447 protein-coding genes, 4 tRNA genes, 9 pseudogenes and 4 riboswitches (1 of these 464 cut by a window edge) are annotated in these 442,306 nt (G+C 46.5%); of the genes and pseudogenes, 130 read left to right on the top strand and 330 right to left on the bottom strand.

Annotated elements, in window-relative coordinates:
* A protein-coding gene (locus tag JNUCC21_RS19055; protein ID WP_369878408.1) for a tetratricopeptide repeat protein crosses the window boundary here: on the top strand, positions 1–228 show its 3' portion. 837 nt of this gene lie to the left of the window's left edge; only the last 228 of its 1,065 coding nucleotides appear in the window; the start codon falls outside the window, past its left edge; its stop codon occupies positions 226–228.
* A gap of 17 nt (positions 229–245) precedes the next feature.
* Here JNUCC21_RS19055 and JNUCC21_RS19060 read toward each other — a convergent pair whose 3' ends face one another.
* The 4 genes from JNUCC21_RS19060 to spoIIID form a co-directional block, all read right to left on the bottom strand.
* Entirely contained in the window at positions 246–1,067 is an 822-nt protein-coding gene (locus JNUCC21_RS19060) for a flagellar hook-basal body protein (protein ID WP_012118640.1), read from the bottom strand.
* A gap of 24 nt (positions 1,068–1,091) precedes the next feature.
* A complete protein-coding gene (locus tag JNUCC21_RS19065; protein ID WP_072589654.1) occupies positions 1,092–1,889 on the bottom strand; it encodes a flagellar hook-basal body protein in 798 nt (265 codons plus the stop codon).
* Between the two features lie 158 nt (positions 1,890–2,047).
* Positions 2,048–3,049 carry a cell shape-determining protein Mbl gene (mbl, locus tag JNUCC21_RS19070; protein WP_003151237.1) on the bottom strand — a complete coding sequence of 334 codons (1,002 nt, stop codon included), beginning with the start codon at positions 3,047–3,049 and terminating at the stop codon, positions 2,048–2,050.
* Between the two features lie 180 nt (positions 3,050–3,229).
* Entirely contained in the window at positions 3,230–3,511 is a 282-nt protein-coding gene (gene spoIIID / locus JNUCC21_RS19075) for a sporulation transcriptional regulator SpoIIID (protein WP_003151236.1), read from the bottom strand.
* Between the two features lie 331 nt (positions 3,512–3,842).
* Here spoIIID and JNUCC21_RS19080 point away from each other — a divergent pair, with 331 nt between their 5' ends.
* Positions 3,843–4,256, top strand: a complete 414-nt coding sequence (locus JNUCC21_RS19080) for a MarR family winged helix-turn-helix transcriptional regulator (RefSeq protein ID WP_007407562.1) — start codon at positions 3,843–3,845, stop codon at positions 4,254–4,256.
* A gap of 24 nt (positions 4,257–4,280) precedes the next feature.
* Positions 4,281–5,477 (top strand): MFS transporter, encoded by a 1,197-nt coding sequence (locus JNUCC21_RS19085; protein WP_012118641.1) that lies wholly within the window; start codon positions 4,281–4,283, stop codon positions 5,475–5,477.
* Positions 5,478–5,512: 35 nt separating this feature from the next.
* On the opposite strand, the gene JNUCC21_RS19090 is transcribed toward JNUCC21_RS19085, so the two are convergent.
* From JNUCC21_RS19090 to JNUCC21_RS19100, 3 genes are all read right to left on the bottom strand, one after another.
* On the bottom strand, positions 5,513–6,967 hold the full coding sequence (locus JNUCC21_RS19090; protein ID WP_072589655.1) for an NCS1 family nucleobase:cation symporter-1: 1,455 nt from the start codon (positions 6,965–6,967) through the stop codon (positions 5,513–5,515).
* 163 nt (positions 6,968–7,130) lie between these two features.
* Positions 7,131–8,495 carry an MFS transporter gene (locus JNUCC21_RS19095; RefSeq protein WP_369878409.1) on the bottom strand — a complete coding sequence of 455 codons (1,365 nt, stop codon included), beginning with the start codon at positions 8,493–8,495 and terminating at the stop codon, positions 7,131–7,133.
* Positions 8,492–9,058: an isochorismatase family protein gene (locus tag JNUCC21_RS19100; protein ID WP_012118644.1), complete on the bottom strand. Its 567-nt coding sequence runs from the start codon at positions 9,056–9,058 to the stop codon at positions 8,492–8,494. Before JNUCC21_RS19100 ends, JNUCC21_RS19095 begins: the two co-directional genes overlap by 4 nt.
* Before the next feature lie 251 nt (positions 9,059–9,309).
* Between JNUCC21_RS19100 and JNUCC21_RS19105 the strand changes: the two genes are divergently transcribed.
* On the top strand, positions 9,310–10,521 hold the full coding sequence (locus JNUCC21_RS19105) for an ammonium transporter (RefSeq protein WP_156735451.1): 1,212 nt from the start codon (positions 9,310–9,312) through the stop codon (positions 10,519–10,521).
* A gap of 17 nt (positions 10,522–10,538) precedes the next feature.
* Positions 10,539–10,889, top strand: coding sequence for a P-II family nitrogen regulator (locus JNUCC21_RS19110; RefSeq protein ID WP_003151222.1), 351 nt, complete (start codon positions 10,539–10,541; stop codon positions 10,887–10,889).
* Positions 10,890–10,942: 53 nt separating this feature from the next.
* Here the strand turns inward: JNUCC21_RS19110 and ftsW are convergent, their stop codons facing one another.
* On the bottom strand, positions 10,943–12,097 hold the full coding sequence (ftsW, locus tag JNUCC21_RS19115; RefSeq protein WP_007407568.1) for a putative lipid II flippase FtsW: 1,155 nt from the start codon (positions 12,095–12,097) through the stop codon (positions 10,943–10,945).
* Between the two features lie 164 nt (positions 12,098–12,261).
* Between ftsW and JNUCC21_RS19120 the strand changes: the two genes are divergently transcribed.
* Positions 12,262–12,837 carry an undecaprenyl-diphosphatase gene (locus tag JNUCC21_RS19120; RefSeq protein ID WP_012118646.1) on the top strand — a complete coding sequence of 192 codons (576 nt, stop codon included), beginning with the start codon at positions 12,262–12,264 and terminating at the stop codon, positions 12,835–12,837.
* A 59-nt stretch (positions 12,838–12,896) separates the two neighbouring features.
* On the opposite strand, the gene JNUCC21_RS19125 is transcribed toward JNUCC21_RS19120, so the two are convergent.
* The 3 genes from JNUCC21_RS19125 to JNUCC21_RS19135 all read right to left on the bottom strand — a co-directional run bounded on the left by JNUCC21_RS19125 (position 12,897) and on the right by JNUCC21_RS19135 (position 15,526).
* A protein-coding gene (locus tag JNUCC21_RS19125) for an IS3 family transposase (protein WP_094031235.1) occupies positions 12,897–14,047 on the bottom strand; the annotation gives its coding sequence in 2 pieces (ribosomal slippage) (positions 12,897–13,774 and positions 13,774–14,047; 1,152 coding nt in all).
* A gap of 95 nt (positions 14,048–14,142) precedes the next feature.
* Positions 14,143–14,565, bottom strand: coding sequence for a VanZ family protein (locus tag JNUCC21_RS19130; protein ID WP_007407570.1), 423 nt, complete (start codon positions 14,563–14,565; stop codon positions 14,143–14,145).
* 91 nt (positions 14,566–14,656) lie between these two features.
* Positions 14,657–15,526 (bottom strand): M23 family metallopeptidase, encoded by an 870-nt coding sequence (locus JNUCC21_RS19135; protein ID WP_007407571.1) that lies wholly within the window; start codon positions 15,524–15,526, stop codon positions 14,657–14,659.
* A gap of 138 nt (positions 15,527–15,664) precedes the next feature.
* Between JNUCC21_RS19135 and JNUCC21_RS19140 the strand changes: the two genes are divergently transcribed.
* Together JNUCC21_RS19140 and JNUCC21_RS19145 are read left to right on the top strand one after the other, a co-directional pair.
* A complete protein-coding gene (locus tag JNUCC21_RS19140) occupies positions 15,665–16,156 on the top strand; it encodes a GNAT family N-acetyltransferase (RefSeq protein WP_089072492.1) in 492 nt (163 codons plus the stop codon).
* Complete coding sequence (locus tag JNUCC21_RS19145; protein ID WP_369878410.1) at positions 16,153–16,602, top strand: DUF5362 family protein; 450 nt, start codon at positions 16,153–16,155, stop codon at positions 16,600–16,602. The genes JNUCC21_RS19140 and JNUCC21_RS19145 overlap by 4 nt, the downstream gene beginning before the upstream one ends.
* 31 nt (positions 16,603–16,633) lie before the next feature.
* On the opposite strand, the gene JNUCC21_RS19150 is transcribed toward JNUCC21_RS19145, so the two are convergent.
* Positions 16,634–17,071 carry a DUF5392 family protein gene (locus JNUCC21_RS19150; protein WP_369878411.1) on the bottom strand — a complete coding sequence of 146 codons (438 nt, stop codon included), beginning with the start codon at positions 17,069–17,071 and terminating at the stop codon, positions 16,634–16,636.
* Positions 17,072–17,291: 220 nt separating this feature from the next.
* Between JNUCC21_RS19150 and cls (JNUCC21_RS19155) the strand changes: the two genes are divergently transcribed.
* The 4 genes from cls (JNUCC21_RS19155) (at position 17,292) to xynA (ending at position 20,388) form a co-directional block, all read left to right on the top strand.
* Positions 17,292–18,740 (top strand): cardiolipin synthase, encoded by a 1,449-nt coding sequence (gene cls / locus JNUCC21_RS19155; RefSeq protein ID WP_007407575.1) that lies wholly within the window; start codon positions 17,292–17,294, stop codon positions 18,738–18,740.
* 135 nt (positions 18,741–18,875) lie between these two features.
* Positions 18,876–19,262, top strand: coding sequence for a DUF5362 family protein (locus JNUCC21_RS19160; RefSeq protein WP_029325726.1), 387 nt, complete (start codon positions 18,876–18,878; stop codon positions 19,260–19,262).
* Positions 19,243–19,509 (top strand): hypothetical protein, encoded by a 267-nt coding sequence (locus JNUCC21_RS19165; RefSeq protein WP_369878412.1) that lies wholly within the window; start codon positions 19,243–19,245, stop codon positions 19,507–19,509. The genes JNUCC21_RS19160 and JNUCC21_RS19165 overlap by 20 nt, the downstream gene beginning before the upstream one ends.
* Positions 19,510–19,746: 237 nt before the next feature.
* Positions 19,747–20,388, top strand: a complete 642-nt coding sequence (xynA, locus tag JNUCC21_RS19170) for an endo-1,4-beta-xylanase XynA (protein ID WP_007407578.1) — start codon at positions 19,747–19,749, stop codon at positions 20,386–20,388.
* Positions 20,389–20,718: 330 nt separating this feature from the next.
* Here xynA and JNUCC21_RS19175 read toward each other — a convergent pair whose 3' ends face one another.
* From JNUCC21_RS19175 to JNUCC21_RS19250, 16 genes are all read right to left on the bottom strand, one after another.
* Complete coding sequence (locus JNUCC21_RS19175) at positions 20,719–21,123, bottom strand: Rrf2 family transcriptional regulator (RefSeq protein WP_003151203.1); 405 nt, start codon at positions 21,121–21,123, stop codon at positions 20,719–20,721.
* Positions 21,124–21,264: 141 nt separating this feature from the next.
* The gene (ureC, locus tag JNUCC21_RS19180; protein ID WP_007407580.1) at positions 21,265–22,974 is read right to left on the bottom strand and encodes an urease subunit alpha; all 1,710 of its coding nucleotides are present in this window, start codon (positions 22,972–22,974) and stop codon (positions 21,265–21,267) included.
* Positions 22,971–23,345, bottom strand: coding sequence for an urease subunit beta (gene ureB, locus JNUCC21_RS19185; RefSeq protein WP_012118652.1), 375 nt, complete (start codon positions 23,343–23,345; stop codon positions 22,971–22,973). The genes ureC and ureB overlap by 4 nt, the downstream gene beginning before the upstream one ends.
* Entirely contained in the window at positions 23,342–23,659 is a 318-nt protein-coding gene (ureA, locus tag JNUCC21_RS19190) for an urease subunit gamma (RefSeq protein WP_007407581.1), read from the bottom strand. Before ureA ends, ureB begins: the two co-directional genes overlap by 4 nt.
* Before the next feature lie 353 nt (positions 23,660–24,012).
* Positions 24,013–24,201 (bottom strand): CsbD family protein, encoded by a 189-nt coding sequence (locus JNUCC21_RS19195; protein WP_012118653.1) that lies wholly within the window; start codon positions 24,199–24,201, stop codon positions 24,013–24,015.
* A 74-nt stretch (positions 24,202–24,275) separates the two neighbouring features.
* On the bottom strand, positions 24,276–24,755 hold the full coding sequence (locus JNUCC21_RS19200; protein WP_015418408.1) for a hypothetical protein: 480 nt from the start codon (positions 24,753–24,755) through the stop codon (positions 24,276–24,278).
* Between the two features lie 120 nt (positions 24,756–24,875).
* Positions 24,876–26,006 carry a tetratricopeptide repeat protein gene (locus tag JNUCC21_RS19205; protein WP_007407584.1) on the bottom strand — a complete coding sequence of 377 codons (1,131 nt, stop codon included), beginning with the start codon at positions 26,004–26,006 and terminating at the stop codon, positions 24,876–24,878.
* 190 nt (positions 26,007–26,196) lie between these two features.
* Positions 26,197–27,222, bottom strand: a complete 1,026-nt coding sequence (gene moaA / locus JNUCC21_RS19210; RefSeq protein WP_012118655.1) for a GTP 3',8-cyclase MoaA — start codon at positions 27,220–27,222, stop codon at positions 26,197–26,199.
* A gap of 17 nt (positions 27,223–27,239) precedes the next feature.
* Positions 27,240–28,028, bottom strand: coding sequence for a formate dehydrogenase accessory sulfurtransferase FdhD (fdhD, locus tag JNUCC21_RS19215; RefSeq protein WP_015240754.1), 789 nt, complete (start codon positions 28,026–28,028; stop codon positions 27,240–27,242).
* A gap of 94 nt (positions 28,029–28,122) precedes the next feature.
* Complete coding sequence (locus JNUCC21_RS19220) at positions 28,123–28,287, bottom strand: hypothetical protein (protein WP_003151191.1); 165 nt, start codon at positions 28,285–28,287, stop codon at positions 28,123–28,125.
* An 85-nt stretch (positions 28,288–28,372) separates the two neighbouring features.
* Positions 28,373–29,053, bottom strand: coding sequence for a VWA domain-containing protein (locus JNUCC21_RS19225; RefSeq protein ID WP_012118657.1), 681 nt, complete (start codon positions 29,051–29,053; stop codon positions 28,373–28,375).
* A gap of 309 nt (positions 29,054–29,362) precedes the next feature.
* Entirely contained in the window at positions 29,363–30,049 is a 687-nt protein-coding gene (locus tag JNUCC21_RS19230) for a VWA domain-containing protein (protein WP_007407590.1), read from the bottom strand.
* Positions 30,050–30,313: 264 nt separating this feature from the next.
* A complete protein-coding gene (gene spoIID, locus JNUCC21_RS19235; protein WP_064115298.1) occupies positions 30,314–31,345 on the bottom strand; it encodes a stage II sporulation protein D in 1,032 nt (343 codons plus the stop codon).
* A gap of 199 nt (positions 31,346–31,544) precedes the next feature.
* Positions 31,545–32,855, bottom strand: coding sequence for a UDP-N-acetylglucosamine 1-carboxyvinyltransferase (murA, locus tag JNUCC21_RS19240; protein WP_007614362.1), 1,311 nt, complete (start codon positions 32,853–32,855; stop codon positions 31,545–31,547).
* Positions 32,856–32,888: 33 nt separating this feature from the next.
* The gene (locus tag JNUCC21_RS19245) at positions 32,889–33,629 is read right to left on the bottom strand and encodes a YwmB family TATA-box binding protein (RefSeq protein ID WP_015418413.1); all 741 of its coding nucleotides are present in this window, start codon (positions 33,627–33,629) and stop codon (positions 32,889–32,891) included.
* A 141-nt stretch (positions 33,630–33,770) separates the two neighbouring features.
* Positions 33,771–34,001, bottom strand: coding sequence for a DUF1146 family protein (locus JNUCC21_RS19250; protein ID WP_003151181.1), 231 nt, complete (start codon positions 33,999–34,001; stop codon positions 33,771–33,773).
* 172 nt (positions 34,002–34,173) lie between these two features.
* Here JNUCC21_RS19250 and JNUCC21_RS19255 point away from each other — a divergent pair, with 172 nt between their 5' ends.
* Positions 34,174–34,644: a hypothetical protein gene (locus JNUCC21_RS19255; RefSeq protein ID WP_007407595.1), complete on the top strand. Its 471-nt coding sequence runs from the start codon at positions 34,174–34,176 to the stop codon at positions 34,642–34,644.
* Between the two features lie 44 nt (positions 34,645–34,688).
* Here JNUCC21_RS19255 and JNUCC21_RS19260 read toward each other — a convergent pair whose 3' ends face one another.
* The 18 genes from JNUCC21_RS19260 to spoIIR all read right to left on the bottom strand — a co-directional run bounded on the left by JNUCC21_RS19260 (position 34,689) and on the right by spoIIR (position 48,865).
* Complete coding sequence (locus JNUCC21_RS19260; RefSeq protein WP_003151176.1) at positions 34,689–35,087, bottom strand: F0F1 ATP synthase subunit epsilon; 399 nt, start codon at positions 35,085–35,087, stop codon at positions 34,689–34,691.
* 23 nt (positions 35,088–35,110) lie between these two features.
* Positions 35,111–36,532 carry a F0F1 ATP synthase subunit beta gene (atpD, locus tag JNUCC21_RS19265; protein ID WP_003151173.1) on the bottom strand — a complete coding sequence of 474 codons (1,422 nt, stop codon included), beginning with the start codon at positions 36,530–36,532 and terminating at the stop codon, positions 35,111–35,113.
* Positions 36,533–36,557: 25 nt separating this feature from the next.
* Positions 36,558–37,421: an ATP synthase F1 subunit gamma gene (gene atpG, locus JNUCC21_RS19270; RefSeq protein WP_025285409.1), complete on the bottom strand. Its 864-nt coding sequence runs from the start codon at positions 37,419–37,421 to the stop codon at positions 36,558–36,560.
* Positions 37,422–37,496: 75 nt separating this feature from the next.
* The gene (gene atpA, locus JNUCC21_RS19275; RefSeq protein ID WP_003151170.1) at positions 37,497–39,005 is read right to left on the bottom strand and encodes a F0F1 ATP synthase subunit alpha; all 1,509 of its coding nucleotides are present in this window, start codon (positions 39,003–39,005) and stop codon (positions 37,497–37,499) included.
* Positions 39,006–39,021: 16 nt separating this feature from the next.
* A complete protein-coding gene (locus JNUCC21_RS19280) occupies positions 39,022–39,567 on the bottom strand; it encodes a F0F1 ATP synthase subunit delta (protein WP_003151169.1) in 546 nt (181 codons plus the stop codon).
* Positions 39,564–40,076, bottom strand: a complete 513-nt coding sequence (gene atpF / locus JNUCC21_RS19285; RefSeq protein WP_003151168.1) for a F0F1 ATP synthase subunit B — start codon at positions 40,074–40,076, stop codon at positions 39,564–39,566. Before atpF ends, JNUCC21_RS19280 begins: the two co-directional genes overlap by 4 nt.
* Positions 40,077–40,218: 142 nt before the next feature.
* The gene (atpE, locus tag JNUCC21_RS19290; RefSeq protein ID WP_003151167.1) at positions 40,219–40,431 is read right to left on the bottom strand and encodes a F0F1 ATP synthase subunit C; all 213 of its coding nucleotides are present in this window, start codon (positions 40,429–40,431) and stop codon (positions 40,219–40,221) included.
* Positions 40,432–40,476: 45 nt separating this feature from the next.
* Positions 40,477–41,211 carry a F0F1 ATP synthase subunit A gene (gene atpB, locus JNUCC21_RS19295; RefSeq protein ID WP_003151158.1) on the bottom strand — a complete coding sequence of 245 codons (735 nt, stop codon included), beginning with the start codon at positions 41,209–41,211 and terminating at the stop codon, positions 40,477–40,479.
* Positions 41,212–41,218: 7 nt separating this feature from the next.
* Positions 41,219–41,602 carry an ATP synthase subunit I gene (gene atpI / locus JNUCC21_RS19300; RefSeq protein ID WP_003151155.1) on the bottom strand — a complete coding sequence of 128 codons (384 nt, stop codon included), beginning with the start codon at positions 41,600–41,602 and terminating at the stop codon, positions 41,219–41,221.
* 418 nt (positions 41,603–42,020) lie between these two features.
* Positions 42,021–42,650 carry a uracil phosphoribosyltransferase gene (gene upp, locus JNUCC21_RS19305; RefSeq protein ID WP_003151154.1) on the bottom strand — a complete coding sequence of 210 codons (630 nt, stop codon included), beginning with the start codon at positions 42,648–42,650 and terminating at the stop codon, positions 42,021–42,023.
* Between the two features lie 134 nt (positions 42,651–42,784).
* Positions 42,785–44,032, bottom strand: a complete 1,248-nt coding sequence (gene glyA, locus JNUCC21_RS19310) for a serine hydroxymethyltransferase (RefSeq protein WP_015240756.1) — start codon at positions 44,030–44,032, stop codon at positions 42,785–42,787.
* A gap of 147 nt (positions 44,033–44,179) precedes the next feature.
* Positions 44,180–44,722 (bottom strand): TIGR01440 family protein, encoded by a 543-nt coding sequence (locus tag JNUCC21_RS19315; RefSeq protein WP_007407598.1) that lies wholly within the window; start codon positions 44,720–44,722, stop codon positions 44,180–44,182.
* Positions 44,723–44,735: 13 nt separating this feature from the next.
* Positions 44,736–45,185: a ribose 5-phosphate isomerase B gene (gene rpiB, locus JNUCC21_RS19320; protein WP_003151149.1), complete on the bottom strand. Its 450-nt coding sequence runs from the start codon at positions 45,183–45,185 to the stop codon at positions 44,736–44,738.
* 133 nt (positions 45,186–45,318) lie between these two features.
* Positions 45,319–45,774, bottom strand: a complete 456-nt coding sequence (locus JNUCC21_RS19325; RefSeq protein ID WP_007407600.1) for a low molecular weight protein arginine phosphatase — start codon at positions 45,772–45,774, stop codon at positions 45,319–45,321.
* 73 nt (positions 45,775–45,847) lie between these two features.
* Positions 45,848–46,405 (bottom strand): manganese efflux pump MntP family protein, encoded by a 558-nt coding sequence (locus JNUCC21_RS19330; protein ID WP_015418417.1) that lies wholly within the window; start codon positions 46,403–46,405, stop codon positions 45,848–45,850.
* Positions 46,406–46,473: 68 nt separating this feature from the next.
* The gene (locus tag JNUCC21_RS19335) at positions 46,474–47,514 is read right to left on the bottom strand and encodes an L-threonylcarbamoyladenylate synthase (protein ID WP_080130569.1); all 1,041 of its coding nucleotides are present in this window, start codon (positions 47,512–47,514) and stop codon (positions 46,474–46,476) included.
* 156 nt (positions 47,515–47,670) lie between these two features.
* Positions 47,671–48,114, bottom strand: coding sequence for a hypothetical protein (locus JNUCC21_RS19340; RefSeq protein WP_007407603.1), 444 nt, complete (start codon positions 48,112–48,114; stop codon positions 47,671–47,673).
* 70 nt (positions 48,115–48,184) lie between these two features.
* Positions 48,185–48,865, bottom strand: a complete 681-nt coding sequence (gene spoIIR, locus JNUCC21_RS19345) for a stage II sporulation protein R (RefSeq protein WP_015418420.1) — start codon at positions 48,863–48,865, stop codon at positions 48,185–48,187.
* Between the two features lie 160 nt (positions 48,866–49,025).
* On the opposite strand from spoIIR, the gene JNUCC21_RS19350 reads away from it, so the two are divergent.
* Positions 49,026–49,400: a UPF0715 family protein gene (locus JNUCC21_RS19350; RefSeq protein WP_003151143.1), complete on the top strand. Its 375-nt coding sequence runs from the start codon at positions 49,026–49,028 to the stop codon at positions 49,398–49,400.
* Here the strand turns inward: JNUCC21_RS19350 and JNUCC21_RS19355 are convergent.
* The 3 genes from JNUCC21_RS19355 to prfA form a co-directional block, all read right to left on the bottom strand.
* On the bottom strand, positions 49,387–49,665 hold the full coding sequence (locus JNUCC21_RS19355; RefSeq protein ID WP_020954349.1) for a DUF5316 family protein: 279 nt from the start codon (positions 49,663–49,665) through the stop codon (positions 49,387–49,389). The two genes, JNUCC21_RS19350 and JNUCC21_RS19355, sit on opposite strands and share 14 nt — an antisense overlap.
* Positions 49,666–49,735: 70 nt before the next feature.
* Positions 49,736–50,596, bottom strand: a complete 861-nt coding sequence (prmC, locus tag JNUCC21_RS19360) for a peptide chain release factor N(5)-glutamine methyltransferase (protein WP_015240760.1) — start codon at positions 50,594–50,596, stop codon at positions 49,736–49,738.
* 1 nt (position 50,597) lies between these two features.
* Entirely contained in the window at positions 50,598–51,668 is a 1,071-nt protein-coding gene (gene prfA, locus JNUCC21_RS19365; RefSeq protein WP_003151139.1) for a peptide chain release factor 1, read from the bottom strand.
* 111 nt (positions 51,669–51,779) lie between these two features.
* Between prfA and JNUCC21_RS19370 the strand changes: the two genes are divergently transcribed.
* The gene (locus JNUCC21_RS19370) at positions 51,780–52,163 is read left to right on the top strand and encodes a VOC family protein (RefSeq protein ID WP_003151138.1); all 384 of its coding nucleotides are present in this window, start codon (positions 51,780–51,782) and stop codon (positions 52,161–52,163) included.
* 109 nt (positions 52,164–52,272) lie between these two features.
* On the top strand, positions 52,273–52,836 hold the full coding sequence (gene racA / locus JNUCC21_RS19375) for a chromosome-anchoring protein RacA (RefSeq protein ID WP_039063785.1): 564 nt from the start codon (positions 52,273–52,275) through the stop codon (positions 52,834–52,836).
* 33 nt (positions 52,837–52,869) lie between these two features.
* Here the strand turns inward: racA and JNUCC21_RS19380 are convergent, their stop codons facing one another.
* From JNUCC21_RS19380 to spo0F, 11 genes and pseudogenes are all read right to left on the bottom strand, one after another.
* Positions 52,870–53,826 carry an AEC family transporter gene (locus JNUCC21_RS19380; RefSeq protein WP_007407608.1) on the bottom strand — a complete coding sequence of 319 codons (957 nt, stop codon included), beginning with the start codon at positions 53,824–53,826 and terminating at the stop codon, positions 52,870–52,872.
* A gap of 86 nt (positions 53,827–53,912) precedes the next feature.
* On the bottom strand, positions 53,913–55,610 hold the full coding sequence (malS, locus tag JNUCC21_RS19385; RefSeq protein WP_007407609.1) for an oxaloacetate-decarboxylating malate dehydrogenase: 1,698 nt from the start codon (positions 55,608–55,610) through the stop codon (positions 53,913–53,915).
* A 283-nt stretch (positions 55,611–55,893) separates the two neighbouring features.
* Positions 55,894–56,478 (bottom strand): thymidine kinase, encoded by a 585-nt coding sequence (locus JNUCC21_RS19390; protein ID WP_063094021.1) that lies wholly within the window; start codon positions 56,476–56,478, stop codon positions 55,894–55,896.
* An 84-nt stretch (positions 56,479–56,562) separates the two neighbouring features.
* Complete coding sequence (gene rpmE / locus JNUCC21_RS19395) at positions 56,563–56,763, bottom strand: 50S ribosomal protein L31 (protein ID WP_003151132.1); 201 nt, start codon at positions 56,761–56,763, stop codon at positions 56,563–56,565.
* A gap of 121 nt (positions 56,764–56,884) precedes the next feature.
* Positions 56,885–58,171: a transcription termination factor Rho gene (gene rho / locus JNUCC21_RS19400; RefSeq protein WP_003151107.1), complete on the bottom strand. Its 1,287-nt coding sequence runs from the start codon at positions 58,169–58,171 to the stop codon at positions 56,885–56,887.
* Positions 58,168–58,376 (bottom strand): annotated as a pseudogene (locus JNUCC21_RS19405) (hypothetical protein). Before JNUCC21_RS19405 ends, rho begins: the two are co-directional and overlap by 4 nt.
* Positions 58,377–58,577: 201 nt before the next feature.
* Positions 58,578–59,543, bottom strand: a complete 966-nt coding sequence (gene glpX / locus JNUCC21_RS19410; RefSeq protein WP_003151105.1) for a class II fructose-bisphosphatase — start codon at positions 59,541–59,543, stop codon at positions 58,578–58,580.
* A 33-nt stretch (positions 59,544–59,576) separates the two neighbouring features.
* Positions 59,577–60,866, bottom strand: a complete 1,290-nt coding sequence (locus JNUCC21_RS19415; RefSeq protein WP_007407612.1) for a UDP-N-acetylglucosamine 1-carboxyvinyltransferase — start codon at positions 60,864–60,866, stop codon at positions 59,577–59,579.
* Positions 60,867–61,175: 309 nt separating this feature from the next.
* Positions 61,176–61,814 carry a fructose-6-phosphate aldolase gene (gene fsa, locus JNUCC21_RS19420; RefSeq protein WP_007407613.1) on the bottom strand — a complete coding sequence of 213 codons (639 nt, stop codon included), beginning with the start codon at positions 61,812–61,814 and terminating at the stop codon, positions 61,176–61,178.
* A 118-nt stretch (positions 61,815–61,932) separates the two neighbouring features.
* The gene (locus JNUCC21_RS19425) at positions 61,933–62,790 is read right to left on the bottom strand and encodes a class II fructose-bisphosphate aldolase (RefSeq protein ID WP_003151102.1); all 858 of its coding nucleotides are present in this window, start codon (positions 62,788–62,790) and stop codon (positions 61,933–61,935) included.
* 175 nt (positions 62,791–62,965) lie between these two features.
* On the bottom strand, positions 62,966–63,340 hold the full coding sequence (gene spo0F / locus JNUCC21_RS19430; protein ID WP_012118670.1) for a sporulation initiation phosphotransferase Spo0F: 375 nt from the start codon (positions 63,338–63,340) through the stop codon (positions 62,966–62,968).
* Positions 63,341–63,504: 164 nt separating this feature from the next.
* Between spo0F and JNUCC21_RS19435 the strand changes: the two genes are divergently transcribed.
* Positions 63,505–64,026, top strand: a complete 522-nt coding sequence (locus JNUCC21_RS19435) for a DUF2529 domain-containing protein (RefSeq protein WP_072589663.1) — start codon at positions 63,505–63,507, stop codon at positions 64,024–64,026.
* A 47-nt stretch (positions 64,027–64,073) separates the two neighbouring features.
* Here the strand turns inward: JNUCC21_RS19435 and pyrG are convergent, their stop codons facing one another.
* The 3 genes from pyrG to JNUCC21_RS19450 all read right to left on the bottom strand — a co-directional run bounded on the left by pyrG (position 64,074) and on the right by JNUCC21_RS19450 (position 68,785).
* Positions 64,074–65,681 carry a glutamine hydrolyzing CTP synthase gene (gene pyrG / locus JNUCC21_RS19440; RefSeq protein WP_003151098.1) on the bottom strand — a complete coding sequence of 536 codons (1,608 nt, stop codon included), beginning with the start codon at positions 65,679–65,681 and terminating at the stop codon, positions 64,074–64,076.
* Between the two features lie 240 nt (positions 65,682–65,921).
* Positions 65,922–66,449, bottom strand: a complete 528-nt coding sequence (gene rpoE, locus JNUCC21_RS19445; RefSeq protein WP_007407616.1) for a DNA-directed RNA polymerase subunit delta — start codon at positions 66,447–66,449, stop codon at positions 65,922–65,924.
* A 227-nt stretch (positions 66,450–66,676) separates the two neighbouring features.
* Positions 66,677–68,785: a heterodisulfide reductase-related iron-sulfur binding cluster gene (locus tag JNUCC21_RS19450; protein WP_369878413.1), complete on the bottom strand. Its 2,109-nt coding sequence runs from the start codon at positions 68,783–68,785 to the stop codon at positions 66,677–66,679.
* 138 nt (positions 68,786–68,923) lie between these two features.
* On the opposite strand from JNUCC21_RS19450, the gene cls (JNUCC21_RS19455) reads away from it, so the two are divergent.
* The 3 genes from cls (JNUCC21_RS19455) (at position 68,924) to JNUCC21_RS19465 (ending at position 71,439) form a co-directional block, all read left to right on the top strand.
* The gene (cls, locus tag JNUCC21_RS19455) at positions 68,924–70,123 is read left to right on the top strand and encodes a cardiolipin synthase (protein ID WP_020954350.1); all 1,200 of its coding nucleotides are present in this window, start codon (positions 68,924–68,926) and stop codon (positions 70,121–70,123) included.
* 12 nt (positions 70,124–70,135) lie between these two features.
* Positions 70,136–71,098: a UV DNA damage repair endonuclease UvsE gene (uvsE, locus tag JNUCC21_RS19460; RefSeq protein ID WP_369878414.1), complete on the top strand. Its 963-nt coding sequence runs from the start codon at positions 70,136–70,138 to the stop codon at positions 71,096–71,098.
* Between the two features lie 68 nt (positions 71,099–71,166).
* Positions 71,167–71,439, top strand: a complete 273-nt coding sequence (locus JNUCC21_RS19465) for a hypothetical protein (RefSeq protein ID WP_059367630.1) — start codon at positions 71,167–71,169, stop codon at positions 71,437–71,439.
* Between the two features lie 66 nt (positions 71,440–71,505).
* Here the strand turns inward: JNUCC21_RS19465 and JNUCC21_RS19470 are convergent, their stop codons facing one another.
* From JNUCC21_RS19470 to JNUCC21_RS19505, 8 genes are all read right to left on the bottom strand, one after another.
* Positions 71,506–73,233, bottom strand: coding sequence for an ABC transporter ATP-binding protein (locus JNUCC21_RS19470; RefSeq protein ID WP_025285416.1), 1,728 nt, complete (start codon positions 73,231–73,233; stop codon positions 71,506–71,508).
* A gap of 80 nt (positions 73,234–73,313) precedes the next feature.
* On the bottom strand, positions 73,314–74,816 hold the full coding sequence (cls, locus tag JNUCC21_RS19475) for a cardiolipin synthase (protein ID WP_007407622.1): 1,503 nt from the start codon (positions 74,814–74,816) through the stop codon (positions 73,314–73,316).
* Positions 74,817–74,911: 95 nt separating this feature from the next.
* Positions 74,912–75,541 (bottom strand): YitT family protein, encoded by a 630-nt coding sequence (locus JNUCC21_RS19480; protein ID WP_007407623.1) that lies wholly within the window; start codon positions 75,539–75,541, stop codon positions 74,912–74,914.
* A gap of 139 nt (positions 75,542–75,680) precedes the next feature.
* Entirely contained in the window at positions 75,681–76,352 is a 672-nt protein-coding gene (narI, locus tag JNUCC21_RS19485; RefSeq protein WP_338816575.1) for a respiratory nitrate reductase subunit gamma, read from the bottom strand.
* Positions 76,349–76,906, bottom strand: coding sequence for a nitrate reductase molybdenum cofactor assembly chaperone (gene narJ, locus JNUCC21_RS19490; RefSeq protein ID WP_222835452.1), 558 nt, complete (start codon positions 76,904–76,906; stop codon positions 76,349–76,351). The genes narI and narJ overlap by 4 nt, the downstream gene beginning before the upstream one ends.
* A 25-nt stretch (positions 76,907–76,931) precedes the next feature.
* Positions 76,932–78,395, bottom strand: coding sequence for a nitrate reductase subunit beta (narH, locus tag JNUCC21_RS19495; protein WP_007614408.1), 1,464 nt, complete (start codon positions 78,393–78,395; stop codon positions 76,932–76,934).
* On the bottom strand, positions 78,385–82,071 hold the full coding sequence (locus JNUCC21_RS19500) for a nitrate reductase subunit alpha (protein WP_369878415.1): 3,687 nt from the start codon (positions 82,069–82,071) through the stop codon (positions 78,385–78,387). The genes narH and JNUCC21_RS19500 overlap by 11 nt, the downstream gene beginning before the upstream one ends.
* 178 nt (positions 82,072–82,249) lie before the next feature.
* The gene (locus tag JNUCC21_RS19505) at positions 82,250–82,726 is read right to left on the bottom strand and encodes a Crp/Fnr family transcriptional regulator (RefSeq protein WP_007407629.1); all 477 of its coding nucleotides are present in this window, start codon (positions 82,724–82,726) and stop codon (positions 82,250–82,252) included.
* A 142-nt stretch (positions 82,727–82,868) separates the two neighbouring features.
* Between JNUCC21_RS19505 and JNUCC21_RS19510 the strand changes: the two genes are divergently transcribed.
* Positions 82,869–83,588, top strand: coding sequence for a YwiC-like family protein (locus JNUCC21_RS19510; RefSeq protein WP_369878416.1), 720 nt, complete (start codon positions 82,869–82,871; stop codon positions 83,586–83,588).
* 31 nt (positions 83,589–83,619) lie between these two features.
* On the opposite strand, the gene JNUCC21_RS19515 is transcribed toward JNUCC21_RS19510, so the two are convergent.
* The 4 genes from JNUCC21_RS19515 to JNUCC21_RS19530 form a co-directional block, all read right to left on the bottom strand.
* Positions 83,620–84,336 carry a Crp/Fnr family transcriptional regulator gene (locus JNUCC21_RS19515; RefSeq protein WP_007407631.1) on the bottom strand — a complete coding sequence of 239 codons (717 nt, stop codon included), beginning with the start codon at positions 84,334–84,336 and terminating at the stop codon, positions 83,620–83,622.
* Between the two features lie 97 nt (positions 84,337–84,433).
* Positions 84,434–85,624 carry a nitrate transporter NarK gene (narK, locus tag JNUCC21_RS19520; protein ID WP_369878417.1) on the bottom strand — a complete coding sequence of 397 codons (1,191 nt, stop codon included), beginning with the start codon at positions 85,622–85,624 and terminating at the stop codon, positions 84,434–84,436.
* 133 nt (positions 85,625–85,757) lie between these two features.
* Positions 85,758–87,428, bottom strand: coding sequence for an arginine--tRNA ligase (gene argS, locus JNUCC21_RS19525; RefSeq protein ID WP_369878418.1), 1,671 nt, complete (start codon positions 87,426–87,428; stop codon positions 85,758–85,760).
* Positions 87,425–87,853, bottom strand: coding sequence for a DUF1934 domain-containing protein (locus JNUCC21_RS19530; RefSeq protein ID WP_007407634.1), 429 nt, complete (start codon positions 87,851–87,853; stop codon positions 87,425–87,427). Before JNUCC21_RS19530 ends, argS begins: the two co-directional genes overlap by 4 nt.
* Before the next feature lie 153 nt (positions 87,854–88,006).
* Here JNUCC21_RS19530 and JNUCC21_RS19535 point away from each other — a divergent pair.
* Positions 88,007–88,519 (top strand): annotated as a pseudogene (locus JNUCC21_RS19535) (bacteriocin biosynthesis protein AlbG); the annotation flags it as partial.
* Between the two features lie 6 nt (positions 88,520–88,525).
* Here the strand turns inward: JNUCC21_RS19535 and JNUCC21_RS19540 are convergent.
* Both JNUCC21_RS19540 and JNUCC21_RS19545 read right to left on the bottom strand, forming a co-directional pair.
* On the bottom strand, positions 88,526–89,902 hold the full coding sequence (locus JNUCC21_RS19540) for a YncE family protein (RefSeq protein ID WP_369878419.1): 1,377 nt from the start codon (positions 89,900–89,902) through the stop codon (positions 88,526–88,528).
* Positions 89,903–89,941: 39 nt separating this feature from the next.
* On the bottom strand, positions 89,942–91,297 hold the full coding sequence (locus tag JNUCC21_RS19545; RefSeq protein ID WP_039253463.1) for a YncE family protein: 1,356 nt from the start codon (positions 91,295–91,297) through the stop codon (positions 89,942–89,944).
* A 230-nt stretch (positions 91,298–91,527) separates the two neighbouring features.
* Here JNUCC21_RS19545 and JNUCC21_RS19550 point away from each other — a divergent pair, with 230 nt between their 5' ends.
* The 7 genes from JNUCC21_RS19550 to JNUCC21_RS19580 all read left to right on the top strand — a co-directional run bounded on the left by JNUCC21_RS19550 (position 91,528) and on the right by JNUCC21_RS19580 (position 94,636).
* Positions 91,528–92,673, top strand: coding sequence for a tetratricopeptide repeat protein (locus tag JNUCC21_RS19550; protein ID WP_033574379.1), 1,146 nt, complete (start codon positions 91,528–91,530; stop codon positions 92,671–92,673).
* On the top strand, positions 92,657–92,776 hold the full coding sequence (locus JNUCC21_RS19555; protein WP_015240778.1) for a PhrC/PhrF family phosphatase-inhibitory pheromone: 120 nt from the start codon (positions 92,657–92,659) through the stop codon (positions 92,774–92,776). Before JNUCC21_RS19550 ends, JNUCC21_RS19555 begins: the two co-directional genes overlap by 17 nt.
* 196 nt (positions 92,777–92,972) lie before the next feature.
* Positions 92,973–93,176, top strand: coding sequence for a helix-turn-helix transcriptional regulator (locus tag JNUCC21_RS19560; RefSeq protein WP_007407640.1), 204 nt, complete (start codon positions 92,973–92,975; stop codon positions 93,174–93,176).
* A 13-nt stretch (positions 93,177–93,189) separates the two neighbouring features.
* Positions 93,190–93,393 carry a hypothetical protein gene (locus JNUCC21_RS19565; RefSeq protein WP_007407641.1) on the top strand — a complete coding sequence of 68 codons (204 nt, stop codon included), beginning with the start codon at positions 93,190–93,192 and terminating at the stop codon, positions 93,391–93,393.
* A gap of 34 nt (positions 93,394–93,427) precedes the next feature.
* Positions 93,428–93,613 carry a DUF4177 domain-containing protein gene (locus JNUCC21_RS19570; RefSeq protein ID WP_007407642.1) on the top strand — a complete coding sequence of 62 codons (186 nt, stop codon included), beginning with the start codon at positions 93,428–93,430 and terminating at the stop codon, positions 93,611–93,613.
* 185 nt (positions 93,614–93,798) lie between these two features.
* Positions 93,799–94,080 (top strand): hypothetical protein, encoded by a 282-nt coding sequence (locus tag JNUCC21_RS19575; RefSeq protein ID WP_007407643.1) that lies wholly within the window; start codon positions 93,799–93,801, stop codon positions 94,078–94,080.
* Between the two features lie 43 nt (positions 94,081–94,123).
* Positions 94,124–94,636, top strand: a complete 513-nt coding sequence (locus JNUCC21_RS19580) for a stage II sporulation protein M (RefSeq protein ID WP_039253458.1) — start codon at positions 94,124–94,126, stop codon at positions 94,634–94,636.
* Between the two features lie 590 nt (positions 94,637–95,226).
* Here JNUCC21_RS19580 and JNUCC21_RS19585 read toward each other — a convergent pair.
* The 3 genes from JNUCC21_RS19585 to speE form a co-directional block, all read right to left on the bottom strand.
* Entirely contained in the window at positions 95,227–95,445 is a 219-nt protein-coding gene (locus tag JNUCC21_RS19585) for a LuxR C-terminal-related transcriptional regulator (protein ID WP_003151056.1), read from the bottom strand.
* Between the two features lie 167 nt (positions 95,446–95,612).
* On the bottom strand, positions 95,613–96,485 hold the full coding sequence (speB, locus tag JNUCC21_RS19590) for an agmatinase (protein ID WP_007614448.1): 873 nt from the start codon (positions 96,483–96,485) through the stop codon (positions 95,613–95,615).
* 58 nt (positions 96,486–96,543) lie between these two features.
* Positions 96,544–97,374 carry a spermidine synthase gene (speE, locus tag JNUCC21_RS19595; protein WP_003151052.1) on the bottom strand — a complete coding sequence of 277 codons (831 nt, stop codon included), beginning with the start codon at positions 97,372–97,374 and terminating at the stop codon, positions 96,544–96,546.
* 199 nt (positions 97,375–97,573) lie between these two features.
* On the opposite strand from speE, the gene JNUCC21_RS19600 reads away from it, so the two are divergent.
* Positions 97,574–99,646, top strand: coding sequence for a transglycosylase domain-containing protein (locus JNUCC21_RS19600; RefSeq protein ID WP_369878420.1), 2,073 nt, complete (start codon positions 97,574–97,576; stop codon positions 99,644–99,646).
* 24 nt (positions 99,647–99,670) lie between these two features.
* On the opposite strand, the gene JNUCC21_RS19605 is transcribed toward JNUCC21_RS19600, so the two are convergent.
* The 3 genes from JNUCC21_RS19605 to JNUCC21_RS19615 all read right to left on the bottom strand — a co-directional run bounded on the left by JNUCC21_RS19605 (position 99,671) and on the right by JNUCC21_RS19615 (position 101,436).
* Positions 99,671–100,102 carry a hypothetical protein gene (locus JNUCC21_RS19605; RefSeq protein ID WP_072589676.1) on the bottom strand — a complete coding sequence of 144 codons (432 nt, stop codon included), beginning with the start codon at positions 100,100–100,102 and terminating at the stop codon, positions 99,671–99,673.
* 143 nt (positions 100,103–100,245) lie between these two features.
* Positions 100,246–100,764, bottom strand: a complete 519-nt coding sequence (locus JNUCC21_RS19610; protein WP_072589677.1) for a YwhD family protein — start codon at positions 100,762–100,764, stop codon at positions 100,246–100,248.
* 12 nt (positions 100,765–100,776) lie between these two features.
* Positions 100,777–101,436 (bottom strand): site-2 protease family protein, encoded by a 660-nt coding sequence (locus JNUCC21_RS19615; RefSeq protein WP_003151043.1) that lies wholly within the window; start codon positions 101,434–101,436, stop codon positions 100,777–100,779.
* A gap of 105 nt (positions 101,437–101,541) precedes the next feature.
* On the opposite strand from JNUCC21_RS19615, the gene JNUCC21_RS19620 reads away from it, so the two are divergent.
* Positions 101,542–101,730 (top strand): 2-hydroxymuconate tautomerase, encoded by a 189-nt coding sequence (locus tag JNUCC21_RS19620; RefSeq protein ID WP_003151042.1) that lies wholly within the window; start codon positions 101,542–101,544, stop codon positions 101,728–101,730.
* A 37-nt stretch (positions 101,731–101,767) separates the two neighbouring features.
* Here JNUCC21_RS19620 and JNUCC21_RS19625 read toward each other — a convergent pair whose 3' ends face one another.
* Entirely contained in the window at positions 101,768–102,187 is a 420-nt protein-coding gene (locus JNUCC21_RS19625; RefSeq protein ID WP_012118692.1) for a MarR family winged helix-turn-helix transcriptional regulator, read from the bottom strand.
* A 384-nt stretch (positions 102,188–102,571) separates the two neighbouring features.
* Between JNUCC21_RS19625 and JNUCC21_RS19630 the strand changes: the two genes are divergently transcribed.
* Positions 102,572–103,951 (top strand): amino acid permease, encoded by a 1,380-nt coding sequence (locus tag JNUCC21_RS19630; RefSeq protein ID WP_032865071.1) that lies wholly within the window; start codon positions 102,572–102,574, stop codon positions 103,949–103,951.
* A 64-nt stretch (positions 103,952–104,015) separates the two neighbouring features.
* On the opposite strand, the gene JNUCC21_RS19635 is transcribed toward JNUCC21_RS19630, so the two are convergent.
* From JNUCC21_RS19635 to JNUCC21_RS19645, 3 genes are all read right to left on the bottom strand, one after another.
* Complete coding sequence (locus tag JNUCC21_RS19635; protein ID WP_007407653.1) at positions 104,016–104,516, bottom strand: YwgA family protein; 501 nt, start codon at positions 104,514–104,516, stop codon at positions 104,016–104,018.
* Positions 104,517–104,555: 39 nt separating this feature from the next.
* Positions 104,556–105,857, bottom strand: a complete 1,302-nt coding sequence (locus JNUCC21_RS19640) for an HD domain-containing protein (RefSeq protein WP_007407654.1) — start codon at positions 105,855–105,857, stop codon at positions 104,556–104,558.
* A gap of 159 nt (positions 105,858–106,016) precedes the next feature.
* Positions 106,017–106,241: a DUF1450 domain-containing protein gene (locus JNUCC21_RS19645; RefSeq protein WP_003151034.1), complete on the bottom strand. Its 225-nt coding sequence runs from the start codon at positions 106,239–106,241 to the stop codon at positions 106,017–106,019.
* Positions 106,242–106,443: 202 nt separating this feature from the next.
* Here JNUCC21_RS19645 and JNUCC21_RS19650 point away from each other — a divergent pair, with 202 nt between their 5' ends.
* The 5 genes from JNUCC21_RS19650 to JNUCC21_RS19670 all read left to right on the top strand — a co-directional run bounded on the left by JNUCC21_RS19650 (position 106,444) and on the right by JNUCC21_RS19670 (position 110,315).
* Positions 106,444–107,217: an RsfA family transcriptional regulator gene (locus JNUCC21_RS19650; RefSeq protein ID WP_012118695.1), complete on the top strand. Its 774-nt coding sequence runs from the start codon at positions 106,444–106,446 to the stop codon at positions 107,215–107,217.
* Positions 107,218–107,477: 260 nt separating this feature from the next.
* Positions 107,478–107,792 (top strand): PadR family transcriptional regulator, encoded by a 315-nt coding sequence (locus JNUCC21_RS19655; RefSeq protein WP_015418447.1) that lies wholly within the window; start codon positions 107,478–107,480, stop codon positions 107,790–107,792.
* On the top strand, positions 107,793–108,347 hold the full coding sequence (locus tag JNUCC21_RS19660; protein WP_012118697.1) for an HAAS domain-containing protein: 555 nt from the start codon (positions 107,793–107,795) through the stop codon (positions 108,345–108,347).
* A gap of 97 nt (positions 108,348–108,444) precedes the next feature.
* Positions 108,445–109,365 (top strand): ATP-binding cassette domain-containing protein, encoded by a 921-nt coding sequence (locus tag JNUCC21_RS19665; RefSeq protein WP_020957981.1) that lies wholly within the window; start codon positions 108,445–108,447, stop codon positions 109,363–109,365.
* The gene (locus tag JNUCC21_RS19670) at positions 109,362–110,315 is read left to right on the top strand and encodes an ABC transporter permease (RefSeq protein WP_012118698.1); all 954 of its coding nucleotides are present in this window, start codon (positions 109,362–109,364) and stop codon (positions 110,313–110,315) included. The genes JNUCC21_RS19665 and JNUCC21_RS19670 overlap by 4 nt, the downstream gene beginning before the upstream one ends.
* On the opposite strand, the gene JNUCC21_RS19675 is transcribed toward JNUCC21_RS19670, so the two are convergent.
* The 6 genes from JNUCC21_RS19675 to JNUCC21_RS19700 form a co-directional block, all read right to left on the bottom strand.
* The gene (locus JNUCC21_RS19675; RefSeq protein WP_072589679.1) at positions 110,305–111,141 is read right to left on the bottom strand and encodes a hypothetical protein; all 837 of its coding nucleotides are present in this window, start codon (positions 111,139–111,141) and stop codon (positions 110,305–110,307) included. The two genes, JNUCC21_RS19670 and JNUCC21_RS19675, sit on opposite strands and share 11 nt — an antisense overlap.
* Complete coding sequence (locus JNUCC21_RS19680) at positions 111,132–111,929, bottom strand: hypothetical protein (RefSeq protein ID WP_023357180.1); 798 nt, start codon at positions 111,927–111,929, stop codon at positions 111,132–111,134. The genes JNUCC21_RS19675 and JNUCC21_RS19680 overlap by 10 nt, the downstream gene beginning before the upstream one ends.
* Positions 111,898–112,821: a hypothetical protein gene (locus JNUCC21_RS19685; protein ID WP_072589680.1), complete on the bottom strand. Its 924-nt coding sequence runs from the start codon at positions 112,819–112,821 to the stop codon at positions 111,898–111,900. Before JNUCC21_RS19685 ends, JNUCC21_RS19680 begins: the two co-directional genes overlap by 32 nt.
* Positions 112,822–112,869: 48 nt before the next feature.
* Complete coding sequence (locus JNUCC21_RS19690) at positions 112,870–113,049, bottom strand: hypothetical protein (RefSeq protein ID WP_003151018.1); 180 nt, start codon at positions 113,047–113,049, stop codon at positions 112,870–112,872.
* Between the two features lie 152 nt (positions 113,050–113,201).
* Positions 113,202–114,065, bottom strand: coding sequence for a biotin/lipoate A/B protein ligase family protein (locus tag JNUCC21_RS19695; RefSeq protein ID WP_007407665.1), 864 nt, complete (start codon positions 114,063–114,065; stop codon positions 113,202–113,204).
* A gap of 46 nt (positions 114,066–114,111) precedes the next feature.
* On the bottom strand, positions 114,112–115,011 hold the full coding sequence (locus JNUCC21_RS19700; RefSeq protein ID WP_039253434.1) for a LysR family transcriptional regulator: 900 nt from the start codon (positions 115,009–115,011) through the stop codon (positions 114,112–114,114).
* A 115-nt stretch (positions 115,012–115,126) separates the two neighbouring features.
* On the opposite strand from JNUCC21_RS19700, the gene JNUCC21_RS19705 reads away from it, so the two are divergent.
* On the top strand, positions 115,127–116,104 hold the full coding sequence (locus tag JNUCC21_RS19705; RefSeq protein WP_072589681.1) for a YeiH family protein: 978 nt from the start codon (positions 115,127–115,129) through the stop codon (positions 116,102–116,104).
* Between the two features lie 36 nt (positions 116,105–116,140).
* Here the strand turns inward: JNUCC21_RS19705 and pta are convergent, their stop codons facing one another.
* Positions 116,141–117,112, bottom strand: coding sequence for a phosphate acetyltransferase (gene pta, locus JNUCC21_RS19710; protein WP_003151012.1), 972 nt, complete (start codon positions 117,110–117,112; stop codon positions 116,141–116,143).
* 261 nt (positions 117,113–117,373) lie between these two features.
* Here pta and hemQ point away from each other — a divergent pair, with 261 nt between their 5' ends.
* Together hemQ and JNUCC21_RS19720 are read left to right on the top strand one after the other, a co-directional pair.
* Positions 117,374–118,138 (top strand): hydrogen peroxide-dependent heme synthase, encoded by a 765-nt coding sequence (hemQ, locus tag JNUCC21_RS19715; protein WP_003151011.1) that lies wholly within the window; start codon positions 117,374–117,376, stop codon positions 118,136–118,138.
* A 119-nt stretch (positions 118,139–118,257) separates the two neighbouring features.
* A complete protein-coding gene (locus tag JNUCC21_RS19720; protein WP_095352565.1) occupies positions 118,258–119,037 on the top strand; it encodes an SDR family oxidoreductase in 780 nt (259 codons plus the stop codon).
* Positions 119,038–119,053: 16 nt separating this feature from the next.
* On the opposite strand, the gene JNUCC21_RS19725 is transcribed toward JNUCC21_RS19720, so the two are convergent.
* From JNUCC21_RS19725 to JNUCC21_RS19755, 7 genes are all read right to left on the bottom strand, one after another.
* The gene (locus tag JNUCC21_RS19725) at positions 119,054–120,253 is read right to left on the bottom strand and encodes a pyridoxal phosphate-dependent aminotransferase (RefSeq protein ID WP_021494772.1); all 1,200 of its coding nucleotides are present in this window, start codon (positions 120,251–120,253) and stop codon (positions 119,054–119,056) included.
* Between the two features lie 12 nt (positions 120,254–120,265).
* Positions 120,266–121,447: an MFS transporter gene (locus tag JNUCC21_RS19730; protein WP_007407671.1), complete on the bottom strand. Its 1,182-nt coding sequence runs from the start codon at positions 121,445–121,447 to the stop codon at positions 120,266–120,268.
* Positions 121,444–122,862, bottom strand: coding sequence for an acetyl-CoA carboxylase biotin carboxylase subunit family protein (locus tag JNUCC21_RS19735; RefSeq protein ID WP_007407672.1), 1,419 nt, complete (start codon positions 122,860–122,862; stop codon positions 121,444–121,446). The genes JNUCC21_RS19730 and JNUCC21_RS19735 overlap by 4 nt, the downstream gene beginning before the upstream one ends.
* 17 nt (positions 122,863–122,879) lie before the next feature.
* Entirely contained in the window at positions 122,880–123,641 is a 762-nt protein-coding gene (gene bacC, locus JNUCC21_RS19740) for a dihydroanticapsin 7-dehydrogenase (protein WP_132105637.1), read from the bottom strand.
* Positions 123,638–124,348, bottom strand: coding sequence for a cupin domain-containing protein (locus JNUCC21_RS19745; protein WP_069007045.1), 711 nt, complete (start codon positions 124,346–124,348; stop codon positions 123,638–123,640). The genes bacC and JNUCC21_RS19745 overlap by 4 nt, the downstream gene beginning before the upstream one ends.
* Positions 124,338–124,952: a bacilysin biosynthesis protein BacA gene (locus JNUCC21_RS19750; RefSeq protein ID WP_015418458.1), complete on the bottom strand. Its 615-nt coding sequence runs from the start codon at positions 124,950–124,952 to the stop codon at positions 124,338–124,340. The genes JNUCC21_RS19745 and JNUCC21_RS19750 overlap by 11 nt, the downstream gene beginning before the upstream one ends.
* 161 nt (positions 124,953–125,113) lie before the next feature.
* A complete protein-coding gene (locus JNUCC21_RS19755) occupies positions 125,114–126,352 on the bottom strand; it encodes an MFS transporter (protein ID WP_257726752.1) in 1,239 nt (412 codons plus the stop codon).
* Positions 126,353–126,574: 222 nt separating this feature from the next.
* Between JNUCC21_RS19755 and JNUCC21_RS19760 the strand changes: the two genes are divergently transcribed.
* Positions 126,575–127,777 (top strand): multidrug effflux MFS transporter, encoded by a 1,203-nt coding sequence (locus JNUCC21_RS19760; protein ID WP_369878421.1) that lies wholly within the window; start codon positions 126,575–126,577, stop codon positions 127,775–127,777.
* A 32-nt stretch (positions 127,778–127,809) separates the two neighbouring features.
* Here JNUCC21_RS19760 and JNUCC21_RS19765 read toward each other — a convergent pair whose 3' ends face one another.
* From JNUCC21_RS19765 to JNUCC21_RS19840, 16 genes are all read right to left on the bottom strand, one after another.
* Complete coding sequence (locus JNUCC21_RS19765) at positions 127,810–129,228, bottom strand: amino acid permease (protein WP_012118711.1); 1,419 nt, start codon at positions 129,226–129,228, stop codon at positions 127,810–127,812.
* A gap of 24 nt (positions 129,229–129,252) precedes the next feature.
* Positions 129,253–130,935: a M20 family metallopeptidase gene (locus tag JNUCC21_RS19770; RefSeq protein ID WP_160242395.1), complete on the bottom strand. Its 1,683-nt coding sequence runs from the start codon at positions 130,933–130,935 to the stop codon at positions 129,253–129,255.
* A 71-nt stretch (positions 130,936–131,006) separates the two neighbouring features.
* A complete protein-coding gene (pruA, locus tag JNUCC21_RS19775) occupies positions 131,007–132,554 on the bottom strand; it encodes an L-glutamate gamma-semialdehyde dehydrogenase (RefSeq protein ID WP_369878422.1) in 1,548 nt (515 codons plus the stop codon).
* Positions 132,555–132,761: 207 nt separating this feature from the next.
* Positions 132,762–134,048, bottom strand: coding sequence for a Glu/Leu/Phe/Val dehydrogenase (locus JNUCC21_RS19780; RefSeq protein ID WP_003150991.1), 1,287 nt, complete (start codon positions 134,046–134,048; stop codon positions 132,762–132,764).
* A gap of 185 nt (positions 134,049–134,233) precedes the next feature.
* The gene (gene bslB, locus JNUCC21_RS19785) at positions 134,234–134,695 is read right to left on the bottom strand and encodes a biofilm surface layer hydrophobin BslB (RefSeq protein ID WP_022537147.1); all 462 of its coding nucleotides are present in this window, start codon (positions 134,693–134,695) and stop codon (positions 134,234–134,236) included.
* Between the two features lie 215 nt (positions 134,696–134,910).
* Complete coding sequence (locus JNUCC21_RS19790; RefSeq protein ID WP_007407682.1) at positions 134,911–135,366, bottom strand: dTDP-4-dehydrorhamnose 3,5-epimerase family protein; 456 nt, start codon at positions 135,364–135,366, stop codon at positions 134,911–134,913.
* Positions 135,363–136,211 carry a dTDP-4-dehydrorhamnose reductase gene (gene rfbD, locus JNUCC21_RS19795; protein ID WP_114354770.1) on the bottom strand — a complete coding sequence of 283 codons (849 nt, stop codon included), beginning with the start codon at positions 136,209–136,211 and terminating at the stop codon, positions 135,363–135,365. The genes JNUCC21_RS19790 and rfbD overlap by 4 nt, the downstream gene beginning before the upstream one ends.
* A gap of 20 nt (positions 136,212–136,231) precedes the next feature.
* On the bottom strand, positions 136,232–137,179 hold the full coding sequence (rfbB, locus tag JNUCC21_RS19800; protein WP_144664815.1) for a dTDP-glucose 4,6-dehydratase: 948 nt from the start codon (positions 137,177–137,179) through the stop codon (positions 136,232–136,234).
* Between the two features lie 2 nt (positions 137,180–137,181).
* Positions 137,182–137,919 (bottom strand): sugar phosphate nucleotidyltransferase, encoded by a 738-nt coding sequence (locus tag JNUCC21_RS19805; RefSeq protein WP_038460267.1) that lies wholly within the window; start codon positions 137,917–137,919, stop codon positions 137,182–137,184.
* A gap of 27 nt (positions 137,920–137,946) precedes the next feature.
* Positions 137,947–138,951, bottom strand: a complete 1,005-nt coding sequence (locus tag JNUCC21_RS19810) for a PseG/SpsG family protein (RefSeq protein ID WP_369878423.1) — start codon at positions 138,949–138,951, stop codon at positions 137,947–137,949.
* Between the two features lies 1 nt (position 138,952).
* Positions 138,953–139,693 (bottom strand): cytidylyltransferase domain-containing protein, encoded by a 741-nt coding sequence (locus tag JNUCC21_RS19815; RefSeq protein ID WP_369878424.1) that lies wholly within the window; start codon positions 139,691–139,693, stop codon positions 138,953–138,955.
* Positions 139,686–140,807: an N-acetylneuraminate synthase family protein gene (locus JNUCC21_RS19820; RefSeq protein ID WP_369878425.1), complete on the bottom strand. Its 1,122-nt coding sequence runs from the start codon at positions 140,805–140,807 to the stop codon at positions 139,686–139,688. Before JNUCC21_RS19820 ends, JNUCC21_RS19815 begins: the two co-directional genes overlap by 8 nt.
* On the bottom strand, positions 140,807–141,670 hold the full coding sequence (locus JNUCC21_RS19825) for a GNAT family N-acetyltransferase (RefSeq protein WP_059367570.1): 864 nt from the start codon (positions 141,668–141,670) through the stop codon (positions 140,807–140,809). Before JNUCC21_RS19825 ends, JNUCC21_RS19820 begins: the two co-directional genes overlap by 1 nt.
* Positions 141,671–142,840, bottom strand: a complete 1,170-nt coding sequence (locus JNUCC21_RS19830; RefSeq protein ID WP_012118727.1) for a DegT/DnrJ/EryC1/StrS aminotransferase family protein — start codon at positions 142,838–142,840, stop codon at positions 141,671–141,673.
* Between the two features lie 22 nt (positions 142,841–142,862).
* The gene (locus tag JNUCC21_RS19835; protein WP_015240805.1) at positions 142,863–144,287 is read right to left on the bottom strand and encodes a CDP-glycerol glycerophosphotransferase family protein; all 1,425 of its coding nucleotides are present in this window, start codon (positions 144,285–144,287) and stop codon (positions 142,863–142,865) included.
* A gap of 4 nt (positions 144,288–144,291) precedes the next feature.
* Positions 144,292–145,062, bottom strand: coding sequence for a glycosyltransferase family 2 protein (locus JNUCC21_RS19840; RefSeq protein WP_003150972.1), 771 nt, complete (start codon positions 145,060–145,062; stop codon positions 144,292–144,294).
* 280 nt (positions 145,063–145,342) lie between these two features.
* Between JNUCC21_RS19840 and gerQ the strand changes: the two genes are divergently transcribed.
* Entirely contained in the window at positions 145,343–145,894 is a 552-nt protein-coding gene (gene gerQ, locus JNUCC21_RS19845) for a spore coat protein GerQ (RefSeq protein WP_007407693.1), read from the top strand.
* Between the two features lie 46 nt (positions 145,895–145,940).
* Here the strand turns inward: gerQ and JNUCC21_RS19850 are convergent, their stop codons facing one another.
* The 8 genes from JNUCC21_RS19850 to JNUCC21_RS19885 all read right to left on the bottom strand — a co-directional run bounded on the left by JNUCC21_RS19850 (position 145,941) and on the right by JNUCC21_RS19885 (position 151,317).
* Positions 145,941–146,312 carry a DUF423 domain-containing protein gene (locus JNUCC21_RS19850; protein ID WP_003150969.1) on the bottom strand — a complete coding sequence of 124 codons (372 nt, stop codon included), beginning with the start codon at positions 146,310–146,312 and terminating at the stop codon, positions 145,941–145,943.
* 63 nt (positions 146,313–146,375) lie between these two features.
* Positions 146,376–147,695: a purine/pyrimidine permease gene (locus JNUCC21_RS19855; protein ID WP_015240808.1), complete on the bottom strand. Its 1,320-nt coding sequence runs from the start codon at positions 147,693–147,695 to the stop codon at positions 146,376–146,378.
* Between the two features lie 18 nt (positions 147,696–147,713).
* Complete coding sequence (locus JNUCC21_RS19860) at positions 147,714–148,130, bottom strand: YwdI family protein (protein ID WP_369878840.1); 417 nt, start codon at positions 148,128–148,130, stop codon at positions 147,714–147,716.
* A gap of 59 nt (positions 148,131–148,189) precedes the next feature.
* Complete coding sequence (locus tag JNUCC21_RS19865) at positions 148,190–148,873, bottom strand: uracil-DNA glycosylase (protein WP_369878426.1); 684 nt, start codon at positions 148,871–148,873, stop codon at positions 148,190–148,192.
* A gap of 14 nt (positions 148,874–148,887) precedes the next feature.
* The gene (locus JNUCC21_RS19870) at positions 148,888–149,694 is read right to left on the bottom strand and encodes a glycosyltransferase family 2 protein (RefSeq protein WP_007407698.1); all 807 of its coding nucleotides are present in this window, start codon (positions 149,692–149,694) and stop codon (positions 148,888–148,890) included.
* Positions 149,695–149,778: 84 nt separating this feature from the next.
* On the bottom strand, positions 149,779–150,306 hold the full coding sequence (locus tag JNUCC21_RS19875; protein ID WP_015240811.1) for a hypothetical protein: 528 nt from the start codon (positions 150,304–150,306) through the stop codon (positions 149,779–149,781).
* A 44-nt stretch (positions 150,307–150,350) separates the two neighbouring features.
* On the bottom strand, positions 150,351–150,986 hold the full coding sequence (locus JNUCC21_RS19880; RefSeq protein ID WP_072589694.1) for a permease prefix domain 1-containing protein: 636 nt from the start codon (positions 150,984–150,986) through the stop codon (positions 150,351–150,353).
* Entirely contained in the window at positions 150,979–151,317 is a 339-nt protein-coding gene (locus JNUCC21_RS19885) for a PadR family transcriptional regulator (protein WP_072589695.1), read from the bottom strand. The genes JNUCC21_RS19880 and JNUCC21_RS19885 overlap by 8 nt, the downstream gene beginning before the upstream one ends.
* Before the next feature lie 149 nt (positions 151,318–151,466).
* Between JNUCC21_RS19885 and JNUCC21_RS19890 the strand changes: the two genes are divergently transcribed.
* Positions 151,467–152,279 (top strand): bifunctional hydroxymethylpyrimidine kinase/phosphomethylpyrimidine kinase, encoded by an 813-nt coding sequence (locus JNUCC21_RS19890; protein WP_003150959.1) that lies wholly within the window; start codon positions 151,467–151,469, stop codon positions 152,277–152,279.
* Between the two features lie 31 nt (positions 152,280–152,310).
* Here the strand turns inward: JNUCC21_RS19890 and JNUCC21_RS19895 are convergent, their stop codons facing one another.
* The 5 genes from JNUCC21_RS19895 to JNUCC21_RS19915 form a co-directional block, all read right to left on the bottom strand.
* Entirely contained in the window at positions 152,311–152,586 is a 276-nt protein-coding gene (locus JNUCC21_RS19895; protein WP_042635591.1) for a hypothetical protein, read from the bottom strand.
* A 63-nt stretch (positions 152,587–152,649) separates the two neighbouring features.
* Positions 152,650–154,089, bottom strand: a complete 1,440-nt coding sequence (locus JNUCC21_RS19900; protein ID WP_369878427.1) for a sucrose-6-phosphate hydrolase — start codon at positions 154,087–154,089, stop codon at positions 152,650–152,652.
* Positions 154,086–155,468 carry a sucrose-specific PTS transporter subunit IIBC gene (locus tag JNUCC21_RS19905; protein ID WP_150941497.1) on the bottom strand — a complete coding sequence of 461 codons (1,383 nt, stop codon included), beginning with the start codon at positions 155,466–155,468 and terminating at the stop codon, positions 154,086–154,088. Before JNUCC21_RS19905 ends, JNUCC21_RS19900 begins: the two co-directional genes overlap by 4 nt.
* A 218-nt stretch (positions 155,469–155,686) precedes the next feature.
* Complete coding sequence (locus JNUCC21_RS19910; RefSeq protein ID WP_061581644.1) at positions 155,687–156,517, bottom strand: PRD domain-containing protein; 831 nt, start codon at positions 156,515–156,517, stop codon at positions 155,687–155,689.
* A gap of 23 nt (positions 156,518–156,540) precedes the next feature.
* Entirely contained in the window at positions 156,541–156,855 is a 315-nt protein-coding gene (locus JNUCC21_RS19915) for a hypothetical protein (protein WP_025285458.1), read from the bottom strand.
* Between the two features lie 525 nt (positions 156,856–157,380).
* Between JNUCC21_RS19915 and JNUCC21_RS19920 the strand changes: the two genes are divergently transcribed.
* Positions 157,381–159,792, top strand: a complete 2,412-nt coding sequence (locus JNUCC21_RS19920) for a S8 family serine peptidase (protein ID WP_369878428.1) — start codon at positions 157,381–157,383, stop codon at positions 159,790–159,792.
* A 41-nt stretch (positions 159,793–159,833) separates the two neighbouring features.
* Here JNUCC21_RS19920 and JNUCC21_RS19925 read toward each other — a convergent pair whose 3' ends face one another.
* The 4 genes from JNUCC21_RS19925 to JNUCC21_RS19940 all read right to left on the bottom strand — a co-directional run bounded on the left by JNUCC21_RS19925 (position 159,834) and on the right by JNUCC21_RS19940 (position 163,696).
* The gene (locus tag JNUCC21_RS19925; protein ID WP_369878429.1) at positions 159,834–160,835 is read right to left on the bottom strand and encodes an LLM class flavin-dependent oxidoreductase; all 1,002 of its coding nucleotides are present in this window, start codon (positions 160,833–160,835) and stop codon (positions 159,834–159,836) included.
* Positions 160,836–160,996: 161 nt separating this feature from the next.
* Positions 160,997–161,746, bottom strand: a complete 750-nt coding sequence (gene nfsA, locus JNUCC21_RS19930; RefSeq protein ID WP_064108105.1) for an oxygen-insensitive NADPH nitroreductase — start codon at positions 161,744–161,746, stop codon at positions 160,997–160,999.
* 102 nt (positions 161,747–161,848) lie between these two features.
* The gene (locus tag JNUCC21_RS19935) at positions 161,849–163,036 is read right to left on the bottom strand and encodes an FtsW/RodA/SpoVE family cell cycle protein (RefSeq protein WP_007407709.1); all 1,188 of its coding nucleotides are present in this window, start codon (positions 163,034–163,036) and stop codon (positions 161,849–161,851) included.
* A gap of 201 nt (positions 163,037–163,237) precedes the next feature.
* Complete coding sequence (locus JNUCC21_RS19940; protein WP_072589699.1) at positions 163,238–163,696, bottom strand: GNAT family N-acetyltransferase; 459 nt, start codon at positions 163,694–163,696, stop codon at positions 163,238–163,240.
* A gap of 292 nt (positions 163,697–163,988) precedes the next feature.
* Between JNUCC21_RS19940 and ywcE the strand changes: the two genes are divergently transcribed.
* Positions 163,989–164,249, top strand: coding sequence for a spore morphogenesis/germination protein YwcE (gene ywcE, locus JNUCC21_RS19945; RefSeq protein WP_003150937.1), 261 nt, complete (start codon positions 163,989–163,991; stop codon positions 164,247–164,249).
* A 43-nt stretch (positions 164,250–164,292) separates the two neighbouring features.
* Here the strand turns inward: ywcE and qoxD are convergent, their stop codons facing one another.
* From qoxD to qoxA, 4 genes are read right to left on the bottom strand one after another with little or no spacing between them, the layout of a single operon-like run.
* Positions 164,293–164,661, bottom strand: a complete 369-nt coding sequence (gene qoxD / locus JNUCC21_RS19950; RefSeq protein WP_007614576.1) for a cytochrome aa3 quinol oxidase subunit IV — start codon at positions 164,659–164,661, stop codon at positions 164,293–164,295.
* Between the two features lies 1 nt (position 164,662).
* Complete coding sequence (gene qoxC / locus JNUCC21_RS19955; protein ID WP_003150930.1) at positions 164,663–165,277, bottom strand: cytochrome aa3 quinol oxidase subunit III; 615 nt, start codon at positions 165,275–165,277, stop codon at positions 164,663–164,665.
* A 14-nt stretch (positions 165,278–165,291) separates the two neighbouring features.
* The gene (gene qoxB / locus JNUCC21_RS19960) at positions 165,292–167,241 is read right to left on the bottom strand and encodes a cytochrome aa3 quinol oxidase subunit I (protein WP_012118743.1); all 1,950 of its coding nucleotides are present in this window, start codon (positions 167,239–167,241) and stop codon (positions 165,292–165,294) included.
* Positions 167,242–167,268: 27 nt separating this feature from the next.
* On the bottom strand, positions 167,269–168,234 hold the full coding sequence (gene qoxA / locus JNUCC21_RS19965; RefSeq protein WP_012118744.1) for a cytochrome aa3 quinol oxidase subunit II: 966 nt from the start codon (positions 168,232–168,234) through the stop codon (positions 167,269–167,271).
* A gap of 502 nt (positions 168,235–168,736) precedes the next feature.
* Here qoxA and JNUCC21_RS19970 point away from each other — a divergent pair.
* Positions 168,737–168,982: a GlsB/YeaQ/YmgE family stress response membrane protein gene (locus JNUCC21_RS19970; protein ID WP_003150926.1), complete on the top strand. Its 246-nt coding sequence runs from the start codon at positions 168,737–168,739 to the stop codon at positions 168,980–168,982.
* A gap of 18 nt (positions 168,983–169,000) precedes the next feature.
* Here the strand turns inward: JNUCC21_RS19970 and galT are convergent, their stop codons facing one another.
* The 4 genes from galT to JNUCC21_RS19990 form a co-directional block, all read right to left on the bottom strand.
* Positions 169,001–170,542 (bottom strand): UDP-glucose--hexose-1-phosphate uridylyltransferase, encoded by a 1,542-nt coding sequence (gene galT / locus JNUCC21_RS19975; protein ID WP_072589700.1) that lies wholly within the window; start codon positions 170,540–170,542, stop codon positions 169,001–169,003.
* On the bottom strand, positions 170,532–171,716 hold the full coding sequence (locus tag JNUCC21_RS19980) for a galactokinase (RefSeq protein WP_369878430.1): 1,185 nt from the start codon (positions 171,714–171,716) through the stop codon (positions 170,532–170,534). The genes galT and JNUCC21_RS19980 overlap by 11 nt, the downstream gene beginning before the upstream one ends.
* A 51-nt stretch (positions 171,717–171,767) precedes the next feature.
* Positions 171,768–172,154 (bottom strand): GtrA family protein, encoded by a 387-nt coding sequence (locus JNUCC21_RS19985; RefSeq protein WP_032869853.1) that lies wholly within the window; start codon positions 172,152–172,154, stop codon positions 171,768–171,770.
* Positions 172,155–172,233: 79 nt separating this feature from the next.
* Positions 172,234–172,857: a TetR/AcrR family transcriptional regulator gene (locus JNUCC21_RS19990; RefSeq protein WP_015240820.1), complete on the bottom strand. Its 624-nt coding sequence runs from the start codon at positions 172,855–172,857 to the stop codon at positions 172,234–172,236.
* A gap of 335 nt (positions 172,858–173,192) precedes the next feature.
* On the opposite strand from JNUCC21_RS19990, the gene JNUCC21_RS19995 reads away from it, so the two are divergent.
* The 3 genes from JNUCC21_RS19995 to JNUCC21_RS20005 all read left to right on the top strand — a co-directional run bounded on the left by JNUCC21_RS19995 (position 173,193) and on the right by JNUCC21_RS20005 (position 174,925).
* Positions 173,193–173,354, top strand: coding sequence for an anti-repressor SinI family protein (locus JNUCC21_RS19995; protein WP_003150917.1), 162 nt, complete (start codon positions 173,193–173,195; stop codon positions 173,352–173,354).
* Between the two features lie 216 nt (positions 173,355–173,570).
* Positions 173,571–174,251 (top strand): class I SAM-dependent methyltransferase, encoded by a 681-nt coding sequence (locus JNUCC21_RS20000; RefSeq protein ID WP_369878431.1) that lies wholly within the window; start codon positions 173,571–173,573, stop codon positions 174,249–174,251.
* Entirely contained in the window at positions 174,251–174,925 is a 675-nt protein-coding gene (locus JNUCC21_RS20005; RefSeq protein WP_025285466.1) for a glycosyltransferase family protein, read from the top strand. Before JNUCC21_RS20000 ends, JNUCC21_RS20005 begins: the two co-directional genes overlap by 1 nt.
* Positions 174,926–174,945: 20 nt before the next feature.
* Here JNUCC21_RS20005 and JNUCC21_RS20010 read toward each other — a convergent pair whose 3' ends face one another.
* From JNUCC21_RS20010 to JNUCC21_RS20035, 6 genes and pseudogenes are all read right to left on the bottom strand, one after another.
* A complete protein-coding gene (locus tag JNUCC21_RS20010) occupies positions 174,946–175,548 on the bottom strand; it encodes a DsbA family protein (RefSeq protein ID WP_007407720.1) in 603 nt (200 codons plus the stop codon).
* A gap of 85 nt (positions 175,549–175,633) precedes the next feature.
* Positions 175,634–176,890, bottom strand: a complete 1,257-nt coding sequence (gene efeB, locus JNUCC21_RS20015; RefSeq protein ID WP_369878841.1) for an iron uptake transporter deferrochelatase/peroxidase subunit — start codon at positions 176,888–176,890, stop codon at positions 175,634–175,636.
* Between the two features lie 21 nt (positions 176,891–176,911).
* A pseudogene (locus tag JNUCC21_RS20020) lies at positions 176,912–177,227 on the bottom strand (Efem/EfeO family lipoprotein); the annotation flags it as partial.
* A 75-nt stretch (positions 177,228–177,302) separates the two neighbouring features.
* The gene (thiE, locus tag JNUCC21_RS20025) at positions 177,303–177,977 is read right to left on the bottom strand and encodes a thiamine phosphate synthase (RefSeq protein ID WP_369878432.1); all 675 of its coding nucleotides are present in this window, start codon (positions 177,975–177,977) and stop codon (positions 177,303–177,305) included.
* A complete protein-coding gene (gene thiM / locus JNUCC21_RS20030) occupies positions 177,974–178,792 on the bottom strand; it encodes a hydroxyethylthiazole kinase (RefSeq protein WP_369878433.1) in 819 nt (272 codons plus the stop codon). The genes thiE and thiM overlap by 4 nt, the downstream gene beginning before the upstream one ends.
* Positions 178,793–178,794: 2 nt before the next feature.
* Positions 178,795–179,703, bottom strand: coding sequence for a LysR family transcriptional regulator (locus JNUCC21_RS20035; RefSeq protein ID WP_003150908.1), 909 nt, complete (start codon positions 179,701–179,703; stop codon positions 178,795–178,797).
* 106 nt (positions 179,704–179,809) lie between these two features.
* Here JNUCC21_RS20035 and JNUCC21_RS20040 point away from each other — a divergent pair, with 106 nt between their 5' ends.
* From JNUCC21_RS20040 to JNUCC21_RS20060, 5 genes are all read left to right on the top strand, one after another.
* Positions 179,810–180,196 (top strand): CidA/LrgA family holin-like protein, encoded by a 387-nt coding sequence (locus JNUCC21_RS20040; protein ID WP_007407725.1) that lies wholly within the window; start codon positions 179,810–179,812, stop codon positions 180,194–180,196.
* The gene (locus JNUCC21_RS20045) at positions 180,178–180,858 is read left to right on the top strand and encodes a CidB/LrgB family autolysis modulator (RefSeq protein WP_012118753.1); all 681 of its coding nucleotides are present in this window, start codon (positions 180,178–180,180) and stop codon (positions 180,856–180,858) included. The genes JNUCC21_RS20040 and JNUCC21_RS20045 overlap by 19 nt, the downstream gene beginning before the upstream one ends.
* 128 nt (positions 180,859–180,986) lie before the next feature.
* Positions 180,987–181,181 (top strand): YwbE family protein, encoded by a 195-nt coding sequence (locus tag JNUCC21_RS20050; protein WP_003150901.1) that lies wholly within the window; start codon positions 180,987–180,989, stop codon positions 181,179–181,181.
* 155 nt (positions 181,182–181,336) lie between these two features.
* Positions 181,337–182,098: a MerR family transcriptional regulator gene (locus JNUCC21_RS20055; RefSeq protein ID WP_012118755.1), complete on the top strand. Its 762-nt coding sequence runs from the start codon at positions 181,337–181,339 to the stop codon at positions 182,096–182,098.
* A complete protein-coding gene (locus JNUCC21_RS20060) occupies positions 182,085–182,987 on the top strand; it encodes a DUF2268 domain-containing protein (RefSeq protein ID WP_369878434.1) in 903 nt (300 codons plus the stop codon). The genes JNUCC21_RS20055 and JNUCC21_RS20060 overlap by 14 nt, the downstream gene beginning before the upstream one ends.
* An 81-nt stretch (positions 182,988–183,068) precedes the next feature.
* On the opposite strand, the gene JNUCC21_RS20065 is transcribed toward JNUCC21_RS20060, so the two are convergent.
* Positions 183,069–184,256, bottom strand: coding sequence for a class I SAM-dependent rRNA methyltransferase (locus JNUCC21_RS20065; protein ID WP_029325752.1), 1,188 nt, complete (start codon positions 184,254–184,256; stop codon positions 183,069–183,071).
* Between the two features lie 94 nt (positions 184,257–184,350).
* On the opposite strand from JNUCC21_RS20065, the gene JNUCC21_RS20070 reads away from it, so the two are divergent.
* On the top strand, positions 184,351–184,734 hold the full coding sequence (locus JNUCC21_RS20070; RefSeq protein ID WP_069007057.1) for a VOC family protein: 384 nt from the start codon (positions 184,351–184,353) through the stop codon (positions 184,732–184,734).
* Positions 184,735–184,762: 28 nt separating this feature from the next.
* On the opposite strand, the gene celB (JNUCC21_RS20075) is transcribed toward JNUCC21_RS20070, so the two are convergent.
* Positions 184,763–186,097, bottom strand: a complete 1,335-nt coding sequence (gene celB, locus JNUCC21_RS20075; protein ID WP_007407728.1) for a PTS cellobiose transporter subunit IIC — start codon at positions 186,095–186,097, stop codon at positions 184,763–184,765.
* 161 nt (positions 186,098–186,258) lie between these two features.
* Here celB (JNUCC21_RS20075) and JNUCC21_RS20080 point away from each other — a divergent pair, with 161 nt between their 5' ends.
* Positions 186,259–188,004: a S8 family peptidase gene (locus JNUCC21_RS20080; protein ID WP_060562575.1), complete on the top strand. Its 1,746-nt coding sequence runs from the start codon at positions 186,259–186,261 to the stop codon at positions 188,002–188,004.
* Between the two features lie 55 nt (positions 188,005–188,059).
* On the opposite strand, the gene JNUCC21_RS20085 is transcribed toward JNUCC21_RS20080, so the two are convergent.
* The 3 genes from JNUCC21_RS20085 to JNUCC21_RS20095 all read right to left on the bottom strand — a co-directional run bounded on the left by JNUCC21_RS20085 (position 188,060) and on the right by JNUCC21_RS20095 (position 190,879).
* Complete coding sequence (locus JNUCC21_RS20085; RefSeq protein WP_007407730.1) at positions 188,060–188,920, bottom strand: glycosyltransferase family 8 protein; 861 nt, start codon at positions 188,918–188,920, stop codon at positions 188,060–188,062.
* Positions 188,921–189,179: 259 nt separating this feature from the next.
* Positions 189,180–189,812 (bottom strand): GTP pyrophosphokinase family protein, encoded by a 633-nt coding sequence (locus tag JNUCC21_RS20090; protein ID WP_007407732.1) that lies wholly within the window; start codon positions 189,810–189,812, stop codon positions 189,180–189,182.
* A 131-nt stretch (positions 189,813–189,943) separates the two neighbouring features.
* Positions 189,944–190,879 (bottom strand): 1,4-dihydroxy-2-naphthoate polyprenyltransferase, encoded by a 936-nt coding sequence (locus tag JNUCC21_RS20095; RefSeq protein WP_003150884.1) that lies wholly within the window; start codon positions 190,877–190,879, stop codon positions 189,944–189,946.
* Between the two features lie 443 nt (positions 190,880–191,322).
* Here JNUCC21_RS20095 and JNUCC21_RS20100 point away from each other — a divergent pair, with 443 nt between their 5' ends.
* From JNUCC21_RS20100 to JNUCC21_RS20125, 6 genes are all read left to right on the top strand, one after another.
* Positions 191,323–191,472, top strand: coding sequence for a teichoic acid D-Ala incorporation-associated protein DltX (locus JNUCC21_RS20100; RefSeq protein WP_003150882.1), 150 nt, complete (start codon positions 191,323–191,325; stop codon positions 191,470–191,472).
* 15 nt (positions 191,473–191,487) lie between these two features.
* Positions 191,488–192,999 (top strand): D-alanine--poly(phosphoribitol) ligase subunit DltA, encoded by a 1,512-nt coding sequence (gene dltA, locus JNUCC21_RS20105; protein ID WP_369878435.1) that lies wholly within the window; start codon positions 191,488–191,490, stop codon positions 192,997–192,999.
* On the top strand, positions 192,996–194,177 hold the full coding sequence (dltB, locus tag JNUCC21_RS20110; RefSeq protein WP_015240830.1) for a D-alanyl-lipoteichoic acid biosynthesis protein DltB: 1,182 nt from the start codon (positions 192,996–192,998) through the stop codon (positions 194,175–194,177). The genes dltA and dltB overlap by 4 nt, the downstream gene beginning before the upstream one ends.
* A gap of 16 nt (positions 194,178–194,193) precedes the next feature.
* Positions 194,194–194,430 carry a D-alanine--poly(phosphoribitol) ligase subunit 2 gene (dltC, locus tag JNUCC21_RS20115; RefSeq protein ID WP_003150875.1) on the top strand — a complete coding sequence of 79 codons (237 nt, stop codon included), beginning with the start codon at positions 194,194–194,196 and terminating at the stop codon, positions 194,428–194,430.
* On the top strand, positions 194,431–195,615 hold the full coding sequence (gene dltD / locus JNUCC21_RS20120; RefSeq protein ID WP_032869390.1) for a D-alanyl-lipoteichoic acid biosynthesis protein DltD: 1,185 nt from the start codon (positions 194,431–194,433) through the stop codon (positions 195,613–195,615).
* A 184-nt stretch (positions 195,616–195,799) separates the two neighbouring features.
* Positions 195,800–196,891, top strand: a complete 1,092-nt coding sequence (locus tag JNUCC21_RS20125; protein ID WP_025650062.1) for a branched-chain amino acid aminotransferase — start codon at positions 195,800–195,802, stop codon at positions 196,889–196,891.
* Between the two features lie 39 nt (positions 196,892–196,930).
* On the opposite strand, the gene licH is transcribed toward JNUCC21_RS20125, so the two are convergent.
* The 7 genes from licH to JNUCC21_RS20160 form a co-directional block, all read right to left on the bottom strand.
* Positions 196,931–198,259: a 6-phospho-beta-glucosidase LicH gene (licH, locus tag JNUCC21_RS20130; protein ID WP_014419213.1), complete on the bottom strand. Its 1,329-nt coding sequence runs from the start codon at positions 198,257–198,259 to the stop codon at positions 196,931–196,933.
* Positions 198,256–198,588, bottom strand: coding sequence for a PTS lichenan transporter subunit IIA (licA, locus tag JNUCC21_RS20135; RefSeq protein ID WP_003150867.1), 333 nt, complete (start codon positions 198,586–198,588; stop codon positions 198,256–198,258). The genes licH and licA overlap by 4 nt, the downstream gene beginning before the upstream one ends.
* An 18-nt stretch (positions 198,589–198,606) precedes the next feature.
* On the bottom strand, positions 198,607–199,965 hold the full coding sequence (gene celB / locus JNUCC21_RS20140) for a PTS cellobiose transporter subunit IIC (RefSeq protein WP_015240833.1): 1,359 nt from the start codon (positions 199,963–199,965) through the stop codon (positions 198,607–198,609).
* Positions 199,966–199,980: 15 nt separating this feature from the next.
* The gene (licB, locus tag JNUCC21_RS20145) at positions 199,981–200,289 is read right to left on the bottom strand and encodes a PTS lichenan transporter subunit IIB (protein WP_003150863.1); all 309 of its coding nucleotides are present in this window, start codon (positions 200,287–200,289) and stop codon (positions 199,981–199,983) included.
* A gap of 98 nt (positions 200,290–200,387) precedes the next feature.
* Positions 200,388–202,343, bottom strand: coding sequence for a transcriptional regulator LicR (licR, locus tag JNUCC21_RS20150; RefSeq protein WP_007407741.1), 1,956 nt, complete (start codon positions 202,341–202,343; stop codon positions 200,388–200,390).
* A gap of 146 nt (positions 202,344–202,489) precedes the next feature.
* Positions 202,490–202,624: a hypothetical protein gene (locus tag JNUCC21_RS20155; RefSeq protein ID WP_369719122.1), complete on the bottom strand. Its 135-nt coding sequence runs from the start codon at positions 202,622–202,624 to the stop codon at positions 202,490–202,492.
* Between the two features lie 51 nt (positions 202,625–202,675).
* The gene (locus JNUCC21_RS20160; protein WP_076424738.1) at positions 202,676–203,266 is read right to left on the bottom strand and encodes a DNA-3-methyladenine glycosylase; all 591 of its coding nucleotides are present in this window, start codon (positions 203,264–203,266) and stop codon (positions 202,676–202,678) included.
* 242 nt (positions 203,267–203,508) lie between these two features.
* Between JNUCC21_RS20160 and JNUCC21_RS20165 the strand changes: the two genes are divergently transcribed.
* From JNUCC21_RS20165 to JNUCC21_RS20230, 14 genes are all read left to right on the top strand, one after another.
* Positions 203,509–204,507: an iron ABC transporter permease gene (locus tag JNUCC21_RS20165; protein WP_223252816.1), complete on the top strand. Its 999-nt coding sequence runs from the start codon at positions 203,509–203,511 to the stop codon at positions 204,505–204,507.
* Positions 204,508–205,521, top strand: a complete 1,014-nt coding sequence (locus tag JNUCC21_RS20170) for an iron ABC transporter permease (RefSeq protein ID WP_007407745.1) — start codon at positions 204,508–204,510, stop codon at positions 205,519–205,521.
* 16 nt (positions 205,522–205,537) lie between these two features.
* Positions 205,538–206,434 (top strand): ABC transporter substrate-binding protein, encoded by an 897-nt coding sequence (locus JNUCC21_RS20175; protein WP_007407746.1) that lies wholly within the window; start codon positions 205,538–205,540, stop codon positions 206,432–206,434.
* Between the two features lie 102 nt (positions 206,435–206,536).
* The gene (locus JNUCC21_RS20180; RefSeq protein WP_025285481.1) at positions 206,537–206,887 is read left to right on the top strand and encodes a metalloregulator ArsR/SmtB family transcription factor; all 351 of its coding nucleotides are present in this window, start codon (positions 206,537–206,539) and stop codon (positions 206,885–206,887) included.
* A 12-nt stretch (positions 206,888–206,899) separates the two neighbouring features.
* A complete protein-coding gene (locus tag JNUCC21_RS20185) occupies positions 206,900–208,198 on the top strand; it encodes an arsenical efflux pump membrane protein ArsB (protein ID WP_061581630.1) in 1,299 nt (432 codons plus the stop codon).
* A 152-nt stretch (positions 208,199–208,350) separates the two neighbouring features.
* Positions 208,351–208,662: a PTS sugar transporter subunit IIB gene (locus JNUCC21_RS20190; RefSeq protein WP_094031394.1), complete on the top strand. Its 312-nt coding sequence runs from the start codon at positions 208,351–208,353 to the stop codon at positions 208,660–208,662.
* 14 nt (positions 208,663–208,676) lie between these two features.
* Positions 208,677–208,994, top strand: coding sequence for a PTS lactose/cellobiose transporter subunit IIA (locus JNUCC21_RS20195; protein WP_007407750.1), 318 nt, complete (start codon positions 208,677–208,679; stop codon positions 208,992–208,994).
* A gap of 18 nt (positions 208,995–209,012) precedes the next feature.
* The gene (gene celB, locus JNUCC21_RS20200; RefSeq protein WP_216061975.1) at positions 209,013–210,332 is read left to right on the top strand and encodes a PTS cellobiose transporter subunit IIC; all 1,320 of its coding nucleotides are present in this window, start codon (positions 209,013–209,015) and stop codon (positions 210,330–210,332) included.
* A gap of 29 nt (positions 210,333–210,361) precedes the next feature.
* Entirely contained in the window at positions 210,362–211,762 is a 1,401-nt protein-coding gene (locus JNUCC21_RS20205; protein WP_150941505.1) for a glycoside hydrolase family 1 protein, read from the top strand.
* Positions 211,763–211,781: 19 nt separating this feature from the next.
* Positions 211,782–212,663, top strand: a complete 882-nt coding sequence (locus JNUCC21_RS20210; RefSeq protein WP_061581627.1) for an ROK family protein — start codon at positions 211,782–211,784, stop codon at positions 212,661–212,663.
* Positions 212,660–213,604, top strand: coding sequence for a mannose-6-phosphate isomerase, class I (gene manA, locus JNUCC21_RS20215; protein ID WP_061581626.1), 945 nt, complete (start codon positions 212,660–212,662; stop codon positions 213,602–213,604). The genes JNUCC21_RS20210 and manA overlap by 4 nt, the downstream gene beginning before the upstream one ends.
* A 19-nt stretch (positions 213,605–213,623) precedes the next feature.
* The gene (locus tag JNUCC21_RS20220; protein WP_150941506.1) at positions 213,624–214,706 is read left to right on the top strand and encodes a glycosyl hydrolase; all 1,083 of its coding nucleotides are present in this window, start codon (positions 213,624–213,626) and stop codon (positions 214,704–214,706) included.
* 77 nt (positions 214,707–214,783) lie between these two features.
* A complete protein-coding gene (gene katX / locus JNUCC21_RS20225) occupies positions 214,784–216,397 on the top strand; it encodes a catalase KatX (protein WP_150941507.1) in 1,614 nt (537 codons plus the stop codon).
* A 114-nt stretch (positions 216,398–216,511) separates the two neighbouring features.
* Positions 216,512–217,662 (top strand): IS3 family transposase gene (locus JNUCC21_RS20230; protein ID WP_150123245.1). Its coding sequence is split into 2 segments (ribosomal slippage): positions 216,512–216,785 and positions 216,785–217,662, totalling 1,152 coding nucleotides; the frame shifts between segments, so codons are not numbered across the junction.
* 64 nt (positions 217,663–217,726) lie between these two features.
* On the opposite strand, the gene JNUCC21_RS20235 is transcribed toward JNUCC21_RS20230, so the two are convergent.
* Positions 217,727–218,713: a choloylglycine hydrolase family protein gene (locus JNUCC21_RS20235; protein WP_039063822.1), complete on the bottom strand. Its 987-nt coding sequence runs from the start codon at positions 218,711–218,713 to the stop codon at positions 217,727–217,729.
* A 316-nt stretch (positions 218,714–219,029) separates the two neighbouring features.
* Here JNUCC21_RS20235 and JNUCC21_RS20240 point away from each other — a divergent pair, with 316 nt between their 5' ends.
* Positions 219,030–220,388 carry a cytosine permease gene (locus tag JNUCC21_RS20240; RefSeq protein WP_015240847.1) on the top strand — a complete coding sequence of 453 codons (1,359 nt, stop codon included), beginning with the start codon at positions 219,030–219,032 and terminating at the stop codon, positions 220,386–220,388.
* Positions 220,389–220,401: 13 nt separating this feature from the next.
* On the opposite strand, the gene JNUCC21_RS20245 is transcribed toward JNUCC21_RS20240, so the two are convergent.
* From JNUCC21_RS20245 to JNUCC21_RS20265, 5 genes are all read right to left on the bottom strand, one after another.
* Positions 220,402–221,232, bottom strand: coding sequence for an NAD(P)H-hydrate dehydratase (locus tag JNUCC21_RS20245; RefSeq protein WP_369878436.1), 831 nt, complete (start codon positions 221,230–221,232; stop codon positions 220,402–220,404).
* Between the two features lie 90 nt (positions 221,233–221,322).
* Positions 221,323–223,053, bottom strand: coding sequence for a thiol reductant ABC exporter subunit CydC (gene cydC, locus JNUCC21_RS20250; RefSeq protein ID WP_012118781.1), 1,731 nt, complete (start codon positions 223,051–223,053; stop codon positions 221,323–221,325).
* The gene (cydD, locus tag JNUCC21_RS20255) at positions 223,050–224,753 is read right to left on the bottom strand and encodes a thiol reductant ABC exporter subunit CydD (RefSeq protein WP_052827999.1); all 1,704 of its coding nucleotides are present in this window, start codon (positions 224,751–224,753) and stop codon (positions 223,050–223,052) included. Before cydD ends, cydC begins: the two co-directional genes overlap by 4 nt.
* Positions 224,753–225,769 (bottom strand): cytochrome d ubiquinol oxidase subunit II, encoded by a 1,017-nt coding sequence (gene cydB / locus JNUCC21_RS20260; protein ID WP_012118783.1) that lies wholly within the window; start codon positions 225,767–225,769, stop codon positions 224,753–224,755. The genes cydD and cydB overlap by 1 nt, the downstream gene beginning before the upstream one ends.
* A complete protein-coding gene (locus JNUCC21_RS20265; protein ID WP_007614697.1) occupies positions 225,753–227,159 on the bottom strand; it encodes a cytochrome ubiquinol oxidase subunit I in 1,407 nt (468 codons plus the stop codon). Before JNUCC21_RS20265 ends, cydB begins: the two co-directional genes overlap by 17 nt.
* Positions 227,160–227,661: 502 nt before the next feature.
* Here JNUCC21_RS20265 and JNUCC21_RS20270 point away from each other — a divergent pair.
* A complete protein-coding gene (locus tag JNUCC21_RS20270) occupies positions 227,662–229,005 on the top strand; it encodes a 2-hydroxycarboxylate transporter family protein (protein WP_012118784.1) in 1,344 nt (447 codons plus the stop codon).
* Positions 229,006–229,039: 34 nt separating this feature from the next.
* Here the strand turns inward: JNUCC21_RS20270 and JNUCC21_RS20275 are convergent, their stop codons facing one another.
* The 4 genes from JNUCC21_RS20275 to JNUCC21_RS20290 all read right to left on the bottom strand — a co-directional run bounded on the left by JNUCC21_RS20275 (position 229,040) and on the right by JNUCC21_RS20290 (position 233,095).
* Entirely contained in the window at positions 229,040–229,882 is an 843-nt protein-coding gene (locus JNUCC21_RS20275) for a polysaccharide deacetylase family protein (RefSeq protein ID WP_012118785.1), read from the bottom strand.
* A 99-nt stretch (positions 229,883–229,981) separates the two neighbouring features.
* The gene (locus JNUCC21_RS20280; RefSeq protein ID WP_072589713.1) at positions 229,982–231,082 is read right to left on the bottom strand and encodes an ABC transporter ATP-binding protein; all 1,101 of its coding nucleotides are present in this window, start codon (positions 231,080–231,082) and stop codon (positions 229,982–229,984) included.
* A gap of 116 nt (positions 231,083–231,198) precedes the next feature.
* Positions 231,199–232,092 carry a CdaR family transcriptional regulator gene (locus tag JNUCC21_RS20285; protein WP_072589714.1) on the bottom strand — a complete coding sequence of 298 codons (894 nt, stop codon included), beginning with the start codon at positions 232,090–232,092 and terminating at the stop codon, positions 231,199–231,201.
* 166 nt (positions 232,093–232,258) lie between these two features.
* Positions 232,259–233,095: a YitT family protein gene (locus tag JNUCC21_RS20290; RefSeq protein WP_003150818.1), complete on the bottom strand. Its 837-nt coding sequence runs from the start codon at positions 233,093–233,095 to the stop codon at positions 232,259–232,261.
* 65 nt (positions 233,096–233,160) lie between these two features.
* Positions 233,161–233,262, bottom strand: a riboswitch (guanidine-I (ykkC/yxkD leader).
* Between the two features lie 346 nt (positions 233,263–233,608).
* On the opposite strand from JNUCC21_RS20290, the gene JNUCC21_RS20295 reads away from it, so the two are divergent.
* The gene (locus JNUCC21_RS20295) at positions 233,609–234,148 is read left to right on the top strand and encodes a DUF4352 domain-containing protein (protein ID WP_119834765.1); all 540 of its coding nucleotides are present in this window, start codon (positions 233,609–233,611) and stop codon (positions 234,146–234,148) included.
* A gap of 46 nt (positions 234,149–234,194) precedes the next feature.
* On the opposite strand, the gene galE is transcribed toward JNUCC21_RS20295, so the two are convergent.
* Complete coding sequence (gene galE / locus JNUCC21_RS20300; protein ID WP_014419237.1) at positions 234,195–235,211, bottom strand: UDP-glucose 4-epimerase GalE; 1,017 nt, start codon at positions 235,209–235,211, stop codon at positions 234,195–234,197.
* A gap of 210 nt (positions 235,212–235,421) precedes the next feature.
* Between galE and pepT the strand changes: the two genes are divergently transcribed.
* From pepT to JNUCC21_RS20320, 4 genes are all read left to right on the top strand, one after another.
* The gene (gene pepT / locus JNUCC21_RS20305; RefSeq protein WP_069007553.1) at positions 235,422–236,654 is read left to right on the top strand and encodes a peptidase T; all 1,233 of its coding nucleotides are present in this window, start codon (positions 235,422–235,424) and stop codon (positions 236,652–236,654) included.
* A gap of 575 nt (positions 236,655–237,229) precedes the next feature.
* On the top strand, positions 237,230–237,397 hold the full coding sequence (locus JNUCC21_RS20310) for a hypothetical protein (protein WP_003150808.1): 168 nt from the start codon (positions 237,230–237,232) through the stop codon (positions 237,395–237,397).
* Between the two features lie 102 nt (positions 237,398–237,499).
* Positions 237,500–237,976 (top strand): LURP-one-related/scramblase family protein, encoded by a 477-nt coding sequence (locus JNUCC21_RS20315; RefSeq protein ID WP_012118790.1) that lies wholly within the window; start codon positions 237,500–237,502, stop codon positions 237,974–237,976.
* 84 nt (positions 237,977–238,060) lie between these two features.
* Positions 238,061–238,147: riboswitch (SAM riboswitch) on the top strand.
* A 78-nt stretch (positions 238,148–238,225) separates the two neighbouring features.
* Positions 238,226–239,362 (top strand): 5-methyltetrahydropteroyltriglutamate--homocysteine S-methyltransferase, encoded by a 1,137-nt coding sequence (locus JNUCC21_RS20320; protein WP_044802395.1) that lies wholly within the window; start codon positions 238,226–238,228, stop codon positions 239,360–239,362.
* A gap of 35 nt (positions 239,363–239,397) precedes the next feature.
* Here the strand turns inward: JNUCC21_RS20320 and JNUCC21_RS20325 are convergent, their stop codons facing one another.
* A complete protein-coding gene (locus tag JNUCC21_RS20325; RefSeq protein WP_369878437.1) occupies positions 239,398–240,279 on the bottom strand; it encodes a methyltransferase domain-containing protein in 882 nt (293 codons plus the stop codon).
* Positions 240,280–240,639: 360 nt separating this feature from the next.
* A riboswitch (purine riboswitch) is annotated at positions 240,640–240,740 on the top strand.
* Between the two features lie 135 nt (positions 240,741–240,875).
* On the opposite strand from JNUCC21_RS20325, the gene JNUCC21_RS20330 reads away from it, so the two are divergent.
* Complete coding sequence (locus JNUCC21_RS20330) at positions 240,876–242,069, top strand: NupC/NupG family nucleoside CNT transporter (RefSeq protein ID WP_007407776.1); 1,194 nt, start codon at positions 240,876–240,878, stop codon at positions 242,067–242,069.
* A gap of 47 nt (positions 242,070–242,116) precedes the next feature.
* Here JNUCC21_RS20330 and JNUCC21_RS20335 read toward each other — a convergent pair whose 3' ends face one another.
* The 4 genes from JNUCC21_RS20335 to JNUCC21_RS20350 all read right to left on the bottom strand — a co-directional run bounded on the left by JNUCC21_RS20335 (position 242,117) and on the right by JNUCC21_RS20350 (position 246,841).
* Positions 242,117–242,791 (bottom strand): DUF3298 and DUF4163 domain-containing protein, encoded by a 675-nt coding sequence (locus JNUCC21_RS20335; protein ID WP_160242421.1) that lies wholly within the window; start codon positions 242,789–242,791, stop codon positions 242,117–242,119.
* 140 nt (positions 242,792–242,931) lie between these two features.
* On the bottom strand, positions 242,932–243,240 hold the full coding sequence (locus tag JNUCC21_RS20340) for a hypothetical protein (RefSeq protein ID WP_038456400.1): 309 nt from the start codon (positions 243,238–243,240) through the stop codon (positions 242,932–242,934).
* A gap of 280 nt (positions 243,241–243,520) precedes the next feature.
* Positions 243,521–244,671 (bottom strand): IS3 family transposase gene (locus tag JNUCC21_RS20345; protein ID WP_369878438.1). Its coding sequence is split into 2 segments (ribosomal slippage): positions 243,521–244,398 and positions 244,398–244,671, totalling 1,152 coding nucleotides; the frame shifts between segments, so codons are not numbered across the junction.
* 118 nt (positions 244,672–244,789) lie between these two features.
* Positions 244,790–246,841: a catalase gene (locus JNUCC21_RS20350; RefSeq protein WP_369878439.1), complete on the bottom strand. Its 2,052-nt coding sequence runs from the start codon at positions 246,839–246,841 to the stop codon at positions 244,790–244,792.
* Between the two features lie 200 nt (positions 246,842–247,041).
* Here JNUCC21_RS20350 and citH point away from each other — a divergent pair, with 200 nt between their 5' ends.
* Positions 247,042–248,322, top strand: coding sequence for a citrate transporter CitH (citH, locus tag JNUCC21_RS20355; protein ID WP_014419246.1), 1,281 nt, complete (start codon positions 247,042–247,044; stop codon positions 248,320–248,322).
* Between the two features lie 41 nt (positions 248,323–248,363).
* Here the strand turns inward: citH and JNUCC21_RS20360 are convergent, their stop codons facing one another.
* The gene (locus JNUCC21_RS20360) at positions 248,364–249,095 is read right to left on the bottom strand and encodes a glycoside hydrolase family 16 protein (RefSeq protein WP_072589718.1); all 732 of its coding nucleotides are present in this window, start codon (positions 249,093–249,095) and stop codon (positions 248,364–248,366) included.
* Positions 249,096–249,330: 235 nt separating this feature from the next.
* Positions 249,331–250,158 (bottom strand): BglG family transcription antiterminator LicT, encoded by an 828-nt coding sequence (gene licT / locus JNUCC21_RS20365; protein ID WP_031379240.1) that lies wholly within the window; start codon positions 250,156–250,158, stop codon positions 249,331–249,333.
* A 171-nt stretch (positions 250,159–250,329) separates the two neighbouring features.
* On the opposite strand from licT, the gene JNUCC21_RS20370 reads away from it, so the two are divergent.
* Positions 250,330–251,580 (top strand): MFS transporter, encoded by a 1,251-nt coding sequence (locus JNUCC21_RS20370; RefSeq protein WP_369878842.1) that lies wholly within the window; start codon positions 250,330–250,332, stop codon positions 251,578–251,580.
* A gap of 30 nt (positions 251,581–251,610) precedes the next feature.
* Here the strand turns inward: JNUCC21_RS20370 and JNUCC21_RS20375 are convergent, their stop codons facing one another.
* The 21 genes and pseudogenes from JNUCC21_RS20375 to JNUCC21_RS20475 all read right to left on the bottom strand — a co-directional run bounded on the left by JNUCC21_RS20375 (position 251,611) and on the right by JNUCC21_RS20475 (position 270,671).
* On the bottom strand, positions 251,611–253,050 hold the full coding sequence (locus tag JNUCC21_RS20375) for a DEAD/DEAH box helicase (protein ID WP_369878440.1): 1,440 nt from the start codon (positions 253,048–253,050) through the stop codon (positions 251,611–251,613).
* Positions 253,051–253,104: 54 nt separating this feature from the next.
* Positions 253,105–253,479: a hypothetical protein gene (locus JNUCC21_RS20380; protein ID WP_132106600.1), complete on the bottom strand. Its 375-nt coding sequence runs from the start codon at positions 253,477–253,479 to the stop codon at positions 253,105–253,107.
* Positions 253,460–253,795 (bottom strand): hypothetical protein, encoded by a 336-nt coding sequence (locus JNUCC21_RS20385; protein WP_150941512.1) that lies wholly within the window; start codon positions 253,793–253,795, stop codon positions 253,460–253,462. Before JNUCC21_RS20385 ends, JNUCC21_RS20380 begins: the two co-directional genes overlap by 20 nt.
* The gene (locus tag JNUCC21_RS20390) at positions 253,782–254,147 is read right to left on the bottom strand and encodes an SMI1/KNR4 family protein (protein ID WP_150941513.1); all 366 of its coding nucleotides are present in this window, start codon (positions 254,145–254,147) and stop codon (positions 253,782–253,784) included. Before JNUCC21_RS20390 ends, JNUCC21_RS20385 begins: the two co-directional genes overlap by 14 nt.
* 49 nt (positions 254,148–254,196) lie before the next feature.
* Positions 254,197–254,670 (bottom strand): DUF2716 domain-containing protein, encoded by a 474-nt coding sequence (locus JNUCC21_RS20395; protein WP_150941514.1) that lies wholly within the window; start codon positions 254,668–254,670, stop codon positions 254,197–254,199.
* A gap of 62 nt (positions 254,671–254,732) precedes the next feature.
* A complete protein-coding gene (locus JNUCC21_RS20400) occupies positions 254,733–255,605 on the bottom strand; it encodes a hypothetical protein (RefSeq protein WP_369878441.1) in 873 nt (290 codons plus the stop codon).
* Between the two features lie 29 nt (positions 255,606–255,634).
* Positions 255,635–255,877, bottom strand: coding sequence for a DNA-binding protein (locus JNUCC21_RS20405; RefSeq protein WP_150941516.1), 243 nt, complete (start codon positions 255,875–255,877; stop codon positions 255,635–255,637).
* A 16-nt stretch (positions 255,878–255,893) separates the two neighbouring features.
* A complete protein-coding gene (locus tag JNUCC21_RS20410; protein WP_369878442.1) occupies positions 255,894–256,259 on the bottom strand; it encodes a YxiJ family protein in 366 nt (121 codons plus the stop codon).
* Position 256,260: 1 nt separating this feature from the next.
* Positions 256,261–257,106 carry a DNA-binding protein gene (locus JNUCC21_RS20415; RefSeq protein ID WP_369878443.1) on the bottom strand — a complete coding sequence of 282 codons (846 nt, stop codon included), beginning with the start codon at positions 257,104–257,106 and terminating at the stop codon, positions 256,261–256,263.
* Between the two features lies 1 nt (position 257,107).
* Positions 257,108–257,713, bottom strand: a complete 606-nt coding sequence (locus JNUCC21_RS20420) for a hypothetical protein (protein WP_044802380.1) — start codon at positions 257,711–257,713, stop codon at positions 257,108–257,110.
* Positions 257,695–258,204, bottom strand: coding sequence for a reverse transcriptase (locus JNUCC21_RS20425; protein ID WP_072589728.1), 510 nt, complete (start codon positions 258,202–258,204; stop codon positions 257,695–257,697). The genes JNUCC21_RS20420 and JNUCC21_RS20425 overlap by 19 nt, the downstream gene beginning before the upstream one ends.
* A 45-nt stretch (positions 258,205–258,249) precedes the next feature.
* A complete protein-coding gene (locus JNUCC21_RS20430; RefSeq protein ID WP_265972622.1) occupies positions 258,250–259,077 on the bottom strand; it encodes a hypothetical protein in 828 nt (275 codons plus the stop codon).
* Between the two features lie 42 nt (positions 259,078–259,119).
* Positions 259,120–259,599 (bottom strand): hypothetical protein, encoded by a 480-nt coding sequence (locus JNUCC21_RS20435; RefSeq protein WP_369878444.1) that lies wholly within the window; start codon positions 259,597–259,599, stop codon positions 259,120–259,122.
* 84 nt (positions 259,600–259,683) lie between these two features.
* A complete protein-coding gene (locus tag JNUCC21_RS20440) occupies positions 259,684–260,091 on the bottom strand; it encodes a hypothetical protein (RefSeq protein ID WP_101670258.1) in 408 nt (135 codons plus the stop codon).
* A gap of 3 nt (positions 260,092–260,094) precedes the next feature.
* Complete coding sequence (locus JNUCC21_RS20445) at positions 260,095–267,126, bottom strand: DNRLRE domain-containing protein (RefSeq protein ID WP_369878445.1); 7,032 nt, start codon at positions 267,124–267,126, stop codon at positions 260,095–260,097.
* Positions 267,127–267,287: 161 nt separating this feature from the next.
* Positions 267,288–268,352, bottom strand: a complete 1,065-nt coding sequence (locus JNUCC21_RS20450) for a polysaccharide lyase family 1 protein (RefSeq protein ID WP_369878446.1) — start codon at positions 268,350–268,352, stop codon at positions 267,288–267,290.
* A 141-nt stretch (positions 268,353–268,493) separates the two neighbouring features.
* Positions 268,494–269,405, bottom strand: coding sequence for a DMT family transporter (locus JNUCC21_RS20455; protein ID WP_047936319.1), 912 nt, complete (start codon positions 269,403–269,405; stop codon positions 268,494–268,496).
* 147 nt (positions 269,406–269,552) lie between these two features.
* The gene (locus JNUCC21_RS20460; protein WP_007407802.1) at positions 269,553–269,999 is read right to left on the bottom strand and encodes a universal stress protein; all 447 of its coding nucleotides are present in this window, start codon (positions 269,997–269,999) and stop codon (positions 269,553–269,555) included.
* An 81-nt stretch (positions 270,000–270,080) separates the two neighbouring features.
* Positions 270,081–270,209, bottom strand: a pseudogene (locus JNUCC21_RS20465) (family 1 glycosylhydrolase); the annotation flags it as partial.
* A gap of 103 nt (positions 270,210–270,312) precedes the next feature.
* Positions 270,313–270,450, bottom strand: a complete 138-nt coding sequence (locus tag JNUCC21_RS20470) for a hypothetical protein (protein ID WP_369878447.1) — start codon at positions 270,448–270,450, stop codon at positions 270,313–270,315.
* Between the two features lie 41 nt (positions 270,451–270,491).
* Positions 270,492–270,671, bottom strand: a complete 180-nt coding sequence (locus JNUCC21_RS20475) for a hypothetical protein (protein ID WP_042635622.1) — start codon at positions 270,669–270,671, stop codon at positions 270,492–270,494.
* Between the two features lie 294 nt (positions 270,672–270,965).
* Here JNUCC21_RS20475 and JNUCC21_RS20480 point away from each other — a divergent pair.
* Positions 270,966–271,404, top strand: a pseudogene (locus tag JNUCC21_RS20480) (MerR family transcriptional regulator).
* A gap of 199 nt (positions 271,405–271,603) precedes the next feature.
* Here the strand turns inward: JNUCC21_RS20480 and JNUCC21_RS20485 are convergent.
* Positions 271,604–271,780, bottom strand: a complete 177-nt coding sequence (locus tag JNUCC21_RS20485; protein ID WP_157680798.1) for a hypothetical protein — start codon at positions 271,778–271,780, stop codon at positions 271,604–271,606.
* Positions 271,781–271,913: 133 nt separating this feature from the next.
* Here JNUCC21_RS20485 and JNUCC21_RS20490 point away from each other — a divergent pair, with 133 nt between their 5' ends.
* Entirely contained in the window at positions 271,914–272,537 is a 624-nt protein-coding gene (locus JNUCC21_RS20490; RefSeq protein WP_369878448.1) for a hypothetical protein, read from the top strand.
* Positions 272,538–272,581: 44 nt separating this feature from the next.
* Here JNUCC21_RS20490 and JNUCC21_RS20495 read toward each other — a convergent pair.
* The 3 genes and pseudogenes from JNUCC21_RS20495 to JNUCC21_RS20505 form a co-directional block, all read right to left on the bottom strand.
* Positions 272,582–273,346 (bottom strand): annotated as a pseudogene (locus JNUCC21_RS20495) (protein rep); the annotation flags it as partial.
* A gap of 55 nt (positions 273,347–273,401) precedes the next feature.
* Entirely contained in the window at positions 273,402–273,758 is a 357-nt protein-coding gene (locus JNUCC21_RS20500; protein ID WP_369878449.1) for a DUF5082 family protein, read from the bottom strand.
* Positions 273,759–273,891: 133 nt separating this feature from the next.
* Positions 273,892–274,302 carry a very short patch repair endonuclease gene (locus tag JNUCC21_RS20505; protein ID WP_042635625.1) on the bottom strand — a complete coding sequence of 137 codons (411 nt, stop codon included), beginning with the start codon at positions 274,300–274,302 and terminating at the stop codon, positions 273,892–273,894.
* 169 nt (positions 274,303–274,471) lie between these two features.
* On the opposite strand from JNUCC21_RS20505, the gene JNUCC21_RS20510 reads away from it, so the two are divergent.
* Complete coding sequence (locus JNUCC21_RS20510; RefSeq protein WP_369878450.1) at positions 274,472–275,578, top strand: DNA cytosine methyltransferase; 1,107 nt, start codon at positions 274,472–274,474, stop codon at positions 275,576–275,578.
* Between the two features lie 130 nt (positions 275,579–275,708).
* Here JNUCC21_RS20510 and JNUCC21_RS20515 read toward each other — a convergent pair whose 3' ends face one another.
* From JNUCC21_RS20515 to JNUCC21_RS20525, 3 genes are all read right to left on the bottom strand, one after another.
* The gene (locus JNUCC21_RS20515; RefSeq protein WP_229040849.1) at positions 275,709–277,715 is read right to left on the bottom strand and encodes a Z1 domain-containing protein; all 2,007 of its coding nucleotides are present in this window, start codon (positions 277,713–277,715) and stop codon (positions 275,709–275,711) included.
* A 12-nt stretch (positions 277,716–277,727) separates the two neighbouring features.
* Entirely contained in the window at positions 277,728–278,651 is a 924-nt protein-coding gene (locus JNUCC21_RS20520) for a restriction endonuclease PLD domain-containing protein (protein WP_063093813.1), read from the bottom strand.
* A gap of 156 nt (positions 278,652–278,807) precedes the next feature.
* On the bottom strand, positions 278,808–280,214 hold the full coding sequence (locus JNUCC21_RS20525) for a glycoside hydrolase family 43 protein (protein ID WP_072589738.1): 1,407 nt from the start codon (positions 280,212–280,214) through the stop codon (positions 278,808–278,810).
* A 241-nt stretch (positions 280,215–280,455) separates the two neighbouring features.
* Between JNUCC21_RS20525 and hutP the strand changes: the two genes are divergently transcribed.
* From hutP to JNUCC21_RS20555, 6 genes are all read left to right on the top strand, one after another.
* Positions 280,456–280,902, top strand: coding sequence for a hut operon transcriptional regulator HutP (gene hutP, locus JNUCC21_RS20530; protein WP_007407810.1), 447 nt, complete (start codon positions 280,456–280,458; stop codon positions 280,900–280,902).
* Positions 280,903–281,014: 112 nt separating this feature from the next.
* Positions 281,015–282,553 (top strand): histidine ammonia-lyase, encoded by a 1,539-nt coding sequence (gene hutH / locus JNUCC21_RS20535; protein ID WP_025285521.1) that lies wholly within the window; start codon positions 281,015–281,017, stop codon positions 282,551–282,553.
* Positions 282,550–284,214, top strand: a complete 1,665-nt coding sequence (gene hutU, locus JNUCC21_RS20540) for a urocanate hydratase (RefSeq protein ID WP_025285522.1) — start codon at positions 282,550–282,552, stop codon at positions 284,212–284,214. Before hutH ends, hutU begins: the two co-directional genes overlap by 4 nt.
* A gap of 1 nt (position 284,215) precedes the next feature.
* Complete coding sequence (gene hutI, locus JNUCC21_RS20545) at positions 284,216–285,481, top strand: imidazolonepropionase (protein WP_150941520.1); 1,266 nt, start codon at positions 284,216–284,218, stop codon at positions 285,479–285,481.
* Complete coding sequence (gene hutG, locus JNUCC21_RS20550) at positions 285,474–286,424, top strand: formimidoylglutamase (RefSeq protein WP_108654949.1); 951 nt, start codon at positions 285,474–285,476, stop codon at positions 286,422–286,424. Before hutI ends, hutG begins: the two co-directional genes overlap by 8 nt.
* A 70-nt stretch (positions 286,425–286,494) precedes the next feature.
* Entirely contained in the window at positions 286,495–287,913 is a 1,419-nt protein-coding gene (locus JNUCC21_RS20555; protein WP_007407815.1) for an amino acid permease, read from the top strand.
* A gap of 39 nt (positions 287,914–287,952) precedes the next feature.
* Here the strand turns inward: JNUCC21_RS20555 and JNUCC21_RS20560 are convergent, their stop codons facing one another.
* The 7 genes from JNUCC21_RS20560 to JNUCC21_RS20590 form a co-directional block, all read right to left on the bottom strand.
* On the bottom strand, positions 287,953–289,254 hold the full coding sequence (locus JNUCC21_RS20560) for a pyrimidine-nucleoside phosphorylase (protein WP_025285525.1): 1,302 nt from the start codon (positions 289,252–289,254) through the stop codon (positions 287,953–287,955).
* 27 nt (positions 289,255–289,281) lie between these two features.
* Positions 289,282–290,463, bottom strand: coding sequence for a NupC/NupG family nucleoside CNT transporter (locus tag JNUCC21_RS20565; protein ID WP_004393280.1), 1,182 nt, complete (start codon positions 290,461–290,463; stop codon positions 289,282–289,284).
* A 92-nt stretch (positions 290,464–290,555) separates the two neighbouring features.
* Entirely contained in the window at positions 290,556–291,224 is a 669-nt protein-coding gene (gene deoC, locus JNUCC21_RS20570) for a deoxyribose-phosphate aldolase (RefSeq protein ID WP_004393277.1), read from the bottom strand.
* A gap of 90 nt (positions 291,225–291,314) precedes the next feature.
* Positions 291,315–292,256 (bottom strand): sugar-binding transcriptional regulator, encoded by a 942-nt coding sequence (locus JNUCC21_RS20575; protein ID WP_007407818.1) that lies wholly within the window; start codon positions 292,254–292,256, stop codon positions 291,315–291,317.
* A 70-nt stretch (positions 292,257–292,326) separates the two neighbouring features.
* The gene (gene yidA, locus JNUCC21_RS20580; RefSeq protein ID WP_043020882.1) at positions 292,327–293,139 is read right to left on the bottom strand and encodes a sugar-phosphatase; all 813 of its coding nucleotides are present in this window, start codon (positions 293,137–293,139) and stop codon (positions 292,327–292,329) included.
* A 68-nt stretch (positions 293,140–293,207) separates the two neighbouring features.
* A complete protein-coding gene (locus JNUCC21_RS20585) occupies positions 293,208–293,732 on the bottom strand; it encodes a hypothetical protein (RefSeq protein ID WP_043020881.1) in 525 nt (174 codons plus the stop codon).
* Complete coding sequence (locus tag JNUCC21_RS20590; protein ID WP_025285528.1) at positions 293,722–294,141, bottom strand: DUF3255 family protein; 420 nt, start codon at positions 294,139–294,141, stop codon at positions 293,722–293,724. The genes JNUCC21_RS20585 and JNUCC21_RS20590 overlap by 11 nt, the downstream gene beginning before the upstream one ends.
* Before the next feature lie 110 nt (positions 294,142–294,251).
* On the opposite strand from JNUCC21_RS20590, the gene JNUCC21_RS20595 reads away from it, so the two are divergent.
* Together JNUCC21_RS20595 and JNUCC21_RS20600 are read left to right on the top strand one after the other, a co-directional pair.
* Complete coding sequence (locus JNUCC21_RS20595; protein ID WP_007407822.1) at positions 294,252–294,638, top strand: hypothetical protein; 387 nt, start codon at positions 294,252–294,254, stop codon at positions 294,636–294,638.
* A gap of 160 nt (positions 294,639–294,798) precedes the next feature.
* On the top strand, positions 294,799–295,161 hold the full coding sequence (locus tag JNUCC21_RS20600; RefSeq protein ID WP_004393264.1) for a hypothetical protein: 363 nt from the start codon (positions 294,799–294,801) through the stop codon (positions 295,159–295,161).
* Between the two features lie 50 nt (positions 295,162–295,211).
* On the opposite strand, the pseudogene JNUCC21_RS20605 reads toward JNUCC21_RS20600, so the two are convergent.
* Positions 295,212–295,604, bottom strand: a pseudogene (locus JNUCC21_RS20605) (hypothetical protein).
* Positions 295,605–295,730: 126 nt separating this feature from the next.
* Between JNUCC21_RS20605 and JNUCC21_RS20610 the strand changes: the two are divergent.
* Positions 295,731–296,693: an iron-hydroxamate ABC transporter substrate-binding protein gene (locus tag JNUCC21_RS20610; RefSeq protein ID WP_101670270.1), complete on the top strand. Its 963-nt coding sequence runs from the start codon at positions 295,731–295,733 to the stop codon at positions 296,691–296,693.
* A gap of 40 nt (positions 296,694–296,733) precedes the next feature.
* Here JNUCC21_RS20610 and JNUCC21_RS20615 read toward each other — a convergent pair whose 3' ends face one another.
* From JNUCC21_RS20615 to iolA, 15 genes are all read right to left on the bottom strand, one after another.
* Entirely contained in the window at positions 296,734–297,081 is a 348-nt protein-coding gene (locus tag JNUCC21_RS20615) for a YxeA family protein (protein WP_369878451.1), read from the bottom strand.
* A 13-nt stretch (positions 297,082–297,094) separates the two neighbouring features.
* Positions 297,095–298,963, bottom strand: a complete 1,869-nt coding sequence (gene yxdM / locus JNUCC21_RS20620) for an ABC transporter permease YxdM (RefSeq protein WP_369878452.1) — start codon at positions 298,961–298,963, stop codon at positions 297,095–297,097.
* Positions 298,938–299,711 (bottom strand): ABC transporter ATP-binding protein YxdL, encoded by a 774-nt coding sequence (gene yxdL, locus JNUCC21_RS20625; protein WP_025285531.1) that lies wholly within the window; start codon positions 299,709–299,711, stop codon positions 298,938–298,940. Before yxdL ends, yxdM begins: the two co-directional genes overlap by 26 nt.
* Before the next feature lie 143 nt (positions 299,712–299,854).
* Complete coding sequence (gene yxdK / locus JNUCC21_RS20630) at positions 299,855–300,832, bottom strand: two-component system sensor histidine kinase YxdK (RefSeq protein ID WP_369878453.1); 978 nt, start codon at positions 300,830–300,832, stop codon at positions 299,855–299,857.
* Positions 300,829–301,518 (bottom strand): two-component system response regulator YxdJ, encoded by a 690-nt coding sequence (gene yxdJ / locus JNUCC21_RS20635; RefSeq protein WP_015240901.1) that lies wholly within the window; start codon positions 301,516–301,518, stop codon positions 300,829–300,831. The genes yxdK and yxdJ overlap by 4 nt, the downstream gene beginning before the upstream one ends.
* Positions 301,519–301,625: 107 nt before the next feature.
* On the bottom strand, positions 301,626–302,498 hold the full coding sequence (fba, locus tag JNUCC21_RS20640) for a class II fructose-1,6-bisphosphate aldolase (RefSeq protein ID WP_369878454.1): 873 nt from the start codon (positions 302,496–302,498) through the stop codon (positions 301,626–301,628).
* Positions 302,499–302,500: 2 nt separating this feature from the next.
* The gene (gene iolI, locus JNUCC21_RS20645; protein ID WP_007407832.1) at positions 302,501–303,343 is read right to left on the bottom strand and encodes a 2-keto-myo-inositol isomerase; all 843 of its coding nucleotides are present in this window, start codon (positions 303,341–303,343) and stop codon (positions 302,501–302,503) included.
* An 87-nt stretch (positions 303,344–303,430) separates the two neighbouring features.
* Positions 303,431–304,300 (bottom strand): sugar phosphate isomerase/epimerase family protein, encoded by an 870-nt coding sequence (locus JNUCC21_RS20650; RefSeq protein ID WP_007407833.1) that lies wholly within the window; start codon positions 304,298–304,300, stop codon positions 303,431–303,433.
* A gap of 19 nt (positions 304,301–304,319) precedes the next feature.
* The gene (locus tag JNUCC21_RS20655) at positions 304,320–305,354 is read right to left on the bottom strand and encodes a Gfo/Idh/MocA family protein (RefSeq protein ID WP_369878455.1); all 1,035 of its coding nucleotides are present in this window, start codon (positions 305,352–305,354) and stop codon (positions 304,320–304,322) included.
* Between the two features lie 22 nt (positions 305,355–305,376).
* Positions 305,377–306,672 (bottom strand): MFS transporter, encoded by a 1,296-nt coding sequence (locus tag JNUCC21_RS20660; protein WP_369878456.1) that lies wholly within the window; start codon positions 306,670–306,672, stop codon positions 305,377–305,379.
* A 12-nt stretch (positions 306,673–306,684) separates the two neighbouring features.
* Positions 306,685–307,581, bottom strand: coding sequence for a myo-inosose-2 dehydratase (iolE, locus tag JNUCC21_RS20665; protein WP_369878457.1), 897 nt, complete (start codon positions 307,579–307,581; stop codon positions 306,685–306,687).
* 15 nt (positions 307,582–307,596) lie between these two features.
* On the bottom strand, positions 307,597–309,510 hold the full coding sequence (iolD, locus tag JNUCC21_RS20670) for a 3D-(3,5/4)-trihydroxycyclohexane-1,2-dione acylhydrolase (decyclizing) (protein WP_346988004.1): 1,914 nt from the start codon (positions 309,508–309,510) through the stop codon (positions 307,597–307,599).
* A gap of 24 nt (positions 309,511–309,534) precedes the next feature.
* Entirely contained in the window at positions 309,535–310,527 is a 993-nt protein-coding gene (gene iolC, locus JNUCC21_RS20675) for a 5-dehydro-2-deoxygluconokinase (RefSeq protein WP_025285536.1), read from the bottom strand.
* Between the two features lie 23 nt (positions 310,528–310,550).
* On the bottom strand, positions 310,551–311,366 hold the full coding sequence (iolB, locus tag JNUCC21_RS20680; RefSeq protein ID WP_012118847.1) for a 5-deoxy-glucuronate isomerase: 816 nt from the start codon (positions 311,364–311,366) through the stop codon (positions 310,551–310,553).
* A 74-nt stretch (positions 311,367–311,440) separates the two neighbouring features.
* On the bottom strand, positions 311,441–312,904 hold the full coding sequence (iolA, locus tag JNUCC21_RS20685) for a methylmalonate-semialdehyde dehydrogenase (RefSeq protein WP_012118848.1): 1,464 nt from the start codon (positions 312,902–312,904) through the stop codon (positions 311,441–311,443).
* Between the two features lie 444 nt (positions 312,905–313,348).
* Between iolA and JNUCC21_RS20690 the strand changes: the two genes are divergently transcribed.
* The 3 genes from JNUCC21_RS20690 to JNUCC21_RS20700 all read left to right on the top strand — a co-directional run bounded on the left by JNUCC21_RS20690 (position 313,349) and on the right by JNUCC21_RS20700 (position 316,625).
* Positions 313,349–314,104 carry a DeoR/GlpR family DNA-binding transcription regulator gene (locus JNUCC21_RS20690; RefSeq protein WP_007407842.1) on the top strand — a complete coding sequence of 252 codons (756 nt, stop codon included), beginning with the start codon at positions 313,349–313,351 and terminating at the stop codon, positions 314,102–314,104.
* A gap of 77 nt (positions 314,105–314,181) precedes the next feature.
* Positions 314,182–315,114: an aldo/keto reductase gene (locus JNUCC21_RS20695; protein WP_015240911.1), complete on the top strand. Its 933-nt coding sequence runs from the start codon at positions 314,182–314,184 to the stop codon at positions 315,112–315,114.
* Positions 315,115–315,236: 122 nt separating this feature from the next.
* Complete coding sequence (locus JNUCC21_RS20700; protein ID WP_007407844.1) at positions 315,237–316,625, top strand: sugar porter family MFS transporter; 1,389 nt, start codon at positions 315,237–315,239, stop codon at positions 316,623–316,625.
* A 42-nt stretch (positions 316,626–316,667) separates the two neighbouring features.
* Here the strand turns inward: JNUCC21_RS20700 and htpG are convergent, their stop codons facing one another.
* Complete coding sequence (htpG, locus tag JNUCC21_RS20705; RefSeq protein WP_025285538.1) at positions 316,668–318,548, bottom strand: molecular chaperone HtpG; 1,881 nt, start codon at positions 318,546–318,548, stop codon at positions 316,668–316,670.
* A gap of 171 nt (positions 318,549–318,719) precedes the next feature.
* Positions 318,720–318,968, bottom strand: coding sequence for a hypothetical protein (locus JNUCC21_RS20710; protein ID WP_007614882.1), 249 nt, complete (start codon positions 318,966–318,968; stop codon positions 318,720–318,722).
* A 128-nt stretch (positions 318,969–319,096) separates the two neighbouring features.
* On the opposite strand from JNUCC21_RS20710, the gene JNUCC21_RS20715 reads away from it, so the two are divergent.
* Positions 319,097–319,918 carry an SDR family oxidoreductase gene (locus tag JNUCC21_RS20715; protein WP_059367487.1) on the top strand — a complete coding sequence of 274 codons (822 nt, stop codon included), beginning with the start codon at positions 319,097–319,099 and terminating at the stop codon, positions 319,916–319,918.
* A 56-nt stretch (positions 319,919–319,974) separates the two neighbouring features.
* Here the strand turns inward: JNUCC21_RS20715 and JNUCC21_RS20720 are convergent, their stop codons facing one another.
* The 4 genes from JNUCC21_RS20720 to JNUCC21_RS20735 form a co-directional block, all read right to left on the bottom strand.
* Complete coding sequence (locus tag JNUCC21_RS20720) at positions 319,975–320,574, bottom strand: response regulator transcription factor (RefSeq protein ID WP_007407848.1); 600 nt, start codon at positions 320,572–320,574, stop codon at positions 319,975–319,977.
* Positions 320,571–321,707 (bottom strand): sensor histidine kinase, encoded by a 1,137-nt coding sequence (locus JNUCC21_RS20725; RefSeq protein WP_280581372.1) that lies wholly within the window; start codon positions 321,705–321,707, stop codon positions 320,571–320,573. Before JNUCC21_RS20725 ends, JNUCC21_RS20720 begins: the two co-directional genes overlap by 4 nt.
* 118 nt (positions 321,708–321,825) lie before the next feature.
* Positions 321,826–322,875: a fatty acid desaturase gene (locus tag JNUCC21_RS20730; RefSeq protein ID WP_007407850.1), complete on the bottom strand. Its 1,050-nt coding sequence runs from the start codon at positions 322,873–322,875 to the stop codon at positions 321,826–321,828.
* Positions 322,876–323,122: 247 nt separating this feature from the next.
* Complete coding sequence (locus tag JNUCC21_RS20735) at positions 323,123–324,280, bottom strand: TetR/AcrR family transcriptional regulator (RefSeq protein ID WP_369878458.1); 1,158 nt, start codon at positions 324,278–324,280, stop codon at positions 323,123–323,125.
* Between the two features lie 141 nt (positions 324,281–324,421).
* Between JNUCC21_RS20735 and JNUCC21_RS20740 the strand changes: the two genes are divergently transcribed.
* A complete protein-coding gene (locus tag JNUCC21_RS20740; protein ID WP_369878459.1) occupies positions 324,422–325,759 on the top strand; it encodes an aldehyde dehydrogenase family protein in 1,338 nt (445 codons plus the stop codon).
* A gap of 35 nt (positions 325,760–325,794) precedes the next feature.
* On the opposite strand, the gene JNUCC21_RS20745 is transcribed toward JNUCC21_RS20740, so the two are convergent.
* Together JNUCC21_RS20745 and JNUCC21_RS20750 are read right to left on the bottom strand one after the other, a co-directional pair.
* On the bottom strand, positions 325,795–327,018 hold the full coding sequence (locus JNUCC21_RS20745) for a PQQ-binding-like beta-propeller repeat protein (RefSeq protein WP_150941586.1): 1,224 nt from the start codon (positions 327,016–327,018) through the stop codon (positions 325,795–325,797).
* A 130-nt stretch (positions 327,019–327,148) separates the two neighbouring features.
* Positions 327,149–327,568, bottom strand: a complete 420-nt coding sequence (locus tag JNUCC21_RS20750; protein WP_327943493.1) for a DUF5391 family protein — start codon at positions 327,566–327,568, stop codon at positions 327,149–327,151.
* Between the two features lie 142 nt (positions 327,569–327,710).
* Between JNUCC21_RS20750 and JNUCC21_RS20755 the strand changes: the two genes are divergently transcribed.
* The 3 genes from JNUCC21_RS20755 (at position 327,711) to JNUCC21_RS20765 (ending at position 329,792) form a co-directional block, all read left to right on the top strand.
* Positions 327,711–328,022 (top strand): helix-turn-helix transcriptional regulator, encoded by a 312-nt coding sequence (locus tag JNUCC21_RS20755; protein ID WP_015240918.1) that lies wholly within the window; start codon positions 327,711–327,713, stop codon positions 328,020–328,022.
* A 78-nt stretch (positions 328,023–328,100) separates the two neighbouring features.
* The gene (locus JNUCC21_RS20760) at positions 328,101–329,267 is read left to right on the top strand and encodes an MFS transporter (protein ID WP_369878460.1); all 1,167 of its coding nucleotides are present in this window, start codon (positions 328,101–328,103) and stop codon (positions 329,265–329,267) included.
* A gap of 69 nt (positions 329,268–329,336) precedes the next feature.
* Positions 329,337–329,792, top strand: a complete 456-nt coding sequence (locus JNUCC21_RS20765; protein ID WP_014419310.1) for an RDD family protein — start codon at positions 329,337–329,339, stop codon at positions 329,790–329,792.
* A gap of 36 nt (positions 329,793–329,828) precedes the next feature.
* Here JNUCC21_RS20765 and JNUCC21_RS20770 read toward each other — a convergent pair whose 3' ends face one another.
* The 3 genes from JNUCC21_RS20770 to JNUCC21_RS20780 form a co-directional block, all read right to left on the bottom strand.
* Positions 329,829–330,515 carry a VOC family protein gene (locus JNUCC21_RS20770; protein WP_072589750.1) on the bottom strand — a complete coding sequence of 229 codons (687 nt, stop codon included), beginning with the start codon at positions 330,513–330,515 and terminating at the stop codon, positions 329,829–329,831.
* Positions 330,516–330,552: 37 nt separating this feature from the next.
* Entirely contained in the window at positions 330,553–331,443 is an 891-nt protein-coding gene (locus JNUCC21_RS20775) for a M48 family metalloprotease (RefSeq protein WP_369878461.1), read from the bottom strand.
* Between the two features lie 147 nt (positions 331,444–331,590).
* On the bottom strand, positions 331,591–332,502 hold the full coding sequence (locus JNUCC21_RS20780; protein ID WP_369878462.1) for a restriction endonuclease: 912 nt from the start codon (positions 332,500–332,502) through the stop codon (positions 331,591–331,593).
* A 581-nt stretch (positions 332,503–333,083) separates the two neighbouring features.
* Here JNUCC21_RS20780 and ahpC point away from each other — a divergent pair.
* Complete coding sequence (ahpC, locus tag JNUCC21_RS20785) at positions 333,084–333,647, top strand: alkyl hydroperoxide reductase subunit C (protein ID WP_004393188.1); 564 nt, start codon at positions 333,084–333,086, stop codon at positions 333,645–333,647.
* Positions 333,648–333,660: 13 nt separating this feature from the next.
* Positions 333,661–335,190, top strand: a complete 1,530-nt coding sequence (ahpF, locus tag JNUCC21_RS20790) for an alkyl hydroperoxide reductase subunit F (RefSeq protein WP_007614902.1) — start codon at positions 333,661–333,663, stop codon at positions 335,188–335,190.
* A gap of 91 nt (positions 335,191–335,281) precedes the next feature.
* Here ahpF and JNUCC21_RS20795 read toward each other — a convergent pair whose 3' ends face one another.
* Complete coding sequence (locus tag JNUCC21_RS20795; RefSeq protein WP_072589751.1) at positions 335,282–336,628, bottom strand: amino acid permease; 1,347 nt, start codon at positions 336,626–336,628, stop codon at positions 335,282–335,284.
* 145 nt (positions 336,629–336,773) lie between these two features.
* Positions 336,774–336,854: riboswitch (glycine riboswitch) on the bottom strand.
* A gap of 298 nt (positions 336,855–337,152) precedes the next feature.
* On the opposite strand from JNUCC21_RS20795, the gene fbp reads away from it, so the two are divergent.
* Complete coding sequence (fbp, locus tag JNUCC21_RS20800) at positions 337,153–339,078, top strand: fructose-1,6-bisphosphatase (protein WP_014419314.1); 1,926 nt, start codon at positions 337,153–337,155, stop codon at positions 339,076–339,078.
* 37 nt (positions 339,079–339,115) lie between these two features.
* Here fbp and JNUCC21_RS20805 read toward each other — a convergent pair whose 3' ends face one another.
* From JNUCC21_RS20805 to JNUCC21_RS20865, 13 genes are all read right to left on the bottom strand, one after another.
* Positions 339,116–339,574: a (2Fe-2S)-binding protein gene (locus JNUCC21_RS20805; protein ID WP_072589752.1), complete on the bottom strand. Its 459-nt coding sequence runs from the start codon at positions 339,572–339,574 to the stop codon at positions 339,116–339,118.
* The gene (locus tag JNUCC21_RS20810) at positions 339,567–340,409 is read right to left on the bottom strand and encodes a xanthine dehydrogenase family protein subunit M (protein ID WP_033574299.1); all 843 of its coding nucleotides are present in this window, start codon (positions 340,407–340,409) and stop codon (positions 339,567–339,569) included. Before JNUCC21_RS20810 ends, JNUCC21_RS20805 begins: the two co-directional genes overlap by 8 nt.
* Positions 340,396–342,726, bottom strand: coding sequence for a xanthine dehydrogenase family protein molybdopterin-binding subunit (locus tag JNUCC21_RS20815; protein WP_369878463.1), 2,331 nt, complete (start codon positions 342,724–342,726; stop codon positions 340,396–340,398). The genes JNUCC21_RS20810 and JNUCC21_RS20815 overlap by 14 nt, the downstream gene beginning before the upstream one ends.
* Before the next feature lie 5 nt (positions 342,727–342,731).
* Positions 342,732–343,352 (bottom strand): NTP transferase domain-containing protein, encoded by a 621-nt coding sequence (locus JNUCC21_RS20820; RefSeq protein WP_150941537.1) that lies wholly within the window; start codon positions 343,350–343,352, stop codon positions 342,732–342,734.
* Positions 343,349–344,365 (bottom strand): XdhC family protein, encoded by a 1,017-nt coding sequence (locus JNUCC21_RS20825; protein WP_150941538.1) that lies wholly within the window; start codon positions 344,363–344,365, stop codon positions 343,349–343,351. The genes JNUCC21_RS20820 and JNUCC21_RS20825 overlap by 4 nt, the downstream gene beginning before the upstream one ends.
* Before the next feature lie 69 nt (positions 344,366–344,434).
* The gene (locus tag JNUCC21_RS20830) at positions 344,435–345,451 is read right to left on the bottom strand and encodes an aromatic acid exporter family protein (protein WP_369878464.1); all 1,017 of its coding nucleotides are present in this window, start codon (positions 345,449–345,451) and stop codon (positions 344,435–344,437) included.
* Between the two features lie 1,098 nt (positions 345,452–346,549).
* Positions 346,550–347,926, bottom strand: coding sequence for a protein NO VEIN domain-containing protein (locus JNUCC21_RS20835; protein ID WP_150941540.1), 1,377 nt, complete (start codon positions 347,924–347,926; stop codon positions 346,550–346,552).
* 237 nt (positions 347,927–348,163) lie between these two features.
* The gene (locus JNUCC21_RS20840) at positions 348,164–349,243 is read right to left on the bottom strand and encodes a hypothetical protein (protein ID WP_150941541.1); all 1,080 of its coding nucleotides are present in this window, start codon (positions 349,241–349,243) and stop codon (positions 348,164–348,166) included.
* A gap of 300 nt (positions 349,244–349,543) precedes the next feature.
* Positions 349,544–350,023: a 23S rRNA (pseudouridine(1915)-N(3))-methyltransferase RlmH gene (rlmH, locus tag JNUCC21_RS20845; protein WP_007407874.1), complete on the bottom strand. Its 480-nt coding sequence runs from the start codon at positions 350,021–350,023 to the stop codon at positions 349,544–349,546.
* A gap of 80 nt (positions 350,024–350,103) precedes the next feature.
* Positions 350,104–350,274, bottom strand: coding sequence for a CxxH/CxxC protein (locus JNUCC21_RS20850; RefSeq protein WP_004393147.1), 171 nt, complete (start codon positions 350,272–350,274; stop codon positions 350,104–350,106).
* A gap of 153 nt (positions 350,275–350,427) precedes the next feature.
* Positions 350,428–350,598: a hypothetical protein gene (locus tag JNUCC21_RS20855; RefSeq protein WP_162839609.1), complete on the bottom strand. Its 171-nt coding sequence runs from the start codon at positions 350,596–350,598 to the stop codon at positions 350,428–350,430.
* A 268-nt stretch (positions 350,599–350,866) separates the two neighbouring features.
* On the bottom strand, positions 350,867–352,030 hold the full coding sequence (locus JNUCC21_RS20860) for a hypothetical protein (protein ID WP_369878465.1): 1,164 nt from the start codon (positions 352,028–352,030) through the stop codon (positions 350,867–350,869).
* A 10-nt stretch (positions 352,031–352,040) separates the two neighbouring features.
* Positions 352,041–352,790, bottom strand: a complete 750-nt coding sequence (locus JNUCC21_RS20865; protein WP_015240940.1) for a YiiX/YebB-like N1pC/P60 family cysteine hydrolase — start codon at positions 352,788–352,790, stop codon at positions 352,041–352,043.
* A 181-nt stretch (positions 352,791–352,971) separates the two neighbouring features.
* On the opposite strand from JNUCC21_RS20865, the gene JNUCC21_RS20870 reads away from it, so the two are divergent.
* Complete coding sequence (locus JNUCC21_RS20870) at positions 352,972–353,952, top strand: aldo/keto reductase (RefSeq protein WP_369878466.1); 981 nt, start codon at positions 352,972–352,974, stop codon at positions 353,950–353,952.
* A gap of 29 nt (positions 353,953–353,981) precedes the next feature.
* Here the strand turns inward: JNUCC21_RS20870 and JNUCC21_RS20875 are convergent, their stop codons facing one another.
* The 8 genes from JNUCC21_RS20875 to JNUCC21_RS20910 form a co-directional block, all read right to left on the bottom strand.
* Positions 353,982–354,455, bottom strand: a complete 474-nt coding sequence (locus JNUCC21_RS20875; RefSeq protein ID WP_369878467.1) for a GNAT family N-acetyltransferase — start codon at positions 354,453–354,455, stop codon at positions 353,982–353,984.
* A 47-nt stretch (positions 354,456–354,502) separates the two neighbouring features.
* Positions 354,503–354,637, bottom strand: a complete 135-nt coding sequence (locus JNUCC21_RS20880) for a hypothetical protein (protein ID WP_007407881.1) — start codon at positions 354,635–354,637, stop codon at positions 354,503–354,505.
* The gene (locus JNUCC21_RS20885; protein ID WP_032868107.1) at positions 354,624–355,739 is read right to left on the bottom strand and encodes an aspartate phosphatase; all 1,116 of its coding nucleotides are present in this window, start codon (positions 355,737–355,739) and stop codon (positions 354,624–354,626) included. The genes JNUCC21_RS20880 and JNUCC21_RS20885 overlap by 14 nt, the downstream gene beginning before the upstream one ends.
* A gap of 130 nt (positions 355,740–355,869) precedes the next feature.
* Complete coding sequence (gene rocF / locus JNUCC21_RS20890) at positions 355,870–356,760, bottom strand: arginase (protein ID WP_007407883.1); 891 nt, start codon at positions 356,758–356,760, stop codon at positions 355,870–355,872.
* Between the two features lie 73 nt (positions 356,761–356,833).
* Entirely contained in the window at positions 356,834–358,234 is a 1,401-nt protein-coding gene (locus JNUCC21_RS20895) for an amino acid permease (protein ID WP_020958097.1), read from the bottom strand.
* 223 nt (positions 358,235–358,457) lie between these two features.
* On the bottom strand, positions 358,458–359,663 hold the full coding sequence (locus tag JNUCC21_RS20900) for an ornithine--oxo-acid transaminase (RefSeq protein WP_025650081.1): 1,206 nt from the start codon (positions 359,661–359,663) through the stop codon (positions 358,458–358,460).
* 229 nt (positions 359,664–359,892) lie between these two features.
* On the bottom strand, positions 359,893–360,528 hold the full coding sequence (locus tag JNUCC21_RS20905; RefSeq protein WP_038460524.1) for an SdpI family protein: 636 nt from the start codon (positions 360,526–360,528) through the stop codon (positions 359,893–359,895).
* Positions 360,525–360,812 (bottom strand): autorepressor SdpR family transcription factor, encoded by a 288-nt coding sequence (locus JNUCC21_RS20910; RefSeq protein WP_015240946.1) that lies wholly within the window; start codon positions 360,810–360,812, stop codon positions 360,525–360,527. Before JNUCC21_RS20910 ends, JNUCC21_RS20905 begins: the two co-directional genes overlap by 4 nt.
* Positions 360,813–360,986: 174 nt before the next feature.
* Between JNUCC21_RS20910 and JNUCC21_RS20915 the strand changes: the two genes are divergently transcribed.
* Positions 360,987–362,402 (top strand): sigma-54-dependent Fis family transcriptional regulator, encoded by a 1,416-nt coding sequence (locus JNUCC21_RS20915; protein WP_050556574.1) that lies wholly within the window; start codon positions 360,987–360,989, stop codon positions 362,400–362,402.
* A gap of 41 nt (positions 362,403–362,443) precedes the next feature.
* Here JNUCC21_RS20915 and JNUCC21_RS20920 read toward each other — a convergent pair whose 3' ends face one another.
* The 20 genes from JNUCC21_RS20920 to dnaB all read right to left on the bottom strand — a co-directional run bounded on the left by JNUCC21_RS20920 (position 362,444) and on the right by dnaB (position 381,939).
* Positions 362,444–363,163, bottom strand: coding sequence for a cupin-like domain-containing protein (locus JNUCC21_RS20920; protein ID WP_007407887.1), 720 nt, complete (start codon positions 363,161–363,163; stop codon positions 362,444–362,446).
* A 13-nt stretch (positions 363,164–363,176) separates the two neighbouring features.
* Positions 363,177–364,802, bottom strand: a complete 1,626-nt coding sequence (locus JNUCC21_RS20925) for an ABC-F family ATP-binding cassette domain-containing protein (protein WP_039063865.1) — start codon at positions 364,800–364,802, stop codon at positions 363,177–363,179.
* A gap of 27 nt (positions 364,803–364,829) precedes the next feature.
* A complete protein-coding gene (locus tag JNUCC21_RS20930) occupies positions 364,830–366,020 on the bottom strand; it encodes an MFS transporter (protein WP_014306161.1) in 1,191 nt (396 codons plus the stop codon).
* A gap of 18 nt (positions 366,021–366,038) precedes the next feature.
* Positions 366,039–367,361 (bottom strand): ABC transporter substrate-binding protein, encoded by a 1,323-nt coding sequence (locus tag JNUCC21_RS20935; RefSeq protein ID WP_369878468.1) that lies wholly within the window; start codon positions 367,359–367,361, stop codon positions 366,039–366,041.
* A complete protein-coding gene (locus tag JNUCC21_RS20940; protein WP_150941545.1) occupies positions 367,358–368,365 on the bottom strand; it encodes a ThiF family adenylyltransferase in 1,008 nt (335 codons plus the stop codon). Before JNUCC21_RS20940 ends, JNUCC21_RS20935 begins: the two co-directional genes overlap by 4 nt.
* A gap of 231 nt (positions 368,366–368,596) precedes the next feature.
* The gene (locus JNUCC21_RS20945; RefSeq protein ID WP_369878469.1) at positions 368,597–370,015 is read right to left on the bottom strand and encodes a sensor histidine kinase; all 1,419 of its coding nucleotides are present in this window, start codon (positions 370,013–370,015) and stop codon (positions 368,597–368,599) included.
* Complete coding sequence (locus tag JNUCC21_RS20950) at positions 370,012–370,221, bottom strand: winged helix-turn-helix domain-containing protein (protein ID WP_025285567.1); 210 nt, start codon at positions 370,219–370,221, stop codon at positions 370,012–370,014. The genes JNUCC21_RS20945 and JNUCC21_RS20950 overlap by 4 nt, the downstream gene beginning before the upstream one ends.
* A 510-nt stretch (positions 370,222–370,731) precedes the next feature.
* Positions 370,732–371,928, bottom strand: coding sequence for a S1C family serine protease (locus JNUCC21_RS20955; protein ID WP_369878470.1), 1,197 nt, complete (start codon positions 371,926–371,928; stop codon positions 370,732–370,734).
* Between the two features lie 86 nt (positions 371,929–372,014).
* A complete protein-coding gene (locus tag JNUCC21_RS20960; RefSeq protein WP_007614969.1) occupies positions 372,015–372,809 on the bottom strand; it encodes an MBL fold metallo-hydrolase in 795 nt (264 codons plus the stop codon).
* 14 nt (positions 372,810–372,823) lie between these two features.
* Positions 372,824–373,663, bottom strand: coding sequence for a two-component system regulatory protein YycI (locus tag JNUCC21_RS20965; RefSeq protein ID WP_012118893.1), 840 nt, complete (start codon positions 373,661–373,663; stop codon positions 372,824–372,826).
* Positions 373,650–375,008, bottom strand: a complete 1,359-nt coding sequence (yycH, locus tag JNUCC21_RS20970) for a two-component system activity regulator YycH (protein WP_025285568.1) — start codon at positions 375,006–375,008, stop codon at positions 373,650–373,652. Before yycH ends, JNUCC21_RS20965 begins: the two co-directional genes overlap by 14 nt.
* Positions 374,998–376,833, bottom strand: coding sequence for a cell wall metabolism sensor histidine kinase WalK (gene walK / locus JNUCC21_RS20975; RefSeq protein ID WP_004393106.1), 1,836 nt, complete (start codon positions 376,831–376,833; stop codon positions 374,998–375,000). The genes yycH and walK overlap by 11 nt, the downstream gene beginning before the upstream one ends.
* A gap of 6 nt (positions 376,834–376,839) precedes the next feature.
* The gene (gene walR / locus JNUCC21_RS20980) at positions 376,840–377,547 is read right to left on the bottom strand and encodes a cell wall metabolism DNA-binding response regulator WalR (protein WP_004393104.1); all 708 of its coding nucleotides are present in this window, start codon (positions 377,545–377,547) and stop codon (positions 376,840–376,842) included.
* Positions 377,548–377,884: 337 nt separating this feature from the next.
* Positions 377,885–377,957, bottom strand: a tRNA-Phe gene (locus tag JNUCC21_RS20985).
* A 36-nt stretch (positions 377,958–377,993) separates the two neighbouring features.
* A tRNA-Asp gene (locus JNUCC21_RS20990) sits at positions 377,994–378,070 on the bottom strand.
* A gap of 84 nt (positions 378,071–378,154) precedes the next feature.
* Positions 378,155–378,226 (bottom strand) — tRNA-Glu (locus JNUCC21_RS20995).
* Positions 378,227–378,234: 8 nt separating this feature from the next.
* A tRNA-Lys gene (locus tag JNUCC21_RS21000) sits at positions 378,235–378,310 on the bottom strand.
* A 202-nt stretch (positions 378,311–378,512) separates the two neighbouring features.
* On the bottom strand, positions 378,513–379,805 hold the full coding sequence (purA, locus tag JNUCC21_RS21005) for an adenylosuccinate synthase (RefSeq protein ID WP_012118894.1): 1,293 nt from the start codon (positions 379,803–379,805) through the stop codon (positions 378,513–378,515).
* Positions 379,806–380,043: 238 nt separating this feature from the next.
* Entirely contained in the window at positions 380,044–380,457 is a 414-nt protein-coding gene (locus tag JNUCC21_RS21010; protein ID WP_150941548.1) for a VOC family protein, read from the bottom strand.
* A gap of 117 nt (positions 380,458–380,574) precedes the next feature.
* On the bottom strand, positions 380,575–381,939 hold the full coding sequence (dnaB, locus tag JNUCC21_RS21015; RefSeq protein WP_004393100.1) for a replicative DNA helicase: 1,365 nt from the start codon (positions 381,937–381,939) through the stop codon (positions 380,575–380,577).
* Between the two features lie 170 nt (positions 381,940–382,109).
* Here dnaB and JNUCC21_RS21020 point away from each other — a divergent pair, with 170 nt between their 5' ends.
* Positions 382,110–382,307 (top strand): DUF2188 domain-containing protein, encoded by a 198-nt coding sequence (locus tag JNUCC21_RS21020; protein ID WP_015418616.1) that lies wholly within the window; start codon positions 382,110–382,112, stop codon positions 382,305–382,307.
* Positions 382,308–382,337: 30 nt separating this feature from the next.
* Here JNUCC21_RS21020 and JNUCC21_RS21025 read toward each other — a convergent pair whose 3' ends face one another.
* The gene (locus tag JNUCC21_RS21025) at positions 382,338–382,547 is read right to left on the bottom strand and encodes a hypothetical protein (protein ID WP_015418617.1); all 210 of its coding nucleotides are present in this window, start codon (positions 382,545–382,547) and stop codon (positions 382,338–382,340) included.
* Positions 382,548–382,665: 118 nt separating this feature from the next.
* Between JNUCC21_RS21025 and JNUCC21_RS21030 the strand changes: the two genes are divergently transcribed.
* Positions 382,666–382,809, top strand: a complete 144-nt coding sequence (locus tag JNUCC21_RS21030; RefSeq protein ID WP_014306172.1) for a YycC family protein — start codon at positions 382,666–382,668, stop codon at positions 382,807–382,809.
* Positions 382,810–382,897: 88 nt separating this feature from the next.
* A pseudogene (locus tag JNUCC21_RS21035) lies at positions 382,898–383,146 on the top strand (hypothetical protein); the annotation flags it as partial.
* Positions 383,147–383,225: 79 nt separating this feature from the next.
* Here JNUCC21_RS21035 and JNUCC21_RS21040 read toward each other — a convergent pair.
* From JNUCC21_RS21040 to JNUCC21_RS21085, 10 genes are all read right to left on the bottom strand, one after another.
* Complete coding sequence (locus JNUCC21_RS21040; RefSeq protein ID WP_072589776.1) at positions 383,226–384,518, bottom strand: glycosyltransferase family 4 protein; 1,293 nt, start codon at positions 384,516–384,518, stop codon at positions 383,226–383,228.
* Between the two features lie 22 nt (positions 384,519–384,540).
* Positions 384,541–385,596 carry a phosphotransferase gene (locus JNUCC21_RS21045; RefSeq protein ID WP_072589777.1) on the bottom strand — a complete coding sequence of 352 codons (1,056 nt, stop codon included), beginning with the start codon at positions 385,594–385,596 and terminating at the stop codon, positions 384,541–384,543.
* On the bottom strand, positions 385,589–386,776 hold the full coding sequence (locus JNUCC21_RS21050) for a carbamoyl-phosphate synthase (protein WP_369878471.1): 1,188 nt from the start codon (positions 386,774–386,776) through the stop codon (positions 385,589–385,591). The genes JNUCC21_RS21045 and JNUCC21_RS21050 overlap by 8 nt, the downstream gene beginning before the upstream one ends.
* Complete coding sequence (locus JNUCC21_RS21055; protein WP_072589778.1) at positions 386,766–388,100, bottom strand: glycosyltransferase family 4 protein; 1,335 nt, start codon at positions 388,098–388,100, stop codon at positions 386,766–386,768. The genes JNUCC21_RS21050 and JNUCC21_RS21055 overlap by 11 nt, the downstream gene beginning before the upstream one ends.
* Positions 388,097–388,753 (bottom strand): PIG-L deacetylase family protein, encoded by a 657-nt coding sequence (locus JNUCC21_RS21060; protein ID WP_023357224.1) that lies wholly within the window; start codon positions 388,751–388,753, stop codon positions 388,097–388,099. Before JNUCC21_RS21060 ends, JNUCC21_RS21055 begins: the two co-directional genes overlap by 4 nt.
* Positions 388,754–388,840: 87 nt before the next feature.
* Entirely contained in the window at positions 388,841–389,539 is a 699-nt protein-coding gene (locus JNUCC21_RS21065) for a kinase (RefSeq protein WP_079891037.1), read from the bottom strand.
* A 6-nt stretch (positions 389,540–389,545) separates the two neighbouring features.
* Positions 389,546–389,995 (bottom strand): 50S ribosomal protein L9, encoded by a 450-nt coding sequence (gene rplI / locus JNUCC21_RS21070; protein WP_004393063.1) that lies wholly within the window; start codon positions 389,993–389,995, stop codon positions 389,546–389,548.
* Positions 389,992–391,971, bottom strand: a complete 1,980-nt coding sequence (locus JNUCC21_RS21075) for a DHH family phosphoesterase (protein WP_007407911.1) — start codon at positions 391,969–391,971, stop codon at positions 389,992–389,994. The genes rplI and JNUCC21_RS21075 overlap by 4 nt, the downstream gene beginning before the upstream one ends.
* A 30-nt stretch (positions 391,972–392,001) precedes the next feature.
* On the bottom strand, positions 392,002–392,937 hold the full coding sequence (locus tag JNUCC21_RS21080; protein ID WP_369878472.1) for a YybS family protein: 936 nt from the start codon (positions 392,935–392,937) through the stop codon (positions 392,002–392,004).
* Positions 392,938–393,181: 244 nt separating this feature from the next.
* A complete protein-coding gene (locus JNUCC21_RS21085; RefSeq protein ID WP_004393059.1) occupies positions 393,182–393,334 on the bottom strand; it encodes a hypothetical protein in 153 nt (50 codons plus the stop codon).
* Positions 393,335–393,467: 133 nt separating this feature from the next.
* Here JNUCC21_RS21085 and JNUCC21_RS21090 point away from each other — a divergent pair, with 133 nt between their 5' ends.
* On the top strand, positions 393,468–393,953 hold the full coding sequence (locus JNUCC21_RS21090; RefSeq protein ID WP_007407913.1) for a spore coat protein: 486 nt from the start codon (positions 393,468–393,470) through the stop codon (positions 393,951–393,953).
* A gap of 36 nt (positions 393,954–393,989) precedes the next feature.
* On the opposite strand, the gene JNUCC21_RS21095 is transcribed toward JNUCC21_RS21090, so the two are convergent.
* Positions 393,990–394,361: a helix-turn-helix domain-containing protein gene (locus tag JNUCC21_RS21095; RefSeq protein ID WP_072589779.1), complete on the bottom strand. Its 372-nt coding sequence runs from the start codon at positions 394,359–394,361 to the stop codon at positions 393,990–393,992.
* 206 nt (positions 394,362–394,567) lie between these two features.
* Here JNUCC21_RS21095 and JNUCC21_RS21100 point away from each other — a divergent pair, with 206 nt between their 5' ends.
* From JNUCC21_RS21100 to JNUCC21_RS21120, 5 genes are all read left to right on the top strand, one after another.
* Positions 394,568–395,497, top strand: coding sequence for a manganese-dependent inorganic pyrophosphatase (locus JNUCC21_RS21100; RefSeq protein ID WP_004393053.1), 930 nt, complete (start codon positions 394,568–394,570; stop codon positions 395,495–395,497).
* Positions 395,498–395,686: 189 nt separating this feature from the next.
* Positions 395,687–396,604: an EamA family transporter gene (locus JNUCC21_RS21105; RefSeq protein ID WP_318526402.1), complete on the top strand. Its 918-nt coding sequence runs from the start codon at positions 395,687–395,689 to the stop codon at positions 396,602–396,604.
* Positions 396,605–396,950: 346 nt separating this feature from the next.
* Positions 396,951–398,372 (top strand): glycoside hydrolase family 68 protein, encoded by a 1,422-nt coding sequence (locus JNUCC21_RS21110; protein WP_039063877.1) that lies wholly within the window; start codon positions 396,951–396,953, stop codon positions 398,370–398,372.
* Positions 398,373–398,433: 61 nt separating this feature from the next.
* Entirely contained in the window at positions 398,434–399,990 is a 1,557-nt protein-coding gene (locus JNUCC21_RS21115) for a glycoside hydrolase family 32 protein (RefSeq protein ID WP_123912822.1), read from the top strand.
* A gap of 79 nt (positions 399,991–400,069) precedes the next feature.
* A complete protein-coding gene (locus JNUCC21_RS21120; protein ID WP_069006969.1) occupies positions 400,070–400,732 on the top strand; it encodes a GntR family transcriptional regulator in 663 nt (220 codons plus the stop codon).
* A gap of 77 nt (positions 400,733–400,809) precedes the next feature.
* On the opposite strand, the gene JNUCC21_RS21125 is transcribed toward JNUCC21_RS21120, so the two are convergent.
* The 3 genes from JNUCC21_RS21125 to JNUCC21_RS21135 form a co-directional block, all read right to left on the bottom strand.
* Positions 400,810–401,319, bottom strand: a complete 510-nt coding sequence (locus tag JNUCC21_RS21125; protein ID WP_012118912.1) for a DinB family protein — start codon at positions 401,317–401,319, stop codon at positions 400,810–400,812.
* A 50-nt stretch (positions 401,320–401,369) separates the two neighbouring features.
* Positions 401,370–402,587, bottom strand: coding sequence for an MFS transporter (locus JNUCC21_RS21130; protein ID WP_069006968.1), 1,218 nt, complete (start codon positions 402,585–402,587; stop codon positions 401,370–401,372).
* Positions 402,588–402,758: 171 nt separating this feature from the next.
* On the bottom strand, positions 402,759–403,637 hold the full coding sequence (locus tag JNUCC21_RS21135) for a LysR family transcriptional regulator (RefSeq protein ID WP_043020847.1): 879 nt from the start codon (positions 403,635–403,637) through the stop codon (positions 402,759–402,761).
* Positions 403,638–403,763: 126 nt separating this feature from the next.
* Here JNUCC21_RS21135 and JNUCC21_RS21140 point away from each other — a divergent pair, with 126 nt between their 5' ends.
* On the top strand, positions 403,764–404,342 hold the full coding sequence (locus JNUCC21_RS21140; protein ID WP_012118916.1) for a LysE family translocator: 579 nt from the start codon (positions 403,764–403,766) through the stop codon (positions 404,340–404,342).
* Between the two features lie 18 nt (positions 404,343–404,360).
* Here the strand turns inward: JNUCC21_RS21140 and JNUCC21_RS21145 are convergent, their stop codons facing one another.
* The 7 genes from JNUCC21_RS21145 to JNUCC21_RS21175 form a co-directional block, all read right to left on the bottom strand.
* Positions 404,361–405,563, bottom strand: coding sequence for an MFS transporter (locus JNUCC21_RS21145; RefSeq protein ID WP_043020846.1), 1,203 nt, complete (start codon positions 405,561–405,563; stop codon positions 404,361–404,363).
* Positions 405,564–406,454: a LysR family transcriptional regulator gene (locus JNUCC21_RS21150; protein ID WP_052828053.1), complete on the bottom strand. Its 891-nt coding sequence runs from the start codon at positions 406,452–406,454 to the stop codon at positions 405,564–405,566.
* Between the two features lie 157 nt (positions 406,455–406,611).
* Complete coding sequence (locus tag JNUCC21_RS21155; protein WP_038464539.1) at positions 406,612–406,980, bottom strand: DUF1304 domain-containing protein; 369 nt, start codon at positions 406,978–406,980, stop codon at positions 406,612–406,614.
* Positions 406,981–407,010: 30 nt separating this feature from the next.
* Complete coding sequence (locus JNUCC21_RS21160) at positions 407,011–407,649, bottom strand: nitroreductase family protein (protein WP_004393039.1); 639 nt, start codon at positions 407,647–407,649, stop codon at positions 407,011–407,013.
* Between the two features lie 13 nt (positions 407,650–407,662).
* A complete protein-coding gene (locus tag JNUCC21_RS21165; protein WP_169510223.1) occupies positions 407,663–408,124 on the bottom strand; it encodes a MarR family winged helix-turn-helix transcriptional regulator in 462 nt (153 codons plus the stop codon).
* 111 nt (positions 408,125–408,235) lie between these two features.
* Positions 408,236–409,114, bottom strand: a complete 879-nt coding sequence (locus tag JNUCC21_RS21170) for a YitT family protein (RefSeq protein ID WP_012118921.1) — start codon at positions 409,112–409,114, stop codon at positions 408,236–408,238.
* A 182-nt stretch (positions 409,115–409,296) separates the two neighbouring features.
* On the bottom strand, positions 409,297–409,749 hold the full coding sequence (locus JNUCC21_RS21175; protein ID WP_150941550.1) for a MarR family winged helix-turn-helix transcriptional regulator: 453 nt from the start codon (positions 409,747–409,749) through the stop codon (positions 409,297–409,299).
* A gap of 119 nt (positions 409,750–409,868) precedes the next feature.
* Here JNUCC21_RS21175 and JNUCC21_RS21180 point away from each other — a divergent pair, with 119 nt between their 5' ends.
* Both JNUCC21_RS21180 and JNUCC21_RS21185 read left to right on the top strand, forming a co-directional pair.
* Positions 409,869–410,300: a GNAT family N-acetyltransferase gene (locus JNUCC21_RS21180; RefSeq protein ID WP_369878473.1), complete on the top strand. Its 432-nt coding sequence runs from the start codon at positions 409,869–409,871 to the stop codon at positions 410,298–410,300.
* A 352-nt stretch (positions 410,301–410,652) separates the two neighbouring features.
* A complete protein-coding gene (locus JNUCC21_RS21185; protein ID WP_012118923.1) occupies positions 410,653–411,519 on the top strand; it encodes a DUF1259 domain-containing protein in 867 nt (288 codons plus the stop codon).
* Positions 411,520–411,700: 181 nt separating this feature from the next.
* Here the strand turns inward: JNUCC21_RS21185 and JNUCC21_RS21190 are convergent, their stop codons facing one another.
* Together JNUCC21_RS21190 and JNUCC21_RS21195 are read right to left on the bottom strand one after the other, a co-directional pair.
* Entirely contained in the window at positions 411,701–412,102 is a 402-nt protein-coding gene (locus tag JNUCC21_RS21190) for a carboxymuconolactone decarboxylase family protein (protein WP_007409882.1), read from the bottom strand.
* Between the two features lie 104 nt (positions 412,103–412,206).
* On the bottom strand, positions 412,207–413,115 hold the full coding sequence (locus JNUCC21_RS21195; protein WP_015418635.1) for a LysR family transcriptional regulator: 909 nt from the start codon (positions 413,113–413,115) through the stop codon (positions 412,207–412,209).
* 118 nt (positions 413,116–413,233) lie between these two features.
* Here JNUCC21_RS21195 and JNUCC21_RS21200 point away from each other — a divergent pair, with 118 nt between their 5' ends.
* Together JNUCC21_RS21200 and JNUCC21_RS21205 are read left to right on the top strand one after the other, a co-directional pair.
* Positions 413,234–414,019: a 3-hydroxybutyrate dehydrogenase gene (locus tag JNUCC21_RS21200; protein WP_025285582.1), complete on the top strand. Its 786-nt coding sequence runs from the start codon at positions 413,234–413,236 to the stop codon at positions 414,017–414,019.
* A gap of 169 nt (positions 414,020–414,188) precedes the next feature.
* Positions 414,189–414,284, top strand: a pseudogene (locus tag JNUCC21_RS21205) (DUF255 domain-containing protein); the annotation flags it as partial.
* Positions 414,285–414,310: 26 nt separating this feature from the next.
* Here the strand turns inward: JNUCC21_RS21205 and JNUCC21_RS21210 are convergent.
* Positions 414,311–415,759 (bottom strand): PLP-dependent aminotransferase family protein, encoded by a 1,449-nt coding sequence (locus JNUCC21_RS21210; RefSeq protein WP_257726872.1) that lies wholly within the window; start codon positions 415,757–415,759, stop codon positions 414,311–414,313.
* Between the two features lie 135 nt (positions 415,760–415,894).
* Here JNUCC21_RS21210 and JNUCC21_RS21215 point away from each other — a divergent pair, with 135 nt between their 5' ends.
* Positions 415,895–416,806: a DMT family transporter gene (locus tag JNUCC21_RS21215; protein ID WP_114354724.1), complete on the top strand. Its 912-nt coding sequence runs from the start codon at positions 415,895–415,897 to the stop codon at positions 416,804–416,806.
* A gap of 149 nt (positions 416,807–416,955) precedes the next feature.
* Positions 416,956–419,025 carry a thioredoxin domain-containing protein gene (locus JNUCC21_RS21220; protein WP_369878474.1) on the top strand — a complete coding sequence of 690 codons (2,070 nt, stop codon included), beginning with the start codon at positions 416,956–416,958 and terminating at the stop codon, positions 419,023–419,025.
* Here the strand turns inward: JNUCC21_RS21220 and JNUCC21_RS21225 are convergent.
* Positions 419,022–419,918, bottom strand: a complete 897-nt coding sequence (locus JNUCC21_RS21225; RefSeq protein ID WP_369878475.1) for a lysostaphin resistance A-like protein — start codon at positions 419,916–419,918, stop codon at positions 419,022–419,024. The two genes, JNUCC21_RS21220 and JNUCC21_RS21225, sit on opposite strands and share 4 nt — an antisense overlap.
* Before the next feature lie 214 nt (positions 419,919–420,132).
* Between JNUCC21_RS21225 and JNUCC21_RS21230 the strand changes: the two genes are divergently transcribed.
* Complete coding sequence (locus JNUCC21_RS21230; protein WP_032868218.1) at positions 420,133–421,464, top strand: MFS transporter; 1,332 nt, start codon at positions 420,133–420,135, stop codon at positions 421,462–421,464.
* A 32-nt stretch (positions 421,465–421,496) separates the two neighbouring features.
* On the opposite strand, the gene JNUCC21_RS21235 is transcribed toward JNUCC21_RS21230, so the two are convergent.
* The 12 genes from JNUCC21_RS21235 to JNUCC21_RS21290 form a co-directional block, all read right to left on the bottom strand.
* Positions 421,497–421,877, bottom strand: coding sequence for a VOC family protein (locus tag JNUCC21_RS21235; protein WP_012118934.1), 381 nt, complete (start codon positions 421,875–421,877; stop codon positions 421,497–421,499).
* A 51-nt stretch (positions 421,878–421,928) separates the two neighbouring features.
* Positions 421,929–422,873, bottom strand: coding sequence for a LacI family DNA-binding transcriptional regulator (locus JNUCC21_RS21240; protein ID WP_015240984.1), 945 nt, complete (start codon positions 422,871–422,873; stop codon positions 421,929–421,931).
* A 62-nt stretch (positions 422,874–422,935) separates the two neighbouring features.
* Positions 422,936–423,694, bottom strand: coding sequence for an exodeoxyribonuclease III (xth, locus tag JNUCC21_RS21245; protein WP_015240985.1), 759 nt, complete (start codon positions 423,692–423,694; stop codon positions 422,936–422,938).
* The gene (locus JNUCC21_RS21250; RefSeq protein ID WP_015240986.1) at positions 423,691–424,248 is read right to left on the bottom strand and encodes a methylated-DNA--[protein]-cysteine S-methyltransferase; all 558 of its coding nucleotides are present in this window, start codon (positions 424,246–424,248) and stop codon (positions 423,691–423,693) included. Before JNUCC21_RS21250 ends, xth begins: the two co-directional genes overlap by 4 nt.
* Positions 424,245–424,826 carry a bifunctional transcriptional activator/DNA repair enzyme AdaA gene (locus tag JNUCC21_RS21255; RefSeq protein ID WP_369878476.1) on the bottom strand — a complete coding sequence of 194 codons (582 nt, stop codon included), beginning with the start codon at positions 424,824–424,826 and terminating at the stop codon, positions 424,245–424,247. Before JNUCC21_RS21255 ends, JNUCC21_RS21250 begins: the two co-directional genes overlap by 4 nt.
* A 190-nt stretch (positions 424,827–425,016) precedes the next feature.
* Complete coding sequence (gene rpsR / locus JNUCC21_RS21260; RefSeq protein WP_004392983.1) at positions 425,017–425,256, bottom strand: 30S ribosomal protein S18; 240 nt, start codon at positions 425,254–425,256, stop codon at positions 425,017–425,019.
* Between the two features lie 43 nt (positions 425,257–425,299).
* Positions 425,300–425,818 carry a single-stranded DNA-binding protein SsbA gene (ssbA, locus tag JNUCC21_RS21265; protein ID WP_004392979.1) on the bottom strand — a complete coding sequence of 173 codons (519 nt, stop codon included), beginning with the start codon at positions 425,816–425,818 and terminating at the stop codon, positions 425,300–425,302.
* A 39-nt stretch (positions 425,819–425,857) separates the two neighbouring features.
* A complete protein-coding gene (rpsF, locus tag JNUCC21_RS21270; protein WP_004392977.1) occupies positions 425,858–426,145 on the bottom strand; it encodes a 30S ribosomal protein S6 in 288 nt (95 codons plus the stop codon).
* A 111-nt stretch (positions 426,146–426,256) separates the two neighbouring features.
* Entirely contained in the window at positions 426,257–427,357 is a 1,101-nt protein-coding gene (ychF, locus tag JNUCC21_RS21275; RefSeq protein ID WP_004392975.1) for a redox-regulated ATPase YchF, read from the bottom strand.
* Between the two features lie 125 nt (positions 427,358–427,482).
* Positions 427,483–429,486: a molybdopterin-dependent oxidoreductase gene (locus tag JNUCC21_RS21280; RefSeq protein ID WP_369878477.1), complete on the bottom strand. Its 2,004-nt coding sequence runs from the start codon at positions 429,484–429,486 to the stop codon at positions 427,483–427,485.
* Between the two features lie 46 nt (positions 429,487–429,532).
* A complete protein-coding gene (locus JNUCC21_RS21285) occupies positions 429,533–429,739 on the bottom strand; it encodes a DUF951 domain-containing protein (RefSeq protein ID WP_004392973.1) in 207 nt (68 codons plus the stop codon).
* An 85-nt stretch (positions 429,740–429,824) separates the two neighbouring features.
* Positions 429,825–430,850, bottom strand: a complete 1,026-nt coding sequence (locus tag JNUCC21_RS21290; RefSeq protein WP_138093715.1) for a hypothetical protein — start codon at positions 430,848–430,850, stop codon at positions 429,825–429,827.
* Positions 430,851–430,993: 143 nt separating this feature from the next.
* Here JNUCC21_RS21290 and JNUCC21_RS21295 point away from each other — a divergent pair, with 143 nt between their 5' ends.
* Positions 430,994–431,497, top strand: a complete 504-nt coding sequence (locus tag JNUCC21_RS21295) for a GNAT family N-acetyltransferase (protein ID WP_043020837.1) — start codon at positions 430,994–430,996, stop codon at positions 431,495–431,497.
* Between the two features lie 174 nt (positions 431,498–431,671).
* Complete coding sequence (gene yyaC, locus JNUCC21_RS21300; RefSeq protein WP_004392969.1) at positions 431,672–432,286, top strand: spore protease YyaC; 615 nt, start codon at positions 431,672–431,674, stop codon at positions 432,284–432,286.
* Positions 432,287–432,315: 29 nt separating this feature from the next.
* Here yyaC and JNUCC21_RS21305 read toward each other — a convergent pair whose 3' ends face one another.
* From JNUCC21_RS21305 to rpmH, 10 genes are all read right to left on the bottom strand, one after another.
* The gene (locus JNUCC21_RS21305; RefSeq protein WP_012118944.1) at positions 432,316–433,167 is read right to left on the bottom strand and encodes a ParB/RepB/Spo0J family partition protein; all 852 of its coding nucleotides are present in this window, start codon (positions 433,165–433,167) and stop codon (positions 432,316–432,318) included.
* Positions 433,160–433,921, bottom strand: a complete 762-nt coding sequence (gene soj / locus JNUCC21_RS21310) for a sporulation initiation inhibitor protein Soj (protein ID WP_007409899.1) — start codon at positions 433,919–433,921, stop codon at positions 433,160–433,162. Before soj ends, JNUCC21_RS21305 begins: the two co-directional genes overlap by 8 nt.
* Positions 433,922–434,219: 298 nt before the next feature.
* A complete protein-coding gene (gene noc, locus JNUCC21_RS21315) occupies positions 434,220–435,071 on the bottom strand; it encodes a nucleoid occlusion protein (protein ID WP_007409900.1) in 852 nt (283 codons plus the stop codon).
* Positions 435,072–435,192: 121 nt separating this feature from the next.
* Positions 435,193–435,912 (bottom strand): 16S rRNA (guanine(527)-N(7))-methyltransferase RsmG, encoded by a 720-nt coding sequence (gene rsmG / locus JNUCC21_RS21320; protein WP_369878478.1) that lies wholly within the window; start codon positions 435,910–435,912, stop codon positions 435,193–435,195.
* A gap of 13 nt (positions 435,913–435,925) precedes the next feature.
* Entirely contained in the window at positions 435,926–437,812 is a 1,887-nt protein-coding gene (gene mnmG, locus JNUCC21_RS21325; protein ID WP_007615086.1) for a tRNA uridine-5-carboxymethylaminomethyl(34) synthesis enzyme MnmG, read from the bottom strand.
* 16 nt (positions 437,813–437,828) lie between these two features.
* Positions 437,829–439,208 (bottom strand): tRNA uridine-5-carboxymethylaminomethyl(34) synthesis GTPase MnmE, encoded by a 1,380-nt coding sequence (gene mnmE, locus JNUCC21_RS21330; RefSeq protein WP_151140140.1) that lies wholly within the window; start codon positions 439,206–439,208, stop codon positions 437,829–437,831.
* A gap of 289 nt (positions 439,209–439,497) precedes the next feature.
* Positions 439,498–440,139: an RNA-binding cell elongation regulator Jag/EloR gene (jag, locus tag JNUCC21_RS21335; protein WP_369878479.1), complete on the bottom strand. Its 642-nt coding sequence runs from the start codon at positions 440,137–440,139 to the stop codon at positions 439,498–439,500.
* Positions 440,136–440,885, bottom strand: coding sequence for a YidC family membrane integrase SpoIIIJ (gene spoIIIJ, locus JNUCC21_RS21340; protein WP_007409906.1), 750 nt, complete (start codon positions 440,883–440,885; stop codon positions 440,136–440,138). The genes jag and spoIIIJ overlap by 4 nt, the downstream gene beginning before the upstream one ends.
* A 160-nt stretch (positions 440,886–441,045) precedes the next feature.
* Positions 441,046–441,396 (bottom strand): ribonuclease P protein component, encoded by a 351-nt coding sequence (gene rnpA, locus JNUCC21_RS21345; protein ID WP_004392944.1) that lies wholly within the window; start codon positions 441,394–441,396, stop codon positions 441,046–441,048.
* Between the two features lie 153 nt (positions 441,397–441,549).
* Entirely contained in the window at positions 441,550–441,684 is a 135-nt protein-coding gene (gene rpmH / locus JNUCC21_RS21350) for a 50S ribosomal protein L34 (protein ID WP_003178075.1), read from the bottom strand.
* Positions 441,685–442,306: the final 622 nt, after the last annotated feature.

Here is a 442,306-nt window from a genome sequence, read left to right on the forward strand (position 1 = left end):
TATATATCTGAAAAAGTGCAGAACAAGATTATGAAATTGAAGCTGACCGCGCTCAACATACTGTACACCGCTCAGGAGGACCCGTACGACCGATTGCAGAAGCTCGTGCTGGAGCTGCAGAAAATTGAAGCGTGGGTGGATTTGGAAGTGCTGCTTCAGGATATTACTGATTACTACAAAAAAAAGGGCGATTTTGAGAAAGCCGCATTTTTTATCATGCGCGGCTGATCAAAACGCCCCTTCTTTTATCTGACTGAGTTGATTAAGCCCAGCATTTGGTCTCCTAATGTAATCGTGCGGCTGTTCAGCTGATAGGAACGCTGAGACACGATTAAGCCGGTCATTTCTTTTGACATATCGACATTTGAACCTTCAAGCGCGCCCTGCTCCATGCCGATTGCCTGCCGGTTTGCGCCGGTAAGCTCTTCAATCGCTGAAGCCCCCGCGCCGTTCACGGAAAACAGATTATCCCCTTCCGCATGAAGCGCCTGCGGATTATTGACATTGACGATGCCAAGATTAAACGTCTGCGAACGGGTTCCCGCCTGGTCTGAAGCAGTCAGCGTTCCGGTTTTGCTGATTTTCAGCTGAGTCAGCGAACTGTCAATTTGTATGGGCTGACCGTTCTCATCGAGAATGGGATTGCCTCCCGCTGTCATCAGCTGAAGCAGCCGGTCATTTCCGCCGGCCGGCTTGAGGGAAAGTGAGCCGTCCCTGGTATACACCCGCCGTCCGTCCGCTTCTGCCTGAAGATATTGATAAGGTGATGTGAACGCGATATCAAGGTCACGGTCGGTTTTTTTGATGCTTCCCTGCCCTGAGTCCAGCTGCGGAGTCATGACCGTTCCGGCGCCGAGACGCAGGCCGGGCGGCGTTTTCCGCATGTTCGGCGAATTTTCCTTTTTGTCATCTATATGGTCATACTGCTGTCTGATCAGCTCGGAAAAGCGGGAGTCCCTCGCTTTATAGCCTGTCGTATCACTGTTTGAAAGGTTGCTGCTGACTGTATCCATCTGCTGCTGAAGCTGATGTAAGGCTGTTGAAGCCGTCAGCATTGATCTGAGCATCATAATTGAATGTCCCCCATTTTGTTACACTTTACCGATTTCATTTGCGGCTTTATCCATGCTTTTATCGTAAGCCTGAATGACTTTTTGATTGGCTTCAAATGATCTGTATGCTTCCGTCATTTCTGTATACGTGCTCGTCACGTCCACGTTCGAAAGCTCCGAGACGCCTTGCTTTAATGAATACGAGACTTGGGGATTCGCCGCCGCGCTCGGCAGTTCAGAGCCGTCGGCCGTGCTGTATAGGTCATTGCCGTCCCGTTTCAGATTGCGCACGTCTTCTTCCATTCTGATATCAATCTGCCCCGCCGGCCGGCCGTTTGTCGTGACCGTTCCGTTTTCTGATACGATGAATTTTTCATTGTCGACTGTAATCGGCTGTCCGTTTGTTGATAACACAAGGTTTCCGTTTATCGTAAGCTGATTGTTTTCATTTAATGAGAAAGTGCTGCTTTTTGAATAGCGGACGCCGCCTGCGGTCTGCACGGGATAAAACAGCTCGGCGTTTTCATTCGTTTCGGCATTCTTGGGAACCTGATTCTCCATCAGCGCGATATCCGTCGGCTGATCGGTCGTTTTCAGGCTTCCCTGCGTAAACAACGGTTTCAGCTCCTGCATGTATACGCCTGTGTTGACGGAACCGATTTTCGTTTTTTTATCGCCTTCTATTCGGCTCAGAAGCATCTCGGGAAAGGCGCGGATTGAACCTTGATCCTCTTTGTACCCTGATGTATTCGCGTTTGCGATGTTATTTGACAGCATTTCCGTTCTTCTCTGCTGTGTAATCATTGCGGACGTTGCGGTATATAATCCTTTTAACAAGTCTTCCACCTCTGAAATAGCATTATTTCCAGCTGCCTCACCGGAACATTTGTTCTATAATGAAAATCAGCATTTTTCTTATTATCGGATTTACATTCCCGTTCGTGAAGGGTTTGACAGAAAAAAACCCCATTCTTTTTCAGAATGAGGTTTTATCATCAGCTCAGTTTGCGTTTTGGAAGCTTGTCCATGTTATCCAGCATGACGCCGGTTCCGACCGCAACACAATCCATCGGGTTCTCAGCAACAAGAACAGGCACCCTCAGCTCTTCGGCAAGAAGCTGGTCAAGCCCGTTTAACAGCGCTCCCCCGCCGGTAATGATAACGCCGCGGTCGATGATGTCAGCGGACAATTCAGGCGGTGTTCTTTCAAGAACCTGCTTGGCGGCCTGCACAATGACGGCAACTGATTCACGAAGGGCTTCTTCTACTTCTTTGCTGTTTACTGTAATCGTTCTCGGCAGACCGGAAACCATGTCACGGCCGCGGATGGTGATTTCTTCATGACGTGCGTCTGGGAAAACCGTTGCGACCTTCACCTTAATATCTTCAGCGGTACGTTCACCGATCAGCAGCTTATACTCGCGTTTGATATAATTTAAGATTTCCATGTCAAACTTGTCCCCAGCCATCTTAATAGAAGAGGAGGTGACAATATCGCCCATAGAAATAACTGCGATATCTGTCGTACCGCCTCCGATGTCAACAACCATGTTACCGCTCGGCTGGAAGATTTCCATACCCGCGCCGATAGCGGCAACTTTCGGTTCTTCTTCAAGGTACACATGCTTTCCGCCGCTTTTTTCAGCTGCTTCTTTAATCGCTTTTTGCTCAACGGATGTAATATTCGTCGGGCAGCAGATCAGCATGCGCGGTTTTGAGAAAAGTCCTTTTACATTCAGCTTATTAATGAAATGTTTCAGCATGGCTTCTGTTACTTCGAAGTCTGCGATTACGCCGTCTTTCAGCGGACGGATCGCAACAATATTCCCAGGTGTACGTCCAACCATTCGTCTGGCTTCTTCACCGACAGCCAGCACTTTGCCGCTGTTTTTATCAAGTGCCACAACGGAAGGCTCATTCAGAACAATTCCTTTTCCTTTTACATGGATCAGTACATTTGCAGTACCGAGGTCAATTCCAATATCCCTTGCAAACATCTATTTATATCCTCCTTGATATCTGTTTCACAGTAAAATATCCACATTGTGCCCTAATTATATATATTATCATAATTTATCAAAAAAAAGCTGCTGAACGATATAAGTTCTTGACAAAATTTTGCGGATATTCGCGAAACCGCCCGGGAGGAGAAAAAAGGGCCCGGCAGACGTCAGGCGCTACGGCTGCTGAACGGGCTCCCCTTCAAGAATTTCATCCTTCTTGTACTTTAGTTTCGTCGCCTCTCCCCCTCTTAAATGTCTGATGGATTTATGATAATCGAGTATTTCTTTTACTTCATTCGCCAAGTCAGGATTGATTTCAGGCAGGCGCTCTGTCAGATCTTTGTGTACGGTACTTTTGGAAACACCAAACTCTTTCGCAATGACACGAACGGTTTTTTTCGTCTCCACGATATACTTGCCAATCTTGATTGTTCGCTCTTTGATGTAATCGTGCACACCACTCGACCTCCCCAGTTGGATGTGAGAAGTGTGAAATGAGATCCGTATTCTGTAACAGATTCACTGATGATGCAGCTTCTTCGTTGTCCGATTATATAAGAAGGTTTTAGAAATATGCCCACGATCCCTCACCTCAAACACTCTCTTTGATAGGTTTGTAACAGTGTATTAGCAATGAATTGGGAATATGCTAAAAACTCAATAAGGACAAGGGGCGGGTCATAATTTTCTGCTTTTTGGTCGGGGGGTTTACATCCGCGCGATCCTGCTGTAGAATGAAACAGCACAATTAGTTACTTAGGTAAGTTTTTTGAAAAGGAGAACGGAAATGATCCACGTCAACAGACGCCTCATTCACCAAATCAATCAATGCGCCCGCCTGATTACGAAGAAAGCCAATGAACGGCTGGAACCATTCGGCCTGTACTCCTCTCAATGGTCAATCCTATATTGCTTAAAAACGATCGGACCGATGACCCAAAAAGAAATCTGGTCCTATCTGAACGTAGAGGCGCCGACCGTTACCAGAACGATCAAACGCCTTGAAGAAAACGGCTGGATTCAGCGGGAACAGGGAGAAGACAAGCGGGAAAAGCTCGTCGTCCTGACGAAGGAAGCTGAATTGAAATACGACAGCATCAATCAAGAGATGCTGAAGTTCGAGGAAGACATGCTTGCGGATTTCCAAGATGGAGATAAGGAAGCTTTTTCTGAGTTTCTGAATGTGTTTTTAACGAAATAGAAAAGAAAGGGAAGTGCTGTACTTTTGAGTAAATCTGACTCGATCTGGACCAAAGATTTTATTATGGTCGTACTCGTGAATTTATTTGTCTTTGTGTTCTTTTATACATTTTTGGCCGTGCTGCCTATCTATATGATTCAGGAGCTTGGCGGCAGTGAATCGCAAGGAGGGCTTTTGATCAGCCTGTTCCTGTTATCTGCTATTATCACCCGTCCTTTTTCAGGGGCGATTATTGAACGGTTCGGCAAGAAAAGAATGACGATTGTATCCTTAGCGCTGTTCGCCCTGTCTTCTTATTTGTATTTGCCGCTACACAATTTCTATCTGCTGCTCGGACTGCGTTTTTTCCAAGGCATCTGGTTCAGCATTTTAACGACGGTTACGGGCGCAATTGCCGCTGACATTATTCCCGCCAAGCGGCGCGGCGAGGGGCTCGGTTATTTTGCGATGTCTATGAACCTTGCCATGGCGATCGGTCCTTTTCTCGGGCTGAGTCTTGTGAAAGTCATTTCGTTCCCGGTTTTCTTTACGATTTTTGCCGTATTTGTTTCTTTAGGCTTGCTGATTGCTTTTATGATTCGTGTGCCGGATCAAAACAACAGCGGAACGACTGTCTTCCGTTTTTCTTTCTCCGACATGTTTGAAAAAGGCGCGCTTAAAATCGCGATTGTCGGGTTGTCCATTTCTTTCTGTTATTCAAGTGTGACTTCATATTTATCCGTTTATGCAAAGACGATCCACCTGTTAGATGTCAGCGGCTATTTCTTCGTCTGTTTCGCCGTGACGATGATGGCCGCCCGTCCTTTCACAGGAAAGCTGTTTGACAGAGTGGGGCCGGGAATCGTCATCTATCCGTCGATTATCGTGTTCTCCGCGGGGCTTTGCATGCTGGCGATGACAAACAGCGCCCTCATGCTTCTCTTGTCCGGTGCCGTAATCGGTCTCGGATACGGCTCTATCGTACCGTGTATGCAGACGCTGGCGATTCAGAACTCGCCCGGACACCGTTCAGGCTTTGCGACGGCTACCTTCTTCACTTTCTTTGACAGCGGGATTGCCGGCGGATCCTATGTATTCGGCCTCTTTGTCGCTTCGGCCGGATTCCATTCGATTTATCTGGCAGCGGGGCTGTTCGTCCTGATTGCTTTGCTCCTGTATGGCTGGAGCCAGAAAAAAAGAACGCCGCTTGAAGCGGACGGAAACGTTTCAATCGCAGACTGATATGACAAAAAGCCGGGGGCAGCCCCCGGCTTTTTTTATTCGGCCGCTCTTTCCCGCACGATTCGTCCCGCCGCTTTTACATAAGGAGGATGAATATACATAAGCGCCGTATAACCGAGACATGACAAAATGACACCCGCAAACCAGGAGATATCATAGATGCCGGCGAACGCCGGGACGTACATCCCGATTAAAGAAATAAACGCGCCGAGAAAAGTCGCGGCAAAGGCCCGGTAATTATAGCCTTTGTAATAAGTGTACTGTCCGGTTTCCGAATAAAGGTCTTCAACTGAGAGCTGCCTTTTTCTGATGATAAAATAATCAGCCATCATCACCCCGGCCACCGGTCCGAGCATCCCGCCGATGAGCCCGAGAAACGCATAAACATTCGTGGCGCTCTCCATCAGCTTCCACGGTATTGTGAACAGAGCCAAAACGGCGGCCAAATACCCTCCCCTCCTGAATGTAATATACTTCGGCAGGACATTCGCCAAGTCATAGGCCGGTGACACGATGTTTGCCGCCACGTTAACCGAGACGGCGGCGATGCAAAGTGTGATGACCGAAAGAGCGATAACAAAAGGATTATCAAACCGGGCCAAAATCTCCACCACATCCCAAATCGGTTCTCCGAATGCTACCTGTGATCCGGATGTCACTGTAATGCTCGCAAACGCAAACAGCGCAAACGTTCCCGGCAGGCCGTAAAACTGGCCGCGAATCTGTTCTTTTTGCGACGCGGCGAACCGGGTGAAGTCAGGAATATTCAGAATCAATGTCGCCCATATCCCGATAATGCCCGTCACTCCGGCGGCAAACGGCCAAAACGTTTCAGAAAAGGTGTGGAACTTTCCCGGCTGTGAGTAAATCGGTCCGAGCCCGCCGGCAATATCTATCGCCCACCAGACCATGCCGCCGAAGACGAGATAAACAAGCGGGCCCGCCCACACTTCAAATTTTTTGATCGATTCCATGCCGTGCCGCAGCACAAGCAGATGAATGCCCCAAAAGAAAATGAACGACAGAAAACCCGGCAGATGAAGCCCGAGTATATTCCAATCTCCGCCGAGACTCCCCCAGCCCGGCCATATGTTCAAAAGCAGAATGTGCAAAGCCGTGCTCCCGGCAAATGTTTGAATTCCGAGCCACATGATGGCTGTAAACGCCCTGAGAAGCGCCGGAATGTTAGCCCCGTATATTCCGTAAGAAGCCCTGATAATGACCGGAAAAGGCAGTCCGTATTTCGTTCCGGCATGGCCGTTCAAGGCCAAAGCGGCGAACAAAATGAGTGACGCCGTCACGATAATGGCGAGCACCTGCCACGGAGAAAGACCGATCGCAATGAGCCCGCCCACAGTCGCGTAGGTCGGGATATTATGAATACAACCCATCCAGATGGATGCAAAATTCACCGCTTTCCATGTCCGTTCGCCGTCTTCTAAAGGCAGTAAATCTTTGTTGCTTAGCCGATCACTCGTTGTTTTTTTCATTTTCTCCCTCCCCTATGTGCGTTTTCCTTACATCACATGTGAAAAAATATAACTGAAAATTCCGTAAATAACATTGGTCGCTGTCGACAATAATCGTTTTGATTTTTGAGCACATTACACAAAAAAAGAGACGGGGAGAGCCCGTCTCTTTTTGTTGCGCCTGTTAAGAGGCTTTTTTGAGGAGAACCGAAAACCGGAACGCCATCAAAAGGCTTACAGCACCGACAACGATAAGAATCGTCCCAAGCATATGAAAATGGCCGGCGGTAATTTCTTTTCCGAAAAGAATGCCCAAAATGACAGAAGACAAAATCGAACCGAGATACCGGCAGGTCTGAAACAGGCCGGACGTTGTTCCGACCATGTCGGCGGGGCTCGTAGTCAGCATGGCCGCCTGAAACGTGACATTTCCGAAGCCGTAGCCGACACCCAGAACGGACAGGATCAACCCTTTTCCTATCATGGGCGCCTGAAGAAAGAAAAACGTTAACAGCACCGCCCCGATCGCAGTCAGGCAGGTTCCGGCAACAATCGGCTGAAGAAGCCCTTTCTTATCTATCCATTTTCCGGTCAGAGGCGACACCAGAATACTCATGCCCGACATAAACAGCATAATCAATCCGCTTGTCTGAACGGACAAATGCATTTCATCCTGAAAATAGCTCGGAAGCCCGAAAAAGATGCAGTAAAAGAATATATTCAGCAAAATAAATTGAATATACACCGACGATAGTTTCCGATGCGTTTTAAACAGCCTGACATCAATAAACGGCTTCTCTGTTTTCAGCTCGCGCCAGATAAACAGCCCGACAAACAAAAGCCCGAATACGCCTTCTGTATAGTGAGGCTTCGTACTGAAGGACAATAAAAACGACAGGAGAAGGATAATCGTCCCGGCAAACAGGAGTATCCCGATCGTATCAAGCTGGCGGAGCACGCCTTTCAAGCCGCCGATCTCGCGTTTTTCATCTTTCGGAAACATATACATTCCGAGAAAAAAGCTGAGAATGATAAACGGCAGATTGACGAAAAAGATCGCCGGCCACCCTCCCCAAACGATCAGAAAACCGCCGAGAGTCGGACCGAGCGCCGTCATGGCTGATGCAAAGATTGACAGGACGCCCAGCGCCGAAGCCTGCTTCTCCTGTATATTTGAACGGATCAATCCGACGCCGGACGGATATATCGCGCTGCTTCCGATCGATTGAAAAAGACGCATGATCAGCAAAGTCATAAAAGTCGGCGCAAACGGCGCGCCGACCGCCGAAACAGCAACAAGCAGAAGCCCGATCAAAAACAGCTTCTTCCTGCCGAGCATATCACCGAGCTTCCCGGTAACAGGCTGCGCCACCGCGCTGGCCAGATAAAAGGACGATATCAGCCAGGACACCGTTGTAAACGACAGGTGAAATTCATGCTGAATACTGTGAAGCGCAAGAGAAATCATCGACGAGTTCAATGGGTTCAGCATCGTCCCCGAAGCCACGGCCGTCAAGAACAGGACGCGGCTTTTTTTGGAGATTGTCATTTTGTCTGTGCGATAAATTCTTCCGTCGTCCGGCTTCTGCCGATTTTCGGGAAGATAAACTTGAGTGTCGCTTCGTGCTGTTCATCGCTGAATGTCGCCATCGCGTCAGTTACGAAAACTTGCTGATACCCGAGCTGAAAAGCTTCTCGCGCCGTGCTTTCCACACCGATGTTTGTCGCAATCCCGCATAACACAATCGTGTCGATTCCCCGTCTTCTGAGCTGAAGGTCCAGGTCCGTGCCGAAAAACGCGCCCCACTGCCGTTTTGTTACCGTATAATCGTTTTCTTTCACTCCGATGTCAGGCACAAATTCAGCCCAATCCGCCGGCGGAGCCGAATGGCCCGCCGCCTCTTCATCCGTCAGGGGCTTCAGCGCATCCGCTCCGTCATGAAAATCCACGTTCACAAAGCTGATAAATCCGCCTTTTTCCCGGAACACATCAATTAATTTTTTCGCGTTCGGCACAACGGTACCGCTTTTATCAATCGGCACAATGCCTTTTTGTAAATCAATAAGGACCAAAGCCGTTTTTTCAAATTGCAGATTTAATGATGTTGTCATAATGATTCCTCCTGATGCAGTTAGTGTTTCTCCCCCCGTTTATTTTACTCTTTCCCGGACAGGATTTCTTCCGCCGTGCTCCGGCGCTCTTTTATGGATATAAAGTCGCACGACACCCATTTGAAAAAGCAGCATTATGAACGCGAAAAATCATGTCAGATAACCTTACACGAAAATGTTTTATCGTTCTTTTTTCTCTATAATAATGAATTAATCACAATTACATTCTGAATGAGACGGAGGAATACAACATGCAGATGGGCGATACAGTATTTATGTTCTTTTGCGCTTTACTCGTGTGGCTGATGACCCCCGGGCTGGCTTTGTTTTACGGCGGAATGGTAAAAAGCAAAAACGTGCTCAGCACGGCGATGCATAGTTTTTCTTCTCTCGCCATCGTATCCGTCGTTTGGGTTTTGTACGGATATTCACTTGCTTTTTCCCCCGGCAATACATGGCTTGGCGGGATTGAATGGGCCGGGCTGAAGGGGGTCGGCTTTGAACCCGGAAGTTACAGTGATACGATCCCGCATTCCTTGTTCATGATGTTCCAAATGACGTTTGCCGTACTGACGACGGCCATTATTTCCGGAGCATTTGCTGAACGCATGAGATTCAGTGCTTTTCTTGTATTTTCCTTTTTGTGGGCTTCCCTCGTATATACGCCCGTTGCGCACTGGGTATGGGGCGGCGGCTGGATCGGCCAAATGGGCGCTCTTGACTTCGCAGGCGGAAACGTCGTCCACATTTCTTCCGGAGTCGCCGGGCTTGTGCTGGCGATTGTGCTCGGAAAACGCAAGGACGGCACGGCGGCTTCCCCTCACAACTTAATTTACACGTTCTTGGGCGGAGCGCTCATCTGGTTCGGATGGTTCGGCTTCAATGTCGGCAGCGCCCTGACGCTTGACAGTATCGCGATGTTTGCCTTCATTAACACAAACACCGCGGCTGCAGCCGGAATTATCGGCTGGATTTTAATCGAATGGATGCTGAATAAAAAACCGACCATGCTGGGCGCTGTGTCAGGCGCTATCGCCGGGCTTGTCGCCATTACGCCGGCTGCCGGGTTCGTTACGCCGTTCTCTTCCATCGTAATCGGTTTCATCGGCGGGCTTGTCTGCTTTTGGGGCGTTTATTGGCTCAAAAAGACTTTCGGTTATGATGATGCGCTTGACGCTTTCGGCCTGCATGGGATCGGCGGGACATGGGGCGGCATCGCGACCGGTTTATTCGCCACCACTTCCGTCAATGACGGCGGGGCAAACGGGCTGTTTTACGGCGATCCGGGACTGCTCTGGAAGCAGATTGCGGCCATTGCGGCAACCTATGTATTTGTATTTATTGTCACTTTCGTTATCATTAAAATTGTAGGTCTGTTCATTCCCCTGCGCGCCAGTGAAGAAGAAGAGTCACTTGGGCTTGATTTAACGATGCACGGGGAAAAAGCATATCAGGACTTATAAAGTGAGGAGTGGCTTAGATGAGCGGTCAAATGTTCAAGGTAGAAATCGTTACGCGTCCGGCTAAGTTTGAAACATTGAAACAGGAACTCGGTAAAATCGGAGTCACATCGCTGACCTTCTCCAACGTACACGGCTGCGGCCTTCAAAAAGCCCACACCGAACTGTACCGCGGAGTCAAAATTGAAAGCAATGTGTATGAACGGCTGAAAGTGGAAATCGTTGTCAGCAAGGTCCCCGTTGATCAAGTCGTGGAAACGGCGAAAAAAGTGCTGAAAACGGGAGAGCCCGGAGACGGAAAAATATTCGTCTATGAAATCGGAAACACGATTAATATCCGCACCGGAGAAGAAGGACCAGGAGCTTTATAAACAGGCAGAACGCCCGGAGACAGAAATGTCCCGGGCGTTTTTTTCGGGCTTCATTAAAAAGAAGAAACCTTTTTTTCATGCGGGACAGGCCGCTTATGCCGTACGGGTTGTTTTTTCGCATATGTACTGATATTGACCAGTATGCCGCACAAAAACAGCGTCATAATCAATGAAGAACCGCCGTAGCTGATAAACGGAAGCGGCACACCCGTAACCGGGAGAAGTCCGCTCATCGCTCCCAAATTCAATACAACCTGAAACATTAATTGAAACGTAATTCCGATGGCAAGAAGCTTCCCGAACGGGTCATCAGCCCGCACGGCCGTTTTTACGCCGAGAAGCATTAACGCAAAATATAATCCCAAAACGATCAGAACACCGAATATCCCCAGCTCTTCGCTGATCACGGCCATAATGAAATCGGTATGCGCCTCAGGCAGATAGTTCATTTTTTCAACACTGTTTCCAAGCCCTCTTCCGAAAAACCCGCCTCCGGAAATAGCAAAATAGGATTGAATCAGCTGATAGCCGTCCCCGTTCGCGTCACCAAACGGATTGGTAAAGGAAACGAGGCGCTTCACACGATAGGAAGCGGAAAATGCGAGATAAACAACCCCGGACACCGCCGTCGCGCCGAGCACGAACAGATGGCGCTTTTTCAAGCCGGCACATAATAAAATCGACCCGCACGCCGCCAGGATTAAGGAAGCCGTCCCTAAATCAGGCTCCGCCAATGTCAGCAGAAAAGCAGTTCCCAAAATCACTAAAGGCGGCAGAACCCCTTTCACAAATTGATGAATGTACGGCTGCTTTTTCGTATAAATCGAAGCGAAATACAAAATCATCGCGATCTTCGCCAATTCAGACGGCTGTACGACAAGCGGGCCCGCTCCCAGCCACCTGCGGGAAAAATTCCGCTCCAGCCCGATTCCCGGTATCAATACGAGCAGCAGCAATACCAGCGAACCGACCACAAACAGCGGTACAAGCCGCGCATACCGCTTATACGGCAGACAGGCGGCAAATAGAAATAAGCATAATCCGATCAGTAAAGAGGCACTCTGCTTATGGAAGAAATAGGATGGATCTCCGTACCGCTGAGACCCCATCACATCACTGGCGCTGTACACCATTAACAAGCCGAATCCGCAAAGCAGCATAATGACAAACACAAGCGGCAGATCGGCGTTTTTCAAACGTTTCAGCAACGGACAAAACTCCTTCGGCTATTCTTTTCCCGCATACTTGACGCACAGTAATACAGTCACGTTTCATTCTGTTTACTTTTTTATGATTATTTTTAATACCAATTGTGTCTCATAGAAAAAAGCATTACACTGTTCATATAAAATAAAGATAAAAGGTGATATTTGTGAATTACGAACTATTTAAAGCGATCAATGGTTTGTCGCACCATAGTGCCATTCTCGACTCTATCATGGTATTTATTACGGAATACGCCATTTACGCCTACGCCCTTTTCCTGCTTGCCATGTGGCTGTTCGGAAGCACAAAAGGCAGACAAAACGCCCTGTACGCGGGCTTCACGGGTGTTGCAGCGCTTATCGTCAACTACCTCATCACGAAGGTCTATATCGAGCCGCGCCCCTTTGTCGAGCATACGGTTCATACGCTGATCCCTCATGCCGCGGATGCTTCATTTCCGAGTGACCATACGACAGGCGCTTTGGCGATTTCAATTGCGATTCTGTTCCGCAACAAAAAACTCGGCTGGCCGCTTGTGATTTTCGGCCTTTTGACCGGCTTCTCAAGAATTTGGGTCGGCCACCATTATCCGATCGATGTGCTCGGAAGCATTATCGTTTCCCTCATTGTCGGATTCCTGCTGTTCAGATTTTCAAATGTGCTTCGTCCGATTGTCGATCTGATCGTGCGAATCTATGAAAGTATCGTTCATAAAAGCAAATCGACAAACCATAATATATAAAAAAAAGCCGGCGTCTGTCGGGACTGACCCCCGTTTTTGAGACAGGGATCAAAACACCTTTAAGCAGCCAGCTGTCGGTATGTGACCGGCGGCTGGTTGTTTAGTTTCGTTTGAATACGAATGTTGTTATAATAGTGTATATAGGTTTCGACAGTTTGTTCTACGATGGTCGTCGTAGTGCTTTCCAACCTGTCGAGGTAGAACGTTTCAGACTTTAGTGAGGAATGAAACGATTCGATGGAGGCATTATCAGCGGGCGTCCCTTTGCGGGACATGCTCATGGTAATGCCTTTTGTTTTAACAGCTTTCTGATACTCATAAGATGTATAAACAGAACCTTGGTCACTATGTAACACACAGTTCTCTGGCAGTGCGGGCAGCTGATCAAGTGTGTGTAAGACAAAGTCTGTGTCCTGTCTATCGCCAATCGTAAAAGCAATCACTTCTCCATTGTATAAATCCAATATACTGGAAAGATACAATTGTTTCTGCCCATAAGGCAAATATGTGATATCCGTTACTAGCTTTTCCAGAGGGCGATCAGACTGAAAGTTCCGATCCAATATATTCTCGGCCACGGCATATGGCTGCCCATTCTTCTTGCGCTTTTTCACCTTAACCCGGCATTGCCACTGATTCTTCTGCATAATGCGCTGAACCGTTTTATGATTCATACGCATTCCCTTTTTTAATATGGCTGTGATTTTCCGATAGCCATATCGATACTTGTGTTCTCGGCACAACGTGCCGATTTGTTTTTCTAAATGGTATTTAGGGTTATCTTTCATCAGATTCTTCTTCCAACGATAATAAGATGCTCGTGAGATACCTAAATGAATACAGATATCCTTTATGGTCATTGTGCTGCGCAATGCTTCTACAAGCTCGACTGGCGTTTCGCTATCAGCTTCCTTTCCAATTCGTTGTACTTTTTTAACACTTCATTCTGTTGTCTCAGATAACGATTTTCTGCCTGCAGTTTCTCTAATTCGGAAGAATACTCTGGACCTTTTCCATAAGAATATTGCTTTCCGACAGGTTGTTCGAATCGATGTGTGTCCCCAGCTTTATACCACCTGACCCATGTCTGCACCTGCGTCTTATTCTTTATATTCAATTCCTGCATGATCTCCTTCACAGGCACGCCCGCCAATCTCATTTCTACAGCCTTCTGTTTGACTTCAACCGGATAACTCACTCTTGCCCTCATAGAAAAACACCTCCAAGTCTAATTTCGGATAACAACGATCCGTTTTCAAACTTGAAGGTGTTTTTTGTTTGTCTCATATTATGGGGTCAGTCCCGTCACAGACTGCCGGTTTTTGTATGTTTGGCTGTATGCTTTTTCCTTTGTAAAGCACAGAATGCGGCAATGCCGAGACTGTCAATCAGCACATCGCGGAGGCATCCGTTTCTGCCGAAAAAGAGCTGGACGATTTCTGTCAGGAAAGCGGCGGCCAATGCATACAGCACCGCCCTCTTCATGCGCCTGCGCTCCCTGAAAAACAAATAGGCGAGCACAAAAAATGAAAACGCGTGCCCGAGCTTTTGAATCGCCGCTTCCGGTATGGCGAGCTCCGCCATATCGAACACAAAGAAACCGGACACATCCGGATGCGGCGTGAAACGGAAGGACACCGTCTGCGACACAATCATATCGTGAAAGCTTTCAGTCAAAGCCGAAACGAAAACAAAGACGAGCCACCCGGCCGCCAGACATTTATTCATTCAGCATCTCCTTCGTTTTATACTAGTATAAAGGCACATGCGGCAATATGAAAAGCGCCTATCAGAGCTGATAGGCGCTTTGGGATCAAGATTACTTGCCCGAATCTTTCATTGAGCCGTCATCTTTACCATCTGTCTTGTCTTTTGTGCCGTCCTCTTTGTCACCTGGTTTTTCTTCGGTTTCTTTTTTAGGCGTCACATCTTTTTTCTCGGAAGACTGCTGAATTGACCCTTCCGTTTCTTCTGTCACAGCGTTTTTCTCTTCAGCCGCCGCTTTTTCAATAGATGTTACCGGCTTGTCCATAAAATTGAGCGGGTTCATCGCTACGCCGTCCTTGCGGATTTCAAAGTGCACGTGATTTCCGCTTTCTTCACTGTAAAGATTTTTTCCGGATTTACCGATAACCTGGTTCTGCTTTACTTTGTCGCCCTGATCCACGCTGACTTCAGATAAAGACTGATAGACAGTAGACAGGCCGTCTGAATGTTCAATTTCAACCACATACCCCAGTACCGGGTCTTTAGCAGCTTTAACAACCGTACCGCTCAGAGAAGCAGAAACATCAAATGATTTTCCGTCTTTCTCAGCTAAGTCAATTCCTTTACTGAGGCTGTACGTGTTATTATAGTTAACAAGTGCTGCTTCTTTCTCTTTTTTTGCGGCATCAGTTTCATAAAACTTTTTCACAACAGAAACATTTTCAGAATGAGCAGCCGGCATTGCGACGTTTTCCATTGACTTGCCTACTTCGACGGCATCGTCTTTGCCGCTGTCATACGCGGAGTTTCCTCCGTTGTTCGTCAGATTGTCCTTCACATCATTCGAAACGGATTGATACCAAAGGACAGCTGTTAAAATGACGGCCGCACTGACTAAGTAGATTGCAGGGAATATCCAGCGTTTGCGAAAAAACCGCTGAAGTTTTTTGACTTGAGAAGTTTTCTTTTCTTCCTCTCTCATTTGTTCATCACCTCAGCAACATTCTGAACACTTTTCTGAAAATATATACACATCCATAAAAAACTTTTTTGGAAATAGTATGTGCAGATTGCACTTGATTATGTAATAAAATGTGAAGGGAGATCCCGGAATATGAATTTGACCCTGCGCAAAGCCGTATTGGAGGATTTAGATGCGGTGGTGGCCATATACAACTCGACGATTGCCTCACGAATGGTAACGGCTGATACGGAAGAAGTGACGCCCGAAGACCGGATGGATTGGTTTTTGCGGCACACGGACCGGCGCCCGCTGATGGTCGCGGAAGATGAAACCGGCAAAGTGGCGGCCTGGATCAGCTTTGAAACGTTTTACGGCCGTCCGGCCTATGACAAAACGGCGGAGATCAGCATCTATCTGCATCAGGATTGCCGCGGCAAAGGAGCAGGAAGCTTTCTGCTGAAAGAAGCCCTGGCACTCGCTCCGGCAATCGGCATCCGCAGCCTGATGGCTTTTATCTTCGGACATAATGTGCCGAGCATTAAGCTGTTTGAAAAATTCGGTTTTACCGAATGGGGCGTATTCCCGGGTATCGCCGAAATGGACGGAAAACGATATGACTTGAACATTTTAGGGAGAGAACTGTCATGATCACCATCGATAAAGAGAAAGACGAAAACCAGCCGCTCAATAAAAAAGCCCGTTCCCTTGCCGACATCGCCAAATGGGGAAAGATCACCGCCGTGTTTCTGATCATCACGGGCTCTCTTTCCGCTCTGTCAGCCATTGTGACGCTGCTCGGAGCCATTCCGGGGGTCCTGCTCATCATTTCCGGCGTCATGCTGATGCGCTCGGCAAAAGCGGCTGCCGCACTTCAGGAAGGACTAGAAGAAAACGAGGAAGAAAGTATGCTTGCACATTACGCGTCATTTATCAAAATGCAGTTTTTTTATGCGGCATCCAGTGTGGTATTGGGCATTCTCGCTTTTATTTTAGTCGTCATCTTCGCTGTCATCGGAATTATCGCTTATCACAGCACTGATACGTATGACACGCCTGATTCATATTACTATGAGAACGACCCGGTGTTTGAATGACAAAAAGAGCTGATCGCGCGTCAGCTCTTTTTTAATAAAGCATTTCTTTTTTCCGGTCTTCTTCCGTTAAAAATTCAATAAAGCTCTTCATCGCAGACGGCTCCTCGGCAATCAGCCGGGTATAGGCGCTTTTCCGTTCCTCGGACAGAATATCGCTTTTTCTGATTCTGTTCAGCATATAAAGGCGGATCGTTTTTTGCACCTGTTTCCGCTGATAGCAGGCTTCCTTAAAAAACGCAAGACCCAGAGCCGCAAGGAGGGCAAAAATGCCGGCCGATACGAGAGCTCCTCTCCCGGAAGGGGCCTGAATCAAAAGCGATGCCAGATGAAACAGACTAAAAGCGGCGAGCGGGAAAGCAAGAAAACGGTAAATGATGCTTTTTTTCATCAGCGGCGCGATGGCGATTTGTATTTTCTGAATTTCTTTTTTTATGAATCCCGGCAATTGTTCCGCATGCTCCAGCTTCATGCCCTCTCCCCTTTGCTGTCATTTTTGTCTTCTTTTTCATATATGCATATTTTACCGCACCCGGAACTTTCTTTGAAAGAAAACTGCATTCATCTTTGATTCCGGCTCTTTATTCTTTCAAAATGTCAATGTTATAATTTGAAATGGGAATCAGATTGCTGCACTTGTCGGAATACTAATGGGCACAGTCTTGATAAATATGATATAGCGGGGTTGCAAAGTGAGCATTTCATTTATTTTATTCGGATTTTTTTTCGTTTTAAATATACTTTTGGCCGTCATCATGATTTTCAAAGAAAGACGCGATGCCAGCGCTTCATGGGCTTGGCTCTTGGTTCTTTTTTTTATTCCCATTTTAGGGTTTATTTTATACCTGTTATTCGGCCATAACCTGAGACGCAAGCATCTGTTTCAGTGGGAAGACCGTAAAAAAATCGGGATTGAAAAGCTGCTGAAGTCTCAGCTGAAGGATCTGAAGTCGAGGCAATTCCAATTTAACAACAGGGCGACTGTGGATAATAAAGACCTCATCTATATGCTTGTCATGAACAACCACGCAGTCTTTACAGAGGATAATTCGGTGGAGATTTTGACGGACGGGCGCGATAAGTTCAAACGCTTAATGAAGGACATTTCCAACGCAAAAGATCACATTCACCTTCAATACTATATTTATAAAGGTGATGAACTGGGAAAAAAATTGCGCGATGCCTTAGTGAAAAAAGCACGCGAAGGCGTAAAAGTCAGAGTGTTATATGATGAACTCGGTTCAAGATCACTCAGAAAAAAATTCTTCAAACCGCTGCGGGACGCCGGCGGCCATGTGGAAGTCTTTTTTCCTTCCAGGCTTCGTCCGATTAATTTGCGGCTCAATTACCGGAATCACCGCAAGCTCGTCATCATTGACGGCGAAACCGGCTATGTCGGCGGCTTTAACGTCGGAGATGAATATCTCGGCCTGAATCCGAAATTCGGCTACTGGCGCGATACGCACCTCAGGCTTCAAGGCACGGCGGTACACGCCATTCAGACACGGTTTATCCTCGATTGGAACCAAGCCTCCCATCATCATACGCTCACATACGTTCCGAATCATTTTCCGGAATGCGAGCCGAAGGGCAATGTCGGGATGCAGATTGTCACGAGCGGACCGGACTCAGAATGGGAACAAATTAAAAACGGCTATATCAAGATGATCTCAACGGCAAAACGGTCAATCCTGATTCAGACGCCTTACTTTATTCCTGACTCAAGTCTTTTAGATGCCCTCAGGATCGCCTGTCTGTCAGGCATCGACGTCAAAATCATGATTCCGAACAAGCCGGATCACGCTTTCGTTTACTGGGCGACTTTATCTTACATCGGCGATCTTTTGAAAGCCGGAGCCTCAGTCTACATTTACGATAACGGCTTTATTCATGCAAAAACGATTGTCGTCGATGATGAGACGGCTTCAGTCGGTACGGCGAATATCGACGTCAGAAGCTTCAGACTTAATTTTGAAGTCAACGCCTTTATTTATGACGTCACCATTGCGAAAAAACTCATTTCCTCATTTAAAGAAGATCTGCTCGTCTCCAGAAAATATACGTATGAAGAATATCAGGAGCGTTCGCTGCGGATCCGCATTAAAGAATCGATTTCAAGACTTCTTTCGCCGATTTTGTAATTCCCGGGGTGTTTCTCGGGAATTTTCTGATACAAAAACGGACACGGCATGAAAAAACACATTTTATATTCAAAAGAATGACCTAATAGTGTATAAATGAAAAGTGAGTATTTTTTTGTAAAGGAGTGCCATAGTTTGAAACCTGAATCAGTGAATCGTTCGCTTATTTCTATTTCGAAATGGGGAAAAGCGACAGGTATTTTATTTATTATTATGGGTGCGTTTGCGGCGCTGTCGGGCGCGTTTTTCTTTTTAATCGGAGCCATTCCCGGCGTTCTGCAGATCATTGCCGGCATTTTTCTGATGCGCTCGGCAAATGAAGCGGGACAGATGGCGGAGCAGTTCAATGAACTGACAGAGGAACATATGCTGGAAAATTATGCAAAGTTCGTGAAAATGCAGGGGATCTACCTGATTGTGACGGTCGGCTTGTCCGTTCTCGGTATCGTTCTCTTCATTGTCCTCATGACGCTCGGCATCGTGGACGGCGTGTTTAATAATATTGATGCCAATACATATTAAAAAGGAAAATCCCGGCGCATCCGCCCGGGATTTTTTCTTATTCCGCTTCTCCGACAACGGGAAAGTTTTTCTGCTTTGGATTTTCCAATTCGTTCAATACGGCGATGGCATAATGGCGCAGCTGATGCAGCTGTCTGCAAATATTCTTTCAGACATTCCGGCTTCAGCCAGACGTGTCGCCATCACATCAAAAAAGCTTTTCCTCAGAGTTTCAATTGAAATCACTCAATTGTTCGACTGTTCCTGATCAGGTTTAGAAGCAAGAATTGTGATTCTGCAAAATAAGGATAAAAGCCCTGATGGAACAAGACCACTTATCATACAGTTTTTTGGGTATTTGTAATTAAATTACAATTGTTCTTAATATTCACTCATGTATTCATGCTATTATATTGAAAGGAACGATCAAAAGCGTTGGCGTTCGTTAAATATTTACGAGTGCTCCTCATGTCAAAGTCAGAAAAAATAGTATAGGAGGTAACATATGTTTAAGTTTAAAAAGAAATTCTTAGTTGGATTGACGGCAGCTTTCATGAGTATCAGCATGTTTTCGGCAACCGCCTCTGCAGCTGGCACAGATTACTGGCAAAATTGGACTGATGGGGGCGGAACAGTCAACGCTGTCAATGGATCTGGCGGGAATTACAGTGTTAATTGGTCTAATACCGGAAATTTCGTTGTTGGTAAAGGCTGGACTACAGGCTCGCCATTTAGAACAATAAACTATAATGCCGGAGTCTGGGCGCCGAATGGCAATGGATATTTGACTTTATATGGCTGGACGAGAGCACCTCTCATCGAATATTATGTAGTGGATTCATGGGGTACTTACAGACCTACCGGAACGTATAAAGGTACTGTAAAGAGTGATGGAGGTACATATGACATATATACAACGACACGTTATAACGCACCTTCCATTGATGGCGATAACACTACTTTTACGCAGTACTGGAGTGTTCGCCAGTCGAAGAGACCGACCGGAAGCAACGCTGCAATCACTTTCAGCAATCATGTTAACGCATGGAAGAGCCATGGAATGAATCTGGGCAGTAATTGGGCTTATCAAGTCTTAGCGACAGAAGGATATAAAAGCAGCGGAAGTTCTAATGTAACAGTGTGGTAACAGCTCATCTTTAATTAGGGGCAGCTAACGGGCTGCTGATCGTTCCTAGAGAAATTTTATAATGATTGTTAAGAGGCGAACGGTTTTGGCATTGCCGGAGGCAGGATATCATTTTTTGTTTAACTTGCTCACAGCTGACACCTTCACATAAGTCTTAAGCAAAATAAAAATATCCCGGCAACCGCCTCCTTTAGTTCCGGAGGATTTCTTCATTAAACAGATCGCAATCCGCATCCAGGCGTGTCTGAATATGGAGCCAAAACCGTGATTTCCTCATTATCCATTGTAACCATTTCTGTTACACCTATAGCGGCATGAACCCATCTCTTTTTAACAAAAGAGATGATTCATTACATCATAAAGGGACTTGCTCGCAAGTTCATTCTCCATTGCCCGCTGTACGCTTCCGAACGTCTCATCGAGCGCGCGCTGAATATTTTTGCCGACCGGACAGTCGGGGTTCGGATTGTCGTGAACCGCAAAAAGCTCTTCCTTATTCTGCACCGCCCTGTAAACCTCTAAGAGGGTGATCTCCGACGGATCTTTTTTCAGGCTGGCTCCCGGAACACCCGCTCGGGATGTCAGAATACCCGCTTTTTTCAGCTGGCTGATCGTTCTCCGCACGACGACGGGATTGGTGTTTACGCTGCCCGCAATCATATCCGATGACGCCCGTTCATCCGTTGAGATCAGCGATAGAATGTGAATGGCCACAGCAAGACGGCTGTTAATCATGTTTTTCACCACCGTTGTAACCGAAATAGTTACATTTCATTTGTTTGTCAACTACTAATATACACTAAAACGGGCGGCAGGATGAAATCAAGTTGGCAATAGAGGTGTAAACAGGCCGGCGGGAAACCGGCCGAAGAGGGATTAAAATAAGAAATAACGCTGTCCGAGCGGAACATAGCTGACGGGCTGGCATGCCAGCTCTTCTCCGTCGGCGAACACCTGATAAGTTTTCGGATCGACTTGTATATTCGGCATCGCGTCATTCAGCTTCATGTCGAGCTTACTCAGCTTACGGATATTCCGTACGGGAGAAATCATTTTTTCAAGGCCGAGCTTTTCCGGCACACCGTTTGCGATACCGGCCTGGGACATAAATGTAATAGAGGTATTTCGGTTTGCTTTACCGTATGATGCGTACATCTGCCGCATAAACACGGGCTCAGGCGTCGGAATGGAAGCATTCGGATCTCCCATCTGGGCGCGGGCGATCATGCCGCCTTTGAGCACAAGTTCAGGTTTGACGCCGAAGAAAACCGGGTCCCATAGTACAAGGTCGGCGAGCTTTCCTTTTTCAACGGAACCGACTTCATGGCTCAGGCCGTGAGTGACGGCCGGGTTGATCGTGTATTTGGCGATATAGCGTTTGGCGCGCACATTGTCATTGCCGTTTTCTCCTGATAGAGCGCCGCGCTGTTTTTTCATTTTATCGGCCACCTGCCATGTCCGGATAATCACTTCTCCCACCCTGCCCATCGCCTGCGAGTCAGATGACGTCATGCTGATCGCGCCGATATCGTGCAGAATATCCTCCGCCGCAATGGTGGCCGCTCTGATGCGTGAATGACTGAACGCCACGTCTTCAGGCACTTTTGAATCTAAATGATGGCAGACCATCATCATATCAAGATGCTCGTCCATCGTGTTGACGGTATACGGGATCGTCGGCGTCGTAGAGGACGGCAGGATATTGGCGTAAGATGCGAGTTTCATAATATCCGGTGCGTGGCCTCCGCCGGCTCCCTCTATGTGATATGTATGGATAACCCGGTCGCCGATCGCATCAAGCGTATTTTCTAAAAAGCCCGCTTCATTTATCGTGTCTGTATGGATCGCCACCTGAATGTCCGCCTCATCCGCTGCTTCCATGCAAGCTTTAATGGCGCTTGGCGTTGATCCCCAATCTTCATGCAGCTTCAGGCCGATCGCGCCTGCTTCCACCTGCTCGATCAGCGGCGCTTTATCGGATGCATTCCCTTTTCCTAAGAAACCGACATTGATCGGAAACTCCTCGGCCGCTTCCAGCATTCTCGACATGTACCATGCACCGGATGTACAAGTCGTCGCTTTACTTCCCGTCGCAGGACCCGTTCCGCCGCCGAGAAGCGTGGTCACGCCTGAAGAAAGCGCGACTTCCATCTGCTGCGGGCAGATAAAGTGGATATGCGTATCCACCCCGCCGGCCGTTACGATTTTCCCTTCGCCGGAAATGACTTCTGTTCCGGCACCGATAATCATGTGCGGGTCCACCCCATCCATAATATCAGGATTGCCGCTTTTTCCGACGCCGACAATCCGGCCGTCCTTCACCCCGATATCCGCCTTGACGATTCCGGTATAATCCAGGATAACGGCGTTTGTAATGACCAGATCAAGCGCTCCGTCTTTCCCGGTGATACGCCCGTTCTGCCCCATGCCGTCCCGGATTGTTTTCCCTCCGCCGAAAATCATTTCTTCACCGTAATTCGTGAAATCTTTTTCGACTTCAATCCATAAATCCGTATCTCCGAGTCTGACTTTGTCTCCCGTTGTCGGTCCGAACAGTTCTGCGTATTGCTCACGTGACATTTTCATCGGATCGCCTCCTCCATCCATCCGGCTTTTTTAAGATTTGACAGAGTCTTCTCTTTTCCCCGCTCATCCATATACGTATCGGCCATGCCGTTGAGACCTCTGACCGTTTTTCGCCCTCCGATTTCCACGAGCGTGACGGTTTTCTCTTCTCCCGGTTCAAAACGGACAGATGTGCCTGACGGGATATCAAGGCGCATGCCGATTGCTTTGTCCCGATTGAAGGAAAGGGCGCCGTTGGCTTCGGCAAAATGAAAATGCGATCCTACCTGCACTGACCGTGTTCCGTTATTGGTGACTGACACCTCCAGCGTCTTCCGGCCTTCGTTAATGGTGATGATCCCCTTTGCGACTTGAATCGCTCCCGGCTTCATGACTTCACCTCCGCCTTGATCGGCTGATGAACGGTGACAAGCTTAACCCCGTCCGGGAACGTCGCTTCCACCTGAATGCTGTCCAGCATTTCCGGAACGCCTTCCATAACGTCTTTTTCCGTCAATACATTGCGGCCGGATTCCATCAGCTCAGCAACGCTTTTTCCGTCTCTCGCGCCTTCCATCAGATAACAGGTCAAATATGCGGCGGCTTCGGGATAATTCAGCAGAACGCCGCGCGCCTTCCGCTGCTTAGCGAGCTCTCCCGCCGTAAAAATAAGCAATTTTTCTTGTTCAACCGGTGTCAGTTTCATCTGTATTCCCCCTTAGTGATAGTCAAACACAATCCGCATGGTCATACCGAAACGATGCAGGCGGCCGTCACCCCCTTCACCTCATGAAATGTTAAGTGATAAAAGTTATTCGACGGTGAACGACCCGATTCCTTTTGCAGAAATTACCGATTTCTCATTTTTTTCTTCAACAAACGTTTAATCAAATGTGAAGAAAGGTTACATTCTTTGTGAATATTATAAAGAAATCGCCGGTGAATTTATAGAATATTTAAAAATTTAGTGAATATTAACCAAATGAACTGGAATTTTTGTCATTTCTCATAACAAAAAGCCCAAAATATTTTGGGCTTTTGCTGTGTTTCACTATCAAATTAATCATCACTGAGTTTATCTTTCGTTTTGCCGACACCCTTTTGCAGGCTGCCTTTCGCTTTGTCTTTTTTACCTTCCGCTTTTAAGTCGGACTTGTTTGCCATGTCGCCTGCTTTGTCCTTTGCTTCCCCTTTCATTTTGTTCATGCCGCCTTTTACTTTGTCTTTTAAACCGTTATCTTGACTCATGATCTCTTCAGCTCCTTTTTTGTTCTGTGTACTTGTTTTCTTCCCTTTCAGCCCGAACACAAACATGTAAACTCTCAATTATTGATTTCACAGCGTTCCCCGTAGCGGAGCACTTTGTAAACAGCCAATCCGTCTGACAGCTTATTATCCCCGTATTGCACCGGCAGAAGGGCAAAGAAAACATAATAAGTTGAAAAATAGACAAATTGGTAAAAAAATAAGTTTGGCTCGAGGACATCTTTCATGATCAGCAGATTTATTAAAAAGATAGAAGCGAGATTAAACAGACAGCCTCCGGAATAGACGAGCGCGCTCGTCAGGCGGTTATCTATCCGCAATTCGCCGAACTTGCAGAAAGAATCTATGAAGTAGATACGCCGAACCTGAATCGGCCCTACTTTTAGAAGACGTTTCCCCATTCCGATATCCAATGACGCCTTGCCTCCGAACAGCATGGCCATAAAGCTGTGCCCCGACACATGGATGACAGACACCATCGGCAGAATGATGAGAAATGATACGAAAAACTTTATCATATCATTGAATCCGAACAACAAATCCCCCCCTCGCATATGCTTTTTTCTCTCTTTTGCGATTTTTCCGTTTTTTTCTATGATCAAACGTTATAATGTGCATAAAAAAATAACCATCTGCTGATCAGATGGTTAAGAAAATTATATATCGTATAAACACTGTTCTTTTTGAATGTTTTCTCTCATGCGAATCGCTTTTTCATAAAAATACGCCGCTTCTTTATATTGCTCATGTGCGCTTGTGTAAACGGCGGCCTCCAAGGCGAAATCTTCAATATACACATACAGCGATTTTTCATTCATATAGTCAAACACTTCATGGATTAAATCCATATTGAGTGACTCCAAATAAAGCGCTTGTAAAAACTTATACTTCTCTAAACTGAATCGATCGCCCCGTTCTTTCGCGATCATGACCCCTCTTTCATAATAGGTAAGGGCCGCTTGGTCATCATGCAGCCTGAAAAGGGTGTGCGTTAAGCTGAACAGCGCCTTCGGAAGCTGTTCAAGCTGATGCTCTTCAAAAACGGGAACCGCTTTTCTAAAGTACCGGGCCGCTTCATCCAGATCTCGCTTTTCAGAATAACAATTCCCCAGATTGTAAAGCGAAGACCCGATCAGGCGGGGCTGTCCTTCAAGCAAAGAAAGGCGGAGGGCTTCGTCTAAATGCTCAAGCGCTTTGTCGTAGTTTTTGCAGTCGATGTAGTTTCCTGAGATGACGAAATGGCATTGAATTCTCCGCACTCTGTAGAAATCGTGTTTCATATACGTATCCAGCGCCTGAATCCCGTGATTCATGGAAAAATGAGTCTGCTTCATGACATAAAACACTTCAGACATCTTGAAATGGAATTCCGCCCTCTCTATATCATCCTCGACAAATGAAAGGAGTTTTTCCGCTTTCCGGTAAAAAGAAATAGCCGCAACATAGTTATTGTGATCGAATTCATACATCCCTCTGAACAAATGGAAATAATACTCAGACAGTCCCGATATGCTGTCCGTGCTTTCGATCGTCTTTTGCAGCTCGCTGTACTGAATCTGTGATTGTTCGGTGCATTCCGGCTTGACGTAATCAAGCATAATATGATGGCGGTAGCTGATCAGCTGATAATATAACAGCAGCAGCTGGTCTTCCTCCATACGTTGTATATCCTCATCAATTTCCTCTTTCAGCTTTATGGCATCAGCCGCTTGAAACGCTAAAATGTGCTTGTACCATTTGTTGATCTTGACTCCAACTTGAGATGACGGAATCTCGTATGCGGTCATGCCCCTTTCACAACCTTTTCTAATTTCTATTGGTTATATTTTAACATATTGTATGGCTTTGGAATTGCATAACTTGATTGTCCTGCATCAAAATTCCTATCATATATTTCGGCTGTCATCGGTATTTTTTGAACAGACCGCTCTCATATTGTGAATAAAAAAGCCTGCCCTTGTCCGGGCAAGCTTTTCTTCATCCGCCTATATAAGACATTTCCACTTTCTTTTTCCCATCCGTTTTAGAAAGCGCGCGGTCAATTGAATACTGATCCGTGCGATTTCTCCAGACAGAAGCGATGGATTCCGTCAATTCATCATCGGTCAGACCGCCGCGCACGAGTTTCCGAACATCATAGCCGCTTGACGCAAACAGGCACGTAAACAGCTCGCCTCTCGCCGACAGGCGCGCTCTGTTGCAGGAGGCGCAGAATGCATCCGAGACGGAGGAAATCACGCCGATTTCGCCGGAACCGTCAAGATAGCGGAACCTGGAAGCGACCTCTCCTTTATAATTCGCTTCTATCGGCTCCGTCGGCATGTGCTGGTTGATCAGATCAATAATCTCTGCCTTCGTGATCACGTCTTTTTTATTCCATTGATTCGTATTGCCTACATCCATAAATTCAATAAACCGGAGAATATGACCCTTTTCTTTAAAATAGCGGGCCATCGGCAGGATATCTTTTTCATTGACACCCTTTTGAACAACCATATTGATTTTCACACCGAGTCCGGCCGCTTTTGCCGCCTCAATGCCCTCAAGCACCTTGTTCACCGAAACCCCGCGGCCGTTAATGGCCTTAAACCGCTCATCCTCTAAAGAATCGAGGCTGACTGTCACGCGATGCAGCCCCGCCTGCTTCAGTTTTTCCGCATACACGGGAAGCAGAGAGCCGTTTGTCGTCATCGCGATATCTTTAAGTCCGGGGATGCGCGCAAGTTTTTTGATCAATTCAGGCATATCTTTTCTCATGAGCGGCTCTCCGCCCGTCAGCCTGATTTTTTCAACGCCGAAGCGGCCGACAAACAGCTTCGCAAGCCGCTCAAGCTCCTCGAAGGAGAGCAATTCCGTCTTTTGTAAAAATGGATAATCCGGTCCGAATAATTCGGCTGGCATACAGTACGTGCATCTGAAGTTGCAGCGGTCGGTTACAGAGATACGAAGATCCCTGAGCGGCCTTTCCCTTTTGTCTGTCACCCGGCGCGTTTCTGTATTCATAAGCCCAAGACCCCTTTCTATTGTTCAACCCGTTCAGGATGTGTGTATACGTTAAATGATCCGTTTCTGACAAAACCTATCGCGGTTATGTTCAACTCTTCCGCCATTTGCAGCGCGAGCTCCGTCGGCGCCGATTTTGAAATGACAATCGACACGCCGATTTTTGCGGCTTTTAATAAAACCTCCGAGGAAATCCGGCCGCTGAAGACGATCAGCTTGTCACGGACCGGCATTCCGTTTTTCAAACAGCAGCCGTACAGCTTATCCAGCGCGTTGTGGCGCCCGATATCCGTCCTCATAAAGAGCAGCTTTTCCGTATCGCACAGCGCCGCATTATGGACGCCGCCCGTTTCCTGGAAGGTGCCGCTTCCGCTTTGCATCTCCTTCATCAGGCGAAGGCACGTCTCAGGAGTTATGGTGATACGGCTGACGGCGGTTTTGGCCGTTTTCACATCCTGCTGAAAGTAAAAATGGCGGCCTTTCCCGCAGCATGAACCGATGACCCTCTTCGTATAGTCTTTTTGCTCAAGCACTCCGGGATTCGTCAGTTCAACATATGCAAACCCGAGACTTTCATCTATAGTAAAGCTTTTGATTTCTTTTTCAAAACGAATGACGCCTTCTGATGCGAGAAATCCGATGACGAGTTCCTCTAAATGGTCAGGCGTGCAGACGAGCGTAACAAATTCCTGCCCGTTCACCATGACGGTCAGCGGATACTCTGAAACCATCCGATCTGCCGTCTTTGTTAATACCCCTTTTTCATAGCGGTATATGTCTCTTACCGCTGTTGTTTTTTCATCCACTGTTTTCCCCTCCGCAGTATCCTTCTCTTTTATTCTTCCACAATCCCTGTATTTTGTCGAATTTGCGGTTTAAAAAAAGAGCCCTCTTAGGACTCTATGTTTCATTGCGATGATGTCTGCTCAGAATGGTGAATAAGATAACTGCGGCGATAATGGCCAATATACTGACGAATATGAAGGCGGCAAGCTTCAGAAAAATTCCGATCAGAACAAAAACGACTGCCGCCAGCACTAATATAATGCCTGCTCCTTTTAACAACAGCGTTCATCTCCTTTTATCCGTATCATTCCCGCGGTTCCGTTTTCTAAACAAAAAAGACGCCGCGCGGGCGTCTTTTTTTAACCTATTCTTTTGCTAAATCCTTTGCAGCGTCTTCCCAAGCCTGTTTGAACTCGTCCGCGCTGTCAGCTGAGACATATGTGCCGCCTCCCGCTTCCGCCGCTTTTTCAAGGCTTTCGCTTCCTTTCATGCCGAAGTTGAAGCCGATGATATTGACGATCGTGTTGACGTTCGCTTTACGGAGCTTTTGAATTTCGGCCTGAGGATTACCGCCGCATGTTTCTTCACCGTCTGTGATCAGATATACGACGTTTTTCCCTGTGGCGCCGGCCCGCTCAAATTCTTCACGCGTATCAGAAAGCGCTTTCGCAATCGGTGTCCAGCCGGTCGGTTTAATCTTGCTGAGTGATTGCTCAAATGGAGTCACGGCGTACGGCTGAAGGCCGTATAACGTTTCTGTCGCATTACATGATACGGCTTTGCCTGAGTTTTTATTATTGCCCTTATGCCCGAATACCCGAAGCATCAGATTCGTGTCTTCAGGAAGAACTTCCGCAAAAGAAGTGACAGACTCTTTCGCAACATCTATTTTACGCTCTCCCCCTGTTTTTTGTATCATGCTTCCGCTTGCATCAAACAGCACAGCAACGTTTGTTTCTTCGTGCTTTTTCTCAGCTGCAAAAACAGGTGATCCGAGTGAAAGCGTCAAAAGTCCGACAATCCCCGCAGTGAACATTTTTTTCATTTCCTTCATTCCTCTCCGTTTGTTTTTGGCCGATGGGCCCCCGGCTCTTCTCTATGCTAGATGACGTGTATGCAAAAAGATATAGGGCGGGATTCCTTTTGTATAAGCGGCTGTACGCCGTTAAAAATGAACAGAATTATGCGCATCATCCTAAAAAGATTGGATAAATGATGACAGATTTAATGCCTTTTTCGCCCTTTTTGTAATATAAGTCCGGAATCTGATTCTTTTTACAGTTTTCTCTTCACCTTTTCTTGAAATTTTTGTTAAATAAAAATAAAAAAAAGGGCCGATAAACGGCACCTTTTCTTATTCCGCTAATGAACTCGCTGCCATTGTAAAGATGCGGTTCATATCCTTTTGGCTGTGAGCTTCGTAATATTTTCCTCCGCCCGCTTTGGCAATCTCGTGAAGCTGGCCGTTGAAGCCTTCCTTAAAGTCAAAGCCGATCACGTTGACTTTAATATGCTGTTTGCGAAGTTCTTTCGCTGTCTTAACAGGATCTCCTCCGCATGTCTCCTCGCCGTCCGTCAACAGGAAAACGGATTTACTGCCAAGTTTGTGCAAACCGGTAAAGGAAGCCTTCGCATCCTCTAATGCTTTTGCAATCGGTGTCCAGCCCGTAGGCCCGATTCCGTTAAGAGAGTTAAGGAAGCTCTGTCTGTCAAACCTTTGGAATCCGTACACACCGCGAATGGATTCACAAGATTGAACCTTTCCGGAGTTTTTATTATTGCCTTCCGAACCGAAAACCGTCATTCTGACCTGTGATTTAGATTTAATTTGATCCGCAAAACGGACAATTTCTTCTTTTGCCATGTTGTATTTAGAAACACCGTCAATCCGTTTTGCCATACTGCCGCTCGCATCAAGTAAAATGGCGGTATTGTTTTTAAATGAAAGAGTCTTCTCGTTTGCATTCTCGGCAGCAAAAGCAGGAGATGCAGCAGTCAGCATCAATCCGAGCATGAGTATGAGTGAAAATGTTTTTTTCATTGCTTTTTCCCCTTTTCAATAGATTTACGTTCAACGCCGAACAATATTTATCGTAAATGAGATGAAAAGGGAAATAAATAGGACGGCGTTCCTCATTATTTTTGCGTATATTCACATAGAAGCGGCATTTTTATCAGTGATTTACACCCGGCGCTCAGCCTTCAATCGACATTTGTCAGCCTTTAGGCTTTCGTTATATGAGTCTGTTGGTTGCTTTACCGTTTATGGAATAGTTTTCAAAAAAACAGACGCTCATGAAAGCGTCTATTTTTTCGCCATATATTTGTTTAAAAATGAATCTGCTTCGGAAATGTCCACTCCCTGATAATAATGCTTGACGATGTCCGCCACTGATTTTCCCTGCTCCGCCATGTAATTGGCCCCGTACTGGCTCATGCCGACGCCGTGGCCGAATCCTTTTGTCGTAATTGTGATGCTGCCGCCGTTTCGTTTCCATTCAAAGTCGGCAGAACGGAGTCCGAGTTTTTCCCGGATGTCTCGTCCTTTCAGCTTTTTGCCGTTTATGACGGCCGTTGCCACTTGATGGCCCGGCGTTCTGGCTGTAATCTGTCCCACCGTGTTTTGTCCCGAGAGCTGTACGCCGAGCTTTTGCTGAAACTCCGGCACACTGAAGGTCTGGGTGGCAAGATATTTCGGCGATTGCTTATCCCACGGACTTTTCACGCTTTTTAAATAAGGAATGGCGCTTGTCCAATAGGCTTCCGCATTTTCCGTATACCCGTTACTCGTAGAGAAGAAAGATGCCTCAATCGGCTTGTTATCGTACGTTAAAATCTTTCCTTGCGTGCCGGCCACCGCGTTTGTGATTTTCTTGAGGTTGTGTGCGTACTTAGAACCCCATTCTTTTTTCAGCTGGCTTTTGCTTTGATAGACTTGGAACATTTGCGTATCATCCACCAGTGATCCTTTCGGCGCCTGGACGGCTGAGTCAGCGACCATCAGTCTGACGATGAATGTCCGGGCGGCGAGCGCCTGGGCTTTTAAGGCCTCCGGTTTAAAATCTGCGGGCATTTCGGAAGCCACGACACCGATCACGTACTCTTCAAGCGGAATGTTTTCTACAGAATGATTGGATGTCCGATAAACCGGAATGGATACAGGTGATTCTTTCAATGTTTCTGCTCCTTTTGTTTCTCGTGTGGTGTGTGCTGTTTTGTGTCCGGGCTCTCTGTTTACGGCTGCTCCTTTTTCTGCCTGAAACGGAAGGACGAGAATGGTGGGGACTAGAAGAATAAGTATACACAGCCCGGATAGTAGAAATACAATCGGTTTCATATATCAGCTGCCTCCTGCTTGGGATTCGACTCTACTTCATCTTATGGGCAGGGACAAGCTAATATGACTTCCTTTTGGACAGAATCTTTATTCCATTTTTCACGCGAAAAACGTATTCTTTTTTGGAAATCAGAGCATAATAATGATGATAAACCATAAAAAAACAGTATGCCAGATTGACATACTGTTTTTACAGCCATTATGCGTTTAGGTCAGTTACGACTTCTTTGCTTTCTTGTTCAGCGGCCGTTTCATCAACGACACGCTCGATGTCAGCGCCGAGAGCCGCAAGTTTTTGATGGAAATTCACATAACCGCGATCCAAGTGCTTCAGTTCCGTGACGCGTGTATGACCTTCAGCCACTAATCCCGCAAGAATCAGCGCCGCGCCCGCACGCAGGTCCGTAGCGGCAACTTCTGCGCCTTGCAGCTGTACAGGACCGTTAATGATCACAGAACGTCCTTCAATTTTAATGTCGCCATTCATCCGGCGGAATTCTTCAGCATGCATAAAACGGTTTTCAAACACAGTTTCAGTAATCATGCTTGTTCCGCTCGCACGGAGAAGCAGCGCCATCATTTGCGACTGCATATCAGTCGGGAATCCTGGGTGAGGCATCGTTTTAATGTCGATCGGCTTCAGCTGGGCAGGACCGATGACACGAAGGCCTTCTCCTTCATCCGTAATTTTGACTCCCATTTCTTCCATCTTCGCAATTAAAGACGTAAGATGCTCAGGAACCGCACCTTTGACTAATACATTTCCTTCCGTGATAGCCGCAGCAACCATGAAAGTACCCGCTTCAATACGGTCAGGAATGATGTTGTGTCTTACGCCGTGAAGCTTCTCGACACCTTCAATTTTAATGGTGCCTGTGCCGGCTCCGCGGATTTTTCCGCCCATCGCATTGATATAGTTCGCTAAGTCAACGATTTCAGGCTCTTTTGCCACGTTTTCAAGCGTTGTTGTTCCTTCAGCTAAAGCAGCTGCCATAATCAAGTTTTCTGTCGCACCCACACTTGGGAAATCTAAATAGATTTTTGCGCCCTGCAGACGGCCTTCTACTTCTGCTTCAATAAAGCCGTTGCCTACTTTGATTTTTGCACCCATTGCTTCAAAGCCTTTTAAATGCTGATCAATCGGTCTTGAGCCGATTGCGCAGCCGCCCGGAAGCGCTACTCTTGAATGACCCGTACGGGCTAACAGAGGGCCCATAACAAGCACTGACGCACGCATTTTGCGCACATATTCAAAAGGTGCTTCTGTTTCTAAAGCGTAAGAAGCGTTTACGGTAACTTCATTATTCTCAAAATGCACATCTGCTCCTAAATGACGCAACACTTCATTAATTGTATATACATCGGAGAGCGTAGGTACATCACATATTACGCTTTTTTCTTCACTTGCTAATAAAGATGCAGCGATAACTGGTAAAACGGCATTTTTTGCTCCTTCAACTTTCACTGTGCCGTTTAACTTCTGACCGCCGCGGACGATGATTTTTTCCAAGGTATTCCCCTCCGCGTCCCTATATTCTCTATATTAATATTCAGTCGTCACGATTGGTGTGCCAACCGTAACGGTATGTTTTTCGCCCATTCCCGCACTTCTAAGCGCAACTTGCACATTCATCTTATGTTTCGATGTCATGATGTAATCTGTCCACTTATATGTAAATGCAGAAACAGAAACGAAATGAGGCTCAACTACATGTTCAACTGGACTTGCTTCAAATTCTTTCATGAGCTGTTCTGCTTTTTTTTGCAAAACAATACTCATATTATCATTTAAATGACCCTTTAGACAAGTAAAAATAAATACTTTATTTTGAAATATGTCATGTGCCTGCCGTTCAAACTGTTCATATGTATCATTCCAGTTTTCCGGTTGCTCCGGGCTCATTTGCTCATATAATAAATACGAAGTTGGGTTCTGGTTTTTGAGGGTAGTGACGAGCTGCAGTTTAAAAGTTGTGTGATTTTTTTTGTCAGAATACGTGCCGACGGCCTTTACGATTTTATCTTCCCGCGCGGATTCCCAATGATATTGCGGATACTGCGTCTTCAGTTCTTTTACCTTGTCATCAAATTCACTCAGTGACAGGTTCAGATTTTCTTTCGCATGAAGCGTCCATTCATCTACAGTGACCTGCTGCCGCTCCATTCCTTCGGCAATCTGGGCAAGCGGAGACAGCTCACTTGCATGAATGGAATGAAATACCGCTATTAAGGCGCTTAAAAAAACAAAAAATAAGATGATGCGGCCTGCTCTTTTTTTCTTCATATCGATCTCTCCCCCTTACTCCCATTTTTGCCGGAGCCGGGGAAAGCGATACATGGAAAACTTCGTCAAAACTCGCCAAGCGGGTGAAGAAAAATTGGTTTCTCACCCAGCGATTCCCTTCATTTCAACAGACGAAACATCTTAAAATAAGTATGGAAGCTGTTTCGAATAGGTAAGATAATCTAAAAAGAAGTTGGCGACTGCCGTACCGATCGCAATGGTAAGAAGAATGATCAGCAGCCTCGCCTGCACTATTTTTCCTTTTCGGATCAGCGGATCAAAGTTGACGGCCTGAAGCGCCCACCATGTCACCGCAATGCATACCAGGTGAACCAGGATGCTGATTGCGGCCTGCTGCCCCAATACATTCACAAATTCCATCTCCTTTCATTTTTTCCGCCCCTCATATCCTCTCTTATTATATAAGAAGAAGAGAGAAAGATGATCATTTTTACATCAGAATTTTTATCCAAAATTAGGGGCAATCCCCGCTTAAATGTCCGTTCTCCGGCATGATATACTTTTTTGGAAAGGAGATGGGAATATGAATCATTCCTTTTTTCATCCGGAAAAGCAGTATGGAGAAACACTTCCCGTATTTGACCACGAGTGGGAAGCGATAGCATTCTACTATGATTATAGACAGTCTCAAACAGAGGAACTGAAAGAATTATGTCAGTTTTTCAACATTTCTCTTGATTATTCACGCGGCAGCCTGCTGGAAGTGGAAGCTCTTTACTTCCGCAGCATACAAGAGCTGCTTTTGGCGGATTGGAACCTGCCGATTGACGAATTTGAGAAAATGCTCAGCGTGTATGTCATCGATTGCGCCATCAGACACCATGACGATGCCGAATGGGTCGTCAAACCTTATCCGTATACGGACGGCGCTTATACGACGGGTGTGCGGAGAGGAAACAAAACGTGGCACACCGACAACTGCTGCGAACATTTATATCTGCAAAAAGAAGAGGATCATCCGCTTATCGGCGTCTATGAATCTCTTATGCGTTAATATAGAAAAAGAATCCTTCTCAGACAGCCGAGAAGGATTCTTTTTTAGTTTCCTGCAACATCCAATCTGTTTACAGCCCGCTGTAGCGCAAGCTCAGCCCGACGAATGTCAGTATCATCTGATCGTTTGTTCAAACGGTCTTCCGCCCGCTTTTTCGCAGCAAGGGCGCGCTCTTTATCAATGCTTTCCGCTGTTTCAGCGGCTTGTGCAAGGATAGTGACCTGATCAGGACGGACTTCTAAAAATCCGCCGCTGACAGCCGCCAATTCGGTCTGTCCGTCTTTTTTAAGGCGGACAGCGCCGATTTTAAGCGGAGCCACGGTCGGAATATGGCCAGGCAAGATACCGAGATCACCGCTCTCGGCTCTTACACTTACCATTTCAATATCAGCATCATATACTGGGCCGTCGGGAGTAACGATATTGACTTTAACGGTCTTCATGCTTTTACCCTCCTAGGACCAGATTAAACTTCTACACCCATCTCTTTTGCATTCTCAATGACTTCTTCAATGCGTCCCACAAGACGGAATGCATCTTCCGGAAGATGGTCATATTTACCGGAAAGGATTTCTTTAAAGCCTCGTACCGTTTCTTTAACAGGCACGTAAGAACCCTTTTGTCCCGTAAACTGCTCAGCTACGTGGAAGTTTTGAGAAAGGAAGAACTGGATACGGCGTGCGCGGTGAACGACAAGCTTGTCTTCTTCACCTAATTCGTCCATACCGAGAATCGCGATAATATCCTGAAGTTCTTTGTAACGCTGAAGCGTTGACTGGACTTCACGCGCCACCGCATAATGCTCTTCTCCGACAATTTCCGGAGCAAGCGCGCGGGAAGTGGAAGCCAGCGGATCAACCGCAGGGTAGATACCCATTTCAGTTAATTTACGCTCAAGGTTAGTCGTCGCATCCAAGTGAGCGAACGTTGTCGCCGGAGCCGGGTCAGTATAGTCATCGGCAGGCACGTAGATCGCCTGGATAGATGTAACTGAACCAACGTTTGTAGACGTAATACGCTCTTGAAGCTGACCCATTTCTGTCGCAAGCGTCGGCTGATAACCAACCGCAGAAGGCATACGGCCGAGAAGCGCGGAAACCTCTGAACCCGCTTGTGTGAAACGGAAAATGTTATCGATAAAGAACAGTACGTCCTGTCCTTGTTTATCACGGAAATGCTCAGCCATTGTAAGCCCCGTCAGTGCTACACGCATACGTGCGCCCGGCGGCTCGTTCATTTGTCCGAAGACCATGGCTGTTTTCTTGATAACGCCTGAATCGCTCATTTCGTAGAAAAGGTCGTTCCCTTCACGAGTACGCTCTCCTACACCGGCGAATACGGAAATACCGCCGTGCTCTTGCGCGATGTTGTTGATTAATTCCTGGATTAATACGGTTTTACCTACGCCGGCGCCGCCGAACAATCCGATTTTACCGCCCTTGATGTAAGGAGCGAGCAGGTCAACAACCTTAATTCCCGTTTCAAGAATTTCAACCTCAGTTGAAAGCTCATCGAATGAAGGAGCTGATCTGTGGATCGGGTCCTTTTGAGCATCCGCAGGCAGCGGTTCATTTAAATCAATTTTATCTCCCAGTACGTTAAATACGCGTCCGAGAGTCACATCACCGACAGGAACGGAAATTGGCGCACCTGTATCAACAGCTTCCATTCCGCGCTGAATTCCGTCCGTAGATGCCATGGCAATTGTACGGACTGTATCATCGCCTAAATGAAGAGCAACCTCTAGCGTTAGGTCGATGCCTACTTCATTTTCGCCTGTAGCTGGCTGTGAAACTTTAATCGCATTATAAATCGCAGGCAAGTGGCCGTCCTCGAAACGTACGTCGACAACCGGTCCAAGCACCTGACTTACGCGTCCTTTCTTCATCGCTATCCCTCCTGACAAAATCTTTCTATTCTAAAGCGGCTGCACCGCCGACAATTTCGGTAATTTCTTGTGTAATCGCCGCTTGACGCGCGCGGTTATATGAAAGCGAAAGTGAATCAATGAGTTCTTTCGCATTATCAGTCGCATTTTTCATTGCTGTCATTCTCGCAGCGTGTTCACTTGCTTTACTGTCAAGAAGCGCGCCGTAAATTAAGCTTTCCGCATATTGAGGAAGCAGCACTTCGAGCACCTCTTCTTCATCCGGTTCGAACTCGTAAGAAGCCGTGCGCTTCCCGCTGCTCGTTCCGAAATCCGTTAAAGGCAGCACTTTTTTCTCCGTCACTTCCTGTGAAATCGCACTGACGAAATGGTTATACACCAAATGCAGTTCATCAAAAGCGCCGTCGATAAACATTTGAACCGTCTGACGGGTCAAATCTTTAATCTGAGCAAAAGTGACCTCGTCGCCAAGCCCCACTAACTCAGACAAAATCGGCATTTCCCGTTTTTTGAAGAAATCGCGGCCGACTCTGCCGATTGCAATCACCGTGTATTCATCTTTAGACTGATGGCGTTCTTGAATGGTGCGGTAAGCGTTTCGCAAAACCGAACTGTTAAACGCACCCGCAAGCCCGCGGTCAGACGTAATGACGAGATACGCCGTCTTTTTCACTTCTCTTGAGACAAGCATCGGGTGTTTCGCGTTTTTCGCGCCTTTTCCGACGTTAAACACAACCTCCTGGATCTTATCCATATACGGAGCAAATGACTTCGCGTTGGTTTCCGCACGGTTCAGCTTCGCAGCGGATACCATCTGCATGGCTTTTGTAATCTGGCTTGTTTTTTTCGTTGACGTGATCCTTGACTTAATATCGCGTAATGAGGCCAAAGATTTCACCACCTTTATTCTTCATTTGCGTAAAAAGAGAGAAAAAGAGAACCTTTTTCTCTCATCTTCTAAGGGTTAGTTGCTTGGTGCAAATGTGCGTTTGAAGCCTTCGATTGCAGCTTTGAAGTCTTCATCAGCAGGAAGGTTTCCTGTTTTCGCAATGCCGTCAAGCAGATCTTTATGGTTTTGATCAAGGTACATGTAGTACTCTTCTTCAAAACGTCTGATATCCGCAACCGGAATATCATCAAGATATCCTTTTGTCAGCGCATAAAGAATGGCTACCTGTTTTTCAACCGGGAGCGGTTTATTCAAGTCTTGTTTCAGCACTTCAACTGTACGCGCACCGCGGTTCAGTTTCGCCTGAGTCGCCTGGTCAAGATCAGATCCGAATTGGGCGAACGCTTCAAGTTCACGGTATGAAGCCAGGTCAAGACGCAAAGTTCCCGCTACCTTTTTCATCGCTTTGATTTGGGCTGATCCGCCGACACGGGATACGGATAATCCGGCATTGATCGCAGGACGCACGCCTGAGAAGAATAGGTCGGATTGAAGGAAAATCTGTCCGTCAGTAATGGAAATGACGTTTGTCGGGATATAAGCGGAGATATCTCCTGCTTGTGTTTCGACGAACGGCAGCGCCGTAATTGATCCTGCGCCTTTTGCGTCACTCAGCTTAGCTGCGCGCTCAAGCAGACGGGAGTGAAGATAGAATACATCCCCGGGGAATGCTTCACGGCCCGGCGGACGGCGAAGAAGCAATGACAGCTCACGGTAAGCGGCCGCTTGTTTGGATAAATCATCATATACGACGAGAACGTGCTTGCCGTTGTACATGAATTCTTCACCCATTGTCACCCCTGCATACGGTGCAAGGTACAGAAGCGGAGCCGGCTGTGAAGCGGACGCTGTCACGACAATCGTGTAATCAAGCGCGCCATGCTTACGAAGTGTTTCCACTACGCCGCGCACTGTAGATTCTTTTTGACCGATCGCTACGTACACACAGATCATGTCTTGATCTTTTTGGTTTAAGATTGTATCAATCGCAACAGATGTTTTACCTGTCTGACGGTCACCGATAATCAGCTCACGCTGTCCGCGGCCGATCGGAATTAACGCATCGATCGCTTTGATACCCGTTTGCAGCGGCTCATGTACCGATTTACGGTCCATTACGCCTGGAGCCTGGCTTTCGATCGGACGTGTTTTGCTTGTCAGAATCGGACCCAGTCCGTCTACCGGCTGTCCGAGCGGGTTGACGATACGTCCGATTAATTCTTCACCTACAGGAACTTCCATGATGCGGCCCGTTCTTTTGACCTCATCACCTTCACGGATATCTCTGTAAGGTCCTAAGATAACGATACCTACGTTGGATTCTTCAAGGTTTTGAGCCATACCCAAAACGCCGTTTGAAAACTCAACAAGTTCACCGGCCATACAATTGTCAAGGCCGTGCACACGCGCAATACCGTCTCCGACTTGGATGACTGTACCTACGTCATGAACTTCAATTTCAGATTGGTAATTTTGAATTTGCTGCTTTATCAGCGTGCTAATCTCTTCAGCTTTGATGCTCACTTAGGTTTCACCCCTTCTATCGATTTCCTCCGGCAAGTTGACGTTCCATGCGCTCAAGCTTTCCGCTTACGCTTCCGTCATAAATCCGGTTTCCAATGCGGACTTTAATGCCGCCTATTAAATCCGTCTGCACTTCATTTCTGATTCTGAGCGAAGCGATTCCGGCTTTTTTTGCAAACACTTGAGACAATGATAACATTTCCGCTTCTGACAGCGGTTTTACTGAATAAACAACCGCGTCCTCTGTCTGACGGGCCTGATTGGCAAGTTTGATAAACTCGTCTGTGAGATCAGGCACAATCGAAGACCGGCGGCGGTCAATCAGAAGAAAAATCGTATGCAGCACAGACTCAGACAGTGCGCCGAACGATTGCTGAATCAGCTCTTTTTTCTTAGCGGCCGATACCTTCGGATGGCTTAACACTTCCTGTAATCCGGCTTCGTTCCGAAACACTTCTTTTAGCACGGTAAGCTCTTCTTCGATTTCATTGATTTGAGAAGTCTCAACGGCAATGTCGAAAAGCGCTGACGCGTATCGTTTAGAGACAGCAGATCCACTCATCGGCTTTCTCCTACCTCTTTAAGATAGTCCTGAATCAGTTGTTCCTGGGCTTGTTCATCAAGCTCTTTTTCAATCACTTTCGATGCGATTAAGACAGAAAGTGATGCGACTTGCTCGCGAAGTGCGGAAACCGCTTGTTCTTTTTCTTTGACAATTTCGGTTCTCGCCGCTTCTTTCAATCTTTCAGACTCGGCGCGTGCAGCCTGGATAATGTCTTCCTTCTGCTTTTCACCCAGTTTTTTCGCATTTTCAATGAGTGATTGTGATTCCTGTTTCGCTTCTTTTAAAAGAACGCGCTGCTCTTCAATCAGCTTCTGCGCTTCTTTATTTCTTTCTTCAGCGGACGTAATTTCGCCGGCGATATGATCTTCACGCTGTTTCATTATATTTAATAGCGGTCCAAGAGCGAATTTCTTGAGAAGCGCTAATAAAACTAGCATAGCTAACAATTGGAATAGGATATCTCCGCCGTTAAACGACAGTCCTAATTCAAGAGGTAATTGAGACATCTACTACGGCAACTCCCTTCTGCAGGTTTTCTCTGCTGATAAAAAGCCGTTTCGGGACGGCCTGCTTATCAGACATAAAGCAATGGCGAAGGTTCTCTTAGAGTGATCTTCGCCATTTTTAGTTCATATAAGGCTTTTTTGCTTAGCCAAAGAACGCTAAGAACGCGATAACGACAGCGATAATCGGAAGGGCCTCAACCAATGCGATACCCATGAACATAAGAGTTCTAAGTTCTTTTCCTGCTTCCGGCTGACGGGCAATTCCCTCTACCGTACGTGAAACGATCAGACCGTTACCAATACCTGCACCAAGTGCACCTAAACCGATTGCAATTGCAGCTGCTATTAAATTCATGAAAAAGTTCCTCCTTTAAAATGTTATCCGAATGGATATATGATTTTAATGATCATGACTGATTTTGTGTGACATGTACACCATCGTCAGCATCGTAAAGATAAATGCCTGGATGGTACCGATGAACAAGCTGAACGCCTGCCATGCAAGCATCGGAATAATGGCTCCGACTGTGCCGACCAAACCGAGAAAGAAACTGTTTGAGTAGAAATTCGTCGCCAGATTCGCAAGCAGGCCAAGAAGAATTTCCCCGGCGAAAATGTTACCGTAAAGACGAAGTCCGAGTGTCAGCGTATTCGCAAACTCCTCAATGATCTTCATCGGGAACATAAGCGGAACCGGTCTGAGGTAATCCTTAGAGTATTCCTTCAAACCTTTCATCTTCACGCCGTAATAGTGCGTTAACGACACAACCATAACGGCTAGAGTCAGAGTAATAGCCGGATCGGCCGTCGGTGATTTCCACCAAAGCTCGTGTCCGACCGTTACAGAAAACGGCAGCCCCAGCATATTTGATACAAATATGTACATCAGCAAGGTTACACCAAGCGCCAAGAAGTTAGCCCCTGTTTTTAAATCCATTGTACTGCCTATAATATTGCGGACAAAATCAACAATCCATTCCATGAAGTTCTGGGCTTTTCCCGGACGGATGGACAGCGTTCTCGTAGTGAGAATCGCAATCAGCAGCACAATCACACTTGCCACAGTAATCATCAGAATGTTTGTCAGATTAAAAGTAAGACCAAACAAATCAATAGTTCTGTAATCGTGATTCAATGGGTTTTCACCTCTCTTCCATTGATGAACGTTTGAGCTGAATAATGGAATCTATCATAATGACGGGATAAATTGTCATTAATCCAATAATCACACTTGCCACACTGACTTTATCGGGATATTTAAAGGCGACAGCCATCGCAAGTATCGCATTGCACCAACGCGCTGCGCTCCCGAGTGATCGTATGGACTTTCCTTTCGCCACGGCCTTGTCAAAAGCATTCATTCTTCTGGTCAAGAGCCACAAATTAAACAAACTGAAAACAGTTCCCAAAAAGAGGCCTAAAAAAACAGTTTTATACGCCGTAAGACCATATCCCAGCAAATAGATTGCTAAGATTACAAATACATATCTCCGTTGTCTGCTGAATGTAAGATTGGGATCGTCCATCAACTATCTGTCTCCTGATGAAAATGTAATATAATTCCTGGATACGGCAAAACATGCGGTTAACCCTTGCAGAAGGCCTTTTTTGTCCGCAAAACGGCCTGTTCGAAAAAACCACTCATCCTCCTGATGCCACGGGATGCTGTTTCATTCGCTTAGATAAATCCTCATATAACGGGTTTTTTGGAGGATTTAAAATGAGGATGGATACTAGAAATGAAAGGAATGAAAACCTTCTCATAATACCCTCGTTTAGCATACAATAGCCCCTAACATGTGTCAATCTGTTTAAAGTTAAAAAACTTTTTATACCGAAAGCATACACAGAATGTTCACAAATTCACCTATAAATGTATGAAGTCTGCCCATTCAGCAAATATCTGGATAAAAAAAGAAAACCCCCTGAATGAGGTTTTCCGATTTATTTGGTTCCGTACAGTCTGTCACCCGCGTCACCGAGGCCCGGAACGATATAGCCTTTTTCATTCAGTTTTTCATCAAGGGCTGCGATGTAAATATCAACGTCAGAATGATGTTTCTGCAGCTCTTCCACGCCTTCCGGAGCCGCTACAAGACACATAAAACGAATGTTTCTCGCGCCGCGCTTTTTCAGGCTGTTTATCGCTTCCACCGCAGAACCTCCCGTAGCAAGCATCGGATCCACGACAATAAATTCGCGTTCTTCTACATCAGAAGGAAGCTTGACATAGTATTCCACCGGTTTTAAGGTTTCCGGATCACGGTATAATCCGACATGTCCCACTTTAGCGGCCGGGATTAATTTCAGCATGCCGTCAACCATTCCGAGACCCGCTCTCAGGATCGGCACGATACCGAGTTTCTTCCCTGAAATCACTTTGGAAGTCGCTGTTTGAACAGGTGTTTTCACTTCCACTTCTTTAAGAGGAAGATCACGTGTAATTTCAAACGCCATCAGTGACGCGACTTCGTCCACAAGGTCTCTGAAATCCTTTGTGCCTGTATTTTCATTCCGAATATATGTCAGCTTATGCTGGATTAAAGGATGATCAAATACGTAAACCTTTCCCATACTGTGTTCAGCTCCTTTTTTGTTGTCCGAGTGACTTTTTCACACTTCTATTGATTCTACAGAAAAAGACAAACAGTTTCAAGAAAATCATAAAAAAACCCGCCGGATTAAGGTTCCGGCGGGTTTCTTCCTTATTAATAGCCTAGTTCTTTATATAAAGGAAACTTTTCAGTCAAGGCAGATACGCGCTGTCTCGCTTCTTCAAGTTTTGCTTCGTCTTCATGATGTTTCAGCGCGAGGCCGATGATGGCGCCGACTTCTTCAAGCGCGTCACCGTCAAAGCCGCGGCTTGTCACAGCTGCCGTACCGAGACGGATTCCGCTTGTGACGAACGGTTTTTCCGGATCGTAAGGGATCGCGTTTTTATTAGATGTAATGCCGATTTCATCAAGAACGTGTTCAGCGACTTTTCCGGTCAGTCCGAGAGAACGGAGGTCGACAAGCACAAGGTGGTTATCCGTTCCGCCTGATACGAGCTGAATGCCCTCTTTGTTCAGAGACTCAGCCAGGCGCTTCGCGTTCGAGATGACGTTTTGCGCATATGTTTTGAAATCATCTTCAAGCACTTCTCCGAAAGAAACGGCTTTGGCCGCGATGACATGCATAAGCGGTCCGCCTTGGATTCCCGGGAAAATGGATTTATCAATCTTTTTGCCGAACTCTTCACGGCAAAGGATCATTCCTCCGCGGGGTCCGCGAAGTGTTTTGTGAGTCGTTGTCGTTACAAAGTCAGCGTAAGGAACCGGATTCGGATGAAGACCGGCTGCGACAAGACCCGCGATATGCGCCATGTCTACCATGAAGTAAGCGCCGACTTCATCAGCGATTTCGCGGAATTTTTTAAAGTCGATCGTGCGGGGGTACGCGCTCGCTCCGGCAACGATGAGTTTCGGCTTATGCGCCAGCGCTTTTTCACGCACATCTTCATAATCTATATATTGCGTGTCTTTATCGACTCCGTATTCTACAAAGTTGTATTGAACGCCGCTGAAATTAACCGGGCTTCCGTGTGTTAAGTGGCCGCCGTGGGAGAGGTTCATCCCGAGCACCGTGTCGCCGTGCTCTAAAATCGTGAAGTAAACAGCCATGTTCGCTTGAGCGCCTGAGTGCGGCTGAACGTTTACATGCTCAGCTCCGAAAATCTCTTTCGCGCGGTCGCGGGCGATGTCCTCAACGACATCAACATGCTCACAGCCGCCGTAGTAGCGTTTGCCGGGGTAGCCTTCAGCATATTTGTTTGTTAAAACAGAGCCTTGTGCTTCCATTACCGCTTCCGTCACGAAGTTTTCAGAAGCAATTAATTCGATCTTAGTCTGTTGACGCTTACGCTCATCTTTGATGGCGTTAAACACTTGTTTGTCTTGTACAGGTAAATGTTTCATCAGCGAGATCCTCTCCTATCCGTTTCCTGTTCTTTATTTTTACCACCCTTATTGTACATGGTTTTTCAGGTGAATGTAACAGCTTATTTAAAAAAATCACAAAATTTAATTAGAAAACACGAACATTATACAGGAAAAGTATTTTCATCATTCGCATTCATAAACGGCGCGAATTCCGCCTATCAGCTTCGGCCTTGTCCGGGCCATCGTCACATGTGCTTCTCCAAGCTCACGGCTTGATATCCGGACAGGGACGGCAACGGGTTTCAGATGCATGCCGATGAACGTATCACCGATGTCAATCCCGGCGTCAGCCTGAATCGATTCAGCGAGCACGGGAGAACGCATCTGCCGGTATGCATAAGAGGCCATTGCTCCGCCCGCTTTCGGGACGGGGACGGCTGAAACAATGGGGAGCCTGAACCGCTCGGCCGTTTCCGCTTCAATGACAAGCGCCCTGTTTAAATGCTCGCAGCATTGAAAAGCAAGATGCACACCCGTTTTTTCCTTAAACCGGTTAAGTCCGCCGTATATCAATTCAGCCCAATCCCCGCTTCCGGCGGTGCCGATCCGGCTTCCGGCGGCTTCACTTGTACTGCACCCGATCACCAGCAGACTGCCGTCCGTCAGTCCTGCCTGCTCTTGAAACTCAGTCAGCATGTCCGTCCATTTTTGCTTCATCTCTTCCATTGTCCAGCACCTCTTACAGATTTTTTTCTTCGTAATCTGCGATTTTGCCGATCCGCCGTTCGTGGCGGCCGCCCGTAAATTCAGTCGTCAGCCAGACTTTTGCGATTTCGCGCGCCAGCCCCGGGCCGATGACGCGTTCGCCCATCGCAAGAACATTCGTGTCATTGTGTTCACGCGTCGCTTTTGCGCTGAAGGTGTCATGGGCAAGCGCACAGCGTATGCCCTTTACCTTATTTGCGGAGATGCTCATGCCGATGCCTGTGCCGCAAATTAAAATTCCCCTGTCAGCTTCGCCGTTCACCACTTTTTCCGCTACCGGAAAAGCGTAGTCTGAATAATCGACAGAGCCGGCGCCGCATTCACAGCCCATATCAATGTATTCAATCTGCAATTCATCCAAAAGACTTTTTATTTCTTCGCGGATATGGACGCCGCCGTGATCTGACGCAATAGCTACTTTCATTCATTTACCTCCTAGGTGTGGCTGGGCGAAGACAGCCCAGTGTGCTTGTCCTTTTTATTACGAAATCCGTTGATTTCATTCTACTCTTTCACATTCGTTTTGCAAATGACCTGTTTGCAGATTTTCTGACAGATTACTTGCTTTTTCCGTCAAGCAATTGATCAGCCAAAAGGGTCAGCAGCTCCTCCAGTTCGTCCCGCGTTTGTTTATAAACATCAAGCGGACCGCCGAACGGGTCAGAGATATCGCCGTTTTCTCCCGTTACGTATTCTTTAATGGTAAAGACTTTGCCCTGACTGTTTTGATATCGGCCTTCAATCAGCTGTTTGTGCTGTTCCGTCATCGCCAGCACCAGATCAGCCGTCTCGATATGTTCTTCCGATAAGGGAGATGAACTGTGATTGAGAGCGATCCGTTTTTCAAACAGCGCTTCTACGGCATGGGCTGACGCTTTTCCGTTCGGAGACGCGAATACGCCGGCCGAACTTACGCTGACGTCCAGCCCTTTCGTTTCTGCAATGGATTTAAAAAGAGCCTCAGCCATGGGACTGCGGCACGTATTGCCTGTACAAACAAAGATTATTTTCATGTCCGTCACCTCTTACTGCCTATTATAAATGAAGAAAAAAGAAACGGCATCTTCGTTTCTTTTTTTACGTATCTTATATCGGTAAAAGCAGTTTCAATCCGAATCCGATCAAAATGGCTCCGCCAAGCGCTTCGCTGTAGGAGCCGAGCCACGACTGCACCTTTCTTCCCGCCAAAAGGCCCGCCCATGTTAAAACGGTGCTGAAGACCCCGAACAGCGTAACGGCCAGAAACGGATTGGAACCGTTCATCCCGAGACTGAGCCCGACAGAAAAGCTGTCCAGACTGACACCGACCGCAAACAGCAACAGTCCCGAGCCTGCCGGAGATATGAGCGGCCCGTCTGATTGTTTAAACGCGGCGATGATCATCTGCACCCCTAAAATGAAAAGAAGAGATCCGCCGATGTAAACGGCGAGCATCCCCAAAAAACCGGACAGCAGATGCCCGGCCGCCATTCCCGCAAGCGGCATCATGACATGAAACAGCCCGATGACAACCCCTATATGAAAAATCTGTTTTTTCTTCAGCTGAATCATTCCCATTCCGAGCCCGACGGAAAAGGCATCCGTCCCCAAAGCAAATGCCATGATGCTTAAGGAGACAAGTTCCCCGATGAATAGATTCGACATGAAATAAAAACCCCCTTGGACGTGCCCGCTTGTTTAGCTTATGCATGTCCGATAAGGGGTAGAACAAGTTAATGGATAACGGTGCCGCCTGCGGCTTTCATCAGCCTGTTCATAATGGCAAGCCCCACTCCGGTATCGGGAAAGGACTCAGAAATAATCATGTCCACTTCCGCTTCATCAAAGCTGCGGAGCGCATCGTATAAGGCGGACGCCACTGTTTCAAGGTCGGCGCGTCTGCCGCAGACCTTGATATAATCAGCCTGGTAACTATCGGCGTTCTCTTCTGTTGTCAGAATGCCGATTCGTTTCCCCCGGCTTTTATATGCGTCTGCCAGTTCTTGAATTCTCCGGGCGCCGCCGTCGGCAATAGCCATCGGCGCAGAAGGCGCGTAATGTGTATATTTCATACCGGGAGAAATAGGAACCTCATCTTCTTCGGTCAGCCCTTTATCCACAAGAACCGGACCGGCGGCGGATTCAATCTGCTCTTTTGTCACGCCGCCCGGACGAAGCAGCACGGGCTGTTTCCCCGTACAGGACAGAACGGTTGATTCCACTCCGATTCCCGTCGCGCCGCCGTCCACAATACCGGCAATGCGGCCGTTTAAATCATGGGCTACATGCTCGGCCTTCGTCGGGCTCGGTTTTCCTGATAAATTGGCGCTCGGCGCGGCGATCGGCAGTCCGGCCGAGCTGATGAGGGCTAATGCTGCCGGATGATCAGGCATTCTGACCGCTACCGTCTCAAGTCCCGCGGTGACACGGGGTGACAGCACACCGGGCTTACACGGCAGAACAAGGGTCAGCGCCCCCGGCCAGAATAGCTTCATAAGCTTTTTCGCCGTCTCAGGAATATGGCTGATAAAACGATCAAGCTGGCTGATATGGGATATATGCACAATCAGCGGGTTATCGCTCGGCCTTCCTTTCGCCTCATATATTTTCGTTACGGCTTCCGTATTTTCAGCGTTAGCGCCCAGTCCGTAAACGGTTTCTGTCGGAAAAGCCACAACCTCATTCTGCCGCAGCAATTCCGCGGCTTGTGTAATCTGGGGATCGGTTGTGGATAATTCTGCGGAACAATCCACAAACCATCTTCTTGTTTTCATGTATAACCAAACTCCTTATTTTAAAGCGGTAAAACTTTATTTTCTCTCGTGTATTCCTTTTGAAAGTATAAAAGATGTCCTTTAATAAAACAAGTGTTATCCACAAACTGTGGACAACACTTTTTAATAAGTGGATAACCTTGTGTATAAGTTAGATCAGGCAGAGGTTTTCACCATTAAAAACGAACCTTCTGTGCATAACGAGTTGCGGAAATGTTCGGACGTATACAGTTCATCAGGCGCATCGGCGCACGCTTCAAATCCCATCACATTCAGAAACTCAGCAGATGAGGGCTGATTGGCGACTAAGTAGACATCTTGAATCTCATGTTTTTTGCACAGCACATCCATACTTTGAAACAGTGTAACGATATGGCTTTGATTCAGCCTGTCCGACATGACGAGTGAACGGAGAAGCCCTTTTCCGCCGCTGAATTTTTCGATCCCGAGACAGGCGGCAATCATTTTTTCGCTGTCTTCCAGTACGATAAACCGGCTGATCTGCTGATCGATTTCCGCATGTGCCGTATCAGCCTTTTTCAAAAAGGCCTCCAGCGCCTCCGTATCTTGATCTCTTGCCACTCTCAGCTGATAAAACATATATTTCCCTCCGTTTCGATCAACTCTTTCTTCCAATCTATGAATCGAATCCGGATTTATGCCTTTTACTTCAGGAAAATAGATCTGAAATCCAATCGACGAGGAAAAACTTCACTTCGGTATCATCGTCATCTTTATTTTCTTTCTTCGCTTTATCAGCCTTTGCTTTTACGTCATCCAGCACTTTTTTAGTCTGTTTCTGCGTTTCTTCCTGCTTCTGTCCGCCCTCTTCCTGATCTTTCACCGCTTCGCCGTTTGAGAAATCAAGGAAGCACAGCGGCGGAAACAAGACGCACCACCAGTTGGCGCCCTCGCCATTGCCGAGTGTAATTAAAATCGCTTCATATTTTCCGGCCGGATAGACCATATTGCCGTAGAGCTTTGTCGGAAACGAGATTTTATTGAATTGAACTGAAACGGATTGATGCGCACCCTTTTCTTTCATCGTTTGTTTGGCGATTTCTTTAATTTCAGGAAGCTTCGAACGAATGAGCCGCCGCGCTTCTTCAATGGAAGTGATATCTTTCACCCAGTCCGTGATTTGCTTGTTTACAGCATCTCTGATCTGGCGCTTGAGCTTTTGATCCTCATCGTTATCACTGTTGGCCAAAATTCTGAGCCGGATCGCTTCATCCGGTATGACGACGGGCTCATCGGCTGATGCCCGCGCCGTTTCTTCTTTTGTCAAACCCGCAAGCGCTCCTGATAATAAAAGAAAAATATATATGCAGATCATCATTGTCTGTTTCATCGGTCCCCACCGTTCCTCTCCGTGCTTTTTTTATCTAGTCCCATTATGGACATGACGGAAAAGGTTTAAACCGGCGGGAAGAAAAAAATCTAGCAAGCTGATAATCTGCATTGACAGATTCAAAATATGGTACGATATTATTTTGATAGGAGGTTTTCAGATGAAATATAATTATACCGTGCTGCTGTCGGCGGCATGTATGTCTGTCATTTATTCTATTTTGTATGTTCATCAATTCATTATCGCGGCTTTCATTTCGATGGCGTTTTATTTTTTGTTTCCTTATTTGATTTTTGCGCTGCCGCTTCAATACTTTCTGAATAAAAAGCCGAAGAGATTTCATCCGCTGTATTTTCTTTATTATCTAGGGGTGTCATTCATTGCAAACGGGATCATCTTCGGTCTTTTGCAGCCGTCAGGCCAATCTCTGTTTTCTAATTCAGCCTTTTATATCTTTGCGGTTTTAACAGCCGTCGTCTATTGGGTATGGGATTCCGTATTGCTGCAAAGACAAAATCCGGCTACAGAAGCGTAATCAGCAGACAGCCGGCTGAAGGGAGAGCGGCGCAAAAGAAAACGGCGGCCATCTTTAAACGGGCGTGCCGTCCTTCTTCTGTTTCAGAATGATAATTGGCCCGCTGCTCCGCTCCGCTTACGGCCAACCCGGAAACGATGATCGCTGTGACGATAAGAACAGCCGTAACGGCGCCGAAAATGATATCAACGCCAAACGGCAGAACAAACCCCGCCGCATAAGCTGCGGCGGCGAGTATACATCCGAAGGCGAACGCTTTTTTCAAGGCGGATGCCCCTTTCATTTTCTTTCCATTGTAACAAAAGCCCGCCGTGTGCGTCACCGGCGGGCTTTTTTCATGATGTGATGACCGCGGATACGGTTCTGTCTTTTCCGTTGATGTCCTGTACGACTTCCACTTCCGCATTCGGAAAGGAATGACGGAACAGGTCTTTCACGGCTTTCCCCTGATTATATCCGATTTCAAAGACGACAAGCGCTTTATCTTTCATGACAAGAGGCAGCTCCTCCATAAACCGCTTGTAGAATTTCAAACCGTCACCGCCGTCCGTAAGAGCATGAAGCGGCTCATGGAAACGGACGATATCCGACAAATCCGCCATTTCTTCTTCAGAAATATACGGCGGATTGGAAACAATAATATCCGCTTTTTTCCCTGATGAAATAAAAGGAGTTAACAGATCTCCCTGCAAAAAACAGACGTCCGCTCCGAGGTTTTGCGCATTTCTTTCCGCCACCTGCAGCGCTTCTTTTGAAATATCCGAAGCCGATACTGAAAAATGTCCGCATTCAAGCGCGAGCGTCACCGCAATGGCTCCGCTCCCCGTACCGATATCAATGACGTTCAGTCGTTCTGCCTCGGAAAATGCCCGCTTCTGTCTGTCCAGCAGATGAAAGACGACTTCTTCCGTTTCCGGACGCGGAATGAGAACATCGTCATTCACAAAAAATTCCCTGCCGTAAAACTGTTCTTTCCCGATAATATATTGAATCGGAATACCTTCTTTATGCATCTCCACGTGCCGTCTGAATCGATAAAGCTCGTCCTCGCCGACGGGCTCCTGCAGACTTGCGAGAAGTTTGCTCCGATCCATTCCGGTATCATTTAACAACAGCAGCTCGGCCGCGTTTTTTTCTCTTCCCGCTTCGGTTAAATAAGAAGAAGCCCAGCTTAGGGCTTCAAAAACGGTCTTCATCTTAATTTTCCGCCTGCTGGAGCTTGCTTGACTGGTCTTCTACGATTAACGCTTCAACCACTTCATCAAGCTTGCCTTCCAGGATTTGATCCAGCTTTTGAATCGTCAGGCCGATGCGGTGATCCGTCACACGGTTTTGCGGGAAATTGTATGTGCGGATACGCTCGGAACGGTCGCCTGAACCGACGGCTGATTTACGGGTCTGATCATATTCAGCCTGAGCTTCCTGCTGGAATTTGTCATAGATTCTGGCGCGGAGCACCTTCATCGCTTTTTCTTTGTTTTTAATCTGAGATTTTTCATCCTGACAGGAAACGACGACACCAGTCGGTAAATGCGTCAGGCGTACGGCCGACATTGTCGTGTTTACGCTTTGTCCGCCCGGTCCGCTTGATGCGAATGTATCGACGCGGATGTCTTTTTCGTGGATGTCCACTTCTACTTCTTCCGCTTCAGGAAGACACGCCACCGTCGCCGTGGATGTATGAATACGGCCGCCTGATTCCGTTTCCGGAACACGCTGTACGCGGTGCGCGCCATTTTCATACTTCAGCTTGGAGTATGCGCCTTTTCCCGTAATCATAAAGATGATTTCTTTGTAACCGCCCGTTCCGGTCACGTTTGCTTCCATGACTTCAGTCTTCCAGCCTTGGATTTCGGCGTAACGGGAGTACATTCTGTAGAGATTTCCCGCAAACAGCGCGGCTTCTTCTCCGCCCGCTGCTCCGCGGATCTCCATGATTACGTTTTTGTCATCGTTCGGGTCTTTCGGGATGAGGAGCACTTTCAAACGCTCTGATAAGGTTTCCGTCTCTCCCTGCAGTTCGGAGATTTCTTCCTTCACCATTTCTCTCATATCGGCATCAAGCTTTTCCTCAAGCATCGCTTTCGCATCGGCAAGCTGTTCTGATGCGTCTCTGTATTGTCTATAGACTTCAACGGTTTCTTGTATATCAGATTGCTCTTTCGAATATTCTCTAAGCTTTTTCGGATCGTTGACCACTTCCGGATCACTTAAAAGCTCATTTAATTTTTCGTATCGTTGTTCAATTGACTGTAAACGGTCTAACACGGTCTTCACCTCTGTTTTCCTGTGCGTAACATTCTCATTATAGTATAGGGCTTATCGCCAGTCAAAAGCAATTCGCCTCTGTTATACTGAAGCAAAAAAGGAGGGGCGGATATGCTGAAATCCATCCACCATATAGCAATCATATGCTCTGATTATGAAAAGTCGAAAGCTTTTTACACCGAGATTCTCGGCTTCGGCATTATAAAAGAAACATACCGAAAGGAACGGGAATCTTATAAACTTGATCTTGCGCTGGACGGCGCGTACGCGATTGAATTGTTTTCCTTTCCCGATCCGCCCGAACGGCCGACCAGACCGGAAGCCGCGGGTCTCCGGCATCTCGCTTTCACCGTAAACGATCTTGAAGCAGCCGTCAGAGAGTTAAAGGAAAAGGGCGTCGGCACAGAACCAATCAGAACCGATCCGCTGACAGGGAAACGGTTTACCTTTTTCTTTGATCCCGACAAGCTTCCGCTTGAATTGTATGAAGCGTAAGTTTTTTGAAGAAATGCCGCTTTCTTTGGCGAATTCCTTCTTGTTTTGTCTAACATGAAGGGAACGCCGCCTCATGGTCGAATACCTAGCAAAAAGGAGGTATGTGATCATGAATACAAACATGGCCGCGAAAGAGCTCGGCGTCTCCGCAAAAACGGTGCAAAGGTGGGTCAAACAGCTGAATCTTCCAGCTGAACGGAATGAGCTCGGACATTATTCCTTTACACCTGAGGATCTTGATGTGCTGAAATCGGTCAAACGGCAAATTTCTGAAGGCACTGCCCTTCTGGACGTTCAAGTGCCCCGGCAGCCGAAAAAACAGACGGGCTTCATTTTGCAGCGTCCGAAAATCAATGGCGGCGCTGAACAAAGATTGGCAGAGCTGGAGCGCAAACTGGACATTCTCACGAAAGAGAAACAAGGTGAGAACCATCTGCTTTCAAGGATAGAGGAGCTTGAACGCCAGCTGAAACAAAAGGCGGATGAAGGGGTGTCTTATCAGCTTCTTCAGCACAGACGGGAAATTGACGACCTCAATACCGAATTGCAGACATTGGCCTCCCGCATCCAGGAACTTGCCCAGACAGCTCCCCTCTCAGAAACAGCCGCTTCTTCAGAACATAAGAAACCCAGAAAAAAAACGAGATTTTCGCCTTTTAAATTTCAATTCTAATCAAAAAAGCTCCCTGAAACAGGGAGCTTTTCATTATGCAGTCAGCGCAATGATGATCGGCAGTGAGATGAGAGATAAAATCGCACTGATCACGAACGCGGACGCAGTTTCTTCCTCTTGTTTTTCGAAACGTGTGGCAATCATCGCCGCTACCGCAGATCCAGGGAATGCAACGAGCAATACCGCTTTAGTGATCTGGTCAGCCGGAAGTCCGACTGCAAGAGCGATCAAGTACATCAGCGCAGGCTGAACGGCAACTTTTAACAAAGCGATACCGAAAGCCGGCAGACTGAGCTTAATGTTGCGGATACCGACAGTTACACCGACGGCGAAGAGCGCAACACCTGATGTTGTGCTTCCGAGCTGATCAAGCATTTTTTCTCCCAAGCCAGGGAGTGTTACACCGCAGAGTACCAGAATGATACTGATAAGCGGTGCAGCCGCAAGCGGTTCGGAAAGACCGTGAAGAATAGACTTACCAGTCATTTTCCAGAAGTTCTCGTTTTCAGTGTCTTTTTTCTTAGATGACTCACCGACAGTAGCGATAATGATCGCAAGCGGGTCAAGGATGGCGTTAACCACGATACCCGTAACGGCGATAGGAATCGCTACTTCGCTTGCTCCGAATAAGCTTCCTAGTACGGGAATACCCATAAAAGCAAATGTCGGCTGTGCAGAGTTTAAAGAAAATACAGATGAATTCGTTAAATCATACTTGAAGATAAATTTGCAAACCAACAGAATGACGATAAAGAATCCGACAATCCCAATGATCAAAGCGACCATCAAAGGAACCTGTGATAAAAACGCACTTCTTGAAGTGGTTAAAATACTAGCGATAAAATGCGCCGGAAGCGCGTACTTCGTAACTAAGGTGCTTACCCCTTTTGCTGACTTCGCGTCATAACTTCCGAAGCGACCTGCGAACCATCCCAGCACGATCACGAAAAAGATCGGCGCCAGGAGGATTAAAATATCTAAGAAGCTCAAAATATTCTCCTCCAAATCCTTAATGTCCGTATACTTTAGCCTTTACATAAAAGCTTTCCCTCGGACTGTAAAATTAATCGTAAAAATTATTTAGCGACAACTTGTTTATATTGCGGTTTCCACATTGCATCAAGAACGGCTTGTTCTACATTTTCAGGAATGCGGTTTGCCACGCCTTCTTTAATGGCAGTTTCCGCTACGGCGATCGCAACTTTAATTGAAACTTCTTGTAAGTCGCTCATGCTCGGCAGAAGGCCTGCACCCGGTGTTTCAAAATCAACGCTTTCTGCGATTGCGTCAGCAGTTGCCGCAAACATTGCAGGAGTAATCACTTTCGCTTCTACAACGATTGAACCGAGACCAAGTCCAGGGAACGCGAATGCGTTGTTAGATTGTCCGATTTCATGAGAAACGCCATTGTACTCTACATTGTCAAACGGGCTTCCTGTCGCCACAAGCACTTTGCCGTCAGTCCATTTGAAAAGATCGCTAGGAACGGCTTCAGCAAGCGGTGTCGGGTTAGACATCGGCATGATGACCGGACGCTCAACGTGTTTTGCCATTTCTTTGACGATTTCTTCACTGAACGCGCCGCTTTGGCCTGATGTACCGATTAAGATTGTCGGTTTCGCTTGACGGATCACTTCAATGAAAGGAATTTGTCCATTTTCATCGCGTTTCCAATCTTTAATTTCTTCAGCTGTGCGCAGGTACGGCTCTTGGAAATCAAGAATGTTTTCCATACCTTCAATTAACAAGCCTCTGTAGTCCATTGTGTAGAACGCTTTGTTGGCTTCTTCTTCAGAAAGACCGGCAAGCACCATAGTGTCGCGGATTTGGTCAGCGATTCCGATTCCGGCAGATCCCGCACCGAAGACAACCACACGCTGGTCTTTAATAGACGCGCCTGTTTTCTTCATAGCCGCAAGCACACCTGCAAGCGTAATCGCGCCTGTTCCTTGAATGTCATCGTTGAATGTAAGAATTTCATGGTTGTATTTCTTCATGATATTGCGCGCGTTTTTGTTTCCAAGGTCTTCCCAGTGAAGAAGAGCTTTAGGGAAATATTTAAGCGCAGCTTTTACATAAGCGTCAACGAAAGCTTCGTAACGTTCGCCTTGGATACGTTCATGGCGGTTACCGATGTATAAAGGATCGTTCAGAAGTTTTTCATTGTTCGTACCGACGTCAAGAACGACAGGAATAACACGGCTTGGGTCAATACCGGCGGCAGCTGTGTATACCGCTAATTTACCGATGGCGATGTTGATACCGCCTACACCCCAGTCACCGATTCCGAGGATGCTTTCTGAGTCTGTCGCAACGATCAGATCAATATCTCCGGCAGTGGCATGAAGGTTTTCAAATGCCTCTTCAATCCCTTCCACGTTGTCGATAGAAAGGTAAATCCCTTGAGGTCTTCTGTACTCATGGCTGTATTCTTGAATCGCTTCACCGACAGTCGGTGTGTAAACAACCGGCAGCATTTCACGAAGATGGTTTTGAAGCAATTTAAAGAAAAGAACTTCGTTACGGTTTTGCAAATCATTCAAATACACGTTTTGGCGAAGGCGGTCCGGCTGAGCTTGAAACTGCTCGTATGCGCGTTTTGCCTGCTCATCAAGAGACAGAATTGTCGGAGGAAGCAGCCCGTCTAATCCAAGGCTTTTTCTTTCTTCTGCTGAAAACGCAACACCTTTATTTAAAGTAGGGATAGATAGAACTTCTTTTCCTCTTAAAGTAGTTTCTAAGTTGCCTTCCTTCGTTACTTTAATATTATTCAAGAAAATCTCCTTCTTTCTTCAAATAGTTAACAAAGTTAAGTAATTACCCATTTTGGCTAGTGTGATCGCGATCTGCTATATCTTTTTTTGACAATTATTCGAACAATGTCTCATAACTATTTACATTACTTAGTCATTTTATGCCTGTAAAAATGAAAATTCAAGAGATGAAAATTACTTAATTTTTTCATACTCTTTTTTAAGTTATTTAACTACAATTTTTGAAAAAACGTCAAAAAAACACCGGATTTTTTACCGATGTTTTCATGAAAAGGGTTATTTATCAGTCTGTTTTTTTCGGCACTTTGTGATGATGTCTGCATCTCGCTTCGTATGACTCCGACGCGCCGACTAAAATGACCGGATCATCATAGGAAGCGGGCTTCCCGTCAATCAAACGCTGGGTACGGCTTGCCGGCGACCCGCAAACGGAGCAGACCGCCTGCAGCTTCGTCACCGATTCGGCAACCGCCATCAGATTCGGCACCACGCCGAAAGGCTCTCCCCGGAAATCCATATCAAGTCCGGCCGCGATGACACGATAGCCTTTATCCGCAAGCGAGGATAAGTCGCCGATGATCGATTCGCCGAAAAACTGCACCTCATCTACCGCGATGACGTCCGTGCTTTCACTGATATGATCCCATATTTCAGCCGAAGACGAGATGACGTGGCTTGTCATGGATGTGCCGTTGTGAGAAACGACGGCCTCCTCACTGTAGCGATTATCAATGGCAGGTTTGAACACCTTGACCTCCTGCTTCGCATATGTCGCTCTTTTCACTCTGCGGATCAGCTCTTCTGATTTCCCAGAGAACATGCTGCCGCATATCAGCTCAAGCCATCCGCTTTGCTTCATTATGTACATAGGCTATCCGCTCCCCTTTTTTTCCTGTTTATGGACATAAAAAACAGGCAAGAAGCAATTCTTGCCTGCCTGTAAAATCTATTATTACTTAAGACCGTATTTTTTGTTAAAGCGATCAACACGACCATCAGCAGAAGCGAATTTTTGACGTCCAGTGTAGAATGGGTGGCATTCAGAGCAAATCTCAACGCGTACCTCTTCTTTTACTGAGCCTGTTTCAAATTCATTTCCGCAAGCGCATTTAACTGTTGCTTTTTTGAAATTAGGATGAATTCCTGCTTTCATTGTATCCATCTCCTTCCGCCCTGAATCCCGTGTGGAAACAGAGTTATTATTCCGGAGTAATCCGGAACGCATATGAGAGAATTATATCAGTCATTTACTGCATTTGCAAATACATTTTTTATCAGCGGCGGGCTGATGATGAAAGGTTTGCCTGCTTCCATTCTTGGTTGATCAGATCGAAGAATTCCTGATTCGTTTTTGTTTTTTTCATTTTTCTCATAAACTTCTCTGCGAAGTCCGGAGAATCAGACATCGATTTGCGGATCGCCCATAAACGGTCAAGATGCTCTTTCGGCACGAGCAGCTCTTCCTTCCGTGTGCCGGAGCGGCGGATATCGATCGCCGGGAAAATCCGTCTTTCCGCAAGAGAACGGTCAAGGTGAAGCTCCATGTTGCCCGTTCCTTTAAACTCTTCATAGATGACGTCATCCATCCGGGAGCCCGTGTCTACGAGCGCCGTCGCCAAAATGGTCAGACTGCCGCCCTCTTCAATGTTTCTCGCGGCACCGAAAAAGCGCTTCGGACGATGGAACGCAGCCGGGTCAATCCCGCCGGAAAGCGTACGTCCGCTTGGCGGGATAACGAGGTTGTAGGCCCGTGCCAGGCGGGTAATGCTGTCCATCAGAATGATAACGTCTTTTTTATGTTCAACGAGACGCATCGCCCGTTCAAGCACAAGCTCCGCTACCTTAATGTGATTTTCCGGCACTTCATCGAACGTCGAGCTGACGACATCGCCCGCTACGGAACGTTCAATATCCGTTACTTCTTCCGGTCTTTCATCAATTAAGAGAACGATCAATTCAGCGTCAGGCTGATTTGTCGTAATGCTGTTAGCGATTTCTTTTAACAGCATGGTTTTACCGGCTTTCGGCGGCGCCACGATCAGACCGCGCTGGCCGAAACCGACGGGAGCCATCATATCGAGAATTCTTGTTGAGAGATAATTCGGTTTCGTCTCAAGCACCATTTGGCGGTCCGGATAAAGCGGAGTCAGCGCAGGAAAATGGACGCGCTCTTTCGCAGATTCCGGATCATCTCCATTTACCGCTTCAACGTGCAAAAGTCCGTAATAGCGTTCGTTTTCTTTCGGCGGACGCACCTTGCCGGATACTTTGTCACCGTTTCTTAAATCAAAGCGGCGGATCTGGGAAGCAGAAATGTAGATGTCTTCTGAGCTTGGCGAGTAATTAATCGGTCTGAGGAAGCCGAATCCTTCCGATTGGATGATTTCGAGCACGCCTTCCATAAACAGAAGATCCTCCTGCTCGGCGTTGGCTTTCAGAATGGCAAAGATTAATTCTTTTTTAGTCAGTTTGCTGTAGTAGGAGATTTTATAATGTCTGGCCAGTTCATATAGTTCTTTTAATTTCATATTTTCCAAAGAGGAAATAGATACGTCTTTCATAAAAACACCACGCTTTTCATAGTCAATGTATTGCTGTTTTCATTCAAATCGGCTGCTTCGCATGATTCCGCCAAAGCACATTCTTTTATAAAACGTTCAGGAACTTCTATCGGTAACACTTCCACCCATGATCGGCGCTTTTTTAAAAAAGGAATGTCTTAATGAGTTTTGAAGGAAGCGAGGACAAAAACTTGAGAAGATCAATATTTATATCGTCTGTATGCGGTAGAATTTGAAAATTTCCCAGTACTCAAAAGAAGGAATGACACAGAAAAATCGCAGCACTCTTTATTTTTACCTCATTTCAAAAAATTATTCAACTTAAATAATGCTTTGACATATAAATGATAGGGTTGACTCTTTATTGCAAAAGAAAAGCGGGACTTTCCGTCCCGCTTTTCTCTATTTATGGCCGGATCACAAGATTTGGTTTTTTCTTCAGGCTGTGTCTTCCGTCAACGAATCGGACCGTTCCTGATTTCGCCCGGATGACCAGACTTTCAGTCGTGCCGACGGAGCCTTTGAACTGAACGCCTTTCAGCAGCTCTCCGTCCGTGACGCCCGTTGCGGCAAAAATGGCGTCATCCCCTCTCACAAGATCCTCCATCCGGAGCACTTTGGATACATCAAGGCCCATTCGCTCACAGCGGGCCTGCTCTTCCGCACTTTGCGGCAGAAGCCTGCCGATGATTTCGCCGCCGAGCGCTTTTAACGCAACTGCAGACAGCACGCCTTCAGGAGCCCCGCCTGAACCGAAGAGAATGTCTACTCCCGTATGGTCAAAGGCCGTATTGATGGCGCCCGCGACATCACCGTCGTTGATCAGTTTGATTCTGGCGCCCGCCTCACGCAATTCAGAGATGATTTTTTCATGTCTGTCACGATTTAAAATGGTTGCCACGACATCTTCAATGTCTTTGTTTTTCGCTTTCGCAACGGCTTTTAAGTTATCAATGACAGGCGCTTCAATATCGATGCAGCCTACCGCTTCAGGACCGACCGCGATTTTTTCCATATACATATCCGGGGCGTTCAGCAGTGTTCCATGGTCGGCGACCGCGATCACCGTCAGCGCATTCCAGCCGCCGCTCGCTACGATGTTTGTGCCTTCAAGAGGGTCGACGGCGACATCGACGCGCGGGCCGTATCCGTTTCCGAGTTTTTCGCCGATGTAAAGCATCGGCGCTTCATCCATCTCGCCTTCCCCGATCACGACCGTGCCTTTCATCGGCACCGTGTCAAACACGTCACGCATTGCGCTTGTCGCCGCATCATCAGCTTCATCTTTTTTCCCGCGGCCCATCCATCTGGCAGATGCTAAAGCCGCCGCTTCAGTGACTCGAACCAATTCCATCGATAAGCTTCTTTCCATTTCAACACGATCTCCTCTCAAAAGTCCGCATTTCTATGAATTTTGGAGCTGTTCTATCTCTTCGTCCGTCAGCCTTTGCCGCCAGATTGTGGCGCCCAGACCTTCGAGTTTTTTCTCAAGATTGCTGTAGCCGCGGTCTAAATGCTCGAGACCGGTAATTTCGGTTACGCCGTCAGCCATGAGCCCGGCGACGACCAGACAAGCGCCTGCACGCAGATCGCTCGCCTTTACTTTTGCGCCCTGAAGCTCGGCCGGACCGGTGATAATGGCCGACCTGCCTTCCACTTTCATGTTGGCCCCCATCCGTCTCAGCTCATCTATATGTTTAAATCGGGCCGAGTAGATGGTGTCGGTTACGACGCTCGTGCCGCTGGCTCTCGTTAACAGAGATGTCATCGGCTGCTGAAGATCAGTCGGGAATCCCGGGTAAACAAGCGTTTTTACGTCGACCGGTTTTATCTGCTTCTGCCCGCCGAGCATAAGAAGCTGATCGTCACTTGTCTCAATGTGAAAACCCATTTCCCTGAGCTTCGCCGTTAAAGACTCCAGGTGAGTCGGTATGACATTATCAATAATGACTTCTTTCCCCATCGCGGCGCCGGCGATCATAAAGGTGCCCGCCTCAATTCTGTCCGGAATGATCGTATGCCTGCATCCATGCAGCTCTTTTACGCCGTCGATTCTGATTACATTGGTTCCCGCGCCTTTGATCTTTGCGCCCATGCTGGTGAGCAATGTGGCAACATCAATAATCTCAGGTTCCTTGGCGGCGTTTTCTATCACGGTTTTACCTTCAGCCAGTACAGCGGCAAGCATGATATTGATCGTCGCTCCGACGCTGACGACATCTAAATAAATCCGTGCGCCTCTCAGCCTTTCGGCGCGCAGATAAATCGCGCCTTGTTCATTGGTGACTTCCGCCCCAAGCGCTTCAAACCCTTTGATGTGCTGGTCAATCGGCCGCGGCCCGAGATGGCATCCGCCCGGCAGTCCGATGACCGCCTGTTTGAAGCGGCCCAGCATCGCGCCCATTAAGTAATAGGAAGCGCGGAGTTTTTTCACTTTGCCGTTGGGAAGCGGCATGCTGATCATCGGGGAAGGGTCGACGACCATTTCTCCTTTTTCAAAATGGACGTTTCCGCCGATTTCTTTCAGCAGGTCACGCAGCGTTTCAATATCTGAGATCTCCGGAAGCCCTTCGATCGTTACTTCGGAATTTGCCAGAATGGTTGCGGGTATCAATGCGACGGCGCTGTTTTTCGCACCGCTGATATGTACGGTTCCGTTTAACGGATCGCCGCCGGCAATATTCAACTTTTCCATGATAGTCTCCTTCCATAAGAAGATAGCTGCGGAGCGTAAATAAAATGGCATTTTATTCTGTCTCTGCAAATAAAGCTCTTGTCCAAAATGTAGCCAATTCGAAGAGAAAGAATACAAGGACATTATAAAATAACAGGAAGAAAATAGCGAAGCTTTGCGGGGCATTTTTAACACAGGATGCACAGAGGCCCGCCGGGTTCACATTCCGGGGAAACACACTCTTCACTTTGATACTGAAGGCCCGCTGCCAAACAGGAAAACATAAGGGTGCGGCAAACGGATGCAACCGGTTTGCCGCCCTTTTCACCCTTATTTATTCCAGTCTGCCAAGAATTGCTCGATGCCTTTATCCGTTAACGGATGTTTCGCCAGCTGGTGAATGACTTTCAGCGGCATCGTACCGATATGCGCACCGCGTAAAGCGGCTTCAGTCACGTGCTGCGCATGACGGATGGAAGCTGCGATGATTTGTGTATCAATATCATGAATGTCAAAAATCTGTCTTATTTCTGAAATCAGTTCAAGACCGTTATGGCCGATATCATCCAGACGGCCTAAGAACGGAGATACATAAGTCGCTCCGGCTCTTGCCGCCAAAAGCGCCTGGTTGGCACTGAAGATGAGCGTTACGTTTGTTTTAATGTTCAGATCGCTCAGCGCTTTTACGGCTTTTAACCCTTCAGACGTCATCGGTATTTTCACCGTGATATTCGGCGCGATTTTCGCAAGTTCTTTACCTTCTTCAATCATCTCTTCAGCATTCAGGGAAATGACTTCCGCGCTTACTGATCCGCTCACGACTTCCGTAATCTCACGAAGTCTGTCATGGAAAGACACGTCAGCTTCTTTCGCCACTAAACTAGGGTTTGTCGTAACTCCGGCAAGAACGCCAAGTTCATAAGCTTCTTTAATCTCGTCAATGTTTGCTGTATCAATGAAAAATAACATAAGGAAAGCCTCCCCAGTAATAAATTTTCAGAACTGTAAAACATGATTGCGCTTTCTAAAGGTAAGACATAAAACCGCCTGTCAATGCTGTCAGGCGGTTTATGGATGTTACATTGGATTAAGCTTGGTTTGAAGAACCGAACTCACGCATTTTGCCGATAACCGTTTCTTTGATCGCTTCACGAGCAGGTCCAAGATATTTACGAGGATCGTATTCGTTCGGCTTAGCTGCCAATGTTTCGCGGACAGCTTTTGCAGAAGAAATTTGGTTTTCAGTGTTTACGTTGATTTTAGCCGTACCAAGTGAGATTGATTTTTTAATGTCGGCAGTCGGAATTCCTGTACCGCCGTGAAGTACTAATGGAAGGCCGGTTGATTTGCCTATATCTTCCATTTCTTTGAAACCGAGGTTCGGTTCGCCTTTGTAAGGGCCGTGAACAGAACCCAGTGCAGGTGCAAGGCAGTCGATGCCAGTGCGCTCTACAAGTTCTTGACACTCTTTAGGGTCAGCATAGATTACGCCTTCAGCGATCACGTCATCTTCCTGTCCGCCTACAGTTCCAAGCTCAGCTTCAACTGAAACGCCGTGGAAATGAGCAAGCTCAACCACTTTAGCTGTAGTTGCTACGTTTTCCTCAAACGGGTGGTGAGATGCGTCGATCATTACAGAAGTGAAGCCTGCATGAATCGCTTTCGCACAAGATTCAAAGCTTGAACCGTGGTCTAAGTGAATGGCGACAGGAACTGTCACTTTGTATTCTTCCATAAGAGCTTTAACCATGGCAACCACTGTTTTGAAGCCGCCCATGTAGCGTCCCGCGCCTTCTGAAACACCAAGAATAACCGGGGATTTTTCCTCTTCTGCTGCTTGTAAAATAGCTTGAGTGAACTCAAGGTTATTTAAGTTAAATTGTCCAACAGCATATCCTTTTTCTTTAGCTGTATTCAACATTTCCGTCATTGAAACTAAAGGCATGTCGAAAGTCCTCCTTATGTAGCCTGATTTGCTTCTTCTCGAAAAAAGCTTTCCACCTATAGCATGACCATAAAAACCTGTCATATGTAAAACAACAGATCGCTTTTTCTCCATCTCTAGGATACCAACTTTTCGACAAATCGGCAACACAATGACATAATTGTTTCTAATTTTATTAATTCGATTTTAGAGGTAAATATTTTTTCACCGCGTCTCTGATCTCATCAATGTCAAAAGGTTTCGCAAAATGAGTCAGCGCTCCGAGCTCTTTTGATTCCTTAATCATATCGAGTTCTCCGTAAGCGGTCATGATAATGACGCGGATAGATTCGTCGATCATCTTCATGCGCTTGAGAATTTCGATTCCGTCCATGCCGGGGATTTTCATATCTAAAAGCACGAGATCGGGCCGTTCTTTCGTTACGATGTCCAGCGCTTGTATGCCGTTGGCGGCCTGAAACGTCTGGTACCCTTCTTTATGAAACACTTCATTGAGCAATATGCGTATACCGTATTGGTCATCTACGATTAAAATCTTTTCATTCATCATTTTACACCCCAATATTATCATTTTCGTCAAAAGGAAGCAGTTGTTTATGTATTCTGTTTGATTTTCACATTTCCTTTAATTATAATAGTCTACTTTCCGACATTTTCTGAGCATTTTCTCTTTTGTTGTATACTGTTCTTGTATGTGTAAAGGAGGTTTCACTCATGTTAAAGATATTTACGACGCAGCTTGCAGGCATTTTTTCCCGCATTCAGGATAAGGAATCCGAAGCAATAGAAGACGGCGCGCGCCTGCTGGCGCAGGCAGCCGTCAGCGGTCATACCATTTATTTATACGGCGCAAATGAGATGCAGGGCATTTTGTGCGAGGCGGAACTCGGCTCAGAACCGATGCCTTCCGTCGAAGCGTTTCCGGATACAGCTGATTCGATTACAGAAAGCGACAGGGTGCTGATGTTTTGTTCAGGTCCGGGCACGGCTGAAGAACAGGCGCTGGCTCAAAAGCTTTATGAAAAAGGGATCGGCCTCGTTGGCGTATCTCCTGTCATCAAAGATCAAACCGGGATTGAGGAATTTTGTGATGTTCATATTGACAGCAAATTAAAAATGCCGCTTCTGCCTGATGAAGACGGGACAAGATACGGCTTTCCTTCATTAATGACAGGCCTGTATGTCTATCACGCACTGTCCTTTACGTTAAAGGAAATGATGCAGGAATATGCCTGATGCAGAAAAAAGACTTGCCGCTTTTAAAGGAGGCAAGTCTTTTTTTATTACTTCTGTTCTGCAGCTTGTACGGAAGCGCCGATAAAGTCTTTGAATAAAGGCTGAGGTCTTGTCGGTCTTGATTTGAACTCAGGGTGGAACTGGCAAGCGACATACCAAGGATGGTCTTTCAGCTCGATGATTTCCACAAGACGGCCGTCAGGGCTTGTTCCTGAGAACACAAAACCGTTCTCTTCCATTTGCTGTCTGTATTCGTTGTTGAATTCATAACGGTGGCGGTGGCGTTCGTATACCACTTCATCCGCATACGCTTCGAAGGCTTTCGTGTCTTCCTGAAGCTTACAAGGGTACAGTCCGAGACGAAGCGTTCCTCCAAGATCCTCGACATCTTTTTGTTCCGGCAGAAGGTCGATGATCGGATAAGGAGTGGACGGATCGATCTCCGCAGAGTGAGCCCCTTCCAGACCTAATACGTTTCGCGCATATTCAATGGATGCAATCTGCATACCGAGGCAGATGCCGAAGAACGGAATTTTATTCTCACGCGCATACTTGGCGGCGATGATTTTCCCTTCTACGCCGCGGTCTCCGAAACCGCCGGGCACGATGATTCCGTCTGTGCCGCCAGTCAGCTCTTGAATATTGCTTTCTGTCACTTCTTCGGCGTTAATCCATTTGATCTTCACATCAGCGTCAAACGCATAGCCGGCGTGGCGCAGTGATTCAACGACTGAAATGTAAGCGTCCTGAAGCTCGACGTATTTACCGACGAGGCTGATTGTAATGGTTTTAGACAAGTTTTTCACTTTCGTGACAAGGTCTTTCCATTCCGTCATATCCGGGTCTTTGCATTCTAATTTCATATGATCGCAGACAAGCTTATCGAGTCCCTGCTCCTGAAGGTTAAGCGGGATGGAGTAAAGGTTGTCCGCATCTTCGCACTCGATGACCGCTTTCGTGTCAATATCGCAGAAGAGCGCAATTTTATCTTTCATATCTTGAGAAATCGGCATTTCCGTGCGCACGACGATGATATTAGGCTGAATACCGAGGCTTCTCAGCTCTTTTACGCTGTGCTGCGTCGGTTTTGTTTTCAGCTCGCCCGCCGCTTTGATGTACGGAACAAGCGTACAGTGAATGTACATCACGTTTTCGTGGCCGATGTCGCTTTTCATTTGACGGATGGCTTCAAGGAACGGAAGGGATTCGATGTCTCCCACTGTTCCGCCGATCTCAGTAATGACTACATCTGCGTTTGTTTCTTTGCCTGCACGGTACACGCGGTCTTTCAGTTCATTTGTGATATGCGGAATGACCTGAACCGTTCCGCCGAGGTAGTCCCCGCGGCGCTCTTTTTTCAATACGGCGGAATAAATTTTACCGGTCGTCACGTTGCTGAATCTGTTCAGATTAATGTCAATGAACCGCTCATAATGCCCTAAGTCAAGGTCAGTCTCAGCGCCGTCATCGGTAACGAATACCTCACCGTGCTGGTACGGGCTCATCGTTCCCGGGTCAACGTTGATATAGGGGTCAAATTTTTGGATGGTGACGCTCATGCCTCTGTTTTTCAAAAGGCGGCCAAGTGACGCAGCCACAATTCCTTTTCCGAGTGATGATACAACTCCCCCGGTTACAAAAATATATTTCGTCATTTCGTTTGCTCCTCTCTTCGGTCTGCGCTACATTCCTTAAAATGTGCCGTTTTATAGAAAATCATTTCACTAAAAACAAATGATGTGTAAAAGAATTTGGGAGATGAAAATAAGAAAGCTCCCTTTCAATTTCTTGAAAGGGAGCGTAGCACTCTTATGAATTCTCTTCTTTTTGAAGAGCCCAAAATACATACTACATAGTTCGACAATGAAAGTCAAGATCGTTTTGCTGATATAAAATCAGTCTTTGCGATCCTCTTCCTCATCATCATAATCTTCCTCATCTTCTTCAATCATCTCGTCTTCGATCTCAAGCTCGTCGTCATCTTCTTCATCGATATCTTCGTCGTCAAAGCTGTCTGCTTCAAGGTCAATATCTTCTTCTATTTCATCGAGATCGATGTCATCTTCGTCAACTTCCTCGAATTCATCAAGGTCGAGATCTTCCTCAACGACTTTTTTCGCTTTTTTCTTTTTCGCCTTTACAGTCGGCTGTGTTTCTTCGTCCAGCTGATCGTACGGATACCAGCTGCGAAGCCCCCACGTCTGGTCTGACAGAGCAATAAAGCGGCCGTCAATGTTCAGGTCTGTATAAAATTGGGCGATACGGTCGCCCAGTTCCTCTTTCGTAACACCGAGCAAGGAGATCATTTCATTCAGCAGCTCCTGGAACGGAACCGGTTTTTTATGTTCTGAGAAAATTTCGTGAGCGATTTCAACTAAAGCCATCTGCTTCAGCTGTTCCTGAGAATATTGTTTGATACTCAAGGTCGGACACTCCCTTTCTATTACTTATATGTATCTGTTTCTATCCTATAATAAGAACGAATTTGTATTGTTTTGTTCATAAACCATACCTCTCATTATAAACAAATTAAAACAGAATATGCTACCCTTAACAGCGTAATTTAAGAAATTTTAGAGCCGTCCCTTCATAAATCGGCTGATGTGCGAAAACAAAGCCGCCGGCATATGCGCCGGCGGCCCGCTTCTTTCTATAAAGACTCTTGTTTTTCGGCGCCGAATACAGACATGGCGAGCAATTCACTGACATCATAAGTGCCGATCGCGTCTTCGGCTTCTTTCGCTTTCGTACCGTCACCGAGCATGGTCAGACAGTAAGGACAGCCGGAGCTGATGACCGTCGGACTGACAGAAAGCGCCTGCTCAGTCCGGGCCGTGTTGATTCTCGCTCCCGTTTCTTCTTCCATCCACATGAGCCCTCCCCCGGCGCCGCAGCACATCCCGTTTTCGCGGCTGCGCTCCATTTCCTTCAATTGAACGCCCGGAATGGCTTTTAAGATCGCTCTCGGCGGCTCATACACTTCATTGTATCTTCCTAAATAGCACGAGTCATGGAAGGTAATCGTTTCATTCACCGGGTGAAGCGGTTTTAGTTTCCCCTGTGACACAAGCTCGGCTAATAATTCAGTATGATGATAGACTTCGGCCCGGAATCCGAAATCAGGATATTCATTTTTGAACATATTATAGGCGTGCGGATCAATCGTGACGATTTTTTTGATCCCGTGTTTTTCAAATTCGCCGATGTTGTGTTCCGCCAGCTCTTGGAACAGAAACTCGTTGCCCAAACGGCGCGGCGTATCGCCTGAGTTTTTTTCCTTATTGCCGAGAATCGCAAAGGATACGCCCGCTTCATTAAGCAGCTTTGCAAATGAGACGGCAATCTTTTGGCTCCTGTTATCGTAGGAACCCATTGAGCCTACCCAAAACAAGCAGTCGAACGCTTTGTCTTGTTTTTTCATTTCTTTCACTGTCGGAATCTCTGTATCAGCCTGCTCCCTCCAGTTCTCCCGCTCTTTCCGGTTTAAGCCCCACGGGTTTCCCTGTCTTTCAATGCTTGTCATGGCCCGCTGCGCGTCGCTGTCCATCTTCCCTTCCGTAAGCACAAGATAGCGGCGCAGATCGATAATTTTATCAACGTGTTCATTCATGACCGGACACTGATCCTCACAGTTGCGGCAAGTGGTGCACGCCCAAATCTCCTCTTCCGTGATGACCTCGCCGATTAAGCTCGGGTTGTAATCAATGGCTGCGGCCGCTTCACGCGATCCTCCCCCTGAGGAAGCCGCGGCGAGCTGATTCGCCTTCGTGTGCTGAAAAACGGGCGCGGGCACCCACGGAGATTTTGACGTCACGGCAGCGCCTTTTTCCGTCAAATGGTCTCTGAGCTTTAAAATGAGGTCCATCGGCGAGAGCATCTTGCCCGTACCGGAGGCCGGACACATATTTGTACAGCGGCCGCATTCGACGCAGGCGTAAAGGTCGACAAGCTGAGAGCGGCGGAAGTCTTCAATCTTTCCGACGCCGTAGCTTTCTTTCGTCTCATCGGTGAAATCGATTTTTTCCAGCTTTCCTTTTGAATCCAGCCTGCTGAGGAACACATTCGCCGGACCCGCAATTAAGTGCGCATGCTTTGATTGCGGCACGTACACTAAAAAGCTGAGCAAAAACAACAGATGAAGCCACCATGAAACATAAAACACGGCGGCGGTTGCCGGCGCTGAAAGACCGCCGAGCACAAACGCAATGGAGGAAGCGATCGGTTCCGTCCAAGACAGAGAATGATCGTGCCATAAAAGGTTCATGGCGTTCCCGAGAAGCACCGTCACCATCAGTCCGCCGATAAACAGCAGGACAAGCCCCGCTTTAAACCCGCGTTTCAGTCTGACGAGTTTTTCAATGTAGCGCCGGTAAAACGCCCAGACTACGGCGACTAAAATCAGAAACGTGACGATTTCCTGAAAAAAGGTAAACGCCGGATAAAGCGGACCGAACGGCAGATGGCGGTCAGGAAGCAGCCCTTTCAGAATAAAATCAATTGCGCCGAACTGAACGAGTATAAAACCGTAAAAAAACAGAACGTGGATGATGCCGCTCTTTTTATCTTTCAGCAGTTTTTTTTGTCCGAACACATTCACCCATATCTTCTGAAGACGTTCTTTCAGGCGTTTATCAAATTCTTCCCTTTGGCCGAGCTTAATATAAGCGATCCTCGTTCTGATCAGGTAAACGAATAAATAAACGGCGTAAGCGGTTACAGCTGAAAACAGCAGCGCGTTTACCATGAGAAATGCGTTCATCTTGTCTCCCCCTTTGTTCTGATACCCCTCTTCATTGTCATATCTTTACTTTATCATAAATAATGAATGAGTGTTCAGTCAATAATTAAATTCACATTCTCAGGGCACACTACGAATACTTCGGAAAGGAGCGTCGGTATGAAGGTCATTTTTGTGTTGCTTGTCATTTTTATCATATTGATCGCACTTATGCTGCTTGATATGCTGCTTGGCCGGGCGGCGTACAAAAAACAGGCGTATGAGCCCGTTTTTGACCCGAAAAAGAGTGATATCACACTCATTCACTGCGGCAGCGAGCTTGTGCGGCAGATGACGGCTGATATCCGCCAAGCTGTCTCTTCTATTCATATGATGTTTTTTATTATGAAGAACGACCAAGTCAGCCATGAGATGTTTCATTTATTGAAGGAAAAGGCCCAGGCCGGCGTCTCCGTATATCTGCTGCTCGATTGGGCGGGCAGCCGCCAAGTGAAAAAGCCTTCCATTCAAACGATGAAAAAAGCCGGCGTTCACGTTCATTTTCTAAATAAACCGGCATTTCCGTTTCTTTTTTTCAGGCTGCAAAAACGGAATCACCGGAAAGTGACCGTCATTGACGGCAAAATCGGCTATGTCGGCGGTTTTAATATCGCTGAAGAGTACCTCGGCAAAAAAGCGAAGTTCGGAAACTGGGAGGATTATCACCTGCGGATGACCGGCGAAGGCACGGCCGATCTTCAGACTCTTTTTGTAAGCGATCTGAAACGAAACACCGGAAAAGCACCCGGATCACCCGGGGTTTATCCGGCATTATCCGAAGGGAATATCTCTCATAGGACATATGCGTCTGACGGTTTTTCGCTTGAATCGCATTATGAAAACTGCATCCGTAAGGCGGAGAAAAAAATCATTATCGGCACGCCTTATTATGTACCGAGCAAAAAGCTTCAGGAAGCGCTTATTTCAGCCTGCCGAAAAGGCGTCAAAGTCATCTTGATCGTGCCGATGAAGTCAGACCACCCGCTCGTTCGGGAAACAGCTTTTACCTATTATCCCGAGCTTCTGAAGGCCGGCTGCCTCATCTATCGGTATTATCAAGGCTTTTATCATGTCAAAGCTTTCATTATTGATGACCGCATCAGCATTATCGGCACGCCGAATTTTGATAAACGGAGTCTGTTCTGGAATGAAGAGGTGAATGTCATCATTCATGATGAAGCCTTTACAAAGGAAGTGCTTTCAACCATAAAGCAGGACATCGAAAAATCCGAGCTTCTCACATTAGAAAAAGTGAAACAGCGCTCCGTCAGACAGCTTCCTGCAGAATGGCTGGGAAAGGCCATATCTTACTTTTTATAAAGGAGAAACCATATGCTGTTCAGATTCGGATTCGTCGCAAACGCCATGCGCCTTTGGGACGCGTCCCCCGCAAAAACCTTAACATATGCGCGCTATACCAAGCTTTCCCGCAGTGAGCGGAAAGACGCCCTGCTTTCTGTGACAAAAGCAAATCTTACCAATACGCTGCGCACCATCCACTATGTGATCAGCCACGGCATCCCGCTGTACAGGTTCTCAAGCTCGATTGTGCCGCTCGCCACCCATCCGGATGTGCTGTGGGATTTTGTCACGCCGTTTCGCCAGGAGTTTCGTGAGATCGGCGGGCTGGTCAGAAAATATGATCTCAGAACGAGCTTTCATCCGAACCAATTCACGCTTTTTACAAGCCAGAAACAGGAGATTACCGCAAATGCGGTCAAGGATATGGCCTATCATTATGACATGCTGGACGCAATGGGCATCGCGGACCGTTCCGTCATCAACATCCATGTCGGAGGCGCTTACGGTGACAAACAAAGCGCGCTTGGCCGGTTCCGCGTGAATCTGAAAGAACTTCCCGATGTCATCAAACAGCGGATGACTTTAGAAAACGATGATAAAACATATACGTCCGAGGAAACACTCAGTGTATGTGAACAAGAAGGTATTCCGTTTGTGTTTGATTATCACCATTTTTACGCCAATCCGATCGATGACGCTGATTTAGATGACATTCTTCCGCGGATGATCAAAACATGGCAGCGGATCGGCTTAAAGCCGAAGGTCCATCTCTCCTCGCCAAAATCAGAATCAGCCGTACGCAGTCATGCGGACTATGTGGATGCGAATTTTATTCTGCCGGTGCTGGAGCGGTTCAGACAATGGGATACGGACATCGATTTTATGATTGAGGCGAAAGAGAAAGACCGGGCGCTGCTCCGGCTCGTCGAAGAATTAAGCGCCATCCGCGGAGTCAAACGCCTGGCGGGCGGAGTGCTGAAGTGGAAGGCATAACCAGGTTTATCACCCGTTTATATGGGGAATTTCCGAAATAACAGACCATCAGACGGAGGAGAAAACATATGAAAAACATTACATCTTTGAAAATAGTTGCTAAGAAGTTCACTTTACGTAACATGCTTCAGCTTTATCAGCTTTGCCACACGGGAGGCCACGAGCTGTATATCTACTCTAAAAAAACGATGTGCAAAATCAAAGATATCATTGAGCTGGAAACGTTCAGAATGGCCCATAAAGAACAAGAATATTTAATTGTAGTGGAAGGAAAGAAAGCGGTGCAGCTTGTTGACCGTTTCAAACATATCATCGAACCTGCGCAAAAAGAAGCCCATTAAATACGGACTACATAAAAAAAGGATAGACAGGAGGCTCCCGGCCCCCGCTCGTCTATCCTTTTTCTTTTATTGATGTATCAGCTCGCCGAATTGGGCCTGATGAAGTCTCTGGTACATGCCGCCGGATGCCAGCAGTTCCTTATGATGACCTTGTTCAGCGATGCCATCTTTCGTGACGACGACGATCCGGTCCGCATCCTTAATCGTAGCCAGCCGATGGGCGATCACAAGCGTTGTGCGTCCTTCAGACAGCTCTTGCAGCGATTTTTGAATGGCGGCTTCCGTTTCTGTATCGAGGGCTGATGTAGCCTCGTCTAAAATTAAGATCGACGGGTTTTTCAAAAACATTCTGGCGATGGAAAGCCGCTGCTTCTGCCCGCCTGACAGCTTCACGCCGCGCTCGCCGATCACCGTGTTTAAACCGTCGGGATACCCGTTTACCAAGTCCTCTAAATGCGCCTGGCGGACGGCCTGCCAGATTTCTTCCTCAGACGCGTCGAGCCGCCCGTAAGCAATGTTTTCCCGCAATGTGCCGGAAAACAGAAAGACATCCTGCTGGACGACGCCGATTTGTCCGCGCAATGATGACAGCGTCATGTCCTTAATATCGATTCCGTCGATGGAAATCACGCCTTCAGACGGCTCATAAAAGCGCGGCAGCAGACTTGTCAGCGTTGATTTTCCCGCTCCCGAAGGCCCGACGAATGCGACTGTCTCCCCGGCATGAATAGACAAATTGATTCCCGACAGAACCGGACTGTTTTCTTCGTAACCGAACGACACACCATCATAACGGATATTCCCTTTTAAACCGGACACATGTCTCGCGTTCGGGGCGTCCTTGATATCAGGCTCCGTTTCCAGTATTTCTATAAAGCTTTTAAAACCGGCAATGCCTCTCGGATACATCTCAATAATCGCGTTGATTTTATCAATCGGACGGAACAGAACGTTCGTCAGCAGCACAAAAGCGACGAATTCCCCGTAAGATAACGATCCGCGGATCACGAACCATGTGCCGCACAATAAGACGAACAGCGTGACGAATCTTGTCAGCATGTAACTGATCGAGCCGTTTTTCGCCATGATTTTATATGACGTCAGCTTTGTTTTGCGGAAACGCTGATTGTTCACGTCAAACCGCTGCGTTTCAAACGCTTCATTGCTGAAAGCCTGAACAAGACGGATGCCGCCGATATTGTTTTCAACCCTCGCGCTGAAGTCTCCGACGTCTTTGTTCAGTTTTGTAAACGCAGAGGTCATTTTTTTATTGAAATACAAAGCAAGCCAAATGACGACCGGCATAATGATAAAAGTCAACAGCGCGAGCTGCCAGTTAATAAACAGCATCACACCGAACGCGCCCAAAATCGTCATGATCGCGATAAACAGGTCTTCAGGCCCGTGGTGGGCGGTTTCTCCGATATACATCAAATCATTGGTGAGCTTGGACATTAAACTGCCCGTTTTGTTGTTATCGTAAAATTTGAACGAAAGCTTTTGCAGATGGTCGAAAAGCTTTTTCCGCATATCGGTTTCAATGTTAATGCCGAGCATATGGCCCCAATACGTCACAACATACTGAAGTGCCGAGCTGAGGGCGTAGACCCCGAATAAAGCAGCGGAAGTCAAAATAATCAGACTCCAATCCCGCCCCGGAAGCAATGTATCGATAAAGTAATTGACAATCAGAGGAAAACTCAGCTCCATCAATCCGCCGGCGATGGCAGAAAAGAAGTCGAGAAAAAACAGCTTTTTGTACGGTTTATAATAAGAAAAAAATTGTCGCAGCACGATTCCGTCCTCCTTGTGCCTCGTTCTTAATGATAATATTTCTCAATTATACTATACACAAGGAGTTTTAAAAGCGTTTTTTATAACACGCCGGAAAATAACCGTGCGAAGGATTCCTTCGTTCTTTCCCATAATGTGCGCTTATAGAAACGGACGGGGCTGATTTTTTCAGACTCCTTCATATCCTCCAGATAATGCGCTTCAAGATCTTTGATCGCCTCTTGATCTGTAAAAAAGACATTGACTTCAAAGTTCAGCTGAAAGCTTCTCATGTCCATATTCGCCGTCCCGACAGAGGCGAGGTTTCCGTCAGTGATGAGCACCTTTTGATGCATAAAGCCTTTTTGATAAGAATAGACTTCGATTCCTTCGCGAAGAAGCTCGGGGAAATACGATCTCGTCGCGTACTGGGTTAAAAATCCGTCATTGGTTTCCGGCACCATGACACGCACCCGGACGCCTCTGGCAGCAGCCTCCTTTAGCGCTGTGCGGATCGGCTCATTCGGCACGAAATAAGGCGTCGCGATCCATACAGACGATTCGGCCGCCGCTATCATGGCATAATACAGATCGCTCATCCGCTCCTTCATATCGGGGCCTGTCGGAACGACTTGATAGACGCCGCCGCTTTCTGCCGCAACCGGGCGGGTATATGCTTTCCGATCAATCAGCACCTCATCCGAAACGTATTCCCAATCAAGCATAAAAATGCTGTGGAGCGTCTGAACGATTTCTCCTTCGACTTTCATATGGGTGTCCCGCCAAAAGCCGACATCTTGGTCTTTGCCGATATACTCCTTGCCGACATTCAGCCCGCCGACAAAACCGACTTTCCCGTCAACGATGACGATCTTGCGGTGATTTCTGAAATTGAATTTTTGGTTGAAAAAACCGTATTTCAGCGGCAGAAACGGGACGATGTTCACGCCCGCGCGTTTCAGTTTTTTAATATCTTTTCCGGCCAGCTTCAGACTGCCGGCCGCGTCGAACAAAAACCGCACTTCCACGCCTTGACGCGCCTTTTCCATCATAATGTCCATCATCTTGTGCCCGAGCATGTCTGATTTGAACATGTAATACTCAATATGTATAAATGACGCGGCCTCCCGGAGCGCCTCAAACAGCTCCGGAAATGTTTCGTCCCCGTTTTTGAGCACCTTCAGCCTGCTTTTTGTATTGATATTCATATGGGACGCCTTGATTGAATATTGAAAGAAACGCTTCTGATTTCCTTTCAGCCCGGTCAGGTCGGGAGTTTGTTCCATATCAAATATCGTTCTCAGCTTTTCCCGGTTGTATGTCCGTTTCGACCTGAACAGCTTGCCTTTTTCATAAAGCTGGCCGGAAAAAAGGTAAAATAAGTACCCGGCGATCGGAAAAAACACAAGAATATGAATCCATAACAGCGTGTGCTGCGAGGTGCGGTTTTCAAGAATTAACGAATAGATGCTGAACAAAATAATGCTTGCATAGCAAAGCACCCCTCCGTAAAACTCAAGCCTGGAAACCGGAAAAAACCATATGACATATGCTCCGATAAGCATCATATATAAAAAGCAAAATTCCAGTCTCCTTTTCAGCATCCCGACTCTCTCCCATCTGATCCGATATCTCTGTATACCCTCTGTTTTCCGGCCTGTAAACATATGAAAAAGCCTCTCCGCACGAGCGGAAAGGCTTATGATGAAGCTTCCTGTGATTGGCCGGGTGTGATGTTCTGAAGCAATGCCGGATTGAGCGAGCAGCTGCCTTTGATTTTATTTTTGAAGATGCCGATGATCAGACCGGTGACCGCTATCGACACTAAGGAGAAGAGCCCTTTCAGCAACCCGACGGAAAAAATGCCGGCCAGCACGACGCCAAAATCGAAGAGGAAATTAACGGCACCCGGATTCCATCCGCAGCGCTTTTGCAGAAATAAAGCGAGGATATTGGCGCCGCCGAGCGATGCCTGATGATAAAACATGAGCGACAGGCCGAACCCGATCAGCGCCCCGCCGCAAATCGCCCCGGCAAGCGGTGAAACAGAGACCGGCGGCAGCCAGTGATCCGCGCCGGTAAACAGAGTCAGCACTGTGACTGCAAAAACGGTGGATAGAGTGAATTTGATTCCCATTCTGATGAGAGAAAATATATAAAACGGGATATTGATCAGAAAGAAGATAATCGCAAAAGAGGAATGAAACAAGTATGACAGGCTTAGTGACAGTCCCGCTGTGCCGCCGGTTAATACATGAGAATGTCTGAGTGTCAGGACGCCGGCGCTTGTCATCAGACAGGCGGCTAAAATGAGGAAAATCCGCTTCATTCTTCACTCTCCTTTTGTTGATGTTATTTCCAAATAAAACATAACAGGAATCCCGGCCGCCCAGCCATTACCTTGGCAGAAAATATCTTATGTTTTTATTTTTTCACCATAAAAAATCCCCCTCTTGCAGGGGGGATTTTTACGTGCGTTTCCGATAGACAACATAGCTGCGGGTCAAATACTTGAGGGGCAGGCTGAACACGTGAACCAATCTTGTAAACGGCCAAAGGATAAAAACGACGTACCCTATGATGATATGAAACTTAAACCATAGCGGGACACTCTCCATCAAAGAAGCGTCAGGCCGGAACAAAACAATTTCCCTGAACCACGGCCCGACTGTTGCCCTGTAATCAAAGCCTTTCGAATCAATGTTAAGAAATGTGGCCGCAACGCCCGACAGTATCATGAACAGCAGCAGAATAAGCGTCAAGATATCCGATGGCGAGCTGGTTTTGCGGATTCTTTTGTCAAACAGCCTTCTGTACGTCAGGATGACAAGTCCGGCACATGCAGCAATCCCCGCCGGCAGGCCTGCGCCGATCGCCATTTTGTGATACATATGCTCTGAAATGCCAAGGGAAGCATACACGCCTTCCGGGATCAGAATTCCCATGACATGTCCGCCGACAACGCACAGCAGTCCCCAATGAAAAAGTGTGCTGCCAGCGGCAAGTTTTTTCTTTTCTAACAGCTCGCTTGATTTCGCCGTCCAGCCGAATTGGTCATGCTGATAGCGGTAAATATGCCCGCCGATAAAGATCGTCAATACAATGTATGGCATAACGCCCCACAGGATCTGCCCGCTCATGCCTGAACAGCCCCTTCTTCAATGCTTTCACGTACACCGATGTTTTCCAGTGCGGCTTGCAGCACGTGCAGCAGCTCAGCATAGATGCTGTCATTTTTTTCGAGGCGGGAAGCCAGCTCCCTCACATTGGACAGGTATTTTTCAAACACGCTTCTCGCCGCTTCAATCTCCGCAACCGCGGCGAATTCCAGCATCAGCGGCAGGTAATCAGGCAGTTCTTTCTCTGTCGGCAGGAAACCGGATTGCTGGTAGGTGTTTTTTAAATGCAGCAATTCAATGCCGCGCTCCCTTTGTTCGCCTGAGTTAAAGTAGGTGACGTACATATTCGTTTTTTTTCCGAAATCGAACGTATACACATAGTGTTCAATCAGCGCTTGCGGAGAAAAGCCGGCCGCCGCCTCTAAAAAGTGCAGCAATTTCTCACGGATTTGCTGATTGGTGATGTCATGGATAAGAGCCTTCCAATCGGGAATCTCGGCTCTCCACTCTTCCTCCGGATATGAGAGAAGAACGGAAAGAGCGGAGAACGTCATTTGCCGGTCTGTGGTGTTCATGTTATTACACCTCATTTATGAAAAGTTAGAAACAAGAGCCCGGGCCGCCTGAAAATGATAAGCCGCAGCTCCCTTGTTCAGCATATAAATCTGACACTTCTTCTCGATGGCTGCTCGGGATCACAAAACGGTCATCATATTTGGCGATTGCCAGCAGCCGATACATGTCTTCAATTTGCTGTTCTGTTAAGCCGACACTGGAGACCAATGCCGGGTCGATGGATTTATTTGTCTGAACCGCCCTCATATACTGGCGCATGACAGACATTTTCTTTAACGTGGACCGAATATGATCCGTATCCCCCGCCGTTAACAGCTGCGCCAAATAGTCAATCGGAATTCTCATTTGGTCGATAGCCGGAAAAATCGCTTCCGCCGTTTGCCGGCTTCCTTTTCCTTCAAAGAGATTCATAATCGGGCTGAGCGGCGGAATGTACCAAACCATCGGCAGCGTACGGTACTCAGGGTGAAGCGGCAGCGCAATCTTCCAGTCGATGATCATTTTATAGATCGGCGATTGCTGCGCAGCCTCTATCCATTCAGCCGGGATGCCTTGTTCTTTTGCCAGTTTGGCAATCTCAGGATCATTCGGATCAAGAAAAACGTCCAGTTGGGAATGGTAGAGATCCTTTTCATTTTCAACAGAGGCCGCTTCCTCCACTTTGTCCGCGTCATACAGCATGACGCCGAGATAGCGGATTCTGCCCACACACGTTTCAGAGCAAATAGTCGGCAGCCCCGCCTCCAAACGCGGAAAGCAGAGTGTGCATTTTTCCGCTTTGTTCGTTTGCCAGTTAAAATAGACTTTTTTATAAGGACAGGATGAGACGCAATATCTCCATGAACGGCATGCATTTTGATCAACAAGCACAATGCCGTCTTCCTCGCGTTTGTACATGGCGCCGGACGGGCAGGAGGACACGCACGCCGGATTGATGCAGTGCTCACAAATACGCGGAAGATACATCATAAAGACTTCATCGAATTCTGTTTTGATCGATTCCTCCATTTTTTGCACGTTTGGATCTTCAAGCCCTGTAATATGGCCGCCCGCGAGATCATCTTCCCAGTTCGGACCCCATTCGATATTCATGAAATCCCCCGTTAAGGACGATTTCGGCCGCGCCACCGGCTGGTGCTTTTTTTGCGGGCTGTTTGTTAATGTTTCATAATCATAGTTCCAAGGTTCATAGTAGTCATCAATCGTCGGCTGATTCGGATTATAGAAAAGGCCTGCAAGCCGATTCGTTTTCGGGCCTGATTTCAGTTCAAGCTTTCCTTTTTTTAACGTCCAGCCGCCTTTATATTTGTCCTGGTCCTCCCATTGCTTCGGGTAGCCGATGCCCGGCTTTGTTTCTACATTATTGAAGTACATATATTCCGCACCGGAACGGTTTGTCCACGTGTTTTTGCAGGTGACGCTGCACGTGTGGCAGCCGATGCATTTATCCAAGTTCATGACCATCCCGATTTGCGCTTTAATCTTCAAGCCAATCGACCTCCTTCAGCTTGCGGATGACGACATTCAGATCGCGCTGATTCCCCGTCGGACCGTAATAGTTAAAGCCGTAACTGAGCTGTGCATAGCCCCCGATCATCTGGGTCGGCTTGACGTGAATCCTTGTCGGGCTGTTATGGGTGCCTCCGCGGTTATTCGTCAGTTTTGTGCCGGGCACATTGATGTGGCGGTCCTGGGCATGGTGCATAAACGCCATTCCTTTAGGAATCCGGTGAGACAAAACCGCTCTCGCGACGACAACGCCGTTTCGGTTGAAGCATTCAATCCAATCGTTGTCTTTGATATCCGTATCCGCAGCATCATCTTTATTCATCCACACGGTCGGCCCGCCGCGGAACAGCGTCAGCATCGGCAGAGAATCAAAATACATGCTGTGGACGGACCATTTATTATGCGGCGTCAAATAATTAAGAACGATTTCTTTGCCCTCTTGATCAGGCCGCTTGCTTAGGAACGGACGGTGCTGGAGGATCGGTTTAAATGTCGCCATCGTTTCACCGAATTCCATCATCAGTTCATGATCGACATAATAGGATTGTCTGCCGGTCAGCGTCCGCCATGGAATTAATTTTTCCACATTCGTCGTAAACGGCGAGTACCTGCGCCCTCCTTTTTCTGAACCGGTAAAGGCCGGAGAGGTGATGACCGTTTTCGGCTGGGCTGTAATTTGCTCGAACGTAAAGCATTCTTCCTCGCGCTCTTCCGCCAGGTCTTTCAGCTCCAGATTGGTAATGTTTTCAAGTGATTCCCATGCTTTCACGGCGACTTTTCCATTTGAGGTGGACGACAGGGTTAAAATCGCTTCCGCCGCCTGCTTCGCTTCACTTATATTCGGGCATCCTTTGGCAACGCTGTTTGAATCGGTTTCTCCCAGTCTCTGTTTGAGTGATTCATATTCATCCGCAATCGACCAGCTCATCCCTTTTGTTCCGCTCGGTTTTAAAGCCGTATTAGGGCCAAGCGCGGTCATTTTAGGAAAAATGTGTTTGTAATCCCGTTCAACGACATGGATGTTCGGCATCGTTTTTCCCGGAATGGCTTCACATTCACCCTTGCTCCAGTCATTGATTTTGCCGAACGGCTGGGCCAATTCCTGCATCGTGTCGTGGAGAAGCGGCGTTGCGACTACCTCTTTTACCGGCTCCATATCGACTTCTTCCGCCAGATCGGAAACGGCTTTTGACAGCGCCTTAAAAATATCCCAGTCTGACTTCGATTCCCACGGCGCCGAGATGGCCGGAGCAAATGGATGAATAAACGGATGCATATCCGTGCTGCTGAGATCGTGTTTTTCATACCATGTCGCCGCCGGCAGCACGATATCGGAATACAGCGCCGTACCCGCCATTCGAAAATCAAGATTGATTAACAAGTCGAGCTTGCCTTCCGGCGCCTGCTCCCGCCATTTGATTTCTTCAGGGCGGATGCTGTCGCTGTCGTCATTCATCAGACCGTTCGTCGTCCCCAGCAGATGCTTGAGAAAATATTCATGCCCTTTCCCTGAGCTTGAGATCAGATTTGCCCGCCATACGAAGAGATTCCTTGGGAAATTCACTTCATTGTCAGGGTCTTCAATCGCGAATTTCAGTTTTTTTTCTTGAAGCCGTGAGGCCACGTACGCACCTACGTCTTCAGGTGTCGCCGCCCCCGCTTTCTCAGCTTCTTTGTACAGATCAATGCCGTTTTGATTGAATGTCGGGTAAGACGGAAGCCACCCTAATCGCGCCGCCAGCACATTGTAATCGGCGTGATGCTTGTAGCGGGATGACGCGGCGATCGGTGAAGCCAAGTCACTGATCGGCTGGTCTTCATAACGCCACTGGTCTGTCGCAAAGTAGAAAAACGAGGTGCCGTTTTGCAGCTTAGGCACGCCTTCCCAGTCCTTTGCGGTTGCAATCGTCTGCCACCCTTCAGCCGGACGGAGTTTTTCCTGCCCCACGTAATGGGCCCAGCCTCCGCCGTTTACACCTTGGGCGCCTACGAGTAAAACAAGATTTAACACCGCACGGTAAATCGTGTCGGAGTTGAACCAGTGGTTAATGCCCGCCCCTACGATAATCATGGATCTGCCGTCTGTATCGATCGCATTTTGGGCAAACTCCCTGGCAATCTGTATAACGGCTTCTCTTTTAATTCCCGTAATCTTTTCCTGCCAGGCAGGTGTGAACGGACGGGGATCATCATAGGATGCGGCTGATTGTCCGCCGATGCCCCGGTTCACGCCGTAGTTGGCCAATATCAAGTCAAACACGGTCGTGACGTACGTCTCTTCACCGTTCAGGTCCAGTTTTTTAATAGGAAGATCCCGCTCAAGCACTTTGTTTCCGTCATCTGAAAAATACGGAATGCGCACTGAGCCGATTTCGTCCTCTATTCCGAGCACGGAGAGACGGGGCTCAATCTGTTCCCCGGTGTCTTCGTCGATCATGTGCAGATTCCATTTCTGCTGCCCGTCCCAGCGGGAGCCCATTGTGCCTTGCGGTATGGCAAACGCACCTGTCTGTTCATTCCAGACCGCCGGCTTCCACTGATCATTTTTTGTCTGCCGCCCGATGTCTTTTGCATGCAGAAACCGTCCCGCTGTGTATACGCCATTTTCTTTTGACAGAGTGACGAAGAATGGAAAATCGGTGTATTGCTTCGCGTACTCAATAAAACGTTCAGTTTCTTGGTTCACGTAAAATTCCTGCAAAATGACGTGACCCATCGCCATCGCAAGCGCCCCGTCAGTCCCCTGGCGGATACTCAGCCAGTCATCTGCGAACTTTGAGGATTCCGCAAAATCGGGACTGATCGAAATGACTTTAGCGCCTTTATAGCGGGCTTCCGCCAGAAAATGCGCATCAGGCGTTCTCGTTAACGGAACGTTGGAGCCCCATGTGATGATATAGCCTGAATTGTACCAATCACTGCTCTCCGGAACGTCCGTCTGGTCGCCCCAAATTTGCGGGGACGCCGGCGGAAGATCCGCATACCAGTCATAAAAACTGAGCATTGGGCCGCCGATTAACGACATGAATCGCGAACCTGATGCGTGGCTGATCATGGACATCGCCGGGATCGGAGAAAAACCGACATTCCGGTCAGGCCCGTATTTCATCACTGTATACAGCAGAGAGGCTGAAATCAGCTTCAGCACCTCCGGCCATTCCGCGCGGACAAAGCCGCCTTTCCCTCTTGCCTGTTTATAGGACTTCGCTTTTTCAGGGTTTTCAACGATCGATTTCCAGGCATCCAGCGGATTTTGATGCGCCTGCAATGCTTCCCGCCACAAATTGATCAGCACACCGCGCACATATGGATATTTCACACGGAGCGGGCTGTAGATGTACCAAGAAAAACTGGCCCCCCGCGGGCAGCCTCTCGGTTCGAAATCAGGCATATCCGGGCCTGTTGATGGATAATTCAAGTTTTGTCCTTCCCACGTGACAATTCCGTTTTTCACATAAATATTCCAGCTGCAAGAACCCGTGCAGTTGACGCCGTGGGTGGAGCGAACGACTTTGTCGTACTGCCATCTGTTTCTGTATACATTCTCCCAATCACGATCTTCGCTTGTCGTTTGGCTATGGTTATTTGAAAGATGTTCGATAGGAGAAAAATAGTTTAATCTCCTGAGCAACGGACTCATTTTCTTTTTCTTCATGATCGTTCACTCCTTCCGAGTCAGGTGATGCTATGTACACTATAAACAGAGACGGCGCGTTTCCTTGTGAACTATGTCACACACTCTGCTTTTTTCACAAAACGTTCACACAGAGCAGCAGGAAGGATTTTCAAACGATATGGGGACGCCCGGCGTCATCAAAAAAAACCGGTTCTGTTTAAGAACCGGGTTCGGCGTTTTCATCCCGTGATGTATGCAGATACCGCAAAAACAACTGATAGGAACAGAAGACATTTTGCTGAAGCATCGCCAAAAAGTTCATTTGCAGCCGCGGATGGTAAGACATCATTTGCTTAAATACGGAATATGGAATATGGAGTACCAGAATATCCGGTGAGGCATTGACTGAGATAAAAGGCGATAAAGAGAGCCCGCCTTTTTCATCAATCGGAAACACATCGCCTTTTTCCCACAGCGCAACGGTTTGCGACCCTTCAGGGAGCCTGCTGTCCGTAAAACGGATATTGCCTTTTAATACAATATAAACGGATTGTGAATGAAGAAAGGATGGAGATTGGTCAGATGAGCCGCGGATAAACGTCCCGTTTTTCAGCAAGGTTTCGACAATGGACAGAGGCACTTCATTAAACATAGGAAGTTGTTTCAGAAATAATAAATAGTCACACTGATTCATAGGAAAGCCTCCTGTGCTAAGGATAGCTTTAGTGTAGCCCGATTGAGCCCGCGCGGCAGTGATGTATTTCACAGCTTGTATGATAAAAGTCACTTATCAGGAGAGTGTTTGTACTTATAATGAAATAAAAAGGAGGGTTTCGATGAAGGCGATGATTCCGAAGCAGCACGGCGCATGGGCGATGCTGCTGATTCCATTTTTACTCGGCATGATCAAGGGAGGCCCGGTTTTCTGGCATATTCCGCTCTTTCTGGGCTGGCTGTTCCTTTACTTGACGGTTTATCCCGTTTCGCTCGCTTTGAAAAAGAAACAGCTTCAGCCCTATCAAAAGTGGATATGGTATTACGGTTTTCCGGCCTGCTGCTTTTTGATCATTTCTGTCTATCATAAGCCGCAGCTCGTCTGGATCGGCGTTTTTTTATTGCCGCTGTTTCTCATACATACGCATTATGCCCGCCGAAAAAACGAACGGGCGCTCACGAATGATATTGCAGGTGTTCTGTTCTTTTGTTCAGGCGGGCTTGCGAGCTGCTGGCTGGGAACGGGAACCCTTGACGGCTGGGCCTGGTTTCTATTCTTGCAATCCGCTTTATTTTTTGTCGGGAGTTCTTTTTATGTGAAATCGGTCATACGGGAGAGAAAAAACAGAACCTTTGCATACTGGTCGTGGGGATATCACCTCTTGCTCCCCATTTTATCGGCTCTTCTCGGGGCAGGCTGGGCGTTTCTCGCTTTTATCCCAAGCAGTCTGCGGGCCTGGTTTTTTCACGGAAGAGACTGGCCGGTGAAAACGATCGGCATTCTGGAAATCGTAAATGCCGGCTTCTTTTTCGCCGTCATGTGTATATGTATCACAAGCTGAAAAACAAGGACACCGGCTGCCCTTGTTTTTTTCAGTCAATATTGCAGATCTCCAGCGGACAATTTTCACACTCGATCTCGCATCGTAAATAGTCCCGCTTGTGCAAAATAATTTTTCCGGTTTCGTCTATCGAAATAACCCCTTGTTTGCGGAGGTCTCCCAGCATGCGGTTGACGCTCTCCCTTGCCGCCGCGCAAAACTTGGCCAAATCCTGATTTGTCAGCACAATGTTAATCAGAATCCCGTCGCTTCGTTCCACCCCGTAGCTGTTTGATAAGCGGATAAGGGTGGAATAGAGCGCCCCCTTTTTGCCGTGAAGAAGCAGGTCCCTGATCTTGGACTGGATTTTTCGAAGATGGGTGCTCATCCATTTCATAAATTCAAACGTCAAAACACCGTTTTGGATCAATTCCTTTTCCAGCTTGTTTTTATTAATGACGAGCACCTCGCCATCCTCTAACACTTTCGCACTGAGCATATATCTCGGCTCATCTGTGAATAGCGTCAATTCCCCGACAATATCGTTTTTTTGGCAGATTCTAAGCGTCAGGTCTTTTCCGTCAGACGTCAGCTTGCCGATTTCAATGAGTCCTGACTGAATCAGATAAAGCTCTTTTGCATCCATTCCTTCTTGAAACAAATAAGTGTGTTTTTTCATTTTCCTTTTCGTACTGATCGATTCCAGCAATTCATGCAGTTCGCGGGAAAGAAGTTCTTTATCAGATTTTCGGACAGAGAGAATATTCATGAGCTCACCTCGAAGAAAGTCACGTTGCGTATGTATATTGTAACGTGACTTGATTTGCACTCACCCAGAAAAAACTAACAATCTTGTGAATGGATCATTATGAATTGAGGCTCTGACTGTTTCTCTCCGTATGTGTTTTCATTCTTTCCTGCCAATACATCCAGATCACAAGAACAAAGCTGGCTAACGCGACCTCTGAAAGCGCCATAAACCCGATCGCGTATTGGCCTGTTGCCTGAAATACACTTGCCAGAATCAGCGGAGGGAAAAAACCGCCCAGTCCGCCCATAGCAGACACAATCCCGTTGGCAATTCCCGCTTGCTTCGAAAAATAGAAAGGCACCAGTTTAAATACCGTTCCGTTTCCAATCCCTGAGCAGACTGCCACCGTCAGCGATCCAAACGCATAAAGGCCGATCGTCGGGGAGAATGACAGCATGACCCCTGACAGCGTAAGCCCTGCGAAAACGAACATCAGAATGCGGAGCGGGCTCAGTTTATCTGCAAGAAACCCTCCCACAGGCCTGAGCAGCGTAGAGACCGCAATAAAGCCGGCCGTCCGCAGACCGGCGTCCGCAGGGCTCAGCCCAAAATGCTCAACCAAAAAATTCGGAAGATAGATGGTAAAGGCGACAAAGGCGCCGAACGTAATTAAATAAAACAGGCTCAACATCCACAGCACATGATTTCGGTAAACGGCTTTCATTTGTGTCTTTATGGAAACTTTGACTTTCTTCTCATGCCGGTCGCCGAACAAAACGTGCAGTAATGCGAAAACAGCCAGCAAAACAAGATACATCTGCACGGTTGCTTTCCATCCCGCGGCTTGAGCGATAACCGGCGCCGCAAAGGTAGTAACGGCGGTCCCGATGTTTCCGGCACCGTAAATCCCATTGACGACACCGTGCTTTTCTTTCGGATAATATTTCGGGAGGGACGTCACTCCGATGGAGAATACCGCTCCCCCGATCCCTAAGAAAAAGCCGCCCGCGATTAAATCAAATAAAGAATCCGCGATACTGATCCAAAATACAGGAAACAAAAGCAGGATGAAGCTGATCATAAACATCAGCCGCGCCCCGTACCTGTTCGTTAAATATCCTAAAGGAATACGGAGAAGCGATCCGAGAATAACGGGAATCGCCGTCACCAATGAAATTTCGCCTTTGCTTAAATGAATATCTGATGTCATTTGAGAAATGAGCGATGAAATCAGCACCCACACCATAAACCCTGCCACTAAGCTTAATGACTGCAACGATAATTGAATATGTTGACGATTGATCATTCGGCTTGCCCCTTTCACTGATTCAATATCAGTCTTATCATACAAAAACTCAGTGTGCGGGATTGTGAATTACATCACACGCTTTATATACAAAAAAAAAACAAAGCCCGAAGACTTTGTCCTTTGATCATCATTACATTTTTTCCGGAGCCGATACGCCGATCAGCTGAAGCGCATTGTTCAGCGTAATTTGCGTCGCCTTCATTAAAGCGAGACGCGCGCGGCTCTTCTCTTTATTTTCCGGATCGAGGACTTTCTCCGCATTGTAGAAGCTGTGCAGAGCGGAAGCCAGATCATAAATATAGTTTGTGACACGGTGAGGAATGCGTTTTTCCGCCGCTTCTGCCACTGCCTCAGGGAAGCCGCCGATCGTTTTCAGCAGGTCATATTCTTTTTCTGATTGAATATGGCTGAAATCAAGATCTGCCGCCGGTTTAAGTCCCTGCTCCTCCCCTTGGCGAAGCATGCTGCAAATACGTGCATGTGCGTATTGTGCATAATACACAGGGTTTTCGTTAGATGTGGATACGGCAAGATCCAAGTCAAAATCCATGTGCGTATCAGCACTGCGCATCGCGAAGAAATAACGCACGGCATCCAAGCCGACTTCTTCAATCAAGTCGCGCATCGTTACGGCTTTCCCCGTACGTTTGCTCATCTTCATTTTTTCGCCGTTTTTGTATAAATGAACGAGCTGAATGATCTCAACTTCCAATGTGCCTTTCTTGTAACCGAGCGCTTCAATTGCCGCTTTCATACGCGGAATATACCCGTGGTGATCCGCGCCCCATACATTGATGAGCTTGTCGAATCCGCGGTCAAGTTTGTCTTTATGGTATGCGATATCCGGCAGCAAATAAGTGTATGAGCCGTCTTTTTTGATCAGCACACGGTCTTTATCGTCGCCGAACGTTGTGGAGCGGAACCATGTCGCGCCGTCCTCTTCGTATACATGGCCCTTTTCGCGAAGCGCCTCAAGCGCCTGATCAATTTTTCCGTTTTCGTACAGTGACGTTTCAGAATACCATACGTCAAACGGCACGCGGAAATTTTCCAGGTCGGAGCGAAGTTTATCAAGCTCGTACTTTAAGCCGTATTCACGGAAAAACGCCTGACGTTCGCTCTCCTCTTCATGTACGAAACGGTCGCCGAAATCTTCGGCAAGCTTTTTCCCGATGGCGATAATATCCTCGCCGCGGTAGCCGTCTTCCGGCATCGGTTTCTCGAGACCGAGCGCTTCAAAATAACGGACTTCAACGGAAAGCGCCAGGTTGTTAATCTGGTTGCCCGCATCATTAATATAGTACTCGCGGCTCACATCATAGCCCGCTTTAGAAAGAACGCTGCACAGCGCGTCACCTACCGCCGCGCCGCGCGCATGGCCTAAGTGAAGATCTCCCGTCGGGTTGGCTGATACGAATTCGACCTGAATCTTTTCGCCTTGTCCGATGTTTGTCTCTCCGTAATGTTCACCCGCTTCAAGCACGGACGGAATCAGTTTTGTTAAGTAGCTGTTGTTCATGTAAAAGTTGATAAAGCCAGGTCCCGCAATATCCATCTTTTCAATGGAAGCTTTGCCTTTATCAAATGACGCCACGATCTCCTCAGCGATTTGGCGCGGCGCTTTTTTTGCGATTCTCGCCAGCTGCATCGCCATGTTTGTGGAATAATCACCGTGTGTTTTTTCTTTCGGCGTTTCTAACAGTACGCTTGGAATCTGGCTTTCGTCCGCCAGGCCCGCTTTCAGAACGGCTGCTTTGATTTCTTCCTTCAGCACGTCCTTCATTTGTTCCGCAATGTTCATGCGTGAGTTCCTCCCTCATACGTGATCGTCATATTATGTAAATGCTGCTGCCCGTCTCCGACATGCATGTCATATGCGATGCTGATTCGGCCTTTTTCTTCACCGAGATCAGATTGAATCGATTTTGTGCTTGTTTCCAGCTCAAGCTCACCAAATGACATTTTATATTTCGCAATTGTGGAAGCTCCCGTTATGAAACGCTGATTCATTTTAACAGCGCCTGACCTCATGATCAGGACTTCGCCTTCGCTCACCTTCACAATCGTTTTTACTTTGCCTAGGTCGTGTTCTTCATAATAAGATAGATACACTTTTTGTTGTTTTACATAGTAAAATCCGGTAGTACGGAATTCGATGACTTCATCATTTCCGTCATCCTCGATCACAGACTTCACATGGAGTGTTATCGGTGTCTCTTGCTTCATTTTGACACGTCCTTTTCATCATTCCACTTTGACTTGAATAGTATAATCATTCAGCTTGTAAACTTCAACTGCTTCTATCTTACCATCATTGCTCATTAGATTTGAAGATAAACCTCATAAAAAGCAGTTCCTTATGAGAAGAGAAAATCATATCACTATGTCACCCAATCCGTAAAAAACATGACAGCAGCTTTTCAGAAACTCACACAGTCTCATCGAAGCTGCTGCGACTTCCGGCAACATAGATTGTGCAGCAGAAATGCCAACGATGTCAAAGCGCTGCGTGACAGCTATAAAAACGTCCGCCAAACACACGTGATGGCTGCTGTATTATGCCAAGTCATCATATTCGGCTGCGTGTTCGAAATCGTCAAAGCCGTCCCTTTCCGCTTTCACACGCCCCTTGCCGTATCAATGGGACTCGCGGTGTTACTGATTTTGTATTTATTGTATTTTATGCGGACGTACTTGCTGCAGCTTTTCCAGCATGTCAGCCTGTTCAAAAAAGGGCATGCGGGAGCGCTGACAGGAGCCGGGGTTTGGCGGATGCTCAGTTTCACTGTAAGTGAACTGCTGTTTTTAATCATCCTGGCTGCCATCCAGCAGATCGGCTCATTTATTTATAAACGATTTTTTTATCGCAGCTCTGCTTCTCTCAACCTGTGAAATAAGCTACATCGCAATCGCTGACGGACCAGTCCCAACCGGAATCACCGTCATGGCTGTATAATCACTCGTGCGGTACACGGTTACGGTATTGTCGCCGGGCTGTGCTGCATAAATGTACTGATTATCAGGTGTTACGGCGAGGTCAAAGGCGCCGGGCAGAGACACGTTTGCAATGATCCTCTGTCCAGCCGTATTAACTACGTATAAGTTATTAATGAGAAACGGTTCACTATATGGCTCTAGAAAATAAGCCCTAGTGCTATCGCGAGAAAATACAATCGTCCTCAGAGTTTCAAATAAACGGTTGAAGTCGCCTCCCCTGCTTAATGGTGACAAACTGATCTCCGTTACCCCTTTCGGCAGCAGCTCACCATTCAACACATACGCAAAATTTCCAGCGTAAGGAGTGGCAATTAAACTGGGAAATTCAAATGTATCTATGATACTTTCTACCAACTGCCCAGTATTTACATCATATTTATCAACCGACCAACTGCTTCCATTAGCGGTATAGACATACTGTCCATTCGGATCAAGAGCAAAGTCTAAAGCGCCGGGTATCGGAATGACATCAATGACCGATTGAGAGGCCATGTTGATCATATATATAGATCCGGCGGCCATCACGTACGCGAACTCATCTGTTGAATCAAATTCAACCTTTCTCGGCCCTCCTCCAACAGTGACGGTATTTATGATGGTTAATGTTTTATTATCTAGCACTGAGACAAGGTTGGTATTCCCATGGAGGATATACGTGAAAGCTTTATCGAAAGTAACGCCTAGATTAGTTGGCACGTCAGAAAAAGGGATTGTTTTTACAACAGTGTTTAAATCTGAATCAATAACCGAAACCGTGCTGTCTCCTGAATTGGCTGTAAACACATACGATTGAGGGTCTGGCGGTGGCGGTAAAACAAGTGTCCCGGCCACCGTAAGCGGACTGCCGTAGAAAGGCGGTACAATGAGAAGATCTTCCACTGTTATTTGACTGAAATCAGGACAGCGGCCAGACTGCGCTGCATAATAAACAACTTGATCAATCTCTTCAGTATGAATCACAGAAACAGACCCGTCCCCTTGTCCATATTGATTTCGTACAGGCGACACACTGACAAGAAGCGTAACGGTCCCTTTTACTCTCACGGCATATCGAACACCGATATCTTCTGGTTCCGGCCCAGTCTGGATTAAGCAAGGCTCACTGATACATAATAAATGATCAGTACTCCATGTAACCGTCGCAGCTGCTTCGGCAGAATCAATGGTGAACCCCTCGGGAATGTCAATCGGCACTAGAAACGGCGCTTCTCTGCTAATTTCCTCATCACAAAAACAGAAACAATTTTCCTGTAAAGCAGACAGATCATTCTTTTTCATGAATTCACGTCCTTTTAGAAATGTACAGCATGCAGTTGGTTAAATCACAATATCTCCCGGTGAAACCCCAAGAGATATCACAGTTTCCACAGAATAATCATCCGTGTTGTAAACAGTGATGTTCTGCTCTAAAAAATGAGCAGCATACAGAAATTCGCCATTCGGAGTAAACGCAAAGTCTCTTGCCGATTGCGGAACATTTCCTATAACGCCTGCACCATTCGGACTGACAGCATATAAATTGCCAGTGAAGCTGTCATGTAAATACACCTCTGATCCACTCGTAAACATTACATATTGGCCATCAGGCTCCAGCTCTTGGGTAATGCTGATCGTAAACGTATTTAAGTCAATAACCGTCAAATAATTGAATAAGAATTCTTGTTCTAAGACATACGCATACCGCTCCGGCCAATTTGTTTCTATGGATGATACGATAAGCTCTCGTTCAATCGTTCCTGTGACTTCACCGGTGAATAGGTCCACTTTTTGCACTAAACCAAAATCAAGAACATAGGCGAATAACCCATTGGGATCAATTGCAAAATCAAATCCTTCCACAGGAATCGACCTATCCACAGTTAACGTATCAATTCCAATCACATAAATCGCAGTATCGCCGAGAACATAAGCAAACTCATGATTTGGGATACATTTTATCGATCTAGGCGGCTGATCCAGCAGTATGGATGCTGTCACTGTTAAAGTGTCATAATCGATGACAGAAATCACATTATTGTTGAAGTGCAAAACAAACACAGCACTTTTATCCGGAGTTATTTCAATACCTGTCGGCAGGTACGGTAGAGCAATCGTTGTCACAACAGTATGAGTGTTTGTATCAATCACAGAAACTGATTGATCATTTGGATTCGCTGTAAACGCATAAACGGGTTCCGGCTCAGGAACAAACACAATCGTGCCCGTCACCGATAAAGGACTGCCATAGAATGGCGGAACGACAACAAGGTTCTCGATCGTAATGTCACTGACATCCGGGCAATCATCGGGTTCATCAGAATAATAGACGACTTGGTCAATCTCTGCATTGCGGATGACAGAAACAGACCCGTTCCCTTGTCCATATTGATTTCGCACTGGTGAGACACTGACGAGAAGCGTAACAGTTCCCTGCAGGCGCACTGCGAATTGAACACCGATTTCATCAGGCTCTGGCCCCGTCTCAATGAAACAGCGTTCAATGACACAAGAAAGGCTGTCTGCATTCCACGTCACGTTTGCAACAGCTTCAGCCGGATCAACGACAAACCCCTCAGGCAATTCAATCGGCGCTTGAAACATCGCTTCACGGCTTGCTTCTTCCTCGCAAAAACATAAACATTCTTCTTGTGCGGCTCCTGCTTTTTCTTTAAAGGAAAGCTTGTTATTTCTCATATCTTCACTTCCTTTTCAGACATACACTGCTCACGCAGATACAACAGAATATGGGAAGGTGTATTTGTTTGCTTGTACAAATTGTGGGGATAATAGTGGATTTTTGAAATGATATCCGCAGACATGCGGTTTTAACGAAAGAAAACATTGCGGTATTTTTGCGCTATCCTTCCGAATGAAAATGATAAAATATGTCATATACATAACGTGGAAGGGAGGGATTCGGAATAGTGGCGAGTGTTTTATCATCTTCAGCGGTTGGAGAAAAAATCAACGAATGGTATATGTACATTCGAAGGTTCAGCATCCCGGACGCCGAGTACTTGCGGAGAGAAATCAAAGAAGAACTTGCAGGTCTGGAAGATGATCAGGATCTTCATCTATACTATTCTCTCATGGAATTCCGCCATAATCTGATGCTCGAATACCTCGAACCGCTGGAATCGCAGCGGATAGAAGAACAGCCTAGACTATCGGATCTGCTCGCGGATATTGATAAAAAGCAGGCCCGGCTGACCGGACGTCTTGATTATTATTTTAATTTTTTCCGGGGGATGTATGAGCTGGAATGCCGTGAATATCTTTCAGCGATTCAGTTTTTTAAGAAAGCTGAATATAAGCTTGATTTTGTCAAAGATTGTATCGAGAAAGCTGAATTTTATTTTAAGATGTCAGAGTCCTACTATTATATGAAACAGACTTATTTTTCTATGGATTATGCCCGGCAGGCTTATAAAATTTATCATAAGCAGGAGGCATATAATATAAGGGTGCTTCAGTGCCATTCATTGTTCGCTACCAACTTTCTTGACTTAAAGCAATATGATGAAGCAATTCAGCATTTTAAAAAGGCTTATGCCATGGCAGAGGCAGAACAGCAGCCACAATTAATGGGCCGGACTCTATATAATATCGGACTTTGTTTTAACAGCCAAGAAAATTACAAACCAGCCATTGATTACATAAAACGGGCAATAGCTGTTTTTGAAGATGGGAACATTATCACTTCTCTCCCGCAAGCCTATTTCTTAATCACACAAATACATTATAAAATCGGAAATATGGCCATAGCCAGACAATATCATGACAAAGGGGTATCTTATGCAGAGGAAGCAGAAGATTCCCTATATATAGTCGAGTATGAATTTTTAGAATCTTTATATGTCGGTGAGCCTGATGAAGAAGCAATCATGGAATGTTTTGACTTTCTCAGAGATAAATCGATGTATGCTGATCTTGAAGATTTTGCCTTAGATGTGGCAAAATATTATCATGAAAGAGAAAATTTCGAGAAGGCTTCCGCATATTTTTTAAAGGTGGAAGAAACAAGACAGCAGATTCAAGGAGGTGTGAAGTTGTATGAAATTGAAGTATAAATTAGCACTTACTTGCTTGGCAATAAGCACTGTTTTTGTTTCAGCCGACATCGCAAGTGCACCGAAACATCAATTTGAAGTTGCTCAGCGCGGAATGATTTAAATGATGATTACTTTTAGGCTTGCAGGTTAAACTGCAAGCCGTTTTTTATATAAACAACTAATTGCAAAAACAAAAAGTATACCTTAAAATTCAAATGTGTAAAAAGTATTTGACACATATACATATATTATTTAAAATAAATATATATAAATTTGAAAGTTTAAAATAAAAACAAAAATTTTTAAGGAGGGTTTTAGTGGATAACAATATTAAAAAACTTAGAACAGCAGCTGATATTTCACAAAATGATCTGGCTAAGCTCTGCAATGTGACCAGGCAAACCATCAATGCAATTGAAAATAATAAATATGACCCGACTTTAAGTCTGGCTTTTTCGATAGCTCACGCATTAAATACGGGAATAGATAAAGTATTCAACTATAACGCCAAAAAAAAGTAAGGGAGCGGTTCTTATGAAGAAAATGGATGAGATGCAAAAACACCAATCGGGTATAGCCGCCAGAATAGCATTTAGTTTTTATACTGTCGCTTTACTGATATGGTCATTAATAGATTATTTTAAAAACGGAAATACAGGATGGCAATTCCCAATACTTTTAATAGGCTGCGCGCTCTATTTATGGATTCAAGTTTATCATAATCGAAAAACAAGGTAACAATTCCAATACACTTCCGGAGGATTATACAGCAATGTACGAATATAAGTTCATAAAAGTAGAAGTAAACCGATGGAAAGGAAAGCCTAAAGAAGACTATAAAGAAATTATTGAAAAGTATTCGCAGCAAGGATGGAAGCTGGTTCAAATATTTGCTCCTCCTATTTCAGGTTATGGGGCAGCCGATTATTTTGATATTATTCTTGAAAAAAAAGTATAAATGTTTCAGTACAAAGAAAGCCGGATCATACATATGGTCCGGCTTTCTTTGTACTGAAATAAGCCAGCAGATACCTTAACGGATTTCACCTCTTAAATATTTTTTCGGAAATCCGCAATTCAAATAGCTTCCAATATATTTTATTATTTAACTTGCTGGGGATATTGAAAAAATTGGAGGAAAAAATGAGTCTACTTTTAAAAACACAAAATAGTAAAGCGATTTTTACATTAGTAGCATCAGGAATCATTGTTCTCGCTCTTTTCAGTATAAAACATAATCATTTAAGCATGGATGTCATCGATATTTTAAACAGAGCTGGAATAATAGCTCCTAGTTGGATTGTCAGTGCTATCACTGCAACGGGTTCAGTCCTGGCTATCATTACTGTTTTAGGATCTCTTGGTGCAGGCTTGCCATTAGCCGTTTTAGAACAATTGGCTGCAGCAAGTACAGCAGCAGCTTAATATAAAACATTAAATTCAATATCCCTGGCAGTCCCTTAAACGAATGGATGAAAATACTTTGTTTAAAAAGAACGTTTTAGTCAAATTGTACATACTCTGTCTGATCTTATTTTTAATTGCTTTATTTACAGCATATTTTTATACAGATCCCGCTTCAAATGTAAATAATCTAAATCGAAATATCCGTCCGGATTTTTTTCAGATTTTCTTTAATAATATTAAAGTAGCGAGTCTGCTTGTTTTTTTAGGCCCGTTGACGCTGTCGCTTGGCACGGTTGCTGTTTTAATTATTAATGGATTAATTTTAGGGAATGCGATAGGAAACATCAAAGACAATTTAAACCTTTTACTGCTTGTTATTCCCCATGGAATAATTGAAGTGCCGGTATTGCTTCTTGCAGCCTCTGTAGGAATGAAATTAACTTTGGATTTATTACTCCTCAAAATAAATTTAAAATTCACTTTTAAATATATTGGTATTATATTTCTCGGTTTAATGATAGCAGCTATGTTAGAAACATTTCTTACACCTATCTTTATAAAAGGAGCCTCTTAAGATTATGCAAATTGAATTATCCTCATTTAAGGAACGAAACATTAATTTTTTGTCCTCGTTTTTGTTTTATATTATCGGGTTAGCTTTTTATTTAAGTTCCCTTTTACCTTTTATGAAAAGTTTAATTCCCAAAAACATCCCTATACAAGTTGTTGAGCAAGTAAAACATTTAGATTATATCATTGCGATAGCCGCACTGTTTCTTTTAATGTTCGGGGTGATTTTTGAAGGATTTGTATTATTTCTCATTATAAATTTTCTTGGCGCTCAAATTAAGATTAAAACCTTTTATTCCCTATTTATGTTTTCTAACATCCCGGTCGCAATTAAGTTTTTTCTTATATCATTCAAAAACATTTTCGCAGAACATCCAAATACTAGTTTATTTTTCACAAGTAATCATTTGATTTTTTCTATCTTTGATTTGTTCAATATTGCATACTTATTTCTTTTGTTTATTCTTCTGAAATGGAGAACAAATTTGAACTACCTGACAATCTCAGTTTTTATTTTTACGGCATTCCTGTATAGAATGTTTTTTTAGCATATATAAATAAACCCCCTCAATAGGGGTTTTTCTTTCATTTCGTTCACTGTATACAGTTCCTTTTATATGCTTCCGAAACAATACCGACTCTAGTACTCACATTCCACTTTTTACAGAGACCGGCTATGATATATTCGACATTACGCTGCGAGTAGTTTAATGACTTAGCGATCTCTTTATTAGGTTTTTCAGCAATTATCAGTTTAATTACTGAAATTTCAATCTTTTTTAATTCCAATTCATTTTCTACTGCTGTTTTCATTCTAACTTCCTTTCTAAAGATGTATTTACTAAATAATACCCTATTATATAATTTTTATCAATAACATCAATGATTAATGGTAAAATAATATGTTGCTTTTACTAACTTCTAAGTAGTTTATATACAATATAAAAATCCCCCGCATGTTTCAAGCGGGGGAAATTCTTTTATTTCACAAACCCAAGCAGCATTTCACGAATCATCTTGCTTGCCGTGTTTGCGGTTTGTTCTGAGTGGTCATAGACCGGCGCGACTTCTACGAGGTCAGCGCCTTTTACGTTGACTTCTGAGCGCGCGATTTCATGGATGGACGCGAGCAATTCTTTAGACGTGATGCCTCCTGCGTCAACCGTGCCCGTTCCCGGCGCATGAGCGGGATCAAGAACGTCGATATCGATGGTGACATAAACAGGGCGTCCCGCAAGCTGCGGCAGCACTTTTTTCAGCGGCTCAAGCACTTCAAACTTAGAAATGTGCATGCCGTTTTCTTTCGCCCATTCAAATTCTTCCTTCATTCCGGAACGGATGCCGAATGAAAATACATTTTGCGGCCCGATGAGCTCGGCCGCTTTGCGGATCGGAGTAGAGTGGGAAAGCGGTTCGCCTTCATAATCCGTGCGCAGGTCGGTGTGCGCGTCAAAATGAATGATGGCAAGGTCCGGAAACTTCTTATACATGGCTTTTATGACAGGCCATGATACAAGGTGCTCCCCTCCCATGCCGAGCGGGAACTTTCCTTTTTCTAAAATGCTGTCCACGTATTCTTCAATCATATCAAGGCTTCTTTGCGGATTGCCGAACGGAAGCGGAATATCGCCGGCGTCAAAGAAATTCAAATCAGCCAAGTCACGGTCGAGATACGGGCTGTATTCTTCAAGACCGATAGACACCTCGCGGATTCTCCCCGGGCCGAAACGCGAACCCGGACGGTAGCTGACCGTCCAATCCATCGGCATGCCATAAAGGATGGCGTCCGCCTCTTTCCAGTCGGGGCGGCTTGCGATAAATACTTTTCCTGAATATGCTTCATCAAACCTCATGATAAAACCCTCGCTTTCCTGTAAAAAAGCGCAAGATTCGCTCCTGCGCCGTACGTTTTTATTTGATTAAGTCGCTCACAAATTTCGGAAGAACAAATGCCGCTTTGTGAAGCTCTTTCGTGTAATATTTCGTGTCGATGTCAAAGAAACGGCTGTCCTCCACTTCAAGCGGATCGTACTTTTTAGAACCGATCGTAAATGTCCACAGGCCGCTCGGGTACGTCGGGATATTAGCCGTATACAGGCGGGTGATCGGGAAGATTTCTTTCACGTCACGCTGAACGTTTGTAATCAGTTCCGGTGTAAACCACGGGTTGTCCGTCTGCGCGACGAAGATGCCGTCTTCTTTTAACGCCTTGGAAATTCCGGCATAGAAGCCTTTTGAGAACAGATTGACGGCCGGTCCGACCGGTTCTGTTGAATCAACCATGATGACGTCATACTCATTTTCTGATTTCGCGATGTGCATGAAACCGTCATCGACTCTCACGTCGACGCGCGGATCATCAAGCTTGCCCGCAATGGACGGAAGGAATTTTTTAGAGTATTCAATAACCTTGCCGTCAATGTCGACAAGCGTCGCTTTTTTTACGCTTGGGTGCTTCAGAATCTCTCTGATGACACCGCCGTCTCCGCCGCCGACAACGAGGACGTTTTCCGGATTCGGGTGCGTAAATAACGGGACGTGCGCAACCATTTCATGATAGACGAATTCATCTTTTTCAGAAGTCATGACCATTCCGTCTAAGAACAGCATGTTGCCGAATTCTTCTGTCTCCACCATTTCCAGATGCTGAAATTCCGTCTGTTCCGTATGTAATGTTTGTTTCACCTTTAATGTAATGCCGAAATTCTTCGTCTGCTTCTCCGTATACCAAAGCTCGCTCAATTGTCATCTCCCTTTCAAGGCTTATTTCATTTATTGTAAGCGTCTGTATCGCTTTTATTCCGGTTAAAATCTCATTTTCACCTAAGGAAAAAGTATAGAGGATGGCGGGGAAAAAGTAAAGAAGTGTCCGGTTTGATATGTTTAAAAAACCCCCTTTTTTCACATAATAATAGAATCATGAAAAAGGGGGTTCCCAAAAGTGGATAAAGTATCTGGAAAACAGCTCAGAATCACATTCAAAATCATCCGCGCCTGCATCTTTCTGACACTGATCGGCGGAATGCTGGCCGGCGTCTGCTTCACATCCGTTCTTCTTGCAGCGAAATGGCAGGGGGCCCCCTCCGTCCGGGTTCCTCAGTCTACGATTCTTTATGCAAATGACGGCTCAAAGCTAGGTGAGACCGATTTTGGGGAAAAGCGCTACTGGGTCCGGTTAAAAGATATCAATCCGATAGCGGTGCAGGCCGCCATAGCGGTGGAGGATCAAAACTTTTACAATCACCACGGTTTTGATTACCGGCGGATGGCCGCCGCCGCGCTGGCTGACATAAAGGCAATGGCCAAGGTTCAGGGCGCAAGCACCATCACCCAGCAATACGCGAGAAATCTCTACCTTGAGCATGATAAGACATGGAAACGTAAATGGAATGAAGCCTTTTACACGATCCGCCTTGAACAGAACTATTCTAAAAACGAGATTTTAGAAGGTTATGTAAATACGATATATTACGGCCACGGCGCATATGGAATTGAAGCCGCCTCGCGCCTGTATTTCGGCAAACACGCCAAAGATCTGAACGATGCGGAAGCCGTGCTCTTGGCGGGCATACCGAAAGGCCCGTCCGGCTATTCGCCATATGTCAGCGAAAAGAAGGCCAAACAGCGCCAGGAAACCATTCTCCGACTGATGATCGGCCAAAAAATGATCTCAAAAGAAAAGGCGGAAAGGCTTAAGAAAACGCCGCTTGCCTATCAGCCGCTGAAAAACAGAACCGCAGCGAAAACGGCGCCTTATTTTTACGATGATGCGATGAAAGAACTCGAGAAAAAGCTCGGCATGACGCGCGAACAGCTCGCAACGAGCGGATTGCGTGTTTATACGACGCTTGATAAGCGCATGCAGCGGATTGCGGAAAACACTGTGGCACATACGATCCGTACCGGCTCTGACATTCAGGTCGGCTTTTCCGCGATTGATCCGGCAACAGGGCGCGTGCTTGCGCTTCTCGGCGGACGTGACTACGAAAAAAGCCCGTTTGACCGGGCGACACAGGCGAAACGGCAGCCGGCTTCCACGATCAAGCCGCTTTTGTACTACAAAGCGATTCAAAGCGGCTTTACACCGGTCACGCTGATGAAAAGCGAAGCCACAGAGTTCCAGATTGACGACAACGGAAATACTTATTCTCCAAGCAATTACAACGGCTACTACGCCAATAAACCGATTACGCTGCTTCAGGCGCTTGCGTTATCAGACAACATTTATGCCGTGAAGACCCATCTCTTTCTCGGCATGAATAAGCTCGTGTCGGCTGCAAAGGAATTCGGCATCAGCGAACATTTAAAGCCTCTTCCGTCTCTGGCGCTCGGAACTGAACCCGTGCGCCCGATTGAGATGGTTAATGCCTACGCGATGCTCGTAAACGGGGGAAAACAAATCACCCCTTCCTTTATCACAAAAGTGACGGATACCGCCGGCAACATCTTGTATGAACAGCCGCGCGGACATCAGCAGACGCTTGATAAAAAAGCCGCTTTTGTGACGGCGAGCATGATGACGGGCATGTTTGATCAGGATTTAAACGGCTATACTTCCGTCACGGGACGCACCATTTCTGACCGGCTGACACGAACCTATGGCGGTAAATCAGGCACGACGAGCGCAGACAGCTGGATGATCGGCTTTAACCCGGCTCTTGCCGCCGGTGTATGGACAGGCTATGACAAAAGCAGCACGATTGATTCAGTAGAGGAAAAAAGCTATGCGAAGACGATTTGGGCGGACTTTATGGAGAAGGCGCTCGAAGGAGAACCGGAAATAGCGCTTAAACCGCCGAAGGGCGTCACGGGCGTCTATATCGATCCCGCTTCCGGCTACACTTCGGGACCCGGCTGCGCCGCAAAGCATTATACGTATTTCATCGCAGGCACTGAGCCCGCGGATGTGTGCTACGGACCGGAACCTTCTAAAAAAGAAAAGGAACACGCCCCCGCCCGCAAAGAAGCTCCGCGCAAAAAGTGGTGGGATAAGTGGCTCGGCAAAAAAGACTGAGCCCGGTGCATTGCGCGCCGGGCTTTAATCCGCGTCTTCCTCAAGCACCCACGGGAGCAAGAGTGAAAAGTCGAGATGGATAATAGGGTCAGGAAAACCCTTCGGTATAAAAAATGTTGTACTCGGCAATGAAAACGAAAAGCGGATATCTCCCGCCCTCTCGATATGAAACTTCGGCCAGCCTTCCCTAAGCCTGCCGACAATCGGATAGCTGCCCGCATAATGATGCAGGCCGTCTTCCTTTCCATGCTCCCCCAAGTCGTGACAGACAGCCGGACGAATCCCAAACTGCGTAAACAATCTTGTTTTCTCGGCGGGAAGGAGATTCACCGCCTCGGAAAAGTTCCGGCAGCTCCCGCAATCGCAAGGATCAGGCCATGATTTTTCGTATTGTTTTCTCGTTTCCTCCGCATCTGCTTCAATGACCCATGGCCCGATTTCAAAGACGGTGAACATGATGAAACCTCCGCGTAAACATGAAAAACCCCGAGTCTTGGTTCGGCTCGGGGCTTTCCATGTCCTGATTCTGTATCAACAGTTTACTCAGTACAATTGCAAAATAGTGCAAATATTTATAAAGTTCACAAAAAGTTCACAAATTATTTTTCTTCCGGAAGCAGACCTGTTTTCAATTCATCGGATGAACGTTCCCAGAGCCCTTGGTCATGCTTCTGCAGAAATTCAGCAAGCACCTGCTTTGAGCTGGCGTCCATTTTGTCCACGATAATGCAGCGCTTCATTGATTTATCCATTAAATTCACATGCTCCGGCAATGACTTATAGCCTCTGCGGATACTTCTGTCCACGGTCATTTCACAAGCCGTCACACCCGCGTAAAAAGGGCCTTCTTCTTTTCTGTCGATGGTGACCCACACGAGCCAGTACGGTTTTCCGTTCGGCACTTCATCTTTGTTCGGCAGGAATTTGATGCCTTTTTCAACGACACTGCGGGCATGCATGGCGCCGATGTCAACGAAGGCTTCCTTCTCTTCCACATCGACAAATACCGGAGAAATATTGTCAAGGCTCAGCGCCCCGGCGCCAAAACCGCCATGTCCGTCGGTCGGATCACTTTTAATAATATTAAATCCGATTGTTTTCTTCTTTTTTTCTTCCATGAAAATACCCTCCTACAAAAGCGGTTGAAATATAATGGCAAATACCTTGAGAATCCAGTCTCTCCCCTCGCTTAACAGCGGCCACACGACATAGGAGCCGACCGGTGTCACAAACAGCACGAGAAACACGATAATCCCGTAGCTCTCAAACTGAGTCATTTTGGCGCGCACCCGCGGCGGCACGAGATCCTCAATAATCCGGTAGCCGTCAAGCGGAGGAAGCGGCAGCAGGTTGAATAAACACAGCGCGAGATTCAGCTGAATCCAAATAGAGAAAAAGCGGTCAAGCCCCATGCTGAATGCAGAAAGCAGCTCCATTCCGTAAGCATGCATCAACACTAGCAAAAAGAAACCGATAAAGGCAAGAAGCAGGTTGCTTACAGGCCCGGCGACGGAAACCAGCACTCCCGCCAGCCGCGGTCTTTTAAAGGCGCGGCGGTTCACCGGCACCGGACGGGCCCAGCCGAAACCCGCGACCAAAATTAGAATCGTTCCGAAAACATCAAGATGTTTAATCGGATTGAGCGTTAATCTGCCCTGCCTCGCCGCGGTATCGTCTCCGAACCGATACGCGACATACGCGTGCGCCAGTTCATGCATCGTAAATGCCACAATCAGCGTAATCACGACATAGGGCATAAGCTCCAGCGGATAATATAAAAATCTGTCCAAATGTAAAAATCCCCTTTTTTAAAAAATGCAAGATTGTCCTTCATTCAGTATACTATAAGTGACCTCTCTTCCAAAGTGAGGAAACGATAAAGGAGGATCAGCACCATGCCGCTCGTAACCGTTAAAATGCTTGAAGGCCGCACAGATGAACAAAAACGGAATCTGGTTGAAAAAGTGACAGAAGCCGTAAAAGAAACGACAGGCGCAGCCGAAGAAAAGATCATTGTCATGATTGAAGAAATGAGAAAGGATCATTACGCCGTCGCCGGCAAACGGATCAGCGATACGGAGTAATCCTTGATAATGGCCGGCGCTGCTATGTCAGGCCGGCTTATTTCATTACTTTTTCAACGAGGCTGAAAAAGGTATTCTTTTCTTCTTCTGTCAATGCTTCGAACAGCTCGTCAATGAGCATCTGCCGGTTTTCAATCATTTGCATGGCCGCCATTTTTCCCGATTCGGAAAGCGTCATCCATACCGTGCGTCGGTCTTCGTTATTTCTCGACCTTTCCACGAAACCCTCTTTTTCTAAGTGATTCAGAGCGGTTGTCGTGGCTGAAGGCGATAATGTGACTTCCTGCAATATATCTTTAATCGTGCACGTGCCGTGCCGGTAAATAATCCTGAGAATAAATCCTCTGATATTGTTTATACTCTTCGGAATTGTCGCCTCATCAAGCTTTTTCGTGCTCTTTAAATATTTCGTGAGCGCGTAATCCAGTACATTTGCTTGTAATATATCGTGCTTCATGCAGAAACTCCCCATTTCAAGATGCATCCATCATCATTGTTTGTTTTTTATTACATTTTACTGATACCTTACGGAGAAAGTCAAAATTCCGGCCGGAAAGCCCACAACTTTTATCCTGCCCTATACAGACTATTATCTCCTGCTTTTTTACCCATCCCTTTTATGCAATGCTGGTTTTATAGACATGATTCAGGTAAAATCATTAAGGGTGACTGCGTTTGACGGAAAGGATAATCTGATCGGATGCGGCAGACAATATGACTGGAAAAGAAACGGAACAGACGGGGAAACAGAACACAGGATTGTCGATTACACAGAAGATGTGACACGGGTAAAAGCCAAAGAGGCCCTCTTGGCTTTTACTTTTGGATGGAGGGATGCGTGTTGCGGAATATCCTACAAAAAAAAGACATCACCCAGCTGCTTGAACAAAGCAGAAACAGGCAGACTGCCAAAACGATGGGTGGATTTGATTTAACATTACTGGGCATCGGCGCCGTCATCGGGACGGGCGTCATGGTTCTTACAGGCATTACGGCCGCGAAAAACGCCGGGCCTTCCGTAATCTTTTCTTTTATCATTGCAGCCGTTGTCTGCAGCCTTGCAGCATTATGTTACGCCGAAATCGCTTCTGTTCTCCCGGTTTACGGAAGTGCCTATATTTACTCTTACACTACCATGGGAGAAATTGTCGGCCATTTAATGGGCTGGACGCTCTTATCCGTTTATATGGTGACGGCGTCGGCGGTGGCAAGCGGCTGGTCAAGTTATTTTAATAATCTGTTAGCCGAAATCGGCATGCCTTTGCCGGACAGTCTGCTGCACGTGCCGAGCCAGGGGGGCATCGTCAACCTTCCTGCCATCATCATTACTCTATTAATTGCCGTCGTTCTGTCACGCGGCTCTAAAGAGAGCAAAACCTTTAATAATATAATGGTTCTCGTAAAAATCGGAATTGTTTTGCTGTTTATCATCACAGGAAGCTTTTTTGTAAAGCCGGGCAATTGGCATCCTTTTATGCCTTTTGGAATCAAAGGCGTCATTACGGGGGCTTCTGCCGTCTTTTTTGCGTTTCTCGGATTTGACGCGATTTCCGCTTCGGCTGAAGAAGTCAAAAAACCGCAGCGCAACCTGCCGATCGGTATTATCGGTTCACTGGTGATCTGTACATTGGTATACGTCATCGTCTGTCTCGTCATGACGGGGATGGTTCCGTATTCACAGCTTAATGTGCCGGAAGCCATGTCTTATGTGCTGCAGTCTGTCGGACAAAACGCGGTGGCGGGCGTTATCGCTGCCGGTGCGGTGATCGGACTGATGGCCGTCGTTCTCGCCCATACCTATGCGGCGACCCGTATATCTTTTGCGATGGCAAGAGACGGAATGCTGCCGAAAGTCTTTACCATTGTCGGAAAGAAATCGGGAGCGCCGATCTTTAATACGTGGCTGATCGGACTGATCAGCGCATGCATCGCGGGTTTTGTTGATCTGAAAGAGCTGTCAGATCTCTCAAACATCGGCGCGCTATTGACATTTGCCATGGTCAGTCTGTCCGTGCTGATTCTGCGCCGCACCCATAAGGATCTGCCACGGGGATTTAAAGTGCCTTTTGTACCCGTTCTGCCGATTTTGGCCATTATCTGCTGTTTGTTTTTAATGGTCAATCTGCCGCTGAAAACGTGGCTTTATTTTGCCGTCTGGCTGATCATCGGCGTGATCGTTTACTTTTTATATTCGTACAAGCACAGCAAATTGAGACAATAAACAAAACCAGGCCCGCTTTATCGCGGCCTGGTTTTTTCATCAAAAAAGACGAAAGCCATCGCCTTTAACAAATGTGTTTCAGCTCTTCTATGTAGTGAAGCGCCTCATCATATTCTTCATCCGTATATTTCTGTTTGCTTTTTATCGTAAACACTTTCTCTTTCTTTTCCTCAGCTTCAAGGCCGTCAAAATACAAAATCGTAGACACCAGCTCCAAAAACCGGGATGAGCGGCTGTTGACGCTGTCGATGTACTTCTTCATATCCGGCATCGTAAGCTCCGCATGATGTAAAAACTCGGCTCCCGTCTCCGTCAGCGAGTACCGGTATTGAAAGTAGCCGCCCTTTTTTTCCTTCACCTCATCCAGAAACCCAAGATTGCACAGCTCTTCAATTCGAAGCGTCAGTTCTTCGGAATACGGGCCGTAAAAATGAAAATCATATTTTTCGTAGAAAGGATACTGCATTTTCTTCGCGATATAAATGATTTTCTGCAGCTTTTTCCGCCCGATGATTTCTCCAGAATCCGAGAACACCTTCATCAGTTTTGCATGTTCTTTCAACAAATTCCCGACATCTCCTTTTCCTTCTTTACCAAAATCCTTCTATGTCAGTCCCAGCAGCTGCCGGATTTTTAATTTTGCTTCAGGGTTTTCTGAATCGTCACAAATGAGGTCCATCGGATAGTAGAGCTTATGGTCCGTCCGGCGTTTGCCCGAAATGGATTCGACAATGGCGGACTGCCTGGACAGCTCTTTGATCTGGCCCTTCTGCGTTAACAGGTGAATCGGCAGACGCTCCTCCTCTTCACCCGGCCGGTAAAAATCATACGGCAGATCCGATGAAGAATCGACCACTAAATAGTAATTGGGATCAATTCCCGCCTCTTTAAACAGAGCGGTCAGTTCAAAATAAGCCGACATTTCCTCATTGGGGTTAAATTCGGCATATTGAAACAGCTGGCGGTTAATGAAGCGGCGGCACAAGTCGGACAGAATCGGGTCCTCTTCTTCTTCCCAAGCTTGGAAATAATATAAAATGATGGCTTCATCAAGCTTCAGATAATCCGCAAGCGTCAGCTTCCCTTCAAAAATGGAATAAAAATGAACGGGAGCATGAGTGAAGATATACCCTTCTTCATGGAGCTGCTTCGCACGGTGGAGAATTTTCGTCAAAATGACTTCAGCGCTTCTCGTCACGGGATGAAAATACACCTGCCAGTACATTTGATAGCGGCTCATAATATAGTCTTCGACGGCGTGCATGCCGCTTTGCTTAATGACGATTTGGTCCTCTCGCGGACGCATCACCCTTAAAATCCGTTCCATATCAAAATGTCCGTAGCTGACGCCCGTATAGTATGCGTCCCGCTGAAGGTAATCCATCCTGTCGGCGTCAATCTGGCTCGAAATCAAGCTGACCACCTGTTTGTTTTTGTATGTTTTGGCAATGACTTCGGCAACATCCTGCGGAAATCCCGGTCCCGCCTTTCTGAGAACCTGATTCACCTCGGTGTCGCCGAGAATGATTTCCCTCGTATAGTCTTCATGATCCAGATGAAAAACCTTTTCAAAGGAATGCGAAAACGGCCCATGTCCCAAATCGTGCAAAAGCGCGGCGCTGAGACAGAGTTCGCGTTCATTGTCATCCCATTCAGGACGCCCTTTAAAAACATCATCAACCATTCGTCTGACAATCTCATAGACGCCGAGAGAATGGTTAAAACGGCTGTGTTCCGCGCCGTGAAACGTCAAATACGTCGTACCGAGCTGTTTGATCCGGCGCAGCCGCTGAAATTCACGGGTGCCGATCAAATCCCAGATCAGCTTGTCCCGCACATGAACATAGCGGTGAACGGGATCTTTAAACACTTTTTCTTCTGATAATTTTCCGTTTGGATACGCCATCGTCATTCCCTCTTTTTTTTAGCCGTGATTCTATTATATCGGCTCTGTAATTTGAAAACATCCTTGAATTTGTCCGGCGTTTTGTTCCAGTTTTCCGTCATTGATTTTTTGAAGCAAAAAAGCCTGACCCATCGGGCGAGGCTGTCGTAAAATACACATTTACTTTTTGATCTTCTTTTTCACTTTCTCAATCAGCTCGTCCTCAGTCGGCGCCGACAGCGGGCGGTTGTTTACGAAAGCAAACGATTTTTTGCGTCCGGGCCCGCAATATGACTGACATCCGACCTCCACTTTTGCATCCGGGTCAGCTTCTTTCAAACGCGGCAGCAAAGTCTTAATATTGGTGGCCTGGCAATCATCACACACTCGGAATTCATTAGCCATGATGTACGCTTCCCTTCATTCAATGTTCCTCTATGTTAAATCTTAATTTTAAAAACGAAAAAAATCACATCACATCTCATTGTACAAGGATTCATCTTATCCTGCAAGGCTCTGCGTATCTCTCATTCTTTCAGCCAATTTGTATAAATATTTTCCAATCTGGACATTCTAATACCATCAAAGATATTGGGGGTTGAGAACATTGACAAAACAAAGACAGGACGCCTGGTCGGAGGAAAACGACCTGCTGCTTGCGGAAACCGTGCTCCGGCACGTCCGGGAAGGAAGCACGCAGCTGAACGCCTTTGAAGAGGTAGGCGATAAATTAAACAGAACGTCGGCAGCGTGCGGTTTCAGATGGAATGCCGTCGTGCGCCATCAATACGAAAAAGCGCTTCAGCTTGCCAAAAAACAGCGGAAACAGCGGATGCGCGCGCTCGGAAACGGCCAGCCGGCCAAGAAGAAACTATTATATCAGCCGCCTGCACCGGATGCGGACATCATGCAGGAAACCGCAGCCGAAGAGACGGTTCAAACGGAAGCGCCAAAAGAGGATCGGCAAGCCGTCATGTCCGGCGAACATATGCCTTATGTCGATGAAAGCTTCAAGGAAGAGTTAGCTAGTTTATCACATTTGCTGGCGCCTCAGCAGCCGAGCCAAAAGGCGGAGCTCACAATGGCAGACGTCATTCAATTTCTGCAGAGCTATGAAGGCAGCGGAAAGCAAACTTCCGCCCTGCAAATGGAAAATGACCGTTTAAAACGGGAAAACCAAGAACTTCAGTCTAAAACCGAGCAGCTGGAAGCGGCCGTCGAAAAGCTTGAAAAAGATCAAAAAACCATTCAGGAAGACTACGAAACCTTGGTAAAAATTATGAACAGAGCCAGAAAACTAGTTTTATTTGAAGACGACGAACATGCCTCTCCGTCCTTTAAAATGGACCGGAACGGCAATTTAGAAAAAATGGCCGAATAACGGAAAAACCCCTTTCCTTGTCATGGAAAAAGGGGTTTTTGCCATTTGTCAATGACGAACATCCTGATCTATATTAATGTAAACATTGTTCAGGAGGCCTTCTTCCCGCAAGGGCTGCGCATCTCGGTCCCCGCCCGCACATAAGCATAAAGATTCAATTCCTCATCCCAAATGGTTCTTGGGAATTATTGATCGATTAGCTACTGTGCAATACACTGTATAGAGAATACAATTATTAGATATGATGGGAATGATAGTAAATGAGTAGCCAATTACGAAAAGGAGCGTTGGAACTTTGTGTGTTGTCCCTGCTTCTTTATGAAGATTTATATGGTTATGAATTAATCAAGATCATAAGTGAAACGTTCCCTGTATCGGAGGGTACCATCTACCCCATATTACGAAGACTCACAAAAAATAACTACCTAAAAACGTATACAGCAGCTTCCGATCAAGGCCCGTCACGCAAATATTACAAAGTAACAGAAGAAGGCGCCTTATATCATCACACATTAAAATCGGAATGGCTTGACCTGTCCGAAAAAGTGAACAGCATCATTAAGGAGGGAAAATGAATGTGTAAAGACCAATATTTAAAACATCTCCGGCGGGAAATAAAAGATCTGCCGGAACTTGAGCAAAAAGAGATACTCGCCGATATCGGCGAAATATTCCAAATGGGCGGCGCTGAAGGAAAAAGCGATGAACAAATCGCGGGCAATTTAGGAAACCCCAAAACACTTGCGCGCGCCTTAAAAGCGGATATTTTCATCAGCGATGCCGAGGAGCAGAAAACATGGCGCTCGTTTTTCAAAGCATTCGGCCTGATGCTGGGGATGGGCATGTTCAACTTCATGTTTATGCTGACACCGTTTCTTTTTGCCTCTGTTGCGGTGTTAAGTTTGATGGCGATCGGCCTGATGCTGATGACCGGATCATTCTTTCTCCTCGTAAAAGTGCCGATTGTAACAGCCATTTTTAACGGATGTATGGTTCTTGGAGCGGGTATGGCGGTGTTTATGGCCGGATTTGATCTTTCGAAACTGATATTCCGCATCTTTTTGCGCTATTTCAAATGGAATGTCAGCGTTGTAAGGAGGGAAACCATTGAATCGAAAAATGTGGTATAGCATTGCTCTCATTTTAATCGCTGCCGGCCTGATCGGAAGCATGTTCTTCGGTTTTGACGGCTTTTACCCTAAATCATAAGGAAGGTGTGCAAATATCATGACTGAACCAGCCCTGATATTAAAAGATGTCTCTAAAACAATCAATCATACCCCTATTGTACAGTCAATTTCTTTCGATGTGAGAAAAGGCGAGATCTTCGGCCTTTTAGGGCCGAACGGCTCAGGAAAAACCACTATTTTCAGAATGATCGTACAGCTTATTAAAAAAACAGAAGGAGCCATTTCATTCAGAGGCAGACCGGACAGCGACTTTGAATATTTTATGAGACATATCGGGGTTATCATTGAAGGCCCGGATATGTATCCGAATATGACCGCTTTGCAAAACCTAAAATATTTTACTAAACTGCGCAGCACCTCGCTGCGAACGGATGACCTTATGAATACCCTTGCAAAAGTCGGACTAGAGCAGGCTGCCCGCAAAAAGGTGAAACATTTCTCATTAGGCATGAAACAGCGCTTGGGGCTCGCTTATTCTCTTCTTCACAATCCCGGATTATTAATTCTGGATGAACCGATGAACGGCCTCGATCCTAAAGGAATGAAAGAATTGCGCACCATTCTTTCCGATTTAGCGAAGCAAGGGGTTTCCATTTTATTATCAAGCCATTTATTGTCGGAAATGGAGGAGATTTGCGATAGGGTTGCCTATATTAAAAAGGGACGGATTTTAGGAATTGAAGACATGAAGAACAGACATGACCTTGGTCAGAAAAAACTGTTTACCGTCACGGTCGATCATCCGGCAAGGGCGAAAGAAATATTAGAGCAGGACGGTATTCTTCAAGTACAGCAAAAAGACAGCCGCATCATTGAATTGGAAGCGGAAGAAGATACCATCCCGTATGTCATTAAATCTTTGGCAGAGAAAGAGATTCTGATTTCCCGCGTTTCTGCAAGAACTTTGTCATTGGAAGAGAAATACATGATGATTACAGATCAGGAGGACGCGGTATGAGCATATTTCATCTGGCGCAGAACGAATTCATAAAAATAACCCGAAAAAAAGGCACACTTTTATCTCTTTTTTTCCTGTTTCTCATCGTTTTGCTGGCCGGCCTTATTATGAATCATGAGTTAGATGCTTCCTCGGATAACAATTGGAAAGAACGGCTTCTCGCCGAAAAAAAACAGGAAGAAATTGATAAACCGGCTGAAACGACAGGCGTTTATTATTCTGCTGATGTTAAAAATAAAGACTATTATTTGGAGCATAACATCAACCCCTATGAATGGAACGGCTGGAGGTTTTTCGGCACGGTTACTTCAAACGGGCTTGAGATTTTCGTCAGCTTGACCGCGATTTTAACCGTCAGCGGGGTTGTTTCTAAAGAGTTTGCCCTTGGAACGATTAAGTTTATCGCTACAAGCCCGAACCGAAGATGGCGGATTTTAACATCGAAATTTCTGGCCTCCCTTCTGTTTACCGGTATGATTTACTTATTTTACTGTGTGAGCTGTTTGCTGATCGGCGGCGTGTTATTCGGTTTTTCCAATGCTTCATATCCGCTCGTCTATACTCATTTAAATGACAGTCTGTATACCATCAGTTCAATCAAAGCATCCGGAATCATTCTGCTTTTGCGTTTCATATCAATTATAAGCATTGTCACCATTGCGTTCACTTTGTCAGTATTGTGCAAAAGCCAGGCGCTCTCCCTTTGCTTATCGATTTTACTGCTGTTTGCCGGCAGTATATTGGGCGGAACTGATTTGCTTGCCCAATTTACGTGGTATAAATTTACGCTCTTTCCGCATTTAAATCTCGTTGCTTATGTAAATAAAAGCGCGGGTGATGCGATTTCAACGTTAAACATCCCCTATTCCATGACGGTTATAGCGATCTACTTTCTTATTTGTTTATTGATTTCTTTTTCCGTCTTTCAAAAGAGAGACATTACAGCATAGACAGAGAGGCGGCGGCATAATGAGCGGACGGCAGGAAATACTGCCGGTCCAGCAATTTGCCGCTGACCGCCCCTTGGTCCATCGCTAATGGATTCAAATAACCGAAGCTCCCGCTGCTTCGCTGCTGAAAGTGTAGAAATTCCCGCCCTTCCCGTATAAAAAGCGCCTCATCGAATTGGAGAAATTTCATAATGGCAGTGTATTTTGCAACGGCGTCAATGTGATACTTTCTGCACTCGGCTAACATTAAACCTGAAAAAGCAAAGTCTGATGTTTTGTACCATTCCGTGAGAAAAGGCTGCAATTCATTCATTTGCAAATAAGTGACGGCATAAAGGGCATCCGCCTGTTCTTGCTGGATGCTGCCCGGTGCCATGAGCAAATCGGCCTCACGTTTCATCCCGGTTTCTAAGAACACGATCAGTTCTTCCGGAGTCACCGCCCCAAAATAAGACCCTAACACCATGAGGATCATAGAGGAGGGCTCTGATTTCAGTTCCTCTTGTAAACCGCGGGCCATTTGTTCAAGTCCGTTATGAAAAAAGATGCTTTTTGCGGCATCTATCCTGCGGTACACATGATACGCATACGCGAACAGGACCGGATGGCATTCGTGTGTTTTTTCTCCGAAATAACGGTCTAGGAATAGAATAACTTCTTCTGTATCCTTTCTGCTTTCAAAATGATGACATGCCGCTAAACCGCAAAACAGGTGCATGAGATCATCTGCTTCCATTTCTTCCGGCTGCAGCTGAATGTTCTTCCAAAAACCCAGCAGCCATTCTTCTGTTTTTTTTATATTAAAATGTTCCTTGACTATCTGCATGTTCCACACTCCAGATTCAGAATCTCAATCGCCGGCAGAAGAGCCGGCGCACAATGAATGGATGGATTCTCGTTATTTATATGATGAAGAGCCGCTTGACAGCCATAAAAAAATGGATCGATACACGATTGGATAAATAACATATTGCACAGCTGTTTCATTTTTCGGCTGCCGAGACAAAACACAAGCCATTTTTGAATGGACACCTTCAAGCCGGGATGAAGCAGATGCTCTCCCTCATTCAAATGAAGAAGACAGTACTCGACAAACTCCAGCTCGTTTTCAGCTGTTCTTTTCCATGCGTCATGGAGCAAAGGCTGAAACATCGAATTCTTGTAAAAGCGCACTTTTTCATGGTCAGTTGACATTCCCAGCTCGCTCAGCAAACCGACGAATTCGGCGTATTTAAAATAAGGCCATTCTTTTTTTATAAGATAGCCGTTTTGCAATCCGTGACGTATGACCTGATCATCCGAATCTATTCCCTGCTTCTTTTTATAAGCTTTTGCCGTTAAATAGATATGAATCAACTCATTGACAATGGCCGTGTTACAGTGAAACAGATCTTCCCAGCATGACTTATCAACGAAAGCGGAGGCAATCCTTTCAGTATGTTCTTTTACAGCGGAAGAATGGCTCGTCTTCCTGTAGTACTTGCAGAAGCCGGCAAACAGCTGAATGCTCTTTTGATCCGGAAGCGATTGTTCAGCAAAAGATAATAAAAATTGATCTGTCTCTTCAGCTAATCTATTCAAGTTAATCGTTCCTTTCTGCTCTAAGACAGGCATGCGCGGCACCAGCGGCGACAAGTGTTGTATGATAGCAATGTTTGAACACATCTTCTCTTCGCTGTTCACCTGTCAAACCGGGTTTATGTTGATAGGTGATGCTCGGGACATTCCCCTCTTTCATTCGGCCCTGATAGATTTTATTCCAGGCTGCTTCATAGAGCGGTTTATGGTTGTCCTTATCCATGTTGATATGTAAAAAAGAGCTGCACATCAATAATTCACTGGTAATATCTAAATTCTCAAGACAGATATAGATCCCGAGAAATTTCAGGACCTTTTCTTTTAAGGACGGCAGATGATACTCTTTATCCGTAAGCGAAGAACATCCCATGTCTGTTATATAAAAAATCGTATGAGTGATGCTGTACGCATCATGATCCGTCATATATGTATTTGGGATATCCTGACCAGCTGCTGTGTAGTGATATAAGTCAGAAAAATCCGTTATTTCCGAGGTTACGCCTGCTCTTTGCAGACTGTACTTCAGATCCATTTTCCGAAAGGGAACTTTAGCAAGGCTGCAATCAAAACGCGCTGCCGTGAATTTTTCCAGCTCCCATATCACCGAAGCCCGTGACGGATGATCAGTCAAGGTAAGAAATTCACCCGCAATAGCCAATCCGGCGAGACCGTCCGGATCAAAATGAATAAATTCTTCAAGCTGATCCTTACGGAGCCTTTCTGTAATAAACTCCGTTAAAACAGCAACTTCCTTATCATCTGCCTGATTTCTGATCAGGTAATTGGTAAGAAAAATGAGTTCTATAAATGTTTTAAGGCGCCACCTGAAATCATTCGCTACTTTATGATTCATATCAAAATATTGGATATTTTTAACAATCCATGACAGTGCTCCCCGCTTAATTTCTGTTATATACTCTTGTGTCACACTCTCACCGCCTCGTCTCAGATGTGTAGGCTCCAAACAGTGATTATCCTACTTTTGAGCGGCTAAATCAGAGAAATTCAAATTCGGGTTTTGATTGTCTTCTTGGCTCGGCACTACAAGCACCCAGCCGCTCCAAGCGAAAGAATTGCCTGATTGTTCCGCATCTCCGGCTAACAAATGTGTCGGGATCGTGATTCTTTTTTCTTCTTTTATTTTTTTAAAGTTCATATCTCCATCTCCTTTAGTTTATAGAATTATTTGGAACCTACATAAATATATTAATCAAATAAGGTATATAATGTAAACTAGTTTTGATATAACGATTCTTTTTCACTATAACTAAATAGTATATAATTACCAAAAACAAAAAAAGCCCGGACTTAGTCCAAGCTTTCCTGCGTGCCGAACACCTTCTCATTCCGTTCCAGCATTCGGGTCAGATTTTTTTCAAATACCATTTCCTCTTCCGGCGATAATCCGGCTGCATACAGGCGTCCGCTGAGTTCCTTCAGTTCAGTCAAAAGCGCCAGCATTAAGTCTTGCACGGTAATGTCCGTTTGCAGCAATTCGCTTAATGAAGCCATCGTTTCGGGCCGGATATCGGGATATACGCCTTTTGTATCGTTGCTTTTGTCTTTTAAAGCGGCTTGATAGAAACGTCTGATCAGATCGGCGCGTTCGCTTCCGCTTTTATCGGCGCAGAGGTAAATCTGAACCGCGGTTCCGCCCCGCAGGCGTCTTTGTGAGATTCCCGCGAATTTTCGGCCGCCGATGCTGAGATCATAGCTGCCCGGACAGTACGATCCTTTAATTTCATATGCTTCAATTTCGGCATGGTGCGGACGCAGCATCCGCCGCACCAGCTCTGTCATCGCCTCGTAGCCTCTGTCGATGTCGATGCCTTTTTTCTCGTCTTCAAAAATAAGCGAGATATTCAATACGCCTTCGTCCAGTACGACGGCGAGGCCTCCGGAATTGCGGACAATGACACGGTAGCCTTCGTCCTCCAGCAATTTCACGCCGTCCTCTAAAAACGGCAGGCGCGTGTCCTGAATGCCGAGCACGATCGTCCGGTGGTGCACCCAAGAGCGTGCTGTCGCAGGCGATTCCCCTTTGCCTACGGAGGCGCACAGCGTATCATCCATTGCGAATGACTGCTTCGCATCAAAATAAGGGCCGAGGCTGGATTGGTCAATGATTCTCCAGCTCGGCTGCATCAGTAAATCAATCGGTTGCTTTCCCATCTATATTAAATCCCTTTCGTCATAGGCTTTCCATGCATTTATTATATCACTCCGCTTGTGATGATTGAAATTGGCTTTTCAAAAGAGCAATGAAGATTTCTTTGTTTTTTGTGTTCTCCATAATGGAAGATTGGATGATAGACAGTTTCCGTTTTAAGGAGAATCCTTTTATCTCAAGCACGGAAATGCTGCCGTGAAGCAGATCCTTTTGCAGCACGCTTTTTGACAGAACGGAAAGACCCATTCCGCTGATCACGGCTTCTTTGACGCCCTGGTTGCTGCTGATCGTCATCATGGATTTCGGCCGCAGTCCGTTTGATTGAAGGACGTGGTCTAAATATTCCCTCGTTCCCGAACCCTTCTCCCTCGTCACCCACGCTTGATTTTGCAATTCGGCAGCCGGGATGTTTTTTCTGTCGGCGAGCGGGTGTCCGTTCGGTGCGGCAATGCACAATTCATCCTCCATAAACGGCTGAATGTCGAGCTCGTTTTTCCCCGTATGCCCTTCAATTAATCCGATATCGGCTTGAAGCATCCGAACCGCTTCGCTGACCTCCTCCGTGTTTCCGATCATGACGTCCAGGTTCAGCTCGGGATACTCGTTATGAAGCTTTGCGAGAAGCGGCGGCAGAATATATTCGCCGATGGTAAAGCTCGCGGCGATTTTGAGCTTCCCTTTGACATAATGATGATGGGCGTAAATTTCGGATTTCGCCTGTTCGTACAAAAAGACCATCTGCTTGGCGCGCTGATAGAGAATGTCCCCCGTCGGTGTAGTCGTAAAGTGCTTCGGAGAGCGGTTCAGCAAGGCGGTTTGAAATTCTTTCTCCAGGTTTTTAATGTGAAGGCTGACGCTCGGCTGAGAAATCATCAGCTTCTGCGCCGCCTTTGTAAAGTTTTTTTCTTCCACGACGGCAATGAATGTTTTCAGTTCCCCATAATACAAAAAGCATCGCCCCTAATTATTATTTTTCCTAATCGTTTAGATCATATAAATATATTTTACTAATGATTAAGACCGCAGTAAAGTGGAGTTATCAAGATAATGGGAAGTGACTGAGATGAAGATGGTAAAAGGTGTTTCAGTTACCGCAGGAATTGCGTTTGCGGCTTTCTATGTCAGCCGCCTGCCGTTTTTTCATATGTTCGGAATGCTTGTCCTTGCAATGCTGATCGGCATGCTCTGGCGCGCCGTATTCGGACAGCGGGCGGCATTAGAGCCGGGGATCGCGTTCTCAAGCAAATACTTGCTGAAAGCAGGCATCATCCTGCTTGGCATGAGACTGAATCTGGCGGATATCTATCATGCGGGCTGGCACGTATTTGCAATTGCCGTCTGCTGTATGATGTTTGCGGGTGCCGTTGTATACGGACTGTCCCGGCTGTTCCGTATAGATCAGACACTCAGCACGCTGACAGCCTGCGGCACAGCGATCTGCGGGGCGGCTGCCATTGCCGCGATCGCGCCGCAGATCAGATCAAATGAAAATGCAGCCGCCATCAGCGCGGCCGCCGTTTCGTTATTAGGAACCGTTTTTACTGTTGTATATTCTCTTGCTTATCATGGATTGGGCTTTTCTCCTGCGGCTTACGGAGCCTTTTGCGGGGCAACGCTTCACGAGGTGGCGCATGCGGCGGCGGCCGGCAGCGCCGGAGGAAAAGCAGCCGTCGAGATGGCGGTGATCGTCAAACTGACCCGGGTCGCGCTGCTCGTCCCGGCCGCATTCATGCTCGGAATGCGGGCTCGCCGCAGCGGAAAGTCAAAGACGGCTTCTGCCGCTTCGCTCCCCATCCCTTGGTTTATCTTCGGATTTCTCGGAATGAGCGCCATCCATACATCAGGCGTTATTTCAGCCTCGTTTTCCGCGTTTCTTGTTCAAGTGTCTTATGTTTTAATCGGCATGGCGATGGCGGGTCTCGGTTTGAAAGTCCATATATCGGCGTTTCGTCATAACGGCTGGCGGGCGCTCGCAGCAGGCTTGATCGGTTCTCTCTGTTTGTCCCTGTTCGGCTGGGCCGCAGTGACGTTTTTTCTATAAAAAAAGCCGGCCCTCGTAAAGGTCGGCTTTTGCGGGTTACAGCGCTTGAGCAGCCGTAATTAACGCAAGATTGTAGACGTCTTCCGCATTACATCCTCTGGAAAGATCGTTTACAGGCATATTTAATCCTTGCAGAATCGGTCCGACCGCTTCAAAGCCGCCTAAGCGCTGAGCGATTTTGTAGCCGATGTTTCCTGCTTCAAGGCTTGGGAATACAAATACATTCGCGTCTCCTTTAATGTCGGAGTCCGGCGCTTTTTTCTCCGCGACAGACGGCACAAATGCAGCGTCGAATTGGAATTCGCCGTCAAGCGTAAGCTCAGGCGCTTTTTCCTTCGCAATTTTCACCGCTTCAGCCACTTTGTCCGTCTCGTCTGATTTCGCCGATCCTTTTGTAGAGAAGCTGAGCATGGCAACGCGCGGGTCAATGTCAAACATTTGAGCCGTATTGGCGCTTTCAATGGCGATTTCGGCAAGGTCCTGGCTGTCAGGAGCAATGTTGATCGCGCAATCAGCGAACACATACTGCTCGTCACCGCGGGCCATGATGAAGACGCCTGATGTTTTTTTCACGCCTTCTTTTGTTTTGATGATTTGCAGTGCAGGGCGCACCGTATCAGCAGTAGAATGCGCAGCTCCGCTGACAAGTCCGTCTGCGAGACCTTTGTACACAAGCATTGTGCCGAAATAGTTTTCGTCCAGCAAAGCTTTGCGGGCCTGTTCTTCCGTCGCTTTGCCTTTGCGGCGTTCTACGAAAGCCTGAACGAGTTCTTCCATGCCTTCATATGTATGCGGGTCAAAAATGTCCACGCCGTCAAGCGTAAGATTTAATTCTTTCGCTTTTGCTTGAATGTCTTCTTTATTGCCGACTACGATCGGCTTTAATACCTTGTTGCCCGCCAAGTTGTTGACCGCAACCAGGATACGTTCGTCCAACCCTTCAGGAAATACGATTTTCACATCTTTTCCTGCGACTTTTTCTTGTACTTTTGTAAATAAATCTGCCACGATATACCCTCCTCTATGTTGACAAAAAACGCTTACTTTTACAGCATACTCTTCTTCCAGCTAAATTCAAATAACCAACTTCTATTATAGCGCTTTCAAAAAGAAATCTTATTTTTCTAACTAATTTAATTGACCGTTTGTTCACGGCATAGTTTCTGACACAAGGCTTCGGATTATTCAAGGTTTCTCCACAGCCGAAACGGTTAAACTGTGATATAGTGAAGGCATCAATGTAATGAAAAGATATAGGAGTGAAGATACATGAGTGAGCAGCAAAAAACGAACGAAGCCGCCCAAACGCTTGACGGCTGGTACGCGCTTCACGATTTCCGCACAATGGACTGGACGTCATGGAAGATGTTATCCAGCGATGAGCGCCTGTCGATTATTCACGAATTTACGGGACTGCTTGAAAAATGGGGCGTCGCCCAAAAAGAAGGCAAAGGCTCGCAAACCATCTACAGCATCGTCGGACAGAAAGCTGATTTTATGCTGATGATTCTTCGCCCGACAATGGAAGAGCTGAACGAAATCGAGCTTGAATTTAACAAATCAAAGCTTGCTGAATTTACAATCCCGGCTTATTCTTACGTGTCCGTGGTTGAGCTGAGCAACTACCTCGCTAGCGGAGAAGGCGATCCGTATGAAAATCCGCATGTCCGCGCCCGCCTGTATCCTGAGCTGCCTGAAGCGAAATACGTCTGCTTCTATCCGATGGATAAAAGAAGAAGCGGCAATGACAACTGGTACATGCTTTCTATGGATGAACGCAGAAACCTGATGAGAAGCCACGGCTTGATCGGACGGAGCTATGCCGGCAAAGTCAAACAGATTATCACGGGATCTGTCGGTTTTGACGATTACGAATGGGGCGTCACGCTCTTCAGCGATGATGTGCTTCAGTTCAAAAAACTTGTTTACGAAATGCGCTTTGATGAAGTCAGCGCGCGCTACGGCGAATTCGGTTCATTTTTTGTCGGAAACCGCTTGTCTCTCGACACGCTTCCGAAGTTTTTGCACGTGTAACACCCACCCGCCTGTCCGGCGGGTTTTTCCTTTGTCAGAATTTAAATAAAATTTGCTATTTTTATCATTTTTTTTTACGATGTAAAGGAGATTCCATTTTGGTAAAGGGGTGCAGACAGTTGTCAAAACGAACCGCGTTTATTATGGGAGCCAGTCAGGGGATCGGCAAAGCGACCGCTCTGAAACTGGCGGACAATGGCTTTCATACCGTCATTAATTCACGAGTTCCCGAAAATATCGAATCGGTAAAAGAAGAGATCCTCGCCAAACATCCGGATGCGGGCGTCACCGTTCTGGCCGGGGATATGTCGGACCAGAAGACAAGAGCCGGCATTTTTGAAGAGATCAGATCACGATGCGGACGGCTTGATGTATTGATCAACAACATTCCGGGCGGCTCGCCGGATACCTTTGAAAACTGCGATATAGAGGATATGACAAATACCTTTACGAATAAAACGATCGCCTATATCGACTCTATGAAAACGGCCGCAGCAATCATGAAACAGCACGAATTCGGCAGAATCATTAATATCGTCGGAAACCTATGGAAAGAACCCGGCGCCAATATGTTTACCAACAGCATGATGAACGCCGCTTTAATTAATGCCAGCAAAAACATCGCCATTCAGCTTGCGCCTTTTCACATTACTGTCAACTGTCTGAATCCCGGGTTTATCGCCACAGACCGTTATCACCAATTCGTGAAGAATGTCATGAAGCAAAACGGCATTTCTAAAGCGGAAGCGGAAGAACGGATTGCATCAGGTGTCCCGATGAAGCGTGTCGGAACTGCGGAAGAAACCGCGGCGCTGGCTGCCTTTCTTGCCTCTGAAGAAGCCTCCTATATTACCGGACAGCAAGTATCAGCCGACGGCGGCAGCATGAAAAGCATATAATAAAAACATCCCGCTCTCAGCGGGATGTTTCTTGTAATGAAGGAAAGGACAAACCGAGCTTTTGAATCCGCAGCACGAATTCCCTTAAATCACCCTGTTTTGCCACCATTGATATTCTGACATAACGCTTTCCGCCGCTGCCGAAAATCTCGCCGGGCGTCACGACAACATGGGCATGCTCCAGCAGATAGTCCGAAAACTGGTGTGAAGACTCGAATTCATTCGGAATTTCAGCCCATACATAAAAAGTCCCTTTCGGTTTTTCAATGCTCCAGCCTAATTCCTTTTCACATAACGCCGTGAAAAAGTCAATCCGTTCTTTATATGTGCGCTTCAGACGCTCGGTATGCTCAGGATTTCCTGACAGCGCCGCCGCTGCCGCCTGCTGAAGACCGCCGAACATGCCGACGAAGACGTGATCCTGAAACTCATTGACCGCCTGAATGATTTTCTCATTCCCCACGGCAAATGCCATTCTCCAGCCTGCCATATTGAAGGTTTTCGAAAATGAATAAAGCTCCGCGCCGACCGTTTTCGCTTCTTTCGCCTGAAGAAAGCTGGCCGGGTTCTGATCAAATTCGAACGCGCCGTATGCAAAATCGTGAATAAGGTGGATGTCATGTTTTTTTGCAAACGCTGCCGCTTTTTCATAAAACGCCTGATCCGCAGTCGCGCCCGTCGGGTTATTCGGGTAATTCAAAAACATCAGCTTGGCTTTTTTCAGGACGGCGGGATCAATCCGCTCAAAATCCGGCAAATAGCCGTTTTCCGGATGAAGCGGCATCTCATGCAGCTCCGCTCTGGCCATTGTAATGCCCGATAAATACTCAGGGTAGCCGGGGTTCGGGACTAAGGCGATATCGCCGGGATTCAGCAGGCATTGCGTCAAAACGTACAAACCAGCTTTCCCTCCGCCGAACAGCGCGACTTCTGTCTCCGGATTGACCGATACCCCGTACTCTCTCTCATAAAATTCCGCGATGGCTTCTTTCAGAAACGGATAGCCTCTGAACGGGCCGTATCCGTGATACGAAGGATTCAGCGCAGCCTCCCGCAATGTTTCAACGATATGCGGCGGTGTGGGGAGATCGGGATTCCCCTGCCCGAGATTAATGATCTGGGCTCCCGTTTTCTCCATCTCTTTTACCTTTTGAAAAACGAGCGAAAATTCCTGTTTCGGAAGTGTCTTGATGACGTCGGACGGTATGATTTCCATCTGAAAGGCTCCTTATAAATGAATTTGCTCTGATTCGTTATTCCGTTCTGAAAAGGATTTATTGACCAGTTTTGTATGCAGAAACAGCCCGCTGACCAAAAGGACGATAAACGCCATGATGACTGCCGCGTCTACAATGTTGATCAGCATGGAACCGACGGCGATGCACAATCCGATGGAGGCCTCCGCCACCGAAAAAATCCGGCCCTGAATCTGGTTCGCCGCGTTCTCCTGAACTTTGACCTTCGCCAGCACCTCACCGTATTCCATTGCGATAAAGAAAAGAATGGCGGCAATGACTGACACGGCGAAAATCGGGGTAAACAAAAACAGCGCAAGCGAGACGATCGATAACACTGTAAAATACATCAGCCCTTTATTGTTGTTAAAGCCCCATTTGCTGACAAGAGCGGCACCGATAAAGCCGCCGAAGCCGATACAGAACGTCAGGATGAAATTGCCGATTTCCCCGTCGCCTAAAAAGCGGCTGACAATCGGGAAATAGCTGTAGACGACACCCCACAAAAGCGCCATCGTAATCATCGTGAACATGGCATTTAACACAAAAGCATTTGTTTTGATTTCCTTCAGGCCTTCTTTAAACGACTGAAAAGCTTCTCTCACGTTTTCTGACTGAATCGGCACGTATTGAAGCTTAATGCGGCTGATGAAAAACGCGGAGACAAGATAGGTCACCCCGTTAAAGGCGACGGCAAGCTCCACAGAACCGCCTAACAGAAAAAGTCCGCCGGCTGCAGCGCCGACAATAATCGAAATCGTCGTGGCTTTTGCAAACAAAGTGTTGATATTTTTAATATCCGCTTCTAAAGACGACATGACCGCGAGACGTGCCGGGTTAAAAAACACGCCGCTTCCGTAAGAAACAAACAGCAGCGCCAGAAAAAGCAGCGGATATTCGCCTTTCGGGAGAAATGTCAGCCCCAAAAAGATGACGCCTCTGATCACATCCGTCCACAGCATGATTTTCACCCTGTCGAGCCGGTCCACGAGCACGCCTAAAAACGGCTGAAACACCATCGGAATACTGCGGACCGCGATGACGCCGGACGTCACCCAGTAGTCGTGATAGTATGTAGACAAAATGAGCAGAGCCGGGAGAACGCAATAGTCTCCCATAAACGAAAGCGCCTGCCCGAAAAGCAAATACTTAGAGTTCGGTTTCAGCTGTTTCATACCGGTAACGCATACTTTGCAGTCAGCTTCGCCTGCTGCTGAATTTGTTTGATTGATTCGGCCACGTCACCCGAATTGCTTCCTTTCAGCTCGAACGCCGCAATGCTGTTGAACGCTTCGAACAGCCGCAGATCCACGGATGTACCCGCCTCGGCCGCCGAGAAAGAAACGATTTCGGTGTCTCCCTTTAAGACGCCGTCGGGAATGTCAATGCTTTCAATGACGAAATCGACAGCCGTCTCAGGCAGCTGGCCGTTTTCTTTGAAATGCTGAGGATACAAGTGGCAGTCGGCGACATAGCATGGCTCCTGCTCCAATAATCCTTTCGGCAGATCGGCTTCTTTTCCGAAACAGAGAACATCCAATAACAGCTGCGCCATATCGACGCCGAAGACCTTTTTAATATTCGGAATCATGTTCCAGCCCGCAAATCGTGCCGCTGATTCAATCAGTCCGGCTTCCCGGTTTTTCATTAATTTAATCTCTGTATGGGTTGCGCAGTTTTCGAGGCCGAGTCCTTCATTCGCCTTTTTGGCTGCTTCGACGATTTTCCGCTTCGCGTCATCATCCAGGATGGACGGCGTAATATGCGATGTCTCCGTGAATCCGATTTGCGGTGTTTTATCATGAATTGCGACAGGGAAGTATTCTCCGTCGGCCATGATGCCCTCTATGCTGATATAGTCGGAATAACCGCTTGTTTCGTACCAGTCGTCATACTCGCCCTGCAAAAATTCTTCCGCGATAAACGGCGCTTCAAACGTGACCGCTTTCGGTACGTTGATCGACTTCAGGTATTCATTGACTCTGTTAAATTCGGCTTCGGCCGTTTCCCTCTCTTTGATAAGCGTCACGCCGATGGAGCTCGCCAGATATGTAGGCTTCAGAATGAGCGGCGTTCCGATTTCCTGAAGCGCGGCGCGGAAATCTTCCAGCGTCGTCACCCGTTTGTTTTTGATAGACTTAACGCCGGCCCGGTTGAAAGCGGCTCTCATTTTGTTTTTATCTCTGGCATTTTCAGCGGCCTGTACGCCCGCTCCCCGCAGGCCGAGACGTTCACACGCTTTTGCCATCGGAGCGATAAACAGTTCATTGTTGGTCGTAATGGCGTCAACCGCGAACATGCCGGCCACCTTGACGATTTCTTCGACTACTTCTTCCTCAGGTTTGTCATGATCTTCATGAGCCCAGTAAATCGAATCGGGATGCTCAAAATCAGCCAGACTCTTAAAATAGTCTTTATCTTTTATGACCGCGACCGAGTATTTTTCAATTAATGCCGCATGAGAGGCTGTAATTGCAAAAGGTCTCGGAATAAAGCTGACGAGGTTGTATTTTTCGGCTGCGCTTTTGTAAAACATATGCGGCGGGCATCCCCCAAGGTCAGCGATAACCAATACTGTTTTTCTCTCCATATGTAAACACTCCTTCTCTATTGTGCGGTGTATCCACCGTCTGCGGTGATCGCGCTTCCGGTCATATAGCTTGATAAATCCGACGCGAGAAACAGCATGACGTTCGCTATTTCTTCAGGCTTGCCGAGTCTCAGCAGCGGATTGACTTTCGCTTTTTCTTTTTTGATTTCTTCAAGCGTGCCTTCGTTGTTTTCAAGGAACGACTTTTCATTCAAAGGTGTGTCAATGATTCCCGGGCACACGCAATTGACGCGGATGTTGTGTTTGGCGTAATCAACAGCCATCGAACGCGTCAGCTGCAATACGCCGCCTTTAGAGGCGTTATATGCGGGAATGTCGGGCCATGCAACGACTCCTCCGACGGAGCACGTGTTAATGATATTGCCCTTGCCGCTTTTGAGCATATACTTGAGCGCGTGCTTGCTCATAAGAAACATGCCCGTCAGATTGACGTTGAGCACCTTGTTCCAATCGCTCAGCTCCATCTCATGAATCGGGGCGACAATTTCGATGCCGGCGTTATTGATTAACACGTCCAACCCGCCGAACTTGTCCGCCGCTGACCGGATGGCGTTTTGACATGCCGGCTCATCTGTAATATCCGTCTGCACAAAATGCAGCCTGTCATTGTTTTCTTTCCTGATCATCGCTTCTCCCTGCGCCTCATCAATATCCGCGACGACCACATTCGCCTCTTGATTCAGAAACGCCTGAACCGCGGCATAACCGATGCCTGATGCGCCCCCTGTGATGAGGACGGTTTTATCCGTCAGGTTCATGACTCTTTCGCCTCTAATTTTTTCGCTTTTGCTCTGTTATAGCGCGGAGGGAAAAAGATATTGACTGATTTTGAATCTTTTTCAAATCTGTTGATGGCGCCGTGATCTTCTCTCGGATCGCAGAAATAAGCTGTGCCGAATGTCATATCCACTTTGCAGCCTTCAATGGTCATATCATAGCCGCCGCCGATGCAGATGCCGATCTGTTCATTGCGGTGTTTATGGAACGGCATTTCTCCCCCGTTGCCCGGAATGTTGGCAAGCATGATTTCCACCCAGTCTTCCACGAAGAACGTGACTTCCATACCGGGCAATAAGTCTCTCGTTTTAAAAATATTCAAAAAATAATCTTCAGGGCTTGTGTAGGTTTCACCGGCTTTCAGGCGTTTAATATCAATGGCGATCACTTCTTGATCCGTCTCATTTCTTGCGCCGTGAGGCACATTAGGAGGCGCGATATAGGCTGATTCCAGCGCTGTCATCTTTCTTGTGACATCTCCGACAGTCATCGACAGCTCGCCGGAAACGACAAGGCCGATTTGGACTTCCTTATGCTGATGCAGTTCCACGTTTGTATGCGGCGGAACGTAAGAAAGCAGAACTTCCGTATCTCCTCTGACGGACGAATATTGTCTTACTCCGTTATCCCATTCTATTAATTTAGGCGTCGGGAAATAAAGTTCCTGCAAATCTTGTTCAGTTTTCATCATGAATCTCTCCTTTTCCGAATAATGACCAGCTCATGGGAATGCTTTTAAATGTTTTGACAAAGTGAAGGCCGTACTTTTGTCTGGCCAGCTCATTTGTCAGCGCGATGTCGGACAAACCGTCCTTCACTCTTTTCGCGGCTGCGCTCGTTGAGTTCACCAGATCAAACGTGACATCTTTACGGGTAAAATACTTAATCAAATTGATAGGAGACGGGTGGGATACGATGACAGTCTGATCAAGCATGTCATCCGTATATTCAAAACCGGGCCGGACAGCCAGGCCGTACATCGGGGTGTCGCACCTGAAAATTTGCAGAAGCTGCAGATCCGGTCTCATGTAGAAGTGCTTAATGCCGTCATACGCGTGAGGCACAATTGTGTATTCCAGCGGACTTTGAAGCGTTTTTTCAATGCACGATTCAAATGTATCATGCAGTGATAATTTGCTGTTCACCCCTTGGAGAAGGGTGAAATTGGTGATGAAGTTTTTTGCTGCGTACTCACTGCTTGTCCCTTCAGGACCGAGCGTGTTGATCGTAATCAGTTTAGATATTGAATAAGCCTTGCTTTTCGTTTGAATGCTATTATCCAATATAATCATGAGCACCAACCAATCTGTTAAATTTTAAGTAAATATTATCCATAGATGTTCAAGCTGTCAATATTATTTGAAAATATTGATAATTATTCCTATATATTAGAAAACACCCTATGACATAGGGTGTTAAAAATTAACATTTACAAAATTATAGAAACTTTATTTTACCGATACAATGTTTGGTCGGCCTGATGCTCATATTTCCCATACCTTCTGTATGCGAAAACGCTGAGGACAAAGCCGATGAGGGTGACGGCCGCACAAATAAATCCGACAGCTGCATATCCGTATCCGACATAGACCGGACCCATGACAGCAGAACCCAAGGTGACGGCCAAATTGGACGCCAGACTGTAAAATGCCATGATTTTGCCCCGGCGGCTCTGTGAGCAATCACTTAAAATGGTGCTGAGCAAGGTCACCGTCAGGCTTTGCATCAATCCCCAGACGAATAACCCGATGACCAAAAACGGCATTGATGACGGCGCATAGGCGAGACAGGAAAGCCATATGCTGATCACGGCCAATGCCGCGATCAAAGAGCGCATTTTCCCCGCCTTATCTGCGATTTTTCCGGTGAACACGCTCATGGAAAAACCGATTCCGTACACCATGATCAGCAGCCCTGAAGCTGTATTTCCCCCCGGCAGCACGCGGTGAAGATATGTGCCGAGAAAGGAATACATGCCGTAAAAACCGATCATGTTGCAAAAAGTGATCGTAAGGTATACAGGGACACGGGGCACCTTCAGCGCATCCCGGAAAGTGCCTGCCTGCCGTCCGTTTTCCTCTTCTGTTTTATCCCCATCCGCCGTGCTGCGGCGCGCCTCAATGAAAATGAGCGAAGCAACGAGGACAGACATGAGGGCGAAAATCCAAAACGTCCACCGCCAATTCAAAACACCGCCGATAAAAGAGCCGATCGGAACACCGAAAATCAAAGCGAGCGACCAGCTTGACACGATCAGACCCATCACCTTGCCGCGGTACGCATAAGGCACACGGTCGCCGACCACCGCATATGCTGTCGGCACAAACGCACCCGCCGCGAGCCCGGAAAGCGCCCTGCCCAGAAAGAAGAAAAAGAGATTGTGCGCCAGCGCGCAGATCACCGTGCCGGCCGTAAATATAAGCAGCCCCGCCAGCAGGCTGAGTTCCCGGGAATATTTATCTCCCAGCGGAACGAGAAGCGGCGCGCCGATAAAAATCATCAATCCGTAAATACTGATGGAAAGCGCCAGCACACTGACATCCGAGCTGAAAGCCTGCGCTAAATCCGGAAGCAGCGGAGAAATCACCAGCTCTTCAGAACCGGCGGCAAATACGCCTAATGTCAAAGCAAGCGCGAGACAGATCGGAAATCGGCGTTTCGTTTCGATGTGATCGGTTTGTTTGCTGTTCATGCTCTTTGAACACCTCTTCCGTAAAACTTTTCTACCTTTTGTTATTTTATAGTTTAGCATCCTTATGTTTCATTTTACATTTCACATGAAAACTAATTCTGTTTTTTTATTTACATTCAGATTTTAAATAAAATATTTAGTTTGTATTCAATAAATGATATAAAATACGCCGTCCGGTTATGCTATAGTGATAGAATCATTTGTTAAGGTGGGGGTCATGGAATGAATAACACTGATTCAAAGGCCGCCCGCGCAGGCCTCGGCATGGTACTGATTCTCGGGACGCTCGCTTCATTCGGGCCGCTTTCGCTCGATATGTATCTGCCCGCTTTGCCTGAAGTGGCGGCCGATCTTCATACGACAGCGTCACTTGCGCAGCTGAGCCTGACGTTTTGTCTTTTGGGGCTGGCGGTCGGGCAGATCGTTGTCGGGCCGCTCAGTGATATGATCGGGCGCCGGAAGCCGCTCATTCTGTCATTGCTGCTTTATGCGCTGTCTTCTTTATTATGCGCCTTCAGCCCTTCTGTTTCGTTTTTAATTGTCATGAGGTTTATTCAAGGATTCACCGGGGCGGCCGGAATCGTCATCGCACGGGCGGCCGCACGCGATATGTATTCCGGAAAAGAATTAACGGCTTTTTTCTCATTACTGATGCTCGTCAATGGGGCGGCGCCGATTTTAGCGCCGATTACAGGGGGATTTATCCTTCAGTTCACCGGCTGGAAAATCGTATTTGTCGTGCTGGCGGTGATCGGCTGTATCATTTCTGCCGCCGTGCTTACGGCGTTGCCTGAATCACTCCCGCCGGAAAAGCGGACAAGCGGCGGACTCCGGGAGACGCTGATGACGTTTCGCGGCCTGCTTGGCGACCGGATGTTTATGGGATTTGCGCTCAGCCAGGCATTTGTGATGACCGGCATGTTCGCATATATTGCCGGGTCGCCGTTTGTACTGCAAAACATCTACGGCGTATCGGCGCAAATGTTCAGCCTGCTGTTCGCCGTAAACGGTGCGGGAATCATATGCGCCACCCAAATCACCGGACGGATGGCCAAAACACATGATGAACGGAAGCTGTTTGTCTCCGGGCTGTTGATCGCCGTCATCGGAAGCATCGCTTTGCTTTTATCACTTGCGTTTGGTTTAGGCCTGACGGCGGTCTGCATTTCATTATTCATCATTGTTTCTTCTGTCGGGATCGTCACGACGACGGGATTTTCTCTGGCTATGCAGAAACAGGAGAAAGGCGCGGGAAGCGCTGCGGCTCTTCTCGGACTCCTGCCCTTTATCGGCGGTGCGGCTGCCGCTCCCCTGGTCGGTATTGCCGGAGAAGAAAATGCCTGGCCGATGGCCGTCAGCATTTTCGGTTTTCAGTTCTGTGCCGTTCTATCCTATGTGCTGTCGGCAAAACGGAAAACAAAGTAAAGCCCGCCGCTTTTTGCGGAGGGCTTTTTTTCTTATCCGGCAGCGCCTTTTTCCGAAGAAGCCGGCTCACGCTTCAGGCGTTTTTTGATACCGAAGTGATAATACGCGTAACAAATGATCATCAGCGGGACGCCGCAGTACAGACCGATACGCTGGTCGGGGATAAAGATGAGACTGATTAAGATAAGACCGTAAACCGAAAATCCGAGAATCGGCACGATCGGATAAAGAGGCGTTTTAAATGCCAGGTCTTTCAGATTTCCTCCTTCAGCGAGAAAGCGTCTTCGGAAAACGAATTGTGAAGCGCAGATTGACATCCACGCGACGACGGTAATCATACCGGAGATGGAAATGAGCCACACATACACCGTTTCAGCCGCGAATACACTTGTCAGCAGGGATAAACCGGAGATAGCGATGGTGATGGAAAGAGCTTTCAGAGGCACGCCTTTTTTCGTCAGTTTCGTTAAGGAAGCGGGGCCCATCTTAGTTTTTGATAGGGACCACATCATTCTGGACGAAGCGTACAGCCCGGAATTCGCCACCGACAGCATGGCGGTCAGAATGACAAAGTTCATGATATCAGCCGCATAGGGAACGCCGATTTTATCCAGCACAGCCACAAACGGGCTTTCGATGACGCCTGCCGTTTGGTACGGCAAAATGGACACGAGAACAAACATCGCCAGCACGAAGAAAAACAGCGTCCGCCATATGACGTTTCGGATTGAGCGGGGAAGCGTCTTTTCCGGATTTTCGCTTTCTCCCGAGGCGATTCCGACCAGCTCGGTGCCCTGGAATGAAAAATTCACCATGACAAGGGTAAACAGCACGGCTTGGGCACCGTTCGGGAAAAGCCCTTTGTCCGTCGTAAAGTTTGACAGATACGGAGCCGTCTGCCCGCCGTTAAAACCGACAAAGCCGAATACCGCAGCGCAGCCGAGAATAATAAACAATACAATGGCCATGACCTTAATGCTGGAAAACCAAAATTCCATTTCCGCAAAACTCCGCGCAGACAGCGCGTTAATGGAAAAAATGACGACGCCGAATACAAGGCACCACACCCAAATCGGAACGGCCGGAAACCACCGCTGCATTAAAATCCCCGCCGACGTCAGTTCAAGCCCCACTGTATTGGCCCAGCTGAATGCGTACATCCATCCGATCGTAAAACCCGTCGACGGCCCGAGAAACTTTGCGGCATACGCTTGAAATGATCCTGCGACCGGCATGGCGACCGCGAGCTCCCCCAAACAAAGCATCACCAGATACATTAAAAATCCGCCGATCACATAAGCCAATATCGCGCCGATCGGTCCCGCTTCACTGATCGTAAAACCGGAGCCCAGAAAAAGCCCCGTCCCGATCACGCCGCCGAGGGCGATCATAAACAAATGCCGGCCCTTCATCGTGCGCTGCAATTCAGTTTGATTGGTATCTCCCTGCATATACATCCTCCTTATTCCGTTATGTCAGCCATTTGTGCGTATGTCTAATCGGTAGCTGTGCAAAAGGTGCATTGTCGTCTGCTGAATGAGCTCCGGCAGCACATGGAATGTGTACGGCTTGTACACGCGTTCCGTCCATTTATGGCCGTCCTTTCCGTATACCCCTATATTGACCGACGGAATATTCAATTCCCTGATTTCTTTAAAAGGAATCGTCCCGATGACATCCCAGCCCGGAAAATTATCGGTAAAGGCGGAGACCTCCTCGTCTGTTTCATGCAGCGATAAAAAGCTTCCGTCCGCTAAATAAGGGAAAAACTTTTTAAAGACGAATGTTTCTCCGGTTGATGCCGCTGTTTTATCGACCGCTTCTTGAATGACATGCTGCAAAAGCCGGTCCCGTGAGCTCTCTTCTTTCAGATAATTGTGCGGAAGGTAAGGCGGCGCATAGAAAATAATGACCTTGGCTCCCTGCTCAGGATCGAGTTTTTGCAGTTCCTCGACGGCTTTAAAGCATCTCATCCGCAGTTCAAGATGTTCATATGTTTTAAATGCCTGCTCGATACACTGTGCAGGGTCTATCCCGCGGCTTCTAAGCCTTTTCAGGTAATCTTCCAGACTGTACACTTGAACGTTCCATGACATCTCTTTTTTCGGCAGGCTCGTTCTCTCACAGTATTCGTCGTAATAATCAGATAATTTTCGTTCTGTCTCTTTGCAGGCTTCGTCAGCCACGGCGGTCAGCTGATCCATGACTTCTTTGGCGGTTTTCTCGTAAATAAAATAATTAAAATAGACATAGCTGCTGACGGCGGTCTGCACGTTATACGCTTCCTTGTTGTCACGCTGGTACAGGCAGGTCGGCGGAAGCACAAGCTCCCCTTCAATGTTTTCCGCCATATGAATATTGTTGTGAATTCTTCTGGTGATTTCTGATGCGATCAAATTCGGATCGATGCCGGACAGCGTATCACCGACATGCACCTCCCGCCCGTAAATCGCAAAGCAAGGCAAAAGCTTCCCTGCCGCGCCCGTGTAGATGTACCTTGTCGTGTCACCCTCATACAGCGGGGTGATAAAATCGTTATTAATCGCTGCTAAATAACGAAGCTGCTTTTCTTGTTTCAGCCGTTTTAATTCAGAAATGCTGGTTAAAATGCCGGAATGCTGGCTTTCTTCATCGGGGTTTGCCATGAACAGAATATGGCCCGGCAGCTGATCGCGCCGTTCAGAAAAGTGAAGCAGATTGGCGAGATGAACGGCAATACCGCTCTGCATATCAACCGAACCCCTTCCGAACATCCACTCGCCTGAGCGGGCGTCCCGCTGCACATCCCGATCAAATTCATAGTTTGAGAAATACTCCGCGAGACGGTCGGAATCAAAAGCGATATCTTTTAAAGGGCCGAAATCCTCGATGCCGACCGTATCAAGATGAGCGTGATAAATGACCGTATTCAGGCTTTCGCCGTTTCCCTCAATAAATGCGAAAATATTTTTGCGGCCGTAAGGGTCCTCAGGAATCGCCTGCTCCCACACATGTGACGGATTCTCCTGAAAGTAGGGAAAGCTCTTGATCATATCTTTGATATAGTCGGCTTTTTTTCCTTCTCCCAATGTGCCGTTGATGCTGTTTAACGCCACCAGTGATTTCGTAATGGCTTCTATTTTCTCCTCCGGAAGCATTTTGCTGAGCTGCTGATACATGTTCCATCCTCCTTACCTTCATATAGAGAAAATAGCGCGACTCTCTTTTTCATCGCGCTATTTCCGAAAGATTAATAGGCTTCAGACGTTGTTTTTGCCTGCATATGAAGAATCAGATAGTCAGGTCCTCCGGCTTTTGAATCGGTTCCTGACATATTGAAGCCGCCGAACGGCTGGTATCCGACAATCGCTCCCGTACATCCGCGGTTGAAGTATAGATTCCCGACGTGAAAATCTTTGCGGGCGCGTTCAATGTGCGCGCGGGTTTTTGATAACAGAGCGCCCGTCAGTCCGTAATCGGTATTATTGGCAATCTCAAGCATATGGTCGAAATCACGGGCTTTTGAGATCGCGACGACCGGCCCGAAAATTTCCTCCTTCATCAGGCGGGCGTTTTCATCAACATCCGCAAAAATGGTCGGCTGAATAAAGTATCCTTTTGAATCATCACCTTCGCCTCCCGTCAGGAGTTTTCCTTCTGTTTTGCCGATTTCGATATAACTCATGACTTTATTATAAGATGCTTCGTGGATGACTGGCCCCATGTATGTATCAAAATCTTCCGGACTTCCGACAGTGAGTGATTTTGTTAAAGCGACGGCTTTTTCAACAACTTCATCATAGACGTCCTGATGGATGACCGCACGGGAACCGGCTGAACATTTTTGGCCTGAGAATCCGAAGGCGGAATACACGATTGAGGAAGCGGCAAGATCAAGATCAGCATCTCTGTCTACAAGCACCGTATCTTTCCCTCCCATTTCGGCAATGACCCGTTTCAGCCACTTTTGGCCCGGCTGTACTTTTGCGGCGCGTTCATAAATACGGCATCCAACCGCGCGGGAACCTGTAAACGACACAAATCTCGTCTTCGGATGCTCAACCAGATAGTCGCCGATTTCTCCTCCGTCGCCCGGTATGAATTGGAGCACGCCGTCCGGCAGGCCCGCTTCTTTCATCACTTCAACGAATTTCGCCGCCACGACAGGCGCCGCATCCGCCGGTTTCAGCAGTATCGTGTTGCCTGTTACGATGGCTGCCGCCGCCGTTCCCGCCATGATCGCAAGCGGGAAGTTGAATGGAGAAATGACGATTCCCACCCCAAGCGGCTCATAGTGATACTGATTATATTCTCCGTCACGGCTCTTTACAGGAGAACCGTCTTTCAGTTTCAGCATCTGACGGGCGTAATACTCTAAAAAGTCGATCGCTTCCGCCGTATCCGCATCCGCTTCCTTCCACGGTTTTCCCGCTTCTTTCACTAGATACGCGGAGAATTCGTGCTTTCTTCTGCGGATGATCGCCGCCGCTTTAAACAGCACATTCGCGCGGTGTTCCGGCCGTACTTTTTTCCATGTTTGAAATGCCTGCAGCGCAGCCTGCATGGCCTTTTCCGCAAGTTCTTTTCCGGCGGCCGATACAGAACCGATCACTTCTTTTTTATCTGCCGGATTGACGGAAATGATCTTTTTATCCGTTTCAATCGCTTCACCGTTGATAATAAGCGGATAATGCTTGCCGAGCTGTGAATTCACATAAGCCAGCGCTTCCTGAAACGATTGTTTATTTGTCTCTTCCTGAAAATTTGTAAATGGTTCGTGTGCGTATGAAACTGTCATTAGAATTCCTCCCCGTATTTTGTAATGTGTGCTCACGCTTTATGATGATGCAAGAAGCATACCAGCATAGCAATTTGTGATAAAAATAAGAAAATCTTTGCCGAAAGCGGACGAAGCTTGTCCGAATCTGTCAGCTGTAATCTGAAAACGCAAAGAAATTTTGCGATCCGCTATATAACTGATGCAAAATCTCTTTGCGGATAACACTTATACCCAGCCGCGGAACCGGGCCGCTTCAGCCGACTTTCTGATGCCCGTCATATAGGCGGCTAAACGCATATCGACTTTGTGGGTATGCGCTGTCTGATAAATGGATTCAAACGAATTCACCATGACGCTGCGCAGTTTTCCGGCGACTTCCTCCTCAGACCAGTAAAAGCCTTGATTATTTTGCACCCATTCAAAATAAGACACCGTCACGCCGCCGGCGCTTGCCAAAATATCCGGCACGAGAAGCACGCCTCTTTCATTCAGAATTTTCGTGGCATCTATCGTTGTCGGGCCGTTTGCCGCCTCCACAATGATTGAGGCTTTAATGTGATGGGCGTTTTCAGCCGTAATCTGATTGGAGATTGCGGCGGGCACGAGAATATCACAGTCCTTTTCCAGCAGCTCCCTGTTCGTTATGACATCCGAGAAGAGATTCGTCACCGTGCCGAAGCTGTCCCGCTTATCCAGCAGGTAATCAATGTCAAGGCCGTCAGGGTCATACAAAGCGCCGTGGGCGTCTGAGATGCCGATCACCTTGGCACCGGCATCATGCATAAATTTAGCGAGAAAGCTCCCCGCATTTCCGAACCCCTGAATGATGATCCGCGCATTTTCCAATGGAATCCCTTTTTTCTTAACGGCTTCCTCAATACAAATCGTGACGCCTTGCGCGGTCGCCGTCTCCCGCCCCTGTGAACCGCCGAGAACGATCGGTTTGCCCGTAATGAATCCCGGTGAATCAAATTCTCTCAGGCGGCTGTATTCGTCCATCATCCATGCCATAATCTGCGAGTTGGTATATACGTCGGGAGCCGGAATATCCTTTGTCGGACCGACGATCTGGCTGATCGCACGCACATATCCGCGGCTCAGCCGTTCCAGCTCTCCGAATGACATCGTCCGCGGATCACAGATGATGCCGCCTTTTCCGCCCCCGTAAGGAAGATTTGTGATGCCGCATTTTAAAGTCATCCAGATGGAAAGCGCCTTAACCTCTTCTTCACTGACTTCCGGATGAAACCGCACGCCCCCTTTTGTCGGGCCGACTGCGTCATTATGCTGTGAGCGGTAGCCCGTGAAAACCTGTACTGAGCCATTGTCCATTTTGACAGGGATGCGGACGGTTAAAAGCCGCATCGGCTCTTTCATCAGTTCATACATATTGTCAGGATAGCCCAGTTTGCGCAGGGCCTCTTTTATGATCGATTGTGTTGACAAGAACAAATTAAGAACTTCTTTTTCTTCATCTTTCTGATTGCTTTTAGAAAGCGGGTTGGCTGACATGTTTATCACCTCATCGTATTTTACGTGTAAGCTTCAATTACCGGCAGAACAAAATGTAAGCGCTTTTACACCAAAACCCATCAATCCCTTTCACATTGTCGTTACGCCCTTTTTATATGCAAGATTCATGCCAGGTTTTTTGCGCATAAAAAAAAGAGGCTGTTGTCAGCCTCTTTCATCCTGGATTAACGCGGGTCAATAACCAGCTTTGTTTCGGCATAAAGACTGCCGGCCCCCAAACCGTTTACGTAATCGCCTTTAATTGTATACGCGCCCGCGCGCGGAAGGTTTTTACGCACCAGGACGAGATTGTATTCAGACGCGCCCAATAAGTCAAGGGTAAGCGGAAGTCTGACCGTTTTTCCGTAGTTGAGAATTTGCGTTTCTTTCAGTGTTCTTCCGTTTACAGAGTCCCTCACAGTGGCGTTGAACCCGTCAGGAAATTGAAATTCAACGGCGCCGACGGCAAGCAGCGCATTCGGCTTGTATGTGACTTCAATATCAGATGTCGCGTATTCTTTCGTACTATTGACGGTTTTCGCTTCAATAACGGCAGATTGGGCGTTCGCATGAAAAGATGGCAAGAACACAGATGAAAATACCGCAGCACTGATGAGAAAGGCCGAAAATGATTTTCTTTTTAACATCATGAATTCCTCCAGATCATATGGGATTCAGAGCGTCCTCTGCCGGAAAAGCGTGTCTGATGGTTCCATTCGCGAATTGGGTTTCTCTTTTCCTGAGAATAATCTACCACCTTTATCCATGGAAGTAAATTATTTTTTAGAATATTCAATCATTTATTTTTCACGAGATGAATCAGCACAAAAAACGAAGACATCCGCTGTCTTCGTCTTGTGCGCTATCGGTGAGCCGTCTGCCAGTCAAATCCGATGGTGTCATCATTCCACGGAATTCTTTTTTCGTCAGGCTGATCCGGATTGTAGGACATTGTCGTGAAATAAATAATGGTCAGCGGGGTTTCACCCAGCACTCTGTACCCGTGTGCGACGCCCCTAGGAATGAGAAGGAGCATCGGATTGTCTTCTCCCATGTAGTAGACATCCGTTTCTCCCTTGGTTGCAGACTCTTCGCGAAGGTCATGCAGCACGACCTGGGCGTGGCCCGTCGGAAAAAACCACAGGTCATCCTGTTTCTCATGATAGTGAAACGCTTTAATGACGCCGGGATAGCTTTTGGACCAGGAAGCCTGCCCGAAACGCTCTAAGAGATGTTCATCGTCACGGACGAGTTCTGAGAAAAAACCCCGGTCATCGCTGTGTTTGATCAGCTTTTTGATTTTTACGCCTTCGATCACTTGCATTGTCCCTCCCTTTGTAAATAATCATGCAGCGCTTCCCGCCAATGCCTCATCCCGAGCCCCTGCCGTTCAATCGACTCAAGACTCAACACCGAGTAAGCGGGGCGCGGCGTCTCATTTCCGTATTCCTCCGTCGTGACGGGCAGCACGGAGGCGGTTCTGCCGCTTTCTTCAAAAATAGCCTTGGCAAATTCATACCAGCTGCACACTCCGCTGTTTGCGGCGTGGTATAAGCCCGGCGGCCTGTCAAACAGACCGATCACCGTTTCGGCTAAATCCTTTGTGTACGTCGGCGCCCCGACTTGATCGTTAACGACACGCACCTGATCATGTGTATCCGCAAGTTTCAGCATCGTATTGACAAAGTTGTGCCCGCCGCTGCCGTACACCCACGATGTTCTGATAATGGTGTGGTTTTTCCCCGTTAACCGGATCAGTTCTTCGCCGAGTTTTTTGCTTTTTCCATAAATCGTGCCCGGATCTGCGGGATCATCGGTCTGGTATGGCCGTGTTCCTTTGCCGCTGAAGACGTAATCGGTGCTGATGTGAATGAATTTCGCGCCGGTGTTTTCAGCCTCAAGCGCGGCATAATAAGCGCCGATTCCGTTTATTAAATACGCTTTGTCGAGCTCCGTTTCACATTTGTCAACGGAGGTGTATGCCGCCGTATTGACGACGATATCCGGCTTGTAATGGCTGAACGAGTGCCGCACCGAACGCTGGTCAGATATGTTCATCATCGCTTTTGTCAAGGCGATCACTTCATACCCTTCCTGCTTCAGCTGGCGGCATAACTCCCGCCCCAGCTGGCCGGCCGCTCCGGTTACTAATACCTTCGTCAATCGGATCCCCTTCTTTCCGATTAGTCTTGGCTGTCTGTATACCAGCGAATGGTTCTTCTCATTCCTTCTTCAAATGTGACGTCCTGCTGCCATCCCAGCTCATTTTTCAGCTTTGAAGCATTGATGGCGTAACGGCGGTCATGCCCTTTTCTGTCTTCGACATGAGCAAACTGTTCCTCGACACCGAGCTCCTTCATGATAAATGACGCAAGCTCTTTATTCGTCCGTTCATTTCCTCCGCCGATATTGTAAATGTCACCGAGTGTTCCTTTTTCCAGCACGAGCTTAATGGCGCGGCAATGATCTTCGGCAAACAGCCAGTCTCTGATCTGCATCCCGTCGCCGTACAGCGGAACCGGCGTGCCGTTTACGGCATGCCTGATAATGGTCGGAATCATTTTCTCGTGATGCTGGTACGGCCCGTAATTGTTGCTGCATCTCGTAATGATGGCTGGAAGCTTATGGGTTCTCACATAAGACATGACGAGCAGGTCTGAGCTTGCCTTGCTGGCCGAATACGGGTTGTTCGGAGAAAGCGGCGTCGTCTCCGTAAAAGCGGGATCATCCGGCGCCAAATCTCCGTACACCTCATCTGTGGAAATGTGAATCAGCCTGCCGGCTTTTCCCTGTAACACCGCGTCCGCCAGTCGGTATGTGCCCATCACATTTGTTGTGATGAACGGCTCTGCCTGATTTATGCTTCTGTCCACATGGGATTCAGCCGCAAAATGAATGACAGCGTCATACATTTGGGAAAAGACTTTGTCAATGTCCTCTTTTTCAGAAATGTCACCTTTGATAAAACGGAAACGGCCGTTCTTTTTTAAGGCTTCTATTTCAAGCGGCCTGCTTGCATACGTGAGATTATCCAGGACGGTAATCTGCGCGTCCGTTTCTTTCAGCATCATCTTTGTAAAGGTAAGGCCGATAAATCCGGCGCCCCCTGTAATTAAATATGATTTTGGCATGATTAATGCTCCTGTCCTTTCTGTAATGCCTGATGCGCCAGGCTTCCGGCGAGGTAGAGCGATTCATGCGTGCCCGCATCCACCCACCAGCCCGTTAACACATCATACGTCAGCTCACTGTGTTCAATGTATAAATTATTGACATCCGTAATTTCCAGTTCGCCGCGTTTTGAAGGGGAAATTTGTTCAATATAGGAAAACACTTCTGCGTCGTACATGTAGATCCCTGTGACGCATAGTCTGGTCGGCGGCTGCTCCGGCTTTTCAATGATCGACTTGATCCGTTTGTTTTCCTCATCAATCTCGGCGATGCCGAAGCGCTCCGGATCGTCCACTTCTTTCAGCAGCACTTTCGCTCCTTTTCCCTGCTTTGCGAAACGCTCCGTATAAGGTTTTAATGAATCTTCAAAAATATTATCTCCCAAAAGCAGAACGAACGGATCGCGACCTGTAAACCGCTTTGCGTATGATAAACCGTCGGATATGCCGGATGCGGCTGGCTGAACCTGATATGTGATTGAGACGCCGAGCTCTTCTCCGGTTTCGAGAAGTTTATGAAATTGCGGAATATATTCTTTTTGCGTAATCAGCAAGATATCTGTAATCCCCGCTTCTTCCAGCTTCATGACCGACCAGTAAATCATCGGATATGGACCGACAGGGAGTAAATGCTTATTGACCGCTTTTGTCAGCGGCATAAGGCGTGAGCCGGTGCCTCCGGCTAAGATAACACCTTTCACATGAACACTTCCTTACGTGTGGTTTTATCACAAATCATAAAGAATCGCCGCCGCCCGTTTGATGCCCCTGCCGTCAACCAGCGGCTTTCCGTTTTGATGAAGTCCGGTCCGCATCGGATAATCAGCGGCCATGTCAGACATATGCCGTGCGAGAACGTCCGGTGATATGCATTCACCAAGGCCGAGATGAACGGCGGCCCCCCGTGCGGCGAATTTTTCCGCCGTCTCAGTTTGATGCTCCACTTGAGAAAGTACGATGCAGGGCACACCTGTACAAATGGTTTCATATAAAGTGATCCCGCCGGACACGACGGCCATATCAGCCCTCGTGAGAAGCGCGGCCATGTCATTTGTCTGCCTTACCAGCTCGGCATAAGGCATTTGTGTAAGATGCGCGCGCACGTCGTCAGCATGAGGCGCGGCGCCGCCCATGACGATGATCACTCGTTTTCGCTGAATGTCGGGGATGCGGCGGCATGCTTCCATCACTTTAAAGACAAGCTTCTTCGGGTCGCTTCCTCCTAATGAAACCAATATGGTCCGGCATTCTTTTCTCAGCTGATAAAGCTGTTTGGCTTTTTCAAAACCCGGATGAAGAATCATATAATCCGGGCCTTCATATACCGCGGCGCTGCCCATTTGAACCGTCCGGCTTTTCAGCCCTCCGTAAATGCCGTTTATAACGACATCGCATAAATGAATGACATGTTCCCGTTTTTCTTCAAATAAGATGATGCGTGCCGATGAATGCTTTTTGACTTCCTCTAACCAGTCACACGGCATATCGAGCAGATCGAATATGAGAAGGTCAGGAGCCTGCCTGTTTATTTCCCGGACAATAAATTCCTTCTGTCCCTTGTCAGGCTTGATGATCACTTCCCATTGATCAGATGACAGATAAGAAGAAGCCTCTTTATTTGTGCAGAACGTTATTGAGCAATTGTTCTTAATGGCACCGGCAAGCAGCTTCATCCGGACCGCGTGCCCCATGCCGATGTCACGGCCCCCGTCAGCGAAAATCAGAACCCGCATGCTAATCAGCCTCTTTTTGCCGGATCATTTGATTAATGGCCCTGAGCTCCGGATCACTATTCAGCAGATGGATCAATTCTTTTGCCGGAATATCAGGACGCGAGCCCGCTTTTACGTACAGCTCGCGGGCCAGCCTGTAGTCCTCTTCTGTATCGACGGTCATCCGCAAGTGAGGAGCCCGGAGTTCCTGCGGGGGCTCAGGAAAGAGAAGCCGGTACCTCTCAGGAGATTCTCTTATTAAAAGCGTGACATGTTCCTGGTATTTGTCCGCCAGCGTTTTGTCGGCATTGATCTCCGTTAAAAGTCGCGCGCTTACCGCCTCGCCGCCGATGCCAAGCGGTGTACCGCAGATATACGTGTAGTCCGCGTGCTGATCTAAATGCGATTGAATCAGAAAATCAAGCAGCGAAGGGTCGACAAACGGGTTATCCCCCGTCAGTCTGACTGCGATATCCGGTTTTACTTGTTCGATGACTTGTGCAAACCGGTCAAGCACGCGCTGCTCGCTGCCGCGGTGCACACGGTAGTTCTTGCTGAGGCAGTGCGCAGACAGAATGTCGTCGGTCTTGCTGTCAGACGAGGCGACAATCAGATTATCCCGTGATTGATCATAATACGCGCTTTGCCGAACCCTTTTGACAATCATATCGAGGATCGTATACCCGCCGATCGGTTTCAGCACTTTGCCGGGAAGACGCCCGCTTCCCATCCGCGCCTGAATGATAAACAAAATGTCAGTCATCATATGGGCTGCCTTTCGTCAAAAGGTCATCCCAAGTGATGCCCGTGTCGGCGGGGATATCCCTGACCGCACGCGCGCCGTCAGTTAAAAGCTCAAAATATCTCGGGTGGAGCCCCTGCGGTTTTTGGCCGGGACGAAGGACGGCAAGGTTTTCAGCCGTAAAACATTCGCCTTTTTGAATCGGCGCTGTTGAAAAAATGCCTCTGTAAGCGAACCTTCTGATATCCCCTTCAATCGGTGTCGTCGTTTTATGGGAACTTCCCGACAGCACTTCCGGCACCGGAGCGTGATGCCCCTGCTGCAGCTCCGCTTCAACTGAGCGGATCGCCGCAACCATTTCTTTTAATTCATCCGGATTGAGGGCGAAGGAGTGATCAGCACCGGGCAGGTTTTTATCGATCGTAAAATGCTTTTCAATCAGTTTCGCTCCGAGCCTGACAGCCGCGCACGGCACATCATACGGATGGGCGCTGTGATCGGAGAAACCGATCACTGCATCCGGGAATGCGGCGGCAAGCATGGGAATGACGCTCAGATTGCTGTATTCAGGCGGCGCGGGATATTTCGCCACACAATGCATGATCGCAATTTCTGTGTTCCCCTCGCCGGTAATGGTTTGATAAGCCTCCTGAATATCTGAAATATCAGCGCCAGCGGTGGAAAAAATAATCGGTGTCTTCAGCCCCGCGACATATTTCAATAACGGCAGATGGTTCAGCTCGTAGGAGGCGATTTTAAAGGCTGAAGGCGAAGTCGCATACAGTAAGTCGGCAGAGCCTTCGTCACAGACAGTGCTTAAAAACAGCACGCCTTCTTTCTTACAATATTCAAGCAGCGGTTCGATCCACTCGGCGGGCATTTCCATTGATTGCACCAAAGAAAAAATAGAGACGTTTTTTCCCGCAGCGGTTTTGTACAAGCCGGGGTCTTTCTGATACATTTTGTCAGCCTGAAACATTTGGAACTTGACCGCGTCCGCGCCGGCCTCACTGGCCGCATCTATCAATTCAAACGCCTGGCTCAGTTTTCCGTCATGATTAATTCCGGCTTCGGCGATGATGAATACGGGCGAACCTTCGCCGATTGACTTCGTTCCGATTTGGCATGATGCCATCAGTCCGCCTCCTTCCCGGGCCACACATGATAGTAGTAATAGGACGCATCCGCTTTAAATCCCATTCTTTCGTATAGGCGGATGGCTCTTACATTGTGGAGCTGCGTTCCCGCTGATACAGTCTTATGCTGAAAGCGCAATGATTGTTCAATCACGTGCGCCGCTAAATGGAATCCCGCTCCCTTTCCTTCAAATCCCGGCTTTACCGCCATCAGATCAAGGACGAATTCATCGCCTTTAGACAGCCCCTGAACAAAGCCCACAGTCTCTCCCTTATATGTGGCGGCGAATTGTAACGAAGCTCTGCCTTCCGCATTATTCCGCGCCCACTCTTCAAACAGGCGGTTTGCACTTTCATAGCTGAGATGGGGGTCTTGATAATACCTGCTTTTTGTAAAGGCGTCGCGGGCCAGCCGGCTGATCGCTTCCGTGTCGCCGGGTCCGGCTTCTGTAATCTCAAATGGCGGCGTGCTGTTATATACACGCACCGGACTGACGAGCTTGAGAAGACTCCCTACAAAATAAGCGTTCGGAAGCTGCTGAACGACCTGCATCGCGCCGATATCTTCAGCCGGTATTTTAATAAATATAAAATCAGTGCCTGCCGCCCGCCTTGCCGCGTAAAATTCCTGAAACAGCCTTTTGAGCTGTCCGGCGCTGTTTGCGGCTGCAAGCTTCACATTGATGATATTTTTTCGGAACAATTGACTTTCCCACGAAGAGTTTTCATATAAAATCACGCCTTGAAGGCTGTTTTCTCCCAATAAACAGAGCGACGATTCATAGGCTTCCGGCTGGATGCCCTTCTGATGCAGGAAGGTATGAATCATGTCCTGCGCAAGATTTTCCCTCAGTCTGTACACCTAATCAGCCCCTTTGACGATATCCGTAACGGCTGCAATGACGTATTCAACGTCGTCATCTGTCATTGACGGATAAAGAGGGAGTGACACGGTGCGGTGATAATACGCGGCCGCGGCCGGAAAGTCAGTTTCCTTATACCCGTACGTTTTTTGATAATACGGATGGAACGGAACCGGAATAAAATGAACACTTGTGCCGATATTATATTGGTCTTTTAAAGCGGAAATCAGATCGTTCCGGCTGACCCCGGCCTCCTGCTCCTCTATTTGAAGAACATACAGATGCCATGCATGCCGCCCGTCATCACTGACATGCGGGATGGTCAGCCCTTTCATGTGTCTGAAGGCGTCCTGGTAGCGGCTCGCAATGTCGGCTCTTCTTTGCTGCATGCTGTCAATCCGTTTCAGCTGATGAAGCCCAAGCGCTGCCTGAAGATCAAACATATTCATTTTATAGCCGGGCGTTTCGACCTCGTAGTACCAGCTTCCGTTTGAAGAATAGCGGTTCCACGCGCCTTTGCTCATGCCGTGAAGGCTGAGCACCCTGATCTGATCGGCAAGCCCGTCATCGTCCGTCGTCAGCATGCCGCCTTCACCGGTTGCCAGGTTTTTTGTCGCGTAGAAGCTGAATGCCGTCGCATCGCCGATTGATCCGATCATTTTCTGTTTGTAAGTGGTATACACGGCATGTGCGGCATCCTCTAAGACAAATAACTGATGCTTTTCGGCAATGGCCAGAATCTGATCCATATCACACGACTGGCCGGCGAAATGAACGGGTACAATCGCTTTTGTCCGCGGGGTGACGGCCGCCTCAATTTTTTCAGGGTCTGCATTCAGCGTAAGCGGATCGATGTCAACAAACACCGGAACGGCGCCTGTGTGCACGATTGTATTGGCTGTTGAACTGAACGTCACGGCAGACGTGATGACCTCGTCGCCGGGACCGATCCCTTTCGCTTTCAGGGCCAAAAACAAAGCGGCGGTACATGAGTTCAGCGCGATCGCGTGCTTTGCCCCCGTCCAGGCGGCAAAGGCTTTTTCAAACGCCTCTACTTTCGGTCCCTTTGAAAGCCAGCCCGATTCAAGCGTATCAATAACCTCCTGAATTTCGTCCTTCCCGATCATGGGCAATGAATAGGGAAGAAAAGCTGATCTTTTTTGCACCATTTTCTTTGCGCTCCTATCTTTTTTATGAAGGGTCAACCCGTCTGAAGCTGACTCCGGTTTTTTCCTGAAGCACTTGGCATAAAGCGGCAAGCGAATCCTGAACCGGGTAGTTCGCGGCGACAAAAGCACGGCGCGCCTGTTCCGCTTTTTGATATTCTGCGGGGCTTTCGCATATCCGGATTAATTCCTGAGCGAGTGCCTGCGGGTCCTCAAAGACAAATTCTCCAAGTGAGTGATAATAAGGGTATCTGCGGGTTCCCGCTGATTTTCCGATCAGCACGGGCTTTTGAAACAGCATCGCTTCAAGACCGACCGTTGATGTCTGTGTCACCGCAGCGTCAACATACGGGAGAATATCATACAGCTCCATCTCTTTTTTGATGATTTTGCCTGCTTTATATTTCCGCAGCACCTGATTGTAAGCATCCAGCTTGTTTTTGCCGATTTCCCACGGATGCGGTTTAATAATGAGCTGCATGTTCTTTTGGCCGGCAAGCTCTTCAAGCACGCCCGTATAAAATTCATCAGAAAACGGCTGCGTGGCGATCAGCACCGTCCGCTGTGACGGGAGAAAAGAAAGTTTGCGGTAAAACGTGTCCTGATCTATCGGCTCTCTTGAGAAAATCTCGTCGAAACGGGGATGCCCCGTGATGATGATTTGTTCATCCCTGCAGCCTTTTGCTTTATACCACTCCGCTTCATAAGTCCCGAATACGGCCTGATAGTCCGTAAATACGGGCAGAAACGCTTCATCTCCCATGAGCGCTCCGTGCTGAAGACAGATGCTGACGGCGTTTTTTTTCGCGGACATCAGCGCCAGCACACGGCTGTAAATATCCTCCGTCGTGCCGACTACAACGGCGGAAATCTTTTCGGCCGTAAACAAAATATCAATGGCGTCAATCGCTTCAATAAATAACGGGATGTCTTTATACAAACGTTCCTGAAATTCTCTGTTTCCGAAAGCGGGATGGCTGTGAAGCTCTTTCAAAATGGAATGGGCTTTTTCAATATAAGGGACGGGGTTCCCTTTTTGCCCCATTCCCGTCAGCTCCAATTTGCAGATAACGGGCAGCCCGTAATGGTCAGGCAGACTCCATCTGGCCAGTACCGCTGTTTTTGCCGGATCAAACTGCCGGTAGTTTCCCTCGGTGAACCGAAGATGATCGAAATGCAGAATGACTTTTCCGTTTACCGGTTTCTCATCTGTTTTCTTAATGTTTTGCCTTTTTTGATCATAATATGGCTGTATACCGGCTTCAGGAATATGCTGATCAGCCGGACCGAAAAGCTCTGGGTTCTGCTCCATGCTCTCCCGAAGCGCCGGACTGATATATTGATAAAAATTACTGATCAATGCGAGCGGGATGTCTTTGTAGCGAAGTGACTGAAAAAGGTCAATATACTGCCGGTACAGCACCCAATAGTTCGCTAAGTATGCCGACAAGCCCTCACCCCTTTCCAAGCTTTTTTAATGATTCCCTCAGCTCCCGGCACGTGGTCTGCTGCGGAAGGCTGTTCACAAACTCGTTTTTCTCCGCCGCGAAAAGCTGATAATGGATGGATTGATCGGTAATATAATTGATATCAAGCTCCTCAGAAATCGGGTAAAACGGATAAAAATGATTCACTCTCCAGAAGAAACGGGCGTCACCGATCCGGTAAAACGCCGGGCTTTCATCCCAATAGGAACCGAATGCCGATTTGACCTGTTCCAGCACGGAAAACCGGTGCATGACCGAACAATGGTCAATGGCGCACGGCGCGTTCCACACGATCCGTTCGGCGGGCCTGGCCGTCTCCTTCACCGTCTCTTTCCGCTGATTCAGATGATAGGTTTTGGAACTTGAATACACGACGGCTTTTTCCGGGTCTTCATCAAGCTCTTTCACCATTTTCTCAAGCCGTTCCGGCACATACGTGTTGTCGTCGGTCGCATACGTCACGTACTCGCCCTCCGCCATTTCTATTGCCTGATTAATCAAGGCGGCGTAGCGTGTTTTTTCCGTTCTTTCTTTGACGCCCGATACATCGCTTTGATAAAACCGGACGCGGTCATCCGTGAGAAAAGGACGTATTTCCGCCAATGTCGCTTCATTTGAGTTGTCATCCATAATGAACAGCTCAAAGTCCGTAAACGTCTGAGACAGAATACTTTTAATAGAGCGGGCCACATAGTCACTTTTGTTATAGCTCGTCATGATCACTGACACTTTAGGCAACTCGTCACCCCCTTTTCGCACCTGAAACTACCGCTATCATATGTTCCTTATGCGGAAGATGCGCTAGGAATACAGACTATTATGTGAAAAGTCAGCATTGCGCGCACAAAAAAAGCCGGCTCTGATGCCCGGACTCATTGGAGCGTATTTTCTTTTTTCGCATAAATCTTTCTTTGGGCTCATATGGTGGAATAGATAAAAACAGCAGCCGCTCTGTCGGCTGTCTGATACTTGTCAGGAGGTTTCAGCATCAAGAGGTTTTCATCAAAGGAGGAACAATATGAAACCGAAAAAGAATCAATATCAGCAAATGCAGGGGATGGGGATGGGAATGGGAATGGATATGCAAGGATACCAGCCGCAGCTCGGGCCTAATCCTTATCCGCAGCCTCAGGGCCAAGGATCACAAATGATGCCGATGCAGCAGCAAATGACAATGCCGATGCAGCAAGGCCAGCAGAGCTTCGGCGGGGGGTTCCCCGGCCAGCCGCAGCAGCAGGGCGGCGGCAGCTTTCAGATTCCGTCAGGCCCATCATCGTCACAAAACGTTCCCGGCATGCTGCCGATTGAAGAGTCATACATTGAAAATATTCTGCGGTTGAACCGGGGCAAAACGGCGACGATTTATATGACATTTGAAAACAGCAAAGAATGGAATTCAAAGATTTTCCGCGGTGTGATTCAGGCGGCGGGACGTGACCATATCATCATCAGCGATCCGAAAACGGGCACCCGCTATCTGCTTCTGACCATTTACCTTGATTACATCACGTTTGATGAGGAAATCGCTTATACTTATCCGTACTCCATGTCTTCTTATTCTCCGAGATAAATCAAAAAGCCAATCGCTCACTTGACAGAGGATTGGCTTTTTTTCTTTATAAATATTTGACGGCCGCGACGATAATCATAATCCAAGAGATGATAAACGCCACGCCGCCGAGCGGTGTAATCGCGCCGAGAATGGAAATCTGCGTCACGCTCAATACGTACAGGCTTCCTGAAAACAGAACGATGCCCGCAAACATCAGCCAGCCCGCAACAGAAACACTGCCTGCGCCAGAAAGCTTTTCGGCCAAAAACGCGACAGCCAGAAGACCGAGCGCGTGATACATATGATATTGCACGCCTGTGTGCCACACCTGCAAATATTTATCGGGGATTTTCCCTTCAAGCCCATGCGCGCCGAAAGCGCCCAGCGCCACGGCCAATAAAGCGTTAATCGCACCAAGAATAATAAACACTTTCATCTATTTTTCTCCCGCCTTTTCGTTAAAGTTTCCAATTCAATCATAACCCAACATCGGCAAAATTCAACGTCCGCCGTCCGATGACACGAGATTGTCGGATTTTTTCTTTTTGATAAGCTGGATTCGGTCAATCGCTATCGCCAGCAGCGTCCCGAGTACAAGACCGTTGCTTAAGAGCGAAATCAGGATCGGATGCATCCCCGATAACGCGCTCTCCGGCACAAACATTACGCCGACCCCCGTCAGGAGCGCCAGACCGATAATGGAACGGATTCGTTTTTGCTCCTCTCTCTCATAAGAGTCAAACTCCGTAAAGGCGAGACCGGCCATCGCGGAGAAAACGACGAAGTTTACCGCAAAGCCGACCGGTGAGGGCAGACTCGCAAACGCATTCATAAATAGCGGGATCATACTGATGATCACGACAAATACACTTCCCAAAAGAAACGGCTTTTTCGAAGGAAGCTTCGTCGTCTCAATAAAACCGGCCGCCCCTGAAATCGGCACAGGCGCAATGCCCCCTGACAGTCCGCTCAAAAGGTGGCTGATCGAAGCCGCAAACCCAGCCGGACGCTCACGCCGCTTCCCGACGGTACCGCCGAATTTTTTCACCGCCGCTTCTACAACCCGGATGCTCGCGAGCATGTTGACAATCAAAAGCACGGTAATGAAGAGTGATGTAATAATCAGGCCGCTGTCAAACACGGGTTTTCCAAACGGAAAAAGAGCCGGCAGCTGAATCACGCGGTCCGGTATTTGAATCGGTTTGGCAGCGCCGAAGACGGCGAATAAGATCCATCCGCCGGCAAGCGAAAGGAGAATCGCATACTGTCTTAAGAACGTAACATTCGATCGGGACATGATGAACATCGCCGCCGTCACAACCATGGCGAGCCCGAATACAAGGCCGTCGACGCTGTTTTTTAAATAGCCGATGCCCAAAAGGCCTTTCACAATCGGCTGACTCAGCTGCATGACCAACAGCAGCAGATACACACCGGTCACAACCGGCGTAAACAGCACGGCCAGCCGTTCAATCACTTTAAAAAGGCTGAACAAAAAGAAAAAGACAGCGCTTAATAACAGCGCCCCCTGCAGCGCCCGCAGCGTCTCGCCGAATGTCGCGAACACCGTGCCAGTCAGTCCGCCGTAAATCGTGTATACGCCCCACCATAAGCCTGCCGGGCTTTCATTAATCGGCAGACGATGTCCCTGGAGACATTGGATGACCGCGGCGACGCCAAGTACAAAAAATGTGCTCTGAATCAATGCGGCAGAATCGGCATGGTTCAAGTGAAATGATTGTGCGATGGCGACAGGAACTACAATCGCAGCCGCAATCATAAATGCCGTCCATTGCAAACCCCCAAGTATCAGTTTCAAGTCAATCAACCTCTCCTGTTAAAAATCGAAAATGGAATCCCCGTCTTCCTCACGTTCGTCTTTCGCTTTTTTCTGATATTGGTTCAGCCCGGCGCTGCCCATCATTTTTTCAAGCAGCAGCGGGTCTGTCGAAGGAGACGCGGAAGGTTTCGGCGCCGCTTTCGGAATCGGATTCTGCACTGGCGCCGGAGCGGTGTGCGTCTGAGTGCCGAGCACGACATCACACAGAGAGCGGATGGCGGCCGCGTGCATTTTGACCTCCTCGGTGCGGGTCGCCGTTTTCGCCTGCCTCAGTTCTTCTTCCATCTTCTGAATCAAAGCAGAGATATGTATGTTCATGAGTAAATCCTCCAGCAGTAATTTGTCTTCTTCCTGCATTTTATCAAATTTCTGAGCGAATCGCAGAATTGAGTTTGTTATTTTTTCTGACGGCATACCGCCCGGAACGTCAAAAAAGGCGCTTTCCGCCGGGCGGAAGCGCCTCAAAAAAACGTTTATTGCGGCAGGTCGGGGATGCACCAATCGATCGGCTGCTCCCCCATTGTTTCAAGGGCGGCGTTTGTACGGGAAAACGGTCTGCTCCCGAAAAAGCCGTTCCTTGCCGAAAACGGGCTCGGATGAGTCGATTCAATAATAATGTGTTTCGATGTGTCAATGCGCTCTTTTTTCATCTGCGCGTGACGCCCCCATAGGATAAAGACAATCGGCTTCTCTCTTTCATTCACCACATCAATGATGCGGTCAGTGAGCCGCTCCCATCCCTTGCCTTTGTGGGAATTGGCCTGACCGCGGCGAACCGTAAGCAATGTGTTTAACAAAAGCACTCCCTGCTTCGCCCAGCTGACGAGCGATCCGTGGTTCGGTACGGAGCAGCCGATATCGTCCTGAAGCTCTATGAAAATATTTTTCAAAGACGGCGGCTGCCTGACCCCGGGCTGAACGGAAAAACTAAGCCCGTGCGCCTGTCCTGGCCCGTGATACGGGTCCTGTCCGAGAATGACTGCTTTTACATCCTCATAGGGCGTATAATGCAAGGCGTTAAAAATATCATGGCTGTCAGGATAAATCGTTTGGCTGCTGTATTCTTGTTTCAGCATCTCTCTCAGCTCTTGATAATACGGTTTGTCAAATTCATCTTTCAGCTGATTCCACCAGCTGTCTTTTAAAAGCTGTTTCAAACTGTCCGTCCCCCTTATGAACTGTGCAGTCTTGAATGGACGGGCTTTCCGTCCCACACAATGTCAGTCGGCGCCTCCCGCCTCTTCATGTCCGGCTCTTCAAGAAGAACCGCAAAGTTTTTCGTCGGGAGTTCTCCAAGCCCGTGCTTTTCGCTTAACCGGTCTAAGTACCGCTTCCGTTTGCCGCCGAGATCCGCGGACTGATTGCCGCCTCCCTCAAAAAACGCATATATGACGCTCGCGCAAGGAACACGCTTCACACGGTGCTGTTTTGCGGCGCGCAAATAAAAGTCCCAGTCCCAATAATTATGGACATCCGGATCAAAATACCCTAACGTGTCATGCAGAGAACGCCTGTACATGCTGCCTGACGGAACGTACGTGGAAAATACCCGCATATCCGCATAATCCGCCGTATAGGCGAACGGCTTTCGTGACACCGGGTATCTCGTGCCGCCCCGTTCTTCAAATGACACAATTTCCGCGTCAGAATGGACAAAATCCGCATCAGCAAGTGCAGCCGCCATTCTTTCCAAATGGCCCGGCGTAATGAAATCATCATCATCGCACAGCATGATACAATCACCCGACGCTTTTTTCACACCTGCGTTCCGAGCTTCCACATGTCCGGCATTCTGTTCTAAATCAATAATCTGAATCGGCAGATCGCTGTACAGCTGCTTCGCTTGTTCGACCGATTCCCCGGCATCATTTACAATGATCACTTCATAAGGCTTTATGGTCTGCATGGAAATCGACTCCAGCAGCTCACACAAAGCCGGAATCCGATTATACGTGACTATGACAATTGATATATTCATGATCCGCTCCTTCTGCTTTTTCTCATGTTCTATTAAAACATAAAGCGGCGGAGAGATCAGGGGGGATTTTTGATTTCGGCCCATTCAGAAACAAATCCAGGTCATGCCCGCCAGCAAAACGAGAATGATCAGAAGGTCTCCCCAAACAGTGCATACCGCCTTGGCATTAAGTCTGCCCGCCTCCATGGCGTTCCAAAGTTTTGATTGATAAACAGGCACCAACACCATCGCATAGCATGTGCACAAACAGACAAAAGCCGGCGGGACAAGCGCACATCCATCCTCATTCCAATCATGAATCAGTTCCGGTATACTCACCCCGCTGTCAATGTACAAGTATAATATACCCGCCAGCGGAATGAGCGAACTGATCTGCAGCTCGAAAAGTTTCACCTTCCACTCACGCGCAAACGAAACGGCCCAAATCCATCCCAGCGCATAAAACAATAGAAGAAGCAAAATACTGAAAACAACAAAAATAGCGTCTTGCATCCCATTCAGAACCATAATAAAAAGACTTACAACGGGCAATGCAAGAACCAAGCTGCAGACGGTAAATACGGTAACGGCTATTTGGGCGCACGCGCCGTACATCCACGAACCTAATCTCATTTTAACACCCCTATATAGATTCCCTATGTATATAGTGAAAAAGATCAGGCAAGCCTCTGCCTGCCTGCGTAAAAACCTATTTTGCCGCAAAACGGAAAACATACCGTCACAACGGCGCATACTGCCGCAAAACTCGGTGTGACCGCCGAAGGAAACAGCCCAGCCGGAACCAGATTGAACAAAAAGACAAACATAAAACATAGATTCGGCACCATTGAAGCCCATACCGTCCGCTCAGCAAGCTTTTTGCCGCCAGCCCCGAACTCTTTGCCAGCTTGATAGCCGATTTGGAACCAATACAGCACATAACCGATCATAATCAGCCATACTGACACGGAAATCCCTTTCCACAGCGCGTCAACAGCGGGATGAATCCTCCACGCGTGCATCATCGTAATCATCGCCCCCATCACAAAAAGACCGCAGTTGCAGAACAGATAAAAGAGCATAAAAGTCCGCGCGGGCACCGCCGAAGCTTTTTGAAAAGCAGAGATAATCTCAGACGGAGTCCCTACTTCCCGCAGAATAAGCGCCATCGCTTCGCTTTCGGTTTTGCCTTTTTCCAGATGATCACAAATGGCATGATGAATATGGCTTTGGATTTCTTTTAATAATTCACGGCTTCCGGCCTTGCCTTCCAGCCCTTTTCTGATTTCCTGCACATAAAGGTCTTTATCCATTCTGCCCGCCCCGCTTCAGCATCCGGTCCATCAGAGCAGAGAACAGATTCCATTCCTTCGTCCGTTCGGCTAGAATGTTTTTTCCTTCATCGGTGATCCGGTAATATTTTCGGTCCGGCCCTTTGGTCTGCTTTTCCCAGTAAGAAGAAATATAGCTTTGGCGTTCAAGCTTATGAAGCGATGGGTACAGCGTGCCTTCCTTCATTTGCAGTTCATTCCCGCTTCTTTTCTCCATTTCTTTCACAAGTTCATACCCGTACATGGGCCGTTCATTCAGCAGCGTCAGCACCAGAATGACCGTGCTTCCCTTTAAAAGCTCCCTGTTGAGCATTTATTTTCTCACCCTTACCTAGTAATCTTATGTAGGTATTGTACGCACATCCTCCGCGGCTGTCAAATCATTCCTCCAAGCCTTCCGTATTGTGATCGGAAGAAAATCTAACTATAATGAGATATAAAACACTGATGGAGGCCATTGATATGTCAATGCACAAAGCACTTACTATTGCCGGTTCTGATTCCAGCGGCGGCGCGGGAATTCAGGCCGATTTAAAAACATTTCAAGAAAAAAACGTATACGGAATGACGGCTTTGACCGTGATCGTAGCGATGGACCCGGAGAACAGCTGGGATCATCAAGTATTTCCGATCGATGCCGATACGATTCGCGCACAGCTGGCGACGATTGTTGACGGAATCGGCGTAGACGCCATGAAAACGGGAATGCTCCCTACCGTGGAGATCATAGAGCTTGCGGCGAAAACGATTAAAGAAAAACAGCTGAAGAATGTCGTTATCGATCCTGTCATGGTCTGCAAAGGAGCGAACGAAGTGCTGTATCCGGAGCATGCCGAAGCGCTTCGCACCCAATTGGCGCCTCTGGCAACCGTCATCACGCCAAACCTGTTTGAAGCAAGCCAGCTGAGCGGTATGGATGAATTAAAAACGGTGGAAGACATGAAAGAAGCGGCCAAGAAAATTCACGAACTCGGCGCGAAATATGTATTGATTACAGGCGGAGGCAAATTGAAACATGAAAAAGCGATCGACGTGCTGTATGACGGAGAAACCGCGGAAGTATTAGAAAGCGAAATGATTGATACACCTTATACGCACGGAGCCGGATGCACATTCTCCGCCGCCGTGACGGCAGAACTGGCCAAAGGCGCTGAAGTGAAGGAAGCCATCTATGCGGCAAAAGAATTTATCACCGCGGCAATCAAAGAATCCTTCCCGCTGAACCAATACATCGGACCGACTAAACATTCGGCGATGCGTCTTAGCGGAAAATAAAATAAATATCCCCCTCATTACCCGAGGGGGATTATTTCATTTTTTTCGCGGATGACCGCAAAAACATCTCAATAGACTGCACAAACAGCGCATATTCCTTCATCTGTTCATATGTATGCATCAGCCGATCACTCCATTCATTGTGAGGCTCAGCTCTCTTGAGCATGCGATTCAGCTGAAGCAATACTTCTTTATATTCTTCCCGCTTATCTTCCACTTGCTCTGCGGCTTTGACAAGTAAACATTTCGGCGTCATCTTCTGATTTTTCAAAACTGAGAAAACAACTCCTTTTATTCCTGGAATCATAGGCTTTCGTTTGAAGAATAGCACAGATGGCATAGGTTTCACATAAGAAAAAAGAACGATTTTCTACAAAAGTGCCCAAATTGAGCCATTTATTTCCGTTTTTCCTGCCGAAGTGACGGTTACTTCATCATTTCCCGGGAAAGGAAAATATCTGGCACTGAATACCTCTTCTCCATCATTCAAAAACAATTCAATCGAGGATGCATCCAGAAAGAGCTGCACGGAATGCACCTCGCTGATGGCGCAGCTTCTCTTTTCTTTTTCTTCTCCGCTGAAAGCGGTGCGCTCCAGCACAGCCAGCCCCTCTTCCTGATGAAATATAAACCGGGCCGCGCCCCGAATTGAGATTTCAAAACCGGATTCGCAAGTGATGTCCTCCAGCAGCACTTCAGCCCGGGACGCATCTTTCACCGGGAGGCTTACAGACGAGCAATTCAATTGAAGACGGCGCTTTTGTTCATCCGTGCGGCGTGATTTCATTTCCGAAAGCGGGCGCTGTATGATTCTGCCGTTGGACAGTGACAGCTGTCTCGGCATCGTTAAGCAGTGAATCCAGTGATACGCATGTGTCGGATGTTTGTCCTCATGCTGATCCGGAACGCCCATCCACGCGAACAGAATTCTCCGTCCCTTATCATCTTCCAGCGTCTGCGCCGCGTAAAAATCAAATCCTCTGTCAAGCTCCGTAAATTCACCGTGCTTAAATTCTGGCGGCTCTGTATGCAGCCTGCCGAGGAAATAGCCCGCCTGGTGGCTGTTATGATATTCTATCCCGTCGGCTTCAAGCCCCTGCGGACATACGAGCAGCACGTCGGTTCCGTCAAGGGAAAACAGGTCGGGACATTCCCACATATAGCCGAATGACCCGAGACCGCCGGAGTCCGCCCCCGCAATCGCACCGAGAAACGTCCAATCCGTCAAGTTCTCTGATGTGAACAACACAGCGCTTCCGGTGAGCTTTTCTGTCTGCGCGCCAAGCACCATGTAATACGCTCCGTCTTTCTTCCAAACCTTCGGATCACGGAAATGAGCGGTATAGCCTTCCGGGAGACGCGCGACAACTCCTTTTTTTTCAAATACGATCCCGTCTTCGGATACGGCGAGGCATTGATACGTTTCCCGATTGCCTTCTCCGTCACGGACATTGCCTGTGTACATCAGGCAGAGCCGCCCGTCTTTTTCGATGGCGCTTCCGGAATAACAGCCGTTTTTGTCATACCACTCACCCGGCGCAAGCGCGATTTCTTCCTCTTTCCACTCAACGAAATCCTTCGTCGTCACATGCGCCCAAAATTTCGCGCCGTGCCCCGTATGAAATGGCTGCCATTGAAAAAACAAGTGATATACGCCGTTCCATTGGATCACGCCGTTCGGATCATTTAAAAGCCCGACCGGCGGCATAATATGATAGTTCTGGCGGTATGGATCTGACGCGGCTGTTTCTCCCCGCTTCTTTTTCGCTTCCTCAGCCTGCAGGCGCAGCTCTTGATCCGGTGTCCTCATTTGACGGCCTCCTTTTCTTTAGCTCCCATAATGTAAGCGGCAATAAACGCCGAGACAGAGGCGATGCCCATTCCGATCAGATAGTTTATAAGATTTCCTAAACCGAGCGGAGCCGTGATGGCAATCATCGGAATTCCGGTCAGACCGTAGGCATTGGCGGCGACACCGGTCACCACGACATAGGCTCCGCCCAGCGCTCCGCCGATCATTCCCGCGATAAACGGCTTGCGGTATCTTAGGTTCACACCGAAAATGACTGGTTCGGTTACACCGAGAAAAGCGGAAAATGCGGCCGGCAGAGCGATTTCTTTCATTTTCGCTTTTTTCGTCAGAAAAAATACAGCCAGTCCCGCCGCGCCCTGAGCGACATTCGCCATCGACCAGATAGGAAGGATATAGTTTCTGCCCAAATCAGCGATGAGGCCGGCCTCAATCGCATGAAAGCTGTGATGCACACCGGTAAGCACAATAAGCGGATAAAGACCGCCGAAAAGCAGTCCGGCAACAATGCCCGCATGATCATACACATATGTCAGCGAGACGGTAATGCCTGATCCGATCGCCCTGCCAAGCGGACCGATTGCGATAAAGGTGATAAATCCCGTGACAATCACCGTGACAAACGGCGTGACCAATAAATCGAATGCGTGAGGCACAATTTTTCTCGTGCCCTTTTCCACTTTGCTCATAATGTAAACGGCTAACAGTACGGGGATGACCGTCCCTTGATAGCCGAGCAGCGCAATGTCGAAGCCGAAGAGCTGCATAAAATCAGGCGATGCATCCGCAAGCCCCCACGGATTCAAAAGCGCCGGATGGATCATAATTCCCCCGAGCACGGCACCGAGATAGGCATTACCGCCAAATTCCTTCGCCGCGCTGAACCCGATGAATACGGGCAGGAAGATAAACGCCGCGCTTGAAAACATCTCTAAAAGCTTAAACAGCGACGATTGTTCAGACACCCAGTGAAAAGCCTTCATCATGCCGAGCAGCCCCATTAAAAGTCCGCTTGCCACGATAGCCGGAATGATGGGAACGAATATGTTAGACAGTGTCTTCGCAAATCTTGCGGCCGGATTCAGCTTTTTTTTCGCTGCGTCCTGATGTGTCTCACGATCCTCCCGCCCCAAATCGGCTTCTTTTGAAAAAGCGTCATACACTTTATTCACGAGGCCGGTGCCGAATATAATCTGATATTGCCCCGAGCTGCTGAAAGCCCCTTTTACGCCTTCTATTTCTTCAATGCCGGCCTGGCTGATCTTCTGTTCATCTTGAATGACGAGCCTGAGCCGCGTCGCGCAATGTGTCGCGCTGATGATATTTGATTCCCCTCCGATATGTTTGATAAGCTGTTTTGCCGTTTCTTGATAATTCATGATGTATCCCCCTTTCTAAAATCAAAAAAGACCTAAAATTCGCCAACGAAAAAGGTCAGCATAATCCCTTTTTCATGTACGCAAATTTTAGGTCTTGCCTGCATTACCAGTCACAATCCCGCCGGATTCAGTTTTTTAATGCGCTTTCATTCTATTCCATGATAGCGCTTTCGTCAATATGTTTTCAAAAAAAAAGTCTGTTTCTCGAAACAGACGCGTTATTCCGGGTTTTTTTGCAGACGCTGGACATGCAGCGTGATATAGCCGGCCTCGGATTCCGGCAGTTCCAAATCATATTCAGTTTTTAAAAACGCCGCCAGTTCAAGCGCACACCGATAAGCAAACGGATACTTTTTTTGGATGAAATAAAGCATCTCCTCGTCCATGGAATGGAGTGCTTCATTTGAGTCCAACCGGCTGACCGCATACCGTAAGTGCGTGACGAGGCGCTGATAGGAAATACTGTCTTCATCCACCTTCTGTTCGAAAAAGGATTCGATCTTTTCGATCATTTCTTTGATCATGGTTGTATGCTTCATCGCCGAATACATGCTTTTGGCATCCGCCTTGGCAGTGTGGATATGAAGCGCGATATACCCCGCCTCATCATCAGGCAATGATATACCGAGGATTTGTTTCACGTGTTCAACCGCCCAGCGGCCGATCTCATATTCTTTTTTATAAAGCGCCTTAATTTCATGAAGCAATCGGTTATGCACCTGAAGGCCGTTTTGAATCCTTTCGATCGCAAAGGATAAATGGTCCGCCAGCGCAATGTGGATGTGATCGCTCAAAGGTGCCGCAAGCTCTCCCTCCGCATGGCTGATGATATCTTCAGCCGCCTCTATATGCTCTTCGGGAAGCGTTTCTAACACTTGTTTGAACTTTTCATTTTCGTCGTGCACGACAAATATTTTTTCAATTTTATGTTTTTGAATCACATCATTTTTTCTCTTTTGAAAAGCGATTCCGGGACCCATTACGATCTTTTCCCGTCCGTCTTCTTTTATTAACGCCGCATTGTTATTTAATACTTTGTCTATTCTCAAGAGGTTCGCTCCCGTTCATATGTTTAGTGGGATTGTACCCTCTTTTTCATATGATGTAAAGGTGCCGGACCCGCGCGCTCCCGTTTCGGCAATTCTTTGCGGACAGGCATCCATCGGTTTTTATCCAGCCTGCCGCGGGCCGATTTCGTTTCATCGGTCAAATCCGCCGATCGGACACGGCTCACAAACGAAAAAGCCCCAGCCGTCCGCTTCGCTTTCTTATAATAAGCCGCTTGGTTTCCGTACACGGCGGCTAATGGATATCTTCCGTTACCCGGCGCCATCCAGTTCATCAGAAAGACCATCCACACCCGTAAAGATACTAGCAAACGTTTCATTGCAAATCATCCCTCCGCTTCTTTTTGACAGACAGCTTGTTCGCAGGCCTGTTTTTCTCTCCGCTTTAACGGAAAAGGCGGCCGATCCTTCTCCGCTAAAAACTAGCGGGTCTAGCAACCCTATGACTCTATGATAGACGCGGCAGGGCGAATTGTTTGTCACAATATGAGTGAAAAAACAAACTAGTTTTCAGAAGTTTTGTTGAAAGCTGATGGAAATGACCTGAAAAATGGAAAAGCCGATAAAAAAAGTTATACACACCTTATCCCTTGGTTAAGCACAGCTTAAACACAGGGTATATCCACATATCCACAAACCCGATCTATATTTTGTATAGGAACATTCGTTCCCAACAATATATATACACAAATTTATTCAGTTATGCACAGGATTCTGTGTATAACTCCCTCCTTATTCACAGACCAATTTCCATAAATGAGTCATATGTCACAAGGATTATTTTGAATTTTCAAGAAATATATACTAGATTTCTAATTTAGATAAAGAAAAAGGGGGAAACACGATTGAAAAAAGGAATCATCCGTTATCTGCTTCCGGCTTTTGTCTTATCCTTTACCTTATCCACAAGTTCACAGGCTGCGCCGGCTTCAAAACCGCAAACTCCTGATCTTGAGAAGGCTGAGGTGTTCGGTGACATTGATATGACCACCGGCAAACAAACGACAGTCATCGTGGAGCTGAAGGAAAAGTCACTGGCGGAAGCAAAGGAACTCGGCAAAGCACAGACAAAAAGCAAGCTGAAAAGCGAACGCTCAAAGGTGAAAAAGAAAGCGCTCAAAACCATTAAACACGGAAAAATCAACAGGGAATATGAGCAAGTGTTTTCCGGCTTCTCCATGAAACTCCCGGCAAATGAAATTCCGAAACTGCTGAGTGATCAGGATGTCAAAGCGGTTTATCCGAACGTCAGCTATCATACCGATCAGCTCAAAGATAAAGACATCACCCTATCTAAGGATGCCGTGTCTCCGCAGATGGATGACAGCGCGCCTTATATAGGGGCAAATGACGCGTGGAAGCTCGGCTATACGGGGAAAGGCGTCAAGGTGGCCATTATTGACACCGGTGTCGAATATAAACACCCTGACTTAAAGAAAAATTTCGGACAATATAAAGGATACGATTTTGTGGATAACGATTACGATCCTGAAGAAACGCCGTCCGGTGATCCGAGAGGCGCGTCGACTGACCACGGAACCCATGTCGCGGGCACGGTAGCGGCAAACGGAACGATTAAAGGCGTAGCGCCGGATGCTACACTCCTTGCCTACCGTGTGCTCGGTCCGGGCGGAAGCGGAACAACGGAGAACGTCATCGCCGGCATTGAACGCGCCGTACAGGACGGAGCGGATGTCATGAACCTTTCTCTCGGCAATTCTGTGAATAACCCGGACTGGGCGACAAGCACGGCGCTTGACTGGGCGATGTCAGAAGGCGTCACGGCCGTTACATCCAACGGAAACAGCGGGCCGAACAATTGGACCGTCGGCTCTCCGGGAACGTCCAGAGAAGCGATCTCCGTCGGAGCGACCCAGCTGCCGCTGAACGAGTACGCCGTCTCCTTCGGTTCCTATTCCTCAGCGAAAGTAATGGGCTACAACAAAGAAGATGACATAAAAGCACTGAATAAAAAAGAAACAGAGCTCATAGAGGCGGGTATCGGCGAGCAAAAGGATTTTGAAGGCAAAGATCTGAAAGGAAAAGTCGCGGTCGTCAAACGGGGCAGCATCGCCTTTGTGGATAAAGCCGACAACGCCAAAAAAGCGGGTGCGATCGGTATGGTTGTGTATAACAATGCCCCGGGAGAAATTGAAGCCAACGTACCGGGCATGTCCGTGCCGACGATTAAGCTTTCATCAGAAGACGGCGAAAAACTCGTCAGCCAATTAAAAGCGGGCGGCACAAAAGCGACTTTCAATTTATCCGTGGCTAAATCGCTCACTGAACAAATGGCAGACTTTTCGTCACGCGGTCCGGTTATGGACACGTGGATGATTAAACCTGACGTCTCCGCTCCCGGCGTAAACATCGTCAGCACCATTCCGACCCATGATCCGGCCGACCCGTACGGCTACGGATCGAAGCAGGGAACGAGCATGGCTTCCCCGCATGTAGCCGGCGCAGCTGCCGTCATCAAGCAGGCCAAACCGAAATGGAGCCCGGAACAAATAAAAGCCGCTCTCATGAACACCGCGGAAACCTTAACGGACGCGGACGGTGACGTATACCCGCATAATGCGCAAGGCGCCGGAAGCATCAGAATCATGAAGGCGATCAAAGCAGACTCCCTTGTTGCCCCAGGAAGTTATTCTTACGGAACGTTTATGAAAGACAAAGGCAATGAAACGAAAAAAGAAACCTTTACGATTGAAAACCAATCGTCCATCAGAAAATCATATCAGCTCGAGTACTCTTTCAACGGCACGGGCATTACCGTTTCGGGCACAGACCGGGTCGTGATCCCCGCTCATCAAACCGGAAAGGTCAATGCCAAAGTAAAGGTCAATGCCAAAAAAGTAAAGGCAGGCACCTATGAGGGAACCGTCACAGTGCGTGAAGGCGGAAAAACAGTTGCAAAAGTGCCGACGCTGCTGATTGTAAAAGAGCCGGACTATCCGCGCGTGACGTCAATCGACGTGCAGGACGGCACAACGCAGGGAACCTACCAAATTGAAACCTATCTTCCGGCGGGAGCTGAAGAGCTTGCCTTCCTTGTATATGACAGCAATCTTGACTTTGTCGGCCAAGCCGGCATCTACAAAAAGCAGGATAAAGGCTATCAATATTTCGACTGGAACGGCAAAGTCAATGGTGACACCGCACTGCCGGCAGGAGAATATTATATGCTGGCCTATGCCGCGAACAAAGGGAAATCAAGCCAGGTGCTGACTGAAAAACCTTTTATCATTGAATAACCGAACAACCCTGCTGGAGCATCAGCAGGGTTTCTTTCTGATTAATCGGCAAAAGCTTCTCGAAGCAGGCGATATGACTGAAGTTTATCTTCAAAATGATGAGTAATGGTTACAGCCATCACTTCTTCCGTTCCGTATGCTTTACTGAGAGCCAGAATCTGTTCTTTCACTTGCTGCTTCGTTCCGATGATCATTCGATTCCGATTATCGGCAATTCGTCTTTGTTCATACGGTGTATACGTATTGCCGCGGACGGTTTCGTAAGACGGTACGCCGTGAAGCGGAATCCCCTGTTCACCCGCAAGCAGCGTATAATCCATGACGGCCGCGAGTTCCTCCGCTTTCTCTTCCGTGTCCGCGCACAGCACAAACACAGCCACGGCTGTTTTTGGTTCTTTTCCTAATACAGAAGGTTTAAATCTGCGCTTATATTGTGCTGTCGTGCTTTCTCCGCCTTCTCCATTAATAAAGTGAGCAAACATATAGCCTGCTCCCATTTCTGCGCTCAGAAGCGCGCTTTCCCCCGAAGAACCCAGAAGCCAGACTTCCGGCGCAGTCTTAATAAGGGGTGATGCGGTCAGATTCGGAAAACGGTGATTGTCATCAGCTGCATCATGCAAATACATCGCCAGCTCACGAATCTGCTGCGGATATTGATCAGCATTACGCTTCCCGCCGTCATTCAGCGCCCATGATGCGATCGGCATTCCGCCCGGCGCTCTCCCTAATCCGAGATCGATTCTGCCCGGCGTCAACCCTTCAAGCACGCGGAAATTCTCCGCCACCTTATATGCGCTGTAATGCGGAAGCATGACACCGCCCGAGCCTACACGAATCTCATTCGTTTTCGCCGCAATATGGCTGATCAGCACTTCAGGGCTTGAACCCGCCAACCGCTCTGAAAAATGATGCTCTGACACCCAAAACCTCTTATATCCGAGCTTTTCCGCCTCCTGCGCCAGTCTTACTGTATTCCGCAGAGCACTTTCCGCAGAACTCCCTTCTGATACAGGAGATTGATCTAATATGCTTAATGAAATCATCACTGTCACCTCATCAACATCGTACCACTGCTAAGCCGTTTTTTCTTTCTGTATGCTTATAAGCATCCCTGATGATAAACATTTATATACCTTGTTCCATTTTGTCGAAATATGTTACACGTGAAACATAAAAACCTCTCCCGGTCAGGAGAGGTTTTTTCTTAATTCTTTTGAAAACCTTTATCTTTTACATATTGATTTAAATAGGTTCTCGGTTTTTGTTTCATGAACTGCAGGATTTGATCAGACCATGTTTCAACCCGCTTGCCGTTTGTCCGTTTATCATAATAAGCGGCAATGGTTTCATCATATTCCTTCATATAACTGCGGAAGTGTTCTTCATTCGTATCGTACGTGTTTTCATGATATACGGCTTGTTTCGGCAGGCGCGGCTTTTGACCGGACGGATGAGCGGGATGACCGACTACCAAGCCGAACAGCGGCAGCACATGGTCAGGTGTACCAAGCACTTCCGTCACCTGATCAAGTTCATTTCGAATGCCTCCGATATAACAAATGCCAAGTCCCATTGATTCCGCGGCAACACTTACGTTTTGTGCGGCAAGTGCGGCATCAATGACGCTGACCATAAACATTTCTGTATTCTCAAGAAGCTCGGTAATGTTTTCGCCTTTTTCCTCAGCAAGTTTTTTATGACGGTACAAATCAGCGCAAAACACAAACAAGTGCCCATTATTCTCGACGTAAGGCTGGTTTCCGGCCAGTGCCGCCAGCTTCCGCTTTTTCTCCTTATCGGTTACGCCGATGATGGAGTAAGCTTGCACGTAACTGGACGTTGACGCCGCCTGGGCGCTTTTCACTAATGTATCTATCTCTTCTGCTGTCAGAAGCTCGTCAGTAAATGATCGGATCGACCGATGATTAAGTATGGTTTCGATGGTATTGTTCATATAAAAGCCTCCTTCTTTCTATATCATATCCGAAAGGGAATCATGTCAAAAGCGAAATGCTCTAAACAAAAAAAGACAGCCCGAAAAACGAGCCGTCTCACATTAAGAATTGAACAAGTAGCTTTTATATTTCGTCAGCTGCACACTTGCGTTATATACGATCCCGAAGCTGATTAATGTAGAAAGCACCGAGCTCCCCCCATAGCTGACAAACAGCAGCGGAATACCGGTAACCGGCATAATGCCGATATTCATCCCGATGTTCTGGAAGGTGTGAATCACGATAAGTGCAGTAAATCCTACGCAAAAAAACGCGCCAAATCGGTTAAACGCATGCAAGCGGTCAATCAGCACCACAAGTCTGTAAATTAAAAAGAAAAACATGACAACCGCAATGGCGCAGCCTAAAAATCCAAAACTTTCACCCAAAATCGCAAAGATAAAGTCGGTCTGTCCCTCAGGTACGTACACCTTCAGATTATGAACGCCGTTTCCGGTAATGCCGCCCGATCCGATCGCCATAACGGCCTGATCCACCTGCCAGCTTTTATCGCTCTCTGCCTGAGTCGTTGCCGCACTGGAGTCAGACATCCACGATGTAATCCGGTTAATTTGATAATCCGCAATGCCGATTGAATTCGCCACATGGGGAAATTCAATCACGAGAACTAAGAAAAGGCCAAGCACAAGCGCGGCCGAACCGCCGATAATGGTGATCAGCTTCCAGTTCACACCCGACATAAACACCATCACCATAACGATAAACAGACAGATCGCACCCGTTCCGGCATCCTGCAAAACGATCATCCCGATCGGAATAACCGTCCATGCCGCAATTTTCAAAAGCAGATTCACATCTTCCCGAAGTGACCTTTGATCCTTCGGGCCCGCCTTCGATATAATGGACGCGACCATCATCATAATTCCTATTTTCGTAAACTCAGAGGGCTGGAGGGTAAAGTTTCCGATTTGAAACCAGCTCTTCGCTCCGTTTTTAATCGGCGCGATGGATTCCGGTGCCACACGCAAAAGGAGCAGCGACAGCACACCGGCAATCAATACGTACAGACTCAGTTTTTCAAGCTGCTCTAAATCAAAGTACAGCAATAATCCGATGAATCCCGCACCTATAACATAGAAGACAATCTGTTTCATCCAGGCACTGCCTCCGTACTGCCCGAACTGTCCGGCCGCATAAATCGCGGCAACACTAATTATTAAAAACACACCAAATATAAAAATCAAATCCCCCTGATAATAGGGATTTTGCTGTTTCTTATATCGACTCATTCTATCCCGCCTTACATTTTCATCGGAAGTCACTATTGTTTATTATACATGAACACCGTTCAAGAAAACATGTTGAGGTTGCTTCCTTTTTATTTTTTACGGTTTGGGGACTACACGACATATGACGTGTCAGAAAAGGAAATGTTTCGGTCATGATGAAACTTTTCCGATAAAAAACCCCTTCTCGTCAGAAAAGGGGTTTCAGCCTATGTTTAACGTCATAAACAAGCTGTTCGGGTCCTCTTTATAATGTGCAAACGGATCACAATATTGAAACCCGGCTTTTTCATACAGGCGTCTGGCGGGGAGAAAAGCCTCCATAGAACCGGTTTCTAAGCTGATCCGCTGATAGCCCCGCCGCCTTGCTTCTTCAAGCATATGGCGGAGGATCCGGTTGGGAACGCCTTTTCTGACATGATGCGGAGAGGTTTTCATTGATTTGATCTCACCGTGCCGGCTGTTTAGCTCCTTTAAGGCACCGCAGCCGAGCAGGATGCCGTTTTCCCTCGCACTCCAAAACGTAACGTCAGGCTGACGCAGCCGGTCCGCATTGAGCGCATGTATACTTTCCGGAGGAGAATGCATGGTCATGCTCTTCAGATGCTCCTGCAAAAGCGCAAAGACATCCGGCGCTGTGACATCTTCTTTCCTTACGTCCACTTCAAACCACCCTTGCTGTGCATATTTTCTTTGACCATAGCAAAGGTTCACAGCCTGCGCCATTCCATTGTCCGGAAATGTGACAGGGTATTTGGCCTTTCCGGTTTCTTGTACCTATCCAAAAATGAGGCAATAGTTGCAATACATTTCTCGAAAAAGCGGTATCAAAAATTGGAAAACATGGTATAATAATTGTAACAAAATGTTCAAAAAACGACCACAAAACAGACACATTTTATTCTCTGTATTTCATTTTGGAAACGCTCCCATAAAATGAAAGGAGACATGTAAGATGGACATGTTTTTTGCTTATTTACTGGTCGCAAGCGCAACACCCCTCTTTATCTGGCTGGATAACAAAAAAGTCGCTCTTTCGGCCATACCGCCAATTATTCTCATGTGGGTTTTCTTCTACTTTTACGCAACCAGCAGCCTATCCCCTCTCGGCCACACACTTATGATCATCCTGTTTGCCGTCAACGTCATCGTTGCCCATATCGCCGCCTTTATCATTTACGGCCTTCCGCGCCTGCGCCGGAGAAGAAGCCAATAAAGGCACAAAAAACCCTCTTCGCATAAACGAAGAGGGTTTCTTTTTATTCCTGATGTTCGGAATGATGCTTCGCACCGCCAGGAGGGTTTCCATCCATATGGTCACCGTGATGGTAGTGCGCCGCAAAGATCCAGATGGAACCAAGGATGATAACAATCGCTCCGAAAAATCCGAAGAGCGTGTTTCCGACTTGGATTCCGCCGTTTTCGCTTTCTGTCATGTGCATGAACATGAGAAGCTGAAGACCGGCTTGGATAAATGCGAATCCGAAAATGATCCAGAGTTTTGCTGATGAGCTTAAATCCGTATATACTGCAACCCAAAGGGCCAGCAGGGTCAGAATAATAGACAACGCAAAACCTACGATATGCTTCCACGGAAAGTGGCTGTGTTCAGCAGATTTGTTTGCCATATTATAGTCCCCCCAATCCGATGAGATAGACGCCTGTAAAGATGAAGATCCAAACAACGTCTAAGAAGTGCCAGTATAAACTTGAGATAAAGATTTTTGAAGACGTCTGCGGCGTTAATCCGCGTTTCTTCAATTGCAGTAAGATGCCGGCAATCCAGAAGATACCGATCGTTACGTGCGTTCCGTGCGTTCCCAGAAGGACGAAGAATCCAGACCAGAAAGCACTTGTACCGAGAGATGCTCCTTCATGTACATAGTGGATGAACTCGTTAAGCTCACATCCGACGAAGCCCGCGCCAAGAAGAAGCGTAATGATCGTCCAAATGACGACGCCTTTTAAACTTCCGCGACGCATTTCATGAACAGCGATCCCGCAGGTGAAACTGCTGATCAGAAGCAGGAATGTCATGATCATGACAAGCTTCACTTCAAATAATTCAGCCGGTAAGACTCCTCCTGCTGTTCTTCTTTGAAGAACGAAGAAGGTTGCAAATAGTGTTGAGAACAACACAATCTCTGCCCCTAAAAAGATCCAAAACCCGAGAATATTGAGTCTGCCGGTTTCAGATTGATATTCCATAGGCGCGTTAGAATTGCCGTGTTCTGCATGTTCCATAAATCACGCCTCCTTTATTCGGAAATCTTTCTTTCCGTCTCTTTTATTTCTTCAACAGGTATATAGTAGCCATTGTCATATTCAAATGAACGAAGCACCATGCAAAGCAGAATGCCGATCAAACCGACAATGCCCATCCAGAACCATTCAAATACAAGTCCGAAGCCTGCAATACCGAACGCCACTGACATAATAAGCGGTCTTCCGGAGTTGTGCGGCATATGGATTTTCTTGAACTTGCTTTCCGGATGAATATCCGTTTTGTCTTCTTTCAATTGCAGGTACGCATCTTGAGATTTCACTTCAGGAAGCACCGCAAAGTTGTAATGCGGCGGAATCGCAGATGAAGTCGCCCACTCAAGCGTACGTCCCACGCCCCATGAATCTCCGCTGATCTCGCGAGTAGAGTAGCGGAAGCTGTAGTAGATGTTGTAGCAAAGGATTAAGAATCCGACACCCATCATGAAGGCTCCGACAGTTGAAATAAAGTTCAATGCAGTCCATCCGTCATTCGGTCCGTATGTGTAAATACGGCGAGGCATACCTTGCAGCCCCAAGAAGTATTGAGGGAAGAAACATACATTAAATCCGATCATAAAGATCCAGAAGAACCATTTTCCGATTCTTTCGTTCAGCTTGTGGCCGAACATTTTCGGATACCAGAAAATAAATCCTGCGAAACATGCAAATACCGTACCCGCGATCAGCACATAGTGGAAGTGAGATACGAGGAAGTACGTATTATGGTATTGATAATCCGCTGCAGCCATCGCAAGCATAACCCCTGTTACCCCGCCGACAACGAAGTTCGGGATGAACGCGAGCGCCCACAGCATCGGTGTTGTAAAACTGATTCGGCCTTTATACATCGTAAAGAGCCAGTTAAAGATTTTAACCCCGGTCGGAACCGAAATCGCCATCGTTGTAATCGAGAAGAAAGAGTTAACAGACGCACTGTTCCCCATTGTGAAGAAGTGGTGAGTCCATACTAGGAAACTCAGGACGGAAATGGCGATAATTGAGCCGACCATCGCTTTGTAACCGAATAACTGCTTTCTTGCAAACGCTGAAATAATTTCAGAGAAAATACCGAATGCCGGTAAGATAACGATATATACTTCAGGGTGTCCCCAAATCCAGAACAAGTTAGCCCAAAGCATCGGCATACCGCCGGCTTCCAGCGTGAAAAAGTGAGCGCCGAACAAACGGTCAAATGATAACAGCGCCAATGCCACTGTCAAAACAGGGAAGGCGAATACGATAATAACCATTGTAATCAGCGTCGTCCATGTAAACATCGGCATACGCATCAGCGTCATGCCTTTCGTACGCATTTTCAGGATCGTCACCATAAAGTTGATACCCGTCATCAGCGTACCGATACCGGCAATCTGAAGACCGAGCAGGTAGAAGTTCTCACCAGGCCCGGGACTCATGTCGTTGCTTGCCAGCGGCATGTAACTCGTCCAGCCTGCGTTCGGAGAACCTCCGATAACGAAAGAAATATTGAAAAGCATCGCACCTACGAAGAACGTCCAGAAACTCAGGTTGTTCAAGTAAGGGAATGCTACGTCGCGCGCACCGATCTGCAAAGGTACGACAACGTTGATCAGACCGATTAAAAACGGCATCGCCATGAAGATAATCATGATCGTACCGTGAGTCGTAAAGATCTCATTATAGTGGTTTGAGTCTAAAAAACTGTTATTAGGAAGCGCTAACTGGGCGCGCATCATCAAGCCGTCGACCCCGCCGCGGAACAGCATGATAACAGCAGAGATAATGTACATGATTCCAAGTTTCTTATGGTCTACAGACGTCAGCCATTCAGACCAGAGCCATTTCCACTTTTTGAAGTATGTGAGTACAACGATGATAGCGATAGTGGAAAGCGCAATGGAAACTTGTGCGCCCAGAATTAATGGGTCACCTGTTACAAAAAATTCATCCCATCTCAATTTCATTCGGGCTTCCTCCTTTCTTGTTCAATTTCAATCTTGTTTATCGTCGGATACTTTAAATTCGTTTTTCTTTACATTTTCCCACGGATCTGTTTTAGAGTGCGGTGATACGGCTTTGTAGCCAAGGCGTTTGCGCGCCTCCATCGCATATTCGGCATCTTGGCCGTGGTCAACGTATTTTAAGTGTGTAGAAGAGAACGTTAATTTACCGACATTCTCCGGAAGCATCAGTTCGTCATACTTCTCTTTCGTCAGCTTTGGAGAATCGCTTTGGGCTTTTTTCACCCAGCTGTTAAAGTCTTTTTGCGTAACAGCTTTTACGTTGAATTTCTGGTCGGCAAAGTGTTCGCCGGTGAAGTTCGCGTTGCGGCCTTCATATGTTCCCACTTTGTCAGCCTGTAAGTATTGATCCATCAGCATTCCCGCCATCGCGTATTTTTGCCCCCCAAGCTGAGGAATCCATAGCGATGCCATTGAATCGGCTGAAGAAATTTTAAATAAAACCGGACGGTCTACAGGAATGTTCAGGTAGTTAACCGTCTCAATATCCTGCTCTGGGTAGCTGAATACCCATTTCCAGTCTACCGAAGTAGCATAAACAACAAGAGGCTCTTTATCCTTTGTCGCTTCAGGCGCTTTTTCTAACGAATATATCGTCTGTACGGTAGGCACAGAAAGTGCAATAACAATTAAAATTGGGATCACTGTCCAGACTACTTCTAAGAACGTGTTGCCGTGCATCTCGGGCTTGTAATTTCCGCTGTCTTTGCCTTTGCGGTCGCGGTACTTCACTAAAATGATTGTAAATAGTACGAAAACGACGCCGACAATGAACAGCATAAATCCGATTGACAAGAGAATCAGATCTTTCTGCTGGTCTGCTACAGGTCCTTTCGGATCTAAAACGGAAATGTCGCTGCATCCGCCCAGTACGAAAACAACAGCCAACATCGCTAATAAAAGTAACGGTTTAAATGCTCTGAACAAGAAGATCACCATCCTTCCTATTGATGTAGTGAATCTGAAATGTACTTTCTCAAAATCTTTTCTCTATCTACCTTGTTATGCTATCAAAATCTGCCCTTATTAGCTTTATTTTTTTCTAAAGTTCATCTTTTTTTCGACCTAATGTCACAAAATCGTCAAAAAATGCATGAACTTTTTCCACTTGCGCAAATCAAACATAAAAAGTTTTAGATCATTTAGCATATATAGAGAAAAAAGATAGTGAGAACGAATAATACCAAATAAAGGTTTACCATAATAAAAAACGCTGGTCAACAAAAAGTTTCATTTTGTTAAACATTCTACAAAAGAAATATTTTTTCCTTTGCTCACACCTTTTCACACGGTTTCCATTTTAACGCAACGCATTATGAAAAAAAAGACCGGAACGCGCCTTGATATGTTCATTATAAAAAACACATTTATATGTTTAATATGGACAAAACGAAGGAAACATATAGGCATAAATAATAAAAAATAGGAAGTGATATTTATGGGTTTTATCGTATCTCTGATTGTCGCTATTATTATCGGCTGGATCGGAAGTTTATTTGTAAAAGGCAGTATGCCCGGGGGAATCATCGGGTCAATGATCGCCGGTCTGATCGGCGCATGGATCGGGCACGGACTGCTCGGCACATGGGGTCCTCACCTTGCCGGCTTTGCCATTATTCCGGCAATCATCGGAGCTGCGATCGTGGTGTTCTTATTCAGCCTGATCGCCAGAAGCAGAGGATAAAAAAAAAAGCCTCGTCCCTTATGGGATGGGGCTTTTTTCCGGTAGAGCGCCCAAATGGCGGATAAACCGCCGGAAAGCCGCTCTGCCTTCTTCTGTTTGTTTAAAGACGCCGGCATGCTCCAGTATCCGCGCAAAGGCATGGCCGATTTCCTCTTTCAGAATCTGTTCCGCGTTTTCTTTCGTTACCTTCCGCTTATGCAGCACACTGAGCGCCCAATCTTTATGCGCTGCCGCAGAAGGGTCTGCCGTTAAGACCGCTTCCGGGTCCGGTGAGCACAGCGCTTCAGCCGTGTATTTCATTTCTTGTTCAAGGCGGCCCGGCAGAATCGCAAGCCCCATTACCTCAATCAGTCCGATATTTTCTTTTTTCAGGTGATGAACTTCCTGATGGGGATGAAAAATTCCCAGCGGATGCTCATCAGAGGTGCGGTTATTTCTGAGGACGAGATCTAATTCGAATAAACCGTTTCTCCGCCGGGCAATCGGCGTAATTGTATTGTGCGGTGTTTCTCCTGAATGGGCGAGGAGATCAGCCGCCTCATCGGAATAACCGCGCCACGCCCGCAGGATGGCATCCGCCGCGCCGGAAAGCTCAGACGCACTCTCGCTTTGCAGGCGGATGACCGACATCGGCCACTTCACAATTCCCAACACCGTTTTCGGATAGTCAGGCAGCCTGTACCGGCTTTCTGTCTCCGCCCGCGCCATCGGGAATTCATAATTGCCCCCCTGAAAATGGTCGTGGCTTAAAATACTGCCGCCGACAATCGGCAGATCAGCATTGGAACCGAGAAAATAATGAGGATACTGGCTGACGAACGACAGCAGCCGGTCAAACGTTTTTTTGCTGATCTTCATCGGTTCGTGCCGGTCTTTCAAAACGATGCAATGCTCCCGGTAATACACATACGGAGAAAATTGCAGAAACCACTGCTCATCGCCGAGAATTACCGGAATGACACGAAGGTTTTGACGCGCCGGGTGATCCGGTCTCCCCTCGTACCCGACATTTTCTTTACAAAGAACACATCTCGGATAATCGGATTGAGGCTGCTCTTTGGCAACGCCAATTGCTTTCGGATCTTTTTCCGGTTTTGAAAGGTTGATCGTGATGTCCAGCTTTCCGTAAGCCGTCTCAGCCGTCCACCCGACATTCCGCTGTATTCTGTCCGAACGGATATAATACACATCCTCTGAAAATCGGTAAAACGCCTTTGTCGCCTGCTCCGGCCCGTGCACCGCCTTTGTTTCTTCAAAACGACGGACAATCTCGGACGGCTGCAGGGCAAAGCAGCCCATGATCTTCGCGCTCAGCAGGTCGCGATAGGTGTCTGTATCTGCTGCAATCCGGCCCGTTTCTGCCGCCCATTCATAAATCGGGGCCAATATGTCCGGCAATGATGCCGCCGATACATTTTCTTTCTGTTCTGGAACCTCCGGATGGGTGATATGCAAAGCTTCATACAAACGGTTTCTCGTATATTCAATATCAAGAAATGAAATCAGCTCTTTTTGCAATCCGTACCGGATTAAACGTTCCACGTGCCGCTCAATTGCCATCGTCATCCCCCTTTAGTTCTCTCGCTCCGGCTCCGACATCCGCCGTGTAAAAGTCAGCTTTTCTCCCTGTCTTCTCCTCATAGCGGGCCCCTGCCGTTTCAATAAAATCCGAAACCGCATCGTCCTTGACGATACTGACTGTACAGCCGCCGAAACCGGCTCCCGTCATCCTTGATCCGATCACCCCGCCGTGGCGCCAGGCCGCTTCAGCCAGTGTATCCAGCTCATGACTCGTCACCTCGTAGTCATCGCGTAAAGAGAGATGCGAATCCCTCATTAATTCACCGATATGATGAAGCTGATTGTTACTGAACATGTCGGCGGCCTCTATTGTGCGGTGATTTTCATAGACGGCGTGTTTCGCCCGGCGTCTGTTCACTTCATTCTGAATCAGCTCCGCATGGGCGTCAAAAGCGGAAGGGGTCAGCTCTCCCAGTGATTGAACGGAAAGATGCTTCTGAAGATCACAAAGCGCTTCCCCGCACTCCTTGAGCCTCGTATTATAGCCTGAGTCTGCAAGCTTTCGTTTTTTATTGGTATTTGCAATAACGATCGACAGCCCCGACAGCCCGAGTTTTGTATATTCAAAGCTGAGCGTCCCGCAATTCAGCAGAATCGCATGATGTTTCTTTCCCATTCCGATGGCGAATTGATCCATTATTCCGCAGCTGACGCCGATAAAGGAATTCTCCGCCGTCTGAGCGAGCTTCACCAAGTCGAGCATATCCGCCTCAAGCTCATGGCATTCCTTGAGAATGACCGCCGTAACAAGTTCAATCGAAGCCGAAGATGACAGCCCCGCGCCGTTCGGGATGTTTCCCCAGAACACAATATCGAAGCCGTGCGGAAGGGAAAAACCGCTGCCGAGACATTCCGCCATGACCCCTTTCGGATAATTGGCCCACCCGTCCTCTTTTTGATAACGGATATTATCGAGACTGCATTCCTTTATGCCCGCATCTTTAAAATGATGAGAGTACATTCTGACGAGCCTGTCCCCTCTCTCCCGGACGGCTGCATATGTACCGATCGTCAGCGCGCAAGGAAAGACGTGGCCGCCGTTATAATCCGTATGCTCTCCGATGAGATTCACTCTGCCGGGCGCAAAGAAAATGCGCAGGTCCTCCGATTCCCCGAATACATCAGCAAACGCTTTCTTTATTTTGTGCTTCATACGCATCCCCTTTCACCATTACACTTTCCCCCGGGGCGCGGAAAGAAACCGTTATGACACGCCCTCTTCTTTCGCTTTTCTGAAGACAATCCACTTGCTGGCCGCATAGTTGACGACTACGATAATGACGTTATCGGCGATTTTCGCCAACGTTTCGTTCATATGAAATTGACTGACCAGAAGAATCATCATGGCGAGATCGATGGCTAGAGACAATACCCGCACGCTGAAAAAGGCTGTCAATTCTTTCATCAGACTCCGCATCCCCGCGGTCTTTTGCTGAAATACATACAGTTTATTCGTGACATATGCAAATAGAACGGACAGAACCCAAGCAGCGACAGTCGCCGCCTTGTAATCCATCTCAAATGCCGACGTCAGAAAGTAAAAACTGGCGATATTCACGATGGTCGTGAATATCCCCATAATGATATACATCATAATTTCTCTGTAGCGCATGGCAGTTCCTCGCTTTCTGAAAGACTTTTCTAAACCTTTTGTCAAATCAAGAAGAACGTTACCCTGATTTTCTGCCGCTGACAAAAACATAGAGCGCGTCAAACATGCTGCGGAAAGTAACCGGCCTTCCCAGCACATTGGATTGCTTAATCATCCCGTCGATGAGCGCGCACATCATGTTAGCGGTATGCTCGGTATCTATATGGTCTTCTATTAAATTTCTCGATTTGAGCCAATTTATGTACATGGTGCTTTCTTCTATCCATAACTTATAAAGACGGATATAAGCTTCATATTCACTGACGACTTTGTAAGTAGGCATATGAACGGCAAAAGACACAACATTCCAGGCAGGCTTGCTGTTTACAAACCGCATCAGCAGGCTGGCCGCGCTTGCCGCAGCTTCACAAAGCGTCAACGGCTGCGCTTTTTGCTTTTCTAATTCATCGAGATAGCCGGTGATGATCCTTTTTTTAATCTGACGCCTGTCTAATAAATGCTTCAGAAAATCTTCCTTGCTTTCAAAATGAACGTAAAACGCGCCTTTGCTGAAACCCGCCGCTTTACTGATGTCATCGATTGAGACTGAATCGTAAGCTCTTTCAATCAGGAGATGAAGGCCTGCGTCAATAAAACTTTCAAATGTTTCTTCTCTCTTAATTTGAAATTTGTTTTTTTTCATTTTTTACCCCAGCTGTTTGATCATTCACTTTATCTTACACCGAATCATTCTTTTGCGGTATTTTTTATGCAAAAAGAATATGCTAGTCGACGCTTTGAGGGTAAATGTTAATAGGTCATATGATTTATTTTTATTTGCATACTATCCAGTCAGTATTTATTTGTTTATTATTATACGTAAGAATTCTTGAAGGATTTTGGTTATTTCAGTCATTTTCTTAGGGAATAGGTAGGTGAATTCATCTTCAATTTGGGATTACCGGCCAACTATGTGTGATATTTGTTATACATTGGCTGCTGTAGCTGGGCAAATCAATTTTTCAATTGGAGGTTCTTATGAAAACTCATGTAATGAAAGATATAGATCAAGATTGGCAATTGTTAATTCAAGAGGCTAGAATCATGGGTTTGCACATTGACGATGTGAGGCGCTTCTTAAATACTGAAAAAGCGGTGAAGAAAAAAACACCAATGAAAAACACCATCCGCCAGCGGTAAGATTACAGGCGGATCCTTTTACTATATGACCTGCCACAGTCCGCCCGCACCCGAGTTTTCAAAGGAACAGCCGCAATAAGAGGGGAATCAGAGAACAAACCGTATACCGGACAACCATTCCCGTCCGCATTCCGCAATTGAACAGCCAAACATGGTGATATGAGATCCCCCCGCTGCATATCTTGTGTATATGCCCATTTATGAGGTGATACACAGATGGATACGAATCCCTATTATGATGAAAAACAACAGAACTACTACGAAGGCCTGAATCCTTATTTATTGAACAAAATAGACGAAAACTGGCGGACAGTGCTTGATGTCGGCTGCGGAACAGGCAATTTAGGAGCGGCGATCGAAGACCGCGGAATAACGGTTTACGGCATTGAAGCGTATCCCGAAGCCGCAAAAAAGGCGGAAAGCAAATTGAGCCACGTGCTTTGCGGCGACATTGAATCCGCCATTCTTCCGTACGAATCAGAACAATTCGACTGCATGCTGTTCGGAGACGTTCTTGAGCATCTTATCGATCCGTGGTCCGTGCTGAAAAAGCTTCGTCCTTATGTAAAAAAAGACGGCACGGTGCTTGCATGCATACCGAATGTCGGCCACATCTCAGTGGTGCTGGAGCTTTTAGCCGGCAAATGGACTTACAGTGACGCCGGATTAATGGCTCAGACCCACCTGCGTTTTTTTACCCGTGAAGAGACGCTTTCATTATTTAAAGCCGCCGGTTATGAGGTGAAACGCATTGAGGCGATCCGCGTTGATCACCCCTCTTATCACAAAGCCATCGCAGCATTGCACGAAGTATGCGTACAGCTTGGCATAAGGCATGACTTTATGACAGAAGCATCGGCCTATCAATATGTGATTGAGGCCGAGAGGAGCATGTAATGGATTCACATTCATTTCTGTTTGTCGTCTGTGTGAATGACGAGTCGCTGTACTCCCGGTGCAAGAGCCATATCATGCAGCTTACCGTCCCCCCTTCATACTCCGTTGATATCATGCCGATATACGATTCAGCAAGCATGGCCTCGTCCTACAACAAAGCGCTGAGACACCCCTCCAAATATAAAATTTATCTGCATCAGGATACCTTTATCATTCATCAGCATTTCCTTCATGACATGCTTCATATCTTTCAATCTCATCAGGAGCTCGGCCTTCTCGGTGTCGCCGGCTGCAAAACCCTGCCGCCGAACGGCATTTGGTGGGAAAGCGGAGAGCGGATGGGAAAAGTGATTGAATACCGGGGGAATGCTTATCACCCGCTGGACTTTGAGCACGGCGATGAAGACGGCCTGTTTACGCCCGCTGACGCCATTGACGGCTTGTTAATGGCATCTCAATATGACGTGGAGTGGCGGGAGGATTTGTTTCGCGGCTTTCATTTTTACGACACATCACAGTCGCTTGAATTTCAAAAATACGGCTATCAAGTCGGCGTCGCCTGCCAGAAAGACCCTTGGTGCCTTCATTTTTGCGGCGACTCATTTGACGCCGCGGCATATGAAGCGGACAGACAAACATTTGTCAAACACTATATGGCAAAGCCCTCTCGCTGATCGAGAGGGCTTTTTTCGGGTTAACGTTTATTCAGTTCCCGCTCAATGATTTGTTCAAAGGTTTCCTTTCCCGCCGCGCCAGGGATTCTCTCATCGCCGATGATAAACGTCGGCACTGCCGTAATGCCGGCTTCTTCATAAGCATGGCGGAGCGCTTCCTGCTGTACGTGTCTGTACGCTCTTGTCTCAAGCGCCTCTTTAAAGGCAGCGCCGTCAAGTCCGGCTTCTTCCGCAAGCTTTGTCAGCACGCCAACGTCACCGATATTTTGTTCTTCCTGAAAGAACGCCTGAAAAACGCGTGTATGGTATTCGCTTCCTTTCCCATGTTCCTTTGCGAAATGAAAGCCCTCAAATGCCAAATCCGTGTAAGGATGCGGTGACACGCGGGGGAACGTGATTTCAACGCCTAACGACTGCGCCATCGGCTCAATGGAGTTTTTCCACATCTGCCGCTTGGCGGGATCATTCACCGGATCAAGTTTCGGCGAGGGGCTCGGACGCAATTCAAACGGCATCCATTCCACCTGTACGTCCTTGTCCTTGATTGCTTCTTCAAACGCCGCTTTGCCGACAAAGCAAAACGGACATACATAATCAGAATATACTTTAATCTGCAGTGTCATTGTAAGTCTCCTTTCCTTTTCATTTTAAGTTGTAACACATATAGTTACAATTGTTTTTTTAAAAACACCCTCCATATGGAAGGTGTCACGATTCCAGCAGCCTTTGGGCGATATATTCTCCTTTTTTACAGCCGCCGGGACAGGCGAATAAGGAAGAGCCGATCGTTTGTGTGTATTCATTCAACGCATCCTTTGCCGCCAAAGCCTTCAGCATCGGGACAAATTGGCGGTCCGGGTCTTTTTGAAAGCAGATAAACAGCAGCCCTGCGTCAACATAGCCCGTCTTTGGATCAATTCCGTCCGTATAGGAAAATGCCCGGCGCAGAATCTGTCTGCCGGTTGATTTTGCCACGCTGACATGCGAGTCGGCGGGAATTTGATTCAGCTTCACGGGATCGGTTTCCTTTTTTTGTCCGAAAGGCGCGCCCGAGCTTTTCACCCGTCCGAACGTGTCCTCTTGTTCCTTCAAGGATGAACGGTCCCATATATCTAAAAACATCTTAATTTTCCTAAACGCCATGTACGTGCCGCCCGTCATCCAGTCCGGCTCTCCTGATTGAACCCAAACGATCGAATTCATCAGGTTTTCATCCTTCGTGCTTTGGTTGCCGGTGCCGTCTTTGAATCCGAAGAGGTTGCGCGGTGTTTCCCCGTTTTTCCCGCCGCTTAAGAAACCTTTATTGAGAAAGCGGACTTCGCACACGCCTGCTGCCTGTTTCATCAGGTTGCGCACCGCGTGAAACGCCGTTTGTTCATTATCCGCGCAGACTTGTATGACGATATCACCGCCGCCTTGTTTCTTATCAAGCTTGTCGTTAGGCATCGGCGGAATATCGGCGAGGTGCTTCGGTTTTTTATCTTTCAGTCCGAAGCGGTCCTTCCCGTCTTTCTCGAAAAACCCGGGGCCGAAGCCGAAGGTAACGGTCAAATTCGCCGGGGCCAGATCCTGCGCCTCCCCGGTATCCTGCGGAGGCATATATTTATTTTTCTGTTCGCCCGACGGGACGGCGCCTGAAGTCAGCAGCTGCGTCAGGCTTGTCCATTGTTTGAAAAGGGAGATGACATCGGCTTTGTCGCTTGACATGACATCAAGCGCTGCAAAATACACATACGTCTGATGCGCCGTTGTGATTCCTGCTTGGTGCTTTCCGTAAAAAGGAACGATTTGATCACGATCACGTTTTTCATCATTCTTCTTTGAAGCGGTGGCCGCCGGTTTGAAGAGCGGCGCGAGTCCTCCGAGGCCGCTCGCTCCGACAGCGACGGCGGCGCCCGCGACGGCGCCCCACTTCAAGACATCCCGTCTGTGGATCTGTTTTTCCTTGTTTTGTTCATCGCTCATGCTGCGTCTTAACTCCTTTAAAAGCACATCGGCAATCTTCGACATGGTTTCAGAAAGGGCCGTCAGCTTCGTGCTTATCTCTCTGATTTGATCTGTACTTAATGTATCACAAGACGTATACGATTGATCGCACGTTTTGATTTCGACATCAAAACTTCAAATTCGCTGAATTCCGCATCAAGTTTTTCCGTGACCTCGAAATGATCTCTCACTGCGCGCTTTTCACTGGTTCATAGAGTGCTTTTAAGCCTTCGGCGCCGGCGGTGATTGGTTCAGGCATCACTTTGAGCAAAGCGATAGAGCCGTCAAACACTTCGGTCGATATTGCAAGCTGATTGCCCTGTTCTTGACATACGGCTTATATTCTCCAAGTCCGTCACTGCCTTTTTGCGCACACAGAAAAAGGGCCGCCCTATCGGGACAGCCCTGCTTTGGAGTGCTGAATTTCCTCTGAAAACTTGCGCGCCGCCGCTTTTGGATCTTCAGCTTGGCTGATGGCGCTGATCATGCTGACGCCGTCTGCACCCGCTTCAATAACGGGCGCCGCGTTGTCAGCCGTAATGCCGCCGATTCCTACAATCGGAATGCTGATGCCCTGACGCCGCACCTCTTCAATCAATGTAACGCCCTGCACAGCTTCAGCATCTTTTTTTGTTTCGGTCGGATAGACCGGGCCCATTCCGACGTAATCGGCTCCGGCTTCTTCCGCCCGCTTCACCTCGGAGACGTTATGTGCTGACACACCGAGAATCATATCGCCGATTGCCGCTCTCGTTTCTTCGGCGTCTGCGTCATCCTGTCCGATATGCACTCCGTCCGCCTCAAGGCGCAAGGCCAATTCGACATCATCATTAATGATGAAAGGAATCCCGGCCTGCCTGCAGACATCCTGCACCTGCTTCGCGAACAGGACACGTTCATCCCCTGTTAAAGAACCGCTCCCCTTTTCCCGAAATTGAAAAAGCGTAGCGCCGCCCTCAATGGCTTTTTTCACCACAGAAACGGGGTCTGCGCTTGTATTGTTTGATCCCATAATAAAATAAACCGATAACATATCCTTCATCATTTCCCGAGAAATACGCGTCATTTTTCTGTCACCCTTTCAATTGCGGCAAGCTCGGCCGCTTCTTGTTCTGAGATGCTTGCCAGCTTGTTTAAAAGCTCAATCTGGAAGTTGCCCGGCCCCTTATGGGAGGTGTCCAGAGCGGCAAGCTGAGCAGCGCTTCCGTATACAGAAACGGCTGAAACGGCCGCTTGCAGAACGTCCTGCCCCGCTGCGCAGAAGGCTCCGATTACAGACGTCAGCAGGCATCCCGCCCCCGTCACCTTCGTCAGCAGTTTATCACCGTTATGTACGGCGTATGTGTCGGTGCCGTCGGAGATGACGTCGGTTTTTCCGGTAATCGCAATGACCGTCTTCAGCCCGCTTGCAGCCGTCTTAGCGAGCTGAACCACATCTCCTCCGGCTTCCCCCGCATCCACGCCTTTTATCTTCCAATCAGGGGCGCCGGCTATATTGGCGATTTCCGCGGCATTTCCGCGAATGACGGACAAGCGGACCTCCTGTATGATCTTGCGGGCTGATGCCGTCCGAAACGGCGTGGCGCCGGCGCCTACCGGATCAAAAATGACCGGAACGCCGTTTTCATTGGCCGATTTTCCGGCTGCGATCATAGCTTCAACCGACGCCGAACTGAGGGTGCCTATATTCAGGACGAGCGCTCCTGCGATTTTCGCCATGTCGGCTGCCTCCTCAATTGCATAAGCCATAACGGGCGATGCGCCGAGCGCGAGCAGTCCGTTAGCGGTGAAGTTCGTGACGACATTATTGGTGATACTGTGAACGAGCGGGTTTTGATCCCGCACTTTACTCAAGTGTTGAGCTGCGGTTTGTGCGTCCATGCTTAATCATCCTTTTTTCTCTTTTTCGGATTCCATAAATACGATTTCGTATGCTCCAGCCAGGCTCTGGCGGCAAAGGACATATAGCGGTCTTTCCGCCAAATGATGGCTAAATGCCACGGAATGACCGGATGAACGAGCGGAATGGTTCTGACTTTGTCAGGATCAAGACCGCGGCAGATTCTTTCCGGCAAGAGGCCGATACCGAGATTGGCGGATACCATTTCGCTGATAAAGTCCCACTGTGACGTTTCATAAATGACGTGCGGCCTGAATCCGGCTTTCACGCATTCCGTCATAATTCGATTATGAAGGACAAAATCCTCCCTGAAAAATATGAACGGCTCTTCTTTCAATTCGTGAAGACTGCATTCTTTCTCGTCAGCGAGCCGATGTGACGGATGGACGACGAGCATAAGGGTTTCCTTGACGATTGTGAACGTATGAAAAATCTCTTCATTCGCGGGAAGCACGACGACCCCGATATCAAGCGAGCCGTCCTCCACCCCTTGCTGCACTTTAATTGAGCCGTCCTCAACAAGCTGAAACGTCACATCGGGATATGTGACGCGGAAGTCACCGAGCACTCTCGGGAAAAAGCCGGACCCGATCATCGGCGGAAGACCGATGCGGACGTGCCCTTTCTTCACTTCCATAATATCGTTCAGCTCTGACGTCAGGTTTTGGAATGACTTTGTGATTTCCTGCGCCTGCACATACATGCTCTGCCCGGCGTCAGTCAGTTCAACTTGCCGGCCATTGCGGTAAAACAGCTTAATGCCGAGCTCCGTCTCCAGGTTTTTAATCATTTTTGAGATTGTCGGCTGTGAAACATACAGCGACTGTGAAGCCTTCGTAAAGCTTTTCAAACGGGCCACTTCCAAAAAATACGTTAAGTGCCGGATATCCATTACATTTCATCCTTTCTATAGACAAAAGGAATACACATTATTCTTTATATGTATTTTACCTATAGCAAAACCTTCTGTACAATATAAATATAAGGGAGGCATCATTATGAAAAAATTGCTGCTTACCGTTATTCAAATCGCTCTGCTGTTTATATTTGCGCGTCTGATCAATTGGGTCACGGCGGCTCTTCATATAAATATTCCCGGCAGTATAATCGGGATTGTGATTCTTTTCACATTATTGCATTTCAAGATTATCAAACTTGAATGGATTGAGCTTGGCGCAGCATGGCTCCTCGGTGAGCTGCTGCTGTTTTTCATCCCGTCTGCCGTCGGAGTGATTGAATACGGAGATATTATGTCTAAATTCGGCGTAAGCATTTTACTTGTCGTCGTCATCAGCACATTTGTCGTGATGGTTTCAACAGGTACGCTTACACAGCTGATAGCAAAAAGAAAGGAGAAAAAACAAACGTGTTCATCGGAATCATAAGTTTATTCTTAACTGTCTTAGTATATTTGGGCGCGAAAAAACTCTACATTCGTTTTCCGCGGGTGTATACGTCGCCGCTTCTGATTACGCCCGCTGTTTTGGTCGTACTGCTGCTTCTTGTCAATGTCCCGTATCAGACATACAATCTCGGCGGCGGACTGCTGACCGATATGCTTCAGCCGGCAACAGTGGCGTTCGCCATCCCGCTTTATAAATATTTCCCGATTTTAAAGAAATACGCCGTGGAAATTATTTTGAACGTAGCGGTCGGTTCATGTATCGCCATTCTGTCAACGGCCTTTATCGCGAAATGGTTCCATCTCGGCAGCAGCTTAGTCGACAGTCTCGTGCCGCGATCCGTGACGACGCCGATTGCCATGAACGTTTCAGAAATGATCGGCGGGATGCCGGCCGTTACAGCGGTTTTCGTCATTTTAACGGCTTTATTGGGAACGATCATCGGGCCGATGGTCATCCGCTATTTCCGCATTGATAACGAAATTGCCCGGGGCGTGCTGCTCGGAACTAGCGCGCACGGAGCGGGAACATCTAAAGCATTTGAGCTCAGCTCCGTATCAGGTACGATCTCAAGCGTGTCCATGATTCTCGCCGCAATTATGACGCTGTGCGCGGCCCCGATTTTGCTTTCGTTTATGTCATAAAAGACTGCTCCTTACAGAGCGGTCTTTTTTTATTTGCCACTCAGATTGATTTGTCTGTCCTTCATAAAAAGACGAAAACACGATATGATAAGATATGAAGTGAAAAGACTGAAGATCGGATGTGTCATATGAACGGCCAGCAGCGAAGCAGCATCAGAAAAGGACTTGAAGTCGATATCGTCCTGAAAGCCGATCAGCGTTCAGGAAAGCTGACAAGAGGAATCGTGAAGGATATTTTGACGAACTCAAGCTTCCACCCGCGCGGCATTAAGGTCCGCCTTGAAGACGGACGAATCGGCCGGGTGCAGCACATTATTGAATAGAAAAAAGCCGGAGCTTCACGCCCGGCTTTTTTTCTTTAATTTCAGCAATGAAATCCTCATATGTTCTTTCTTTATATACAAAAAATATTTAACCAACTATTGACTCTTACGTTGCGTAATACTTTAGAGTAGCCATTAAGGAGGCGGCAAACGTGATGGGTATGAAAGTAAAAGAAGTAGCTGAACTGATTGGAGTAAGCATACGTACTCTCCATCATTACGATCAAATCGGATTATTGACTCCTCAGGAAACGACCGATTCCGGTTATCGGCTTTATTCTGAAGAGAATCTTGAACAGCTGCAGCAGATACTATTTTTCAAGGAGCTCGATTTCTCCTTAAAAGAGATTAAAGAAATCATTAATAGTCCTTCATTTAACCGAAGGGAGGCATTAATTTTACAAAAGAAAATGTTGATTGAGAAACGGAATAGAGTCGATAAAATGATTGAAACCATCGATAAATCAATCAAACATTTGATGGGAGAGATTTGCATGACGAACAAAGAGCGGTTTGAGGGAATGAACTTCAATCATAATCTTTATGAACAAGAAGCTCGCAAACGGTGGGGTGATCAACCTGTCGATAAGGTAAATATTAGATTGAAAAACATGACTGATGGTGAGCAAAAAGATTTATCTGATAAGTGGACTGCAATGTTCAATAAATTTGCACTCCTTATTAACCAATCTCCCAAGTCCCCAGACGTACAAACAGCTATCAAAGAGTGGTTTGATTTTCTCAATGAAAATTTTGGTGAATATTCTTTTGATGCCTTTTACGGATTAGGTCAACTCTATATTGAAGATAAACGCTTCACTAAGAACATCGATCAGTATGGTGAAGGGTTGGCGAAGCTCATGAGTGATGCCATTACAATTTATATAGATCATCAAAAAAAGGGTGGTACCCATTAAAATCATTATCGAGGATACAATTGGGCAATACGAAACGTTATTTTCAATGATTGAAAATAGAGAAGATTATTATCGGTATTCAATGATGAAACCTTTTGAAGATATGTGGAAAAAGATGAATGTTCCCTTAAAGGCAAAGCAGCCTAACGGATATGATGTAATCATGGCTGCAAATATGCTGGGCTATCTGAGCATATTTGATACGGAAACCGGAAGAAAAGCATTAGAGAAACTAAAAGAAATTCAAGCTCTTCAAATTGCATATGGCACTTTAACTCATTGTGTAGAATTTATCCAGCAAAACCGCTTAAAAATAAATGCTGATGAAATAAGGTTTGGGATGTATCTGGCCAATCAAAAAAAGCTTGAGTTACATAGAGGGTATTGTGGATTCGGAGGAATTCCGGGATTTATTCAAGTTTCAATATTCCCCAATTCATATAACATACCGAGACTGCCTGCTGTAATCGCACACGAATTTCATCATAATATTCGTTTTTCGTATTTCAATTGGGATTATGGGAACGTAACGGTTGGTGATTACTTAATTATAGAGGGGTTGGCAGAATCGTTTGCCAAAGAACTTTACGGAGAAGCTCTGTTAGGTCCCTGGGTTACTTCTTTTGAAAAAGAAGAGTTAGAATACTCAAAAGAAATTATCAAAGACTCATTAAATGTGAAAGGGTTTGCTGAGGTCAGCAGTTACATGTTCGGTGACACCTTTGCAGCCGAACAAGGTTATCAGCCTGTCGGCTTATCACCGTTTGCAGGTTATGCGGTTGGCTACCAAGCGGTGCAATCCTTCATGAAAGCCAACAATGTGGGGATTAGAGAGGCCACTTTACTTGGCACAGATGAGATACTAAGTAATAGCGGGTTGTTTCTTTAAGAATGAAGATTATTTTATCCCGTATTAAAGCGATGGAAGAGGGTTTTCTTTTCCCCTCTATCCACGCTATAAATGATCATCCTATTTTTTCCGCAAGAAAACAACCTTCAAATAGTTCCCTTCTTTAAACGCGGGAATCGTTTTGAAATCTTCCGGAAGCGTATATTCTTCCAAAATGTCGTAACGCTCATTTGTTTCTTTAAAGGCGGTCTCTATAAAGCCTTTAAATTTCTTCATATTGAAGGCGCTGCTGTTTGTCGAAGCGGCGATGATGCCGTTTTTTGCGGTGATGGCGATCGTTTCCTTCAGCAGGTTTTTATAATCTTTCGCCGCGCTGAACGTCCGTTTTTTTGTGCGGGCGAAAGAAGGCGGATCAAGGATGATGAGGTCAAACTCCAGCCCTTTTTTTGCCGCATAGCCGAAGTATTTGAAAACATCCATGACTTTAATGTCATGCGCCTCATAATCAATTCCGTTGGCGCTGAACTGTTCAATCGTTTTTGCGAGACTGCGGTTGGCGACATCGACGCTGGTCGTTTTCTCAGCTCCTCCAAGCGCCGCCGCAACGGAAAATGCCCCCGTATAAGAGAACGTATTCAGCACCCGTCTGCCGTTTGCATACTTATCCCGAATCGCTTTGCGCACATGACGCTGGTCTAAGAAAATGCCCGTCATCGCCCCGTCGTTTAAATCCACCGCGTACTGTATACCGTTTTCTTGAACAATGACCGGAAAATCTCCTCTTTCGCCTTTGACAAAATCGTCGTCTTCCACGTATTGCCCGGCCGTATCGAATCGTTTCTTTTCATAGATCGCTTTATAAGAAAGCTCCAGTCCGTCAATCGCCTCAATCATGCTGTCCTTATAAGCGTAAATGCCTTTACTGTACCATTGAATCAGCAGATAACCATCATAAAAGTCAATCGTGACGCCGCCGATGCCGTCGCCCTCACCGTTGAACAGCCGGAACGCCGTCGTGTCGGGCGCCTTAAACAGATGAGCTCTCGCTTCAGCCGCTTTTTTCAGCTTGTCCAGAAAGAAACGTCCGTCGATCCGTTCATCTCTCGCGCGGGACAGCACCCAGCCGACTCCTTTATTCTGCAAACCGTAATAGCCTTTTCCGATAAACTCACCCTTCTCGGATGTCACATCAAAAAGATCGCCCTCTGTTAAATGAGCAGAGCTTCCGGACAGAGCGTCTTTTTCAATCAGGGGGAATCCTTTTTTCAGCTTTCCGGCAAATGTATCTTTCACTGTAAGTAGCTTCATTGTGCATTCCTCTTTCGTTTTGCTTTCTCTTATCGTACCATAAAACATGATCAACACCGCATTGTCCCGAAAAATTCAAAACAGGGGGAAAACCATGACAGCCAAAAGAATCGACCATACAGGCATTATGGTCAAAGATATTGAAACATCCATCGCCTTTTATCAAGACGTTCTCGGTATGCAGTTAAAGGATCGTATCACTCATACGAACGGCATTATTGAACTTGCCTTTCTCGGCTTTCAGGAAGGGCCGGAGACAGAAATTGAGCTGATCCAGGGCTACAGCAGCGAGCTTCCCGCAGAAGGAAAAGTCCACCACTTCGCTTTATTAACTGAAGATATCGCGGCGGAGTTCACGCATGCGAAGCGTCAGGGCGCCGTATTTATCGATAAAGAAATCACGACGCTTCCGAACGGGTACCGCTACTTTTACATTGAAGGACCTGACGGCGAATGGATTGAATTTTTCCAGCGTTAAAAAAAACGGGCGAAAGCGCCCGTTTTTTTTATGTTTCTTCAGTGACGTTTTGTTCCGCCGCCCGTTCCTCTCTCCATTTTTGAAGATCCCAAATTCGGAAAAACGGATAATAGATGATAAATGTAATCAGGAGATTGATCAGCTGCATGACCGAACCGGAGATTTTCCCGCCCGTCGCCAAATAACCGGAAATCAGCGGCGGCATCGTCCACGGCACGGCGATTCCCGCCGGTTTTGCCACCATCCCCGTGCTCATCCCGATGTACGTCGCCGTAATGGTCAAGAGCGGCGCAATGATAAAGGGCACGATTAACAGCGGATTCATGACGAGCGGCATCCCGAAAATAATCGGTTCGTTAATGTTAAAAATCGCGGGCCCGATGCCGAGACGGCCGAGCTGTTTCATCTGTTTGCTTCTGGAGCGCACAAGCATGGTCAGCACAAGGGCAAGCGTCGCTCCGCTTCCGCCGACATTAATCCATATTTGAAAGAACTGTGTCGTAAAAATGCTCGGCAGCGCTTCTCCCGCCTGAAAAGCCAAACGGTTGGCGTCCATCGCCCCGTACCAGATCGGCGACATGACGCCGCCGATAATGGACGCGCCGTGTATGCCGCACGACCAAAGCAGCATTTGCACGAATTCGGCGATAAGACTTCCGCCGAGACTCCCGCCCAAAATAGACAGCGGGGTGCCCAGCAGATCGCCTACCACATTGTGGAGGCTTTTAAAAGGAGTTATTTCAATAAACAGACGGGCCAGCCATACAAGCGTAATAATAATGAAACCGGGGATGAGCGCAACAAACGATTTGCTGACCGCAGGCGGCACTCCGTCAGGCATTTTAATGACGATATTTCTTTGTATGATAAACCGGTACACTTCCGTAGACAGCATTGCAATGATCATCGCGACAAACAGACCTTTGCTTCCGAGCAGCGAAATCGGAATGCCGCCTCCCACCATAATCTCTGTTGCCGAGCCGTCAGGAATAAACGGAATCTGATACGGCGTCGCCAATAAAAAAGCGGCAAGGGCAATGGCTCCCGACGACAGGGCATCCACCTCATAGCTTTCCGCAAGCCGGTAAGCAATCCCAAAGGCGGCGACAAGCGCCATAATATCAAAGGACGCATTCACGGGATACCCGAGCTTTTCAACCCAATTTTCACCGAAAAGACCAGCCATAAAATCGGCATAACCGGGAATCGGAAGACTCGTCAGAATCAGAAAAACCGATCCGATGATGATAAGCGGCATAGTCAAAATAATGCCGTCCCGCAAAGCTCTTAAGTGCCTTTGGCCGGCGACTTTTCCGGCGACAGGCATGATTTTTTCTTCCATGACCCGATTGAACGTACTCATTTATCAAAAACCCCCTTTTTGAGTTCATTGCGCAGATGTCTTAAAGCATTTTCTCCATCATATTTTGGAAGCGCTTACATTTGCATACAGAAATTTTCCTTATCCCTCAGGAAAAAAAGAATTCCGCACTGCCGATATATAAAGAAAAAGGGGGAATTGCAATGTATCACACCCTGAAACCGATAATGGCCGCGGCCTTGTGCGCCGGCCTGTTCTCCGCCGCGGCGCCCGCGCACGCCGAGACGCACGACCGGGACGTTATCGTGGTGTACAAAAATCAAAACGGCAAGGAATCCGCCATAGACAGCGGAGCGGATGTGGAACAGACCTATCAGCATCTCCCCGCAGTCGCCGTGTCAGCCGATTCACAAACGGTGAAAGACCTGAAACAGGACCCTGACATCTTATATGTAGAAGACAATGTATCCTTTCAGGCAGCAGGCGGTTCTGATATCCGCCCGTTATCAGCGGCCCAAAGCAGCAGTTACGCGCTGCCGCAATGGGATATAGAACCGACTCAGGTCAAGCAGGCGTGGAAAGAAGGCTTGACGGGAAAAAAGGTGAAAGTGGCTGTCATTGACAGCGGCATTTATCCTCATGATGATCTGTCCATTGCGGGAGGCTATTCCGCAGTCAGCTATACTTCCTCATACAAAGATGACAACGGACACGGGACGCATGTCGCCGGAATCATTGCGGCCAAACATGACGGATACGGCATTGACGGCATCGCGCCGGATGTCCGGTTATATGCGGTTAAGGCATTAGACAGAAAGGGTGCAGGGGATCTTAAGAGCCTTCTTAAAGCGATCGACTGGTCGATCGCCAATAAAATGGACATCATCAATATGAGCCTCGGAACTAACGCAGACAGCAAAATTCTTCACGACGCCGTAGACAAAGCATACAAAAAAGGAATCGTGATCGTAGCCGCCGCAGGAAACGACGGCAACAAAAAACCCGTCAATTATCCGGGCGCCTACAGCAGCGTAACGGCAGTCTCAGCGTCAACTGAAAAAAACGGGCTCGCGGCTTTTTCCACGACCGGAAAACAAATTGAGTTTGCCGCACCCGGCACCAATATTACGAGCACGTATCTGAATCAAATGTACGCCACGGCTGACGGCACATCTCAAGCCGCGCCCCACGTCACCGGCATGTTCGCGCTGCTCAGGCAGAAATATCCCGAGGAAACAAATACACAGCTCCGGCAGCAGATGCAGCAAAACGTCAAAGATCTGGGCGCTCCCGGACGTGACAGCCGATTCGGGTACGGCCTGGTGCAATATCATGTAAAGCAAAAGAGCTATGCCGAACGGGCCGTAATAAAAGCGGAAAAGACGAAAAAACAGGCAGATATCAATCAAGCAAAAACGGCCGTCAGCAAGCTGTCCAAGTCAAAGGGAAAAACCGCTCTCGAGTCCCGGATCAATAAAGTTCAGACGGCAAGAAATGTGACGGACGCAAGAGACAAAGTCCGGACTGCCGAAAAACAAAAGAAAAAAACCGCCGTCAATGCCGCACAAAGCGCCATTCGCAAATTACCGGCCGGTTCAGAAAAAAAAGGGCTGCAAAAGCGGCTGAACGCTGTCAACTCAAGCCTTTTGAAAACAGCTGAGGCCAGCGTCAAGCAGGCGGAAAAAAAGACCTCTGAGGCCAGCACCGTAAAAGCCCAAAAAGCAGTCAGCGAAATCCAGCCGGGAAAAGAAAAAAACGCTCTGGAAAAACGGCTTGACCGGATAAAAGATAAACTCAACCGGCAGCAGGCTAGAGACAAAGTAAAAACGGCTGAAAAAACCAAGACGAAAAAAGCAAAATCAGCGGCGCAAACGGCAGTCAGCCGATTGAAGCCGTCTGCCGAAAAGACCAGCCTGCAAAAACGCGTGCGTGCGATTCGGGTGAAATAGCAAAAAAACGCTTATGAGCCGGATAACGGCTTCACAAGCGTTTCATCACACCTGCCTATTGGTTCATGGCCGGGCGGTCGATCGTGTTCCATTTCGTAAAGGACATATATCGGAAATAATGATCACGATACGGGTGCGAGGTGCCTGTATTCCAAGGCTTGTCGCTGCCGCAGAAATGGACGATGGCCGGTTCGGCACGTGTTTCTCTGTAACGTATACGGTCGATCAGTTCAGGAGGCGTTTTCTCGTTCATGATAATATGCGTCTGCGCATTCCAGCGCGGATGCAGTTCATGCCATTGATCATATAAGATCGCGTTAAGCGCGTCCTGATCATGAAACACGAGAAAATCCTCCGAGCTGTTTTCGTTAATAAAATCAATCACCTTTTCGGAAATATTTTGTTTTCTCCAAGGTTCGAAATCTATAATCATAATACCGGAATTAAAATACTTGGCAGTGTCGCTGATATTCATTTTTTTCAGCCTTTCATGCTGTCCGGCGTCTTCTACCGCCGCAACTATTGCCGGGGAAATATCCAAGTCCCATAAAACCGAAATATCTTCCATCACAATTGCATCGCAATCGATGTAAATCATCCGCTTTACGGACTCATCCTTAATTAAATCAGGGATGGAAATGCGGTAATAAGCCGCTTTTGTAATGTGGCTGCTTTCGACTGCATGCTTGTATTGATCAGCGTCTACTTCTAAAAATTCAAGCGGCGTCCCGAATGACATCGCGGTCTGTTCAAGCTTGTCCTTGTTTTCGGCAGTAATTCCGCCGTCGATTACATATAATTTTGCATCCCTTGTTTTATCCATATTCATCAATAAAGAAGCGAACATCCCACCCAAATGACGAGCATAATGATCATCGGCACATGATACGATATGCATTGTTTCATTCTTTCCCACTGATATTCATCTCCCTTTTTGTTGTACAAATGTCTTTCCCTTTTTTTAAAAAGTAAACCTCGATCTTACACATTTTTTCTGCGGGAATGTGCTGTTTACGATTTGATATCTTTTGCATTCCCTGTTCAAATTCAATCAGGATTTCAGCCTGAATCATCGTCAGAATATATCGCGCAGGAAAGCGAAAACACGTAAACATAAAAACAACCAGCCGGACTGCACATAAAAGCGGTCCGGCTGGTTGTGATGCATCAATCGTTTAATCGACTTCTTTCTTAATCCCAAGCATCTTTTCGTCTAAATAATGGGCGATGTCCGCCGCTTCCTTCAGCTCGTCGGTCAGATGCTTTGGGACTTCGTTATTTAATTTGTAATAAATTTTATGTTCAAGACTCGCCCAAAAATCCATGGCGATGGTGCGGATTTGAATTTCCGCCTTCACATATTCCACACGATTCGTCAAATAAACGGGAATTTCAATAATCAAATGCAGGCTGCGGTAGCCGTTCGGCTTCGGATGTTTGATATAATCCTTCACCTTTACGATCTTCAGGTCCTTATGCTGCTTCAAAACCTCAGCGACATTATAAATATCGGAAATAAAGGAACAGATAATCCTGACACCCGCAATATCATGAATATGCTCTTTCATTTCCTGCGTCGTCACATCGCAGCCTTTGCGCATCAGTTTATTGACGATACTCTCAAAACTTTTCACGCGTGATTTTGTATGCTCGATCGGGTTATGCCCGTGAATCAGATTATATTCCTGGCTGATGATAGAAAACTTCGTATCCAGCTCATCTAAAGCGAATTTATAAACTAATAATTCATTTTTCCAATCTTCCATGACCGTTTTCAAATCATCCATATGGGCTGTTGACAAGTCCATTTTTTTCATCTCCTTGCTTTGCTGTCCATATATGAGACGTGTCAGTCCGCGGTCAGGTTCTTTACAATATCGTGAAGATTATGTCATAAAAAAAAGCAAATGCCGGTTATGGCATTTGCCCTTTCATTTGATCAGCGGAAATAACTGATCAGGAGTCCGATGGAAAGCAGGAATCCGAAAAATGTATTGGTTTGCGCCGTTGATTTCATCGCAATAATCATGTTCATCGGCATTTCGTTTTTCACAAAGCCTTTCACGGCCTGAACGGGTTTCGGCACGCTCAGGAAGACCAGGAACAGCCACGGGCTTGTGTAACCCATAATGACAAGACCGACGATCCAGATGTAAGCGATGGCAAAAGATGCGGCCAGTATCATGACAGCCCCTCTATGCCCCATCAAAATGGCCAGGGTTTTACGTCCGCCCTTTTTATCTTCCTCAATATCACGGATATTGTTGGACAGATTAATGGCTCCGACCAAGATGGCGATCGGGATGGAAATCAAAATGCTCTGTTCATTAATTCTGCCTGTCTGAATGAAGAAAGAAATAAGGACAAATACAGAGCCCATGCAAATGCCGGAGAACAGTTCCCCGAACGGTGTATACGCAATCGGCAGCGGGCCGCCCGTATACAGATAGCCGATCAGCATGCCGGCAAGGCCGATAGCCGCAAGCCACCAGCTGCTGCTCATGCAGATATAAACACCGAGCACGAGGGCAATCGCATAAGAGCCGAGCGCCAGCTGCAGAATTGTTTTCGGCTTCATGCCGTGGCGGACGATCGCTCCGCCGATACCGACGGAATCCTCCGTATCTAAACCGCGTTTAAAATCGTAATATTCATTGAATAAGTTCGTGGCGATCTGAATCCAAAGACAGGAAAACAGCATGGCCAAAAACAGCAGGAAATCAACCTTTACGTAAAACATCGCCAATACGGTGCCGAGAAGTACGGGCACAAACGATGCCGTCAATGTATGAGGGCGGGTTAGCTGCCACAAAATGCGGCCCATGCTTTCTTTCTCGGGCGTCTTTTGGCTGCCCCCCATATTGTTTTGATTCATTTTCCTCTTCCTTTCTATTAAAAGGCTTTCACAGTCAGCCGATAACAGTAGTGTTGAATTGGGGTTTTCACGTTTTCTGCTACCTTATCTATCATAATAATTTCTTCCTCATTTCACAAGATGCGGCGCTTTATCGGCTATCCTGCCGGAAACGGCTTTTCGCCCTTCTCCATTGGGGTTCGGCACAAGCCTGCTTAAGAAAAAGCCGCCAAAATTTTTTTACCTCGTTTATATTTACGATAAGTTAAAAATCCCGCCTGAACAGCGCCTTTTTAGTATGATCATTTGCCAATTTATACATGCGTGTTTTCCATCCTTTTGTTTCTCATTCATTTTTAAGGAAATTTTAAGCTTAGGATATTAGACATATTTTGAAACTTTTTGTTAATCTAATCGTCATATACTGGTGTAATTATTGAATACGCGGGGAAGGAATTTTGAATATGATGCAAAAATTAAAACGTGCTTATGAAAATACATTGATCAAATGGACGTTTCATACGGGCTTTTATTTTCTGATATTAGTATTGCTCTTTTGGATGTATGGATTTCATACAGCGAATACCGGCACTTATATTTACAACGATTTCTAATCGGGGAGGATAACTATGAAACTACTTGATGCTATAAAAACATACGCAGACGCCAAGCCGCAGGCCGAAGCGTTTCGTTCCTTAGATCATTCCCTCACTTACGGGGAATTATGGGATTTGTCGGAGCTGGTTGCGTCCGGCATTCAAAAACATACAGCTGACGGTTCGAAAGCGCCTGTCCTGGTTTACGGACATATGGAGCCGAATATGATCGTTTCTTTCTTAGGAAGCGTCAAAGCAGGCCGCCCTTACATCCCTGTCGATGTTTCCATCCCGGCGGAGCGGATCGTCAAAATCATTGAAAGCTCAGGCGCAGAGCTGCTTATCAGCGTATCGGGCGATGCAGTCGATACGGGAAGCAATCTGATTAAAACCGTTACGCCCGAAGAGCTTGCAGCTGACGGAGTTGCAGACCTCAGCCATGAGAACTGGGTAAAAGAGCTGGACACGTTTTACATTATTTACACGTCCGGCAGCACGGGAAATCCGAAGGGCGTGCAGATATCGGCTGATAACCTGCAAAGCTTCACTGACTGGATCTGCAGGGATTTTCCTGTGGGCGAGGGTAAGACATTCTTAAACCAAGCTCCGTTTTCTTTTGATTTATCTGTCATGGACATTTTCCCGTCGCTTCAAACGGGAGGTACGCTGCACTGCGTAACGAAAGACAAAATCAATAAACCGAAAGTACTATTTGAAGAGCTGGAGAAATCCAAACTGAACGTCTGGACATCGACGCCGTCTTTCGTCCAAATGTGTCTGATGGACCCCGGCTTTACGCAGGAGCTCCTGCCTGAGGCAGAAGTGTTTATGTTTTGCGGAGAAGCGCTTCCGGCTGCCGTGGCACAGGAGCTGTTAAACCGTTTTCCGAAGGCCCGCGTATTCAATACATACGGCCCGACTGAAACAACGGTTGCCGTCACCTCCGTTGAAATTACGCAGCAGATCATTGATGAAAATGAATCTCTGCCTGTCGGTTTTGCAAAACCCGATATGGATATCTTCATCATGGATGAAAACGGGAATAAGCTTCCGGACGGAGAAAAAGGGGAAATCATCATCGCGGGCCCGAGCGTAAGCAAAGGCTATCTCGGAGAACCTTCTCTGACGGAAAAAGCGTTTTTCCCGATCGACGGCCAGTGGGCATATCACACGGGTGATGCCGGTTATGTTCAGGATGGTCAGATTTTCTGCCAAGGACGCCTTGATTTCCAGATTAAGCTTCACGGCTACCGCATGGAGCTGGAGGAAATCGAAGTACATGTAAGGCAGTCTCAATATGTGCGCACGGCGGTTGTCATCCCGTATCAGCCTAACGGACCTGTCGAATATTTAATTGCCGCCATCGTGCCTGAAAAACATGATTTTGAAAAAGAATTCCAGCTGACAAGCGCCATTAAGAAAGAACTGGCCGCTTCGCTTCCGGCCTACATGATTCCGAGAAAATTCATTTATCAGGATCACATTCAAATGACTGCGAACGGAAAAATCGACCGTAAACGCATTGGCGAAGAGGTTCTTGTATGACGCCTTACAGCTCGTTTTTCTTCTTTATCTTACTTGGAATCCTTCTTTTGCCGACGATTATTTTAGGGCTGAACGGCAAGAGATTCCAAGGATACAACATGTTTATATCCATCATCGTATTGGCTTTGATTTTCGCGCATGATCTGCACGGCGTGATCGCACTATGTATCTTTACGCTGTGGCAGGTGCTTTTAATCAGGGGTTATCTCGCTTACAGACTGAAAGCCAACAGCGGCTTTGTCTTCAGTATGGCCGTGATCGCGTCCATTTTACCCCTGTTTTTATCTAAATTATGGCCGTTTTTCTTTCCGCCGGTGCCTCATCACCCGGTTCATAACCTGATCAGTTTCTTAGGAATTTCTTATTTGACATTTAAAGGCGTCCAGCTGATCATGGAAACGAGAGACGGGCTGATTAAAGAAAAAATGCCGCTTCACCGCCTTTTGTACTTTATAATGTTTTTCCCGACCATTTCTTCCGGTCCGATCGACAGATACCGCAGATTTGCCAAGGACGAACAGAAAGTATGGACAAAGGGAGAATACGCTGATTTACTGTATACCGGCATTCATAAAATTTTTATCGGTTTCTTATACAAATTCATTATCGGATATGCGATTAACACGTATTTCATTATGAATCTGTCTCATATCACCCACAGCAAACTGTGGGGTAATGTGCTGTACATGTACGGATACAGCTTGTACCTGTTTTTTGATTTTGCGGGTTACACGATGTTTGCCGTCGGTGTAAGCTATATCATGGGTATCAAATCTCCGGAAAACTTTAATAAGCCGTTTATCAGCAAAAACATTAAAGACTTCTGGAACCGCTGGCACATGTCCTTATCCTTCTGGTTCAGAGACTACGTATTTATGCGCTTTGTTTTCTGGATGACAAAGAAAAAATGGATAAAGAACCGGATGGCCGTCTCAAACATCGGGTATTTCCTGCTGTTCATGCTGATGGGCGTCTGGCACGGACTCGCCCTGCAATATATTGTATACGGCCTGTACCACGCCGTATTAATGACCGGGTATAACTTTTTTGAGAAATGGAATAAGAAATACAAGTGGCTGCCCGCCAATCGTTTTACGGCCTTTTTAGCCATCGTCATCACATTCCATTTCGTATGTTTCGGATTTTATATTTTCTCAGGAAAACCATTTCATCACTAAAGGAGATTGAAAACACATGGAATTTAAACAGGAAGTATTAGACGTATTAGCTGAAGTTTGTCAGGAGGACGCTGTGAAAGAAAATCCTGATATTGAAATCTTTGAAGAAGGACTGCTTGATTCTTTCGGAACTGTAGAACTGCTGGTCGCCATCGAAAACCGCTTCGGCATTACAGTGCCGATCACTGAATTTGACCGTGACGAGTGGAATACGCCAAACAACATTGTAAACAAACTGACTGAGTTGAAGTAAATGAAAAAGCGTTTCTTTGGACCAATTATTTTAGCGTTCGTCCTGTTTGTCGGAGCTATCGCAGTTCCGGCTTCATGGCTTACGCGCTTCATTCCTGAAAAACGTGTCGAAGAGTCGGCGGCAGCCTTAAATCCGAATATGTTCCAGGGACTCTATCTTCAAAACAAAATGTTCGAAGACTCGAAGTATCTGCCGATTTTCGGTTCTTCCGAGCTTTCAAGACTGGATGAGTTTCACCCGTCCAACTATTTCCAAGTGAACAACCAAGGCTTTACGCCTTATCTTGTCGGAAAAGGCGGTTCGCAATCTTTAATTCATGCCATAAATTTTGCCGCTCATGCTGATCAGCTTAAAGGCAGAAAGATGGTATTTATTGTATCACCGCAATGGTTTACAAAACATGGTTCAAATGAGCAGCATTTTGCTCCTAATTTCTCATCATTGCAAGCTCTTGACTTGGCTTTTAATCACAACATTGAACCAAAACTGAAAAAACAAATGATGAAGCGTATGCTGCACTACAAAGTTGTACAGAATGATGCAGTCCTGTCTGAACTGTATAAAGCGGCTGTAAAAGGTCAGACATGGAAAGTAAACGCATTAACACCGGCTGCGAAGCTTTATTATAATATCTTAGAAAAGAAGGACCTTTATTACTCGATAGAAGAGCCGCAAGGACCAAAACGTTTCGTTAATAATAACCTAAAGGGAAAGTCCTGGTCCCAGCTTGAAAAACTGGCTGCTCAATATGGTAAAGATCACACGCGTTCTAATCCGTTTTTTATAGACGATTCTGTTTATAAAAAAATCAAGAATAAAGTGCCTAAAGCCAAAGGTTCAAACAAAGGCAGAACATACGCCTATAAAAAGTCACTGGAGTTCAGAGATTTTGAAGATATGCTTACTATTCTGAAGGATTCCGGGGCTAAGCCGATGTTTGTCGTCATTCCCGTAAATGGGAAGTTTTACGACTACACCGAATTCCCGAAAAAAGGCCGGACTGATTACTACAAAAAAGTCACTAAGCAAATTAAAGCGAAGGGCTTTCAGGTTGCCGACTTATCCGGGCACGAATATGATCCGTACTTTATGAAAGACACCATCCATATCGCCTGGAAGGGCTGGGTGTACGTCGATAAAGCAATGGAGCAGTTTTACAAAACCGGCAAGGTGACGGTTCACTGAGCACGGTGATGACAGAATACGTAAAAACGAACACGCAGGGGGCATTCTCTCCCCTGCTTTTTATGTGATTTTGATTTTTTCACAAATTTGAGGAAAACTATTGCGAATATTTGTTGAAGGTATACAATAGAATATAAATTATTTTCAAATAAGTTTGACAATAACACCAATAGGGAGACAGAACATTATGAAACAAGATATTCGTGTTGAATTGACTTCAGCCAAAAAACCGAAACCGGACCCCCATGACCTTGCGTTCGGCAGAATTTTCACCGACCATATGTTTGTTATGGATTACGACGCCGATCAAGGCTGGTATGATCCGAGAATTATCCCTTATCAGTCCATCTCAATGGATCCTGCGGCCATGGTTTATCATTACGGCCAAACCGTTTTTGAAGGGCTTAAAGCGTATGTAACGAAGGATCAGGAAGTGCTTCTGTTCAGACCGGAGAAAAATATGGAGCGCCTGAACCAGTCAAATGACCGCCTTTGCATCCCGCTCATTGATGAAGAGCTTGTTCTTGAAGGCCTGAAACAGCTCGTAGCCATCGACAAAGACTGGATTCCGAAAGCGGAAGGCACTTCCCTTTATATCCGTCCGTTTATCATTGCGACTGAGCCTTTCCTCGGTGTAGCGGCATCCCATACGTACAAGCTGTTTATCATTCTTTCCCCGGTCGGCTCTTATTACAAAGAAGGCATTAAACCGGTAAAAATCGCCGTGGAAAACGAATTCGTGCGCGCCGTCAAAGGCGGCACCGGAAACGCGAAAACCGCCGGCAACTACGCATCAAGCCTGAAAGCGCAGCAGGTTGCGGAAGAGAAGGGATTTTCCCAGGTTTTATGGCTTGACGGCATTGAGAAAAAATACATCGAAGAAGTCGGCAGCATGAACATCTTCTTCAAGATCAGCGGCGAGATCGTGACGCCGGAGCTGAACGGAAGCATTCTTGAAGGAATTACGAGAAATTCCGTCATCACCCTTCTCAAACATTGGGGACTGACTGTGTCTGAGCGGAAGATTTCGATCGATGAAATCATCCAGGCGCATCGTGACGGCCGATTGGAAGAAACATTCGGAACCGGTACGGCGGCGGTCATTTCTCCGGTCGGCGAACTGATCTGGAATGATGAAAGTCTTGTCATCGGCAGCGGTGAAACCGGAGAGATCTCGAAGAAATTGTACGATACCATTACAGGCATTCAAAAAGGCGCGGAAGCCGACGTGTTCGGCTGGACGACGGAAGTCGCCTCACTAAGCGAATCAAAATAAGCAAAAAACCCGGAAGCGAATCCGGGTTTTTTACTGCTCTTATGCTTCAATCGACTTAAAGAAATGAGGCAGATGTTCTTTGTGGGCCTCAAGCATTTCATCCAGAATGGCCTTTGCCACGGAGTCTGACGGGACGAGAGGATTGATCGTCATCGCAAGTAGCGCCGTTTGATAATCTCCCGTGACGGCTGCTTCAGCGGCGACACGCTCAAATGATTTGATTTGCTGGACGAGTCCGCGGACAGACACCGGCAGATCACCGACGGCGATCGGTTTCGGACCGTCTTTCGTCATAACACAGTTCACTTCGACCGCTGAGTCATTCGGAATGCTGGCGATCGCGCCGTTGTTTATCGTATTGACGGGCTGGATATCATGTTTGTCGTTATAGATGGAGCTGATCAGGTTGCAGGCCGCGTCACTGTAGTACGCTCCGCCCCGTTTTTCAAGCTGCGGCGGTTTGATGGCGAGATTCGGATCTTTGTACAGTTCGAACAGTTCTTTCTCAACCTTCTGTACGACCTCGGCGCGTGTGCCCTCCGTCTGTGACGCTTCTATTTCATGCTCGAGCATTTCTTTCGTTTTGAAATAATAGCGGTGGTAGCCGCAAGGAATCAGATCGAGCGCCTTCAGGAATTCAGGCTCCCATTCCGCCCCTGAAATATTTTTCATCGTCATGGCGTTTTTCGGGTCTCCCATGGCTTCAATGACTTGATCTTTCACGCTGACGCCGTCTAAGAAAACATCTAATCCGAAGACCATGTGATTCAGCCCGGCAAATTGCACTTCGATCCGGCTGACATCCACGTCCAATGCTTTTGCGACGCCCATTTTAATGCCGATCGGCACATTGCAGAGACCGACGACTTTTGTGAGATTCGAGTAGCGGAGCAAGGCCTCGGTAACCATGCCGGCAGGGTTTGTGAAATTCACGAGCCATGCATTCGGACAAAGCTCTTCGATGTCTTTCGCGATTTCCAGAATAACCGGGATGGTGCGCAGCCCTTTGAATAAACCGCCCGGACCGTTTGTTTCCTGGCCGATTACGCCGTATTTTAACGGAATCCGTTCGTCTTTGGCGCGGGCCTCAAGAAGGCCGACGCGGAATTGAGTCGTTACGAAATCCGCATCCTTCAAGGCTTCTCTCCGGTCAAGCGTCAGGTGAATCTCTATCGGAACACCCGCTTTTTCGACCATGCGTTTTGCAAGCGTGCCGACAATATTGAGTTTTTTCTCGCCTTCGGGAATGTCGACGAGCCATAATTCTCTGACAGGCAGTTCCTCATAGCGTTTAATGATGCCTTCCACAAGCTCCGGTGTATAGCTTGAACCTCCGCCGATCGTTACAATTTTAATTCCTTTTGTCATATTTTTGCTCCCCCTTGCAGACTCACTTTTTCGTAAATCTCGACTAACTCAGCGGCCAAGTCTTTCACGGTCATGGCATTCATTAAATGATCTTGCGCATGCACCATCAAAAGCGTCATGTCTGTTTTTTCTCCGCCGGCTTCATTTTGGATCAATTCTGTCTGATAATGATGGGCTTCCGTCAGTTCCCTTGCGGCTTCCTGAAGCTTTTCTTCCGCCATGGCTCTGTCCCCCCGCTTTGCGGCGGCAATGGCTTCCATTGATGCGCTTCTGCCGTTGCCGCCATGCAGGATGATCTGAAAAATGGTCTGTTCCATTTTTTCATTCATGTGTTTCACTCCCTTTCTCTACAGCACGGCTTTTTCGTCTCCCTGTACGGCTGGCGCCTGCGATTGTTCAAGTTCGTTTTCTTCTTTCAGCTTTTGCGAATCCCACATTCTGAAGAACGGATAGTACACGATAAAGGCTGTGATGATATTAATCGCCTGCATGACAGCCCCTGATATTTTTCCGCCCGTGGCAAGATAGCCGGAGAAAATCGGCGGCATCGTCCATGGGACGGCAATGCCGGCAGGTTTGGCGACGAGGCCAGTGCTCATGCCGATATAGGTAAGGACCAGTGTGACAAGCGGTGTGATAATGAACGGAATGAGAAGCATCGGGTTCATGACGATCGGCATTCCGAAAATAATCGGCTCATTAATATTAAAGACGGCCGGCCCGATGGCGAGTTTCCCAAGCTGCTTCATCTGCTTGCTTCGCGAACGGAGAAACATGGTGACCACGAGCGCCAGTGTCGCGCCGCTTCCGCCGATGTTGATCCAGATTTCAAAAAACTGCTGGGTGAAAATATTCGGAAGCGCATCGCCCGCCTGAAACGCAATCCGGTTGGCATCCATCGCTCCGAACCAGATCGGCGCCATGACGCCGCCGACTATGTTCGCCCCGTGTAATCCGCACGCCCACAAGAGCATTTGAACCGCTTCGGCTATCAGGCTTCCGCCGAGACTTCCCCCAAGAATCGAGAGCGGTGTCCCCAGTACAACGCTTACAATGTTATGAAGGCTTTCAAACGGTGTCGCTTCGACAATTAAACGCGCGCCCCAGATCAGAAAGATGACGGCAAAACCGGGAATTAAAGCGATAAACGATTTGCTGACCGCAGGAGGCACGCCGTCCGGCATTTTGAAGACGAAATTCCGCTGGATGATCAGGCGGTAAATTTCCGTCGACAGCATGGCGATGATCATCGCGACAAACAGCCCTTTGCTTCCCATGAGAGACAGCGGGATGCCGCCGCCGACCATGATTTCCTCTTTGGCGCCGGAAGGCAGAAACGGAACTTTGTACGGCGTTGCCAAGAGAAACGCCGCCAAAGATATCGCACCGGCCGATAATGCATCCACCCCGTATTTTTCGGCCAGGCGGTAGGCGATTCCGAAAGCGGCGACAAGACCCATGATTTCAAAGGTCGCATCAACCGGATATTGCAGTTTTTGAGACCAGGCGCTTCCGAACGTCTTTGCCATGAAATCCGCATATCCCGGAATCGGCAGGTTGCCGATGATCAGAAAAAATGAACCGATGATAATAAGCGGCATGGTGAGGATGATCCCGTCACGCAATGCTTGCAGATGCCGCTGGGAGGCAATTTTTCCGGCAATGGGCATGACTTTCTCTTCTAAAAACTGGTTCACCTTATTCACACGGCCCGCCCCTTTCTACGATGCGTTTCCGAGCTGTTCCGCTGATTTCAGAACCTCCGCTCCGTTGCATGTGCCGTAATGGACAGTATTGATGACTTCAACCGGCACTCCTTTTGATTCACCCAATTTTTTCAGCTGCGGAAGCAAATAACGGACTTGAGGCCCAAGCAGCAATACGTCCGCTTTATCAATATGCTGGTTGACTGAATCGCCTGACACCGCCCAGATTTTATATTCTTTTCCTTGTTCCTGCGCGCTTTTTTCCATCTTGGTGACGAGTAAGCTTGTTGACATCCCTGCTGCACAAACGAGTAATATATTCATGTAAAAGACCTCCTGAAAGTTTGATATTTTGTATGTCTCGATGTTAGTACCATCATATTATGAAATCGCTTTCATAACTACTCAGGCTTTTTCCGCTGTTAACGGAAAAAAGGTGTATCCCGGTCTTTCTCTGATCGTTTGTCTCTGAATACTCGTAAAACCTCCTGATAGGTTGTGCATTTTAAGAGACGGCTTACCGCGGCCGGATCATCTAACATGCCGCCGAGCCATTTGTACATATGCTGGAGGTCGGCTTTGCTTTCTTTCTCGACGCAGAGCAGGCAGACAAATTGGACACGCTTATCCGCCCAGTCAATCGGCTTCTTCAGCGTGCATACCGCCCAAAACGTCGTGTCTGTCTGCGGAACGAGCGGGTGCGGAATCGCCGTAAGATTGCCGAAACTCGTAGGAGAAATCGCTTCCCTTTCAAAAATAGAATCGGTCAGAGAATCAGAAGCGAGGCCGGCTTCTGCAACCTGCTGTCCGAGAAAACGGATGACGTCCTCCTTCGTCTCCAGATCCTGCTGCAAAAATACCAGCTCCGGTTTCAGAAAGTTCAATTGTTCCCGCTTTTCTTCCAGCATGGCGTCGATTTTTGTAAAATCCCCGCCGCCCAACAGCGTATGAACCTTTAATACGGGAACGGGCAGGTCTTTTTTGATCGGCACTGTGCTGACCACAAAATCAATCGACTCAAAGGAAAGCTGGTCAAGGCTGCAGTAATCAGCCGTTCCGACGATTTCAAGACGCTTTGCGAACCGGGAACGGAGCTTTTCTCTTAAAAGCTGTGCGCTGCCGGCGCCGGACGCACAGACAATCAAGCAGCGTTTAGGCGGCCGTTCCGTCTTTCTCCTTTCAATGGCGGCTCCGAAATGAAGCGCCAAATATCCGATCTCATTCTCATGAATATCAATGCCGGTTTGCTCCTTGATCACGATTCCCGCAATCACTCCCGCTTCAAATGCGAGCGGATAATTTTCCTTTATGGCGGAGAGCATCGGGTTTCTCAGGTTCATTCCGTACCGGTTTCGGTTAATCGCCGGCTTGATGTGGAGCGCAAGACCCGCTTTCAGCTCATTGTCGTCCGTGATTCCGAGCTTCAGCTCCCGCTCAATGGCTTCAATCATGGCCTCCGTCAAACGACTGGTTTCCCCGTCTATCAGCCTTGTAAGCTCTTTTCCTTCCAATTGTGACTGGGTCATGCGCTTTGTCCCGAGCAGGTGAATGGCGATATAGGCGGTTTCCTGTTCGGGAAAGGTGACCGAAAGCGCAGATTCAAGCTCTTTTACGATGGCTTCCGCTGACTGATATTCTGTTTCAAGCTTAATATCATGAAGATCTTCCGGAATGAGAGATACATAGTTTTCTGTCCGGATTCGTTTGCAGGCAATGGCGATATGGATGATGAGATTGTTCAGGCCGAAGAAAGAAAGCGGGATCTTATGGTTTCGAACCTGCTTCATAATGGCTGTGCGGATCACATGAATGTCGTCTTTCGGCAGAATACCGGCCTTTTCACTCAGGAGATCAGGCTCAGGCTCGCGGTCGTCCACTAAGTATTCCGCCATACAATAACGGAGGCGGAGCTCTTCGCCGCGCAGCTTAAAGCCGTAGTTCGGCCTTGTTTCCAAAATGATGTCATAGGGGCGGAGCCGTTTTTTGACTTCTTTTAAATCAGATTGAAGTGTGGATTTACTGATGAACAGTTCTTCCGCCAAGTCATCCAGCTTGAGGTAGCCGTCGGCCAGAAGCATTCTTTTCATAAGGTAATCTATCCGTTCATCGGGAAAAATCGGCACGGTGCTGTTTTGCTGGAAATTGTCCTGAAGCCAGTTTTTAAACGGCTGCTCATTCCGGATCAGCAGCTTATAGCCGCTCCCTCTGACAGATTGAATGGATGCGCCGTGTTTTTCTACAATGGTTTGCAGTTCCTTTATGTCATTGCGGACCGTCCGCGTCGTTACCTTTACATTTGCAGCGATGACTGAGCTTGTAACCGGTGTTTCAGCAGCTAAAAGCAAGCGCAGAAGTTCACGAAGCCGCCCATGAAGCATGAGAAAAACCTCCTATCAGATCAGATGCAGACGTGAAAAATGGGCAAAAAGAATGAGGAAGGGGTAAATGTATGTAAATTCTATAATGGGGAGGATTTCTAGTCAATGCGGCAATCCGATGCCAAGCCCGTAAAAAAACAGCCGGATCAGCCGGCTGTTCGGGATGCGGACATGCGGTTCCGCTTAGATGCCTTCCGTTCTTTTATGATTTTTCTGATGATCGGATAGATGACGGGCGCCCATTTGATAATCGTTTTGAAAAATTTTTTCAATGTCTGAATCCCCTTTCTTTTACCTTGTCTTTCCCCTGTTATCAGCGTTTATAAACATGGTCAGCGTGAGACATATCGGTTCCCTGTCACCCAATAGCGCCACGGATAATCCCGGGCTTCTCCGCTGTTGTCAATCCCGATTCTCGGGCCTGTTGATATATGCTCAGGCGTAAAGCCCTCCGTAATATACAGCGGCGGTTCCGTGATCATGCCGCTGTAGTCGTTCATTGAAATGCCCATCGCCTTCGTCAGTTTTCCCGGGCCGTTTGTCCACTCTCTCGGGGGTCTGCCCGGTCTCCTGCTCTCCATCAGGAACTGTCCTTCATGAGGCTCCGCCGCCCTGATTAACACGGCCTGCGGAATGCCGATGTCCGCGGCGACGACGTTCATTAATGTATGAGTGTGCATGACGTATGTATAAATGCGGCCCGCCTCATGGAACATAATTTCCGTCCGTTTCGTGCGCCGGTTGCCGAAGCTGTGCGCCGCCCGGTCTTCCGCTCCCATATAAGCTTCCGTTTCCACGATAAAACCTGAAGCCGTTCCCTCATCCGTCTCCTTCACCAAGAGACAGCCGAGCAATAAAGGGGCAAGCTCCACTGACGGTCTCTGGTAAAATTCAATCGGCAAAGGCTTTCGTTCTCCCGCCATTTGCCTCCCTCCTTTCTGAATATAGCGATTTCCTCTTTCACGTTTTTCACTTCTTTTTTACAATATAAACATGAGAGAAAAAAAGGACATTATTGTTGAACGCTCTATTGCGTTTTGAAAATCGGCTCGGTATAATATGATGGTTCAAATGAAAATGATTCTCATGTTCAATAAATACCGGACAATGATCATAAAAGTAGGTGAATTGATTTTTGAGCGATTCTGTCAGGTCCGCAAACCGTCTGATCAGCATCTTAAAAAACGGGGTTTTCTTCCTGATCGCGGTGATCGGGCTGCTTGTATCTATTTTTTTCGCCGTCTCATTCGGCGCGAAAGACATTACTTTACATACGGTTTGGTCGGCTGTTGCTGATTACAATCCGAATATAACGGGCCAGCAGATCATTCATGAATTGCGTCTTCCGAGGGTGCTCGGGGCGGCCGTTACAGGAGCCGCTTTTGCCGCAGCCGGCGCCCTCATGCAGGGTGTCACGAGAAACCCGCTTGCCGATTCGGGAGTCTTAGGCGTAAACGCGGGCGCCATGTTTGTTGTTGCGCTCAGTTTTGCTTTTTTCCCTCATTTATCATACGCCCTGCTGATGGTGATGTCATTTTTGGGAGCACTGGCAAGCACCGGCTTGATTTTCTTTATCAGTGCGGCGGGAAAAGGCAGCATGACACCTTTAAAAGTGACGCTTGCCGGGGCGGTCGTGGCCGCTCTTTTACATTCACTCAGTACCGGTGTGGCGATTTATTACGATTTAAGCCAGGATTTGGCCTTCTGGTACGCCGGCGGGGTGTCAGGGATCAAGTGGACTCATTTACAAGTCCTTGTTCCCGTGATTGCGGTCTTCATCATTCTCGCGACATTCATGGGCCGGTCCGTCACCCTTCTCTCAATGGGAAATGACGTGGCGGCGAATTTAGGGGTGAACACGGCTCTGACGCGTGCCGCCGGATTAATGATCGCCGTCGTTCTTGCCGGTGTGTCTGTTTCCGCTGCCGGCGCGATCGGCTTCGTCGGGCTGGTCATTCCCCATATCGCGCGAAAGATCGTCGGCGTTACGTACAGGCTGATTATTCCGATGTCCGCGTTACTCGGCGCGATTCTATTGATTTTGGCTGACCTGGCCTCGCGCACGGTCAGTCCCCCGAGGGAATTGGCGATAGGCATTATGGTCGCACTTGTCGGTGTCCCTTTCTTTCTTTATATTGCCCGCAAGGAAGGGAGAGACTTATAAATGAAAGTGCAGAAAGAAACAAAAAAAGCGGCGGCGGCAGGACTCATTCTGCTGGTCATCGCCGTTTGCATTATTCTGATCGGGCTGCATACGGGCTCATTCCGGCTTTCTCCTCTCACGGTGGGAAAAACGCTGTTCGGATACGGCACGTTTCAAAGCACAACCGTTTTATTCGATTACCGGCTTCCCCGGATTCTGGTGACGATGCTGGCCGGCATCGGTTTAGGAGTGTCGGGCGCTATTTTGCAGGGTGTATCCCGAAATCCGCTTGCCGATCCGGGCATTCTCGGACTGCATGCCGGCGCTTCCTTCGGTTTGATGATGTATATCACGTTCTTTCATTCCCTGGAGGCGCAGGCATCGATGTTCATCCCGCTGTTTACGTTTGCGGGCGGAACACTCGCCGCCCTGCTGATCGTAGTGCTTACGTACGACAGGCTGAACGGTTTTTTAACGATCCGCATGCTGTTAGTCGGGATCGCCGTTTCCGCGGGCTTCAGCGCCGTTACATTGTTTATGTCGCTGCGACTGAATGAAGAAACTTATACATTCGCTTCCCGCTGGCTGGTGGGAAACGTCTGGGGCAGGGATTGGATTCACGTGTGGTCGCTATTGCCCTGGATCGGCATTCTCGCACCGCTTGCATGGCTTAACGCCCGCTCTTTGAATATTTTAATGCTCGGTGACCAGGCAGCCGCGGGGCTCGGCGCACACGTGCAGAGAAAAAGGATCATGCTGATCGCCATAGCGGTCGGCTTGTCCTGCGCGAGCGTCGCGATGGCCGGGGGAATCGGCTTTATCGGCTTTGCCGCCCCTCACTTGGCAAGACGGCTCGTCGGCACCATGCATCAGCATATTATCCCGATTGCGGGATTAATCGGACTCGTCATTCTTGTCGCGGCAGACACCATCGGCCGGTCTTTGTTTCAGCCGAACGCCATTCCGGCCGGCGTGGTTGCGGCAGCCATCGGCGCGCCGTATTTTCTCTATCTCGTCATGAAAATCAAATCATAAAACAAGGAGTATTCCCATGAAAAAAATAATTGCGCTCGTCAGTTTCATGTGTATTTTCTTATTGGCTGCCTGCCAATCCGATTCAACACAGCCGGAGTCAAAAAAGAAATCCGGCGATCATAAAATCGCTTCGATGTCCATTCACCTGACAAATGATCTGCTGGCTCTCGGCGTTACACCTGCCGGTTCCGTCGTGGGCGGAGAATTAAAAGATTTTCTCCCTCATGTGAAAAATCAGCTGAAAGACACGAAAAAACTCGGACCTGCCTCAGACCCGGATATGGAAGCTTTACTTGAGCTGAATCCAGACAACATTTATCTTGATAAAGAATTTGCGGGAAAAGATGTGTCAAAATACAAGAAAATCGGAAACACACACGTTTTCGACCTTGATAAAGGCACTTGGCGCGATCATCTAAAAGATATCGGAAAAATCGTCAACCGTGAAAAAGAAGCGAAAACATTTATTCAAGATTACGAAGATGAAACAAAACAAGTCAGATCCATGATGAATAAGGAATTAGGGAAAAACGCCAAAGTCATGGCGATCCGCGTGAACGCAAAAGAGCTTCGCGTCTTCAGCACACGCCGTCCGATGGGACCGATTCTGTTTGACGATCTGAAGCTGAAACCGGCTGACGGCATTAAAGAAATGAACACCTCCCGCCCTTATGAAGTCATTTCTCAAGAAGTGCTGCCTGATTACAACGCAGATGCGATTTTCGTCGTCGTTAACAGAGACGACAAGTCACAGCAAGCCTATAAAGAATTGCAAAAAAGCGCTGTATGGAAAGGGCTGAAGGCCGTGAAAGCAAACCACGTCTATAAAATTGCCGATCAGCCTTGGCTTGATTATTCAGCACTGGGAAATAAATTAGCAATGGATGAAGCGAAAAAACTGTTCCAAAAATAAACATGAGCCGGTTTTGCAAAAAGTGCAAGGCCGGCTTTTTTATATTGTCGTTTACTTATATAAACATCTGCTTATATAATAGTGTAAAAAAGGAGTGAGCGCATGGAACGGAGGCATCATGCTTTAAGTTCCGAAGGGATCAGCCAGTGCCTCAAACTTCTAAGCGACCCGACGAGGCTTTTGATGCTGAAGCTTCTGAAGGATAAGGAATATTGTGTCTGCGAGCTGACAGCTATTTTTCATATAAGTCAGCCCGGCATCAGCCAGCACTTGCGGAAATTAAAGAACGCCGGCCTTGTGCGGGAAAGACGCGAGGGTCAGTGGCGGTACTATGCCATTCATCCGTCCGGTCCGGAATACGCGCTGGTTTGCTCGATTCTGCAGCAGATAGATGAAAAGGACGAAGTTTTACAGACATTGCGGCAAAAAGAAGTCACTGTTACATGCCGGTAAGGGGGATATATCTTGGGAGTTGCGGTTTTATCAGCGCTGATTTTTGTGCTGACACTTGTGTTTGTCATATGGCAGCCGAAACATGTATCAATCGGCTGGTCTGCCTGCGGCGGGGCGGTCCTCGCTTTGATCGCCGGAGCAGTCAGCCTGCACGATATCGCGGAAGTGACGGGAATCGTCTGGAATGCGACACTTGCCTTTATCGCCATTATTATCATTTCATTGATTCTTGACAGTATCGGTTTTTTTGAGTGGGCCGCGCTGCATATGGCCATGGCGGCCAAGGGCAGCGGGCTGCGGATGTTTCTCTATGTGTCGGTCTTAGGGGCTGTTGTCTCCGCCCTGTTTGCCAATGACGGAGCGGCGCTCATTTTGACCCCGATCGTACTGGCGATGGTGCGGGCTTTGAATTTACCTGAAAAGCTGGTTTTTCCTTTTATTATCGCCGGAGGATTCATCGCCGACACCACCTCGCTTCCGCTCGTTGTAAGCAATTTGGTCAATATTGTATCCGCCGATTACTTTCATATCGGATACATTGAATATGCATCACGCATGCTGGTGCCCAACCTTTTTTCTCTGGCGGCAAGCATTTTGGTGCTGTATCTCTATTTCAGAAAAAACATTCCGAAACGGTATGACACCGGTCTTGTGAAACATCCGGCATCCGCGATTAAGGATGAACGCCTTTTCCGGTTATCGTGGGCTGTGCTGGCCGTTTTATTGATCGGATATTTCGTCAGCGAACTGCTGTCGATACCCGTTTCCTTCGTTGCCGGCTCCATCGCGGTCATTTTTCTCATTCTGGCGCAGCGAAGCCCCGCCGTCCCTGCGAAACAAGTCATCAAGGACGCCCCGTGGGCCATCGTGTTTTTTTCTGTCGGCATGTATGTTGTCGTGTACGGCTTGCGGAATGCCGGACTGACGGATCTTCTTTCTCAGCTTATACAGAAAGCGGCGGATCACGGTTTGTTTGCGGGCACACTCGGAATGGGGTTTATCGCGGCGATCCTCTCCTCCGTTATGAATAACCTGCCGACGGTGATGATTGACGCCATAGCCATCAGCGGAACGGAAACTCACGGGCTGATGAGAGAAGCATTGATTTACGCGAATGTTATCGGTTCGGACCTCGGGCCGAAAATCACGCCGATCGGATCGCTGGCGACGTTGTTATGGCTCCACGTGCTAAGCCGGAAAAACGTGAAAATTTCCTGGGGAATGTATTTCAAGACAGGTCTGATATTAACCATTCCGACGTTATTCATCACCCTGATCGGACTTTATTTATGGCTGTTATGGCTCGCTTGAGATGAAAAACCTTTTAAGTTGAATCTTAAAAGGTTTTTTTGTGTCAAAAATCCGAAAAGTAAAACTTTATATTTTAAAAGTATAGACATTTAATTTCAAAAGATTATAATATTCATGAAAACGTTTTAACTTTATGAAAGAAGGGATTCCTCATGAAAAGAATTTTATTAGCCTGCAGCTCAGGCATGTCCACCAGCCTTCTTGTTACGAAAATGCAGAATTACGCCCGCTCCATCGGTGAGGAAGCCGAGATTTGGGCAGTCGGACAGGATAAAGCAAAAGAAGCGCTGAAAGACGCAGACGTCGTACTGATCGGCCCGCAGATGAGTTTTTTAAAAGGTGAGCTTCAAAAAGATGCGGACCCGCTTCACATCACCGTTGATGTGATTGACATGATGGCTTACGGCATGGGAGACGGCAAAAAAGCATACGAACAGGCCGTTGCCTTGATAGAGAACAAATAAAGGAGGCGATAAGCATGGAAACGTACACGGATGAACAGATCAGTTTTCAGCTGATTCTTCACAGCGGCAATGCCCGCAGCAATATTATTCAATCGATACGCGCTTATAAAGACGGCCGGACAGATGAGTCAGACACCTTTCTGACAAAGGCTGAAGAAGAACTGGGGAAAGCGCACGACATCCATTTTCAGATGATTCAAAAAGAAGCCGGCGGCGCCAAGACGGATGTCTCTCTGCTTTTTATGCATGCTGAAGATCACTTAATGTCAGCGCTTTCAATGAAAGAGCTCGTCAAAGAAATGCTCGACTTATTTCAATCAAAGAATTTATAAAAAGCCGGGGGTGAAGACGTGTTTGAGAAAATCAGCCAATTCCTTGTTCCGATCGCGGGAAAATTAAACAATAACCGCTACTTGCAAGTCTTACGGGATGCTTTTATGCTGGCGTTTCCGCTGACCATTTTCGGTTCGGTGTTCGTCGTGCTGACGAACCTGCCGTTTTTAAACAAAATCATGAGCAGCTCCGCCCTGTCTGTCTTTCAATCCGGGTTTGGCGGCGCTTCGACGGCGACGATGGGGATTATGTCCATTTTTGTCGTCTTCGGGATCGGCTATTACCTTTCCAAAAGCTACGAAGTGGAGGCCGTATTCGGCGGAGCGATCGCATTGGTTTCTTTTCTGCTGCTCACCCCGTTCGTTTTAGAGCCGGAAACGGGCAAAGCGGTCGCAGGCGTCATTCCGGTTGACCGGCTTGGAGCAAAAGGGATGTTTCTCGGCATGATAACCGCTTTTTTGTCAGGTGAAATCTACAGAAGAATCGTCCAGAGAAACTTAACGATTAAGATGCCTGCCGGTGTTCCTCCGGCTGTTGCTAAATCGTTCGCCGCATTGATTCCGGCTTTTATCACGCTTACCGTCTTCCTCTTGATCAATGCGGCTGTCACCCAGATCTTTCACACCAATCTGCATGATGTCATTTATCATACGGTTCAAGCCCCGCTTGTCGGACTTGGAAGCGGCATCATTCCTACATTAATCGCTGTTTTCTTTATTCAGATTTTATGGTTTTTCGGACTTCACGGACAAATCATTATCAATTCCGTGATGGACCCGATTTGGAATACATTACAGGTCGAAAATTTGGCTGCGTATACAGCGGGAAAAGAGATTCCCCATATTATTTCTAAGCCGTTTATGGAGATTTACACCGTCGGAATGGGCGGAACCGGAATGACATTGGCCATAGTGATCGCCATCTTGCTTTTTATGAAAAGCAAACAGATGAAACAGATATCCAAACTCGGTCTCGCGCCGGGCATTTTCAACGTCAATGAGCCGATTATTTTCGGTTTGCCGATCGTGATGAACCCGATCATTATCATTCCGTGGGTGATCGCGCCGATGGTTGTCACACTTGTCACCTACCTGGCCATGTCGGCGGGGATCGTGCCCCCTCCTACCGGCGTGACCGTGCCTTGGACCGTCCCCCTTTTCATTAACGGGATTATGGCGACCAATTCCGTCATGGGCGGCATTATGCAGCTGGTCAACCTCTGTATTGTGTTTGTCATCTGGTTCCCGTTTCTTAAAGCGCTGGACAAATTAAACATGGCAAAGGAAAAAGAAGCTGAGACCGAGCAGCATGCCCGGGATGACAGCATGAGTATGTAATCAAAATCGCAGTAAGGGAGAGAAATCAATTGACTGAATCAAATATTCAATATCGTTTTCCGGAAGGATTCTGGTGGGGGTCTTCCGCCTCCGCCACCCAAACAGAAGGCGCCGCTGACAGAGACGGAAAAAGCCAAAACATATGGGATTACTGGTATGAAAAAGAGCCGAGCCGTTTTTTTAACGGCGTCGGCCCCGGCGACACGTCACGTTTTTACGATCAATACAAGGAGGATATCCGGCTGATGAAAGAAATCGGCCATAACTCCTTCCGGCTGTCTATTTCCTGGTCAAGATTGATTCCGGACGGAACCGGCGAGGTCAATCAGAAAGCGGTCGCGTTTTATCAGGACGTCATCGATGAAATGCTTGCCCATCGCATTGAGCCGTTTGTCAATTTGTTTCACTTTGACATGCCGCTCGCCCTTCAGCGTAAGGGGGGCTGGGTCAGCCGGAACACCGTTGACGCGTTTGAACATTACGCCAAAACCTGCTTTTCGCTATTCGGTGACAAGGTGAAAAAATGGTTCACTCACAACGAGCCGATTGTGCCGATTGAAGGCGGCTACTTATATGATTTTCATTACCCGAATCACGTTAATTTTCAAGAAGCGGTGCAGGCCGGTTTCCATACCCTGCTGTCGAATGCAAGGGCTGTCAAAGCCTACAGAGAATTGAAACAGGACGGACAAATCGGAATCATTCTGAATCTGACGCCTTCTTATCCGAGAAGCTCACATCCAGAAGATGTCAAAGCGTCCCGGATTGCCGACGCCTTTTTCAACCGCTCATTTTTAGATCCCGCCGTAAAGGGCGAATTTCCTGAGGAGCTTGTCGAGATTCTCAAGGCGGAAGGCTTTCTGCCGCATTATGAGAAAGAAGATCTCCGCCTCATTCAGGAGCATACGGTCGACCTGTTAGGCGTGAACTACTATCAGCCGAGGCGCGTCAAGGCAAAAGAACATGTTCCGAATCCGCATGCCCCTTTCCTGCCTGAGCGTTTCTTCGATCCGTATGTCATGCCCGGCCGGAAAATGAACCCTCACCGCGGGTGGGAAATTTACGAAAAAGGAATCTATGACATTCTCACCAATCTCAGAGAACAGTACGGAAATATCGAGTGTTTTATTTCTGAGAACGGCATGGGAGTAGAAGGCGAGGAACGCTTCCGCGATGAAAACGGCATCATTCAGGATGATTACAGGATTGAATTTATCCAGGAACATCTGAAATGGGTGCATCGGGCCATCGGAGAAGGTTCAAATGTAAAAGGCTATCACCTGTGGACTTTCATGGACAACTGGTCTTGGACAAATGCTTATAAAAACCGCTACGGCTTTGTATCTGTCAATCTGGAAAACGGGGGCGAACGGACCGTCAAAAAAAGCGGCCGCTGGTTCAAAGCCGTTTCCGATCAAAACGGATTTTAACAGATGAGGAGGGACGGCCATGCTTGGAGGTATTGAAGCCGGCGGCACGAAATTTGTCTGTGCCGCCGGACAAAGAGACGGCACCATTCTGGACAGAGCAGAGTTTCCGACGGGAGAACCGGATGACACACTCAGACAGGTGATCCGTTACTTTACAGATTTCCCGATAGACGCCATCGGCATCGGGTCGTTCGGGCCGATTGATATCCGTCCCGACAGTCAAACATACGGGTGCATCACCGCGACGCCGAAGACAGCCTGGCGGAACTGCCCTATTCTTCAAACGATCAAAAGCGCTCTGGATATTCCCGCAGGCTTCACCACCGACGTTAATGCGGCGGCGCTTGGAGAAGCTTCTTTCGGCGCGGCCAAAAACGCGGACAGCTGCCTCTATTTGACGGTCGGCACAGGCATCGGCGCGGGCGCCATCATGAACGGCAGATTTGTTCAAGGGCTGTCTCATCCTGAAATGGGCCACATTTATGTCAGAAGACATCCGGACGACGGCTACAAAGGCAATTGCCCATACCATACAGATTGTCTGGAAGGCCTCGCGGCAGGCCCCGCCATTGAGAAACGCTGGGGGAAAAAAGCATGTTTGCTCACGGATCAGCAGGAAGTGTGGGAGCTTGAGGGCTATTATATTGCCGAAGCGCTTGTGCAGTATATTCTCATACTTTCGCCGGAAAAGATCATTCTCGGCGGAGGCGTCATGAAGCAGCGGCAGCTGTTCTCTTCTATCCGTCAGCACGTGAAAAAGCGGCTGAATCAATATATTGATCTGCCCGACATTGAACACTTCATCGTTCCCCCTCAATTAGGGATTCACTCCGGCGCGGCCGGTTCGCTCGTATTGGCGGAGCGCGCATTAAAGGCGGCAAACCGGGAGGCGGAAAAATGACGAAACTCTTATTTTTGGAACCGGTTTTTAAAGAAAGATTATGGGGCGGGACGAAGCTGCGCGATACATTCGGGTATGAGATTCCTTCTGAGCGGACGGGAGAGTGCTGGGCGATTTCAGCTCATCCGCACGGTACTTCCATTGTGCGGAACGGGCCTTTTTCCGGAACATCATTACACCGTCTCTGGAATGAACACCCTGACCTGTTCGGACATCCGAAAGAGGACGCCTTTCCCCTGCTCACAAAAATTCTTGACGCAAATATGGACTTATCCGTGCAGGTTCATCCGGATGACGCATATGCACATCGGCATGAAAACGGAGAACTCGGAAAAACGGAATGCTGGTACGTGTTGGACTGCAAAAAAGACGCGGAGCTCATTTTAGGGCATCGCGCCCAAACGAGAGAAGACTTCGTTCGGCTCATTGAACGAAACGAGTGGGATCACCTGCTCCGCCGCCTCCCCATTAAGCCCGGCGACTTTTTCTATGTCCCGAGCGGCACACTGCACGCTTTATGTGAAGGTACGCTCGTTCTTGAAATCCAGCAAAGCTCTGATGCCACCTACCGGCTTTACGACTATGACCGGACGGATGGGAACGGGAATAAACGCGAGCTTCATCTTCAGAAAGCAATTGACGTAACAGACATTCCCCATACCGATGAAAATGTAAAAAGCACAAAGCATCAGATCGGAGATGCTCTTATTACAACACTCGCAGAAACACCTTTCTTTTCAGTTTATCAATGGGATGTGAGCGGAAAAGCATCATTTCCCGCACCCGGCCGGTATTTACTCGCAAGCGTCATGAAAGGACGCGGAGAACTGGATGGATGCCCCATTCACAAAGGCGATCACTTTATCGTGCCGGCGGATTCCGGAGATTTTGTTATAGAAGGAGATTGTGAGGTTATCGTTTCACATCCTTCATCATCTTAAAAATCAGGAGGTCTTTTATATGCTCAAAAGGTTAGCAGTCTGCCTGTCTATCGTTTTATTACTCTTAGGAGCCGCCAGTCCGATATCAGCTCACACCGTTTATCCCGTCAACCCAAATGCCCAGCAGACGACAAAAGATATCATGAACTGGCTGGCGCACCTGCCCAACCGTTCAGAAAACAGGGTCATGTCCGGGGCGTTCGGCGGGTACAGCGATGTCACTTTTTCAATGACAGAGGAAAACCGCTTAAAAAACGCGACGGGACAGTCTCCCGCCATCTACGGCTGTGACTATGGGAGAGGATGGCTTGAAACAGCGGATATCACCGATTCTATCGATTACAGCTGCAACAGCAGCTTAATCTCATACTGGAAAAGCGGCGGCCTCCCTCAGGTCAGCCTGCATCTCGCAAATCCGGCTTTTCCATCCGGAAACTATAAAACGGCCATCTCAAACAGCCAGTACAAAAACATCCTGAACCCTTCAACTGTTGAAGGAAAACGGCTTGAGGCGCTGCTCAGCAAAATCGCCGACGGCCTTACTCAGCTGAAAAATCAAGGCGTCACCGTTCTGTTCAGACCGCTGCATGAAATGAACGGCGAGTGGTTCTGGTGGGGGCTGACAGGCTACAACCAAAAAGACACGGAAAGAATCTCGCTGTACAAAGAGCTTTACAAGAAGATATACCGCTATATGACAGAGACAAGAGGGTTGGATAACCTTTTGTGGGTGTATTCGCCGGATGCCAACAGAGACTTTAAGACAGACTTTTACCCAGGCTCATCTTATGTGGATATTACCGGTCTGGACGCTTACTTCACTGATCCGTATGCGATATCAGGCTATGATGAAATGCTGTCTCTGAAAAAACCGTTTGCCTTTGCCGAAACCGGTCCGTCCGGCAATATCGGAAGCTTTGATTATGCTGCTTTTATCAATGCGATCAGGCAAAAGTATCCCGAGACCACGTACTTTTTGACATGGGATGAACAATTAAGTCCGGCGGCCAATCAAGGCGCGCAAAGCCTTTATCAAAACAGCTGGACGCTGAACAAAGGCGAAATATGGAACGGCGGGTCCTTGACGCCGATCACGGAATAACTGCTTCTTTTGAAAATCGGTTTTAAGAAACGGCTCTGCTGGGCATATTGTTACCGTTCAAAAAGGAGGGTTCAACAATGGAAAATAACAAAAACAGCGAAGAAACGCTTTCCAGTAAGACGACCGGTAAAGGCGACTCAGAAGACACGCTGACAAACCGGCAGGGCCATCCGGTCACTGACAACCAGAATGTCAGGACAGTCGGCAATAGAGGACCGACGACATTGGAGAATTATGATTTTTTGGAGAAAATCAGCCACTTTGACCGCGAACGAATTCCCGAGCGCGTCGTTCACGCGCGCGGCGCCGGGGCACACGGATACTTTGAGGCGTACGGAAGTTTTGGAGACGAGGAGATTTCTACATACACAAGAGCGAAAGTGTTTCAAAAGAAAGGAACGAAAACTCCGGCGTTTGTGCGGTTTTCTACCGTCAACCACGGAAAGCATTCCCCGGAAACATTGCGTGACCCCCGGGGGTTTGCCGTTAAGCTTTATACCGAAGACGGCAACTGGGATCTGGTCGGCAACAACTTGAAAATCTTTTTTATCCGTGATCCGCTGAAGTTCCCGGATCTTGTGCACGCATTTCAGCCTGATCCTGTTACGAACATTCAGGACGGCGAGCGTATTTTCGACTTCATTTCCCAATCACCGGAAGCGACTCATATGATCACTTTCTTGTTTTCGCCGTGGGGCATCCCGGCCAACTACCGGCAGATGCAGGGCTCAGGCGTCCATGCCTACAAATGGGTCAATGAAGAAGGAAAAGCCGTGCTCGTCAAATATCACTTTGAACCGAAACAGGGCATCCGCAACCTGACACAGAAGGAAGCGGAAGAGATTCAGGGGAAAAACTTTAACCATGCGACACAGGATTTGTATGAAGCGATTGAAAAAGGCGATTACCCTGAATGGGAAGTGTATGCGCAAATCATGACTGATGACGAACACCCCGAGCTGGATTTTGATCCGCTTGATCCGACCAAGCTGTGGTATAAAGACGATTTCCCTTGGAAGCCGATCGGTAAATTGGTTCTGAATAAAAACCCGGAAAACTACCATGCCGAGGTGGAACAAGCGTCATTCGGAACGGGCGTGCTTGTGGACGGCCTTGATTTTTCGGATGACAAATTACTTCAGGGGCGGACATTCTCCTATTCAGATACCCAGCGGTACCGCGTCGGCGCAAACTACCTGCAGCTTCCGATCAACTCGCCGAAAAAGCATGTCGCCACCAACCAGGAAGGCGGGCAAATGCAGTATCGGGTCGATCGGGCAGAAGGACAAAACCCGCACGTCAACTATGAGCCGTCCATTATGGGGGGACTCAACGAAGCAAAGCAGGATGGGAAAGACCATACACCTCATGTCGAAGGCGATGTGATGCGGGAGGCGATCGACCGGTCGAATAACTTCGGCCAGGCCGGAGAAACATACCGCAGATTTTCGGAATTTGAACGGAACGAATTGATCACGAACCTGGTCAATACGCTTTCTTCCTGCCGGAAAGACATTCAGGATCAAATGATTGAGAATTTCACAAAAGCAGATCCGGACTACGGAAAACGTGTGGCGGAAGGGCTGAAAAAAGCCGCCGAAAGCAACAGCGGCGGGCCGATCGGCACTACTGATACAGCACAAGCCGCAAAACAGGCTGAACAGGAAAGCCATCCGTCTGATCCGTATTAAATAAAAAAACAGGACAATCGGGGACTGACCCCATAAGATGAGACAAATAAAAACACCTTCAAGTTTGAATACGGATGATTGTTATCCGAAATTAGACTTGGAGGTGTTTTTTCTATGGGGACAAGAGTGAGTTATCCGGTTGAAGCGAAACAGAAGGCTGTAGAAATGAGATTGGCAGGCGTACCTATGAAAGAGATTATGCAGGAGTTGAATATTAAGAATAAGACACAGGTTCAGACATGGGTTAGATGGTATAAGGCTGGTGATACACATCGATTCGAACAGCCTGTTGGAAAGCAATACACTTACGGAAAAGGTCCGGAGTATTCTTCCGATTTAGAGAAACTGCAGGCAGAGATTCGTTACCTGAGACAACAGAATGAAGTTTTAAAAAAGTACAACGAATTGGAAAGGAAGTTGATAGCGAAACGTCAGTCGAACTTGTAGAAATATTGCACAGCACAATGACCGTACAGGATATCTGTATTCATTTAGGTATCTCTCGAGCGTCTTATTATCGTTGGAAGAAGAATCTGATGAAGGATCATCCCAAGCGCCATTTGGAAAAACAAATCGGCACGTTGTGCCGAGAGCACAAGTATCGATATGGATATCGAAAAATCACAGCCATACTAAAAAAGAGAATGTGTATTAACCATAAAACGGTTCAACGTATTATGCAGAAAAATCAATGGCAGTGTCGGGTTAAGGTGAAAAAGCGCAAGAAGGATGGGCAGCCATATGCCGTGGTCGATAATATATTGGATCGGAACTTTCAGTCTGATCGTCCTCTTGAAAAACTAGTAACAGACATCACATATTTGCCTTATGGACAGAAACAATTGTACCTTTCCAGTATATTAGATTTATACAATGGAGAAGTGATTGCTTTTACTATTGGGGATAAGCAGGACACAGCCTTTGTCTTACACACACTTGATCAGCTGCCCGCACTGCCAGAGAACTGTGTGTTACATAGTGACCAAGGTTCTGTGTATACATCTTACGAGTATCAAAAAGCTGTTAAAACAAAAGGCATTACCATGAGCATGTCCCGCAAAGGGACGCCCGCTGATAATGCCTCCATCGAATCGTTTCATTCCTCGCTAAAGTCTGAAACGTTCTATCTTAACAGCATTGATCGAACTACGACTGCCATCGTAGAACGCACTGTCATAGAATACATTCATTATTATAACAATATTCGTATTCAAACCAAACTAAACAACCAATCACCGATAAACTATCGGCAATTGGCTGTTTAAAAGGTGTTTTGACCCCTGTCTCAAAAACGGGGGGCAGTCCCATCGCGTCCTGTTTTTTTTTGAGCTAATTCAGCTCCTGTATATTCTGCTCCGCCGCGGCCGCAAATACTTTCGGCTCCGGACGGTCAAGATCTTCATGGAATAAACTTACTTTGTGAATCTGCCGGTTGTCATACAGATGAAAGTAGTAGTTCCCGGTGTCACAGCACATGACCGACGTATACTGCGTATAATCAATTTCATTCTCCTCTGTGATCACCGCGCCTTTTGGAATATTCACATTGGACAGCACGTGAAAAGCGGCCGTAACGCCATCCGTTTCATGAGCGGCAGGCTCTAAATGCTCTTTCAGATAAGCGGCTCTGATAAATCGGGATGGCGGCGTGTAATCACCGGGAAGCCCGATCGTTCCAGATCCTTGGCCGAAAGCGGTTAATGTCATTCCGCCCAATGTTTTGCTTTCTGACTGCTGCGGCCTGATTCCGATATAATGGCGCAGATTGGTCACATGCCAAGGAAATTCCGGACTGTTGGTCATCACTCCGGGTTTGTTGTCATATACTTTCATTCCCTCCGGTGTCGGCTCGATGACAATGCAGCCGCCCGTGCGGTCTGATAAAATCCAATGAAGAGGCAGCACCGTATCCAATAACATTAACTTCTTCTCTACAATCGTCAGCATTGAGAGCTTTTCCTTTATGTCTTCAAGAGATTCACAGTTTGATAAGGCCCAGGTGACAAACTCATGAGGAGCGATGTGACAGGTGCCCTCCCGTTCCGCTTTCTCGTATCCCGCAAAGCCCGGAAAATACAGCGTCGCACACGACAGCCCTTTTTCATTTACGCCGTCGGCAAACAGAACATTGCCGAGATTTCTCCCCATGCCGATAAATGCGTATTTCGTCTTATGCATCCTGCCGTCAGCTTCGCTTTTCCAGCTGTACTGACGAGGGTAAAGCACGATGTCCGTACCGAGCTGAAATGCAAAATCCATCGTTCGCGCCAATAGGTGATTACCGTCTGTCGTTTTCAATGTAAGACTTGTACACATATTATCAATCCCCTTTTCATTAATGAAATTTACACAAAGTAAACTATTCTTCCAGCTTAACGAATAATGGCTCCATTCGTCAAAAGATTGACACATTTCTCCTTAATACATATTAGTCCGTAAGCATATCCATGCCTTTTAAACCCTGGCAAATCGTTTTGGCGGCAGTGTTTGTTCCGTTTTTCAAAAAAACTTTTGAACGGCTGTCAACGAGGCTTTACAATGTTTTTCCTGCATGCTGGAATTTGTAAACGGCAGGTCAATCTGTTAAGCTATGTCTTTATGTTAAAGAAGAACATACGGAGGAGATTATCTATTGAAAGTAGAAAGGCGAACGATTGAACATATTCCGCATGACGAAAGACACGGAAAGGCTAAAGATTTATTCCCCGTCTGGTTCGGGGCTAATATGCATATTACGACGTTAGTCACAGGCACACTGCCCGTTACAATGGGGCTCGATCTCTTTTGGAGTATCGCCGCCATTATTATCGGAACCTTTATCGGCGCAATCTTTATGGCGTCTCATTCCGCACAAGGACCTCAGCTCGGAATTCCGCAAATGATTCAAAGCCGCGCGCAATTCGGCGTGATCGGAGCGATTCTGCCCCTCTTTTTGGTCATGTTTATCTACCTGGGCTTCTTTGCGAGCAGTACGATTCTCGCAGCCGGTACACTGAGCAGCTTTGTACCGATTCCGGCTTCATGGTGTATTATCGGCTTAAGCGCCATCTGTTTTTTACTCACGATCTACGGTCATGATCTGATTCACAAAATGCAGAAAATCCTCTCTTGGACCTCCTTTGCCGTTTTTTTTGCTGCAACGATTCTTATTTTTCAACTGCCGATTCCTTCAGGAAGCTGGGTGCCCGGCTCATTAGATCTGCCTGTTTTTCTAGTGGCGGTCAGCGCGGTGGCCACATGGCAGCTGGCATATGCGCCATATGTCGCAGATTATTCCCGTTATCTGCCGGTCAAAACACCGGCATCGCATACCTTTTGGTACAGCTACGCAGGTACGTCAGTCAGTTCCATCTGGATGATGCTTCTCGGCGCCATTTTGACGACGGCGCTCCCGGAATTTACCGCTAATGCGGGAAATGAGATTGTCCGATTGTTTGGTCCGTTTTCCTTTATTATGCTGATCATCGTCCTGTTCGGGCAAATGGCGATCAACGTCTTTAATTTATACGGAGCCTTTATGTCAACGACGACTACCTTAGAGCCGTTTTTAAAACTGAAGGTGACGCCGAAAACGAGAGTGGTAATGATCCTTTGTGTGACGGCAGCAGGTACTGTATTAAGTCTCTTGGGCCAAAGCAATTTCATGGAACTGTTTTTAAATTTCATCTTTTTCATCAGTTATTTCTTAATTCCATGGACGGCGATCAACCTCGTGGATTACTATTTTATCCGCCGCGGAAAATACCACGTCAAATCGATGTTTGACGTCAACGGACAATACGGCAGGGTCAATTGGATTACAGCGGCCGCCTTCGTTTTGTCGATTATATTAGAAATCCCGTTCATCAATACATCCTTTTACATTGGGCCGCTCGCTGAAATATTCGGCGGAGGCGACATTGCCTGGGTCATCGGCCTGGCCGTTCCGTCGCTGCTGTATTATGTCCTAATGAAATCAAGGGTAAAACAACAAGAGGCGCCTTCTCTATGAAGACGCCTCTTCTTTATTCATATTCATTCCATACACGCGGCAGCAGTTCAGAAAGTTCGTGCGCCAATAAGGTATGGGCGGAGCGCTCTTTCGTCCATAACTCCGCACATTCGCCGTGAAGGCGGACGGCGTTCAATACGGCATGTTTCGGGTCTTGATGACAGCACAGCATGCCGAGAATCATTCCCGTCAGCGTGTCGCCGGTCCCCCCTTTTGCAAGCGCGCCGTTTCCGGTTGTATTTCTGCGGCATTCCCCGTCGGGAAAAGCGATAATGGTTTCGTTTCCTTTCAGGACAATCGTGGCGTGAAGCCGCTCCGCCCATTCCGCGGCATATCCCGCTCTGTTCTGCTGAATTTCTTGAATCGGAAGGCCTGTCATTCTGGAAAATTCGCCGGGATGAGGCGTCAAGATCACAGGGGCTTTCCTCTTTGGATAGGTTCTTTTCGTAATGGCGCCCGCGTCCAGTATGACGGGATAATCGGCAGAAAGCAGCTGATCAGCCGCCTGCTGCACTTCGTCATTTTGAGGAAGGCCCGGCCCGATGGCAGCGGCCCGGATGGTTTCCCCGGGCTGGCCCGCCGCGGCTTTTTTCCAGCCGTCACGCCAGTACGTCGCTTCCGGCAGCACCGGGACGATAAGCGGGATGACGCCTGCCGATGTACCGATGACGAGCTTGCCGACACCGCTTCTCATCGCGCCCAATCCGGCCAGAAGGGCGGCTCCCGGCATGTCATCGCTCCCGGCCAGCAATAACGCCGTCCCGAACGTTCCTTTATGGCTGTCTGCCTCCCGTTTCGGCAGCGTATCTTTCACATCCTGTTCCGTCCAATCCATTATATTCATCTCTGTACCTCCTCTTCTGTCTCCTATTTATATTCCAAACAAGAAGAGATTTTAAACCGCACAAAAAAACAGCCGCTCGTTTGCGGCTGTTTATGTTCTGATCGGAACATCAAGACGGTAAAGCTTCCGGTACCGTTCGTTTTCTGCAAGCAGCTCTTGATGGGTTCCTTCCATTTCTGCTTTTCCATTTTCTAAAAAGACGATTTTATCAGCTGTTTCCACACCCGCTAAATGGTGTGTAATCCAGAGGATCGTTTTCTCTTTAAAGACATCAAAAATCGTATCAAGCAATTCGCGTTCAGTGACCGCATCAAGACCGACCGTCGGTTCATCAAGGATAATGACCGGCGTGTCTTGGAGCAGAATACGGGCAAGCGCGATCCGCTGCCGTTCCCCGCCTGAGAAACGAATCCCAGTCTCCTGCACGGACGTTTCATATCCGTCAGGCAGTGATTCAATATAATCATGCAGCTTCACTTGCCGAGCCGCACGCTTAACATCTTCATCACTCGCCTTGCCGTTTCCGAGCCGGATATTGTTCATAATGCTCGTGTTAAAGAGATGAGGTTTCTGATTCAAAACGGCCACCGCTGAGGAAATCTGCTCCTGCACGGCCGCAGTTTCCAGCCCGTTCAGCATCACTTTGCCCGAATCGGGAACTAAGGCACCTTCAATTAAAGCGAGAGAGGTCGACTTACCGGAGCCGCTCCTGCCGAGCAGCGCCATTTTTTCACCTTGGCGGAGAGTGAAGGAAAAACGGTCAAGCACATGACTGTGCTGATCATAAGAAAACGTCACGTTATCAAATGTAAGTGTCACATCAGATACATCCAGTTTCTCATCCGTCTGCTTCACCTCACGACTTCGCAGCTCCGGAGCCGCCTGACTCATTCTTTTGATGGAATCCTGATAAGAAGGCACTTCCGTCAGCGCATCCGAAAGGGGCAGAAACGCCTCCGTCAATGGAAATACGACAAGCACAAAGGCTGCGATCATCGTGTTGGCTATGCTGCCGTCCGCATACTGACCAGCCGTCCAGAACAGCATGATCAATATGAAGCCGCCGACAAGACATTGCGCGGCGAGATCACGCCATCTCGTAAACCGCTGACGTTTGCTTTCAAGGTCAAACCATGCCTTCTCTTTCTCTTCATAAGAGGAAATAAAGGCCGCCTGGCGTCCCGAGAACATCCAGTCGCTCACGCCGAGCACGGCATCTGTCAGCCGGCTGTAGAGCGTATTCCGGCCGCTTTTCAGCCTCATGTTTTTCGCTCTCGTCACAAGAAGCGACACAACCGGAAACATTACAACCAATATAAACAGGTAAATCGCCGCAAAAGCGGCAAACGGCCAGGAATAAAAGCCGAGTCCGATAACGGATGCCGCATACAGCAGCAAAGCGGAAACCGCAGGGAAAATCGTTTTTAAAAACGCATCCTGCAAATGCTCAATATCCTCAGCCAAAATGCCGAGCATGTCGCCCGTCCGAAAACGGGATGAAAGCATGAGCGAGGCCGGCTCCAGCATATTGTAAAGCCGCACCCTCATGTCGGACACGATTTTCAGAATGATATGGTGCCCCGTCAGACGCTCGGCGTACCGTGAGACTGAACGGGCAATCCCGAAGGTCCGCACGGCTACAATCGGAACGTACACCAGCAGGATATTCTCAGGCCTGGTCGCCGACTTAGAGATCAAAAAACCGGAAGTGAACATGAGAAAGGCCGCCGAAAAAATCGTCACCGCGCCTAAAAAAATCACAAGAACAAACAAACGGGCATTTTGCTTCATATACGGCAGAATCCATTCTTCTTTTCTCATGTTCTTTCCCCCAGTTGCGCCTTTACAAGTTTGGCGTATACGCCTTGTTTCGCCATCAATTCGTCGTGGGTGCCGATTTCCGCCACCGCGCCGTCATCAAGCACGATAATTTCGTCCATCTCAAGCATCCAGTGAAGACGGTGAGTGGCCAGAAAAACAAGCTTGTTTTCAAACAGGTCTTTCATCGTTTCTTTTATTTCATATTCTGTTTCAATATCAAGGTGAGCGGTCGGCTCATCCAAAAGGAGAATCGGCCGGTTTCCTAAAAAGGCTCTGGCCAGCGCGACACGCTGAGCCTGCCCTCCGCTGAGCGCCCGTCCGCCCTCGCCGATCCGGCCGTCAAGACCGCCGGGCAGATCACGGATCAGTCCGGAAAGACCCGCCGATCTAGCGGCCTGCGCCGTTTCCTCACGCGAAGCATCAGGATGATAAAACCGGATATTATTCAAAAGCGTGTCATCAAAAATATACGGGTGCTGCGGAATATAAAGCAGCTGCTTCTGCCAGCCGTCCGACTGCAGATGTGAGCGGGATTCACCGTTTACCTTGATCTCACCGGACGCAGGCTCTAAAAAGCCGCCCAGCACATCAATGAGTGTCGATTTTCCCGCACCGCTTTCCCCGATAATCCCGATTTTCTTCTTCCCTTTGAAGGACAGATGAAATTCAGACATCGATTCTCGGACGGACAAACGCGTAAGCTGTAATTCATCCCCGTCAGTCCACGTATCAAGTTTGAGCGGCTTTTCTTCTTTAAAACCGGGCTGCGCCAAAATCGCTTGAATGGTTTTCCCCGCCTCCTGCCCGTTTAACGTCGCGTGGTAATCATTTCCCACTTCGCGGACCGGGAGAAAATATTCAGGCGCGAGAATGAGCGCGGTCAATGCCGGCCCGAGCAGAATTTGTCCGTCTATCAGCCGCAAGCCGAGAAACACCGCCACTGTCGCCACCGACAGCATCGTAAAAAAGTCCAGGGCGAATGATGATAAAAACGCGACCCGGAGCGTGCTCATCGTCGCCTTGCGGTATCTCTCACTGACATGAAAGATATTTTTACTGTGTGATTTGCTTAATCCTAAAAACCGCAATGTCTCCAGTCCGCGGAGCGAATCCACGAAATGATTGGAAAGCGTCTGATAGGACTTCCATTGGCGATCGGCTTTTTTCTGTGCCACAAGTCCGAGCAGAATCATAAATACAATCAAAATCGGAAGCGCAAGAATCAGAATCAATGCCGATGTTTTATCCTGAAAAAACACGTAAATAACAACGGCCGCCGGCACAATCGCCATGCTGACCATTTTCGGCAGAAACAGCTCTAAATAACGGCGGAACTGGCTGATGCCTTCCATCGCCAGCGTCACCATCCGGCCTGTCCCCTCTTTTTTCGCAAAGCGGGGGCCGAGACGGAACAATTGCTCAAGAAATCTTTTTCTTAAGTCTGCGCCGGTTTGCGCGGCATATTGGTACACGATTTTCTGCCGGACCGTTGTCACCGCATGCCGGACCAAAAACGCAAGCAGGAAAAAGCCGATAACCGGATAAAGAGAAGCAATCCGCTTCCCGTTAAATAATCCGGTTACCGCCTGGCTCAGCCATTCCGCCTGCAAGATGATGGCGGCCGTTTGTATAATCGTTAATCCCGTAATGATCGCAAGAATCCGCTTCATTCCTTTATAAAGAAACAGGTCTTTTCCCATTAATAAGTCATAGGCTCCTTATGGCTGACGCGTTTCCGGAAGACATAATAGCTCCAGATCTGACTGCCGATGACAAACGGCAGCAGAGTCAGTGCGACAATTGTCATGACCTTAAGTGAATAATCACCGGAAGACGCGTTAGCTACTGTTAAGTCATACGCGCTTTTCAGCGAGCTGACCATGACGCGCGGGAACAGAGAGATAAAAATCATCGCAACTGTCAAAGCAAGACCCGCGCCGGTCATACCGAATGCCCAGCCGTCTTTTTTCTTGCTCATGAACACAATGGCAAGAACGTTGCAGATGACTATCAGCACGAATACCGGAATCGTGATGTTTGCCCGGCGTGTAAACATATCCGTATCGTATGCAGACATCGCAAAGAAAGCAAGTACAACAAGAAAGATAACACCGATTACGCGTTTTGCCATTTTTCTCGCACGCTCTTGTAAATCACCGATCGTGCGCAGGGTGATAAACATTAAACCGTGCAGGAATGAAAGAAGGGTGACGGCCGCACCGCCAAGAACGGAATACACGTTCACAATATCTGAAAAACCTGCGTGAATGTTCATATGTCCGTCAATCGGCACACCGCGGAACAAGCTTGTGAAAATAAGTCCGAATACAAATGGCGGGATAAGGCTGCCGAAGAAAATCACCCAGTCCCATGTTTTGACCCATTTCAGATTATTCACTTGGCCGCGGAATTCAAATGCCACGCCGCGCCCCATCAAGGCAAGAAGAATGATGATAAACGGAATGTAATATCCGCTCAGCATCGTCGCATACCAGTTCGGGAATGCCGCGAAGATCGCTCCCGTACCTGTGATAAGCCACACCTCATTCGCATCCCAGAACGGGCCGATGGTGTTAACCAGCACTCTGCGTTCTAATTCATTATGGCCAAGAAATCGGGTCGAAATGCCGACACCGAAATCAAAACCCTCTAAAAAGAAAAATCCGACAAACAAAACTGAAACGAGTATAAACCAAAGATCATGAAGTGACCCCATGGTAGACCTCCTGACTGAACGGATCCGTTGACACAGGAACATCCTTATGATCATCATGGTCCGCACCTTTTTTAATTTCACGAACGAATAGGAAAACAAGCAGCGCGCCTAAAATCAAGTACATGACGCCGAAGCTGATAATTGAAAACAGCAGAGATCCCGTCGTTACGTTAGGAGAAACGGATTGTGCGGTCGTCAATTGTCCCATGACCGTCCACGGCTGGCGTCCGATTTCAGTCATAATCCAACCGGCAGAGTTCGCAATGAATGGAAATGCGATCAGTGCGATCATGCCCCGTAAATACCACTTGCTCGTATGAAGCTTTTTGCGGCGGTTCAGAATAAAGCCGGCAATCGCGGCAAATATCATAAGCGCGCCCGCGCCCGCCATAATGCGGAAACTCCAGAACGTCGTTTTAACAGGCGGGATATAGTCGCCTTTTCCGTACGTTTTTTCGTATTCTTTTTGAAGTGTTTTCATCCCTTTCACACTGCCGCTGAACTTCTGGTAAGCCAAGTAGCTCAGTGCGTAAGGAATTGAAATTTCTGATGTGTTTTTTTCTTTATTCGTATCAATATTCGCAAAAGCCGTCCACGCGGCAGGATCACCGCTGTCATCCCAAAGCGCTTCACTGGCAGCCATTTTCATCGGCTGCGATTCCATTAAATGCTCAGCCTGCATATGTCCGCTGAACGCAACGCCGATACCGGCGATCAGACCGACAATCATCGAAAGCTTGAAAGATTTATGGAAGAAAGGCACTTCTTTTTTCTTCAATAATTTAAATGCGCTGACACCGGCGATAAAGAAAGCACCCGTCGCAAGCGCCCCGAAAATGACGTGAGGAAATTCAACCCAAAGCTGAGGGTTTGTCAAAAGCGCCCCGAAATCATTCATTTCCGCGCGGCCGTTTTTAATCGCAAAGCCGACCGGCTCCTGCATGAATGAGTTTGCCGTCAAAATCCAGAAAGATGACATAATCGTTCCGAAGGACACAAGCCAAATGCAAAGCAAATGCACTTTTTTAGATAAACGGTCCCAGCCGAAAATCCATAATCCGATAAAAATAGACTCCATAAAAAACGCCAAAAGCGCTTCAACCGCAAGCGGAGCTCCAAATACATCTCCGACAAAACGGGAATAATCAGACCAGTTCAATCCGAACTGGAATTCCTGAAGAATCCCTGTGACGACGCCGACAGCGAAGTTAATTAAAAAGAGATGCCCCCAAAATTTAGCCATTTTGAGATAGGTCTCTTGTTTTTTGACAACATAAAGCGTCTCCATCAAAGCAACCATAAACACAAGCCCGATAGACAAAGGCACAAACAAGAAGTGAAACAATGTTGTAGATGCAAATTGAATGCGGGCTAATACCAACTCACTCATGATGTTTTTCCTCCAATCTGGTAAATTGCTCAACATTTCACAAACATAGAAAAATCATTGCTCGGTATTTCACAAAAAATGATATATTTGCTCAATGTTTCACAAATTCGTCAAAACTATTGAAATATCAGCCTGTACACCCTGGGGGACAGCGGCTGTCATAGAAATGATTCAATATCATTACTTTACAACGATTCAGCCTAAAAAAAAAGATCAATATACCTAAAATAAGGCTGAAATTGTGACCGATTATTGTCGGATTTGTAGAGATTTTATGTCAGCACCTAGGATATTTGTCCCTTTGATATCGTACCTCTTTTTTATTCGTGTGGCGAACAAAATGCTTTTCTCGATGAAAAAGCCCGCCAAATCGCCATTTTAAGAAAGAAAATGTGAAGAAAGCATGCCCTCTAGTAAATTCATAATATATGAACAATTTAAATTTTTTAGTATACTTTAAATGGGGATATTTTTTCACTACATAACGACTGGGGGAACAAGCATGGGAGAACTTCAACCAAAATTGCAAACGGATTCAATCCAAAAACAGGAACGGACTGATAACTGGTTTGCCAGAGCAATGAATATAAGAATCGGCATTATTCCTCTTCCTATCTATATCCTGCTTTTCTTGCTTATTACGGTGTTTGTCATGAGCCGTGATGTAAAAAGCGACATTCTGACATCAATTGCCGTCATGAGTTTTTTCGGATTTACCTTCGGCCAGATCGGAAAATCCATTCCGATCGTGCGGTCCATCGGCGGCCCTGCGATTCTCGCAACCTTTATTCCATCCGCTGTCGTCTACTACCACCTGCTTCCGAAAGACATTATTACTTCAACAACAGAATTCACGGAAAGCTCCAACTTTCTCTATCTATTTATTGCCGGTATCGTCGTCGGCAGTATTCTCGGGATGAAAAGAGAGACGCTCGTCAAAGCTTTCGTCAAGATTTTTATTCCGCTGATCGCCGGCTCGATCGCGGCCGCCATCGTCGGCTTATGCGTCGGGACGCTGCTCGGGCTCGGCTTTCAGCACACACTGCTTTATATTGTCGTTCCGATTATGGCGGGGGGTGTCGGTGAAGGCGCGATTCCTTTATCCATCGGCTATTCCGATATTATGCCGATGTCCCAGGGAGACGCCTTTGCGCTTGTGCTGCCGTCCATCATGCTCGGCAGCCTGTGCGCCATTATGTTATCGGGTTTGCTGAATGTCATCGGGAAACGCAAACCGGAATGGACGGGCAACGGGAAGGTTGATAAGTCTGATCATTCCGCTCCCGCATTGGAACAGCCGGCCAATGATAAAACGTTTGATTTGTCCTTTTTCGCTTCGGGCGGTATTTTAGCGGTTTCCCTCTATTTGGTCGGCATGCTGGCGCATGATTTCTTTCAGCTTCCGGCTCCTGTCGTGATGCTCGTCCTTGCCGTTCTCATTAAGCTGTTCAGGCTGGCGCCGGCTTCAATTGAAAACGGAGCCTTCGGCGTCTCGCGCTTTTTCTCGACAGCCGTGACCTATCCGCTCTTATTTGCGATCGGCGTTTCAATGACACCGTGGGACAAGCTGATTGCGGCGTTTACGATCAGCAACATCATTACCATTTTATCAATCGTCGTCACGATGATGGCCGTCGGTTTTCTGACCGGAAAATGGCTGAATTTGTACCCGATTGAGACGGCAATTATTAATGCCTGCCATTCCGGCCAGGGCGGCACCGGCGACGTCGCGATCTTGAGCGCCGCTGAACGGCTTGAGCTTATGCCGTTCGCCCAAGTGTCGACCAGAATCGGCGGAGCGATTACCGTGAGTGTCACCCTTCTGCTGCTTCATCAATTCTATTAAACTGAAAAAAGCCTCCGCATATGCGGAGGCTCTGTTATTTCATCACATTTTGAATATAAGAGCCAAACGCCGCGCCGGACATGCCCGGCGACACACGGACGCGGTGAAGCCCGTAAAGCCCCTGATCTCTTGACGCCGCTCCCGGCTCCGTCGTGACCGCCATACGGTAGCCTGACGCGGCGGCGGCTTTTAATGTTTCCTTATTATATCGTCCGACAGGGTAGCTGATCATAGACGTCCGCTGCCCGAACATTTGATCAAATAAACGCTTAGAGTCCTTCATTTCACGTCGCTGCTGCTGCGGTGTGAGCCCGTTCAATTCGAGATGGTTCATCGTATGGCTCTGAATGGAAATGCCGTGGGCGGCCATCTCCTTCATCTGCTTCTCAGTCAGATGATTCTTATGCCCGATATAGTTTCCGATCATAAAGATTGTCGCTTTCATCTTGTATTTCTTTAAAATGGGATAGGCCGCTTTCACATTGTCGGTATAGCCGTCATCAAATGTGATCAGAACACATTTTTCACGCGGCTCCTTATCCTCCGTCAGCATCAGATAGGCCTCTTCAGGAGTCATCGTATAATAGCCGTGATCATGAAGCCACTTCATATGCTGCCGGAATTCTTCCTTCGGCACACGCAGGCTGTTTCCCTCAGAAATGCTGTGGTACATCAGAATCGGCAGTCTTGCCGTTCCTTTCGTTTGAACCCAGGCGGACGTATCCGGCTCTTTTTTGATTTGGCGCTTTACAGACTTTTTATCGTGGTGCGCTTCTGCCTTCGGAATGCTTTGTTCGGCGCTTGCCTCATGGCCCGAGCAGGCGGCAAGCGTAAACACGGCAGCCAAAAGGCACATGCACATGATCATGCGTTTCATCGTTTTCCTGCTTTCTGTCTTCTATTTACTTTTTATATCGGTTATGCGTCATAAATTGTTACATCAAAAAAGCCGGACATCCAGCTGTCCGGCTTTGCGTTATGAGCGGATTCTGATTTCTGTTTCACTGTCAAAAAAGTGAGCTTTATTCATGTCGAAAGCGACGGTCAATTCCTCACCGGCACGTATGTCATGGCGGGCGTCAATCCGGGCGATAAAATCCTGATCCCCGATCCGGGAATAAACCATAATTTCTGACCCGAGCAATTCTGCGACATTGATTTTAGCTGTGATGGATGAATTCTTATAGGATTCTACCACAATCAGCTCGTCATGTATGTCTTCCGGGCGGATACCGAAGATAACATCTTTGCCGGCATACCCTTTTTCCCGGAGCATTTTCATTTTCCCTTCCGGCACGCTGAGAGCGGCCGAACCGATCTGAATGGCGCCGTCCGTCAGCTTTCCTTTGAAAAAGTTCATCGCTGGGGAGCCGATAAACCCGCCGACAAATACGTTTTCGGGATATTCATACACGTCTTTCGGGGTGCCGATCTGCTGAATTTTTCCGTCCTTCATGACGACGATGCGTGTCGCCATCGTCAGTGCTTCTGTTTGGTCGTGCGTCACATAGATTGTGGTTGTTTGCAGCCTTTGATGCAGCTTAATAATTTCTGCCCGCATCTGCACCCGAAGCTTTGCGTCCAGATTTGACAGCGGCTCATCCATTAGAAACACTTTGGCGTCCCTGACAATCGCCCGGCCTAATGCAACCCGCTGCCGCTGCCCGCCGGAGAGCGCCTTCGGTTTACGGTGCAGATACTCTGTGAGCCCAAGCATTTTCGCCGCTTCTTCGACCCGTTTTTTTATCTCAGGTTTCGGCATCTTCCTCAGCTTCAGACCGAAAGCGATATTATCATAGACCGTCATGTGCGGATATAACGCATAGTTTTGGAACACCATGGCAATATCCCTGTCTTTAGGAGCGATGTCATTCACTCTCGTGTCACCGATATAGAAATCACCCTTCGTAATGTCTTCCAGCCCGGCAACCATCCGCAATGTTGTCGACTTGCCGCACCCCGACGGACCGACAAACACAATAAACTCTTTATCTTTAATATGAAGGTTAAAATCATCGACAGCCGCTTCTTTTTGATCGTAATACTTATAAATATGCTCCAGCCGAAGTTCCGCCATGTCATCTCCCCCTTTTTGTAAACGCTTTCTTTAATAGGATTGTAACAGCGTCAGACGGCGGCGGATATAGGCAATGTTCATAAAAAAAGTCCGCTGCCTTCGTGCACATTTCCCATTTAATGTGATTTTTCATACTGCAGACAAATGAAATAAGCCAGCAGGGCGCCCCGATATGTCTTAATATCAATACCCGAGCGTTCGGCAAATTTATCAATCCGATATTGAAGACTGTTGCGGTGCAAATGCAGTCTTTTCGATGTGAGCGACATGTTCGAGTTATGTTCAATAAAAGTCTGAATCGTATGCTTCAGCTCCGGTTCTTTCTGAAACAGCAGCACCGCTTCTTCGTGAAGCAAGGCTGAGAGCTTTTCTCTGCTTTCTTCCGTGAGCATGGCCGGAAATACCGTTTCCGCGGTCAGCGTGCTCAGCTGCGGGAGATAACGCCGGCCAATCTGACAATATTGCTGTTCTCTCCGATAATGAAGGCGCAGACGTTCTCCCGCGCCATAATACCTTCCGATGAAAAAACGGACACTGAAATAAAAATCGCCTTCGAGAATCTTCACAAAAGATGCGATGTCATCCGAATCTGGCGCTTCCAGCTTTTCTTCCTCCACAATCACGCCCTGATCCCTTCCCGTCCGGACAACTGTATATGAAACCGGCCAGAAATGGCGCAGCGCTTCCGTAAATGCCCCCCAGTCCCGTTCTCCCAATAAGTCATAATGGATAAAACGGACACGAGGCTCCTTGACATCAGGCACCGGGCCTTCTTCCAGCAGAAACCGCCGCCACCTCTTTGCTGCCGCCGTCTCCGGAAAAAAATCGCCTTTTTCTTCAGCGGGCGTCAAAAGTGATTCCAGAAGCAGTTTCTCCTTCGGGGTGATATCCTCCTTCGGAATGGCGACATAGACCCGCCTTTTCTCATCATAAAAGCAAAAGACATCCTCCGCCGTACAGCACTTATCAGACAACACAGCCCTCGGGTAAATTGCCAATAACGGGTTCATATGCGCTCCTCTCTATCGCTCTATCATATTTTCAGTATAAAACGTCCGGCCGATTGTATCCACTTCGTTTTAAGAAACAGCTTTCAGGCTATTTCCCGGGAAACGGATCATAACAGCTTCTGCCGGCATAAGAAAAAAACCCTCCGCGCCGGCAGAGGGATCCTTTTTATTTAGAGATATCGACGAAGCCTTCACCAAAGACGTCACGCACATCATGAACAATGACAAACGCTTTTGTATCACAGCTTTTAATAATTTTTTTGAGCATGGAAAGCTCTTGTTTCTGGATGACGATATATAAAATTTCTTTCGACTGCCCCGTGTAATTTCCTTTACCCGACAGCAGCGTAACCCCTCTGTCCATAAGCGTGTTGACCTGTTCGGCGATTTCGTGCTTATGCTCAGATATAATCGTCACCGCTTTTTTCGTATTCAGGCCTTCAATGATAAAGTCCATCACCTTCGTTCCGATGTACAGCATGACAATGGTAAACATCATTTTTTCCGCACCGATGATGAAATAAGAACTGAAGACGACAATCAGATCAAAGAACAAAAGCGCATAGCTGATATTCCAATCGAGATATTTGTTCGCAATCCTCGCCAAAATGGCAGAACCCGCAGTCGTGCCTCCGACTCGAATAATGATCCCGATTCCGACACCGGCAAACACACCCGCAAAAATAGTATTAATAATGAGTTCATGTGAAGGCGAGTGCCAATCATGCGTCAGATGCAGAAACAGTGAGTTGGCGACAACGGTAATGATCGTATAAAGCGTTGTTTTTCCGTCTAAAAATTTGTATCCGATAATCAATAAGATTCCGTTCAAAATGATATTCGTCACCCCGGGCGACCATTCAAACACATAGTACAAAATCAGGGTGATTCCCGTTACCCCGCCCTCTCCAAGATCATTCGGAATGGCGAATAAATTAACGGCCAAAGCAAAGATAAAAGCCCCAATAATCAGCATCAGCACATCCAGCAATCTCTTTTTCATCCCAGACACTCCCTTTATATAAAATCAAAAAAGCCCGGGAGAGCACTCTTCATTAAAAGAGCAGAAACTCCCGGGCTTTTATCCCAACGTGTCACAGCAGGAACCTGCTGTGTGTTTTCTCTCGGTCCAGACCAATTCAGCATTGCGGAACCCTAGAAAACCACTGTTTTTTATGTTCAGTTTTTGTATATCTTTCAAGATTATACGGGAAATCACGAACATGTTCAACCACTCTTTTTTCCATAAACGTATAAAAAATTCGAACGAACTGCCGATACTAAAAAAGGTCCTTAAAATACATGACTAAAAAATCATTAAAATACTTTTTTTCTCAAAATATTATTGACTATAGGTTATTTTACAGGCATTATAGTATGTAGTTTTCAAGAAATAGTTTACATAGGAGGAAATATTATGGCAGGCAACCTGGTGTCTTGTAAGGCATGCGGCAAAGAAATCGCTAAAGGCGTTAAAAAATGCCCAAACTGCGGTAAAGATCAGAGAAACTTTTTTATGAGACATAAAATTATCACATTGCTTCTGGCAGTAGTGGTTATTATCATTCTCGTAAACATCGGCGGCGGAGGCGGATCTTCATCATCTAAAACCGCGTCTTCAAAAGCTGCGGAATCCAAGGAAAAACTGTATAACATCGGTGACACTGTTAAGACTGAGAAAACTGAAGTTACTGTTACGAAAGTCGAAAAAAGAGATTCAGTAGGCTCTCAATTTGTCGAGAAAAAAGCGTCTGACGGCGGCGTTATCGTAGCTGTTCAATACACAGTTAAAAATGTTTCAAACAAGCCGTTAAGCTCTTTCTCCATTCCAAGAGCGAAATTAGTAGATTCTAAAGGAACATCCTATGATTCAGATATTGATGCTTCTTCAAGCTATGCAACAGAAACAAAAGTAGACAACAGTAAAATTTTAAGTGACTTGAACCCGAACATTAAAGTTACTGACGTAAAAGCTTTTGAAGTTGATAAAAACGCATACTCTAAAGGCACTTGGAAATTAAAGTTCAGCAACGATGTTGAAGTGAAAATTAAATAATGACCGTAATAAAAGAGACCTTCACCATTTGAAGGTCTCTTTCTTTTTACACCTTTTGGTACCCGTTCACATTGGAGGACTGCCACTTCCAAGAGTCGGCGCACATTTCTTCAAGCCCGCGCTTTGCTTCCCAGCCTAATTCAGCCTTTGCTTTTGCCGGGTCTGCGAAGCATGCGGCGATGTCTCCCGGGCGCCGGGCGGCAAAACGGTACGGCACTTCTTTTCCCGATACTTTTTCAAACGCCTTGACCATCTCAAGAACGCTGTAGCCTCTTCCCGTGCCGAGATTATAGGCATCCGCGCCTGTTGTGTTCAGCACCTTCTCAAGCGCTCTGACGTGGCCCTCGGCAAGGTCAACGACATGGATGTAATCCCGCACGCCGGTGCCGTCCTTTGTCGGATAATCATTGCCGAACACCTGCAATTGCTCAAGCTTGCCGACAGCGACTTGTGCGACGTACGGCATTAAATTATTCGGGATGCCGTTCGGGTCTTCTCCGATCCGCCCGCTCGGGTGCGCGCCGAACGGATTAAAGTAGCGGAGCAGCGCAATGCTCCATTCAGAATCCGCTTTATGCAGATCGCGTAAAATCTGTTCCAGCATCAGCTTTGTCTGCCCGTAAGGATTGGTCGCGCTTAATGGAAAATCCTCAGTGATCGGCGTTGTTTCCGGAACGCCGTAAACCGTCGCTGAAGAACTGAAGACGATTTTTTTCACACCGTGTGCCTGCATGGCTTCACATAAAATAAACGTCCCCGTCAGATTATTATGATAATAACGGAGCGGAACAGCCACAGACTCACCGACGGCTTTTAATCCCGCAAAATGAATGACGGCTTCAATCTCATTTTCAGCAAACACCCGGTGAACGGCGTCACGGTCAAGGAGATCCGCTTCATAAAATACAAGCCCTTTTCCGGTAATGTCTTTCACACGCTCCAATGCTTCCGGTGAACTATTTGACAGATTATCCAAAACCACGATGTCATAGCCGCCGTTTAACAGCTCGACACATGTGTGGCTTCCGATATAACCCGCTCCGCCTGTCACTAAAATCGCCATGAAGAAAGCCTCCCCTATTGAATGAATTGACCATATTATATCGGTTTTTTCTTCCTCAATCATCCATTTCCAAAAAGTTTAATCGTTTAGTCATCGTTTCTTCATAATTTGTTTTCATTCGCGTAAAACACAGAGCCTTCGATTCAAACCGGTTGCGAAATAGAAATCCCTCCCCCGCGCATGGTAAGATAAGACAAAGGAGATGACGGTATGAAAAAAGAAATCATTGAACGCTTTACCTCTTACGTAAAAGTCGATACACAGTCTGACGAAAACAATGAAAACTGCCCTTCAACCCCCGGCCAGCTGACATTGGCCAACATGCTGGCAGATGAATTAAAGTCGATCGGCATGACAGACATCACAGTCGATGACAATGGGTACGTCATGGCGACTCTGCCGGCAAATACGGATAAAGACGTGCCGACTGTCGGTTTTCTGGCTCACGTGGACACCGCGACCGATTTTACCGGGAAAAATGTGAATCCTCAGATTATTGAGAGCTACGACGGACATGATATCGTTCTGAATGACAAACTCAATGTCGTCCTGTCGCCTGAGCAATTCCCGGAGCTCTCCCGCTATAAAGGCCAGACGCTGATCACAACAGACGGCACGACGCTGCTCGGAGCCGACAACAAAGCGGGCATTGCCGAAATCATGACGGCAATGGCGTACTTGATCAAACATCCGGACATCAAACACGGAACGATCCGGGTCGCGTTTACGCCCGATGAAGAAATCGGCAGAGGCCCTCACAAATTCGATGTCGGCCGCTTCAACGCCGCATTCGCCTACACGATAGACGGAGGCCCCCTCGGCGAACTGCAATATGAAAGCTTTAACGCAGCCGCCGCAAAGCTTACTTGTTACGGAAAAAGCGTCCACCCGGGAACGGCGAAAAACAAAATGGTCAACGCTTCAAAAATCGCGATGGAATTTCATCACGCGCTGCCGAAAGAAGAAGCGCCGGAATATACGGAAGGGTATGAAGGCTTCTATCATTTACTTTCCATGAACGGAGACGTTTCTGAAGCCGCCCTGTCGTACATCATCAGAGACTTTGACAGAGACCGCTTTGCAGAACGAAAAGAATATATGCAGAAAACCGCCGATGCGCTGGCGGCCAAATACGGCAAGGAAAGCATCAAGCTTGAACTGCGTGATCAATATTACAACATGAGAGAAAAAATCGAACCGGTCAAAGAGATAGTCGATGTCGCCTATCAAGCCATGAAAAACCTCGATATCGAACCGATTATCGAACCGATCCGGGGCGGAACCGACGGATCACAGCTCTCTTACATGGGGCTGCCGACACCGAACATTTTTACGGGCGGCCAAAACTTCCACGGAAAATATGAATACATTTCCGTCGATCATATGGAAAAGGCGGTAAACGTCATTGTTGAAATCGCCAGGCTCTTTGAAGAGCGCGCTTAAAACCAAAGCCCCCTGCTTTGGTTTTTTTCTTTCACATGAAACCTTTCCTTCTTTCTTTCCGTATATAAGGTATGAATTGGAAAGAAGGAGTGAAGACTATGGCAAGAGGGACTGTAGCGAAAGAATTGAAAAAAACCTTAAAAGACCCGCGTGTTCTGGAGACGAAATCAAACCCGTTTAAAAAGCTGCGGAAAATGTTCAAACGATTTTTTTAAGATAACATCTCGTTTTCTTTAAAAAAATAAAGAAAGCGCTGTCATCCCGCAGTCATCTGTTAGAAGCAGTTATTTTGCATATGATAAGGTTTTTTAGGGTACTGAATAACACAAGGCAAACGAAAACACTGAAGTAGTTAATTAGACACTTACAAAAATAGTGAAAAAGTTATATAAACGATCGTCATTCATCAGCCGATACAATCTATAGAACCACAACAAGAGCAAAACTTCTTCAACCCATAGTCATTTTTACGGAAAATGACGTTATTTTTTAAAAAAGTGACAATTGTTTGAATACTTTTCGTTTGTTTTTTCGTACAATAATAATACCAAAACTTTTTTTGGGAGGTATGTAAAATGATGCTACTTATTTTTGCTGCTTTGACAGGGTATCTTGTTTTCTCTTTCAGTAAGGACAACCGCCGGAAAACGCCAAAGACAAGCCCGCTGGTGACAGCTGCCGACACGAATAACATCATTGATTTAAATGCGATCCGTCAAAAACGCCGGATGCCGCTATCATAAAAACGACAGCTGCCGCAAAATCGGCAGCCTTTTTTTATGTACCCGCCCGATATGAAACCAACCGCCTCCTTTTTTCGTACAACATAAAAAAGGAGTTTTTTTATGTACCATTTTTACATCAAAGAGCGAATGTTTACGTTTAAGAATCGTTTTCAAGTGTTTCTTGAAAGCGGAAAAGAAGTCTACAATGTTGAAGGAAAGCTGTTTTCATTCGGTGATGAACTGAAGCTGACTGATTTGGACGGCCGCACGCTCGCCAGCGTCAACCAGAAACTGATGTCGCTCGTTCCCCGTTACGAGATTTCCGTCAGCGGCAAACCCGTCTGCCAAGTCATCAAGAAAGTCACGTTTTTCAAACCGAAATTTGAAATTTCCGGACTCGGCTGGGATCTTACCGGCGATGTGTGGGGCCGGAATTTTCAAGTGACAGACGGAAAATCAAACCGGATGACCGTCACCAAATCATGGATGAGCTGGGGCGATTCCTATCATTTGCAGATTGAAAAGGAAGAGGATATCGTTCTTTGTCTCGCGATCGCCATTGTGATAGATATGATTCTATTTGAGGGTGATAAATAAAAATATTTATCGAAATATATTGACAATATAAGATAATATACTAAGATTAAGAGTATTACAGTTTATTCTGAAAAATAGCATATTTCCTTATCAAGAGAGGTGGAGGGACTGGCCCTATGATACCCGGCAACCGCTGTTCAGCAGAATGGTGCTAAATCCTGAAGATAAGGTTGAGATTTGCGGACGCAAGCTCTTCCCTATCCGAGGGAAGAGTTTTTTTATATTTCATCAGGAAAGAAGGAATCGTTCATGTCACAGCAAAACACAGAACAACCATTGCATACGCTTCTAAGAAAAAACCCGCCGTTTCGCGCGGATCAGGTCGGAAGTCTGCTGCGGCCGGCGGCTGTGAAGCAAGCCCGCCTGCAAAGAGCGGCGGGTGAGATTTCGGCAGAACAGCTGCGCGAAATCGAAAACAGAGAAATCATCCGCAGTGTGAAAAAGCAGAAAGAAACCGGCCTCAATGTCGTGACTGACGGCGAATTCCGCCGTGCCTGGTGGCATTTTGATTTTCTCGAAAATTTAGACGGCGTCGAAGCGTTTACGCCTGAAAGCGGCATTCAGTTTCACAACGTACAGACGAAAGCGCGCGGCATTAAAGTAACGGGAGATATTGATTTTTCTCAGCATCCGATGCTCGAAGATTATAAATTCCTGCACAGCATTGCCGGCGATGCTGTTCCGAAAATGACCATCCCAAGTCCGAATATGCTGTTTTTCCGCGGAAAATTGGAAAAAGCGTCCTACCAGAATGATTACAAACAATTTCAGCACGATGTGTCAAAAGCGTATAAAAAAGCGATTCAAGCTTTCTATGACGCCGGGTGCCGCTACCTTCAGCTCGATGACACCGCATGGGCCGTTTTCTTATCAGAAGCGGGGCTTCGTCAGATTGAAGCTTTCGGCACGACGCCGGATGAGCTGCGCAAGCTGTTTGCCGCTTCCATTAATGACGCCATCAAGGATCGCCCTGACGATCTGAAGGTTACGATGCATATCTGCCGCGGCAACTTCCAATCCACATGGACGGCTGAAGGCGGCTATGATGCAGCGGCTGAAACGATTTTTGACGGGCTTGATCTTGACGGATTGTTTCTGGAATATGATGATTCCCGCTCCGGCGGCTTTGAACCGCTCCGTTATGTCAAACGCTCTGATCTTCAGCTTGTGCTTGGCTTGATTACGTCGAAACATGGCGAACTTGAAGACAAGGACGCGATTAAACGCCGGATTGAAGAGGCTTCACAATATGTCAGTCTGGATCAGCTTTGCCTCAGCCCGCAATGCGGATTCGCCTCCACTGAGGAAGGAAACCTGATCACAGAAGAACAGCAATGGGCGAAACTGCGCCATGTCGTCAACATTGCCGGTGAAGTCTGGAAATAAAAAAAAAGACACGCGATTAGCGTGTCTTTTCCGTTTTACAGCGGATCGGTTCCGATTAAAATATCGATATCTATCGTGACAGCAGCCTCTTTCCGGCTGATAAACCGCTGGATGCTGTCATCAGTACATTTCCATGTTAAGGGCGTCATTTTCACAAGCCGCTCGAGGTCAGGCTGCGCTAAAGTCTTTGTGTAACACAGCCGTTTGCGCTCAAAGGTTTGAAAGCCCGCTTGGAATCGTCCGGCCGCAGAATCGGCGGTGTCATTCCGCCGAGGGCTGTCTCCGAAGAAGAATTCCCTTACTTCCTTCAAATAATCACGCCGCGGCACCGCTTTAATGACTGTGCCGCCCTTTCGTAAAAGCCTGCTGCATTCCTTGTAATTCCAAGGTGATAAAACAGACATCACGACATCAAAACGGCTGTCGGCAAACGGCGCATCCGCCACATCAGCGACGGCAAAAACCATATGATTCCCGAAGGCCTTTGCGGCATGCAGCACACCTTCTTTCGAGAGATCAATGCCGATTCCCGTCACGGAAAAAGCAGGCTGAAGCCATTTGCATACGGCGGCTAAATGAGACCCTTCTCCGCATCCCGCATCCAATACCGCCGCTGATGTTTGCGGAGATTGAATATGGGTGATGATGGCGGCGATCTCCTTTTGAACCGGCCCAAAAAATTCCCGGCTGTCAAAAAGCTCGCGTCTCGCTTCGAACAGCTGCCTGTCATAGCGGGTTTTGACCGATTTATTGAGGAAATTCACATATCCTTGTTTTGATATATCAAATGTATGCCCCTGTCCGCAAATCAAGCTTCGGTATTGTGAGACCGCCATGGCCGACCGGCATAGCGGACACCCGAACACGGACTGGCATGATTGCAGTAATTCCGCGCGTTTTCTTTTTATAGACGTCAAAAAAACACCTCATTCATTCGTTATTCCGATGAAATGAAAAAGGCATAGACAAATAAACCTTACCGAATTGGAAGGTTTAACCTATTCATCTATCCCTCTCATTATCTGTAACGAATGAACTGGATGATCACGAAAATGACCCCTTTTCTGCCGTCTTTTGAAGGCTGTGCCCTCAGATCCATTTTATCAGCTGCATCCCGTCTTTACAATGAACCAGAACGGTTTTCAGGTTTTTTATACCTTTATTATCCAATTACTTATGAACATCCTTTATTTTCTTTATTTATAATATAAATTTATTATTTTGAAAATATCTAAAAAGGTTGATTTTCAAAAATTGAAACGATAAAATACTGCTATCTCATGTAATATCGTTATTCTTGTATATGATCAGTAATATGGTCTGATTGTTTCTACCTAGTGCCGTAAAAGACTAGACTACAAGAAAGTTTGCATAAATTTGAACGAGTGAAAAGCATATGACGCTGTCTATTCTTTTCTTTTGGCTCTTATTTATCACACTTTCTGGCTTTCAGGAATTTGTGACGAATAAGAGCTTTTTTTATTTCCATAATACCCTTATAGGAGTTGCTCACATGTACTTTTTATTGAACATTGTCGGTCTCATTGTTGTCATGGCTGTTGTTTTCTTATGCTCTCCCAACAAGAAGAAGATTAAATGGCGTCCGATTGTCATGCTCCTCGTCTTTGAGTTTCTGATTACTTGGTTTATGTTAGGGACAAAAGTCGGCGGCTTTGTCATCGGGAAGATCGGCGCGTTCTTTACATGGCTGATTTCCTGCGCCAGTCAAGGGATTGCGTTCGCTTTTCCGTCTGTCATGGCCAATCCGACGGTTGATTTTTTCTTCAGCGCATTGCTGCCGATTATCTTCGTCGTGACCTTCTTTGATATGCTGTCGTATTTCGGTATTCTGCCGTGGCTCATTGATAAAATCGGCTGGCTGATTTCTAAAATATCCCGTCTGCCGAAGCTGGAGAGCTTTTTCTCCATCCAGATGATGTTTTTAGGAAATACGGAAGCTTTAGCCGTCATCCGCCAGCAGCTTGCCGCCGTCAGCAACAATCGGCTTTTGACATTCGGGCTGATGAGCATGAGCAGCATCAGCGGCTCGATCATCGGATCATACTTGACGATGGTTCCGTCCACTTATGTGTTTACAGCCATCCCGCTGAATTGCTTAAACGCGCTTTTAATCGCCAATATGCTGAATCCCGTGGACGTTTCTAAAGAGGATGATATTATTTACGTTCCTTCAAAAGCGGAGAAAAAAGACTTCTTCTCCACGATTTCTAACAGTATGCTTGTCGGCATGAACATGGTCATTGTCATTTTAGCGATGGTAATCGGCTATGTGGCGTTAACGGCCGCGTTAAACGGCGTACTCGGGCTGTTCATGCACGGGTTGACCATTCAAAAGATTTTCTCATACATCTTCAGTCCGTTTGCCTTCCTCCTCGGATTAGGCGTACATGACGCGATGTATGTCGCACAGCTGATGGGCATCAAGCTCGCGACGAATGAATTTGTGGCAATGGCCGATCTGAAAGGGCAGCTGAATTCACTTCCGCCGCACACGATTGCCGTGGCTACGACATTCCTGACATCATTCGCAAACTTCAGCACCATCGGTATGATCTACGGATCTTATCAATCTCTGCTTGATGGTGAAAAATCAGCCATCATCGGAAAAAACGTCTGGAAGCTGCTTGTCAGCGGAATTGCCGTTTCCTTATTGAGCGCGGCGATTGTCGGATTGTTTGTCTGGTAAAAGAAAAAAAGCGATACCGCTCCATTTTGGAGTGATATCGCTTTTTTTTATTGATAGACGGATGCAGGTACGAAAACGTCCCGGATTCCTGCCGCGTACGGCCCGAGATCATATTGTCCGAACACAACGGCAATGCCGTTTTTCGTAAAGAAAAAAGGTCTTTCATTATTCAGGATGATCTCTTGTTTTTTGACGTCCTGATCGAACAGATCGTCATGTTTCTTGATGTAGCCGTAAAGATAGTCTCTCGTCTTGTTAGCTTTCGTTTTTGTATTCAGCACATTATCGAGTGTGACCCGTTTTTTTGCGGCCAAGTCGTAATTAAAGGTCTGAACGGATGTCAGCCCGTGTGCGCCGCCTGTGTAACTGTAGTCTTCCGTCTGTATGCTGAGTTTGCCGTCTTGATTATACTTCACTTTGAAATCTGTTTGGTATTCCGCTTTGTAGCCTTGTTTTTCACCGTCTTTTTTGTTTTTCACATATTCTTTGTACGAGTTTTCAATATAGCGTTTGAAGTCCTGATTGATTTTCTTTTCAAAAGATGCGTTTCCCGTATTTGTGACCTCGGGGTATGTCAGCTGTTTTACATGCTTATACGTATGGCTTTTGACAACGGGCTTTGCGGTTTGCGCGGCCTCGGCTGAAGGCGCGAAACCTCCGAACGGCGCGGCTGTCAGCACGGTTAAGAGCACGGCTGCCATCATTTTGAATGCCTTTTTCATCACAACTCCTCCTTTTCATTACCGTTCCCTTTTTGAAAACGGGTTACACTCTATAGACAGCGCGGATCAGCAAATTGTTTCTGGGCCTTCTTTCACATTTTCTCCATGAAAAAAAGAGACATGGAAAATCCACGCCTCTTTTACCGTGAAGGTCTTTGCGCAATGGCTTCATAAACGGCTTCCGCCAAATCGGAGTTGCCGAACATCTCCAAAACGCCGATGACGGTTTGATCAGGAATCGGTTCTGATTCCTCCTTCGGCACGACAAGTTCTTCAGCCGTTTTTTGCAGCTCTTCGTTTAAAGGCTGTCCGGGATAAGCCTTGCTGTAAATGGCCATCGGATCAAGGTCATGATTGACGCACCATTGGGCAAACACCAAAATCATCATGTTTTCGTCACGCCGGTAATATTCTTCAAGTTGTTTTTCGGTAAACGGCTTCACTATCATTCGCTCCTCCAGAAAATCTACCCCTAAGATACACAAACACAGAGCGGAAGTAAACCAAAGATTATTTCACCATCAGTCAGAACCCTTTAAATAATGCAATGCCCTGACTCTCTAAAACTGTTGTCTGAATGTCCCGGACAGCGGGAGGTACGGATTTGCACGGAAGCAATTTTCGTTTTCTCTCAATATTAATGCTTCGTTCAGATATTTCACTTTCACAAGAAAAAAGCGCCCTTCTCAGGGACTGACCCCCGTTTTTGAGACAGGGATCAAAACACCTTTAAGCAGCCAGCTGTCGGTATGTGACCGGCGGCTGGTTGTTTAGTTTCGTTTGAATACGAATGTTGTTATAATAGTGTATATAGGCTTCGACAGTTTGTTCTACGATGGTCGTCGTAGTGCTTTCCAACCTGTCGAGGTAGAACGTTTCAGACTTTAGTGAGGAATGAAACGATTCGATGGAGGCATTATCAGCGGGCGTCCCTTTGCGGGACATGCTCATGGTAATGCCTTTTGTTTTAACAGCTTTCTGATACTCATAAGATGTATAAACAGAACCTTGGTCACTATGTAACACACAGTTCTCTGGCAGTGCGGGCAGCTGATCAAGTGTGTGTAAGACAAAGTCTGTGTCCTGTCTATCGCCAATCGTAAAAGCAATCACTTCTCCATTGTATAAATCCAATATACTGGAAAGATACAATTGTTTCTGCCCATAAGGCAAATATGTGATATCCGTTACTAGCTTTTCCAGAGGGCGATCAGACTGAAAGTTCCGATCCAATATATTCTCGGCCACGGCATATGGCTGCCCATTCTTCTTGCGCTTTTTCACCTTAACCCGGCATTGCCACTGATTCTTCTGCATTATGCGCTGAACCGTTTTATGATTCATACGCATTCCCTTTTTTAATATGGCTGTGATTTTCCGATAGCCATATCGATACTTGTGTTCTCGGCACAACGTGCCGATTTGTTTTTCTAAATGGTATTTAGGGTTATCTTTCATCAGATTCTTCTTCCAACGATAATAAGATGCTCGTGAGATACCTAAATGAATACAGATATCCTTTATGGTCATTGTGCTGCGCAATGCTTCTACAAGCTCGACTGGCGTTTCGCTATCAGCTTCCTTTCCAATTCGTTGTACTTTTTTAACACTTCATTCTGTTGTCTCAGATAACGATTTTCTGCCTGCAGTTTCTCTAATTCGGAAGAATACTCTGGACCTTTTCCATAAGAATATTGCTTTCCGACAGGTTGTTCGAATCGATGTGTGTCCCCAGCTTTATACCACCTGACCCATGTCTGCACCTGCGTCTTATTCTTTATATTCAATTCCTGCATGATCTCCTTCACAGGCACGCCCGCCAATCTCATTTCTACAGCCTTCTGTTTGACTTCAACCGGATAACTCACTCTTGCCCTCATAGAAAAACACCTCCAAGTCTAATTTCGGATAACAACGATCCGTTTTCAAACTTGAAGGTGTTTTTTGTTTGTCTCATATTATGGGGTCAGTCCCCTCATAAAAGGCGCTTTTTCATTCTTATATGTTTCTGCCCCAATGCCGGTGCTCAGCCACGGCCTTCAGAAATTGTTCATGGTTCCCGTCCGGAACAAGGCCGGGGCCGCTTTCGGTTCCGGCGGCGAGGGCGAGAAGTTCTTTTCCTTCACCGGAGGCGCCGATCGCTTTGTAATGGCTGAAAGCTTCGCTGACGAAGTCTCTGGCCGATTTTTGGGCTTTGAGGCTGTCTGTGCTTTGTTTTCCGCCCGGAATGAAAACAGCGTCGTACAGGACGGAATCCGCTGTCAGGAAAGTGGCTGACGCTTTCAGCTCCGTACCGTTTTCTCCCTTGATGGTTCCCAGCGCGGGGCTGATGATATCGGCTCTGACTCCCGCCTGTTTGCATGCGTCAAGCACTTGTTTGACTTTCTCATCAGAAAACCCGTGATCGGTTAAAACCGCGACCTGCCTTGTCGCTGCCGTCTTCACCGTGTTTTCCTGGCTTAAGGCCGGGGAAGTGAACGTTTCATCAGATTCACGGTCCTTCGGCGGCGGGTTCACGCCGATTCCTTTCGCAACACGCTCGGCAAGCCCGGCGTCGACGTGACTGAAGACATCAACCACCTGCTGCTGCACGTCCTTGCTGTTCACTTTTCCGACTTCAAAACAGAACGCGGAGATGATATGTTCTTTCTCGGCGGGAGACATGCTGTTCCAGAACATCTTGGCCTGAGAAAAATAGTCATTGAAGCTCTCACTGCGCTGGCGGATTTTTCTGCCTTCTACTTTTTCCTCGTAATGAACGTATCCGCCTTCTTCTTCTGAGGCCGGCGACGGATCATTGTTCTGCAGGGAATTTTTATGATAGGCGACGGGGCCCTTATTAATCGTCATCCGGTGGTAGCCGTCGTATTGGTTGTTATGGAACGGGCAGACCGGCCGGTTGATCGGAATCTCGTGAAAATTCGGCCCGCCAAGACGGATGAGCTGTGTATCCGTATAAGAGAAAAGCCGGCCTTGAAGAAGCGGGTCATTGGTAAAATCGATGCCCGGCACGACATTGCCCGGGTGGAATGCGACTTGTTCAGTTTCCGCAAAGACATTGTCCTGATTGCGGTCAAGGGTCATTTTTCCGATCAGCTTGACGGGAACCAACTCCTCCGGCCACAGCTTCGTCGGATCAAGGATATCGAAATCAAATTTAAATTCATCTTCTTCGTCAATCATCTGAACACCGAGCTCATACTCGACTTTGCCGCCGTTTTCAATCGTTTCCCACAGGTCGCGGCGGTTGAAATCGGGATCTTTCCCGGCAATTTTCTGCGCTTCATCCCATACGAGGGAATGAACGCCGAGCACGGGTTTCCAGTGGAATTTTACAAAGCGCGCTTTTCCTTTCTCGTTGACGAAACGGAACGTATGCACGCCGAAGCCCTCCATCATCCGATAGCTCCGCGGGATGCCGCGGTCAGACATCGTCCACATGACCATGTGAGCCGACTCAGGGTTATTAGCGACAAAATCCCAGAACGTATCATGAGCCGTCGCAGCCTGCGGCATTTCATTGTGCGGTTCCGGTTTTATGGCGTGAACGAGATCCGGGAATTTGATCGCGTCCTGAATGAAGAACACCGGAATATTGTTTCCGACGAGGTCATAGTTCCCTTCTTCAGTATAAAACTTCGTCGCAAATCCCCTGGCGTCACGGACGGTGTCGGCTGACCCCTTGGAGCCCGCCACTGTTGAGAAACGGACGAAAACAGGCGTTTTGACGGACGGGTCCTGCAAAAATTTCGCCCGTGTATATTCCGTCATCGGTTCGTACACCTGAAAATGCCCATGAACGCCGTACCCGCGCGCATGAACGACCCGTTCCGGAATCCGCTCGTGGTCAAAGTGCGTCATTTTTTCACGAAAATGAAAATCCTCCATCAGCGTGGGGCCGCGGACGCCCGCTTTTAAAGAATGCTCATCCTCAGACACGCGAAGCCCCTGATTGGTCGTCATTTTTTTGCCGCTGTTATCAGACCGGTACTGCTCCAGCTGTTCGTCCTTTGAGTGTTCATTTACTCGTTTGTTTTGATCATCACTCATGTCAGTTCCCCCTTTTAAAACGAAACATTCTACAGCACATTTACCCGCGGCGTTCTTCATATAAACTGCTGATCCGCTCATTAGGATTTTAGGTCTGTATTTACATATGCGGTCATACACATTTTGAAATAAGCCATTTTCACAGAAATAAATTGTGAAAACGCTTACCAATACAGCTGTTGAACAGGGGAGGTCATATCGTGCTTGCCATACTCGGTTTTGTGATGATGATTGTCTTTATGTATCTTATTATGTCTAACCGGCTTTCCGCTCTTATTGCTTTGATTGTCGTTCCTGTTGTGTTTGCCCTGATCAGCGGATTTGGCAAAGATCTCGGCGAGATGATGATTCAAGGCGTTACAGACCTCGCTCCAACCGGGATCATGCTGTTATTCGCCATCCTGTATTTCGGCATTATGATTGACTCAGGTCTGTTTGATCCCCTCATTGCCAAAATCCTATCGCTTGTCAAAGGGGATCCGTTAAAAATCGCCATCGGCACAGCGGTTCTGACGATGACCATTTCGCTGGACGGAGATGGGACAACAACGTATATGATTACAATTGCGGCAATGCTGCCCCTTTACAAACGGCTCGGCATGAACCGTTTGGTGCTGGCGGGGATTGCGATGCTCGGTTCGGGGGTCATGAATATTATTCCGTGGGGCGGGCCGACGGCGAGGGTTTTGGCTTCCTTGAAATTGGACACGTCAGAAGTTTTTACGCCGCTGATTCCCGCTATGATCGCCGGCGTTCTCTGGGTGATCGCCGTTGCTTATCTCCTCGGAAAAAAAGAACGGAAGCGGCTCGGCATCATTTCGATTGAACACGCGCCGTCTTCTGATCCGGAGGCAGCGCCGCTGAAGCGTCCCGCTCTTCAATGGTTTAACCTGCTGCTGACTGTTGCTCTGATGGCCGCGCTGATCACCAGCCTGCTGCCAATCCCTGTTCTTTTTATGATCGCGTTCGCCATCGCCTTGATGGTCAACTATCCAAATGTCAAAGAGCAGCAGAAACGGATTTCGGCACATGCGGGTAATGCGTTAAACGTTGTCTCAATGGTGTTTGCGGCAGGCATATTTACAGGCATTCTCTCAGGCACAAAAATGGTCGATGCGATGGCGCATTCTCTCGTTTCCCTCATCCCTGATGCCATGGGCCCGCATCTGCCGTTGATCACTGCGATTGCCAGCATGCCTTTCACCTTTTTCATGTCGAATGACGCCTTTTACTTCGGTGTGCTTCCCATCATCGCTGAAGCCGCTTCCGCTTACGGAATAGACGCCGCTGAAATCGGAAGAGCCTCCTTGCTGGGGCAGCCTGTGCATCTGCTCAGCCCGCTTGTGCCATCCACCTATCTATTGGTCGGAATGGCAGGCGTCAGCTTTGGCGATCATCAAAAATTCACCATCAAATGGGCCGTGGGGACAACGATTGTGATGACGATTGCGGCGCTTTTGATTGGGATTATTTCGTTTTAATTAAAAAAGGATTTCCGCCAGCGGAAATCCTTTTCTGTACATTATTTTTTTGTATAGCGCACCCAGTCATAATGAGCGTATAGCGGATTTACACCATTGTAGGAACCGAGCCAGTCATCGACACCTACCCCATTCCACAAGTTCATCATGATCTTTCCCGGGTTTGTCGGGATTTGGCTTGTCGCAGTATGTTTTAATTGCCCATCGACATACCATTTAATAGAGTTTGGCTGCCAATCGAACGCATACGTATGATAGGCATTGGCCGCGTCAAATCCGAGATCCGCAACCTTCTCATGGTTTCCCGCACCATTTGTATAATAGTTAAATTGAACCTTTGTCGTGTCTTTTCCTAAAAATTCGATATCAATCTCATCCCAAGGAGTGCCATCCGTTGGACCTGTATAAGTGAAGAACGATGAAACGATCCCTGTGTTTTTAGCCGGTTTCATTCTGACTTCATAAAGTCCGTAGCCATAGGTTTGAACGGAGCGGTTCTCCCCGCAGTCAAACTTGTTATAAGACGGACTTGTCAGCGCCAAACGCATTTCACCTGATGACGTCATTGATACATTATTTGCACGCCACGTGCAGTTGAACATATCTCCATTGGAATAACCATTTGCTTTTTGCCATAATCCGGAGTTATAGCTGTTAAAAGGTTCAAAAAACGATCCTCCTGTTTGAGCTGATGCAGTAGAAGTGATCGCACACAAACTCAAAAACAATCCAGTGACAAGAAGCAGCAGCACTCGTTTCATACGATAAAACATGTCGGCATTCCCCTTTCTTTGAAAGCGATTTCTTTATTGATCATACATGATTCTGTTAAAAGGGGACATCGGTCAGAATAATGATAATAATGAATCTTAAAAAAACCTAAATTACCATCAGCACAAACAGAAGTGATCAGTGCTCATTGTAATTTAGGTTTTGCCTGCTTATCAGTAACAATCCTAACAAGATCATACGTAAATGAAGAAAAAAATGCCAACGCTTTCATTATGCTTATTTGACTACCCTTTCTATGTGAATCGTTAAATACAGCAGCTCGTCACTGGTGAGCTTGTGTTCATACGTCCTCTCAATGCATGTTTGGATTTTCTTCGTGCATTCATACGCCCGATGGTACTTTTCTTTCACTGTCTCCAGCAAAAAATCGTCCTGGCTTTCCATATGTGTGCCGTTAAAAAGACGCTGCGCGAAAAACTTTAAGTGGGTGACAAACCGATAATAGTGAAGTGATTCCTCGTTGAAGTCAATCTTAAAATGGTATTTTACGATTCTCAAAATCTCTTGCATGACTTTTGTAATGTTGATGATATTGGGCATCTCTTCATTCAGCTCGGCATTCACAATATGCAGCGCAATAAAGCCTGCTTCATCCTCCGGCAGAGACACGCCAGTCTTGTTTTTTACCATGGCCAACGCTTGTTTGCCGATTGCAAATTCGTCTTTGTACAGCCGTTTCGTTTCCCACAGTAAGGCGTTTTTGATATCCAGCCCTTTCTTATTGCGCTGGATCGCAAAGTTAATATGGTCGGTCAGCGACACATAGATGCTGTCATTGAGCTTTTTGCCGAGCTGTAATTTCGCATAGCTGATAATCTCTTCGGATACTTCCATACATTCGATCGGGATATCATACAAAAGGGTTTTGAACTTTTCGGATACATCTTTGTTATCGAGCGTGAACACTTTCTCAATGCGGGCTTCATCTACCGGGTCTCCCGTTTTCTTTTGAAAAGCAATGCCCCGGCCCATGATAACCAATTCCTGATTGCCTTCTTTGAGCACACTGACGACATTATTATTAATGACTTTCGCAATCTTCAATTCTGTCTCCCTCCCGCCTGACCATTTACCTGCTACACCTTGATTTTACATCCTTTTTGAACTAGGTCAATATCTCCAGGTCAATCAGAAAACGCCGTTCAGAAATCATTGTCCAACGATGCGGATGAGGCGCATATAATGCAGAGAACCGGTTTTTGGGAAGGAGCGTGTGTGATGAAACGGTTTTCGAAAGAAGAAAGCAGCTGGATGCTGTATGATTGGGCCAATTCAGCTTATTCGGTCATTATTATGACGGCGGTATTCCCCTTGTTTTTTAAAGCCGCGGCGGCGGAAAACGGTGTCAGCGCGGCGGATTCTACCGCTTATTTGGGCTATACGATTGCCGCCGCGACTTTTATTTTGGCGATGCTCGGTCCCGTCTTAGGAACGATTGCCGACTACAAAGGATGCAAGAAACGGTTTTTTGCCTTCTTTCTTCTGATCGGTGTGGCGGGCACAGCCGCGCTGGCTTTGATTCCCGGCGAATCTTGGATGCTGTTATTAATTTGTTATACGATTTCCACGATCGGCTTTGCCGGGTCTAATGTGTTTTATGATGCGTTTCTCGTTGATGTGGCCGCAAAGAAGCGGATGAATATGGTGTCCGCCAGAGGATTTGGGCTGGGCTATATCGGCAGTACGATCCCTTTTCTCCTCAGCATTGCCGTGATTCTTTCAGCACAAGCGGAGGTGATTCCGCTGTCCGCCCAGGCTGCCGGCCGCATTGCCTTTTTGATTACGGCGGCATGGTGGGGGCTGTTTTCGATCCCGCTCCTTCTCCGCGTCCGCCAGCGCTATTATATCGAGAGGGAGCCGCGGCTTGTAATCAGCAGTTTTAAACGGCTGGCCGGCACGCTGAGGCAGATCAGGAAGCACCGGGCGCTGTTTTTGTTTCTGCTCGCCTATTTCTTCTACATCGACGGGGTCGGCACCATCATTACGATGTCCACGTCATACGGGGCTGACCTCGGCATCAGCGCGGCAAATCTGCTGATTGTTTTATTTGTCACACAGGTCGTCGCCGCGCCTTTTTCGATTTTGTACGGACGGCTGGCCGAACGGTTTAAGGGAAAAACGATGCTTTATGCCGGAATCGGCGTGTATATGATTGTCTGCACGTATGCTTATTTTATGGATTCCGCTTTTGATTTCTGGGTTTTGGCTATGCTTGTCGCCACTTCCCAAGGCGGTATTCAGGCGCTGAGCCGCTCTTACTTTGCAAAGCTTGTCCCCAAACAGAACGCCAATGAGTTTTTCGGCTTTTATAATATCTTCGGCAAGTTCGCTTCGATTATCGGCCCGCTTTTGATTGCCGTCACCGCCCAGCTGACCGGGAATTCGTCAGCCGCCGTGTTCAGCCTGATTTTGTTATTTGTGATCGGCATTGCCATCCTTGCGTTCGTCCCCGAGGAGACGGCGTAAAAAAAGCCTGCGCGCGGCAGGCTTTCTTTTTTATTTCTTGGCTTTATGGACTTTCAGTTTTTTGCCTTTGACCGTCGTATTTTTCATGATGTCAAGAACGTGCGGGCCTTTGCCGTTCAGAATTTCGACGTACGATGCGTTGTCCAGAATCGTGATAATCCCGATATCATCGGCTGAAACGCCGTCGATTTTCGCAATCGTTCCGACAAAATCGACCGCTCTGAGTTTTTTCTTTTTCCCGCCGTTAAAGTACAGCTTCATGATGTCTTTGTTTAACTGTTCGCTTTTGTCTGTTTTGACATCGGGGCGGGCGTTCAATTTTTCCGCAAAAGCCGCTTTCCGTTCCGCTGTTTCTTTCTCAGACGGCGCCTCACGCTTTTGGATGCGGAAACCGATATATGTCTCAATGTCATTCAGAAACCGCGATTCAGACGGCGTCACAAACGTAACGGCCAGTCCGCGGTGTCCGGCGCGGCCCGTTCTGCCGGTGCGGTGTACATAGCTTTCTTTTTCAAGCGGAATATCATAATTGATGACGAGGCTGATGTTTTCAATATCAATTCCTCTGGCGGCAACATCGGTCGCAATGAGATAGCGGAACTCGCCGCGCTTGAATTCATTCATGACGTCAAAGCGGTCTTCCTGCACCATGCCGCCGTGAATTTTATCGCAAGGGTAGCCCAGCCTGTCCAGCTCATCGGTTAACTGGATGACTCTTTCTTTTGTCCGGCAGAATATGATGCAGCTGTCCGGGTTTTCGGTGATCAGGACATCACGCAGCAAAGATGTTTTGTCCTCTTCTTCTGTTCTGGTGACAAAATGCTCAATGTCTTTTGTCGTCAGGCCTTCCGCTTTTACTTCAATCAATTCAGGGTCTTTCATATATGTGCGGCTCAGCTTCTCGACGTCATCCGGAAGCGTCGCTGAAAACAGCATGGTGACTCTGTTTTTCGGCAGATGCTGAATGATGGCTTCCACCTGTTCAATAAATCCCATATTCAGCATTTCATCCGCTTCGTCAATCACTACATACGCCAGCCGTTCAAGCGGCAGCGTCCCTTTCTCTATATGATCAAGCACACGCCCCGGCGTTCCGGCAACGACGTGGCTTTTTTGCTTCAGTTCGGTTTTCTGTTTGTCAAAAGACGCTTTTCCGAAAACCGCTGTGGCTTTTATCCGTTTGAAACGGCCGATATTCGTGATATCTTCTTTAATCTGCGCCGCAAGCTCGCGGGTCGGCGTTAAAATCAGGGCCTGCGGTTTGTTTTCCTCCCATTCCGCAAGCTCACAGATCGGAATGCCGAAAGCCGCGGTTTTGCCGCTGCCCGTCTGCGATTTGACGACGAGGTCTTTTTTTTGCAGCGCGGCGGGGATGACGCGCCGCTGCACTTCAGTCGGCTCGGTGTATTGCAAGCCATCCAGCGCCCGTCGGATTTCGGGGCTGATCGCATATTCATTAAACTCATTCATGACTAAACTCCTTCTCTGTCCGGCTCCCCTCATTATACGCGAAATGCCGCCGCTTTACCCTGACGTTTTGCCGGGCCATTCGGGGGACTGCTTTTTCTTCATGTCAAGCACGACCCATTTGGCGCAATAAAAGCTCATACTTCCTTCCCCGTCATCGACATAGTAGCGGATTGATTCCCAGCCGCCGTCGACCGGGCTGATATCCAGATGGATGTCGGTGATGCTTTCAAGATCATCCAGCCGGGCAGCCCTCACACCTTCAAACCGCAGCACGGCATCATACTGTCCATCAGTCAGCTTCAGCTCAAACACCGGGATTTTATCATAAAACTCGTTATACCCGGTATAGAACGTAAACTCCGTCAATTCAAAACAACCCGGCGAATCCGGCCCCAGCAGAACTGCTTTCTCATGTTTGTGCCATTCCATTTTGTGCCTCCTTCTTTTCAGCTGCTTCATATTGACGGCAATAAAAGCGGAACGTTTGGTTCTCCCACTCCTCCACGAGAAAATGCTGTCCCTCATCTCCGTCAGCAGCAGGATCAATTGTTACAATGCCTGAACCAGCAGCATGACTCTCCATTTCTTTTATTTGAACGGAAGAAACGTCTTTGCATATGAGCCTCAAACAAATGAGCTGATGTTCATACTCGAAGGAAAACACCAACTCAATTACAGAAATCTCTCGTTCCCGGAAAAGGCGGAATTCTAAAAGCTCTTGAATCAGCCACTTATTCTTTTTCATTTTCTATAAATTCTCCTATAGAAGCGGCATACAACTCAACATCGGCAGTCTCATGATCCCACAGATAAACAGTCTCCTCCATTACGCTGTCCGTCTTTTTCAAGCACAGCTTATCCCCGGTTCCGTTGTCGGCAATTACGATCAAATCGTCAGGCATGTTCTCTTCTCTGCATACACTGTTTTGCCTGATCACATCATCCCAGGTTTTCTGTAAGCGGCTTTGTTCACGGATAGGGAAAAAAATCCACTCTCCGATCTCCGCAGGGTTCTTTTTATGAAGCAGCCGTTTATACGCTTTCGGAAAAGACGCTCTCAAGCTTTTTTCCGCAGCCCTGAACTCTTCTTCTGTCATCCTGTTATTCCTCCCCCGTAAAAACATGAGATTCATTCGCAAGCGGCATTCACTTTTGAAATAAGACAGGAGCGTTTCTTTCTATCGCCCTTATTAGCGGTGAGCCAAAAACCGTAATGGTTTGCTGCCGCGGATCCCCTAGCAGCCCCCACTGGAAGTCCTGATGAATAAAGAAACAATAGTCTCCGTTTGGAATAACGGAGACCAGCCATTCACCGAGTTCATCTTTATCAATTGGCGCATGAGGATTAAATAGATAACATTCATGCTGCCAGTCCAGCGCATATATAAACTCTTGCTTTAAGGTACAAGATTGAAGTGCCTTTAGTAACTGCACCTCTGCATCTTCCAGAAAGCCGATACGCCCTTTTTCATCATTGAATCCTTGAGATACATCAAAGATCTGAAACGGTTTTGGAGGTTTTATAGAAGCAAATATACTGCCCGATTTCCATTTCACTGCGCGATTTACCCTGCGCCACAAGCGCTCTGTCTCCTCTTCACTCAAACAGTGCCAATTCATGTATTACTCCTCCCGCAGTTTCAACGTTTCACCTCTGCCCTTCCTTTTTTAAAAGCCGCCTGTCAGCTCAGCAAGTAAAGCCTGTTGCTCTCATCAATCCCCGCAGCCTTATCTTGATAAGCAGCCACTTGCGTAAAACGGAGAGGTTTTCTTGAGATTTTATCAGTGAGCTGATATTCCCCAGCCTGTTTTGTCATGTTATGAAATTTTAGCGCTTTGTCAATTTGGCACGAAGCTTGATTCCGAATCAAAAAATAATATGATGAATCTTTCTTGAATTGTGCACTAAAGTCAAAGTCTGCCCTATGAAAGCTTAACGTTTCGCCTTGCAAATCGACCTTCCGAATATAATCTTCACCAAGCGTACGATAATGAAGATACATGGCATCTTTTTGTGCATACGCCCCATAAAAATGATCAATAAGGTGCGGAGCCGTACGGAAAGTATCACTGCAAGATTTCCAAGTTCCGTCTTCAAAGGGAAAGCGGGCCACGCCTTTTGAACTGATATCGTCGTCCAGGCAAGAAAATATTCCCGCTTCATCGTAGCCCAGCCACAAATTATTCGCAGAATCGACTGTCATTGACTGGATATAACGGCCCCCGTAGAGCGAATGATAAAACCCTTTGAGCGGGTGCCATATATAAATATTCGGATCTTCCTGAACCACCCCATCTTCATAGTCCTTATGAATAAGAAACAAAAATAAATCCCCCGATTTTTGAACTCCGATTATATTCATTGAGGTTTGAATTTGATAGCGATGACGTAAATGTCCATCACCGTTCCGGAATATGAAAATGTGGTTGATATATTCTTCTTTCCGCACTTTTTCCTGAGCCAGTACGATGAGTTCCGCTGCATTCATGGACAGAATGATTGGGCCGCTTATGTTTATTTTTGTATTGATTCTTGTAAAGACTAATTCCGACATGAACGCACCCTTTCTTCATGTATTTCCGGTTACCTATATCCCTGCATCCAATCTTTTAATTCTTCTATCGTATGCAGATACGAATCAGGCGAATCTTTCAGATCAAACCCGCTCAAATATACGAGCATCTCCCAAACGGTTTCGTCCTCAACCGCCGGATCATCTGCAGCCACGTACTCGCACGCCCAATCCGACACTTCTTCTCTCGCCGCTTGACCGTTCAGGATCAGACCAGCCTTCTTCAGACATTCTGCTCTTGTAGGTTCTGTCACGTCAGAATCCTGCCTTTCATTTCTTGTTTAAAATGCTGACTAACAGCCTCCGGGCCCGTTCGTGCCGCCCGATTTCCCGGCTGAGCTCCGGATAATCCGTTAAAGCATTTTTCAGCTGCGCATATTGAGGATACAGCTCAAAAAAGGATTTATATAAGGCTTTACGCTGCCTCGCAGGCATTTGTTTATTCGCCAAAACAAAATCTAAGCCGCCGCAGATAAGCGCGAAGTATTCATAAAAATCCCCAGAGCAGGCGACCCCCTCAAAGTCTTCTTCGAATCTCCCTGTATCTGAAGGCAGCGGCCCCTCTAATTCTTTTTTGTGTAATTTCAGGTTTCGGATGACGTCATCATTTAAAGAATATCTGTTGGATTTCATCATCTCATTTTGACGCTTTCCAATTACTGATATCCCGCTTATAAATCCCCGAATTCGAGACCGCGTAAATGGCATTGCCAGTCAGCTTCAGCTGATGCCCGGAAAGCTCATCACCATCCGCATCACAGCACGTTATCTCTTGCACCGGCAGACTGACATCAGCCGGAATGAGGGACAGTGAATGATCATCTTTGCATATCCAAAACCCGTCACCTGAAATCGCAAGCTGATCGTAAACCCCTGAACATGCTTTATCAGAAATAATCCACACTCGTTTCACGTCGGTTTCATCAAACGCAGCAATGACTGTATATGAATAATACAGCATGTAGATCAGTCCATTTTTTTCTGCAAGTGCATGGCAGTCATCTGCCGCGGGCGCATACATTTCTGAAAGCTGCTGATCAATGTGAGTTTTCTTTAGCTGCCCGTCTAAAGTGAAGCACAGCACACTGTGCCCTTCAGGATTTTCATCACTATAAATACCTTCATCACTTAAACCGATCCACAGGTTTTGTTTTTCATCCAAAAGACTGCATGAAACCCCTGAAGGCAGAGAAAATGCACTTTGTTCAGTTCCTTCTGCTGAAAATACTTTCACTTTATACTCATGCGATTCAAAGAAAATCAACAGATACCAGTCAGCCGAACTCTGTTGGAACAGCATAATATCCTCATACGGGATTTGTTCATCGATATGAAGCACTCGGGTAGCGCCGGATTCGTCGATGATCGTAAACGAAAGCCCGTCATTCTGATGCTGACCAAGATACTGACGTCCGCAGTTGTCAAAGTGACAAAAACATCCTTTTACTGATTCATCGTGTATCTTGTTCATTTTTATTTTCATGTCATTGCCCCTTGTATTTATAATGCGTGGTGAGCTTTTTTTGAAATTCATCCGGAACAGTCTGATCCGGGAATACAACTGATATCCAGTCTAAAACATGATCATCTAACAGCCTCCATGATTCTAACGTTTTTCCCGCAATCTCCTGATCAATGCCTAAAATACAAATTTCAAATTCTCTCTCTCCGTAAATCGCCCACTTTAAAGTCGGTGAAGCCCATACGACGCGGGATGCAATATTCATTATGCTGTCATTTTTACTGTACTTTGGATAATCAGTTAAGATTGAAAGATATTCATCTTTGGTTATATATAAAGGAATCTTTAACCAGTTAAAATAACCGAATTCCTCGTAAAACCGATTCATATCATCCAGTTGTGCCAGAACAGCCATTAAGATAAAATCATCGTGATGATGATGCGCCAAACTTTTGAGCATCTCCCAGCCTTCTTCAGACAAGACCCAGTGGAATTCTTCGAATAGATAATAATGTTTTCGTTGTTTAAATACTTGTTCGGGCAACGTTTTGTTTTCATGAAATAAGGAATATATTTGGGATTGAAAAACCGCCGATTCCTTTGTGTTTTTTATAAAAAAGGGATGCATTTTGAACCTCTTTTCAGCGGTTTATACACAAGCTCACAGCCGTATTCTGTGTGAAATAAACAGATAGCAAATGAGAAGGACGGCTCAACTAAAATAAAGCTGTTAGAAAGCAGCCGGCCTTCAAAATCTATAAAATCCATGAGACAGTGCAGATGACATGCACAATCCTTCAGCGCACATTTGATAGCGCCGACTTCATCACTATACGGATGAAACAGATAAACAATATCATTCATCCGTTCAACCCCCGTGTCCGCAATGTTTTCTAAAATAAGCGATATAGCTGTCTCCCTGTCGCTTATATCAACTTCACGCACTGCACTTGGGAAAGAATTCGATAATATAGTCTCAAATATCTGCCTGCTTTGTTCTGCCTCAGCTAATTGATAAACAAACCCTGATTCTTCACAAGATCTTAACGAGGCACGCACCTGTTTCATTAAAAAATGCCTTTTGTTTTCCTCAAGCTTGTCAATTAACTTTTCTCTCATCACTGAGCACTTCCTTACAGGATACTTTCATTTTGCACAGAAGTATCAATACTTTACCAGATATAAATCGTTATCACTAAAGATAAAAATGCGGTCCTGGACGGCTCTGTACGTTGTTTCTCCTTTTCTATCAATACCGTGTATCATGACGTCAGTCTCTGATAAGCCTTTGTGCTCTTCATGAAATGTAAATAGGGTATCCTCGTGACTCTGAATCAGCAGCACCCTTTTTTTCGAAACGGATAGCTGATCACAATAGGAGTATTGATCGCCGTCCAGCACATATTCTGCAACAGTACGAATTCTATCCCGTCCAATCTGATAATGCCCGATGACACAGCAATCCTCTCCCTCGAAACATACATACAAATCAGATTTGATCGATTGTACGGCATAGCATTCATGCATCATTTCTTTAAAATCGTCTTCAAAATAAAACGTTCTGTCTTCTGCATGAAAAGCAAATATCGCTTTTCCTTGAGGATTTCTCTCATCATACATACCCTCGTCCGTTAATCCGATCCATAATAATCCATCCTCACCCAGATGAAATACATTGGCGCTTAATAGAAAAGAACAAATCGGATTGATTTTATTACTGTTTACGCAGTATACGGCTAATTGACACGTATGATTTTCCAGGTAAACGATAACGATTGTGTTATCATACGAATCAACCAGATAGAAATGGGCATCTTCAGAAAATCCGTGTAACTCTTTTTTGATTAAAAGAGAGCTGCCTTTCATAACCTCCAATATTACTTTGTGATCGTGCACGGACACAATAAACACTTGATCATCCCGACCCGCATTGAAATAAATGATATTTTCCCTTTCATATGACCCAACACGCTCCGCGGTAAGTTCTAACATCAGCAACACTCCGTTGATTAGGAACCTGAAATTTATATTAAATTAATCAATGATATATAAATCTGCTGCATCGTATTCAAACCAAATGATTTTTTCATTATTTTCAGTAGTTACATCAACCTTTTGAGTGTTCAGGTTCATATAGGACTTATTTTTGGCAGGATTTGCTATTATAACAACAAAGTCATTGATCGATGCTAAAAAATATAATTCATCTAATAAGTGATCTGCCATCAATTCTTCTTTGGTTAGGGCACATTCAATATGAATGAACTTTTTCGATACAGTATTCATATGTATCATTTTCTTTTCAACCTTCTTCTTCCATTCTTCAATAAAAGAAGGAAATGCCATTACTTCTATTAGAACGGTCTCGAATTCTAAGTCATTCATTAATTGAGAAAAAGTATCTTTACTCACTAGATCACATGAATATATCGAGTTGTATTTCAGCGGATTAATCACATCCAGATTCCCTATAGCCTTCAATGATTCTTTTTGTATATTTAAAGGGCTGCTCATGTTTACCTCCGCGAACGGTTTCCCGCGTAAAAGCGGTTTTGTTTGTAAGAAAAGAGAGGCAGGGAACCTCTCTTATTTGTTTATTTATGATTTCGAATGATACGCATAAAATGATTGATCATCAAAGCGAACTGTTTCAGCTTCTACAGCAATCAGCATTCTGTTCATGTCAATGAGAAAATTAGCATTTGATTGATACTCAGGAATTACAGCATTTGATAGATTTCCGATTCCTTCCGGGTGGTAACTCATCTCAAATACTTGCCAATTGTATTCTTCAGGATCTATTTTTTCTAATCTCATATCACCAATATCTGCACTAAAATAAACAGATGCTACATTTTGAAAAAGAATGTTATGCGTATATTCGGCTTTATTTTCAACGACCTGAATCTTAAGTGAAAGTTCTTTTTTAAACACTTGAAAATCAAAATGAAGGACAGCGCACCCCCCATCTATGTAATCTACCCATTCATTTATTGTTTTGTACATCGTTTATCTCCCCTTACGTAATCTTTTATTGATATTTCTATATGAATGCCATCTTAATTTAATATGAGTCTCAGCTTGTTTATTTGAATAGTGTCCCTTTGCGTTCATGGCCCCTTTTTTATGATGACTCATTCGATAATAAGGTCTTTTCCTTTGTCCTGAATTCCTTCCCATTAATCTTACTGTATGTTTTTTAGTAGTAACTACCCAACCTTTTTTATTTCTAGCTCTTTTAATTACACCTTTGTTTGCTTTTGCAACTTTTCTAGCGTTCCAATACGTTTTAGATAATTTTCCAGCCTTATATAGAGTACGTCCTACTCGTAGATAGTTTCCTCCGATTGCTCCGCCAGCAGCACCTAAGGCTACAGATCCAACTAACCTCCAACCTCTTGCCCCCTTTGCTTTTGCTGCTTTATAAGATGAAATTCCGCCAATTAAAGCTCCTGCTACCATCCACACCCAATGCCCATCCGGATCGACGTTCATCACTGGGTTGTTGTTTCCATAAGTATACCCATTCTGATCCAGTGAATCGCCGTCGCTGCCCGGGTCTGGGTCGAGTGATAGGAATACGCCGTTTCTTGGTTCGTAGTAGCGGGCCATGAGATAGTATAGACCGGTTTCTTCGTCGTATTGGTAGCCTGCGTAGCGGTAGCGGTTGTCATTTACTTCGTCGCTCGCTTCGGTTTTTATCGGATTTCCCCATGCATCGTATTGATATTCGGCAACGGTTTTTCCGATGCTGTCTGTGATGGCGATGACGTCGCCGTGTGCGTTGTAGTGATAGAAATATTTCTTGCCGTTCTTTGTATAGGATAACAGCTGGCCGCTGTCACCGTACGTGTATGATTTTGTGACGTTGTTGTCGGCGTCTGTTTCATACAGGACATTCAAGCTGTCTCCGTCGTAGAAGTAGTTCGTGACGTTTCCGTTGACGGTTTTTTGGATTCTGTTTCCTTTTTCATCGTATTTGTATGTTGCGAACGGCTTGTCTTCGCCTTTTTTTGTTACGGCGGTCAGGTTGTCTTCCGCGTCCCACGTATATGTGAATTTGCCGTCGGATGTGCGGTTGCCGTTTTTATCATAGGACAGGTCTTCGTCATTCACCTTCGTCAGCTGATTCATGATGTTGAAGGATGCGTTGACTGATTTGCTTGCGCCGTCCTTTGTGGTGGTGACGTTTGTCCGGTTGCCGAAGCCGTCGTACGTATATTGAATGACGGTGCCGTCTTCATGAGTTTCTTTGACGAGCTGGTTGAGCTTGCCGTATTCGTACTGCACCTTTCCGCCCGCTGAGCTGTCGATGACCGTGCGGTTGCCGTTGGCGTCATATTCATAGCTTTCCCGGAAGATGCTGCCGCCGTTTTTCGCTCCGATATGAAGAGAGCTGACGAGATTCCGCTCATCATATGAAAAACTCGTGCCGACTTCATTGCCGCTGATGAATGTCTGGACATTGCCGTTTTCATCGTAATCAAATGTATAGGCTGAAGTGCCGTCTTTCATTTCAATCATTTGATCAAGTTTGTTGTACGTAAAGCTGTTTGTTCCTTTTTGGCCGCCGTGGCTCCATGAGAAAGTTTTCAGCTTATCCGAATCAGCCGGATACGTCCAGCTTTGGCTGCCGCCGCGGTCGGTTAATTCGGTCAGGCGGTTGTTGTTGTCAAAGGTGCGTTTTTTCGTTGTATTTTGTTCTTTGTTTGTGACCGACGTTTCATTGCCGTTTTTGTCATAGGTAAAGTTGTATTTTTCAGTGCCGTTATACGCTTTTGACTTAACCCGGTCGGTGCCGTCATAGGTCAGCGACACTTCATTGCCGTTGGCGGAAACGGTTTTCGTCAAGTTGCTGTTGGCGTCATATTCACTCTTCAGTACATTGCCGAGCGGGTCGGTTGTTTTGACGAGCTTGCCCATGACGTCATATTCATATTGATAGGTCTGGTCCGCGCCGGCCCGAATCGTTTTTGTCAGCTCATTTCCTTCCTTGTCATAGCTGTGAAGGATGGATGTGCCGTTTGACAAGGTCAGCTTTGTCAGCTGGTCGGCCTGATCGTATTCGTAGGCGGTTGTTTCGCCTTTCGCGTCGGTTTCAGACATTTTCTTTCCAGTCTCGTCATATGAAGCAGTGCTTGCATACCCTAGTTCGTCTTCTTCTTTTGTGACGTAGTTTCCTTTTTCGTCATAGGTGTTTTTCGTCAGGATGCTTCCTTCGATTAAACGGATATCATCAAACCACGCCGTTCCTGTGGCGCTTTTTTGGAACAGAATGCTGAGTTCGATTTTATTGATCGGCTTTGTTTTCGGAATGACTGCCGCCGCCCGGTTCCATTCCTGTGTCCCCTGCGGGAATTTGGCGGTGTAGACGCCCGTTGTGCCGTCCGCATAAGTGACGTTAGCCTGAAGCGCGTAATCATTGTCGTTCGTAAATTTTACGCCGTCAGCCTTGGACATCCCCGTCAGCGTGATATATACCGGCTTATCGTCCGCGCTTTGGCCTAATGTAACGGTTTGTTTTGCGGCCGCATTGGCTTGTGATGCATTTGTGCGGAACGCTTTTAATGAGCTGTCATCATCGAAGCCTTCATCAAGGTCAGCGGCGGCTCCGCTTGTGCTCCATCCGTCTGTTTTGGCCGTGAAACTGCTGTTTTGCACCGGGTTATAGCTTGAAGAGACTTCGCCTTTTTCCAGCTGAACCTGATCAAACCACGCTTTTCCTTTACCGTCCTTGTCGTTATGATCCACTTCCATATAGACGATGGCTTTTCCTGCATTGGCCGGTGTTGTAAAGGTGATCTGCCGTTTCGTCCAGTCATTCTTTCCGGCTAATGCGCCTGATTCATTGTGAATCCATTGAATGCGTTTTTGGTCTTTGTCACGCAGATCAATGTTGAAATACGCTCTTGCCTTTGTCAGATCCGTTTTGATCTGGCCGCTGAGTGTATACGTCGTATTCGGCTCAAGCTGCACTTCCTGCGTTGCGGACGCATGGCCGTGCTCCGTTCCGGCTGAAGCGGATTGTGAGGAGATCTCCAGTGCTTTTTGTCCGGACAGCGCGCCGCTTCTTGCTTTTACAGATGCGATGCTTCCGCTGTCTCTCGTAGCGGTGAGATTCCAGCCAAGCTTTGTTCCTTCAAAGCTGCCGTCTTTCAGCAGACTTGCCGAAGCTGCCAGCTCTTTGCTTGATTGAATGAGATTTCCGTACTTGTCATACACGGCGGCGGATGAGGATTTTCCGCTTTGATCCGTCTCAGAAACGGCATCAAGTCCGTCGTACGCAATATCAGTGATGTTCCCCTCGGTGTCCTTCATTTTCGTTACGTCATTGTTTTTGTTGTACTGATACGTTTCGGTGCCGTAGTTGTCTTTTACGGCTGTGACGTTGCCGTCTTTATCATATTGATAGCTTTCTGTCGCTTTGCCCGCATCCGCGTCGTTCGGATCGGTGTCCTGAATGACGTTGTTGCCTTCGTATACGGTGCTGGTCGTGATTTTCAGCCCTTCGGCATCATCGATCATCTGAATCGGGTTGCCCGCTTCGTTATAGCCGTACTGCACTTTGCGGCCGTTCGGCTGCGTCATGAGCAGCGTTTTTTTGTCCGCGTCATAGCTGTAGTCGTACGTTTCTTTTTTCGCATTGACGGCTTTGGCCAGACGGTGGCCGCTGTATTGGTATTCAGTGAACAGCGGTTTATCATCCGTGCTGTTTGCGGAATACTGCTTGACGAGGCGCCCTTCGGCATCATAGTCGTAGCTTGTGACGCTGCCGTCAGTATCCGTCACCTTTTTGAGAAGGTCTTTGTCATATGAATATGAAATCTTTTTGTTTTTCGGCCCTGTAAGAGATGTGACATGGCCGTTTTCATCATAGGTAAATGTCAGCTTGCGCCCTGATGCGTCTGTTATGGCGGTCAGCTGATTGCTGTCGTTATATTCGTATACGGTTGTGTTGTTGTGTCCGTCAACGATTTTTTGGAGCTTGCCGCCTTTTTTGCTGAAATAAGCGTTCGTCTGATCTTTTGTTTTTAATACAAATTGGTCGCTTGTTTCCGTCAGTTCGAGATAAACGCCCGTCGGCGGCTGATACGTGCCGTCAGATTTTTTCGTGAAGACATGTGTTGTCGCGTCCTCATCAATATAAACGGCTCTGCCGTCTTCAGAAAGGATCGACGTTTCCGCATCGGCATACCAGCCTTGGCCGAACATATGGTCAGAGCTGTCAAGGCTGTTGAAGGTCCGGGAGAGCCCGAGCCCCGGCCCGCGTCCGTCGATTGACATATCTTCCTCATTGACGATGACATTTCCCGTCGCGCCGTTCAGCTGTCCGTCCGGAATGTCGATAATAGACCAGAATTCTTCCGTTCCGAGGAATTCCGCCCCTTCATGGAAAACAGGGTTAAAAGGTGCCGTCGGTATGCTGTCACCGTTTGCGTCATAGGCGGTCAGCGTGAAGGAATAGTTCTTCTTCCCTTTGTAATTGCCGTTTGCGTTTTCGTAAACAGGTGAAGGGTCAAGCGCCAGTTCGCCGCCCTTTCCGTCCGTGTGAAGCTGGAATCTTCCCGCTTTCACTTCATCGGCTGAAGGCCAGATGTGTTTGTTTTGGGTCGTCCAATGATCGGTATCCCCGACATCGAATGATTGATAGTCTTTTCCGTTGTAGATGTTGATTTTGTAGCCTTTGGCGTTTTTGACTTTATCCCATATGAGATTGACATAACCCGTTTGGCTCGATTTCGTGTTCGTATAGACATAGCCTGTCAGGTTTTTCGGCTTTGCGATATCAGGCAGCGCCGGACTCGCTTCCGGTGAGGCGATCGCTTCTCCGTCTTTGTTATAAGCAATGACTTTAAATCCGTAGGTTTTCCGGTTCGCATCTCCGCCGGCGTTTTTATAAACGGGGCCTGGGTTGATCGGCAATTCCGCACCTTTTTTGTCTTTCAGGTGAAGCGCATATTTTCCGGCGCTGATTTCCGCCTTTGTCGGCCAGATGTTTTGATCTTTTGTGGACCAGGATGTTTTATTTCCGAGGTCAAGCGTTTCAAAGCCTTTGCCGTTAAAGACTTGCATTTTATACCCGGCTGCGCCTGATACGGCTTTCCAGGAAAGATCAAACCAGCCTGTGGCGTTGTTGTTATTAAAGCCTTTCGTGCTCGGTTTCTGAACTCTTCCAATATTCGGAATGACGGGCTTGGCGGCCGCAGACATGGCGCCTTCTCCCTGGTCAAACACCGCGCTGACCGCGACCCAGTAATTTTTACTTGCCGGATAGCTGCCGCCGGCGTTTTTATAGACCGGCGAAGGATTAAGCGCTAATTCACTTCCGCCTTTTCCGTCTGTATGCAGCTTATATTTGCCGGAGTCGATTTCCGCTTTTGTCGGCCAGATGTTTTTTCCTTTTGTGCTCCAAGAGGTTGCATTGCCGACCGGAATGGCCTGATATTCTTTCCCGTTATAAAGCCAGACTTTATAGCTTTTGGCGCCTTCAGCTTTTTTCCAGCTGATATTGAAAAATCCTGTCGAATCTCCGTTATGATACGCTTTGACAGACGGCGTGTCCGCCTTCGGAATCGTGTATGTCACTTCAATGTATGGTTTTTTAGCAGAGTTTGCTGAGGACATCAGCTTCTTCCAATACTCTTTTCCGTTTCCGTTTGTGTGAAGCTTAAAGCCGTAATTGGCGCCGCCGCTGTTCCACGACTTGACTGCGGAGGTGACATCGAAGCTTGCCCATTGGCCTTTATAGACCTCGGCTTTGCCGATGTTTTTGGAGCCCGGCTTGTTCTTCCACGTAATCTTGGCATTGTCGTAATTGCTGTTAACGGTGTCGAGCCAAAGCCCCGTCGCTTTTGATCCGTAATAGGAGTGGGCTGTGTACGCTTTGAGCGTCGCTTTCGTCACCGTCATGTTTTTGATCGGCTTTAGATTATCAAACTTCATAAAAGCGTAGTTCGTTCCGGTTGTGCCGTCATAATATCCAGTTTTCAGCACGTACGCTTTCAATCCGGCGTCCCATTTCTGCGAAGCGGCAGAGTAGTTTGTCGTCGGGTACGCGCTCATGACAAAGGTATCGGATGACACAGATACTGATGTTGAAGGGTCAATAGATACCGGATAAACCCGCTTGGGATCTTTCAGCCATTTTTCATCGGCCGTTACATGGAGCAAGTAGCCTTCGCTGTTTTTTTCAAGCTTGAAGCTGACATCTTCTGACCTGCTGACTTCACCTGACTTTTCGTCGAGATCTGAGTCGGTCATAAAGGGCTTCGGCACGGTGTAGACGACATTGTCTTTATCATCAGAAAACGCGATAGAGCCGTCTTCCTGTTCTTTAGCCTGAAGGTCGGTTTTGATTTGAAAGGTGAAGGAATTGTAGCCTTCATATTTGTGAAGCACAAGGTCTTCTTTTATGTTTTCGTTAAATGTGTAGGTTTGTAAATCAATTGCAGGAAACACTTGCTGATACGTAAGCTCGTTGCTGTCTTCCCTTACTTTTGCTGAGGCATCTGTCGGAGTAATTGCAGCCTGATCGGGGCCTTTTGCGCCGGTTAATGAGTATGTGAGCTTATGATCATCATGTTCAAATGTGGCGTATAATCCGTTTTTCATTTGCTTCAGAAAATCGGAATTCAGCACTGTATTTTCCGTCCCGACTTCCTTTGATCCGGTTTTCAATTCAGGAGAAACGTCTTCCCAGTCCGCATTGGCGGTTTCTTTCGTATGAATGGGGTCTGTGTAGATTTCCTGTTTGTACACACCCTCGCCTTCATAGTAAAGCTTTGAATTCTCAGTTCTTTCAGACGTGATCTCACCGTCTTGATTGATATCTTTTTGATCAAAAGGCATCTGCTCAGATGCTTTTTCCGCCGGAAGATCTTTTTCCGGGTCTGCGGCCGGAATGGCTGCGGTTTTCGCTTGATCTTGTTTTTCACGCGTTTCTGCCGCAAACACATCGGCAGGCGCAATGGAAATCATCAGCGTTGCCGCAAGAGTGCCGGCCAGCCATTTTTTCCACTTGTTCTTTTTTCCTATTTTCATAGGTTCTCCTCCTTCTTTTGTAATATAGGCTTAACAATAGTAATATTATTGAAATTGTTTATCAATATTTTCCTAGGTATTTAAGGTTATTTTAAGGATTATAGGGATTTTGAACCTTTTATTCATATAAAAAAACCGCCGGCAGCCGGCGGTTTTTCGTATTATGGATAGCGGAGATTTGTATTTTGCGCTCCCGCGTAGGATTGGGCGAAGTTTTTGGCGTCCTGGGCTGAAAGGGTGCCGTAGCTGTAATTTGATCTCGGATTCCAGCCGGTGCGCGGTGATTTCAGGGCTTTGAGCGACGGGAATGAACCGGTGTCGGTGAATTGGGCCGTCCCGTAGTCGTCTATCATTCCGCCTTTTTCATTTCCGTTACCGAAATAGTTGGCTTCTGAGAAGACAGTCGCGTTTGTATGAATGGTGAATCCTAAATTGAAATTGGTCACATAGTTGTTTTTCGCGTGAAAATAGCCGTATCTCATCAGGCCCGGTGAACGCACATAGACGTTATTAAAATAGTTGTTGGTGATCGTCATATGCGGATAGCCGATATAATTGCGTCCTTCGTTATCATCATTCGGATAACCGAGAATCAGGCCGTACAGATGATCTGTGAATTTAGAGTTAGACAGCGTCACAAAATCCGCTTTGGCGCCGACATACAGAAGCTTTCCCAAATCACTGTGGCTGTTCGGATTGTAGCTGTGTCCTTCAAACCAGACGTGGTCAATCCAGTAATTCTGTCCGTTCGCTATGTACATCGGAATGTCGTTGTTGCCCGTAATGGCGGCACTATGGCTGATAATGAGATTTTTGAAAATCACATTGTTTGAGCCGGAGCCGGTGGTCAGATAGACGTTGGTCAGCCTGTGGCTGGTATAAGAGCCGACGATGGTTTTATTGGCGCCGACTGTCACAACGGCTTTACCCGGGGAAGAAATATCACTTGTGATGACGATGGTTTTGCGGTCCGTTCCGCCCGCATTGTTTTTCAAATCATTGAGATTGCTGACGTAGACGACGGGGCCGCCCTGGCCGCCCGATACGGCGGATTTTGCTTTTCCGTTATGATCCTTCGCATTGCCCGCGAATCCGGTAAGTCCCTGCATCACATCCGGATAAGCCGCTGCCGCTTCTGCCTGCTTTGATGCGGAACATACGATGGCCAGACAAAGCGCAAATCCGAATGCAGCCAAGAAAGCGAGATGACGCGTCTTTTTTATCATGCCCTTCACTCCTTTAATTTCTTAAATTGTAAACACAAGAAGTATTATACAATTACTATCCTCTTTTTCCATGATCTGTTTGTCTGCTTTTTCGTTATGGCTGAAAAGCCCCAAAATAAAAAAAGCAGCCGGTACGGCCGCCTATATACGGGTGCTGTCTGCCTGAGTTTCCGCCGGCACGGCTTTTTGCTTTCGAATCAGGGACAGCGCCATTCCAGCAAAAATCAACACAATCCCCAAAGATTGATAAAGGTCGGGGCGAAATCCCGTAAATACGGTGTCAAGCACAATCGCCACCGCCGGATCAAGAAATACGATGATTGAAATAAACCGGGTGGATAAAAACCGCAAGCTGTCAAAAAAGAGCAAATACACAATTCCCGTATGGATGATACCGGTCGACACAATCATGATCCAGTTCACATGCGACAAATCAGAAAAAGCGCCGAAACGGACGAACGGGAGAAGAATGATAACGCCCAACCCGGTCTGCAAACAGGTGACCGCATATGGACTGAGACTGTTGATGCCTTTCCCGGCCAGTGTCGTAAAAGCATAAAAAAGGGCGGCCAGCACGGCCCAAATAATACCCGATCCCATCAGCTGAGAAAATGATGTATTTCCGTTGATGCCGGAAATCAGAGCGGTGCCCAGAAAACAAATTACGATGGAACTGACGGACACAATATGCAGTTTCTCCCGGTATATAAGGCTCCCCAGAAGAAGGACGAGAACCGGAGCCAAATGATAAACGGAAATCGCTATCGTCACTGATGTCTCCTCAAACGATTTAAATAAAAACACCCAGTTCAGCACGAGAAAAAATCCGCAGGCCAGTGTCTGCAGCACCTCCCGCCGGTTCCATTGTTCGGTGCGGTACCGTCCGGAACCAAACCAGCAAACGCCCAGAAACAATGAGGCGCACAGACATCTCACAAAGACCAGTTCAATTGAAGGCACATTCGTATGTTCCGAGAAAAAGCCGATTGATCCGAAAATGACCATGGAAATGACCATTTTGATGACGGCATTTGATGTTTGTTCAGCTTGCATTGATTTGCTTCCTCCATATCATTGACTGTTTATTCAGACAAATACTAACAGCCATTTTACTTGATTCAGAGGAAGATTTCACCCTATTTTTCGAAAGCCGGCGGTCTTTTCTCATGAAAAAAACCCCGCATCAGCAGGGTCTTCTGTTTAATGAACGATCAGTACAGGACAAGGAGACAATTGTGAGACCTTATGGCTCACGCTTCCGAGCATCATTTCTTTAAATCCGCTGATTCCGCGGCTTCCGACGACAATCAGATTGAAATGCTGTTCTTTCGCTATGTTTAAAATTTGATGCGCAGGTTCGCCTTGGACGTACAGGCTTTCCGCATTTACTCCGCTTTCTGCCGCTTTCTGCTTGGCATCTTCCAGAATGGCTGCTCCTTTTTGCTCGACTTCATGTTTGATGTCTTCAATGAAGTTTTCCGGAACATAGACAATCCCGGTTAAAGCTGATGTGGAGACAACGGCTTCACGTCCCGCATAGAGAATGGTGAGTTCAGCCTGCTGTTCTTTCGCCAGATGGATGGCTGCGTCCAGGGCTTTATTGCTCATGTCTGAACCGTCTACTGCTGCAAGAATTTTTTTAAACATATGAATCCCGCCTTTCTGCTTTTATTGTCCTCCTCTCTTTGCTGAATGTCAATTTTGCCGGCTTTCTCCGGAACATTGCGCTTACAGACTTTCTCCGTTTGTGGCGATGACGTCTTTATACCAATAAAAACTTTTCTTTTTCTTTCTTTCAAACGTGCCTTTTCCGTCATTGCCGCGGTCGACATAGATATAGCCGTAGCGTTTTTTCATTCTAAAAGGGTTCGGGTGGCGCTGAGTGAGTCAACTCCTTAATCCTCCCTACGGTCCGGTTACCGTTGACTCACGCCCTATTCGCTTGCTTCCCTAAAATCCTTTAATAACGCAATTCAAAAAAAATAATTAACACAACAATCGCAGTAACAACCACTGCTTCTACAGTGTAGGTCACTTTTTTCCTTCGCATTTGCTCTTTATATTTTCTTTGGATTTCCCTCTTCTTATCAACATTCATTTTTTCGGCTCCTTCCCAACCCCTCGAAAACTTCACATCCCTTATTTTGAACTACCGGAATAAGACAGCTCTAGCGCTTTTCGTATGTATTCTTCTTCTGTGATTTCTCCATGAAACCGCCTTTCTAAGAGCTTTTCCTCTTCTTCCGTCAGCACTAAGCCCTCAAAGCCAAGGGTTGCTCTTACATATTTCATCCCTGTTTCAAAATCAATCTCTTGCATTGCTACCCCCCTCCTCTTTATCAAAAGGCCCTGCGGGTCATTTTCGCCAGCACGCCCCAATTTATTTGGTGCGTATAACTGGGCACTCCGTGACCGCTCCTAAATTCCAAATCAAACTCAAACACAAAAGAACCCAGTCAGTCCCCTGTCATAACTGGATTTTTCCTCTCGTTTAGGTATGCAGCGTTTTTTAAAATGCACCCTTTTCAAAACAACTCAAATCATAATAAAGGGTGCAATACTTAAAGGTGTCTGACCTCGCCATAGCGAACCTATTTTACGAGGTGATTCGTGATGGATATGGGAGTCAAATTATCGTCCAAGGACGTCGCAAAACACCTCGGTATAGAGCCGGTGACTGTCCGCAAGTATGCCAGTATGCTTGAAGAACAAGGCTACTCGTTCAATAAAGATTCGAAAGGATGGCGACTCTATACCGAAGATGACGTAAAGACTTTAGAGTATCTATGTACAATGACTAAGATCAATGGACACTCACTCGACGAAACGGTAAAGCATATAGCAAGCCTGTATCGTTCAAAACTGACCATATCGGATACCGCTACATCGCTACAGGACAATCCTTTGGTGGAATTCATAAAGCGAAAGGAAGAATTCAAGGATGGAACAATTCGAAAAAAGACAGCATGAAAGACACGAGACACTCACTGCGGCATTACGGAAGTCGCTAGAGACACAAAGAATGATCGCAGCCACTAAACAAAAAAAGTAGTGGCAATTTTGGAAATAGAACACACGGAAAATGGCGCACTTATACACACAACCCTGTGTACATGCTAAATCTCTCGATTTCCGTCAGGCGTGTTACAAAAAAGGAGACTTTCACCGAGTCCACTTTTTTATTTTTTCACTCATGCATAACAATTTTTTCTCTTTTGCACCGCAATAAAAAAACAGGCCTGAAGGCCTGCTTAATCTATTTTAGCTTTTTTCCATGTACTCCTAACAATTCCCATGATCACTATGTATACAATCGCAATACCAACAGTTACACCCTCAATTTTTATAAAAAAGCTATTCAAAATTATTAATAAAAACGCTAGTACTGACGCAAACCAGTGTATAGATTCATATTTTTTGTCACTCATTGCTGATCCCCTCACTCTCTCTGTTAAACACTTTATATACCAAAATCCATCATGACACAATTTCTGCTATGGAATCAAGCGGTAAAATGGTTTATAATTTACAAGGTATTTTTAAGTAAAAAAGGGGGATAATATGAAATTTGTTCTAAAGTACAGAAGTAAAATTATTTTGGCAGTTGTTTCAGTGTTTTTATTTTCAATCCTTGGAACGACAGCCGCTAAAGCTACTGAATCACCGAATAATCAATCATTAGTTCGAGACACTAATCTCGAAAAAGAATTTTCAAGTTTGCTTTCTAGTCAAAAAGCATTATACGCAATTGAAAACATACCTGACTCAGTGATCAACCAAGGTTCTGATGCAATTTTAAATTGGTTCAGAAATAACATCGATGATCAATCGCTAATCAATGATATGAACGCCGCTGCAACTGAGCTTCATCAATCGGACAAACCATTCAAGACTCAAGGTGTCCTAGGTTGTATAAGTGCTGTTGGTACCGCACTTGCCAGCCTAGCTTTCGCTCCTGCAAAATTGTTAAAGATCAAAAAGGCAATAAAAGCCTTGGGTGGAGTAAAGACATTCGTCACTAAAACATATCAGTACTACAATTATTACAAGAAAAAATACCGCAGTAAAAAAACCGCTTGGAACAAAGCAGTCTCCAAAGCAGCTTCAAAAGCCAGCCCTGAAATAAAAGAGGCGATAATGGACTTCTTTGGCATTACGGCCATCGTTTCTGCTTGTATTGAATAACGGTTCCACAAAGTAAGAGAGCAAGCCACATGGCCTGCTCCCTTTCACTTGATTATGTAATTTTTGATGCCGGGATGCCAATAAGCCATGACCTCAAAAGCGCTGTTTGCCACCTCATCGTCTTCCTCATCAATCTTAACCAGATCGCCGTCTTCCGCCTCTTCAAGGTTCAGATCTTTATGTATCTCCTATCTCCTTCAAAATGCCGCCGTACCCGATCAGCTTTCGCGCAGAAAGCGCATCATCCAAGTAAAACACAGTATTTAAGTTATCATCCGTCACCTTGCTGCCACGCACCACATCCGTCTCCTTAACAGGATATTTAGAAATTTCGAGAACTGCTTTTTGCTCCATCATGGCTTCCCGCACATCGCTCTCAATTTGCTCAGCATCAATTTTAGCTCTTCCCTTGACTCTTCGAATGTCAACAATCGGCGTATAGTCCAGTTTCATCGCCCTTTTCCAAAGACTTGTCCATTCTGCCTGCTTGATATAATTTTTGCCGAAATAACTTCTCTTCACAGGCAATAACACATGAAAATGCGGATGATATGTATCTTCTTCATGATTTTTAGTAATCTCTAAAGCTCTAAAATAGCCAAGTACCGCATGTCAGAAATCTTAGGCTTCAGCTCTTCTCCTGCTACATTTCTGACAGTCAGCGTGAGAAAAATCCACCCGCAACCGTACTGCCGGTTAGCTTCTTCTACAATTAATTTATTATGATAAGCAATTTTTAACGACCGGCGCCACGCACACATAGGGCATAACCTCACTTTGCAAAAATGGGCTTGATACAGCTTCAGTTTGTCCCCTGCTTTACCATATGGAAATCCATCTTGATCTCCTGTCCCATATCGCACCTCATCTCTTCTCTTTTTGTTTTCGGATCTTATTCTCAATTGATCGTATTCTGTGCTGAAGTGTATGCACGTCACCCTCTAATATAGAAATCTTTTCATTAATGCGTTCAATTATCCCGTTCACCTGGTCCTTTTTGATATCAGCCCAGGCATGTGCCATATCTTCGCGAACCTCTTCAAAGGCCTTTGCATGGCTCCCTTTCCACGTATGCGGGGATAAATGAGGCTGACTGATCAAATGGTTGATATCTGAAAACTCATATTTTAAATTTGTTATTTCATGTCTGACTTGTTTCAGGGCATGAATGTGCTCTTGTTTTATAGCAAAGTCGGCTCTTGCCGAATGTAATGTGTTCATCTCTGCTAATATAAGTAAACACCTCGCTTATAAATTTTGGGCATTATAGACTATTTTCATGTTACACTATGGGTTTATTTGGATGAATAGGTAAAAGGAATTGTTTATCACCGGAAAATTTATAATCAGTTATCTACATATTCGTTTTTATAAAAGTTTCTATCTCATCTATTGTTCTTTCAAAATTCTCTTTAAAAGCATGTTCCCACACCCTTAATATATGCCAGCCATTTTTTATATAGTAGGAAGTAACCTTTTGATCTCTTTCCTTATTCCGCTTCAGCTTTTTCTCCCAATACGCTTTGTTGCTTTTTGGCTGATTTCCGTGAGAGATGCATCCGTGCCAAAAGCAAGAATCAACAAAGATAACAATTTTGTATTTTTTAATAGCTATATCTGGCTTACCAAAAAGAGATGAAACATTTCTTCTGAATCGCAGCCCCCTCTTCCATAAGGCTGCGGATACTTTATCTTCTAATTTTGATTTTGCTTTAATTGCCTGCATATTCTTTCTTCTTTGTTCTTTTGTATGAGTGTCAGCCATACGATTCCCCTCCCGATTTGTAAAAGTTTTCCCTCAATGAAAACATTTAAATCTTCTATTAAAACAAAAGTTTTCTCCTTTTAAATTCGCGAAACAAACGTTCTCTTTTTAGCGTTAAGATGTGTTATAGTTTATAATGTGTATGAGATCAACAAATGGAGGTTTTTATATGATCTTCCGAAAAGGAGAATTGTTCAGCGGACCAGGAGGACTGTCTTTAGGAATTACAAGTGCCCGTGTCGTTGACAGTTCCGGTAATGAATACAGCATAAAACATGAGTGGTCTAATGATTATGACGAATCTGCATGTAAAACATACAGAAGAAATATCTGCAAAAATATTGATGACCCGTCAGTAATTGAGGGTCCTGTGCAAGAATTGGATATAGAAAGCCTCCCTCCTATAGATGCATTAGCCTTTGGATTCCCTTGCAATGATTACAGTATAGTTGGAGAACATAAAGGAATGAGCGGAGATTACGGCCCTCTTTACTCATATGGCGTGAAGGTGCTCAATTATCATAATCCGAAATTTTTTATTGCTGAAAATGTGGGCGGTCTGCAAAGTGCAAATGAAGGTAAAGCTTTTATTCAGATATTGAGGGAACTGGGAGAAGCGGGGATGGGTTATACAATTACTCCTCACTTATATAAATTTGAGGAATACGGCGTACCGCAAAAAAGACACCGTATTATTATAGTAGGTATCAGAAAAGACCAGAATTTAGAATTCAAAATTCCTGCTCCTACTACTCCTAATCAGTATGTTACTGCATACGACGCACTCAATAATCCGCCTATTCTTGATTTTACTGAAAATCACGAGCCTACGAAACATAATCAAAAAACTATTGAGATGCTGAATTATATTCCTCCCGGAAAGAACGCTTGGTATGAGGGCATCCCGGAAGAATTACGACTTAAAGTGAAAGGTGCCCGAATGAGTCAGATTTATAAACGTCTTCATCCGGATGAACCATCTTATACGGTGACTGGAAGCGGGGGCGGCGGCACTCACGTATACCATTGGGAAGAGCCCCGCGCCTTAACCAATAGAGAACGGGCACGCCTGCAAACCTTTCCTGATCATTTTATATTTGAAGGAAAGAAAGAAAAGGTAAGACAGCAAATCGGCATGGCTGTCCCTCCAAAAGCTGCTCAAATTATTGCAGAAGCGATACTAAAAACGTTTGCTGGAATTGAATATGACTCCATTGAGCCCAAATGGACTTTTAAAGAGTTAGTTAAAGAGGAAAAAGTTCCATTTCTCATCTAAAATACAATCGTTACTTGCAAATGACAACATTTGCAAGTTTTTCATTTGTTAAAAATAAAAAAATGGGACTGACCCCCTTTTTTAATCAATGTTCAATCGTTAAAATCAGTCCCGTCCTTTTATAGCATTTTTAATCGTTCGGTATGTCATTAGTTGAAAACATAAAATAGGTATTTCCATCTGGGAACCTTAAATTAGGCACCCATAAAGGTTTGTCATCAGACCACCCTTTATTCGCAGATCCAATGTACTTATACATAATTAAAGTCGGACCATGCGGATTGAATAATAAATTATCATCCGATGACAGCATTGTTCTGGCATTCTTTTTTATGTCTCTGTTTCTGCGTACGGCAATATAGCCACGGTTATTATACATCTCTTTCATATTTTTCAAACAAGCTAAAATTGCTTCATCATCCCAGCTGCTGCCCTCAATATTTTTAGACTTAGTTAGATTGACGATTTCTATCAATCTTTGAATCGTTATCATTTCCAGCCCTTGCTGATCTTTATAATCTTCTAATAACTGATCTAACAAACCCACATTACTTACCAATGGATTTCTAGGAAAATAGCGTTTTCCTGACATATAAAATAATACAGAATCCAGATAGATAACATTCGATCTTGTCGGCCTGAGCAAAGAGTGTTTTGTCCTTGATAGAACTAATGCTTGAAGGTCACTAGAATCAGCCTTATTAATTACTGTTCTTAATCTTTTTTCAGAAAGATAGGCTTCTGTAAAAATCTCAGCTATTGAGTACGATGTGAAAAATCTTAAAACACCTAAATCTCGTTCTCTATAACCATACATTCTGGCATGTTGAAGAATTGTATCAACTTTTGGCGCTTGGCTGGAACGTCCATAATAAGTAACTAATAACCTTTTAACTGTTACTCCCCTGCCTAATTTATTTCCTCCTATTAGAATATTAAATGGGGAACTGTATCTAGGTTTTTTAAAATGACTCCCCGAAATAATTAATTGTGACTGCGTGCTGGTTATGTTATCAGCTAGCTCCGATATAACTAATTCAAATGAAGGCGTCCTGCTGTTAGTTTGCAGCAAATCTTGATAAGCTTCATTTAAATAAGTATATACAATATTTTTTTCTGTTTCATGGTTCTCTTCGTGTAAAGCCTTAGATAGACTTGTAATAAAGCCATTAACCATCGTCTCTAACCTTCGATGGTCGTCCTGTTTATGACTGACGTGACAAAGAAATGTATAATTTGTACCTTCTCCATTGCAAATTTTAATCGAAGCTCCAATAAAAAAAGTGCATAGGGCTTGTCTTAAACCGGTAGGGATAGCGAGCCCCTTTGTATGGGGAGCAATATCTGATTCTTCGTTCATTATGTCATCAATCTCTGAGTCTGCAAATGTCTTGAGAGCACCGGCACCTTCTTCAAAGAACGCTTCTCCCCCTATATAACCTGCGCCGGGACTGAATTTCACAATAAAATCCGGTCGAAATTCTTTGTTTGCGCCTTGTAATAACAGTGCTTGAGGCGTAGCGGTTACTTGAACATAGACATGATTGTTAAAAAAATCTCTAAGGTTAACAATAGCAGCACTTACTTCACTTAATTTATCCTGCACTTCAGTATTGGCAAACGTATTTAAGCTCGCTTGATCTGCTTCATCATCAAATATAACTGATCTTGTATTCCGGGGTATGTGCTCTTTAATAAACTCCTGCATTTTAGGTAATATTTTTTTATTCTTAGTGGTAACTAAAACAACTCCTCCGTTATGGTTTAACGCTGTTTGAATTCTAGAGGTCATTGATTCAATTCCCCATGAATCCTTTCCAAGAGTAAGTAACCCGGGGAGTGCTTCTTGAACACGCTCTAAGGTCTGGTCATACAACCACAGGTTGTCAGATGTCAGTATGATAAATAAACGATGGCCATTATCCGAGGCTTGAGCAATTGTCATCAACATATTATTTGTTTTACCGCTTTGTACTTGTCCAAACAGTAAACCTTGGCGGGTTTCATTATTAGGAAGCCCTATCTTTTCATTCATTTCTTCAGCTGTTTTTTTTATCTTATTGATTTCCTCTTCTGCTAATTCTCTCTTTAGGACTCTGCTGAACTTCTCAACCTTACTTAATCCAGATCGAATCATTATATTTCTCCCTTAGCTAAAATCCATAAAATAAGTTTCATTATTTATTTTATATATAGTGACATGATGTCTCCCATACCTATCTAAATCTTCAACCCTAACAAAACTGCCTAAGGGTACGTTGAGTCTTTTTCTGAAGTATTTTCCCAGTATGCTATTATCCTCTGGTGTCTCAAGAGCTTTATTGTTTTCTTGCGCTACTACACATGTAAAACTCTCTCCATCATCTGTTATCAAATTGAATTGCATTTTCTTATCTGGAAAAAAGTCAGTTGTATAAACTTCTTTAGGAATAGGGATATAGGCTTGGTTCGACTCTCTATCCGGACGCTGTCCCCAATTCAACCCTGATTTTTGATGAATCTTCCTTCTATCACTTTTGATAGTTAACGGAAAATCAAAATGTTTATATTCTTTTTCTTTTACTATTTTCCCTAACCCAGACCCTTCTTTTTCTGAACTTTTTAAATCAGACTGATATGTAAATGTAATATACTCTTCTATATTAGGTTGCTTAAAATCTATATACTCTCCAACATCTTTAAAAATATTGCCTATTTCTATTGGGTCAGCCTCTGCCATTATTTCGCTATAATTAACATAGCCATTTCTAGTAAAGTTTGCAGATCCAACAAAAGCTAGTTCTGATGCAAATAATCCCTCCTGCTCCCAATAAATAATTTTAGAGTGGACAGGTCTCTCTCCATAAAAATAATTTACACTTAATCTATTAGTTTCACTCGCCATTTTTAAGTATTCTTTGTGATCCCATACTGTTATTGGCTGATATTTAGTCATACCGATGTACATTTCAATTTCAATTTCATTAAGTGCATATAGTACATGATGTAAAAAAGTAGGGGAAGCATAAGCAGTAATCACTTTTAGCTTTCTTCTTCCTTTGTTATATGGATTTAGTATAATATTATTAAACAAACGATCTTTGTATACAAGAATAGAACTTCCCTCCTATTTTAAAAACATTATTCAAGGACTAAAGTTTAAGAATTAGATTTGCGTTAATTGCATATACATACTTATTATATCTCTTTTGGATAAAACTAGTCTAGTACTTACAAATGCATTACAAAGTCACTTCACTCCCCAAACAGCCTCCCCATCACCGCTCAGCACACTAAACGTCACAACTTCTTTCTCTCTCTCTGAGTCCCATTCTTTCAGGAAGACGCCGTCATAGTTTGTGCCGTTCAGGTTAATTCGGGCTTTGCTGCTGTCCGTTATTGTCCAGGTTCCGGTCATTTCCCCGGAAATGGTGCCGTCGTTGTTAAGCCGGATGTTTTTTGGGGTTTTGATCGTAGCTGTGATGTCTTTTCCGTGCTGGATGAGTTTGTAGGTTCCGGATGCGGCGGCCGCCGGAATGTGTGTATCCGGTTCTCCCGCGTAGCGGTATGGCGCTGCAACGGGCCATCCGTCTTTGTTCATGTACAGCTGATGTACTCTGACTTCGTGCTCTTCGCCTCTGTTCGGGAAACGGGTGTGGAAAATGAGGTATGATCGTTTCGTTTTCCCGTCGTAAAACACGGAGTTGTGTCCCGGCGATACGTAGCCCGTGCCTTTTTCAGATTGTGAGGCGAAGCTGTAGCCGCCCATGAGTTTGACCCCGTACGGTTCAATTGCTTTGTCGTCAAAGAAACTGCCGTCTTTTCCTTTGGCATCAAGCATGTTATGGCCTGCGGCGTCATAGTACGGACCGTCCGGATTTTTGGAACGCGCCACACGCATATGATAACCGCCGGCTGCGTCAAGTCCGCCGAATGACAGATACAGATAGTAATATTTCGTTTCCGGATTGTAGCTGATGTACGGGCCTTCGATTCTGCTGTGATTTCCGCCGAGCAGTTTTTTTCCGTAGCCTTGGTTCGGGAGCGGGAAACCGGTTTTCGGATTCATTTCCAGTATAAAAATCCCGCCGGAGTAAGAGCCGTACACCATCCAGAGCTTGCCTTTATGGTCAAAAAACGTTTGCGGATCTACGACGTTCGGGTGAACGTTTGCATTATACGTCGTGCCGTCTTCGCTTTTTCCTTCCATGCCCGATTTCAAAAAGATGCCTTTGTTTTTGTAGGGTCCTTCGATCTTGTCACTCACGGCGACACCGAGAGCGGATCGCGGCGAGTCTCCTTTACAGGCGTTATAGTACATGTAATATTTCCCGTCAGACAGCTGGGCGACGTCCGGCGCCCACAGCGTATCAGACTGGGCCCAGTCGAATGTCTCTTTTAATTCGGTGTAGACGTTCGGGATCAGGGGATTATTGGGATTGACGCTTGAAGACATCTGCTGCCACTGCATCAGGTTTTTCGACTTGGCGGAAGCCAAATGCGAGCCGAATACATAATATGTATCGCCTGTTTTGATGACGGACGGATCATGCACGCTGACCTCTGAAAAAACCGGATGCTGGGCTTTTGCCTGTGGCAGAGTGAACCCGATGACCGCTGCTGAGACCAGGCACACACGAAAGAAACTGGTTTTCATTTTCTGAAATCTCCTCGCTCTCTTCTTTTCTTAAAACGCTTTCAAGACAACGCTCCATTTTATGATGCGGATGGCGGAAATATGTGATCAACAGCGCCGGCTTCGCGATGTACCGCTTTACTTCGATAACAATCTGATTTGTGAAAGACTGGAAAAAAAGTTTTGACTTCTGATTCGCAAACACTTAATATAAAAAACAGTTACTAGTTATCAGAATATTTAAGAATTGAGTGAAGCATATATGACCTTACACAAAGACCGCCGCATCGGGCGACTGTCCGTCCTTCTTCTGCTTCATGAGACTGAAGAAAACCAGCAGATCAGACGGCTGGAACGGGACGGCTGGAAAGTCTGTCTCGGCAGGGTGGGTTCAATGGATGCGCATAAGGTGGTAGCTGCAATTGAAACCGCTTCCAAAAAGAGCGGCGTCATTCAATCTGAGGGTTATCGCGAATCACATGCGCTGTATCACGCCACAATGGAAGCTTTGCACGGAGTGACGAGGGGCGAAATGCTGCTTGGCTCGCTGCTTCGTACCGTGGGCCTGAAGTTTGCCGTCTTGCGGGGAAATCCGTATGAAAGCGAGGCGGAAGGCGATTGGATCGCCGTTTCACTTTACGGCACGATCGGGGCTCCGATTAAGGGGCTTGAGCACGAAACATTCGGAGTCGGAATTAATCACATATGAATCAGCCCATAGATTTCAGATGATAGGGGGCTATGCGTGAAATATCATTTTCATGGCATAGCTCCTTTTTGTATGGGCGCTTTACCAAAGTAAAGGAAAAGGGGTTGAAATGATGGTGACGTTAGACGGTTCCTCACTGACAACCGCAGATGCCCAGCGTGTGCTGTTTGATTTTGAAGAGGTTCAAGCATCTGCCGAAAGCATGGAACGTGTGAAAAAAAGCAGGGCGGCGGTTGAACGGATCGTTCAGGAAGAGAAGACCATTTACGGGATTACGACGGGATTCGGCAAGTTCAGCGATGTGCTGATTCAAAAAGAAGACGCCGCGGATCTGCAGCTGAATCTGATTCTTTCTCATGCGTGCGGCGTCGGTGATCCGTTTCCGGAATCTGTATCGCGGGCCATGCTGCTTTTGCGCGCCAATGCCCTGCTGAAAGGCTTTTCCGGCGTGCGGACTGAGCTGATTGATCAACTGCTCGCGTACCTCAATCATCGCATTCACCCGGTCATCCCGCAGCAAGGGTCACTGGGGGCGAGCGGGGATTTGGCGCCGCTTTCTCATCTCGCACTGGCGCTTATCGGTCAAGGCGAAGTCTTTTACGAAGGGGCCCGGATGCCGACAGCTCATGCTTTAGAAAAGACAAACCTTCAGCCGGCCGTCCTGACCTCTAAGGAAGGGCTCGCGCTGATCAACGGAACGCAGGCCATGACCGCGATGGGGCTGATCGCTTACCTCGAAGCCGAAAAGCTGGCCTATCAGTCGGAACGGATCGCGAGCTTAACGATCGAAGGCCTTCAGGGTATTATCGATGCGTTTGACGAGGACATTCATGCCGCCCGCGGTTATCAGGAACAGATGGATGTCGCAGAGCGAATCCGCTATTACTTGTCAGACAGCAAGCTGACGACCGTCCAAGGGGAGCTGCGTGTCCAGGACGCCTATTCGATCCGCTGTATTCCTCAAGTCCACGGCGCATCATGGCAGACATTAGCGTATGTAAAAGAAAAATTAGAAATTGAGATGAATGCCGCGACAGATAACCCGCTCATTTTCGAAGACGGCGCCAAAATCATCTCAGGCGGAAACTTTCACGGACAGCCGATCGCCTTTGCCATGGATTTTCTCAAAGTGGCGGCGGCCGAGCTTGCGAATATTTCTGAACGCCGGATCGAACGGCTTGTGAATCCGCAGCTGAATGACCTGCCGCCCTTTCTGAGCCCTCAGCCCGGCTTACAATCCGGAGCGATGATCATGCAATATGCGGCGGCCTCCCTCGTGTCAGAAAATAAAACCCTGGCCCATCCCGCCAGTGTCGATTCCATTCCTTCATCGGCAAACCAGGAGGATCACGTCAGCATGGGAACCATCGCCTCAAGGCACGCCTACCAGATCATTGCGAATACGAGACGGGTGCTTGCCGTTGAAGCTATTTGCGCGCTGCAGGCCGTGGAGTACCGGGGTGCGGAACATTGCGCCTCGTACACAAAACAGCTCTATCACGAAATGAGAAACATCGTGCCGTCCATACAAGAAGACCGCGTGTTTTCTTATGACATCGAGCATCTGAGTGACTGGCTGAAGAAGGAGTCTTTTCTGCCGAATGAGCATCACCAAAAACTGATGACCAATGAAGGGGGACTTACAAGATGACTGATGTAAAGAAATCAATCCGCGCCGGCCGCGGCACCGAACTTGAATGCTTAGGATGGGAGCAGGAAGCCGTGCTCCGCATGCTCCGAAACAACCTTGACCCGGAGGTTGCCGAAAAGCCGGAGGATCTGATCGTATACGGCGGCATAGGCAAGGCCGCACGAAACTGGGATGCTTTTCACGCGATTGAGCGTTCCCTCAAAATGTTAAAAGATGATGAAACACTGCTGATCCAATCCGGAAAACCGGTCGGATTGTTCCGCACGCACAGCCGCGCGCCCCGCGTCCTGCTGGCTAATTCGGTTCTCGTGCCGAAATGGGCGGATTGGGAGCATTTCCATGACCTTGAGAAAAAAGGACTGATGATGTACGGGCAGATGACGGCCGGAAGCTGGATTTATATCGGCTCACAAGGCATTTTGCAAGGCACCTATGAAACCTTTGCTGAGCTTGCGAGACAGCATTTCGGCGGCAGTCTGAAAGGAACCCTTACGCTGACGGCCGGACTTGGCGGAATGGGAGGCGCCCAGCCGCTGTCCGTCACGATGAATGATGGCGTCGTCATCGCCGTTGAAGCGGATGAAACACGGATTGATAAACGGATGGAAACAAACTATTGCGACCGTAAAACCGCATCAATTGACGAAGCGCTGCGCTGGGCCGAAGCAGCCAGACAAGCCGGAGAGCCTTTATCGATCGGCCTTCTCGGCAATGCGGCTGAGGTGCATCATGAGCTTTTGAACCGCGGCGTCCATATTGACATCGTGACCGATCAGACTTCCGCTCACGACCCGCTGATCGGCTATATTCCGGCAGGATACTCACTTGAAGAGGCCGACCGTCTGCGCCGGGATCAGCCTGAATTATACGTAAGGCTTTCCAAGCAGAGTATGAAAAAGCATGTGGAAGCCATGCTCGCCTTCAAGAAAAAAGGGGCCGTCGTCTTTGATTACGGCAACAATATCCGCCAGGCTGCCAAAGATGAGGGTCTCGCCGATGCTTTTGATTTTCCGGGATTCGTTCCCGCCTACATCCGGCCTTTATTTTGTGAAGGAAAAGGGCCGTTCCGCTGGGCCGCGCTGTCGGGAGACCCTGAAGATATATACCGCACTGACGCTTTATTAAAAGAGCTGTTTCCAGAAAATCAAGCCCTTCACCGCTGGATTGACATGGCACAGAAAAAAGTCACATTCCAAGGCCTGCCGTCCCGTATTTGCTGGCTCGGCTACGGTGAACGGGAAAAGATGGGGCTCGCCATCAATGAATTGGTCAGAAACGGCGAGCTGAAAGCCCCGATCGTCATCGGAAGAGACCATTTAGACTGCGGATCTGTCGCCTCTCCGAATCGGGAAACAGAAGCGATGAAAGACGGAAGCGACGCGGTCGGCGATTGGGCGGTGCTGAACGCGCTGATCAACACGGCCTCAGGCGCAAGCTGGGTTTCTTTTCACCACGGCGGGGGCGTCGGCATGGGGTATTCCCTTCACGCGGGAATGGTCGCGGTCGCTGACGGCAGCATCCTTGCGGAACAACGGCTTTCCCGCGTTCTGACAAGCGATCCGGGAATGGGCATCATCCGCCATGCGGACGCAGGTTATGAAAAAGCGGCTCAAGTCGCCGAGGAACAAGACATTATGATACCGATGAAAAAGGAGCGGTAACATGCCGAAACAAATAGATACCATACTCACCAACATCGGCCAGCTGCTGACGATGGAATCCGGCGGCCCCCGATCAGGCGAAAGCATGCAGGATCTTCATGTCACGGAAGATGCCGTCATCGGCATTTCCGACGGGCGCATTGTTTTTGCCGGACATCAAGGAGCGGAGGAAGGATACGAGGCAAGAGACATCATCGACTGCGGGGGACGGCTCGTCACCCCCGGCCTCGTCGATCCCCATACCCATCTTGTATTCGGAGGGTCCCGGGAAAAAGAACTGAATTTAAAAATTCAGGGCATGTCCTATTTGGATATTCTGGCGCAAGGCGGCGGTATTTTGTCAACGGTCAAAGACACGAAAGCCGCTTCCGAAGAAGAACTGATTAAAAAAGGGCTTTTTCACCTCGGACGCATGCTGTCATACGGCATCACGACGGCGGAAGTAAAAAGCGGGTACGGACTCGACAAAGACACGGAGCTGAAACAGCTGACCGCGGCCAAAAAACTGGGCGAACGCCAGCCGGTCGACCTTGTCACAACTTTTATGGGGGCACACGCCATTCCGCCTGAGTACCGGAACAGCCCTGACGAATTTCTGAATCGCATGCTGCAGCTTTTGCCTGAAATAAAAGAAAAAGGCCTCGCGCAATTTGCCGATATTTTCACAGAAACAGGCGTCTTTACCGTCAGCCAGTCACGGGACTACCTGAAAAAGGCGTCTGAAGCCGGTTTCGGCCTGAAAATCCATGCTGATGAGATTGACCCGCTCGGCGGCGCGGAATTGGCGGCAGAGCTGCATGCTGTTTCTGCCGATCATTTGGTGGGGGCGTCTGACGAAGGCATCGAAAGGCTAGCGGCCTCCGGAACGATCGCCGTCCTGCTGCCGGGCACGACTTTCTATCTCGGCAAACACACTTATGCGAGAGCCCGGGAGATGATTGATGCGGGCGTACGGGTCAGTTTGGCGACTGACTTCAACCCGGGCAGCTCACCGACGGAAAATCTCCAGCTCATTATGTCGATTGCCGCGCTTCATTTAAAAATGACCGCAGAAGAAATCTGGCACGCTGTCACCGTTAATGCCGCGTATGCGATCGGAAAAGGCGAAGAGGCCGGACAAATTAAAGCCGGACGGGCGGCTGACATTGTCATTTGGGAAGCGCCGAATTACATGTATATCCCGTATCATTACGGCGTCAATCATGTCCGCCGTGTCATCAAGAACGGAAAGACGGTCGTTTCAAGGGAGGGAGCCGCTCTTGGATAAGTATCCGTTTCTGCAAAAAGCCGGCTCCCTCTTCAACGACCGCCATGTGACAAGGATCGGCGATGTGACGGAAGCGTGGGCGGGACAACCGATCAAAGGGCCGGCTTTGATCGGCGTTCCGCTTTCTAAGTCGTCAATCAGCCATTCCGGCGCCTGCTTTGCACCCGGTGCGATCCGCCGGGCGCTCGGCGGGATTTCCGCTTATTCCGCGGAGCTGCGGGAGCATGTCATTAACCATCTGTACGATATCGGCGATATTCAGATTCACGTCACGGATGTCGTCACATCTCACGAACACATTTATCGGACCATTCATGACATTCTGGCGGACCAGCCTGACTGGGTGCCCGTCATTCTCGGCGGCGACAACTCCATCAGTTATTCCACCATCAAAGCCATTGCGGAAACGAAAGGAACAACAGCCGTCTTTCAATTCGACGCCCACCACGACGTCCGCAACACAGAAGACGGCGGACCGACAAACGGCACGCCATTCCGCCGGCTGTTAGATGAAAATATCATAAGCGGACAAAACCTGATTCAGCTTGGGATCAGGGAGTTCAGCAACAGCTTGGCATATGAACAATACGTAAAAGAGCGGCAGGCAGACGTGCATACAATGGAGATGATCCGGGAGAAAGGGCTCCTCCGAACGATACAAGAGGTCTTGCCGGCCGTTCAAAAAAGAGCCGAGGCCATCTTTATTTCGGTTGATATGGATGTGCTGGATCAAGCTCATGCGCCCGGCTGCCCCGCGATCGGCCCCGGAGGCCTGTATACCGAAGAACTGCTTCAGGCGGTCCGGTTTTTAGCCAGTGAGGCTGACATCTCGGGTATTGAGATCGTTGAGGTTGATCCGACACTTGATTTTCGCGACATGACAAGCCGGGCAGCCGCACACGTCATTTTACATGCATTAAAGGGATTTAAATTGTCACGTTAAAGTCAAATTCGGCACGCGTGCTCTCGGCTGCCGGAAGATTCTCACGCCACGCAAAAAGGGGGAGATCACGATGGATGTTGATCAAGGCGGCAATCAACTAAAGCGCACGATGAAAAGCAGGCACTTATTTATGATTTCATTGGGAGGGGTCATCGGCACGGGGCTGTTTTTGAGCACAGGGTATACATTGAGCCAGGCCGGGCCGGGCGGGACGATCGCCGCTTACCTGATCGGGGGCTTGATGATGTATCTTGTCATGCAGTGTCTCGGAGAATTGTCAGTAGCCATGCCTGTGACCGGTTCATTTCAAACGTATGCGACAACGTTTATCGGGCCGTCCACGGGTTTTATGGTCGGTATCATGTATTGGGTGAATTGGGTGGTGACGGTAGGATCGGAGTTTACAGCTTCCGGTATCCTCATGCAGCGCTGGTTTCCCCACAGCAGCGTCTGGATGTGGAGCGCGATTTTCGCGGCTCTCCTTTTTGCCGCCAATGCATTCTCCGTTAAATTGTTTGCAGAAACAGAGTTTTGGTTTTCCAGCGTCAAAATCGTCACCATCCTTTTATTTATCATCTTAGGCGGCGCCGCGATGTTCGGTTTGATTTCATTGCACGGTTCGGGTGAAGCTCCGATGCTGTCGAATTTCACCTCACACGGCGGACTGTTTCCGAACGGCTTTCTTGCGGTTTTCATTGCAATGATTTCCGTAAGCTTTGCCTTTTCAGGGACGGAGCTGATCGGAATTACAGCGGGTGAAACCGCCAATCCGGCAAAAGATATTCCGCGTTCGATCCGAAATGTCGCCTGGAGAACGGTCATCTTTTTTATCGGTGCCATTTTTGTGCTGTCCGGACTGATCTCCTGGAAGGAAGCCGGTGTGATTGAAAGTCCGTTTGTCGCGGTCTTTTCCCAAATCGGTATCCCATACGCCGCCGATATCATGAATTTCGTGATTTTAACGGCTTTGCTTTCGGTCGCCAACTCCGGACTGTATGCTTCCACCCGGATGCTGTGGTCTCTTGCGAATGAAAACATGATCAGCGCCCGGTTCAAAAAAGTCACGCCAAAAGGCATTCCGCTGAATGCTCTGCTCGCCAGCATGGCCGTTTCCTGCATATCCTTGATCTCAAGCATCGCCGCCCCGGGCACGGTCTACGTGGTGCTTGTGGCAATAGCCGGATTTGCCGGCGTCGTGGTGTGGATGAGCATCGCCCTGTCTCAGCTGTTATTTCGAAAACATTATGTGAAAAACGGCGGACGCGTCTCGGATCTGACCTTCCGCACACCGTTATACCCTCTCGTTCCGATCGCCGCTGTGATCTTATGTTTCGCTTCATGCGTAGGCCTTGCATTTGATCCCAATCAAAGAATCGCCCTCTTCTGCGGAATTCCTTGTATGATCCTGTGCTATCTCATTCGTTTTTTGAGAAAGAAACAGCCGAAACAATCCGTCCGTGACATTCATTTGGATAAAACCATGCCATAAAAAAAGGCACATACTGATGAGGTATGTGCCTTTCTTGTCTTATTCCGTAATCAGCGTATGAATCAGTTTCGGCGCTTCCGCTTTTTCTGAGATGCGGATGTTGTCATAGACTTTGGCGGTCACGTCGTCAACGTTGTCGCGGTTGGCGTAAAGGGTGACGAGCGGCTCGCCTTTTTCGACGTTGTCACCGACTTTTTTGCGGAGCATAATGCCGACGGCAAGATCGATTTCGTCCTCTTTTGTCGCACGTCCCGCGCCCAACAGCATCGCTGCGACGCCGATTTCGTCAGCGACGATTTCTGAAACGACACCCGCTTCTTTTGCCGGAACGTCAATTTTGTACGCCGCCTGCGGAAGTTTGGACGGATCGTCAACGACAGAAGCGTCTCCTCCCTGATTGCTCAGGAACTCTTTGAACTTTTCAAGCGCTTTGCCGTTTTTCATGACTTCCTGCAGCTTCGTTCTCGCTTCTTCCAATGTCTCAGCTTTTTTCGCCAATACGACCATTTGGCTGCCGAGCGTGAGGACGAGTTCGTTTAAGTCTTCAGGGCCTTCCCCTCTTAATGTATCAATGGCTTCTTGTACTTCCAGGGCATTCCCGATCGCAAAACCGAGCGGCTGCGACATGTCAGAAATCACGGCCATCGTCTGGCGGCCGACGTTGTTTCCGATGCGGACCATTGCTTTGGCGAGGTTCACGGCGTCTTCATCCGTTTTCATAAACGCGCCGGCTCCCGTTTTGACGTCAAGCACGATGGCATCTGCTCCGGCGGCGATTTTTTTACTCATAATTGAGCTTGCGATCAGCGGGATGGAGTTCACCGTACCCGTTACATCACGCAGCGCATACAGCTTTTTATCGGCAGGCGTCAAATTGCCGCTTTGTCCGATGACGGCTACCTTGTCGCGGTTCACAAGCTTGATGAATTCATCTTTTGACAATTCTACGTGGAAGCCTTCGATCGCTTCCAGCTTATCAATGGTTCCCCCCGTATGGCCAAGACCTCGGCCGGACATTTTAGCAACGGGAACGCCGAGCGCCGCGACGAGCGGTGCGAGTACGAGAGTTGTCGTGTCGCCGACCCCGCCCGTAGAGTGCTTGTCGACCTTAATGCCTTCAATGGCGGAGAGATCAATCGTTTCCCCTGAATTCACCATCGCCATTGTCAGATCGGCGCGCTCCTGATCTGTCATATCCTGAAAGTAAATCGCCATAGCCAGCGCACTTGCCTGATAATCAGGGATGCTTCCGTCCGTGTATCCTTTTACGAAAAATTGAATTTCTTCTGTTGTCAGTTCTTTTCCATTTTGTTTTTTTACAATAAGATCTACCATTCTCATGATCTATCACCTGTCCTTCATTTATGTTCAGTGAATCAATCCGACGATCGCCGCTGTCAGGAAGCTGACGAGCGTTGCGCCGTACAGCAGCTTCAGCCCGAACCGCGCGACGACGTTTCCTTGTTTTTCATGCAGCCCTTTCACCGCACCGGTAATGATACCGATAGAGGAGAAATTCGCGAATGAGACAAGGAATACAGATACCACTGCCTGTGTATGCGCACTGAAATGGAAATCGCCGGACGAGAGCGTCTGCATCGCCACAAATTCATTCGATACCATTTTCGTCGCCATAATGCTTCCGGCGCTCACCGCTTCATTCCACGGAATACCGGTTAAAAACGCAAATGGCGCGAATACATATCCGAGCAGCGCCTGGAATGTAATGCCGAAGACCGCATTAAAAACGCCGTTGACCAGGGCAATGAGTGCGACAAATCCGATCAGCATCGCCGCTACGACAACGGCGACTCTGAATCCATCCATTATATACTCACCGAGCACTTCAAAAAAGGATTGCTTTTCTTCTTCAGGAACGACGATCAAATCCTCTTCTTTGCTGACGGTGTACGGGTTGATGATAGAAGCGATGATAAATCCGCCGAATAAGTTCAGCACAAGCGCCGTCACGACGTATTCAGGCTTCAGCATCATCATGTAAGAACCGACGATCGACATTGAGACCGTCGACATTGCGGACGCGCAAAGCGTATATAAGCGCTGTTCAGTAAGATAACCGAGCTGTTTTTTCAAACTGATAAAGACTTCTGATTGCCCTAAAATCGCGGATGCGACAGCGTTGTAAGATTCGATTTTCCCCATTCCGTTCACCTTGCTTAACGCAAGACCGATATACTTCGTGATGAAGGGGAGGACCTTCCAATGCTGCAGAATTCCGATTAAAGCGGATATAAAGACGATCGGCAGAAGCACGCTCATGAAGAACGTCGTCTGTTTCGCATTCACAAGCCCGCCGAATACAAAGTTAATCCCTTCTGATGCATATTCCAGCAAGTAGTTAAATCCTTTTGCAAAACCGCCGACAAGAAAATTCCCGATACCGGTGTTGAGGAGAATATAACCGAGAATCAGCTGCAGCACGAGCATGACGGCGATCGGCCGGATTCTGATTCTTTTTTTGCCGTTGCTGGCAAGCCAGGCAAGACCTAAAAACACAATGATTCCGATAATTCCGATGAGATACTTCATATGTGTTCTCCTTTTATTTGTATTCGCTTACAATTTTTTATGCATCAACAAAGAAAGAGGATGGCGGAAGCTTTCGGCTTCCGCACTGCTGATTAATAGTCGCTGCTGCCGCTGTCTCCGCCGCTCACGATAGAGACGCCCGCACTTGCGCCGATCCGGCTCGCGCCCGCAGCGATCATGCTGTCAACATCAGCTTTTGTTCTGATGCCGCCTGATGCTTTGACCCCGATGTCCGGTCCGACTGTTTTTCTCATGAGAGCGATATCTTCAGCCGTTGCCCCGCCTGTAGAAAAACCGGTAGACGTTTTGACGAAATCTGCGCCTGCGGATACCGCCAAGCGGCACGCGCGCTCTTTTTCTTCATCTGTTAAAAGGCATGTTTCGATGATCACTTTGACGAGCGCTTTTTTATCAGCTGCTTCAACTACCGCGCGGATATCAGCTTCAACCGCTTCATCATCGCCGTCTTTTAATGCGCCGATATTGATGACCATGTCAACCTCAGTTGCCCCTTTTGAGATGGCATCCTTCGTTTCAAATGCTTTTGTTTCCGATGTCGTTGCGCCGAGAGGAAATCCGATAACGGTGCAAACGTCAACTCCAGTGCCTTTCAGTTCCTCCGCTGCGAGTTTGACCCAAGTCGGGTTTACACAAACGGAAGCGAATTTATATTCTTTTGCTTCTTTTATCAGTTGTAAAATATCCGCTTTTTGTGTATGCGGTTTCAAAGCAGTATGGTCTATTTGACTTGCAATTGACATTGTATGCACTTCCTTTTTCCTAGGATACGTTTAGAATAACCGAATTTTGAACATATGTAAATTGGTAATTGAAATTATGTTCATGAATTGTCACAATTCTTGAATGAGTTTTTTGGCCGTATGCTGATCGGTAATCAAAACGTTGGCGTACTTTCCTTTCAGAGCACCGTGAATGGCTTTGCATTTTCTGCTGCCGCCCGCCACCAGAATCGAACGCTCTTTCATTTTCAAGTCGCTGAGCTCGACTCCGATCGTCCTGCCGTTAATGCTGCTGCTGCAAATCCTGCCTTCCTCGTCAAAAAAGCGCGAACAAATATCGCCGACTCCGCGTGCTTTCAGCAATTGTTTCTCTTCTTCCCGGAAATAGCCGAGTCTGAAAAGCAGCGCCTCATCCCGGACGGTTCCGACCGTAAACAGGGCGATATTGGCTTGTCTGCCCATTTCAATGATCCGCTTAATATGTCTGTCCCGCTCGACCATCTGTTTCACATCGGCGCTGTCAAATATAACCGGCAGCGGCAAATACCTCGGCATCGTCTGAAATGCTTCGGCGAACAGCTGAATCGTTTCTGACGAGTACGTATTGACATTGGAATGACTGATGCCGCCTTTCAGCTGCACGACTTCAACGCTCTTTACCTGCTTCGGCTCCATGCGGCTTGCGATCTGGTACATCGTCGTCCCCCAGCTTACGCCGAGTATATCGCCGTCCTTTACGGTTTTATGCATATAGTCTGCGCCATAGCGGCTTAAGTAATGTGTAATGGCCTGGTAATCGTCACTTGGAGAAAAGACGACGTGCGCCTCAAGCAGCCCGTATTTTTCTTCCAGCTTTGCGCCGAGTTCGTCCAGATCCTCAAACGGGTCCATGACGCGAATTTGAACATACCCTTTTTCCTTTGCGTACTGAAGCAGCCTTGAAACGGTGGGGCGTGACAGATCAAGCCGTTCGGCGATCTGCTGCTGGCTGTAATCTGATTGATAATATAGTTTTGCCGCTTCTATGCTGAGCTGCTGTTTTTCACGATCCATGTCGCGCCTCCCCTCTCCGCTTATCATATCACCAAAACACGCGGTAAAAAAGCACCCTCTGATGGGGTGCCTATTTTTTCAGCACAAGCTCCTGAATCGCATGCGCCACGCCGTGTTCGTTATTTGATTTCGTTTCAAAATCAGCAATCTCCCTTACTTCCGGGATGGCATTGGCCATTGCCACACCGCAGCCGGCCCACTGAATCATGGACATGTCGTTGCCGTTATCGCCGATTGCCATGACGTCTTTCTGTTCAATGCCGAGTTTTTCGGCCAGCAGCTTGACTGCGTTTCCTTTACTGACTTTCGGGTGAAGAATCTCATAGAAGAATGGCGCGCTTTTGACCATTGTGTATGTTTCCTTGAATGATTCCGGAATGGAAGCGATCGCTTTCTCCAGCTTGTCCGGATCGTCAATGAACATGACTTTCGGAATCAGAATATCCTTCGGCACTTCATCGATCGTGCGGAAATGAAGCGGCACTTTCGTAATGTATGATTCGTATACCGTGTATTCACTGATATCCCGGTTCGGCGTGTACAGATTGGCTGTGTCAAAGTAATGCATCGGAGTATCCAGCTGTAAGCTCAGCTCGTAAAGCGACTTCAAATCCTCATAACCTAATGACTGCTCGGCCACGACACCGTTTGTATACGTATTTTGGACGAGTGCGCCGTTATAGGCAATCACAAAGTCGCCTTCTTCCTGTAAGTTCAGCTCTTCCAAATACCGACGCACGCCGCCGATCGGCCGGCCCGTGCACAGGACGATATTGACCCCTTCCGCTTTGGCGGCATCAAGCGCCCCGCGGACTTCAGCCGTCACTTCATGATGATCGTTTAGTAGTGTTCCGTCCATATCTATTGCGATTAACTTGTACATCCTGCATCTCCTTTGTATCCTTTTCTACTTATGCTTTCATCATATCGTTTTTTCGTTTCAATGAAAAATCAAACGGACAAGTTTCTCCGCCTTCTCTTCGTAAACCGGGCCTGCCTCCGGATGCGGGGCCGTCTTTTCCCCTTGTCAGCTTGTTCGCCGCCGTCATCTGTTTTCTGCTTCAAGAGCATCAGCCCCGCCGCAAAGAAAGGGATGGCCGCTATGTCCAGAAGGGCAAGCTTTATTCCCATCGCTGCGGGAAAGTATGCCCATAATGAACGGCTGTTCCGCCTGATCATGATATAAGAAACGATTTCCAGCAGGATAAACAGAGCGTTCACCCACAAGTAAATGAGTAGCGCCGCAAACAGAAACAGCAGGAGCGTATTCCGCAGCGTGCCGGAAAACAGAAGAGCGCGCATCATATCAAAGAATGAAAAAGACTGCATGCTTCCGTTTACGACATTGGGATTGTAAATGGTAAAACGCCCGAACTGATCAAAAAGCATAAAAAATAACCATAACAGTGAAAACCATTGAATGATATGTACGATGACACCCGTCAAAACGAGTCTGTCGGCAGCCTTATTTCTCATGTGCATCCTCCCCGCCGGTTTTTATTCTTGTCATTGTTTTTGTTTCTCCGTATATCTTCCAAATGAGCGTATCGTTTTTTCCTCTTTTCAACGTGCTTTTGACGGGGTGCGGATGTCCGAGGTATTCAATCTCGATCGTCCCGTCCGTGTTCTGAGAGATCACCTTGTACACATCTGAGGGCATGGCAACCTCGCCGCGGCCTTGAATGACCTGCTTTGTCAGCACGCTGTCTTTCGTAAACGTGACGGTTTCAGATCTGACCCCGTCCATCGGGCCCGGTTTCAGCCCCGCATCCCATGTCCCGTAATAAAAAGGGGGTTCGTCTGCTTTCTTTTGCGAGCAGCCTGTTATCATGACGCATCCGAAAACAAGAACCGTCATGATGAAAATCCGTATGTTCCGCAACATGATCACCTTCCTTTGAAGCTTTTTTACGTCTGTAACTTAGGCGGATGCCGTGGCACTGTGCAATTGACTACATAGTGTATAAAGACTTCACTAGATAAGGAGAATGATGAATGAACCCATATCAGTACTACACCCCGCCTGCCTATTTCCCTCAGCAGCAGGAATACGAAGTGAACCGCGTTGAGTATGAGCCGTATCAGCAGCAGGAAAGCTATTATTATGCGCCCCCTCAGTCCGAAGAGCGGCAGCCGACAGGTTTAGAACGGAGAGTCGCCCAGCTTGAAAGACAAAACGCCGAGCAAACGAGAGAGCTCACCCGCCTCTCACAAGAAGACCAGCGCCAAAACCGGGAAATCACGCGTATGAATGAGCAGATCAGACGGCTGAGCCAGTCCATTGAAATCCATACCCGCCGCTTAAACCGTTTGAATCAGCGCCTGCGCGCAGTCGAAAACAGACTCAATATTCCTTTTCACGCTACAGAAGGCGGCTTCTGAGAAAAAGGGCCGGAATACAAAGCTCGACAGGCCATCCCGAGCCTTGTATTCCGCTCTGTACATAACAGGTAAATATTTGAATCCTTTTCTTGCATGAATGCCTCTCCTATTCTTTCACATGATAAATGTGTAAAATCAATCACTCCAGGAGGTTTTCATGATGTATCAAAACCAATACAGCGGAAATCAGCTGCAGCAATGCCGCCAAACAGCACAGCAGCTTATTCAGCAGACACAGCAAAGCAGTCAGCAGTACAAGCAAATGCTCCAGCAGGAACAGCAAAACATTCAAATGCTTCAGCAGATGCTTAACCATGAACAGCATGCCGTTCATACCATTCAGCAAGCGCTGCAGGGGCATGAACTGGCCATTCAGAAATGCCAGCAAATCGTGAATGTGTGCAATCAGCTTCAGCAGGAAGTAAGCGGACACATGCCTGCACCGATGGCAAACGCTAATGTTTCTTCATTCCCGCAAACACAGCATCACACACCGTTTCAGCAGCATTCATACCAGCAATAGGCCGGTCATGCAAATGACAAAGCGCGACATACCGGCTTTGTCATTTGTTTTTATCTCTGTTTTGTCAGATCAATGCGATGAGCGGGTTTTCCGCCGAATTTTGCTTCAGCCTCATGCCTTACCGCTTCAAACGCTCTTGCTTCGACGTTTTGTTTAAACACATCAAGCTGTATCAAATAAGCCGCCCGCACTTTCAGCCCGTGGAAGATGGAGATGACCCATAATGGCAGCACGATATACACGCCCGGCGTGCTCGGCAGCACAAAAGCAATTGCTAAAATAATAAAATAGATAAGTCCGTATTTCAGTCATTTTTTGTTCTTGGCCCGGTAGCCGATATAGAAAAAGGACAGGAAAGCGGTCAGCGCAAACGGCGCAAAAGTCAGCAGCAGCCACCAGCTGTGCAGCACTTCCCACCAAGTCCCTCTTTTCGTAATCAACATTCATTCCTCCTTTACTACTATAACATGGATAATCAAGGAAGGTTTTCTATAAAAAACATAGACGGAATGACGTCTTCCTGCTATATTAATAATGATAATCATTATCACTGAAATAGGGGGATCATTATGAAGAAACAATCATGGCTGATCGGCCTGGCACTTCTGCTTGTTTTCGCATTAAGCGCTTGCAGCGGCGCGAAGGAAAACAACGGATCGGCATCAGGCAAAGGAAAGACAGACATGCGTACATATGAATCAACAAAAGGAAATATTGACATACCCGCACATCCGAAACGGATCGTCACTGACTTTTATGCGGGTGAGCTGCTGTCCGTTGACGCAAATGTCGTCGGGGCGGGCTCATGGACTTTCAAAAATCCGTTTATCAAAAAACAGCTGAAAAACATTACTGACATCGGCAATCCCGTCAATGTAGAGAAAGTGATGCAGCTGAAGCCTGATTTAATCGTGCTGATGAAGGAAGACCAATACGAGAAACTATCAAAAATCGCGCCGACGATTGTCATTCCTTTTAACACCGCAAAGAATACGAAAGATACGGTCAGCCTATTCGGCGACATTGCCGGGGCGAAGGATAAAGCCAAAAGCTTTATGGCAGACTTCAACAAAAAAGCCGAAGCGAATCAAAAGCGCCTCAAAAACGTGATCAGCAAAGACGAGACAGTCGGCCTATATGAAACGACGGATAAAGGCGAGATCTGGGTTTTCAATGACAATTCCGGCCGCGGCGGCCAAGCCGTTTATAACGCGCTCGGATTGAAAGCGCCGGCCAAAATTGAAAAAAACATCATGAAAACGGGCGCCATGAAACAGGTTTCCCAAGAGGTCATCCCTCAATATGCGGCTGATTATATGTTCATTACCGATTACAATCCGAATGGAGAAAGCAAAACATTTGAGCGTCTGAAAGATTCATCCGTTTGGAAAAATCTCGATGCCGTAAAACACAATCGTGTCTTTATCAACGATTTCAACACCTTCTATCCGTATGACCCGATTGCCGTCAGCAAACAGATGGATATCATCACCGACATGCTGATCAAACGGGCTGAAGAAAATAAAAAATAAAAAAAGCGGCACAGTCATGACACTGTGCCGCTTTTCATGTTCACTTTAACTTTGACTGTATGGAGCCCGGCATATCTTCAAATCTGACTTCTTCCCAGGTCTCGACATACTTTCCTTTCGCCTTCACCTTCAAATACGCGTTCTTCCGAAGGTCTTTCCCGGCGAAAAAGGTCACTTCTTCTTTTTTCCCGGATGCGTTGTATCCGTCTAATGTATACTCAGTACCGCCCGGGCTAAGATGTTTGCCATCTCGATCAATCTGTACATAAACATCTTGCTGGTGAATAAACGGATTAAATCTGTCTGTAACATCGTTATGAAAAAAGAGAAGTCCGTATATGACGGCAGCGGCTGCCAAGACGGCCAGGATTGCCAATGCTTTTTTCATCTGTGCACTCCCCTTACTTGTTCATTTTTTTCAAATAGCTTGTCCGCACCGCGAGGAAGAACAGAAGCTGAAAGATGAAAAACCCTCCGATGGTCAGACTGAGCGGCCCCGCTACATCGGAATAGCCTTCCACGGCCAATGTTCTCAAAGCAAACAGCGTATGCATGACGGCAATGACAAATGGGAAGAAGAACAAAATCGCCAATTGTATCGTTACGCTTTGTGCCATTTCGCGCTCACTCAGACCGATTTTGGCCAATGAACGGTAGCGCTCCCTGTCTTCATCTAAATCGGTGAACAGCCTGAAATATAAGAAACTTGCTGCCGCGACAAAGAAGACGATTGCGATAAACAGGCCGATGAATAAACTCAGGCTCGGCAGCTGCACCGTATCATAGTACGTGCCGGCTTTTGCCATAAAATCAGAATGGACGTCGATATAGTTGCCGTAAATCTCATTTTTCAAGGATTGGCTGATCCCAAGACTGTCTTTCCAACGATCGTAGCTGTAGCCGTATAATGACGCTTTATCACCGAGTGATTTGAGCTGATCAAAGGTTTGATCGTTCACCGCGATGATGGCATTCAATGAGATCAGCGGTTTTTTGACTTCTTTTACCAACAGTTTTTGGCCGGACGGCTTACCTTTTTGATTCAGCAGCTTCAGCTGATCCGGCGCTTCGTTTTTGAAATTGCGGTCATACGTGCCCGGGAAATAGACAGCCTCATCATGTTTCAGGCCGTTCAGCTTAACATGGAAGTATGTTGACACATCCGATTCGCTGATCATGTAAACAGGGGGAACAGTATCTCCTTCCTGATAGCGGACATAGGAAACATCTATTTTGTCTTTCTTATACGTAAAGCCGTGTGTTTTCAGTTCATGGTCAATATCTTTCAAATGAGTCTGTTCTTTTGGATTATTGCTGTAAGATAAATACTCCATCTCATAGGCGGACTCTTCCGCCCCGACGGTCGATTTGTACATCGCGAGCACGCCTGTCGCCGTAAACGCGACCGCGGAAATAATGCTGACGATAAAGAACAGGCGGGCGTTGTCTTTTAAACGATAGACAAGATCAGAAACCCATATGACATTTTTCCCGCGCAGATAAAAGGTTTTCCATTTCTTCAGCGCGCGCAGAATCCAGATGCTGCTTTGGCTGAAAAAGAAATACGTGCCGATGACGGTAAGCAGTAAAATGATAAACGGTTCAGTCCCGTGGACATTGCCTTTCAGGACCATGCCGTACCCGCCGCACAGGCAGGCGATGCCGAATAAGGACAGAAGCACGGACGGCTTCGGCTCCGGCTTGATCTTGTCAGTGCCCTTTATTAATTTGATCACCGTATTTGATCTGACAAAAAGGATCGTAAACTGCGATAAAAGGAAAAATAAAAGCAGAAATCCGCCGGCCGTAATGCCGAGCGCTTTCCAAGGCATGTACAGTGGCAGCGCGTCCATTTCTAAAATATAAGCGCCGACCGTAAAGAACGTTTTCGAAAAAATGAAGCCTCCGATAATCCCGGCTGCGATCGACATGACGCCGATGATCATGTTTTCCGCCGTAATGAGCTTTCTCAGCTGCACCGGCGTAATACCCTGCATGAGCAGGATGCCGAATTCTTTATTTCTCGATTTCAAAAATGCGTTAACCGAATACAGAACAAATAAGAAAGAAAAAACAAAGATCATCCATTCCGCGGCGGTTAAGCCTTTTTTGGCGATGTTATTCAGGTAGCCTTCCTTTAGTGCCGGATGAAACAGGAACATCGCAAAGGTAAAGAAAATCAAAACGGAAAAAGCGCTGCTTAAAAAGAAAGCAAGATAGGCCCTTTTGTTTCTCGTGACGTTTTTATAAGCGAACTGAAGAAAGGTCATTTGCGTTTCCCCCCAGCATAGACAGCACATCAAGAATCTGCTCATAAAAGACTTGGCGGTTTTCCCCGCGGTAAATCTCATTAAACAGTTCGCCGTCTTTTATAAAGATGACGCGGCGGCAGTAGCTTGCCGCAACCGGATCATGGGTCACCATCAAAGCCGTGACATGATCATCCTGGTTCAGGCTCTGCATCGTTTCCATGACGTCTTTTGACGCTTTGGAATCAAGGTTTCCCGTCGGTTCATCGGCCAGAATGAGTGACGGCTTATGAATGACCGCTCTTGCGATGGCGGCCCGCTGGCGCTGTCCGCCGGATACTTCAAACGTCCGTTTGTTGAGCAGGTCTTCAATTCCGAGCTTTGCCGCGATGCTGCGCAGTTTTTCTTCCATGACAGACGGCGCTTCTTTTTCAAGCGTTAACGGCAGCATGATATTTTCACCGATCGTCAGTGTGTCCAGAAGGTTGAAATCCTGGAACACAAATCCGAGCTGCTTGCGGCGGAAATGAGCGAGCTTTGTCCGCTTCAGGCGATGCGGGTTTTCTCCGTGAATCAGGATATCGCCTGAATCCGGACGGTCAATCGTTGAAATGATATTCAAAAGCGTTGTTTTTCCGGAGCCGGACGGTCCCATCACCGCCGTGAACCCGCCTTCTTCTATTGAAAACGAAATTTGTTTTAAAGCTTGATAGGACACTTGTCCTTTATAGGTTTTATTTATATGTTTGACTTCAAGCATATTCGCCATGAAAATCCTCCTTATGGTTTTATTCTTGTTGGTCTGGGCTGCTTTCATGTAGTGCCGGGGCATTTAACATAAAAATCCCCTTGACATAAATCCATGTTATCAAGGGGAAACAAAACGAGCTATGTTGTTTTCTTAACGCAGTCTTACATTTTTGTAAGAAATGAAAATCGGACCGATGTCCCTTCACCAGGGGACGAGCTGATGTCCACCGTATGATTGAGCTTGCCCGTAATTTCTTTGACGAGATGAAGGCCGATTCCCGTAGATTCTTGGAAACGCCGTCCGTTTTCGCCGGTGTAATAAGGGTCAAACACCCGCTTGATATCTTGCGAGGGAATGCCGACACCGTAATCTTTGACTTCAAGCACCGTCCTGTCTTCATCGCGGAAGACATTCAGCTCCAGTCTGTCACTCTTGCCTGCCGAATACTTGACCGCATTTGTGACCACTTGGCCGATCGCAAATTTGAGCCATTTGGCATCGGTGTAAATCTGATGATCATCGCAAACGTTCATTTTCGGATAAACGCGGTATTGAATAAAGAATCGTTTATAGCTTTGAATGACCGATTGGAGAAGCTCTGATAAGGAAACCGCTTCAACTTTAAAATCCCGCTCAAACAGGTCAAGCCTTGAAGAATAAAGAAGCGTCTCCAGCCCGAATTCAATCTGCCGGACCTCTTTTTTGATTTGTTCAAAGACGGGCTCATCCTCTTCCTGAATGATTAAATTAATGACCGACAGCGGCGTTTTTACTTGGTGCACCCATTGGTTCATATACGTCACCCGCGCGTCAAGCTTGGCTTCGGTCTCATGGAGCTTCTGGTGCTGCATCCGGATCAGCTCCATCTGCTTTTCATACAGCTCTGAACAAAACACTGAAGAACCGAGATACGGGATGTCTGTCCCTTCCTGCTCCGAGCTGAGCCAATGATACACACCGCGGTCTTTGTACCAGCGATAGGCAAGATACCCCGCCAAAATAAGAAGCTGCACGCCCAATATGTAAAACAGGTGGGAAAAAGAATGAAGACCCGCAAACCAGTAATAAAAGAAGACAAACAGCCCTTGAAGGAGAAAAAGCAGAATCAGCACGGCATGAGACCGGAGAAACAGCTTCATGACAGCGCCCTCAGCTGGTAGCCTTCGCCCCGCACCGATTCAATGGAAACAGGCGCATTCAGCTCCCGCAGTTTTTTTCTGAGCCGCGTGATATACACGTTAAGCGTATTATCATCGACGAAAATGTCGGTGTCCCACGTTTTTTCCATGAGCCGGTCTCTTCCCGTCACCTTTTCTCCCCGCTCCAGCAGCACTTCCAAAAGCTTGCTTTCTTTTTTAGAAAGCTCGCTTTTTTCGTCCTGAAAGCGCAGTTCAAACCGTTCCACAAAGAGCTGCACACCGGCATATTCAACCACTTTTTCTCCCTGCTTGGCGGCGTACTCTCCGTATGCCCTCCGGATCTGGCTTTTGATTTTCGCCAGCACAATATCATAAGAAAACGGTTTTTCGATATAATCATCTCCGCCGTTTTCAATCGCCATCACTTGATCCATTTCCCCGCTTCTGGCAGAGATAAAAATGATCGGGCTTGTGGAGTGCTGGCGGATCTGGCGGCACCAATAATAGCCGTCATAAGACGGCAGATTGATATCAAGCAGCACCACATCAGGCTTTTCCCGCAAAAAAACATCAAGAACAGCCGTGAAATCATCGGCGGCCACGGTTTGATATCCGTATTTTTCAAGGTAATTCTGCAATAGTCCGCGAATGTCTTCACTATCTTCCACAATCATGATTTTATTCAAACTGAACCACTCCCGTTTCTTACACTGCTGCCATCATCATAATCGTTTCAGGCGTACGGGCGCAACACCGCACAAAAAAACCGCCATCTTGGCGGTTTCCGTTCTCATCAGCCGACCTGCTGTTTTACAGCTTTACCGGCTGATCCGAACTCTCTCATTTTGCTTCGCACTGTCTCTTCCACGGCTTCAATGCCGGGTGTCATATAGCCGCGGGGTTCGTACAGATCACTGTTTTCCTGAAACATGCGGCGTGTTTCGTCTGTCCAGGCGACCATACATTCCGTGTTGATATTGATTTTCGCGTGGCCGAGCGTGATGGCTCTTTTGATCTGATCCTGCAGAATCCCGGATGCTCCGTGAAGAACGAGAGGAATATCAGTCATGCGGGAGATAGCCTCCATTTCTTTAAATCCGAGATTCGGTTCACCTTGATATTTGCCGTGGACGGAGCCGAGGGCGGCGGCCAGCGCGTCAATATTGGTTTCTTTGACGATCCGCTCACATTCGGCGACATCGGCATAGCGGACCCCGCCGACCAGCCCGTCTTCCATGCCGCCGACCGTGCCGACTTCTGCTTCTACTGAGACGCCGTGCTGAGCGGCATAATCGGCGACTTCTTTTGTCATCGCGATGTTCTCATCAATCGGATGATGGGAGCCGTCAATCATCACTGAGCTGAATCCGGCGTCAATGGCCTGTCTGCAGCGTTCCGCACTGCTCCCGTGATCAAGATGGAGCACGACGGGAACGGTAATCGCCATTTCTTCCATTAACGCGCCGACCATGGCGGAAATCGTTTTAAATCCGCCTAAATAGTCGACCAGACGATCGGAAGCCGCGGCGATGACCGGCGATTGCTCCTTTTGCGCCGCTTGCAGAATCGCCTTCGTCCATTGGAGGCCGTTGATATTAAATTGGCCGACTGCATAATGCTCCCGTTTCGCTTCTGCAAGAAGATGTTTCATGGTGACAAAAGCCATGTTCACGCCTCCTTCATGAAGTATTTTGATACGACGGCTTCCGTTGTTTCCTTTGCCGTTTTGATCGTTTCCTCCGCAGTCAGCTTATAATATTCAGGTCTGAACAGCTCTACGGAGACAACATCATTGAATCCGATTTCTTTTAACGCTGACAGATGGGCGTCTAAGTCAATCGCACCCTGTCCAGGCCAGACGCGGTCTTCATCCGTTAAAAAGCCGATCGGAAAGTCTTCTGTATCGTCGATATGATAGATGAAAATTTTCTTTCCGTCCGCCTGCTTCAAACTCTCAATATTGGAGCCCATCGCGTGGAAATGGAAGCTGTCAAACACCAGTCCGACATTATCGCGGCCGACAGCGTTCACGATGTCATACGCCTGTTCAAATGTATTGACCGTACATTGCGGGTGGCCGACAAATTCAAGGGCAATGTTTACGCCGTACGGCTCCGCGATGTCCGAAAGCTCAGTCAGCACCTCTATGCTGCTCTTTTTGATCTCTTCTTTCAAGATTTTCCGCTCTGTCACAAGCGGCACGGCCACCACATATTTCACGCCGAGCGTCCTGCAGGTTTCCATCATGCTTTTGAATTCCGAAATGATCTCCCTATAGCCCTTCTCATCACGGTTGTTGAAGAAAACCAGTGCGTTCAGGGCAAGCGGTTTAATGTGATGGGTTCGAAAATATTCCGCCAGATCGGCCAGTGAATGGTCTTTTAAGTATTCCGGCAGCTTATCCATTGTGCGGATTTCAATATAATCATAGCCGTGCTTTTCGCACAGTTCTAAATCCTGTTTCAGGTTTGAATTCTCCAGCGTAGTCGCTTCATTAAAGCAAAGTTTCATGTCAGCCTCTCCCATCCGCGTTTTCGATATGAAGGGAGTCCGGCAGGAGGGCTTGTTTGCCCCGCTCCGCCGAACTCCATACTCAGCTTATGCCATACCTAATTCTTCCTTTAATTTCTTAAGCGTGGTCCGGCTTGATTCATCCGCTCTTTCACCGACCCAAGCAAAAACAGCGTTCGTCGCAATTCCGTCGAATTTCATCTCTCTCATCTTTCTGAAAATCGTCTCAAAATCAACCTCGCCTTGCCCGATGTCCAAATGCTGGTGAACCGTTACTTTCGCGTCAGGCGGGTTGACGATGTAGCGCAGGCCATGCGCCGCTTTATGATTAAAAGTATCTGCAAATAAAACATGTGTGAGGCGGTCGCCGGCTTCATCAAACATAGTCGCAATATCGCCTTTGCCGTCATCATAGAAGAACGTATGCGCAGTCGAGTAGACAAGATTGATCCAATCCTTGTCAAGCGCGCGGATCATATCCATCGCCCCTTTGTGCGTTTCGATAAAATCGTACGGGTGAGCCTGCAGATTGAGTTTAACGCCTTCTTTTTCAAAGACGGGCAGCAGTTCATCCATGGATTTGATGAATTTTTCTTCACTTGTCAAAGGATCATATTTTGAACCGCTGAATTCACTGTTCATCAAATCCACTTCAAGTTCAACCGCAATTTCGATCGCCCGTTTCCAGTTGCGCACGGCGGCCTGTCGGCGGTCTTCATCAGGACCCGCCCAGTGGTAAAGCGGAAGAAGAGAAGACAGCTTCACACCTGTATCCTTTAAAAGGCGCTTCAATTGTTTGATTTTTGCTGAATCGACTTTCGGATATTTATAGAAAGGACAAAAATCCTCGCGCGGAGACAGTTCGATATATTCGTATCCGAGTTCCGCCGTTTTATAGACCATTTCTTCTAACGTTAAATCATCGCGGTACATGGATGGATCTAAGGCCAGTTTCATTTCTTTCACTCCCGATCTATTATTTGTTCACAGTCGTAAATGATTGGTAGAATGCCGGTTTCTCTTGCAGCGCCACAGGCTCTTTCTGTCCGGATTCCTGAGCTTTTACGCACGCATCAGTTGTCACCGCGGCAATATAACCGTCCCATGCCGTCGGACCGCTGACTTCGCCTTTATTCCGGATCGAATCAATGAAGTCTTGAATTTCCACATCATACGCAGCCACAAATCGGCGCTGCCAGTCCATCAGGATATCGGTGCTGAATTTCCCTTCTTTTCTCAAGCTGATGCTTGACGGTTCCGGAAGCTTGATAACGCCGTCTTCCCCAACGATTTCACATTGAATGTCATAGCCGTATTTACAGTTCACGTAGATTTCGGCATTGATGACGATGCCGCCTTTTGTTTCGATGATGACCATCTGCGGATCTTTCAGATGCGGCAGCGCATTTTTTGATTTCTTCGGATAGATCACCTGTACGGATTCATAGTCGTCATTGACGAGCCAGTGGAGGACATCAATTTCATGAACGAGCGTATCGATGACGGCCATGTCCGTTGAATAATTGGATGCGACTGTCGGGTTGCGGTGCGCACAGTGAATCATCAGCGGCTCGCCGACCACGCGGTTGTCAATCGCTTCTTTCAGCTGAACGTAACCGCTGTCATACCTGCGCATGAAACCTACCTGCACCAATCGTTTTCCCGTCTTCATTTCTTCCTCGACAATGCGCATACAGCCTTCTGCCGTTGTCGCAAGCGGCTTTTCACAAAACACGTGCTTGCCGCGCTGAATCGCTTTCAAAACGCTGGACTCATGAGCCGGGCCCCAGCTTGTCACTAAGACGGCATCCACATTTTCAGCAGCGAGGAGGCTGTCGTCATCAGGATAAACGGAGGCGTTCAAATTGAAATCCTGAACGGTCTGCTGCGCGGCCTCCTGATTCACATCTGTGACAGCGGTAATTTCCGCTCCGGACAGCTTATTTGTGATGCGGTTGATGTGCTCTTTTCCGATAGCACCGGTTCCGATAACACCTATACGTAAATTCATTGATCGCCACTCCTTCTGATAATCAAATAATGGTTCTCGTCTTTCTTTTCTCGCTGCCGTCCTGAGGAGCGCCGTACAGTTCCTCCTGTATTTGTTCAAGCGACTTGCCGGACGTATTCGGTGCGAAAACAAGCCCGATGATCATACTGGCCGTCACACATATGAGCAGAATACCGGCCATAAAACCGATGCCGAATTGTGACATGATGACCGGCACAAATAAACTCCAAATTCCGATTGAAATACGGACGAGAAAGAACATGAGCCCTTGTGCTGACGCTCTGTGTTCTGTCGGGAACAGCTCGCTTGCCCACAGCTGGTAGTTCGCCTGCTGGCCGGCTCCGTTATTGATGCCGATCGCTAAAACAAACAAAAGCAGCATCGGGAGCCCCTGAAACGGCAGTAAAAACAGCGACCAGCCGACAACGGCCATACATGCGCAGATTCCGAACACCGTTTTCCGATATTTATCTGCGAAAGGCATGAAGATACAGGCGACGCCGAGCCCGGTGAAGATAAACAGGGCCATCTGCAGAATGTTGGCCGTATTTGCGGATACGCCGCCGACCTGCTGGTAGATGTACGGCATGAAGAATCCCATGACGCCCGCTGCGAGATTCCATACGAGAAACACACCCATTAAAAACAAAATGTTCTTGAAAAATTTCGGCTGAAGCAGGTCAAAATAAGATGTTTTTTTCACGGCGGCAGGCCGCTCTTCACTGTTTTTCCAGGCATCCGACTCAGGTAAACGCTTTCTTATCACATATGTGATCAGGGCGATCACCAATAGATGCACAAAGACAATTTTATTTCCTAAAAGCCCGAGGTCACCGACCAAAACGGATAACAGCAGAACCACAACGGCTCCTGCGGCCCACGCCACCTGCGCCACTCCGCAATGCCTCGCCCGGTTTTTCTCAGGGGCGTTTTCCGCGATAATGGTCCATGAAGCCGTAATATCCGCGCCTACAGAAATCCCGATAATCATGTATCCGCATAACAGCATGGGAAAGTTGAATCCAAACAAAACCAAACAAATTCCTAAGGCGTAGACGAGCATACTGTTTGTGTATACAGCTTTTCGGCCGACCTTATCAGCCAAATACCCGCCGAGCAGCGCTCCGATGGCCGCTGATATCGCGTTTGCGCTGAAGGCGCCGAGCAATCCGATCTGGCTGTCGGACAGCTTCAAATAGCTGACCCACATAGATAAACCCGCTGATCCTGCCACAATGGAACCCGCATCAATGTAATTTGCTAATGCTGCGGCGATGGTCCTTTTGCTGAAAGCTGATTCCGCCTTGGCACTATTCATATAAGTCCCCCTCTAATTTGCAGGATCAAGCAGTTCACTGTCGATGTACTTTCTCGCAATCAGCGCGTACTCAAGCGGATTGGCGACTGCCGGGTCTTGTTCGGCTTCGATGACGATCCAGCCTGAATAATCATGACGGACGAGCGTTCGGTATACTTCGGTAAAATCGATGCATCCGTCTCCGGGAACCGTAAAAATGCCCTGTAAAAACGACTGCCTGAATGACTTGCCTTCCTGTCTGCACCGCTCCATAATGTCAAACCGGGCGTCCTTGAAATGAACGTGTCTGATCCGATCCATATGCTTGTTGAGAATCGTCATATAGTCTCCGTCCGAGATATAGGCATGGCCGGTATCATAAAGTAAATGGACATACCGCGGGTCCGTTCCATCCATCAGCCGGTCAACTTCTTCCGCCGTCTGGACGCCTGTGCCGAGATGATGATGAAACGTGAGGTCCAGCCCGTATTCGCCAGCGATTTTCCCGAGACGGTTCAAGCCTTGGCACAGCGTATCCCATTCTTCATCTGAGAAGTGCGGTTTTTCCTTAAATACATCAATGTCCAAGCCTTGAACACTGTACGTCTGTTCAGAAACGATGGCGACATCCGCTCCGACTTTCTGCAAATAATCACAGTGTTCTGTAAATTGTTCAGCCATTTTTTCAATACCGTCTTGTATGATAAAGCTGCTGAACCATTTCCCCGCAATCCGCAAGTTCCGGAGAGCCAGCTCCTTATTGAGGACGGAGGGTTCAGGGAAAAACCCTCCCACTTCCGTACCTTGAAAGCCGGCGACAACAATATCGCTTAACAAATGCTGCAGCGTATTCCCGGCTCCGATTTCCGGTATATCGTCATTGCGCCACCCAATGGGAGCGATGCCCCACAGAATATCTTGTTTGCCCATCGTGATGCCTCCCCTCTAGTACTGCTTTGCAGACTTCAGCTTCGTCTCTTTCGCTTCGTATGCCCGCTGAACGCTTTCCTGCTCCGACACTTCCGCCACGCCGACATGCCACCAGCTGTCATAGCCGTCCGTCATCGTTTTCGGCAGAACCTTCATTTCAATTAAAGTGGATACGTCTTGCGTTTTCGCATCTTCAAGCGCCGCTTTCAGTTCTTCAACCGTATTGGCTCTGTATGTTTTAGCGCCGTAGCCCTCTGCCACCTTCGCGTAATCAACGTTTAAAATCTGATTGTCCTCTGTGCGGAACTCGCAAAAATAACTGCCGCTCCCGTGATCCATCTGCAGGTTGTTAATACAGCCGAATCCCGAGTTGTCAAAAAGCAGGACATTGATTTTTTTGTTATATTGAAGCGCGGTAATCAGCTCTGAGTGCAGCATCAGAAAGCTTCCGTCGCCGACGAGTGAATAGACTTCTTTGTCGGGATGGGCCAGCTTGAGGCCGAGCGTGCCTGATATCTCATACCCCATGCAGGAATAGCCGTACTCGAGGTGGTACGTATTCGGGACATTGGAATGCCACAGCCGCTGCAGATCCCCCGGAAGAGATCCCGCCGAACTGATGACGACGCTGTCTTCAGGAATCGTGTCATTGATGGTCAACAGCGCCGTTGTCTGCGGCAGCTCAGTCCCGAGCGCGTCGGCATACTCGTTTAACACGTCCTGTGAAAAATGGTTCTTAATTTCCGGTTCAAACGCGTCACGTGTAAAAGTGACCTTGCCGAGCCGGTCCCGTTCAGCAAGCCATTCATCTTTCCAGTCTTTAATCGCCGTGCCGAATGCACTTTTATATCCGTCTAATAAGCCGTGCAGCCTGCCGAGCGTCACTTTCGCATCGGCTACAACCTGAAACGCGTCAAGCTTGTAAGCCTGCATGCGGCTGACGTTGATATTCAAAAATTTTGCTTTGTCAAAATCAAACGCCGTTTTCGAGGATGTCGCAAAGTCCGTGTACCGTGTGCCGACACCGATGATCAGATCAGCCTGGCGGGCGGCTTTGTTTGCGGCGAGGGTGCCCGTGATGCCCATGCCGCCCAGATTGTTGGCGAAATCGGCTTCAACCGTTGACTTGCCGGCCTGCGTTTCGACAAGCGGAATGCCGTATGTTTCAGAAAGCGCGATTAATTCCTCACGCGCGCCGGAGTACTTCGCGCCGCCGCCCACTAAAATGACGGGACGGCAGCTCTCCTTAATTCTTTCCGCGGCGCCTTTCAGTTCACGCTCGCTCGGCTGCATCCGGTCAATGTAATGAACGCGTTTTTCAAAGAAGCTTTCATCAAAATCAAATGCTTCTCCCTCTACATCCTGAGAAATACAGATGGTCGCCGGACCCGCTTTTGCCGGATCTGTCATCACTTCAAATGCCCGGATTAAGCTGCTCATCAGCTGCTCAGGTCGGGTAATGCGGTCCCAATAGCGGGACACGGGCTTTAACGCATCGTTTGTTGTGACGGCGGCACTGTATTCCTGCTCCACCTGCTGAAGCACCGGGTCAGGCTGCCTCGTCGCAAAGGTATCGGCCGGAAGCAGCAGCACCGGAATATGATTGGCCAGCGCTGTACCCGCGGCAGCCGTCAAGTTAGCGGCACCCGGACCGACCGATGTCGATACCGCGTAAATTTTTCTTCTCAGCATCTGCTTGCTGTATGCCATCGCGGCATGCGCCATGCCTTGTTCGTTTTTGCCTTGATAGACTTTCAGGTGCCCGGCGTCCTGCTCAAGCGCCTGCCCGATCCCCAACACATTTCCGTGGCCAAAAATCGTGAAGATGCCCTCAACGAACGGCTCTTCTTTTCCGTCAACATGAATGTACTGCCGGTTCAAGAATTGAATCAGCGCTTGTGCTGTCGTTAAGCGAATTGTCTTACCCACAAACGATCCCACCTTTTATACGTTCTATTTACCGTTAAGACTGTGCTGCGCTTCAATCAGTTCGATGATTTCACCGGCAGCCGGCATTGCTTCTGAGGAGCTGTGTTTGCTGACGACGATGGAAGCGGAAGCGCTCCCGTATTTTAAAGCCGTTTCAATATCCCGGCCGCTGACAAGTCCGTAGATGAAGGCTGACGCATAGGAATCACCCGCTCCGAAGGTCTTCAGCACCTTTGTTTTATAGGCATGCGCCCGGAAAACTTCTCCCGATCTGCTGTATGCGTATGATCCGTCAACGCCGTGCTTAATGACGACAAGGTCAGCGGAGTGCGCAAACAAATGGCGGACGGTTTCATCGTTACCTCCGCCGCTGCGGTTTTCCATTACGTCAAATTCGTCACGCGTACCGATGACGATATCGGATTGTTCCGCCACCAGCGTGTAGTACACGGCTGTTTCTTCTGCCGATTGCCAAGTATACGGACGGTAGTCGAGCTCAAACACGACTTTTACGTCATGTTTTTTTGCGATATGCACCGCTTTTAAGACGGCTTCGCGCGACGGGCTTTTCGCAAGCGCCGTACCTGATACGAGCAGCATTTTCGCGTTTGCGATGTAGCCTTCATTGACTTCGGACGGCTCAAGATACAAATCCGCCACGTCATCCCGGTACATCAGGATGCTGCACTCTTCGGGACTGAGAATTTCGGTAAAAGCGAGCCCGGCTTTGCGTCCTTCTCTGTCAACGGTCATTTGTGACGTATCAACGCCCTTTTCCTGCATATAGGAAACGATGAATCTGCCGTGCTGGTCATCCGGGATTTTGCCGATAAAACCGGCTTTTAATCCGAGCTTGGCGCTGCCGATCGCAATATTTGCCGGGGAGCCGCCGACATATTTAGAAAACGTCATCGTTTCTTCCATCGGCCGGTTGTATTCCGCAGCGTTCAAATCAATACACGCGCGTCCGATCGCGACAATATCAAACTCTTTTTCTTCATTAAATGTATATTTCATCGTTATCTGCCACTCCTCACTTGTTAGCGTTCCAGGATCCATTCATGGGCCGGATCATTATGAAACTTCCACTTTCGTGTCGGTCCCGCCATTACATTCAGGTAGTAAGAGGTATACCCGTCCGGAACTCCAACCGGGTGATAGCCCGCCGGCACGATGACAACGTTTTCATTTTCTGCGGTCATCGTCTCATCAATCGAGCGGTCGTCCGTGTACACACGCTGGAAGACAAACCCCTGCGGCGGGTCCGTTTCATGGTAATAGGTTTCTTCTAAAAAGGATTCAGCCGGCAGATTGTCTTGGTCATGTTTATGAGGCGGATAGCTCGACCAGTTGCCGCTGTCCGTGTAAACTTCAACAACGAGAAGGCTGTTTGCCGATGGATCTGAATCGGGGAGAATATTATGAACGGTTCGTTTGTTTGCCAGCTTGCCGCGATGTTCCACACCGTTGTCTTCCGCTTTAATCAGCTTTGTCGGAAGCTGGTGTTCGGACGGAGAATAGCACAGCGCGACCCTCGCCCCGCTGACCGCTGTGATTTCAAAAGAGCGGTCATTGGACACATAAACGCTGTCCGTCGGTTTTCTTTCAAATACGCTTTCACGGGTGCCGATGCTTTCAAATGTCTGATCATAATCAGTGACGGTGATTTTTCCCGTTACCGCAACGATGCAGCACTCCGTCTTTTTCAAATCTTCTGTATATGCGGAACCGGGAGTGAGGTCAACGACTTTAAATCCGACGTATTTGAGGTCTGAATTGGCTGAAGTGACGTCATGTATGATGTTCACGCCTTGAGAAATCTCATCGGCCTGCGGTTTGCGCAGCAAATGACTCATGTTTATTCCTCCTTAATTGATGGTAAAAGAAAACCCGGACGAAAATCACAAAGCCGTCCGGTCCGGCTGTCAGATCAATTGAAGTCAGGAGACGGGTATCGTGCCGTCACGACTTTTTTACGTGTATAGAAGTCGACGCTGTCTTTTCCGTTTGCGTGCAATGTGCCGAAGAAAGAAGACTTCCAGCCAGAGAACGGGAAGAATGCCATCGGCGCCGGGACGCCAAGGTTGATGCCGAGCATCCCCGCGTCAATATTTTCACGGAAGTAGCGGATCGCGTTCGCATTTGAAGTGAACAGACACGCGCCGTTCGCAAATTCAGACTGGTTGGCGATGTCCACCGCTTCTTTTAAGTTTTTCACGCGGATGACCGACAGAACGGGCGCAAAGATTTCATCTTTCCAGATCGTCATATCCGTCGTCACGTTGTCAAAAATCGTCGGTCCGACGAAATAGCCGTCTTCCGTTGCGTTTTCACGCCCGTCACAAAGAAGTCTCGCTCCTTCTTCGATGCCTTTTTCAATATAGCTGTGCGTGCGTTTTTTGTTGTCCTCGCGGATGACCGGGCCTAAGAACACGCCGTCATCCAGTCCGTTTCCGATCTTGATGTCCGCTGCTTTTTCCTGTAATTTCGCCATAAACTCATCGGCGATTCCCTCTTCAACCGTCACAACCGCGCATGCCATGCAGCGCTCTCCTGCCGAACCGAATGCCGCACCGATAATGTTTGTCACCGTATCTTCAAGGTGGGCGTCATTCAGCACGATCGTGTGGTTTTTCGCGCCCGTTAACGCTTGCACGCGCTTCAAATGTTCGCTGCCTTTTTTGAAAACATACTCGCCGACAGGTTTTGAACCGACGAATGAGATGGCTTTAATATCCGGATGTTCAAGAACGCCGTTTACGACGTCATGCGCGCCGTGCACGACATTGAAGACGCCCTTCGGCAGACCGGCCTGTTCAAACAGCTCTGCCAGTTTTTCCGTTAACAGCGGCGTGCGCTCAGACGGCTTCAGAATGAACGTGTTTCCTAACGAAATCGCCATCGGGAACATCCAGCACGGGACCATCATCGGGAAGTTGAACGGTGCGATACCGCCGACCACCCCGATCGGATAGCGGTAATTCGCCGCCTCTACATCCGTCGCGATGGAGGCGAGTGAATCGCCCATCATGAGTGACGGCGCGCCCGCTGCGAATTCGACGTTTTCAATTCCGCGTCCCACTTCACCGAGTGCCTCCGTCGTGTTTTTACCGTTTTCCAAAGTAATCAGACGGGCAAGCTCTTCTTTGTTCTGCTGGAGAAGCTGCTGATAGTTAAATAGTATTCTCGCACGGCGCGGCACTGCCGTCTTTGACCATGTTTGAAACGCCTCTGACGCTGAGCGGACGGCGTATTCCACATCCTCCCGCGTAGAAATCGGAACCTGGCACATCACTTCTTTTGTAGCCGGATTGATAACGTCTTCATATTGATCTGTCTTACTTTCAACCCATTCACCATTGATGTAGTTTTTCAGTTTTCTGATCTCTGCCATTCTCATTGCCTCCTTAAATAGTAAACATCCTGTTCAGCTGGATAATAACGGATGAATATATTCATCTTTTACATATAAAAGACATGAATTAAACGCTTACAAATGCTAAAATGATGGTGACTCCCAATCTTTCCATGTAAAAGTTGGTCATGTACCGGAAAAAGCAAACGGTTACATCTTTCACTTTTGATTTTACAGGTTATGTTTTGGTCATTTCTTGGTTACATTGTAAGCCCAACACATCTTCAAGTCAATCTAAAAAATCAAAATTTTTTCATTATTTTTATCATACTTTTTTTGATCGGGAAAACAGGAACTTGGAGAACCGTGTCGAATCGTACGGCGTGAACCCTCTTTTTTATCATTTGTTAAGTAACTATTGATTAACTCTTGGTGTTTATTATATATTTTAATTACTTTAAGAATTCTAGAAGGAGTTTTTTTATGAAACTGATGCGGATTCAGGAGATGGAAGATTACATTCTCAAACACGGAGCCACTTCGCTGGATGAGCTGTGCGAGGTATTCAACGTCTCTAAAAACACGGTCAGACGCGATATTAATAAGCTTGCGGAAAAAGGGGTTATCAAAAAGGTGTACGGCGGCGTGACATCAGCCGAAAAATCTGTGCTCGTCCCTTTTGAGAACCGCACCATTCAACATCAGGACGAAAAAATCAAAATCGCCCGCTATGCGTCACGGTTTATCGAGGATCACGATCTTGTATTTATTGATTCCGGCACGACGACCAAATCGATGCTGGAGACGCTTGATCCCGATAAGAATGTGACGGTTTTGACGAACAGCCTTGATATTATTAACGCTGCTTCATCCATGAAAAATATCGACCTGATCATCATCGGCAATAATTACAAGCGGAAGACAAGGTCGTTTGTCGGCATTGATGATCCGAGCACACTCAATAAATACAACATTAACAAGGCGTTCATGTCCGCTACCGGGACAACGATCACCCACGGCCTGACGAATTCCGACTTACTGGAATACGAGGTGAAAAAGAGAATTTCCGAAAAGGCGAACGAAGTGTATCTGCTCGCGGATCATTCCAAATTCGGCAAATCCACGCTTTTGACATACGCGCCTTTCGACCGGCTTCACAGCATTGTCACTTCTCAGCAGCTCGATGAGGAATATACGAAGTATTGCCAAGAGCATCAAATCGACATTCACTTGGCATAGCGTTATAGTTAATAGAGAACGCTGCCGTATTTTTCCGGCAGCCGCTATGATATCCAATTTTTTCAGGGGGCGAAAACATGAGCAAAGTAACAATCGGCAAAACTGACCTAAAGGTATTTCCGATCGGTTTGGGAACAAATGCGGTCGGCGGACACAATCTCTACCCGAATCTGAATGAAGAGACGGGAAAAGAATTGGTCCGGGAAGCGATTAAAAGCGGCGTTACCATGTTAGATACTGCCTATATTTACGGTGTGGGCCGTTCTGAAGAATTAATCGGCGAGGTGCTGAAAGAATGCAAACGCGAGGATGTCTTCATCGCCACAAAAGCCGCTCACAGAAAAGAAGGCGATGACTTTGTTTTCGACAACTCACCGGCCTTTTTGAAACAATCGGTCGAAGACAGCCTGAAACGCCTGCAGACTGATTACATCGATTTATTCTACATCCATTTCCCGGATGAGCACACGCCGAAGGACGAAGCCGTTCAAGCATTGAATGAGCTGAAAAAAGAAGGAAAAATCCGTTCCATCGGCGTATCCAATTTCTCTTTGGAGCAGCTGAAAGAAGCCAATAAAGACGGCTTAGTGGACGTGATTCAAGGAGAATACAACCTGCTGAACCGTGAGGCGGAAAAAACTTTCTTCCCTTATACGACAGAACACGGCATCTCATTCATTCCGTACTTCCCGCTCGTATCCGGACTGCTGGCCGGCAAATACGACGAGAACACCACCTTCCCTGAAGGCGACCTGCGCAATGACCAGGCGCATTTCCAAGGGGAGCAGTTTAAAGAAAACATCAAAAAAGTCAACCAGCTCAAACCGATTGCCGAAAAGCACAATGCCGATACGGCGCATATCGTGCTTGCCTGGTACTTGGCGAGACCTGAAATCGATATCCTGATTCCGGGCGCCAAACGCGCGGATCAATTAAAAGACAACATGAAAGCAGCCTCCATTACGCTATCTGCTGAAGAAATCGCGTTTATCGACAAGCTGTTTTCCTAAGAAAAAAAAACACGCCTTTTAAAAGGGGCGTGTTTTTTTTATGTTTATATTTTTCTCTTCGGGGAATGAAATAGTTATCTAAATAAACTATTATGCGTTCCAAAAGATGAGGAGGATCATCTGTGAAGAAAAACACCAAAAAATACCTGATTTACTTTTTCGGAGCATTAGGCGGGCTGCTTTACGGCTATGACACCGGTGTGATTTCAGGGGCTTTGTTATTTATTAACAATGATATTCCTTTAAACACGCTGACCGAGGGATTGGTCGTCAGCATGCTGCTGCTCGGTGCGATTTTCGGGTCCGCATTAAGCGGGACATGCTCTGACCGATGGGGCCGGAGAAAAGTGGTTTTCGTCCTTTCACTCATTTTTATTATCGGCGCGCTTGCCTGTGCGGCTTCGCAAACCGTCACCATGCTGATTATCTCCCGTGTCATTCTCGGGTTAGCCGTCGGGGGCTCAACGGCGCTGGTTCCCGTTTATCTATCTGAGATGGCGCCGACAAAAATACGCGGAACGCTCGGCACATTGAATAACTTAATGATTGTAACCGGAATTTTACTCGCATATATCGTGAATTACATATTCACCCCATTTGAAGCTTGGCGCTGGATGGTCGGTCTCGCCGCAGTACCGGCGGCGCTTTTATTAATCGGAATCGCGTTTATGCCGGAATCTCCGAGATGGCTCGTCAAACGCGGCCGTGAGCAGGAAGCCAGACAAGTCATGGAAATGACCCACGACAAAGAGGATATCGCCGTTGAATTGGCGGAAATGAAACAAGGAGAAGCCGAGAAAAAAGAATCTACGCTCGGCTTGCTGAAAGCCAAATGGATCCGCCCTATGCTGCTGATCGGGATCGGCCTCGCCATCTTCCAGCAGGCGGTCGGTATCAACACGGTGATTTACTATGCGCCGACTATCTTTACAAAGGCAGGACTCGGCACTTCGGCGTCCGTTCTCGGCACGATGGGCATCGGTGTCTTAAACGTCATCATGTGTATCACCGCCATGATCTTAATTGACCGGATCGGCCGGAAAAAACTGCTGATGTGGGGAAGTGTCGGCATTACCTTGAGCCTGGCGTCACTATCAGCCATTCTCCTTCTGGCCGGCCTGTCAGCTTCAACAGCATGGCTGACCGTGCTGTTTCTCGGCATCTATATCGTTTTCTACCAGGCGACATGGGGTCCCGTCGTATGGGTTCTGATGCCGGAGCTGTTCCCGTCAAACGCACGCGGAGCCGCAACCGGATTTACGACATTGATCCTGTCGGCAACCAACCTGATCGTTTCACTGGTATTCCCGCTTATGCTGAGCGCTATGGGCATCGGCTGGGTATTCGGAATATTCTCAGTCATTTGCCTCTCATCCTTCTTCTTCGCCGCTTACATCGTTCCTGAAACGAAGGGCAGAAGTTTAGAAGAAATCGAAACGCACTTGAAAAAACGGTTCTCCTTAAAGAAGCGCAGCAAACAAAATCAAATTCTTAAACAGCGCACACTGTAATAAAAAAAGGAATCGCCCAGCGGGGGCGATTCCTTTTTGGCGTCATACCATGACTTTGCAAATGTCATTCGTAAATTCGACCGGATCATGGATCGGCAGCCCTTCAATCAGAAGCGCCTGATTGTACAGAAGGTTTGTGTATAATGCCAGCTTTTCCCGATCTTGTCCGTGCGCGTTTTTTAGCGTCTCAAACACTTCGTGATTCGGGTTGATTTCCAGCACTTTTTCCGCTTTGACCTGCTGGCTGTCAGGCATAGCATTCAACACTTTTTCCATTTCGATCGTCACTTCGCCGTCTGTCGCAAAACAGACCGGATGAGATTTTAAACGTTTCGACGCTCTGACGTTCTTTACTTTATCCGCAAGAATCTCTTTCATGCTTTCGAACAGGTCTTTATATTCGTTCTCTTCGGCTTCAGTCTGCTTTTCATCCTCATCACTGTCGATGCCTAAGTCGGCGCTGGATACGGATTTGAACTCTTTTTCCTCATAGCTTGTCAGCATTTTGATCGCGAATTCATCAATATCTTCCGTGAAATATAAAATCTCGTAGCCTTTGTCCGCCACCATTTCAGTTTGCGGCAGCTTTTCAATCCGCTCATATGAATCGCCGGACGCGTAATAGATATATTTTTGATCCTCAGGCATTCTGGACACATATTCGTCCAGAGTGACGAGCTTTTTCTCCTTAGATGAATAGAAGAGAAGCAGATCTTTTAATACGTCTTTATTCGCGCCGAAATCATTATAGACGCCGAATTTCAGCTGTCTGCCGAAAGATTCATAGAAAGATTCGTATTTTTCTCTTTTGTTCTTCAGCAGGCTCTTCAGCTCGGCTTTGATTTTTTTATTGATGTTTTTCGCAATCAGCTTCAGCTGGCGGTCGTGCTGCAGCATCTCTCTGGAAATGTTCAGCGACAGATCCTCAGAATCGACCATGCCTTTTACAAAACTGAAATGGTCCGGAAGCAGGTCGGCGCATTTGTTCATGATCAGCACGCCGTTGGAATACAGCTCCAATCCTTTTTCGAATTCCTTCGTATAATAGTCAAACGGCATGTTTTCCGGAATAAACAAAATCGAATTGTAGCGCACCGCTCCATCGACGCTGATATGCACATGGGTCAGCGGTTTATCAAAGCCGTAATGCTTCTCGGCGTAAAAAGCCTCGTAATCTTCATCCGTCAGCTCGCTTTTATTTTTTCTCCAGATCGGCACCATGCTGTTGACCGTCTGTTCTTCCTGAACTTCTTCAAATTCGTTCTCGCTGCCCTCTTTCGGCTTGTTGACCGTCTCTTCCATTTTGATCGGGTAGCGGATAAAATCAGAGTACTTTTTCACGATCGCTTTGATGCGGTAGTTTTCTAAAAACTCATCATAGCTTTCATCTTCTGTGTTTTCTTTTATTTGCAGGGTGATTTCCGTACCGACGGTTTCTTTGTCACACGGCGCGATCGTGTAGCCGGCAGCCCCTTCCGACTCCCATACATACGCCTCGTCACTGCCGAGCGCCTTACTTTTCACCGTGACTTTATCAGCCACCATAAACGCCGCATAAAATCCGACGCCGAACTGGCCGATAATGTCATGGCCATCTTTCGTGTCATTTTCTTGCTTGAAAGCGAGTGAACCGCTTTTCGCAATCGTGCCGAGATGCTGTTCAAGCTCGTCTTTTGTCATCCCGATACCGGTGTCTGTGACGGTGAGCGTTCTCGCTTCTTTGTCCGCCGTCACTTTTATGTAGTAATTGTCTTGATCAAACGTTAATGAATCATCGGTTAACGCCTTGTAATAGATTTTGTCAATCGCATCGCTCGCGTTGGAAATTAACTCGCGGAGAAAAATTTCCTTCTGCGTGTAAATGGAGTTAATCATCATGTCCAGCAATCGCTTGGATTCTGCTTTAAACTTTTTTTTCCGCACTTCAGATCTCTCCTTTAATTATGCTTTGATGTTATGTAAAATCTTTTCAGCATCTATTTATCATATACAGTGACAATTGTCAACTAGGATTAGCAGATGCATATATTGTAAATTTAACATGTTAATGGATTCATTTCACCCATTTTATCAATAAAAAAGAGAGAATGTTGATCATCCTCTCCTCTCTGCTTCTTTCCGGCGGCCGAATTCCTTCTTCATCCATATGTATGACGGGTAGAAAAACAAACTAAATAAGATAAGAGATCCCAAGTTTCGCAAAGACTCATGCAGAACATTTCTTACAGTGAGAGGAAATATGATGTCCTGAAATAGAATAGAGATAACGGTGTAAATCACAAATCCCATAGGAACAATGGCATAACAATAAAACGCTATCTCCTTCTTATGCTGTATCTTCAAAATATGTAAACCTCCCAATGATGTATATACATAATATTAACATATTTAATAGGTATTTAGAAACAGACCTCCGTATGTTTATCCCCCTATTCAGCGGGAACAGATATAAAAAAAGGAGGAATCGCAATATGGGAAGATTAACAGACAAAACCGCAATCATCACAGGGGCCGCGACAGGCATCGGACAAGCGACGGCACGGGTTTTCGCCGATGAAGGCGCCCGCGTGATCTGCGGTGACATCAATGAAAGCGAACTGAATGAAACCGTCAGCGCCATCAGAAAAAACGGCGGAGATGCAGAAGCCTTTCACCTTGATGTATCAGACGAAGAAAACGTAAAGTCTTTTGCGGACGGCATTCAGCAAAAGTACGGAACAATTGATATTCTGTTTAACAATGCCGGTGTTGACCAAGAGGGCGGAAAAGTCCATGAATACCCGGTCGACCTGTTTGACCGGATCATCGCCGTCGATCTGCGCGGCACATTTCTTTGCAGCAAATACCTGATTCCGCTCATGCTCGAAAAAGGAGGCTCCATCATCAACACCTCCTCCATGTCCGGCCGGGCCGCAGACCTTGACCGCTCAGGCTATAACGCCGCAAAAGGCGGAATCACGAACCTGACGAGAGCGATGGCCATTGATTACGCCAGAAGCGGAATCCGCGTCAATTCCTTATCGCCGGGGACGATTGAAACGCCGCTCATTGATAAATTGGCAGGCACGACAGAAGACGAAATGGGCGAAGCGTTCCGTGAAGCCAACAAATGGATCACGCCGCTCGGCCGGCTCGGAAAACCGGAAGAAATGGCAGCCGTCGCGCTCTTCCTCGCTTCAGACGACAGCTCTTACGTCACGGGAGAAGACATCACCGCAGACGGCGGCATCATGGCATACACTTGGCCGGGAAAAATGCTGATTGATAAGAAGTGGAAGGAAGAGACGGAGTGACGGTGAAAAAGAAACAAGCCAGTGCAAAAACACTGGCTGAACAAGCTGAGGGCGGGTTACTTAAACCAGCCCTTTTCCTTTGATCTGGTAATGGCTTCAATTCGATTTTTCACTTCTAATTTATCCAGGATCATCGAAACGTAATTGCGGACTGTGCCGCTTTTGATGCTGAGGGCGTTTGCGATTTCTTTCGTGTTTTTTCCGTCTGCGACAAGCTCGAGCACCTCTTTTTCCCGTTCGGTCAGCGGGTTTTCTTCACTATAGATGTCCTCCATTAATTCAGGTGCGTAGACGCGTCTTCCTTTCATGACGCTGCGGATGGCGCTGACGAGCTCATCGCTCGGGCTGTCCTTGAGCATGTACCCGCTGACGCCTGCTTTTAGCGCCCGCTGAAAATAGCCGGAGCGGGCAAAGGTCGTCAAAATGATGATTTTCACACCGCTGTCCTTGAGCTCTTCTGCCGCTTCAAGACCTGATTTCCCGGGCATTTCGATATCCATCAGACAGATGTCGGGCGCATGTTTTTCCACGAAATCGATGGCATCCTGGCCGCTTGTGCCTTTGCCGACAACCGTCATATCCTCTTCTAAATTCAACAGCGAACCGAGTGCGCCGAGCAGCATTTGCTGATCCTCGGCAATGAAGATGTTGATCATCTGCTACCATCCTTTTCTTTTGATTTTGAATCATTCGGGATTCTCATGGTCAGCTTTGTTCCGGCGGCTGTATCAATGGCTAAACTGCCGTTTGCGAATTCAAGACGTTCCCTCATTCCAAGCAGGCCGTGCCCCTTTGAAAAAAAGCGGTCTTCTTTGCATTGAAAGCTGCCGTCATCTTCTACCGTAATGACAACCTCTTTCCAAAGCTGCTGAATGGTGATGCGGCATACTTTGGCGCCGCTGTGTTTCACGACATTGGTGACGGCTTCTTTAATGCACATGCTGACGATGTTTTCGTTCAGCAAAGAGATATGTTTGGGCGCTTCTTTTTCTTCATACACAAAATCAATTCCTGCCGCTTCAAGAATTTGCCGAACATTGCCGAGCTCATCCTTCAATCGGATGCCTTTCATCGATGAGACGATTTGTCTGACCTCATTTAAGGAGGTGCGGGCCGTCTGCTGCACGCTTTTCAGCTCAGTGCGGGCCTGTTCGGGGTCCTTGTAAATCAGCTTTCGGGCGAGGTCGCTTTTCAGTCCGATTAAGGAGAGCTTTTGTCCAAGTGTATCGTGAAGGTCCCGGGCGATGCGCTGCCTTTCTTCCAGCTTCACAAGATCGGCGATTCGCTCATTTGCATATTCTAATTTCTCTTCAAGGCGCTCCCGTGCCTTTCTGCTTCGAATGCTGAGCGGGAGCAGAATGGCACTGATCAGTGTAATGACAATAAACGGGATTTGTGTCAAAAACCACTCTTTTTTCAGAACAAGGCTGAAGTTGACGGCAACCGCCGCACTGATGATATGAATGTAATATAAGATGTAAAATGGAACTTTGTCTCGGATATGGCCGATGAAGTAGGCGATAAAGAAGGCGAAGTAAATATAGCTGAACAGCATAACTGAGCCGGTCGAAATGCCGATCAGAAGAAGCGCCCATAAGTAAAGCGGCCAGCCTTTTGCAACAAATGCGAAGCGGTATGCGCCAAAGAAAACAAGTGTAAAAATGATGCCGGCCACGATGACAAAGGTAGAAGAGCTTTTAAAAATAAAATAAAAAGGCAAGATGAAAAAAATCATCCATATATAAGGAGAAATCCCATTCAGTTTTTGAAATTTAAAATACTTCTTCATCTTTGTTCCACCTTCTGCTGCTTGTGTCTACCATCACTTTATCAAAACACCGCCTTCATTGCATCCTCACGCATGAAGAGAAGGCTCTTTCTGATAAGAGAAAGAGCCGCGCGTCATATCAGGCATTTTTCTTTAAAGGTTCTTTCGGCACCGGATGGGGCGCCGGTTTTTTCCGCGCCTCCCGAAAGGTGACAAATTGCTTTTCGTCCTCATCCCACAGACGGAATTTCATGGATTCAAGACTTGTTTTAAGCGTAATGGTCGGCACGTTTTTTAAAGGCTCGTGCCCCTCATGAGCGGCTTCCAGCTTGTAGTTCGGCACTTTCGGGCTTAAGTGGTGAACATGATGGTAGCCGATATTGCCTGTCAGCCATTGCAAAAGCTTCGGAAGCTTGTAAAAGGAGCTTCCTTCTACCGCGGCCTGCACATAATCCCAATGCTCATCGGCTTCAAAATAAGAATCCTCAAACGTGTGCTGAACATAAAATAGCCAGACGCCGATTGACCCCGAAATAAGGAAAATCGGACCCTGAACAAGCAAAAAGTTTTCCCAGCCGACAAGCAGGCACGTCGCAGCAGCCAATAAGACAATCGCCGCGTTCGTGAAATAGGTGTTCCAGCGCTCCTTGCGGCGGGCGCCTTTTACATTGAAACGGTTTTTAATCAGAAATACGTAAATCGGGCCGAGAATAAACATAATAAACGGATTGCGATAAAGTCTGTAGCGTACTTTTGTCCAGGCTGAGGCTTCGTTGTATTCCTTGACGGTCATCATCCAAATATCGCCGGTGCCCCGTTTATCTAAGTTGCTGCTCGTCGCATGATGAATGGAGTGGCTGCGCTGCCATTGAAGGAACGGAAACAGGGTCAGCACACCTGAAATAAACCCGAACAGCCGGTTCAGTTTCTTTTGTTTGAAAAAGGATTGGTGGCAGCAGTCGTGGAAAATAATAAAGATTCTTGTCAAAAATCCCGCTGCTATAACAGTAAAGGCGAGGGTCAGAAGATAGGAGACATTGAGGCTGAAGTAAGCAAGAAACCAAAGGGCAAAAAACGGCACAAACGTGTTGAAAAGCTGATTGACACTATGCTTTGTATCGGCGCCGGAAAATGCGGCAACCTGCTTTTTTAAAGATGCTTGTTTTTGAGTTGCGGTGTGATTGGTCATGAATGTCATGTCCCTTCTTTTTCATTATGATCCCAAGTATAACGGGGCGCCAGACGCTTTTGTAGTAGCAGCCATCATGCCCCGAATATGACATTTGTCATGTTTGGCGGCTGAATGCTGATCAGGCGTCATATGGAAGGTATCTTTTTTATAAGGGATAAAGCCGGACACTTCATATCGGCGCTTCTCAAAGAAAACAGCAAAAAAGAACCCGGCCTGTTTTCGGCTGAGTTCTTTTTCATCATCCTCACAGCAAAATCACCCGATACTTCTTCACATCCAAAAACTGCAGAAACTCCCGGGCCAGCATGTCCGGCGCGTGGTCTTTTCCTTCATGAAGACGATATTGAATCAAACCGGCGAGCATGGACGCGACATAATATGCATAGAGTTTTTTGCCCGCCTGAATGTGCAGGGGCTGATGAAGATAAAACGATTGCAGCGCTCTGAACATTTCCGGGATGACGTCAGGCACTCCCGAACCCTCTCTCAGAAAATGAACGAGCGGCAGGCCGTCCGACAGTGCCGAAAAGAGACCGACGAGCGCGGATTCCGCTTCTTCCATGGAGCAATCGGCAGGCTCTCCTTTTACCGTCAATAATCCGATCAGATCCCGGCATGATTGATGGATGATCGTTTTCAGCAATGCTTCTTTGTTGGCGTAATGGTCATAAAAAGTGGCACGGCGGAGGTTGCTTTGACGGGCAATATCGGAAATCGTGATTGCCGCGTACTCTTTTTTTTCCGCCATTAAGCCGATCATGGCTTCTTGCAAGGCCTGCCTCGTCCTTGTCACCCGGCGGTCGGCGGGCTTTTTTTCTTCTTGTTCCGGCACCCGGCGGCCGAACAGCCAGTAAAACCGTTTTTGAGAAATCAAATCCCACACCTGTCCGCTGATCGCTTCCGGGGATGCCCCGGGCTCCTCATTCAGCCAGTACAACACAATGGCATACGTGTATAAAGCGCGGTAATGAATGTACATATCCTGTTCAGTCGGTGAGAAATCCGCATTGACCGGTGACAGCAGCACATCATGCCGGAACACATCTTTTAAAAAAGCATGAAAGTGAAAATAGGGCATTTTATTGCGATCCATCATCGTTTGAAAAAACACCCGATGCCGATCAACAAAAGACAGGGTCGGATGCACTTTTTGCCATCCGCCATGTAAATGAAGCACATCTTTATTCTTCAGCGAATCATACAGCGCTTCGCTCAGCCCGTCTTTCATTTCTTCCTCTATATCCTCTAAAATCGCATATTTATCTTCGTAATAAAGGTACAGTGTCCCCCGGCTCACACGCGCCCGTTCGGCGATGTCCTTCATGGTCACACGGCGGATATCCCGCTCTCCAAGCATGGCCAAAAGCGCTTGTTTGATGTCAGTTGTCACAGAATCCGGCATAAGAGACACTCCTTTCATTAGACAGATCACCGCAATTTGTACGGTAACGTATAGATGAGTTTACGCTGTCTTTGCCGCAAAAACACATCACATTATAATAGGCCCTGAAGAAACAAAAAAGCAACCAGAGGAGGAAGACCGATGGATCAGCATATAAAAGCAGACATCAAACGCGTCTTTGCGCTTCAGAAAAAAAATCAAAAAACACTGCGTGCTTCAACAGCCGGGCAGCGCAGAGAAAAGCTTCAGCGCTTTTTAGATGCCGTCACCGCACATGAAGAAGAAATCATCGAGGCGATCAGACGGGACGTCCGCAAGCCTTATCATGAGGTAAAAAGAGCGGAAACGCAGGGAACGATTAAGGCGATTAAAGATAATATGAACAATCTCGACACCTGGATGGCGCCGAAACGCGTCGGCTCATCCGTCAGTCCCGACGCTGACGGCGTATTAATGTACGAGCCAAAAGGCCTTACCTTAATTCTCGGCCCATGGAATTATCCGTTTATGCTGACGATGGCTCCGCTTGCGGCTGCCATTGCGGCCGGCAACAGCGCGATTGTGAAGCTGTCCGATTTTACAATGGAGACGAGCCATATCGCCGCGACAGTTATTCGCGAGGCATTTCACGAAGAAGAAGTCGCCATTTTTGAAGGTGAGGTCGATGTCGCCACAGAACTGCTCGACCAGCCGTTTGACCACATTTTCTTCACCGGAAGCACGAATGTCGGTAAAATCGTCATGACGGCAGCGGCGAAGCACTTGTCGTCCGTCACGCTTGAGCTTGGCGGAAAAAGCCCGACGATCATCGACAGCGACTATGATTTAATGGACGCGGCGAAAAAAATCGCCGTCGGCAAATTTGTCAATGCGGGGCAAACATGTATCGCACCTGACTATCTCCTTATGAAGAAAGAAGTGCAGAACACCTTTACAGATCTCCTGCAAACCATTGTCAATGCAGGTTTTATGGAGGATGATCATACGGTTGACCGCAACAAATTCACGCAGATTGTCAACGACCGCAACTTTAACCGTGTCAAAGCCCTGTATGATGACGCCATTGAAAAAGGGGCGAAGACGGCGTTCGGCGGCGTATTCGATGCGCATGACCGCACGATTTCTCCGACCGTGCTGACAAACGTCACGCCTGATATGAAGATCATGCAGGAAGAAATCTTCGCACCGATTCTGCCGATTATGAATTACGAAGATATCAGTGAAGCCGTTGATTACATCACTGAACGGGACAAGCCGCTTGCCTTGTATGTATTCAGCCATAATCAGGAGCTGATCGATTATGTGCTGCAGCATACGACATCCGGCAATGCTTCTATCAATGATGTCGTCGTTCATTTCACTGACGTCAACCTTCCGTTCGGCGGTGTCAATACGAGCGGGATCGGTTCATATCACGGTGTGTACGGCTTTAAAGAATTTTCTCATGAAAAAGGCGTATTTATTCAAGCCTCTAAATAAAAAAAGAATCCGCGCAGATGACGCGGATTCTTTTTTTATGATTTTTTTGCCCCGAATGCGAGCAGTTTCGTATAAGTGCCGACGTAAAGCGTGCCGTCTTCAGCCAGAACCGGGGAGGAAATGACATTGCTGTCTGTTTGATAGCGCCATTTTTCATTACCGTCAGCGTCAACCGCATAGACGTTTTTATCGTCAGAACCGAAGTACACATTGCCGTCCGCATCAATCAGCGGCGCCGTTCTCACAGGCCCGTCCGTATAGAAAGACCAGTTCATATTGCCGGTTTTGCTGATGGAAAACAGCTCGCCGCTTCCGGAACCGATATACACATTGCCGTTATGGTCGATCGCTAATGAAGAGCTGGAGAAACCGTTTAACGGGAACGTCCACTTTACAGCACCCGTTGATGTATAGGCGTATAAGTTGCCGTCCTGGTTTCCGGCGTAAACGGTGCCGTCTCTATCAATAACCGGATAGCCTTTAAACCCGTTGGACGTCGTTTTTGACCATTTCACTTGGCCCGTTCCGGAATTGATCGCGTAAAAGATATTATTGTACGTTGCCGTATACAGCGTGCCGTTTGATGCTAACACGGGAGCGGAGCCGACCACGCCGTTTGTTTTAAACTTCCACTTTTGCGTCCATGTCGAAAGCGACGTCGGTTTAATCGCATAGATATAGTTATCCAGCGTCGACACATACAGCGTGCCGTCAGAGCCGATAGCCGCATCGGAACTAGGCGCTCCGCTCAGCGGAACTGAAGTTAAAATGGTTCCGGTTTCTTTGTCGATGAAATACAGTTTTTTATCGTGAGAAGGAAGATAAATGACACCGTTTGTTCCGAGCACCGGAGTCAGCGTATAGGTCGTCCCGAGGTTTTCCGTCACCCATTTCACAGTACCGTCCGGATGATACGCCGTCAGCTTCCCGTCTTTTGATTGAATAAATACGGTGCCGTCCCCATCAACCGCGGCTCCCGCACCGTTTTGAGGATTGGCCGGAACATTCTTTTCCCATTTTAATGCGCCATCGGCAGTGCTTGTAAACCGGCTTTCTCTTGACCAGTTGAACATCGTCGGAGACATCGCCTGCGCGTCATACCGTCCCGCCAAGAAACCGGATGCCGCATGATTTTGTTTAAATACCGTTTCCGCGGCTTGAGCAGCCGCCGGATGCAGCCATTTTGCCCCCGGCAGATCAGTAACCGCTCCCATAGATAAAGCCGCAGCAACCGCAGCGCCGGCCGCCAATGTTTTCATTCGCAATGAAGCTGTCTTTTTTTTCAATGTCAGTTCCTCCCGTTTCTATTAAAAGCTGCTATATCACTTCGATCATACCATAATTAACCTATGTAATATTTGTATTTTCGGTAGATTTATAGAACAAATGTCACATAGCCTGCTGATGCTTCGGGGATGATCGAAACGCGGCAATATACCACACCACATTGACGATGAAAGCCGCGCCTGACCAAACGAAAAGGCCGTAATAAAGAGACAGCTCCTGCTCTAAGGAAATTGCGGTCAATAACGCCACCAACAAGACAGCCGCGCAAATAATAAGCCCGATTCCGCAAAAAACGGCCATGATGATTTTCATGACACGAATACCGAGAATATACAAAATGAGCGGGACCGCATATATAACAAAGATCTGGCCGACGGCGGCCCACATGCCCGCGGAATTAAAACGATTCGCGTTCGGCCCCGTTTCCGCAAGCGGAGAAAGCGAGACGAGGACCGGCAATAAACAAAACAGCAGAGCGGAAAGCAAGGTCACCGCAACCGCACCTTTTTTCTTTTGATTCATGTGAATATCCTCCTGACAATAACCCGGCTTTTTTACCGGTAATCTGATAATATGTTATATTTTAGCACGATTTTTACTTAATTTGAGAATGTTTTGTCAAAAACGAATTTACAAATCCAGAAAAATAGATATAATAAACGTTATGGAACCGATATTGATTCATAAAGCGTTATCTAACAAAACACGAAGTGATATTATGACGTGGCTTAAACACCCGGAAGACCATTTTGATGAAAGACCTTATCTTGAGCAGGGACTCAGTTTCCGCACCGGAATTTGCGTCGGTGATATTCAGGCAAAGTCGGGGCTTGCGCAGTCCGTCATCTCCAGCTACCTGCTGACCATGCAAAAAGCCGGCCTGCTGGAATCCGAACGAATCGGAAAGTGGACCTATTACAGAAGGAATGAAAAACAAATTAAAGCCTTTGCTGACTATGTTCAGCACCAGCTATAACCATGAAAGGAGGGCTTTTTTTGTTCTAACATATCTATTTTTCTGTATATGTAGTTATAAAAGGAGGCATACATAACAATGAAAAAAAGCAGTTCCATCTTCATTCTGTTTTTGGCATTAGGGGTTTTCGGAATTATCACGACCGAAATGGGCATTATCGGCGTTCTTCCGCAAGTGGCGGACAGATTTCATATTTCTGCTTCAAAAGCGGGGTGGCTTGTCAGCATTTTCGCGTTCATCGTCGCTGTGTCGGGACCGTTTTTGACCTTGCTTGCTTCAGGTATAAACCGGAAAGTCATTCTGCTTTTGGCGGTGCTGATGTTTGCCGTTTCAAATGCGGTCTACGCGTATACGGCGCATTTCAGTGTCATGCTGGCGTTTCGGATCATTCCGGCTTTATGCCACCCGGTGTTCTTTTCTGTAGCGCTTGCGGCCGCGGCCCGGCTTGTCCCCGCCGGCCAATCCGGAAAAGCCGTAACGAAAGTCTTTTCAGGCATCACCGCCGGCTTTGCGTTCGGCGTGCCTTTCACGTCTTATCTGGCGGAGCGTCTCTCCCTTGAAGCCGCCTTCTTATTCGGCGCTATCATCAGTCTCATCGCATTCACGGGCATTCTTCTCTTTTTGCCATCCATGCCGGTCACAGAAAAAATGTCTTTCAGAAGTCAGCTCGGCATCCTTCGCAAACCGGCTTTGCGGCTCAATATCGCTGCCGTCACCTGTCTCTTTGCGGCCATGTTTTCTGTCTACAGCTATTTTGCGGAGTACCTCGGACGGGTGTCCCATATGAACGGCACATGGGTCAGCTTCATGCTGATGAGCTTCGGAGTGATTATGATAGCCGGGAATTTCGTCTTCGGCGCTTTGTTATATAAAAATATGAAAAAGACCGTCATCCTGTTTCCGCTTCTTTATACAGCCGCCTACTTGCTCATATACGGGTTTGGGACGTCTTTTGCGCCGATGGCCGTCCTCGTCTTCGTATGGGGCGCCGTTCATTCCGGCGGTCTCATTGTCAGCCAGACATGGCTTACTGCGGAAGCAAAGGAGGCGCCCGAATTCGGCAACAGCCTGTTTGTCTCTTTTTCCAACCTCGGCATCACCATCGGAACGGCGGCGGGCGGCTGGTTTATTTCACATTTGGGAATCCATCAGCTGATGTGGTGCGGCATCATGTTTGCCCTTCTGGCTTTCGGGCTGATCATGGGACGCTTGGCATGGGGAAAGAGGCTGCTCGCAGAAGCTTAAGCTCCGTTGCAAAATCCGGAATGATTACGTATAATATTCCAGATTAAAGCAAGGGAGAGAAAAAGATACATGGAAAGACCGGCAGGATTTTGGATTCGGTTTCTGGCTTACGTCATTGATCAAATCATCATAGGAATTCCGATTTTTATCATTCAATTTATGGTCTCTTTTTTATTTGCGGCAGGCGTTGCGGCGGCTGACCCCTTCATGACCGAAAATCAGTTTAACATCTCTTTTCTGGTGTTCGGCGTCATCCCGATTCTTGCGAGCTCTTTTGTGATCAGTATCTTATATTTCAGCCTGCTCACGGCCTCAAAGATGCAGGGGACACTGGGAAAAGCATTGCTCGGCCTTAAGGTCGTCAATGAGGATGGCGGACGGATATCCATCGGCCAGGCCTTCGGACGCGCTTTCGCATATATCATATCTAAGCTCATTCTTTATATCGGATTCATCATGGGCGCCTTCGGAGAGAAAAAAACGCTGCACGACATCATGTGCAGCACCCGTGTTGTCTATAAATAATGACCTCAAGTCCGGGCCTTTTGAGCCCGGGCTTTTTTATGACGGCTGTGCCCGCCTGATGTCAATGCCGCCCTTTCCGTCAGCCTCAATGCGGATCGTCCCGTTCACAATGACAGACAGCGGATGGAACTCCGCATGCTGATCAGAAAAAATCCAGCGGCGGCCGCTCGGCCCTAAAAGCAAAAACGCCCCATCATTGTAATCACCCATAAAATGAAACCCATTCTCCCTAAGAGGCGCATGCTTTCTCACCGGAATGCCGAAACGCTGCAGCTCCCTCCCGGTTGATACGACTTCGGCAGCCGTCAGATTCACCTCGCCGATATTCAGAACGGACTCAATCGAAAAATGTTCCGCGCTTGGCGGCGATGTTTCTCTCGCGATGAATTCCGCCAGATTGTTGGACGGATCTTTGAAATAAAAGGAACGCGCCTGAATATGAGAGAAATACACCTCATCCTCCCCATCTTCCGTTTGAAAAACGACTTTATCCTTTATCCACTCCTTCGCCTCATCAAAACGATTATTCGGAATGTTAAACGCGAAATGATACGTCGGATGAGAGTGAGAATCGGCGCGCCTGAATTCCAACTCACTTTCCCCCGCCTTGATGGTAAACGAATCACCGGACTCATCAATTAAAGAAAAACCTAACACCCGTTCATAGAAGTGTTTCGTCTCCTCCAACGCACAACTGTACAAAGTAATGTTATTTATTTGCATGATCATACCCCCTTTGTTTATAAAGACAATGAATATATCAATATTCTTGTCTGACTCCGTTCAAAAATGATTCAATATTCTCAATTCGGTAAGCAGTATAGGGGTGAGTGGAAGCTAATAAAGCGATAAAACCTTTTCGAACGTCAATATGTTCACGTTCAATCCGATAGAAAAATTCTAACAGCTCATCTCCGAAACCCGCTTTCGCAGCTACTTCATCTGCCCGATATTCAAAATCTCTGCTTCCGATATTCACAAAATAAAATCCCAAACGGCAGTACGTTATGTAACACCATCCGACCAGCCTGAAGAATATATTTAATAACCCCCCAGACACAGAAGGATTTGATCCGCCGTTCAGAAGCCCTTCAATACACCCCAGAATAAAACATATAAAGAATCCCATCACATACAGCGGCAACAGTGCGATACTCAAAATAGTAAAACTGGAATTAAACATCACAAGGTGTAATGTGTCTTTAAAAGCAAGATGCGCATACTCATGGGCCAGTACCGCTTTTAGCTCACCATCACTTAAATTTCTCATAGCCGCCGAAGTCAATCCTATCGTTTTAAACCCCAGTGCAAATGCATTAATACCCTCATCATCTATTAAAAAAAGATCCGCTTTTTTCACATGAGGATAATGTCTTTGTACGCTTACAAAAACTTCATCGTTTAACCTTTCAAGGTACTCCTTTTCTCCAATGGTTGCCGGGCGCCTTAACCCGGCCCTTATTCTATTTCTCCAGTCTCCAAAAAGTCCATAATTCATAAAGAATAACAATCCGTAAACGGATAAAAAAAGAAGAACCGTTGGAAAAAGTGCCAAAGGAAATAATTTTCTGAAGATCATAATTGAAATCAAAACTGTCAGCCCAGACCAAACAATGTATAAATAATTGAACTTTGTTTTTCTAACTTCCATTTTTGATCACCCTTTTTTATTATGTTTGAATGATTTACCACTACTTAAACTGTCTTTTTATTATCGGTTTCGAAAATAGCATTGTAAAGATGATCATCCATTTTTTTCCGAAAAAGAGGTGCTGTTTTTAACAGCACCTCTTTTTAATCACTCTTCAAAATAATCCAGGTCTACTCTCTTGATAACAAAAGTACTCTCTAAACTAACGCCGACATTATAGTTGAACATTAAATCCGTTAGCCTCTCTCCATCAATTAATATAATTTTTTTATCGATCACTTTAACATATTCTTTTGCGCCATCAGTAAATACAGATGTAGTAATAAACACACCCTTTTTCGCTTTTTTCCCATCCAGGCTGCCTGCAAATTTTTGTATTTCCGGTCGTGAAACAGAATCTTTCCATCTCTTGGCTTGAAGATAAATCATATCCAGTCCTAAAATATCTTCTTTGATAACTCCATCTATGCCGCCATCTCCAGATCTCCCTATAGCCGTGCCTGCATCTGTTAATGAACCGCCATATCCAAGAGCAACAAGCAATTCTACGACTAGTTTTTCAAAAAAGGCAGGAGAACATTTGTATATTTGGTTCAGTAACTCTTCTTTAATCTCATTTTTAACAGCATTATAATTCTGTTCAATGATTTCATTGGGAGTTCTGGGATCTGAAGTAATCGACGGCTCACTTTCCTGTTGATTGCTGTCTTTACCCGTCTGTTTGAATCTCTGAAAGCTCTTATACTTCATTAGAAATCTATTATCTATACTGGCGACACTCGGGTCATTAATTATTTCTAAGCCTTCGCTGGTGATCTGAAAAACACCCCGTCTGACAATGTCGATTAAACCGGCTTTACTTAAATATGTTCTTACCCAACCGATTCGATTATGAAGTACTTTTTGGTTTCCGCTGGGTAATAATTTTTCTGCATCTTCCTCTGACAGGTTTAACTCTTTTGCTAATTTCACGTATAAGTCTTGTAATCTGTGCTCCTTTTTATCTGAAAGAATCTTTAAAAAAGGGTACATAAATTCTTGATATCCTGGTATGGTCAACTTCTACACTCCTATTTAACGTCTTTGTTAAAACTGGCTTGATATTTATATTATTTTTGCGTTCCTAACACCCCTGCGTAATCATTTCACACTTAAATCTCTTTCAAAAAATCACTCATGATGATATATGAGGTAAAGCTAATATAAGAACAGCCGCTATCCATAATTGAATAAGTTCAAAACAAATACATATCTTTAAATTCCAGTCACCGGACTCATCATTTTTTTAAAAACCTAACACCCATTCATAAAAGTGTTCCTGAACAAAGTTACTTTATTTGCATGACCGTCCCCTCTTTGGTTTATACTACCATATAGAGGGTGGATTCTTGATATTATTCTGCACCAATTGAGAATCCCCCTTTCGCCCGGTGCTAAACATGTCAAACAGCGCCAAACCGCTTATACCAGGTGTTTTTGAACGTCTAAAGCAAAAAAAGCAGAAAATAATACCCCATATAGCTTGACAAAAAATAAATGTTATTTAATAATCTATATATAATTAGAATTATTATTGAAAGATAAAGTGAATGCTTTGTCTTTTTAATATATTTCAAATCACATTTCAGGAGGAAGATATTATGTCTTTAATCGGAAAAGAAGTACTGCCATTCGAAGCAAAAGCTTTCAAAAACGGTGAATTCATCGATGTAACAAACGAAGATTTGAAAGGTCAATGGAGCGTTTTCTGCTTCTACCCAGCGGATTTCTCTTTCGTTTGCCCGACTGAACTTGAAGATCTTCAAGGACAATACGCTGCACTGAAAGAATTAGGTGTTGAAGTATACTCTGTTTCTACAGATACTCACTTCGTACACAAAGGCTGGCATGACAGCTCTGAAAAAATCGGCAAAATCACTTATGCAATGATCGGTGACCCATCTCAAACGATCTCCCGCAACTTCGACGTTCTTGACGAAGAAACTGGTCTTGCTGACCGCGGAACATTCATCATCGATCCTGATGGCGTCATCCAAACAGTTGAAATCAATGCAGGCGGTATCGGCCGTGACGCAAGCAACCTTGTAAACAAAGTAAAAGCAGCTCAATATGTTCGTCAAAACCCAGGTGAAGTCTGCCCGGCTAAATGGGAAGAAGGCGGCGAAACACTTACACCTAGCCTTGATTTGGTAGGTAAAATCTAAGGAGTGCATTCCATTGGTACTTGATGCAAATATCAAAGCACAATTAAATCAATACATGCAGCTAATTGAGAACGACATTGTTCTCAAAGTAAGCGCCGGTGACGATGACACTTCTAAGGACATGCTGGCTCTCGTTGACGAGCTGGCTTCCATGTCATCTAAAATTTCAGTTGAAAAAACTGAATTAAACAGAACACCGAGCTTCAGCGTTAATCGTACCGGAGAAGACACAGGCGTTACATTCGCCGGTGTTCCTCTCGGCCACGAATTTACATCATTAGTGCTGGCATTGCTTCAAGTCAGCGGCAGAGCGCCTAAGGCTGATCAAAAGGTCATTGACCAGATTAAGAACATCAGCGGAGAATACCGCTTCGAGTCTTATATCAGCCTGACGTGCCACAACTGCCCTGATGTCGTCCAAGCATTAAACATGATGAGCGTGCTCAACCCGAATATCACTCATACAATGATTGACGGCGCGGCATTCAAAGAAGAAGTAGAAAGCAAAAACATTATGGCTGTTCCGACTGTTTTCTTAAACGGTGAATCTTTCGGAAGCGGCCGTATGACCATCGAAGAGATTCTCGCGAAAATGGGCAGCGGCGCAGATGCGTCTGAGTTTGCCGACAAAGAGCCGTTTGACGTTCTTGTTGTCGGCGGCGGACCTGCCGGCGCAAGCGCGGCGATCTACACGGCGCGTAAAGGCATCCGCACCGGTGTCGTCGCTGAACGCTTCGGCGGCCAGGTACTCGACACCATGAGCATCGAAAACTTCATCAGCGTCAAAGCGACTGAAGGACCGAAGCTCGCTGCAAGCCTTGAAGAGCACGTGAAAGATTATGATATTGACGTCATGAACCTTCAGCGCGCGAAACGCCTTGAGAAAAAAGACCTCTTCGAACTTGAACTTGAAAACGGCGCTGTACTGAAAAGTAAAACAGTGATCCTTTCAACAGGTGCCCGCTGGCGCAATGTCAACGTACCTGGTGAGCAAGAGTTCAAAAACAAAGGTGTTGCATACTGCCCGCACTGTGACGGACCATTGTTTGAAGGCAAAGACGTAGCGGTTATCGGCGGCGGAAACTCCGGAATCGAAGCGGCGATTGACCTTGCAGGTATCGTCAATCACGTGACTGTGCTGGAATTCGCGCCTGAACTGAAAGCAGACGAAGTCCTGCAAAAACGTCTTTACAGCCTGCCAAACGTCACTGTGCACAAAAATGCACAAACGAAAGAAATCACAGGCGACCAAAACGTAAACGGCATTACGTTCGTTGACCGTGAAACAGGCGAAGAAAAACACGTTGAACTCCAAGGTGTATTCGTCCAAATCGGTCTCGTGCCTAATACAGAATGGTTAGACGAAACTGTCGAACGCAACCGCATCGGCGAAATCATCGTCGATAAGAGCGGCGCGACAAGCGTTCCCGGCCTATTTGCCGCAGGGGACTGCACAGACGGCCCGTACAACCAAATCATTATCTCAATGGGATCAGGTGCAACTGCCGCTTTAGGCGCATTTGATTATTTGATCCGGAATTAATGTAAAAAGCGCTATCCTGCTTACACGGCAGGATAGCGCTTTTTTTATATTAAAACGGCATACTGCATGGCAGTACACCGTCTGAAGCAATTCAATCTGTCTTTCTCCCTCTCGCCCGATAGATGAGAAATAATCCAATAAACCACAGCGGCGTCAGCAGCAAAGCCGGGCGCGTTGCATCCGCAAACAGCATAATCACCAGAATGACGGCAAACAGCGCCAGCACGGCGTAATTGATAAACGGCGCAAACGGCGCCTTGAAAGACGAGCTTGCATGTAAGTCCGGACGGGTTTTCCTGTATCTGATATGACAGACCAGAATCACGCCCCACACCCAAATGAAACAAATCGCGCTGATGGTGGTCACGATGCCAAAAGCCGCTTCCGGTATCAATTTGCTTAAAAGAGCGCCAGCTGACAGCACAATAACCGATATCCATAATGCGCGGCTCGGCACATGATTTTTATTCAGCTTCGCAAAACTTGCCGGCGCTTGTTTCGTTTTGCTTAAGTTATACAAAATCCGGCTTGTTGAAAACATCCCGCTGTTACAAGCAGAAGCGGCAGACGTTAATACGACAAAATTAATGATTCCCGCGGCTAACGGGATGCCGACCAGACTGAAGGTCTTTACAAAAGGACTTTCCGCCGCATTCAGCTGCATCCACGGATTAATACATAAAAGAATGAGCAATGCCCCGACGTAGAAAAATAAAATCCGCAATGGAATTTTATTGATAGCGGACGGAATATTTTTTTTCGGATTTGACGTTTCCGCCGCCGACACACCCACTAATTCCACACCGACATAGGCGAAGATCACCATCTGGAACGAAAGCAAAAAGCCTGAAAATCCGTTCGGAAACAAGCCGCCGTGCTCCCACAGATTCGCCGCTGAAACCGTTCCGGTATGCGTTTTGAACCCATTCACCAGCAGAACCACACCGATGACAATTAACGCGAGAATCGTGACTACCTTAATTAAGGCGAACCAAAACTCCAATTCTCCAAAAATCTTAACCGTTAACAGATTAAGCCCTAATAAAATGAGCAAACAGATAAGTGCCGGAATCCACTGCGGAATATCAAACCAATATTTCACATACACACCGACGGCGATCACATCCGCCATAGCCGTCATAATCCAGCAAAACCAGTAGGTCCAGCCGGTGACAAACGCTGCACGCGGCCCTAAGTACGCCTCGGCAATATCCGTTAATGATTGGTATCCCGCTTTAGATAACAGCAGTTCTCCCAGCGCCCGCATGACGAAAAAAAGCGCAATACCTACAATAAAATACGCAAAGATGATAGAAGGACCCGCCAGCTGAATCGCCTTACCAGACCCTAAAAACAATCCGGTGCCGATCGTGCCGCCAATGGCGATCAGCTGCACGTGCCGATTCGATAAGTCCCTCTTTAGCTCTCGCTGCTCCACATCTGACTCCTCCTTACCTCTCTAGTGAACGACGAGCAAAAAAAGCCAATAAAAAAAGAGATTGGATGCCCTCCAATCTCATGGTCATAAGAATATCAAATTATATCTGCGCCGCTGACAATTAACAGCATGACAAATACATATTCGGTACTCTTCTGTCCTTTTGCCTGAGATTGTGAACCCTTCGGCGCCGCGGAAAACCCGCGGTCTCTCCAGAAGCCGCTCCTGCTGTAGTTCGACCCACAGCAATCATAGCCTGCTACGTATTGAGTTTCTGATAGAAACACCTATCAGCTAACTTTTTATTTTAATGGAAGTTGAATGCATTGTCAATAGAGGGATGAGCTGCACGGCGTTATCCCGGTCCAATTTTTGATGCCTGAAGCGCGTATTTTCCGTTTTCATTGTCTCAAAAAGGCGTTATGCGGTACTATCATATAAGGTCTAATCATTTAAACATTATGTCATACTTTAAATTCACTTTATCATACAATTGCTCGTAAATAAAAAGGGGATGGACGAGATTGGAAACGAAATATTTAGATCTGCTCGCACAAAAATACGATTGTGAAGAAAAAGTGGTCACGGAAATCATTAATCTGAAAGCGATACTGAACCTGCCGAAAGGAACCGAGCATTTCGTCAGTGATCTGCATGGGGAGTATCAGGCATTCCAGCACGTGCTGCGGAACGGTTCAGGAAGGGTAAAAGAGAAGATCCGCGATATTTTCAGCGGCGTCATTTACGATAGAGAAATTGATGAACTGGCGGCTTTGGTCTATTATCCGGAAGACAAACTGAAGCTGATCAAACATGACTTTGATACGAAAGAGGCATTAAACGAGTGGTATAAAGAAACGATTCACCGGATGATTAAGCTCGTTTCTTATTGTTCTTCCAAGTACACCCGCTCCAAATTGCGCAAAGCACTGCCCGCCCAATTTGCTTATATTTCTGAAGAGCTGCTGTACAAAACAGAACAAGCCGCCAACAAAGAACAATACTATTCCGAAATCATAGAACAGATCATTGCGCTCGGCCAGGCCGATAAGCTGATCACCGGCCTTGCCTACAGCACGCAGCGTTTGGTGGTCGACCATCTGCATGTTGTCGGCGATATTTATGACCGCGGACCGCAGCCGGATAAGATCATGGAAGAACTGATCAACTATCATTCAGTGGATATTCAATGGGGGAATCATGATGTTCTCTGGATAGGCGCTTATTCCGGCTCAAAAGTATGCCTGGCAAACATTATCCGCATCTGTGCCCGCTATGACAATCTGGATATTATTGAAGACGTTTACGGCATCAATCTGAGACCGCTATTGAACCTTGCCGAAAAATATTACGATGATAACCCGTCTTTCCGCCCGAAAGCGGACGAAAACAGACCGGAAGATGAGATTAAACAAATCACAAAAATTCATCAGGCGATCGCGATGATCCAATTCAAGCTTGAGAGCCCGATTATTAAGAGACGGCCGAACTTTAATATGGAGGAACGGCTGTTACTGGAAAAGATCGATTATGACCGCAATGAAATCACGCTGAACGGAAAAACATATCAACTGGAAAACACCTGCTTTGCGACGGTGAATCCCAAACAGCCTGATGAGCTGTTAGAAGAAGAAGCAGAAGTCATGGACAAGCTGCTGTTCTCTGTTCAGAACTCCGAAAAGCTGGGCCGCCATATGAATTTTATGATGAAAAAAGGCAGCCTTTATTTAAAATATAACGGCAACCTGCTGATTCACGGCTGTATTCCCGTCGATGAAAACGGCAGCATGGAAACGATGATGATAGAGGATAAAGCTTATGCAGGCCGTGAGCTGCTAGATGTTTTTGAACGGTTCTTACGGGAAGCGTTTGCCCATCCGGAAGAAACCGATGATCTGGCGACAGATATGACTTGGTACTTATGGACAGGCGAATACTCCTCCCTCTTCGGAAAACGCGCCATGACAACCTTTGAGCGGTATTTCATTAAAGAGAAGGAAACGCATAAAGAAAAGAAAAACCCGTATTACTATTTGCGTGAAGACGAAGCAGCCTGCCGAAACATCCTGAAGGAATTCGGTCTCAACCCGGATCATGGCCATATCATCAACGGTCATACACCGGTAAAAGAAATCGAAGGCGAAGATCCGATCAAGGCAAACGGAAAAATGATCGTCATCGACGGCGGCTTCTCCAAAGCCTATCAATCCACAACAGGCATTGCCGGCTACACGCTCTTATACAACTCCTACGGCATGCAGCTCGTCGCCCATAAACACTTTAACTCTAAGGCCGAAGTGCTGAGCACCGGAACCGACGTCTTAACAGTGAAACGATTAGTCGACAAAGAGCTGGAGCGGAAGAAAGTAAAAGAAACAAACGTCGGTGAAGAACTGATGAAAGAAGTGGCGATTTTGGAGAAACTGCGGGAGTATCGGTATATGAAATGAAGAATGGAGTTCAGAGATGATTCTCTGGGCTCTTTTTTTACGGTTTCCCTGTATGTAAAACGGATTTAACCGCTTCTTCAATCTCCCTATAACCCGTACATCTGCAAATATTGGACTCCAGCCAATTTTTTATCGTGTCATCACTTGCATTCGGCTCAGTATTCACTAAAGCATGACAATTCATGAGAAAACCCGGTGTGCAATAACCGCATTGAAACGCGAATTTTTCAATAAAAGCCTTTTGAATCGGTGTATTGATCAGTCCTTCAATTGTCGTAATGTCCTTTCCTTCCCCTTCTGCCGCAAGCATTAAGCAAGATTTCATCGGCACCCCGTCCGTTAATACCGTACAGGCGCCGCAATCCCCATTTAAGCAGCCCGGTTTTGCACCAGTTAATCCGAGACGAAGACGAAGAGCAAATAACAAAGTATCAGCCGGCCTGATCGTAATCTGTCTTTCCTCGCCATTTACTTTCAACGTAATAGGATCAGACATTTGGACCTCCTTCTAATTCCCGTAAGGCATCTAAAATTGTATTTTGCAAGACAAATATTCGGTATTCACTTGAGCCTTCTGCGTCATCAAGAACGGGTTTGGGTACATACTGTAAAGACCTGCGCACCCTGTCTTCTAATGAATAACTTTTATCGTTAAGCACAGCCTCCATTTCAGCAGAACGAAACGGAAATGGACATACGCCGCTGAAGGCCATTCTGATCTCATCATCTTTTTTCAGCGCACAGACTGTCACCAATGGATACCCGACATTCCACTGCTGTCTTCTTTTGATACTGACAAATGGCAGGTCAACGTACGCTCGATCGACAACGACATGAAATAAAAAATCACCTTTTTGCAACTGTATTTCCTTGTTAAATACTTTATTTATGGGACGGTAATGAATCCCCGCTCTCCCTGCAATCCCTATCAAACTATCAGAAATCAACAACGGCAGCACGGCCTCACGGTAATAGATGCCCCCGCAAATGTTTCCGCCCAGGCTGATCTTATTTCGAGTCGTCCGATCGGCTATTTCACTGACTGTTTTACTTAATAGCGGAAATGGATTTTCTTCCTCCAGTTTCGTTAATGACACGCCCGCTCCGATCACCAGATCATTTTCATAAAAGCGGATGGTTTGAAATTCCGGAAGCGCGTTCATATCTATCACCGCATCCGTATAGATGATATTCAGCCTTCCTAACGTGATAATTTCCGTGCCGCCGGAATAATACATTGGTGTTTTCTTTTCGGCCGCAAGCGAGTGAAATAGATTGATTGTTTGTTGAATGGTCTTCGGTTTAAAATAGTCGAAATCAAACGGTATCATCTTTCCACCCCTCTTGCGTTCTCCATAATTGTTCGGGAATGAGAGGAAGTTGATTCAATTGGACACCTAAAGCGGCGGACAGGCAATTTCCCAATGCTGCCGGCATCCCCAACAGTCCGTGTTCCCCGCCGCCGCGCGCTCCATAAGGCGCAATCACATGCGGGGTTTCAACAAATTCAATGATATATTCAGGCTGCTCTCCATAGTGAAGGGGGCGATATGTTCTAAGCTGAGGATTTAATACTCTTCCATATGGATCAAATACAAAGGTTTCTCTTCCTCCAAATGCGATTCCCATACTCATCCCCCCCATCACTTGACCCCTTGCAGCTTTTTCATTCAGTACAGTTCCTATATCCACAACAGAATAGGCTTTTGTAATTCGATACGTATAATCCCGTTTATCCAACTCAACTTCAATTCCCTGAGCACCGACAGCCCACTCGGGTCCCGGCTTCCCTCTTCCCGTTTCCCGGTCTAAATTCGTCATCCGGGTTAATGTGTAATTGCCGCTCGCAATGATTTGGCCGCCAATGGTATTTCCATTCGGAAACGTATATCCGTAAGCAATGTCTTTTATTTCAACATGTACAGAAGGATGATCTATAAAATAAACCTTTCCGTCGGCCACTTCCAATTCCTCGACAGGAACCCGCAACACACATGATGCCACGTCTTTCAGCTTTCGAATGGCTTCCTCCGCTGCATTCAGTACGGCTCTTCCGGCCATTAACGTCCCTCTGCTCCCCACGGTTTTCCAATGCTCGGGTGTTGTTTGTGTATCTATAAGCATTTTTACGTGAATTTTGCTTATATCCATTTTCATTCGTTCCGCTAAGATTTGGGCTAGCACTGTTTTTGTCCCTGTTCCAATTTCCACTACCCCTGACATCAAATTAATGCTTCCATCGGGATTAAAGGTTAAAAGAACCCCGGATGTTGCATTTGTATCAAATGTTGAGGTTTTCCAGATACAGCTGATTCCCTTCGCCCGTATCTTCCGGCCATCGATTTCAATTCGCTGTCCCTCGGACCAATTCATTAATTCCTTCAATCTCTCAATGCATTTCGGCACATTTCCGACCGTGCTTGAATTGAGAAGAACTTGAGTCGGTGTGGTGTCACCGGGGCGAATGGCATTTTTATAGCGGAGTTCTAACGGGTCCATGTTCAGCTTTTCCGCCAATACATCCATCGTCCGCTCAAAGGCAAATAACACTTCAGCATGGCTGTATCCCCTGAATGCACTTGGATATGGATGATTCGTATACATACAATATGAATCACACCGTATATGATCGATCGCGTACGGACCCGTACAATCAACCACCGCAGCCCGGCTGATGTCCACTCCTTTATCAGAATACGCTCCGCCATCAAATAAAAACTGAATGTCCGCCGCCTTTAAGATTCCATCCTTTGCAGCCCCTAATTTGACAATGGCATCCAACCCGATATGAACGGGAGATGTGATCAGATCCTCTTCTCTCGTATTAAACAATTTGACGGGCCGGCCTCCGACTGCTTTTGATGCCAAATAGGCAATCACCTCTAACTGAACGGCTGCTTTTCCCCCGTAAGCCCCACCTACTAAAGGCGTTTTGACGATCACCTTTCCGGGTTCGATTCCAAAATACCACTGCATTAATTTTTTAATGGCAAAAGGAGCTTGAGAGGATGTGGTAATGATAATCTCCTCATCCGCCCGAATTTCAACAATCGAGCATCTTGTTTCCATCGCAGCGTGATCAGAAGGGTTAAAGGAAATCTGGAATTCTGCTGTCACATCACTTTCCCTAAACCCGTCTTCAATATTTCCTTTTTTAACCTTATCCAGGTTTGCGATATTTGTCTTCGGAACCGGGAATACACCTTTTGTCTTCTCATAGCGGTCCGCATGTTCATGGACGAGTGGCGCATCCTTTTGAAAGGCCTCACGGGGGGAATTGACGACGGGAAGAGGTTTATAGGATACTTTGATGGCATCCGCTGCCTTTTTAGCTGTAATCGGATTTTCCGCAACAACAACAGCAACCGGCTCACCATGGTATCTGACCCTTTTATAAGCAATCGGCGATCTGTCTTTAATTTCCTCACCTGCAAGCGGAAAAGGTTCATCACCCAATATCGCTCTCACGCCGGGAATCTTCCAAGCTTCTGAAAAGTCCATAGACACAATATCGGCATGCGCATATGGACTGATCAGCATTTTTGCGTGTAATGTGCCTGTTTCTTGAAAATCATCCGTATATTTCGCTTTACCCGTCACTTTTTCAAGGGCCTCTTTTCGAATGACACTCTTCCCGATATACTCCAACTCATTCACTCCTCGAATTTATTCAGCAGCAGCGTATAATCTTCAGCTGTATCGACGTCATAAAAAAGCAAAGGGTCTTGAAAGCTGATCATTTTTCCCGTATTGATCATACTTTCACGGATGACATGCCGGGCGCCCTGGTCTCCCTTTAACTGATGCAATACTGGAAAACATTGATTGGAGAATAAAATGGGGGGCATAGGAAGATGATGATTTTCAGCGGCGATAAATGAATAACGGCGCTCCTTTTGATAGGAATCAATTAACGTATTGATGATATCTGCGGTGACAAACGGCTGATCTGCAAGGAGAATGATAACGGCGTCAGCCTCATACTCTGCCGCTTTTTTTACACCGCATTGTATAGAATGGCTTTGGCCCTTACCCGCTTGCTCACATTCTGCCTGGCTCCACTTATTTGATATGGGATCTAAAAAGAAAAAATCCGAAAGCCAATGCAGTGAGTCTCCCTGTCTCGTAATAACAAAAATATGATCTAATTCAGATAACAAGGCATTTTTTAGAGCTATACTTCCCAGAGAGACGCCATTGAGAAATAAACTTCGCTTATCCGTCCCCATGCGTCTGCTTGTACCGGCTGCCAGGTAAATGGCTGCTGTTTTCATAAGCGAGACCTTTGTTTTCGCATTTTTTGAATCATCTCGCCGACAATACTTACAGCAATCTCCTCAGGGCCTTGTGCCCCGATGGGAAGTCCGATAGGGGAATGGATATCTTCCGGAATCTCTGCCCCGCCTAATAGCCGCTCCGTGCGTCTTCTGGGGCCTAATACGCCTTTATAAAACACATTCTCGTTTTTTAATGTATGTAAAATGATCTGATCTTTTTGAAAGCTGTGCGTCATAATGACAACAAAATCCCTTTTCGTCATACTTAGGCCTTCCATGACTTCTTCCGGTGCTCCTGTAATCAAACGGCCGGCTTCAGGAAAATGGCCGTGCTGACATAAAGCGGGGCGCCAGTCAATCACCGTCACATGAAAGCCCGTACCAGCCGCCAAAGAAACCAATGGCTTCGCATCTTCGCCCGCTCCAAAAACATATAAACAAGGTTTTGGAATCATCTGATGGATAAAAAATAAATCAGATGTATGTTCATCCTTTTTGATTCCCTTTTCCGTCTGTCTCAGTTTTTGAATACGGCCTTGTTCCATAACATCCCCGGTTCCAAACACGCTTCCGTCTTCAGCTATATACAGATCCTCCTTGGGCTCTAACGTTTCAGTGAATCGTTTCATTCGGGTCACAGACTTTTTTTCATCTAAGCATGTCTTGACTGTCATCAGATGTCGTTCCAATTCCCCTTTTACAGGCTCAAGTAAAACCGTCAAAACACCATTACAGCCAACGCCCTGTCCCCAAGATAAATCGTCTTCCGTGCTCATATCAAAGCGGACAATCAAGGGCTCTCCTGCAGTCCAGACCTGTTCCGACCGTTCAACGAGATCTTCTTCCAGACAACCGGCGGATAACATTCCGACTCTTGTTTTATCCCCTAAAATCAGCATGGAGGCCCCTTCTTTCTTATAAGCGGACCCCTCTGTTTTAATGATGGTAGCCAGTACCTTAGGTTTTGCAGAATTGGCGATGACATCCAAAATCCGGTGTATATCATCCATTTCATGTCCCCCGCTTTTATCTGATCATATCTGCATCTGTATATCCGTATTCTTTAATTCCGGAAAACATTACAAACGCTTCAGCAATTTCTTCGTTTCTAAAAAAAAAGAGTCTTTATAGACCTTATGACCGGGCGGCGGGTGCGACAGCATGTCGGAACGGAGAGATTCCAATAACACGCTCTGTTCCTTCTGTTTCCAATTGTCTGTTTCACCCTGCTGTATGCCTTTAAAACCCGCAAAGTATTCACTTAACACTTGTAAATCATTCCCCAGCTCCCTTTTGTCACTTGAAGATAATGCTCCTTCTTTTTCCCATTCTTTTAACGTTTTCACTATATTTGATAGATACTCAAATCCGGCGTTCAACTTTTGCATCTCAATTTGATAGCTTGAAATGATATTTTTATGTTTTTTTCTGACGGGGTTGAATTTTAAGCTGTCAGAGGCTGTTTGCAGCATCTCTTTTGTCATATGCAGCTCTTGCAGAAGATTGTTCATTCTATACGCCATAAGGTTCCCTTTTCCTTGCCCCCACTCTGATTGCACCCATTTGGAGAGGTCTGAAAGTGTGCCGGAAAGCTGACGAGCCAATGTTTGAAAAGAGTCCGCTGCCTTTTTTGTGTAGTCCGGCGGGAAAAGGAACATGTGAACCAGAATGGCGATGATGACGCCGATCATCGTATCGATTATTCGGTCGAATGCATAATCTTTAGCGTTTCGTTCAAACGTAAAGACCAACAAAATGGTGAGCGCTACCTGATGTAAAACCGTTACATCTATTCGTAACCACTTCGCAATGTAAGTACCGCCTAATAGGAACAGCCCCAGCATCCAGCCATTCATTGGCAAGTGACTGACAAGAAAGGACGTTAGCATGATTCCGATTGCAGTTCCCGCAATACGATGAAAAGAAAAGCGAATCGACTGATCTATCGTTGGCTGCAAACATAAGATAACAGACAGAGGCGCTAAATACGGGTGATCAGAGCCCGCCAGTTTTGCCGCTTCCCAAGCAACCGCAGAGGCAATCGCCATCTTCCAAACCAAGGATGTTTTATTTTGATTTTTTTTACTTTTCTTCATCATACGCCCCCTCCTTTCAGAAACCTTTTCCACTAGGTTTCCGTGACGGAAAGGGATTTATACTGACATATGGAAAATGCGGAAGAAGCTGTTGTTCAGAGGGGGAATTCTTGAATGACAGCTTCTTTTTTGGGGTTGGGAAACATTGGAAAATGATACATTATTGAGGACTTTTTGAAGCAAAGGGGCTTTGGGAAACTTGAGGCTGCAAGTTTGGCGGGATGGGAGCTATAATTAATCCGATTTTTGGTATAAAAACTTAAGTATATATAAGTTTTTATTCTATACGTTTTGTATATATTTATTCGAATTTAAATTTAGGTATTTATTTATGATATAGCTCTCCCCGTCTTACTAGGTAGTAAAGCGTCATTATAATTAAACCAAAAAGTTATATAATCCATATCCTTTCGGTTCAGTAGAACTTTTTTAAAAAAAATTAGTGCTCTTATCAACAATATCTTTATCCTGATTGCTAGCACCTTCGTACAAATTCCCGAAATTTTCTAAATCCGATACATAGCTTCTTTTGTTATAATCGTTCGGGATTTCATCTCGTCTAACACTCTCTCAGCCCTTCTCCTATTCTCTTCTAAACTAGCTATCTCCCTCTAGCGTTTTGGCTTGATTATTATAAACTCCTGTATCTATCCTTTCCGCATAATAGTCGTTACTGATTTTTTCTCAGTTAGAACGTTTCTTACAGAGTTTTTTATTAATTGGTAAGGGGGAAGTTCATACAGCATCCTCTTCAAATTTATTTTAGACCTTTTCTACTATCTTCAAACCCCTTAAGAGCACTTTAATCTTTCGAAGGACTTTCTTCTCTATTACTTCTTTTCTAATCAAATATACTTACATGTTTTTAATCCCTTACTAGCTTAAACTTGGCAAAATATAATATAAAAAGCAATAATATTACATATGATTTTTCGATTTATTCATCATGATACCCTCCCCACAAGAGGAACACCATAATATTTAAAAGATCACAAAATCCCCCATTTAAATTAACTTTTCAGAGAAAACTTTTTACTCTTATTAAAATAAAAACAATACAATAACTTATAACTAAAATCACCTATATGCTATTATTACTTAATCTAAAGCAATATCTACTTTCCAGCCATTATTAATAAAGTTAAACAAACGGTTATTACACGGATTCTTATACCGATTTAATCTTACTTCTTTTGAATCCTTTGCCAATACATTTTCAACACGATATATATAATAAGAGTCGCTTAATTCTTTTGCCCTGCTATATTCCGAAGTCGACAGATAAAAACAGCTACCTACGTTCACAGAGGTTTTTACTTCAATATAAATTTTTTCTCCTGTTCGCTCATAAGAAACAATATCGTATCCGGCAGTAACATCAACTTCTCCTACATATTCAGGAAAGTATTCTGTACCTTCTAATTTTTTAATTTCTTGGTCTAACACAAACCGCTCTCCTAAACTTCCTACTCTTCTTTGAAAATCTTTTAAGTTCAATAGGTCATCTATAGTCATTTCAAATTTTTTTCTAGCGGAAATAAAGTTATCTTCCAGTAGAGGATGAGGCTCCTTTTCAACCAAAAATTCACTCGTCGGTATAGAAACCTCATTCACTACTATCTTTTTTTTTATCTCCCCTGAACAGTTAACACAAATTATTCTCCCTCCTAGAATAACCCATAAATCACCACGGTTTTCTAATACATTTTCGCAAACCGGGCATTTCATGCTATATTTTTTCTTTGTAGCAATTATATCTCTATAAGTTAATTCTTTAATCCCAATAACGTTTCCTAAATCCCTAATAATCCTATCGGATAGATATTTAGAAAATCCAAATTTCTTTCCCTTTTCAGCTATTAATTTCTTCATAAATTCGCCATTTAATTCGTCCAAAAAAACATCACCAGAAGACGTAACAAACTTATTTTCCTTTGAAGAAAACTTCTCTGTGCAGAACTCATTAAGTACACCATTTCGTAGTTCTTTTTCAAATATCAAATGCCAAACTATTGAATACTCCATTTTTTTAATAGTATCAGGAGCCTTTAAAACATCTTTTACTTGCAAGAGTTGTTTATATGTTAACGGTACACCCTCTAAGGCACGTTCGTTCCCCTCGTCCGGTAAATTTTTGTAGTCTTTTAAGGAGACTTCAACAGGTATTTTTTCCTCTATACAGAATTTAATTAAATTTCTAAACGCCGCTAAGTCTCTATTAATTGTTTGAACGGAAAAAGAAATCTTCTTAGCTTCAGCTACATAATCATCAATATCGCCACTATTAATTTCAGTTATTTCCTTATCGATAAATAATATAATCTTTAATAATGACCCCTCATAAATATCAGCAGAATCCTTCTTTCCTATAGTTTCGAGATATCTAAAGATATAATCCTTATTTTTAGGGGTAATACTTTCATATTTTGTTTTTTTTGAACGTGTATCCTTCTTTTTCAAACTTTTAGTGGTCATAGTTTATACCTCACAATTTTTCATATGACTATGTATTTCTTTATAGAGTCAAAAAGCGCGTAGGGATATATTGTTATTTACTCTTTCCACAAAGTAACATTTAGAGTGTTATTTTAAATTTCCGATTTACCATCACTTATGATACGACTCTCTGTAAAATGTCTAAATGAGGATTTATTATGAAAAAAGTATAAACTCTCTACCTATAGAAAGTCTTTAATCTTATTTATATATACACTATGAGCCAGATTTATACAGAGGTAGCCTTGAAAATGCATCCAGTTCACTCTGAAGATTTCCCCAGTTTTTTTGAGTTGCTGTTGCATAATATTCATAATCTGCACTATTACTAGTTTCTTCTATACAATTATAATTTGTATAAAAAACTTCATTATAACACTTTTCAGCGTATACAAACCCAGCTGCTAATGATTGTAATAATTTCTCTTTATTATCTCCAACCCTATAATTTATTTTATATGTATCACTTTCTATAGGATTTAATATTGATCCTAATATTAAAATCCAGCGTGCTACACTTGGCAAATGAGTTTTATCAGCTTTATATTCCTCATCATTTAAGATTCTTTGTGTTATTAAAAAATTGCTTCTAATTGCAAATGACCACCAATAAAATAACTCAATTGGTTTTATATTTAAATCTCCGTCCACCATTTCTTCAAAACGTTCATAAAGTAAGATCAAATTTCTGAAATTATCTGTCGCAGCAAATGCATCTGCATCCATTTCTAGAGTTCTGAAATCTAATGGAGAAATAGTCTTTGGAGTTTGACCATTATCTTTCTCAAACATTGGGATATATTGTATACTTTTTTCATCTTTTGAATTTATAAATTCACAATGCCCATTAAGTAAATGTCCTAATTCATGAGTTATTATAAAGCGTGATACAAAAATAGTAAGCAATCCTGCTAATTTAATATCTATAATTTTACTATCAAAAATAGTGTATTTTCCATTATCATCAAATTTAAAAAACTCGTATGATACTTCAGTTTCGTCTTCATCGTTAAAATTTAATTTTTTCAAGAAACTTTCACTTTGCATTTTTGTAAAGCTATAAAAGTAATCAAAAAAATTATCTATAACCCCCTTGTTTATTAGTATATTATCTGTATATTTTTCACACCATGCTTTTCCACCTAATTTCGCATCTTCTTTAATATAAAAATTTAGTCTGTATTTTGAGATGCTTGATTCATTTTTAAAAATTCTTTTCGTAAGAAATTGGTATTGTTCATATATATTTAATGCTCTCTTTTTAATGTCAACATAAAAATCTTCTTTATTCTTCAAAATTTCTCACCTCATTTTACTTTTCTCATAACCTTAGTAGTTACATGTATTAATAAATGGTTCTAGGTGATTCTTTTATAAACTGCACTTGTATGTATTCTAAGACTATTAGTCCCCAGACCTTCGTAGACTATCCATAAAAACTGAACCTTTCAATTGAGCGGGGCAGGTCCCAAACTAATTTCGCATTAATTGACTATTTCAATATATATAAAACACCCCGATCAAGTTAGACTTTTCACTTCGTAGATAATCAATTCTTTTTAGAATGATTAATTAATGTAAAGTAGAAAACCTCACTCACTTATGATAAGGCTCCCCACGATTTATCCGAAACGCGCGATAAATCTGCTCCACTAAAATCAGACGCATGAGCTGATGAGGAAACGTCATTTTTGAGAATGACAGCTTTTCATCTGCTCGCTTCATCACTGCATCACTCAATCCTAGTGAGCCGCCGATGACGAAGGTGATTTTGCTTTTTCCATAAGTCGCCAGCTTATCTATTGTATCGGCCAGTTCTTCGGATGTTTTCATTTTTCCTTCGATGGCGAGGGCGATGACGTGGGTGTCCGGGCTGATTTTGGCCAGGATGCGTTCGCCTTCTTTGTCTTTGACGATTTTCATGTCTTGGTCGCTCAGGTTTTCCGGGGCTTTTTCGTCCGGGAGTTCGATGATGTCGATTTTTGCGTAGGCTGAAAGTCGTTTTTTGTATTCTTCAATGCCTTGCTTGAGGTATTTTTCTTTTAGTTTTCCAATTGTCACGATATTGATATTCACAGGTCATCCCCACTTTAGAAACAAGTTATTCATATATATTGTCCACAATTGTGGATATCTTTTCTGTATTTTGTGTAGGATCATTCGTTCCCTACTAGATATGTTGCAGTGTCCCCACATAATTCACAGGCTGTGGATAAACTGTTAGTATGTTCGATTTTTCTGATTTCGGGCGGAAGCTCATGATCATCTATGTACATGTCCAGCACGGTTTCGATATGTTCTTCACAAGAATAATAAGCGGTTTTCATTGTTACATCCTCCGATTTTCTTTTGCGCGCGGCAATTGTTCTCTTTTCAATATAACCTATTTATACACATGTTAGTAGTGCTTCGGGCTGAGTTTTATCCACAATTCGGCAAATCACGCGCAAAAAGAGCCGGCGTTTGCAGCATCCGGCTCTTTACGTGTTTTCTCTTTTTTCTAAGCGAAGGACGAACAGAATTCCTAATAGACACGCCAGCAGCGTAAAGCATACATCAATCCAGTCCGGCTTTCCGCCGTTTAAAAAAGAGTTGGTTATTACGGAAACCAGGAGAATGGTGACGGTCACCGCGGCAAGCTTTTTCTTCATCGGCTCCCTCCTTCACCGACTGTCTTCTTGTTATATAGCCTGATTAAGAGGGTCACAACGATATATACAATCATAATCAATGCCCCGTTACTCACATCAGGGTATCCAATCAACATATTCATTATGACAAAAACAATGGTTATACAAATGACGGACAACAATAAGAAGATACTGAATGATTTCAAATGACCACCTTCTTTCTTGCAGTAACGTTTCATTATAAAAAGCTTACCAAAAGCGGCAAGCTCTTCCGAAATGTTTATACTCTTCAAAGCCCACCCATCACCTGCACATCATACAGCTTGAGATGGCTTTTCGGCGTCACGATATCTTTCAGACCCGGGATGGTCAGGTCGTTCAGCTTTTTGCCCGTTTTCAGGTCGAAGGACTCGATTTTGGCGGGCTTTTTGTAGCTGTACGTGAACAGATACAGCTTTCCGTTTTGATGGGTCAGCTCCTTGAAGTCGGCTTTCATTCGTGATGCGGGGAGCTTGAAGGCTTTTTTGCTTTTTCCGGTCTCAGGGTTGATGCGGTAGACGGTTCCGAAGCCGTCAACGAAATAGAAGCTGCGCCGCTCCATGAAAAAGCTTTTTTTGAAGCTGAACGGCATGGAGTCATAGATCGTCTGTTCGTCATTTTTATAAGCGGCGATGTCATACGTTTTGATGGCGCCGCTGTTTTTCATGACTTTCACCATTTGATAGATGTGATCTGCTTTTTCCCCTCTGGTGACAAAGCGGACGGCGCTGTCGTCCGCGGCGAGCTGGGATTCGACAGACGTGCCTTCTTTATACGTCCACGTCGCGATTGATTTTGTATGGAGCTTCTCTTTATCAGCCTGAATGTCTTGGACGTGATAGCCTTTTTCGTCATCTGTCGGCGTGAGTGCGAAAAGATGATCTTTAAAAAAGCCTGAAGCGCGGATATAGTGCGGAATGACGTCTTGCTTCCACCTGCCGTCCATCTGGCGGTACAGCTCTGAGCGATAGCTGCCGCCGCTCTTGTCGTAGCCCGAATTATACAGCGTGTAAAAGCCTTTCGCCCGCTCGATATATCCCGCGCTGTCTCCCGTATGCTGGTACGCTCTTTTATATGTGTGAAGGCCGTCCTGAACGGTGTAGATTCCTTTTTTGTCCTCCAGCAGCAAGCTGCCGTCATGCACTTTGGCCGATCCGAGCTCAAGCCCCTTCATTTGATAAGAAGAGAGCCGCCCTTTTTCATCGGCGAAGAGGGCGTAGCTTTTTCCGCCGCCGAACGTGTCTTGGTCAGCCGCAGTGGAGAAATACAGCAGCGCCTCTTTATCTTTCAGAAAATCAGGGTCATTTAATGTGTCTCTCGCAACCTCCGCAGGGTCTTCCGTGCGGAAATAGAAGAAGCATAAGACCGCTGCGGCGGCAATGATCACTAAGGGTATCCAGATGATTTTTTTCACGTTGTTCTCCTTAGTGAATGGTCAGGATCGTGGTTGTGTAGGACGAGCTTGTGATGTCGCGCGGGTATACGCCTAAGCCGCCGTTAGAGTCGATATCAATCCCCGCTTTTAAAAGGAATGCCGACCACAGCAGTTTTGAGCAGTTTTTGGCGCCTTCATGGCCCGTATTTCTGTTATTGACGAAGTTGAAGGAGTACTCATCACCCACTCTTGATACGGCCCAGTCAGCGGCGGCTTGTTTTTGAGCATCGGTAACTTTCACGGTCTGAACGATTGAATTGTCTTCGACTTCTCTGCCGTTATAAGCAATCTGGCGGACGCCGTCTCCCGGCACGGATTCGACAATTTTATCAGCGGATGAATACATGCCGACATGCCCGTGGTTGTAATAAGCCGTGTATGAGTTCGTGTAATAAATATTGCCTTTTGTGCTTTTCGGAAGTTTTTTGGTTCCTGACGATCCGCCCATTGCAGAGAGTCCTTCTTTGGAAGCGATTACATTTCCTTGCACCTTGTCTGCCGTGATTTCTTGATGAAACTGCTTGAGAATTGCTTCTGTTGAAACGTGCTTCTGTTTGGCAAGCTCTTTGGCGGATTGGAGAACGTCTTGAGGAGTCGTGCCCTGCTGAAGGTCTGCGATTTCTTTTGCGTAGCGGGCTGTTTCTGTTTCTTTCGCTTTTACATTCAAACCGGAGAACGACAGAACCATGGTGAATGACAGGGCAAACGGGAGGACGGCTTTGAACAGCTTTTTACACATTGACTTCGCCTCTTTTCTTTAAGGTTAATTTTTCCACGTTTTCATTATATGACGAAATTGCGATAAAAAAATATACAATTTACAGATTTTTAAAAATTTTATAACAATATGTAAATCATATACATAAATCATTTTCAAATATCAGGAAATCCGGTTATCATACAAGAAAGGGGGAGGACATATGAAGGACAGAACAATCGGTTCGATGCGGGTTTCCGCAATGGGGTTAGGGTGCATGGGCATGTCGGAATACTATGGCAGCCAGAGTGAGGAAGAGTCGATTTCCACACTGCATCATGCCGTTCATCTCGGCGTGAATTTGTTTGATACGGCTGATCAATATGGATTGGGTGCGAATGAAGAACTTGTCGGCAGAGCGCTTGCCCCATTCAGAAAGGAGCTTTACCTCGCGACGAAATTCGGTTATGTCCGAAGCGAAAAGGGTGAGTTTATCGAAATCAACGGACGGCCCGATTATGTGAAAAAAGCGTGTGACGCCAGTCTGAAACGCCTCGGGACGGATTATATCGACCTTTATTATCTGCACCGGGTTGATCCGCGGGTGCCGATTGAAGAAACCGTCGGCGCCATGAAGGAGCTGATAGACGAGGGAAAGGTGAGGTATATCGGATTGTCAGAGGCTTCCGCAGAAACGATCAGGCGCGCCGTCCGCATTCACCCGATTGCCGCGCTTCAATCGGAATATTCTTTATGGAGCAGGGAAGCGGAGGAGCATGTGCTGCCCGCCTGCCGTGAGCTCGGCATCTCATTTGTGCCTTACAGTCCGCTCGGCAGAGGTTTTCTTTCCGGAAAGATGACGTCGACCGATCAGCTGGATGCCGATGATTACAGAAGAAGAACGCCGAGATTCCAGGGAGACAATTTGGCCGTGAATATGGGGCTCGTCCAAAAACTTACCTCCATTGCCCGGGAAATGAATATCACCGCGCCTCAGCTTGCGCTCGCATGGGTTCTCGCAAACGGCGATGACCTCATTCCGATTCCGGGTACAAAAAAGAAACACTACTTGGAAGAGAACCTCGCCGCTCTCGACATTGTGCTTCCGGAGGATGTGAAGGCGCGGTTGGATGAGATGTTTCCGATCGGAACGGCGGCCGGCGAGCGTTATCCGGAACAAATGATGACATTGTTAGATGAATAACAAAAGAGGCCCATCGTGCGGGCCTCTTTTCATGACAGCTTTTTGCTCATGATGACATCCGTCTCCAGAAATCCCGTCTTCTCATACAGCTTCCGCGCCGTTTCGTTATGAGCGAACACATGGAGAGAAATCTTGCGGACACCCAGGTCTTTGGCTTTGTCCTCCAGCCTTGCGAGCGCCTCTTTTGCATAGCCTTTGCCGCGGAAAGGCGGATGAAGGCCGAAATCATAAATAAATGCGTCCTGCTGCGGGTGGTCCGGATCGGCGTGCAGCCACAGCCAGCCGGCATTTTCCTTTCCGTCCAATGTCAGCGTCCATAAATAGTGATCGTCCGTCTCCAAGCCGTCAGGAAGCAGGTCTTCAAACGCCAGCTCCGCTAATTCCGGCGCTTCGTCAGGCAGCCACGTTCCCGCTTTTACCTTTTCTTCAGCGTAATGCTTGGTTGAATGGGCGAGATAGGACTGAAATTCTTGTTCTGTCATCGGCTGCAGCGTGATAGCCATTGAATCACTCCTTACAAAACACAGACTGAAAGCGGTATCATGAAGTATTATCCGAAGGCTCCGTTTTCCGCCGGTTTTATGATTTGTTCGGCTTGTGCCGTTGAACCAGTTTGCGCAAATAATCCAATCGAAATGAGACTTGCCAAGGCTGCTGAGAGTACAATGAATTTACATGTTTTCATTACGAATCCCCTCCGTTAATCTCAAAATTTGGTCATTGGCATCAATTGATTCTTGAAAATACTTCGCCGCCGGTTTGTAATTCTCCTGTTTTTTAAAATGCGCCGCGGCCTGATACGACAAGTCGGAAACGTCACTCCACAGCTCTTTCCTTCTTAACTCGGCGAAAGCTGATTCAAGCGCTTCTTCATTGCGGTCAATAAAGACATGCTGTAAGATGCGCAGCTTTTGGGTGTATACGGGCTCGTTTTTTTCTTCAGCGGCATTCAGCGCTTTATGCAGCCAAAACCGGCCCTCATCCGCCTGTTCCTGTTTCAATAACACTCTGGCCAGCATGTACAGACTCCGCACCGAATACGCTGATTGCAAATGCTCCTTTTGATCAAGAGCCGTTTCAAACTCGACCCGCGCCTCCTCCAGTTTTTCCTGTCTTTCATAGCAAATGCCTGCGTTAAAGTGGGCGAGCGCTTCAATATGCGGATCGCCCGCTTTGGCAGCTTGATGAACCGCCGTCTGCAGGAGCTCTTCGGCTTTCTGATAGTGAAACAAGTCCATTCTGTTACAGCCGATCACCATTAAACACTGTGCTTCTCTGACCGCGTACATTTCATTGGCTTTGTAGATCTCCAACGCTTTTTCCGCGTGGTTCATCGCAAAGTAGTTTTGGCGGATTTCATAGTAGGCAATCGCCACTTGATAATTAAACTCGGCTCTTTCAATCTCATTCGGTATGTGCCGGAGCCTGCTTTCAGCAATCCGGTAAAAATTAATGGCGTTCATAAACCGTTTACGGTAAAACTCGTGCATTCCGGAAAAGAAATAATAATAGTATTGAATCATCTGGTCTGTTTTTTCTTTATCGGCGTTCAGCTGGATCGTTTTTAAAATGCCGTCTGTTTTCTCATACTCTTCCATCAAAAGCTTATAGCGGGAATCAATTAAATTAAAATAAAGGAGCACCGTTTGATTCTGTGTCATATTTTGCAGATCCGTAAGCAGTTGTTCTCTTAACGCCTCAGCCGATTCAGTGTTGTGCTTTTTGATTTCCTCATACCAGTCACTGATTTTTTTCGCAACTGTTTCGTGGGCCATCACCTCAGCCATCTGTCAGGACACCTCCCTTTCCCATTTTGTGTAATAAATATATCATATTTACAGGTTCAAAAAGAGGGTGGCAGCCCGCTAGTTTCCTCGTGGCAACAAAAAAACCTCCGCAGATGCGGAGGCGCATATTTTATAATAGTTTTTTTCCTAACAAAGATTCTACCAGCTCGACCGCTGTTTTGCCGGTTTTGTTTTTGTGATCGAGGATCGGGTTGACTTCGACAAATTCAGCTGAAGTGATGATGTCGGCATCGTACAGCATCTCCATTGCCAAATGGCTTTCACGGTAGCTGATGCCGCCGACGACAGGTGTGCCTACGCCGGGTGCGTCGCTCGGATCAAGGCCGTCGAGGTCAAGGCTGAGGTGAACGCCGTCACAGTCTGACAAGTAGTCAATGGTTTCTTCAATGACCTTTGTCATGCCGAGGCGGTCAATCTCATGCATCGTATAGACCTTCATGCCTGTTTCCTTAATGTATTCACGCTCGCCTTCATCAAGCGATCTCGCGCCGATGATGACGACGTTCTCCGGCTTGATTTTCGGGGCATACCCGCCCAGGTTCACCAGCGTGTCGTGTCCGACGCCGAGACTGACGGCCAGCGGCATTCCATGAATATTGCCTGACGGCGATGTTTCTAGGGTGTTTAAGTCGCCGTGCGCGTCGTACCAGATGACGCCGAGCTGTTTATAGTGCTTTGCCGTTCCTGTCAGCGTTCCGATCGCGATGCTGTGATCGCCGCCCAAGACGAGAGGGAACCGCTCATTCTCAATGACGCTGTCCACCTTTTGGGCGAGCTGCTCGTTCCCCGAGAGCACAGAGTTCAGATTTTTCAGTTCTTCATCATTTTTGAGTTTTTCACGATTGACGGGGATGTCGCCTAAGTCTTCCACCGCATACCCCATGTCAGATAACCGTTCAATGAGATGCGCGTAGCGGATGGCGCTCGGGCCCATGTCCACTCCGCGTCGTGCTTGTCCTAAATCCATCGGCATTCCAATAACTGAGATATTCTTGTTCATCCGTTTTTCCACCTCAACATGTTGTATGTTGTCCTGTGCGGGTTTCTCAAAGATGACTTGGACACGAAAAGATTTAAAGCTCTATCTGTTTTTCTGACTGCTTATGCTTTTTTACATACAGATGATAGACGATAACGCACACCGCCATGAACGGGATGCCGCAATAAAGGGCGAGCCGCTGTTCTGAATCAAATGCGAGGCTGATCAGAACAACCGTGTTTAACGTCAGCCCGATAATAGGCAGCACCGGGTACAGCGGTGTTTTAAACTTCAGGTCTTCCACTTTGCCGCCTTCGCGGATGTATTTCCGTCTGAACATCAGCTGTGACAGGGAAATCGTAATCCAGCCGACCTGCGCGCTTAGTCCGGCTAATGATAAGAGAAACATATAAACGGTTTCCGGCGCTGCCACTTTAGACAGCAGTGACAGGCAGGCGACGGCCAGCGTCACGATCAGAGCGTTCATCGGCACGCCGCGTTTATTTATTTTGCCGAGCGATTTAAAGGCTTGTCCTTCGTTCGCCATAGCATATAAGATACGCGTCGATGCAAACAGGCCTGAGTTGGCCACTGAGAGCAGCGCAATTAAGATAACAAAGTTCATAATATCGGCGGCATATGGAATACCGATTTGTTCAAACACCACGACAAACGGGCTTTCGACCACTCCTGCCTGCCTCCACGGAATCATCCCGGCAATGACGATGATGGAGAGAACGAAAAAGACAAGCGTTCTCCATACCGTCTGCCGGATAGAGCGCGGAATCGTTTTCTCGGGATTTTCACTTTCTCCCGCGGCAACCCCGATCAGCTCCGTTCCCTGGAACGCGAAGTTTACGGTAATCATCGTAATAAGCATAGCCTTAATGCCGTTCGGAAACAATCCATCCTCATAAAAATGAGAGAAGAAAGGAGCCTGCTCGCCGTGTTTCATGTCAATCAGGCCGAACATGGCGGCGCCGCCCAAAATAATAAACAGCAGAATGACTAAAATTTTAATACCGGAAAACCAAAATTCCGACTCAGCGAACGCTTTTGTGGTAATAGCGTTCAAAAGAAACATCAGTCCGACAAACACGAGGCACCACACCCATACGGGAACATGCGGAAACCAGCGGAGCATCAATTGTCCCGCAGATAAAAACTCAATGGCGCATGTCACCGCCCAGCCGAGCCAGTACAGCCAGCCGAATGCGAAACCGAAAGCGGGGCTGATGAATTTGGTTGCGTACGTCTGAAACGACCCTGATACGGGAAGGGCAACCGCAAGCTCGCCTAAGCAGAGCATTGTCAAAAACATTATAAAACCGCCGACCAGATAAGACAGAACCGCGCCCAGCGGTCCCGCCTGGTTAATTGTAAATCCGGTACTCAGGAAAAACCCGGTGCCGATCACTCCGCCCAAAGAAATCATAAACAAATGGCGTGATTTCATTGTGCGCTGAAGCTGATTCTCTTTTTGATTTGTATTCACTATTCTGCACCCCTTCAGCAACTTGTATTGGAACCAAGCCGGTGCTTTGAAACCGATTTGCTGTCCAAAGAGCCTCTATTTGTATATGAATGTTATATGAAATTCATTTTCGTACATAAAGATACATTATACTAAAATACTGTCGCCGCGCAAATAGAGTGTGCTGAATTTTTTATTTGTAAATTCCATACAAGCCGAGGGAAAGCATTGCCGCATCAAAGTTTTACGCGTTTTGAAGCACGTTTGTGATCTTTTGGACCGCCCAGTCCAAGTCTTCCTTGGAAATCATTAACGGCGGTGCAAAACGGATCACGGTATCATGTGTTTCTTTGCATAAAAGCCCTTCGCCTTTCAGCTTTTCACAGTACGGGCGGGCCGCTTCTGTCAGTTCAACGCCGATAAACAGGCCGCGTCCGCGCACGTCTTTTATGATCGGGTTATCAATTTTCTCAAGCTCTTCTTTAAAATAACGGCCAAGCTGAAGGGAACGCTCTGCCAGCCCTTCTTCCTCAAGGACTTCAAGAGATGCGAGCGATACCGCGCAAGCGAGCGGGTTTCCGCCGAATGTCGAGCCGTGGGAGCCCGGGTTAAACACGCCGAGAATGTCACGGTTCGCCGCGATGCACGAAATCGGGAAGACGCCCCCGCCGAGCGCTTTGCCTAAGATGAACATATCCGGTACGATATTTTCCCAGTCAACCGCGAATGTTTTCCCTGTGCGGCCGAGTCCCGTCTGAATTTCATCAGCGATCAGAAGTACATTTTCTTCCTTACAAATGGCGGCCGCTTCTTGTAAAAATCCTTCCGGCGGAATGACGATGCCCGCTTCTCCCTGAATCGGTTCGAATAAGAAAGCGGCTGTGTTCGGCGTGATCGCCCGGCGCAGCGCTTCTGCGTCTCCGTATGGAATTAATTTTATACCCGGAAGCATAGGTCCGAAACCGCGTTTATACTCATCTTCTGAAGAAAGGGATACCGCAAGCATCGTTCTGCCGTGGAAGTTGCCGATACACGCAATGATTTCCGCCTGATTATCCGCTACTCCTTTGACCTCATATGCCCAGCGTCTCGCCGCTTTGACAGCGGATTCAACGGCTTCCGCCCCCGTATTCATCGGCAGAATCATATCTTTTCCGGTCAGCTTGGCTGTTTTCTCATAAAACGGACCGAGCTGATCATTATGGAACGCGCGTGACGTCAGAGTGATTTTATCCGCCTGATCCTTCAGCGCCTGAATGATCTTCGGATGTCTGTGCCCCTGGTTCACCGCAGAATAAGCACTCAGCATATCCATATATTGATTGCCTTCAGGGTCTTTTACCCAAACACCCTGCGCTTCAGAAATAACAATCGGCAGAGGATGATAGTTGTTCGCGCCGTAATGTGAAGTTTGGCTGATAATTTCTTGAGATTTTGTGAAAGCTGACATAATCTGATTCCCCCTTGTTTTGTAATCATTCAACATTAGATCTTGCTTTCCCTTTTTATAAAGCAAGTTCCGTGCCAATCCGAAAAAACGGGATGTTTCGCCAACATTCTTTCTTTTCCCGCAAAATTTTCCGGCAGTTTGTGTGCAAACTTCAGCCAAGCGCAAAATTTTTTTGCGTTTCCCGCTGACAAAATAGGAGCAATCCAATTAGATTGCTCCTACTCAACAGTTATTTATTCAATTGTCTCTGATATACAATGTAAGAATATAGTAAAGATAATATGATACAGCCGATTGCAGCCACGAAAATGACTGACACTCTATACACCGGCGGCAAAAAAGCTGCAAGCATCATGAGCATACCCGCTAAGACAAAAAGTTTTGAACTAACCCTGTGTGTATCCTTCCAAACTCTTTCACTGCTCAGCGTCCAAGGTGTTCTTATCCCTAAAAAGAAATTGGGCTTAACGATCTGAATGAAGTTTCCAAACACCATGAAAATGACTCCCACTATAAAGTTTCCTAAATAAGATATAGGGAGATCATATCCCAGGCCGGTCAAGATGGTCATCAGATTAATGACAAACAGAACCGCAAACATTGTATTAAATATAGCCATATATGGCCGGATAAATGTTTTGTAGTTATTTTTAGGATCAATCTTAGGGATGATAACCATTAAAATATATAGAATAATCATGATGCCAATAAGCATCATCATCGCATTAGCTTTCGTTTGGTAATCATTTGCACTTCCGTTTAATCCCCAGTGTGTCGCCAAATTGTCCGGTAAAGATGAATATGTGCAAACCCATGTGAAAACAGTTAAAACTATGATTCCTGCCGAAAAGAGATATTTTTTCATGATTCCCCGCCTTTCTTATTATCATGTTCTGAATCAGTCAGAGAAAAGAACCAGCCTATAAGATCCTGTAATACAGTGGTATTTAATGAATACATAATAAATTGGCCTTTCCTCTCATCGTGAACCAAATCAGTATTTTTCAATATGGTAAGGTGATGAGAAATACTGGGTTTTGACATATCGAAGTGTTCCGCAATTTCTCCAGCGGTCATGTCTTGTTTCTTTAATAAATCCAAAATTCTTCTCCTTGTAGGATCGGCCAGTGCTTTAAAAGCTTTATTCAAAAACTTTCCCCCTCTCATACATACATGATTTAGATATTTAAGTATATATCTAAATATCAACCATTTCCCTAAAAAAGTCAATGGTTTTATTACCTTAATTTCCATTTATTTTTAAACATCGTCCAAGCGCAAAATTTTTTTGCGTTTCCCGTTCGATTTATTTTAAAATAATGAATGTTAAGACGATTGAGAGGGGGAATTGACCTGCACACAACCAGCGAATTTTACACACTCGTGTTACAAAGCATTCTGGAAGAGATTGATGTCGGGCTGCATGTGGTGGACGAAAAGGGCAGCACCGTCATTTACAATAAGAAAATGATGCAGATTGAAGATATGGATGAACGGGACGTCCTGCATAAAAACCTGACTGATGTATTTATGTTTTCCAATCAGCAGGACAGCACGCTCGTTCAGGCCCTTCAAGAAGGCAAAACGATTAAAAACGTGAAGCAAAGCTATTTCAATAACAAAGGCCAGGAAATCACGACGATCAACCACACCTTCCCGATTGTGCAAAACGGCGAGATCAAGGGAGCCGTGGAAATCGCCAAGGACGTCACCAAGCTCGAACGGCTGATCAGGGAGAACATGCACAGGAAAGAACAGAACAGCTACACGTTTGACAGTATTCTCGGCAACAGCCCGGTCATTCGGGAAGTCATCGAAAACGCAAAACGGGCAACCCGCACATCATCATCGGTGCTTTTGGCCGGCGAGACGGGAACGGGCAAGGAACTGTTCGCCCAAAGCATTCATAACGGCAGCCAGCGCTCAGGCGCCCCGTTCATCTCACAAAACTGCGCCGCCCTGCCGGATAGCCTGGTCGAAAGTATTTTATTCGGCACGAAAAAAGGCGCCTTTACCGGAGCCATCGACCAGCCCGGGTTATTTGAGCAGGCGCAGGGAGGCACCCTGCTCCTTGATGAGATCAACTCGCTCAATCTCAGCCTGCAGGCAAAACTGCTCCGCGCCCTTCAGGAAAAGAAAATCAGGCGCATCGGATCAGCGCAGGACAAACCGATTGACGTCCGCATCATCGCCACGATGAATGAAGACCCGATCACCGCCATTTCAGAAGAGCGGCTGCGCAAAGATTTATACTACCGTTTAAGCGTTGTCACGTTGATCATTCCCCCGCTCCGGGAGCGCAAGGAGGATATTCTGCCTCTGGCCGAAGTCTTTATCCAGAAAAACAATCACCTGTTCCAAATGCATGTCGATTCGATCAGTGACGATGTGCAGCGATTCTTCTTGGAATATGACTGGCCGGGCAACATTCGCGAACTTGAACATATGATTGAAGGCGCCATGAACTTTATGACGGATGAAACGACGATTACGGCGGCCCACCTGCCTTATCAATACCGCATGAAAATCAAACCGGCTGACACGGAAACCAAAGCCGCCGCAAGCACCCAGCCCGGCACCGATTTAAAAGACAAAATGGAAAACTTCGAAAAATACATGATCGAAAAAACCCTGAGAAAACACGGCAATAACATATCCAAAACGGCAAACGAGCTCGGAATCAGCAGACAGAGCCTGCAATACCGCCTGAAAAAATTCGGTCTGGACCGGATGAAATGAATCCATACAAAAAAAGGCTGAGATGCTCCTCAGCCTTTCGTTTATATCTGATTGGCAAGCCGCTCTCCGGTAAACCAAAAGTTCTCACTCACTGCCAATGTATGTTCCGTATTCTCGACTTGATGCCACCAATGGCGCGGCGCGTAAATGATTTCTCCCGCCTTTTGTCTGAAGCGGATCGGAGACGCCTTTTGCACCAGCGGTTTTTGCTCAATGTCTTTTTCATCAAAGACATTGATATTTCCTTCGTACAAATACGGAGAGTCGTCCGGATGATAGAAGATCCATTCCTTCTCCCCGAAAATGACGCCGTTCCACGCGTGCGTGTTGTTAAAATCCTGATGCAGCGGTGTGCCTGTCTGCTTAGAACCGAGAAAGAACCATTTCCAGTCCCGTCCCGTTTCTTCATCCGCTCTCAATGTGTCTTTTGTAAAATACTCGGGTGCGGAATAGACAAGGTCTAAGTCATTTTGGTTCAGCTGCGTAAAATTCCAGTCACAGTACCATTTGTCATCATTCTGATCAATGTACTCGATATAGTTGGAAAGCTTTACTTGTTTAAAGGTTTTGACCCCTTCGATATCTGATTTCCGGATGGTGACCATTCTGTCTCCATAGTGTTCGTCAATGTATTCAAGCGTCCACGGCCTGCATTCCCAGTGATCCATTGCCCCCGTCAAAATAAAAGGTTTCTTATCAGCATACTCACTTACAAAAAGATCGTACGATAACTCATTGATTGTCAGTCTGTCAATGGTCATATCCATTCCCCTTTTATTCGGCAATCTGCCGTTTTTTTTGTTTGGCGTAACTGTATGGACCTGAAAAGATGGTGACGTTTTGATTCTCAAGCCAGAAAATCTTGTTGAACTTCTCCAGCAGGTTTCTGTCGTGAGAAACGCAGATGATGGTGCCTTGAAACTGCATCAGGCTGTTTTCGAGAATTTCCTGAGATTCAATATCCAAGTGGTTGGTCGGCTCATCCAGGATCAGGACATTCAGCTTTTTTTCCATTAAGATGGACAGCTTCAGCCTGATTCTCTCACCGCCCGACAGGACGGAAAGTTTTTTAAAGACCGACGACCCGTAAAATCCGTACTTGGCCAGCATATTCCGGGCCATGCCCTCTTCAGTCAGCAGATTTTCTTTAAAAAATTGCAGAATCGTCTGGCTCGAATCTCCGACATGGCTCTTTTGATCAATGTAGCCTATTTTAAGATTTTCTCCCACTTTAATGGTGCCGTCCGACAGTTCTCTTTCCCCGATGATGCAGCGGATCAGCGTTGTTTTGCCGACGCCGTTTCTGCCGACGATGCCGATTCTGTCTTTATGCTTTATGCGCAGATTCACATTTTGATATAAAAGGGAAGATCCGTTGGTCACCTTTCCGTTTTCAATGAACACAATATCTTTTGAACCGGCGCCCGCTTCCTGAAATGCGTTTTTTAATTTTTGCTCCGTCCGGACCGGCTTATTGATCAGCTCAATCCTTCTCAGCGCCTTTTCCATATTATTCGCGCGTCTGTGCAGGCCGACAGACGGCGGATTCGAGCGGTTGGCCCAATCTCTCAGCTGGGCGATGGATTCCTTCATCTTCTGTATTTTTCTCTGCTGTTCTTCATATTTCTCAAACTGGGCGATGATGAATTCTTCCCGCTTTTTCAAGTATTCGCTGAATCCGTAAGGCCAAATCTTCACCTCGGTATCGTCAATCTCGAGCACCTTCATCGCCGTTTGGTCGGCAAACGTTTTATCGTGGGTCGTAAACAGAATGGTTTTGTTCGATTTTTTAATAAACCCTTCAAGCCACTCAATCGCATGGACGTCCAAATGGTTGGTCGGCTCGTCCAGCAATATAACGTCGTCGTTGCGGATTAAAATTTCGGCAAGGCCGGCTTTTGTTTTTTCGCCGCCGCTCAGCTTTGAAAACGGCTGATCCTTTAATTCGCTGAGGCTGAGCCCGTTGCATACCTCGTCAATCATCGCATGCATCTGGTAGCCGTTGTTCCGCTCAAATGTTTCCGTGTATTGACTGTATTTTTCCAATAAAGCAGTCAGCTCGTCATCACTCATCGGTTCCGAAAGCTTCAGCTCAATGGCCTTCATTTCATTCTGGATCGCCGCGAGAGCTTCAAATGATTTTTCCAGATATTGATACAACGTCAGATCCTCATGGGGATCAGCGATCTGCTTCAGCAAACCGACCTTCGCCCCTTTGTTGATCGCAATCGTTCCTTCATCTGCCTCAAGCTCTCCGGAAAGCACCCTGAACAGCGTGCTTTTGCCGGAACCGTTCGGCCCGGCCACAAGCACTTTTTCGCCTTCATTGATGAAAAAAGAAACTTGTTTGAAAATGGTATCTCCCGCTAAATTTACCGTAAGATTATGAATATTCAGCAACTCACATCATCCCTTTGTCATTCTGGTTCAAAGCTCGACTTTATTCTGGATGGCGACGCTCGCTTTCAGTTTGTAAAAGCTGAGCATCATAAACAGCGACAATAAGATGGATAATACCCCGATTGCGGTCAGCAGCAAAGCTGAATCAAAATAGTCCGTTAAGAATCCGATAAACGGAAAGGCAATGAACATGAAGAGCGAGGTCATCAAACTGATAATGGACAGCAGCGTGGCTCTCGTTCTGGACGGAATCTCATTATTCACCACCTGACTGGATACGGGTTCTATCACATCATAGAGCGCGTTAATGACGACAAAAGCTGCAATCGTCACGTACAGACTGCCCGAAGGTATAAACAGGTAGGCCGCCCCGATGATGCAGAATGTCAGCAGAAGCACGCGCCTCGGCGTGAATTTTTCCGCCGGCTTGGAAGAAAAGATGGAGCACAGCGCCTGCAAGATGGACAGTCCCGCAAAAATAATGGATATATTGCGCACGGACAGCCCTTCCTGACTTAACAGATCTTGTCCGTACATATAAAAAACCGAGGTAATCGCAAAGAAAACGGAGAGTGACAGCACCAGATATTTAAAGGCTTTGTTCAGCCTGAAGAAATCTTTGACTTCTTTTAAGATGTCACCGACCGTCTGCGTTTCGTGTTCACTGTTTTCAAATTTGATTTCCGTCAGCTGTGTAATGACCGCCATTGCAATCAGCTGAGTGACAATCCCGGCGATAAACACATACGACCATGATATTTCCTGCAAGTAGCCGCCGATGCCCATGGCGATCGCAAGACCGAGTATGACAAGTCCGTTATAGTTTCCGATGGATTTGCCGTACCATTTTTCTTTCCCTTGTTCTTTCAGTGAATCAAACAAAAAGGCATGATCCGTTCCTGATATAAACGTCAGCCCGATACCGTATATAATATGGGCGATGAAGAGGGCGATGAAGTTGTGGAAGCTCAGGAACATCACCAAATAGACAATGACCATAAAATGGCCGAGCAAGAGCGATTTTTTTCTCCCGATTCTGTCCGAGATGACGCCGCTCGGCACTTCCGCCAGAAACATCGCCAAATTCAGGACCGATTGCAGGATGCCCACAAGAAATAATGAATAATTCATGCTTGTTAAATATAAAATCCAAATTCCCCGTTCGAAAAAGAAGTTTCCGAAAAAACCGGAGAAGTAAAGCAAATTTCGATTCCGCAAATGAATACCCCTTTCCAGCTATCTGCATTTAACATCATGAACAGAAAGGAGCCCGTCAGTCTTTACACTAAAACCCTCTATACATGGATCTTGCAGATACAGACTTTTCCCAAAACAAATTGGGCAATAATGAGTTGTATTCTCGAATAACCCAAAAAGTTCCTTCTTTTTTTCAGATCCTATGGCATCAATGATCGTTTTTTTCTTCTCTGGATCGCTGATGTCGCGGATGAAATATTTGATATAGCTCAGCTCATGCAGGTAAGCCGGCAGGAACAAATGGAGCTCAATATCAAACCCGCTTTTATCCATATGGTAATAATCATTGAAATGACTGACCTGGGAGACGGATACGTCCGCTCCGGCCCGCCGCAACAGATCAGCCAGCCTTTCAATGATCTCTCCGTTGGGATAATAATCGGCATAAACGATTCGGATCGGTTCTTCTTTTGTCAAAAGGGGCAGATCTTTCTGCGGTGTCCTCCCGCTTTCCCATATTCCGATCAGTGAATCAGTCGGTGTGATGATATGCCCCAAATCGCCGGCCAGCTTTTGTTTATCAAAATAATGCTGAATGAAAGTTCTCAGCATGTCGTCCTTTACCTTGAAGGTAAATAACATCGGCAAATGATTTTCTTTAAAATCAGCATACTGCCGATACCTCATGTTTGAATGATGAAACTGGGTGTGGCAGGTCACGTCCGTTTGATTCGCTTCGTACAGCCCGATGCTTTTTTCCAGATCATCATTCAAAATAAATTGGATGGTCTGAACCGTGCGGTGATCCGCGGGCGTCATTTTATATTGCGGATTCCGCTCAAATTCCAGCCCCTTCTCAAACGTGCGCTTGAATCGGTACGGGCCGTTTTCCGGCACATCGCCCCCGGCGGTCCCCGGAATCAGAAAGCTGCTCTGCAAAACGGCTTCTATCTCATCAGACGGCTCGTCCAAGGTGACTTCAAAGCGTTTTTCGCCTGTTACGTTCACCCCGAGCTGATCGGAAGAGACGAGGCCTTTTACATACGGAACGGCCTGTTTTATGTTCAGGAAACTGCCGAGATGGGGGCTTTGATTTTCTTTCGTCAGATGATAGATGATCGTTTGAACCACACCCTCGGCGTCACCTAAATAGTCCGGGTGAATGTCCACCTGACAGGTGCGGGGATCTTTGCGGATGATCCGGCAGTTATAGCCGTCCTGCAGGCTTTCATACATAATGCTGCAAATCATCTTGCTTGTGTAATCCTGCGTATCTAATGGGTTCAAGCGTATCGGGCTTGTGTCGATTTCTATTTTTAGAGGGTCACCCGGTTTTCTCGCCGTACGATGCATCGTCTTCATAAAGCGCTTTCCTTTTGAGAAAGCTTCGTTTCTGTAATATGAAGGCCGTCAAAGTCCAGGCCGATGCGGGTATTCAGGGATTTCGGGCTTCCGCCTGCAAGGTATGTGATAATGTCATGAGACATAAACGAGGATATAATACCGTTTGTCGCTCCTAAGGAACCTTTGATCGGTTCATCGGGGTAACAGTTCAGAAGTCCGGCCGGCATGTTTTTTTCATAGGTGACGCCGGATTGATAGGATTCAGGCGTGAGCAGAGGCCCCCATTGGCCGCTGAAGCTGCCGACACCCCCGGTCATAAACGCGATATTCCGCTCCTTACAATACCGGTAAACCCATTCAGAAATGTTATGGGGTTTGTCAGCGGCATTTATGACGATATCAATTTCATACGGATCTAACACACGCAGGTCCTGCGGCTGTGTCATTTCCTTATGGTAAAGTGCTGCGTCCGCATTGGGATTGATACCCGCAATATAATCTCTGCATTCTGAGATCTTTAATTTGCCTACAGAAGATTTATTATAGACGAATTGTCTGTTCAGGTTATGTACTGATACGGCATCGAAATCAATGAGAATAAAATGCTGCAAGCCCGCCGCCAAAAGGTTTTGAAGAATGATCGTTCCGACGCCCCCCAGACCCACGATCGCTGCCCTGCTGCCGTCTAATCTCTTTTGGATCAGATTGGGGTTTTGGTTGTATTTCTCAAAATGGTACAGCTGCTTTTCAGTGATGCGGCCTTCACGGCCGTTTTGCCATGGCTCTATTAAAGCATCCAATTTCATTAACGCATCGAAAAACTGGTTTCCCGCTTCCTCTCCCAGAAGATCAGAAAGCTCTTGTTTTTCACAGCCGATGGTCAGCCGTTCAACCGCCTCTTTGATCTCACTCGTATGCGCAAGCTTAATCGCCTTTCGATATTGAATGATAATATGCGCCGTGTAGGTCAGCACCTGCACGCTGTCTTTAAACTTCCAGCGCTTACAGTACGTTGACATCATGACATACCCCCTGAAAGATAATAACTCCCCAATGAGGGGAGTCACGGCTTTACTAGCAACGATGCACCAAGCTTGCTGTTTCTGTATCAAGATCAAGTTCTTCAATCTTCATCAGTACACACCCCCTTTACCAATAACTAGATATTATCACCAATATTGGAAAAGGACAAGTTATTTTTTGAAAATTTAGAATTTATATATAAATTGTGATTTTTCTTCCTTCTGCCCGGTTTATCCCGGCAGCCGGATGATGAACACGGAGCCTTTTCCCTGCTCACTTTTCACTTCAATTGTTCCGTTATGGCTGTCGATAATGGTTTTTGTAATGGCAAGGCCCAGCCCCGCGCCGCCGGATTGACGGGATCGGGAGGTTTCCGCCCTGTAAAACCGGTCAAACAAATGAGGCACATGCTCCGGAGCGATTCCCGTTCCGTTATCCGCAATCATAAGCATGATTCCTCCGTCTTTCTGCAGGGAGACGGTGATGACACCCTTGTCTTCATCCGTATGCTGCACCGCATTGTAAAAGAGGTTGAGAATGACCTGCTTCATTTTGTCTTTGTCAAAAACGGCTTCTATCTTTTGATCGACAAAGAACTCGAGCTTCCGGTTTCTCGCGAGCAGCTTCAGCTGAGCCTCCATTTCCAAAATGACGTCTCCCAATGCGCCTTTTTTCATTTCAAAGCTCGGCACCCGGTCAATCTTCGCGAGAAACAGAAGATCCTCTATCAGCTTATTCGCCCTGGCGGATTCCGCGTACATGCTTTGAAGCGCTTTTTCTTTCTGCTCCGGCTTCTCCGCCGCTCCGCGCATTAACATTTCGATACAGCCGTGAATGGAGGTAAGCGGCGTTCTCAGCTCATGTGATGCGTCTGATATAAACTGCCGGATGCGCTCCTTCGCTTCTTTTTCCGCCTGAAAAGAGGATTCAATCCGTTCCAGCATCTGATTGATGGAGATACCCAATGACTCAATTTCGGCCTGCCTTTTATCAATCGGCAGCCGTTTATCGAGACTGCCGGCATGAATGTCACCCATCATACGCACAATGCGGGACAGCGGCTTGAGTGTGAGCCGGATCACCGGCAAAAACACAAACAGGCCGATGACCAAAGCCGCAAAGGAAAGCACCGCGAAAATGCTGATCTGGCGGAAAAGCGAATCATTCAGAGGCTGGGTCAGCGTGCTCATCTGCACAACTCCCGCCTGCCTTCCGTCAACGGAAATCGCCTGAAACACGACGATGATTTCCTGACCTGACTTATTGTGAGCCACCTGATAGTGAAGCGCCATGGTATCTGTCAGCGCATCCCGGTACACTTTTTTCGGGAAAGAAGGAGCGGCCCCCGCGTGCGGGTCTTCTGATAAAACAGACATCTTGTATGATTGATTGATAAAAGCAACCGTCAACCCGGGGTAAATCAAATTCGGATGAGCCGGTGTTTCGGAACGGGCAAGGGTTTTGATTGACCTCCATACGCTTTGATCCATTGAATTGATATCACTCTGAATGCTGATCGCCTGATTTTCATACATCGTCCGTGTCATAAACATGTACTGAGTGCCGCCGATGAAACATAACAGCAAAGCCAAAATCGCCAGTGACCTGAACAGGAGCTGGAACCGCAGGGTTCTGTACAGCCGTTTCATGCCAGATCCACCCTGTACCCGGCGCCCCGAACCGTGCGAATCACCTTGTGTTCTTTGTCCTTCAGCTTTTCGCGCAGAGAACGGATGTACACCTCGACGATATTGTCTTCCCCGAGGACCGTTCCGTAATGAAGCCCCATCGTTAAAGAATCAATGAGTGCAGACTCGCCGTCTGCACTCAGCTTGATGCCTTTCAACTTTTCCATGATGCAGTCTCTCCTTAGATGTATCAGCCTGTGTTTATTTTTTTCGCTTCCCCTTCTATTATTCGCTTTTATCTGAAACAAAACGGAATCTAAGCTGAATTGGTGAAAGGAAACGCTGAAAACGGAGCCATCTGCAAATAAAAATCATTATCTGCCGCTTCAATTCAGCAGCAGCAGTCTGTTTCAATCACAAAGTTCTAAGTTCACGTCTGCCTTTTTCTAAAAATACCCATTTTTAACTGAACGTGTTGTGACCCGCATTCAGTTCTTTTTTATGGCTTCTGAAAAAAGGCATAAAAAAAGCGCCCTGAAAAAGGACGTTTAATATGACATGTTTCATGTTCTTAAATTCTGCATTCTAAAATAATTCTTCCTTCACATTCACCTTCAATTTCATTCAATACGATGATCACATCAGCCGTTTTCATGTGTTTCACCTCCCGTTTTCATAATAGTATAATATTAACAAATAAATCAATAAAAAACAGCCCGGATGTCCGGGCTGTTTTTTTATTTCTGTAATCGATCCGCTTCTGTCAGTTTGACTTCCGCTGTTTTTTTCTTTCCCGAACGGTAGAACGTGATGTTCACACGGTCGCCGATCTTTTTGCGATACAGACGCTCACGGAGATCAACAACGTCATTGACCTTATGTCCGTCGAACCCGGTAATCACGTCGAGCTTTTTCAAACCCGCTTTTCCGGCCGGTGAAAACGCGTCGACACCCATAATGACCGCCCCGGTTTTAACGCCTTTCGGAAGTTTCAGCGTCTGGCTCCAATGGTAGCTCGCAATATCCGTTAAGGATTTCATCTCAATACCGAGGAAAGGCCGTCTGACTTCTCCGTATTTTTCTAAATCCTGAATAACGGGAATGACAAGCTTTGACGGGATGGACAGGCCGATTCCTTCAACGGCGGATTCAGCGATCTTCATTGAGTTGATGCCGACCACCTTGCCCGATATATCCATCAAAGCGCCGCCGCTGTTGCCAGGGTTAATCGCGGCATCGGTCTGCAGCACTTCCGCATTCCAATCCGGCTGTCCGTCGCCGTTTGAGTCAACGGGCACTGCCCTTTCCGTGCCTGAAATGATCCCCTGTGTCACTGATCCCGCAAATTCAAGCCCGAGCGGATTTCCGATCGCAATGACCGGTTCTCCGACTTTGACCTGATCGGAATTGCCGAACTGGGCGGCCGATTTGATTTTATCAGATTTCACCTTCAGCACGGCGAGATCCATCAGACGGTCGCTCCCGATCAGCTCAGCAGGCACGCGTGAGCCATCCTTCAGGCTGATCTCAATCTCAGTCGCACCTTCAATGACATGGTGATTGGTTACGATATAAGAAGTGTTTCCGTTCTTTTTGTAAATGACGCCGGACCCGCTTCCCGCTTCGCCGCCCTCTCCCCAAATATCGGTCTTTTGGATATTGAGAACGCCGACTACCGAATCCGATACACGGCTGACCATATTCGTGACAGCGTCATTGACATTTACGTTAACTGTTTTCACCTGTTCGCTGCCGAGACGCTGGCTGGTGCTTTTGCTGCTTTCCCCATGGTCTCCGCCTGTCCAGTACGGCAGCAGGAATGCCATGAGCGCGGTCCCGACGATGACGCCGATCAGACTTGATAGAAAGTACCCTCTCTTGCTGCGGCGGGGCTGTTCGGAGGCGTACTGTTCATCATCGCGATTATAATCCACCCTATCTCAAATCCTTTCAAGAGTACTCGATTTGCTTATAGTGTGGGTCAGATCGCGGATTAATAATCATGATTCATTTGGAAAAATTACACGGCGCACAGCGGCGTCGGGATTTTCGGATCGGTATCAAATAACTGAAACGTTTCCCCGGCGACAAATCCTTTCGCAGCCAATGTCTGCTGCACGGACATTCTCGCCAGTTCCTTCATATTGTTGTCTTGGCTCAGATGCGCCAAATAGATGCGCGATGTGCCGTCGCCGATGACATCAGTCATGGCGAGCGCCGCATCTTCATTGGAGACGTGGCCGACATCGCTTAAAATCCGCCGCTTAATGCTCCATGGGTATCTGCCCATTTGCAGCATGCCGACATCATGGTTGCTTTCAAACACAAACACATTGGCCGAACGGATAATGCCTTTCATTCTGTCGCTCACATACCCGGTGTCCGTCATCAGCGCGAGCTTTCTGCCTTGGTAGTGGAAAACATAAAACATCGGCTCGGCCGCGTCATGAGAGACGCCGAATGACTCAACATCAAGCCCGCCGAAGGATTTCACGCTTTCCATCGGGAACAGAAACTTTTGTCCGGTATCCAGCTTGCCGATCTGATTCTCCATCGCTTTCCACGTCTTTTCATTGGCGTAGACGGGAAGTCCGTACTTTCTCGCAATGACGCCGAGCCCTTTAATATGGTCGCTGTGCTCGTGAGTGACAAAGATGCCGTCGACGTCGTCTATCTTGCGGCCGATTCTCTCCATCAGCCCGTCCATCGCTTTACCGCTCAGGCCGGCATCTACCAGAAAAGAGTGCTCATCTGTCTCCAGATAAAACGCGTTTCCGGTACTCCCGCTCGCAAGCACGCTAAATTGCAAGCCCATTGTGTCTCACTCCATTATTTATTTTGATTGTTATCAATGACTGTGCTTTCCAATGCATTCACAGTGTACGTTTGCTGTGTCTTTTTCTTCGTCCCTTTTGACTTATCTTCAATTGTAATTCTCCATACCGGCGCCAGCACCTGCGTACTTGTCAGCGGATATTGGGCAATATAGCCGAACTTAACGCTTTTAACGGCGCAATTCGCTTTTAAGTAATTTTGAGAATACAATAATTCGACCGCATCAAGCTCAGGAATCAGGCTCTCCGTCTGGATTCGCTTGAATGACTCCAGCATGGTCTGCTCGTAAGATACGACCTCGTTTTTATCGTTCAGATGCAGAATCACCTGTCCGATCGCATCCGTGGACGAGTCAAAATCCTGATAAATCAACTGGCCGTCATACATCTGGTAAAAAATGATCTGTTTTTTATCCTTGTCGACTTTCCACAGTTTATATTTTTCACCGCCGGTTATTTTAGAGCTGACGAGCGATTCCGCATCCTCCTGCGGTTTTTGCTTCGATAAACCGACCGGATCGGTAAATTTCATTTTCAGTGTGGTAACCTTGTGATCATCCGCCGGCATCTCCATTAAAGGCTTTTGATCTTTCAAAGCATCAATATCTTCGGCGGTAAATACCTTTTGGCCCGCCGTCAGCCGGTAGCCCGTCGCGGAATCAGAAGACAGGTTGCCGAAAGTGATATGATCCATCTCCATGTCTTTTTCCACGTTTGAATTTTTAATCACTTCGTATTCACTGCTCGAGCGTTTTTCAAAAAACTGATAGCCGAGAAAAATATCAAGGATGAGGAAGGCAATGATGAAGATCGTTTTTGTCTTATTCCACTCCATTATCGTCCTCCTCCTTCCCCAGCAGATCTTTCGTAATCGGAACGATCTTCCCGTTGATTTTCATACTCCAGACGGGTTCCAGTTCAACGAGATCATTCGTTGATGAAGAGACCATTTGATAGGCCAGGAAGATCTGGTCGATTTTATTCACGTCGTATTTATCCTGCTGCTCCAGCAGAGACACAACCTCATTGCCGTTCATCATTTTTACGTCTTTTGTTTTAATCGGATTCGGTCCGAGAACATAGTTCGGCCGCTTGTAGCTGAGAACCTCGTCATTGGCCCATTGCAGGGTCAAAACGGGTCCGGATCCGAAAGGCTTAGACGTGCTGTTAATTACAGGCATTTGGTCTTTAAACATGTAGAAACTCAGCTGTTGGTTATCACTCACATTGAAAAATTGATAATGATCCGTCCAGCTTCCCGTATCCTCTAAATATTTATAGCTTTTCTTAATCAGCTCCCCTGTTTGATAAGAAGCGCTTTGTGCCAGGTTCCGATGTTGGAATTGAATCTGCCGCTGTGTCGAATTGATTTCCAGACGGCTGATTCCGTCAGTCAGCACATTCCGATTATAATTCGGGTCTTCTCTGACCGTGCTCGGATCATTAAAAAGCGTCTGCTTAAACAGGTTCGTCTTAATGGTTTCAGTGATAAATTCTTTTTCCTTCATATTAAATCGCGCATTCGGCATGAGAAATTCTTTGCTTTTTCCGACCGAATAGAGGTGGTATAACGGCATACTCGACTTTTTGCTGTACAGCTCATTCATCAGATTGCGGTAATTCGCCGATTCCACAGTCACTTCCAAAATCAGCTGCTTGCTGTATGAGACCATGTAAATCTTTTTATTTGTCTTATTCTCATTAAACGGAATGACAATATGGTCAAATGAGCTGTATTCCATTGACGGATTCGACCATTTAAACATTGTTTGGAAGAAATCAATCGGAATGGTGTCATTGAATTGCAGATCGAGCTTTGCCGAATTGCCGTTTCTGCCGTAAAGCCAATTTTTAAAACCGAGCTTGTCGTATTGATCGGAAATATCCTTCATCCCTTTTACTTCCCATTGCGGCAAATCCGCCCATAGGTCATTAAAGAGCGTCTCATCATCCACTTTGTAATGAGAGCCGTTTGTATGAATAAACATATCCCGGGGTTTTACCGTTTGCGCTACTTTTTGACTCGTTTTATCAATTTTATGCTTTTCCCGGACAGTCGATTTGGTTGAGGCCGTGCCTTCTGAAAAATTGGGCTGGAATGTCCAAATTCCCCATGTTAAAACAAGACTAATGACGACCAGCACTGACAGTATGACTGTTTTTATATTTTCACGCCTCATCCCAATCATCCTCTTGCTCTTCTTTATATGGAAGAGTAAATGTAATCTTCGTTCCTTTGCCTTCTACACTGTCGGCCCAAATGTCTCCGCCGTGCGCCTGAACCATCTCTTTTGCAATCGCAAGGCCGAGCCCGGTGCCGCCGAGTTTTCTCGTGCGCGCTTTATCCACTCTGTAGAAACGGTCAAAGACTTTTTCCACATCTTTTTTCGGAATGCCGATACCTTCATCTTTTACGCTGATATAAAGCAGCTCTTCTTTCTCATTCACATCGACTGAGAAAGTGACATGTCCGCCTTCCGGTGAGTATTTCAGTGCGTTAGAAATGATATTATCGAGAACCTGCGTCACTTTATCCTGATCAATCTCCACGTACAGATTTCTGTCCGGAAGCTCGCGGATAAATTCGACATGCTGTTCTTTTGTCATTTCAAAACGGTCAATAATCAGTGACATAAAGCGGATCATATGAATCCACTCCCGATTAAACTGATAATCTTTGCTGTCGAATTTAGAAAGCTGAAGCAGGTCGTTCACCAATCTGATCATGCGCTCAGTCTCATTTTGGGTCACCATTAGGAAACGCGGAGCGATATCTTTATTTTCCCACGCGCCTTCTGCAAGCGCCTCTAAATAGCTTCGCATGGTCGTCAGCGGTGTCCGCAGCTCATGAGACACGTTGGCAACGAACTCTCTGCGTTCCCGATCGAGTTTTTCCTGTTCGGTGACATCATAAAGAACCGCGATTAAACCGTCGATTTTTCCGTGCTCTCTCTGAATAACGGAAAAATTCACCCGCAGTACAGTCGTTTCATCGTCACGTTCGATCTCCAGCAGCATTGAATCCTGCTGTTCTACTAAATCCTCAAATGTAAAGTTCTCTTTTATGCCTAATAAAGACGTAATCGGCATCTCTAAAGCCGTTTCACGTGAAACATTCAGCAGCTCAAGCGCAGGGCTGTTTAAAAGAATAATAGCTCCATTGCGATTCGTTGCGATGACGCCGTCTGTCATATACGCGATAACGGATGAAAGCTTTCTTCTCTCCCCTTCCGTCATGGCTTGGGCATCTTCAAGCTCTCTCGTCAGATGGTTGAACGTCGTTGCGAGCTGACCGATTTCATCATGCCCGTATTTCCGCACCTTTCTGGAGAAATTCCCTTTTGCCAGTTCCATCGCCTGCTTACGCATATCCGACAGCGGATGGGTAATGGTGCGGGCGAGAAATATACCGAGAAGAGCCGTCAGAACAAGGGCTAAGCCTGTTCCAGAAGCAAGAATCGAGTTGACGGTTTTCATCTGGTTAAAGGTATCTTCCATACTGGCCACGACATATATCGCGCCGACAACTTCCTGATTCTCTGTGACGACAGGTTTTGCTGAAATCAGCACTCTGTTTTTGCTTTTAGGATCATAATATTTTTTTGAATAGGCCTGTTTTGTTGAGAAAATCCGTTTAAAAATCGGATCAGTCGTCTGTTTCCCCGCTATTTCCTCACCATAAGGCCTCGAGGAACCGACGACCTCATAGCTTTTATCAACAAATGTAATCTCCCGTATTTCATTGTTTTTCGTAAAATCATTCAAAATCCGTTTGACGTCATCTTTAATGACGGTGCTGTCATTATCTCCTTTATATTCCTGCTCAATATAATAGGATAGATTGTCAATGCGCTGATTTAACGATAATTCATAGGACTTGAGAAGAGAATTCTCCACCTGTTTCACAAAGTACACGCCGATAATCTGCATGGCGATGATAATGAGAAGCACATAGATCAGCGTGATCTTAAATTGAATCGACCGAAAAAAACCAACCTTATTCATCGCCGGTTAGTCCTGTTCAGGGTTTCTCAAGTAATAACCGACACCCCGTCTTGTGACGATCCAGTTCGGATGGCTCGGATTATCCTCGATTTTCTCACGAAGACGGCGCACTGTTACATCCACCGTTCTCACGTCACCGAAATAGTCATAGCCCCACACAGTCTGCAGAAGATGCTCACGCGTCATGACCTGTCCGATATGTTTGGCTAAGTAATGAAGCAATTCAAACTCACGATGAGTCAGCTCGATCGTTTCTTCTCTTTTTGATACGACATAAGCGTCAGGGAAGATGACGAGAGAACCGATATGAATGTCATTAGAAGCTGATTCTTCCTCAGCCGGCGCAACCGTAAGCTGGCGGCGCAGGTTCGCTTTGACGCGGGCCAGAAGCTCACGCGTGCTGAAAGGCTTCGTGACATAGTCATCCGCTCCGATTTCAAGCCCGATGACCTTGTCAATCTCCGAGTCTTTTGCCGTCAGCATAATAATCGGCATATCATATTTTTTCCGGACTTCCCGGCACACTTCAACTCCGTCTTTATTCGGAAGCATAATATCTAAAAGAATTAAATCAGGCTGAAGCTCCTCCACCATTTCCACGGCTTCGTTTCCGTCGTACGCACAATGCACGTCATAGCCTTCTTTTCTTAAATTAAACTCTAATATATCTGCAATCGGTTTTTCATCATCGACTACAAGGATTTTCTTATCCATCATCTTGATTTTCCTCCTGCCAGAATGACTTCATTTCATCTATTGATGTTTCATGATGATCACAATTCGGATCGTGAAAAACGTTCCCCGTCTATTATAACGGTTTCAGGTCAAAAGATAAAAAAATTAAAGAGAACAGCGCAAAAACGTATTGAACTGCCATCCTTTTGTCATGTTTTTTATTTTCTTTTAAAAAATAATATTTTTTTGAAACCTCACGAAAAAAAACGCCGTCTAGTGTTTGACGTCTTCTTCTGGGCCGGCTGAAAAGCCGGCTCTCCCTTTTTTTATAACAAAAGAAAAAACGCACCTACTATTGCAGATGCGTTTGGGTAAGTGGCTCGGGACGGAATCGAACCGCCGACACACGGATTTTCAGTCCGTTGCTCTACCAACTGAGCTACCGAGCCAGATGTTTCTTTTCTATACTATAAAGTAAAGTAAAATGGCGGTCCGGACGGGACTCGAACCCGCGACCTCCTGCGTGACAGGCAGGCATTCTAACCAACTGAACTACCGGACCTTACAGTAATTTGTCCGGAGAGCCGTATCGTGGCGGCCCTCCGAGGACAAATAAGGAGTTAGCAATAACGCTAAAGTAAATCAATGACCCGTACGGGATTCGAACCCGTGTTACCGCCGTGAAAGGGCGGTGTCTTAACCGCTTGACCAACGGGCCATAAAAAGTGGTGAGCCATGAAGGACTCGAACCTTCGACCCTCTGATTAAAAGTCAGATGCTCTACCAACTGAGCTAATGGCTCCTGATGTGTCGGATTATGTATCATAGAGCATTCAGACAAAAGCTTTCTTGCAGTACTCTATTGAAGCTGTTCCGTAACAACGAGATTTATAATATCATAGAACATTCGAAAGTGGCAACTACTTTTTTGAAAAAAATCTATTATTTTTTTCCTACATAAAAAAACAAGCCTCCGTGACCGGAGGCTTGTTTGCTGCAAATTCTTAGTTAGCGCGGTATACACTGCGGATGACGTTCGTTTGTGAACGGTCGGGACCGACAGAGAAAATAGAAAGCGGAATACCTGTCAGCTGAGACACGCGTTCCAGATAATGGCGCGCATTTTCAGGAAGATCGCTTAATGTTTTTGCGCCTGTGATATCTTCCGTCCAGCCAGGCATTTCTTCATATACCGGTTCACACTCTGCGAGAGCTTTCAGACTTGCCGGGAATTCTTCAATCACTTCACCTTTGTAGCGGTAAGCGACACAGATTTTCAATGTTTCAATGCCAGTCAGCACATCGATTGAGTTCAGAGAAAGATCTGTGATTCCGCTGACGCGGCGGGCGTGGCGGACAACAACGCTGTCAAACCAGCCGACACGGCGCGGACGGCCTGTCGTTGTGCCGTATTCGCGTCCGACTTCACGGATTTGATCCCCGATTTCATCTTTCAGCTCAGTCGGAAAAGGACCGTCACCGACACGGGTTGTGTACGCTTTAGATACACCGACGACGTGCTGGATTTTTGTCGGGCCTACGCCTGAACCGATCGTCACCCCTCCGGCGACCGGGTTGGATGAAGTGACAAACGGGTATGTCCCTTGGTCAATATCAAGCATAACCCCTTGAGCGCCTTCAAATAAAACGCGGCGGCCTTCATCCAGCGCGTCATTTAAGACGACGGATGTATCGCATACATACTTTTTAATCTGCTGGCCGTATTCATAATACTCATCCAGAATATCTTCAATTTTGAAGCCTTCTGTTTCATACATTTTTTCAAGCAGACGGTTTTTCTCTTCTAGGTTCCGTTCAAGCTTTTCTGCAAACACGTCACGATCTAGCAGGTCTGCGATCCGGATGCCGATCCGCGCCGCTTTGTCCATATAAGCAGGTCCGATGCCTTTTTTCGTTGTGCCGATCTTATTGGCCCCTTTGCGTTCTTCCTCTACTTCATCCAGTTTCAGATGGTATGGAAGAATGACGTGGGCTCTGTTGCTGATTCTCAAGTTATCCGTGCTCACATTGCGTTCATGAAGATACGCAAGCTCTGTTATGAGCGCTTTCGGATCAACAACCATTCCGTTCCCGATGACACACGCTTTTTCTTTATAAAAAATTCCTGATGGGATTAAATGAAGCTTGTACGTGACGCCATCAAACTTGATGGTATGTCCTGCATTGTTTCCGCCTTGATAACGTGCGATCACTTCTGCATTTTCTGATAGGAAATCTGTAATTTTACCTTTTCCTTCATCGCCCCACTGCGTACCTACTACGACTACTGAAGACATATATCCGTGCACCTCCGTTAACCTTTCAAAACGATATCTCATTCAAACAAATTAAGTGTATCAGTGCCGAAACAGAAAGTCAATCGTAAATCCGAACATTAAAATCTTATCAATCTATATTTGTTCGCCTTAAACATGATTAAAAGCGTTTTCTCTTTCATTTACTATCTATTACTCCTGAAACTTTCATGCTTTAACAAGAAAAAGAACCCGTAATCAGGGTTCTTCAGACAGTCATTTATATGCCGCTTGTATTCATCAGAACGACCCGCCAGCCGTCAGGATCTTCGATGGTCACGCCTTTTTCTTCCCAGTACGGGTTTTCGGGTGCTTTCTCCTCATATCCCATCTGCTTTAATTTCGTGCTGATGCGAATGACCTCCTGCTGATCCCGGATGTAAAAGACAAGCAGGCTGTCGCCGTGCGGAACGGGCGCCGGCTGAGACGAGCCGGTTTCTTCGGTGAATTCTAAGTGATATTGCGTATGCGGCAGGCCGAACATGACACCGCTGTAGCCTCTATGTCCGGAAAAGCTGCCGACCCTCTTCAGCCCGAGGCCCTCTTCATAAAATCTGATGATTTCCTTAAGCTGTCCGGTCGGCCGGGCAATCCGGATTTGCGCCGCTTGAAATTGCGGAAATTCAATTGTCATCATCATTCCTCCCTTAATTCCATTATATAAAAGCGCTTTCTTTTTTTCGTCTGCCGAACGGACGGCATTCTCTCATTCTTTCGGATGAAAAAAAGCCTCAAGACATTGCTTGAGGCTTTACGCACCTGCCGGAACACCGCCGTCATCAAAGCGCCTTTCCAGGTTTACGAACTTATTGTATTCTTTCACAAAAGCCAGTGAGACGGTGCCCACCGGGCCGTTACGCTGTTTGGCGATAATGATTTCGATGATGTTTTTGTTTTCGGATTCTTTATCATAGTAATCATCACGATACAGGAAGGCGACGATGTCGGCATCCTGCTCAATACTTCCCGACTCACGGATATCTGACATCATCGGACGTTTATCCTGCCGCTGCTCAACACCCCGGGAGAGCTGAGACAGAGCGATGACCGGGACTTCAAGCTCCCGTGCCAGCGCTTTTAGCGCCCGTGAAATTTCCGATACCTCTTGCTGGCGGTTGTCGCTTGAACGGCCGCTTCCCTGAATGAGCTGCAAGTAGTCAATTAAAATCATGCCCAATCCGTTTTCCTGCTTCAGTCGGCGGCATTTTGAACGGATTTCGCTGACGCGGATGCCGGGGGTGTCATCTATAAAGATACCGCTGTTTGACAGGCTTCCCATCGCCATCGTCAGCTTGCCCCAATCTTCTTCCGTCAGATTTCCCGTTCTGAGATTTTGGGCGTTAATATTCCCTTCGGCGCAGAGCATACGCATGACAAGCTGCTCGGCACCCATCTCAAGACTGAATATCGCGACGCTCTCATCCGTTTTGGTGGCCACGTTTTGCGCAATATTTAAGGCGAACGCCGTTTTCCCCACAGACGGACGGGCCGCGACAATAATCAAATCATTTCGCTGAAACCCCGCTGTCATCCGGTCAAGCTCGATAAAACCGGTCGGAATCCCGGTAATATCGCCTTTTCGGTTGTGAAGCTGCTCAATGTTGTCATATGTTTGCACAAGCACGTCTTTAATATTTTGGAAGGCGCCCGAATTTTTTCGCTGCGCGACCTCCATAATCGTTTTTTCCGCATCGCTTAATAAATCTTCAACTTCATCCTCGCGCGTATACCCGTCTTGAGCGATTGAGGTCGCCGTTCTGATTAAACGGCGGAGAATCGATTTTTCCTCAACGATTTTCGCGTAATATTCTATATTAGCCGCTGTCGGAACGGAATTCGCGATGTCCGTCAGGTAAGAGACGCCTCCCACCTCTTCTAACAAATCGGTATTCGCAAGCTCTGACGTTACCGTGACCAAATCAACCGGTTCACCGCGGTCTCCGAGCACGAGCATGGCATTGTAAATTTTTTGATGTGACATTCTGTAGAAATCATCCGGAATCAACACTTCAGAAGCCAGTGTTAACGCAGACGGCTGTAAAAAAACAGCACCTAACACGGCCTGCTCAGCTTCTATGTTTTGCGGCGGCAGCCGATCATTCAGAAGGTCTGTCATGCTAAGCACCGTCCTCTCCTTAAAAAATATCCAAACTCCATTTTACCATTTCTCAAGAAAAAGAATAGAAAAACATCACTTTCCCTGTATTTGTCAAACAGCGGCTGCGTGTTTCACCATTCCGAATGCTGGGAAACAAATAAATAAATCGAAACCAGGAGGTAAGAAGGATGAAAACATATGCAGTAACACCCAATGTTGATGCGGACGGATGGTTTGTGAAGGTGGAAAATGTGGCGCCGACGGCTCTTTATACATCAAAGGACGCGGCGATCGAGAAAGCGGAGCAGACGGCTAAAGAGAACAGCCCGTCTAAGCTTGTCATTTATGATCAGCATAAAAACATTGAAGAAGAACGGTCCTTTTAAGAAAAGCCTTCGCCCGAGCGAGGGCTTTTCTTATTCGATGAAACGGATGTGCAGCACCGTCTGCGCCATGAGATCGGCCGTTTTTTGATACAGCTCCCATTCTTCACAGGCGGCGAATACTTTCATCATGTCCTGCAATGTCTGTTTCAGTATGATAAATTCGTCAATTGTCCGCAGTTCTGCGGCTTTTTTCTGATAATCAGCCAGCTTCAGCTGTAATAACATCAATGGCGATTGCATAAAAAACCTCCCCCATTCTGTTATAAAGCCCCGCTTTTCAAACCTCCATTCCTTTGTCATATCCTCTTACGATAGATTTCTGATTTTAGTACAATAAAGAAACGGAAGGAGTGATCACATGAAACCGCTGCAAATTTCCGCCGAAACGGCGCAAAAACTCGCAGAATCACTGAATATGCCGCTTGAGAGAATCATGCACATGCCTCAGCACATTCTGCTTGCCAAATTAGCTGAAATCCAAAAAGAGAACGATCACAAATAAAGGCTGCTCTCTCATATATATGTGCGGGAGGCGGAAGCGATGGCTTTCCGCCTCTTTTTTCGCGGAGAAAATTTTGGTAAAACATTCTTTGAACGGAACCGATCCGATTTTAACCGTCTCACAGCTGAAAAAACTTGTTGACGAAGGAAAAGTGAAATATTTCTTATTATCCGGAAACAATTCAGGCAACACAAAGCTTGTCTCATGGATGAAAAAGAACGGCACAAAAATCTCAGCTGACCAATACAGCACCGGAAAAACAAGCTCAGCCCGGCAAGGAATGACGGGCGGCCCGGGCGGACAAAGTCAGCAGACTCTGTATGAGATGAAAAAATAGTTCGGAAAGAGGCTGGATAGTTAAACGCCGGCCTCTTTATTTTGCTCTTGAAGCACCTGCCATGCGGCGCCGGTATCATTCAGAAAAATGATTGATAAATACTTTCTATTTTTGAAACCATCAGTTCCTGACGCAGATGCCGGCCGGCATAGGAGCGCGCTTCTTTTCCAAGCCGTTCCCTGAGAGACTGATCCGTAATCAGCATTACGAGAGCATCAGCAAGTTCGCGGCTGTTGCCGGGCTGACAAATAAGCCCTGTGGCCTCATGCCGGATCATCTCAGGGATTCCTCCGCAGTCAGTTGCGACAATGGCTTGACCTGAGAACATCGCTTCGATGATCGCTATAGGGAAATTATCATTCAATGTCGGCAGGACAAATATAGATGATTCAGCCAAAAGCGCCGGCACATCACGTCGTTTTCCGAGGAAAAACACATTTGAGAGGCCCAGTTTCCGTCTCTTCTCTTCCAGAAACCCTCTCATGTTTCCGTCTCCGATGATCCATATATCAACTCCGGATAAATGGTGCCGGATGCGGGCGAGAGCGTCCAGCAGCACATCATGTCCTTTTCGCTCGGTCAGACGGGAAACGCACGCAATCACGAGCTTTTCAGCACGTTTTGACTCAGGGGCATCCTGAATGTCAATGCCGGTATGAACAGTCGTCAGCTGAGCCTCCTTCGCTCCGTACTCCAGCAAGGGCTCGTGAAAGGAGTCGCTGATTGTAATGATTTTATCCGAAGCCCGAATACCCTGCCTTTCTATTTCACTGAAATATGCCTCTTCTATTGAACCCTTTTGGATTTTATGAAACTTCATCCGGCTTTTCGTAAAATGTCCGTGCGGCGTGAAAAAAAGAGGACGCTGGTACGTTTGATTAAGGTATCCCAGCAAAAATACCGCAAATAAATCCTGCGCGTGAAACAGGTCATATTGTTCTAAGTCTTTCTCCTTCAAAAATCTTTGAAAGACATGTAAATAGCTGAGATTCTTCACAAACTTTTCGTTTGCGGCGCCGTATCTGCCAACAAGAAACGCTCTGATCTCGTCAGCGGCCCGCGGGATATCTTCCTGAAAAAAAGATGGCGGCATTTGAAGCGGCGAGATGACATCCGCCTGATGACCGATGCGCTCAAAACCCGTCTTAATTGACGTGATATAACTCGCCAACCCTCCGACATTCGGGTAACGGAGAAAGGTTGCGTACAGAATACGCAATGGCTTTTTTCGTTTGGGGGAGCTTTTTCCTTCCGCACAGAACGAATACAGCATCTCTGGCTCACTTTGATGTTCGATCCCGTAAAATTGATCCATGACGCGCAATAAGGCTGGAGGCACCAGACCGTTCGGCTTGCCGATCTCTTCTTTCAAATCCGCTCCCCCTCTCTCAAACTTATAATCCTAATTCCCGTCCCCATTTTGACACTTTGTCAACATGATACGGCAGCAGTTCCCCTCCCCGATTGTCGAAGATTCTCCGCAATTGGGTATGAAGCCCTTTCTCAAGTGTTCTCTGCAAATAAGCCATTTTATAAAGCGTCATAGGAGGGGTCTGAAAATGAATGCCCCGCTTTTTCATTTCTTTCGTATACACTTTTACGCAATACGTCCGAATATCTTCTGCGTGCCGGCTCCAATCTTTTCTGAAGCCAAGCAGAATTTCAACCAGCACCGTCATATCAAACCAAACCGGCGCGTATTTTGCGGATTCCCAATCGATGAATTGAATATTCCACGGTTCATGTCCGGACGCATCGTGGGTGCAGATATTCTGCATATGAAGATCACCGTGTGTGATGGCTGAGCCGTTTTGTATCAATTCAGGGAAAAAATCCGGCTCCTCCTGCTCAAGCAAGTTTGTGATTTGCCGATAATGAGGCTTCACGATATCTTTTGTGCGCTCATCTTTAAGAGCCCTATCCAATAATTCCGCTGTCTTTTTGATCTGCTTTTTACGCCCTTTTCTCATGGTTTCCGATCCATATACCGGCAGCCACGACCGCCATTTACCGTCAAAAATATTCTTGTTTTCAAAGGTGCGGCTGTGCAATTCTGCGACAGACGGAATAATATACTTGAAATGCTTCGGGTGAAATGTAAGCTGTCCCCTGATCTGGCTGACAAACTCCATAAATATCCACGTTTCATGGTCACTTTCTTCTATAAGATAGATATCCGGCAGCAAATCCCCTAAAACAGAACGGGCTTTCCCGTATATATTAATCTCGACCTTGTTTTTTTCACGGGAAGATTTATATACCTTCAATATCAGCGGAACAGTGCCGGATTTTTTCTTTACAAACAGTTTATAAATGGCGCTTCTGTCCGTCGATTTCAGGCATGTGATGTCATCCGGATTCACCGCAGCCCTTTCACCGAACGAATACGACAGTTTTTCGTCAATTCTCAGTTTTTGAAATGCGCCATACAAAATCTCCTTTTCATACATGCCGATCTTCCTTCCGCTTCCGTTTCCAGCTGTTTTTGAGATGAGACCAAGTGTTTCTGATAAATGGCATCGGGTCATTCCAAGCAAAAAGAGCATACTCTTTTTTTCCTTTACACCCTTTCCAAAAATCCCGGAACGTCATTTCTCCTCTTTTTCGTTTCTTCAAAAACGTTAAGAAATAACGCACCTCATAAATCCAGTTGATTCCGTCTTTTTGTTCGAGCTGGGGCTTCACATGTTGTCCGGTCAAATACAGATAGTACATGTAAACGAAATGAACGCCTGCCGGTTCTGTCAGGCTATGGCTGAGCCAAAAGCGCGGATTAATTTCGATAAACTTGTAAACATTGTCCCGGGGATCCTTTTTAAATTCCGCCATGCCTACTCCCTTCAGCTGAATCGCTTCAAAAAACGGCAGGGTCTTCTCGATTAAATCAGGAAGCCGTTTGCTGACGACGTGGGCCCCCGCGCCAAAATCTGCAGGGAATTGATGGTTCTTTTGCAGAGAGAATAGGCCCATTAATTTCATTTGGTCATCATAAAAAGTGGCGACTTTATAAAAACACTGGTTGTCTCCGGGGATGATCTCCTGCACGAGCAGTTCTCCATTTTCTCTGTAGGAGCTGAACTCCTTGCGCAATTGTGCGGCATCCTTCATTACAATTGCTTTTTTGTTTACTTTTTTTCTGTATTCATGGCCGGCCACCGGTTTTAAAATACACGGGAAGTCAATATTGGCGATGGCCTCTTCCAGCTCATCCTGATTGTTCGGAAAAAAGGTTTTCGGGCAGGGGATGTTATGCTTGACCGCTAATTCATATGCTTTGCTTTTATCTAAGACCGTTTCTAACAGAGAGCGGCTCGGGAGCAAAAATAAAAAAAAACCGGCTAATGTCTCGCGGAATTTAGATATAAATCCCGCATAATCATCAGATCCTGCGTACAGAACCGGCTTTGCTTGGAATCTCTTCCCAAAATCAGTCAGAAATGTCAGCAGTTCTTCCTCTTGTGTTAAAGGGCTGGGACATATCCCGCAATCTGCCAATCTTGATTTTCCGATACGATAAGGTCCCTCCGTGTCAAACGCGTAAACATCGATTCCTCTTCGGGCCAGGCTGCGAATGATCCCAATCCCGTTTGCACTGAAATCAAGTACAACGGCTGCATGTTCATGTTTCATGATCTCCCTCCGAGCTGTTGGTATTTTGATAAATCGATTCGATATTTTTTATCATCGTCTCACTGCTTAAATATTTCTCCGCGTAGGCCTTTGCGTTTGAAGCAGCTATCTTCCGCGCAGATTTGTTAGTGATAAAAAACGCTAAAGCCCGGGCAAGAACCTTTACATTTCCCGGCTCGACAATAAGCCCCGTTTTGTTATGGCGGATCAGATCCGGAATACCCCCGCAATCGGTCGCGATGACAGCCGAGCCGCTGAACATCGCTTCAATAATCGAAATAGGCAGACTATCATTAATGGTCGGCAGTACGAATATGTCCGTCATATTCAAAATAGCGGGAACATCATCTCTTTTTCCTAAAAAGGAAACCATAGATAGATTCAGTTTTCGAGCCTGTTCCTCTAAGGCGCTCCTCATCTCTCCGTCGCCCGCGATCAGCACTTCAACATGCTCAAGTACATCAGATGGAATTCTCGAAAGGGCGTCCAGTAAATATTTGTGACCTTTTCTCGGGCCTAATCTTGCAATACACGAGATGATGATCTTATTTTTCGGTACCGGGGTTTTTCTTTTCCCGCCTGTTTTTGCATCGTAATCGATTCCTGTGATCACCGTTGTCATGTCTTCCTGTTCGGCTCCGAGCTTCATGAGCGGGCTGCGGAACGTATCGCTGATAATAATCAGGCGATCTGCGTATTCAATGGCTTTCATCTCTAATGTTTTATAATAAATCTCTTCTACCGAGCCTTTTTTAAAGATGTGAAATTTAAGTCTGTTGAAAGTAAACATGCCATGCGGTGTGAAAAACAAAGGTTTTTTATAGATTTGATTGAACCTGCCTAACATATTGGCTGTAAATAAATCTTGAGCGTGGAACACATCATATCTTTCCAAATGAATCTTTTGAAGCATTTGCTCGTATATAAACATCAGCCGATTATTTTTCAAAATATGATCGTTATAATCCCCATATCTGTCTTTAAAGAAATCTTTTAATTTCGGAACAACAGCCGCCCGCAGTTCTTTTACCTGTGCGGACGGAAACAGATTAGGGGATATGACATCCACCTTATGACCTCTCTTTTTCAGGCCTTCACTAAGCGTTTTAATATAGTTTGATAAACCGCCCGTGTGCGGGTAGTCCCAAAACGTGGCAATCAAAATGGATAACTTCTTTTTTTTCCTGTATACCGGCGGAATTTGATCTGCATGTTTCATCTGTGTCTTTATGGCTTTCTGTTTTTGCAGGCGCGTTTTGACCCCGTAGTAGCGGTCAAGCGTCTGGATCATATACGGATAGGGGACGGAAAATGTCTTGTTCATTTCCAGATCCTCCGCACGATTTCAAAAGCTTCAGCGTATTCCACACCCGCCGTCATCCCTCTGACTTTTCCTAAATGTTTTACGCCTTCATATGAACGGGGATGAGGGTAATCCCTCATTTCTACGTCATAGTGGTGAAGCGCCGCGAGTTTGGCATCCATTGTGTCTGTGATATTGACGAAGTAATTGGGCTTGAAGAGTTTATCAGCCGTATTTCTCTCCCACTCGCTTGAAGATAGCGTTTCAAACGTAAGCAGTTCGATAGGCTTTTGATTCGGAAGCGGCCTGGCGGCTGTTAAAACTGCTTGGAATGTTCTCTGGTGGTCCATATTGATATCGCCGTAATGATGTGTAAAGATTTTATCAGGCTGATAGACGCGAATGAGCTGCTCTAATTCTTTGACAAGCTTATGAAGAGGGATACATTCCAGCTCTAAATTCGTGTGCTCCAAAAAGATGACTTTCTCAATTCCAAGCTCTTGATTCGCGCGTTCGCCTAATTGTTTAATATGATGAGCTTCTTCTTTTCTTCCTAATGCCGTAATAACGGAAATCACTTTATATCCTTCATTGATCAGCCGTTTTATGGTGCCCGCTGATCCCAATAGTTCATCATCGGGATGAGCGCCGATAACCATAATGTATTCTGCCATTTTTTCCACACTCCACCAAACAAATGTTACAAATATCATATGACGACCCTAAAAAAAGGAAACTTACATGTGCGGATTTTCAGAAACTTACATGTGCGGCTGCCATTCCAGGTAACGTGACGGATTTAATTTTTTTATAGTGTTCAAAAACTCATCCGCCAAGCCGTATTTGTCCAGTCCTTTTAATAGTTTTACGGGAAACCGGGTAATGGCGGAAAAAGCTCTTTTATGGTCGATGACTTTAAGATTGCCGTATTCATTGATCAGAATGTGCCTGATTTCGGCATCCCATCTGGTAAAACCGATTTTCTTTAATTCATCCAGCATATTTAAAATATCAGCAGTCAGTTTGACGGACAGGGATTTTTCTTGTTTGATATGGCGGGCAAGAGAGGTGCCTTGGACATATTCCATCACAATATAACGATCTCCGTATTCATACAGTCTTGGAATCACCGGGGAACCTTGTCCGGTCTTTAAAGCTGCCAACTCCTTCTTGCATGTCTCTTTTTCAAAGAAGTACTTTACGCATTTGTTGTGTGTTAAACGATAGACTTCCCCGTCTTTTCCGTCACCGATCAGCGGATAGTGCTCCAGCGCCTTTTTATTCTCCGGATTATTAAAATATGTTTCAGAAAAAAATCGTTTCATACCGACACATCCTTCGTTATGATGTAATATAATATGCAATCTGGTAACGATCGGAAATGAAACAATCTCATCATTTTCTTGCGCTGCGCCGTCTGCTGACATGAAAAAAACCCGCCGGATCGGCGGGTTTTTCATTGTATTTTACGCTTCTTCTTTTACGTGAACCTTCAGCACAGCCTGAACTTCAGGGTGCAGCTTTACAGGAACGTTTGTATATCCCAGTGTGCGGATACCGTCTTGGAGCTCCAGTTTCCGTTTATCCACTTTAATCTTATGCGTTTTTTGCAGCGCTTCTGCAATCTGTTTGCTTGTGACAGATCCGAATAGACGGCCGCCTTCACCGGATTTGGCACTCAGCTCAACAGTCAGCTGTTCAAGCGTTTCTTTCAAATCTTTGGCTCTTTCAAGCTCGGCAATCGCTTCTTTTTTCTCTTTTTCTTTCTGTCCTTTCAATGCGCTGATGTTTGTCGCATTTGCTTCGACAGCGAGGCCTTTTTTAATGAGAAAGTTATGTGCATAACCGTCTGCTACGTTTTTCATTTCGCCTTTTTTTCCTTTACCTTTTACATCTTGTAAGAAAATAACCTTCATCTCTGAACGCCTCCCTCAAAATATTCATCAATGGCTTCCTTCAGCCGGACGAGCGCTTCTGAGACAGAAATGCCCGATAACTGGGTTGCCGCATTGGTTAAATGCCCTCCGCCATCCAGCGCCTCCATAATAATCTGCACATTGACCTCGCCCAGCGATCTCGCACTGATGCACACCGTATGCTCATCCCGTCTGGCTACCGCAAATGAAGCTTCCACTTCACTCATCGATAAGAGGGAATCAGCCGCCTGCGCAATCAGCACCTGGTCAAAGTACTCCTCTTCGTTCTCAGGAAGAGAAGCAATCGCGATATGTTCTTTATAAAGAGACGTATGCTGGATCAGCTTCGCCCGCTTGATATAAGAACCGACCGATTCTTTGAGAACTTTCTGCACCAGAACCGTATCTGCGCCTTTCGCTCTCAAATAAGAAGCGGCGTCGAACGTCCGCGAGCCCGTGCGAAGGGAAAAACTCTTCGTATCCACTATTATACCAGCTAACAGGGCCGTCGCTTCAATCATATTGATTTTGAGCCGCTTCGGCTGGTATTCAAGCAGCTCCGTCACGAGTTCTGCGGTGGATGAAGCATATGGCTCCATATAAACGAGCAGCGGGTCTTTAATAAATTCCTCGCCTCTGCGGTGGTGGTCAATCACAACGATGTGCTCGATTTTGTTCACGAGACGCTCTTCCATCACAAGGGATGGTTTATGTGTATCAACGACGACAAGCAGCGTGTCGTCATTTGAAATTTCCATCGCCTCTTCCGGCGTGATGAACCGCGACCACAGCTCTTCATATTTTTTAATTTCTTCAATCAGACGCTGAACGCTTGATCCGATCTGGTTCGGATCAATGACGATGTAGCCTTCTTTGCCGTTGGCCTGCGCCACCTTCAATATTCCGATTGCGGCTCCGACTGCGTCCATATCAGGAAATTTGTGCCCCATAATAATGACATTGCTGCTTTCTGAGACAATTTCCTTGAGCGCGTGAGAAATCACCCGGGCGCGCACCCTTGTGCGCTTCTCCATCGGATTTGTTTTGCCGCCGTAAAATTTCACCTTGCCGTTCGGCATTTTGATCGCCACTTGGTCGCCTCCGCGGCCGAGAGCCAAATCGAGGCTGGACTGCGCCAGATCTCCAAGCTCCTTCAAGGAAGAAACCGATGCGCCGATCCCGATGCTGAGGGTCAAAGATACAGTGTGAACGGATGTTTTTTCTCGGATTTCATCCAAAATCGAAAATTTCGCGTTTTCAAGCTCCGTTAAAATGTGTTCATTTAACACCGCGATAAACCGCTCCGAGGACGTCCGTTTCAGGAAAATGCCGTACTCCTGCGCCCACGCATTTAATAATGAGGTGACCTGGCTGTTCATCGTGCTTCTCGTTTGGTCATCCAGCCCCTGTGTGACGTCATCATAGTTATCTAAGAAGATATATGCCAGCACGGTTCTCTCATTTTCGTACTGCTTTTCAATCTGAATCTGTTCTGTCACATCAAAGAAATAAAGCAGGCGCTCATCTCTTTTAATCACTACTTTAAACTTCCGCTCATTCAAGGTGATCGTTTCCGAATCAACCTCCTGCTTGATCAGCGGCACGACGGCCTCGCATGTGTCATACAGCGAGCGTCCGACGAGCGTGCTTTCATTAAAACAGGAAGACAAAAACGGATTCGCCCACTCAATGTAATATTGATCATTAAACAGCATAATTCCGATAGGCATTTCCATTAATGCCTCTTCGCCCACTTTTTTCAATCTATACGATAACGTGGAGATATAATCGTCAATTTCTTTTCTGATCAGAGAATCCGCACGCTTAATGAAAAACAAGATCACGGCGAGCAGCACAACGCCGATGGCTCCTATCAGCCAGTTAAAGTAAATGCTGATGAGAATTATGATGATTGACAATGCAATCAATGCATAGATGGGATACCGAAACAACGGTTTTTCATAAAAACTAGGCATTTCTATCAACTCCCCACCTGTAAGTCACACTCAATTTCGCGTCACCTTATTTCTTATGTTAAAGCCTATGTCAATGATGCCTAAGAGGAGATACACGGACAAGATGAGCGGAAAAAGCACCCCCAGCACAATTGCTAATACAGGAACGGCTTTCGGCATCTCCATTTCGCGGCAATAGAAAAAAATAAACGCTAATCCTTGAATACAAATCAGCAAGCTGAGAATAAATCCCCCATTCAATGAAACCGAATACAGCATATGCCCTTTTTCTAAAGGCAGAAACCCTAATATCGTCACAATAAAATACAGAATGACAACGCTTTGCGGGAGTTTGAGCTCTCTAAAAGGCTTCATCTTCGGAAGATCAGGGGAAAATCGCCGTAAAAGCGGCCTTGCCATAGCATAACTGAGGAAAGAAAAAACGATGCCGGTCAATACGAGCACTGTCGGAAAAAGATATTGAACCGTGCTCAGCTGACTTTCCATCAGCTTGATCTGCTTCCCGAACTGGTCTCCATAACCGAGCTGCTTTGACATGGTATCAGCCACAGACAGCGACTCCCGAAGCTGGGACATGGTGGTATCAACCACATTCATATTAAGAAACACGATGCTGACCACAAAAAAAACGACGCCGCACAGCACATACGCCATAGCGCCGGCAACAACCGCATAGCCGGGCTGTTTCTTTTTAAAATAATATCCCATGGCGATTCCCGTACAGGCCGCCGTAAAAGCGCCTGTAAGCCCGGTAAACGAACTTACAATAAAGCTGACAGGAAGGCTGGCAAGCCCCATCCATACCCCGGGCTTCAGACCATGCCGAATGGTGTAAAGAATGATCGGCAGCGGCAAAGCAAAGAGAAGAATTGCCCCCAGTAAAGGGAGGTACACGACCAAAAGGGAAATGATTGCAAAAATACTGATCAAAATGGCGCCTTCTATTAGAGCCCTTGTATTTTTCACTTACTCACCTCAAACCTTGTATCATTCGAACCATACGAATAGAAAAGAGCAGCTTAGACGACTGCTCTTTTGACGCCGCAATGTCTCTTTCAGGACCTGAATTTTCCATAAACTCTCCAAAATACACGTATATATTTTAACATAAGTCGAAATCGCAAGTAAAATGAGCGCGGACAGCCGCAATGTTCCATGTGAAACATGAAAACAGACAAACGGACATCCCAGTGAAAGAATGCCCGTTGTATCAGTGATCCTGATCATCCATGAAACCAGAAGTATCTCTGTTTTTCTTTTTGGTTTTTCGTACATATAACAAGACGATAACGATAAGTAAGAGAGTGGTCGCCTGCAAAACCCCGCTGCTGAAAAGGAAGAAGTTCTTTATCATGTCCCACATATAGTTTCACCTCTATTTCGTATTTCCTTTACATTGAGTTTCCCTTTCTGGAAACTTCAAAACATCAGGAACAACATCGGGACCGGGGCATATGCTGAAAGTGAAAATGAAGGATAAAGGAGATTCTTACACCATGACTGAGCGGAGAACATTAGCATGGCATGAAACGTTAGAACTGCATGAGTTAGTAGCTTTCCAGGCAAACGGACTTGTGAAATTAAAAAGAACAGAGCGGGACGTAAGCGATGCCAGATTAAAACAGCTCTACAGATTTTCCATCCATTCGCTGGAACAAAATCTGCGTGAACTGCTTCCTTTCTTCCCTGAAGCTCCCGCCTTTCGTGAGGATGAAACAGAAGAGCGCGCTGATTCCTCCTTTTACAGCGGCGGCCTGCTGATCCTGGCCAAAACATCTGTCCGCAATTATGCCGGAGCCATTACAGAGACGGCCACACCTCAATTAAGACACGTCTTCGTCAAGCACTTAAACGCGGCCATCAAGTGGCATCAAATGGTCTTTGAGTATATGGAAGAACGCGGTCAATATCCGGCTTACAACTTGAGCGAATTGCTGAAGAATGACGTGCGCAACGCCAGAAAGGCCATCGCGATGAAATAAAAAAAAGCAGCAAGGAATTTAATCCTTTGCTGCTTCTTATTTTTGAGCGGACTGATCTTGAGGAGACGTTTTTTCCCGGTATACCTCGAGAAACTCCCTGTTGGCATCTCCCCATTTCTTCATTTGCAAAACGATCGGTTCCAGCGACCTGCCGAATTCGGTAAGAGAATACTCCACCTTTGGAGGCACCTGCTGATATACCTCGCGATGCACGATGCCGTCCGCCTCAAGCTCGCGAAGCTGAAGCGTCAGCATACGCTGCGTAATGCTGGGGCAAATGCGCCGAAACTCATTAAACCGCTTCTTTCCGCCGATCATATGATAAAACAAAATACCCTTCCACTTTCCGCCGATAACGGAAAGCGTCAGTTCAACCGGACAACCTTCTTTATTCGGATATATGTTCATTTTTCATCCTCCATAGTACCTTTTTTGATACTATATGCTGATTAGCATCTGACTTACCCAGTATTTTACTCGCAATCCTCTCCACCTCTCAACAAAAATGCTTCTTTTTCACATCAATTTTTAAGGTTTTGAAGATTACACCCTCCTCAAGACGTGTTAAACTATAAAAAGATTGTTTACACTACAAAAAAGGACAAGGAGTTATTATGGAAAAAATTCTTATTTTCGGACATCAAAACCCAGACACAGATACCATTTGCTCTGCCATTGCCTACGCTGATCTAAAAAATAAACTCGGCTTCAATGCTGAGCCCGTCCGCCTCGGACAAGTCAACGGCGAAACACAATACGCGCTTGATTATTTCAAGCAGGAAAGCCCGCGTTTGGTGGAAACAGCCGCAAACGAAGTAAACGGCGTCATCCTTGTTGACCATAATGAACGCCAGCAAAGCATCAAGGATATCGAAGACGTTCAGGTTCTTGAAGTTATCGACCACCACCGTATCGCCAACTTCGAAACAGCGGAACCTCTTTACTACCGTGCTGAGCCGGTCGGCTGTACGGCTACGATCTTAAACAAAATGTACAAAGAAAATAACGTGAAAATCGAGAAAGAAATTGCGGGCCTCATGCTGTCAGCAATCATTTCCGACTCTCTGTTATTTAAATCTCCGACTTGCACGGAGCAAGATATCGCAGCGGCAAAAGAGCTTGCTGAAATTGCCGGCGTAGATGCGGAAGAGTACGGCTTAAACATGCTGAAAGCGGGCGCCGACTTAAGCAAAAAAACTGTGGAAGAACTGATTTCTCTTGATGCGAAAGAGTTCACGCTCGGCAGCAAAAAAGTCGAAATCGCCCAAGTCAACACAGTTGATATTGAAGATGTTAAAAAGCGGCAGCCGGAATTAGAAGCGGCTCTTTCAAAAGTAATTGCTGAGAAGAACCTTGACCTGTTCCTTCTCGTGATTACGGATATTCTGGAAAACGATTCCCTTGCGCTTGCCATCGGTGATCAAGCGTCAAAAGTGGAAAAAGCATTCAACGTGACTTTAGAAAACAACACGGCTCTTTTAAAAGGCGTCGTATCCAGAAAGAAACAAGTCGTTCCTGTTTTAACAGACGCGATTGCAGAATAACCAACACACCCCGGAAACCAGCCGGGGTGTTTTTTTATTGCTCAATCATCAGACGGCGTTTCGTAAGCGCTTTCTCCGAAAATTATTTTGACGGAATTTAATATAAAATATACAATATATAATATATCACATGGAAGACGTTCGATTTCCTAATTATTGTAAGTTAGCATCACAACATCAGAATCGGGGGTGTCTATCCTGGAAAAACACGCTGCTCTTTCTTATTCACGAACAACAGGCATTTGGCTTGTGCTGACAGGAGCTATCTTATGGGGGGTCTCGGGAACGGTTGCCCAGTATCTGTTCCAGCACCGCCATTTTAATACAGAATGGCTGACTTCGGTGCGCCTTCTGGCGTCAGGGGCGCTTCTGCTCGGCATCGCGTACCGCAAAGAAAAAGGACGGATATGGGCTGTTTGGAAAGACAGACGGGACAGAATTCCCCTTCTTTTATTCGGGATTTTCGGAATGTTAGGCGTTCAATACACCTACTTCGCGGCAATTGAGTACGGCAACGCGGCAACTGCTACCGTTCTTCAGTATTTAGGGCCGGCGATCATTACATGCTTTTTAGCGATTCGCGCAAAGAGAATTCCTTCAGCAAAAGAGCTGCTCGCCGTCTTATTGGCGGTTGCCGGCACATTCATTTTGGTCACGCACGGGAATGTCGGAAGCCTGTCCATATCCGGTCTGGCCGTCTTTTGGGGCATCAGTTCGGCGTTTGCACTGGCGTTTTACACCCTTCAGCCGCATCGTCTGCTGAGGAAATGGGGATCCGCCATAATTGTCGGATGGGGCATGCTGATCGGCGGAGCCGCCCTCAGCTTGATCCGCCCGCCCTGGACATTTGAAGGCGAGTGGTCCTTTCCTGCATATGCCGCGATCGTGTTTATCATCATTTTCGGAACGCTCATCGCTTTTTATTGCTACTTGGAAAGCCTGAAATATCTGAGTGCCTCTGAAACCAGCCTGCTCGCCTGTGCAGAGCCGCTGTCGGCAGCTTTTTTAGCTGTGATCTGGCTGCATGTTCCCTTCGGAATATCAGAATGGCTGGGTACTTTGCTGATTTTAGCTACCATCGCTTTATTATCTATCAAGAAAAAATAACCTCTCTTTTTTAGAGAGGTTTTTTCCTAGGCCCAGAGCACCCCTTAGTCTCAATTACCCATATATTAAAAGGCCTTTTTTCATTTTACTATCATCCAAAAGAGGAAAATAGACCAGTTGTCAATAGAATCAGAGTCTAATAGAATGATGTCGACAAGTAAATCATGCAGGATTGTTACTGATAAAGCAGGCAAGACCTAAAATGTGTTAAGGGCAAAGTGTATTCTTTGGCGTCACCCCATACATATTTTAGGTCTTTTTTTCTGTAACAAACCTGCCATCCATGAATGCAGGAGGATCGAATCGGCAGATCGCAAAAAAGGTACATACAAAAGGAGACATGAACATGAACATCAAAAAATTTGCAAAACGAGCCACAGTTCTAACTTTTACGACTGCACTTCTGGCAGGGGGAGCGACTCAAGCCTTCGCGAAAGAAAATACCCAAAAACCTTACAAAGAAACGTACGGCGTCTCTCACATCACACGCCATGATATGCTGCAGATCCCTAAACAGCAGCAAAGTGAAAAATACCAAGTGCCTCAATTCGACCAATCAACAATTAAAAATATCGAGTCCGCAAAAGGACTGGATGTGTGGGACAGCTGGCCGCTCCAAAACGCTGACGGAACAGTAGCTGAATACAACGGCTATCACGTCGTGTTTGCTCTTGCCGGAAGCCCGAAAGACGCTGATGACACATCCATCTACATGTTTTATCAAAAAGTCGGCGACAACTCGATCGACAGCTGGAAAAACGCGGGCCGTGTCTTTAAAGACAGCGATAAGTTCGACGCCAACGATGAAATCCTGAAAGAACAGACACAAGAATGGTCCGGTTCTGCAACCTTTACATCTGACGGAAAAATCCGTTTATTCTACACTGACTTTTCCGGTACACATTACGGCAAACAAAGCCTGACAACGGCGCAGGTAAATGTGTCAAAATCTGATGACACGCTCAAGATCAACGGAGTGGAAGATCATAAAACGATTTTTGACGGTGACGGAAAAACATATCAAAACGTTCAGCAGTTTATCGATGAAGGGAACTATACATCCGGCGACAACCATACGCTGAGAGACCCTCACTACGTTGAAGACAAAGGCCATAAATACCTTGTATTCGAAGCCAACACTGGAACAGATAACGGATACCAAGGCGAAGAATCTTTATTTAACAAAGCGTACTACGGCGGCAGCACAAACTTCTTCCGTAAAGAAAGTCAGAAGCTTCAGCAAAGTGCTAAAAAACGCGATGCTGAATTAGCGAACGGCGCCCTCGGTATCGTAGAATTAAACAATGACTACACATTGAAAAAAGTCATGAAGCCGCTGATCACTTCAAACACGGTAACTGATGAAATCGAGCGCGCGAATGTTTTCAAAATGAACGGCAAATGGTACCTGTTCACTGATTCACGCGGTTCAAAAATGACGATCGACGGTATTAACTCCAACGATATCTACATGCTTGGTTATGTATCAAACTCTTTAACAGGTCCTTACAAGCCGCTGAACAAAACTGGTCTTGTACTGCAAATGGGTCTTGATCCTAACGATGTAACGTTCACTTACTCTCACTTCGCAGTGCCGCAAGCCAAAGGCAACAATGTCGTGATCACAAGCTACATGACAAACAGAGGCTTCTTTGAGGATAAAAAGGCAACATTTGCGCCAAGCTTCTTAATGAACATCAAAGGCAAGAAAACATCCGTTGTTAAAAACAGCATCCTTGAACAAGGACAGCTTACGGTTAACAACTAATAACAACAAAAAGAAAATGCCGATACTTCATTGGCATTTTCTTTTATTTCTCAACAAGATGGTGAACTCAATCATGGCACGAAAATGGCCCGTTGTAATATTGATCTTTTTGGGTGCGTTCCTGTTTGTCGGCTTACTGCCGAACAAAAGCCACAATTCCTCTGACACAAACACGGAGCATAAGAAAGATTACCGTGCGGCGTATCATTTTACGACCCCGGACAAATGGAAAAACGACCCTCAAAAGCCCATTTTTTTCGAGGGGAAATATCATTACTACTATCTTTATAATCGGGATTACCCGAACGGCAACGGCACAGAATGGCGGCACGCCGTATCAGAGGACTTGGTGCACTGGACGGACGAAGGCACGGCTATTCCGAAATACACCAACGAAAACGGCGATATATGGTCCGGTTCTGTCGTCATTGATAAACACAACACCGCGGGCTTCGGCAAAAACGCGCTGGTCGCCGTCACAACGCAGCCGACAGCTAAAACAAAAGCCCAGGAACAATATTTATGGTACAGCACGGACAAAGGAAAAACGTTTACTTCCTATAGTGATCAGCCCGTGATGAAAAATCCGGGAACTAAGGATTTCCGGGACCCGAAAGTGATCTGGGATGAACAGGATGACAAATGGGTGATGGCCATGGCCGAAGGCGAAAAAATCGGTTTTTATGAATCACCCGATTTAAAAAATTGGAAATACACGGGCGGTTTTATCACTCAGCAGATCGGCCTCGTCGAATGCCCCGACCTTTATATGATGCGTGCAGATGACGGAACAGCCAAGTGGGTTCTGGGCGCAAGCGCAAACGGCAAACCCGCAGGCAAACCGAATACGTACGCGTATTGGACCGGAAACTTTGACGGGAAGGAATTTACCGCCGATCAAGAAGAACCGCAATGGCTCGATTACGGCTTTGACTGGTACGGCGGCGTCACATTTGAGGACGGTAATAGCGAAGATCCTCTGACAAAACGCTATGCGCTGGCATGGATGAACAATTGGGATTATCCGAATGAAACACCGACACTAAAAAACGGCTTTAACGGCACGGATTCTATCGTCCGTGAAATCCGCCTTCAGCAGCAGGACGGCGGCACATACAGCCTAGTGTCAGAGCCGGTTGAAGCATTGAACCAATTAACCTCTTCAACTGACAGCATAGAACACAAACAGGTGAACGGTTCAGAGACACTGCCGATCAAAGGTGATACATATCAGCTTGATATGGATATCGCTTGGTCAGATATCAAAAATGCAGGTGTCAGACTCAGAGAATCAGCAGACCAAAGTCGGCATATCGATGTCGGTATTTCGGCAGAAGACGGCTATGCCTATGTGAACAGATCGTTTACAGACCAGCCTGATAAAACCGGTGCATACGCCGAAAGCAAAGCCCCATTTGACGGAAACAAAGGGCGCGTCCATCTGAAAATTCTCGTGGATAAAACAAGTATTGAAGTATTTGCAGACGACGGAAAAACCGTTTTGACAAATGAAGTGTTCCCAAAACACGAAGATCAGGGAATCACGCTCTTTTCTGAAGGCGGCTCCGCTGACTTTCAGCATATTGAGATGAAGCATCTCGGTTCGATTCATTCTTAGACGTTCCTCTTCATTTCTAACCAGCGCCCGGACTGTGGTAAAATGCAAATATGTATACTACGATTCATGAGGTGTTCCATTGGATAATCAAAACAAAGAACCTGTGCTGAAAAGAACCATCATGCGGGACGAAGTGTATCGCACACTCAGAAACTGGATCATAACGGGCAAGCTCAAACCGGAAACAAAGTTAAAGGACAAGGATTTGTCGGAAACATTGGGAATCAGCCGCACCCCGATACGGGAAGCCTTATTGCGGCTGGAAGATGACGGCTTGGTGATAACAAAAGCGAACAGATGGACGCTTGTCGCTCCGATTGAGTTAAAAGAAGCGGAAAACTTGTATTCCATCGTCTGGACGCTTGAAAAACTCGCATTGCAGCAAGCTCTCCCGCATGTGGACGATGCCGTGATTCAGGAATTGAAACAGCTGAATGAAAATCTTCTTCAAACAATGAAAGACGGCGATAAACTGGCCATCCTGGAAGCGGACAATGCATTTCACCATCGCATCATTCTGCTTGCGGACAACGCCGAACTTCACAAATTGCTAGTAAGCCTGAAAGTCAAAATTCAGAGAATGGAAATCCGCTATTTCAGTGAAAACGGCGCTTTAAACAGATCATATAATGAACACTCTGATATCATTCACGCATTAGAACAGCAAGATGCCGCCGCTGCTTTTACAGCGCTTGAAGCGAATTGGAAAAAAAGTTTAGAACGGCTGCAGAACATGGCATAGCAAACGAAACAGCCAAATCACTCATATGATTTGGCTGTTTTACGGATATCACAAGACAGCCGCGTTGGCTGTCTTGTTTACTTTTTGTTTATATATAAATACATACCGTAATCCGTCGGCACAGAAGCATACCCCATCTGTCTGAGCATGGCTGTTATATTCCCGCGATGATACGTTCCGTGGTTCACAACATGGAGGATCATATCGGCCGCTGCGGTTTTCATGATGTCACCTGACGGATGCTCTATTTCAAGGGGGAGACTGATATTTTCTTCCTTTTGCAAAAATAATTGATATCGGTCTGATAATTCCAAAAACATATCTTCCAGCTCTTCTATCTCTTTAGACAAGATGTCCTCTTTTTGCTGTTCAGCTGATTTCAGCGTATCCTCCAGACGCTCTCCGGAGAACACATCAAACCACCCCTTATCCGACAGATACACATGAGTCAATACACCGGCTATCGACGGAAAGACACTTTGAATCTCCTTACGGTACACATCCTCCGGAAGCTCTTTAAGCCGGGTGAATATTTGCTGATTTGCCCAAAGATGATAATCATACAATTGCAGTGCCAGATGTCCCACATTACCCTCTCCTCTCTCGATATAGAACGTACGTTCCTCATTATACTACACTACATGCGGCTTTGTACCATCTTCTTCATTCGCAGCTGAGAAAATCCGATAAAAGCCGAAATTAATAAGAGGAGGCCTGCGCCAATATAAATAAACCGCACGCCGAATACATCCGAGATGACCCCCGTTCCGATAATGGAAAACATAAAAATAAACTGAACCAAAGCTGATCTCGCCGCTAATATATTGACCCGTGTCTTTTCGGTCGTGATGTTTTGAAGCAATGTTTCCTGCGTGAGATCTCGTAATACACAAGCCGGCCCCATACACAGCACCAGAAAAAGGGCCGTAACGGCGCTTGTGATCAACCCATAAATAAACGTGAACATTCCATATGCCAAGGCTCCCGTCAGCATAAGCGGAATGAGATGATGCTGAAACTGACCGGATAACTTATAGATGATCAGTCCGCCGATCATCGTCCCTGCATAATAGACTCCGTTGACATACCCCCACCAAGCCTCTCCTTTATGAAGGACGTCATGCACATAAGTCAAGGACACAGACCCGATCCATATCATGCCTGCCCACGATTCGATCACATCCATCACAATGAGAACCCTCAGCTGCTTTTGCCGAAATAAATACACCCAGCCGCTTGCCGCATCTGCAAAAAGGGAACGTTCCCTGACTGCTGCCGGCGCACACATGCGTACTTGAAGAAACAGAATGATGCCCAAAACCGAAGAAACCAATAACATGACAGTAACGATCATTGTATCGCTCTCTCCCAAGAACGCTATGATGACGCCGCCCAGAGACCACCCCGCAAACTGAACGGTCTGATCCGCCGCAGATAATAAACCGTTCGCTTTCGCCCTTCGATCGGGAGGAATGATTTCCCCAACCAGCGCGCTTTTAATCGGAGCAAACCATCCGTTGCAAAAAGAAATGCCTCCGATCAGACAAAACATCAGAAAAAAGAATGCGGATGAACCGGTTTGAATGACAAAAAACAAACAGACTAACAGTGTGATCTGTATCAATTGAGAACTGATTAACAAAGACCGAAGCGTGAACCGGCCGGTGACCAGCGGCAAAACGGCGCTGCCCAATACGCGACATACAATGCTGACGAACGTCATAAGAGAGGCCATCGCCGTCGAACCGGTTTTTGTAAACAAAAACAAGATGACGGCCATCGTATAAAGTGAGAACCCCAAGTTGATAGCGGTCTGGCTGTATAAAATAGTGTAATATGCCCTCTTCATATTCATCTTCTCACTCCCTGATTATGTAAATCATACCATATTTGCTGATCAGCTCTCTTTTTTTAAAAAAAGGTAGGTATGGAGTCAAAGCTGGCTGACATCGAAAATGTCATTAAGATTCCGGACAAAAACAAAAGCCGATGCGCGCAGGCATCGGCTTTCAAATTAACCTAAACATTATTTATCACCAAACGACTCAAGAACAAGCGACACAAAAGCTTCAGCGGCTGGAAGCTGCCATTTTTTCTTTTTGACCAGCATATGAGAATAAAGCCGCTCGAACGGCTCAGACTGCTGAAGAATTTTCAGCTTCCCCGCTTTTACCTCTTCTTTTACCGTAATATAAGGTAAAACGGAGAAACCGAGTCCGCTCATCACCGTCTGCTTAATGGCCTCTATACTCCACAGTTCCATTGTTTGTAAATGACTGATATCATGTTTGACGAGAAATCGTTCAAACATAGTCCGATAGCTGCATCCTTCTTCATTTGTAATAAAAAAGTGCTTGCCGCTTTGTTGATAGTCGTCAAAATGTTCCGGTGCGTCATTGCCCGCCACGAGGACGATGCGTTCCTCCAATAAAGAATGATGTATGCATTTTTCCATTTGTATCTCCGGATACACCATAAATGCAATATCCACACGGCCGCTTACTAATTCCACCTGATTCTGCCCGCATGTTCCGTTGCTCAATATGATATTGACGTTCGGATACTTCATGGAATATTCTCTGATAATCGGCCCCAGTCTGGAAATGGTCAAAGACTCCGGCGCCGCAATTTTTAAAACGCCCTTCACCTCGTGAATGCTTTGCATATTTTTGATCTTGTCATGGGCGGAAAGTAAATCCTCGGCTAACGGTATCAGCTCTCTCCCTAAAGGCGTCAGTTTCAGACGCCTTTTTTCGTACGTAAATAATGCGCCGCCGATCTCCTGTTCAAGCGCCTGAATATGAGTCGTAATCGTCGACTGCGTGTATCCCAGCTTCGCCGCGGCCCCTGTATAGCTTCCCTTATCTACAATGGCCTGAAATGTAATAAGATGTCTGATCTCCATATGAATTCACCTCTAAGATGTATCGAAAAAATCAATAATGCGATTTTATTTTTCAATTTTATTTATACCTATTCTTATCATACAATAAAAAACGGTTCCATCACATTAGCAAATGAAGGTGATTTAATGAGTATCATAGCTTTTCTTTCTTATGTCCTGATGACATCTATTACGCCCGGGCCGAGCAATATTTTAATGATGAATGAAGCGCGCAGAGCCGGCTTTATCGGTTCATGGCGTTTTAACGGCGGAATCCTGACGGGATTTGCAGTGCTCGGCATTCTCAGCGGTCTGTTTACCATGAGTGTCTATCATTGGATTCCCGTCGTGGAACCTTACTTTAAAATTGCCGGAGCCGTCTATTTGCTCTATTTGGCTTGGCAGATTTCGCTGCCCAAAACATCAAAAGGCGATTCTGAAAAAACCCGATCGTCTTTTCTATCGGGATTTCTGTTTCAAATGATCAATATAAAGAGTATTTTATTCTTTTTAACCTTAATGAGCGCTTTTATATTGCCATTTCAGCACACGTATCCATTGATTGCGTTCTGGCTCGCGTCGGCTATTCTCCTGGGCTGGGCGGCTTTACTGCTGTGGTCGGCGTTCGGCTCTGTTTTTAAACATCTCTTTGAGAAACACGATAAAGCGTTTCGCATCGTGATGTGTCTGCTGCTCATCTATTCTGCGGTAAGCATTTATCTGTAATTCAAAAAAGATAAACGCCTATTGGTGTTTATCTTTTTTTCGTTTCGTCAATAATCCCAGCCAGACTGAAACGGCTGCTGAAACGGCAGAAAGCGCCGTAATCATGACGGCAATGCCGCCCCAGCCGAATTGGTGATAGAAAGCACCGCTTGCAGTCCCCCCAATGCTCCCTCCCACATAATAGGAAAACAAATATAAGGCCGCGGCCTGTGCCTTATCGCGGACGGCCAGTTCGCCAACCCAGCTGCTGGAGATCGAATGGCCCGCAAAAAAGCCGAATGTGAAAATCGCAACTCCTAAAATCATGATCCCTATATCAGCAGATAAAGTAATGCAGACACCAATCATGACAATCACCAATGAGAATGGCAGGATTTTTCTTTTGCCGTATTTGTCTGCTAACATGCCCATCCACGTTGAACTGAACGTTCCGACAAGGTATACGAGAAAAATAAATCCGACTGCCGTTTGGCTTAGTGAATAAGGCGGCTTCATCAATTGAAAACCGATATAGTTATATAAAGATACAAAGCCGGCTTCCAATAAAAAACCGATGATCAAAAGGCAGCCGAAACCGGGCGTCCTGTATTGACGGTAAAATGAGGTGAAAATGTCGTTTCTTTTATATGTCCGGGGCGTAAAATGAGAAGAGGCAGGAAGGATCGTCCAGAAGATAATACTTGCCAGCAAACTGATGAGGCCGATCGTCAGCAAAGCCGTATGCCAGCTGAAGGAATCCGTCAGAAAGCCGCTGATGATGCGTCCCGTCATGCCGCCAATCGAATTTCCGCTGATATAAAGCCCCATTGCCATTCCCAAGCTGTCCGGCTCGATTTCTTCAGCTAAATAAGCCATTGCCGCGGCGGGAAGCCCCGCTAATGCGGCTCCCTGCAGCGCCCTGCAAACGACGAGCAGCTGAAAGTCCGAAACAAACCCTGTGAGAACGGCTAGGATGGATGCAGCAAATAATGACACGCCCATTATCTGCTTCCGCCCGTACATTTCTGATAAAAAACCGGCGAATACCAGACTGATGGCTAAAGCAATCGTTGCCGCTGATTGGCTTAAGCTTGAAACCGCCGGTGACAGGTGAAAATCGTTTGCGATATCAGGCAGCAGCGGCTGCGTTCCCCAAAGGATGGCAAACGTGCAAAATCCGCCAGCAAACAAAGCGAAGTTTACCTTTTTGAATTGAAGTGTGCCGCGGCGGATGTGAGTCATTTATCTTCCCCCTTTTCTGTTAAGCCGGGTTTGAATAAACGCTATAAAATTCTCCGCTGCCGGCGATAAATAGCCGTCTTTCCTCCAAGCCAAACCAATCTCTCTTTCACAGATCGGATTGGTGACACTGAGAAGTTTGACCTTTGTTTTATCAAAAACGTGCAAGTCAGGGATAAGAGACACCCCCAGTTTAGCGCCGACTAACCCGGAAGCTGTCACAATATCTTCTCCCTCAAATACGACATCCGGTGAAAATCCCGCTTTTTCACACAACTCTTTAATCATGCCGTGAAGAACATTTGTATCTTTAAAAGAGATAAACGGTTCATGCTCCGCCATTTTCAAATCAATTTCATCATATGAGGCGAGCGGATGTTCAGCAGAAACGGCTAAATATAACTCTTCTGTTAAAAGCGGCTGGCAGATCACCTCATCGTTTTCATCACGAAGCGAAGTCAATGCGATGTCCACTTCTCTTGACGTTAATTGCTCGATAATCTGCTGATTTGATGCTTGGGTCAACTGAAAATTGACATGAGGATACATGTGTTGAAACGAGCTGATCACATCCGGAACCATACTCATGCCAAGCGACGGCAAAAAAGACAATAAAATTGTGCCGCTGTTGGGATGTATTTCATTCCACACTTCCTGTTTACCGATTTCAATTTGTCTGATAGATTGTTCCACACGATGCAAAAACATTTTCCCGTACCGATTCAAATAAATATTCCTGCCTTTGCGATCAAAAAGCTGAACGCCCAGCTCGTCTTCAAGCTTTGAAATCGAACGGCTGAGAGCGGGCTGAGATATGGACAGCTGTTTTGCTGCCTGTGTAATATGCTGCACTTGCGCCACTGTCTGAAAATAATTAATCTGATGCCAATCCATTGATTGCCTCCGCTGATTTGTTATTTTCACTTATCATACGTTACCCGATCTATAACTTCTAATTGTTAGTTTGCATGAAACTGATGCATATAAGGAATGATTTTCAAAACAGAATAAAAAAAGAGGGCTTCCTTTCCGGAAGCCCTCTTTCCGTCTGCTACGCCAATAAAAGAAAAATAAGCGCTAAAACAGCCGGAAGTCCTTGTTTTACGATAATTGATTTGTTTGAAGTAAAGCCTCCGAAAATGGCCGCGATGACCACGCAGATGACGAAAAACATTTGAATCATATGGCCAATCGGATCAGCTCCGAGGATCAGCCCCCAAATGAGGCCGGCAGCCAGAAATCCATTATACAGACCCTGATTTGCAAACATGACCGCTACATTCCGATCACCTTCTAAATGCTTCGGCAATTTGAAGGACCGCTTAGCTGCCTTCGAATTGATAAAAAACATTTCAAGTATCATGATAAATATATGTTCTAAAGCTACAATTCCGACGAAAACAGCCGCAATCATGTCCACTGTCCCTCTCCTCTCAGCTTCACTTCAACCTTATTTCCATTGTGCGATTGTTTCGATAGGAAGACGGTAGGAAGCATATCCTTCGTCTGCCGCTTTTCCGATTGATAACAGCATGACCGGTACATAACGCTCTTTATCCATTCCGAAAACCTCGGCAATCTTTTCTTTATCGTAGCCGCCGATCGGGTTTGTGTCATAGCCGTGCGCGCGTGCCGTAAGCATCAGCTGCATGGAAACGAGTCCTCCGTCAATCAGAATCGTTTCACGGTTCACTTGCTCCGGAAGTTTTTCAAAATGCGCCGTCAACGCAGCGATTTGTCTGTCTTTTACTTCCTGCGGCATGTAGCCCAGTTCGACCGCTTTTGAATAAATTTCTTCTAAATAGTCATCACTGTTCATATCTGCGAAAACCGCGATCACCGCAGATGATGTGCTGACTTGTGTTTGGTTAAAGCTGGCAAGCGGCGCGAGTTTTTCTTTTCCTTCAGGGCTGTCAATGACGAGAAAACGCCACGGCTGCGCGTTGACTGAAGACGGCGCTGTCGTTGCTTCTTCCAGGATTTGAGTCATTTCTTCTTTGCTGATTTTAACAGCCGGATCATAATTCCGAATGGAACGGCGCCCTTTCATAATGTCCATAAAGTCGTTTGTTTTCAGTTCTGTTTTCATGTGTAAAACACTCCTATGCTTTCATATTTTCTATATTATTCTGCATCTGCGACAATACGTTTTTTAACATACTGCGTTCTTCCTCGCTGACACCGGCAAGCATTTCCTTTATGAAACGCTCCTTCTCCTTTTTGGAAGCCTCGATTCTCTCCCGCCCCTGTTCAGTAAGCCGGACAAGTATAATTCGGTTGTCCTCGGGCTTCCGCCTTCTTGTGACCATTTCTTTGGCTTCAAGCTGTTTCAAGTGTCTTGTCACGGCTGCGCCATCAATATTCACCTTTTTCTGAAGATCGCTTTGGCTGATCTCATCGACGTAAAAAAGCACGGCGAGAAGCTCAAGGCGGGATTGGCTGATTCCGGTGCACGCTTCAAACTTCGTGCCGATCACTTTATGCAGTGATTGGAGCTGATATAAAATCTCGCCTTCCTCTGAACAACATGCTGTCAAAACCCATCCCCACTTTCTTTTGCGCAATTAATTGACTAGTCAATGTTTGATATATCAATAATATACAGCCGTCATTCTATTTTTGCAAGTTTTTTCTCCTTTATTAAAAAAAGCTGCCGATTAACGGCAGCTCGCTTCTTAATGATTATGGACTTTTCTGAAATTACTGCCTTTTACTTCTGCGACATCATATACCGTCACAAAGGCTTGTTTATCAATGTCATTAATAATTTCTTTCAGTTTGGTTTCTTCCAAACGGTTGATGACACATGTGATTTCTTGGAATTTTTCATGAGAAAAACCGCCGTATGCTTCTTTATAAGTAGCGCTCCGGCCCAATTCTTCACGAATGGTCTCTACCATTAATGCAGGCTCATTGGTGATAATCTGAAATGTTTTAGAACCGCTTAAGCCTTCCTCAACCACATGAATCACCTTAGATGCAATGTAGTAAGCAATGACGGAAAGCAATGCGCCTTGCAGCCCAAATACAAAAGAAACAAAAATAAACACAAACATGTTTAAAAATAAAATGAGGTCGCTCGTGCCAAACGGCAATTTCCGTGACAGAAGCACAGCCAGCATATCAATTCCATCTAATGCGCCGCCGTTGCGCAATGCCAATCCCATTCCAAAGCCGAGAATAATCCCGCCGACAACGGTGATTAACAGGGTGTCTCCCTCAATGATAGCCGGTGTGTGGTGGAAAAAACTCGTGCCCGCGGCAAGTGAGACAATACCGATAATTGATAGAAACGCAAAACCTTTCCCGATTTGCTTATATCCTAACCAGACAAACGGTATATTGATCACCGCAATTAAGATCCCAAGAGGCAAATGAAACAGCTGTGAACCGACAATGCTCAGTCCGGTTACACCGCCGTCAGATACACTATTCGGAATCAATACGGTTTCCAGTCCATACGCGGCAATAATTCCGCCGATGATGACCATGATGGCCCGTACGATTGATTTCACTCTGAATTTCTTACGTCTTTGTTTTTCGATTGTACTCATATCATTCCCCGCTTCGATTATTTTTTCTTATTTAAATATACCATAATTGATACTTTTCGTTAAAAATAAGCCTATCGGCTAGTTGAAGCAGGAACCGAGGAAGGAGATGTCACAGATAACGTATCCATTTATGACTTTAATCATTCACAACGTAATCATTCACTAAAAGGAACTAATGACCATTAATAATCTCTTTTATTCCCCTTCTTCACATATTCCCAATCATGTTCTATATTTTTTCTCACCCGCTGAAGAAGGCTGAAAATGGTTTTTTTTTCCTCAGATGTAAAGCCGGACAGGGCCACCTCCGCAGAATGCTCTCCTTCTCTTTGCAATAACGGATAAACCTTTCTCCCTTTTTCAGTCGGAAACAGCTTTTTTATTTTTTTATTTTGATCATCAGGACGCTTTTCAATAAACCCCTGCATTTCCAATTTTTTGATTGCTCTCGCCGCTGTTGTTCGGTCGACTTTAATCATTTCCGCCACTTTTTCCTGTATCACTCCCGGGTTTTCACATATACGCACAAGATAGAGATACTGCCCTTTTGTTAAGTCTAATTCCTTAAATTCAATATTGCTGATGGAATCCAGTGCCCGTGCGATCATGCCGATTTCCCGCAAAATATCAGTCATATCTTTTCAAACCCCTCATTTTTTGTTGCATTTGCAATATAATTATTTTATCGTTACTTCTATAAGACCACAAGCAAGCCGTGCAGTCCAGACTAACATGTGAAAAGGATTGGTTGATTATGAAGATAAAAAGAATAACAACGGAAATTGATTTGCAAGTAGCGCTTGAGATTAGAAAAGCAGTATTCATTGAGGAACAGCAAGTACCTGAATCCGATGAATTTGATCAGTTCGATACGCTTCAGGAACAGTGCGGGCATGTCTTGGTTTATCATGAAAATCAGCCTGCCGGCACAGGACGCGTCCGCATTGTAAACCATACAGGCAAGCTCGAACGAATCTGCATCCTGAAGCCTTACCGCAAATACGGGTTGGGCAAAGTCATCATAAGCGAATTAGAAAACATGGTAAAAGAAAAAGGCATCACCCAATGTAAACTGCATGGACAAACACATGCGGAAGGCTTTTATCACAAACTGGGCTATCAGACAGATTCACCGGAATTTATGGAAGACGGCATCCCGCATGTCTTGATGACAAAAGAGCTGTGAGCTGTCACTGAATGAGCAGCCAAACGGCTGTATGAATTATTTACCGAAAGCCTTGTATAAAGGCTTTTTTTCATATTCTGAAACTCACAACTAAAAGGTATGTGTGCGCAGCCGGTGCTTGTCACAAATGACCGCCACAAAAAAATCAAAGCTGGAATAAAACTACCAATTTAAGCTTTTAATCTATTAAAAATTAACAGTTAAAGAGATTATAAAAAGGGAAGAAAATCTCAAATCATACAAGAAAGGCTGATTCTCTCTAATATGGACTGCTGACGCGTTACATTTTTTCTATCTTCACATATCTTTAATACTACGTACGTTATAAATAGATTCCAGGAGGAGATATGAAGTGGAAGAAACGAGTATGGAGCCATCACGGCTCTGCAAAGAATTTGCTAGAATTCTCAATTCAACGCCCAGTGTCGTAAATGGCGTATGTACGGCGACAAGATTTCGAAGCAACATTCATCCGGTGGTACTCGGAAGAAGAGCCGAGGCATTTCCTTTTATTCCTCAGGCCTTTTCATTTGAAAGCATGGACCGGGAAGGCAGAGCTTTATGTTTAGGTGAGACTGTTTTACTGCAAGAAGAAGTGAACCCGTTAATGAGTGAGCTGCGCAAATTCGGTATCATCGTAACTGCCGTTCATAACCATTGGCTGTTTGATAAACCGCGTCTGATGTTTATGCATTTTGAATCAATTGATAAACCTCTCAATTTTGCAAGAAAAGTGAGAGAGGCCCTGAGAGTTCTAACTACTAAAACTGTGCGTGCGGTACCAAAAACTGACGGGGAAATGATTGAACGGCATGGTCTTTGTGACGAATTCAACGATATTCTAGGCGGAACCATGCATACGTTTGAAAATGGAATTTGTACAGTAATGAGATCACGAACGAATATAAAACCAGTAGTACTGGGACGGCCTGGAAGATCATTTTTGCTCATTCCGCAAATGTTTTCATTTGAATCAATGACAAAAGACGGCCGTGCTCTTTGCAGCGGAGAAACTGTCATTCTGCAAAAAGAAATCAATCCATTTATCAGCGTTCTTCGGAAACATGATCTGATTGTAACGTCACTTCACAATCACTGGCTGTTTGATAAACCGAGACTGATGTATATTCATTTCGAAGCGATTGATAAACCTGTCAACTTCGCCTTAAAAGTGAGAGATGCTTTAAAAGTGCTTACTGATAAAGAGGTCAAAGCTTAGCATGTTTCGAAGTATCAAAAAGCGATTAATATAATCGCTTTTACATATGATCAACCGAAAAACAAAAAAGAGGTCAGACATTTTAATGTTAAAAAACAGCCTTATAGGCTGTCGTTTTGTGTATATTCTATTGATGAGTTTATACTAATTCAACCCGCATTCCATACAAGCTCTTTATTTCTCAATGGTTTTCTACATGTCGTTGTGCAAACACCTTCTTAGCCACTGAAAGAGCATTAAGTACACGCGGGAATCCTGTATAAGGAACCAATTGGGTGATACTCTCTACAATCTCAGTCGGTGTTAATCCGGATGTAAGCCCTGTATTGATATGAAGTTCAAGCTGCGGCTCGGTTCCTTGCGTTACAAGGGATGAAATGGTAACAAGCGCACGTTGTTGATTGGTTAATCCCGGCCGTGAATATATATCTCCATAAGCAAATTCTATCATGTACTTACTTACATCTGGGGCGATATCTTTCAAGTCTTCAGAAATCTTTAAATGCGTAGAGATTTTATCATCGCTTGTTAAAGTGTACTCCATTAATTTGTCTAAACCTTGTTGGTAACGGCTTTGATCCATTTGAATTTCCTCCTGAAAAGTACTTATTTTCTGACATAAGATAATATATCGCAGCCCTCTCTAACCGTAAAATACATAAAAACTATAAAAATCATTCATTTTTTTCATGAGTTATCTTGATCTGCGTAATTACTCTTACAAAAAAATGAAATATACCGGATAAATTCGCGTACTGCGTGTGAAACGTATTTTCCTTTTTTTAAAATAATCGCCACTTTCCAAGGAATTGATGGATTGACAATGGAAATTGCCTTAACTAAACTTTGATCAGTCTTTTTCACTATAGACTGAGGGAAAATGGAAATACCTAGTTCTTCTCCAATCATTTCGCTGATAAAATCCCATTGAGAACTTTCATAAACGATATTTGGACGAAAACCGGCTCTAATACACTCTTGAATAATCCGATCGTGAAGAGAGAAGTCTTCACTAAACAGGATGAAAGGTTCATTTTTCAAGTCTTGCATTTCCACAATCTCTTTATGAACAAGCGGATGAGCGGAATGAACGAAGAGCATCAGTTCTTCATTAAGCAATGGAATGATATCAAACTGCTCTTCGTCCACTGGTTCAATAACCACGCCAAGATCCAGTACCCCATCTTCAACCTCCTGTTTCACCTTGTTTCCCCCATGTTCTATCAGCTTGATGTTCACATCAGGATACAATTGTTTAAATCCTTTAATGATTTTAGGAAAAAACAAGACACCGATAAGCGGCGGTATTCCAATTTTCACTTTTCCTTTTTTTAAATGTAAAAGATCGTATAAGTTCGTCGATAAGTCATCTATTGACTTCATAATCATTTGGCCTTGCTCAAATACAATTTCGCCTGCATCTGTCAAAGCGATTTGTCTAGCTGAACGATCAATGAGCTCAACCTTTAATTCCTCTTCCAAACTTTTCACCATCTTACTTAAGGCAGGCTGTGACAAATGCAAATTTTCTGATGCCTTAGTAAAACTGTTGGATTTAGCAACTTCAAGAAAGTAAGTGATTTGGCGTATATCCATCGTATGACCTCCATTCCATAAGTTTAACGAATACATTACATTCTTTTTATTCATTTTACTTATACAACTGCTGGGTGTAAACTTTTAGGAGACCAAAATGAATCCTGGAGGGGTTACTATGAGTAAATTATTGGAAAGTAAAGTTGCTCTTGTTACAGGCGCGGCGAGTGGAATTGGTTTAGAAATTGCACGTGAATTCGCTAAAGAAGGCGCAAAAGTTGTGATTTCCGATTTGAACGAAAAAGCCGTGCAACATGCAGCTGAGGAACTTACGGAACAAGGATACGAAGTCCTCTCTGCGGTTTGTGATGTAACAAACGAAGAACAAGTAGAAAAAAGTGTCTCTAAGACACTTGAAGCCTTTGGGCGATTGGATATTCTGGTAAACAATGCGGGGATTCAGCATGTGTCGGATATAGAAAACTTCCCGACTGATAAGTTTGAATTTATGCTGAAATTAATGCTTACTGCTCCTTTTAGTGCAACAAAAAGAGTATTCCCTTTGATGAAAAAACAAAAATTTGGCCGCATCATCAATATGGCTTCCATAAATGGTTTAATTGGTTTTGCAGGGAAAGCAGCTTATTGCAGCGCTAAACACGGTTTGATCGGTTTAACTAAAGTATCAGCATTGGAAGGAGCGGAATACGGAATTACCGTCAACGCCTTGTGCCCGGGATATATCGACACTCCATTGGTGCAAAACCAGTTAAAAGATATTGCAGAGACTAGAGGCATTTCTAAAGAGAAGGTGTTTGAAGAAGTCATTTACCCCTTGGTTCCTCAAAAACGTTTGTTAGCCGTGCAAGAAATCGCTGATTACGCAGTATTCCTCGCCAGTGACAAAGCGAAAGGAGTTACAGGACAGGCAGTCGTAATGGACGGCGGTTATACGGCCCAATAATCTGAATTTCATCTGCAGGAGTCATAGCGCTTTGGATTAAATGATTTACTCTTCAAGAACCAAGCCGATGGTTTTTTAGGAAAGACATAGCTATACAGATTGAAGTTTGATATATATTTGGTATATTAACTTAAGAAAAGCCGCTTTGTTGGCGGCTTTTTTACTGGTTTTCATGAGGGGAGAAGAAGCATTTGAAAAAGCGAAACGCGAAAACAAGCCGGTTCTTGTCAGCATCGGCTATTCGACGTGTCACTGGTGGCATGTCCCTGTCTTTTAGTAATCATTATATATTTATCTGCTTGCCAATTCCTTAATCATCAAACCCAATTCATAAATTCCCTTTTGAAGGTCTTCAAGAGATGCATAAGCATATGATAAGCGAATATAATTCCCTTTTTCTTGAGCATAGATGCTGCCGAGATTAAGGAGTATCCCTTTTGTCAAAGCTTTTGTATAAAGTAATTTCATAGATAGTGGAGGCAATATTTTTACCCAGACAAAGAATCCTCCCTTCGGCATATTCCATATAGCGACATTCTTCAAATTGGTTTCTAAGAGACTCATGACCAATTGCCTTCTCACCTTTAATTGACTTCTCACCTGTTCTAGATGTTGCTGGTATTCACCGGATGTAAACCACTCTGCCGCTACTCTCTGAGATAACGAACTGGAGCCGTAATCTGTTTGCATTTTTATGTCGGATAAACGTTCAATCACTGGTTCTGGACCGACGATCCATCCAATCCTCAAACCCGGACTTAACGTTTTCGATAAACTGCCTATGTAAAGCACATGCCCATTTTTATCTATTGTTTTAATAGGATCTGGAGGAATCTCATCTATCCATAACTCACGATAAATGTCATCTTCAATAATGGGAAGCTGTGCATTCTCACTTGCGGCAAGGATTTCTTCTCGTCTCTTTTTTGACATTAAAATACCTGTCGGATTATGAAAACAAGGATTTGTATATAAGATAGCCCTCCCCCGCTCCCCCCTTGCCACGTGGATATGTTCCGGCAAAAGCCCATCGTTATCCATAGGAACTCCAGTCAGCTTCATACCGGCTGATTGAAATACGTGTAATGAATAAAGATAGGACGGCTGGTCAAGATAAACGGTCGATCCCCTTTGTAAAAGCCCCATTGATATAAGCTGCAAGGCTTGCAGTGCGCCCGAAACAATAAGAATGGAAGAAGGAGACGCTTGAATGCCGATTGTTCTTAAATAGCCGCTTAATGCCTCTCTCAAAGGCAAATATCCTTTTGGTTCCTCATACCCGAATGCCTCTATGTTTTGAGATACCTTTCCCATGATCTCTTTCATAACAGCTAAAGGAAAAATCTCATGTGAAAGTTCTCCTTTACTGAGCTGTATAAGATCAGAATTTGATTCTGATTTATTGATCTCTTGAACGATTTTTTGGCTGGGCTGCTGGATTCCGGAGGTTACATACTGATCCCAATCGGGAGCGGAATTCTTAGCCAAAAGTGTCCATGTATTGTTCGTAACAACTGTCCCTTTGCCCATTCTGCCTTCGATTAATCCATCCGCCGTCAATTCCTCTAAAGCTGTAATGACTGTGCTCCTGTTCACCTCAAAGTGTTTAGCAAGCGTGCGCTGGCTTGGAATCTTACTTCCAATCGGCCATTCTCCATTTCCTATTTTCTCTTTTATAAATTGAATGATTTGTATGTACTTAGGAAGCTTTTTCATCTTTTTTTCTTCTGGAGCTCTCATAAAAAGGATCCTCCTTAAAAACTAAAGTGGTTGGGTCAAAATCTATTTAACTGGTTGAAGTCATATCATCAAATCTTTATTAATATAGAAACACATTAAATAACTGGTTGGTTTTTGTAAAGAGGAGTGAGAAAGATGAGAAAGAAAACAGTTCGAATCGGTATATCTTACAGTCTGATGATTGGGTTGTGGGCATCAGCTTTCCCGGGAATTCGAGCGGGTTTGGAGAGTTACACGCCGGAACACCTCGCTTTGTTTCGCTTGTTGATTGGGTCAATGGCACTGTTGGTTTTTGCTGTTTTGACTCATATGCGTTTACCTGACATGAAGGATATCCCTGCTATTTTATCGTTAGGATTTTTAGGTTTTGCACTATATCACATTTTGCTGAATATCGGAGAAAAAACAGTCAGCGCAGGGACAGCAAGCTTACTCGTGACCATGACACCTATTTTTTCTGCAATGTTATCCCGTCTGTTTTTTGGTGAACATTTTGGGCTTTATAAATGGATTGGCTCTATCATAAGTTTATTGGGTGTGTCGATCATTTCATTTGGGGCAGGAAACTATACAAATTCAGTGAACGGCATTTTGTTAATCCTGCTGGCAGCTTTTTCGGAGAGTATTTATTTCGTTTTTCAAGCTCGCTATATAAAAAAATATGGATTTATTCCATTCGTTACATTCACTATTTGGGGCGGGACAGTACCTATGCTTGTGTTTCTGCCTGGCTTAGGGGAAGAGTTTTTGAACGCTTCAATGAACTCAACATTGTCTATCGTTTACTTAGGTTTATTACCAACGGTTGTGCCTTACTTTGCACTTGCGTATGTAACTTCACTCGTCGGTGCTTCAGAAGCAGCCATTTCACTTTATTTAACACCAGCCGTAGCCTTGGCCATTTCTTGGGTGTGGTTAGGTGAGGTGCCTGCGTTTATTGCACTGACAGGCGGGATGGTTACAGTCGCCGGAGTGTGTTTCACCTATCTAACAGTAAATAAAACGATAAAGATTTTAAATCCTTATTTCTTATCTAAAAAGCAATAAGGTGGATGAAGTTTAATCCTGAAAATAGAGTCATAAGCAGTTCTCCTTTTTAATGACTTGGGTGTGGTTCACAAAGTTGAGTGTATGAATTTTTTTAGAGGATTGTGGTATGTTAAACATACAAATATTAATAGAAAGAAGGTGAGCCCATGCCAAACAATAGCAAACCCAACAGTTTAATCACGGAGAAGTCCCCCTATCTGCTCCAACACGCCCACAACCCCGTAAACTGGCATCCTTGGGGAAAAGAAGCCTTCGAAAAAGCAAAACGCGAAAACAAGCCGGTTCTTGTCAGCATCGGCTATTCGACGTGTCACTGGTGTCACGTAATGGCCCACGAGTCCTTTGAGGACGAAGAGATCGCCGGTATGTTAAACGATAAATTCATAGCCATCAAGGTTGATCGTGAGGAGCGGCCTGATGTGGATTCCGTGTATATGAGAATCTGCCAGCTGATGACGGGGCAGGGCGGGTGGCCGCTGAACGTGTTCGTCACACCAGATCAGAAGCCGTTTTATGCGGGGACGTATTTTCCGAAGACGAGCAAATTTAACCGCCCGGGCTTTATCGATGTGCTTGAACATCTGTCCGAAACGTTTGCGAATGACCGGCAGCATGTCGAGGATATCGCCGAAAACGCCGCCGCTCATCTTGAAGTCAAGGTTCACCCGACCGAGGGCATGCTTGGCGAACAGGCGGTTCATGACACGTATCGCCAGCTGGCCGGCGGGTTTGATACAGTGTACGGCGGGTTCGGCCAGGCTCCGAAATTTCCGATGCCGCATATGCTCATGTTTCTGCTTCGCTACTACAGCTATACGGGCAAGGAACAGGCTTTGGCCGGCGTAACCAAGACACTCGACGGCATGGCGAACGGCGGAATTTTTGACCACATCGGGTACGGCTTTGCCCGCTACTCGACTGATAATGAATGGCTCGTGCCGCATTTTGAGAAAATGCTGTATGATAACGCCCTTCTCCTGACCGCATATACAGAAGCCTGCCAAGTCACGGGTAATGAGCGCTACAAACAGATTGCGATGCAGATCGTAATGTTTATTCAGCGGGAAATGACGCATGAAGACGGCAGCTTTTTCTCAGCTTTAGACGCTGATACCGAAGGCCGTGAGGGGAAATATTACATATGGTCCAAAAAAGAAATCATGAATCTTCTCGGTGATGAACTCGGCCCGCTTTACTGCAAGGTGTATAACATCACAGATCAAGGCAATTTTGAAGGCGAAAACATCCCGCACCTCATTTTCACGCGGCGTGAGGCCATCCTCGAAGAGACCGGCCTCACCGGACATGAACTGGCCGGACGCCTTGAAGAGGCAAGAATAAAATTGCTGGAGGCCCGTGAAAACAGAAGCTATCCGCATACAGATGACAAAGTGCTGACCTCATGGAACGCGCTCATGATTGCCGGGCTGGCAAAAGCCGCAAAGGTATTTCACGAGCCTGACTTTCTCAGCATGGCGGAAACAGCGATCCGCTTTCTCGAACGGCACCTCATGCCGGACGGGCGCGTCATGGTCCGCTATCGCGAGGGCGAAGTGAAAAACAAAGGGTTTATCGATGATTATGCTTTTCTCATCTGGGCTTATCTTGAACTGTATGAAGCGGGTTTTAATCCGTCTTATCTGCAGAAAGCGAAAACGTTATGTACAAGCATGCTGGAGCTGTTCTGGGATGAACGGCACGGAGGTTTCTTCTTTACGGGGAATGATGCTGAGACCCTTCTTGTCAGGGAAAAAGAGGTTTATGACGGGGCCGTGCCTTCCGGAAACAGCGCGGCTGCCGTACAGCTGCTTCGTCTCGGCCGCCTGACGGGTGATATATCACTGATTGAAAAAGCCGAAGCGATGTTTTCCGTGTTCAAACGGGAAATAGAGGCCTATCCGAGCAGCAACGCTTTCTTCATGCAAAGCGTACTGGCACATACAATGCCCCAAAAAGAAATCGTTGTTTTCGGAAGGAAAGATGACCCGGACAGAAAACGTTTCATTGAGGCGCTTCAGGAGCATTTCACTCCCGCCTATACGATTCTCGCCGCAGAACATCCGGATGAGCTTGCCGGCATTTCTGACTTTGCCGCGGGTTATCAAATGATCGATGGGAGGACAACGGTCTACATTTGCGAGAATTTCGCCTGCCGGAGGCCGACGACGGATATTGATGAAGCGATGAACACCTTACAAATCAGCAGCAGAGCCTAGGCGGCCTGCTGCTTTTCTTTTTTCACAAAACGGAATGCGAGCCATGCGAAGATGATATTGATCACCAGAGTCGATATGCAATCATATATTTCATAGCCGCCGGCTGCTGTTGTAAATATCGACGGAATGCCGCCGTACACCGAATGATCCTCTGTGAGAAAGATAAATAAAAACATATTATTGGCAGCGTGACCGCCAAGGGACATCTCCAGACTGCCCGTTTTAATCGTGATAAAGGTCCAGATCATGCCGATGGTGACATATCCGATTCCCGCCCAGAGAGCCCCATTATCCATCTCCGGATTCCCGAAATGAAGTGCGCCGAATAATCCGCCGATAATGACTGTCAGAACCGCCGCATTTGCCGTCAATTTTCCGGCGAACTGAAGCAGAAAACCGCGAAAGAGAAATTCCTCCGCAGAGGTTTGAATCGGCACCAACAAGACGGCCGCCGCTAACAGGAGCAGAAAACGTGAAGCATGGAATTCCTGAAGCGAGAAACGATCCGGATGAATTGTAAAATCAATCAGCCCCGCGACAAACATCAGCACAACATATGTGCCGAATCCAAAGAAAATCCTCTTCCAGTTCAGCGACTGATTCGGTGTGATGATGGATAAAAACCGCCGTTTCATAATGAAACGAACTGCTATCCAAATGCCCGGAATCGCTATGAAATAGACGATATGCTGTAAATAAATATCCGCCAGCGGGTCACTTAATGCCCCCTCATCCCAATTTATCGTCAGTGAAGGATTGAAAGCGGACGTGAGAAACATATAAAACACGGTCAGTATGCTTCCGAAAAAGAACAAACCCACAATGACCAACAGAGAAAGAATATATCTCGATACACTATTTTTTCCCTCTGCGGGCCGTACAAACGTATTCATATTTATGCATCAACTTCCTTTCCTTCAACATTTTACAATATAAACAAAAACAGATATAGGAAATGTTATATATTTTAAGAAGAAAGCGCTATGCCGTTTCCTTTGGCTCTGGTTATTTACACTCTGTTTTTGCCAAAAAAAGACCTTTATAATGTATTCGTCAGATAAATTCACAGTATTTTCTGATTACAATTGCAAAGTCAGGGGGTTTTTTATGAAACATCAGACATTCTCAAATGTAGCGAACCGATTAGACCGTCTCCCCATTTCACGTGTGCATTATCAAGTATTAACCGCTCTCGGAATCATCTATTTTTTTGATCTCGCTGATCTGTTTACGCTCAGCAACGTGGCTCCGGCGCTGATTGAGCATTGGGGCGTGAAGCTGTCCACCATTGCCGACATCACGGCCGCATCCTTCCTGGGCATGTTTTTAGGCGCGTCCATCGGCGGAAGGCTGTCCGATCGGATCGGCAGGAAAAAAGCGCTGAATTGTTTTGTCCTTGTCTTTTCGATCTCATCTTTTCTGAATGCGCTGGCATGGGACATTCCGTCCTTAATGATTTTCCGCTTCTTGACCGGGCTCGGCGTCGCGGCCGCCATGATTGTGACGAACAGCTATTTGGCAGAATTTTTTCCATCCTCCGTACGGGGAAAATACATCTCCCTTTGCGCCATGATCGGACTAATCGGCGTTCCCGTCACAAACGTTGTTTCCGCTTTTGTCATTCCTTTAGGCTCATGGGGGTGGCGGCTCGTATTCGTATGGGGGGCGGCCGGTCTCATTTATTTCTTTTTTATCCGCCGGCTTGAGGAATCGCCGCGCTGGCACGAAAATCGGGGCGCATATGATCAGGCAAACGCCATTATGAACCGTCTTGAAGCACGTGCAGAGAAAGAAAAAGGCCCGCTTCCCGCGCCAAAAGAGGCGGCAGAAGTACATACAGTGAAGCGCGCAGGCTACTTAGGGCTGTTTCAGGGCAGGAATTTAAAGATCACCATCATCCTGTCAGCGGTATGGATTCTTGAAACCTTTGGCTTTTACGGCTTTGCTTCATGGGTGCCCAGCCTGCTGAAAAGCAACGGCATCACCATGGAAAAAACGCTGTGGTACAATGTGCTTCACTCTGTCGGCGCACCGCTTGGCGCACTGCTCGGTTCCATGATATCCGAGACGTTCCAAAGGAAATGGATTCTGGCCGCAAGCGCCTTTCTGACTGCCATTGCCGGACTGTTATACGGCATGACGTTTATTCCCGTCATGATTATTGTGTTTGGATTTGTCGTTAACGTCACGGAACGGATCTTCACCTCAAACTTATACGCCTACACATCGGAACCGTATCCTACGGAATATCGCTCGGCCGGGAGCGGGCTGGCGTATGGGCTCGGCCGTTTTTCCAACATATTCGGCTCCCTGCTCGTCGGATTTATTGCCGTTAAGCTCGGCTACATCAGCGTCTTTTTGTTTATCGGCGGCTGCTGGCTTCTATGTTCCGTTTTGTTAATCCTCTTCGGCCCGAAAACAAATGCACAGCAAATTTAATCAAAAAAACAGTGCGGAATCACTCCGCACTGTTACACTGTGATTTCTATCAAATTGCCTTCCCCATCCTCTATCACGCTCTCATAATATCCGTCACCCGTCACGCGCGGGCCGCTTACAACCTGAAATCCATCGTTTTTAAACGTTTCCGTCAATTCATTCACCCGCTCCTTGCTGCCTGTAGAAAATGCGAGATGCGCCCATCCGGTCATATTCTGTGACGGAACTTCATCAATGCCGCCTTTTTTCATAAGTTCCAGCCTGCATCCAGAGTCAAATGAAAGAAAATACGATTTGAAATCTTTTTTCTCATTATGATAAAGGTCATTGGCCTTGGCGCCGAAGTATTTCTCATAAAATTTTTTCATCCGCTCCAAATCTTTCACCCATATCGCTGCATGTTCAATTCGCATATGTCCGCCTCCCTTTTTTTCTCAATCTATTTATAAAGCATGAAACCCATTTCAGCTCAAGACTTTTTTCCGCTGAAATTGATGCATAATTTGTTTTTTAGCCGTTTCTTCGTGAAAAAACAATAAAAATGCTTCCTTTCCGACCCGTTCCAAATGAAGTTCCAGGGATGGAATATTCAATGCCCGGCTGACGCTCAGATTTCCCTCGCCGATGATCTCCGCGTTCCATTTCTGTTCTTTCGCAAACTGGTACAAGCCGGCAGCCACGTCATCACTGTGCGCATAGATGGCCGTCGGCGCCTTGTCGAAACCCCAGAAGTGCTCACCCGCACGCTTTCCGTCGTCCATATCATGGCATCCGACCAGAATGCGGGTTTCATCAAGAGAGCCGAAAACCGCCTTATATGCGGTTACCTTGTCGGCCGTACTCGGGCTTTTTTCCGCTTCCCGCACACATGTAAAAGCAACGTCTTGATGCCCGCGGTTTTTCAAATACAAAAAGCTTTCTCTGTATGCTGCCTGCCTGTCATTATAAGCGCAGGGAATCTCTTGATGCTGTGTATATTCACAAGCGACAATGGGACCGTATTCCAGGTAAGGCACGGCGGTTTCCCATTCATTCGCCCGGGACGTGACAATCAGTCCGTCAATCTTTTTCATTTTCAGCAGTTCGAAATATGTCATCTCTATAGCGGGGTCATAGTTGGTGGGGAGAAGGGTTGTCACGTAATCATGGGCAAACGCTTCCTTCGTGATACCGTTTACAATTTTGTCAAAGCAGGGATGGTCGCTGTACGGCAAAATCACGCCGATTGTATTGGTCTTTCCGCGAATCAGATCAATGGCGGTTCGATTAGGGGTATAATCCAGCTCCTTCATCACTTGATTCACAAGACGCCTTTTCTCCTCAGATACGTACGGATGTCGGTTTAATACGCGTGATACGGTGGCCACCGACACATTCGCCAGTTTCGCTATCTCTTTTATATTTGCCATGTGCTCCTCCATTTTCGGTGATAAAAAAGCAGCAAGAGTGGATTTCTCTTACTGCTATCTCATCATAAATCCAATGTCATTTCAACAGGGCAATGGTCAGAACCCATGATATCGGCACAAATGGCCGCTTGGCTGATCCGCTGCTTCAGTCTGTCTGAAACAATGACGTAATCAAGCCGCCAGCCGATGTTTTTCTCACGTGCGTTCGTCCTGTAAGACCACCAGGAATACGCGCCTTCCTGGTCAGGATATAAATAGCGGAATGAGTCGGTAAATCCCGCGTTCAGCAGGGCGCTGAACGCTTCCCGCTCCTGCTCCGAGAAACCGGCGTTCTTCCGGTTGGCTTTCGGATTTTTTAAGTCTATCTCCCTGTGTGCGACATTCAGATCGCCGCATAAGATCACGGGCTTCTTCCGGTCAAGCTTCTGCAGATAATCCTTAAAATCGGCTTCCCATTGAAGACGGTAATCAATTCGCTCTAATCCGCGTTTGGCATTCGGCGTATAACAGTTGACGACAAACACATGCTCAAATTCAAGCGTGATCACCCGTCCTTCTTGATCATGGTCGTCAATCCCCAGTCCATAGAACACGTGCAGCGGCTTTTCTTTCGAAAAAACAGCCGTGCCTGAGTAGCCTTTTTTCACCGCATAGTTCCAATAGGCGTGATATCCTTCAAGCTGTAATGATACTTGTCCGTCCTGTACTTTTGTTTCTTGCAGACATAGAATATCGGCTTCCGTTTCCTGAACGTAAGTATTGATATCTATCTTTTTCATCACGGCACGCAAGCCGTTTACATTCCAAGAAATCAGTTTCATGTGATCCCTCCTGTCCGGCTCAGCCGGTATTTCAGTGTTTCAATGTTTCCGCCCTCTAATGCCAGCAGCTGCTTTTTCATTTCTAAACCGCCTCTGAACCCGGTCAGTTTCCCGTTTTTTCCGATGACGCGATGGCACGGAACCGTAATCAATACCGGATTTTTCCCGATTGCGGCGCCCACGGCTCTTACGGCTGCCGGTTTCTGAATCATTTCTGCTATATCCGAATAGGAGTATGTCTCGCCGTACGGTATGTCCATAAGCGCTTTCCATACAGCAAGCTGAAATTCTGTCCCGTAAAGATCCACCGGCACTGAAAAAGCTGATCTGCCATTGTCAATGTACTCGGACAGCTCTGCCGTGTAAGGCGCCAGCTTTTCATCATCACGTGCCAATCGGTATTGCGGCAGTGATTTTTTTGCCCACTGCTCAAGCTCTTCAAAGCTTCCATGATTTGACCCTATAAAGCAAAGCCCCTTAGATGTAGCGGCTGTATACAGGCTCCAATCATTCCGTGTGAAGAGTGTCCAATAGATCATAGGCTCTTTACTCATATTGAACTTCCCTGTCCCGTTTTGGCCGTTTTTCTGTATTCTGTGGGCGAACTCCCGGTTCCCTTTTTAAAAAGGGTCGCGAAATGCGCTGTGTTTGGAATTCCGACAGTCAGAGCGATCTCCATGACTGCCATATCAGTATGCTTTAAAAGGTGTTCCGCCTTCGACAATCTTATTTTCTGTATATACGCAATCGGGGATATTCCCCTGATTTTTTTAAATGTCCGCTGTAAATGATAGGGGCTGCCGTGACACATTTCGGCCAGTATGCTCAGATTCAGGGATTCGTGATAATGGCGGTCAATGTACTCAGTGATTTGAGCAATCCATTCTTCATCAGGAAGACGAAGACCGTTCGGCCGGCACCTTTTACAGGGACGAAAATGTCTCTCGAGCGCTGCATCAGCCGTATCAAACACCAGCACGTTATCTTTATTCGGAACTCTCGATTTACAAGAAGGCCGGCAGAAAATCCCCGTCGTTTTTACTGCATAATAAAATGCCCCGTCATAAGAAGCATCATTGTGTATGATTGCGCTCCACTTTTCATCAGTCAGGATATTTCTGTCTGTCTCCATCTCATCCACCCCCTGTTTTTCAGTATAAACAAATTCATTGCATAAGTACGCGTTTTTGAATAGAGGAGCAAGATAACAAAGATAGGTGTCAGGAGCACTTCCATGTTTCATGTGAAACATTTCGGCAGGATGGAGGGGGACTGATATAAAAAAAGAGCAGGAGCCCGCAGGCTCTTGCTCTTTTTTCGGCTTACTCGCCAGTTACGTATGGAAGTAAAGCCATTTGACGTGCGCGTTTGATCGCGATAGTCAATTTACGTTGGTATTTCGCGTTTGTTCCAGTTACACGGCGAGGTAAAATTTTACCACGCTCAGAAACAAACTTTCTAAGAAGATCTACATCTTTGTAATCGATGTGCGTAATGCCGTTAGAAGTGAAGTAACAAACCTTACGGCGTTTCGCACGACCGCCTCTGCGTCCTCCTGCCATTGTCATTTCCCACCTTTCTCGTTATGAATATAGCGATAATCTATTAGAACGGAAGATCATCATCCGAGATGTCAATCGGCTTGCCGTCGTTGGCAAATGGATCATCATTAAAGCTGTTCCCTTGATTTCGTCTCTGGTTGTTCTGATTTCCGCCGAACGGATTATCATTTTGGCCTCCGCCAAAGTATTGGCCTCCGCCGCTGTTTCCTTCGTTGTATCCGCCTGATCCAGAACCGCCGCTGTTTTTAGGCTCAAGAAATTGAACACTTTCAGCTTGGACTTCTGTCACGAAGACACGCTGTCCCTGCTGGTTTTCATAATTTCTTGTCTGGAGTCGGCCGTCTACGCCGGCAAGGCTTCCTTTTTTAAGAAAGTTTGCAACGTTTTCGGCTTGTCTTCTCCAAGTGACACAATTAATGAAATCGGCTTCACGTTCTCCGGACTGGTTCGTGAATGTACGATTCACAGCAAGAGTAAACGTGGCGACAGCCGCACCGCTTGGCGTATAACGAAGCTCTGGGTCTTTTGTCAGTCTTCCGACTAATACAACTCGGTTAAGCATATGAAAGACCACCTTTTAACATTATATATTTCAAATTGCTTATTCTTCTTCTTTAACAACGATGTGGCGAATGATATCGTCACTGATCTTAGCTAAACGGTCGAATTCAGCAACCGCTGCAGCTTCAGACTGAACGTTTAAGATTTGGTAGAAACCGTCACGGAAATCGTTGATTTCGTAAGCAAGACGACGTTTACCCCAATCTTTTGTTCCAGTGATCTCCGCTCCGTTAGAAGTCAATACGTTGTTGAAACGCTCGATAACTGCCTTCTTTGACTCTTCGTCAATGTTCGGACGGATAATGTACATAACTTCGTACTTTTTCATCTGTTTGCACCTCCTTTTGGTCTAAGCGGCCCTATAATGGGCAAGGAGCAATAATTCTATTACTCACAAGTTTATATTATACCAAAGCTCTTGTCCCTTTACAACTGTGTCCTATACATTAAATCGGAAATGAATGACATCTCCGTCTTGGACTACATATTCCTTACCTTCCAGACGCACTTTTCCGGCTTCTTTCGCTCCGGACATTCCGCCGCCTGCCAAAAGGTCTTCATAAGCAACCGTTTCAGCGCGGATAAAGCCGCGTTCAAAATCAGTGTGGATGATACCCGCACACTCAGGAGCTTTCATGCCTTTTCTGAATGTCCATGCGCGCACTTCCTGTTCGCCCGCCGTAAAGTATGTCGCAAGGCCGAGAAGAGAGTATGACGCTTTAATCAGCTGATCAAGACCTGATTCTTCAATGCCGAGCTCCTCAAGGAACATTTGCTTTTCTTCGCCTTCCAATTCAGCAATTTCAGACTCAATTTTCGCACAGACGACGATAACTTCGGCGTTTTCACCCGCGGCGTACTCCCGGATTTTCGCAACATATTCATTATCTGAAGGATCAGCCACTTCATCCTCGCTTACATTTGCTACATAAAGCACAGGTTTTGACGTAAGCAAATGAAGCTGCTTCACAAGCTTTTGCTGTTCTTCCGTAAATTCAACGGAACGGGCAGGCTTTTCTTGTTCGAAAGCTTCTTTTAATTTAGACAGAATGTCAAATTCAAAAACCGCTTCTTTGTCTTTTTGCTTAGCAAGCTTGCTTACACGCGTGATGCGTTTTTCGACTGTCTCCATGTCGGCAAGAATCAATTCAAGATTGATCGTTTCAATATCGTCAATCGGATCGACTTTCCCTGACACGTGCGTAATATTGTCATCAGCGAATGCGCGTACAACGTGGCAGATCGCATCAACCTGACGGATATGAGAAAGAAACTTATTTCCGAGTCCTTCACCTTTTGATGCGCCTTTTACGATCCCCGCGATATCAGTGAATTCAAACGCAGTCGGCACCGTTTTTTTCGGGTTCACCAATTCAGTCAGCTTTTGCAGACGTTCATCCGGCACTTCCACGATTCCCACGTTCGGATCAATTGTACAGAACGGGTAGTTGGCTGATTCGGCACCAGCCTGGGTAATTGCATTAAATAACGTCGATTTTCCGACATTCGGCAAACCGACAATTCCAGCAGTTAAAGCCATTCTTTCATCTCCTCTATATCAAACCATCATCGTATAAACGTATTGTAACCTAGAGCAATTATAAGGAGGTTCATAGGAAAAGACAAGCTGAGAAAAAAGCATTTCCCGCCCTCTCTCTCCTTAGATTATCCTTTTTTAACCGCTACCAGACAGTCAAAAAGCGTACTTCCCATTCCATTATCAGAATTTGAATCCTTTGTGAGCATGTTGACGGAGCCTCCGAATGCCGCCCACATGCCTTCATCTATATTCACCGTCTTCGGGTGAGCCTGCTTCATGATTTTCACCCTGCCGCGCAGACGGCCGCGGTCATTGTATACCTCTGCCGTATCTCCGTCTTGAAGTGAAAGCTCCTCGGCGATATCCGGCGACAGATCCACCTGAATCTGCTGAAGCTTTTCAATAAACGGCACGTGCTGTGAATGATTGGAGCGCTGCGGGTGAATGGACAGCAGCGTATACGGATATTTCCCCGCCAGTCCGGCGTCATGATAAACAGACTCCTCCGGCACTTCCAATTGAGGGAGGCCGCTGTATCCTTTCTCTTCTGCCAGTGACGAGACGAATTCAAATTTTCCGCTCGGGGTTAAAAATTGAAAATCACTCCACGGAACCTGTTTGACCGGAAGCGGCATATGTCCTTTTTCCTTTAATTGCTCAAGGGTGATTCCTTCTTTCTCCAAAGAAGAGAGCCCCATTTTTAAGAAATCTTCCGTACTGTAATCAAAGAGCTCCCCGAATCCGAGACGCTTTGCGAGTTCCGTCCAGATCCATCGGTCTGATTTTGCCTCTCCCTGCGGTTCCGCAAGCTTCTTGCCATATTGAACATAGTGATGATACATGCTGGAATAATAAATATCTTCCTCTTCGAAAACAACGGCCGTCGGCAGCACATAGTCACAGAGCTTCGCCGTATCGGTCATGACAGAATCAATGGCCACTGTGACCGGTGTTTTTTCAAATGCTTCCTTCACTTTTTTTGTATTCGGCACCTGTGTCAGCGGATTGCCGCACGTCACGATGATCATCTCAATCGGCGGATCGGCTGCATTCAGCGCCTCTTCGGCTTGAGTCATCATCGAAAACGTTCTCGAACTTTTCTTCAGATCAGGACGGGTGAGCTCAGCCTTTGCAAAGCTTTCACCGACTTGCACATTTCCGAAGTTTGCGCCGCCGCCTTTGATACCGACATTTCCGCTCGCCGCAGCTAAAGCGTCAATCCACCGTATCGTCCCGCCCCCGTTTTTATATCTCTGCATCCCAAGACCCATAAAAGTGGAGGCGGGACCGTCAGCATATAAATCAGCAAGATATTCAATCACTTCTAAAGACGTTTCTGTTTTCTCAATGATCTCCTCAATAGAAATCGTCTGCAGAAGCTTTTCTATTTCTTCAAAACCGACCGAATGCCTTTGAATGAAATCGGAATCGGTTCTGCCGGTTTGGCATAATACTTTTAAAACACCCGCCGCAAGCCAGCCATCCATGCCGGGTTTAACGGATATATACCGATCGGCAAGCTTTGCAGTCGGGTTAAAAATAGGATCAATGACCGTCAGTGTCGCTCCTTTTTTCTTCACCTGCTGCAGATGATGATAGAGGTGCATATTCGTCCGGGACACGTTTCTGCCCCATACGATCACATGCTTGCTGTGATAAATATCAAGCGGTCCATGCCCGTAAGAACGCCCGAAATCCCAGCGCTGCGCTTCAATGCCGGAACCCCAGCAAATGCTGCCCGCAATCTCCGTCACACCGCCGTATCCATTGAAAAAACGCTGGTCGAGCGCCTTCAAAAGACCGTTATTGGCGTAATCATGACTGTGCAGCACTGCGGCAGTGCCCAACGTCTCCTTAATCACCGCCATTTTTTCCGCGATTTCATCTAACGCCTGCTCCCAGGAAATGCGGACAAATTCGCCGTCTTTCTTTTTTAAAGGAAAACGAAGCCGTTCCGGCGCATTCGTTTTCGTCTCCAGCATTCTGCCACGGCCGCAAATTTTCCCTTCTGTAATGGGATGATTCGGGTCTCCGTCTACTTTCGTCACCTTTCCATCCTCAACTGTCACCAAAAAGCCGCAGCTGTCCCAGCAATTCAGCGGGCACGCTGACTGATGCACTTTGCTCATCGGCCCTCTTCCTCTCCTCTATATGAAAAAGCATGAGCGCCAGCCCTTATGATGTAGGCTCCTCATGCTTGACGAGTACTTTTTTCAGCTTTCTCTCAAAATCTCTTCTCGGAATCATGACACTGTGGGAACAACCCGTGCATTTAATCCGAATATCCATTCCCATCCGAATGATTTTCCACCTGTTTTCACCGCAAGGATGCGGTTTCTTCATTTCAACAATATCATTCAGGCCAAAGTCTTTATCCGCCAAGACCCTTCACCTCTCTCCATAGACTGCTTTATTTATTGTACAAAAAAAGACAGGATAAGAGCAACGGCCGCACTCAAAATGAGCATTATACTTTTTTCCATCTCCCTAAAATAGGGTAAAGAAGAAGACATACCAGCAAATAAAGACTTAAAAGCCCGTAAATGGGATATAAAATCGCGATCAAATCTGAAAAACCGATTGTCGTAAAAGGCACCATCACAGCTAAAAGAAGAGATACGAGCGTCCATCTCGGCAATTTCACAAATGCAAGCATGCGGCTGGACAGCCCGAACAGACCGGTCACGGTTGTCGTATAGATGGCTAAAAAAAGCACGGCGGCCATACAAAGAAATAACGGATAAGGAGCGCCTTCAAGGACAGCGAAAAGAGGAATCTCATATTGTGTAAGACTGCCTGAAAGCTGTACAAGCGTTTCATTGTAAACAAATGAAATCATACCGAAAATCAGCCCGCTTGCAACGCTTGCGATTTTCGCTTCTCCCAGTCCCTTCATATCTTTTCCGATTGAAGAAAGAACAGCGACAACAGAAAGGATGTTTAAGGACGTGAAGGTAATGCTTGCCGGCCAATTATACTGGCGGGTCAAATCTATCGTCCACGTGTAATGATGGGTTGTCTGAAAAAAGACCAATGCATATAACAGCCCCGCTACAAGAATCGGTATCAAAATACTATTCAGAGATAATATTCCTTTTATATCCCAAAAGAATAAACCGACGGTCACAATGCAAAGAAGAAAAATACCGACCCAAAACGGCAGCTTGTACATTTGCAGCGTCACACCGCCGCCGGCAATCATAACCATCGTCATTGAAAACAAATAAAACATAATAAGCACATCATAGACTTTAGCAAGAGCCGGCCCCATCAGATGCTCAAGCACAGGTAAAAAGTGCGTTGATTGAACCCGATAGCTGATCTTCAACACAATATAAGCCGAAATCGTAAACATGACTGTAAACAATACAATAGCCAGTCCGCTTTCGACACCGAAAAACTGCCATATTTCCTGCCCGCTTGCATACCCAGCCCCAATCTGGCTGCTTAATATGAGCAGCATCCACTTCATCCCGGCTCTCCACACCCTCATCACCTCATAAAATTTCTGATCATCTCCGCATATTGCTACTATATTGAGTGACAGCGGCAATCATTCATACAAATGGGACAAATATGGTATGATAACGACGATTGACTATTCAGAAAAATTCACTTATGCAAGGAGCTCAAACCATGTACATCAGGCGTTTAACCGCAAATGATACCCAGCCTTATTCCGATATCAGGCTCAAAGCTTTAAAAGATCACCCGGACGCATTTGCCGTCAGCTATGATGAGGAGAAAGAATGGCCGTCCGAAAAATTTAAAGCCAGGCTTGAAGCCGACAATGCCATCGTGCTTGGCGCCTTTGAACAAGACAGACTGATAGGAATCCTCAAGATCTCCAAGCATCCGCTGTTTAAACTAAGACACATTGCGGTTATCGGTTCTATGTATATTTCCCCCAAACACCGAGGGTCAGGCGCGGGAAAAGCTTTAATGACGGAAGCCATCAGCCGAGCAAAAAAGATGAAGGACACAGAACAGCTCCATCTCTCTGTTACTTCAACAAATGAACCCGCAAAAAAACTCTACGCTCAGTTAGGATTTATCCTCTTCTCTACAGAAAAAAGAGCGCTGAAATTAGATTATCAGCAATATGTCGACGTAGATCAAATGGTCTTATTTCTTTCATGAACTTAGAGAATAACTGCTCTGAGTTCTTTTTTCTATCCCGCTCTTTTCAAACAACCGGCATGCTGATCACGACATAAGCATAAAAAAAGGAAGCGCTGGATATACTGTAAACAACCATACAACACCAAAAACAACAATGTAATACTCGTATGACATGACAAGGAAGTGAACCTTATGAATCGAAAAGGCGGGCTTTTTTCTCAAGAACGGGCAAAACAATATGTATCTCATACGGATTCTTCTGCTGCGAATCAAATACAAGCGATCCTTACTTCATCTTTACGTAAAGCAGCCGGCAGACCGTTAGTCACCGTGTGTATCGGCACAGATCGGTCGACCGGAGATTCATTAGGTCCGCTCGTAGGAACAAAGTTAGAAAAAATGAATTTAGGCAGATTGCACGTTTACGGCACGCTGTCAGATCCTGTTCACGCCGTCAATATGAAAGACAAGCTGAAAGATATTCAACATCTACATAAAAATCCGTTTATTATAGCGGTTGATGCTTGTTTAGGCCGCGTCAAAAGCGTAGGGTCATTTCAAATCGGCGATGGGCCGCTGAAGCCCGGAGCAGGTGTTCAAAAAGATCTTCCTGAAATCGGTGACGTCCATATCAATGGAATCGTCAATGTCAGCGGGTTTATGGAGTATTTTGTCCTGCAGAATACGAGGCTTCATCTTGTTATGAGCATGGCAAATGTTTTAGCAGAGGGGTTACAGCTGACAGATAAATCAGAAGGCCGGCAGGAACGGCTCAGTCCGTTTCATAAGTTGACAAGACGTATATAAAAAACCATCTTTTTTTAAAAAGATGGTTTTTACGCTTCTCTTTCAGACAATAGTTCTAGGATACGTTCAAGATCTTCATTTGAGAAAAACTCAATCTCAATCTTCCCTTTTTTCTTTTGTCTCTTTATATTTACTGTTGTTCCGAAATAATTTTGCAAATACGATTCCCGCTCTTTTAACACAACATCTTGAACAGGTTCTTTTTTCTTTGTTTCACGTGGAACATTGTTGTTTAACTGCTGAATCAGCTGCTCAAGCTGACGGACGTTCAGCTGTTCTTCAACCACTTTCTTCACAAGCGGCTCAAGCTTGTCTTTATTTTTCAAACCAAGCAAGGTTCTGCCGTGTCCCATGGATAACGTACCTTCTGCAATGAGGTTCTGGATGCTTTCCGGCAGCGTCAGCAGTCTTAAATGGTTGGCAATATGAGGCCTGCTTTTCCCGAGCCGTTTAGCGAGCTGTTCCTGGGTTAAATCCAAATGCTTCAGCAGTGAGTCATATGCCAGAGCTTCTTCAAGCGGTGATAAGTCTTCACGCTGAAGGTTTTCCAAAAGAGCGATTTCCCGCATCAGCGATTCAGATAAATCCCGCACGATAGCCGGCACTGTCTCTTTACCGGCAAGTTTTGCGGCGCGGTAACGGCGTTCGCCGGCTACAATATCATAGCCCTTCAATGATTTTCTCACGATAATGGGCTGAAGAATGCCATGCTGAATGATAGATTCCTTCAGTTCAGCTAATGACTCATCGTCAAATTGTTTTCTTGGCTGATAAGGATTGGGGCGTAAATCACTGATTTTAATCTCTTCCACTGTCTCTTCAGACAAATCAACCTGATTAAACAACGCGTTAATCCCTTTTCCGAGCCCGCCTTTAGCCATTCGCTGCCACTTCCTTTGCTAAATCTAAATATACTTCCGCACCTCTCGAACGCGGATCGTATAATATGATCGGCTTACCGTGACTCGGCGCCTCACTTAAACGGACATTTCGAGGAATAATGGTTTGATACACTTTATCTCTAAAGTATTTCTTTACCTCTTCTATCACTTGAATGCCGAGATTCGTTCTGGCATCAAGCATCGTCAGAAGCACTCCTTCTATCATTAAGTCGGTATTTAAATGTTTTTGCACAAGCCGAACTGTATTTAATAATTGACTCAATCCTTCAAGAGCGTAGTATTCGCACTGAACCGGGATAACGACTGAATCTGAAGCGGTAAGCGCATTAATCGTTAATAACCCGAGAGACGGAGGACAATCAATAATCATGTAATCGTAATTTTGTTTCACTGATTCTAATGCTCTTTTCAGCCTGACCTCCCGTGAGATCGTCGGAACCAATTCGATTTCCGCTCCCGCAAGCTGGATCGTGGCCGGAATGACATCTAAGTTCTCTACTGAAGTCGGTTTAATAATATCTGTAACATCTGCATCATCTACTAAAATGTCGTACACACAATGATCCACATCGGCTTTTTCAATCCCTAATCCGCTCGTTGCATTGCCCTGCGGATCAATATCAACAAGAAGAACTCTTTTACCTATGTAAGCCAAGCAAGCCCCCAGATTAACAGAAGTCGTCGTCTTCCCGACTCCGCCTTTTTGGTTCGTAATTGCTATGATTTTTCCCACGATGTCACCTACCTTCACATGAACATGTACTGTCTTGTTTCTATCTTATCAAAAAAAGAGTAAAGCGTTTTATTTTTTTCATAATTTGTTTATCAGCAAGTGAAAAAAATGTAAACGGAAAAGACACTTTCTAATATAAGTTCTCCGATAAAGTGACTTTTTTGACTGTAAAAAGACAATTCACGACACAAAAAGATAAAATTTTACATATATAATGTATAGTGCACAATAAATCTATCATTATCTCAAAATAGTTTTTTGATTAAAATAAAAACTCCCCTGCTGATCAGGAGAGTTTTTATTTAGGTATCCGAATGGTAAGCTGGATGTACTCTTCGAATTCTTCTTCTTCAGTATTCAGTCTGACGCCGCTGTCTTCTACCATAGACAGTGACTGACGAATCGTATTCATCGCAATTCTTGTATCCCTGCTGAACGCTTTGCGTCTCGGCTTTGGTTTCTGCTTATTCTGTTCAAGCATTTTCACCACTCTGTCTTCCGTCTGCTTGACGTTTAAGCTTTTCTCAATGATTTCCGCAAGCAATGTGACCTGAAACTCCGGCTGTTTGAGCGGAATCAGTGCTCTTGCATGACGTTCCGTAATTTTTTTCTCCATAATCGCATCCTGGACGGGTTCCGGGAGCTTTAACAATCGGAGCTTGTTCGCAATCGTTGACTGGCCTTTTCCTAAGCGCTGCGCCAAGGCTTCCTGTGTTAAATCATGAAGTTCTAACAGCCTTGCGTACGCATGAGCTTCCTCAATGGAGGACAATTCTTCCCTTTGCAGGTTTTCAATCAAAGCGACAGATGCTGTTTCCGTATCAGAAAAATCTTTAATAATTGCGGGAATCTTCTCCCATTCAAGCGTCTGTACCGCTCTCCAGCGCCTTTCACCCGCAATGAGCTCATATTGTCCTTCATCTTCTGTATGTCTGACAACAATCGGCTGAATGATGCCGTGTGTATGGATAGTCATTGCTAACTCTTTGATTTTTTCATCTGAGAAAATGGTGCGTGGCTGAAAACGGTTGGGAACGATAGCATGTACCGGTATTTCGAGTATCTCTTCTTTGTTTGTATCATGCTCAGCTATCTCCGGTTCCTCTTCCTTCTCACCAAACCCGAAGAAACGAGAGAATGAATGCTTCATGTACCTACACCACCTTTAAAAACTGCCATTTTTATAATTCTATTTTCTCATGGTTTTTCCTGCTGTATCTTCATCAATTTTGCAGAAAATATGATGGAATTGTCACATCAGGCTGTCTAAATTACCCTTCAATTGGCGATTTATTTGGAGTACCCGGTTTTCTCGGATATTTTTTCGGAGTGCTTTTCGTCTTGCGAATGATCATGATGTTCCGTTCACTTTCTTCAACAGGAAGTGTAAAGGAATGAACTTGTTCAAGCTCTCCTCCCAATACTTTAATTGCCTTTTGCCCCGCTTTCAGCTCTTCATCAGCTGCTGCTGCTTTTAGTGCCGCAAATACGCCGTTTTTCTTGGCCAGCGGCAGACAAAGCTCACTCAGGACCGACAAACGCGCCACCGCACGGGCCGTCACGAGATCGAAGCTTTCCCGGACGTCTTTCCGCTGTCCGAATGTCTCCGCTCTGTCATGGACAAATGCCGTATGCTCTAATTGTAAAGCATCAGAGAGAGTTTCCAAAAACGTAATCCGCTTATTCAGTGAATCGACGATGGTGACATGCAGATGCGGGAAGCAGATTTTGACGGGCAGGCTCGGAAAACCGGCGCCGGCGCCGACATCACAAAGAGTGGTGACCTTTTCAAAATCAATATAAAATGCCGCCGTTATCGAATCATAAAAATGCTTGAGATAAACTTCCTTTTTCTCAGTGATGGATGTCAGATTCATTTTTTCGTTCCATTCCACGAGCATCCGGTAATACAACTCGAATTGCTCCAGCTGGCGGTCAGAAAGGGAAATCCCTTTCTCCGCTAAACTGGATGTAAATTCCTCTATATTCATGCCGTCATCCTTTCTATTCAGCTACCTTGGCAATACGGCCCTGCTCCAGGTATACCAGCAGGATTGAAATGTCTGCCGGATTGACGCCGGAAATACGGGACGCTTGAGCAACTGATAAAGGACGCACTTCTTTCAGCTTTTGACGGGCTTCAGTAGCAATTCCTTTAATGGCGTCATAATCAATCCGATCAGGGATTTTTTTGTTTTCCATTTTCTTCAGCTTTTCCACTTGCTGCAAGGATTTTTCGATATATCCTTCATATTTCACCTGAATTTCCACTTGTTCCGCCACGTCTTGCGGAACCGGAGAATCTGCAGGCGCAAGTTTTGTCACTGTTTCATAGTTCATTTCCGGACGTTTCATTAAATCTGTGCCGCGCACTCCGTCTTTCAGCTCGCTTCCGCCGAGTGAACGGATATATTCCTGATTCTCAGGAGACGGCTTGATAATAACAGACCAGAGACGTTTTTTCTCCGCCTCAATCGCCGCTTTTTTCTTCTCAAACGCTTCATAGCGCTCATCAGAAATTAAGCCGATATCGTGGCCGATTTCCGTCAGACGAAGATCCGCGTTGTCGTGACGGAGCAGCAGTCTGTATTCCGCCCGTGAAGTCAGCAGACGGTACGGTTCATTGGTTCCTTTCGTTACCAAATCATCAATCAATACACCGATATAAGCATCGGAACGGCTGAGGATCACTTCTTCTTTTCCAAGCGCTTTGCGGCCTGCGTTGATCCCTGCCATAATTCCTTGCCCGGCTGCTTCCTCATAACCTGATGTACCGTTAATTTGACCGGCCGTGTACAGGTTAGGGATTTTTTTCGTCTCCAGTGTAGGCCAGAGCTGCGTCGGTACAATCGCGTCATACTCAATCGCGTAACCGGCTCTCATCATCTGCACCTTTTCCAGTCCCGGAATGGTCGCCAGCATCCGCTGCTGCACGTCCTCAGGAAGACTCGTGGATAAACCTTGAACGTATACTTCCTGCGTATTTCTGCCTTCCGGCTCAAGGAAAATCTGATGACGCGGTTTATCATTAAACCGCACGACTTTATCTTCAATCGAAGGGCAGTATCTCGGTCCCGTTCCTTTAATCATACCGGAATACATTGGCGAACGATGCAGGTTGCTGTCGATGATCTCATGAGTCTCAGGACTCGTGTAAGTCAGCCAGCAAGGCAGCTGATCGGTAATGTATTCAACCGTTTCATATGAGAAAGCGCGCGGAACCGGGTCCCCCGGCTGGATTTCTGTTTTGCTGTAATCAATGGAATCGCTTGAGACACGAGGAGGCGTACCCGTTTTAAAACGGACGAGATCAAAACCGAGCTCCTCTAAGTGCTCAGAAAGTTTAATAGACGGCTGCTGGTTATTCGGACCGCTTGAGTAAGACAGATCACCGAGAATGATCCGCCCTCTTAAATACGTTCCGGTTGTCAGCACGACCGTTTTTGCCTTATATTCAGCACCGGTTTGCGTAATGACACCGCGGCACTCCCCGTCTTCAATGATTAAACGCTCGGCAATCCCTTGAAGAAGTGTCAAATTCGGTGTTTTTTCCAGCGTATGCTTCATTTCGTGCTGATATTGGAATTTATCCGCCTGCGCACGCAGCGCCCGTACGGCCGGACCTTTTCCTGTATTCAGCATTCTCATTTGAATATGAGTTTTATCTATATTTCTAGCCATTTCTCCGCCGAGCGCGTCAATTTCGCGGACGACAATCCCTTTCGCGGGGCCGCCGACAGACGGATTACATGGCATAAACGCAACCATATCAAGATTGATCGTCAAAACAAGCGTTTTGGCTCCCTGGCGCGCGGATGCGAGGGCAGCCTCAACACCGGCATGCCCGGCGCCGATGACAATCACGTCGTATTGGCCTGCTTCATACCCCATGGTTTTTTCCTCCCTTTTATTTACCTAAACAAAATTGTGAAAAGAGCTGATCAATTAAGCTTTCGTGGACGGCATCACCGATGATTTCGCCCAGCAGCTCCCAGCACCTTGTCAAATCAATTTGCACCATATCAATCGGAACATCCTGTTCAATTCCGTTCAGCGCATCATCAATCGCTTGCTTTGCCTGATGCAGTATCGAGATATGACGGGTGTTGCTGACATAGGTGAGATCTCCGCTTTCGATCGCTCCTGTATAAAATAGCGACTGAATCGCTTCCTCTAAATCTTGAATGCCTTCTTCTTTCAGCAATGAGGTCGTGACGACAGGCCGGCCTTTCGCCAGTTCCTTGACGCGCTCAGCGTCAATCTTAGCCTCAAGGTCCGTCTTATTCATAATGACAATGACGTCCATTCCCTCAACCGCTTCAAACAATTTCACATCTTCTTCAGAAAGCTCTTCGCTGTGGTTAAGCACAAGCAAAATGAGATCCGCTTCCTTCAGAACCTGCCGTGACCGTTCCACACCGATTCTTTCGACGATGTCTTCTGTCTCACGGATTCCGGCGGTATCGACAAGCCGAAGCGGCACGCCTCGGACATTGACATATTCCTCAATCACATCACGCGTCGTTCCCGGAATATCGGTTACGATCGCCTTCGTTTCATGGACAAGGCTGTTAAGCAGAGAGGATTTTCCGACGTTCGGACGGCCGATGATCACGGTAGACAGTCCCTCACGCAAAATTTTCCCCTGCTCAGACGTATGGAGCAGCGCCTCGATTTCTTTCTTCACGCCGCTTGCCTTCTCCACTAAAAGCTGATGCGTCATTTCTTCGACGTCATCATATTCCGGATAATCTATATTAACCTCAACATGGGCAAGTGTTTCTAACAACTCATCACGCAGACGGCGGACAAGCGCGGAAAGCCGTCCTTCCATCTGGTTCATGGCGACATTCATGGCACGGTCCGTTTTGGCCCTGATCAGATCCATCACCGCTTCCGCCTGTGATAGGTCAATCCGTCCGTTTAAAAATGCGCGCTTCGTAAACTCACCGGGTTCTGCCAGTCTCGCACCTTCTCTTAAAGCAAGCTGGAGCACCTGATTAACCGTCACAATACCCCCGTGACAGTTGATTTCAATGACATCTTCCCTTGTGAATGTTCTGGGCGCTCTTAAAACAGACACCATGACTTCCTCAATAATCCGTCCCGTCGTGCTGTCCGCGATATGCCCGTAATGAATGGTATGCGATTCTGCCGAACTGAGCGTTTTGCCTTTCGGACCCTTGTACATTTTGTCGGCGATCTTTACGGCTTCCGGGCCGCTCAGCCGAACGATCGCGATCGCGCCTTCACCCATCGGAGTTGAAATCGCTGCAATTGTATCCATGCTGTTCACCTCTCTTTATCTCTGTTTCCATCTATATAAAAAATTTTATTTACGCCAAAATTAAAAGATAACATAGTTTGGTTTGAAGTGGAAGATACGTTATCCACAAAGGCAGAAATTCATCCCTTATTACTTTAACTTATCCACATGTGAATAACAATTAATTTTATTTCCTAAAACCTTTTTTATCAACAGCATAGACCGAAAAAGAAAAAACTTAAACGCAAAAAATGCGATTCTGCTTAGGAATAGAGCCATTTTTACCAATAAAAAAACCGAAGTTCCGATTTTACCCGGACTTCGGTTTTCTGCTATCTTTATGGGAAATAACGAGATGGCGGTACCGGCCTTCACCGGTAGAAAAAGTTTTGATATTTGGATGCTTTGACAGCGCGTCATGGATGATTTTTCTTTCACCTGACGGCATCGGTTCTAAATGCACATCTTTTTTCGTTTTCGACACTTGCTTGGCCAGCCTGTTTGCCAGCTGCTCCAGAATTTCTCTTCTTTTCCGCCGATAATTCTCAGCGTCGACAATGGCTTGGCGATACTGGCCGGAGCCGCGGTTCAAAACAAGCTGCGTCAATGTTTCCAGGGCATTGAGTGTTTGTCCTCTTTTGCCAATAAGCAGCGCCGCTTTTTCACCTTTAATGTGAAAACAGACTGTTTTCTTGTTTTCTTCCGTAACAATCTCAGAAGGTCCGGCAATGGAATGGATGATTTCTTCCAAATACACTTTCGCTTCATGAACAGGATTTTTTTTCTCTTCCAGTTCTACGATCGCATTCTTTTTTCCGAAAATACCCAAAAACCCTTTGTATTCTTCTTGCACCACCGTTATTTCTACTTGATCTTTCGTCAGTTGAAGTTCCTGAAGGCCTGATTGAACTGCTTCTTCGACATTCCGTCCCGCAGCAGTCACCTTCTTCACTTTTTCTTTCCTCCCGCTTTCTGCGTTTCCGGATCGTGTTTAATGTCAGGTCCTTTAATAAGGAATGTCTGAGCAATCATAAACAGGTTTCCGACTACCCAATACAGAGAAAGCGCGCTCGGGAAGTTGATCGCAAATACGATGATCATGATCGGCATAATCCATACCATCATTGCCATTTGAGGATTCTGAGTCGGATTTCCGGCCATCATCAGCTTCTGCTGGACAAAAGTGGCCACACCGGCAACGATAGGAAGAATATAGTAAGGATCCTTCTCTCCTAAATCAAACCATAAAAAGCTGTGCTGTGAAATGGCTTGCGTACGCATAATGGCGTGGTAGAATCCGATCAAAATCGGCATTTGAATCAGGATCGGGAAACATCCCGCCAGCGGGTTTACCCCGTGCTTTGAAAACAGGGCCATCGTTTCCTGCTGAAGCTTCTGCTGCGTTTTTTGATCTTTAGAGCTGTATTTTTCTCTGAGCTTCTGCATTTCAGGCTGCAGCGCCTGCATCGCTTTTGAGCTTCGAAGCTGCTTGATCATCAGCGGCAGAATCAGCAGACGAATTAAAATCGTAACGATGATGATCGATAAACCATAGTTATCGCCCGTCAGTTTCGCTACGTACGTAATGACTTCTGACAATGGATACACAACATATTTGTCCCAGAAATGCGGACTATTCGCCGTAATCGGCTCTTTCACACTCGAGCACCCGGCCAGCAGCACGAGCATACCGACCATACTCAGTAGTAACCATATTCTCCTTTTCAAGAACGTTTCCTCCTATACCAATCTTTATGAACCTTGTATGTATTTTAGCATCTTTCAGTTTCAAATGGCGTTCATTTTTCGCCAAATAAAAGGAAGCGCTTTTAAAAACGTGAAGAAAACAAAATATGAGCTATTTTGACGACGATTTCTTATATAATGAGGTTTTTCTGAATAAGTGCTGCAGACTCTTTTTCGTTTCTTCAAAACTGAGGTCGCCGGCGGGTTTTCTTGCGATAATAATAAAATCTTTCGGCTTGAGCAGCTCTTTTTCCTCCTGAACAGCCTGTCTGATTAACCGCTTCACCCGATTGCGCACGACGGCATTGCCGATTTTTTTACTGACAGAAAGCCCTACCCGGAGCTCTTCCTGTTTCGGCTGATCAAGCGTATACAGCACGAACTGGCGGTTTGCCATAGACGTTCCGCGTTTAAACACTTTTTGAAAATCTTCATTTTTCTTTAACCGATTTCGCTTCTTCACTTTAATTCACTCCGATATTCACTCGCAGAAACTTTTATTTCTATCTAAAAAAAACGGGCCGCCGGAATACTGAAGAAATTTCTCCAGTACCGGGCGACGCATGACATCTCACTCTCTTAATGTGAAAAAAGACCACTGACATTATTCAGTGGCCTAAGCTGATAATACTTTTCTGCCTTTGCGGCGACGGCGTGCTAATACTAGACGACCGTTTTTTGAACTCATACGGCTTCTGAAGCCATGAACTTTACTGCGTTTACGGTTATTCGGTTGGAATGTTCTTTTCATTTATGACACCTCCCTCGAGGAATAGCTGTTAAAGACAGTCTTACTTATTATATTTGTGCTGCCTATTCATTGTCAACTTCAGCAGTGCTTTTATTTCTTACAACCATAATAGGATAACATACCTTAACCAGTTTAGAAACCTTATTTTTCATATTCCTTTTTTTAACGCAAAAAAAAAAGCCGTGCTCCCCCGAAAAAACGACATGTGGATAATTTTTTTGCCTTTTTTTAATATCCACAGTCGTTATCGACAACATTTTCACATTGCTAACTCCTGTGGACAAAGATTTTTCAACAAGTTGTCAGGTTTGTGGATAAGATTACGAGAACCATTGCAAGTCCTCGCTTAATTTGATATTATATTTGTGTTTTAACTCTTAATTACTTATCCAGCCCATTCTCTTTATCCACAAACTGTGGATAAGTTGTGGATTGTTTTCACACAGCTTGTGTAGATTGTTGTCCACAACTTGTGGAATTTGTCGAAAAGCTGTTTTTCTACTATACTATATGTTTTCAACATTTCGTGTGTACGAATGGTCAGAGCCATATGCTCTTTTTTTGTGTTCTATAACAGGGAAAGGGCGCTGATTTTTAAAGAAAAGGAGGGCTGTGCCGGATA

Source organism: Bacillus sp. JNUCC-21, assembly GCF_041222765.1.
GTDB classification, from domain to species: domain Bacteria; phylum Bacillota; class Bacilli; order Bacillales; family Bacillaceae; genus Bacillus; species Bacillus velezensis.

Excerpts from the sequence above, each read along its gene's own strand:
- JNUCC21_RS19060 (WP_012118640.1), bottom strand. The coding sequence starts at position 1,067 with ATGCTCAGATCAATGCTGACGGCTTCAACAGCCTTACATCAGCTTCAG.
- mbl (WP_003151237.1), bottom strand. The coding sequence starts at position 3,049 with ATGTTTGCAAGGGATATTGGAATTGACCTCGGTACTGCAAATGTACTG.
- JNUCC21_RS19080 (WP_007407562.1), top strand. The coding sequence starts at position 3,843 with ATGATCCACGTCAACAGACGCCTCATTCACCAAATCAATCAATGCGCC.
- JNUCC21_RS19090 (WP_072589655.1), bottom strand. The coding sequence starts at position 6,967 with ATGAAAAAAACAACGAGTGATCGGCTAAGCAACAAAGATTTACTGCCT.
- JNUCC21_RS19095 (WP_369878409.1), bottom strand. The coding sequence starts at position 8,495 with ATGACAATCTCCAAAAAAAGCCGCGTCCTGTTCTTGACGGCCGTGGCT.
- JNUCC21_RS19100 (WP_012118644.1), bottom strand. The coding sequence starts at position 9,058 with ATGACAACATCATTAAATCTGCAATTTGAAAAAACGGCTTTGGTCCTT.
- JNUCC21_RS19105 (WP_156735451.1), top strand. The coding sequence starts at position 9,310 with ATGCAGATGGGCGATACAGTATTTATGTTCTTTTGCGCTTTACTCGTG.
- JNUCC21_RS19110 (WP_003151222.1), top strand. The coding sequence starts at position 10,539 with ATGAGCGGTCAAATGTTCAAGGTAGAAATCGTTACGCGTCCGGCTAAG.
- JNUCC21_RS19130 (WP_007407570.1), bottom strand. The coding sequence starts at position 14,565 with ATGAATAAATGTCTGGCGGCCGGGTGGCTCGTCTTTGTTTTCGTTTCG.
- JNUCC21_RS19135 (WP_007407571.1), bottom strand. The coding sequence starts at position 15,526 with ATGAGAGAGGAAGAAAAGAAAACTTCTCAAGTCAAAAAACTTCAGCGG.
- JNUCC21_RS19145 (WP_369878410.1), top strand. The coding sequence starts at position 16,153 with ATGATCACCATCGATAAAGAGAAAGACGAAAACCAGCCGCTCAATAAA.
- JNUCC21_RS19150 (WP_369878411.1), bottom strand. The coding sequence starts at position 17,071 with ATGAAGCTGGAGCATGCGGAACAATTGCCGGGATTCATAAAAAAAGAA.
- xynA (WP_007407578.1), top strand. The coding sequence starts at position 19,747 with ATGTTTAAGTTTAAAAAGAAATTCTTAGTTGGATTGACGGCAGCTTTC.
- JNUCC21_RS19175 (WP_003151203.1), bottom strand. The coding sequence starts at position 21,123 with ATGATTAACAGCCGTCTTGCTGTGGCCATTCACATTCTATCGCTGATC.
- ureC (WP_007407580.1), bottom strand. The coding sequence starts at position 22,974 with ATGAAAATGTCACGTGAGCAATACGCAGAACTGTTCGGACCGACAACG.
- ureB (WP_012118652.1), bottom strand. The coding sequence starts at position 23,345 with ATGAAGCCGGGAGCGATTCAAGTCGCAAAGGGGATCATCACCATTAAC.
- ureA (WP_007407581.1), bottom strand. The coding sequence starts at position 23,659 with ATGAAACTGACACCGGTTGAACAAGAAAAATTGCTTATTTTTACGGCG.
- JNUCC21_RS19195 (WP_012118653.1), bottom strand. The coding sequence starts at position 24,201 with ATGAGTCAAGATAACGGTTTAAAAGACAAAGTAAAAGGCGGCATGAAC.
- JNUCC21_RS19205 (WP_007407584.1), bottom strand. The coding sequence starts at position 26,006 with ATGACCGCATACGAGATTCCGTCATCTCAAGTTGGAGTCAAGATCAAC.
- moaA (WP_012118655.1), bottom strand. The coding sequence starts at position 27,222 with ATGAATACAGAAACGCGCCGGGTGACAGACAAAAGGGAAAGGCCGCTC.
- JNUCC21_RS19225 (WP_012118657.1), bottom strand. The coding sequence starts at position 29,053 with ATGAAAAAAATGTTCACTGCGGGGATTGTCGGACTTTTGACGCTTTCA.
- JNUCC21_RS19230 (WP_007407590.1), bottom strand. The coding sequence starts at position 30,049 with ATGAAAAAAACATTTTCACTCATACTCATGCTCGGATTGATGCTGACT.
- spoIID (WP_064115298.1), bottom strand. The coding sequence starts at position 31,345 with ATGAAACCGATTGTATTTCTACTATCCGGGCTGTGTATACTTATTCTT.
- JNUCC21_RS19245 (WP_015418413.1), bottom strand. The coding sequence starts at position 33,629 with ATGAAGAAAAAAAGAGCAGGCCGCATCATCTTATTTTTTGTTTTTTTA.
- JNUCC21_RS19255 (WP_007407595.1), top strand. The coding sequence starts at position 34,174 with ATGAATCATTCCTTTTTTCATCCGGAAAAGCAGTATGGAGAAACACTT.
- JNUCC21_RS19260 (WP_003151176.1), bottom strand. The coding sequence starts at position 35,087 with ATGAAGACCGTTAAAGTCAATATCGTTACTCCCGACGGCCCAGTATAT.
- atpD (WP_003151173.1), bottom strand. The coding sequence starts at position 36,532 with ATGAAGAAAGGACGCGTAAGTCAGGTGCTTGGACCGGTTGTCGACGTA.
- JNUCC21_RS19280 (WP_003151169.1), bottom strand. The coding sequence starts at position 39,567 with ATGAGTGGATCTGCTGTCTCTAAACGATACGCGTCAGCGCTTTTCGAC.
- atpF (WP_003151168.1), bottom strand. The coding sequence starts at position 40,076 with ATGTCTCAATTACCTCTTGAATTAGGACTGTCGTTTAACGGCGGAGAT.
- atpE (WP_003151167.1), bottom strand. The coding sequence starts at position 40,431 with ATGAATTTAATAGCAGCTGCAATTGCAATCGGTTTAGGTGCACTTGGT.
- atpI (WP_003151155.1), bottom strand. The coding sequence starts at position 41,602 with ATGGACGATCCCAATCTTACATTCAGCAGACAACGGAGATATGTATTT.
- upp (WP_003151154.1), bottom strand. The coding sequence starts at position 42,650 with ATGGGAAAGGTTTACGTATTTGATCATCCTTTAATCCAGCATAAGCTG.
- glyA (WP_015240756.1), bottom strand. The coding sequence starts at position 44,032 with ATGAAACATTTACCTGTACAAGACAAACAAGTGTTTAACGCCATCAAA.
- JNUCC21_RS19315 (WP_007407598.1), bottom strand. The coding sequence starts at position 44,722 with ATGGAAGAGATGAAGCAAAAATGGACGGACATGCTGACTGAGTTTCAA.
- rpiB (WP_003151149.1), bottom strand. The coding sequence starts at position 45,185 with ATGAAAGTAGCTATTGCGTCAGATCACGGCGGCGTCCATATCCGCGAA.
- JNUCC21_RS19325 (WP_007407600.1), bottom strand. The coding sequence starts at position 45,774 with ATGAAAATAATCTTTGTTTGTACAGGCAATACGTGCCGCAGTCCCATG.
- JNUCC21_RS19330 (WP_015418417.1), bottom strand. The coding sequence starts at position 46,405 with ATGTCGAATCTATTCATCGGGGAACTTGTCTCCTTAAGCATCATGGCA.
- JNUCC21_RS19335 (WP_080130569.1), bottom strand. The coding sequence starts at position 47,514 with ATGAAAACAAGAAGATGGTTTGTGGATTGTTCCGCAGAATTATCCACA.
- JNUCC21_RS19340 (WP_007407603.1), bottom strand. The coding sequence starts at position 48,114 with ATGTTTTATCAGCTGAGAGTGGCAAGAGATCAAGATACGGAGGCGCTG.
- spoIIR (WP_015418420.1), bottom strand. The coding sequence starts at position 48,865 with ATGAAACAGACAATGATGATCTGCATATATATTTTTCTTTTATTATCA.
- JNUCC21_RS19350 (WP_003151143.1), top strand. The coding sequence starts at position 49,026 with ATGAAATATAATTATACCGTGCTGCTGTCGGCGGCATGTATGTCTGTC.
- prmC (WP_015240760.1), bottom strand. The coding sequence starts at position 50,596 with ATGAAGACCGTTTTTGAAGCCCTAAGCTGGGCTTCTTCTTATTTAACC.
- JNUCC21_RS19370 (WP_003151138.1), top strand. The coding sequence starts at position 51,780 with ATGCTGAAATCCATCCACCATATAGCAATCATATGCTCTGATTATGAA.
- racA (WP_039063785.1), top strand. The coding sequence starts at position 52,273 with ATGAATACAAACATGGCCGCGAAAGAGCTCGGCGTCTCCGCAAAAACG.
- JNUCC21_RS19390 (WP_063094021.1), bottom strand. The coding sequence starts at position 56,478 with ATGTACATAATGAAGCAAAGCGGATGGCTTGAGCTGATATGCGGCAGC.
- rpmE (WP_003151132.1), bottom strand. The coding sequence starts at position 56,763 with ATGAAAGCAGGAATTCATCCTAATTTCAAAAAAGCAACAGTTAAATGC.
- rho (WP_003151107.1), bottom strand. The coding sequence starts at position 58,171 with ATGAAAGACGTATCTATTTCCTCTTTGGAAAATATGAAATTAAAAGAA.
- glpX (WP_003151105.1), bottom strand. The coding sequence starts at position 59,543 with ATGGAAAGAAGCTTATCGATGGAATTGGTTCGAGTCACTGAAGCGGCG.
- JNUCC21_RS19415 (WP_007407612.1), bottom strand. The coding sequence starts at position 60,866 with ATGGAAAAGTTGAATATTGCCGGCGGCGATCCGTTAAACGGAACCGTA.
- fsa (WP_007407613.1), bottom strand. The coding sequence starts at position 61,814 with ATGTTATTTTTCATTGATACAGCAAACATTGACGAGATTAAAGAAGCT.
- JNUCC21_RS19425 (WP_003151102.1), bottom strand. The coding sequence starts at position 62,790 with ATGCCTTTAGTTTCAATGACGGAAATGTTGAATACAGCTAAAGAAAAA.
- spo0F (WP_012118670.1), bottom strand. The coding sequence starts at position 63,340 with ATGATGAATGAAAAGATTTTAATCGTAGATGACCAATACGGTATACGC.
- JNUCC21_RS19435 (WP_072589663.1), top strand. The coding sequence starts at position 63,505 with ATGTTAAAGATATTTACGACGCAGCTTGCAGGCATTTTTTCCCGCATT.
- pyrG (WP_003151098.1), bottom strand. The coding sequence starts at position 65,681 with ATGACGAAATATATTTTTGTAACCGGGGGAGTTGTATCATCACTCGGA.
- JNUCC21_RS19450 (WP_369878413.1), bottom strand. The coding sequence starts at position 68,785 with ATGAACGCATTTCTCATGGTAAACGCGCTGCTGTTTTCAGCTGTAACC.
- cls (WP_020954350.1), top strand. The coding sequence starts at position 68,924 with ATGAAGGTCATTTTTGTGTTGCTTGTCATTTTTATCATATTGATCGCA.
- uvsE (WP_369878414.1), top strand. The coding sequence starts at position 70,136 with ATGCTGTTCAGATTCGGATTCGTCGCAAACGCCATGCGCCTTTGGGAC.
- JNUCC21_RS19465 (WP_059367630.1), top strand. The coding sequence starts at position 71,167 with ATGAAAAACATTACATCTTTGAAAATAGTTGCTAAGAAGTTCACTTTA.
- cls (WP_007407622.1), bottom strand. The coding sequence starts at position 74,816 with ATGCTGAAAAGGAGACTGGAATTTTGCTTTTTATATATGATGCTTATC.
- JNUCC21_RS19480 (WP_007407623.1), bottom strand. The coding sequence starts at position 75,541 with ATGAAGCGGATTTTCCTCATTTTAGCCGCCTGTCTGATGACAAGCGCC.
- narI (WP_338816575.1), bottom strand. The coding sequence starts at position 76,352 with ATGAGCGGGCAGATCCTGTGGGGCGTTATGCCATACATTGTATTGACG.
- narJ (WP_222835452.1), bottom strand. The coding sequence starts at position 76,906 with ATGAACACCACAGACCGGCAAATGACGTTCTCCGCTCTTTCCGTTCTT.
- JNUCC21_RS19500 (WP_369878415.1), bottom strand. The coding sequence starts at position 82,071 with ATGAAGAAAAAGAAAATGAGTCCGTTGCTCAGGAGATTAAACTATTTT.
- JNUCC21_RS19505 (WP_007407629.1), bottom strand. The coding sequence starts at position 82,726 with ATGAATCAGTGTGACTATTTATTATTTCTGAAACAACTTCCTATGTTT.
- JNUCC21_RS19510 (WP_369878416.1), top strand. The coding sequence starts at position 82,869 with ATGAAGGCGATGATTCCGAAGCAGCACGGCGCATGGGCGATGCTGCTG.
- JNUCC21_RS19515 (WP_007407631.1), bottom strand. The coding sequence starts at position 84,336 with ATGAATATTCTCTCTGTCCGAAAATCTGATAAAGAACTTCTTTCCCGC.
- narK (WP_369878417.1), bottom strand. The coding sequence starts at position 85,624 with ATGATCAATCGTCAACATATTCAATTATCGTTGCAGTCATTAAGCTTA.
- argS (WP_369878418.1), bottom strand. The coding sequence starts at position 87,428 with ATGAACATTGCGGAACAAATGAAGGACGTGCTGAAGGAAGAAATCAAA.
- JNUCC21_RS19530 (WP_007407634.1), bottom strand. The coding sequence starts at position 87,853 with ATGAAGCAAGAGACACCGATAACACTCCATGTGAAGTCTGTGATCGAG.
- JNUCC21_RS19540 (WP_369878419.1), bottom strand. The coding sequence starts at position 89,902 with ATGAAAAAGAATGATCTGTCTGCTTTACAGGAAAATTGTTTCTGTTTT.
- JNUCC21_RS19545 (WP_039253463.1), bottom strand. The coding sequence starts at position 91,297 with ATGAGAAATAACAAGCTTTCCTTTAAAGAAAAAGCAGGAGCCGCACAA.
- JNUCC21_RS19555 (WP_015240778.1), top strand. The coding sequence starts at position 92,657 with ATGAAATTGAAGTATAAATTAGCACTTACTTGCTTGGCAATAAGCACT.
- JNUCC21_RS19565 (WP_007407641.1), top strand. The coding sequence starts at position 93,190 with ATGAAGAAAATGGATGAGATGCAAAAACACCAATCGGGTATAGCCGCC.
- JNUCC21_RS19570 (WP_007407642.1), top strand. The coding sequence starts at position 93,428 with ATGTACGAATATAAGTTCATAAAAGTAGAAGTAAACCGATGGAAAGGA.
- JNUCC21_RS19575 (WP_007407643.1), top strand. The coding sequence starts at position 93,799 with ATGAGTCTACTTTTAAAAACACAAAATAGTAAAGCGATTTTTACATTA.
- JNUCC21_RS19580 (WP_039253458.1), top strand. The coding sequence starts at position 94,124 with ATGGATGAAAATACTTTGTTTAAAAAGAACGTTTTAGTCAAATTGTAC.
- JNUCC21_RS19585 (WP_003151056.1), bottom strand. The coding sequence starts at position 95,445 with ATGAAAACAGCAGTAGAAAATGAATTGGAATTAAAAAAGATTGAAATT.
- speB (WP_007614448.1), bottom strand. The coding sequence starts at position 96,485 with ATGAGGTTTGATGAAGCATATTCAGGAAAAGTATTTATCGCAAGCCGC.
- JNUCC21_RS19605 (WP_072589676.1), bottom strand. The coding sequence starts at position 100,102 with ATGTTCACCGTCTTTGAAATCGGGCCATGGGTCATTGAAGCAGATGCG.
- JNUCC21_RS19610 (WP_072589677.1), bottom strand. The coding sequence starts at position 100,764 with ATGGAAGAAAAAAAGAAGAAAACAATCGGATTTAATATTATTAAAAGT.
- JNUCC21_RS19620 (WP_003151042.1), top strand. The coding sequence starts at position 101,542 with ATGCCGCTCGTAACCGTTAAAATGCTTGAAGGCCGCACAGATGAACAA.
- JNUCC21_RS19625 (WP_012118692.1), bottom strand. The coding sequence starts at position 102,187 with ATGAAGCACGATATATTACAAGCAAATGTACTGGATTACGCGCTCACG.
- JNUCC21_RS19640 (WP_007407654.1), bottom strand. The coding sequence starts at position 105,857 with ATGGCGTATCCAAACGGAAAATTATCAGAAGAAAAAGTGTTTAAAGAT.
- JNUCC21_RS19645 (WP_003151034.1), bottom strand. The coding sequence starts at position 106,241 with ATGGCTAATGAATTCCGAGTGTGTGATGATTGCCAGGCCACCAATATT.
- JNUCC21_RS19655 (WP_015418447.1), top strand. The coding sequence starts at position 107,478 with ATGAGTAGCCAATTACGAAAAGGAGCGTTGGAACTTTGTGTGTTGTCC.
- JNUCC21_RS19660 (WP_012118697.1), top strand. The coding sequence starts at position 107,793 with ATGTGTAAAGACCAATATTTAAAACATCTCCGGCGGGAAATAAAAGAT.
- JNUCC21_RS19665 (WP_020957981.1), top strand. The coding sequence starts at position 108,445 with ATGACTGAACCAGCCCTGATATTAAAAGATGTCTCTAAAACAATCAAT.
- JNUCC21_RS19670 (WP_012118698.1), top strand. The coding sequence starts at position 109,362 with ATGAGCATATTTCATCTGGCGCAGAACGAATTCATAAAAATAACCCGA.
- JNUCC21_RS19675 (WP_072589679.1), bottom strand. The coding sequence starts at position 111,141 with ATGCAGATAGTCAAGGAACATTTTAATATAAAAAAAACAGAAGAATGG.
- JNUCC21_RS19680 (WP_023357180.1), bottom strand. The coding sequence starts at position 111,929 with ATGCCTGTCTTAGAGCAGAAAGGAACGATTAACTTGAATAGATTAGCT.
- JNUCC21_RS19690 (WP_003151018.1), bottom strand. The coding sequence starts at position 113,049 with ATGAACTTTAAAAAAATAAAAGAAGAAAAAAGAATCACGATCCCGACA.
- JNUCC21_RS19695 (WP_007407665.1), bottom strand. The coding sequence starts at position 114,065 with ATGGGAAAGCAACCGATTGATTTACTGATGCAGCCGAGCTGGAGAATC.
- JNUCC21_RS19705 (WP_072589681.1), top strand. The coding sequence starts at position 115,127 with ATGAAGATGGTAAAAGGTGTTTCAGTTACCGCAGGAATTGCGTTTGCG.
- hemQ (WP_003151011.1), top strand. The coding sequence starts at position 117,374 with ATGAGTGAGCAGCAAAAAACGAACGAAGCCGCCCAAACGCTTGACGGC.
- JNUCC21_RS19725 (WP_021494772.1), bottom strand. The coding sequence starts at position 120,253 with ATGGAAATCATACCGTCCGACGTCATCAAGACACTTCCGAAACAGGAA.
- JNUCC21_RS19730 (WP_007407671.1), bottom strand. The coding sequence starts at position 121,447 with ATGAAACAGCTGAAACCGAACTCTAAGTATTTGCTTTTCGGGCAGGCG.
- JNUCC21_RS19735 (WP_007407672.1), bottom strand. The coding sequence starts at position 122,862 with ATGGAGAGAAAAACAGTATTGGTTATCGCTGACCTTGGGGGATGCCCG.
- bacC (WP_132105637.1), bottom strand. The coding sequence starts at position 123,641 with ATGAACCTGACGGATAAAACCGTCCTCATCACAGGGGGCGCATCAGGC.
- JNUCC21_RS19745 (WP_069007045.1), bottom strand. The coding sequence starts at position 124,348 with ATGAAAACTGAACAAGATTTGCAGGAACTTTATTTCCCGACGCCTAAA.
- JNUCC21_RS19750 (WP_015418458.1), bottom strand. The coding sequence starts at position 124,952 with ATGATTATATTGGATAATAGCATTCAAACGAAAAGCAAGGCTTATTCA.
- JNUCC21_RS19755 (WP_257726752.1), bottom strand. The coding sequence starts at position 126,352 with ATGAACAGCAAACAAACCGATCACATCGAAACGAAACGCCGATTTCCG.
- JNUCC21_RS19760 (WP_369878421.1), top strand. The coding sequence starts at position 126,575 with ATGAATAACACTGATTCAAAGGCCGCCCGCGCAGGCCTCGGCATGGTA.
- JNUCC21_RS19765 (WP_012118711.1), bottom strand. The coding sequence starts at position 129,228 with ATGCAGGGAGATACCAATCAAACTGAATTGCAGCGCACGATGAAGGGC.
- JNUCC21_RS19770 (WP_160242395.1), bottom strand. The coding sequence starts at position 130,935 with ATGTATCAGCAGCTCAGCAAAATGCTTCCGGAGGAGAAAATAGAAGCC.
- pruA (WP_369878422.1), bottom strand. The coding sequence starts at position 132,554 with ATGACAGTTTCATACGCACACGAACCATTTACAAATTTTCAGGAAGAG.
- JNUCC21_RS19780 (WP_003150991.1), bottom strand. The coding sequence starts at position 134,048 with ATGTCAGCCAACCCGCTTTCTAAAAGCAATCAGAAAGATGAAGAAAAA.
- bslB (WP_022537147.1), bottom strand. The coding sequence starts at position 134,695 with ATGTTAAAAAGAAAATCATTTTCGGCCTTTCTCATCAGTGCTGCGGTA.
- rfbB (WP_144664815.1), bottom strand. The coding sequence starts at position 137,179 with ATGCCAAAATCATATTTAATTACAGGGGGCGCCGGATTTATCGGCCTT.
- JNUCC21_RS19810 (WP_369878423.1), bottom strand. The coding sequence starts at position 138,951 with ATGCGGGTTCTGATTTTCGCTGACGGGGGCCGTGACATCGGCATGGGG.
- JNUCC21_RS19815 (WP_369878424.1), bottom strand. The coding sequence starts at position 139,693 with ATGACTGACATTTTGTTTATCATTCAGGCGCGGATGGGAAGCGGGCGT.
- JNUCC21_RS19820 (WP_369878425.1), bottom strand. The coding sequence starts at position 140,807 with ATGGCATCATGCCAAATCGGAACGAAGTCAATCGGCGAAGGTTCGCCC.
- JNUCC21_RS19830 (WP_012118727.1), bottom strand. The coding sequence starts at position 142,840 with ATGGTGCAAAAAAGATCAGCTTTTCTTCCCTATTCATTGCCCATGATC.
- gerQ (WP_007407693.1), top strand. The coding sequence starts at position 145,343 with ATGAAACCGAAAAAGAATCAATATCAGCAAATGCAGGGGATGGGGATG.
- JNUCC21_RS19850 (WP_003150969.1), bottom strand. The coding sequence starts at position 146,312 with ATGAAAGTGTTTATTATTCTTGGTGCGATTAACGCTTTATTGGCCGTG.
- JNUCC21_RS19860 (WP_369878840.1), bottom strand. The coding sequence starts at position 148,130 with ATGCCGTCAGAAAAAATAACAAACTCAATTCTGCGATTCGCTCAGAAA.
- JNUCC21_RS19870 (WP_007407698.1), bottom strand. The coding sequence starts at position 149,694 with ATGAATATATCAATTGTCATAGTCACGTATAATCGGATTCCGGCTTTG.
- JNUCC21_RS19875 (WP_015240811.1), bottom strand. The coding sequence starts at position 150,306 with ATGAGATTAGGTTCGTGGATGTACGGCGCGTGCGCCCAAATAGCCGTT.
- JNUCC21_RS19880 (WP_072589694.1), bottom strand. The coding sequence starts at position 150,986 with ATGGATAAAGACCTTTATGTGCAGGAAATCAGAAAAGGGCTGGAAGGC.
- JNUCC21_RS19885 (WP_072589695.1), bottom strand. The coding sequence starts at position 151,317 with ATGCTCAACAGGGAGCTTTTAAAGGGAAGCACGGTCATTCTGGTGCTG.
- JNUCC21_RS19890 (WP_003150959.1), top strand. The coding sequence starts at position 151,467 with ATGTCAATGCACAAAGCACTTACTATTGCCGGTTCTGATTCCAGCGGC.
- JNUCC21_RS19895 (WP_042635591.1), bottom strand. The coding sequence starts at position 152,586 with ATGATTCCAGGAATAAAAGGAGTTGTTTTCTCAGTTTTGAAAAATCAG.
- JNUCC21_RS19900 (WP_369878427.1), bottom strand. The coding sequence starts at position 154,089 with ATGAGGACACCGGATCAAGAGCTGCGCCTGCAGGCTGAGGAAGCGAAA.
- JNUCC21_RS19905 (WP_150941497.1), bottom strand. The coding sequence starts at position 155,468 with ATGAATTATCAAGAAACGGCAAAACAGCTTATCAAACATATCGGAGGG.
- JNUCC21_RS19915 (WP_025285458.1), bottom strand. The coding sequence starts at position 156,855 with ATGAAACGTTTGCTAGTATCTTTACGGGTGTGGATGGTCTTTCTGATG.
- JNUCC21_RS19925 (WP_369878429.1), bottom strand. The coding sequence starts at position 160,835 with ATGATTTCATTAAGCATATTAGATCAATCTCCTGTATCAGAAGGGAGT.
- nfsA (WP_064108105.1), bottom strand. The coding sequence starts at position 161,746 with ATGAACAATACCATCGAAACCATACTTAATCATCGGTCGATCCGATCA.
- JNUCC21_RS19935 (WP_007407709.1), bottom strand. The coding sequence starts at position 163,036 with ATGAGTCGATATAAGAAACAGCAAAATCCCTATTATCAGGGGGATTTG.
- ywcE (WP_003150937.1), top strand. The coding sequence starts at position 163,989 with ATGGACATGTTTTTTGCTTATTTACTGGTCGCAAGCGCAACACCCCTC.
- qoxD (WP_007614576.1), bottom strand. The coding sequence starts at position 164,661 with ATGGCAAACAAATCTGCTGAACACAGCCACTTTCCGTGGAAGCATATC.
- qoxC (WP_003150930.1), bottom strand. The coding sequence starts at position 165,277 with ATGGAACATGCAGAACACGGCAATTCTAACGCGCCTATGGAATATCAA.
- qoxB (WP_012118743.1), bottom strand. The coding sequence starts at position 167,241 with ATGAAATTGAGATGGGATGAATTTTTTGTAACAGGTGACCCATTAATT.
- JNUCC21_RS19970 (WP_003150926.1), top strand. The coding sequence starts at position 168,737 with ATGGGTTTTATCGTATCTCTGATTGTCGCTATTATTATCGGCTGGATC.
- galT (WP_072589700.1), bottom strand. The coding sequence starts at position 170,542 with ATGGCAATTGAGCGGCACGTGGAACGTTTAATCCGGTACGGATTGCAA.
- JNUCC21_RS19980 (WP_369878430.1), bottom strand. The coding sequence starts at position 171,716 with ATGAAGCACAAAATAAAGAAAGCGTTTGCTGATGTATTCGGGGAATCG.
- JNUCC21_RS19985 (WP_032869853.1), bottom strand. The coding sequence starts at position 172,154 with ATGTATATCATTATGGGGATATTCACGACCATCGTGAATATCGCCAGT.
- JNUCC21_RS19990 (WP_015240820.1), bottom strand. The coding sequence starts at position 172,857 with ATGAAAAAAAACAAATTTCAAATTAAGAGAGAAGAAACATTTGAAAGT.
- JNUCC21_RS19995 (WP_003150917.1), top strand. The coding sequence starts at position 173,193 with ATGAAAACTCATGTAATGAAAGATATAGATCAAGATTGGCAATTGTTA.
- JNUCC21_RS20000 (WP_369878431.1), top strand. The coding sequence starts at position 173,571 with ATGGATACGAATCCCTATTATGATGAAAAACAACAGAACTACTACGAA.
- JNUCC21_RS20005 (WP_025285466.1), top strand. The coding sequence starts at position 174,251 with ATGGATTCACATTCATTTCTGTTTGTCGTCTGTGTGAATGACGAGTCG.
- JNUCC21_RS20010 (WP_007407720.1), bottom strand. The coding sequence starts at position 175,548 with ATGACACTGCAGATTAAAGTATATTCTGATTATGTATGTCCGTTTTGC.
- efeB (WP_369878841.1), bottom strand. The coding sequence starts at position 176,890 with ATGAGCGATGAACAAAACAAGGAAAAACAGATCCACAGACGGGATGTC.
- thiE (WP_369878432.1), bottom strand. The coding sequence starts at position 177,977 with ATGACGCGTATTTCTCGGGAAATGATGAAGGATATGTTATCGGTTTAT.
- thiM (WP_369878433.1), bottom strand. The coding sequence starts at position 178,792 with ATGGACGCACAAACCGCAGCTCAACACTTGAGTAAAGTGCGGGATCAA.
- JNUCC21_RS20035 (WP_003150908.1), bottom strand. The coding sequence starts at position 179,703 with ATGGATATCCGGCACTTAACGTATTTTTTGGAAGTGGCCCGTTTGAAA.
- JNUCC21_RS20040 (WP_007407725.1), top strand. The coding sequence starts at position 179,810 with ATGAAAAAATTGCTGCTTACCGTTATTCAAATCGCTCTGCTGTTTATA.
- JNUCC21_RS20050 (WP_003150901.1), top strand. The coding sequence starts at position 180,987 with ATGAACGGCCAGCAGCGAAGCAGCATCAGAAAAGGACTTGAAGTCGAT.
- JNUCC21_RS20055 (WP_012118755.1), top strand. The coding sequence starts at position 181,337 with ATGGGTATGAAAGTAAAAGAAGTAGCTGAACTGATTGGAGTAAGCATA.
- JNUCC21_RS20065 (WP_029325752.1), bottom strand. The coding sequence starts at position 184,256 with ATGAAGCTACTTACAGTGAAAGATACATTTGCCGGAAAGCTGAAAAAA.
- JNUCC21_RS20070 (WP_069007057.1), top strand. The coding sequence starts at position 184,351 with ATGACAGCCAAAAGAATCGACCATACAGGCATTATGGTCAAAGATATT.
- celB (WP_007407728.1), bottom strand. The coding sequence starts at position 186,097 with ATGAGTACGTTCAATCGGGTCATGGAAGAAAAAATCATGCCTGTCGCC.
- JNUCC21_RS20080 (WP_060562575.1), top strand. The coding sequence starts at position 186,259 with ATGTATCACACCCTGAAACCGATAATGGCCGCGGCCTTGTGCGCCGGC.
- JNUCC21_RS20090 (WP_007407732.1), bottom strand. The coding sequence starts at position 189,812 with ATGGACTTGTCAACAGCCCATATGGATGATTTGAAAACGGTCATGGAA.
- JNUCC21_RS20095 (WP_003150884.1), bottom strand. The coding sequence starts at position 190,879 with ATGAATCAAAACAATATGGGGGGCAGCCAAAAGACGCCCGAGAAAGAA.
- JNUCC21_RS20100 (WP_003150882.1), top strand. The coding sequence starts at position 191,323 with ATGATGCAAAAATTAAAACGTGCTTATGAAAATACATTGATCAAATGG.
- dltA (WP_369878435.1), top strand. The coding sequence starts at position 191,488 with ATGAAACTACTTGATGCTATAAAAACATACGCAGACGCCAAGCCGCAG.
- dltB (WP_015240830.1), top strand. The coding sequence starts at position 192,996 with ATGACGCCTTACAGCTCGTTTTTCTTCTTTATCTTACTTGGAATCCTT.
- dltC (WP_003150875.1), top strand. The coding sequence starts at position 194,194 with ATGGAATTTAAACAGGAAGTATTAGACGTATTAGCTGAAGTTTGTCAG.
- dltD (WP_032869390.1), top strand. The coding sequence starts at position 194,431 with ATGAAAAAGCGTTTCTTTGGACCAATTATTTTAGCGTTCGTCCTGTTT.
- licH (WP_014419213.1), bottom strand. The coding sequence starts at position 198,259 with ATGACAAAAGGAATTAAAATTGTAACGATCGGCGGAGGTTCAAGCTAT.
- licA (WP_003150867.1), bottom strand. The coding sequence starts at position 198,588 with ATGAATGAAAAAATGGAACAGACCATTTTTCAGATCATCCTGCATGGC.
- licB (WP_003150863.1), bottom strand. The coding sequence starts at position 200,289 with ATGAATATATTACTCGTTTGTGCAGCAGGGATGTCAACAAGCTTACTC.
- licR (WP_007407741.1), bottom strand. The coding sequence starts at position 202,343 with ATGCTTCATGGGCGGCTTCGTGAACTTCTGCGCTTGCTTTTAGCTGCT.
- JNUCC21_RS20160 (WP_076424738.1), bottom strand. The coding sequence starts at position 203,266 with ATGGCGGGAGAACGAAAGCCTTTGCCGATTGAATTTTACCAGAGACCG.
- JNUCC21_RS20170 (WP_007407745.1), top strand. The coding sequence starts at position 204,508 with ATGAAAGTGCAGAAAGAAACAAAAAAAGCGGCGGCGGCAGGACTCATT.
- JNUCC21_RS20175 (WP_007407746.1), top strand. The coding sequence starts at position 205,538 with ATGAAAAAAATAATTGCGCTCGTCAGTTTCATGTGTATTTTCTTATTG.
- JNUCC21_RS20180 (WP_025285481.1), top strand. The coding sequence starts at position 206,537 with ATGGAACGGAGGCATCATGCTTTAAGTTCCGAAGGGATCAGCCAGTGC.
- JNUCC21_RS20190 (WP_094031394.1), top strand. The coding sequence starts at position 208,351 with ATGAAAAGAATTTTATTAGCCTGCAGCTCAGGCATGTCCACCAGCCTT.
- JNUCC21_RS20195 (WP_007407750.1), top strand. The coding sequence starts at position 208,677 with ATGGAAACGTACACGGATGAACAGATCAGTTTTCAGCTGATTCTTCAC.
- JNUCC21_RS20210 (WP_061581627.1), top strand. The coding sequence starts at position 211,782 with ATGCTTGGAGGTATTGAAGCCGGCGGCACGAAATTTGTCTGTGCCGCC.
- manA (WP_061581626.1), top strand. The coding sequence starts at position 212,660 with ATGACGAAACTCTTATTTTTGGAACCGGTTTTTAAAGAAAGATTATGG.
- JNUCC21_RS20220 (WP_150941506.1), top strand. The coding sequence starts at position 213,624 with ATGCTCAAAAGGTTAGCAGTCTGCCTGTCTATCGTTTTATTACTCTTA.
- katX (WP_150941507.1), top strand. The coding sequence starts at position 214,784 with ATGGAAAATAACAAAAACAGCGAAGAAACGCTTTCCAGTAAGACGACC.
- JNUCC21_RS20235 (WP_039063822.1), bottom strand. The coding sequence starts at position 218,713 with ATGTGTACAAGTCTTACATTGAAAACGACAGACGGTAATCACCTATTG.
- JNUCC21_RS20245 (WP_369878436.1), bottom strand. The coding sequence starts at position 221,232 with ATGAATATAATGGATTGGACGGAACAGGATGTGAAAGATACGCTGCCG.
- cydC (WP_012118781.1), bottom strand. The coding sequence starts at position 223,053 with ATGAGAAAAGAAGAATGGATTCTGCCGTATATGAAGCAAAATGCCCGT.
- cydD (WP_052827999.1), bottom strand. The coding sequence starts at position 224,753 with ATGGGAAAAGACCTGTTTCTTTATAAAGGAATGAAGCGGATTCTTGCG.
- cydB (WP_012118783.1), bottom strand. The coding sequence starts at position 225,769 with ATGGGGTCACTTCATGATCTTTGGTTTATACTCGTTTCAGTTTTGTTT.
- JNUCC21_RS20265 (WP_007614697.1), bottom strand. The coding sequence starts at position 227,159 with ATGAGTGAGTTGGTATTAGCCCGCATTCAATTTGCATCTACAACATTG.
- JNUCC21_RS20270 (WP_012118784.1), top strand. The coding sequence starts at position 227,662 with ATGGGAGAACTTCAACCAAAATTGCAAACGGATTCAATCCAAAAACAG.
- JNUCC21_RS20275 (WP_012118785.1), bottom strand. The coding sequence starts at position 229,882 with ATGAAACGCATGATCATGTGCATGTGCCTTTTGGCTGCCGTGTTTACG.
- JNUCC21_RS20280 (WP_072589713.1), bottom strand. The coding sequence starts at position 231,082 with ATGGCGGAACTTCGGCTGGAGCATATTTATAAGTATTACGATCAAAAA.
- JNUCC21_RS20285 (WP_072589714.1), bottom strand. The coding sequence starts at position 232,092 with ATGAACCCGTTATTGGCAATTTACCCGAGGGCTGTGTTGTCTGATAAG.
- JNUCC21_RS20290 (WP_003150818.1), bottom strand. The coding sequence starts at position 233,095 with ATGAAAAAGAGATTGCTGGATGTGCTGATGCTGATTATTGGGGCTTTT.
- JNUCC21_RS20295 (WP_119834765.1), top strand. The coding sequence starts at position 233,609 with ATGAGACATAAAATTATCACATTGCTTCTGGCAGTAGTGGTTATTATC.
- galE (WP_014419237.1), bottom strand. The coding sequence starts at position 235,211 with ATGGCGATTTTAGTGACAGGCGGAGCGGGTTATATCGGAAGCCACACA.
- pepT (WP_069007553.1), top strand. The coding sequence starts at position 235,422 with ATGAAAAAAGAAATCATTGAACGCTTTACCTCTTACGTAAAAGTCGAT.
- JNUCC21_RS20310 (WP_003150808.1), top strand. The coding sequence starts at position 237,230 with ATGATGCTACTTATTTTTGCTGCTTTGACAGGGTATCTTGTTTTCTCT.
- JNUCC21_RS20315 (WP_012118790.1), top strand. The coding sequence starts at position 237,500 with ATGTACCATTTTTACATCAAAGAGCGAATGTTTACGTTTAAGAATCGT.
- JNUCC21_RS20320 (WP_044802395.1), top strand. The coding sequence starts at position 238,226 with ATGTCACAGCAAAACACAGAACAACCATTGCATACGCTTCTAAGAAAA.
- JNUCC21_RS20330 (WP_007407776.1), top strand. The coding sequence starts at position 240,876 with ATGTACTTTTTATTGAACATTGTCGGTCTCATTGTTGTCATGGCTGTT.
- JNUCC21_RS20335 (WP_160242421.1), bottom strand. The coding sequence starts at position 242,791 with ATGAAAAAGGCATTCAAAATGATGGCAGCCGTGCTCTTAACCGTGCTG.
- JNUCC21_RS20340 (WP_038456400.1), bottom strand. The coding sequence starts at position 243,240 with ATGATAGTGAAGCCGTTTACCGAAAAACAACTTGAAGAATATTACCGG.
- JNUCC21_RS20350 (WP_369878439.1), bottom strand. The coding sequence starts at position 246,841 with ATGAGTGATGATCAAAACAAACGAGTAAATGAACACTCAAAGGACGAA.
- JNUCC21_RS20360 (WP_072589718.1), bottom strand. The coding sequence starts at position 249,095 with ATGTTTTATCGTATGAAACGAGTGCTGCTGCTTCTTGTCACTGGATTG.
- JNUCC21_RS20375 (WP_369878440.1), bottom strand. The coding sequence starts at position 253,050 with ATGAATGAGTTTAATGAATATGCGATCAGCCCCGAAATCCGACGGGCG.
- JNUCC21_RS20380 (WP_132106600.1), bottom strand. The coding sequence starts at position 253,479 with ATGGAATGGCACAAACATGAGAAAGCAGTTCTGCTGGGGCCGGATTCG.
- JNUCC21_RS20385 (WP_150941512.1), bottom strand. The coding sequence starts at position 253,795 with ATGAAAAAGAATAAGTGGCTGATTCAAGAGCTTTTAGAATTCCGCCTT.
- JNUCC21_RS20390 (WP_150941513.1), bottom strand. The coding sequence starts at position 254,147 with ATGACAGAAGAAGAGTTCAGGGCTGCGGAAAAAAGCTTGAGAGCGTCT.
- JNUCC21_RS20395 (WP_150941514.1), bottom strand. The coding sequence starts at position 254,670 with ATGAATTGGCACTGTTTGAGTGAAGAGGAGACAGAGCGCTTGTGGCGC.
- JNUCC21_RS20400 (WP_369878441.1), bottom strand. The coding sequence starts at position 255,605 with ATGTCGGAATTAGTCTTTACAAGAATCAATACAAAAATAAACATAAGC.
- JNUCC21_RS20410 (WP_369878442.1), bottom strand. The coding sequence starts at position 256,259 with ATGATGAAATCCAACAGATATTCTTTAAATGATGACGTCATCCGAAAC.
- JNUCC21_RS20415 (WP_369878443.1), bottom strand. The coding sequence starts at position 257,106 with ATGAAAATAAAAATGAACAAGATACACGATGAATCAGTAAAAGGATGT.
- JNUCC21_RS20420 (WP_044802380.1), bottom strand. The coding sequence starts at position 257,713 with ATGCATCCCTTTTTTATAAAAAACACAAAGGAATCGGCGGTTTTTCAA.
- JNUCC21_RS20425 (WP_072589728.1), bottom strand. The coding sequence starts at position 258,204 with ATGAGAGAAAAGTTAATTGACAAGCTTGAGGAAAACAAAAGGCATTTT.
- JNUCC21_RS20430 (WP_265972622.1), bottom strand. The coding sequence starts at position 259,077 with ATGTTAGAACTTACCGCGGAGCGTGTTGGGTCATATGAAAGGGAAAAT.
- JNUCC21_RS20435 (WP_369878444.1), bottom strand. The coding sequence starts at position 259,599 with ATGAGCAGCCCTTTAAATATACAAAAAGAATCATTGAAGGCTATAGGG.
- JNUCC21_RS20440 (WP_101670258.1), bottom strand. The coding sequence starts at position 260,091 with ATGTACAAAACAATAAATGAATGGGTAGATTACATAGATGGGGGGTGC.
- JNUCC21_RS20445 (WP_369878445.1), bottom strand. The coding sequence starts at position 267,126 with ATGAAAATAGGAAAAAAGAACAAGTGGAAAAAATGGCTGGCCGGCACT.
- JNUCC21_RS20450 (WP_369878446.1), bottom strand. The coding sequence starts at position 268,352 with ATGATAAAAAAGACGCGTCATCTCGCTTTCTTGGCTGCATTCGGATTT.
- JNUCC21_RS20455 (WP_047936319.1), bottom strand. The coding sequence starts at position 269,405 with ATGCAAGCTGAACAAACATCAAATGCCGTCATCAAAATGGTCATTTCC.
- JNUCC21_RS20460 (WP_007407802.1), bottom strand. The coding sequence starts at position 269,999 with ATGTTTAAAAAAATTCTTGCAGCAGTAGACGGTTCAGACATGAGCAAT.
- JNUCC21_RS20470 (WP_369878447.1), bottom strand. The coding sequence starts at position 270,450 with ATGAATGTTGATAAGAAGAGGGAAATCCAAAGAAAATATAAAGAGCAA.
- JNUCC21_RS20475 (WP_042635622.1), bottom strand. The coding sequence starts at position 270,671 with ATGCAAGAGATTGATTTTGAAACAGGGATGAAATATGTAAGAGCAACC.
- JNUCC21_RS20485 (WP_157680798.1), bottom strand. The coding sequence starts at position 271,780 with ATGAGTGACAAAAAATATGAATCTATACACTGGTTTGCGTCAGTACTA.
- JNUCC21_RS20490 (WP_369878448.1), top strand. The coding sequence starts at position 271,914 with ATGAAATTTGTTCTAAAGTACAGAAGTAAAATTATTTTGGCAGTTGTT.
- JNUCC21_RS20500 (WP_369878449.1), bottom strand. The coding sequence starts at position 273,758 with ATGAACACATTACATTCGGCAAGAGCCGACTTTGCTATAAAACAAGAG.
- JNUCC21_RS20505 (WP_042635625.1), bottom strand. The coding sequence starts at position 274,302 with ATGGCTGACACTCATACAAAAGAACAAAGAAGAAAGAATATGCAGGCA.
- JNUCC21_RS20510 (WP_369878450.1), top strand. The coding sequence starts at position 274,472 with ATGATCTTCCGAAAAGGAGAATTGTTCAGCGGACCAGGAGGACTGTCT.
- JNUCC21_RS20515 (WP_229040849.1), bottom strand. The coding sequence starts at position 277,715 with ATGATTCGATCTGGATTAAGTAAGGTTGAGAAGTTCAGCAGAGTCCTA.
- JNUCC21_RS20525 (WP_072589738.1), bottom strand. The coding sequence starts at position 280,214 with ATGAAAACCAGTTTCTTTCGTGTGTGCCTGGTCTCAGCAGCGGTCATC.
- hutP (WP_007407810.1), top strand. The coding sequence starts at position 280,456 with ATGACCTTACACAAAGACCGCCGCATCGGGCGACTGTCCGTCCTTCTT.
- hutH (WP_025285521.1), top strand. The coding sequence starts at position 281,015 with ATGGTGACGTTAGACGGTTCCTCACTGACAACCGCAGATGCCCAGCGT.
- hutU (WP_025285522.1), top strand. The coding sequence starts at position 282,550 with ATGACTGATGTAAAGAAATCAATCCGCGCCGGCCGCGGCACCGAACTT.
- hutI (WP_150941520.1), top strand. The coding sequence starts at position 284,216 with ATGCCGAAACAAATAGATACCATACTCACCAACATCGGCCAGCTGCTG.
- JNUCC21_RS20555 (WP_007407815.1), top strand. The coding sequence starts at position 286,495 with ATGGATGTTGATCAAGGCGGCAATCAACTAAAGCGCACGATGAAAAGC.
- JNUCC21_RS20560 (WP_025285525.1), bottom strand. The coding sequence starts at position 289,254 with ATGAGAATGGTAGATCTTATTGTAAAAAAACAAAATGGAAAAGAACTG.
- JNUCC21_RS20565 (WP_004393280.1), bottom strand. The coding sequence starts at position 290,463 with ATGAAGTATCTCATCGGAATTATCGGAATCATTGTGTTTTTAGGTCTT.
- deoC (WP_004393277.1), bottom strand. The coding sequence starts at position 291,224 with ATGTCAATTGCAAGTCAAATAGACCATACTGCTTTGAAACCGCATACA.
- JNUCC21_RS20575 (WP_007407818.1), bottom strand. The coding sequence starts at position 292,256 with ATGGATCGTGAAAAACAGCAGCTCAGCATAGAAGCGGCAAAACTATAT.
- yidA (WP_043020882.1), bottom strand. The coding sequence starts at position 293,139 with ATGTACAAGTTAATCGCAATAGATATGGACGGAACACTACTAAACGAT.
- JNUCC21_RS20585 (WP_043020881.1), bottom strand. The coding sequence starts at position 293,732 with ATGAGAAATAAGGCTGCCGACAGACTCGTTTTGACGGGTGTCATCGTA.
- JNUCC21_RS20590 (WP_025285528.1), bottom strand. The coding sequence starts at position 294,141 with ATGTTGCGGAACATACGGATTTTCATCATGACGGTTCTTGTTTTCGGA.
- JNUCC21_RS20595 (WP_007407822.1), top strand. The coding sequence starts at position 294,252 with ATGAACCCATATCAGTACTACACCCCGCCTGCCTATTTCCCTCAGCAG.
- JNUCC21_RS20600 (WP_004393264.1), top strand. The coding sequence starts at position 294,799 with ATGTATCAAAACCAATACAGCGGAAATCAGCTGCAGCAATGCCGCCAA.
- JNUCC21_RS20610 (WP_101670270.1), top strand. The coding sequence starts at position 295,731 with ATGAAGAAACAATCATGGCTGATCGGCCTGGCACTTCTGCTTGTTTTC.
- JNUCC21_RS20615 (WP_369878451.1), bottom strand. The coding sequence starts at position 297,081 with ATGAAAAAAGCATTGGCAATCCTGGCCGTCTTGGCAGCCGCTGCCGTC.
- yxdM (WP_369878452.1), bottom strand. The coding sequence starts at position 298,963 with ATGACCTTTCTTCAGTTCGCTTATAAAAACGTCACGAGAAACAAAAGG.
- yxdL (WP_025285531.1), bottom strand. The coding sequence starts at position 299,711 with ATGGCGAATATGCTTGAAGTCAAACATATAAATAAAACCTATAAAGGA.
- yxdK (WP_369878453.1), bottom strand. The coding sequence starts at position 300,832 with ATGAAGCTGTTTCTCCGGTCTCATGCCGTGCTGATTCTGCTTTTTCTC.
- fba (WP_369878454.1), bottom strand. The coding sequence starts at position 302,498 with ATGGCTTTTGTCACCATGAAACATCTTCTTGCAGAAGCGAAACGGGAG.
- iolI (WP_007407832.1), bottom strand. The coding sequence starts at position 303,343 with ATGAAACTTTGCTTTAATGAAGCGACTACGCTGGAGAATTCAAACCTG.
- JNUCC21_RS20650 (WP_007407833.1), bottom strand. The coding sequence starts at position 304,300 with ATGAAACTGGCCTTAGATCCATCCATGTACCGCGATGATTTAACGTTA.
- JNUCC21_RS20655 (WP_369878455.1), bottom strand. The coding sequence starts at position 305,354 with ATGAATTTACGTATAGGTGTTATCGGAACCGGTGCTATCGGAAAAGAG.
- JNUCC21_RS20660 (WP_369878456.1), bottom strand. The coding sequence starts at position 306,672 with ATGAATAGTGCCAAGGCGGAATCAGCTTTCAGCAAAAGGACCATCGCC.
- iolE (WP_369878457.1), bottom strand. The coding sequence starts at position 307,581 with ATGGGCAAACAAGATATTCTGTGGGGCATCGCTCCCATTGGGTGGCGC.
- iolC (WP_025285536.1), bottom strand. The coding sequence starts at position 310,527 with ATGAAATATACATTTAATGAAGAAAAAGAGTTTGATATTGTCGCGATC.
- iolB (WP_012118847.1), bottom strand. The coding sequence starts at position 311,366 with ATGAGTCATTTGCTGCGCAAACCGCAGGCCGATGAGATTTCTCAAGGC.
- iolA (WP_012118848.1), bottom strand. The coding sequence starts at position 312,904 with ATGGCAGAGATCAGAAAACTGAAAAACTACATCAATGGTGAATGGGTT.
- JNUCC21_RS20690 (WP_007407842.1), top strand. The coding sequence starts at position 313,349 with ATGAAACTGATGCGGATTCAGGAGATGGAAGATTACATTCTCAAACAC.
- JNUCC21_RS20695 (WP_015240911.1), top strand. The coding sequence starts at position 314,182 with ATGAGCAAAGTAACAATCGGCAAAACTGACCTAAAGGTATTTCCGATC.
- JNUCC21_RS20715 (WP_059367487.1), top strand. The coding sequence starts at position 319,097 with ATGGGAAGATTAACAGACAAAACCGCAATCATCACAGGGGCCGCGACA.
- JNUCC21_RS20720 (WP_007407848.1), bottom strand. The coding sequence starts at position 320,574 with ATGATCAACATCTTCATTGCCGAGGATCAGCAAATGCTGCTCGGCGCA.
- JNUCC21_RS20725 (WP_280581372.1), bottom strand. The coding sequence starts at position 321,707 with ATGAAGAAGTATTTTAAATTTCAAAAACTGAATGGGATTTCTCCTTAT.
- JNUCC21_RS20730 (WP_007407850.1), bottom strand. The coding sequence starts at position 322,875 with ATGACCAATCACACCGCAACTCAAAAACAAGCATCTTTAAAAAAGCAG.
- JNUCC21_RS20735 (WP_369878458.1), bottom strand. The coding sequence starts at position 324,280 with ATGCCGGATTCTGTGACAACTGACATCAAACAAGCGCTTTTGGCCATG.
- JNUCC21_RS20740 (WP_369878459.1), top strand. The coding sequence starts at position 324,422 with ATGGATCAGCATATAAAAGCAGACATCAAACGCGTCTTTGCGCTTCAG.
- JNUCC21_RS20745 (WP_150941586.1), bottom strand. The coding sequence starts at position 327,018 with ATGAAAACATTGGCGGCCGGCGCTGCGGTTGCTGCGGCTTTATCTATG.
- JNUCC21_RS20750 (WP_327943493.1), bottom strand. The coding sequence starts at position 327,568 with ATGAATCAAAAGAAAAAAGGTGCGGTTGCGGTGACCTTGCTTTCCGCT.
- JNUCC21_RS20755 (WP_015240918.1), top strand. The coding sequence starts at position 327,711 with ATGGAACCGATATTGATTCATAAAGCGTTATCTAACAAAACACGAAGT.
- JNUCC21_RS20760 (WP_369878460.1), top strand. The coding sequence starts at position 328,101 with ATGAAAAAAAGCAGTTCCATCTTCATTCTGTTTTTGGCATTAGGGGTT.
- JNUCC21_RS20765 (WP_014419310.1), top strand. The coding sequence starts at position 329,337 with ATGGAAAGACCGGCAGGATTTTGGATTCGGTTTCTGGCTTACGTCATT.
- JNUCC21_RS20770 (WP_072589750.1), bottom strand. The coding sequence starts at position 330,515 with ATGCAAATAAATAACATTACTTTGTACAGTTGTGCGTTGGAGGAGACG.
- JNUCC21_RS20775 (WP_369878461.1), bottom strand. The coding sequence starts at position 331,443 with ATGGAAGTTAGAAAAACAAAGTTCAATTATTTATACATTGTTTGGTCT.
- ahpC (WP_004393188.1), top strand. The coding sequence starts at position 333,084 with ATGTCTTTAATCGGAAAAGAAGTACTGCCATTCGAAGCAAAAGCTTTC.
- JNUCC21_RS20805 (WP_072589752.1), bottom strand. The coding sequence starts at position 339,574 with ATGTCTGATCCTATTACGTTGAAAGTAAATGGCGAGGAAAGACAGATT.
- JNUCC21_RS20810 (WP_033574299.1), bottom strand. The coding sequence starts at position 340,409 with ATGATACCGTTTGATTTCGACTATTTTAAACCGAAGACCATTCAACAA.
- JNUCC21_RS20820 (WP_150941537.1), bottom strand. The coding sequence starts at position 343,352 with ATGAAAACAGCAGCCATTTACCTGGCAGCCGGTACAAGCAGACGCATG.
- JNUCC21_RS20825 (WP_150941538.1), bottom strand. The coding sequence starts at position 344,365 with ATGGATGATATACACCGGATTTTGGATGTCATCGCCAATTCTGCAAAA.
- JNUCC21_RS20830 (WP_369878464.1), bottom strand. The coding sequence starts at position 345,451 with ATGAAGAAAAGTAAAAAAAATCAAAATAAAACATCCTTGGTTTGGAAG.
- JNUCC21_RS20835 (WP_150941540.1), bottom strand. The coding sequence starts at position 347,926 with ATGACCACTAAAAGTTTGAAAAAGAAGGATACACGTTCAAAAAAAACA.
- JNUCC21_RS20850 (WP_004393147.1), bottom strand. The coding sequence starts at position 350,274 with ATGAAAACCGCTTATTATTCTTGTGAAGAACATATCGAAACCGTGCTG.
- JNUCC21_RS20855 (WP_162839609.1), bottom strand. The coding sequence starts at position 350,598 with ATGAAGAAAAAGCTTGCCGCGGTGACCGTCACCATTCTCCTGGTTTCC.
- JNUCC21_RS20865 (WP_015240940.1), bottom strand. The coding sequence starts at position 352,790 with ATGTGTAAAAAGCTGTTCAAAGCCGTCCTCCCGTTTGCCCTGTCATTC.
- JNUCC21_RS20870 (WP_369878466.1), top strand. The coding sequence starts at position 352,972 with ATGAAGGACAGAACAATCGGTTCGATGCGGGTTTCCGCAATGGGGTTA.
- JNUCC21_RS20875 (WP_369878467.1), bottom strand. The coding sequence starts at position 354,455 with ATGGCTATCACGCTGCAGCCGATGACAGAACAAGAATTTCAGTCCTAT.
- JNUCC21_RS20880 (WP_007407881.1), bottom strand. The coding sequence starts at position 354,637 with ATGAAAACATGTAAATTCATTGTACTCTCAGCAGCCTTGGCAAGTCTC.
- JNUCC21_RS20885 (WP_032868107.1), bottom strand. The coding sequence starts at position 355,739 with ATGGCTGAGGTGATGGCCCACGAAACAGTTGCGAAAAAAATCAGTGAC.
- rocF (WP_007407883.1), bottom strand. The coding sequence starts at position 356,760 with ATGAACAAGAATATCTCAGTTATTGGAATGCCGATGGATTTAGGACAA.
- JNUCC21_RS20900 (WP_025650081.1), bottom strand. The coding sequence starts at position 359,663 with ATGTCAGCTTTCACAAAATCTCAAGAAATTATCAGCCAAACTTCACAT.
- JNUCC21_RS20905 (WP_038460524.1), bottom strand. The coding sequence starts at position 360,528 with ATGAAAAAATATCTCTTTTCGGCAGGAATCATAGTTTTAACTGTTTTC.
- JNUCC21_RS20915 (WP_050556574.1), top strand. The coding sequence starts at position 360,987 with ATGTTAAGACGATTGAGAGGGGGAATTGACCTGCACACAACCAGCGAA.
- JNUCC21_RS20920 (WP_007407887.1), bottom strand. The coding sequence starts at position 363,163 with ATGACCATTGACAGACTGACAATCAATGAGTTATCGTACGATCTTTTT.
- JNUCC21_RS20935 (WP_369878468.1), bottom strand. The coding sequence starts at position 367,361 with ATGAAGACGATGCATCGTACGGCGAGAAAACCGGGTGACCCTCTAAAA.
- JNUCC21_RS20940 (WP_150941545.1), bottom strand. The coding sequence starts at position 368,365 with ATGATGTCAACGTACTGTAAGCGCTGGAAGTTTAAAGACAGCGTGCAG.
- JNUCC21_RS20945 (WP_369878469.1), bottom strand. The coding sequence starts at position 370,015 with ATGAAACGGCTGTACAGAACCCTGCGGTTCCAGCTCCTGTTCAGGTCA.
- JNUCC21_RS20950 (WP_025285567.1), bottom strand. The coding sequence starts at position 370,221 with ATGGAAAAGTTGAAAGGCATCAAGCTGAGTGCAGACGGCGAGTCTGCA.
- JNUCC21_RS20960 (WP_007614969.1), bottom strand. The coding sequence starts at position 372,809 with ATGGGCTTGCAATTTAGCGTGCTTGCGAGCGGGAGTACCGGAAACGCG.
- JNUCC21_RS20965 (WP_012118893.1), bottom strand. The coding sequence starts at position 373,663 with ATGGAGTGGAATAAGACAAAAACGATCTTCATCATTGCCTTCCTCATC.
- yycH (WP_025285568.1), bottom strand. The coding sequence starts at position 375,008 with ATGAGGCGTGAAAATATAAAAACAGTCATACTGTCAGTGCTGGTCGTC.
- walK (WP_004393106.1), bottom strand. The coding sequence starts at position 376,833 with ATGAATAAGGTTGGTTTTTTTCGGTCGATTCAATTTAAGATCACGCTG.
- walR (WP_004393104.1), bottom strand. The coding sequence starts at position 377,547 with ATGGATAAGAAAATCCTTGTAGTCGATGATGAAAAACCGATTGCAGAT.
- purA (WP_012118894.1), bottom strand. The coding sequence starts at position 379,805 with ATGTCTTCAGTAGTCGTAGTAGGTACGCAGTGGGGCGATGAAGGAAAA.
- JNUCC21_RS21010 (WP_150941548.1), bottom strand. The coding sequence starts at position 380,457 with ATGACAATTGAATTTCCGCAATTTCAAGCGGCGCAAATCCGGATTGCC.
- dnaB (WP_004393100.1), bottom strand. The coding sequence starts at position 381,939 with ATGACAGACCTTCTGAATGATCGGCTGCCGCCGCAAAACATAGAAGCT.
- JNUCC21_RS21020 (WP_015418616.1), top strand. The coding sequence starts at position 382,110 with ATGAAAACATATGCAGTAACACCCAATGTTGATGCGGACGGATGGTTT.
- JNUCC21_RS21025 (WP_015418617.1), bottom strand. The coding sequence starts at position 382,547 with ATGCAATCGCCATTGATGTTATTACAGCTGAAGCTGGCTGATTATCAG.
- JNUCC21_RS21030 (WP_014306172.1), top strand. The coding sequence starts at position 382,666 with ATGAAACCGCTGCAAATTTCCGCCGAAACGGCGCAAAAACTCGCAGAA.
- JNUCC21_RS21045 (WP_072589777.1), bottom strand. The coding sequence starts at position 385,596 with ATGTATGAAAAGGAGATTTTGTATGGCGCATTTCAAAAACTGAGAATT.
- JNUCC21_RS21050 (WP_369878471.1), bottom strand. The coding sequence starts at position 386,776 with ATGAAACATGAACATGCAGCCGTTGTACTTGATTTCAGTGCAAACGGG.
- JNUCC21_RS21055 (WP_072589778.1), bottom strand. The coding sequence starts at position 388,100 with ATGAACAAGACATTTTCCGTCCCCTATCCGTATATGATCCAGACGCTT.
- JNUCC21_RS21060 (WP_023357224.1), bottom strand. The coding sequence starts at position 388,753 with ATGGCAGAATACATTATGGTTATCGGCGCTCATCCCGATGATGAACTA.
- JNUCC21_RS21065 (WP_079891037.1), bottom strand. The coding sequence starts at position 389,539 with ATGAAAAACCCGCCGATCCGGCGGGTTTTTTTCATGTCAGCAGACGGC.
- rplI (WP_004393063.1), bottom strand. The coding sequence starts at position 389,995 with ATGAAGGTTATTTTCTTACAAGATGTAAAAGGTAAAGGAAAAAAAGGC.
- JNUCC21_RS21075 (WP_007407911.1), bottom strand. The coding sequence starts at position 391,971 with ATGCCTAGTTTTTATGAAAAACCGTTGTTTCGGTATCCCATCTATGCA.
- JNUCC21_RS21085 (WP_004393059.1), bottom strand. The coding sequence starts at position 393,334 with ATGTGGGACATGATAAAGAACTTCTTCCTTTTCAGCAGCGGGGTTTTG.
- JNUCC21_RS21090 (WP_007407913.1), top strand. The coding sequence starts at position 393,468 with ATGACTGAGCGGAGAACATTAGCATGGCATGAAACGTTAGAACTGCAT.
- JNUCC21_RS21095 (WP_072589779.1), bottom strand. The coding sequence starts at position 394,361 with ATGAACATATATCCGAATAAAGAAGGTTGTCCGGTTGAACTGACGCTT.
- JNUCC21_RS21100 (WP_004393053.1), top strand. The coding sequence starts at position 394,568 with ATGGAAAAAATTCTTATTTTCGGACATCAAAACCCAGACACAGATACC.
- JNUCC21_RS21110 (WP_039063877.1), top strand. The coding sequence starts at position 396,951 with ATGAACATCAAAAAATTTGCAAAACGAGCCACAGTTCTAACTTTTACG.
- JNUCC21_RS21130 (WP_069006968.1), bottom strand. The coding sequence starts at position 402,587 with ATGAATATGAAGAGGGCATATTACACTATTTTATACAGCCAGACCGCT.
- JNUCC21_RS21135 (WP_043020847.1), bottom strand. The coding sequence starts at position 403,637 with ATGGAGATCAGACATCTTATTACATTTCAGGCCATTGTAGATAAGGGA.
- JNUCC21_RS21140 (WP_012118916.1), top strand. The coding sequence starts at position 403,764 with ATGAGTATCATAGCTTTTCTTTCTTATGTCCTGATGACATCTATTACG.
- JNUCC21_RS21145 (WP_043020846.1), bottom strand. The coding sequence starts at position 405,563 with ATGACTCACATCCGCCGCGGCACACTTCAATTCAAAAAGGTAAACTTC.
- JNUCC21_RS21150 (WP_052828053.1), bottom strand. The coding sequence starts at position 406,454 with ATGGATTGGCATCAGATTAATTATTTTCAGACAGTGGCGCAAGTGCAG.
- JNUCC21_RS21160 (WP_004393039.1), bottom strand. The coding sequence starts at position 407,649 with ATGAAAACAGAACTGAAAACAAACGACTTTATGGACATTATGAAAGGG.
- JNUCC21_RS21170 (WP_012118921.1), bottom strand. The coding sequence starts at position 409,114 with ATGAGTACAATCGAAAAACAAAGACGTAAGAAATTCAGAGTGAAATCA.
- JNUCC21_RS21175 (WP_150941550.1), bottom strand. The coding sequence starts at position 409,749 with ATGACTGATATTTTGCGGGAAATCGGCATGATCGCACGGGCACTGGAT.
- JNUCC21_RS21180 (WP_369878473.1), top strand. The coding sequence starts at position 409,869 with ATGAAGATAAAAAGAATAACAACGGAAATTGATTTGCAAGTAGCGCTT.
- JNUCC21_RS21190 (WP_007409882.1), bottom strand. The coding sequence starts at position 412,102 with ATGGATCAAAGCCGTTACCAACAAGGTTTAGACAAATTAATGGAGTAC.
- JNUCC21_RS21195 (WP_015418635.1), bottom strand. The coding sequence starts at position 413,115 with ATGGATATACGCCAAATCACTTACTTTCTTGAAGTTGCTAAATCCAAC.
- JNUCC21_RS21200 (WP_025285582.1), top strand. The coding sequence starts at position 413,234 with ATGAGTAAATTATTGGAAAGTAAAGTTGCTCTTGTTACAGGCGCGGCG.
- JNUCC21_RS21210 (WP_257726872.1), bottom strand. The coding sequence starts at position 415,759 with ATGAGAGCTCCAGAAGAAAAAAAGATGAAAAAGCTTCCTAAGTACATA.
- JNUCC21_RS21215 (WP_114354724.1), top strand. The coding sequence starts at position 415,895 with ATGAGAAAGAAAACAGTTCGAATCGGTATATCTTACAGTCTGATGATT.
- JNUCC21_RS21220 (WP_369878474.1), top strand. The coding sequence starts at position 416,956 with ATGCCAAACAATAGCAAACCCAACAGTTTAATCACGGAGAAGTCCCCC.
- JNUCC21_RS21225 (WP_369878475.1), bottom strand. The coding sequence starts at position 419,918 with ATGAATACGTTTGTACGGCCCGCAGAGGGAAAAAATAGTGTATCGAGA.
- JNUCC21_RS21230 (WP_032868218.1), top strand. The coding sequence starts at position 420,133 with ATGAAACATCAGACATTCTCAAATGTAGCGAACCGATTAGACCGTCTC.
- JNUCC21_RS21235 (WP_012118934.1), bottom strand. The coding sequence starts at position 421,877 with ATGCGAATTGAACATGCAGCGATATGGGTGAAAGATTTGGAGCGGATG.
- JNUCC21_RS21240 (WP_015240984.1), bottom strand. The coding sequence starts at position 422,873 with ATGGCAAATATAAAAGAGATAGCGAAACTGGCGAATGTGTCGGTGGCC.
- xth (WP_015240985.1), bottom strand. The coding sequence starts at position 423,694 with ATGAAACTGATTTCTTGGAATGTAAACGGCTTGCGTGCCGTGATGAAA.
- JNUCC21_RS21250 (WP_015240986.1), bottom strand. The coding sequence starts at position 424,248 with ATGAGTAAAGAGCCTATGATCTATTGGACACTCTTCACACGGAATGAT.
- JNUCC21_RS21255 (WP_369878476.1), bottom strand. The coding sequence starts at position 424,826 with ATGGAGACAGACAGAAATATCCTGACTGATGAAAAGTGGAGCGCAATC.
- rpsR (WP_004392983.1), bottom strand. The coding sequence starts at position 425,256 with ATGGCAGGAGGACGCAGAGGCGGTCGTGCGAAACGCCGTAAGGTTTGT.
- ssbA (WP_004392979.1), bottom strand. The coding sequence starts at position 425,818 with ATGCTTAACCGAGTTGTATTAGTCGGAAGACTGACAAAAGACCCAGAG.
- rpsF (WP_004392977.1), bottom strand. The coding sequence starts at position 426,145 with ATGAAAAAGTACGAAGTTATGTACATTATCCGTCCGAACATTGACGAA.
- ychF (WP_004392975.1), bottom strand. The coding sequence starts at position 427,357 with ATGGCTTTAACTGCTGGAATTGTCGGTTTGCCGAATGTCGGAAAATCG.
- JNUCC21_RS21280 (WP_369878477.1), bottom strand. The coding sequence starts at position 429,486 with ATGAGCAAAGTGCATCAGTCAGCGTGCCCGCTGAATTGCTGGGACAGC.
- JNUCC21_RS21290 (WP_138093715.1), bottom strand. The coding sequence starts at position 430,850 with ATGAGGGTGTGGAGAGCCGGGATGAAGTGGATGCTGCTCATATTAAGC.
- JNUCC21_RS21295 (WP_043020837.1), top strand. The coding sequence starts at position 430,994 with ATGTACATCAGGCGTTTAACCGCAAATGATACCCAGCCTTATTCCGAT.
- yyaC (WP_004392969.1), top strand. The coding sequence starts at position 431,672 with ATGAATCGAAAAGGCGGGCTTTTTTCTCAAGAACGGGCAAAACAATAT.
- JNUCC21_RS21305 (WP_012118944.1), bottom strand. The coding sequence starts at position 433,167 with ATGGCTAAAGGCGGGCTCGGAAAAGGGATTAACGCGTTGTTTAATCAG.
- noc (WP_007409900.1), bottom strand. The coding sequence starts at position 435,071 with ATGAAGCATTCATTCTCTCGTTTCTTCGGGTTTGGTGAGAAGGAAGAG.
- rsmG (WP_369878478.1), bottom strand. The coding sequence starts at position 435,912 with ATGAATATAGAGGAATTTACATCCAGTTTAGCGGAGAAAGGGATTTCC.
- mnmG (WP_007615086.1), bottom strand. The coding sequence starts at position 437,812 with ATGGGGTATGAAGCAGGCCAATACGACGTGATTGTCATCGGCGCCGGG.
- mnmE (WP_151140140.1), bottom strand. The coding sequence starts at position 439,208 with ATGGATACAATTGCAGCGATTTCAACTCCGATGGGTGAAGGCGCGATC.
- spoIIIJ (WP_007409906.1), bottom strand. The coding sequence starts at position 440,885 with ATGGTCGGTATGCTCGTGCTGCTGGCCGGGTGCTCGAGTGTGAAAGAG.
- rpmH (WP_003178075.1), bottom strand. The coding sequence starts at position 441,684 with ATGAAAAGAACATTCCAACCGAATAACCGTAAACGCAGTAAAGTTCAT.